Below are 444,783 nucleotides of genomic sequence, written 5' to 3'. Positions count from 1 at the left end.
GGTGTCGTCCTGCTTGCCGCAACGTGGACGGTGGCGGCCACCGTCTATGGCGCAAGGCATGGCGACTATCACGTACTCGGCCTGATCGCCGGGGTCCGGGAATTTCTCGCCAACCCGCTGGGGCAGGGGCTCGGCATCGGTGGCAATCTGTCGAGCACCAGCGTCAACCTTGATTGGGACAGGGCGCAGGGCGAGGGGGCGGCGGCTGTGCCCGTTGAAAGCGCCGTCGGCGTCATGCTCTACCAGATGGGCGTCGGCAGCTTCATGTTCTTCGGCTTCCTGGCAGCCCTTGCCACGACGGCCGGCAGGCGGCTGCTGGAAACGGACAATCCGGACTTCCTGTTCGCCTTCGTGGCGATCGTGACGATTTCGGCAAATGCCGTTCTGCAGGAAGAGGCCTTTTTCTCGCCCCTGGCTCTCGGTTTCTGTCTGCTGCTGGTCGGCGTTTCGCTTGGCACCCAGATCCGGGAGAAGCACGCGAAGGGTGAAGGGAACAAAAGAATACACAATTTTAAAGAGTGTGTGTGAGTATTAAACTCCTATAATTGCAAATTGGAGCCCGCTATGAGCGCGTTGGGTGCCCTACCGGAAGGCCTTACCTGCAGGCCGATTATGCAAGCAGATTGGCAGGCGGTCATCGATTGCCTCGGCCGGGGCTTTCCCGAACGCCCGAGAAAACACTGGGACGAGGCGTTGGCCCGCATGGCGCGGCGCCGGCCGGTCGGGGATTTTCCGCAATACGGCTATGTTCTGGACAGCGCCGGCCGCATCGTCGGCGTCATGCTGACGCTTTATTTTCCGGCACTCGGGCAGGGCGATGCCGTGCGTTGCAATCTCTCGAGCTGGGCTGTCGACGAGGATTTTCGTTCCTATGCCCTCAAGCTGGTCATGACGGCGATGCGGCGCAAGGAGGTGACCTATCTCAGCATCACGCCCGCGCCCGTCACGCTGAAGGTAACGGAAGCCCTGCGTTTCAAGCGGTTCGCCGACGGCCAACTCGCCTTCCTGCCGATACTCAGCTCCACCGGCAAGCCTGTGCAGGTCGTCGAAGCGCGGCCGGACGCGCCGGAACTTGCACTGTTGCCGCAGGACGAGCAGGAGATGCTGCTGCAGCATGCAGCGATGGGGTGCCGTGCGCTCATCTGCATCCGCGACGGGCTGGCCTCTCCCTTCGTTTTCAAGACGCGGCGGGTGCTGAAAGGCCTCGTGCCGTGCAGTCAGGTCATCTATTGCCGTTCCCATGCCGACCTCAGCCAGCATGCCGGCGCGCTTGGCCGTCATCTGTTGCGCAAGGGCCAGTTGATCTGCCTCGTCGATTCCAATGGCCCGGTGACGGGGCTTGTCGGGCGCTACTTTGCCGAGATTGGGCCAAAATATTTCAAGGGTCCGAACCCGCCATCACCAGGCGATCTGGCCTTCACCGAGTTCGTCGTCTTCGGTTCCTGAAGGCGGTCAGACGGCCGATGGCACGTTGTGCCTCGACTGCGACCCCCAGAGTTGGCGCAGCCTGCCGACAAGAGCCGGGCTCAGCCGGTCGATCCCGTTCAGCACGCGGCGGAGCGCGAAATGGTATTGCCGGCGCAGCCGCCACTCCATCTCCGTCCCGATTGTCAGGCGGCGGCGGAAGTCTGCCATTGCAAGCGCATAGGCGTCCATCCTCCGCTTTTCGGCGTCGTCGTAGAAGGCCGCAAGGTCGGCGGCCGTCATCACATTATGGCCTGTCCAGCGAGGGATGTAGCTGCCACACAACCGCTCCACGTCGGTCAGAAGACGGGCGACACCCGTTCCGGTCGCCGGGCAGGTGGTCTGGAACGCATCGCCGATAAGCACGACGCCGTCCTGCCGATAATTTTCGGCGACAGCGATGTCGGTGATCCAGCTGTCGACCGGGCCCTCGACCTCGAAGTCGCCGATGGCCCCGGCAAGTCCCGGGAAGGCGGCGCCCAGCGTCTCCTTCGGCCGCTCACGCAGCGCCCGGACCCAGGAATCGCCGCGGTCGCGATAGACGAAGAGGTTGGCCCGCGTCGCGCCGGCGACCGGAAACAGGCTGAGATAGTCGATCCCGTCGGACACCCGCTCGCCATACAAGGTCACCGCCGTATGCCTGAAACCACCGGCACCCGTCGGGCAGAGGTTGAAGCCGAAAGCAACCGACTGGCGTGGCCGGATGATCCGGCGCGATATGCCGAGGTCGCGCCGCAGGGTATCGCCCGTTCCCGTTGCGAGAACCAGGAGCCGCGCGGTCACCTCCTCATGGCCGACGATCGCGATTCGCTGCCGTCGCGCGCCGGCTTTCACCTCGCGCACCTGGCCCTGAACGAAGCGGACGCCTTGCGGCATCTCGGTCCGGATCGCCTCGATGAGATCGTGGTAGAGGATGCCGAAATGCCGGGCATGTGTGCGGTCCACCACCTGCCCCCGGCGCATGTTGACGGTCTCGTCGTAGGATACCGCCCTTGCGGCGATGGCTGCAGAAAGACCGATGCGTTTAAAGACCTCGATCTCCCCAGGGCCGAGCTTTTCACTGCGGAAGGTTCGGGGAAAATTGCGATGGCGGTCGATCAGCGTGACGGCATGGCCGGCGCGTCCCAGCAGATAGGCGGCGAGCGTGCCGGCGAGCCCGCCGCCCACGACGGCGATCTCCGCGCCCGGCTTGGTGTTTTCGGGTTTGGCCGTGTGTTCGCTGCTCATTTGGAGTACCTCAGGATAGCGTAGAGGGCGCGTGGATTGGTCGTCAGGTAGCGCCAGAACAGCCGGCGCGGCTCCATCAGCATGCGCCAGAACCATTCGAAGCCGGCCTGCTGCATCCACAGCGGCGCCCGCGGCACCTTTGCGGTGAGATGGTCGAAGAGCCCGCCGGCGGTCTTGACCACGCCGACATTGCCGAGCCGATCGCCAAAATCGCGCATGAAAATCTGCTCGCGCGGCACGCCAAGCCCGAGCCACAGGATATCCGGTGCCAGCACGTTGATTTCGTCGATCTTCGCCGCGAGCGCCAGGCCGGTGAGGTAGCCGTGACAATGGCCGACAAGGGTGAGTGCGGGATAAAGCTGCCGGACGATCGCGGCGGCCCGCATGTTTTGCGCCTCCGTCGCGCCGAGCAGGTAAAACGTTACGCCCTCCCTTTCCGCAAGCCGGGCGACGTCGTGGAAGAGATCGGTGGTGGCGACGCGCTCGGGCAGCTTTTGCCGGCACAGCCACCGGGAGGCAAAAACCAGCGGCTGGCCATCGGCAAGGATCTGGTCGGCCTCGCGGAACAGGCCGGCAATGGCCCGGTCCGAATTCACCCGGGCGATGACCTCTCCGTTCGCCGAGGTGAAATAGAGCGGGCGGCCGTGGCGGCGGTGCCGGCGCGCCGCGGCGATCATCAGGGCAGCGGCGCGCGCCCGGTCGACCGCGGCGATCGTCAACCCTCCAAGCTGGGCCTGCGGCACGGCCGGAAGCGTGTGCGGCAGGGGCGGTCCGCCCTCCGGTCTAACGCAATTTTCCGGCTGCCAGTCAGGATGCCTGTTCCCAGAAGCCAGTGAAGATGCGGTGTCTCCAGCTGTTTCGGAATATGCCCTGTCGGATTTTGGCCAAACTCTACCAATAAGTGTGTTTGCCGAGTCGGGTTTTCCGTAAAAATTCTTGTCGGTATCTGGCATGATACGTCACCTCCGGTTGAGGTAATGTATTTTATACCACCTATGGAGTTAAGAAGATCGTGAATATCTGGTTAACTGCTAAAATTTTAATAGTATTTTAACGAAGAAGACTTGTTGAGAGGCTGTACGACTGAAGAAGCGTTTAGAGGATTTAATGTATAAATATCAATAAATTTTGAGGACATGCATTCACCTGTCATGCAGGCTTCGCGGTTTGTTGCGTAGCACGGTGATGCAATTTTTCGTAGGATTACCACCTATGAGGTTACTTGTTTTGTGCAGCCACTACAGGGGGAATTTTGAGGTGAGGAAACAGGGTCCAAGGAAAGGCGGAGCTTCAGAGCGAGGCTTCCATGCAGCCGAAATCTTCCTATAGTTGTGTATTTGCGTGGTCAAAATATAGGTGAGATGCACTGCTGGGGCGGTCCAGGTTGTGCTGTGCCGTTTGGGCGCAGGGGCGGCCGTGACCTGGCAACCGCGTAAAACAAAACGGCGGCCGCGAGGACACGGCCGCCGTCACAGAATTCGGTCGACGATGGATCAGGCCTTGCCGACGCCGCCGGAGACCAGGCGTCCCTTGTGGAAGGTCGCATTACGGGCGGAGACGCGGGCGACGGCTTCGGCCGAGCAGCTGGCGCTGGTCAGCGAGAAGCCGGCCTCGTCGCCGGCCTTCGGCCAGGCGCGGTTGCCGTCCTTGTCGAGCGGCAGGATGCCGCCGGTGGAGATGGCGAGCGAGCGGGACAGGTGGTACTCGTCCGAGCCGCGATAGAGCTGGGCATAGAGATAGGCCTTTTCCAGCATGTCGCCGCTGCCGAAGGGCGACCAGTGGTCGATCACGCTGTCGGTGCCGGTCATGATGAAGACGCCCTTTTCGGTGAGCTTCGGCAGCGGCATCATCAGGCCGCCGATCGGCACTGTCGAGGCGATTGTCATTCCGTTTGCGGCAAGCCGTCCGGCCGTCTCGTCCAATTGCTCGGGCGAGAGCGTCGTCAGCGCGAAGGCGTGGCTGATCGTCACCTTGCCTTTGAGCGCCGGGTTTTTCTCTACCGTGTCGATCATGTAGTTGACCGCCGCGACACCCGCCGGGCTCGTCTCATGCAGGTGGATGTCGACGCCCTTGCCGGTATCGAGCGCGATCTGGAACATCGCGTCGAGCGACTTTTCCATGGCGCTGTCGACATTGGTCGGGTCGAGGCCGCCGATATATTCGACGCCCATCTGCATGGCTTCGCGCATCAGCCCGTCGACTTTGGAATGCAAGAGGCCGTGCTGCGGGAAGGCGACGATCTCGCAGACGAAGTCCTGCCTGTGCTTTTCCAGTGCGATCTTCAGGTGTTCTAGGCTTTTGAGGCCGCTCACCGGGTCGATGTTGCAATGGCTGCGGGCAACCGTGCTGCCCTTGGATTGCACGAGGGCGATCAGCCCCTCGGCGCGCTCGACGGAGGTCGGCAGCAACTTCGGAAGCAGCTTTTCCTCCAGCGCGATCATATCCATGATCGTCTTGCCCTGGCGCGGCCGCGGTGCCTGCCACGGACCGCCGTAAAACGTCTTGTCGAGATGGATGTGCATGTCGCGCATGGTGGGCAGCGCGAGCTGGCCGTTCGCCTGATAGCTCGGCAGGCCGGTGGGCAAGGTAGCGCCGGCCGCATGCAGCGCGGCGATCTTGCCGTCCTTGATTTCCAGCGTGTAGAGCGCCGTGCGCGTGGCGACGATGACATCGCCGTCCTTCTCGAAACCTTCCTCCAGCCGAACGTCGGCGAGCAGGTAATGGCTGTCCTTCACGGATGTCACCGTGGCATCCTCCTCGCAAGCCGTGGTCTGGGCGGCCGCCTCATGGCTCATGCCGGTGAGGCCAGCGACGGCGGCGGCGGTGGTCAATTGGCCGGTGCGGCTCAGAAAGGCCCGGCGGCTCTGCGATACGGCGTGCTGCAACATCGTTTCCTCGTCATGGTGCATGGATCGAATGGCATCATTCTAGGAAACGCGGTCTTCGCATGGCAGCGACATTTGAAAATGCTGGCTATTCGATTTGCCAATGTCACTAGGGTTTGAGACCGCAAAAATCGATGAGCCTTTCGGCAAGGTCGAGCGCCAGCGGCGCGGCACTGTCGCGATAGAACAAGGCGAGCTCGAAATCCTCGATGGGCGGCAGGCGCTCGGCAGCACCAAGCACGCGGTGCCCGGGCAGTCGGCAACCTGCCGGCAGCAGGCTGACGCCGAGCCCGGCGGCAGACGCCGCCGCAAGCGCTGCAAGCCCGCCGCCGCTATAGCCGACGCGCCAGCGGATCCCAAGACCATCGAGCGTCCCGCACAGTTCCTCGCGGTAGAGACCGTTGACCGGGAAGACGGCAAGCGGCACCGGCGATTGTTCGATGGCGGGGTGTTCCTGGCTGTCGAGCCAGAGCAGCGGTTCCGGCCGCGCGGCGCGCGGCAGGTGCACGCGGCGCTGCTTGACGAGCACGAGATCCAGCTCCTCCTGAAGATAGGCGCGGTGCAGGTCCGGGCTGAGCCCGCTGGTCACGTCGAGCCGCAGATGCGGGTGCTCGCGCTTGAAGGCGGCGAGCAGATCGACCGTCGGCACGGTAAAATCCTCCGGCATGCCGAGCCGCAGCACGCCGTCGCGCCACGGGCCGGTCAGCGCGTCATGGGCTTCTTCGTTGAGCGCGATGATGCGGCGGGCATAGCTCAACAGCTTGATGCCTTCCTCGGTCAACCGCACCTCGTGGGAAGTGCGCTCGAACAGCGCCTTGCCCAGAAGCTCCTCCAGCCGACGCACCTGCTGGCTGACGGTCGATTGCGAGAGCGACACCCGGTCGGCAGCGCGCGTAAAACTCATGGTCTCGCAGACGGCCACGAAGCTGACGAGAAGCTGCGGGCTGAACATGGGATACCGGTTCATTCTCCCACCTCCATCGGTGGCCGGGATCAGGCGCGGCTGCGGCGCTGCTCGGCCAGATAGCGCAGCAGCGCCAGGCTTTCCTCCGTGCCGGAGACGAGTTTCGCGGCGATCTTCGCGAAGGCGCGGAATTCATCGGGGTCGAGCCCGGCGAAGATCGCGTCGTTGACCGGGCGCTGGGTTTCGGCAAGCTCGGCAAGCAGGGCGCGGGCCTTGTCCGTCACCTCGACGATGACACGGCGACCGTCTTCCGGGTTGGCGAACTTGTCGACGAGGCCGGCCTTCACGAGTTTCGCCACCTCCAGTGTCACGAAGGCGCCGGACTGGTGCAGGTGATCGCTCACCTGGCTGATGCCGACATCGGCATCCTTGGACAGGTGCTCGATGGCGATGAGGATAGAGAAGGCCGGTCCCGAAAGGCCGATCACCTCGCCGAGCCGGTTGCGGATCTCAAGCAGCCGGGTGCCGAAGCCCAGCGCATCGTGGATCATCTGGCGGAAGGGCGCATCGTCGCCATCCTGAAGCAGTTCGGGCCTGCTGATCGTCACTGGCATAAAAGCGTCCTTCAGCTTTGCGAAATACCTAGCTGAAACCGGTATATAGGGTAACTGCTGTCAAAACAAAGGAGGCAGAGCGGGCGTCGAACCCGCTCGATTGGCGCGATCACGCTGCTTCCGATTCACGCGACTGAAGCGTGACGGCGCCGCGCTCGATGAGCAGCGTCTCGTCCGCCACCGATTTCAGCAGGTTCGGGCTGGATTCGGTGATCAGCAGGGTGAGATCGCGCATGGTCTCCCGCAACCGCGAGAGCGTGCGGGCATAGTCGAGCGCCAGCGCCGGGGCGAGGCCCTGGAAGGGCTCGTCGAGCATCAGCAGCTTTTCCGCCACCATCAGCGCCCGGCCGAGCGCCACCATCTTGCCCTGGCCGCCGGAAACGCCGTTGCCGGGACGCGCCCGCATGGTGTGCAGTTCGGGCAGCAGCGCATAGACCTTTTCCAGGCGGCTTTTGATTTCGCCCGGCGGTAGCTTCAGCGCCTGCCCGGGCAGGATGATATTGTCCTCGACGGAAAACTCCGGGATCAGTCGGCGGTCTTCCGGCGCATAGCCGATGCCGGCAGGGGCGCGGGCGAAGGCGGGCAGCGGCAACAGCTGCTTGCCTTCGAGGGTGACTGAGCCGGATTCGGCCGGCGTGAGTCCCATGATGGCGCGCAGCAGCGTGGTCTTGCCGGCACCGTTACGGCCGATCAGTACGGTGGTCGCACCGGATTTCAGCGAAAAGGTGACGTCGCGCAGGATTTTTGCGCCCGCCAGCGAGACGTTGAGGGAAGAGACGGTCAGCATCAGGCCACTCCAATCACGTTTTCGATGACGCGGGCATCCTTGAACACGGTTTCCGGCTTGCCTTCCGCCATTACCCGGCCCGCTTCCCAGACGACGACGCGGTCCGCATAACGCTCGACGACATCCATGTCGTGCTCGACGAAGAGGGCGGAAACCTTCGCCTGGCGAAGCGCGCCCATCAGCGTTTCCATCAGCGCAAACCGCTCCAGCGCGCTGACGCCGCTGGTCGGCTCGTCGAGCAGCACCAGCCGGGGTTTTAGCGCGAGCGCAATCGCGATATCCACCAGCTTGCGCCGGCCTTCCGGCAGCGTCGAGGCGAGTGTGGGCGCGCAATCGGCTAGGTTGAACATGGCCAGCAGCGCCATGGCCTCGTCGCGATAGGCCGGGCGGTCGAGCGCCTTGCCGATCTGCCAAACGCCCTCGCGTGAGGCGATCGCCAGCATCAGGTTGGTGAGCACGGTTTGGTCGAGGAAGAGCTGCGGGATCTGGAAGGCGCGGGCAATGCCCTTGCGGGCGATGGTGCGCGGCGGCAGGCGGGTGATCGGCTTGCCGTCGAGGTAGACCTCGCCCTCGGATGGCCGGATATAGCCGGTGCAGAGGTTGAGGAAGGTCGTCTTACCGGAACCGTTCGGGCCGATGATGGCGAGGAATTCACCCTCGTCGATATGCAGGTCCACGCCGTTGGCGGCTTTGACCGCGCCGAAGGTGATGTGCAGGTTCTTTGCTTCGAGAAGCACGGTCATGCGGTGTCTCCCTTCTTGGCCGGACGCAGGAAGCCGATCAGGCCCTTGGGCATGAAGAAGATGACGCCAAGCAGGGCGGCACCGACGATCATGTTCCAGGCATCGGTGACGCCGGCGGCGAGCGTGTGCACAAGTTCGAGGAAGACGGCGCCGACGAAGGGGCCGCCAATGCCGCTGATGCCGCCGAGCACGGCGACGAGCACGAGATGGCCGGAATCTGTCCAATAGGCCATGTCGGGCAGCACATGGCCGATGGTCATGGCGGCAAATGTACCGCCGATGCCGGCGAGCAGCGCCGAGAGCCCATAGGCGACGAGCAGCACGCCGCGCACCGGAATGCCGAGATATTCGAGGCGGATTTCATTGGTGTGCACGGCCGACAACGCCTCGCCGAGCGGGCTCTTGAAATAGGCGTTGACGGCAAGGCCGGCGAGAACCATCGCGGCAAGCGACGCGTAGAACAGGAAGGTCGCAACGGCCTTGGCTTCGAGCACCATGCCGAGCACGGTTGGGGTGCCGACGCGCAGGCCGTCTGTGCCGCCGGTGACGCCATAGAATTTGGAGAGCAGCGAGAACAGCACCATGGAAATCGCCAGGTTCAGCATGGCGAAGAAGATGGCGCGGTAGCGCACCACATAGACGCCGATCAGCAGGCCCGCGGCAAGCGAGATGATTGCGGAAATCAGGATCAGGGCGAAGACATCGGTGATGCCGAAATCCCGCATGGCGAAGGCCGTGGCATAGGCGCCGACCGCGAAGAACATGGCATGACCGATGGAGATCAGCCCGCCGCGCAGCAGGATCGCGACGCCGAGGGCGGCGAGACCCTTGGCGATCGCGAGCGTCAGCACGAATTCGAGCCAGGGAAAGGCGAAGGTGGCCGCGACGAGGGCAATGATGGCGCCGCTAGCGAGGGGAAGGAGAGGCATGGTCAGATCTTTCTCGTCGTTGCGGAGCCGAACAGGCCGTAAGGACGGACCAGAAGCACGAGCAGCATCACCAGATAGGGGGCAACCGCGTCGAGTTCGGGGGCGAAATAGATGGCGAGTACCCGGGCGAGCGCCACGATGACGGCGGCGACCGCCGCCCCCTCGATCTTGCCGAGCCCGCCGATGGCGGCGACCGCGAAGGCGAGCACCATCGTATCGGCGCCGAGCCCCGGCGAAACGCCGGCCTGTGGCACGGTGAGCGCGCCGCCAAGGGCTGCGAGAAACACGCCGAGGCTGAAGGCGATCATGAAGACGCGGTTGGTGTTGATGCCCATCGCCTGCGAGATTTCACGGTCGGCGACGACGGCGGCGATCAGCTTGCCGATGCGCGTATGGCCGATGAAGAGCTTCAGGCCGACGAACAGTGCGGCGGCAAGCAGGATCAGCAAGAGCTGGTAGGTGAGGTAGACCACACCGCCGATCTCGATGGAGCCGAGCAGCTGCACCGGCGTGTCCTCGTAGAACGAATCGACCCCGAAGACGATGCGCTGCAGGTCTTCGAGGATGAGGAACAGGCCGAAGGTGACGAGGATCTGCACCGCCTCCGACTTGCCGTAGGTCCAGCGGATCAGCGTGCGCTCGATCACCGGACCGACGATGACGGCGACCAGCGCGGCACTCAGCACCAGGCTGACGAAGGTCAACCAGCCGGGCAGGCCCGCGCCGACGACCCAGAGACCGAGCGAAGCGGCCGCATAGGCGCCGATCGAATAGAAGCTGCCATGCGCGACGTTGAGCACGCGCAGCACGCTGAAGACGAGGGTGAGGCCGACGGCGACCAGGAAGATGAGCGCCGCATTCGCCAGACCGTCGATGAGAAGAGGGACGATGGTTTCGAACATTTTGTGACCCCGCGCGCACGGCATCCTGCGCATGCGCTTGATGGAGGGCGCGGGGCAAAACCCCGCGCCGGCTGTGGCGTGCTTACTTGTAGGAACCCGGCTGCGGCAGCTTGGCGGGCAGGTCGGCCGAAAGCGTGCCGATCCAGGCGATCGGATCCTCGCCGGCCGGCGGCATCAGGTCGGCGCCCTTGTAGCGCACCATGTCGCCGATGACCGGACCGTCATGGCCGTCTGCCTTGGCGGTGACGCCGATGATCTGGTCGACCACGCCGTCATTGTCCGCGCGGGTCTGCATCGTGCCGGTCAGCGTCTTGACTTCGCTGCCCTTCATGGCGCTAGCCACCTCTTCGCGGGTGGGCCACTTGCCGCCATTGCCGGCCATCGCCTTGTCGTAGGCGGCCTGCACGTAGAGGAAGCTGTTGGCCATCTTCATCGCCGGAAAGACCGGCCACTTGCCGTACTTCGCCTTGTAGGCATCGGCGAATTCCCTGGTCTCCGGATTGGCGGCCGCATCCGGCGACATCCACCAGCCGTCACCCAGCACGCCGACGATCACGCCCTCGGGGATCTGCACGTTCTGCATGGAGGATTCGCCAAGTGCGAGGACCGCCTGGGAAGAGCGGAAGAGGCCGCGCGGGCTCGCCTGACGCACGAAGTTTTCGAGGTCGCCACCCCAGAGATTGGAGAAGATCACATCGGGACGGGCGGCCGTCAGACGCGAAATTTCCGTCTGGTAGGTGCCGGCGCCGAGTTTCGGAAACAGTTCGGCGACGACTTCCACGTCCGGCTTGAACGCCTTGATGGCGGTCGTAAAAATCTTTGCCGCGTCATGACCGAAGGCATAGTCCGGGTTGATGATGGCGATGCGCTTCACATCGGGCTTCACGGCGATGAGATAGGCCGCATAGGCGACGAACTCCGGCACGGTATTGCCGTTCGGCCGGAAGAAATAGGGGTGAGCGTCCTTGAGGTAGAGCTGGTGCGTGTCGCAGTTCCAGCCGACGGTCGGGATCTTCATCTGGTTGCTGACCGGGGCAAGCGCCATGCAATTGCCGGAGGACAGGGCGGCGATCATCACCTGGGTTGCGGCATCACCTGCAAGCTTGCGGTATTCGGCGATCACGCCCTCGGTGCCCTGGCCCTCGTCGACATAGGTGGCAGAGAGCGGCACCCCGCCGATGCCGCCCTTGGCGTTGATGCGCTCGATCATCAGTTCGGCGGCATCGCGGCCCGGCTTGCCATAGGCGGCGGTGCCGCCGGAGGTGAAACTAAACACGCCGACGCCAAGCGAAGCCGGCTTTTCCTCAGCCAGCGCCGGGCCGGCGAGCAAGGCGGCGGCCGCGACAGCCGAGCAAAGAATTTTTCGGTAGCTGATCATCTCATTCCCTCTTGTTGGCCCGGGTTGCGCCGGGTTCCGGTTGTTTTCGGCCATGCGGCATCGCCGCCCGGAGCGGTGCTCCGGAGCTGAATTCGGCGTCGGTTTTCCTCGTCCAGCGCTCTGTTTTTGATGATTGCGTAATCGCATTTCATATGCAAGATAAAACTGCAGTGAAATATCACTGACATTTAATTTTGTAGCAAAGCGATGTTAACAAGTAGCCGGGACGGCTGTCTAGGGAGTAACTGCGCATGACGACACTCAATCTCACGCTGGAAAGCCGCGACGGCCGCGCACCGGTCACCATCGACGTCGAAAATCTGGTGATCGCCGGCTGGGCCGGCCGCAACAAGGAGGCGATGGAGCATCACATCCGTGAGCTGGAGGCGCTTGGCATCGCCCGCCCCGCCGCAACGCCGACCTATTACCGCGTCGCCGCCGCGCGGCTGTCCACGGCTGAGGCCATCGAAGACGTCGGCGGGGCCGGCAGTGGTGAGGTGGAGGCCCTCCTGATCGCCAAGGACGGCAAGCTGCATGTCGGCGTCGGCTCCGACCACACCGATCGCAAGGTCGAGGCCTATGGTGTCACCGTCTCCAAGCAGGTCTGCGATAAGCCGGTCGCTACCACCGTCTGGCCCTTCGAGGAGGTGGCGGACCATTGGGACGACCTGATCCTGCGCAGCCATGCGGTCATCGACGGCGTGCGCGTGCTCTATCAGGAGGGTCGCCTCTCAGGCCTTCTGGCGCCGGCGAACCTGATCGGTGGCTGGGCGACGGATGGAACGCTTCCCGACGGCACCGCCATGTTCGGCGGCACCATGCCAGCTATCGGCGGCGTGCGCCCGGGCACGCGCTTCGAGGGCGAACTGGAGGATCCGGTTTTGCAACGCAAGATCGCTTTCGGCTATGACGTGAAGACGTTGCCCATCGCGGGGTGATTCCCTGCTGGAGCATTTCCAGCCGAAGCGGCATCGCTTCAGCGTCGGACAATGCGGTAGAAACAAAATCCTGTAGCACTTCCGCTGAGCCGATTTTCACCGGAATTGCTACAGGCGCCCCGCTTGTCTCGGACCGGCAAGTCGATACTAATCGGCCTGCCGACCCTCACGGGCGGCGAGTGAAGGAAGGCGGACATGACAACGACGACCGATGCGATTGCGGAGACCGATGATGCACCGCTCGCCCCGCGCAGGCGCGGCGACCCCGTCGTTTCCCTGCGTGATACGGCCTATGAGGCCATCAAGCGCCGCATCATCACCTGCGACCTCAAGCCCGGCGAGGTGCTGAGCGAAGGCATGCTGAGCAGCGAGCTCAACATCGGCCGCACCCCCGTCCACCAGGCCATCGACCGGCTTGCGGCGGACGGGCTGATCGACGTGCTGCCGCGCAAGGGCATCATGGTGAAGCCCATCAGCCTGAACGAAATCTTCGACATCATCGACGTGCGCCTCGTCAACGAAGCGTTCTGCGTGCGAAAGGTGGCGGAACTGGCCGAGCCCGCCGATCTAGCCCGCCTTTCGGAGAACCTCGACGCCACCTGGCAGGCCGCCAAGGACCGCGCGATCGAGGCCATGATGAACCTCGACCGCGCCTTCCATGCCCTTCTTGCGACAAGCTCGCGCAATTCCATGCTGCCGGACATCATGGGCAACCTGCACGACCGTTCGACACGGCTCTGGTTCATCTCGCTACGCTCCAACGAGCACCATGTGCGCGTCTGCGAACAGCATGCGGCGGTGGTGGAAGGCATCCGCAAGCGCGATCCCGATCAGGCGGAAAGGGCGATCCGCGAGCATATCGAGGCGTTCAGGGAAAACATCGTCCGGCAGTTTTGAGGCGGCTTCAAAAACGGTTCGCTTATCGCTCCGGTAGCGCCTTCAAGGCATCATTGAGCCAGGTCCAGGCTTTGAGGTCGGCCTCGGCCAACGGTTTGCCCTGCAAAATGGCGTGCAGCTCGCGATAGCGGGCGGTTCGGCCGGCGTTCTTGTCATACTGGGCGACATGCCAGTCGATGAACGAACGGTCCGCCTCCCGTCCCATCGCCAGAGCGGATTTTGCAAGCCAAGTTTCCGCAATTGCCTGCGCTTCGGCACTCCGCGGCCGAATGCCGGTCGAGACACCGTTTTTGGCCGCTTCATAGGCCTCGATCGAAGCGGCTTGATAGGCCGCGGGGTCGAGCGCACCTGTCCAGAACGCCTGCATTTCAACGCGCATTTCGCGCGCGAAATCTCTGTCGACCAGCAGGGCGGAAAGCTCGTCCCAGGCTTCGATCTGCTCGGCGGTCGGATCATCGGGCAATGTGGGCACGCTGGCCTCGATGAGGCTGCGCCGCTGTTCACCGTCAAGCTTGGTACCTTCTGCAATGACGCCTATGAAATTCTCCACAAGGGTCTGCATTTGCCGATGGCTGTGTTTGCTCATGGTCCAAATCCTTCTGAGGTCCTCGTCGGACGGGTTTGGAAAACGAAGAACAGCACGCAGAACGCCCGCCACCCGCTGCTTGGAGGTAATCTCCGCCTCGAGGATATCGAGCCGCGTTTGCAGCAACTCGCCAAGGGAAAGCTTTTGGCGGAACAGATTGCCGATCAGTTCCAGCCCGACGCCGGCCTCGCGAAGCGCTCGGATGAGCTCAAGCTTCGCAAGGTCTGTGTCGGTGTAGATGCGATAGTTGCTTTCGGTCCGCAGGCTTGGGGGCAAAAGGCCCTTGTCGGAGTAGAAGCGGATGCGCCTTACCGACTGCCCGGAAATGCTGGATACTTCGCCAATCGTGTAGAACTTCGTTTCCATGGCGAGGTCATTACGGCCTCCATCAGGTGGAGGGTCAATACCTGTTTCGACAAATCAGCGCCCACGGGATGAAACGATTCAAACCGCGGCATTCCTTCATGGCATGACCTTTGTGGAAGGCGCTATCGTCCCCGCAGCGCCGTCTCCACCGCCCGCGCATTGGCAAACAGCGCCGCGTCGCGCCCGCCGGCCGCCGCCAGCATCAGGCCGACCGGAGCCTCGCCCTCGACGTGCGCGGGCAATGAGATCGAGCAGCCGTCCAGCATGTTGATCAGTGTGGGGTTGCGCAGCAGTGTCAGGTTGGTCTTCACGAAGAGGTCGTTATCGGCTTCCAGCGTGGCGATGGCCGGGGCGACCATCGGCACGGTCGGCATGGCGAGGACGTCGTAGGCGGAGATCGCCCGGTTCGTTTCCTCGATATAGGCGCGGCGCAGGTGCAGCATGTCGATATAGTCCGCCGCCGTCTGCTCCTTGGCGCGCAGGATGCGGGCGCGCACACGTTGGTCGTATTGCTCGCCGTGCTCTTCCAGCAGGTCGCGGTGCCAGGACAGCGCTTCGGGGGCCGGGAAGCCGCCCTTGCCGTTGATGCGGCCGACCATCTCGAATTCCCTGAGCGGAATTTCCGTCACGATGGCGCCGGCATCGGCGAGGCGCTTTATTGCCGCTTCGAAGGTTTTGGCGACATGCGGCTCGATACCATCGAAGACGACGGATTGCGGCACGGCGATGCGCAGGCCGGCGACGGAGCGCGCGGCTTCGCCATCCAGTGACGTGCCGCTCAGGATTTCATGCAGGCTGGCGCAGCAGTCGACGCTGTTGGCCAGCGGGCCGATGGAATCGAGCGTGAAGGAGAGCGGCAGAGCGCCTTTGAGCGGAACGGCGCTGGCCGTCGGCTTGTAGCCGACGATGCCGCAGAGCGCTGCCGGGATGCGGCAGGAGCCGCCGGTGTCCGAGCCGATTGCAGCAGCCGCCATGCCATCTGCGACGGAAACGGCAGCACCCGAGGAGGAGCCGCCGGGAATGCGACCGGTGGCGCGGTCATAGGGATTGGCCGGCGTGCCATAATGCGGGTTGATGCCGACGCCGGAAAAGGCGAATTCGGTCATGTTGTTGCGGCCGACGACGACAAAGCCTGCGGCTTTGAGGCGCGCGATAGCGGGCGCATCGGCCTCGGCGGGCGCTGCATTCGCCAGCACTTTCGAGCCGGCGGGGGTGGGGTCGCCCGAGAGGTCGAACAGGTCCTTCACCGCAATCGGAATGCCGGCGAAGCGCGAGGGGGCGAGGCCAGCCTTGCGCAGGTCGTCGGCGGCCTTCGCCGCGGTCCGGGCCTTGTCCGCATGGACCTTGACGAAGGCGCGTGCGCCTTCGCCTGTCTCATCGGCAATGCGCGCGAGCGACCCTTCGACCAGTTGCGACGACGTGATCTTGCCCGTCGCCAGATCGGCCGCAAGTTCGTTCAGTGTTGCGCGCATTGCTTATCTCCTGCCTATGCCCGAATCAGACCGGATCAAAATAGTGGATTTCGAGCAGCATGCAGCCCTTCTCCGACTTGAAGGGGCCATGCGGCGCATGCGGTGGGCGGCAGGCATAGGTGTTGGGCGGGAAAGTCTCGCCGCCATCGCCGTTCTCGTCGTTGCCGACCGTCAGGTCGCCGGAGACGAGATAAACCTCTTCCCAATATTCATGCTCGAACGGCTTGGTGGTGAAGACGCCCGGATCGAACTTCAGGAGGCGCGTGCGCGTCCCGCCACGGTTCTCCTCATCGAGGGCACCGGAAATGATCTTCTGCTTGATGCCCTGCGGATAGCCAACGGGCACTTCCCAGCCTGTCGTCATGTCGAGTGTGTAGAATTCGTCGTGTTTCTTGTTGACCGGCATCGGGTCCTCCTGTGGTTGAAAGCGGGAGAGCGGGCGCGCCGGAAGGCACGCCCGCGAAGAACGGCGTCAGGCTGCCTCGGCGGCCTTCAGGCTGTCCTCGAGCGAATAGGAATCGAGCATGTTCTGCAGCAGGCCGTCGGCGGCGGACCAGTCGTAGGTGCGGAAGGCGTGGTTCTTCGTCACGAAGGTCGCGCCGGCATAGAACATCTCGTACTGGTGATGGCGCGAGCCGAACTCGGAGCCGACGGCATCCCAGGCGAGCTTGTAGAATTTGACACGGTCCCGCGAGGAAGCAGCCGGCGACTGCTGCGTCTTGTCGATGAGGCGCGCCAGTTCCGGATTGCCGAAATCGTCGACCGAGGAGGGCAGCATGATCATGCCGCCACCGGCAAGTTCGCGCAGCGTATTCAGGATCTTCGGATAGAGCTGCTGGGTCAGCACCTGCGCGCTGTAGAGCGTTGCAGCATCCGGCACGAAATAGGCGCCGACCTGCTTGCCCTTGGCTTCCATCGCGGCGACCAACGCGTCCACCATGCCGGCCTCGGCGGCGAGCTGGCCAAGCATTTCGCGCACCTGCGGGAACTGCGAGATGCCGTTGACGTCGGTGGTGCGCTTGGCAATGCCGACGAGGAAACGCAGCTTGACCGACAGGCGGATCATCGCCTGGTAGTTCTGGTAGACATGGGCCGGCGTCGCATGGAACTGCTTGGCGCACATGGCGACATCGCCATCGATGAAGACGCGGTCCCACGGAACCTTCACGTCATCGAAATAGAGCACGGCGTCGTTCTCGTCGAAGCGGCTCGCCAGCGGATTGTCGAAGACCGAGGGCGAGGCTGCCTCATAGGACTTGCGCGACAGGATCTTCAGGCCCTTGGCATTCATCGGAATGGCGAAGGACAGCGCGTAGTTCTCTTCACCCGCCTTCAGCGGCTGGATGCAGGTGACGAAGACTTCGTTGGCGACGACACCGCCGGTCGCCAGCATTTTTGCGCCGCGCACGGTGATGCCTTCCGCGTCGCGATCGACCACGCCGGCCGTCAGGAACGGATCGGCCTGCTCGGCGGCATTCTTCGAGCGGTCGGCCTGCGGGTTGATGATGACGTAGGTGAGATAGAGGTCGTTGTCGCGGGCATATTTGTAATAGTCGGCGAGGTTGCGCGCGAATTTCGGGTTGTAGTCCTCGAAGACGTCGCGGCCCATATACATGCCGGCGATGCAGGAGGCGACATGATCAGGCGCGCGGCCTAGGAAGCCGCCATGCAGGCCGGTCCAGGCTTCAAGGCCGGCGCGGCGCTTGACCAGTTCCTGGTAGCTGCCGGGCAGTTCCCAGATGCGGTTGGCGCGGCCGCCTTCCGGCGTCGCATAGGTCATCAGCTCGGCATTTTCTGGGGCCTTCGCGAAGTCGAACATCTTTTCGACCGAGCGCGCGACATTGGAAAAGGCGTCATGCGTCGTCACGTCATTGACACGGGCGCCATTGATGAAAATCTCGCGGCCATCGCGCAGGCTAGCAAGGTGCTCCTTGCCGGATTTGGGTTCGGACTCGCTCATAGTATGCATCCTCCAGAGGGTTTCAGTAATGCAGGGGCAGGGGCCAGGCATCGACATCGATGCGCGGGCCGGCGACGCTGTGGTAGCGGCCGCGGAAGAACAGCAGCGGCTCGGCCGCCGTATCGGACGTGCGGAAATTGATGACGCGGCCGAGGAAGATCAGGTGGTCGCCGCCTTCATGGCAGGCATAGGGCTCGCATTCGAACTGGGCGATGGCATTGGTCAGCCGCGGCGCGCCCTTGTGGCCCTCGGTGTGGTGCACGCCGGCCCACTTGTCGCTCGAAGCGCGGGCGAACTGGTTGGAGAGGTTCTCCTGCGTGCGGGCGAGGATGTTCACCACATAGGCATCCGCCTCGCGCAGCGCATCAAGGCTCAGTGCCTTGACGCCGACGGAAAACAGCACGAGCGGCGGATCGAGCGAGACCGTGTTGAACGAGGTCATCGTCATGCCGATCTTCTCGCCCGATTTCGATAGCGCCGTGACGATGGTCACGCCCGTCACGTATTCGGCAAGCGCATTGCGGAACTGCCGCTCGTCCATCGCCTGTCCTCCCTAGCGATTGTTTGTAATATAGCTAAGTTATAAAGCTATTTTTTGACGTGTCAAGGCTGTGATATTTCACTGTCATGGTAGGTGCGCGGACGCAGGATGGCGCAACGGTTCAAAGCGAAGCCATGAACCGGATGTGGCTGGTTTCGATGTGTTTTTCGGGGAGGGGCCGGAAGGGCGTGGCCGCGGACCAAGGGCCGCCGGCGAAAAGACACCGGCCGCGCACGAGGCGCGGCCGGTGTTTTCAGGCTTAGAAGCTGACGGCGCGGTCGCCGTCTTCGTCCTGGATGCGGGTGGGCAGGCCCATGCCGTTGAGCAGGTTGATGAAGGGTTTTGGCGCCAACTCTTCGATGTTGGCCATCTTCTTCACATCCCACTCGCCGGTGGCGACCAGCATTGCTGCTGCGACCGGCGGCACGCCGGCGGTATAGGAAATGCCCTGCGAACCAACTTCCTCATAGGCTTCCTTGTGGTCGGCCACGTTGTAGATGAAGACGGTCTTTTCCTTGCCGTCCTTCATGCCCTTCACGTAGTCGCCGATGCAGGTCTTGCCTTCGTAGTTCGGCGCAAGCGACGACGGATCCGGCAGGACCGCCTTGACGACCTTGAGCGGCACGACCTCAAGCCCCTCGGCGGTCTTGACCGGCTGTTCGGAGAGCAGGCCGAGGTTCTTCAGCACGGTGAAGACGTTGATGTAGTGGTCGCCAAAACCCATCCAGAAGCGCACATTCGCGCCATCCATGTTCTTCGCCAGCGAATGCACTTCGTCATGGCCGCAGAGATAGGCGCGGCGCGTGCCGACGACCGGCAGGTCGTAGTCCTTGCCGATCTCGAACATCTGGTTGGTCTGCCACTGGCCATCCTGCCAAGAATAGACGACGCCGGTGAATTCGCGGAAATTGATTTCCGGGTCGAAGTTCGTGGCGAAGTACTTGCCATGGCTGCCCGCATTGATGTCGACAATATCGACGTCGGTCACCGTGTCGAGATATTCGTCCTTGGCGAGCTTGGCATAGGCGTTGACCACGCCCGGATCGAAACCGGCGCCGAGAATGGCGGTGATGCCCTTCTCTTCGCATTCGGCGGCGCGCTTCCACTCGTAGTTCCCGTACCACGGCGGCGTCTCGCAGATCTTGCCCGGCTCTTCGTGAATCGCGGTGTCGATATAGGCGACGCCCGTATCCATGCAGGCGCGCAGCACCGACATGTTGAGGAAGGCGGTGCCGACATTGATAACGATCTCAGACTTCGTGGACGTGATGAGCGCCTTGGTCGCCTCGATGTCGAGCGCGTCGAGCGCATGGCCTTCGAGCACGCCCGGCTGTTTCATCGCCTTCTTCTCATGGACCGACGCGATGATCTTTTCGCACTTCGCCTTGGTGCGCGACGCGATATGGATATCGCCGAGCACGTCGTTGTTCTGGGCGCACTTGTGCGCGACCACCTGTGCGACGCCGCCGGCGCCGATGATGAGGACGTTCTTTTTCATATCGGGGGATATCTCCTTCTACCCGTATCGCCTCAGGAGAGGCTTTCTTCGTAGTCCGCGTAGGTGAATTCGCGGACCGTTGTGATGCTGCCGTCCAGTTCGCGGATGGCGATCGCCGGCATTTTCACGCCGTTGAACCAGTTCTTCTTGACCATCGTGTAGCCGGCTGCATCCTGGATGGAGATGCGGTCGCCGACCTTCAGCGGGGCCTCGAAATTGAACTCGCCGAAAATATCGCCGGCGAGGCACGACTTGCCGCAGACCATGGTGCGGTGCGGCCCGGTGTTCGGTGAAAGCTTGGCGTTCTCCCGGTAGATCAAGAGGTCCAGCATGTGGGCCTCGATCGAACTGTCGACGATGGCGAGGTCCTTGCCGTTGTTCAGCGTGTCGAGCACCGTCACTTCCAGCGTGGTGGATTTGGTGATCGAGGCTTCGCCCGGCTCCAGATAGACCTGCACGCCGTAGTCGCCGGAGAACCGCTTCAGCCGCTCGGCGAATTTTTCCAGCGGATAGGTTTCGCCCGTGAAGTGGATGCCGCCGCCGAGGCTCACCCATTCGGCCTTCTTCAAGAGCGGCGCGAACTTCTCCTCGATCGTGCCGAGCATGCGGTCGAACAGGTCGAAATCGCCGTTCTCGCAATTGTTGTGGATCATGAAGCCGGAAATGCGGTCCATCACGGGTTCCACCTGCTTCACATCCCATTCGCCCAGCCGCGAGAACGGGCGGGCCGGGTCGGCGAGGTCGAAGGTGGAGGAGGAGATACCGGGATTGAGGCGAAGGCCCCGCACGATGCCGGATGCCTTCTCGCCGAAACGATCGAGCTGGCTCACCGAGTTGAAGATGATCTTGTCGGCGTGGCTGATGACCTCGTCGATCTCGTAGTCGGCATAGGCGACGGAATAGGCGTGCGTTTCCTTGCCGAAACGCTCATGGCCGAGGCGCACTTCGTTGAGCGACGAGGAGGTCGTGCCGTCCATGTAGTCGCGCATCAGATCGAAGACCGACCAGGTGGCGAAGCATTTCAGCGCGAGCAGCGCCTTGGCGCCGGAAAGGTCGCGCAGGCGCGCGATCTTTTCCATGTTGGCGATGAGCTTCGACTTGTCGATCAGATAATAGGGTGTCGTGAGGGACATGGGGACCTGTCTTCTTGGCGGGTGGATTGGCGCCGGCCCGGCCGGCAGCGCGATAGCAACGCGCAAAGCGGAGGCGCAAACCTCCTGCTTCAAGCGGCTAAAAGGGGAGACCGATGTTACGGTATCGTTGTCCGGGCACGGCGATGTGACAGCGCTTTTGCGCTGTTGCCTCTGTCGCGGTGCTTGAGCGGAGAAAGGACGCGCAGGCGCGGCGCCCGCACCGGCGAAACGGTGTCAAAGCCCGATTGTGCCGCAAGGGCACCCATCAAAAAGCGTTCTTCCGTTCGGGGGGCATTGATAGCGCCCATCCCCGATTGGAAGAGGGTGTGCCAAGACATGGCGTCCTCCCCAACCAGCAGATGAAACCTGCAAATAAAGTCGGCGCTCTCTAGCACGATGCCGCGGGAAATATCAATGCGCCTCTTTGTCCGGAATTTTTCGCATCCCCTCTTGCACCTCTAGTCGCTAGAGGTCGTAGAACAGCCTCGACAGACTGAAGAGGATTGTATGATGTCCGATGTGAAAGAGACGCGTTTCCGGGTTGGCGGCATGGATTGCGCCTCCTGCGCCAGCAAGATCGACACGGCCGTGCGCCGCATGCCGGGGGTTTCGGACGTATCCGTTTCCGTGACCGCCGGCACCATGCGCGTGCAGCACGACGTGACGAGCGACCTTGACGCGATCCGCAAAAAAGTCTCCGGCCTCGGCTACGCAGTGACGCCGGCGGCAGCGATTGCGGAAAAGCCGGCGGTGAAGCACGAGCACGGTCCCGGTTGCAGCCACGATCATGACCACGGGCACGACCATTCCCATGATCATGATGACCATGATCATGACCATACGGACCATGACCACAAGCCGAAGGCTGCGGCCATCGAGGGCCTGCACGGCCACGATCACGGCCCGTCCGAAGGTCCGTGGTGGAAGGGCAAGAAGGGTCGGCTGACGATTCTCGCCGGTGCGTCGCTGGTCATCGCCTACGGTGTCGGCCATCTCTTCCCGGCCATCGAGACCTATGCTTTCGTCATCGCGATGTTCGTCGGTCTCCTGCCGATCGCGCGCCGCGCCATCATGGCGGCCCTCGCCGGCACGCCGTTCTCCATCGAGATGCTGATGACGATCGCCGCCGTCGGCGCGGTGGTCATCAACGCCACCGAAGAGGCGGCGGCCGTCGTTTTCCTCTTCCTCGTCGGCGAATTGCTGGAAGGGGTCGCCGCCGGCAAGGCGCGTGACAGCATCCGCTCGCTCTCCGCCCTCGTGCCGAAGACCGCACTCCTCGAAGAGAACGGCCGCACCAAGGAAGTGCCGGCCGAATCGCTCGCGGTTGGCGCCGTCATTCTGGTACGCCCCGGCGACCGCATTTCCGCCGATGGCGTGATCATCGACGGTGAAAGCGCCATCGACGAAGCGCCCGTCACCGGTGAAAGCACGCCGGTCAACAAGGACGTTGGCGACACCGTCTTCGCCGGCACGGTGAATGGCGATGCGGCGCTGCGCGTGCGTGTCACCGCGGCGGCTGCGGACAACACCATCGCCCGCGTCATCAAACTGGTCGAGGAAGCCCAGGAATCGAAGGCGCCAACCGAGCGCTTCATCGACCGCTTCTCCAAATACTATACGCCCGGCGTGGTCGTCGTTGCGGCGCTCGTCGCAATCATCCCGCCACTGTTCCTCGGTGGCATCTGGAGCGAATGGGTCTACAAGGGCCTCGCCGTGCTGCTGATCGGCTGCCCCTGCGCGCTTGTCATCTCGACGCCCGCCGCCATCGCTGCATCGCTGTCCGCCGGCGCCCGTCGAGGCCTGCTGATGAAGGGCGGCGCGGTGCTGGAAGGCCTCGGCAAGCTCACCGCCATCGCCTTCGACAAGACCGGCACGCTGACCGAAGGTAAGCCGAAGGTTACCGACATCGTCGCCTTCGCACAACCGGCCGATGAGGTGCTGCGCCTCGCTGCTGCCCTCGAAGCGGGCTCCAGCCATCCGCTGGCGCTCGCCATCCTCGGCAAGGCCGCGGATGACGGCATCGTGCCGCCGGTGGCAAGCGGTTCGCGGGCGCTCGGCGGCAAGGGCGTCACGGCCACCGTGGAGGGCAGGCAGGTCTTCCTCGGCTCGCCGAAGGCGGTTGCCGAACAGGTCACGCTGTCCGACGAGGTCAAGGCCGCCACTGCAAAGCTCAACGATGATGGCAAGACCGTCTCCATGCTGGTCGTCGACGGCGTGCTCGTCGGGGCCATCGCCATGCGCGACGAGCCACGCGCCGATGCAGCGGCCGGCCTCAAGGCACTGAAGGATGCGGGCATCAAGACGATCATGCTGACGGGCGACAATGCCCGCACGGCAAAAGCCGTCGGCGCCGAACTCGGCATCGAGGTGCGCGCCGAACTGATGCCGGAAGACAAGCAGCGCATCGTCGGCGAACTGCAGCGTGAAGGTTATGTCGTCGGTAAGATCGGCGACGGCATCAACGACGCGCCAGCACTTGCTGCCGCCAATGTCGGCATCGCCATGGGTGGCGGCACGGATGTGGCACTCGAAACGGCGGATGCCGCCATCCTGCACGGCCGCGTTGGCGATGTCGCGCTGATGACGGATCTCTCCAAGCGCACCATGCGCAACATCGTGCAGAACATCGTTCTCTCGCTTGGCCTCAAGGGTGTGTTCCTGGTGACGACCATCGTCGGCATCACCGGCCTCTGGCCGGCGATCCTCGCCGATACCGGCGCCACCGTGCTCGTCACGCTGAATGCGCTGCGCCTGCTGCGGCCGATCAAATGAAGCGCAGGACATTCATTGGTCTTGCAGGCGTGCTGGCCGCGATCGTCGGAGCGACGGTCGCGGCACAGGTTCCTGCAACGGAAAAGCCAAAGCAGCGCATCTTCGCCTTGCAGACGGTCGACGGCAAAGCCTTCGGCTCGGCCGATCTCGCCGGAAAACCCTATCTCGTCTTCTTCGGCTTCACCCATTGCCCGGATGTCTGCCCGTCGGCGCTGTTCGAGCTGAGTGCATTGCTGAAGGACATCGGCCCGGCGGCAGATCGCATCACGCCGCTCTTCATCTCGGTCGATCCTGAGCGTGACACTGCGGAGCTTTTGAAACTCTACATGACCTCCTTCGACCCGCGCATCATCGCGCTCCGCGGCGATGCGGCCGAGACGAAAGCGGCGGCGGATGCGTTTTCGGCCACTTACAAAAAGGTGCCGACGGCCTCGGACAGCTACACGATGGACCACACTGCCGGCCTCTTCCTCATCCGTGCGGATGGCCGGCTCCAGGGCATGCTGGACATGCACGAGCCGCGCGAAACGCAACTTCAGAAGCTGAAATTGCTTGCAGCGTCCTAGTCGTGCTCGTCGTGGCAAAGGTCGTGGTTGGCAAGGGCCCGTATGACGTAGCAGTCGCGGACCTGGTCGGTGTGGCAATGGCTGGTGATGCGCACCAGCTCCGCCTCCAGCTTCTGCAGGCGCTCGATCTTGCGCCGGACGGTCGAAAGCTGTTCGGCGGCGATGCGGTCGGCATCGTGGCAGGGGCGTTCCGGGTGCTGGCTGAGGACGATCAGTTCGCGAATGGCATCGATGGTGAGACCGAGGTCGCGGGCGTGCCGGATGAAGGCGAGGCGTTCGCGCTCCTCGTTCGAGTAGCGCCGCTGGTTGCCCTCGGAGCGCTCGGCATGGGAGAGCAGGCCCATCTGCTCGTAGTAGCGGATGGTCGGAACCTTGACGCCCGTGGTTTTGGAAAGATCTCCGATCGTCAGCATCTTGTGCTCCTCGTCCTGGTCGCGACATTTTCGGCTTTCACGAAATCCTGAAGAGCCGTCCTGCGCAATGGCTCTACAGTGCTTGCACACAAATGTGAGGACAATCGTGGCAAATCAAGCGTGCTTTCTTCTCTCGCTGCTCGGGCTCATCGTCGCCACTCCGGCGGCTGCCGCGCCGATGAGCGCCAACGGTGGGATCGTGCCGCATGAGGCAATGTTATCCGGGCTTTCCGTCGAACATGTCGATATCGTTGCGGGCGCGCAGGGTGCCCCGGCGCGGGCTTACCTGACCATCTACAATGCCGACACTGCCGACAAACGCATCATGGCCATTTCCGCCGATGGGTTCAGCACGCCGGTCGTGAAACGCCGGGATTCTGGCGTTTACGAAACCCTCACGGTCGCGGATGCCTTCCTCGTCATCCCGCGCCAGGCGGAACTGTTCATGGCGACGGGATCGCTCTTTCTGGAAATGGATGAGACGCTGGGCGTTGCCGGTGAGCGTATGATGTCCGTGGCGTTCGACGACGGAACCATCCTGACGGTTCCGGTGACGTTGCATCCGCCGGGCGGCGTGCGTACGGCGCATCATCATGGCTTCGGGGACTTCGAATAGCGCCGCTAACAATTTGTTGTTCGCCGCGTGTGCCTTCGTGATCACTCGGCGTCCGAAACCGGCAATGAGGGGCTTGATGCTCAAGCGGCTTGAGGTTTTATGCTCGCTTGCATTGGCTGGAGCCCCGGATTCGGGCACTGGAGACGGTATGAGGCCGTTGGCAGCCATAAGATTAACGAAGTTCTAAGCAATCGCTTGGACTCTAAGCCTGAAATGCGTCGTTTGCCAAACGGCGCGCCACGGATCCCTAACAACCGAAATCGACCCATGTTTGCGTTGCGCCACCGCCCCTTTCTTCAGAATGCCCGTCCACGCCTCTCGCTCCTCGCGCGGCTTGCCGCTGCGACCGTTGCCGGCGGCCTGCTCGCCGGCTGCATGGCCATGGATGTGGCCTCGCTCGCCGAGGCGCCGCAGCTTTCCAGCAAGGTGAAAGCGGAGATGTCGAAGAAGAAGATGAGCCCGACCAGCCCCGTGCTGGTGCGCATCTTCAAGCAGGAAAGCGAACTGGAAGTGTGGAAGGTCAATGCCAGCGGCCAGTATGCGCTGTTCAAGACCTATCCGATGTGCCGCTGGTCCGGAAAGCTCGGGCCGAAGACGAAGAACGGCGACCGCCAGGCGCCGGAGGGCTTTTATCACGTCTCCGCAGGCATGCTGAACCCGAACTCGCAATATTATGTCTCCTTCAACCTCGGCTACCCGAACCGTCTGGAATCCGCACTCGGCTATACGGGTGAGGCGCTGATGGTACACGGCGCCTGTTCGTCCTCCGGCTGCTACGCCATGACCGACCAGGGTGTCGGCGAAATCTACGCCATCGTGCAGAAGGCGCTGGATGGCGGTCAGGCGCGTTTCCAGGTGCAGGCCTATCCATTCCGCATGACGACGGAGAACATGGCCAAGCACAAGGGTGATCCGAACATGCCGTTCTGGCGTACGCTGAAGGAAGGCTATGACGCCTTCGCCTTCACGAAGCGCCAGCCGAAGGTTTCCGTCTGCGGCAGCCGCTACGTCTTCAACAAGGAATTCGTCGACGGCGAACCGGACGATCCACTGGCGCAGTGCCCGGCGGTCGTTGGCGGCTCCGAAGGCGACCTGATGGCGAAGATCGGCGCTGAGCAGAAGAAGCTGGATGCCGCCATCGCAACCACCACGACGGTCTCGAGCTTCGCCTATATGGACGGTGGCATGCATCCGAGCTTCCGCACGCTGCTGAAGCAGCAGGGGGCCAAGGGCCTTGCCGCCCGGATCTCGCGCACCAAATATCCTGTCAGCCGGCCTGAAGCCGCGCTGGCCGATCCCTATGAAGATTGACATGTGAGGTCTGTATTGACGGGTGAAAGCGTAAGCCGCCGATCCTTCCTGCTCGGCAGTGCAGGATTGGCAACCACTGTTCTGGCTGGCTGCACCACGCCGGTTCGCGAAAGGGTCGTCGTCGCGCCGGAGCCGGTCGATACCAGCATCTATGCTACCATGTACGGGCCGAAGCCGGACGAGCAGTTTCCGCTGCCGGCCATTCCCTATCAGAAGATCGACCGGCGCTTCTATCGCCAGATGGTACCGAACCCGACCGGCGAGCGGCCCGGCGTGATCGTCGTCGATACGGCAAACCATTTCCTCTACCTGACCTATGAGGATGGCCAGGCGATGCGCTACGGCGTCGGCCTCGGACGCGCCGGCTTCGAATGGGCCGGCCGTGGCGTTATCCAGTACAAGCGGCAATGGCCGCGCTGGACGCCACCCGACGAGATGGTCGCCCGCCAGCCGGAGCTGGAACCCTACAGCATCGCCAATGGCGGCATGGAGCCGGGCCTGAAGAACCCGCTTGGCGCCCGCGCGATGTACATCTTCCAGAACAACGAAGACACGCTCTACCGCATCCATGGTTCGCCGGAATGGTGGACGATCGGCAAGTCCGTCTCCTCCGGCTGCGTGCGCATGATCAACCAGGATGTGGTCGATCTGTTCAACCGCGTGCAGAACGGCACCCCCATCGTGGTACTCGGCAACGCAGCGGTCGCCGCCGCCTATTGACTGCATACGATTTTCGCGCGTTATTGCGTACAATAAATGACCCGCCCTTTGCGCGGCGGGTCAAGCTGTGCGCAAATGGAGACGCGACATCATGGCCGGGATCGAGACGCTTTTCACCAATGCCAAACTGGCAGACGGATCGCTGAAGGACATCGGCGTTGCCGCCGGTCGTATCGTGTCGATCGAAGCGGCCGGCACGACGTCCGGCGCTGCCGGGCAAGTCGACATCGCTGGTGCTCTGCTGGTGCCCGGCTTCGTCGAGGGGCATATCCATCTTGATACCAGCTTCTACGGCGACAAATGGATTCCGCACAAACCGTGCACCAACGGTTTTGACGTGCACGAGCGCGTGGCGTTCCAGGCCGAGAACATGGCCATTGCGGCTCCCATGGAGGAGCGCGCCCGCAAGCAACTCGAACTCTGTGTCGCCAACGGCTCCCTCCACATGCGCAGTCACGTCATGGTGGACGGTTCGATCGGGCTGAAGTCGCTGGAGACGATCCTGAAAATCCGTGAGGAATATCGGGATATCATCGACATCCAGCTCGTCGCCTTTCCGCAGAACGGCATCCTGAAGAGCCCCGGCACACCGCAGCTTCTGGATGAGGCGATCGCGCTTGGCGCCGATCTCGTCGGCGGTCTCGATCCGGCAAGTTTCGACCGCGACCTGCAAGGCCATCTCGGCGTGGTCTTCGGTGTCGCGGACAAGCGCGGCGTCGGCGTCGATATCCACCTGCACGATTTCGGCTCGCTCGGTGTCTTCACCGTGGAAGAAATCTGCGCCCGCACGGTGGCGCTCGGCATGCAGGGCAGGGTGGCGATCAGCCATGCCTACGGCCTCGGCGATCTCGACGCGGATTCTGCCCGCCGCATTGGCGCAAAGATCGCCACTGCCGGCGTCTCGATCATGACCAACGCCCCCGGTGACCACGCTTTTCCGCCGGTTGCCCTGCTGCGCGCCGAGGGCGTTACCGTTTTCGCCGGCAGCGACAACATCCGCGATTCCTGGTGGCCTTATGGCGATGGCGACATGCTGGGCCGTGCGATGATGATCGGCTACCGCTCCGGTTTCTACACGGACGAGGAGCTGAGTGCTGCCTTCGACGTCGTGACCACTGCCAGCGCCAAGGCCCTCGGCCTCGAAGGCTACGGCATTGCAATTGGTGCGAAGGCGGATTTCGTGACGCTTAACGCCGAGCATGTGCCGGAGGCCGTGGTGGCGGTGCCGAAGGGGCGTCGGGTGTTTAAGGCCGGGCGGCTCGTTGCCGAAAGCGGCACGGTTGTTCGCTAATCAAAGCAAGAAGGGCGTGCCATTGGCACGCCCTTCTTTTGACGTTTCAGAAACCGCTTACGTCCGCGGCTTCAGGTTCTCGGGGTCATACAGCGGCTTGTAGCCGATGCTGACGACCTCGACCGGGTAGGTCTCGGCAAAATACTCGATGTTGAGCTTGCGGCCTTCCTGGCAATAGGCCCAGGGCAGGTAGGCCAGCGCGATGTTCTTGCCGATGGTCGGGCCGAAGGCGATCGAGGTCGTGTAGGAGCGGCGGCCGAGCTCGTCGATGAGGACTTCGCCGGTTTCCGGATCCATGACCGGCAGGTTGCCGAGCGGGTAGCGCTTCACGCCGTTTTTGTCGGTGTTTTCGGTCATGACAAGCGTGCAGAGCATCGCCGGCTGGTGCGCGCGCGCCTTGTACTCCAGGTGCTTCGCCTTGCCGCAGAAGTCGGCTTCCTTGACCTTCGGGCGGGCGAGGTCCGCCTCGATGAGGTTGTACTGGGTGAGCAGATCGGCGTTCTGCAGGCGCAGGCTCTTTTCCATGCGGCGCGAGTTGGCGTAGGTCTCGACACCGAAGGCCATGACGCCAGTCGACCGCAGGGCATCCCAGACGGCGAGGCCATCCTCGTACTTCATGTGCAGTTCCCAGCCCTGCTCGCCGACATAGGAGATGCGGAACGCTGTCACGCTCTTGCCGGCGATCTCGATCTGCTTGATCGCGGCGAAGGCGAAATTCTCCTGGTCGAGGCCGGCCGGGTCCGCCACCACCTTCTTCAGGTTTTCGCGGGCGTTCGGGCCCCAGATGCCGATGGTGATGTACTTTTCCGACGTGTCGGTGATGGTGACATCAAGGCCACGGTCCTCGGCGACGCGCTTCATGTAGTGGAAGTCGCGCGGGCCGGCGTCGGCGCCGTTCACTAGGCGGCAGCGGTCGGCCATGCGGAAGACCGTGAAGTCGGCGCGCACCATGCCCTCGTCGTCGAGGAAGTGGGTATAGACGCCCTTGCCGATATTGCCGTCGCCGCCGATCTTTGCCGCGCACAGCCATTCCAGCAGCTCGACATGGTCAGGGCCTTCGATGTCCACCATGTGGAAATGCGAGAGGTTGACTATGCCGCAATCCTCGCTCATCGCCAGATGCTCGGCGTTCGAGACGCGCCAGAAGTGACGGCTGTCCCATTCGTTCTCGCGCACCGGAACGCGATTGCCGTATTTTTCGAGCAGGTGCTCGTTGGCGGCGTAGCCGTGCGCACGCTCCCAGCCGCCGAGTTCCATGAAGTAGCCGCCGAGTTCCTTTTCGCGCTCATGGAAGGGCGAGCGCTTGGCGCCGCGGCCCGAGGCATAGGGTTCGCGGTTGTGCACGGCCGGGAAGTAGATCTTCTGGGCGGCCTCGTAGCTGCGGCCCTCGATGAACTCTTCCGTCAGCTGGTGCGGGTAGAAGCGGGAATAGTCGATCGAGTTGTGGTCGATCTCGGTGCGGCCGTCCGTCATCCAGTCGGCGATGAGCTTGCCGTAGCCGGGGCCGTCCTTCACCCAGATGGCGACGCAGTACCACAGGCCGCGCACCTTCTGGCTTTCGCCGCAGGACGGGCCGCTGGCGGCGGAAACCTGCAGCAGGCCGTTGAAGGAATGGCCTTCGTTGTAGCCGAGCTCGCCGAGGATCGGCGTCAGTTCCATGGCCTTTTCGAGCGGCTCGAGGATCTGCTCCATGTCGAGGTCGCGCTGTGAGGGCGACAGGCGCGCCTCGTGCTTTTCCAGAATGTCGCGCGGGTGGCAGAGACGCGGATTGGTCTGTTCGTAGTAACCCCACTCGATCTGGCCGCCCTCGGTGGTTTTCGGGTCGCCGGTGTCGCGCATATAGGCGGAGTTGCCCTGGTCGCGCAGCAGCGGGTAGCCGATTTCCTTGCCGGTCCCTTCGAATTCGTTGTACGGGCCGAAGAAGGTCAGCGGGTGATCGACCGGCATGACCGGCAGGTCTTCGCCGACCATTTCGGCGATCAGGCGGCCCCAGATGCCGGCGCAGACGATGACGTGATCCGCCATGATCGTGCCGCGATGGGTGACGACGCCCTTGATGCGGCCGCCCTCGACGATCAGCGACTGGGCCGGCGTGTTGCCGTACACCTGCAGCTTGCCGGACTTTTCGGCGGCATCGACCAGCTTGCCCGCAACCGTCTGCGAGCGCGGCACGACGAGACCGGCATCCGGATCGAACATGCCGCCCATCACCTGATCCTGTTCGATCAGCGGGAACATGTCCTTGATTTCGGCCGGCGAGACGTAGTGCGCGCGCGTGCCGAACGCCTTGGCGGAGGAGAGCTTGCGCTTGATCTCTTCCATCCAGGTGTCGTCGCCGGTGCGGGCGACTTCCAGGCCGCCGATACGGGCGTAGTGGCCCATCTTTTCGTAGAAATCGATCGAATACTGGGTGGTCCAGACCGACAGGTAATCATGGCTCGTCGTGTAGCAGAAGTCCGAGGCATGCGCCGTCGAACCGATGTCGGTCGGGATGCCCGACTTGTCGATGCCTACGATATCGTCCCATCCGCGCTCGATGAGATGATGGGCGATGGAAGCGCCCACGATGCCACCCAAACCGATGATGACGACCTTCGCCTTTTGCGGAAACTCTGCCATGTGCTGGACCCCGATGAAATATTGCGGCCGATTTTAGGGCCTCGTTCGGTGCCAGTGCAGCCTGTCTGCGACGGGGCAGCGACCAGTTCCGACAGTCGCCGGAACCGTCGCCCTGCGCCGGCGGCCCGACCCTAGCGGATCGCGCCTCCGGCGCAACGCTTTTTCTAGACGGTTATGCCGCGACGCCAAGCGGCTCGACCGCCTCCTTGTCCAGCACTGCCCGCACGGCCGGCCGCGCCTCGATCCGCCCTGCGAGCCCGCGCAGTACTGCCGGCACCTCGATGCCGCACATCGCAGCCCATCGCAGCATGACATAAAGAAAGGCGTCGGATGCGGTGAAATGCGTACCGAACAGATAGTCGCCGTCGACACGCGAAGCGATCCACTGGAACCGGCGGGCAAGCGTCTCGGACAGCCACGCCTTTTCCTCTTCGCTTTCGCTGAAGAACAGCCGCACGAAGGGCTTTTGCAGTTCGGTGGAGATGAAGGCGAGTATTTGCAGGTGACGCGTGCGGCCGAGCGGTCCGTCAGGGACAAGGCCGTCGCCCTGCATGGCGATCCAGTCGAGCAGGGCGACGTTTTCGGTCAGCAACATATCGTCGTCGAAGACGAGCGCCGGCACGTAACCGTTCGGATTGATCGTCTCGTAGCTGCTACCGTCCTCCAGTTTGTGCTGAAAAATATCGACCTTGTGCGGACGGAAGGGGAGGCCGGTTTCGTGCAGCAGGATATGCGCGGCCTGGCTGCAGGCGGTGGGGGCGTAATAGAAATCCATCTCTCGTCTCCTTGTTGATGAGGCGAGTGTGACGGCGATCGGTCAGGATGGTCAGAGGCAAACGCGCTGCCTTCGGGGCAAATGCGCCACTAATCGCCGAGGGCGCGAAGGCGATTGCGCTGGCGATATTGCGCGGGCGTCACGCCGACGCGGCGGCGGAAGAGTTTGCGAAAGAAGGTCGGGTCCTCGTAGCCGACGGCAACGGCGATCTCCTCGATGGCGGTCGGCTCGGTCTCGAGCATCTGCTTGGCCTCCTCTATGCGCATCGCCTGTACATAATCCACCGGCGCATATCCCGTTGCGGCCTTGAACTGCCGCTTGAAGGTGCGTTCCGCCATGCCCGAGCGTGCGACCATCGCCGTCACCGGATTTGTGGTCGCGTAGTTGTCGGCAAGCCAGGTCTGTACGTCGGCAATCGCCGCATTGCCGTGCTGGCGCGGCCGGACCATGGCGGCAAAAGGAAGCTGGCCATCGCCGCGATCACCGATGAGAAAAAGCCGGGCGATGCGCGCCGCTTCCTCCGCACCGCAGAAGCGGCCGATGAGATAGAGCGCCAGGTCTTGCCAGGACGAGGCGCCACCGGTCGTGATCAAGCGTCCGGCCCGTCCACTGTCGCAGAGAATGCGCTCCGGCCGGAATTTCACCGCCGGATAACGATCACGAAAAACGTCTGCCATGATCCAGTGTGACGCCGCCTCCGTGCCGTCGAGAAGGCCGGCTTCGGCCAGCAGCACCGCGCCGCTGCATGCCGAACAGACGAGTGCATCGACCTCGATATGTCGGCGAACCCAGCCGATCTCCTGCGCCCAGCGGCCTTCCGGCGACATGCCTGGATCGAGATGGATGTCGCAGATGATCACAATGTCGGCGGCGCCGTCCACGAGCCCCTGTTGCGGCGTCACGCGCAGGCGACTGCCCGTCTCATACGCGCCTGTCTCGGCTGCAACGAGCGTCGGACGAAGGCTGCGTAACGCGTTTGGGCCACGGCCGGCTTCGCCCAGAACCTCGTGCAGGCCATAAGGCGCCATGGTGCCGCTCTCGGGAAGCGAAAGGATGGCGACGGTCAGGGGACCGGTTGGTCTGGGTCGTGATGGCATGGCCGGAGTTTGGCACATTTGCCCCGAATGTGTCGAGAACGTCTCTACACGGCAAAGGCGGGCCGCGTCATGCTTTCCTCATCATCAATCGCAGAAGAGAGAACGTCATGGGCATCGAACAGGGAACCGTCGACATCACGAAAACCTTTGCCGCACCGGTCGCGAGCGTCTTTGCGGCTTGGGCGGAAGAAGCGGCGCAGCTGGTCTGGGGTGATCCCGGTCCGGACTGGCAAATGCATTTCGAGCGCTTTCGTTTCACCGTCGGCGAAAGCGACATCTGCCGCTTCGGGCCAAAAGACGGCCCGATTTATCTGAATGAAAACCACTATCTGGAGATCACGCCGGATAACCGCATCGCCTATGCCAGCACCTTGCGGGAAGAGGGTGTGCTCACTTTCGCTGGCACGGTCGTCGTGACCTTCGCACCCGCGCAGGGCGGCACACGCATGCGTCTCATAGAGCAGGGTCTCTATTTCGACGGCCGTGACAAGGCGGACGATCACCGCGCAGGGTGGCGGGCCATGCTGGAGGCTATGGATTCGTACCTCCAGCAAGGCGCGCACCCTGCCGGGCGCTAAAGGTGTGCCCGTAGGCCTTCGGGCGGCGGATTGAAGAAATCGTCCGCCAGCCCATTCTCGTAGATGACCGGCGCGGCGCTGAACTCTTCCTCGGAGACGTCGTCGAGCGTGCCGGCATTGATGCAGTAGAAATGCCCCATGAAGTCCTTGTGATAGCCGCGCGAAAAGGGGCGGATGCCGCAGCGCTTGCAGAAATAGTGGTCGACATCGCCCACCGGCCAGCCGGATTTGTCGGCGCGGTAGCTGACAAGGTGGTCTTCGCCGGAAAGCAGCTTGAAATCCTCGCGCTTCGTGAAGGTTTTCAGCATGCGCGTGCGCCGGCAGAAGGAGCAGTTGCAGCGCCGGAGGCCCTCATCGAAGTCGAGCACGCATTCGTAGCGGATGGCGCCGCAATGGCAGCTGCCGTGATAGGTCTTCTTCATCGGTTCCTCCTCAGGCCTGATTTTGCAGGATGTAGGCGACGAGCCGGTCGAGGCATTCGCCCCAGCCCTCGGCATGGCTGTCGCGGGATTCGGTGGTGTCAAAGGGCGTCTGCGCAAAGGTCAGCCGCGTCCTGGTCCCCAGATCGTCAAAGGTGACGGTCACCAGCGTGTCCGGCCCGTCCTCCTCGGTCCAACGGAAAGTGAAGACGATGCGGCGGTTCTCGACGATCTCGCGATAGGTGCCGCCCATCGGGTATTCCTCGCCCTCCGGCGACCGGATGACGGCCGACCAGGCACCACCGGGACGAAAGTCCATACGAATGGAATGGGGCGTGAAATCCTTCGGCCCCAACCAGCGGGCCATGTGCTCCGGCGAGGTCCAGACCCTGAAGACGAGCGACGCGGGCGCGTCGATCAGGCGCTCGATGACAAGGCCGATCGGTTCTGCGGGTTTGGTGGTCTGCTGCATGGTCTTCCTCCTCAGCTCTTCTTGTCCGGGTCGCCGGCCTGCAATTCCTTGAGATAATCGTCGAGCCGGTCGAAGCTCGCCTCCCAGAAGTGTCGGTAGTTGGAGATCCAGCGGTTCGCGATCTTCAGCGGCGCGGCCTCCAGATGGCAGGGTCGCCACTGGGCGGTGCGGCTGCGCGTGATGAGGCCGGCAGTCTCCAGCACCTTCAGGTGCTTCGAGACCGCGGGAAGGCTCATGGCGAAAGGGGCGGCGATTTCGTTGACTGTCGCATCCCCTTCGGAAAGTCGTGCGAGGATCGCCCGGCGTGTCGGGTCCGCAAGGGCGGCGAAGGTCAGGCTCAACGGGTCGCTCACATCATTTATCCATCAGGTTAATTAACTTATGAGTTTAATACTGCCGCCGACCCAGTCCGTCAAGCCCGGCCGCGACTTGACAGGGGAGGGGGCCGCTGCGATCGATCGTGGCGGCAAGGGAGATTTTTTGATGAGCGACAGCGTGGCCACGTCCGCCGATCTGCCGGAGCCGCCCGGCCACGGCGTGCCCTTCGGTGAGGCGTTGCGTGTGTGGGCGCGCGTCGCGGCCCTCAGCTTCGGCGGCCCGGCAGGGCAGATCGCGGTCATGCACCGCATCGTCGTCGATGAAAAACGCTGGATCGGCGAGAGCCGTTTCCTGCACGCGCTGAACTACTGCATGCTGCTGCCCGGGCCGGAGGCCCAGCAGCTCGCCGTCTATATCGGTTGGCTGATGCACCGTACGGCCGGTGGCCTTGCCGCCGGCCTGCTGTTCATCCTGCCGGGTTTTCTGGCAATCCTGGCACTGAGCTACATCTACGTCATCTTTGGCGATGCGAGCGTGGTCGAGGGCCTGTTCTTCGGCCTCAAGGCAGCGGTGCTGGCGGTGGTCGTGCAGGCGGTGTTCCGCATCGGCAGCCGCGCGCTCGCCAATCCGGCGATGATCGCCATCGCCATAGGTGCTTTCATCGCCATCTTCGCCTTCAAGGTGCCGTTCCCGCTCATCGTCCTCGTTGCTGCCATTGTGGGCTATCTCGGCTCGAAATCCGGGTCGCGGCTTTTCCGCACCCTGGGCGGCCATGCGGCCGCCAGGGGGGCCGTGCTTCAGGATCGTGATTCGCTGCTTGGCGAGGCGACGCCTGCCCATGCCCGCCCCAACCTCGCCTGGTCCCTGAAGATTTCGGCTGCACTTCTCTGTCTCTGGCTCGGGCCTGTCCTGCTGATCTGGTTTTTCGCTGGCGGAAACAACGTCTTCGCAGAGATCGGCACCTTCTTCAGCAAGATGGCAGTCGTCACCTTCGGCGGTGCCTATGCGGCGCTCGCCTATGTCGCGCAGGAGGCGGTTCAGCACTATGGCTGGCTTAGCCCCGGCGAAATGCTCGATGGGCTCGGCATGGCTGAGACCACGCCGGGACCGCTCATCATGGTGCTGCAATTCGTCGGCTTCCTCGGCGCCTATCGCAATCCGGGCAGTCTCGACCCCATGACGGCCGCGACGCTGGCCGCAATTCTCACCACCTGGGTCACATTCGTACCGTGCTTCCTCTGGATCTTCCTCGGCGCGCCCTTCATCGAAAAACTGCGCGGCAATGTGGCGCTCTCCGGTGCCATGTCGGCCATAACCGCGGCCGTCGTCGGCGTCATCCTCAATCTCGCGGTCTGGTTCGCCGTGCACACGCTCTTTGCCGATGTGACGGTGTTTGCCGCCGGGCCGCTGCACGTCGAACTGCCGGTCGTGGCAACGATCATCCTGCCCGCGGCGCTGCTTGCTGCGGCGGCGGCCTTCGCGCTCTTCCGCCTCAAGACCTCGGTATTGCTGACGCTCGGCCTGTGCGCCCTCGCCGGGATGGCCTGGACGCTGCTGGTCGGCTGAGGCATCAGGAAATCACGTTGCGTATGAAGCGCACCGTTTCGGTGCCGGGATTGGCATAGGCATAGCTCCGGTCGGTGCCGTAGACGGCGAAGGTGCCGGCCGCATAGCTCTTCGCGGTGCCGGAAAGCTCCAACTGCAGCGTGCCTTCCGTCACGAACACCATCTCGTGCCAGCCTGCCGGATCGGGCTCGGCGTCGTAGCGCTCGCCAGGTCCCAGCGACCAGAGCCACATCTGCGTCTCCTTCGTCGCCGGCGCCGAGCCGAGCAGCACTGCGGTGCTTTCAGGATCCGTCCCCCGCCACGTCACCTCGTTGATCTCGGCGGAGGGGGCTTGGGCTGGATCGCGCACCAGATCGACAAAACCGACACCGATCGCGCCGGCGAGCTTGTCCAGACTGGACAGGCTGATATTCGCGTCCCCCCCTTCGAGGGCAACGATCATGCGTCGGCTGATGCCGGAGGCTTCCGCCAGCGCCGCCTGGCTGAGGCCTGCTGCCTGCCGCAGGCGCCGCAGATTGCCGGAGACATGGGCGAGTACGTCGCCGCGTTCTTGACTGTGCAATATATTGCTCATATCGTCCCGATATTGAATGGGCGGCACTGCCGCATGCCGCCTTCTAACCCGAAAGGACCCGGCCATGAAGATACGCGATTTCGGTGTTGAAATCTGGATGAACCGTTACGAGAACCACTGCGAGTTGAACCTCGCGGAAACCTGCGTGGAATCGCTGACCGTTGCGGAACTCCTGGATATGGCCGGCAAGCGCGAGGATATTCTCGCGGAACTCCTGCCGATGAAGCTGACCTACGGCGCCATCGAAGGCAGCGAGCGGCTGCGCGGCCTCATCGCCGGCATGTACGAAAAACAGGCGCTCGAAAACGTCGTCGTCACCCACGGCGCGATCGGCGCCAATGCGCTGGTGCACGAGACGCTGGTGGAACCGGGCGACCGGGTCATCTCGGTCCTGCCCACCTACCAGCAGCACTATTCCATCCCGGAAAGTTTTGGCGCGGACGTGCAGATCCTGAAGCTCACGGCCGAGCAGGGCTTCCTGCCGGATCTCGCGGAATTGCGCCGCCTCGCGACGCCCGGCACCAAGCTCATCTGCCTCAACAATCCGAACAACCCGACCGGCTCGCTGATGGATCGGGAGTTCCTGCTTGAGGTCGTCGAGATCGCGCGGGGCTGCGGCGCCTGGATCCTCTGCGACGAGGTCTATCGCGGCACCGACCAGCACGGCAACGGCATCACCGCCTCGATCGCCGATCTCTACGAGAAGGGCATCAGCACCGGTAGCATGTCGAAAACCTATTCTCTCGCGGGATTGCGTCTCGGCTGGATCGTCGGGCCGAGGGACCTGCTGCACGCCGTCTCGATCCACCGCGACTACAATACGATCAGCGTCGGCATGCTGGACGACCATTTCGCCGCCATCGCACTGGAAAACCGCGACAAGATCCTCGCCCGCAGCCACGCCATCACCCGGACCAATCTGGCCATCCTTGCCGAATGGGTGGACGGTGAACCGCTGATCTCCTGGGTGAAGCCGAAATCGGGCACGACGGCATTGCTGAAATACGACCTGCCGCTCACCTCCGAGGCTTTCTGCATCAAGCTCCTGGAATGCACCGGCGTCATGCTGACACCCGGCAGCGCCATGGATATGGAGGGGCACCTGCGCATCGGCTACACGAATGGCGAGGACGTACTGCGCGAGGGTTTGAAGCGGATTTCGGCTTTTTTGGCAGAGGAACGGGCCGTTTTGGCTGCCTGATAGTTGGTTTTCCGCCCGTTTCCTGAATAAAAGCTTAAAAGACCCATGCATCAATCGCATGGGTGGCGTGCCGGCTTAGCGCTGTTCCGCATTGCAGCATAAAGCTATAAAGCGGGCATCGAAAGACGCGGCGCCACGGACCGGTGCCGAACAGAGAGCCTCACGAAAGGGGATCATCATGAACATGGCACGTTCCTTCAGCAATTGGCGCAAGTACCGTCAGACCATCAACGAACTCGACCGCATGAGTGCACGCGAACTGCGCGATCTCGGCATCGAGCGCTCGGAAATCAAGTCGGTCGCCCGCGCCGCCGTCGGTTTCTGATCGACCGCCGTCATACGGCAGAATTTTGAAGACGCCCGCCCCTCGGCGGGCGTCTTCGCATATGCGAAGAGTTGTATCCGAAACAGGATTGGTTCGGGAAGTTGAGATATTCGGTACGCGCATAACGCATAGCTGCATTGCAAAACGATGCCTATGAAATGATCAAGAATCGAATATAGTCATATTTATCGAAGCAACGTACCTCCTCCCACGAAGCTTCGATGTTGCAGAAGGCCCACTCCTCCTCCCAGGGCTGACTGCGGGAATGGCGACACTCCTCCTCCCAGTCGTCATTCGGTTCTATCGGAAAGCCTGCCGCACCTCCTCCCGCGGCGGGCTTTTCCATTTCTGGACCCTCCCTCTCTCAAAATGAAAAAAAGGCCGCGGAAACCACGGCCTCTCGAAATTTACAGGGCGAAGACGCTGTCAGGCGACGCTTCTGAGGATCGGCGCGTCGGCGTATTGGGCCTTGGGGATCTGTTTCAGCACTTCCAGCGCCAGCGCCCGGGCGTTTTCCTGCGCCTTGTCGAGATTGCTGACGCGTTTTGAATCCATGGTGTAGAGCGTCCCGCCGCAGCCGAACATGTCGCGGAAAGCGGCGCGTTCGATGATCGGCGTTTCGAGCAGGTGCACCCGGCGGGCAGCGAGCAGCTCCTTTACGGCCGTCATGGCGCGCGTCGTCACCATGGAGTTGACGCGGGTCAGGACGACCGAATGGCGGATGCGGATATCGGCCTTGTCTTCGAGATATTGCAGCAGCTCGATGACATTTGCGCCGCCCTGCGCATCCATGGCGGAGCCCTGCACGGGGATGAGCACGTAGTCTGCGTATCCGACCGCCTTGGCAAGCAGCGAGCTACGCGAACCGGGCAGGTCGATCAAAACGAAATCGGCGCGGGCCTTCTGCTCCTGGAGCTGGCGGTCGATCGTGCTCATGGTGACGTAGGGCACGACGCTCAGGCGATTGCCGAGCAGACCCTCGGAATTCTCATACCAGCGGGTGATCCAGTGCTGCGGGTCGGCGTCGAGCACCGAGACGCGGAAGCCAAGGCGGGCAAGCTCGGTCGCAAGCAGCAGCACGGCGGTGGTCTTGCCGGCGCCGCCCTTGGTGTTGGCGAAGGTGATGACAGGCATGATGGTCCCCGGATCGGTTCTTGAGTCGGTCATCGCTCCTGCAACTGCACCATGCATGGTGCATGGCCATCCTCTTCCATTATGGTTAATGCCAGGTGAAAATCGAAATAGTCGACGTATAGTTTCGGGCAAAAACAAAAGGATAGGGTGCGTGCACCTATCGCCGGCGGTCGGCGGCGAGGATCTCGCGGGCGAGCTGTTCCAGCGGCAGGATACGATCGACGCCGCCATGGGCGATCGCCTCCTTCGGCATGCCGAAGACCACGGACGTCGCCTCGTCCTGCGCGACAGTATAGGCGCCGGCCTGGTGCATCTCGGCCATGCCGCGCGCGCCATCGTCGCCCATGCCCGTCATGATGACGCCCATCGCGTTGCCACCGGCCGAACGGGCAGCGGAACGGAAGAGCACATCGACGGACGGCCGGTGACGGGAGACGAGGGGGCCTTCGCGCACCGCGACGTGGTAGCGCGCACCTTGCCGCTCCAGCATCATGTGCTTGTCGCCGGGCGCGATCAGCACATGGCCGCGCAGAACCGGATCGCCGTGCACGGCCTCCTTGACCTCGACTTCGCACAGGCTGTTCAGCCGTTTGGCGAAAGCGGCGGTGAATTTCTCCGGCATGTGCTGGACGATGACAAGACCGGGCGAGTTTGCCGGCAGCTGCTCGAGCATGACACGGAGCGCCTCCGTGCCCCCGGTAGATGCGCCAACGCAGGCCACCATTTCCGTCGTCTTCGCCATGGCGCGGCCGGAAGGTGGCGGTAGCACGGCGTCGGCGGTGAGTTTTGCCGTCGGGCCTGAAGGCACGGCGGCTCGTCGGTGAGAGCCGATGCGGGCGACGGCCGCGCCCTTCACCGCCTCGCGGATGCGCACGCCCGATTCGGCGAGATGGTCGGCCGCACCGATCTTGGGCTTCAGGATGATATCGACAGCACCGGCCTCCAGGGCCTGCATCAGCGTTTCGGAGCCTTCCTCGGTGAGCGAAGAGCACATGACGACGGGGATCGGCCGCTGCGACATCAGCTTGCGCAGGAAGGTGATGCCGTCCATGCGCGGCATTTCCACGTCCAGCGTGATGACGTCGGGGATTTCTTCCTGGATTTTCTTGGCGGCCATGAACGGATCGGAGGCCGCCCCCATCACCTCGATCTCCGGATCCTGCTCCAGCACATGGGTCAGTGCCTGGCGCACGCTTGCCGAGTCGTCGATGATGAGAACGCGGATTTTCTTGACCGGAAGGGGCATCAGATCTTCTTGAAAACCGTGTTGGCGACCTGGCGCACCGGCAGGGTGATGCCGGTGACCGTTTCGGAGTGGCCGACATAGAGGAAGCCGCCGGGCACGAGGCAGTCGCAGAGCCTCGACAGCACCTTCGCCTGGGTTGGCTTGTCGAAATAGATTAGCACGTTGCGGCAGAAGATCATGTGCATCGGCTCGCCCACCTTGTAGGCGCTGTCCATGAGGTTGAGCCGCGCAAAGCCAACCGTCGAGCGCAGGCGCGGATGGATGCGCACCTCGCCGCGCGCGGCATCCCGGGACGTCATGACATACTGGCGCTTCATGTCGGCAGGGACGGGCTGGACCATGTCGCGCGGATAGACGCCGCGCCGCGCCGCTTGCAGCACGTCGGTCGAAAGATCGGTGGCGAGGATGCGGTAGTCGAGGCCGGGTTGGCCATCGATGAAATCCTGCAGCACCATCGCCATCGTATAGGGTTCCGCGCCGATCGAGCAGGCGGCGCTCCACAGCCGCAGCCGCTTATGGCCGGCCGCGACGATTTCCGGCAGGCCGGTTTCGGTCATGTAGTCGAAGTGTTTCGGCTCGCGGAAGAAATCGGTCTTGTTGGTGGTCACGGCATCGATGAGGAAGATCGCCTCCTTGTCGATGCCGCCACGCTTGAAGAGGTAGTCGCAATAGTCGTTGAAGTTGGGGATGCCGGTCGCCCGGAGCCGTCGCCGCAGGCGGCCTTCCAGCATCGTCAGCTTCGTTACCGGCATCTTGATGCCGCTATAGTCATAGATGTAGCGTGACAGGGCATCGAAGTTCCGGCTGCTCAAGCCTTCCTCCGCCCCATGCGCCCGCAATGCTGCTCCCACGCCCGTTCTCCTGAAATTATGCCGTGGCGGCGAGGCGGTTGGCGCTGCCCATCATCGCGACTTCCGCGCCCGAGAACAGGCGCGCAAGATCGACGATGACGACGAATCCGCCGTTCCGGCGCACCACGCCTGAAATGTAGTCGGATCGCCAGCGCACGCCGATATCCGGCGCACCCTCGATTTCCTCTTCGCGGAAAGGAATGACCTCGAAGACCCGGTCGGCGACGAGGCCAAGCGTGAGGGTCTTGTCGCCCATCGGCACATCGAGCACGAGGGCCCGCGTGTGCGGCGTCTTCTCCGTCTTCGTCATGCCGAGACGAAGACGGAGATCGATGACCGGCACACCCTGGCCCCGCACATCCCGAAGCCCGAGCAGATAGTCCGGCCCGTGCGGGATCTTGAAGGCATCCTCATGGTCGAGGATTTCCCGCACCACCGAGACCGGCACGGCAAAGACCTCGTTTTCGAGACTGAAGGTGACGAACTGGGATTCGGAGGACGTGCCGGCCATGATTATGCGCTCTCCCTGAAGTCTGCGTCGTCGGCATCCGGGCCGCCCATCGACATGTCGAGGGCAAAGCCGCGGGCGCGAGCCTGCTGGGCATTGACGCTGTTGTCGGACTTGCGAACCTGTGCTGTGACGGACTTGGCGACCGGGCGTGTCGGTACCGGTGCCGGGCGGCGCTGGGCAACCATCGGTGCGCTGGAGGCGCGGTCGACACGGAAGAAGGCAATCGAGGTCTGCAGCTCCTCGGCCTGGGCGGCAAGCTCTTCCGACGTGCCGGACATTTCTTCCGAGGCGCCGGCATTCTGCTGGGTCACCTTGTCGAGTTGCTGGATCGCCTCGTTGATCTGCGAAGCGCCGATATCCTGCTCGCGGCAGGCAGCGGAGATTTCGGAAACCAGCTCGGCGGTCTTGCGGATATCCGGCACCAGGCGGTTCAGCATTTCACCGGCTTCGGTCGCGACGGAAACCGTCTGGCCGGAGAGCGTGCTGATTTCGGCGGCCGCCGCCTGGCTGCGCTCAGCGAGCTTGCGCACTTCCGAGGCGACGACGGCAAAACCCTTGCCATGTTCGCCGGCACGGGCCGCTTCCACGGCGGCGTTCAAGGCGAGCAGGTCGGTCTGGCGGGCGATTTCCTGCACGATGGAAATCTTCTCCGCGATGGTGCGCATGGCGCCGACGGCGCGGCCCACCGCTTCACCCGAAGCCTCGGCGTCCTTGGCGGACTGGCGGGCGATCTTTTCGGTCTGGGCGGCGTTGTCGGCGTTCTGCTTGATGTTGGAGGCCATTTCTTCCATCGAGGCGGAGGCCTCTTCGGCGGACGACGCCTGTTCGGTGGCACCCTGCGAAAGCGTTTCCGAGCTGGCGGACAGTTCCTGGCTACCGGACGATACGTTGTCGGCGGCCGACAATGCGTCGGAGACGACGCCCCGCAGGCGCTCGACCATGCTTTCCAGCGACAGGCCGAGCGTATCCTTGTCGGACAGCGGCTTCGGCGTCACGGTCAGGTCGCCGTTGGCGATCTGGTCGGCAATCGACGCGGTGTTGCGCAGGTTGCCGGTCATGACGTTGATCGTGTCGACCAGATCCTTGATCTCGTCATTGGTCTTGATTTCGATATTCTGGTTGAGGTCGCCGATGGCGACGGCTGCCGTGGCGGCCTGGATCTTGCGCAGGCCAGTGTTGATGCCGAGCGCAATCCAGACGGCGGCGCCGACGGCGAGCAGCAGCGCGGCGCCCGAGATCGTCAGGATGAGGTTGCGCGTGCTGGCGTACTGCTCGTCGGTATCGTGGTCCGCCTTCGTCATCAACGCCTTGTTGGACTCGATGCGGTTGTTGATTGTCTCTTCGATTTCGTCCATCAGGCGCCGGCCTTCGCCGGTCACGATGCGGATGGCCTCGGCCGAATTGCCGGACGCGACGAGCGAGCGGAGCTGGTCGTCGACGCGGATCAGCTGCTTTTCCTTCTCCGCGACCGCCTGCCATTGCTGGATGGCGGCGGGGTCGGTCGACAGATCGATCAGGGCCTTGAGTGTTCCCTCGAAGCGCTGCCTGTTGCGGTCGCTGGATTCGGTATGGGTCGCGATGTCCCGCTGGTTCGTGGCGGTGGCGAGGTTCATCTGGGCGCGCGCCAGGCGAAGCTGGTAGTTCGCGAGGTTCTGCGCAGTCTCGAGGCGGGCGGACGGGCCCGCGATCATGTCGGAAATCGCCTGATTGAGCGAAGACAGGCTCATGATGGCATAGGCGGACGTGCCGGCCATCATCAGAATGATGACGCCGAAGGCAATGGCAAGTTTCAGTTTAATGGTAAGGCGCATCTCGAATAGGTCTCCTTGTCGCAGATGCCGTATTGGTGGCAGGGCACCCGAAACGACGGGGCCCGTTACGCGCGAAGACCGATACACTCACCCTTCCGCGGGCCGCGGGAAGGCGGCCCTTTTTTGCCAGCGCTACACGCGCTGGGTCGATTTGGCAGCGCACCCGTTGCCGGGTGCGCTGCCATTGTTTCCAATCAGGCGCTTTCGCGGAAATCCGCGTCGTCGGCGTCGGGGCCACCCATCGACATGTCGAGGGCGAAGCCATTGCCGCGCGTTGCCTTGGCGCTTGTCTGTGCGGAGCGGTAGGCCGGGGAAGCGGCCGGTCTCTTGATGGTAACAGGTGCAGCCATCTTCGCCGCCGTCGCCCGCAGCTTGCCTACGTGGTTCGGTTGTTCCTTGCGCGAGGCGTTGTCGACGCGGAAGAAGGCGATGGAGGCCTGAAGCTCTTCCGCCTGGGCGGCCAGTTCTTCCGACGTGGCGGACATCTCTTCGGAGGCGCCGGCATTCTGCTGGGTTACCTTGTCGAGCTGCTGGATCGCCTCGTTGATCTGCGAGGCGCCGATATCCTGCTCGCGGCAGGCCGCGGAGATTTCGGAAACCAGCTCGGCGGTCTTGCGGATATCCGGCACCAGCCGGTTCAGCATTTCGCCGGCTTCGGTCGCGACGGAAACCGTCTCGCCGGAGAGCGCGCTGATTTCAGCGGCCGCTGCCTGGCTGCGCTCGGCAAGCTTGCGCACTTCCGAGGCGACGACGGCAAAACCCTTGCCATGTTCGCCGGCACGGGCCGCTTCCACGGCAGCGTTCAAGGCGAGCAGGTCGGTCTGGCGGGCGATTTCCTGCACGATGGAAATCTTCTCCGCGATTGTGCGCATGGCCGTGACGGCGCGGCCGACGGCCTGGCCGGATGCTTCCGCGTCCTTGGAAGACTGGCGGGCGATCTTCTCCGTCTGGGCGGCGTTGTCGGCGTTCTGCTTGATGTTGGAGGCCATTTCTTCCATCGAGGCGGAGGCCTCTTCGGCGGAAGACGCCTGTTCGGTGGCACCCTGCGAGAGCGTTTCCGAGCTTGCCGACAGTTCCTGGCTGCCGGAGGAAACGTTGTCGGAGGCCGAAAGTGCATCGCCGACGACGCCGCGCAGGCGGTCGATCATGGTGTTGACGTGGCCGAGCAGATCACCGATCTCATCGCGGTTGGTTATGACAGCCGTCTTGGTCAGATCGCCTTCCGCGACATCACGAACGGCGCCGACGGCGCGATTGAGACCGCGGCTGATGGTGAGCGAGATCCACACGGCTGCAATGACGGCCACCAGGAAGGCTGCGACCGCAACGGCAATCATGATTATGCGGGTCGAAGCGTATTGTTCTTCGGAGGAGATACCCGCCTCTTTCAGGCGGCCGCGCTCCAGCGCGATGATCTCTTCGAGCAGCTTGTCGATTTCGGCGACAGTGGCGCGGTTTTCGGTGACCGAGATTTGCAGCGCGGCGGGGATGTTGCCCATCTTGGCCAGCGCGCGGATGCGGTCTTCCTGCTTGTTGTATTCGGCGTCCAGCGTGCGCACCTGGTTCCAGATAGCCCGGCCTTGCTCCGTCGCCTTGGCTTCAGCCGCCGAAAGGGCCTCGCCGAAGCCGATGCGATGGGCGTCGCTCTTGTCGAGCGCGTCCTTGGCTTCATCGGGATTGGCGGCGAGCAGCAGGTTCTTCTGCTGGCGGATTTGCTGGAGTTGCTCGCTATAAATCGTCATTGCCAATTGCAGGCGTTCGGACGGGCCGGTCAGGATGCCGTCGAGCGTGTTGTTCAGCGTCCCAAGGCTGAGGATACCGTAGGTGGCCGTGCCGCAAAGCATAAGGATGAGGAAGCTATAGGCCAGAACCAGCTTCGATTTGATTGTCATGCGCATCTAAATATCTCCTCAAAAAATTGGTGAGAAACGCTTAGGGGACGGGTTCAGTGCTCGTGCCGGAACGTGAAGATCGCGTGCATGTTGGGCACGATGATAAAGTCACTGTCGCGCTTGACCAGGCAGTCGATATAGTCCGCCCGCCAGCGCATTCCGACGCTTGGCGGCGGTTCGCTGGCTGTCTTGCTCAAGGTCGTCACCTCGTTGACCTTGTCGGTCCGCACGCCGATCAGCACGGGCTCGCCGTCCAGTTCGAGTTCGATGACGATGATGCGGCTGTCATTGGTAACCGTTGTCGCTTCCATGCCGAACGCAATGCGGATGTCGGCAAGCGGAATGACGCGTCCCCGGAAATTCAGGATGCTTGCGACGAAGGGACGAGCCCCCGGCACAGGCGTTTCAGGCAGAAGGTCGAGGATTTCCCGCACCATCACTGCTTCGATGGCGAAGGTTTCCCCGGCGATATCGAAGGTCAGGACCTCCAGTTCGTCGTTTTCGTTCCAGTTGGTGACGTCAACTTTTTTCAGAGCCTGGTTCATCCTGCCGCGCGCAATTGCGCCTCCCGCTGTTGTCCCGCGCTGACCAGATGGGCCACGTCTAGGATCAGCGCGACACTGCCATCGCCGAGGATGGTCGCACCCGAGAAGGTCGCAATATCATGGTGCAGTTTGGACATGGCCTTGATGACCGTCTGGTGGTCGCCGATGATCTGATCGACGACGAGGCCGACGCGCTCGGTGCCGGTCGAGATGACGACGATCTTCTGGTAGGGGTCGGGCTGGGTGCCGGTGCGAAACTGGTCGCGCAGGCGCAGGAACGGCACGAGGCTGTCGCGCACCGAGATGAAGCTGCGGCCGTGCGAGCGAAGATCGTCTTCGAGTGACAGTTCCAGGCATTCCTCGACCGCCGAGAGCGGGATGACGTAGCAGCCCTGGCCGACGCGCACGAGAAGCCCCTCGATGATGGCGAGCGTCAGCGGGATGCGCAGCGAGACTTGCGAGCCTTCGCCGGGGTTGCTGGTGATGTCGATCGCGCCGCGCAACGCCTCCACCGTCTTCTTCACGACATCCATGCCGACGCCGCGGCCGGAGAGGTTGGTGACGGTTTGAGCAGTGGAAAACCCCGGCTGGAAGATCAGCTGGAGCAGCTCCTGGTCGGTGAGGGCCGCACCCGGCTGGATGATGCCCGAGGCTTCCGCCTTGGCGCGCACCCGCTCGCGGTTGATGCCGCGGCCGTCGTCCTTGATGGTGATGATGACCTCGCCGCCTGTCTGGTGCGCCGAGAGGATGACCTTGCCCTTGGCGTCCTTGCCGGCGGCGAGGCGCTCTTCCGGCTGTTCGAGGCCATGGTCGATCGAGTTGCGCACGAGGTGCACGAGCGGGTCGGCGAGGCGATCGATGACCGTCTTGTCGACTTCCGTGGTCTCGCCCTCGGTGATGAGTTCGATCTCCTTGCCGGTCTCGCGCGAAAGGTCGTGCACGAGGCGGCGGAAGCGGCTGAAGAGGCTGGCGACCGGCATCATGCGCAGCACCATCATCGTGTCGCGCAATTCGCCGGACAGTCGCTCGATTTCTTCCGAGACGGAGCGCAGGCCGAGATCGGTCGCCGTGCCGGCAAGCTGGGTGAGGCGGGACTGGGCAATGACGAGTTCGCCGACGCGGTCCATCATCTCGTCGAGCCGTTCGGCCGGGACGCGGACGTTTTCGGCGGATTTCGCCTGCTTGGAATCGTTGGCCGCCTGGATAGCCGGCGCTTCGCGCTCGGTAACGACCACGGCTTTCGCCACCGGCATGTGTACCGGGGCTGCGACCGGCTGGTCCACGGTGATGTCCGTGATCTCCAGTGCCATGTCGTCCATGACGAAAATGAACACGTCCTCGATATCGCTGCGCGGCTTTTCGGTCTTCAGCGCCACGTCCCAGGCGAGATGGATGTCGCGCGGGTCAAGGGTGGCAAGTTCCGGCACCTTCGTCGTGTCGGCGATGATCCGGCAGTCGCCGAGGTCGCGCATTTCATCGAGCAGGCCGAGCGGATTGGTGCCGTTCGCCATGGCATTGGCCGGCAGGCTGAAACGGATTCGCCATTCACGCAGGCCACCAGCCTCTTCGGCCACCGGAGCGGCTGCTGTAACGCTGGCGCTGGCAACGGGGGCAGGGGAACCGGCGCCGTTGACCGCGCGGTGCAGGTTGTCGAGCAGAGCGGCGCTCATCGCATCGTGGTCGCCGTTCGGTGTTTCGAGCAGCGCGCGCATGTGGTCCTGCGCGGACAGCACCGCCGAGACCAGCTCGTGGGTTGCCGGCACATCGCCCTTGCGCACCCGGTCGAAGGCGGTCTCGCAATGGTGGGTGAAGGCGGCGAGCGCCTCGAAGCCGAACATCGCGCCGGAGCCCTTGAGCGTGTGCAGCCCACGGAAGACGGCGTCGATCTGGTTGCGGTCTTCAAGGCTGCGCGTCAGATCCAGCAGGCCGGACTCGATCTGTTCCAGCAGTTCGGCGGCTTCTGTCCGGAAGACTGAGATCGGGTCCGGGTTGTTCATTTGCCGAGGACCTTCTTGGCGATCTTGACGAGACTTTCCGGATCGAACGGTTTGGTGAGCCAGCCGGTGGCGCCGGCGGCCTTTGCCTGCGCCTTGATTTCGCCGTCGGATTCGGTGGTGAGAAAGATGACCGGAACGCCCGTATGCGCGGGCAGCTTGCGCAGCTCGCGGATCATGGTGAGGCCGTCCATGTTCGGCATGTTGAGGTCGGTGACGACGAGGTCGTATTCGCCGGCCTTCAATTTGTTCAGGCCGTCGAGGCCATCGACCGCTTCGGTCACGGCATAGCCGGCATTGCTGAGGGTGACCCGCGTCGTCAGCCGGATGCTGGCGGAATCGTCAACGGTCAAGATTTTCGCGGACATCAATTCGTCTCCTGATGCAACCAGAAATGTGCGGCTTCGGGCGTCATGTCGTCGAGGAAGCCGCCGCGCTTCAGCACGTCGTAAAGGTCTCCCGTCGCAGGCCGGGCAAGTAGAATGCGCCCCGCTTGCATCTCTGCCTGTTTGCGCGCGGCCGTAACGAGTTGGACAAAGCTGAGGTCGATCTGCGCCTCTTCATCAATATCCAGAACGGCAGTCGTGTTTTTGCTTAGAAAGTCCAAGATCAGCTCCTGGACTGCCACTATATTCTTGATGGTGAGCGTCGCCGGTAAGGTTAACGGCGCGTCACCGGGCAGGGGCGATGACATGGAGGCCTCAATATGCGTTTTTAAGGAAAGTATTTCCCGCCACAGATTCCCCAGTCAGGCTTAATGAACGGTAAAGCGCGGTTGCTAAATTCATCCGTTGGTAGTCCGTCTGTAAAAATACAACACCTCTCGCAACGGCAGGTAAATCTGATAAATTATTGTTTTCAATGTAAATTTAGAAATTTAGATATGATAGATATTATTTCTAAATCCCTAATTCTAGGGATGGCTGCATCTTCGGGTAGCAGGGCGGAAAACGGCCCGATGCAGCGGGATTCTACTACATAAGGAAAAGCGAATTTACTGCGCGTTACATTGTTCTCCCTAGGGTGCCCTCACAGAATCTTGTGAGTGGGGTATAGCGTGTCAGGATCAACGAGCGCAGTTCGCATCGAGCGGCAGACGGCTGAAGCGGAGCTCGTATCCCGCCTCGAAGGGGCGCGATCCCGCATCGAGCAACGGTTCCTCGATGGCGGCGTGGTGCTGCTCTCCGTACTCGATCTCCTTAACCGCATGGTCGCGTCGCTGGAAAAGCTCTCCGGCTCTCTCGACGACGAAACCGCCGACGCGACGATCGCCCGGCTTGTCGCGACCATCGACCAGCTCAGCGCACTGCCTGGCACCGAGGAAACGCGCCAGCAGCATCTCGCCCATATCGCCGTCACGGAAAAGTCGCTTGGCGGTTACATCGCGGACATGCAGGAAACATTGCGCTACCTGCGCACCTTCGCGACGACGGCGAAGATCACCGGCGCGGCCATTCCGGATTTCGCAGGCTTTGCGGATGAGATTCTCGCGCGCATCCAGTTCGGTTCCGGCGAGGTCAACGCGCTCGGCGCGAAGATCGGTACACTCGGCAGCGTGATCGGCGCGGCTTCGGTGGGGGGCGGGCAAGCGCTGGAGCGTTTCCACCGCAGCGTTCCCGACATTGCCGGCAACCTCTCGCGCAATGCCGCCGACCTCACCGCCCAGCGCCGCCATCTGTCCCAGCTCGCCGGCAAGGTCGGCGCCTCGGCCCGCCGCGTACAGGGCAAAGTGGCGACGACGTTGTCGTCCATGCAGATCGGCGACATCACGCGCCAGCGCATCGAACATTGCCAGTCCGCCTTCGGCTTCCTCGACGATTATCTGGGGGCATCCGCGCTGGATAGTGCCGCCGCCGCGCGCCTTACCGCGCTGGTGCGTCATCTCGTGCACGAGCAGCTTATCGAGATCGCCCGCGATTTCGAGCGGGAATGCAAAACCGTCGTCGGCACGATCCGCAGCTTTGGCGCGGATATCGATGGGTTGATGGTGCTTCATGGCGACATGGATTCCGGCGACGGCCGCTCTGCCGACCGCGCCATGCGCACGCTGGAGGCCGATATCACCGCCGCGCGCGCGGTGGTTGGAGATATCGAGCAGGCGGCCGACAAGGCCAATGCGCTGGGGTCGAACACGGTCGAGACCGTGCAGGAGTTGCTGAAGGGCGTGAAGACCATTCAGCTCGTGCGCACCGACATCCACTACATGGCGCTCAACACCAACCTGCGTTGCGGCAAGCTCGGCGAAGAGGGGCGGGCGATCAATGTCGTGACGGCGGAGCTGCGCACCTTCTCCGGTCAGCTCGACGATACCGCCGAGCGCATCCTGACGACGCTGCAATCGCTGAAAGGCGACGCCAGCAAGCTTGGTGAGGCGGGCGCAGGCGCAGGGGGCTCGCTTGATGCCCATCTCGAAGAAGTGCTCCACCATATCCGCCGTGCGGGTGACCGCATGGAGGAGGACATGGAGGCGTTGCGCGCCTGCGGCGCGGATATGTCCGCCAAGGCGGGCCGGATCATCGGCGACCTCGACTTCAACGCGGAACTCGGCGACGTGCTCGCCGATTGCTCGGCACGCGCGGGCGAATTGATCAGCCATGACCTGCCTGACATGACCGGCCTTGAAGAGGCGCTCGACGATCTCGGGAGCCGCATCGCGCGCAGCTACACCATGGTGTCCGAGCGCGAGATTCACGCCCGCATCTTCGGTACGACCGTCGAGATGCCGTCGGTGCCCGCTGCCGGCCAGAGCGACGAAGACCTCTTCGACGACGCCCTGTTCTAGGCGCCCGTTTCCGCGCCGCCGCTTGGTTTCGCTGGCGAGCCTTTCCGATCGATCCCCTGTGGTCAGTTTCACTATATTTTTGAAAATATAGCGCTGGCCAAGCCGTAAGTGTCGATATATTCAAAGAGATATCACGCTGCCGGAAAAGCAGGAAAAGGGAGAACAGGAATGAACCGTCGTCTGCTTCTGAAACTCGTCGTCGCCGCCTTCGCGGCCCTGCCACTCACCCTGCCGGCTGCGGCCGCAGAAAAGGTCACGATCTTCGCCGCGGCGAGCCTGAAGAATGCGCTGGATGCCGCAAATACCGCCTGGCAGAAGGAAAGCGGCAACGAGACGACGGTTTCCTACGCCGCCAGCTCGGCACTCGCCAAGCAGATCGAGGCCGCTGCACCCGCTGATCTCTTCATCTCGGCCGACCTTGCCTGGATGGACTATGTCGCTGAAAAGAAGCTGATCAAGGACGACACGCGCTCCAACCTGCTCGGCAACCGCATCGTGCTCGTGGCACCAAAGGACAAGGCGACGACCGTCGAAATCAAGGACGGTTTCGACCTCGCCGGCCTCGTCGGCGACGGCAAACTCGCCATGGGCGCGGTCGACAGCGTTCCGGCCGGCAAATACGGCAAGGCGGCGCTTGAAAAGCTCGGCGTCTGGTCTGCCGTCGAAGGCAAGGTCGCCGGCGCGGAAAGCGTGCGCGCAGCCCTTGCGCTCGTCTCGCGCGGCGAGGCGCCCTACGGCATCGTCTACCAGACGGACGCAGCCGCCGATCCGGGCGTTGCCGTCGTCGGCACCTTCCCGGAGGACAGCCACCCGCCGATCATCTACCCGGTCGCCATCCTCTCGGAATCGAAGAGTGCCGCCGCTGCCGCCTATCTCGACTTCCTGAAGTCCGACAAGGCCGCCCCCTTCTTCACCGAACAGGGTTTCTCGATCCTGAAGTAACACGAGCCTCGCAACAGCCCCGGGCGCTAAACCCGGGGCTCAGTGTGTTGACAGGTCTCACCCCACGCACGTCGTCATCCTCGGGCTTGACCCGAGGATCCACTCGGCAGCCGTGGCATGGATGGTCGGGTCAAGCCCGACCATGACGGAGGTAAGGTTTTCGGGCCTTGTCACGGTCTGGCCCGGTCTCGATGCCCGGGCCACTTGTATTTCGAAGGAACCCGCGTGGACTGGCTTGCCTTGAGCGATGAGGAATGGACGGCGATCCGGCTGAGCCTCAGGGTCTCGACGGTGGCGGTGCTCGTCAGCCTGCCGCTCGGCATTGTCGTGGCGCTGGCGCTGGCGCGCGGCCGCTTCTGGGGCAAGTCGCTGTTGAACGGCATCGTTCACCTGCCGCTCATCCTGCCGCCGGTCGTCACCGGCTTCCTGCTGCTCATCCTGTTCGGTCGGCGTGGTGCCATCGGCTCCGTGCTTGACGAATGGTTCGGCATCGTGCTGTCCTTCCGCTGGACGGGGGCGGCGCTCGCCTGCGGCGTCATGGGTTTTCCGCTGATGGTGCGCTCCATTCGCCTTTCCATCGAGGCCGTGGACCGCAAGCTGGAAGAAGCCGCCGGCACGCTCGGCGCAAGCCCTTTCTGGGTCTTCCTCACCGTCACCCTGCCGCTCATCCTGCCCGGTGTGCTCGCCGGCATGATTCTCGCCTTCGCCAAGGCCATGGGCGAATTCGGCGCGACCATCACCTTCGTCTCCAACATTCCCGGTGAAACGCAGACGCTGTCGGCCGCCATCTACACCTTCACCCAGGTGCCGGGCGGCGATGCCGGTGCCATGCGGCTGACGCTGGTCGCCATCGCCATTTCCATGGCGGCGCTGCTTGCCTCGGAAGTCCTCGCCCAGCGCATCGGCCGCAAGGTGCATCTCGAATGAGCCTCATCGTTGAAGCCCGTCACCGGTTCGGCGACTTTTCGCTGGATGCGGCCTTTACCTCCGATGGCGGTGTCACCGCGCTTTTCGGTCGCTCCGGCTCCGGCAAGACATCGCTCGTGCGCATCATCGCCGGCCTCACGCGCCCCAAGGAAGGCCGTGTTCAACTCGGCGACGACGTGCTGGTCGATACCCGCCGCCGTCTCTTCATGCCGCCGCACCGCCGCCGCTTCGGTTATGTCTTTCAGGAAGCGCGCCTCTTCCCGCACCTGACCGTGCGCCAGAACCTTGCCTATGGTCGCTGGTTCGCCCCGAAAAGCGCGCGCACGGAAAACCCGGACCGCATCGTCGATCTGCTCGGGATCGGCGATCTGCTGGACCGACAGCCGGAGAACCTTTCCGGTGGCGAAAAGCAGCGTGTTGCCATCGGCCGCGCCTTGCTGGCATCCCCCCGTCTCCTCCTGATGGACGAGCCGCTCGCGGCCCTCGACGAGGAGCGCAAGGCGGAAATCTTGCCCTATCTGGAGCGTCTGCGCGACGAAGTCGGCATTCCCATTGTCTATGTCAGCCATTCCGTCGCAGAAGTCGCCCGTCTTGCCGACAAGGTCGTGCTGATGGCCGGCGGCCGCATCGAGGCGATCGGCCCGGCGTCCGACGTGCTCGGCGGCCCGCGCCTCGCCTCGGCCATGGAACGCCGCGAGGCCGGCAGCGTGCTCGCCGGCCATGTCGAGACGCGCGATGCCGAGCATGGCCTCGCTACCATCCGCCTCGATGGCGGTGCAGCAATCCAGGTGCCCGGCGCTGCCGTTTCGCCCGGCGAGATGGTGCGCATGCGCATTCCCGCCCGTGACGTCATGGTGGCGACGGTGCGCCCGGAAGGCCTGAGCGCTCTTAACATTATCGAGGGCACCATCGAAGCCATCGAGCCGGACGGGGAGGGCATGGCAAGCATCCGCATCGCCTGTGGCGGGGATGCCATCCGTGCTCGCATCACCGCGCTCTCCGTCGAGCGCCTTGCTCTGGTGCCCGGACGTGCCGTTCATGCCGTCATCAAAACGGTGGCGCTCGAGTAGGGCACTTGCAGCAAACGGGAGCCTCGAACCATTCCGCCAGATTTGTCATCGAGCGCGAAAAGGCGGGATGGTGATCAGGGTGTGGAACCGATAGCGTATGGCGGCGCACAGACCGCTTTCGGAGAGACGAGCCGATGCTTCATCACGTCGAGATCTATGTTTCCAACCTCGAGACGTCGCAAACCTTCTGGACGTCCCTGCTCGCACAGATCGGCTATGAAGAAAGCGGTCGTTGGGAGGACGGCTTCACGCTCGCCCATGGGACGAATGCCTATTTGACATTCGTGCAGGTCGCGGAAAGCATGCCCTTCGGCCCTATCACCGATGCAGTGTCGGCCTCAATCATCTTGCTTTTCGCGTGGAGGACAGGGAGACGGTTGACAGGCTCAGGCACTTTTGCCGGGAGAACGGCGTTTCCTGCCTCTATGGCGACCGATACCCGTTCGCAAATGGCGGAAGCGACTATTACGCACTGTTCATCGAGGATCCGGATCGGATCAAGGTTGAATTTGTCGCCGCCTCCGCTGCGGAGTGAGCGGCCACCGGGCAGAATCGACTGCATCACTGACCCAAAGGCAACGGAGCGACAGTCCGAAGCGCTTGAGAAAAGTCACTCGGCCAGATTAGCGACGAGCCACCCGATATCGTCGTCCAGTGCCGCGCGCGCCTTCTCTTCCATGGCGTGGTAATGGGCGATCAGCGCTTCGCCGAAGGGCGTCAGCAGCGCCCCGCCGCCCTGCTTGCCGCCGCGTTGCGATTCCACCACCGGCTGCTTGAACAGCCGGTTCATCTCATCAACGAGCAGCCAGGCGCGGCGATAGGACATGTCCATCGCCCGTCCACCCGCGGAAATCGAGCCGGTCTCCCGGATATGGGCGAGAAGCTCGATTTTCCCGCGCCCGATCCGCCCCTCCGGTTCGAACTGGAGCCGGAAGATGAGTTTCGGTTGGCTTTTGGCGGATGCTGACATGAAAAGGGCCCGTATGAATACGGGCCCAGATATAACAGCGTTTTGCGCGGAGGAAAGCTTATGCCGCGCGCTTCAGCGCATCGCCGAGGATCGAGACGATGTCTTCGAAATGCTGCTTTTCCGCAATCAGCGGCGGCGAGAAGGCGATGATGTCGCCGGTCACGCGGATCAGCAGGCCCTTCTCGAAGCAATCGACGAAGACGTCATAGGCGCGGGCGCCCGGTGCGCCATCGCGCGAGGCCAGCTCGATGCCGGCGATGAGGCCGATCGTGCGGATGTCGATGACATGCGGCAGGCCCTTCAGCGAATGCATCGCCGTCTGCCAGTCGTCCTCGAGGTCGGCCGCGCGAGTGAGCAGGCCCTCGTCGCGGTAGATGTCGAGCGTCGCGATACCCGCAGCACAGGCCGCCGGATGGCCGGAATAGGTATAGCCATGGAACAGCTCGATGGCGTTTTCCGGCCCATGCATCAGCGCGTCGTGCACCTTGCGGCTGGAGAACACCGCGCCCATCGGGATCGCGCCGTTGGTAAGGCCCTTGGCAGCGGTGACGAGATCCGGCGTCACGCCGAAATAGTCGGTGGCGAAGGAAGAGCCGAGACGGCCGAAGCCGGTAATGACCTCGTCGAAAATCAGCAGGATCCCGTGTTTGTCGCAAATGGCGCGCAGGCGTTCGAGATAGCCCTTCGGCGGGATCAGCACGCCCGTGGAGCCGGCAACCGGCTCGACGATGCAAGCCGCAATGGTTTCCGCGCCGTGCAGCGCGACCAGCCGTTCCAGATCGTCGGCAAGCTCAGCACCGTGCTCCGGCTGGCCTTTCACGAAGGCGTTCTTGGAAAGGTCATGCGTGTGGCGCAGATGGTCCGAGCCCGCCAGCTGCGGGAAGACGCGGCGGTTGTTGAGGATGCCGCCGACCGAAATGCCGCCGAAACCGACGCCGTGATAGCCGCGCTCGCGGCCGATAAGGCGCGTACGCGTGCCCTGGCCGATGGCACGCTGGTAGGCGATGGCCATCTTCAGTGCCGTGTCGACCGATTCGGAGCCGGAGCCCGTATAGAAAACGCGGTCGAGCTTGGCGCCTTCGGGGCCGGGGGCGATTTCCGCCAGCCGCTCGGCGAAGTCGAAGGCGATCGGATGGCCCATCTGGAAGGAGGGCGCGAAATCGAGCTGCATCAGCTGACGCTCGACGGCGGCAGCGATCTGCCGGCGGCCATGGCCGGCATTGACACACCAGAGCCCGGCGGTGCCATCGAGAACCTGGCGGCCATCGGCGCTCGTATAGTGCATGCCTTCGGCGCTCGCGAGCAGGCGCGGTGCGGCCTTGAACTGGCGGTTGGCGGTAAAGGGCATCCAGTAGCTGTCGAGCACCGGTTCGTTGGGCTTGTTGTGAACGTTCATGGCAGATCTCCTCTGATTGGGGCGATTGACGCCATGATTTGCGATGCCGAACAAGTCCTTTTCTGGTTGACGTCAAGCGATTGAAAATAAAGGATATGAAGAGCGATGTTTTCGCTATTTCGAACATCTAGAACAGGAAGCTGCCATGTCGGTCGATATCGGAGGCAGGCTGCGCCACCTGCGCATGGCCCACAACCTCTCCCAGCGCGAACTCGCCAAACGCACCGGCGTCACCAATTCGACGATCTCGCTGATCGAATCGAACGCCTCCAACCCATCGGTCGGTGCGTTGAAGCGCATCCTCGACGGCATCCCCATCGGCCTTGCCGAATTCTTCGCCTTCGAACCGGACCGCCCGAAAAAGGCGTTCTACCGCGTGGACGAGCTGACCGAGATCGGCAAGGGCGGCATTTCATATCGCCAGATCGGTGACAATCTGTTCGGCCGCAGCCTGCAGATCCTGAAGGAATGCTACCAGCCCGGCGCCGATACCGGAAAGGTCCCGCTGGTGCATGATGGCGAAGAGGGCGGCATCGTGCTCTCAGGCCGCCTCGAAGTGACCGTCGACGACGAGCGCCGTATCCTCGGCCCCGGCGACGCCTACTATTTCGAAAGCCGCCGCCCGCACCGCTTCCGCTGCGTCGGCCCGGTACCCTGCGAAGTCATCAGCGCCTGCACCCCGCCGACCTTTTGAAACGCAAAAAGCCCGCCGGCAGCAACCGGCGGGCTTTTCGAAATCAAAGCCGATCAGGCCTGCGGCGTCGTATTGTCTTCGACCGGTGCGCCCGGGCCGTTCTTCTTGATCGAATCAATGGCGTTCTGTGCGCTGGCCTTGCTGGAGTAACCTTCCGTCGCGAACATCACTTCGCTGTTGTACTTGAAGCGAACACGATATTCGCCAGCCTTGTCCTTGTAGATCTCGAACTTGTGCGCCACGGGCTTTCCTCCACGCAGATGAATCACCCGTGCAAAGTGCCAGCCGAGCAAACGGCTGACAAGAGGGGCAAACAGGCCATACCCTACAAAGCGACGTGCGGCTTACCGCACCTATTCGGCTGGCCCCTCGACGATACGCGGTCCGCCGCCCGATCGGCTGTAGTAACCAGGGTTATTTACATCGACGAGCGCCCAATCCGTGGGGTTTTTGGCTCCCGGCGAGCGCTTCAGAACGGTGAAGTGTTCCCGCTGATCGTCCATCGAAAGCCTGATCCAGCAGGACTGGAGCCCGTCCGGTGGCGAACCGGGCGACATCAGCAGGGTTTTCACCGTCAGATCGCAATCCTTGAGGAGGCTCTTCTGCAGCCTGTCCAGGCGGCCGAACTTGCTCTCGTATTGTGATTCGCTCCAGCGCCCCGTCGCTTTCGCTTCGATGAGGATCAATGTCTTGTCATACGCAATGACGAAGTCGAAATCCTCTTGCGATCCGGTCAGGAGATCGGCGCGATAGGGGCCGGACAGCAGCGCAGGCCCCAGATAGGATTGCAGTGCGCCAAACAACCAGTCGATGTGATAGTCGATCGCCCACCATGCATCAGGCGGAACGTTGAGGCCGGCTTCTTTCCTGAGCAGATCCAGGAAAGACCTCGCGAGCGGGATCGGCTCTTTCGGATCGCCGAGCACATTTCGGATGAGCCAGTAGCGTTCCTTGCGATTGAATTTCGCCAAACACTCCGCCAGATTCGCCATGCCGCCCTAGATTTCCCAGTGATCTTCATCACTGTGAGAGCCTCAAACGCCAATTGCAATGCGCCGCAAATCGTCTTCGGTGTGATGGGGGAGTACTTGGGAAAAGATTGGCTGGGGAACCTGGATTCGAACCAAGATTAACGGAGTCAGAGTCCGTCGTTCTACCGTTGAACTATTCCCCAGCATAACGGTCCCGGCTTGGCCGGCGTCTGTGAGGCGGGCTTATAAACAAACGGCGGCGAGATGCAAATGGTTTTTTCGAGAAAATTGCCTCGGCCTTTTGCGGGCCCGGCTGTCGCCGCCGCGTCACAAAAAGAATTTGGCGAACGGGCCGGGCGCTGGTAATGTCGCGCCAACGAAGATCGAGAGAGCGCCTGCTTGCAGCTTCACAGCTTTGCGCGGCGCCATAGGCAAGTAACGTGAACGACCCCGACAGCGGCGAAAAGCCGCCCGTTTCCGGGGCGCGAGATGCGGACAATGGCGCGCGACCGAAGCGGTCGCGCCGCCGCAAGGGAAAGCAGAAGGGCGCAAGCTCCTCTGTCGCTTCCCCGTCCGCAGGCCAGGCGGCCGGTTTATCCGCTGTCGCCGAGCGCCCCAAAGCCGACGTGAGCGGCAACAATGCGCGCCGGAACAAGCGTCGCAAACACGGAAAGAGCGCCGTGAGCGGAAACGTGCGACCGCTCACGCCCGTTGGCCAGCGGGAAGCCTCGCAGCAAGACCAGCACCAGGCGGATGGCCGCAAGGCGGCCCGGCGCAAGCAGCGTGGACGGAAATCCACGCCGCCAGCCGCAGCCGATGCCCTGGTCGTTTCGCCGGCGATCGAGCCCGTCGTCGAACGGCGCCCCACATCCCAGGAACCCCGGCGGGATGCCCCGCACCATTTTGCGGAGCGCGACGTCTATGACGCGCCGCTCTATGCGGCGCTCGATCTCGGCACCAACAATTGCCGGCTGCTGATTGCCCAGCCGACACGGCCCGGACAGTTTCGCGTCGTCGATGCCTTTTCGCGCATCGTGCGCTTGGGCGAGGGGCTCGCAGCCAGTGGCCGGCTGTCCGAAGAGGCGATGGATCGCTCCGTCGAGGCGCTGAAGATCTGCGCGACCAAACTCAGGAACCGCAACATCCGCCGCGCGCGCCTCATCGCCACGGAAGCCTGCCGCGCGGCGACGAACGGCGAAGCCTTCCTTGAGCGCGTGCAGGAAGAGACCGGGCTCGACCTCGAAATCATCAACCGCGAGACCGAGGCGCGCCTGGCCGTTTCCGGTTGCTCCTCGCTCGTCGGGCGGGAAGCCAAGTCGGTCGTGCTGTTCGATATCGGCGGCGGCTCTTCGGAAATCGCGGTCATCCGCATCGGCGACAACCGCTCCAGCCGGCTTGCCAACCACATCACGCACTGGACATCGCTGCCGGTCGGCGTCGTTACGCTGTCCGAACGCCATGGCGGGCGCGATGTGACGCCGGAAGGCTTTTCCAACATGGTCTCCGAAGTCGAAGGCATGCTGGCGGGCTTCGATTGCCCGGGCGAGGGAATCCACGCACCGGAGGATTTCCACCTCATCGGCACCTCCGGCACCGTCACGACGCTTGCCGGCGTGCATCTTGACCTGCCGCGCTACGATCGCCGCCGGGTGGATGGCGTCTGGCTGTCGGACGACGAGGTTTCGGCCATGCAGGCGCGGCTTCTCTCCTGGGATTTTTCCGCCCGTGCGGCCAATCCCTGCATCGGGCCGGACCGCGCGGATCTCGTCCTGGCCGGTTGCGCCATTCTGGAGGCGATCCGCAAACGCTGGCCGTCGCGCCGCATGCGCGTCGCCGACCGCGGCTTGCGCGAAGGCCTGCTCACCGACATGATGGCTGATGACGGCGTCTGGCGCCGCGGCCGCCACCGTCGCAACCATCGCGGCGGCCCCCGCAATCCGGCAAAGCCCGAAGGACAGGCATCATGAGCAAGCCCCCCGTCGCCGGCAACCGCACTGGCCGCAAACTCGGCCAGAAGGTCAAGAAGGGCAAGCTGAAGGCGTCCTCGCGCCGCTGGCTCGAACGCCACATCAACGATCCCTACGTGCAGCGCGCCAAGCTCGAGGGTTACCGCGCGCGCGCGGCCTTCAAGCTGCTGGAGATCGACGAGAAGCACAACATTCTTGCCGGCGCCCGCCGCATCATCGACCTGGGTGCTGCCCCCGGTAGCTGGTCGCAGATCGCCGCCAAGGTGACCGATTCGACGGATGCCGACCCGCGTGTTGCGGCGATCGACTTCCTGGAGATGGACCCGCTGGCAGGTGTGCGCGTCCTCCAGATGGACTTTCTGGATGACGATGCCCCGGCAAAGCTCATCGAAGCCGTCGGCGGCACGCCGGATCTCGTGGTGTCCGACATGGCCGCGCCGACCACCGGCCACCGCCAGACGGACCACATACGCACCATGCATCTGTGCGAGGTTGCCGCGCATTTCGCCGTGGAGGTGCTGGCCGAGGGCGGGCATTTCCTGGCAAAGACCTTCCAGGGCGGTACGGAGCGTGATCTCCTCAACATGCTCAAGCAGAATTTCAGGCAGGTCATCCATGTGAAACCCGGTGCCTCGCGCGCCGAATCGGTGGAAATGTTCCTGCTCGCCAAGGGCTTTAAAGGCCGCAAGGCGAGGGACGAGGCGGCGGACACGGAAGAGGACGCCTGATGCTTCTCTACACCACTGTCGGCACCAACGACCTCGCTCGCGCCGGCCGCTTCTACGATGCCGTGCTGCCATTCCTCGGCTATATCAGGCAGAAGGAGGTGCCGGGCGAGATCGGCTATGGGGCGGATGACGATGTGCGCTGCCGCTTCTGGGTGGTCGAGCCCTTCAACCGCGAGCCCGCGACGTTCGGCAATGGCGTGACGATTGCCCTCGTCGCGCCCACCCGCGCCGCCGTCGACGCCTTCCATGCCGCAGCGCTGGCGCAGGGTGGCACGGACGAAGGTGCGCCGGGTCTGCGCCCGTTCCACGCAAGCTTCTACGCCGCCTTTGTTCGTGATCACGACGGCAACAAGATCGCCGCCGTCTGCGAAAAGCCGGAATAGCTCTTCCTACTTCACCGCGGCCGTTTCTCCTTCCGGTGCCACCAGACGGTGGCCGGAGACGGCGGCGCCGGCGTTCTTTGCCATGGTGATGAACGGGATGACGGCAGTGATGGTGATGGCCGAAATCACCATGAAGGCGATCTGGAAATCACGCAGTTCGAGCGGCGATCCGGTGAGCGACGTCTCGATTTCGAGGATCGTGCCGGCGACCGCGACGCCCATGGCGAGGCTCATCTGCTGAAGCACGGCGGTCATCGAGGTCGCCTTGCTGGCGTCCTCGTCGGAAATGTCGGCAAAGGAAAGCGCGTTCACGCTGGTGAAGAAGAACGACCGCGCAAGGCCCGCGACCAGCAGCACCAGCGCCATAAACCAGAAGGGCGTGGCCGGCGTGAAAAAGCCGTTCACGAAGGTCAGCACCGTGCCGCAGATGGCAGCAACGATCAGCGTCGTGCGGAAGCCGGCGAAGGTCAGCACACGCTTGGCGATGAATTTTGTGGTGATGGCGCCGATCGCGCCGGTGAAGGTGACGAGGCCGGACTGGAAGGGCGACAGGCCGAAGCCGACCTGCAGCATCAGCGGCATCAGAAAGGGCACTGCGCCAACCGAGATGCGAAACAGCGTGCCGCCGATAGCGGCGGCGCGGAACGCGCTGTCGCGGAAGAGTTTTAGGTCGAGCAGCGGCGTCGGGTGGCGGCGCGCGTGGCGCACATAGAGCACACCGCAGGCGAGCCCGATGACGGTCGCGGCGATGCCGATGATCGGCGGCAGGGCGGGAAGGCTGATCACCGAGAGGCCGAACATTGTGCCGGAGGCGGCGACAGCGCTCAGGAAGAAGCCGGTCCAGTCGAGTGGCGGCGGGGCAGCGGCGCGGATTTCCGGCAGGTAGATGCCGGAAAGGATGTAGCCGATGATGCCGACCGGCACGTTGATCAGAAAGATCCAGTGCCAGGAGAAATAGGTGGTGATGAAGCCGCCGAGCGGTGGGCCGGCAAGCGGGCCGACGAGGGCCGGAATGGTCAGCAACGCCATGGCGGAGACCAGCTCGGAGCGCGACGTGCTGCGCACCAGCACGAGGCGGGCGACGGGCGTCATCATCGCCCCACCCATGCCCTGCAGGAAGCGCGAGACGACGAAGGCAACGAGGCTGTCGGCCACGGCGCAGAGGATCGAGCCGGCGACGAAGACGAGGATGGCAAGCCGGAAGATGCGTTTCGCCCCGAAGCGGTCCGCCATCCAGCCGCTGAGCGGAATGAAGGTCGCGAGCGACACCATGTAGGAGGTGAGCGCCAGCTTCAGTGTGATCGGTCCCACGCCGAGATCGGCGGCAATCGCCGGCAGCGACGTAGCGATGACGGTGGAATCCATCTGCTCCATGAAGAGCGCGACGGCGAGGATGAGGGGAACGATTCGGTTCATCAGGCAATCGGGGTCGGAGGTCCTGGAGCAGTTCCAGCAAAAGTGTGCAACGGTTTTGCGTCCGGAACTGCGAAACAAAAGATAGCGCGCGGGCCCGCCCGTCTTCTGCGCCCCTCGTTGCGATCTGTCAAATCGTGAGGATTTGCCTCAAGCATCACAAGCCCGTGATGCGGCGTGCCCGGATCGTGACAGCGCCCTAGATTCCCGCGTGTCATCTTCATGCCGACGCCGGCCTCTAGAACGGCGGTGCAGCTTTCACAAAAAGGGATATACCCATGGGAGACCATTCGACAATCTCGCGCAGATCCTTGTTTCTGGCCGCGGGTGTGAGCACATTGGCCGCGCCGCTGGTTTTGAACCGCGCGGCCGTTTTCGCCCAATCCGAGAGTGACGCCACCGACATGCGCGTAAGCCCCCTCGAGACCCGCAGCTTCAAGCTCGGCAGTTTTCGCATCCTGACGGTGCGCGACGGCATACGCCCCTCCGGCGCCCCGAACGAGACCTATGGCCTCAATCAGTCGGCCGACGCGGTTGGCGCGCTGCTTACCGAGAATTTTCTGCCTGCCGACACCTTGGTCAACAGCTTCACGCCGACGCTGGTCGACACCGGCTCGGAGGTCGTGCTGTTTGATACGGGCATGGGCGAGGGTGGTCGCGATGCGGGCATGGGGCGCCTCACCGAAGGGCTGAAATATGCCGGCTACACCCCGGACCAGATTTCCATCGTCGTCATCACCCACATGCATGGCGATCATATCGGCGGGCTGATGGAGGGTGGCAAACCGGCCTTCCCGAATGCGCGCTATGTTACCGGCCGCACGGAATATGATTTCTGGGTCAACCCGGAGCGCATGGGCACGCCGGCCGAGCAGGGCCATCAGGGTGTGCTGGCCAAGGTGCAGCCGCTCGCCGAAAAGCTGACCTTCATCGAGAACGAGGGCCAGGTCGTGCCCGGCATCATCGGTCTCGATGCCTTCGGTCACTCGCCCGGCCACATGATCTTCCGTGTCGAATCGGAAGGCAAGGCGATCATCCTCACGGCGGATACGGCAAACCACTATGTGCTGTCGCTTCAGCGGCCGGACTGGGAGGTGCGTTTCGACATGGACAAGGCGCAGGCCGCGGTCACGCGCAAGAAGGTGTTCGACATGATCGCGACCGACAAGCTCGCCTTCATCGGCTACCACATGCCGTTCCCCGCCGCCGGTTTCGTCGAAAAGGGCGGCGAGGGCTACCGCTTCGTGCCGGTGAGCTACCAGTTCGATATTTGACGCACCGGCCTGTGCGTGAGCAAAGCCCGGAACCGCTTCCGGGCTTTTTGCTATTTCCAATCCGTCATGAACGTGTTACCAGCCCTCGCCAACTTCCAAGAATTTCTTGCAAGCGACCGAGGTGGACATCTCCCAATGTTCCCCTTGGTGCGTAAGCTTTACCCTAAAAGGAACTTGGCCTATGGCGCGCATCATTGAAACCGCAACCGGTCTCGAAGCCCTGACTTTCGACGACGTTCTCCTGCAGCCCGGTCACTCCGAGGTCATGCCGGGCCAGACGAACATCGCCACCCGCATCGCGCACGACTTCGAACTCAACCTGCCGATCATCTCTTCCGCCATGGATACCGTGACGGAAAGCCGTCTCGCCATCGCCATGGCGCAGGCCGGTGGCCTCGGCGTCATCCACCGCAACCTGACGCCGGCCGAACAGGCCGAAGAAGTCCGCCAGGTGAAGAAATTCGAAAGCGGCATGGTCGTCAATCCGGTCACGATCAGCCCGGACGCCACGCTTGCCGACGCGCTGTCGCTGATGAAGATGCACGGTATTTCCGGTATCCCGGTCGTGGAAAACGGCGGCAATGCCAAGGCCGGCCGCCTCGTCGGCATTCTCACGAACCGCGACGTACGCTTCGCTTCGGATCCGACGCAGAAGATCTACGAACTGATGACCCGTGAGAACCTGATCACGGTGAAGGAAAGCGTCGACCAGCAGGAAGCCAAGCGCCTGCTGCACACGCACCGCATCGAGAAGCTGCTGGTCGTCGACGGTGACGGTCGTTGCGTCGGCCTCATCACGGTCAAGGACATGGAGAAGTCGCAGCTGAACCCCAACGCCTCGAAAGACGCGCAGGGCCGGCTTCGGGCCGCCGCCGCGATTTCCGTCGGCGACGATGGCTTCGAGCGTGCCGAACGGCTCATCGATGCCGGCATCGACCTGATCGTCGTCGATACCGCGCACGGCCATTCGCAGCGCGTCCTCGATGCCGTTGCCCGCGTGAAGAAACTGTCGAACTCGGTGCGCATCATGGCCGGCAACGTCGCCACCTCCGATGGCACCAAAGCGCTGATCGATGCCGGCGCGGACGCCGTCAAGGTCGGCATCGGCCCGGGCTCGATCTGCACCACCCGCATCGTCGCCGGCGTCGGCGTGCCGCAGCTTGCAGCCATCATGGCATCCGTCGAAGCCGCCCACGCCGCCGACATCCCGGTCATCGCCGATGGCGGCATCAAGTTCTCCGGCGACCTGGCCAAGGCCATCGCCGCCGGCGCCTCAGCCGTCATGGTCGGCTCGCTGCTTGCCGGTACGGATGAAAGCCCGGGCGAAGTCTTCCTCTACCAGGGCCGCTCCTTCAAGGCCTATCGCGGCATGGGCTCGGTCGGTGCCATGGCGCGTGGTTCCGCCGATCGCTACTTCCAGGCGGAAGTGCGCGACACGCTGAAGCTGGTGCCGGAAGGCATCGAGGGCCAGGTTCCTTACAAGGGCCCGGTCTCGGGCGTGCTGCACCAGCTCGCCGGGGGCTTGAAGGCTTCCATGGGCTATGTCGGCGGCAAGGATCTCAAGGAGTATCAGGAGCGCGCGACCTTCGTGCGTATCTCCGGTGCCGGCCTGCGCGAAAGCCACGCGCACGACGTCACGATCACCCGCGAAAGCCCGAATTATCCGGGCGCCGTCTGATCGTTTGGCGCTTGTCGATATGCCTTCGAATGCCCGGCTTTGCCGGGCATTTTCGTCTTCCGGGCCGCTCGATTCCTGTTCCGTTTTTCTACGTATGCGCTAGGATCGGAACACCGGCAATCTCGCCGGTTTCATCTGGGGGACATCATGAAAAAGATACTGGCTGGCGCCCTTCTGGGCCTGGGGCTGGTCGTGCCTGCGCAGGCACAAACGGTCAACGCCGGAACCTACACCGTCGAAGGCACGAACCTTGATGGCTCGGCCTATACCGGTACGGCGACGATCGCTCTGACGAGTGAGACCACCTGCTCGATCGAGTGGACCACCAACGGCACCACCTCGAACGGCATTTGCATGCTCTACGAAGACGCCTTCGCGGCGGGCTACGTGCTGCAGGATGCCGTTGGCCTCATCGTTTACAAGGTGAAGGGCGATGGCGTGCTCGAAGGCGCCTGGACGATCAGCGGCAAGGACGGCTCGGGTACCGAGACCCTGACAGCGCAGTAACAGCCTATCCTTCGGCCTGTCGTGACGGTCTTTCGGGTTGAGGCTTCCACTGGAAACCCCTAAACCGGTTCGAAACGACAAGCCGAAGGATTACCATGTCTCCCACGGAAGCCACGATCTGGCCGATGATCGCGCATGTCGCGCTCGTCTTCTGCCTCTATTTGCTGCTCTCGTTCCGCCGCGTCGGCGCGGTCAAGAACGGAAGCGCACGCGTCGAGCAATTCCGCGAAAACCGTGAGGAGCCGACCGAAAGCCTCGTGGTCAAGAACTGCCTCGCCAACCAGTTCGAACTGCCGGTGCTGTTTTACGCCGTGAGCATTCTGCTTTACCTCGTCGATGCTGACAATCCGGTGACCGTCGCCGGTGGCTGGCTGTTCGTCGCGCTGCGCTATGCGCATGCCTATGTGCATGTCACCAGCAACCGCATCCGCTATCGCCGTCCGCTGTTCATCGCGGGTCTTGCGGTGGTCGGCCTGCTGTGGATCTGGCTCGGCGTCTGGCTCGCCTTCACCTGAGCACGCAGTAACGCAGTTGTGTTCCGCGCTCGCAATCGGGCGGCCTATCTTATCCTCCGGCTAGAAACCCGGAGGATCCGCCATGGACAAGCCGCAGATCACGCAGGCGATGATCAACGCCTATGACGAGTATACCCATCTGACGCTCGACCGCCGCCGCTTCATGGAACGCCTGACGGCGCTTGCGGGCTCGGGCGCTGCCGCAGCCGTCATTGCCCCGCTCTTGGCGGCGAATTCGGCGAACGCCGAAATGATCGTCTCGAATGACGCCCGTGTCGTTGCGAGGGATGTCGTCTATGGCGGCAGTTCCGGCGAGATGAAGGGCTATCTGGTACGCCCGAAGGACGCGGCCGGCCCGCTCGGCAGCGTCATCGTCATCCACGAGAACCGTGGCCTCAACCCGCATATCCGCGATGTGGCGCGCCGCATGGCGCTCGAAGGTTTTATCGCGCTCGCACCCGATTTCCTGTCACCTGCGGGCGGCACGCCTGAAAATGAGGACCAGGCGCGTGAGATGATCGGCAAGCTCGATCCTGCGGTGACAGTGGCGAACGCAGAGGCGAGCCTGAAATTCCTGACCGAGCTCGACGGCGCGAGCGGCAAGGTCGGCGCTATCGGCTTCTGCTGGGGCGGCGGCCTCGTCAATCGCTTCGCCACCAAATCGCCGGAGCTGAAGGCTGGTGTCGCCTATTATGGTGCGCAACCGCCGGCGGAAGACGTGCCGGCGATCAAGGCGGCGATGATGATGCATTACGGTGGGCTTGACGAACGCATCAATGCCGGCATCGACGCCTATCGCAAGGCGCTGGAAGCGGCGGGCAAGACCTTCGAGATCCACGTCTATGACGGCGTCAACCACGCCTTCAACAACGATACGTCGGCCGCCCGCTACGACAAGGCCGCAGCTGACCTCGCCTGGCAGCGCACGGTGGACTTTTTGAGGGCGAATCTCGTTTAGCGAGTGCACACCCGAATAAAGCAAATGACTGAGCCGTTTGAGAAAACGGGGCCGGGCTCCGGGTGAGTCCGGCCCCGTTTCTTAAGGGGCAACAAAACCATTGCGAGCATGCGGCCAAGCAAAATATTGCGGCATCAGGCGAGCGATTTTATCACTGTTCAAACAGGATCATTTCCGTGAAGTCTATCGCCATCAAATCGATCGCTGCCTTTGCCGCCGCGACGCTGCTTCTTTCTGCCCCGGCCGTTTCCGCCGCCGGCATGAAGTTCGATATCAAGAACGATTCCGGCTACATCATCGACGGCTTCTACACCGGTGAGGGCGGCGAATGGAGCTCCAACTGGATGAACTTCAAGCTGGATGGCGGCGAGACCGCCAACATGGAGTTCAACTACGAGGGTGGATGCGATATCGAGTTTTACGTCACCTGGGAGGCCGAAGACGGCTCCAGCATCAAGGGCGACGAGACGACGATCAATATCTGCGAAGCCAACACCATCTATTTCGACGGCAAGCAGGCGACATACGACTGATCGCACGCGTTTTCTGAAAGGAAGGCCCTGGCGTGGCAGCACGCCGGGGCTTTTCTGTCTCTAGCCGTCGACCGCCAGACGCATGGCGCAACGGGTGTCGCGCGCCAGCCCGTGCTCGGCTTCGAGATCGAGCACCTCCGCGAGACGTGGCGACAGCTCGGCCTCGTCCAGCGTGCGAAAACCGAGCCGCTCGTAATAGGGGCAATTCCACGGGATGGTGCGGAACGTGGTGAGCGTCACGGCATCGAGGCCGTGCGCTGCGGCGTGATCGATGGCGTGCTGGATCAACTGGCGCCCGATGCCGAAGCCCTGGTGCAGGTGGTCGACGGAAAGCTCCCAGATGTGCAGGTCGCGCCCGACGACCTCCGCGCTCAGGAAGCCGACGGGATCATCGTCCGCGCCAACCGCTGCCCAGTTTGTTCCCTGTGCGAGGAGTTCGTGATGCCGCTCGGCGTCTTGCACGTCGCCGACGGCAAGCCAGGACAATGCCTCGATCAGTCGGAAGGACTGCGCGGCCGAGCGCTCGATCTGGCGGAGCGTCTCGACCTCGTCTTCGCGGGCAAGGCGGATCCTCACAGTGGACGGCCCGGCCTTGCGCGCGGGAATGCCGTCGAGGGGAAGCTGCGTTACCATCCGGGCAGAATATTGCTCTGCCGCAGCCGCTGGATGCGTGGGAAGACCTTCACTTCGGTCTCGGTCAGGTCATCGTTCGCCGTCAGCGGCGTGATGTTGTCGAGGCAGGCCGTGATATGGCTGGTAATGGCATTGGAGAGCGACGGAGACAGGCCCGGCCGCCGCATGATGCCGATCTGCACGGGGGCGAGAGGCGGGAAGCCATCGGCCTGGGTCAGCACCTTCATGCCGGGGCGCAGGGCCGATTCCGGCAAGACCGAGACGGCCATGCCCGCCATCACGGCGGCGGCGACGACGGTGGACGACCAGCTGGTGAACAACACCTGATAATCGCGCCCCACGGAATCGAGTGCCGCACAGGCAATCTGCCGCCACTGGCAATCCCGCCGGCCGACAGCGAGCGGCACCGGCGCATTTTCCGGCAGGGGATGGTTGGCCGACATGACCCAGCAGAGCGGTTCCGTCCGCACGACATCGGACTGGCGCTGGCGTGGATTGTGGGTGACGAGCGCGATGTCGAGTTCGCCCTTGCCCATCTTTTCCGCGAGGTCCACCGATGGTTCGCAGACGATGTAGAGTTCGACATTCGGATGCGTCTTGGCAAACCGCATGATGATTTCCGGCATGTAGCGGTCGGCATAGTCATCCGGCGTGCCGATCCGCAGCGTGCCCTCGAGACGGTTGTCGTCGAAGGCGGCGATGGCCTCGTTGTTGAGGCGCATCATGCGGCGGGCATAATTGAGCAGGCGCTCGCCCTCGGCGGTCAGCCGGTTGCCGCGGCCGTCCTTCATGAAGAGCTGCTTGCCGATACGTTCCTCGAGGCGGCGCATCTGCATTGAAACGGCCGACTGGGTCTTGAAGACCCGCTCGGCGGCTCGCGTGAAGCTTCCGGTATCGGCAATCGCAACGAAGGTCTGAAGCTGGTCTATGTCTAACGGAGCGGACATAACGGCACCCATAAGATTGTTTGATTGATACTATTAGAAACATTCGTTGGACTGATCAATTAGATTCTGCGAAAAAGCAATTGTTGAACGATTGATCCGTCCGCCGGTCGATCGTTCGACAGGATCTGCCGCTTCGCCTCGACCTCCCGGCACGGCTCTTCCCAAGACTTGACCTGTAAACCGTCACCCGTCCCTGCGGGTGGCGAACGATCACGGGTGTCGAGCGAAACCCCATCGAGGACGATGGATCGCCGCGCCGGAAAGGAGAAATGCCATGCGCATGATCGACCGTAGACTGGAAATCGATATCCTCGCAACGCGCCGTCCGGCCCCGAGCCTCTTCGACCGTGTTCGCAACGCCACCTACAGATTTGCGCGCGTTTGGCAGAATCGCCGCCTGATCAACCGGTTGAGCGAACTCGACGATCATCAGCTCCTCGACATGGGGCTGTGCCGGAGTGACGTTCGGGAGGTCATGACCTCCTCGTTCTTCTCCGATGCCGGCCTGCACCTGACGATTGCGGCACGCGAACGCGCCCGCCGTCATCTGCGCGGCGGCCGCTCGGATTGATTTTTCATGGTGCCGGCCTACCTCCTTGGTCGACACCAGACTTCCCCGCAGGGTGAGAGCCAATAACCCTGCTGCTTGCCCGACGTGCGACTCCCAAGGTCCGCGTCGGGCTTTTTCAACAAAAATCCTACGACATAAGCTTTACCTTAGGTAAACCACCCTCAGCTACCGTTCCCTGGCAGCCGCGGATTTTTCCGCGGGCATGACGCTGTCTGCTCTCCGGATGAGCCGGAATCGCTCTCATTGTGTGTCGCAAGTCCGAACGCAAAACCGTGTTCCGCACGTTTGCCGGAGTTGCCTGAGCCATCGGACGGATTGTCATGCGGATTTCCCGGAAATTGCCCCTTGCTGCCGCTGTGCTCACGCTTCTTTCCATCGGTGCCGCCAGCGCCGTGTCGCTGATCGTTAGCGCCGATACGGTCACCGAACAGGTGATGCAGAAGCTGGAGGCGACCGCCGACGGACGACGCAACGAGGCCCGCACCTATCTGGAGGGGATGAAGCTCGATCTGCTCAGCCTTTCCACGGCCATGCCGACGACACAGGCCTTCTACGGCTTTGCCGGCGCCTGGGGCGCACTCGGCAAAGAACCGGCGAAAGAGCTGCACGAGCGCTACATCACGAACAACCCGAACCCGCCGGCGACACGTTTCCTGCTCGACACCGCGAAGAAGGACAATTTCGACCGCGCCCACAAGCAGTACCACGTGACCTTCCGCAAACATCTGGAATCGCAGGGTTACGCCGATCTCTACATGATCGACCCCAAGGGCAACGTGCTCTACTCGGTCGCCAAGGCCGAGGACTTCGGCACCAATCTGCTTGATGGCACCTACAAGGACAGCGGTCTGACGGCTGCCTTCAAGGGCGCGCTGGCACTCAAGGAGCCCGGCGGAATCGTCTTTTCCGATTTCTCCGCCTATGCCGCGCTCGGCGGCACGCCGGCGGCGTTCATTGCTGCCCCCATCACCATGAACGGCCGCACGCTCGGCATCATGGCGATCCGCGTGCCGAACGCCAAGATCGACACCATTTTCGGCAACAGCAAGGGCCTCGGCGAGACCGGCGAAACGGTTCTGGTGCGCGCCGATGGCACGGTTCTCACCGATTCCGCCCGCACGCCGGAGCCGGATGCACTGAAGACGCAGCTCGACATAACGGGCCTGCCGGTCGGCAGCGAGACCCACGGCACGATCGCGGATGCCGCAGGCGCGGAACTCTACGCCGCCGCATCACCGCTCTCCTTCGGCGGCACGGACTGGTCGGTCATCGCGAAAATCACCAAGGCCGAGGCGACGGCCGGCCTGATGCGCGGCACGCTGATCGTGCTTGGCCTCACGGCGGCGATCATCGGCCTGGCAATCCTTGCCGCAACCATCTTCTCCCGCGCGCTGACCCGACCCATCCACCAGCTCGTTAAGGCGATGACCGAGCTTGCCGCCGGCAATACAGAAATCGTCCTGCCGAAGCAAAACCGCGCCGACGAGATCGGCGACATGGTGCGCTCCGTCGCCGTCTTCCGCGCCGCAGCCCTTGATAAGGATGCGCTGGAGCGCTCCAGCGCGGAAAGCCGCGAGTTCACGGCGCGCGAGCAGCAGGCGCAGGAACAGGCGAAGGCCGAGCAGCAGCGGCAGGTGCAGCAGGCGGTCGAAACGCTTGGCGCAGCCCTTGAACGGCTGTCCGCCGGTGATCTGTCGACGGTCATCGACCATGAATTCTCGGATGGGCTTGACGAGTTGCGCGTGGATTTCAACACCTCCGTGCGCCGTCTCGCTGAAACCATCGCCGCCGTGTCGTCCAACGCCCGTTCGATCGACGGCAAGGTCACCCATGTCGATGCCGCCGCTCGCGACATGGCCGAGCGCACGGAAAGCCAGGTCGCCGCGCTGGAGCGTATCACGGAGGCCGTCGGCCAGATGATGGAGGCGATCCGCAGTTCCACGGCGCGCGCCGGTGAGGCGTCGCATATGGCAACGGAGGCCAAGAGCAGCACGGATCTGTCGAGCGCCGTCGTCTCGGATGCAGTCTCCGCCATGGAGCGCATCGAAGGGGCTTCCCGTGAAATCTCCAGCATCATCAATGTCATCGACCAGATCGCCTTCCAGACGAACCTGCTGGCGCTGAATGCCGGCGTGGAAGCGGCCCGGGCAGGGGATGCCGGCAAGGGCTTTGCGGTTGTGGCACAGGAAGTGCGCGAACTGGCGCAGCGCTCCGCCAACGCCGCCAAGGACATCAAGGCGTTGATCACCAAGTCGGGTGTCGAGGTCGCGAACGGCGTAGATCTCGTGCAGCAGACGGGTGCGGCGCTTTCCGGCATCGCCGAACAGGTCACCCGCATCAACGACCATATCCACTCGATCGCCGCTGCCGCCAACCAGCAATCCTCAAGCCTCGGAGATATCAGCCGTTCGATGAACGCGATGGAGCAGGTGACGGCACAGAACCGCCAAGCGGTTTCGCAGACGGCCGCCGGCATGTCCGGCCTTGCCGGCGATACACGCTCGCTTGCGGCGATCGTCGAGCGCTTCAATGTGCCGAGGGAAGTGGCGCAGGATCGGGCTGCCGCCTGATCCTCAGCCCTTCTTGCCGCCGTCCGGTTCCGTGCTGCTGCGCATCGTCTCGAAGATCGATTCGATGTTGCGCTGATAGTCCTTCTGCATTTCGAGGCCGGTGTCGAACATCGTGTTGACGAGGCCTTTCAGCGAATCCGCCGGTGTGGCTTCCGGTTCGCTGGGCTTTGCGCTTGCCGCAGGCTGGCCGCCCATATTCGCCATCACGTCCTGAAAGGCTTTGGCAAAAGGATTGTCGGTGAAGGGGTTTGCCGGCGCGTCCTTCTTCTGGCCCGCGCCGAAGAACTCCTGTGCGGCCTGCGTGAAGGGATTGTCGAATGGGTTTGCCGGTTCCGGTTTCTTGGCAAGGCCGGTCGCTTGCGCCCATTGCTGCATCATGTCGGCGAAGGGATTGGCCTGCGTGCTGCCGGCGCCCGGGAAGAAGGGCGCAAAGGACTGCTTGAACAGGCCGCCCATCAGGGTGCTCGCCATGGCGGGCAGCATCTGCTTGTAGATCTCCTGGCCGATGCCTGTCATCTGCGCCGCCTGTGCGGCGATGGCGCGGGAGACGTCCTTGTTGCCGAAGAGATGGCCGAGAATGCCGTTGCCATCCGCCAGCCCCTGCGGCGTGAAGGCCTTGCTCATGTCCTCGAAATATTTGGCGTGCTCGCCTGACGTCAGCGCCTGCATGAAGGCCGCCATGTCGTAGGGATTGGCGGCATTGCGCTTGAAACCTTCGGAAAAGGCCGGCATCAGCGCGGCGACGGCCTTCGTCGCCTGTTCCTGCGCCAGTCCGAACTGACGCGCCATGGTCTCCACGGCATTGCCGTTCTGCGCCTGCATCATCATGTCGTAGAGCGAAAGCATCGTGAACCCTTCCCCGTGCAGGCACATGCATGTGCCTGCACTATAACGGGAATTTTGCCCACGCAAACCGCTTTTTCGAGGATGGGCTCAGTACTGGTAGTCGGTGAAGACCGGCTCGACCGAGCCGTTCCAACGGCCGTTATAGAGTGCCAGCATGTCTTCCGCGAGCGTCGCCTTCTTCGCCAGCACCTCGTCGAGCGGTGCAAGGAAGATGGTCTCGTCGACGCCGTCGCCATTGAGGCGGGCGCGGGCCTTAAGGCCCTGCCGGGAAATGGAGACCACTTCGCGCGCCACGTCGAGCAGTGGCTTGCCGCGGAAGTCGGCCTTGAGGCCCTGTGCCGGCACGGTATCGCGCAGTGCCGAGACTTCCTCGACCGTCCAGTCGCGCGTCAGGGCTTCGGCCGCGTCCAGCGCGCCGTCGTCATAGAGCAGGCCGACCCAGAAGGCGGGCAGCGCACAGATGCGCCGCCACGGACCGCCGTCGGCACCGCGCATTTCGAGGAAGCGCTTCAACCGCACGTCGGGGAACAGCGTGGAAAGGTGGTTCGTCCAGTCGCCGATGTTCGGCTCCCAGTCGGCAACCTCGCCCTTCAGCGCGCCGGCCATGAACTGGCGGAAGGTGACGTGCGTGCAGTCGTGGTATTTGCCGTCGCGCACGATGAAGTACATCGGCACGTCGAGCGCCCATTCGACATAGTCGATGAAGCCGAAATCCGGCTTGAATGCGAAGGGGATGAGGCCGGCGCGGTTGTTGTCGGTGTCGCGCCAGATGTCGCCGCGCCAGGAGAGCAGGCCATTCGGCTTGCCCTCGGTGAAGGGCGACGAGGCGAAGAGCGCGGTCGCCATCGACTGCAGTTTCAGCGATACCTGCATCTTGCGGCGCATGTCGACTTCGGATGAGAAATCGAGATTCACCTGGATCGTGCAGGTGCGGTACATCATGTCGAGACCCTGGCTGCCGACCTTCGGCATGTAGCGGGTCATGATGTCGTAGCGGCTTTTGGGCATGCGCGGCGTTTCGGCAAACGACCATTTCGGACTGCCGCCCATGCCGAGGAAGCGGATGCCGAGCGGTTCGGCGATCTCACGCAAGGTCGCGAGGTGCTGGTTCGATTCCTTGCAGGTCTGGTGCAGGTTTTCCAGCGGCGCGCCAGAAAGCTCGAACTGGCCACCGGGCTCCAGCGAGATCGCGCCCATGCCGGACGGTTCGGCAAGGCCGATGATATGGCCGGCATCCACGATCGGCTCCCAGCCGGTCTTGGCCTGCATGCCGTTCAACAGCGCCGAGATGCTCGCGTCGCCAAAATAGGGGACGGGACTGTTGTCGGCCGTAAAGAAGACGAATTTTTCATGCTCGGTGCCAATGCGGAACCTCTCCTTCGGCTTGTTGCCTTCGGCGAGGTATTCCGCCATGTCCGCGATGGTGCGGATCGGCGTCTGGTCGGTGGTATCACGGGCCATGGGCGTCTTCTTCTGAACGGATGGCGCCCGGCGGAACCGCAGGGCCTTGGGAAGGGTGCTTGGACCGGAATTAAATGCGGTGCAAGCGAATTCCTTTCAAGGCAGATTCAAAAAAACCCATTCGACTTTTCGGGAAAATTCGCCTTTTTGCTTTCCCGCAATTCCAGCGGGCAGGCGGGGCGGTCGCTCACACCCAATCGCCGATCGCCGCCTGGATGACGGCCATCGCCGCCACCGCTGCCGTATCGGCACGCAGGATGCGGGGGCCGAGTGGGATCGGCGTCACGAAATCGAGGCCGCGCAACAGCGTGCGCTCGTCATCCGAAAAGCCGCCCTCCGGGCCGACGAGCAGGGCGAGCTTGCGCTCCTCGATCTTTTGCAACACAGGCAGCGGGTTCTGGCTGCCATGGCCCTCGTCACAGAAGATGATGCGTCGCTCGCGTGGCCAGTCGGAGATGAGGTCGTCCAGCTTGCGAGGGGCTACAACCTGCGGGATTGCGAGAATGCCGCACTGTTCGGCCGCCTCGACGGCATTGGCCTGCAGGCGCTCGCGGCTGGTGATCTTGCCCTGTACATGCTGGGTCATCACTGGCTGGAGCACGCCGGCACCCATTTCGACGGCCTTCTGCACGAGATAATCGAGCCGGCCGATCTTCAGCGGTGCAAAGAGATAGTGGAGATCGCAGGGTGCCGGCTGCGGCCGTGTCTGTTCGACCGGCGTCAGCAGCAAGCGCTTGCGGGTCGGCAGTGAGAGCTCGGCGCGCCACTCGCCGTCGCGCCCGTTGAACAGCAACACGGCATCGCCGTCTGCCATGCGCAGAACATTAGTGAGATAGTGGAAGTGCTCCTTTGCAGCCTCGAAAGCCTGCCCGGCGACGAGGGCGTCGTCGACAAAGAGGCGCTGCATCCGATAATTTGCACGCATGGTCGACCTCTCAGGTGAAGAGCGCGTTGAGGACGAGGAAGACGACAGCCGACAGGATCGCCGAGACGGGCAGCGTCACGATCCAGGCCGAGATAATCGTCATGAAATGCGAGCGGCGCACGAGATAGCGCCGGCGTGTCTCGTCCGGATTGGCTGACGGTTCTTCTTCTTCCGCGACACGGTTGCCGCGGCTGCGGATATAGTCGATGCGGCGCTGGGAGTTGCGTGTGTACCACTCGCGAAACAACCCGACACCGAACACCGCGCCGACGGCGATATGGGTGGACGAAACCGGAATGGCAAAGGCGGACGCCGTCAGCACGGCGATCGCGGAGGAGAGCGCCACGCAGAAGGCGCGCATCGGGTTGAGCTTGGTGATCTCGTTGCCGACGATGCGGATGAGGCGCGGGCCGAACAGCAGCAGGCCGAGCGAAATACCGAAGGCGCCGATGATCATCACCCAGAGCGGGATGGCGGCTTCGCTGCCGGCACCGCCCGAGCGCAGGGCCGACACAACCCCGTAGAGCGGACCAACGGCGTTCGACACGTCGTTGGCGCCGTGTGCAAAGGAAAGCAGGGCGGCTGAGCAGATCAGCGGGATGCGAAACAGCGTGCGCAGCGACTGGTTGCGGTTGTCGAGGCCTTCCGCGTGCCGGCGGATGATCGGCCGCGTCACAAAGTAGACGACGATGCCGAAGGCGAGGCCAACGAGCAGCGCGCGGCCGATCGGTATGTCGTAGAAGCCATTGGTGCCGCCATTGGCGATGAAGGCGGCAAAGGCACCGGCCATCAGCGCGACGAGCACGGGAACCCAGGTCTTGGCCGCGGCGATCTTGTCGTCGCGGTAGATGATGGTTTCCTTGAGGAAATAGAGTAGAGCCGCCGCGATCACCCCGCCCAGGATCGGCGAGACGGTCCAGCTGACGACGATGACGGCGATCGCGTCCCATTGCACGCTGTGGAAGCCGCTTGCGGCGGCAGCCGCACCGATCACGCCGCCAATGATGGCGTGGGTGGTGGAGATCGGCGCATTGGCAAGTGTGGCGATGTTGATCCAGAGCGCTGCCGAAACCAGCGCCGCCATCATCGCCCAGGCGAAGACTTCGGGGCTCGGAAAGATGGCACGATCAACGATGCCCGACGAGACCGTCGCCGCAACGCCCTGACCGGCGAGAAGCGCGCCGGCAATTTCGAAGACGGCGGCAATGCCCAGGGCGACACCCATGCTCATGGCACGCGCGCCGACGGCAGCGCCCACATTGTTCGTCACATCGTTTGCGCCGATGTTCATGGCCATGTAGGCGGCCAGTGCTGCGGTGACGGCGATCACCAGCACGCCCGGCGTGCCCATGGCAAAACTATCGGCAACGGCCATGGTGATGAGCAGGAAGACCAGCGAAATGCCCACGCCCGTCCAGGACCGCAGCACGAAGTGCGTGGCCTGTTCGGTGAAGGTGAGTTTTTCCAGATCCTTGTCCAGCGTCGGCTTGCGAAGCTGGACCTGAGAATTCGCCATTCATGCTGCTCCGTCTTTGCCAAAAGGCAATACAGCGCCGTGTGTCGCTTGCGAGGCACAAAGGTCGCTGTAAATCCTGAATCCACTGAATAATTGATCCGCGGGGCGATTTCGACCCGCGGATCAATTATTCAGGGGTGTTTCAGGGCATCAGCGGCCGTCGGACGACGGCCGTATCAGGCGCCGGTCGTGCCGTTTTTAGGCTCCGGTGCGACCGCGCCAAGCATTTTTTGTTCGAAGGCGAGGAGAAGGGTTTTGAGGCCCGGTTCCTGCACACGGGCGGCTGCCTCCGTGCAATCGACCCATTCGGCGCGTCGCTCGCCCTTTTCCGGAAAATTCTTGACCATCTCATCGACGGCGAGCGGGAAAACGCGTACCAGGCAATCGACTTTCAGTCCTTCCGGCAGGCCCTTCATGTAATGGTAGCTGCCAATCGGCTTCTCGCCGATCTTGCCCTTCACCCCGGCCTCTTCCCAGGCCTCGCGCGCGGCGGCGGCGGATGCGCTCTTGCCATCCATCGGCCAGCCCTTCGGGATAACCCACCGACCCGTGTCGCGGCTGGTGATCAGGAGGACTTCGACCGCCGGACGCTTCTTCCGCACGCGATAGCACAGCGCACCATATTGCTCCCGCGCCGGGCGCTGGAACATGAGGTGGACGTCGTTGGCGATGCGGTTGAGAAGGTTCAAGGTCTTGTTCATTCCTCTTGTCGGGATTCGCTCACTGAGTCGTTATCGTACATCATGCTTGCGTGAGATTTGCGGCGCAAGTCAGGCTTGTGGCACGATACCGCGTTTTTGCATGCGCAGCTGTGCAATACGTTGCCATTCGCCGCTGCGTTCCGCTTCGCGGATTGCGACGGCAATATAGTCCATATGCGCCTGAGCGGCATTTCGTGCCGCATTTCCGTCACCCGCCATGATCGCTGCATAGATCGCCTCGTGCTGGGCAAGCAGATGCCCACGTGCTTCCTCCGAGGTGAAAACGAGGTGACGGTGGAAAAAGATCCCCTGCGCCAGCAGGCGGTAACACGCGCGGAGCGTGTGCAGGAGCACGATATTGTGCGCGGCCTCGCCGACGGCATTGTGCAGGTCGACATCCGCCTCGAGTTCAGCGTCGAAGGACCCGCCCTTATGCGCCGCGCGCATCGCCTCCATGATGCGCGTCAGCATCTGCCGGTCATAGTCGGTGGCGCGCCGGGCGGCGAGGTCGGCGGTGATGCCCTCCAGCTCGCGGCGGTACTCGATATAGTCCTCTGTCGCGCGCTGATGGCGGGCGATGAGATCGATGACGGCGGGCGAAAAAACCTGGCCGATAATGTCGGCAACATAGGTGCCGTCACCATGCTGGCTGACCAGCAGCCCGCGGTTTTCCAGCTCCTTCAGCGCTTCGCGCAGGATGGGGCGAGAGACGTCGAGGCGTTTGGAAAGCTCGCGCTCGCCAGGCAGGCGATCCCCGTCGCGCAGGATACCTTCGAGCAGCAACAGCTCGATCTGCCGCACGACCTCATCGGCGGTGCGGTTGTGGCTGATGCGGGCGAAAAGGTCGAAGCTGGTGTCGGTCACGACGGCAATAGTATCAACCGGCGCAGAAACTGGTCAACAATCTTGTCCACTTTATACCTTCTGCCTGCGTCAATGCGTCCTATCTCCCGTGCCCTGACATTTGTTAAGAAAGAGCTGTTGCACATGGGGGAACGGTGCAGACATGGCAAAAGGCAGCTTCGCTTTTCCGCAGGCGACTTCGCGTGCGCAGGCGCTCGGGGAAATTCACGCAAGACCATATGCGCTGGTGCCGTCACCACGCGTCATCTTCCAGCTCGCCTTCCTGACGGAGGGTGGTTCGGCGGTGGATCATGCCGTGATGGCGGAAGTGTCGCGCTCGCGCGGCATCTCGCCGCCCGGCCGCGATTCCAGCCACCACGCGCTGAGCTGGGGGCAGGGTACGCTGCGCTGGGAACGGCACACAGAATTCTCGACCTATTTCTGGGACGGGCCGGTGCCGGATAAATTCGGTGGCGAAGTTCCGGTCCATCCGTTCGGTGACAGCTTTTCGCCGCCCGGCACAATGATCTCCGGCATTCGCCTGGAAATCCGGCCCGATTCGCCGGAAACCCGCGAGGCGATCGCCAGCTTCGATCCGACGAGCCTCTGTTATAGCGAGATCAAGAACGGCCAGGCGATGATCCTGACCGACTTCCGGCAGAACGGCGACGGGCTGACGCAGATCCTCGTCATCGACCGCGGCATGAACGAGGCCGGGCGCGGTGCCGTCGTGCAGCGCCTGCTCGATATCGAGACCTACCGCACGCTCGCCATGATGGGCCTGCCGCTTGCTCAGTCGCTCTCGCCGGAAATCCGCCGCATCGAGGACGGGCTGACCGGCATTACCAACACCATGAAGCAGCATGCCCGCGACAGGGCGGATGAACTGCTGTCGGAAATCACCCGTCTTGCCGCCGAACTGGAGGCCAATGCCGCGCTCAGCCTCTACCGTTTCGGCGCCAGCCGCGCCTATTACGGCATCGTGCAGGAGCGTATCCGCACGCTCGCGGAAACGGCGGTGCCGGGGTACGAAACGCTCGGCTTCTTCCTGGAGCGCCGGCTGGCACCCGCGATGCGCACCTGTCAGTCCATCGAGGAGCGGCAGGCGAACCTGTCGCGAAAACTCGCCCGTGCCACCGCCCTGCTCAGAAGCTGGATCGACGTGGAGCTGGAACAGCTCAACTCGTCGCTGCTCAATTCGATGGACCGCCGCGCGAAATTGCAGCTGCGCCTGCAGCAAACCGTCGAAGGCCTGTCGGTTGCGGCAATCTCCTACTATGTCGTCGGCCTCTTCGGCTATGTGGCGAAGGCAGCGCATGGTCTCGGCCTGCCGATCAAGCCGGAAACGCTGACCGGCATCGCCGTGCCCTTCGTCATCGCCGGTATGTGGCTGCTTGTCCGCGCGATCCGCCAGCGGCACGCCGAAGAGGACAAGCATTAAAGCAATCCCGGTCCGGGATTGCGTCAGAGCATATTCAGGTGGACAGGTCGCACTGGTAGCGCGGCGCACCATCGATGATGGCGAAGCCGGTGTCCCAGCCGAAGCCGGAATCGTCCTGCGCCGACAGCTTCTTCTTCGCGGCGATGCCGCGCGCCTTGAACGTGGCCTCGGCGGCCTTCAGCGCTTCCGGCTGGAAGAGCACAGCGTGGTAGTTGAAGCCGCTTTCGAGTTCGGTGATATAGACCTCGATCTCCTTCACGGGCACGCCGCGCCAGGTGCCGTCCACCACCGGCAGAGTCACCTTGAGATACTCGTTTTCAGGCGTGACGCTGGGCGGGCCGAACATGGCTTCGTAACCGGCGGGGATGGAGAGTGTTCCCTCCTTGCGCGCGAAGGCGTAGCTCGATTGCAGCAGGGATGCGAGCGCGTCGCTGTAGTCGCAGGCATCGTCGAAACCCTCAAGCAGGGGGTCGAGTGGCCGCGCTGTGGCCGCCGCCGGAAACACCAGGCCCATGAAGGCCGCCATCAGTAACACCCTGCCGATCATCCGCCATCCTCTCCAAGAGAACGGCAGCCTAGCGCAAGGCCGTCATCACGCCAATCGCCCTCAGCGCTCCCAATAGGGCAGGGGGCCGTAGAGGTCCGCGAGATAATCGATGAACAGCCGCACCTTGACCGGCAGGAACTGACGGCTCGGATAAACCGCCGAAAGCACCACGTTGCGCGAGCCCTCGTATTGCGGCAGCACCTGCACGAGCTCGCCATTCTTCAGTGCCGGGCCGACATCCCAAGTGGAGCGCAGCGCGATCCCCATGCCGGAAAACACCGCCTCGCGCACCACCTCGCTTGAATTGGTGTAGAGCGAACCGTGCGGGCGATAGGTGACATTGCCCTCCGGCCCTTCCAGCCGCCAGACGTCCTGGGTGTGCGGCGGCAGGCAGATATGGTTTGCAAGGTCCTCCAGCGAGGCCGGCGCGCCATGGCGAGCGATGTAATCGGGCGAGGCGCAGAGCACGCGCCGCACCGAGGCCAGCCGGCGGGCAACGAGCGAGGAATCCGACAATTCGCCGATGCGGATCGCCAGGTCGAAGCCGCCGCCGACAATGTCGGAAAAGTCGTCGGTCAGCATCAGGTTGACGGTGACTTCGGGGTGGGCATCCATGAAGCCCTTGAGATTGGGGGCAATATGCATGCGGCCAAAGGATGTCGGCGCGGAAATGCGCAATGTACCGCGCACCGCACCGGACCGGCCGGACACGAAGGCCTCTGCCTCCTCGATGCCGGAGAGGATGCCGACGATGCGCTCGTAGAATCCCTGTCCGGCTTCGGTCAGCGAAATCTGCCGCGTCGTGCGCTGGAACAGCCGGGTGCCGAGCCGTTCCTCCAGTCTTTTCACGCGCTTGGAGACGACGGCTGGGGACAACCCGAGTGCCCGCCCCGCTGCCGACATACTTCCCATGGAGATGACGCGGGAAAAGATTTCGAGATCGCCGAGATTGGTCATTCAGTCGCGTCCATTGTTGCCGAAGCGGATAAAATGCTTAGCATTTGCACCTGCTGATAGGAAGTGGTAAAGAAAACAGACCACTTTGCGCAGTTCCGGCAAAGACTGAATCGGCAGCGTGCAGGACGAAGGGCAGGGAGAGAAAAACATGGATCAGATCGGGTTCCTGGAGCCACGGCCGGCAGTTCTCTCCCGGCGCCGGGAAATCGTCGCCGACCTGCTCGATCTCCTGCCGGAAGGCTGCCTCGTGCACCAGCCGCGTGAACTCGTTCCCTTCGAGACGGATGCCTTCGTTTCCTACCGCCGCCTGCCGCTCGCCGTCGCCCTGCCGGAGACGACGCAGCAGGTCGCCGCCGTCCTGAAATACTGCAACCGCTACGGCGTGCCAGTCGTGCCGCGCGGTGCCGGCACCTCGCTGTCCGGGGGCGCGATCCCGCAGGAGGACGCGGTCGTCATCGGCCTCTCCAAGATGTCGCGCATCCTGGAGGTGGATTACGCTAACCGCACCGCCACCGTGCAGGCCGGTGTCACCAATCTCAACATTTCCGAGGCTGTCTCCGCTGACGGCTATTTTTACGCGCCCGACCCGAGCTCGCAGCTTGCCTGCACGATCGGCGGCAATATCGGCATGAATTCCGGCGGCGCGCACTGTCTGAAATACGGCGTGACGACCAACAACCTGCTCGGCGTCAAGCTGGTGCTGATCGACGGCACGATCGTCGATCTCGGCGGCAAGGGGCTCGATGCCGGCGGGCTCGACCTGCTGGGCGTCGTCTGCGGCGGCGAGGGCCAGCTCGGCATCGTCACCGAGGCGACCGTGCGCCTCATCGCCAAGCCGGAAGGTGCGCGCCCGGTGCTGTTCGGTTTCGACAGCTCGGAAGAGGCGGGCGCCTGCGTCACCGATGTCATCGGCGCGGGCATCATTCCGGTCGCCATCGAATTCATGGATAAGCCGGCGATCGGCATCTGCGAAGCCTTTGCCGGAGCCGGCTATCCGATGGATGTCGAGGCGCTGCTGATCGTCGAGGTCGAGGGCTCCGAGGCGGAGATGGACGCCATGCTGGCGAGCATCATCGAGATTGCCCACCGCCATGGCGTGAAGGTCGTCAAGGAAAGCCAGTCGGCGACGGAGGCGGCGCTGATCTGGAAGGGCCGCAAGTCCGCCTTTGGCGCCACCGGCCGCATCGCCGACTATATCTGCATGGATGGCACCGTGCCGCTCGGTCAGCTGTCGCGTGTGCTGCGCGGCACCGCCGAGATCGTCGCGAAGTACGGACTGCGCGTCGCCAATGTCTTCCATGCCGGCGACGGTAACATGCACCCCCTCATCCTCTTCAATGCCAACGACCCGGAGGATGCGGCGCGCGCCGAAGCGGCCGGCAACGACATCCTCAAACTCTGCGTCGATGCCGGCGGCTGCCTCACCGGAGAACACGGTGTCGGCATCGAGAAGCGCGACCTGATGCGCCACCAGTATACGGATATCGATCTCGCCCAGCAGATGGCGGTGCGCGCCGCCTTCGATCCGCAATGGCTGCTCAATCCGTCGAAAGTCTTCCCGCTCGAAGGGCGCCCCGCCGCATGACGCCGATCCATGAACCGCTGTCCGAAGAGGCCGCCGCCCGCCTCGTCCAGGTCGCTGCCCTGTCGAAGTCATCCTTCGTCATCCGCGGCGGCGGCACCCGCAGCCTGCATGTCACCCCCGAAGGCACCGATGTGCTGTCGGCACGGGGCCTGAACGGCATCGTCGCCTACAATCCGGCCGAGATGACCATGACGGCCCGCGCCGGCACGCCGCTTGAAACCGTGGAAGCAGCCCTTGCCGAAAAGCGCCAGATGCTCGCCTTCGAGCCGAACGACCTGCGGGGAGCGCTCGGCACCTCCGGCATCCCCACCATCGGCGGCGTCTTTGCCACCAACGCCTCAGGCCCACGCCGTTTCGTGGCGGGTGCCGCGCGCGACAGCCTGCTCGGCGTTCGTTTCGTCAACGGCAAGGGCGAGGTGGTGAAGGCGGGCGGCCGGGTGATGAAGAACGTCACCGGTCTCGATCTCGCAAAACTGCTCGCCGGTTCGCATGGCTCGCTGGCGCTGCTGACGGAGGTCACCTTCCGCCTGCTGCCGGTGCCGGAAACCGCAGTCACCATCACCGTCTCGAACCTCAACGACGCCGAAGCCGCTGCTGCCATGGCAACCGCCATGGCGATGTCCGTCGAAGTCTCCGGTGCCGCCCACCTGCCGGAAAGCGTGCGCGGCCGCTTCGCCGGCGGCGCGTTGCCGGATGGTGCGGCCACCGTGCTGCGCCTGGAGGGTCTTGCCGCTTCGGTTGCTGTGCGCGCCGAAAAACTGGGTGCCGCGATGGCACGGTTCGGCGCCGTCTCACAGCTCAACGCCGAGACCACGCGCCGCCTCTGGCGCGAAATCCGCGACGCCGCGCCCTATGCCGATGGCACGCCGCGCCCGCTCTGGCGCGTCTCGGTCGCCCCCATCGCGGGCCAGCAGCTCGTCGCCGCACTCCGCCTCGAAACCGGCGTCGACGCCTTCTACGATTGGCAGGGCGGCCTCGTCTGGCTGCGCATGGAATCCGACCCGGAGGCCACGCTGCTGCGCCGCTACGTCAAGGCAGTCGGCGGCGGGCACGCGACATTGCTGCGCGCGCGTGCCGAGGTGCTGGCGGCGACGGAAACAGTCCAGCCGCAGAGCGACGCGGTCGCAGCACTCTCGGCGCGGGTGAAGGCAAGCTTCGATCCGGCGGGGCTGTTCGTGTCGCGGATGGTGGGGTGAATAGCAATGGTTGATGTTGCCGCTGCCCCTCATCCGCCTGCCGGCGCCTTCTCCCCGCAGGCGGGGCGAAGGAGGAAAACGGTGAGCCCATCGCTCCTCGCCCCGCTTGCGGGGAGAGGATGCCGGCAGGCAGGTGAGGGGCTACGGCATAGACGCCGGCATGAAGAGGACGCCCGCTGATGCAGACCAATTTCACCGCCGAGCAGCTTGCCGATCCGCATGTCGCGACCTCCGAAAAGATCCTGCGCAAATGCGTGCATTGCGGCTTCTGTACCGCCACCTGTCCCACCTATGTGACGCTCGGCAACGAGCTGGACAGTCCGCGCGGGCGCATCTACCTCATCAAGGACATGCTGGAGAACGGCCGGCCGGCGGATGCCGAGGTCGTCACCCATATCGACCGCTGCCTCTCCTGCCTCGCCTGCACGACGACCTGTCCCTCCGGCGTCGATTACATGCATCTCATCGATCATGCGCGCATGCATATCGAAGAAACCTACCGGCGCCCCTTCTGGAACCGGCTGACCCGCAACGTGCTTGCCGCCGTGCTGCCCTATCCCGGCCGCTTCCGTCTGGCGTTGAAGGCCGCTGCCCTCGGCCGTCCCTTCGCCGGCCTCCTCAAGCGCTTCAAGCCGCTCGAGCCCTTCGGCGCCATGCTGGATCTCGCGCCGCGCACGCTGCCAAGGGCCTCGGACAGCGCAAAACCCGGCACACATCCGGCGTGCGGCCCGCGCCGTGGGCGGGTGGCGATCCTCTCCGGCTGCGCCCAGCCGGTGCTGAAGCCGGAAATCAACGCGGCGACGATCCGCCTGCTGACCCGTCTCGGCGTGGAGGTCGTGGCGCCGGCGGGCGAAGTTTGCTGCGGCTCGCTCGTCCACCATATGGGCCGCGAGGCACAGGCGCTGGAGGCGGCGCGGCGGAATGTCGATGTCTGGCTCGGGGAAATCGAGAAAGGCGGGCTCGATGCCATCATCATCACCGCGTCGGGCTGCGGCACGACGATCAAGGACTACGGCTTCATGCTGCGCCTCGACCCCGCCTATGCGGAAAAGGCAGCGCGGGTCTCTGCCCTCGCCAAGGACGTGACGGAGTACCTCGCGACGCTGGACCTGCCGCAGCAGGAGGCGCGCGGGCTGACGGTCGCCTATCATTCCGCCTGCTCCATGCAGCACGGCCAGAAGATCACGCTTGTGCCGAAGACGCTGTTGAAGAAGGCGGGCTTCGTGGTGCGCGATCCGGCGGAAGGGCATCTCTGCTGTGGTTCTGCCGGCACCTACAACATCCTCCAGCCTGAGATTTCCCGCAAGCTGAAGGCCCGCAAGGTCAAGAACATCGAGGCAACCAAGCCGGACCTCATCGCCACCGGCAATATCGGCTGCATCACGCAGATCGCGACGGGTACGCAAATCCCGATCCTGCATACGGTGGAACTGCTCGACTGGGCCTATGGCGGAACCAAGCCCGCCGTGCTTTCCTGATCCTGTCACGCGCGGAACAGCCGCTTTCCTCGGCGGATGCTAGAGGAGCGGCATTCCAACCCGTCCGGAGATCGCCATGCGTCGCGTTCTGCTTTCCATTGCTGCCCTCGCCACCCTGTCCGCGCCGGCTTTCGCCACCGGCGGCTTCAGCTGTGCGGTGAACGACAAGAATGTTGCCTTCGAAGCGGAGGCAGGCTTCAGCTACAGCCTCGGCGGTATCCTGAATTTTCGGGGTCAGCTCGACCTTCCGGCGGATCTTGCACAGAAGGGGCTCGACAAGGTGACGCTCGACCAATCATCGCTCACGCATCACTGGCTGCATGACGGCGAATTGCGGCTGCTCGTCCACGCGGAATCCGGCGATGGCCAGCCCTTTGCCGCGCTCGATTTCGTCATGATGACGACGGTGGACGAGGAGGGGCTGAACTATGACGGCACGTATTCTCTGAAAGTCGAAGGTGCCGACCTCGATGAGCCAGTGCGGCGAACCGGCAAGGTGTCCTGCTCTGCCGGCTAAAACGACGATGCCGGCGCGAGGCCGGCATCAACGCGTTTGCTTCAGGCTGGCGGCTCAGCCGCCGAAGCCGAAGAGATTGCCGAAGAAATCGACGCCGCGATCGTTGTAGCTGACCGCACCCTGGCGATTGCCGGGGCCGACCACGACGACCTTGGTGCCGACGTCGGCGCGGGCGTAGAGGTGCTCTACGTCCTTGTTCATCATGCGAATACAGCCCGACGACATGTTCTGGCCGATCGTCCAGGGCTGGTTCGTGCCGTGGATGCGGAAGATCGTGTCACGGCCGCCCTTGAAGAGATAGAGCGCGCGCGCACCGAGCGGATTGTCCTCACCGCCGGCTTGGGTGACCGGCAGGATGCGGCCCTTCTTGGCCTCGCGGTGGCGCATTTCAGCCGGTGGCGTCCAGCTTGGCCATTCCGCCTTGCGGCCGACCTTCACCACGCCCGACCAGCCGAAGCCATCGCGGCCGACGCCGATGCCGTAGCGCGTCGCCTTGTTGTTGCCCTCGACATAATAGAGGTACTTGTTGTTGGTATCGACGATAACGGTGCCGGGCGCCTGATCGGTGACGAAACGCACCTTGGTGCGCTTGTACTTCGCCGCAACCTGCTTCTTGCTCTGTTGCTGTGCGACAAGCGTCACGTTGGACGTGGTCTCGACATTGCTGCCCTGCACGGCCCCGGGGAAGGCGTTCGCCGATGTGACCGGCATGATCGCCGTGACGGCAAAGGCCGTCGCCAGCAAGATCGATGCGTATTTCCGCATGGTGTATTCCCTCTCAATCCTCAATTCCCAGAGGCTAGCCGAGTTCTGAGCGATTTCAAGCCAGCCCATGGGCAGTAAGACGCGTGTGATGCGCGATTTCTTCGGCTTCTTGCCGCGAGTGTTGCCTGAAAAGCAAAAAACTCCGGCCGCGCGGCGACCGGAGTTCTTCATTCAGCGCCGACGTAACGACGACGCTGCCGTCAGATCACGATGACCTTCGTGCCGACATTGACGCGCTCATAGAGATCGACGACGTCTTCGTTGCGCATGCGGATGCAGCCGGAGGACACCGCATAACCGATCGTCCAGGGCGCGTTCGTGCCGTGGATGCGGTAGAGCGTCGAGCCGAGATACATGGCGCGCGAGCCAAGCGGATTTTCCGGGCCGCCTTCCATGGAGGCGGGCAGGTAGTGACCCTTGGCGGCCTCGCGGGCGACCATTTCCCTCGGCGGCGTCCAGGTCGGCCATTCGGCCTTGCGGGTGATCTTGTGGGCGCCCGCCCATTCGAAGCCCGGCTTGCCGACGCCGACACCGTAGCGCCGCGCCTTGCCATCGCCCATCACCAGGTAGAGGAAGCGGTTGTTGGTGTCGATGATGATCGTGCCGGCCTTGTGCTCGCTCTCGTAGGACACGACCTGCGGCAGGTACATCGGGTCGAGTTTCGAGCGGATCGGGTTTTGCGCGCGCGTCGTCACCGAAGCCTGCTCGATGCGGACGGCACCATCGCGGCGGATGACGCGGCGCTGCTGCACCTTCTGGCGTTGGATGATGCGGCGTTGGTTGACGGCGGGCTGTACGCCCTCGCCGGTGAGCTGCATCACCCAGGGGGCGGTAAGGTCGGGGCTTACGATGATGGGCGGGCGGGTCACATACCGCTCGTTCGCATAGGCTGCGGTCGAGGTGCACAGGAGGGTCGCTGCAAGAAGGGTTCGTATCAACATCGGACGTACTCGCTACTGATCGTCACCGGGCTGCGCCGAAAAACAAAAGAGATGGCGCCGGTTCGGGAGAATGCTTGCACCCTACGATGAAGCGAAAGGTAAACGGCCGTTCATTCGATATGCACGATGCCGATAAAGCTTTGAGTAGGGTTATTGCCCGCTTTCCAAAAGTGGTTGACGAGTGGTAAAGCGGAACAAATGGGAAACGGAGACGGCAATGGCAAAAGGGCTCTTGGAAGGCGACGATGGTCGTGTGCGCTGTGCATGGCATGGCAATCTGGACGATTACCGCCGCTACCACGACGAGGAATGGGGCCAGCCGGTCACCAGCGACCAGCGCCTCTTCGAGAAGATCTGCCTGGAGGGCTTTCAGTCAGGCCTGTCCTGGCTCACCATCCTGCGCAAACGCGAGAGTTTTCGGGCAGCCTTCGCCGGCTTCGACTTCGACAAGGTGGCCCTCTTCGGCGATGACGATATTGCCCGTTGTCTCGCCGACACCGGCATCGTGCGCCACCGTGGCAAGATCGTCTCGACGATCAACAATGCAGCCCGCGCGCAGGCGTTGCGCGAGGAATTCGGCACGCTCGCCCGCTATTTCTGGAGCTTCGAACCGACGCCGGAGGAGCGGCCCGCCAGGGTGGATTGGGAGACGATCGTCGCCAATCCGACGACGCCCACCTCCGTGAGGCTCTCAAAAGACCTCAAGAAACGCGGCTGGACCTTTGTCGGCCCCACCACCGTCTATGCCTTCATGCAGGCCATGGGCCTCGTCAACGACCATGTAGAGGGCTGTTTCTGCCGCGAGGAAGTCGAGGACAAGAGAAAACGGCTCCCGCGGCCCTGATTGCGGTATAGCCGTCACAAATACATGTTTGAATTTACAGCGAATCATGTAGCTTAGACTTCAGCGGCAAATTCATACATCAAGAGTTCTGGGGTCGACGCGCATCTGCGCAGTCGTGGTGTGCCGCTTATGCTGAATGATTTGGCATGGGGGACATATGGGGCCGAACGTATCTGTGACCGACGAATCTCGTCTTGAAGGCTGGGCCTGCAGCAAGGCTCAGGAGATCATGCTCCGGGAAGGTTTTCGCCTGATCCGGTCCGCCCGCAGCGGCAGCAATACCGAACTTCGCGAAACGAGCCTGTTGATGGCGCGCGTCATCGCGGCTTCGCTGGTCGAGGCCTCGGCGGCGAGGCACGTGGCAGGCGAATAACGCAAGCTCGGAAAAAACCGCCAAGCGGTTTTGCGTGCGGCGAACTGCGTGGAAACGAAACGATGAACGGAAAGGCCCGCCGGTTTGCCAGCGGGCCTTCCTGTTTTACTTGGCGTTGTTGGCGAGCCAGGCTTCCATCATCTTGATCTCGCCTTCCTGCGCGGTGATGACCTCCTGCGCAAGCGTGCGGATGGCTTCATCCTTGCCGTATTCCAGCTCGACCTTCGCCATGTCGATGGCGCCCTGGTGATGGGCGATCATGCCGCGCACGAAGTCGACGTCGGCATTGCCGGTAAAGTCGATCTCCATGCCCTTGTGCATCTTCGCATTGGCGTCGATGAAGGCCTTTGTGGAGGCGCTCTGGTCGCCGGCCGGGGCTTCCATCGTCATGCCCTGGTGGCCGGAATGGTCGGCTTCCTGGGCGATTGCGGGCAGGGCGAAGGCGAGCGTCAGGGCTGCGCCGAGAAACATGGTCTTTGCGTTCATTGGATTTTCCAGTTCTGAACAGGATTGAGGACCGGGCGCAAAACGCCCGGCATTCCGTCACGTACTGGTCAGGACCGGGGAGGGGGATCGAGCGGCGGCAGGGCCAGGCCGATCAGTTGCGGCACTGCGGCCGAGGCATGACTTGAAACGTCGAGCGTCTGGCGCACCGGATCAAGCCCGGCAACCTCGATCGCGAAACAGGCGGAACAGGCAACGGGATGCGCGGCGGGCTTGGACGTGTTGCCGTGTTCGCTGTCGTCCTTCTCCGTGGCCATCTGGTGCATGGCATGCATGCCGGCCGGCTGCGCAACGCTGAGCGTCGCCGCGATCGCCGGCACCCAGCCGGAAAGTACGGCGCCCAGAATGGCGAAGACGAAGAGGATCTGTCTCATGAGGGGAGAGATAGGCGCTGCCCGCGCAAAAGAAAAGGGTCAGTTCAACGGGCCGCGGCTTGCTGATGGCATCTCGAGACAGCGGCGCGCGATGGCAAAGGTGGCGTGAATGGCGCCGCTCGTGCCGTCTTCCGTGTAGGACCGGCCGAAGCAGAAGACGGGCCGGTAGAGGCCAGGGCCTGGACGGATCGCCGTTGCGAAGCTGAAGGTGGTGGCAATCGTCGCCGCCTCTTCCAGCGCTAACAACACCTTCTGCCGTTCGGTCGGCTCATAACGCTGGATCAGGTCCATGACGCCGCACCGGACGCTCGGGATATCGTGCAGGGCGGCCGCCTGCGGGCCGAGCCGCACAAGGCCGGTCGCAAGTTCGGCGCTCCACTCCTCGCAGATGAAGGCGTGTTCCAGTTCGCGAGGGTCTATGCCCATGAACTCGGCCACCGAGGCGAGAGGCGTGGGAATCATGATCGGTTTCAATGCCATTCGGTCGGTCCGCCGAGCTTTCAGCCGATGGTGGAGGGATATGCGGCCGGCGACGGCCAGGCCCCCCGGCCCCATCTGGCCGTCGCCGGTTCGGAAAACGCGCGCAAAAGCCCCGCAAGGCCGCTTGCCAAATGGCAAGGATGGTCGTTTACCTATCCTTAAGGGTAGCCGACATCGAGCGACGCCGAAAGCGGAGCGGCTGGTCGTTTACTCCACTGAAGGATGTGTTTTATCAATTTTTCCCCCAGGGGTTGAATTTGGCCGGTTTCGTTGTCACCATTGGTCACGATCTTGTCGACCAGTTGCGCGCCTACCGTCTCAAGGTCGGGCTGACGCAGGACGATATCGCGTGGAAGCTGGGCTTCTCCTCCACCACCGTCTCGCGCTGGGAGCGCGGTATCGCAGTGCCCGATCTCAGGGCGACCGGCGCCATCGTCGATTTCCTGCGTCGCGCCGATGCACAGACCGAGCGACGGCTTTTGACCTCGATCCTTGCCTCGCGGGAAAGCCGCAATCTCTGGGAGGGCCCCGACATCCGCTATCTCGGCGGCTCCCAACAGGAATATCGCGAAAGCCCGGAAATGCGCGCCGTCGTCGGCACCAGCATCCGGCGCTATATTACCGGTTCCTACCGGGATTGCCTGGAAGACCAGGGGCTCGTCGCCAGCCTCTATGCGCGTGAAGTCGCCAGCATCGACATCTACGGACGCACGGCGCTCTCCATGACGTCGATACCGGAGGGGTATGTGCAGATGAAGCGGCTCTCCTTCCAGTCGGAGATGCGCGGCATCATCCGCGGCGATACACATTCGACGCTTATTCCCGTGGCGCAGGCGCCGCATGCCTCCGCCGTCATCGTGCACAGTTGGGATCAGCTGTCGCGCCGGCCCTGACATGCGGCTTTTGCGCCTTGCCGCTGCCCGCCCAATCCGCTAGGGAAACCGCAACGGAAATACAGGAATTTCGGGTATCGCGATGAGCGAAAAGCAGAAAAAACCGCAGAAGCTGAGAGCCCGCCTGCCGCGCGGCTTTGTCGATCGTGATGCCGCGGATATCCGCGCTGTCAACGAAATGACCGCGAAGATCCGCGCTGTCTACGAGCATTATGGCTTCGATCCGGTGGAAACCCCGCTCTTCGAATATACCGACGCGCTCGGAAAATTCCTGCCCGACAGCGACCGTCCGAACGAGGGCGTGTTCTCACTGCAGGACGACGATGACCAGTGGATGAGCCTGCGCTACGACCTGACCGCGCCGCTTGCCCGCCATGTCGCGGAAAACTTCAACGAAATCCAGCTGCCCTACCGCACCTATCGCGCCGGCTACGTCTTCCGCAACGAGAAGCCCGGCCCGGGCCGCTTCCGCCAGTTCATGCAGTTCGACGCCGATACGGTCGGTGCCGCCGGCGTCCAGGCGGATGCCGAAATGTGCATGATGATGGCCGACACGATGGAAGCCCTCGGCATTGCGCGCGGCGACTACGTCATCCGCGTCAACAACCGCAAGGTTCTCGACGGCGTCATGGAGGCCATCGGCCTTGGCGGCGAGGACAAGGCGGGTGCCCGCCTCAACGTGCTGCGCGCTATCGACAAGCTCGACAAGTTCGGCCCGGAGGGTGTGAAGCTTTTGCTTGGTGCAGGCCGCAAGGATGAATCCGGCGACTTCACCAAGGGCGCGGGGCTGGATGCCGAGCAGATCGAAAAGGTTCTCTTCTTCGTCGGCATCAAGGATTATGCCGAAAGCGCCGCTGACCTCGCAAAGCTGCTCGAAGGTAGTGCGCGGGGTGGTGAAGGCGTCGAGGAGCTGAACCAGATCGGTCATCTCGTCACATCGGCGGGCTACGGTTCGGATCGCATCAAGATCGACCCCTCCGTCGTGCGCGGCCTCGAATATTACACCGGCCCGGTCTTCGAGGCCGAACTGCAATTCGCCGTGACCAACGAAAAGGGCGAAAAGGTCGTCTTCGGCTCGGTCGGCGGCGGCGGTCGTTATGATGGTCTCGTTTCGCGCTTCATGGGCCAGCCGGTGCCGGCAACCGGTTTCTCCATCGGCGTCTCGCGCCTGATGACGGCGCTGAAGAACCTCGGCAAGCTTGGGCAGGACGAGGTGATAGCGCCGGTGCTGGTCACTGTCATGGACGGCGACGTCGAGAGCATGGGCCGCTACCAGCGCTTCACGCAGCAACTGCGCAACGCTGGCATCCGCGCCGAAATGTACCAGGGCAACTGGAAGAAGTTCGGCAACCAGCTGAAATATGCCGATCGCCGCAACGCCCCCATCGCCATCATCCAGGGCGGCGACGAGCGGGCCGAAGGCGTGGTGCAGATCAAGGACCTGATCGAAGGCAAGCGGCTTTCCGGCGAGATCGAGGACAATACCTCCTGGCGCGAAGCGCGTGTCGCGCAGGTCTCCGTGCCGGAAGCCGATCTCGTGGAAAAGGTTCGCGAAATCCTCGCGGCGCAGGCTGAAGACCGGGCACGGGCTGGCTGACATGCCCCTCGTCAACCTCCCCGCCTTCGCGCCCGATCTGATTGCCGATCTGGAAAAGCTCGGCACGGAGCGCGTCGATACGCCGGTCATCCAGCCGGCCGAGCCCTTCCTCGACATGGCGGGCGAGGACCTGCGTCGGCGCATTTTCATGACGGAGAGCGAAACCGGCAAGAGCCTGTGCCTGCGCCCCGAATTCACCATTCCCGTGTGCCTGCGCCACATCGAAACGGCGACCGGCACGCCGAAGCGCTACGCCTATCTCGGCGAGGTTTTTCGCCAGCGCCGCGAGGGCTCGAACGAATTCTACCAGGCCGGCATCGAGGATCTGGGCGAACCGGATGTCGCCCAAGCCGATGCGCGTGCCGTCTTTGATGCCTTTACTGTGCTCGCCAATCGCCTCCCGGGCATAAACCTGTCGATCGTTCTCGGCGACCAGTCGGTCTTCGAAGCGGTGGTCGCGGCCTGCGGCCTGCCGGCCGGCTGGCAGAAGCGGCTGGTCCATGCCTTCGGCAACCAGGCACAGCTGCAAAAGCTGATGGCCGACCTGTCCAATCCCGTGCCGTCCGGCGTCTTCGGCCCCGAGGTCGAGCGCCTTGCCATTCTCGGCAAGCTCGACGACGAGGCGACGCTCATCGCCCATATCGACGAGACCATGGAAGCGACCGGCTATTCCACCAATGCCAGCCGTAGCCCGGCCGACATTGCCAAACGCCTGCGCGAAAAAATGGAACTTGCCAGCACGCGGCTCGACAGCCGCACGCTTGCGCTGCTCAAGGAATTTTTGGCGCTGGAACTCAGCCTTGCCGAAGCATTGAAGGCGCTCGCTGCCTTCGCGGACAAGGCGGGCCTGTCGCTCGGTGAAGCTCTGGAGCGTTTCGAGAGCCGCGTTGCCGCGCTTCGCAAGGTGGGCGTCGATCCCGAAACCATCACGTACCGCGCTGCCTTCGGCCGTCCGCTCGATTATTATACCGGCCTGGTCTTCGAGATCGAAGGCGAGGGCCTGGTGCTCGCCGGTGGTGGTCGTTTCGACCGGCTGCTGACGCTGCTCGGCGCCAAGGAGCGTATTCCGGCGGTCGGCTTCTCGCTCTGGCTCGACCGTATCGCGAGCGTGAAGGGAGCCGCCGCATGACCATCACCATCGGCCTTCCGTCCAAGGGGCGCATGAAGGAAGATTCCTCCGCCGTGCTCGCCCGCGCCGGTTTCACCGTCACCGCCGTCGGCAATGACCGCTCCTATCGCGGCCGGGTCGAAGGCCGCGACGACATCGAGATCGCCTTCCTGTCCGCGTCCGAAATCTCCCGCGAGATCGCCAACGGGACCGTCGATTTCGGCGTGACGGGCGAAGACCTGGTGCGTGAGGGGTTGGCGGAAGCCGATGCCCGCGTCGAATTCTGCGCCCGCCTCGGCTTCGGCCATGCGGATGTCGTCGTCGCCGTGCCGGAAATCTGGCTCGACGTCGATACGATGGCCGACCTCGGAGACGTCGCCGCCGATTTCCGCGCCCGCCACGGCCGCCGTCTCACCATCGCCACGAAATACTGGCGGCTGACCCAGAAGTTCTTCTCCGGCAACCACGGCATCCAGCTCTACCGCATCGTCGAAAGCCTTGGAGCCACGGAAGGCGCGCCGGCATCGGGCTCGGCCGATATCATCGTCGACATCACCTCGACGGGCTCAACGCTGGTGGCCAATCACCTGAAGATCCTCTCCGATGGCGTGATCCTGAAATCCGAAGCCTGCCTCGTGCGCGCCCGCAAGCCCGAGCACGAGGGCAATGCGGTGGTGGCGGAGATCATCGAGGCTGTGCGCGGCGTGCTCTGAGGCGCGCGCCGTTCACGACCGGAAAATTCTCAACTCACCCTGACATCCTCCGACAAGCTGTCCTATCTATGAACTCCCATCGCAAGGAGTGCTCCATGGCAGATTTGTCGTCCTTCCCCATCACCAAGAAATGGCCAGCCAAGAATCCCGATATCATCCAGCTCTATTCGCTGCCGACGCCGAATGGCGTGAAGGTATCGATTGCGCTGGAGGAACTCGGCCTTGCCTATGAGGCTCATCGGATCGAATTCGGGCCGGAGGGCGTCAAATCACCGGACTTCATCTCGCTGAACCCGAACGGGCGCATTCCGGCAATCGTCGATCCGAACGGCCCGGACGGCAAGCCGATCGGCCTCTTTGAATCGGGCGCGATCCTCGTCTATCTCGCCGAGAAGACCGGCAAGCTGATCCCGACCGATCCGGCTGGGCGGTATGAAACACTGGCCTGGGTGATGTTCCAGATGAGCGGCGTCGGCCCGATGTTCGGCCAGTTCGGGCATTTCCACAAATTCGCCGCCGACAAGATTGCCAACAATTCCTATCCGGTCGAGCGTTATCGGGACGAGTCGAAGCGCCTGCTTTCCATATTGGAAGATCGCCTGAAGGATCGCCAATTTATCATGGGCGACGAATACACCATTGCCGACATCACGACCTTCCCGTGGATCCGTGGCGCGGATGTCTTCTATGGCGGCCGCGAGGCCCTGGACTATGCGAGTTTCCCCGCCGTCATGGCCTGGCTCGATCGCTGCCTCGCCCGTCCGGCATCCCAGAAGGGTCTCGAGATTCCGGCAAAGCCCTGACGCAAACGAAAAATCCGGCGGCGCGGCGATGAGTTGACGCCGCCCGCCGGCGCGCGGTACGTCTGGGTAAAACAAAGACGGGACGGAAAATATCGTGACGGGAAGACTGGTTGTAGTGGGCGGCGGTCAGGCCGCATTTGCCCTCGTTGCAAAGCTGCGCGCGCTCAAGGACGAGCGGCCAATCACCATCATCGCCGCGGAGGCGAGCCATCCCTACCAACGCCCGCCGCTTTCCAAGAAATACCTGCTCGGCGAGGCCGATCTCAGTCGGCTGATGTTCCGTCCGGAAAACTGGTATCCCGACAACCATGTCGATATCCGCCTGTCCACCGAGGTCACCTCCATCGACCGCGCCGCAAAGACGGTGACGCTGAGCGACGGTTCGACTCTTCACTATACCTATCTCGCGCTCGCCACTGGTGCCACGCCTCGCCGTCTGCCGGCCGGGATCGGCGGCGACCTCGATGGCGTCTTTACGGTACGCGACTATCGCGATGCCGACCGCTTGGGCCTCGAAATGCAGGAGGGCCGCCGGGCGCTAGTCATCGGTGGCGGTTACATCGGCCTTGAAGCCGCCGCCGTCGCACGGGGCAGGGGGTTGCATGTCACCGTCATCGAGATGGCCGACCGCATTCTCGCCCGCGTGGCTTCTCCGGCAACGGCAACCATCCTCAAGGCGATCCACACGGCGCGCGACGTCGACGTGCGTGAAAAGACCGGGCTGGTGCGCCTTCTCGGCGAGAACGGCCGTGTCACCGGGGCGGAATTGACGGACGGGTTCGTGTTGCCGGTCGACGTGGTGATCGCCGGCATCGGCGTGACGGCAAATGATGACCTTGCGCGAGATGCGGGCCTGGAGGTTGCGGGCGGCATTGTCGTGGATACCCATGCCCGCACGTCCGATCCTGCGATCTTCGCGATGGGTGACTGCGCCGTGCTGCCTTTCGAGGGCAATCGCGTCCGGCTCGAATCCGTACAGAACGCCGTCGACCAGGCGGAGGCTGCAGCCGCCGTCATCGCCGGAGGCGATGCGCCCTATCAGCCGAAACCGTGGTTCTGGTCCGACCAGTACGACGTCAAGCTCCAGATCGCCGGCTTCTGCATGGGCTTCGACGAGACGTTCGTCCGCGTCGGCCAGCGCGAGGGAAGCGTCTCCGTCTGGTATTTCCGCGAAGGGCGCCTGATCGCGGTGGACGCCGTCAACGACGCCAAGGCCTATGTGGTCGGCAAGAAGCTGATCGAGATGGGCCGTACACCGGAACGTGCCGCTCTTGAAGACCCGGCGACGGACCTCAAGGCGCTCACGCTCTGAGACGCTTACGTTGCGTGAGTTGCACGACACGACTGTCGCACACTGAGGCAGTTGCATTGTTTTGATATTCGTTAAGTATGATAAAAGGCGGGGCCGGATCGCGCTCCCCAATACTTTCTGAATTCACTCATTTTTTAGGGTTCTCGCGCTGAGTGGGGTCATCTTGATCCCGCCCGGTGACCCTTCATGTATCGCATTCTGACCTGCCTGACCGTCGAGCACGATCTTCGTCTCGTGCTGCTCGCGGCCTTTATCTGCTTCCTGTCCTGCTATGTGGCGGTGACGCTGGCGCAAAGGGCCCGGGCCGCGGAGGGCACGGCGCGCAATCTCTGGCTTGGCGCGGCCGGCATATCCAGCGGCTTCGGCATCTGGTCGACGCATTTCATTGCCATGCTGGCCTATAATCCCGGCGTTGCCATGGGGTTCGACATGGAGCCGACGCTGCTGTCCCTGGCGGTGGCCATCGTCGTGACGACGATGGGGCTCTCGCTCGCCACCTATGTGCCCGGACGAGGCGCCACGGTTGCGGGCGGCGTGCTGCTGGGCGCCGGCATCACCTCCATGCACTATATCGGCATGTCCGCGCTGGAGCTGCCGGGCCATATCGTCTGGGATCATGCCTATGTGGCAGCCTCGGTGGCGTTTGCCGCGATCTTTGGTGCCTTGGCGCTCATCTTCTGCATGCGCCCGCAAGCCGCCGTGCGTGACCGCGCGCTCGCAACCCTGCTCATGGCACTCGGCGTCGTTTCGCTGCATTTCACAGGCATGGCGGCCGTGACGATCGAGCCGGGCCTGATGCCGGTGAGCGACGATACGATGCTGTCGGCGAGCCTGATGGTGCCGCTGATTGCGGTCGTTGCCTTCTCGCTGCTGTTTGCCGGCATGACCGCCGCCGTCTTTGCCCGGCAGGCGGAGTTGTCCGCCAGCGAAAGCACGCGCCAGTTCGCCATGCTCGTGCAGGGCGTGAAGGATTACGCCATCTACATGCTCGATCCGGAAGGCCGTGTCGCCAACTGGAACGAGGGTGCCGAGCGCAGCAAGGGCTATACGGCGCGCGAGATCGTTGGCCAGCATTTTTCCCGCTTCTACAGCGAGGAGGACCGCGCTGCCGGCCTGCCCGAACAGGCCTTGCGGACTGCGCGGGAGGAAGGCAAATGCGAGAGCGAGGGCTGGCGCCACAAGAAGGACGGCGGCCGGTTCTGGGCGCATGTCGTCATCGATCCCATCTATGATGTCGGCGGCGTGCTCGTCGGTTACGCCAAGATCACCAAGGACGTCACGAAGGAAAAGGCCGATGCCGACCGGCTCGCCGCGGTGACGAAAAACCTTGATCTCGCGCTGGAAAACATGTCGCAGGGCCTTTGCCTGTTCGACAGGGACGAGCACCTGCTCATTGCGAACAAGCGCTACAGCGAAATCTTCGGTTTCGCGGAAGGTCACATCCAGCCCGGCATGACGCTGCGCGAGATCGTCGAGCAGGGCGTTGCCACCTTGTTTGCCGATCCCGATATCCGCCAGGCCAAGGCGCGTGACGTCTATGCGCGCCGGCGCGCCGCCATCCAGGCCAATGACGGCGGCGCCATCGTGGAAAAGCTGCCGAACGGCACCTCGGTGCAACTGCGCTACCGCACGCTGCCGGACGGTGCATGGGTTGCGACCTATGAAGACGTGTCCGATCGCCTGCGCTCCGAAGAGCAGATTTCCTTCCTCGCCCGCCACGACAACCTGACGGGCCTGCCGAACCGAGCGAGCTTCAACAACCGTCTTGAGGCAGACCTCGATTCGGCGCAGCGTTCCGGCGGCAAGGTCGCGGTGATCGGCATCGACCTCGACAAGTTCAAGGAAATCAATGACACGCGCGGCCATGCGGCGGGCGACGAGGTGCTGGTCACCCTGTCGAAGCGCATCGAGGCCTGCCTCGAGGCGGATGAAACGATCGCCCGTTTCGGCGGCGATGAATTCGCTGCCGCCAAGCGCTTCGAGGATATGTCCGAGCTGACCGACTTCATCCAGCGCCTCGAAACCTGCCTCAACGCAGAAATCCGTATCGACGGTTACGACATCAAGCCGGGTGCGAGCCTCGGCGTGGCGATCTATCCGCAGGACGCCGACAATATCGAAGCGCTGCTCAACAATGCCGACCTTGCCATGTACCGCGCCAAGGATGCACTGACCCAGACGGTCTGCTTCTACGAGGTTTCCATGGATGAGGCCGCCCGCAGCCGCCGCCTGATCGCCAACGACCTCTGGCAGGCCGTGGAGCGCAAGGAACTGCAACTACACTACCAGGTGCAGAAGGCGGTCAATACCGGCGAGACGCTCGGCTACGAGGTGCTGCTGCGCTGGCACCACCCGGTACGTGGCACGATCCCGCCGTCGGACTTCATCCCGATTGCCGAAGAGTGCGGCGCCATCCTGCCGATCGGCGAATGGGTGCTGCGGCAAGCCTGCCGCGAGGCCGCGACCTGGGGCAACGAGCACAAGATCGCCGTCAACCTGTCGCCGGTGCAGCTCGGCAATGCCGATGTCGCGGATCTCGTACATCGTGTCCTGCTGGAAACCGGCCTCGACCCGCGCCGGCTGGAGCTGGAGATCACCGAGTCGACCATCATCGGCGACAAGGAACGCGCATTGCAGACGCTGCGCCGCATCAAGGCTTTCGGCGTCACCATCGCCATCGACGATTTCGGCACGGGCTATTCGTCGCTGGAAACGTTGCGCGCCTTCCCTTTCGACAAGATCAAGCTCGACCGCAGCTTCATGAGCGAAGTCGAGGCGAGCCCCGAGGCAAAGGCCATCATCCGTGCCATCCTGGCGCTCGGCCAGTCGCTGCGTGTGCCGGTGCTTGCCGAAGGTGTGGAGACGAGCAGCCAGCTCGCCATCCTTCTGGACGAAGGCTGCGACGAGGCGCAGGGCTATTTCCTCGGGCGCCCGGTGCCCATCGAGCGGATCCGGGTCGACGTGGAGACAAGCGAAGCCGCTTGAGCGGGCTTACTGGCGCTTGAAGCGGCGGCCGGCGAGGTCGATCTGGAAGCGGGGAAAGATGAAGACGCCGATGATCGTGCCGGCGTACTTCTCCTCGAGACCCGTCGATTCACCGACGCAGAACACCGGTTGGCGCGGCGCGCCGTCGAGGTGGATCGTCGTGGAGAAACAGAAGGACGACGAGGTGGCGGCCGCCTGCTCGAAAAGCTCCAGCACGCGCGTGCGGTCGAGCGGCTCGTAGCAGCGGATAAGATTCAGCAGGCCGCAGGCACGCTGCGGCAGGCCATGCGCCAGCGCGGCCTTGTCACCGAGCGTGAACAGGCCGTTGGAAAGATCGCCGGTCCAGCGCTCTGTCACGCAATACTGCGTCAACAGTTCGTTGTCCGTCTCGTCGAATTCCATCGAGCCCGGCAGAAAGGGCGACGAGAGATCAGTCTTGATTATCTTGAACACCCACGACCTCAGGCAGTTGCTCGAATTTTGCCGAACATGTCCGTCCCTTGAGGCCCGTGACATGCTAAAAAGACAGCGTTGGCTGACAACCCCCGAAGTCGGCCGAACCATTTTTCCATGAACTGAACTATACCCGGATCCTACCGTCGATCGGACCGGGTGTACGCGTAAAGACCGCCGCTGACTTTGTTCAGTCCCCGGCGGGTGCTATCCAATGCTTCGGGAAATCCGGCTTCGCAACAAGCCGACAACACAGTGTCGAATTTTAGCGCCTGAACCCCGAGTGAATCTGAAAAGTTCACTTGGGGCGCCTTTATAATTAGTTTTCTGATGCCAGCAACGGCTTTTTGATAATTATTGCACGATTGGAAAAATTCTTTTCACGGCAACGATACAGCCCAGCCCTGCAGCAAAGCAGAAAGGGCGGCCCGAAGACCGCCCTTTCCGAACTGAACCGGATGGCTCAGATATAAGACCCGAAGGTCTTACATCATGTCCATACCGCCCATGCCGCCCATACCGCCAGGCATGCCGCCAGCGGATTCCTTCTTCGGCAGTTCGGCGATCATGGCTTCCGTCGTGATCAGCAGCGAAGCAACCGAAGCAGCGTTCTGCAGAGCCGTGCGGACAACCTTGACCGGGTCAACGATGCCAAGCGCGATCAGGTCGCCGTATTCGCCGGTCTGGGCGTTGTAGCCGTAGTTGTCTTCGTTCTTGTCGAGGATCTTGCCGACAACGATCGAAGCTTCGTCACCAGCGTTCTCGGCGATCTGGCGAACCAGCGACTGGAGCGCCTTGCGAACGATGTTGATGCCAGCTTCCTGGTCGTCGTTTTCACCCTTGACGGTGATCTTCGTGGAAGAGCGCAGCAGGGCAACGCCGCCGCCCGGTACGATGCCTTCCTGAACAGCAGCGCGCGTCGCGTTGAGGGCGTCGTCGATGCGGTCCTTCTTTTCCTTCACTTCGACTTCCGTCGAACCGCCGACGCGGATGACGGCAACGCCGCCAGCGAGCTTGGCAAGACGTTCCTGCAGCTTCTCGCGGTCGTAGTCGGAGGTGGTTTCTTCGATCTGGGCCTTGATCTGCGCGACGCGGCCTTCGATTTCAGCCTTCTGGCCGGCACCGTCGACGATCGTCGTGTTTTCCTTGGAGATCGAAACCTTCTTCGAACGGCCGAGCATGTCGAGCGTTACGTTTTCGAGCTTGATGCCGAGGTCTTCGGAGATGACCGTGCCGCCCGTCAGGATGGCGATGTCTTCCAGCATGGCCTTGCGGCGGTCGCCGAAGCCAGGAGCCTTGACGGCAGCGATCTTGAGGCCGCCACGCAGCTTGTTGACGACGAGCGTTGCGAGCGCTTCGCCTTCGACGTCTTCAGCGATGATGACCAGCGGCTTGCCGGTCTGAACGACGGCTTCGAGAACCGGCAGCATTGCCTGAAGGTTCGAGAGCTTCTTCTCGTGCAGGAGAATGAAAGCGTCTTCGAGGTCGGCGATCATCTTTTCCGGGTTGGTCACGAAGTAGGGTGACAGGTAGCCGCGGTCGAACTGCATGCCTTCGACGACTTCGAGTTCGGTTTCGGCGGTCTTGGCTTCTTCAACCGTGATGACGCCTTCGTTGCCGACCTTCTGCATGGCTTCAGCAATGTCGAGACCGACCTGCTTGTCGCCGTTTGCGGAGATCGTGCCGACCTGGGCAACTTCTTCCGAGGTGTTGATCTTCTTGGCCTTGGCCTGGAGATCCTTGACGACTTCAGCAACGGCGAGATCGATGCCGCGCTTCAGGTCCATCGGGTTCATGCCGGCGGCAACAGCCTTGTGGCCTTCGCGAACGATAGCCTGGGCAAGAACGGTTGCAGTCGTCGTGCCGTCGCCGGCGATGTCGTTGGTCTTGGAAGCGACTTCGCGAACGAGCTGGGCGCCCATGTTCTCGAACTTGTCTTCCAGTTCGATTTCCTTGGCGACGGAAACGCCGTCCTTGGTGATGCGCGGTGCGCCGAAGGACTTGTCGATAACGACGTTACGACCCTTCGGGCCGAGCGTTACCTTGACTGCGTCTGCGAGAACGTCGACGCCACGCAGCATCTTTTCGCGCGCGGTGCGGCCGAATTTGACTTCTTTGGCTGCCATTGTGTGAACTCCTGAAAGAGGTATCAGCGAATTTCGGAAAGGGATGACCGGCTAAATCAGCCGATGACGCCCATGATGTCGGCTTCCTTCATGATCAGAAGGTCTTCGCCGTCGAGCTTGACTTCGGTGCCCGACCACTTGCCGAACAGAACGCGGTCGCCAGCCTTGACGTCCAGCGGAACAACCTTGCCGGACTCGTCACGAGCGCCGGAACCGACGGCGACGATTTCGCCTTCCTGCGGCTTTTCCTTGGCGGTGTCAGGAATGATGATGCCGCCCTTGGTCTTGGCTTCAGATTCAACGCGACGAACGACGACGCGATCGTGAAGCGGGCGGAAGGTGGTGCTTGCCATTGTCTTATCCCTCGATCGAATGACATTGCGGATCCCGAACTGGATCCGATGGATGAGTGTTAGCACTCACTGTTTAGGAGTGCTAGCGGCCTGGAGATAGGCGGCGAGGCTTTTCGAGTCAAGAAGAGCGACGGGAAATTATTTTGCCGCGAATGGTTACCGCCGCCGCCAGATGGGAGCGAAATCGCACGCCATCAAGTCAGGCTGATGAATTTCCGGCAGTTTCTCCGCCGATGCGGCAAAATTGTGTGGAGAGGCTTGTTTTCTTGGCGTCGCTTTGCAATGTCAGCCGGGCTCGACCTCGACACGGGAATCCCTGATGGCTCACCGCATCCAATCCTTCCGCGATATCACCGCGCACTATGACGTGGTGCTCTGCGACGTCTGGGGCGTCCTGCACAATGGCGTCGAAGCCTTTTCCTATGCCTCGGAGGCACTCGCCGAGGCCCGCGCGGCCGGCCTCACCGTCGTGCTCATCACCAATTCGCCGCGCCCGCATCCGGGCGTGAAAGTGCAGATCCGCGGCCTCGGCGTCACCGATGATTCCTATGATCGCATCGTCACATCGGGCGACGTCACCCGTGCGTTGATCGCGCAGGGCCCGAAGAAAATCTATTTCATCGGCGCGGAAAAGGACTTGGCCCTGCTCGATGGCCTCGGCGTCGAGCTGGTCGGCCTGGAGGAGGCGGGCATCGTCGTTTGCGCCGGCCTTCGCGAAGACGAGAAGGATACCGTCGAGGATTATCGCGCGGAGCTGACCGCACTTGCCGCGAAAAAACTGCCCTTCATCTGCGCCAACCCGGACCTCGTCGTCGAGCGCGGCCACCGCCTCATTCCATGCGCCGGGGCGCTCGCGAAGCTTTACGAAGAGCTCGGCTGCACCAGCCAGATCGCCGGCAAGCCGCATCGGCCGATCTACGAAAAGTCGATTGCGGAGGCTAAGGATGTGCGTGGCGCCTTCGACCTGTCGCGCGTCATCGCCATCGGCGACGGCATGCCGACCGATGTACGCGGCGCTGAAGCCTTTGGTCTCGATGTGCTCTATATTTCCGGCGGCATCCATGCGCAGGAATATGTTGAAGCCGGCCGCACGGACGAGGCAAGATTGGAACGCTTTCTCGCTCAGGAAAATGCCCACCCGAAGTGGTGGATGCCCCGGCTGCAGTGACGGGACGGAGACGGTCGGCATGACGGTATTTCACAGGAACGAGACGAAACAGCCACTGCCGGAGCATCTGCGCGGCGGCGTCATTGCCATCGGCAATTTCGACGGCGTGCACCGTGGCCACCAGGCCGTGCTGCAACGGGCGCTCGATCTTGCCGCCGAGCGCGGCATCCCCGCTCTCGTGCTCACCTTCGAGCCACATCCGCGCACCGTCTTCCGACCGGAGCGCCCCGTCTTCCGACTGACGCCGGCACCGTTGAAGGCCCGCATCCTCGAAGGCATGGGTTTTTCCGCCGTCATCGAATATCCCTTCGATCGCAACTTCTCCGAAATATCGGCGCACGACTTCATCCGCGCCATCCTGATGGATTGGCTGCACGCCTCCGAGGTTGTCACCGGCTTCGATTTCCATTTCGGCAAGGGCAGGGAAGGCGGCCCGGCCTTCCTGATGGCCGCTGGCCAGGACAATGGTTTCGGCGTCACCCTGGTCGATGCCTTTCGCGACGAGAATGCCTCGGTGATCTCGTCGAGCTTCGTCCGTGCCCTGCTTGGCGAGGGAGCCGTCGTCGAGGCGTCCGGCCAGCTCGGTTACCACTATACGGTCGAGGCCGAGGTGATCGGCGGCAAGCAGCTCGGCCGCACATTGGGCTATCCGACCGCCAACATGCAGCTTCCGCCGGAAGTGGAATTGCGCAACGGCATCTATGCTGTGCGGTTCCGCCGCCCGGATGGCAGCCTGCACGACGGCGTCGCCAGCTATGGCCGCCGCCCGACGGTCACGTCGAACGGCGCCCCGCTGCTCGAAACCTTCCTCTTCGATTTCTCGGGCGACCTCTACGGTGAAGTCTCCGCCGTCTCCTTCTTCGGGCACCTGCGCGACGAGCTGAAATTCGATGGCCTCGACGCGCTCGTCGTGCAGATGAAGCGTGACGAGGAGGAGGCGCGGGCGCTGCTTTCCGGCGTCAAGCCGCTCGGGGCCATCGACCAGCGCCTCTGTTTCTGACCGTGATGTCAGACGCGCCTTGCCCGCTCTACATTTTCCGTTCGGCGAATTTCGCCCCCTCTGGAAACACCGTCGTCACCATCGCGCCGATAGACCGGGTCGTCGCAGTCTATGGCGGCGAAGGAGGCGGCGGCTTGAGCGACGCATTTGGCGGTGTGGCGATCTTCCTGAACGATGCGACCGGTGAGCGTTTTGCCGGTGTTTGGGGCGCGCGCAACGCATCGCGTTTTCGTCGCGAAATGCGTGAGAGCATGCCGGTCGTCTTGCGGCGTGAAACGCCACAGGTGCGGTTGGCCTTGTGGAGCGCATACGGCACACGGCCACCGCGGATACGATGACGCCTAGGCAACATTCGTTTTGTGAGGCGATGAATACGGCGCCGCCGTCTTTTCAAACCGGCGAAAAGGCCGTAAGACCGCGCGCATGATGCTCCACCGGCTGACCATCGATCTGCGAATTAGTGGCCCGGCCTTCCGCGCGCTCTGAGCGAGGCCGGAAGGTCCGGGATTTCGGGCGTTGTTTTGAGGACGCCCCCGCCGTCGGTACCAGTACCTGACAATATTCCCCGCATGCGCAAACGCGCGCGAAAAGACGATAGCTCCACCCATGACCGATACGCCCGAAAAAGTCGATTATTCTGCCACCCTCTACCTGCCGCAGACGGATTTCCCGATGCGCGCCGGCCTGCCGACGAAGGAGCCGGAAACGGTGGCCCGCTGGCAGCAGATGGGTCTCTACAAGAAGCTGCGCGCCTCCGCCGCCGGCCGTGAAAAGTTCGTGCTGCACGACGGCCCGCCCTATGCCAACGGCAACATCCATATCGGCCACGCGCTGAACAAGATCCTCAAGGACGTCATCACCCGCTCGTTCCAGATGCGCGGCTACGACTCGAACTACGTGCCCGGCTGGGACTGCCACGGCCTTCCGATCGAATGGAAGATCGAGGAGAAGTACCGCGAGAAGGGCAAGAACAAGGACGAGGTTCCGGTCAACGAGTTCCGCCAGGAATGCCGCGACTTCGCGGCCGGCTGGATCAAGATCCAGTCCGACGAGTTCAAGCGCCTCGGCATCGAGGGCGACTTCGACAATCCCTACACGACGATGAACTTCCACGCGGAATCACGCATCGCCGGCGAACTTTTGAAGATCGCCAAGAGCGGCCAGCTCTATCGCGGCTCGAAGCCGGTCATGTGGTCCGTCGTCGAGCGCACGGCGCTGGCGGAAGCCGAAGTCGAATATGCCGATGTCGAGAGCGACATGATCTGGGTGAAATTCCCGGTGACCGAAGGTCCGGCCGATCTTCTCGGCAATTTCGTCGTCATCTGGACAACGACCCCCTGGACGATCCCCGGCAACCGCGCCATCGCCTTCTCGTCGCGTTACCCCTACGGCCTGTTCGAGGTCGAAAGCGCGCAGAACGATTTTGGCCCGCAGCCCGGCGAAAAACTGATCTTCGGGACACGCCTTGCCGATGAGGCAGCTGCCAAGGCGAAGCTCACGTTCAAGTACGTCCGCGATATCGCGCCTGAAGAACTGGCGGCGGTCGTCTGCGCCCATCCGTTGAAGGATCTCGGCTACGACTTCAAGGTCCCGGTGCTCGATGGTGATCACGTCACCGACGATGCCGGTACCGGCTTCGTGCACACCGCGCCGAGCCACGGCCGCGAAGACTTTGACGCCTGGACGTCGAAGGCTCGCGAACTGGAAGCGCGCGGCATCTCTTCGAAGATCCCGTTCCCGGTCGACGATGCCGGCTTCTACACCGCCGACGCCCCCGGCTTCGACGGTGCGCGCGTCATGGACGACAACGGCAAGAAGGGCGACGCCAACGAGCGCGTCATCAAGGCGCTGATCGCCTCGAACACGCTGTTCGCCCGCGGTCGCCTGAAGCACTCGTACCCGCATTCCTGGCGCTCCAAGAAGCCGGTCATCTTCCGCAACACGCCGCAATGGTTCGTCTACATGGACAAGGAACTCGGCGACGGCACGACGCTGCGTTCGCGTTCGCTGAAGGCGATCGACGACACGCGCTTCGTGCCCGCGGCCGGCCAGAACCGCCTGCGCGCCATGATCGAAGGCCGCCCGGACTGGGTGCTGTCGCGCCAGCGCGCCTGGGGCGTCCCGATCGCCGTCTTCGCCGATGAGAATGGCAGCGTGCTGGTCGATGAGGCCGTCAATGCCCGCATCCTCGAAGCCTTCGAGCAGGAGGGTGCGGACGCCTGGTTCGCCGAGGGCGCCAAGGCACGTTTCCTTGGCCCCGACCACGACCAGTCCAAGTGGACGCAGGTCATGGATATCCTCGACGTTTGGTTCGACTCGGGCTCGACGCACACCTTCACGCTGGAAGACCGCCCGGACCTGAAATGGCCGGCCGACGTCTATCTGGAGGGCTCCGACCAGCATCGCGGCTGGTTCCACTCGTCGCTGCTCGAAAGCTGCGCAACGCGTGGCCGTGCGCCCTACAATGCCGTCGTCACCCATGGCTTCACCATGGACGAGAAGGGCGAGAAGCAGTCGAAGTCCAAGGGCAACGTCGTCTCGCCGCAGGACGTGATGAAGGAATCGGGCGCCGATATCCTGCGTCTCTGGGTCATGACCACCGACTACTGGGAAGACCAGCGCCTCGGCAAGACGATCATCCAGACCAACATCGACGCTTACCGCAAGCTGCGCAACACGGTGCGCTGGATGCTGGGCACGCTGGCACACGACACGGGCGAGGAGATCGCCTATGCCGACATGCCGGAGCTGGAAAAGCTGATGTTGCATCGGCTGTCGGAACTCGATGCGCTCGTGCGCGAAGGCTACGACGCCTTCGACTTCAAGAAGATCACCCGCGCGCTCATCGATTTTTCGAACGTCGAGCTCTCGGCCTTCTACTTCGACGTCCGCAAGGATGCGCTCTACTGCGACGCCCCGTCCTCGCTGAAGCGCCGCGCCTCGCTTTCGGTCATCCGCAAGCTGTTCGACTGCCTCGTCACCTGGCTGGCACCCATGCTGCCCTTCACGATGGAAGAGGCCTGGCTGTCGCGCAAGCCCGATGCCGTATCGGTCCATCTCGAGCAGTTCCCGGACGTGCCGGCCGAATGGCGTAACGATGCGCTGGAAGCCAAGTGGGAAAAGATCCGCAGCGTGCGTTCGGTCGTGACCGGCGCGCTGGAGATCGAGCGCCGCGAGAAGCGTATCGGCGCCTCGCTGGAAGCGGCTCCGGTCGTCTACATAAACGACCCGGCGCTGCTGGAAGCGCTCGAAGGCCAGGATTTTGCGGAAATCTGCATCACCTCGGCCATATCGGTTGTTTCCGGCGACGGCCCGGCTGACGCCTTCCGCCTGCCGGAGGTCGCCAAGGTTGCGGTCGAGCCGAAGCTTGCCGAGGGCACCAAGTGCGCGCGCTCCTGGCGCATCACCACGGATGTCGGCGCGGATGCGGACTATCCGGATGTCTCGGCGCGTGACGCTGCGGCGCTGCGCGAAATCGGCTTTCGCCGCGCCGCCTGACGGGTCTGCCTGTTGACGGCCGGGGCTTTCCGGCCGTCGATCCCCCGGATGAATTGCACTTCCATGCTTCATCCGGTATTGCTGCCTGAAAATGGTCGGATTTTTCCGCCATGGCACGGCGATCTATTGCCGTGCTTGAGCTTTGGGGCGCCGGCTCTGCTGGAAGGGTATTCATGGGAATGACGCGAAATATTCGGGTGCGTACCGGCCTGATCGGTCTTTTGGGCGGAAGTTTCCTTTTGACCGGCTGCATGGGACCGACCTACGGCACGGGCAAGAGCGTCGGCGAGCAGCTGGTGGAAGACGTCGGCAACGCCGTCATGGTTCAGCCCGACAATGAGGAAGCGAAAAAGATCCGCTACCAGCCGCGCGGCGGCCTCGTTGTGCCGAAGGATCAAACTGCACTGACCACGCCGCAGGATTCTGTTTCCGGCAAGAACAATCCAGGATGGCTGGAAAGCCCCGAGGACATGCGCCAACGCCTGCGGGCGGAAGCGGATGAAAACAGCGGTGACGTGAACTACCGGTCTCCGCTCGCCAATCAGGGCACGACGAACCGCAAGCTCTCCGCATCCGAGCAGACGGCCGCCTATCGCGAGGCACGTCGGCTGGAGATGGGCGCCTATTCCGACAAGCGCCGCTACCTGAGCGATCCGCCGCTGGACTACCGCCGCCTTCCCGAGGAGGCCCAGGCTGATCTCGGCGAGCCGGAAAAGACCAAGGAGCGTCGCCGCAAGAAGGAAGCTAAGGCGGCCAAGCAGGGTGGGTCTAGCTGGTGGCCGTTCTAAGGCCATGAAGGCTTATCGCATTCGTCCGGCGTCGGTTGACGACGCCGCGATCATCCTGCGGTTCATCCGCGAACTTGCCGACTATGAAAAAGCGCTGCACGAAGTCGCAGCGACGCAAGAGAGCATTGCCGCCTCGCTTTTCGGCGAAGGCTCGGTCAGCTACGCCGCCATCTGCGAGACCGAGGACGGCGAACCCGCTGGCTCCGCCGTGTGGTTCAAGACCTATTCCACCTGGCAGGCGAAGAACTGCCTTTATCTCGAAGACCTTTATGTGACGCCCGACCATCGCGGCGCCGGCGTCGGCAAGATGCTGCTGCGCCATCTCGCGCGCACCGCGCTTGATGAGGGGTGCGCGCGGTTCGAGTGGAGCGTGCTCGACTGGAATACGCCGGCGATCCGCGTCTATGATGCGATCGGCGCCGAGCCCAAGCCGGAATGGGTCCGCTACCGGCTGGACGGTGAAAAGCTTCGTCAGTTCGCCGCTGGATAAATCCCAAAGTTTTGATCAGCGCCGTTCGGCGAAGAAATCCTTCAGGATTTCCGCAGCCTCCAGGCCGCCGATGCCGGAATAGACGTCCGGCGCATGGTGGCAGGTCGGTTGCGCGAAGAAACGCACGCCATTGTCCACCGCGCCGCCCTTCGGGTCCTCCGCGCCGTAGTACAGCCGTCGGATGCGGGCGAAGGAAATGGCGGCGGCGCAGAGCGTGCAGGGCTCCAGCGTCACGTAGAGATCGGCGCCGGTGAGACGCTCCTGGCCGAGTTTGCGGGCGGCCTCGCGGATGACGGCAACCTCGGCATGGGCGGTCACGTCGGTCTCCGCCCGCGTCCGGTTGCCGGATTGCGCAATGATCGTGCCATCGAGCACCAGCACGGCCCCGACCGGCACTTCGCCCCGTTCGCCGGCCGCGCGCGCCTCGCAAAGCGCGATCTCCATGAAGCGATTTGTCATCGCACAACGAATTCCTCTTAACCCGGGGCGTGTGACCTGATAGGACACGCCAAAACGCAGGCAACACAAATGACATTCAAAGACAAGCCAAAACGGCCGGGCGACAAGCCCGAGGGCCGTGATCGTAAGCCGCGTGGCGCCGCATCGGCCGCACCGGGCAAGAAATCCTTTTCGGCTGAAAAGCCTGCGGGCCGCAAACCCGAGGGCAAATCGTTCTCCGGAAAGCCGGCCCCGCGGGACGGTAAGCCTCCCCGTGATGGCAAGCCCGCCCGTGATGCACGGCCTGCCAAGGCAGCGCCGGCCGCGTCGGCCAGCACAGATCTTGCGCCCGAGCGCATTTCCAAGCTGCTCGCCCGCGCGGGCGTCGCCTCGCGTCGTGATATCGAGCGCATGATCATGGAAGGCCGCGTCAGCGTGAACGGCAAGGTGCTGGAGACGCCGGTCGTCAACGCCACCTTCGCCGACCGCATCGAGGTCGACGGCCAGCCGATCCGCGGCATCGAGCGCACGCGCCTCTGGCTCTACAACAAGCCGGCGGGTCTCGTGACCACCAATGCCGACCCGGAAGGCCGCCCGACCGTCTTCGACAACCTGCCCGAAGACCTGCCGCGCGTCATGTCTATCGGCCGCCTCGACATCAACACCGAAGGTCTGCTGCTGCTGACCAACGATGGCGGCCTTGCCCGCATGCTGGAACTGCCGACGACCGGCTGGCTGCGCCGCTACCGCGTGCGCGCCCATGGCAAGATCGAGCAGGCCGATCTCGACAAGCTGAAGGACGGCATCGCCGTCGAAGGCGTGCTCTATGGCGCGATCGACGCGACGCTCGACAAGGTGCAGGGCACCAACGTCTGGATCACCGTCAGCCTTCGTGAAGGCAAGAACCGCGAAATCAAGAACGTGCTCGGCGCGCTCGGTCTCGACGTGAACCGCCTGATCCGCATTTCCTACGGCCCGTTCCAGCTCGGCGAACTGCCGGAAGGCCAGGCCCAGGAAATCCGCGGCCGCACGCTGCGCGACCAGCTCGGCCCCCGCCTGATCGAGGAAGCCAAGGCGAATTTCGATGCGCCGCTGTTCGATCATGCGCCGGATGAGGACGAGAAGCCGGCGAAAAAGGGCCGCGACGCCGCACCCGGCTGGGGTGAACGTCCCGCCGAACGCCGCGAGAAGCCCGAAGACCGCCGAGAAAAGGCCCGCGCACGGCTCGATACCAAGCGCGACGACCGCTTTGGCGACAAGCCGCGTGGCGGCCCGCGCGACCGGGATCGCGAAGAAAACACGTTCGACAGCAAGCCGAAGCGCGAGCCCGCCAACCGTGCCCGCAAGTCCAACGTCTGGATGGCGCCCGGCGCCCGTCCCGTTGCCGAAAAGAAGGCCGAGACGTCTGAAGGCGTGAAGCGCGAACCGCGGGAGCGTCCGGAAGGCGCGCCGAAGACCAAGCGCTACGGCCGGACAGCCGATGGCGCGCCGACACGCTCGGCAAAGAAGTTCGATCCTGACCGCAAGGGACCGGCGCGCGGCCGTCCCGGCGACGACCGGGCAGACAAGCCCCGTGTCCTGAAGACGCGTGACGAAGACGGCGAATGGATCCGCGCCAGCGAGCCGGAAAAGAGCGACCGTGACGACGGTGGTCGCGGTGGCTTCGGCCGCCCGCGCTCCGGTGCCGGCGACGACCGCGCGCCCCGCGGTTTCGGTGACCGTCCGCCGCGTGGCGACCGCAAACCGCGCGCCGAGGGTGAACGCTCGTTCGGTGATCGTCCGCCTCGCGGCGATCGTAAACCGCGTGCGGAAGGCGAACATTCGTTCGGTGCCCGCCCGGCCCACGGCGACCGCAAGCCACGCGCAGAAGGCGAGCGTTCCTTCGGTGATCGCAAGCCCAGGGCAGAAGGCGAACGCACGTTCTCCGACCGTCCGCCGCGCCGTGATGGCGGCAAGCCGTTCGGCGCAAAGCCTTCCGGTGGCAAGTCCTTCGGCGGCAAGCCGGGTGGTCGCCCGTCCGGCGGAAAGCCTGCCGGCAAGCCCGGTGGCCGGCCTTCGGGCGGCCCGCGCGGCAAGGGGAAGTAATCAGCAGTGCGGATCGTCGGCGGAGAGTTTCGCGGCCGTTCGCTTGCAACGCCGAAGTCGGATGACATTCGTCCGACTTCGGACCGCACGCGCGAAAGCCTGTTCAACATCCTGTCCCATGCCTATCCTGAAGCGCTCGACGGCACACGCGTGCTCGATCTCTTCGCGGGAACGGGTGCTGTCGGCTTGGAGGCGATGTCGCGTGGCGCCCGCGCGGCACTCTTCGTCGAGCAGAGCGTCGAGGGCAGGGGGCTTCTGCATTCAAACATCGAAACGCTCGGCGTCATCGGCCGCGCCAAGATTTTCCGGCGCGATGCCACAGCACTCGGCGGCGTCGGCACGGTGGAACCGTTCGATTTCCTGTTCGCCGATCCGCCCTACGCCAAGGGCCTCGGTGAACGCGCGCTCGATGCCGCGGCCCGCGGCGGCTGGCTCGTCGACGGCGCCCTTGCGATCCTCGAGGAGCGCGCCGATATTCAGCCTGCCGCCGTCGATGGTTTCGATCCTCTCGAGGTCCGCACCTTCGGCGACACACGCATGCATTTCTACCGCTACCGGGCCGGCTGATCCGCCAGGCCTCCGCAGAGGACGCCAGCGATGACCGAAGCCCTCGTTTCCGTTGAAAGCTCGCGTGCCGGCGGCCCGACCGTCGCGATCGCATTGGGCGGCGGTGGAGCGCGCGGCCTTGCCCATATCCATGTCATCGAGGTTCTGGACGAACTCTGCATCCGCCCGGTGCTGATTTCAGGCGCCTCCATCGGCGCGATCATGGGCGCCGCCATGGCGAGCGGCATGACGGGCAAGGAAATCCGCGAACACACGCTTGCCACGATCGGCCATCCGAGCCGCATCATGAACCGGCTGTGGAGCCTGCGCCCCACACGTTTTTCAGAGGTCGTCGCCGGTGGTTTTCGCGTCGGGCAATTCAACCTCGAGCGCGTGTTGAAGGCTTTCCTGCCGGATCGCCTGCCGGAAACTTTCGAGGCGCTGCAAATCCCGCTGAAGGTCATCGCGTCGGATTACTACGGCCAGTGCGAATGCGTTTGCGAGAGCGGCGCGCTCTTCCCGGCGATCGCCGCTTCCGCGGCTCTGCCCGCCGTCTTTCGCCCGGTGCTGATCGATGGCCGCGTGATGATCGACGGCGGCCTGTGGAACCCTGTGCCCTTCGATCATCTGAGAGGCCACGCGGACATCACCATCGGCGTCGACGTCATCGGCCACCCGCCGGCCGGTACCGCGGGCCTGCCGAACAGCATCGACAGCCTCTATGGCGCAACCCAGCTCACCATGCGATCCATCGTCACGCTGAAGCTGGAAAAGGCTGCACCCGACATCTTCCTGCAACCCGATGTCGGTCGTTTCCGCGTGCTCGATTTCGCCAAGGCCGAGGAGGTGCTTACCGTCTCCTCCGGCATCCGCGACGAGCTGAAACGGTCGCTCGATGCAAAGCTGTCCGCTTTGGCCTAGGCGCTTTCTTCCTCGTCGACTTCGGCCTGCGTCTTGTTCTTCGGCTTGACCAGCGGCTCCGGCTTGACGGGCTTGAAGTGCAGCATGTGCCGGCCGGCCGTCAGGCCCTCGACGGCCTGCAGTTCCAGCCGTGCGACGTCGCGGCGGCGGATGTCGTCGCCGATCGCCAGTGCATCTTCCGGCTCGACGCCGAGTTCTTCCAGCGTTTCGCGGCCGAAGAGCAGGGCGGATTCGAAGGTCTCGCGCACGTCGTGCTGCACCCCGCGGGCGCGCAGCGATAGCGTGTGCACGCGGTCGTAGGATCGGGCGAAAATCGTGGCATTCGGGTATTCCGACTGCACGAGGTCGACGATGCGGTCCGTGGTCGCCTTGCCCTGCGTGCAGATGGCGACGATCTTGGCGCGCTCGATGCCGGCCGCGCGCAGCACGTCCTTGCGCGTGCCGTCACCGAAATAGATGCGGAAGCCGAAGCTTGCCGCCTGGCGCACGCGGTCGGTCGAATGGTCGATGACGGTCACCTCACGCCCGCCGGCCAGCAGGATCTGCGCGGCGATCTGGCCGAACCGCGAAAAACCGATCATCAGCACGTCCGCCCCCGCCCCCTCGAAATCCTCCTCCATCTCCTCCTCGATATCCTCGACCAGCAGGAAGCGGGACAGTGCTGCCGCAATCGGCGTCAGCGCCATGGAAATGGTGACGATGGCGACGAGCAGCGAGGCGAGCCCGCCGGAAAAGATGCCGGCGGCAGAGGCTGCCGTGAACAGCACGAAACCGAATTCACCGCCCTGCGGCAGGACAAGCGCAATGCGCACCGCGTCGTTGTGTGATGAGCCGGTGAAGCGGCAGAGGCCGTAGATCACGAAACTCTTCACCAGCATGACGGTTGGCGTGGCGATCAGGATGGTCAACCAGCCGGAAAAGATGACGTCGAGATGCAACGAAAGGCCGACGGCCATGAAGAACAGCCCCAGCAGGATACCGCGGAAGGGCTCCACATCCGCCTGCAATTCATGGCGGTAGGAGGAATCCGCGAGCAGCACGCCGGCCAGGAAGGCGCCCATCGCCATGGAGAGGCCGGCCATCTGCAGCAGCATGGCGGCGGCGAGCACGACGAAGAGAGCCGCCGCAATCATCGCTTCGCGTGCGCCGGTGCGGGCGATGATCTGGAACAGCGGGTTGAGCAGGTAGCGGCCGGCCACCAGCAGCGCGGTGATGGCGGAAAGGGCGATCATGAAATCCTGGAAGGCGGTCGTCGTGTCCTCCGGCGCCTGCTCCGCCAAAAGCGGGATCAGCGCCAGCAGCGGCACGATGGCAAGATCCTGAAACAGCAGCATGGAGAAGGCGCGCTGGCCATAGCGCGTGTTCGTGTCGCCTTTCTCGTCGAGGATCTGCATGGCGAAGGCGGTGGAGGAGAGCGCAAGGCCGAAACCGATGATGAGCGCCCCGTCCCAGTGCTCCATGCCCGTCACGAAGGTCAGCGCGGCCAGCACCAGCCCGGTGACGACGACCTGCGCCAGGCCGAGCCCGAAAATATCATGCCGCATCGCCCAGAGGCGTGAGGGTTTCAGCTCCAGCCCGATGAGGAACAGCAGGAAGACGACGCCCAGTTCGGCAACACCCAGAAGCTCTTCACCGTCGCGGATCTGGTGCAGGATCGGGCCGATCACCACGCCGGCGGCGAGGTAGCCGAGAATGGTGCCGAGCCCCAGCCGCTTGAAGATTGGCGCCGCGAGAAGCGCGCCGCCGAGCATCAGCAGGACCTCGTTATAGGGGCTATGGGTGTAGGGCATGCGGCAGGCTTTCTTCGAGAGGCGGCGGTCGCAAGGCAAAAAAGGGACGGCTGCCCTTGATGCCTGTGCTACTGCACAATAAATGGGGCAGCAAAGAAAGGCCAAGTCATGTCAGAGACGATCGATTCCGCAAGCCTTCTCGCGCGCGCCGGCGAACTTATCGACCGCGCCATCCAGGCGGGAGCGGATGCGGCCGATGCTGTCGTCGTTCGCGGCCGCTCCAGTTCCGTCAGCGTGCGCCTCGGCAAGGTCGAAGGCACCGAGGCCTCCGAAGGCGATGACTTCTCGCTGCGGGTCTTCGTCGGCAAGCGCGTCGCCAGCGTCTCGGCCAATCCCGGCTTCGACCTGAAGGTGCTCGCCGAGCGTGCCGTCGCCATGGCGAAGGCCTCGCCGGAAGATCCCTATGCGACGCTCGCCGACGAGGCCGACCTCGCACGCGACTGGCCGGATCTCGAACTCTACGACCCGACGGAAGTCTCCGCCGAGCAGCTGACCGAGGCAGCGCTTGCCGCCGAAGCTGCGGCCCTTGCCGTCTCCGGCATCACCAATTCCGGCGGCGGCGGCGCGTCCGCCGGCATGGGCGGCCTCGTGCTCGCCACCTCGCATGGCTTTTCCGGCGCCTACAGCGCCAGCCGCTTCGGCCGCTCCGTCAGCGTCATCGCCGGCGAAGGCACCAAGATGGAGCGCGACTACGATTTCGATTCGAGCCTCTATTTCGCCGATCTGCGCGATGCCGAAGACATCGGCCGCGAGGCCGCGGCGCGTGCCGTGCGCCGGCTGAACCCGCGCCAGGTGCCGACGGCGAAGAATGTCACGGTCGTCTTCGATCCCCGTGTGGCACGCGGCATCGCCGGCCACATTGCCGGCGCGATCAACGGTGCCTCCGTCGCGCGCAAGACGAGCTTTCTGCGCGACCGCATGGGCAAGCAGGTCCTGAAGGCCGGCCTTACCGTTACCGATGATCCGCTCATCGTGCGCGGCTCGGCCTCCCGCCCGTTCGATGGCGAGGGCATCTCCGGCGAGCGCCTTGCGATGATCGAGGACGGCGTGTTGCAGCACTGGTTCCTCTCCACATCCACCGCCAACGAACTCGGCCTCAAGACCAACGGCCGCGGCGCGCGCGGCGGCACCTCGGTCAACCCGGCCTCCACCAACCTTGCGCTGGAACCGGGCGATATCTTGCCGGAAGACCTGATCCGCTCCGTCGGCAACGGCTTTTACATCACCGAGCTGATCGGCCAGGGCGTCAACATGGTGACGGGCGAATACAGCCGCGGCGCCTCCGGCTACTGGATCGAGAACGGCGAGCTGACGTTTGCCGTCTCGGAAGTCACCATCGCGTCCAACCTCGTCGACATGTTCATGCGCATCACGCCGGCGAACGACATCGATCGCTCGTTCGGCGTTGCCGCGCCGACGCTTGCCATCGAAGGCATGACGCTTGCCGGGACATGAGGCCATGACAAGCCCCGCCAACGACTGGAATGCCGACCTCGCGCTTCTCACCGCCGCAGCGCGGCTTGCCGGTGCGCGGGCGCTGGAATTCTTCCGCAAGGGACCGGAGGTCTGGTGGAAGAACGGCGGCCATTCGCCGGTGAGTGCCGCCGACTTCGCGGCAAACGACATCCTCAAGAAGGAACTGCTCTCCGCCCGGCCGAACTACGGCTGGCTCTCGGAAGAGACCGACGATGATGCCGGACGGCTTGATTGCGAGACTGTGTTCGTCATCGATCCGATCGACGGCACGCGCGCCTTCATTGCCGGCAAGGACATCTGGTGCGTCAGCGCAGCCGTCGTGCACAAGGGCAGACCCGTTGCCGGCGTGCTCTTCGCACCGTCGCTCGATGAACTGTTCATCGCGGCCGCCGATGGCGTGGCGCTGAAAAACGGCCAGCCGATCAAGGTGACCGAGCCCGATGCCGGCCGCCCGACGCGCATGGCCGTGCCGGAAGACATGCTGCGCGACATCGACAAGCGCGTGGTTGGCGGCGTGCACCGCATCTCGCATGTGCCCTCGCTTGCCTACCGGCTTGCCATGGTGGCGGACGGGCGCATCGATGCGACGCTGGTCAAGCGCAATGCCCATGACTGGGATCTCGCGGCCGCCGATCTCATCCTGGCGCGGGCCGGCGGATCGCTCGTGACGCTTGATGGCGAGCCGCTGTCCTACAACCGCCCGAACGTCACCCACGAGACGCTCGCTGCTGCCGGTTTATCCCGGCTTTCCGGCCTTGTGGATGCCTCCCGTCCCTTTGCCGGCCATTGACCTTTGGTGCGGAATACCGCAAACCGTGTGCCAAAATCCGACAAGAAAAAGAGAGAAGTCATGACCGAAACCACCGAATCGAAACAGCTCCTCCATCTGGTGTTCGGCGGCGAACTGACCACGCTGACGGACCTTCAGTTCCGCGATCTCAACAATCTCGATATCGTCGGAATCTTCCCCGATTATGCGAGCGCGCTCACCGCCTGGAAGTCGAAGGCCCAGCAGACCGTGGACAACGCGCATATGCGCTATTTCATCGTGCACATGCACCGGCTTCTGGACCCGCAGAACGGCTGAGACGCGTTCCCTGACACCGCTCCCGCGCGGCTTTCGCCGCGCCGGACAAAATCGGACCTTCCATGACCCTCACAAGCCCGAAAGCCGCAACCGGGGCGCCCTGCCGATGAGCAGGCGGCTCGCCCGTTTCGCGCTTTCGCTCTACCGCTGGGGTGGCGTCGCGCTCTACCCGATCGTCGGTCCGTATCTGGCGCTGCGAGTGGCCAAGGGCAAGGAAGAACGCTCCCGTCGCCGCGAGCGCTACGGCTTCGCCAGCGTCGATCGCCCGACGGGACCGCTCGTGTGGTTTCATGCCGCAAGCGTCGGCGAGACCAATGCGGTGCTGCCGCTCATCAAGGAAGTGCGCCGCCGCGGCATCGCCGTCCTGCTCACGACAGGCACCATCACCTCCGCCAAGGTCGTGCGCGACAGGCTCGGCACGGACGTCATCCACCAATATGTGCCGCTCGACCTGAAGCCGGCGATCAGCCGTTTCCTGGAATACTGGCACCCCGATCTCGCGATCATGGCGGAGTCGGAGATCTGGCCGATGACCATCCTGGAGCTCAGCAAGCGGCATATTCCGCAGGTTCTGGTGAACGGCCGTATCTCGGACCGGTCCTTCCCGCGCTGGAAGCGACGCATGTCGATCGCCGACGCGATCTTCGAGAATTTCGCCTTGGTCATTGCGCAGTCGGAGCTGGATGCCGAGCGCTTCCGCACGCTGGGTGCCCTGCCGGTCATGGTCTCCGGTAATCTCAAGGTCGATACGGATGGGCCGCCGGCCGATGCCGCCGTGCTGAAGGCCTATCTCGACCAGATCAAGGGCCGTCGCACCTGGGCGGCGATCTCGACCTTCGAAGGCGAGGAAGCCGCCGCCGGCAATGTGCACCGCGTGTTGAAGGAGCGCACGCCGGGCCTCCTCACCATCATCGTGCCGCGCCACCCCGAGCGCAGCGATGCCATCGCGGACATGCTGACGGCGCGCGGCCTGAATGTCGCCCGTCGCACATTGAACGACCCGCTGACGCCGGAGACCGATATCTTCCTCGGCGATACGATCGGCGAAATGGGGCTCTACCTGCGCATGACGGAAATCGCCTTCGTTGGCCGTTCGCTGTTTGCGGAAGGCGGACAGAACCCGCTGGAGCCGGCCATGCTCGGCTGCGCGATCCTGTCCGGCGGCAACGTGCAGAATTTCCGCGAGGCCTACCAGCAGCTCGCCCGTAACGGCAGCGCCAAGATGGTGCGCGACGTCGAGATGCTGGCCAAGGGCGTGCACTACCTCTTGAGCAACGACGAGATGCGCAAGCAGATGATCGAGGCCGGACAGGAGACCGTGCAGGAAATGCGCGGTGCCTTGCGCGCCACGGTCAAGGGGCTGGAACCCTATATCAATCCGCTCACCGTGAAGGCGCGGCTCCACCCGCGCCAGACCTCCTGAAAGGACGGGACATGACCAAGGCAGCGACGATTTCCGGCATCCTCTTCGACAAGGACGGAACGCTGCTCGACTATGCCCGGAGCTGGGTGCCGGTGAACTACGAACTCGCCCGCGTTGCCGCTCTCGGTGACGAGGATCTGGCGCGCAAGCTGCTCGTGGCCGGCGGCATGGACCCGGACACCGGCCATGTCATGCCCGATAGCCTGCTTGCCGCCGGCAACACGGTGGAAATCGCCGAGGGCTTCGTTGCGGCGGGAGCCCCCTTCACCGTGGAGGCGCTGACCATCCATTTCGACGGCCTCTTCGCCAATTCCGCGCAGCTTGCGGTCGCCGTCACCGATCTTGCGGACTTCTTTGCCACCATGCACGCCCGTGGTTACTGGCTGGGCGTTGCCTCCAGCGACAACGAAGCGTCGATCCGCGCGACGGCAAAGCGCTTCGGCTTCGAAAACTATCTCCACTACGTTGCCGGTTATGACAGTGGCTTCGGCATCAAGCCGGAAGCCGGCATGGTGCTCGGCTTCTGCGCCGCGACCGGCCTCGAGCCGCATCAAGTCGCCGTCGTCGGCGACAACAATCACGACATGCATATGGGCCGCAATGCCGGTGCCGGCCTCACCGTCGCCGTGCTGACCGGCACAGGCTCGCGGGAATCGCTGGCCGACGCCTCCGACTACTGCCTCAACGACATCACCGAACTCGTGCCGCTCTTCCCCGAAGCCGCTGCCGCACGTCCGGCAGCGTGAGACGCCGCAACCGTCTTGCCAGGCAAACCGTCTCTCATGGTTGATTTTCCGCGCCTTCTCGCGTTTCTTGACGCAACGACCGGGCAGAAGCGCTCGCTGGGGGCCGAATGGTAAGTGAAGCACCGCCTTTCTGGTGGACGAAGCCGGACTGGCGGGCCTATGCGCTCTGGCCGGTCTCGCGCCTCTATGGCCTGGTCGCCGGCCAGCGCATGCGCAAGAAGCGGCGCGGGGAAGTGCCGGTCCCGGTCATCTGCGTCGGTAACTTCACCGTCGGTGGTGCCGGCAAGACGCCGACGGCGATCGCCATCGCCCGCGCCGCCAAGGCGCGCGGCCTCAAGCCGGGCTTCCTCTCCCGCGGTTATGGCGGTTCGCTCGACGTGACCACCGTCGTCGATCCCCATCACCACTATGCCCGCGCCGTCGGGGACGAACCGCTGCTGCTCGCCCGGGAAGCTTTGACGGTCATCGCCCGCAAGCGGATCAAGGGGGCGAAAAAGCTGGTGGAGGAGGGCGCCGACCTCATCATCATGGATGACGGTTTCCAGAGCGCGCAACTGACCTTTGATTATGCGCTGCTGGTCATCGACACGCGCCGCGGCATCGGCAACGGCCACCTCGTGCCGAGCGGCCCGGTGCGTGCGCCGCTGGCCGAACAGATGCGCCAGGCGAGCGCGCTGCTGGCGATCGGCGATGGCAATGCGGCCGACCGATTGATCCGCCAGGCGGCGCGTGCCGGCAAGGCGGTCCATTCCGCTACGCTCGTCACCGTGGGTGCCGAAGATCTGGAGGGGCAGGTCGTCATGGCCTGGTCGGGCATCGCCGACAACGAAAAGTTCTTCCGCACCGTCAACGAGACCGGCGCGCATCTCTACGTGACCCGCAGCTTCCCCGACCATCATTATTTGAGCGACGACGAGGTGGCGGAAATCCTCGACCATGCCGAAGGGCTCAGCTACCAGCTTCTCACCACATCCAAGGACAGTGTGCGCCTTGCCGGCGGGCACGGCCGGTCGGAAGAGCTTAAGGAGAAGAGCCGGGTAATCGAGGTGGAAATCCGCTTCGACGACCCGAAGGGGCCGGACGCGATCATCGACGCGGCGATCGCGAATGCAAGGCGGCGGAAACTGAAGGCGTCGGGTGCAGGTAAGGCCTAGCGCTTCTGGTTGGGCAGTGCGCCGGCGCGTTTTTCGGCGTCCAGCGAGGCGGCGCAACTGGCATAGGCTTCCTGGCGCGCGACGCTCCAGTAGCGCAGCTCGTCGACCGGGATCATTTCGCCGGTCATCGCGCAAGTGACGTGCGAGCCGGGCATCAGGATCTGGAAATCACCGTCGAGATAGCGGATCTTCGCTTCGCGGCTACCGCGTCCTTCAAGACGGTTCATCATCGATCTCAATATCCGTGTCATCTGGTCGTCATGCTGCCATATCGCGGCAAGGGTGAAATTTCCAGCGTTTTCGCTGTTGTCAGCTGCGTCCGAACAGCCGTTCGATGTCCGAAAGCTTCAGTTCGATATAGGTCGGCCGCCCGTGGTTGCACTGGCCGGAGCCGGGGGTGGCCTCCATCTGGCGCAGCAGCGCGTTCATTTCCTCCGGCCGCATGCGCCGGCCGGACCGCACCGAGCCATGGCAGGCCATGGTCGCCGCCAGATATTCCAGCTTGTTCCTGAGCCCGCTTGCCGTGTCCCATTCGGCGAGTTCATCGGCAAGCTGACGGATGAGGCCGGCCGCGTCCATCTCACCGAGCATGGCCGGCGTCTCGCGCACGGCGACCGCGCCGGGGCCGAAGCGTTCGATGCCGAGGCCGAGCTTTGCGAACTCATCGGCATGGGCGACGAGCCTGTCGCAATCGTCTTCCGGCAGGTCGACGATTTCGGGAATGAGCAGGGCCTGCGCCGGCACGGCGCGGGAATTGAGTGCATTGCGCATCGATTCGAAAACCAGGCGTTCATGCGCCGCGTGCTGGTCGACGATCACCAGCCCGTCCTCGGTCTGCGCGACGATGTAGTTTTCGTGCAGTTGCGCGCGGGCGGCGCCGAGCGGATGGCGTTGCGGCGGCTCCTCTTCGCGCATGGCGGACGGCGTGAACATTGGCTCGCTGCGCGCCGACGGCGTTGTGAATTCCGCAAAACCCGCCTGCCGCTCGCGAAGCGGAATTGGCGAGCCTGCAGCCTCGAAAGGGCGATAGGGCGAGGCAGACGGCGTCCAGGGCGCCGAAGGCTGCGGTGTTTCGGGCCGGAAGGCACGCATCAGGCCGCTTGCACCGGTCGTTGCTGCCCGGTCGCCCTCGCGGGCGAGCGCCTCGCGGATCGCGCCGATGATCAGGCCGCGCACCAGGCCCGGATCGCGGAAGCGCACGTCGGATTTCGCCGGATGCACGTTGACGTCGACCAGCGCCGGATCGATGTCGATCGCCAGCACCGCGACAGGATAACGCCCGTGCGGGATGGTCTCGGCGTAGGCCGCCCGCAGCGCCGACCAGACCAGTTTGTCCTGCACCGGCCGACCGTTGACGAAGGCGAACTGGTTGAGGCTGTTGCCGCGGTTGAAGGTCGGTACGCCGGCAAAGCCGGTGAGCCGAACGCCTTCGCGGCTCGCATCGATCTCGATGGCATTGTCGCGGAAATCCCGGCCGAGCACCTGGGCGATGCGGGCGAGCCGGTCCGTACCGGTCGCCGGAAACTCCAGCGTCGTGCGGTCGGAACCTGACAGCACGAAACGCACATGCGGGAAGGCGATCGCCATGCGGCGCACCACGTCGGAAATCGCCGACGCCTCCGCCTTCTCGCTCTTCAGGAATTTCAGCCGCGCCGGTGTTGCGAAGAACAGGTCGCGCACCTCGACGACAGTGCCACGGTTGGCGGCGGCGGGGCGAACCGGCACAACCTTGCCGCCCGTCACGCTGATCTCGGCCCCTTCGCCGGCGTCGGCCGTGCGGCTGAGCAGTGAGAGTTTTGCGACGGAACCGATCGAGGGCAGGGCCTCGCCACGGAAACCGAGCGTGCGGATGTCGGCGAGATCCTTGTCAAGCTTGGAGGTGCAGTGCCGGCGGATCGCCAGTTCCAGGTCTGCCGGCGCCATGCCGCTGCCATTGTCGGTGATACGCAGCAGCGTCTTGCCGCCGCCGGCGGTCGCGATCTCGATGCGCGTCGCGCCGGCATCCAGCGCGTTCTCGATTAGCTCCTTGGCGGCACTCGCCGGCCGTTCGATCACTTCGCCGGCGGCAATCTGGTTGATGAGGGTTTCGGAAAGCTGCCTGATGGTCATGGCGCTATTTTCGCGGATTCGGCGGGGTCATGCCAGTGGCAAGTTGCCTTATCCCGCGTCGTGCACACCAACGGCCTGAAATCGTTTAATCAGGCTTTAATAAAATGCTGCCAACGTGCCGGAGCGCTTGTATGAACACAAGCCGGCCGGTTCTCCGGTGGATTATTTCAGCGTCGCTGGCCGCTGTCATTCCCAAGTCCGAAGGTGCGACAAGCATCGATCAGCATGTTTCCGGGAATGCCAGACAGGCGAGGACTGCCACAATGAATGATGTAGCGTCGCCTGACGCGAACATCCGGCTGGGAATGTTTGAGGCCGCGTGCGATATCCTCGCCGCCGCCGTAATCGTCTACGACAAGAACGATTGCCTCGTCTTCGCCAGTCGCCAGGTCCTGCGCTATTTTCCGATTCCGCCCGACACGCTGAAGCCCGGCACCCGGCTGCGCGACGTGCTCGGCGCGATTTTCGACAGCGGCGTGCGCTACGGCATTCCGCCGGAGCAGCGCCACAAGGCCGTCAACCGCGAGGAATGGATCTCCACCCGCATCTCCGCCCACTGGCGTGAGCAGCATGACGCCGTCGAACGGCTTGGCCGCGACCGCTGGATCCATTTCCGCAAGCGCCGCCTGCCGAGCGGCTACAATGTCACGACGCTGGTCGACGTTTCCGAGCAGAAGAAGCAGGAAGAGCAGTGGCGCGTCGATCTCGAGCGCATCGCGCTGACCGAGGCCATCCTCGAGAGCCTGCCGTCGCCGGTGGTCATCAAGGACCGCAACCTCGCCTATATCGCCGCCAACAAGGCCTTCTGCACCATCTACGACACCAGCGCCGACAGCATCATCGGCCGTTCGATCTGGACGCTTGCCGACGCCGAGAGCGCCGAGCGTATCGAGAGCAGCGACCGCACCGTGCTGGAGACAGGCGAGCCCTACACGCTTGCTGAACATGTCATCCGCGCTGACGGGTCCGACCTCTACGCTATCACCCGCAAGTACCGCATCGGCGCGCCGGGGCACTACGCGCTGGTAACGCTCATGGAGGACGTGACGGCCTTCGTGACGGGCGAGCGGGCCGTGGCGGATACCGACGACGCCGTGCTGCGCGTCCCGGGCGGCTTCGTGGAGGCGCAGAACTGCTTCGATCCCGTGCGTGATGCGGAGCGCCGCCTGTTGCTCGACCAGCTCAATCCCGAGGAACTGCGGGTCGTCGCGGGCAAGCGCATCCTTGTCGTCACCCCCAATCCGCATATCGAGGACATCCTCGTTGCGGAGTTCAAGGCACGCGGCGGCGATTGCTGCGCTGTCAGCAGCGTGCGGGAATACGATGCCTTCCTTGCCCTTGCCGCCCGGCAGGGACTTGTGATCGATCTCGTCGTCATCGACGACAACATGGCAGGCCACGAAATCATCCAGGGGAACAGCCGCGGCATCGCCACGCGGCTGATCAGCCCGGGTGGCATCGGCCCGGATTTCATGCGCGCCCTCGTCGAGGAGCACGAGCTGTTGTCCGAAGACGGTTCGCCGCTCGGCGACATCCTCACGCCCGTCTCGTTTTCCGACGACTGGTACATCGCCACCGACATCTCGACCATGCTGCCGGCCGCCGTCGGCGACATCGAGGTTCTGGTCGCCGAAGACAACCAGATCAACCAGTTCGTTTTCTCGCAGATCCTCGAAGGCATGGGCATTTCGCACCGTATCGCCGAGAATGGCGAGGAGGCGGTCATGCTGTGGCGCAAGCACCAGCCGCGCCTCGTGCTGATGGATATTTCCATGCCCGTCATGAACGGCATCGATGCCGCGATGGAAATACGCGAGGCGGAGAAGCAGACCGGCACCCGCACGCCGATCGTCGCCGTCACCGCCCAGGCGCTCAATGTCGACATGCAGAATTGCATGGATGCGGGCATGGACGACTACATCACCAAGCCGGTGAGCCCCGACATGATCGAGGCCATCTATCGGCGCTATGCCGCCGCCAAGCCGGAGAAAATAGTCGCGTAAGTTGAAAAGGGTCGGTCAACTCCCCAGAAATGGGGAGGCGCGTGGGGAGGACTGAGGATCGCTTGCTATGCATTTGTTAACGATCATGCCCCATCGTGGATCGGTCGGCGGAGATCGGGCGCAAGTACGGGAAATCATTGATGAAGTCTGCTGAACACGCGGCGCTGGATGTTTCCCAGACTGACCTCCATGCCATGGCATACACCGACCCGTTGACCGGGCTCGGTAACCTTTACCGGCTGCGCGACAAGGTGCGCCAGATCGCCAAGGAGCGCGAGGAGGACCCGGCTCCCTTCGCCATCGGCATGGCCAATCTCGACGGCTTCAAACCGATCAACGACCTTTTCGGCCCGCGCGCCGGCGACGAGATCCTCTGCCAGGTCGCCCACCGCTTGAAAGCCTGCATTCCGGACGGCGCGACCGTCACCCGCCACGGCGGCGACGAGTTCGCCTTCGTGCTGCCGCTGGTCTTCGAGCGCAAGGGCGCGGAAAAGATCGGCCAGATGCTGCGCGAGGTGCTGTCGGCGCCGTTCGATCTCGGTGATCGCAACGTGCGACTTTCCGCCTCCTTCGGGTTCGCCATCTACCCTTTCGCCGGTGAAGATTTCACCGAGCTTCTGAAGAGCGCCGATACCGCGCTCTACCGGTCGAAGCGCCGTGGCCGCGGTCAGATCACCGTCTATTCGCAGGAAATCGCCCAGGAGATGAAGCGCGCCACGCAACTCGAGCAGGCGCTGCGCAATGCCATCATCGCCAACGAGGTGGACGTGCATTTCCAGCCGATCGTCAGCCTGCGCGACGATACGGTCCTCGGCTTCGAGGCGCTCGCGCGCTGGTGCGATGCGGACCTTGGCTATGTCTCGCCCGCCGTCTTCGTGCCGCTTGCAGAAGAGCGCGGGTTTATCGACGCGCTGTCGGACACCTTGCTGCGCAAGGCTGCAGAAACCGCCTTGTCCTGGCCGAAGGAACTTTTCCTCTCGTTCAATCTCTCTTCCGCCCAGCTTATGGACCCGAAGACGGCGTTCAACACGCTGGCCATTCTCAACCGCGTCGGTCTCGATCCGCGCCGGCTGGAGCTTGAAATCACCGAAACGGCGATGATGACGGACGCGGACACCGCGCAGAAGATCGTCGGCGAGTTGCGTGGCGCCGGCGTGCGCATCTCGCTCGATGATTTCGGCACCGGCCAGTCGAGCCTCGGGCGCCTGCGCGATTTCACCTTCGACAAGGTGAAGATCGACCGCGCCTTCGTCTCGCGCATCTCCAACGACAAGGCGTCGGAACATATCATCAAGGCCATCGTCGCCATGTGCGAGGGCCTGGACCTTGCTGTGGTCGCGGAAGGCATCGAGGATTTCTCCGAGGCGCTGAAGCTCAAGGCGCTCGGCTGCGGCATGGGCCAGGGCTATTTCTACGGCAAGCCGGCGGATGCCGTCGCCACCATGCGTTTCCTCGCCGACCGCTATGTCAGTGTCGACGGCCGTACCGCGTCCGCCTGACGAATCGTCCCGGAATAAGCCGGTTCGCTAAAATTGTCTGTTTCGGTTTAGCCGGGCGGCAAACACTCTCCGTTATGGTCGGTTCCATAGAATAATTCGTGAGTGGAGCCACGGATGACCACCATCAAGGACATGCCCGTCAGGGCGACCGACCGTTCGAACGTGCGTATTTTCGCGACGGTCCACATCATGCATCAATCGACGCGCGGCCGCGTCGTCGACCTGTCGCCAAGCGGCATGGCGCTCGATCTGGAAAAGCCGGTACAGGCGATGCCCGGCCAGATGGTAACCATCGAGAGCGAGGAACTGGGCCGTCTCAGCGGCACGATCCGCTGGCTCAGCAATGGCCGCCTCGGCATCCAGTACAAGCTGTCGACCAATGCGCTGGCGCAGATTACATCCTACTTCCGCTTCTTCCACGAGGAAGTGCGGCCGGTCCTTCGCCGCTAGAGGTCAGAGTTCCTCGGCCAGGCCCACCCGACCTTCCTCGACGAGCCAGTCGCGCACGCGCCGTGCCGGGCCGTTGAGCTCGCGCGACCGCGGCCAGACAACGTAGAAGGCATCGTCCATGCGCAGCACATGGCCGCCGACGGTGACGAGTGCGCCGGAGCGCACCTGCCGCTCGATCAGGTGCTGCCAGCCGAGTGCCACACCTTCCCCCGCCAGCACCGCCTGGATCACCAGCACATAGTCATTGATGGAAAGTCGCCGCGCCTGTGCCGGATAGCGAAGGCCGGCGCTGGCAAACCATTCCGGCCAGTCGCAGGCCGAGCGCACCGGCTCCTCCAGATGGATGAGCGGCAGTTTCAACAATTCCGCCGGCGTTGCCGGATGCCCTCGGCTTTCCACGAAGGCCGGGCTGGCAACGGCGGTGATCACCTCCGGCGCCAGAAGAGCGGCATGATAGCGCGGCCATTTCGCCGGATCGCCGCCGCGAATGCCGAGCGGGATCGGTTCCTCGTCGAGATCGAGGTCGCGCACGCTGGTCTGGATGCGAAGGTCGACGTCCGGCAAGTCCGCCCGGAGCTTGGCAAGCCGCGGCAGCATCCACATCGAGGCGAAGGCAGTGGAGGCGGCGAGCGTCACATTCGCCTCGCGCCCCTTGGCGCGAATGTCCTCCGCCGATTTCTGGATGCGCGAGAGGCCGAGCGTCACGTCGACGTGGAAGCGCTCGCCCGCATCGGTCAGTTCCACCGCGCGGTGGACACGGTGGAACAGCGCCACGCCCAGTTGTTCCTCCAGATTGCGCACCGCATAGGAGACGGCGGCCTGAGTCATGCCGAGTTCGCTGGCGGCACGGGTAAAATTCTGGTGCCGTCCGGCGGCCTCGAAGATGATGAGGCTGGAGGCGGAGGGAAGCAGGCGGCGGAGCGTTTCCATAAACTCAGCTTATAGTGTCGAATAAATTTTTCCAGCGTTACAACTGGCCTTTTCACGCCTAGCCTCGCTCCAAATTATGGAGGAATGCATGGCCGAGGCAGCGACGATCGAGGCGCCGGTACGGCGCAGCAGGGGCACACGGCGGGACAACGCGGCAAAGCCGCTCGGCGTGCCCTATATCGTGCGCGGCATCCCGACCTATGACGTGCTCTCGGAAGAGAATCTGCAGAAGATCGAGCGGGTGGCGGACCGCATCCTTGCCGAAGTCGGTATCGAGTTTCGCGACGACCCGGCCACTCTCGACCACTGGAAGCGCGCGGGTGCGAAGGTCGATGGCGTGCTGGTCCGCTTCGAGCCGGGCATGCTGCGCGAAATCATCTCCTCCGCGCCGGCCGAGTTTACCCAGTATGCCCGCAATCCCGCAAACAATGTGCAGATCGGCGGCAACAAGGTGGTCTTTTCGCCCGCCTATGGTTCGCCCTTCGTCATGGACCTCGACAAGGGACGGCGCTACGGCACGCTGGAGGATTTTCGCAACTTCATCAAGCTCGCCCAGTCGAGCCCCTGGCTGCACCATTCCGGCGGCACGATCTGCGAGCCGGTCGATATCCCGGTGAACAAGCGCCATCTCGACATGGTCTACAGCCATATGAAATATTCCGATCGCCCCTTCATGGGTTCGATCACGGCGGAGGAACGCGCCGAGGATTCCATCGACATGGCGCGCATCCTGTTCGGTGCCGACTTCGTCGACCAAAACTGCGTCATCCTCGGCAATGTCAACGTCAACTCGCCGCTCGTCTGGGACGGCACCATGACGAAGTCGCTGCGCGCCTATGCCCGCGCCAACCAGGCCGCGGTCATCGTGCCTTTCATCCTCGGTGGCGCCATGGGTCCGGTCACCAATGCCGGCGCCATCGCGCAGTCCTTCGCCGAAACGCTTGCCGGTTGCGCGCTGACCCAGCTGGAGCGCAAGGGTGCGCCGGTCATCTTTGGCAACTTCCTGTCTTCCATGTCGCTGCGCTCCGGCTCGCCGACCTTCGGCACGCCGGAGCCGGCCATCGGCTCCATGGTCGTCGGCCAGCTCGCCCGCCGCCTCAAGCTGCCGCTACGCTGCGCCGGCAATTTTTCCAACTCCAAGCTGCCGGATGGGCAGGCGATGCAGGAAGGGCTGATGTCGATGCTGTCGGCCGTGCATTGCGGCGCGAATTTCATCCTGCATTCCGCCGGCTTCCTCGATGGCCTGCTCGCCATGTCTTACGAGAAGTTCGTGATGGATGCGGATCTCTGCGGCGCGCTGCATTCCTACCTTGCCGGCGTCGTCGTCGACGACAACACGCTCGCCATGGACGCCTTCCTGCAAGTCGGCCCCGGCAGCCATTTCCTCGGCTGCGACCACACAATGCGCAACTACCAGACGGCTTTCTGGGACTCGACGCTTTCCGACAACGAACCCTTCGAGAAATGGAGCGAAGAAGGCGGCTCGACCGACATGGCGACACGCGCCAATCGGCAGTGGAAGAAGACGCTCGCCGAATACGAGGCACCGCCGCTCGATGCCGCCATCGACGAGGCGCTTTGCGCCTACATGGATCGCAAGAAGGCCGCGATGGCCGACGCCTGGTACTGACGCTTTTCGGATTCCGAACAAAGAAAAACCCGATGGCGCAGGGACGCCATCGGGCTGGAGGTCAGAAGTACCCGCCGGTTTATTCGACCGGCTGGGTCGTGGCCGGAGCCGTGCCCGTATCGGTCGTTGACGAGGTGGTCGAAGTATCGACCGGCGTCGTGGCCTGGCGTTCGGCGACCTGCTGCGACTTGGTCTTGAATTCCGGCGCAGCCTGCAGGCTTTCGGCGGTTTCGGTCGTCGTCAGCTTGACGTCGTCCGAATCCGGGGTCTGCGTGATCGAGACCTTCTCGAACGGAACGGCGACCCACTTTTCACCGATGCCCAGGAAGCCACCGACACCGACGACAGCAGCGGTGATACCGCCGTCCTTTTCCATGATCAGGTCGGAGATCTTGCCGATGCTTTCATCGGCGCTGTTGTAGACCGCCTGACCGATATAGGTGTTGGCGCTGATCTGCTCGTCCGACTGGGCGGTCAGATAGTCACCACCGGCGGCCGGAGCCTGGGCGGTGTCTTCGCTCGGCGTCGTGGCCGGGGTCTGAGCCGTATCTTCGGTCGGCGTCGTGCTCGGGTTTGCGGCGGTGTCGCCGGGCGTCGTGCCCGTTGCGTCATCGCCCGGCATCACTGCCGGCTTGTCCATGGTCTGGGTTTCGCCGGCGGCCGGCTGGGTGGTGTCCTGCGCATAGGCTGCCGGAGCAAGGGCCGCGCCAAGGAAAATTGCACCAGCGGCAACGGAGGTAAGAAGTTTGTTGGTCATTGGAAACCTGCCTTTCGTCTCGTTGGTATCAAGGCGCGGCGGAGGTTTTGAAGTGCCCGTCCACACCGGTTGATGGACAAGGAACGGCGACACCCGGCTTTGGTTCCGATGAAAATTGCCTTCTTTTTCGTTGCCGCCATGCTTTTTTGACGTGGCTCCGGCGGGAAAATGCTTGCGGAAGACGTCCCTAGAGCCGGAATTTCGGCTCGAAACGACCCTTGACCGTTATGCCCAGCTCGAAGGTCTGGCCGGCATGCGGATCGGCAAGGTGCCCTTCCGCCTCCAGGTCCTGCCAGGCGGAGGTCACCAGCAGCCGGTCGGCCTTTTCGCCGATAAAGGCCGGGCAGCTCGCCTGCGAAGCCGGCACCAGGTAGCGCGCGATCTTCGTACCGTCCGGTCTGTAGACGTCGACGGCGTTCGAGCCCCAGCGGGCATTCCAGATGAGGCCATCGGCATCGCAGACCGCACCATCGACGCCACCCGGCGTGACGCTCTCGTCGCTGAGCACTTCCGGCGCGCCGGTGGGGAGGCCTGTCTTCGGGTCGAGCGCGACCCGCATCAGATGGTTTACATCGGTATCGGTGAAGTAGCCGGTGCTGCCATCCGGCGAAAAGCAGATGCCGTTCGGGATGGTGATGTTGGAATAGAGCACCGTCACCTGGTCGCCTGCGACGTGGTAGATCGCGCCGGAATGCTTTTCCGCCTTGCGACCCATCGTGCTCGCCCAGAGTGCGCCGGACGGGTGGACGCGGCCGTCGTTGGAGCGGTTCTGCGCCTTGTCTTCCAGTTTTACGAAGGGCGTCAGCCGGCCGTCGGCGACCTGGCGGATGAACAGGCCCTGGTCGGAGACGATCAACTGGCGCTCCGCATCGATGACGGCAAGCACGCTGCCGAGGAAAGGCAGGTCGTGTTGGGTTTTCGTCATGCTCGAAAGGTGTAGCTCATGCAGCTTCTTGCCGCGGATATCGAACCATAAGGCCTTGCCGGTCGCAGGATCATAGGTCGGACCCTCGCCGAGCTGGCAGGCGATGTCGCTCAGAACGCGACCGGTGAAGGAGTGCGTCTCGGTCATCGGCCCGCTCCATAGACGGCATCATAGGCTTCGAGGGTGGTTTTGGCGCGCGCACGCACTTCATCGGCAGCCATGCCCATCTTGTAGAGGCTGGAGCCCAGGCCGAAGCTGCGCAGGCCGATCGCGGCATAGTCGGCGAAGTTCTTCTCCGACACGCCGCCGACGGCTGCGATCTCCAGTTCCGCCGGCAGCACGGCGCGGATCGCCTGGATGCCGGTCGGGCCGAGCACGCTGGCCGGGAAGAATTTGAGGCCCGTCGCGCCAGCGCGGGCGGCGGCTAGCGCCTCGGTCGGGGTGAAGACGCCGGGCATCGTCACCATGCCCTTGGCGGCAGCGGTGGAGATGACGTCGGGCTCGACATTCGGGCTCACCATCAGCCGTCCGCCAACGTCGGCAAGGCGATTGACGTCTTCCACGGTCAGAACGGTGCCGGCGCCGATCAGGCAGCCATCCGGCGCCATCTTCACGGCGCTCTCGATGGACTTGAAGGGCTCCGGCGAATTCAGCGGGATTTCGATTGCTGTAAAGCCGCTTTCGATCAGCGCGCCGACGACACCTTCGGTTTCGCTCGGCTTCAGGCCGCGCAGGATGGCGATCAGCGGATATTTCATCGGGGGAAAGGGAATGCGGTTCATGGTGTTTGCTTTCTCAGAGGGACCAGAGCGCCTTGGCGCCTGCGGCTAGGCCGTTTCGCACGGCGGTATCGGCGTCGATGATAGAGGGGGAGAGCCCGGCGGCGGCCAGCGCCTCGCTGTAAAGGTCGCCAAGCCCGCCCGAGACGACCAGCGTCACAGGCGTGCCTTCCGCAACCAGCGAAAGCGCCCCGGCAATTTCCAGCCCGATCAGCGTGCCCGAGAGCCGCGCCTTGGCATCTTCGGGTGAAAGCCCTGCAATCAGCGATCCGGCCCGTACGGAAAACAGCTGGCTTGTCGCGAGCGCCGGATTGGCGACCATGCGCGCCACGGCGGCGCGGAAGGCGGCGGTCCCGCCGGAAATCGCACCGGCCTCGGCGATGGCATGGCTGAGGATCGTGTTCTTCGCGATGGCCTCGAACAGTTCGCCGGTCATGAAGGTGGAGAACCCCAGAACCTTGCCGCCGGACAGGCGAACCCATTTGCTGTGCGTGCCGGGCATGCAGACGAGGTGGTCGCCTTCGCCGAGCGCGCCGGCGGCACCGAGAAGCTGGGTTTCCTCTCCGCGCATGACATCGGCCGCGGCCGCATCGCGCTGGGCAAGGCCGGGCAGGATGCGGATATCCGCCGCGACACCGGGAATGCGCACGGCCGCGGCCGGGATGTCGGCAAGGGCTGCGGGCGTGTCGATATAGCCGGCCTCGATCCAGCCCTGCTTGGCGCCGGCCATGCCGCAGACCAGCACGGGCAGGCCGTCGGGCGCGGAAACTGCGCCAAGATGGCTTGCCAGCACCTCGGCAAAGCCGGTGCGCGCGGCGGTGGTCATGCCTTCGCCGCTGCGACGTTCGGTGATGACGCTGCCATCCTTGCCGATGAGCCAGAGGCGGAAGCTGGAGGTTCCCCAGTCGACCGCGACATAGGCGGGTTCGGGGGTGGGGTTGGTCATCAGAGCATGCCTCCATCGACGATGAGTGATTGGGCGGTGATGGCGGCGGACGCATCCGACGCCAGGAAGAGGGTAGGGCCGACCATGTCCTCGGCCAGCAGCGAGCGCTTCAGGCATTGGCGGTCGATGCCGTCGGCCTTGGCGTCGTCGTCGATCCACAGGCGCTTCTGTCGCTCCGTCAGCACCATGCCGGGCAGGATGGCGTTGACGCGGATCCTGTCCGGGCCGAGCTTGCCGGCAAGCGACTTGGTGAGGCCGATGATGCCGGCCTTGGCCGTCGCATAGCCGGGCAACTCGCCCATGTTGAGCAGGAAGGCGATGGAGGAGAAATTGACGATCGCGCCACCGCCGCCCTTGCGCATATGCGGCGCGACCGCCTGGGCGGCGAAGAAGTGGTGGCGGAGGTTCACCGCCTGGTTCTCGTCCCAATAGTCGGGTTCGACGGTTTCGAGATCGTGCCGGTCGTCGCGCGCCGCATTGTTGACGAGCACACGAATGCCGCCGAGCGCAGCCGCCGCTGTCTCGATGGCTATCCGCAACGCCGCGATGTTGCGCAGGTCCGTTCCTATGAAGAGTGGAAGATGTTCGACCTTGCCATCCAGTTCGGAAACCAGCGTGCGGCTCTCCGCCTCGGCAATATCGAGGAAGGCGACGCGGGCGCCTTCAGCCGCGAAACCCGCCACCAGCGCCGCACCGATGCCCGAGCCTCCGCCGGTGATGATCACGCCCTGTCCTGCGAGGTCCGGATAACGACCCGTCATCGCTGCTCTCCCGGTGTAAATTCCATTATTTGGAACTGAGTTTGATTATTCGGAATTATTCCGCTACTGTGCCGGAGTGTCAAGGGATCAACGGGGCTGCGACAATGACGACGGCAAACGAAACAGGTGCAGGCACCGGCACGCTCGGCAAGGCGATGGATGTGCTGGAGACGGTTGCGCTCGCCGACCGGCCGATGCGCTTCACCGACGTGCTTGCCGTCAGCGACCAGCCGCGCGGCACTCTGCATCGCCAGCTGTCCCATCTGGTGCAGGAAGGGCTTTTGGAGTTGCGCCCCGACCACGCCTACATGCCAGGCCTGCGCCTTCTCAAGCTCGCCTCGGCCAGCTGGGCGCGCAACGAATTCCGTGCCGTCGCCGCCCCGTTCCTCGATGCGCTGCATCGGGAAACCGGCGAGACCGTGCATCTCGGCGTGCTGCGCGGGCGGGAAATCATCTATCTCGACAAGGTGGAAAGCCGCCAGGCGGTGCGCATGAATTCGCAGGTCGGCAATGCCTCGCCCGCCTATTGCACGGGTGTCGGCAAGGCGGCGCTCTCCGTGCTCGATTCCGAGGCCTTGGAGGCGGTCCTGTCAGTGACCGAATTCCGCCGCTTCACGCCCCAGACGATCACCGGGCGAGCCCAACTCCTCGCCGAACTGGTGGAGATTCGCCAAAGCGGCATCGCCTTCGACCGGGAAGAACACGAACCTGGCATACGCTGTGTCGCCGCCCCGGTTTTCGATGCCGGACGGTCGCTTGTCGCGGGCGTTTCCGTGACGGGACCGGCCTATCGTGTTGGACAAACAGAGCTTGTCGACTGGGCGCCGCGTGTCCGCCACGCGGCCGGCGCCATCATGGCGGAGCTTGCCGCGCGGCTCGGTCCGCAACGATAAGTCGATAATGAGGTACGTAAGTGATCACGTGGTTGTCTTCTGGCACCATTTTACGGTAAATTAGAAAATCGCGCTGGACGTGGGAAAGGGGCATCAGTAGCTTCCGTCACGACCAGCTCTTGAGTTGCGTCGCTTTCCGCGGTCTTGAGACGCGGTTCATCGAACATACTTGCATTGGGATACGGGGGTTCCTGAGGCAAGCAGTGCATTGTGTCGGCAGGTTATTTTGCCGCACGGTCGCGTGCGTGCTGAAGGAAGATAGGGATATGGCGGATCGATTCCATACGACGTCTGCACAATTCCAGCATCGGTGGGGAACAACCCCGTCGGCCCTGGGGTCGGAGGAAGATGTTGCCGAGATGCTGAGCGGCATCGTCAAGCGTTTCGGCCTCCGCGGTTATCTGCTGATCAACATTCCGTCTGAAACCTCGACCGATTTCTCGTCCAACGTCCTTCTGACGTCCTGGCCGGATGAAATGCTTGAAACCTATGACGATGCCGGCCTGATCTTCGGCAGTCCCGTCATCGGGCGCCTGCGCCAGAGCACAAATCCCTTCACCTATGATGCGGACGGCACGAACCGCCGCCGGGCCGATGGCAAGGCGACGATCGCGGCGAGCCTGTTCGACCGGCACGGCCTGTCGCGCGGGGCCTATTTCCCGGCGCACAATTCGGCAGGTCTGCGCGGCGCGCTCGCCTTTGGCGGTACGCGCGAAGCGCTCAATCCGCGCGAGATGGCCGAACTCAACGCACTTGCCAACCACATCTTCACCGAGGTGGTGGATCTGCGTGCCGGCCGCCGACAGAACGTTTCGCTCTCGCGCCGCGAGACCGAGTGCCTGTCCTGGGCATCGGCCGGCAAGACGAGCGTTGAAATGTCTGAAATTCTCGGTCTGTCGGAATATACGGTCAATCATTACCTCAATCGGGCGACGCGCAAGCTCGATGCCGTCAACCGGGTCCAGGCGGTCGTCAAGGCGATTCGTGCCGGACTTTTGAACTGATGTATAAAAAAACCTTGCGACTTTCTGGAAAGCGTCCGTTGCCGCTCCAATTGCCCAGGGCGAAAAACAAAATTGCGGGGAAACATGACGGCTGACGAAACGAGCAGCACCGAAAACCAGCTACAGGACGAGGGCGTCGAGATCGCCGCCCTCGAAACGCAGTTCGATATCGTGCGCTATATGCGGCGCAAGTGCGAAGAATACGGGCTTAAATATTTCATCGTTTTCAACCTGCCGGGTTTCGAGGCCGAAAAGCTTTCGGCCTATTCCATCGTCAGCAACTGGCCGCAGGAAGTCCTTGCCAAATACGATGCCTTGCGCATGGTGCGGCAAAGTGCCGGGATCCGTAAGCTGCGGCTGACCACGGTGCCGTTTTCCTACGACATGCGGGAATGGATCGGCGAGTCGTCCGAACAGTCGGATTTCACCGAACTGCTCGACCTGATGAACAACCATGGCATGCTCGTCGGTCATTTCTTCCCGGTACACGACGCGCTCGGCAATCGCGGCGCCGTCGTCTGGGGTGGCGAAAATCCGTCGATCAGTCGTGACGACCGGCTGATGCTGCAGATGATTTCCGTGCACCTCTTCAACCGGCTCGCCGAGATCGGCGCCGCGTGGAAATCGGGACAGGTGGTCCTTACGGAGCGCGAGATCCAGTGCCTGAGCTGGACGGCGGCGGGCAAGACCAGCCTGGAGATTGCCGAAATCCTCGGCCTTTCCGAGCACACGGTGAACCACTACCTCAACCAGGTCACCCGCAAGCTGGAGGCGGTCAACCGCACCCAGGCCGTGGTCAAGGCGATCCGTCGCGGGCTGATCGCCTGAAGCGGTTTGCCGCCAGCCATGCTTGGGCTGAGGCAACCTGCCGCAAAGCCGAGGCCTTCCGTCGCCGGTAAATTCGTTTGGCGACGGCCTTTCCGTGCACTATCTACGGGAGAAGGCGGCGGCCAGACGCCGCGAAGGCTATCGAGGGTTTCATGACGGATGTAAGCAAGGAACAGGTGTTGGAACGGCTGCGCACGGTGCGCGGCCCGGACATGGACGGCAACATCGTCGATCTCGGTCTCGTCTCCGACGTCTTCATTTCCGACGGCAAGGCCTATTTCTCGATCACCGTGCCGGCCGAACGCGCCCGTGAGCTCGATCCGTTGCGGGCGGCCGCCGAGCGCGTCGTCAAGGAAATCCCCGGCATCAAGGCCGCCATGGTGGCGTTGACGGCGGACAAGCGCGCCGCCTCCGGCCCCGCTGCTGCGCGTTCGCCGGCACCACCGGCACCCGGTCGCGGCGAGCCTGCGCATTCCCACGCCGGCCATTCGCATGCAGGCCATGCCCATGCCGCCCCCGCGCAGCCGCAGCAGCGCACGAAATCCGGCATTCCGGGCGTCGATGCCATCATCGCGGTTGCCTCCGGAAAGGGCGGCGTCGGCAAGTCGACGACGTCGGTCAATCTGGCGCTGGCGCTGAAGGCGAATGGCCTGCGCGTCGGGATTCTCGACGCCGACATCTACGGCCCCTCCATGCCGCGGCTGCTGAAAATCACCGGCCGGCCGCAGCAGCTTGAAGGCCGCATGATCAAGCCGATGGAGAATTACGGCATCAAGGTCATGTCCATGGGCTTCCTCGTTGACGAGGAAGTGGCGATGATCTGGCGCGGCCCGATGATCCAGTCGGCGCTGATGCAGATGCTGCGCGAGGTCGCCTGGGGCGATCTCGACGTGCTCGTCGTCGACATGCCGCCGGGCACCGGCGATGCCCAGCTCACCATGGCCCAGCAGGTGCCGCTCGCCGGCGCCGTTATCGTCTCGACCCCGCAGGACCTGGCGCTCATCGATGCGCGCAAGGGCCTCAACATGTTCAGCAAGGTCGAGGTGCCGGTGCTCGGCATCGTCGAGAACATGAGCTACTTCATCGCGCCCGACACCGGTAACCGTTACGACATTTTCGGCCATGGCGGAGCGCGCAAGGAAGCCGAGCGCATCGGCGTGCCGTTCCTCGGCGAAGTGCCGCTCACCATGGACATCCGCGAGACCTCGGATGCCGGCACGCCCGTCGTCGTCTCCAATCCGGAGGGCGCGTCGGCCAAGAGCTACCGTGCGATTGCCACGCGGGTCTGGCAGGAGCTGGAAACCGTGCGGGGCAAGGGCACGCGGGGAGCACCGGCCATCGTCTTCGAATAGACGAACCTTTCGCGTCCCTGGGGCGTTTCGGGCGGGCGCTTGATTTTTATGTTGCACCGCGCAATATGCGCGGCCATCCGCTGAAGGATGGCGTTCAACCAGGAGTGTGAGCGATGGTCCGTTTCGGAGCCATTCGCCGGTGATCACGGTTTTCCGTCCCCATGGCGAGGCATGCGCCCTGCCCACAGCGACCGATTCTGCCGCCGCCGACGCACTCGACGGCGCCGTGTGGGTCGATCTGCTCGAGCCCACGCGAGACGAGGAGGCGCTCATCGAGCGTGTTCTTTCGATCGAAGTGCCGACACGCGACGAACTGAAGGACATCGAGCCGTCGAGCCGTCTCTATACGGAGGGCAATGCGGCCTATCTGACCGCTTCCCTGATGGTGAAGGCGGAAAGCGATCTGCCCCACCTGACGGACGTCGCCTTCATCCTGACGCCGAACAAGCTTCTGACGGTACGCTACGCCGAGCCGCGCTCGTTTTCGCTTTTCAAGAGCGCGATGCACCGTATTCCGGGTGGCTGTTCCTCGCCGACCGTGATGATCACGCGCCTCTTGGAAACCATCGCGGACCGCACGGCCGAAATCCTCGAAACCGCCGTGTCGCGTGCCGACAAACTGTCCCTGGAAGTGTTCGGCGACAAGCGTCACCTTTCGCGCCGCCCGCCGCGTTACCTTGAAGATCGCATTGTTCAGATCTCGGCGCTGCACCGCCTGCTTGCCAAGACGCGCGACAGCCTGATGTCGCTGTCCCGTGTGCTGACCTTCCTGCACGGGCTTCCCGCCCTGCAATCCGACCGCGAGAGCCTGGAACGGTGTCGCACGGTGACGCGCGACGTGCAGTCGCTGTCCGAACACGCCAATTTCGTCGCCGGCAACATCACCTTCCTGCTCGATGCCTCGCTCGGCCTCATCAATCTCGAGCAGAACGCCATCATCAAGATCTTCTCGATCGCCTCCGTCGTGCTGCTTCCGCCGACGCTGATCGCCTCGACCTACGGCATGAACTTCGAGTTCATGCCGGAACTGCGCGTGGCCTCCGCCTATCCGCTGACGCTTGTCGCGATGGGGTTGTCGGCAATTCTCCCGTTCTTTTTCTTTCGCTGGAAAGGCTGGCTCTAGAGCCTGATCGCCATGCACTCACACGCCGGTCATGCACCGCAATCCCGCAGCAGGGCGCGCACGCTGTTCGTACTTGCCCTCGGCTCCGTCGGCGTCGTCTATGGCGATATCGGCACGAGCCCGCTCTATGCCTTCCGCGAGGCGCTACGTCCCGTTGCGGATGACGGCGTTTCCCGAATGGAGGTCGTCGGCCTGATCTCGCTGATGATCTGGACGCTGACGATCATCGTCACGCTCAAATACGTGCTCTTCCTCCTGCGGGCCGACAACCACGGCGAGGGCGGTACGCTTTCGCTGCTGGCCCTGTTGGCAAAGACGGCGGGCCGGCGCGCCACCGTGCTGTTCTTCATGGGCGCAGTCGGTGCTGCGCTCTTCATCGGCGATGCGATGATCACGCCGGCGCTCTCCGTTCTGTCCGCTGTCGAAGGCCTCAAGCTGGTGACGCCGACGCTTGCCGATTATGTCGTGCCGATTTCGGTGGTCATCCTCGTCATGCTGTTTGCCGTGCAGTCCTGGGGCACGGCCGCCGTGTCGAAGTTCTTCGGCCCGATCACAGCGGTCTGGTTCATCGTCATGGGCGTTGCCGGTCTCAACCATATCAGCGACGATCTCGGCATCCTCGCCGCCTTCAATCCCTATTACGCCGTGCTCTTCATGATCCATGAGGGCTATGTCGGCCTTGTCGTGCTCGGTGCGGTGTTCCTCACGGTCACCGGCGCGGAAGCGCTCTATGCCGATCTCGGCCATTTCGGCCGCCGGCCCATCCAGTGGGCCTGGTTCTGTCTGGTCTTCCCGGCGCTGACGCTGAACTATCTGGGGCAGGGCGCGCTGGTGCTGGCACATCCCGAGACGATCGAAAACCCGTTCTTCCTGATGTTCCCGAAATGGGCGCTGTTGCCCGTCGTCATCCTTGCGACCGCCGCCACCATCATCGCCAGCCAGGCGGTCATCACCGGCGCCTTCTCGCTGACGCGCCAGGCCATCCATCTCGGCTTCCTGCCGCGCATGGAAATCTTCCACACGTCGGAAACCCAGACCGGGCAGATCTACCTGCCGGGCGTCAATTCGGTTCTGCTCTTCGGCGTGATGGCGCTCGTCTTCATCTTCGGTTCGTCCGAGGCGCTTGCCACGGCCTACGGCATCTCGGTCACCGGCGCGATGGTCGTGACGACGGTGCTCGCCTTCGAATTCCTGCGCAAGCGCTGGCGCTGGACGAAGCTCGCCGCCACCGCTGTGCTGCTGCCGCTCTTCCTGCTGGAACTCACCTTCCTCGGCGCGAACCTGCTCAAGGTGCACGACGGCGGTTACGTGCCGGTGATGATCGCCGCGGGCGTTGTCATCGTGATGTGGACCTGGACGCGCGGCACGCGCATCCTGCGCGACAAGACGCGCCGCATCGAAGTGCCGCTGCCGGCCTTCGTGAAGTCGGTGGAGAGGCAGAGCGCCCATGCGCCGGTGCAGGTTCCCGGCACGGCGATCTTCCTGACCAGCGATCCGGATTTTGCGCCCGCCGCCCTGTTGCACAATCTCAAGCACAATCATGTGCTGCACGAGAAGAATTTCATCCTGACGGTCAAGACGAACAACACGCCGCGCGTCGCGCGTGCCGAGCGCTTCAAGGTCGAGAAGATTTCCGAGCGCTTCTCGCGCATCGAAATGCATTTTGGTTTCATGGAAACGCAGAACGTCTCGCAGGTGCTCGGCCTGATGCGCAAGGCGGGGCACAAGTTCGACATCATGTCGACCTCGTTCTATCTCGGTCGCCGCAAGCTGGTGCCGGATTCTGACTCCGGCATGCCGATGTGGCAGGATCGGCTGTTCATCGGCCTTGCCAATCTTGCGACCGACCCGTCCGACTATTTCCGCCTGCCGACCAATCGCGTGGTCGAACTCGGCTCGCATGTCGTGATCTGAACAACTCCGGCAAAAGTGTACAGCGGTTTTGCGTTCGAAATTGCGCCGGTCATTGACGAAATCGTGAAGGGGTGGTGATGGCCTCCCCCAAAGCGGTTTATCAGCATTAACCAAGCATCAAGGTTAATGCTTCATTTTACCCTGACAACGAGCCGCTTCGGGCCCGTGCTTCGGCGCGGCGGGGCTCCCATACGAACATTTCCGGGCAGGAAGAGACGTCGATCGTCTATCGGCGGCAGGGCCTGCGCATGCGTGCGGAGTAGACAGTTGCGTAAGCGTAGCATTCGTCATGCAGGGACAGGCGGCTTCCTTGAGTCTTTGAAGCAATTCCAGCGGAAATGTGCAGCGGAATTGCGCAGAAAAACCCGGCGGGAATGGACAATCCCGCTCGCCCTTGGCCTTGGCCTCGTCGCCGGCTTCCCCACCCAGGCGGCTCATACGGACCTCGCCACCTATCTCGCCGGGCTCAACCGCAAGGGTGGCAACCAGACCATGGTGCTGACCCGTTCGCCGGCCGGCTCCGTGCACGAGGTCGAGATCGAGTTTGCCGACGCGATGACCACCGGCGGCGTCGAAAGCGGGGCAGGGGTCGAGCTGCCGGGCGGCGTCTCGGCGGCTTTGCGCAGCGAACACAAGGGCCAGGGCGCCATTCCCGACGAGGACCGCGTCAACCGTCGCGACAAGAAGAACCGAATCGTCACCGTCATGCCGGTGCTGCCGCCGAAGGATTTTACCGCAGGCTCGATTCTGGAGCGCACCAGTTCGCTTCTCTCGCCCGCCTTCGACACCGGTGAGCGTATGGCCTTCGCCAAGTCGCAGATCGCCGGCAAGGAAATCGAGATCGCCACGGCGTTCTACAAGAAGACGCCGGTACGCAAGGACCCCGGCGTCTCGCCGATGATCGCGGACCTCGTTACCAACGACAAGGCCGATGTTCTGGCGACCGCCTATGCCCGCGTCGAGCCGGATTACGCCCGGGAATCACCCTTCGATTCGATCCTGAAGCCGAACAAGGAGCTCGGCCGCTTCATTCCCGATATTTCGGCGGAAGATCATGCCTGGGCCGCGACCCCGCTGCCGGCCGAGGTCTTCACCGCCAAGGAACAGAAATGCCTTGCCGAAGGTATCTATTTCGAGGCGCGCGGCGAGGAGCTGAAGGGCCAGGCCGCCGTCGCCCAGGTCATCCTGAACCGCGTGCGCAACCCCGCCTATCCGAACACGATCTGCGGCGTCGTCTACCAGAACGAAAACTGGCGCAACCGCTGCCAGTTCTCCTTTGCCTGCGACCGCATTCCGGACCTCATTCTCTCGCCCTGGCACTGGAAGACCGCCAAGGAGATCGCCATGGCCGTCACGGCCGGCAAGATCTGGTTCGAGGAGGTCGGATCTTCCACCCACTATCACGCGACCTATGTGAACCCGCCGTGGGGCCGCACGATGAAGCGCGTGGCCAAGATCGGCAAGCACATCTTCTACCGTACCTATGGCGGCGGCTGGAGCTGATGGCTTTCGTCTGACGCCGGCCGGGGCTTGCTGAGTCTGCGCCACGGTATGCCCGATTCCCGGGGCGATCTGTCGCGGCCACGGTGGGAATCCTCATAATCTATTGATATATCTCAATATATTTGGTGCGGCACAAAGCTCCGCCATGCCTTGACTATGCTGGCACCTAAAACTATGTTGCGGCCGACTTCGAAAGGGGTCGGATATGGCTTGAATCCTAGCCTTCAATATGTCCGCAATGGGGCGAAAGCTTCGCGGGAAAGCGAGCGAGGAGCGTGCCATGACCGATCAGCAAAAGGAAAGTCTGGAAGACCGGCTGAAACGCCTGGACGCGGAACTCGCGGAACGGCGCAAGGACGACGGGGCGGAAGCAGCCGCCGAGGCACGGGCATCCGAAAGCCGCAAGGGCTACGCGGTTGCCATGAAGCTCTCGAGCGAGTTCGTCGCGGCCGTCATTGTCGGGGCGCTTCTGGGCTATCTTTTGGACCATTTTGCGGGTACACGGCCGTGGGGGATGATCATTCTTCTGCTCCTTGGCTTCTGTGCCGGCGTTCTGAACGTCATGCGCGCGGCTGGCATGGTGGCATCGCCCCATCCGGTCGATAGGCTGGCCGGGCGTGAGCCCGGCAAGGCCGCAGGCGGACGGGACGAAACCAAGACGAAGGACGGTGCCTGAGGGGACTGTTCGGCAAGCAAGACCGGGAAAAGCGCGTAGCGGTTATCATCGGAATTGTGCGGAATAATGAGATAGAGCCTTTTCGTTTTTCGAAGAAAAATGGACAGGCTCCAGGGGTGACTTCCGCCGCAAGGCGGGCAAGCGAGAGAGATACGCGGTGTCAAACGATCCGACCCATCAGTTCCTGGTCAACAAGATTGTTCCGATCGAAATCGGTGGCATCGATTTCTCGTTCACCAACGCTTCGCTGTTCATGGTCGCCACCGTGGCCGCGGGTATCGGCTTCCTCTACTTCACGACCGGCCAGCGCGGCCTCGTTCCGAGCCGCATGCAGTCGGTTTCGGAAATGTCCTATGAGTTCATCGCCTCGATGCTCCGGGAAGGGGCGGGCAGCCACGGGATGAAGTTCTTCCCGTTCGTCTTCTCGCTCTTCATGTTCGTGCTGACCGCCAACATGCTCGGCATGGTGCCGTACTTCTTTACCGTCACCAGCCAGATCATCGTCACCTTCGCACTCGCCATGCTCGTCATCGGCACGGTCGTGGTCTACGGTTTCTACAAGCACGGTTTCGGCTTCCTCAAGCTCTTCGTGCCGTCCGGCGTTCCCGGCATGCTTCTTCCGCTCGTCGTGACGATCGAGGTCATCTCGTTCCTCTCGCGTCCGATCAGCCTCTCGATCCGTCTTTTCGCCAATATGCTGGCGGGTCACATCACGCTCAAGGTCTTCGCCGGCTTCGTCACCTCGCTCAGCGCCCTCGGCGCCGTCGGTGTGGTCGGTTCGATCCTGCCCCTCCTCATGACCGTCGCCCTGACCGGTCTCGAATTCCTCGTGTCGTTCCTGCAGGCCTATGTCTTCGCAGTTCTGACATGCATGTACCTCAACGATGCCGTGCATCCGGGTGGTCACTAAGGAAACAGTCGTTGGCGCCCTCGGGCGCCGCTCATAAGCCGCAACATCCCATTCAAGGAGTTCAACATGGAAGCGGAAGCAGCAAAGTTCATCGGCGCAGGTCTTGCCACGTTCGGTCTCGCCGGCACGGCTCTCGGCCTCGGCAACATCTTCGGCAGCTACCTTGCCGGCGCTCTGCGCAATCCGTCTGCTGCTGACAGCCAGTTCGGCCGTCTCGTATTCGGCTTCGCCGTTACGGAAGCTCTGGGCATCTTCTCGCTGCTCATCGCTCTCCTCCTCCTCTTCGCCGTCTAATACCGGCTGAGGACTGGACCATGGCCCGCAAGGGCCGTGGTCCATCGTACGTTTCGTACAAGATTTGAGAATGCCCCCTGGAGGTCAGCATGTCTGTGACCTTGGCGTCGGCCGAGTCCACCCCTTTCGAAATCGCCCAGGCGGAAACTCCTGCGACAACGCATGAGACCCCTGCGGATACGCATGCGGCTCAGCCGGCAGGCGAAGTGCACACCGAAACGGGTGTTGCTCATGGCGAAGAAGCCGGTTCCGGCGTCTTCCCGCCGTTCGACCAGACCACGTTCGCATCGCAGCTCCTGTGGCTCGCGATCACCTTCGGTCTTTTCTATCTTCTCATGTCGAAGGTTGTCATTCCGCGCATCGGCGGCATCCTTGAGACCCGTCATGACCGCATCGCTCAGGATCTCGACGAAGCGTCGCGCCTGAAGGCCGAAGCGGATGCCGCGATTGCGTCCTACGAGCAGGAGCTTGCGAGCGCCCGCACCAAGGGCAACGCGATCGCTTCGACCGCCCGCGACGAAGCCAAGGCCCGTGCCGACGCCGAACGCGCCAAGATCGAAGCCTCCTTGCAGGACAAGATCGCCGGTGCCGAAACCCGCATCGCCGAGATCAAGGCCAAGGCGCTTGCCGATGTCGGCACGATTGCCGAGGAAACCACGGCAGCCGTCGTCGAGCAGCTGATCGGCGCCAAGGCCACCAAGGCCGAAGTCGCTTCGGCCGTCAAATCGGCCGCAGGCAAGTAAGGAGCGCACCATGGCATTCGACGCAACATTCTATGCCTTTGTCGGCCTCATTCTGTTCCTGGCCCTCATCGCCTACCTCAAGGTTCCGGGCATGATGGCTAAGGGCCTCGACGCCCGCGCTGAAAAGATCCAGAACGAGCTGGCGGAAGCCAAGCGTCTTCGTGAGGAAGCCCAGCACCTGCTCGCCGAGTACCAGCGCAAGCGCAAGGATGCCGAGGCGGAAGCCGCCAGCATCGTCGCCGCCGCTGAGCGCGAGGCAAGCCTGCTGACCGCGGAAGCCAAGCAGAAGACCGAGGAATACGTCACCCGCCGCACGGCGCTCTCCGAGCAGAAGATCAAGCAGGCGGAAGCCGACGCGATCAACGCCGTTCGCGCCGCCGCCGTCGACCTCGCAGTCGCAGCCGCCGAGAAGGTCATCGCCGCCAAGGCCGATGCCGCCACCGGCAAGACGCTGTTCGACAACGCCATCAGCGAAGTAAAGACCCGCCTCAACTGAGGGTCTAGAGCGTGATTTAAAAAGGCCGGCAGCGATGCCGGCCTTTTTGCTGTTTGCGCCTGCCACTACGCCTCCGTCATGCTGGTTGATGCAATGGCGCGCCGCCTATGCCTTGATTTCAAGAGAACGTCGAAGATCACCGCCGCCATCACCAGGCCGCCGCCGATCCAGGTGGCGGTTAGCGGTTGCTCCCCAAAGGCGAGCCACACCCATAGCGGTGCGAGCGGATTTTCCATGCTGCCAATGAGGGCCGAACGGGTGGCCGAGATCAACCGCGTGCCGACCGTCATCAGCAAGAGACCAAGGCCGAACTGCACGGTCCCGAACAGCATCAGGTCGATCATCACCGTCGTCGAGACAGCCATAGGCCGCGCGAACGGCAAAGCCACGAGCGCGCAAAGCAAGGCCGAGAGACAGGCTGCGGGCAGCATCGAGACGTGCCGGTTCTTGCGGATGATCACCATCATGGCCGCATAGGACAGTGCCATCGTCGCGGCGAAGGCATAGCCCATCAGGTGTCCGCCCGACGCCTGTGGGTTGACGATGATCATCACGCCGATCAGGGCGGCGATACTCGCTCCCCATGTGCTCCAGCCTTCCCGCTCACCGGTGAAGACGAGCGCCAGGACGGCCGTCATGAACGGGATGGCCGCATGGATCGTCATCACATCGGCGACCGGAGCGAGGCGAAGCGCGCTGATGAAGCAGATCGTCGCGACGGTGGACAGGACCGTCACCCAAAGACCCGGCATGCCCACGGCCCGGACCACGCCCCACAGGCCGTGCCCATGGCGCCAGGCAATAAAGACCGCGATGGTGAGCCCGCCGAACAGTCCGCGCCAGAACAGGATCGTCCATACGTCCAACGGGATGAGTCTGGTGAAATAACCCGACAAGCTGTAGGCAACCGCCGAGCCGATGATCAACACGGTGCCCAGTCCTCTGTTTTGGTCGTTCTGCATCCTGTCCCTCCCTTGCTTTGGATGCTCTATAGACCGATGCTACTGACACCGTTTTGTCAGTGGTGTTGAGGAGCTCTGACCATGCGCCGCGCCGACCGCCTGTTCGACATCATCCAGGCGCTGCGCGGAACATCGCAGCCGACGACGGCCGCCGCGCTGGCCGAGCGGCTGGAGGTGACGACGCGCACCATCTATCGCGACATCGCCATCTTGCAGGCGCGGCGTATCCCGATCGAAGGCGCACCCGGTCTCGGCTATCTGCTGCGCAAGGGCTTCGACCTGCCGCCCTTGATGTTCACGGTGGAGGAAGTGGAGGCCATTACGCTCGGCGCACATCTGGTCCACCGCATTCGCGACCGCAAACTGCAGGACGCCGCCGAAAGCGTGCTGAGCAAACTCCAGCACACGATCCCGGGAGATCTTCGCAGCTATTTGCTCTCGCCCCGGTTTTTCGTGTCTGAAGGTGATACGGTTCGGCCAGAAGGGATTGAGTTGCTCGACGTCCGCAACGCCATCCGTGACTGCCGGAAAATCCGAATCACCTATCGAGATGAGCAAAATCGCCGTACGCAGCGCACGATCTGGCCGGTCGCCACGGTTTACTACGTCGATGTCACGCTGATTGCGGCATGGTGTGAACTGCGCGGGGACTATCGGCATTTCCGGGCCGATCGCATCGTGAAGTCGGCGGTCCTCGATGCGCACTTTTCCGCCGGCAGTGGCCAGCTGATGGCGGAATGGATGACGAAGCGGACGATGCCGCCGCAAACACCCGAAGGTCGATCCTAAAGCTGACGGTTTCTCAACGTCACTCTTGCCGGAGCGGGCGGAAACTCATGCGGTGCAGGCGGCAGGGGCCGATGGACTCGATGGCATCGCGGTGGACTTGGGTAGCGTAGCCGGCGTGGAGGGCGAAGCCGTAGCCGGGGAAGGTTGCTTCGGCGCGGGCCATCATGCGGTCGCGCATCACCTTGGCGACGATGGAAGCGGCGGCGATGGAGAGCGAGCGGGCGTCGCCCTTGACGACGGCGCGGCCCTCGCAAGCGAGGCCGGGCGGCACGTCGCGGCCGTCGGCTAGCACGAGTTGCGCCTTGACCTCAAGACCGGCGATGGCGCGGCGCATGGCGTCGAGGCTTGCCTTGCGAATATCGATGACGTCGATGCGGCGCGAACAGCTGGAGGCGACCGAGACGAAGGCCGATTGCATGATGAGCGTGAAGAGGAATTCGCGTTTTGCCGCGCTCAACTGTTTCGAATCATTAAGCCCGTCTGGAATGTTTTCCGGATCCAGCACCACCGCGGCGGCCACCACGGGCCCGGCGAGCGGCCCGCGGCCGGCCTCGTCCGTGCCGGCAACCGGCCAGAGGCCGCGCTTGCGGGCAGCAAGCTCCATCGAGAAGTCTGGCCCCTCGGGCAGGTCGAAAAGAAGGCGGGAATCGGAGGATGCGACACGGGACATGCGGCGAACCTCGCACATCCGTCCGATTCCCTGCAAGCCCTCCGGCAGGAGGCGGATGCCGGAGGAGCAACCGGCGCGCCCGGGGAAGACGGGCCGGAAGAGGATTACGCCTTTTCCCGAGCCGTCCGGCCCAACGAAGCTGCGCAGAATTTTCAAACCATGGCCGCGGCTTTGGCGGTATGCAGGCCTTGGCTTTACTTGCCGTGGGACAGGCCGTCTTGTCAGAGTGCCGAACGGGGAAGCTAGTCACCCCCAACCGCTAAGGCATCAGAGCAAGGACAGTTGCACCCCGCTGCCTGACGGCGGTACGAACTGGTCGCTGGCGAGGCTACGGCGGGTGCGTGTCAATCCCAGCCGCTTGCCTGCCATCTCGAAACGCCGGGCGATCTGCCATGCATAGGGGCCGGCACCCTTCATGCGCTTGCCGAACTCGGCGTCGTAATCCTTGCCGCCGCGCATGGAGCGCACCAGCGACATGACGTGGCGGTAGCGATCTGGATAGTTGCGCAGCAACCAGTCGCGGAAGAGCGGGCTGACCTCCAGCGGCAGGCGCAGCAGCACGTAGCTCGCCTCCACAGCGCCAGCCGCCTTGCCCGAATCCAGCACGCGTTCGATTTCGTGGTCGTTGAGGCCGGGAATGATCGGCGCCATCATGATGGCGGTCGGGATGCCGGCTTCGGAAAGTGCGCGGATCGTCTCCAGCCGGCGCGGCGGGGTCGCAGCACGCGGTTCCATGGTGCGGGCGAGTTTGCGGTCGAGCGTGGTGACGGACATGCCGACCCAGGCAAGGCCGCGCGCCGCCATGCGGGAGAGAATGTCGATGTCGCGCATGACCATGGCCGACTTGGTGACGATCGAAACCGGGTGATTGGCCTTGTCCAGCACCTCGAGGATCTGGCGCATGATGCGCCATTCCTTCTCGATCGGTTGGTAGGGATCGGTGTTGGTGCCGATGGCGATGACGCGCGGCTTGTAACCCGGCTTGGAGAGCTCCCGTTCCAGCAGCTTCGGCGCATCCGGCTTGGCGAACAGCTTTGCCTCGAAATCGAGCCCGGCGGAAAGGCCCATGAAGGCATGCGACGGCCGGGCAAAGCAGTAGATGCAGCCGTGTTCGCAGCCGCGATAGGGGTTGATCGAGCGATCGAAGGGGATGTCGGGCGAATCGTTGCGGGTGATGATGGTGCGCGGTTTCTCGATCTGGACTTCCGTGCGGAAGGGCGGCAATTCCTCCAGCGTCTGCCAGCCGTCGTCGAACCCTTCGCGCGTCACCGGCTCGAACCGGCCGGTAAAATTCAGCCCGGCGCCGCGGCCGCGCCGACGATCCACTTCGATGCGCATGCCGGTCTGTGCCAACAGCGCTTCGGCAACGTCTTTCGTGTGGCCGGGCGCGAGTGCACCCTGCCTGAGGTCAGCAAGATCGTTCATGGCTGTCTCCGCGAGGCGATCCCGCCCCTGCTTCAGTGACTATATTCCTATCGCGGGAATGAGAACAATGCAAGAACAAATTTCCGCCCGGCGCTAACCATGCCGCCTAACCATGCGGCGAGATGCCAGGCGAGGTGCGGTGGAAATCGATGTTGCATTGCGGTATTGAAGGGGATGCTGACAATCATCATGGAATGCCGGGACAACGAGGCGGAACTGGCGCAGACATTGTCCGCGCTGGTCGCGGGCGCCGTCGAGGGCGTGGTGCGCGACGTGATCGTGCTCGACCACGGCTCGCGCGACGGCTCCGCCATGGTGGCGGATGCGGCGGGCTGCCGCTTCCTGACGAGCTGGGATATCAAGGATGTGATGCGCTCCGCCCGCGGCGACTGGCTGCTGCTACTGGAGCCTGGTGCCCGGCCAATGACGGGTTGGGTCGATGCGATCGTCGACCATGTCTCGGTCAATGCCGGCCCGGCGCGGTTCCTCGGCTCGCGCAGCCATCGCCGGCCGTTCTTCCAACGTGTTGGCCGAAAAACCCCGCCGCTGGAGCAGGGTTATCTCGTCACCAAGCAACAGGTTTTGGCGTCCATACGCACCGGCATGGCGCTTGCCGATATCGCGGCAGGCAAACGCTCCCGCACGCTCGTTGCGGAAATCGTGCCCGCATGGGCGGTGAAGGCCATGCGGGCGCAAGTCGTGGCTTGACGGGCGTAGGACGGCCGGACGATCTGCGTCCTAGAGCAGGAAATCGCTTGCAATCATGGCGCTGATGCCCTGCACCCCGATCTGGAAATCGGCGCGGCCGTCGCCGGTGATGTCACCGGAAACAATGCCGTCCTTGAAGCGAAGCTGGCCTGCGCTGCTCGAAAAATTGCTGTCACCGATGAAGGTGAAGGCCTGGTTGCCGGCCTGGATGGTGTTTGCGTCGATGTCGCGCACGTCGATCCGGTCACCCTGGCTGCGATTGAAGTCGAGCACGACGTCGCGGTTGGCGCCGACGGCCGATTCGGCGCGGAAGTTGAAGTCGAAGCGGTCGGCGCCGCCATCACCCTGCAGGAGATCGTGGCCGAGGCCGCCGACCAGCACGTCGTTGCCGCCGCGGCCGGCAATCGAGTCGTCGCCGGCAAGGCCGCTGAGCACGTTATTGACGTTGGAGCCGAAGAGCGCGTCGCCGGCATTGGTGCCTTCCGCATTCTCGATGCTGATCAGGGTCTCGAAGCGGTTGGCGGCCGTTTGGGCGAGCCCTTGCTGCAGGTCGATACCGACGCCGGAGCCACCCAGGACCGTATCGTCGTCGCGGGGCAGGAAGCTGATCGAATCGACGCCGCTGCCACCATTGAAGATGTTCTGTTGGCCGACGGAGAAGAAGCTGTCATTGCCGGCCTCGCCGAGATAGGTGCTCTTGAAGGTGCTGACGACGATCTTGTCGTTGCCGTCGCCAGCCCGCACGAGGTCGGCGCGTTCGCTCGAGAAGGAGCCGAAGCCCGTGCCGACATAGGTGTCGTTGCCGGCGCCGAGAAGGATGACATTGCCATCCTCCTTCATGTTGACAACACTGTCGTTGCCCGCGCCCGCATCGACACTGTTGCGGCCGCCGAAGTCGTCGGTGCGGTTGAGGATGATGGTGTCGTCGCCGGCCAGCGCCCGGATGGTCAGTTCGATATTGTTGCTGCTGCCGCCCTGGACGATGCGGTCTGCACCATTGGTTCCGGTGATCGTGCGTGCCATGTTCGCTCTCCTCGTCTCTCTGTTGCCGGGAGAGTCATAGGCGTGGCGAAGGGGGCGCGCAGTGCCCTATGGAACAGGTCAGCCCGCGGTGCGCTTCAGGTGCTCGTCGAGGCGCGGCATGATTTCCACGAAGTTGCACGGCATGTGGCGGTAGTCGAGCTGCGCTTTCAATATGCCGTCCCAGGCATCCTTGCAGGCGCCGGGTGAGCCGGGCAGAACGAAGATGAAGGTGGCGTTCAGCACGCCGCCGGTCGCGCGTGACTGGATCGTCGATGTGCCGATCTTGTCGTAGGAAATGCGGTGAAAAACCGCGGAAAACCCGTCCATGCGCTTTTCGAAGATCGGTTCCAGCGCTTCGGGCGTCACGTCACGGCCGGTAAAGCCCGTACCGCCGGTGGTGATGACGACGTCCACGGCGGCGTCGCGCGTCCAGGCCTCCACCTGCACGCGGATCGCAGCGATATCGTCCGGCACGATGGCGCGTGCGACAAGGCGGTGGCCGGCTTCCTCGATGCGGGCGACGAGCGTGTCGCCGGAGCGGTCCGTTTCGGGCGTGCGGGTGTCCGAGACCGTGAGCACGGCGATGCCGACCGGGAGAAAAGGCCTCGTCTCGTCAATGTGTGCCATCATCGGCTCCAAGCGTGCGGGTGGCGGTGAAGAACCAGGACGGGTGCCGGCGCGAGAGCGCCGTCGCCGCGGCGTCTGCCGCCTGATCGGAAGGGTATAGCGCGAAACAGGTCGCGCCGGAACCGGACATACGCACCAGGGTCGCACCAGTGGCGGCGAGGCTTTCGGAGATCGCGGCGATGTCGGGGCAAAGCGCGCGGGCAGGGGGCTCCAGGTCGTTGCGTAACAGGCTGATCGCCGCCGGCCAGTCGACGGGCGCCACGTCGAGAACGAGCGGCGGATTGTTTTTCGAGGCCAGTGCCTTGAAGACAGCGGGCGTCGAGACCCCGACGAGCGGGTTGGCGAGCACCATGGGCAGGGATGGCATCGGCACCGGCGTGATGTCCTCGCCAACGCCGCGGGCGACGAGCGGCCGGCTGGCAAGGCACATCGGCACATCGGCGCCGAGGCCGAGTGCGATGTCATCAAACTCGGTCTTCGGCACGTCAGCCTGCCACAGCGTGAGAAGACCGCGCAACGTGGCGGCGGCATCCGCCGAACCGCCACCGATACCGGAGGCGATGGGAAGGTTCTTTTCGAGGTGGATGTGGACCGGGGGAGCCACCCGGCCGGCTTCGGCCAGGGCAGCACGCAACCGGTCGCGAGCGCGGGCGACGAGGTTGTCGGCGTCAGCCGCAAGCGCATCGCCAAAACGGCCGGAGAGCGTGAGACGATCTTCCGCCGCCGGCGACAGGCCGATACGGTCGCCGAAGGCGGTGAAGGTCACCAGGCTGTCGAGGAGATGGTAGCCATCCTCGCGCTGGCCGACAACGGCGAGCGCGAGGTTGATCTTGGCCGGGGCCTGCTCGATGACGGCAAAGCCCGGCAGGCTGTCGGCGCGTGGCATTTACGACTTGCGGTCTGTGGCAGCGCCTTCCGGAGAGACATTCTGCACCGGCTTTTCATCCTTCGCTTCAGCGGAGGCGGGCTCGGTCTTCTTCAGTTCCGGCAGGCCGTTCTCGACCTTCAGCTTGATCTTCGGGATTTCCGCTTCTTCCGGCTTCAGGCCAAGCGCGCGGTTCCACTGGAAGGTCGCCTCCAGCTTGCGGCCGACGCGCCAGTAGGCGTCACCCAGGTGGTCGTTGATCGTCGGGTCACCGGCCTTCAGCTCCGCCGCACGCTCCAGTTCCGCCACAGCATCCGAGAAGCGGTTCAGGCGGAAGTAGGCCCAGCCGAGCGAATCGACGATGTAGCCGTCATCGGGCTTCAGGGTGACGGCACGACGGATCATGTCGAGACCCTCGTCGAGGTTCTTGTTCATGTCCACCCAGGAGTAACCCAGATAGTTCAGCACCTGCGGCTGCTCGGGGTTCAGCTCCAGCGCCTTGCGGAAGTTCGGCTCGGCCTTCTCCCACTCCTTCAGCCGCTCATAGGCGATGCCGCGCTGGAAGAAGACACTCCAGTGGTTGCGTGTCGGAACCGAACCGATCGCCTCGACTGCGCGGTCGTAAAGCACCGCCATGTCCTTGTAGTCCTTGGCGTCCGAAAGCACGCTGCCAAGCGCCAGATAGCTGCGCAGATCCGCGGGATCGGCATCGATCAGTTCCTGAAGATGCTTCTTGGCCTCCGGGACCTTGCCCGTATCGGCAAGGTTGAGGCCGAGCTGCAGCTCGGAAATGCGCCGCATCGGCGATTTTTCCGGCACGGCACGATAGTAGTCGATCGCCTTTTGCGGCTTCTTCTGGTTCTCGGCGAGGCCGCCGAGCAGCACCAGCATGTCGTCGCTGTCCGGGTCGAGCGCGCGCGCCACCTGGAGATAGAGCGAGACGATGTCTTCCGCGCCATCGCGGTTGAGTGCCCCGCCAATCGAGAACAGCACGGCGGCGGCACCTTGCGCGGCCGTGCGCACCTGCTGTTCCTGCTTTTCGCCGGCGTCGATGCTCTGGCGCAACGCCTTCAGCGGTGCATAGCTGGTGATGAAGTTGTCACCGACCGAAATCGCATCGAGCGCCTTCTGCTTGTTGCCTTCGCGCGCTTCGAGGCGGGCGAGCGCCATGACGGCACGAATGAATGTGTCGGGTGCCGCACCGGCACCGTTGCGGTCGAGGATCGCCTCGTTGAGGCGTGCGCGCGCGGTCGCCTTGTCACCGGCTGCGGCAGCGAGCGCGCCGGCATGGTAGTTCTTGAAGATGGCAAGCCATTCAGGCCCTTCCATCCCGTTGATCAGCTTGAGCGCCTCCTTCGACTTGCCGTCGCCGAACTTGGCCCAGGCGAGCAGCAGGTCGTTCATCATTTTGTCGAGGTCGTTCGGCCCCTTGTAGACGAGGATCTTTTCCGCGCTCTTGTATTCCCGTTTGCGGATTGCCTCCATGCCGCGCACGACGGAGGTGATGCGCTCGACGGACGAATCGTTCTTCAGCGTGTCGGCGAGCTTCACGCCTTCCTCGAAGTCGCCGTTCATCAGCTGGGTGATCATCAGGCGCTGCTTGACGTCCGGATTGGTCGGGTCGAACTGCAGCGCGATCTTGTACAGCGTGACGGCGGTCTCGTAGTCCTTGTCGAAATCCGCCGTGCGGGCGGCGAGGAACGCGCCGGAGAAGGTGTTGACACCCAAGGGGTCGAACGGCGTTTCCTCGGCGGCAACCGCTGCGGGCTTTTCCTCCGCGAAGGCCGCGAGCGGGCCGGTCAGCACGAGGCTGGCCGCAATCGCCACGCCGGAAAGAAGCCGAAGGAGAAGGGAATGCCGCATCAAAATGCCTTTCCAGCAGGAATGAAATAAGCCCCGGAAGCCGTGCATGACAAATCCTGCCACGATGGCGCCCAAATCAGTCACGGACTCATGACGGTAGAGAATGGCTTTTTTGGCGCGGTGCGGCAAGAAAATCCTGCCGGACCGTTTTGGGCTGTCCCGATCAGCTGACGCGGGCGATGGAGAAGTCGATGACTTCGAGCAGCGCGTTCTTCCAGGGGCTGGCCGGCAAGGGGGCGAGCGCATCGCGGGCAATCATGCCGTAGTGCTGGGCGCGGGCGATCGTGTCCGTCAGGCCACCATAGCGGGTGATTAGGCCGAAGGCACGTTCCAGGTTGGCGTCGTCGCTCTGGCCGCCTTCGATGGCGTCGCGCCAGAAGGCGCGGTCTTCCGCCGTGCCGCGGCGCCAGGCGAGGATGACCGGCAGCGTGATCTTGCCTTCGCGGAAATCGTCGCCGGTGTTCTTGCCGAGATCGGCCGCCTTGCCGCCGTAATCCAGCGCGTCGTCGACGAGCTGGAAGGCGAGGCCGAGATTCATGCCGTAGGATTTCAGCGCATTGCGCTCCGCCTTGGTCGTGCTGGCGATGATCGGGCCGACTTCGGCGGCCGCGGCAAAGAGTGCGGCCGTCTTGGCGCGAATGACCTGCAGATAGTCGTCCTCGGTCGTCTCCATGTTCTTGGCGACGGAGAGCTGCAGCACCTCGCCTTCGGCGATCACGGTCGCAGCTGTCGACAGCACGTCGAGCGCCTCCAGCGAGCCGACCTCGACCATCATCTTGAAGGCCTGGCCGAGCAGGAAGTCGCCGACGAGCACGCTCGCCTGGTTGCCCCAGATCATGCGCGCGGTGGATTTGCCGCGGCGCAGGTCGCTTTCGTCCACCACATCGTCATGCAAAAGCGTTGCCGTGTGCATGAACTCGACGCTCGTCGCGAGCTTGATGTGATGGTCGCCGTCGTAGCCGAACATCGCGGCCGAGGCGAGCGTCAGCATGGGGCGCAAGCGCTTGCCACCGGACGAGATCAGGTGGTTGGCAACCTCCGGAATCATCTGCACGTCGGAACCGGCCTTCGACAGGATGAGCTGGTTCACCCGCTCCATGTCGGCCTTCGTGAGGTCGACGAGCGGCTTGACCGACGCCTGTTTGTTTTTGCCTTCTTCAAGCGGTATCACGACGCCCAAATGCCCGGACTCCTGTTCATTTTTGTTGAAAGACAATAGAAAGCGAGGCTTGCTGCGGCAAGAGGCGAATTGTCCCGCCTCGGCAATAATGGCTGGAAAAAGACCGGAATGATCGAACTGATCCGCACCAACGACGCCGTGCTGCTTTCCTTTGCGGAAAGCCTGATGAAGGAAGCCGGCATCCATTGCCTGATCGCCGACGAGGCGATGAGTATCCTCGAAGGCTCTCTCGGCATGCTGCCGCGCCGCTTCCTGGTCGAGATCGACCGGGAGGATGAGGCACGGCAGATTTTCCAGGATGCGGGGTTGGCGGCGGAGCTGCGCCCGTGAGCGATGCCGGCCCGACGTTCGCGCAGACGGCTGTCACCGAAACCGTCGATGCCTTCCACTACGGCCGGTTCCACGTCGTCCAGCCGAAGGGCATCGGGCACCGCTCCGGCATGGATGCGATGCTGCTTGCCGCCCTTGTCGCCGGTGATGGGCCGATGCGGGTGGCGGATCTTGGCGCGGGTGCCGGGGCCGCCGGCCTTGCCGTTGCCGCGCGCATCGAAAAAGCCGAGGTGCTGCTCGTCGAGCGTTCGCCCCTGATGGCCGAGTTCGCCCGCAAGTCGGTCGCCTTGGCTTCGAATGCTGCCTTCGCCGGGCGTGTTTCCGTTCTGGAGGCGGATGTGTCGCTGTCCGGCAGGGCACGTGTGGCCGCCGGCTTGTCCGACGACGTGCACGACCACGTCATCATGAACCCGCCCTTCAACGATGGCGCCGACCGGCGGACGCCGGACGCGTTGAAGGCCGAGGCGCATGCGATGGATGATGACCTCTTCGAGCGCTGGATCAGGACGGCAAGCGCCATCGTGAAGCCCGGAGGCCAGCTCTCGCTGATCGCCCGGCCGGAATCGATCGCCGACATCATTGCCGCCTGCGGCCACCGCGTCGGCGGCATCGAGATCACGCCCATCCATCCCCGCGCGGGCGAAAGCGCCCACCGTATCCTCGTGACCGCCATAAAGGGTTCGCGCGCGCGCCTCGCCTTGCGCATGCCGCTCGTCATGCATGACGGCCCGCAGCATGCCTTCGCGCCCTTCGTGAACGATCTCAACAATGGGCGTGCCAGCTATCCGCGCCTGTCAAAAACCCGAATTTGAGGGCGCGCCATTGTGTTTTCGCCCGTCGTGCATACATCAGCCGGGCAGATAAACAGGAGACAGGATCGCGTGATGGCCGGATTTTTGAAGACGCTGGTGCCGAAGAGATTTCGCAAGGAAGGTGTCGCAATCCCGGTCGTTAGGCTGAGCGGAGCGATCATGGCGACGGGCAGCCAGTTTCGGCCGCCGCTCAACCTCGCCACGGCGGCACCCGCGCTGGAAAAGGCTTTTGCCTACAAGCAGGCACCGGCGGTGGCGATCTCCATCAATTCGCCCGGCGGCTCGCCGGTCCAGTCGCGCCTGATCTTCCAGCGTATTCGTGAGCTCGCAGCCGAGAACAACAAGCGCGTGCTCGTCTTCGTCGAGGATGTCGCGGCGTCCGGCGGTTACATGATCGCGCTTGCCGGCGACGAGATCTTTGCCGACCCCACCTCGATCGTCGGCTCCATCGGCGTCGTCTCCGGCGGCTTCGGCTTTCCGGAAATGCTGAAGAAGATCGGTGTCGAGCGCCGCGTCTATACGGCCGGCAGCAACAAGGCGATCCTCGATCCGTTCCAGCCCGAGCGCGAGAGCGACATCGAATATCTGAAGTCCCTCCAGCTCGAAATCCACCAGGTCTTCATCGACATGGTGAAGGAGCGTCGCGGCGCAAAACTCGCCGACGACCCGGACCTGTTTTCCGGCCTGTTCTGGACCGGCGGCCGCGGGAAGACGCTCGGCCTGGTCGACGGGCTCTCGGACATGCGCTCGGAGCTGAAGCGGCGCTACGGGCCGAAGACGCGGCTTGAGCTGGTTTCGGCGCCCAAGGGTCTGTTTGGCCGCAAGGCGCCCGGCATCGGGGGGCTTTCCGAGGACATGGCAGGCCGTATAGGTTCGGCTGGCGTCGCGGCGGTCGCCGGGCTCGCGGAAGAAAAGGCGCTGTGGGGCCGCTTCGGGCTTTCCGGATAAGGCGCAATAGTTTTTGGGGGAGGGGCCATGGCCCAGATCATCTTTCTGCTTCTGGTCGTCGGCGTTGCCTGGTTCGGCTACCGCAAGTTCATTGCGGATGCCGAGCGGCTGAGCAAGATCAACAAGCGCGCCCAGGAAGAGCGCCGCACCGGCGCCACCGGCACACTCGTCAAGGATCCGGAAACGGGAGAGTACCGCGTGCGCCGGGACGACGAGTAGCGTTGCGGCACAGCCGCGTGTCGTCGTGGGACCGGAAAAACGAGCCGGTCGTGCCGGCCTGGCACATTAACCATTCTACGTAAGGTTAATATCGGATTTACGCACATGCAGCCTGGGGTTTTACTTGCCCTCGCGCGCAGGAAGACCGATCTAGCGGTCAGGGTCGCCATGAGGGCGCCCCTCTGATGCGCCTGCAATGAACGGAGTAAACCATGGCCTCGCTCGACCTCGACCGGATTCGCACCATCGTCGTGACGGGTGGTGCTGGCTTCGTCGGTTCGCACATCGTCGATGACCTCCTCGCCCATTGCCCGAATGCGCGCATCCGCGTGCTCGATTCCGTCACCTATGCTGCCGACATGTCGCATCTCGATGCGGCCTTCCGCACGGGCCGCGTGACGTTGCAGGAAGGTGACGTCGGCAATCTCGACCTTGTGACCGAGGTTTTGAAGGATGCCGATCTCGTGGTCCATACGGCGGGCGAAAGCCATGTCGAGCGGGCCTTTTCCGTGCCGGAACGCTTCACGCTCGCCAATGCGCTCGGCACCCAGGTTCTGGTCGAGGCGATGGGCCGCCGCCGCGTGCCGCTGATGATCCATATCAGTTCCGCCGAAGTCTACGGCGCCGGCAACGGCCAGCCGATCGGCGAACTTGCGCCGCTTCTGCCCGACAATCCGCACGGCGCCTCGAAGGCCGCCGCGGAAATGCTGATCGCCGGCCTGCGCCGGTCCTTCGATCTCGATATCCGGGTGCTGCGCCCGGTCAACATCGTCGGCACACGCCAGAACGCGGAAAAGCTGCTGCCGCGCTTCATGGAATTTGCGACCGTCGGCCGGCCACTTCCGGTGCATGGCGACGGCGCGCAGAAGCGGGCCTTCGTCACCGCGGCGGATGTCTGTTCGGCGTTGCGCGCCGTCGTTTCCAGCGGCGCGGAAAACGCCACCTACAACGTCGCCGGCGACGAGCTGTACGATGTCCTTTCCATCGCCCGCATGGTGCTCGATACGGTTCAGGATTCCGTTGCTGGCGTCAGTTTCACCGGTGGCCGGCCCGGCAATGTCACCCGCTCGCCGCTCGATACGCAGGCACTGCGCACACTTGGCTGGCGGGCGACGGGTTCGTTGCGCCGCGAGCTTCCGGTGCTTGCGGCCTGGTACGGTTCACGCGTGCCGGGCGGCCTTCGCCGGCAGATGAGCCAGGTGCCGGACTTGGCACCCCAGCGCGTCCAGGCCGTCACGCAGGTTGCCGGATCGGGCCTCTTCCGTTCGCTCGAACGGCATTGAGCGCATTGCAGGCAGCTGCCCGAAACCCTTGACCCCTCGGGCGCATCGTGGCACCAGTCCGCCAGCTTTTCCAAAGAATGCTGGACGAAACCGATGACCTCTGCCGCCCTGCCTGACCATATGAACCCGACCCGCTCCTTCCAGGGGCTGATCCTGACGCTGCACAACTATTGGGCGGACAAGGGCTGTGCGGTGCTTCAGCCCTATGACATGGAAGTGGGTGCGGGCACGTTCCACCCGGCAACGACGCTGCGGGCGTTGGGTCCGCGCCCATGGCGCGCCGCCTATGTGCAGCCGTCGCGCCGCCCGTCCGACGGCCGCTACGGCGAAAACCCCAACCGTCTCCAGCACTACTACCAGTACCAGGTCATCCTGAAGCCGAACCCGTCGAACCTTCAGGAACTCTATCTCGGCTCGCTCGCTGCCATCGGCCTCGATCCGCTGCTGCACGACGTGCGCTTCGTCGAAGACGACTGGGAAAGTCCGACGCTCGGCGCCTGGGGCCTCGGCTGGGAATGCTGGTGCGACGGCATGGAAGTCTCGCAGTTCACCTATTTCCAACAGGTCTGCGGCATCGAATGCTCTCCGGTCGCAGGCGAATTGACCTATGGCCTCGAACGTCTCGCCATGTATGTGCAGGGCGTCGACAATGTCTACGACCTCAACTTCAACGGCCGCGAGGGCGATGAGAAGATCACCTACGGTGACGTCTTCCTGCAGGCCGAGCAGGAATATTCCCGCCACAACTTCGAATTCGCCGACACGGCGATGCTGCACCGCCATTTCATCGATGCGGAAAAGGAGTGCCAGGCGCTGCTCGCCGCCGGCGCGCCGGGCGATGCGGATAACCAGCGCCTGCACAAATGCGTGCTGCCGGCCTATGACCAGTGCATCAAGGCGTCGCACATCTTCAATCTGTTGAATGCGCGCGGGGTCATCTCGGTGACCGAACGTGAACGCTACATTGCGCGCGTTCGCGTTCTGGCCAAGGAATGCGGCGAAGCCTTCCTGCTGACGGATGCTGGCGGCGTGAACTGGACCAAGAGCGCGGCCTGATCTGTGCCTAGCGTCGTCGGCTAAGGTCGAGGACGGCTTGAGCGAAGGCGTCCGGCTTTTCCTGCGGCAGGTTGTGCCCGGCACCGGGAACGATGCGACGCTCATAAGACGCCGTGAAGTGTCGCCTGTCGTGATCGACGGGCGAGGGCGGGTCGACGCCATCGTCGGCCCCCATCAACACGATCGTCGGAACGGTGATATCCGGCTGCCGCGCTAGCCGGGTCTCTATACCCGCCAGTGCCGGATCGCCCGGAATACCGCCGAAGCGATGTCGGTAGGAATGGATGACGATCTCGACGAAATCCGGATTGTCGAAGGCGGTCGCCGAGCGCTCGAACGTCGCCGCGTCGAAACCCCATGTCGGTGACCAGAGTTTCCAGATGAAAGTGCAGAGCCCCCGGCGGTTTTCCCGCAAGGCCCTGCGACCGCGCTCCGAATGAAAATAATACTGGTACCAGTACCGCGCCTCTTCCTCCGGCGCGGCCGGCGTGCCCGCCTGCGCGATGTTCTGGATGTTGTATCCCTGGCCGCAGCTGACGAGCCCCAGCACGCGCTCCGGCCAGAGCGCCGAGACGATGCAAGCGGCCCGCCCACCCCAATCGTATCCGCCAAGATAGGCCCTTTCGATGGACAGCGCGTCGAGCAGGGCGAGGAGGTCCGCGCCGAGCGCCGCCTGCTCGCCGGAGCGGGGCGTCTCTGCGGAGAGAAACCGCGTGGCGCCGAAGCCGCGCAGGAACGGCGAGATGCAGCGATGGCCGGCGGAGGCAAGCGTTTCGCAGACCGCGACATAGGCGTGTCCGTCATAGGGAAAGCCGTGCAGCAACACGGTGGCAGGCCCATCGGCAGGCCCGACCTCGATATAAGCGATCTCGAGAGGCCCGGCGGCGACAGTTTTCATCCCATGGTCCTCCGTCACGGACAGGCAGGCCGCAACGGCGGCACCGCCGTTTCAATATGACCGGCGGGATCGTTTCGGCAAGGGTGGCGGGCAGAGGCAGCGGCGCCTCAAGCGATCGTCGTGACCTTTACGCCGAGTTCCCAGACGGGCTTCAGCGTGGGGAAGGTGCCGGTGGGGAGTTGGCCGGCATAGGTCTGGAGCGCCCGGCGTACACCCTTCGGACGGTCGACCGCAGCGCCCATCGTGTAGGCGAGGAACAGGGCGGTGAAACCGAGAACGTTGATGGTGAGAACGAGGGCTTTCATGACGGTCGCTTCGGGGTTCGTGTTGTTGATGAGCGACTATCGGGCAAAGCGCGCCGCCGCGCGGTTCCCGCGGTGACAGGGTGTGTTCGTGGTGAAGGTTCCCCCTCATCCGGCCCTTCGGGCCACCTTCTCCCCAGCGGGGAGAAGGTGCCGGCAGGCGGATGAGGGGGCTTTCCTGCGCCGGCGCGAATGCTAAGTTCACAGGCAACACACAGAAGGAGCGGAGAACCCATGATCGGTCTGGCAATCGCGGCGGTGGTCGTCATCTACGCCATCATCATCTACAACGGCCTGGTGCGCGCCCGGCAGGTGAAGGAAGAGGCCTGGTCCGGCATCGACGTGCAGCTGAAGCGCCGCGCCGATCTCATTCCCAATCTCATCGAGACCGTGAAGGGCTACGCGAGCCACGAGAAGGAGACGCTGGAAAAGGTCGTCGAGCTGCGCAACCAGGCCCAAGCCGTGCCAGCAGGCGATGTCGCCGGCCGCGCCCAGGCGGAAGGCCTGCTCAGCCAGGCGCTCGGCCGCATCTTCGCCCTTGCCGAGGCCTATCCGGACCTCAAGGCCAACCAGAACTTTGCCGAGCTGCAACAGTCGCTGGAAACGCTGGAGGACGAGATCCAGATGTCGCGCCGCTACTACAACGGTGCCGCCCGCGATCTGAACGTCAAGGTCGAAAGCTTCCCGTCGAACCTCGTCGCCAGCCTCTTCAAATTCATCAAGGCGCCCTATTTTGAGATCGAAAACCCGGCTGACCGGGCCGTGCCGACCGTAAAGTTCTAGATTTGGGGTCCCCTATGATGCGGATTGCCGCTCTCCTGACGCTGTGGCTCTGCCTTCTGGTTGGGGGTGCCGCCCGGGCGGAAGAGTATTTCGACCGCTACCATTCCGATATCGCGCTCGCCAAGAACGGCACGCTGACGGCGGCGGAAACGATCCGCGTCTATGCCGAGGGCAACCAGATCCGCCGCGGCATCTACCGCGATTTCCCGCTGACCTTCATCGATGCCGAAGGGCGGGAGCGCGAGGTCGGCTTCAAGATCCTCAGCGTCGAGCGCGACGGCCGACCGGAACCCTACCGCACGGAAAGCATCCGCCGCGGCATCCGCATCTACTTCGGCTCGGCGGACGTGTTGCTCGATCCCGGCTTCCATCAGTACCGGCTGACCTACGAGACGACCCGGCAGATCCGCTTCTTTGACACGCATGATGAACTGTTTTGGAATGTCACCGGCACCGAATGGGCCTTTCCCATCCATCGCGCGAGTGCAACCGTGACCCTGCCGGAGGGTGTGCGTGCCGAGGAACTGACTGTCTTTACCGGCCCGCTCGGTGCAACGGGCAAGGACGCGCGCGCGGAAAACCGCGGCAATCAGGCAAGCTTCGAGACGACGCGTGAACTGGGGGCCCAGGAGGGTCTGACGATCGGCGTGAAGATGCCGGCCGGCAGCATCAGCCGCCCGACACCGGAGGAGGAACGGGCACTCTTCTTCCAGGACAACCGCAATCTTTTCCTCGCCTTCGGTGGCCTCGTCCTCGTTGTCGGCTATTATCTGTGGGCCTGGCTTTCCGTCGGGCGCGATCCGCCGCGCGGCGTCGTCGTGCCGCGCTGGGATGCGCCGGAGGGCATGTCTCCCGCGCTCGTCAACTATATCGACGAGAAGGGGTTTGGCGGGCAGGGCTGGACGGCGATTTCGGCCTCCTTCCTCAACCTTGCGGTCAAGGGGCTGGTCGAGCTTCAGGACCTGAAAAAATCGATCGTCGTCACCCGCACGGACAAGACAGCCGGCGACCTGCCGACGGGTGAAAAGGTGCTGCTCGGCGCGCTGGGTGCTGCCGGCACGAGCCTTGCCATCGACAAGTCGAACGGCAAGCGGGTGCAGACACTCGGCCGCGATTTCCGCGATGCTATGGAAAAGGAGCACCGGCGCAAATATTACCTCGCCAACTGGCCGCAGGCGATCGGCGGCATCCTGCTGTCGCTTGCCTGCCTTGCCGGCCTGCTGGTCTTCGGCTCGCTGCCGGAGGAGGGCATCGTGCTCGTCATCCTGCCGGTCTTTGCCTCGGTGTTCGTGTCGATCTTCGCGGTCGCGCTCGGCCAGAATTTCAGGCGGTCGAAGTCGCTCGGCGCGCGCATTTTTGCGGTTGCCATCATCGCCTTCATCAGCTTCGTCTTCCTCACGGTCTTCGGCGGCATCGTGCTCGCGCTGTTTGCCACTGGTGCTGCAACCGGCCAGTTGCCGCTGTTTGCCGCCATCGGCGGCATCGTCGTCACCAATCTGGTCTTCTTCTTCCTGATGGGCGCGCCCACACCGCTCGGTCGCAAGATGATGGACGGCATCGCGGGCTTGCGCCAATATCTGACGCTCGCCGAGAAGGACCGCATGAACATGGCCGGCGCGCCAGAAATGTCGCCCCGCCATTTCGAGACGCTACTGCCCTATGCCGTGGCGCTCGGCGTGGAAAAACCCTGGTCGGAGACATTCGACCATTGGCTCCTCGCCGCGGCCGCCGCCGGTGCCGCCGCGGCCTACCAGCCCGTCTGGTACCACGGCGACAGCCTCTCCTCCGGCAATTTCACCGACCGCATGGGCGGCTTCGTCGGCTCCATGGCCGGCACCATGACCTCCTCGCTGCCCGATCCGCCGAAAAGCTCGTCCTCCGGCTTCTCGTCGGGCGGCGGTGGCGGCTCCTCCGGTGGTGGAGGCGGTGGAGGCGGTGGCGGCGGATGGTAGGTCTGCCGTAATCCATACAGTGGACGGATGTATCATTCAGTGATACAAGCGTGGAGGCGCTGAAATGATCCGGTCATTCCGGGGCAAGCTTGTCGAAATGGTCGCCGATGGCTCGGTGAAGAAGGGATTTCCTCCTGAACTCGTTCGACGCGCCCAGCAATTGCTTACCGTGCTGCACGCCGCGGTAACGATTGAAGATCTTCGGTCACCACCCGGTAACCGGCTGGAAAAACTGGCGGGCGATCGGGAAGGGCAACATTCGATCCGCATCAACAGGCAATGGCGCATCTGTTTTCGCTGGACGGCGGCCGGGCCTGAGGATGTTGAGATTGTCGATTATCATTGAAGATAGGACTGTGTGATGGTCTCGCCAAAGCTGCCGCCGATCCACCCGGGGGAAATCCTGAACGATCTCTATCTTGCCCCGCTGGAGATGAGCGCGGGCGCGCTTGCAGGCAAATTGAACGTGCCGCGTACGCGGGTCGAGCGCATCGTTTCCGGCCGTGTCGGCATCACATCCGACACCGCGCTTCGCCTTGCGAAGTTTTTCGATACTACGCCTGAATTCTGGATGAATTTGCAGACGGCCTATGAGTTGAAGATCGAGGCGGAGCGCAAGAAGGCCGATATCGCGCGCATTCCCGTTCACGACGCGGCCTGAAAGACGCGTTTTCGGGTAATCACCGGATGACAATTCGCATGGGGCTTGCTAAGTCCCGGCCAGTTGAAAAATCAAGTGTTTGTTGAACCCCATGCCCGATCTCCTGCTTGAACTCCGCTCCGAGGAAATTCCCGCCCGCATGCAGCGCAAGGCGGCGGGGGACCTGAAGAAGCTTGTCACCGACGCGCTGGTGGAGGCGGGGCTGACCTATGAGGGTGCGCGCGAATACTGGACGCCGCGGCGTCTGACGCTCGATATCCGTGGCCTCAATGCCCGCTCAAGCGACGTGCGCGAGGATATCAAGGGGCCGGCAACGTCGGCGCCCGAACAGGCGATCCAGGGCTTTCTGCGCAAGGCGGGGCTCGCCTCGGTCTCCGAAGCCCATGTGCACAGCGATCCGAAGAAGGGCGATTTCTACGTTGCCCATCTCGTGAAGCCCGGCCGTCCGGCCGACGAGATCATTGCGGACGTCATGCCCGGCATCATCCGCAATTTCCCTTGGCCGAAGTCGATGCGCTCCGGTGTCGCCTCGGCAAAACCCGGTGCGTTGCGCTGGGTGCGTCCGCTGCAATCGATCGTCTGCACCTTTGGCTCGGAAACGGAAGAAACCCGCGTCGTGCCCTTCGAGGTCGACGGGCTCGTTGCCGGCAATGTTACCTACGGCCACCGCTTCCATGCGCCCGAGCCGATCACCGTGCGCCGCTTCGAGGATTACGCCGCCAATCTGGAGAAGGCGAAGGTCGTGCTCGATGCCGAGCGCCGCAAGCAGATCATCGCCACCGACGCCAACAACATTGCCTTCGCCAGCGGTCTCGAACTGGTCGAGGACGAGGGCCTGCTGGAAGAGGTCTCCGGCCTCGTCGAATGGCCGCAGGTGCTGATGGGCACCTTCGAGGAAGAGTTCCTGGCGATCCCGTCGGAAATCATCCGCCTGACGATCAAGACGAACCAGAAGTGTTTCGTCACCCGCAAGCCGGGCGCCGATACACTCTCCAACCACTTCATCCTCATCGCCAATATCGAGGCGAAGGATGGCGGCAAGGAGATTGTGCACGGCAACGGTAAGGTCGTGCGCGCGCGTCTTTCGGACGCCAAGCATTTCTGGCTGCGCGACCAGGGCGACCTGCCGGATCTCGAGACGCTCAAGGCCTCGGCGGAAAAGTTCGACCTCAATTTGAAAAAGCCGCTCGACCAGCGCATGGCCAAGCTCGACGCGCTGAACGTGACGTTCCACGCCAAGCTCGGCACGCAGGGCGAGCGCGTCGCGCGTATCCGCAAGCTTGCCGCTGAACTTGCGAAGGTCACCGGTGCCGATGCTGCGCTCGTCGACCGCGCCGTGGTGCTCGCGAAGGCGGACCTGCGCACGGAAGCCGTCGGCGAATTCCCGGAACTCCAGGGCATCATGGGCCGCAAATACGCGGCGCTGCAGGGCGAAGATGCGGCTGTCGCCGAAGCGATTGAAGATCACTGGAAGCCGAATGGCCCCTCCGATCGCCTGCCGGGCGACAAAATCGGCGTGACCGTGGCACTTGCCGACAAGCTCGATACACTCGTCGGCTTCTGGGCAATCGACGAGAAGCCGACTGGCTCGAAGGATCCCTATGCGCTGCGCCGTGCCGCACTCGGCGTCATCCGTATGCTGCTCGAAAAGAACATCCGCCTGCCGCTCGGCTCCGTGGCAAAGGATCCGGATCTCATTGCCTTCTTCCAGGATCGCCTCAAGGTGTACCTCCGCGACATGGGCGCGCGCCATGACTTGATCGATGCCGTACTGACGCCGGAGGCCGACGACCTTTTGATGGTCGCCCGCCGTGTCGAGGCGCTGACGGCGTTCATCACCTCGGAAGAGGGCCAGAACCTGCTCGCCGGCACCAAGCGCGCCACGCAGCTTCTCGCGGCGGAAGAGAAGAAGGGGACCGTCGTCGAAGGCGTGGTCTCGGCCGATCTGTTGAAGCTCGATGCGGAAAGGGCGCTTTATGCCGCCGTGGAGACCGCCTCGAAGGATGCGGCTGCCGCCGTCGCAAAGGAAGACTTCCGGTCCGCCATGGAAGCCCTGTCGGCCCTGCGTGCGCCGGTCGATCAGTTCTTCAACGATGTGCTCGTCAACGACGAAGACCCGGCCATCCGCGCCAACCGCCTTGCCCTCCTCGCCGCCATCCGCGCGGCGACCGGCACGGTTGCGGATTTCTCGAAGATCGCGGGGTGAGGGACGGGCGCTGATGGCCGGAAAAATCCTCATCAGTGCCTGCCTTGCCGGCCTGCCGGTGCGCTACAACGGCTCGGCGAAACCGTTGGTGCATGACGCCGTCGACCGCTGGAAGGCGGAGGGGCGGCTGGTGACGCTCTGTCCGGAGCTGGCGGGCGGCTTCCAGGTGCCGCGGCCGCCGGCAGAAATCGAAAACGGTTTGAACGGCGACGACGTGCTCGACGGACGGGCGCGGGTGCTGGAACTATCCGGCGGCGATGTGTCCGCGGCCTATATCGCCGGCGCGCAGATCGCGCTCGACGTGGCGCAGGAAAACGGCTGCCGGCATGCGCTACTCATTGATGGCAGCCCGTCCTGCGGGTCCGGCTTCGTCTATGATGGCAGCTTTTCCGGTGTGCGGCATGCGGGGCAGGGCGTGACGGCGGCGCTGCTGCGCAGGAACGGCATTGCCGTCTATTCCGACCGGGAGGTCGAGCAACTCGCGTGTGATCTCGGAGAGGGCGGCTAACACGCCTGCGCCCCCGCTTGAGGTCAGGGGCGCAAAACGTCCGTTTTCACGGATCCAACAGCCTGGAGGGACTGAAGGGCAGGGTCCCTCCAATATGGGGTCAATTGAGCCGAAGTGCAAACTTCGATGGATCAAACTCGCGTGAGGAGGCCATCGTCGCTGTCGCTGCCTTGTGTGCAGCGGTCTCGTCCACCGCGCTCGTCTTGGCGCTGGCATCGACGGTTTCCGTCGCCGTGGCGTTCTCCTCCACCGGCTTTTCAACCTCTGCCGCCTGCACTGTCTCGGCCGGCGCCTTGCTGACGAAGAGCACGGGCGAACCACCCATCCAGGCCTCGGTGCGGAAGATCTTGCGCTCGCCGTCCGCTTCGCGGATCTCGACCTTCTGCGTGCCGGGCTCGATTGAGTCGACATGGTAGGTGTCGAGCGAGCGTTTCGGCTTCAAGGGCGGGCAGTCGTTGCAGGTGATCGTCTCGATGCTGGTGCCTGCGGATGCGGCCTTGGCAACAGGTTCGAAGGACCCGGCAAAAGCGGGGGCGGCAAGAAGCACGAAGGCAAGGGTCGGCAGCAGGGTACGCATCAACGGTTCTCCCTAATCATGGGAGGAGAATAGCGCCCGCCGGTTACGGTCTCGTCAGGGGATATGGTAAAATTTGAACGACCGGGCGATTTTTACCGCCCGTTTCAGGCCTGTTCGCGGGCGACGGCGCGCCAGCCGATATCGCGGCGGCAGAAGCCGTTGTCCCATTTTACCCGGTCGAGCACCTGATAGGCGGCCTTTTGTGCGTCCGCAACGGTACCTGCAACCGCCGTGACATTGAGCACGCGCCCGCCGGTCGCGACCAATGTGCCGTCCTTCAGCGCTGTGCCGGCATGAAACACCTTGGTGCCTTCGTCGTCCGCCGGGAGCGACAGAATCGGCGTGTTCTTCTCATAGCTGCCCGGATAGCCCTTCGAAGCCATGACGACGGTCAGCGCCGGCGCCTCGCGCCACTCGGCGGAAACCTTGTCGAGCCGGCCGATCGCCGCCGCATGCAGGATCGGCAGCAGATCGCTTTCAAGCCGCATCATCAGCACCTGGCATTCCGGATCGCCGAACCGTGCATTGTATTCGATGAGTTCAGGGCCTTTGGCGGTGATCATCAGCCCGGCGAAGAGAACGCCCTGGAATGGGTGGCCATCCGCCGCCATGCCGCGGATCGTCGGTTCGATGATCTCCTTCATCGTGCGCTCGACCATGTCTGATGTCATCACCGGAGCCGGCGAATAGGCACCCATGCCGCCGGTGTTCGGGCCGGTATCGCCGTCGCCGACGCGCTTGTGATCCTGGGCGGAGGCAAGCGGCAGAGCGTTCACGCCGTCGCAGAGGCAGAAGAAGCTTGCCTCTTCGCCATCGAGGAACGCTTCCACGACGACTTCCGCACCTGCAGCGCCGAACGCGCCGTCAAAACAGTCGTCGACAGCGGCGAGCGCCTCGTCGAGCGTCATGGCGACGGTCACGCCCTTGCCGGCGGCAAGCCCGTCGGCCTTGATGACGATCGGCGCGCCTTGTGCGTTGACATAGTCTTTAGCCGAAACGGCATCGGTAAAGCGCTGGTAGGCGCCGGTCGGGATGTCGTATTTGGCGCAGAGGTCCTTGGTGAAACCCTTGGAGCCCTCAAGCTGGGCCGCGGCCGCGGAGGGGCCGAAAACATCGATGCCATCGGCGCGCAGCACGTCGGCAATGCCCGCGACCAGCGGGGCTTCCGGCCCGACCACGACAAAACTCACGCCGTTGTCCTTGCAGAAGGCTGAGACGGCAGCATGGTCGTCGATATCAAGGGAAACGAGCGTCGCGCATTCGGCGATGCCGGGATTGCCAGGCGCCGCATAGAGCGTGGTGAGAAGGGGCGATTGCGCCAGCTTCCAGGCAAGGGCGTGCTCGCGTCCGCCCGATCCGATCAACAGAACCTTCATGCCCGCACCCTCGATCCGTCCTTGGTTGTGAGGCGGGTTAAGCGGGCGAGGCCGAAAGGTCAAGGGCTGCGGGGCGTCAGAGCGTCGCCGCGCCCTTTTCCTCCACGCTGCGGCCGAGGTTTTCCAGCTCGGTGTCGATCAGGTGCACGTCCTCGTACCAGCCGTCATCCTCGACCATGGCGCTTTCTGTGGCGGCGCGCTGGAGGGCGCGGGCTTCGGTACGCAGCTTTTCGAGTTTTTCGATCTTTTCCTTGCGGGAGAGGCCGGTATCGGTGCGGATCGCGTTCAGCTTCAGCTCCATCGTGCTGATGGTCATGGGAAAACTCCTTGTTTCATCTCTTAAAAAACGCAGACTGGAGCGAATCGTTCCGGCTTCGCGGTCTGAACGATGGTTAGCGAAACGGTAATGAAACGCGGCTAATGTTCACCAAATCAAAGGTTTCGGCAGCCCGCGGCGGGTCTGCCGGTGAAGCGAGGATTTTAGTTTTGCGTATCCGTGTTTCGACCGCAATGACTGCGGCCGCCCTGTTGTTTGCGCCTGCAAGCGCCTTTGCCGGCGATTATTTCTGGTCCGGTGACTGGTATCTGAAGGTCGGCGCTGCCGGCTTTGCCGCCCCGGACTACGAAGGCGCCAAGAAGTACCTGTTCCAGGTCACTCCGATGATCTCGCTCGGCAAGGCCGGCAGCACGGTGCGTTTCTCCTCGCGCAACGACAACCCGTCCTTCGCGCTTATCGACAATGGTGGTTTTCGCGCCGGCGCGACCGGCAAGCTGGTCATGTCGCGTGACGACGGCGATTCCGACGACCTCAAGGGCCTGACCCCGGTAAAGTTCGGCGGCGAACTCGGCGCGTTCGCCGAAGCCTACCCGACCGACTGGCTGCGCGTGCGCGGCGAAGTGCGCCACGGCATTCGCAGCCATGACGGCATTGTCGCAGATATTTCGGCCGATGCCTTCGTCGACGTGCGACCGGATGTGCGTCTTTCGGCGGGCCCGCGTGTCACGGTCGCCTCGAACGACTACATGGACACCTATTACGGCGTGAAGCCGAGCCAGGTCGCGGAATCCGGCCTTGACGCTTTCGATCCGGATGGCGGTATCCATTCGGTCGGCGCCGGTGCCGCCATTACCTGGCAGGTCAACGAGAAGATCGAGACCAGCGCCTTTGCCGAATACAAGCGCCTCGTCGGCGATGCCGCGAAGTCGAGCCTCGTCAAGGAGCGCGGCGACAAGAACCAGTTCCTGATCGGCCTCTCCGCCACCTACCGCTTCGATTTCACGTTGCCGTAACCGGCTGCGGCTTCGTGCCGGCTTGACCGGGGCGAGGCCGCTTGCGATCTAGGGGGATGATCACCTCTCCGCCCGATTCCGGCCGCGTCGCCGATGCGCCGTCCAACAACTGGGTCTACCGCGCGCTGCCGCGCGCCGCCTGGCCCTATGCACAGCTTGCGCGCTGGGACCGGCCGATCGGCTGGCAGCTTCTGCTCCTGCCCTGCCTCTGGTCGACGGCGCTGGCGGCCAACCTTTCGGCGGCAGTCGGCACGTTCGATCTGACGCGTTTCGTCACGCATCTCCTGCTGTTCTTCATCGGCGCCGTCGCCATGCGCGGCGCCGGCTGCACCTATAACGATCTCGTCGACCACGATATCGACCAGGCGGTCGCCCGCACCCGCTCACGCCCGCTGCCGTCGGGCCGCGTCACGCGCCGGCAGGCGAAGATCTTCATGGCGCTGCAGGCGCTTGTCGGCCTCGTCGTGCTGCTGCAGTTCAATCTTTTCGCCATCGTACTCGGCGTCGCGTCGCTGGCGATCGTCGCGATCTATCCCTTTGCGAAGCGCTTTACCGACTGGCCGCAATTCTTCCTCGGCATGGCCTTTTCCTGGGGGGCGCTGATGGGCTGGGCGGCGGAGTTTTCGGAGATTTCGAGCGCCTCTGTCGCGCTCTACATAGCCGCCATCGCCTGGACGATCGGCTATGACACGATCTATGCGCATCAGGACAAGGAAGACGACGCGCTGATCGGCGTGCGCTCCACCGCGCGGCTGTTCGGCGAGAATACGGCGCAGTGGTTGATGGGGCTGTATGGCCTGACGGTGGCGCTGATCGCGCTGTCGTTCTGGCTCACCGGCGTCGGTCTTGTCGCCTGGCTCGGCCTTGTCGCCGCCGGCGTCATGCTCGCCTGGCAGATCGCCACGCTCGACATCGATGATCCCGAACAGTGCCTGGCACTGTTCAAGTTCAACGGTGTCGTCGGGCTGATCCTGTTCCTGGGCCTCGTTGCCGCGCTGCCCTTCGCTTAGAGCAATTCCGGCAAAACTGCGCAGCGGTTTTACGTTCCCAACTGCGCAAGACCATAAACTCAGGCGGTCTTCAGCGCACTTTCGGACGTGGCTTCGGTCCCGACGCGGCGGGCACCGCCATATTCCGTCGTACGGTCGAAGCCGACACCGGATGCACCGGAATGGCGGCTGGTGGCAACGACCTGGAACGCGTTGAGCGCGCCACGGTGGAAGGACAGCGCGCAAAGCGACAGGTACAGCAGCCAGATGCGCGTCTGCGGCATGCCGACCAGCGCCGCACCCTCTTCCTTGCGATCGTAGAGGCGACGCACCCAATGTTCCGTCGTGTAGCCGAAATGCTCGCGCACGGCCTCGACCTCGTGGACTTCGAAGCCCGCCCGTTCCAGGGCGCCGGTGGTCATGCCGACATGGTCAAGCTCGCCCCCGGGGAAAATGTACTTCACGATGAACTTCATGTAGGGCGTGAGCTTGGGGAAGTCCTCCGGCCGCTCGGTGTTCCGCCGGAAGCTGGCCTGGCCGAAATAAACACCGCGCGGGCGCATGTGCTTGCGCAGATACCGGTAGAAATCGTGGTGGTTGGCGATGCCGACATGCTCGATCATCTCCACCTGCGCGATCTTGTCGAAGATCTTGTCGTCGGAGATGCTGCGGCAATCGCGCAGCTCGATCTTGACCTTGTCGCCCAGGCCCATCCTGTCGATCTTGGCGTTCACGAAGCCGAACTGCTCCTGCGACAGCGTCGTGCCATAGGCCTCGACGCCATAATGCTCGGCGGCATAGCACAGAAGCCCGCCCCAGCCACAGCCCGGATCGAACAGCCGGTCGCCCGGCGCAAGACGCAGCTTGCGGCAGATGAGGTCCAGCTTGTTGATCTGCGCCTCGTCGAGCGACGTGTCGGGTGTCGGGAAGTAGGCCGAAGAATACACCATCTCCTTGTCGAGGAAGAGGCTGTAGAAGTCGTTGGAGAGATCGTAGTGGAAGCCGATCATCTCCTTGTCGTCGCGTCCGCTGGTTGGCGTTGCGCCCGCCTTCTTGGTGAAGCGCTTGACGAAGGACGATGCCGAATAGCTCTTGAGCAGGATGGGCAGGGCCATCTTCAGAAGCCGCGCCTTGTTGATCTTCTTGGGCAACCGCAGGAACTGGAGATGGTCCACGCCGCGCATCGCATCGACCGGGTTGGCGCCGACGATATCGAGATCGCCCGTGGCGTAGAGTTCGGCGACGCTGATCAGCGAGGGTTCGCGCAGCAGGCGGCGAAGCACGTTGGCGGAAGCGACGACGAAACGAATTTCGTCCTGGGCGTCCTTGCCGAGCGGGATGACCGTGCCATCCCAGAGCTCAAGGCAGATATTGACGTTGAGATGCTTGGCCAGCTCTCCGATAACTGCTTTGGTTGCTTCCAGCTCGCGCTGCGTACCGAGTTCCCGAGACATACAAGACTTTCCGACGTTTCAAACCGGAGTGCAATTGCGCTGTTTCACTGCCGGATGTCAACCGCTGCGGGCAGGCGTCGGGCAAAAGGCGGCCGCATTGGCCGACGCGTGACCTAGCGGTAGCGGGGCGAGCGAGCGCCCACATGCGGTCGCTCTTCCGAGCGGCGCAAAGTCGCCGGGTGCATCGCGATCTCGAAACCCCGGCGCGGTGGGCGGCCGCGCTCGATGAGGGCTGCGTCGGCCTTGCGGATCTGGACGAGGAGGGTGGTGAAGAGCTTTGCCATGATGATCGGTCCCTTGCGTTCGTGCGGGCTTTGCCGCTGTGTTGAACGCTGTTTCCCACGCCGGGCGCGTGAAAAGTGTTCCGGAGGGAACAGGGCACGAAAAAGCCGGCCGCAGGGAACGGCCGGCTCTTCTGGAGGTCACGTCTTCGTCGGGCATCAACGCCGGGCGATGATTTCCCGACCGTCGATCTTCATCTGGACGCCAAGCTTGCCCGTCGTGCGGCGCACGAGGAAGCGCGGGCGGCGATCCGCGAAATAGGAGTGGCGGCGGCGCGGCTTGGCGGGGCGGCTGCCGACGGTCAGGTTGTCGTCGAGCGGCCGGGCGATGCCATCGGCTTCGACCATCAGCATCGGAATGCGATAGGCTTCCGCCCAGCTGCGCCAGTCGGCGGCGATATCGCAGAGATCATGTGCCACGAGCAGCGGAATGCAGAGGTCCGGGTCGGGGTGATGCAATTCGAGGGTAACGGTCACATCGCCGTTGCCGTGGTCGATGGCGCGGGCGGCAACACCCTTGAAGGCGCGGGCCGGCAGTGCGATCGAAAGCGGCAGGCCGCTCGACGGCAGGACCTTGCGCAGCACGGCGCCACGCTCGTCGAGGGTGATGGTGGCATCGGTTCCTTCGCCACGCAGCTCGAATGTCACCTGCTGCGGGAAGCGCTTGGGATCGAGCCGGAGCGTGTTGCCGGCCCATGCCGGCTTGGAAACGGTATTCAGCATGTCTTTCGCCCTTGTTTTCCTTGAGAGCCCTATCCGGTCTTCTCATTGGGACTTTGCGTCCTCTGAGGGGGAGAATAGGCGGGGCCCCTTCCTCGCCGCTTAAAAATTGCGGTTAAGAAAACTTTGCGCTTCCCGATGGTTAGCAAAACCGCACGGCGTAGGGTTTAGGGAAGGTGAACGCTGCGGCCCGCAGGTGTCCCACGCTCCCGAAAGGCCGGGACAAGCCTCGCGCGCGAAAATAGCCTTCGATTGGCCTGCCGTTGCCACGAAGGAAGAGTTTCCGATGCTGTCCACCTATACGAGCTACAACCTCATCGCGCGCGATATGTTGACGTCGCTGGACCGCACGGCGAGCGAGACGACGACGGCGCGCGAGGCGGCGTATTACAAGGAGAACATCGGCAAGGTATCGACTGTCGATGAGTTCCTCGACGACTACCGGCTCTATTCCTACGCCATGAAAGCCCACGGCCTGGAAGAGATGACATACGCCAAGGCCTTCATGCGCAAGGTGCTGGATAGCGATATCTCGGACGCCAACAGCTTCGTGAACATGCTGACCGATACGCGCTACCGCGACTTTGCCACCGCCTTCAGCTTCACCGGCGCCACCGCCGTGGCGCAGACCGAGGTGCAGCTCGATGAGATCATCGGCCTCTATTCCGCGACTGCCGCCAATGCGGGAGACGTGATCAAGGAAGAAACCCGCTACTACAACATCGTCATCGATACGGTGACCAGCGTCGACAAACTGCTCAACAACGAACGCCTGCGCAACTACGTGTTCACCTCCTTCGGCATCGACCCGGCGAACTATTCGCGCGCGGCGATCAAGGGCGTGCTGTCGAGCGATCGCAACGATCCGGCGAGCTATTTCAATACGGAATTCGAGGCGAAGGCGACGGCGGCCGCCGCGGCGCGGCAGGCGGCGAGTGACGAGCTGGCAGGGCTGGAATCGACCCCCGCCAACCAGCCGCGCATCACCCAGCTCAAGGCGGAGATCAACCGCCAGATCGCAATCATCAGCAATGTCGACAAGTACCGTGCGCTGGCGGATGCGTTTAACTTCAACACGGACGGCACGGCGACGGCCGGCACCGTCCAGGACGCCGACCAGAAGAAGGGCACGAACGAACTCTACACGCTCTCCAATCCGCGCGTGACGACGGCGGCTGCGCTGATGAACAAGGAGTATTTCGAAAGCCAGATCGGCAGCATCACCACGGCAAACGAACTTATCGCCGATCCGCGCATAGTCGCCTACCTCAAGGTCGCCTTCGATCTCGACAAGGTGTCTGTCGGCAGCCTGACGCTGCGCAACATCATCACCAGCGACGCTGACCCGAACAATGCGACGAGCTACATCAACATGTTCGGCGGTGCCGACAAGGAAAAGTACGTTGCGCTGCGCGCCGCCTTCAATTTCCAGGAAGACGGAACGTTGGCGGCCGGCGACACGCCGCAGACCGCCGCCCAGACCGCGACGACCGCGCGCGGCTACATGGTTCGTTACAACGACAAGGACGACGAGGCGGACGAAACCGCCATCAAGCGTTTCAAAGGCCAGATCGGCGCTGTGAAGTCCGTGAAGGACTTTATCGGCGAGGCGACGGTCTACGACTTCGCGTTGAAAGCCTTCGGCATCGATCCGACGAAGGTCTCGGCGCTGACGATCAAGAATGTGCTGAAAAGCGACCTCAACGATCCGAAAAGCTATGTGTACCAGCTCGACGACGAGCGTTATGTGGAGCTCGCCAAGGCGTTCAATTTCGGGTCGGACGGGAATATCACCCAGCCGAAACTGGCGCAGTCCGAATCCGAAATCCTCGTCATGTCGCGCGGCTATGTGGTGGAGAAATCCCGTTTCGGAACGGAGGATGACCGCAAGCTGGCGGAGGAAGAGGCGAAATATTACTCCGTCCAGATGCAGAAGATCGATTCCGTCAAGGAATTCCTGTCCGATCCGCGCCTCGTCGCTTTCGTTCTGGAAGCCAACAATATCGATCCGGCCAGCGTCGATGCCGAGTTCATGGCGAAGATTTTCACCTCCGATCTCGACGATCCGAAGAGCTTCGTGAACCAGCAGGCCGACCGCTCCTATCGCAAGATCGTCGCCTCGTTCAACTTCAACGCCGAAGGGCTTGTCGAGCGGCCGGACGATGCGCAGATTCAGTCGCGCCGCGGCATCTACGAGACGCTCGACAGTTATGTGCGCCAGATGCTGGAGGAGGAGGCCGGCAACGACAATGCCGGCGTGCGCCTCGCGCTTTATTTCGAGCGCAAGGCAGATACGATCTCGAGCGCCTACGATCTTCTTGCCGACGATGCGCTCTTCGAGGTCTTCAAGGTGCTCTATCAGCTGCCCGACGAAATCGGCAGCGCGAATATCGACGCCCAGGCCGACATGATCAACCGTTATCTTGAGCTGGAGGACCTGCAGGATCCGGAAAAGGTCTCCAAGATGATCGTGAAGTTCTCCGTGCTCTACGACCTCGACAATCAGAGCACGACCGATCCTGCGCTTTCGGTGCTGACCGGCTCCGGCTCGGCTGGCATCAGCGCCGACCTGATGATGTCGCTGGCGCAGCTGCGCACCGGCGGCAGCTGATCCCTCAGACGTTGACGACCTTGCCGGGGTTCATGATGCCGGCAGGGTCGAAGGATCGCTTCACCCTTCGCATCAGGTCCATCTCGATCGGTGCGCGGACCTCCGCCAACTCGTCGCGCTTCAACTGGCCGATGCCATGCTCGGCGGAAATCGAGCCATTGTAGTTCAGGACGATGCCGTGCACGAGGTGGTTGATCTCGCGCCAGCGGTCAAGGAAGGCCTGTTTGTCAGCGCCGACGGGCTGCGAGATGTTGTAGTGGATATTGCCGTCGCCCATATGGCCGAACGAGCAGATGCGCGCACCCGGAATGGCGGCCATCACCGCGGCGTCCGCCTCCGCCATGAACGCCGGAATAGCCGAGACCGGCACGGAGACGTCGTGCTTGATCGAGCCGCCCTCCGGCTTCTGTGCCGGCGACATGCTTTCGCGCATGTGCCAGAGCGCCCGGCGCTGCTCTTCGCTGGAGGCGACCACCGCATTTTCGACAAGCCCCGCCTCGATGCCTTCGGACAGCAGCGCCTCCATCATGCGCGTTGCCGTCTCTGCGTCGTCGGAGGTGGAGATGTCGATGAGCACATACCAGTCGTGCCGGGTGGCGAGCGGATCGCGCACGCCCGGAATATGGCGCGTGGTGAAATCGACACCGAGGCGCGGCATCAGTTCGAAGCCGGTGAGGGCAGGGCCGCAACGGCTTGAGGCGCGCTCGAAGAGGGTGAGGGCATCCGCAACCGATTTCAAACCGGCAAAGGCGACCTCGTGACCAAGGGGCCGCGGGAAAAGCTTGAGCACCGCCCCGGTAATGATGCCGAGCGTGCCTTCCGCGCCGATGAAGAGATCGCGCAGGTCGTAGCCCGTATTGTCCTTCTTGAGGCGACGCAGCCCGTTCCACACCTCGCCGGTCGGCAGCACGACTTCGAGGCCGAGGCACAGCTGGCGCATATTGCCATAGGCGAGCACGGCAGTGCCCCCGGCATTGGTGGAAAGGTTGCCGCCGATCTGGCACGAGCCTTCCGAGCCGAGCGACAGCGGAAACAGCCGGTCGACCGCTTCGGCCGCCTTCTGGATGTCCGCCAGCACCGCGCCGCCATCCGCGACGATGACATTGCCGACCGGATCGACATCGCGGATGCGGTTGAGGCGGGAGAGCGACAGCACGACATCGGCTGCACCCTCGCGCGGCACGCTGCCGCCGACATGGCCGGTATTGCCGCCCTGCGGCACGATGGCCGTGCGGGTTTCGGTGGCGAGCGCCAGGATGGCCGAGACCTCTTCAACGGAACCGGGCCGCAGCACCAGTGGCGACGTGCCATGATAGAGCCCGCGGCTCTCGATGAGATAGGGGGCGATGTCCCGGTCTTCGGTGAGCGCATAGGTCTCGCCGGTAATGGCGGCGAAACGGGCGATCAGGTCGGGAGAAAGCGTTGCCTGGGCCATCACGTCTTCCTTTTAGCCGCGCGGGGCGGCCGCGCGCTGCAAACGGTCGTTGATCGCCTCGCCGAGGCCATCCGACGGGATCGGCGAAAACGCAATCGAGCCTGCGCCCGCCGCATCCGCCTGTTTCATATAGCCGAACAGATTGGCGGCGGCTTCCGCCAGATCACCGCTGGGGCTCAAGTCCAGCACGAGCGCAGCATCGGCCTCGCCGGGGAGTATCCTGCCGCCGAAGCGGATCAGCACCTCGCCCGGCCGTACGTCACGGGCATTCAGCCGCACCGGCGCGTCGGGCGCGTAATGCGAGGCGAGCATGCCCGGCGCTTCGATCGTGGCGCCCGCCGTGTCGTTGCGCAGCACCGGGCGGCCGGTGACGCGCTCCACCTCGACCGCATCCAGCCCGCCGGGCCTGAGCAGCCGGATCGTCTCGCCCTCGACCTTGAGGATGGTAGATTCAAGCCCAACCACAGCCGGCCCGGCATCGAGCACCAGCTCCAGCCGCGCGCCAAAATCCTCGGCAACATGCCGGGCGGTCGTTGGGCTGATACGGCCGGAGGTATTGGCGCTGGGGGCCGCCAGCGGCCGGCCGAAGGCGGCAAGCAACCGGCTGGAAAAACCCGTCGGCACGCGAATGCCGACCGTATCGAGCCCCGCGCGCGCCAGCGGGTGGATGGCGCTCTCCGGCCGGATCGGCAGAATGAGGGTCAGCGGGCCGGGCCAGAAGGCCTCTGCAATCTGTCGCGACAGCGGATCGAAGACGGCATGTTGCTCTGCCATGGCAAGATCGGCCATGTGGCAGATCAACGGATTGAAGCGCGGTCGCCCCTTCATCTCATAGATGCGGGTGATCGCCAGCGGATTGGTGGCATCGGCGGCAAGGCCATAGACCGTTTCCGTAGGGATTGCGACCGGCACGCCTCGGCTCAGCACCTCCGAGGCTCGCACCAGCGCCACCTCCGGTTCCGTCCGCGTATCGATGATGTAAGCCATGTCGCCCTTCCGTCGTTTCCGGCCTCCTTTACAGGGCTTTGGCGGCAAATGCCAAGGGCACAGGCGGATTGCTTAAAATTCGAATGATCGGGTTAGAAGGGTCGAAAGAGCGGCCTGCTATGGGTGAGGTGAACACTCCCGCACGCAGGTCCCCGCACCAGATGACTCACAAGAAATCCTCGACGACCGACATCGCCCTGCGCGTCGCAACGGCCATGAAGCAGATGGGCATCGATGGCCTGCCGCGCAACTACGAACTGGTCTACGAGGCCTATGCCGGCGCCAATCCGGATCTGGTGCGCGATTTCGTGGCGCTCGGCAAGTACAAGACCCAGGCCATGCTTGATGAACTCGGCCGGAAGTACCTGCCCCACCAGCATGAGGCCGGCGTGCTGCAACGCTCTGCCGGTGCGATCAGCGGCGAGATGAGCAATTTCATGGACCTTCTCAGCCAGGAGCGGACGTCGCTTTCCGACTACGGCCGGCTGATCGGCGAGGCCTCGCAGGTCATTCAAAAAGCGGGCGGGGTGGATATGCTCGGCGGTTCGCTCGAGGCCCTGCAGCGCGCGACCGAACAGCGCGTCAGCCACACGGCGGAAATGGCGGCAAAGGTCGCCGCGCAATCGGTCGTCATGGAAGGCATCCAGAAGGAGATGGCGGATTTCGAGGCGATGAAATTCATCGACCCGCCGACGAAACTCGGCAACCGCCGTGCCTTCAATAAGGCGCTCGCCCGCGTCTATGCCAATCCGGACTTGCCGATGCTCTGCGGTGTCGTCGTCGCCGAGGTCGATGCAGACCGCCGTTTCTCGCCGGCCCAGATCGAGGCCCTTTCGGACCATCTCGTCACCTTCTACGGCGGCCTCATCCGCCAGGCGTTCCCGGCCAACGATCTCGCCGTGCGCTTCGACGGCCTGCGCTTCGGCTTCCTGTTCCAGACGTCGGACGAGGGTGAGGTGACACGGCTGGTCGATCTGTTGCGCGCAGCGTTCCAGACGGTTGCGCTCCGCGATCCCCGTACCGGCCGCAATCTCGGCCACCTGACCTTGTCTGCCGGTGTGTGCATGTCGGACCGCGCCGACAGCGCGCTTGACCTCGCATCGGCCTGTGACCGGGCGCTCTTGGAGGCGAAGGGCGCCGGGGGTGATCTCGTCGTCGTCTACGGACGCGGCGACGAAGTGCCGGCGGGCAAGGAATGGATGCTGTACCGGGCGTCCTAGAGAAGTTCCGGCAAGGGTGCACAGCGGTTTTGCGTGCCGCGAAATGCTCTAAAGCGCGCGGATGATCTTGCGGAGTGCCTCGTTGCGGGCACCGAGCATCAGCACGTTCTTCATGGCAAGCTTCGGGTCGTCGGTGCGGAAGATCACGCCGTTGCCGCGCACCTTACGGTCGATGGTGAGGCGGCCTTCCTCTTCCGTCGGGGTGATCGCGATGGCGAAATACATGCGGCCGGGCTTCTTCGAAATGCCGGCGAAGAACTGTTCCCCGTCGCCGATCTCGGCACGGAAATTGGTCATGTAGAAGGCCCATTGCACGTTCGGGAATTCCGCAAAGCGGGAATTGGCCACCGTGATGTGGCAGTAGCCTAGATGCGGCGTCTCGGCCAGCGTACGGTGGAAGATCAGCTTGGGAAACTGGATCGTCTCATGAAAGCCGTTGATACGGTCATGCGTGACGCTGCCCGCCCGCTCCAGCTTGCGGCCGGTGCGCTCGGCCACTTCCGGATAGGAGAGGTAACGCTTCTCGCTCGGGCTCCAGTTGACGTCGCGGTCGATACGGCCGGTCCGGAGAAATTGCGTGTGTACGGCTGCTTTCGGCGGGTTCGCACGCTTGTAGGCAACGGCGTCGTAATATCGAAATTTCGTCTGCTGCACGTGGCGGCACTCCATCCTCGCGCCCTGATCGCAGACGAGTTTAGGAAAACGTCGTTAAGCAATCCTTGCTGTCGCACTCCCAATTCCTGTCCCGGCAACATCGTGGTCGCAATATGACAAGCGTGTGATGCTTGGCCACAGCATCGCCATTGTCGAGGCAATGCGCCGAAAAATTAGGCATATCGCTTTGGTATGACTGGAGAAAGTTACCCCGCCACGCCCTGGCTCTTCTGGAAACAGCTGTCGTCAAATCAGGAGGCCATGTCGTTTTCCGACATGTTGCGCGACGATTCTTGCGTTTAGATAGGAACACTCAAGGTGCCATTCCTCAGGGAGGGTGGAGAATTGGGAAGCCGGTTGAATTCCGGCGCTGCCCCCGCAACGGTGTTGGAGCAAGGTGCAGCAGAAGCCACTGGACGGGAGGTCTGGGAAGGCGCTGCACTGGTTCGGAAGGCATGACCCCGAAAGGTTTTCGACTTTTTGGACGCGGTCATGCCCGACAAGAACACTCCTCAGCCCGGAAACCAGCCTGGAGAAACGATCGTGACTGGCTGCGGCGGGCGGCCGGGAAGCGTGCACTCCGTGCGGCTTGCCGCCTGGATGCCGTCTCCTTCCGTGCGCCTCATCCGAAAGCAGTTCCAGGAAAAGTGTGAAGCGGTTTTCCGTTCGGAATTGCGTGGCAATAATTTGGATATCTGAGGATCCAGCATGGACATTCGCAGCGACGTGCTCCGCAAGCTCAAGAACCGGCGCGACGGCTACAGCCTCGAGCAGGCCTTCTATATCGACCAAGACCACTACAAGCTCGACCTGGAGACGATCTGGTACCGCGACTGGCTGTTCATCGGCCATGACTGCGAGATTCCCAAGGCCGGCAACTATTTCACCGTGCAGGTCGGCGACTATCCCGTCGTCGTCACCCGCGACCGCTCGGGCACGGTGCGCGCGCTGCACAATTCCTGCCGCCACCGCGGCTCGCGGGTGTGCACGCAGAACAAGGGTTCGTCTGCCAAGCTCGTCTGTCCCTATCACCAGTGGACCTACGAACTGGACGGTTCGCTGCTCTTCGCCCGCCACATGGCGGAGGATTTCGACAGGACGCAGCACAGCCTGAAGCGCATGCATTGCGAGACCGTCGGCGGCTACATCTTCATCTGCCTTGCCGATGAGGCTCCGGATTTTGCGCCGTTCCGCGCCATGGTCGAGCCCTATCTCGCCCGTCACCGCCTCGGGGAGACCAAGGTCGCCTTCGAAAGCACGATCATCGAAAAGGGCAACTGGAAGCTCGTCTGGGAAAACAACCGCGAGTGCTATCACTGTGCCGCCAACCATCCGGAACTCTGCCGCACCTATCCGGAAGCGCCGAGCGCCACCGGCGTGCAGGGCGCCAAGGATGATCCCGTGATCGCCGAGCATTGGGCGAAGTGCGAGACTGCCGGCCTGCCGAGCGAATTCCGCATGTCGCCGACCGGCCAGTTCCGCGCCGCCCGCATGCCGCTCATCCAGGATGCCGAGAGCTATACCATGTCGGGCGCGCGCGCCGTTGCACGTCCGCTGTCGAGCGACGTGCCGGAAAGCCATATCGGCACGCTGCTGCTCTTCCACTACCCGACGACGTGGAACCATGTGCTGGCCGACCACGCCATCACCTTCCGCGTGCTGCCGCTCGGCCCGGAACTGACGCAGGTCACCACCAAATGGCTGGTCAACAAGGATGCCGTGGAAGGCGTCGACTATCGTCTCGACGAACTCACCCATGTCTGGACCGAGACCAACGACCAAGACCGCCGGATCGTCGAGGAAAATGCCTTCGGCATCCGCTCGCCGGCCTACCAGCCCGGACCTTATTCGCCGGAAGATGAAGGTGGCGTCATGCAGTTCGTCGAGTGGTACGCCAATTTCATGATCGAACGGCTCGACGGCGCCAAGCAGCCGCTGCCGCGGGTGGCGTGAGATGACGATCGCCAGCCATTTCCGCCATTTCGACGAGCTCAATCCCTGGCACGATCGCCACAACCTTCTCGAATGCGTCGCCGCGACCGTCGAGACGACGGATGTGATGACCTTCACCTTCCGTTCGGATCGGGACAACTGGTTCCGGTACCTGCCGGGCCAGTTCGTCACTCTGGAGTTGCCCGTCTCCGAAGACGAGCCGGTGATGCGCACCTACACGCTGTCCTCGACGCCCTCGCGCCCCTTCTCCGTCGCCGTGACGGTGAAGGCGCAAAAGAATTCGATCGGCACGCGGTGGATGTTCGATCATCTGAAGCCGGGCATGAAGCTGAAGGCCTTCGGACCGCTCGGCGACTTTTCCTTCGTGCGCTATCCCGCCGAAAAGTACCTCTTCATCTCGGCCGGCTCCGGCGTCACGCCAATGATGTCGATGACCCGCTGGATGTCGGATTGCGCACCGCAGTCGGACGTAGCCTTCGTCACCTGCGCGCGCAGGCCGGACGACCTGCTGTTCAAGGCGGAACTTGAATGTCTGGCGGCCCATATGCCGAACCTGGCACTCGGTTTCGTCGTCGAGGGCCACAATCCGCGCGATGGCTGGCATGGCCTGCGCGGCCGGATCGACGCGGCGCGTCTGTCGCTGCTGGCACCAGACTTCCGCGACCGCACCGTCTTTTGCTGCGGCCCGGAACCGTTCATGCGCGGCGTCAGGGATATGCTGAAGGTCTGCGGCTTCAACATGGAGCGCTACCACGAGGAGAGCTTCCAGCCGGCTGCAGCGCCGGCACCAGAGGAGATCGCCATTCGTGCCGGCGCCGGCGAGATCGAGGTCGATGCCAATGCGGTGGCCACCATCTCCTTCACCATGGCCGGCAAGGAAGGCAAATGCCCGCCCGGCCAGACGATCCTGCAGACGGCGCGCGCCGCCGGCGTGCGCATCGGCGCGGCCTGCGAGGGCGGCCTGTGCGGCACCTGCCGTGTCCTGAAGATTTCCGGCGACGTGGACATGCGCCACAATGGCGGCATTCTCGACGACGAGATCGAGGAGGGCTACATCCTCGCCTGCTGCTCGCGGCCGATCGGGGATGTGTCGATCGAGGCGTGACGGTCGGTATTCGACCTATCCATCGTCGGTGGCCGCGACTTCGATGAAGTCGATCGGTGCACCGGCGATGTTGTCGTCGAAAACTGCACAGACGAGCTTGCCGCCGAACACGCAGGCGCCATCGACATTCGTGCGATTGCCAACGGTCTGGGGATTGGATTTCGACGGCGTGTGTCCGTGTACCAGGTGCTTGCCCCAATAGTCTTCTGGCTCATCGGATCGAAACCGTAGCCACAGCAGGTCGCGCCTGCTTTGCCGATCCAGCGGGAAGGCGGGGGATACGCCGGCATGGACGAACAGCCTGTGCGCGTCGACATGCATGAGCGGCAGCTTTGCCGCCCAGTCGAGACAGGCGGCCGGCACCTTGCCGCCGAACGACATTTCGGTTTCAAGGCCGCCATTGTCGAGCCACCAGTCGCGGTCGCTGCGCCCGTCATAGGCCCCGCACATCATGTCCTCATGGTTGCCCATCAGGCATATCCACCGGAAATTGGCGGAGGGGCCGGCCATCAGCCGGTCGAGCACCGCACTGCTGTCCGGCCCGCGATCGATATAGTCACCGAGAAAGACCACCGTGCCCGACGCGGCATAGGCGTCGATCCGGGCGAGCAGCCTGTTCAGCGGATCGATACAGCCGTGAATGTCGCCAACAGCGAACGTATAGCTCATTCGGACACTGCTCTTGCGGGGCTGTGGGCTGGCCCTCAGAAATCCTGGTAGTTCATCGGTGTAACCTCTACCACGCGAGGCCCGAGCAGGGTGGTCGTGGTGCCGTTCGCCATGATGCCGGCGCGAACCTCTGCGCTGACCGCCACCGGAAACGGCGTCTTGCCGCCGGCGAGCGTGACGATGCCGGCCGTCTGGGCGGCCGTGCCGACAGAGGCGGTCGCTTCGGCCGTGGCGTTGAGTGCGCCGCCCGCCGGGATGGACGCGGTGAGCATCTCATCCAGCGGCTCGAAGGGCTTTTCCGGCAGCAGGGCACCGAACGTCCAGGCCTTTTGCAGCTCTGCCCTGGTCATCGGCGCGACGTTGACGTCGATGTCGTTTTCCGCCCCCTTGACGCGATAGGGGCAGCGGCGCTTGGAGCAGTTCGCGGCGGCGGAGAACTGCCAAAGCGCATAGTTGTCCCAGTTGCCCATCGGGAACGCGCCCTCGATGCCCGGCTTGTAGCGGGCATACCAGAGCGGCAGGCGAGAGAGGATGCGGTATGTGTCGCGGTTGAGCGCGATGTACCGGGCGGTGGAATGGTTGGTATAGAGCACCGGGTAGCGGCCGGTGCGCGTCTTCACATGGCCGGCAAAGATCTGCGCATCCTCGAGCGACATGTAATTGTCGGGATCGATGCCCTCGATGTCGAGCACCATCATCTCGTCGTCCTGCGGCTTGGCATAGTCGAGGAAATGATTGGCCTGGTCGATCGGGTTGCCGGGGCGGGCAAGGTGATAGGCGCCCCACAGCAGCCCTTTGGCGCGGGCAAGCAGGCGGCGTGTTTCGTAGAGTTCGCGGCTCACGGCATATTTGCGCCACATGGTCTTGCAGTGCGCCACCGTGTCGCCGCTATGCTCGCCCTTGCAGCTATAGCTCTCCGGCAGGCCGTCGGAGGCTTTCGAGATGAAACCGGCGATGCGCTTGTCGGACAGCATCTCTGACCAGTCGATCTCGTTCAGCTCGTAGGCGTCGATGACGATGGCGTTTTCCGGCGTCTTCCACGGTTCCACATCCGCTGCCTTGGCGGGAAAAGACAGGGCCGCCACCGTCATGAGGGCGGCCAGCCCGGAAAGATGCTTGGGGTTCATGGACGCTCCTGTTCGATCCTCACGCCTCCGCAAGCGAGCATGGTGCGACAGACATGGTTAATGGAGCGCTAATGCTGGCAGGCCATTGACGTGCGGCAGGGGCGAGCACATATGGAACGAAAGGGACTACAGTGCGTTTCTCGTTCAAATTGCCATTCGAGCAAGCGTCGAAAGGCACTGCCAGGAGAAAGACGATGAAGTTAGTCAGCAAAGTTTTCGCTGTCGCGATGTCGGCGCTGTTTGCCGCAACGCCGGTCACGCCTGTAAACGCGATGCCGCTTGCCGGCTCCATCAGCCAGCAGGCCAAAGCGACGAGTGAAAGTAATATACAGTTGGTTCGCGAAAGCACCTCCCCGTTGGTAAAGCGTAGAATCTGGCGCGATTCGAGAAGGTCCTATCGCAACGATGGCTGGCGCTCCGAGCGTCGCTGGCGCCATCGAGACCGTGATGTCGGCTGGCGTGACCGCGGCGATCGTCGTGGCTGGTACGGGGGCCATCGCGGATACCGTTACCAGCGGCGCGGCTACCGCTATCATGATGGTTATTGGTTCCCGCTCGCAGCGTTTGGCGCCGGTGCCATTATCGGTGGCGCGATTGCCAACGACCGCGGTTATGTCGGCGGCGGTTCGCATGTGAACTGGTGCGCCAATCGCTATCGTTCCTATCGCGCATACGACAACACGTTCCAGCCTTACAATGGCCCGCGCCAGCAGTGCATTTCGCCGTATAGCTGATGGGCTTGCATAAATGTGCCGGATTGCCCCGGCATAGCAAACAGGTCGACCGGTTCACCAACCGGCCGGCCTTTTTGCATTTCAGGCTTTGGTCTGTATTATTGACGTTTACGTAAAAATCAATAATCTGTCCGCCAGCAAATCGCCGTGCCCGCTTGTTCGGGGAGGGCGCATGGGGAGGAGGATAGAGATGTACAAGGCGCCGGTCGAGGAGATTGCGTTCACGCTGAAACACGTCGCGGGGCTGACGCCGGCGCTTGACGGGGGCCATCTCGGCGACCTCAGCGACGACCTCGTCGATGCCATCCTGTCAGAAGCCGGCCGGTTCGCGACCGAGGAAGTCGCGCCGCTCGCGGCGATCGGTGACACGCAAGGTGCGCGTTTCGTCGATGGCAAGGTCTCCATGCCAGATGGCTGGCCGTCGCTCTACAAGGCCTGGGCGGAAGGCGGCTGGAACTCGCTGACGGCCTCGCCGGATTTTGGCGGCCAGGGCCTGCCGCACATGCTGCATGTCGCAGCACTTGAGATGTGGAACAGCGGCTCGATGGCCTTCGCGATCGGCCCGACGCTGACGATCGGCGCGATCGAGGCGCTGACGGCGCACGGTTCCGACCACCTCAAGAGCACCTACCTGCCCAAAATGGTCTCCGGCGAATGGATGGGTTCGATGAACCTCACCGAACCGCATGCCGGCTCGGATCTTGGCGTCATGAAGACCCGTGCCGAACGCCGCGACGACGGCACTTACCGTCTCTTTGGCCAGAAGATCTTCATCACCTACGGCGAACACGATTTTACCGACAACATCGTGCATCTGGTGCTGGCCCGACTGCCGGATGCGCCGGCCGGCACGCGCGGCATCTCGTTGTTCCTCGTGCCGAAATTCCTCGTGAACGAAGACGGTTCGCTGGGGCCTCGCAACGATGCGCATTGCCATTCCATCGAACACAAGCTCGGCATTCACGGTTCGCCGACCTGCACGATGATCTACGGCGACGGCCGCTTCGGCGACGAGCCCGGCGCCATCGGCTGGCTGATCGGTGAGGAGAACCGCGGCCTCGCCTGCATGTTCACCATGATGAACAACGCCCGCCTTGCAGTCGGCATGCAGGGCGTGGCGATTGCCGAAGCCGCGACGCAGAAGGCGATCGCCTATGCCAAGGAGCGCACGCAGGGCAAGGCGCCCGGCTGGCAGGGGTCCGGCATGAGCCCGATCATCGAGCACCCGGACGTCGCTCGCATGCTGCTGACCATGAAGGTGCTGACCCAGGGCGCGCGGGCCATCACCTATGCCTGCGCCCACGCCGTCGATCTGTCGCATGGCGATGATGCAAAACACTGGGGCGACCGCGCCAGCCTGCTCACCCCCATCGCGAAAAGTTTTGCCACGGATGCCGGCGTCGATGTCTCCTCACTCGGCGTGCAGGTGCATGGCGGCATGGGTTTCATCGAGGAGACGGGTGCCGCCCGCCTCTATCGCGACGCCCGTATCGCGCCGATCTACGAGGGCACGAACGGCATCCAGGCCATCGACCTCGTGACCCGCAAGCTGCCGCTCGCCGAGGGTAGCCACATCCGCGGCTTCATCGCCGAACTGCGCGACATTGCAGCCAGGGCCCGCGCGGCGAACACGCCTGAACTCGGCGACACCGGTGCGCGCCTGGAAGCCAGCATCGCGGACCTCGAAGCCGCCACCGAATGGCTGCTTGCCACACTCGCCGAGGGCAAGCAGGCCGAAGCGCTGGCCGGCGCCACGCCGTATCAACGGCTCTTCGGTCTGGTGCTGACCGGCGCCTATCTCGCCAAGGGTGCGCTGGCCGATGGCGGCGACGGTCGCAATTCGGAACGCGCAGTTCTCTGCCGCTTTGCTGCGGAAAATGTCATCGGGGAAACGGTCGCGCTCAAGGACCGTGTCATGAGTGGTGCCGCGAGTCTTGCGGCGGCGCGTGCGGTTCTGGGCTGAAGGAAAAAGCATGACCGACCATATTCTGATCGAGCGCCCGGAAAATGCTCCCGGTGTGCAGGTAATCCGCCTCAACCGCGTGGAAAAGAAGAATGCCATCACACGCGCCATGTACCAGGCGATGACGGACGCGCTGAGGGCGGGTGACGCGGATGAAAGCGTGCGCGCCACCGTCTTCCTCGGCTCGGAAGGCTGCTTTTCCGCCGGCAACGACCTCAACGATTTCATGGCGTTTGCCATGGGCGGCACGATGGGCCGCGAGGTCATCGACTTTCTCCACGCGCTTGCCGCCCATACGAAGCCGCTCGTCTCCGGCGTCGATGGCCTGGCGATCGGTATCGGCACGACGATCCATCTGCATTGCGACCTGACCTACGCCTCGATCCGCACGGAATTCCGCACGCCCTTTGTCGATCTGGCGCTGGTGCCGGAAGCGGCCTCCAGCCTGCTTGCGCCACGCCTGATGGGTCACCAGCGCGCCTTCGCACTGCTTGCTGCGGGTGACGGTTTTTCCGCGACGGCCGCGCGTGATGCCGGGCTCATCTACGCCGTCGTCGAGCCGGCCGCGGTGGAAGAGCAGGCGCTGGCGGCCGCAAAGCGCTTGGCCGCCAAGCCCCCGCAGGCGCTCGCCATCGCGCGAAACCTCATCCGTGGCGACCGGGCCGGCATTGCCGCCCGGATCGACGAGGAGGCGGGGCACTTCGCGGCACAGCTGAAGAGCCCGGAAGCCCGCGCCGCCTTCGAGGCCTTCATGGCACGGCGCTGACGGTGCATCCGGCAAGCCGCTTGCGATTTGTGGTCTGTCAATTTTAACAGGCTCTTAAACACGTTTTCCTATGGTGCGGGCACTCTCCGGCGTCCTGCCGGCGGCCGCATGATGCGTCCGATCCTCGCCCTCCGGCATGCCGTTCAGCATCGCGTTACCGCCCTTTGGCGGAGCGCGCCCCGAAGGAACATCGCGCCCCATGTCCAAGCGCTCCAATCTGATGACGCGCATCCTCGTCGTCGCGTCTCTCGTCGTCATTGCCGCCTTTACCGGCTTCTCCGTCTATATCGATAGCCTGCAGCGCAGCGTGCTGACGAACTCGGTCGAGGAAAGCATCGACAGTTCCGGGAAGCAGGCGGCCCAAAGCATTGCCAACTGGCTGAACGCCCACGTGATGTTGACCGAAACGGCGGCGAACGCCGCAGGCAAGGCCGCTGACCCGGCCGGCATCACGGTTGTGCTCCAGAACGACGTGCTGGTCGGCCAGTTCATGACCACCTATGTCGGCGACGAGGCCGGCACCTTCACCATGTGGCCGCAGTCGGCGATGCCGGAAGGGTACGATCCGCGCCAGCGCCCCTGGTATCAGGATGCCGTGAAGGCGAATGGCAGCGTGCTCACCGAGCCCTATGTCGACGCCTCCACCAACGAGCTGATCATCAGTGCCGCCACGCCCGTCAAACAGGACGGCAAGGTGCTCGGTGTCGCCGGCAGCGACTTTTCGCTGAAATCCCTCGTCGAGATGGTCAATTCGGTCGATCTCGGCGGCATGGGCTTCGCCTTCCTCGTCAACAAGGATGGCCAGGTCCTCGTGCACCAGGACAAGGCGCTCGTCACCAAGACGCTCGCCGACGCCTTCCCGGAGGCGACGCCGGCCATCGGTGGCGGCATTGCGCACACGACCTATGCCGGCAAGCCGGTGCTCGTCTCCTTCGTGCCGGTCACCGGCCTGCCGTCGGTGGAATGGTATCTCGGTTTCACCATCGACAGCGGCATGGCGTTCGCGGCCATCGACCAGTTCCGTATCGCCGCGACGATCGCCACCGTGCTCGCCGTCATCGTCATGATGGGCTTCCTTGCCACCGTGCTGTCGCGCCTCGTCGTGCGCCCGGTCAAGGACATGACCGGCGCCATGGACAAGCTCGCCGCCGGTGACGTGCGCACGGAAATCCCCGGCCAGGACCGCACCGACGAGATCGGCCGCATGGCGGCCGCCGTCGCCGTGTTCCGCGACAACGCCATTGAGCGCACGCGCCTCGAAAACGCCGCCGAGGAGGGCCGCGTGCTGTCCGAAAGCGAGCGCCGCGAGCGCGAAGCCGCCAAGGCCCGCGAAGCTGCCGAAATCCATCACGCCGTCGAGGCGCTGGCCGATGGCCTGGGTCGACTTGCCGAGGGTGATCTCGCCCACCGCATCGATGCCCCCTTTGCCGGCCATCTCGATCGCCTGCGCACCGACTTCAACCACTCCGTCACCAAGCTGCACACGGCGATGACGACGGTCGGCCAGAACGCCCGCGCCATCGACGCCGGCGCCATGGAAATCCGCACGGCCGCCGACGACCTCGCCCGCCGCACGGAGCAGCAGGCCGCCTCCGTCGAGGAGACCGCCGCCGCGCTGGAGGAGATCACCACAACCGTGAAGGATTCCACCCGTCGCGCGGAAGAGGTCGGTTCGCTGGTCTCGCGCACCCGCACCGGTGCCGAAAAGTCGGGTGAGGTGGTGCGCCGCGCCGTCTCGGCCATGCAGGGCATCGAAAGATCCTCGAGCGAGATCACCAACATCATCGGCGTGATCGACGACATCGCCTTCCAGACCAACCTCTTGGCCCTGAATGCCGGCGTGGAAGCGGCGCGTGCCGGTGAGGCCGGCAAGGGCTTTGCCGTCGTGGCGCAGGAAGTGCGCGAACTCGCGCAGCGCTCGGCCAATGCGGCGAAGGAGATCAAGGCGCTGATCACCACGTCGGGCGAACAGGTGCGCTCCGGCGTGTCGCTGGTCGACGAGACGGGTGCAGCACTCGAAGCCATCGTACGCGAGGTGCAGGAGATCAACGGCCACGTCAACGCCATCGTCCTGGCCGCCCGCGAGCAATCGACGGGTCTCCAGGAGATCAACACCGCCGTCAACACGATGGACCAGGGCACGCAGCAGAACGCCGCCATGGTGGAGGAACAGACCGCCGCCAGCCACGGCCTTGCCGCCGAGGCCGCAGCCCTCAACGCGCTGCTGGCGCAGTTCCGGCTCGGCCAGGGTGGCGCAACCTACGCCGCCAACCCGGTGCGCCGGGCGGCATGATTGGCTGAATCTCACAAACAAAGGCCCGGGAGCGATCCCGGGCCTTTGTTCATTGCGGAAGGCTTTACTCCAGGACGACGACGGCCTCGACCTCGAAGAGCATGGGGTCGATCGCAAGTTTGGGAACGGGGATCAGTGTCTGTGCTGGCAGCGCCGCACCGAACATCTCCTTGACGTTTCTGGTCAGCACCTCAAGCTTGGACATGTCGTGATCGACGACAAAGACCGTGAGCTTGGCGACCTGATCCGGCTTTGCGCCCAGCGCGTCGAGGGCAGTGCGCAGGTTCGCGTAGGCCTGCTGAACCTGGACGGCAAAGTCCGGCGACAAAGCGCCGGTGCTGTCCTGGCCGCCCTGTCCTGAAATATAGGCGATCCGGGCGTTGCCGGGCACGATCACCGCCGTGCTGTAGCCATTCGGCGTCGGATCGTAGAGGTTTTGCGGATTGACGATGGTCAGCTTGAGATCACTCGCTGTCGCCGTCGTGGAAACGCCCGTGGTCATGATGAGTAGCCCTCCGATAAGCAAATGCCTGATTGTGCGTGACATGTTTTTTCCTGGCTCCGGGGGCTATGAGCAACGGTATCTCGTGGCCGGCCGGGTTGATTGAACGCATTTCCAAATTTTCTCGTACGATGTACGATTAAATTGCATCGTACATCGTACGAGTCAATCGCTCGGAATCGACATTCGATTCTTGTCGGCTTAAATCGATGGTCTGATCAGCAGGAAAGTCGGATGACAACCAAACGCAGCGGCGCTCGGGGCAAGGGATCTCAACCGGCAGAGGCGGCACCGCAGCCCGCGCAGGAACCGCGCACCGAACCGCCTCTCTCCCTGGACCGGATCGTGGCGACCGCGGTCGACCTGCTGGACGCCGAAGGCATCGAGGGCTTGAAAATGCGCCGCCTGGCCGATCGCCTCGGCGCAGGCGCGATGAGCCTCTATTGGCACGTCGACAACAAGGAGAAGGTCTTCGATCTGGCGCTCGATTCGGTGCTGGATTATCGCGGGCCGGCGCAACTGGCCGACACACAAGACTGGCGCGGCGATGTCGTTCACATGCTGGAAGACTGGCGCGCCAGCATGCTGCGCCATCCCTGGTCGGCATCGCTGCTGCCGCGCCGGGCACTTGGCCCGAACATCCTCGCTCGGCTGGAATTGCTGAGCAAAGCCTTGTCCGCAGCCGGTGTCGCGGAGACAGACCTGAACGCCGCGATATGGTCGCTCTGGAACTATGTGATGGGGGCCACCATCACCCGGGCGAGCTTCAACCTCTCTGACGACGACAAGGCCGCCGCGCAGCAGCGCCTGACACGTCTCGGGGAACAGTACCCGACGATCGAACGCTCGCGTCTGCTATTGGATAACGATTGGGACGGCGCTTTCCGAAAAGGCCTCGACTTCCTGCTCGACGGCCTCGCTGCAAGGCCGTGAGCGGGCTTCCGCTGGGGTGCGACGTGCACAATGGAACGGCAGAATGCGTGGTTACTTCTGCAGCACCGCCACGGCCTCGACATGGGCCGACCAGAGGAACTGGTCGATTGGCGTCACGATACGAATGCGGTAGCCGGCGGCCGTCAGGATCGCGAGGTCGCGGGCAAGGCTGACGGGATTGCACGAGACGGCGACGATGGTCTTCACGCCGGACCGGGCGAGTTCCTTGCATTGATCTTCCGCCCCCGCGCGCGGCGGATCGAACACGACGGCGTCGTAGACCTTCAGTTCGGACGCCATCAGCGGTCGGCGGAAGAGGTCGCGCCTTTCCACCGTCACGGGCTTCAGGCCCTGCGTGTTGCGGGCAGCATGATCCAGCGCCTTCAGCGCCTTTTCCTCGCCTTCCACCGCATGCACCTTGGCCTGCCGGGCGATGCGCAAGGCAAACGTGCCGGCGCCGGCGAACAGGTCGGCAACGCGCTTGGCCTTACCGAGAGCCACCAGCACCAACTCGGACATGGCATCCTCGGCGGGCTTCGTCGCCTGCGTGAAACCGCCGGCGGGCGGCGAGACGCGCACTCCGGCGAAATCGATCTCCGGTTTCTGGGGCTCAATGAGGATTTCACCGTCGCTGGAAACGCGCGCGATGCTGCGCAGCGAGAGCACGCATTCGGTGACGGCGCGGCGCTCCTTGTCTCCCACCTTCTTCACGCCTTCGAAGGCGAGATCGAGGCCGGGGGCGGTTTCGAGCACGGTCACGCGGAACGGCTCGGCCGAGGTCGCGATGGCGCCGGCGACCCGGCGGATGGCCTCGAGCTGGGAGATGATGCCGTCACTGCTGATCGGACAGTGGTCGATGGAGACGATATGGTGGCTGCCGGCCTGGTTGAAGCCGAGCAGCACGCCTTTTTCCGTCTTGCGCGCGGTGAAGACGACGCGGCGGCGTTCGCCCGGGCGGGCAATGACCAGCGGCGCCACTTCCGGTGTCAGGCCCTTCGGCTTGAGGGCCTGCACGACGAGGTTACGCTTGAAATCGTGATAGAGCGCATCGCCCGCATGCTGCAAGGTGCAGCCGCCGCAGGTGCCGTTCTTTCCATCAGGTCCGAAATGCACGCAGGGCGGCTCGACCCGTTCTGGCGAGGCGACCGACATGGACATGACGGTGCCATGGTTCTTCGCGCGTGCGACGGCGACCGTCTCGCCGGGCAGGGTGAAGGGCACGTAGACCGGGCCGTCCGCCGTCTCGGCAATGCCGTCACCGCCACTGCCGAGGCGGGCGATGGTGAGCGTCTCCGCCGTCATGGCTTGCGGCCTCCGAGAAGGAACTCGACATTGCCGTCGCCACCGGTAATGGGCGAGGGGATTAGACCGAGGCTCTGCCAGCCCATGTCTTCCGTGAGCCAGCGTTCCAGCTCGGCTGCAACCGCAGGCGCGCTTTCAGGATCCTTGAGGAGCCCCGCCTTGCTGATCGCCTCGCGGCCCGCTTCAAACTGCGGCTTGACGAGCAGCACGCAGAAGGCGCCCGGTTCGGCAAAGGTCAGGGCCGGCGGCAGCGCCAGCTTCAGCGAGATGAAGGAAACGTCCGAGACGACCGCGCCGATGGTGCGGCCTTCGAGATCGTCCTCGTCGAGCACGCGCGCGTTCAGGCCTTCGTAATTGGTGATGCGCTCGTCCGCCCTCAGTCGCGGGTGAAGCTGGTCATGGCCGACATCGACCGCGATGACATGCGCAGCACCCCGCTCCAGCAGGATATCCGTGAAGCCGCCCGTCGAGGCGCCGATGTCGAGACAGTCGAGGCCGGTGGGATCGAGCCCGAATTCGTCGAGCGCAGCCTTCAGCTTCAGCGCCGCGCGCGAGACATAGGCCTGGGCGGGATCGTCGATCTCGATGACGGCGGAGGCGGGGAAGGTGGAGCTCGGCTTGGTGACGACGCGGCCGTTGACGCGCACGGTACCGCGCGAAATTGCATCGCGCGCCCGCGAACGGCTGGCAACGAGGCCGGCATTCAGCAGGAGCTGGTCGAGGCGGATGGTTTCTACAGGTTGGGACATTGCCTCTCATGACGCCTTGCGCCGCGGGTGGCAAGCCCCGTCCGGCGCATTCCACCTCACATGATTCGTTGAGGGCGGGCGGAAACACAAGAAGCGGCAATCCTACATTCACGTTTCCTTAAATTATAACGATCAGGATTCATTAAGCATATACTGGCATGAGGCCGGTGCCTGGCCCCATGCGACGGGGACTTTTCGAACATTTTTGTGGATTGGACCCGTGGCGAGCGGGCGCAAGGAGCACGCATGACCCTACGTCTGTCCCACCGGATCGGCCTGATGGCGCCGATTGCCGTCGCGGGCATTCTTCTTATCGTCGGTATCTTTTCCGTCGAGCAGCGCATCGCCGATGACTATCGCACAAGGGTCGAGCGCCATCGCAGCGCCGAGACGGAGCTGCGCGCGCTGGAGATCGAGTTCCTGCAAAACCGCCGGGCCGAAAAGGATTTCCTGCTGCGGCGCGATGAAAAATACGTCGCCGCCCACAAGGAGATTTCCGCACGCGCGGAAACGACGCTCGCCACGCTTGGCGGTCTTGTCGAGAACCCCGCGACCCGCGCCGACCTCCAGAAGATTTCCGACGGCTACACCACCTATCAGCAGAGCTTTGCAACGCTCGCTGAGGCCAGCATCGCGCTTGGCCTCGATCCGTCCTCGGGTCGCGAAGGCGCCATGCGCGCGGCGGTGCACTCCATCGAGGAACTGCTGAAATCCGTCGATGACAAGGGCCTTCAGGCGAGCATGCTGACAATGCGCCGCCACGAGAAGGATTTTATCATGCGGCGCGATGCGAAATACCTCGCCAAGCATGCGGAAGAGCGCGCGGCCTTTGCCAAGACGCCGGCCGAAAAATTCGGCGGCGCGGCAAACCAGGCGGCGATCCTCAAGGCGCTGGACGACTACGGCAAGGCTTTCGATGACTATGCCGCCATCGCCGGCACGGAAGCCGCCGCCAGCAAGGGCGTTTCCGACGCCTTCGCCGCCGTCGAACCGATCTTCGACCAGATGGCATCCGGCATTGCGAGCGACAAGGCGAAGGCCGAAGCGGACAGCGCGGCTGCCCTCGCCAAGACCCGTAGCATCGCGATTGCCGCAATCCTCGCCGCCATCGCCGCCATCGCCGCGACGGTCCTTCTCATCGGCCGGTCGGTCTCCCGGCCGATCGTCGCCACAACGAAGGCGATGACGCTGCTTGCTGGCGGCGACACAGCTTCGGCCATCCCCTATGCTGGCCGCCGCGACGAGATCGGCGAGATGGCGGGTGCCGTCGAAGTCTTCCGTCAGGCCGCCATTGCCAATCGGCGGCTGGAAGCGGAAGCCGCGGAAAACCGCAGCCGCGCCGAAGCGGAGCGGATTCGCTTGCAGGAAGATGCGGAAGCCGCCGCCCAGGCGCGGCTCCAGCAGGCGACATCAGGCCTTGCCGGCGGCCTGCGCCGCCTGGCGGCCGGCGATCTCAGCTTCCAGCTCACCGAATCCTTCGCTCCGGATTTCGAACAGTTGCGCCACGACCTCAACACGGCGGTCGCCCAACTCGGCGAGACGCTCGGCGCGGTGGCAGCCTCGAGCGGCTCGATCGACAGCGGCTCGCGCGAAATCAGCATGAGTGCCGACGACCTTTCCAAGCGCACCGAGCAGCAGGCGGCCTCGCTGGAAGAGACCGCTGCAGCCCTCGACGAGATCACCGCCAATGTCGCCAACTCGACGAAGCGGGCCGACGAGGCGCGCACCGTCGCCGGCGAAGCCAACAGCAGCGCCCAGAAATCCGGCGAGATCGTCGCCGGTGCCATCGAGGCGATGAAGCGCATCGAGCATTCGTCCGGCCAGATTTCCAACATCATCGGGGTGATCGACGAGATCGCCTTCCAGACCAACCTGCTCGCCCTCAATGCCGGTGTCGAGGCGGCACGGGCTGGCGAGGCGGGCAAGGGGTTTGCGGTCGTGGCGCAGGAGGTGCGGGAACTGGCGCAGCGTTCCGCTCAGGCCGCCCGCGAAATCAAGGAACTCATCCGCAAGTCCAGCACCGAGGTCGAGGGCGGCGTGCGGCTGGTGCAGGATACCGGCGCCTCGCTCCAGGCAATCAGCGTGCATGTCGGGACCATCAATCAGCACATGGATGCCATCGCCATTTCCGCCCGCGAGCAGTCGGTCGGCCTCAGCGAGGTGAACACCGCCGTCAACCAGATGGACCAGGTGACGCAGCGCAACGCCGCGATGGTTGAGGAGACGAATGCCGCCAGCGCGTCTCTTGCCAACGAAGCCGTGCGGCTGCGCGAGCAGATTTCCCGCTTCGCGCTGCCCAATGCCGCTAACGACACTGGAGCGCGCGACTTGCGCGCCGTCCATCGCCAGATGGAGACGGCGGCACGGCCCGCCTACCGATCAGCACCGGCGGCCCGCGGAAATGCTGCAGTCGCACAGGAATGGACGGAATTCTAACACGATGGAAACCAAGCAAAACGCCCCGGTGATAAGCCGGGGCGTTTTGCCTGTAACAGGGCTCAGAGCCAGATGATGCGGCCGGCGAAACCAGCCAGCGAATCGAGGTCGGCGAGCGCGGAAATGCCCTGCGGCTGCATCTCCGGTCTGGCTTCGCGCACGAACCCCGGATCATCGCCGATATTATGCGTCTTGCGAATATCCGGCAGCTTCTTCTGCAGGATGGCGATTGCTGCCGCCTCGATAGCGGGGTCGTGCGCTGGCCGCTCTTCTGCGGCTGCGATGGAGGCATGGCAAAGCGTGGCGGCAAGAGCCGCAAGCAACGCATATCGCATGGTGGAAATCCCTGTCCGGTCGTTCTTGTCGTTGCTGCAACTCATAACAGCCGGAGGTTTCCGGACGCCCAAGGGACGTGGTTACGGGGTGGCAAAACGGCATGGTTGAGAAAGCGTGCACCGTGTGCCGCAGACTGGGCGGCGAACTGCGGTAGCACCGCCGGGTTCGCCGTGACCGGGTTTCTAGGGCTCCATCAAAAACGTTCTTCTGCGAATGCGGGGACCGTTCAAACTGCGGCACGCGCGCCCGATCAGATGGCGCGGTTTAGTTTGGGCCGTCCTGGATGGTCTCCACCTTCACATCAAAATTCTTGCAGTCGTTGTCCTTGCAGATGCCGCTAATCCAGACCTGGCCATCGCCGAACATGACGCCCTGATAGTTGACGAAGAGATCCCCATACTTCTGGTCGGTGACCGCCTTGGCAATGCGGGGGGTGATGATGCCGCTATAGTGTTTCTCGAACACGCCTGCGGATTTGACGTTGGTTTCCTTGCCGTTGATCTTGACGCCGATCGGGTAGCTCACCAGTGCGGCGACGCCTTTGGCATCCTGTGCTGCGACAGCCTTTTGCAGGGCGACGATGACCGCCTGGTACTTCGTGTGATCTCCCAGCAGCTGATCAATCGACTGATTGACGCTGCTTTCATCGGCCAAGGCGGGCGCCATGCCGGCGATGATCAGTGGCGCAGCAAGAAGCAGATGACGAATTCGGTTAGCGTTCATAGCCTTGTCCTTTGATGGATTCCGATTTCACGACGCGACAGGGAAGGGCGTTGGAGGTGGGTGACATCAGCATCATAGAGGCCGATGTCTGGAAGGGCGTGGTCTTTCGGTTTCAGTGTTATCAAGCGCTTTAAAGCTGTTTTGCAATCGTAGCGTGTTGAAACATTTTGTCACGCACAAATGTGATCCCCGTCTTTGACGGCACGAAACGGGGCTCTGCTGGCATCGCGCCTTCGGCTTGCCGCAGCCGAGGAATTCGGCTCATATCGCACGCACCAATGCTTCGAGGACGCCCATGAAAAATACTCTGCGCCTTCTACCGCTTCTCCTTGCCCTCTCGGTGACGCCGGCCTTTGCCAACGATACGATGGCGGAGCTGAAGACCGGCGGGCTGACCTTCGTGCGCACGCCGGACGTGGAGATGACGAGCGAGGCGCTGTTCATCTCGCCGGAAGAAATCCGCGTCGATTACGTGTTCACCAACACGTCAGGCAAGGAGGTCTCCGGCCTCGTCGCCTTCCCGATGCCCGATATCGGCGGCGATCCCTATGCCAACATCGCGATCGACGATTTCGAGACGGACAACTACCTCGCCTTCATGGCGTCGCAGGATGGCAAGGCGGTCACCACCAATCTCCAGCAGCGCGCCTATGCTTCCGACATCGACGTGACCGAGGACCTGAAGGCGCAGGGCATTTCGCTGCTACCCTACGCCAAGGCGACGAAGGAAGCGTTGAAGAAACTGCCGGATGACGTCGCGGCGGACTGGATCGCCCGGGGCCTGATCTTCATCGACACCTATGACGACGACGGCACCGGCATGAAGGACTACCGCACGCCGCTCTGGTCGCTGAAATCCGTCTACTGGTGGCGCACGACTTTCCCTTCCGGCAGGGAGGTGAAGGTGCAGCATCGCTACAGGCCGAGCGTCGGCGGCACCGTCGGCATTTCCTTCCTGGAAGAGGGCAAAGCGAAGGGCGAGCGCTACGAGGACTATGTGAAGCGCTACTGCATCGAGGACAGCATCGTGCGCCGCGCCGAACAGGCCGAAAAGGACATGCAGGCCGGAAAACCCTATCTCACCGAGAGCTGGATTTCCTACATCCTGACCACCGGCGCCAACTGGAACGGCCCCATCAAGGACTTTTCGCTGACCATCGACAAGGGTGCTGCGGAAAACCTCGTCAGCTTCTGCGGCGAGGGCGTGAAGAAGATCGGCCCGACGACCTTCGAGATGAAGGCAAAGGATTTCTCGCCGGACAAGGATATCGACATCCTGCTGCTGAAGCCGAGCGGCGCCCAGTAGGCAGGGCTTCCTTGTAGGATGGGTATTTCGTCAACCATCATTGACGGACATCTCATCGTCAACTAAGGTTGACGAATGGTCGATATCAGCAACCTGCCCGATCCCGAAGACCCGGAGACTGCCTTGGCGGCGGTGATCGCGCTCCGTCGCCTCGCGGACGGACTGGAGCGGCGTGCCGTGCGGTCGGCCTTGCGACAGGGCTGGTCCTGGGCGCGGATCGCGCAGGCGCTCGGCGTCACCAAGCAGGCCGCCCATAAACGGCTCTCGGACATCGTCGCGAGCGATGATTCCCTATAGGAGGATGCCCCATGTTCAATCGGATCAAGGCACGTTTTGAAAGCATGGGCACAATCAGGGCCCTGTGCGAGCAGGCGGAACAGCACGCAAGACAAGACCAGCAGCGCGAGCCCGGAGCGGAGCATTTTGTGCTCGCGGCACTCGACCTGCCGGATGGAACCGCCCGGCGGGCGTTCGAGGCGGTCGGCGCCGATGCCGCCGGCTTCCGACCGGCGATCGAGCGTCAGTATGGCGAGGCACTCCGGCTGGTCGGTCTCGATCCAGCCGTGTCGGTGCATGCGACGGAGCCCGAGCCGCTGCCCTCCCGGCATGGGGTATTCGATGCGGCGCCATCGGGCCAGGCGGTCATGCAGCGCCTGGCGGAGGGGCGCAAGGAGCACAATCCCCTGCTCGGCGCCCACGTCATGTCGGTCGTGGCCGGCATGCCGCACGGCATTGCAGCGCGGGCGTTGCGCGTCATGGGCATAGATGCAAAGGCGCTTCAGGACGCGGCGGACCGCATCATCCGAGACGCACAGGGATAGCCGAACCGGCGATCAGCCGGCCGCCACGACATCCACGGCCTTCTGGCCGAGCGCCTGGAAGACGGTGGAGACGATGCCGGCGCGGTCGAGGCCGGCCTTGGCATACATGGCGTCGGGCTTGGCCTGTTCCATCCAGATATCCGGCAGCACCAGTGGGCGCACCTTCAGGCCGTGGTCGAGCAAACCCTCCATGGCGAGGAACTGCAGCACATGGCTGCCGAAGCCGCCGACAGCACCTTCCTCGATGGTGATCAGCACCTCGTGGTGGCGGGCAAGCTGGCGGATCAGGTCGTGGTCGAGCGGCTTTGCAAAGCGCGCATCGGCGACCGTGGTGGAAAGACCGGCGGCGTCAAGGTCTTCTGCTGCGAGCAGACAGTCGGCAAGGCGCGTGCCGAAGGAGAGGATGGCGACCTTGCTGCCCTGCTTGACCAGGCGACCCTTGCCGATTTCCAGGATTTCGCCACGCACGGGCATCTCGACGCCGACGCCTTCGCCGCGCGGATAGCGGAAGGAGATCGGGCCGTCGTCATAGGCGGCGGCCGTGCGCACCATGTGCTTCAACTCCGCCTCGTCGGCGGCGGCCATCACCACGAAGCCGGGCAGCGTCGCGAGATAGGTCGTGTCGAAGGAGCCGGCATGGGTCGGGCCATCGGCACCGACGAAACCGGCGCGGTCGATCGGGAAACGTACCGGCAGGCCCTGGATGGCGACGTCGTGCACGACCTGGTCGTAGCCGCGTTGCAGGAAGGTGGAGTAGAGCGCGCAGAACGGCTTGTAGCCCTCGGCGGCAAGGCCCGCAGCGAAGGTCACCGCATGCTGCTCGGCAATGCCGACGTCGAAGGTGCGGGCCGGATAGGCGGCGGCAAGCTTGTCGAGGCCGGTGCCGTTCGGCATGGCGGCGGTGACGGCAACGATCTTCTCGTCGAAACCGGCTTCCTGCACCAGCGCCTCGGCGAAGACGGAGGTGTAGGCCGGTGCATTCGGCTTGGCCTTGGCCTGCGCGCCGGTGATGACGTCGAACGTGTTGACGCCGTGATACTTGTCGGCGGCGGCTTCGGCCGGCGGATAGCCCTTGCCCTTCTGGGTGACGACGTGGATCAGCACCGGGCCCTTGGAATTGTCGCGCACATTGCGCAGCACCGGCAGCAGATGCTCGAAGGAATGACCGTCGATCGGGCCGATATGGTAGAAACCCATTTCCTCGAAGAGTGTGCCGCCGGTGACATAACCGCGCGCATGCTCGACGGCACGGGTGATGGCGCGGTCGACCTTCTTGCCGAGATAGGCCGTCAGTTTCTTGCCGAAATCGCGGAAGCCCATATAGGTGCGGCCGGAGGCGAGGCGCGCGAGATAGGCGCTCATCGCGCCCGTCGGCGGGGCGATCGACATGTCGTTGTCGTTGAGAATGACGATGAGGCGCGCATCGAGCGCGCCGGCATTGTTCAGTGCTTCATAGGCCATGCCGGCCGACATCGCACCATCGCCGATGACGGCGATGACGTTGCGGTGGTCGCCGGAAAGATCGGCCGCCACCGCCATGCCGAGGCCGGCGGAAATCGAGGTGGAGGAATGGGCGGCGCCGAACGGGTCGTATTCGCTTTCCGCGCGGCGGGTGAAGCCGGACAGGCCGTCTTCCTGGCGCAGCGTGCGGATGCGGTCGCGCCGGCCGGTGAGGATCTTGTGCGGATAGCACTGGTGGCCGACGTCGAAGATCAACCGGTCCTTCGGCGTGTCGAAAACCTTGTGGATGGCGATGGTCAGTTCCACCACGCCGAGGCCTGCGCCAAGGTGCCCGCCGGTGCGCGACACGGCATCGATCATTTCCGCGCGGAGCTCGCTAGCGAGTTGCGGCAGGTCACGATCGTCGACGGCCTTCAGGTCTGCGGGAATGCGAACCTTGTCGAGCAGCGGGGTGGCTGGCGTTTGTGTCACTCTCATGCCTCGTTGTCACGCCCGCTGGCGATGGCTCCCTTGCGGAGACACGGCCCGGGCATGCGGTCTATATAGTGCGCTAGCCTGTCACATGCAGAATGCGGCGCGCGATTTCAACCGTTTCAGCAAGTCTAGAGCGTATTTCGCCGGATTGATACTATGCAAACCGACGCAGGGCCGCCTTCTGTCCGGCAATTCGGGCATTTTGCAGACGGCGTTGGACCCTGTTGCAGGAGCGCAATTTTTTGTGAGAGCGAAGCGGGCTACTTCTTCTTGCCGGCGCGTGACGACTGATTGAGGGCGACGGCCGCGCGGACCAGCGCTTTCAAGGCCTCTTCGTTGATCGCTTCGCCCTCATGGAAATCGATGGCGCGGCGCGTGTTGCCCTCAAGGCTGGAGTTGAACAGGCCGGCCGGATCCTCGACCGACGCACCCTTGGCAAAGGTCATCTTCACCACCGTCTTGTAAGTCTCGCCGGTGCAGATGATGCCGTCGTGCTCCCAGACCGGAACGCCGCGCCACTTCCACTCCTCGACGACCTCGGGGTCCGCCTCCTTCACCAGCGCGCGCAGCCGGGCAAGCGTCCCGCCGCGCCAGTCGGCGAGGTCTTCGATCCTCTTGTCGATCTGCCTGGAAGGGGATTCCATTTCGCTGCTGGCCTGGCCCATGGTTGTATCCTCTCGTTTCCTATAGTCGCTCGCCGGGGAGCTCACTCGCCTGCCTGATCCAGCCGGCAAGCTGCGCTTCGTCGAGATCGTCATCCTCATGAATGTGAAAATACCGCGTTTCCGGCGTCTTGGAGGCGACCGGCGGCACCGGATCGAGCGAGGTGCCGCGAAAGAACGTCAGCTTGATGTATTTCGCAAAGCAGTGATAGCTGAGAAACCAGCCTTCGCCCTCGATGCCGTAGAACGGTGAGTTCCATTTCACCGCCTTGTAGACATTCGGCACCGTTTTTTCGATCAACGCATCGAGCCTGCGGCCGACATCGCTTTTCCAGCCGGGCATGGCGGCGATATAGGCCTGGATCGGGCCATCGCCGTAGCCCTTGGCAATCTGCGGATTGCCGCCCGAGAGAAGCACGGGCTTTTCCGGTGTCTTGTCTGCCATGAGGTTCTCCTAGCTCCGCTGTGCCCGGGTCAGATAGGGCAGGGCGAAGAGATAGAGCCCGCTGAGCAACAGCAGGATGAGGGGGAAGAGCGCAAGCAGGCCGACCCAGATGGCCGGCTCCGTCTGCGTCATCGCCGCGATGTTGATGATCACGGCGAGCGTGAAGATGATCGACAGCCAGCGATGAACCTGGCGGATCCGCATGTTCCAGCGCATTGCCGTTCCTCCTTATTCCAGTCCCGCCAGAACCCGTTCGAGGTTCGTGAAATGCGCCTGCCAGCCGTGGCGGGCGCCACCGAAGGCCTGCTTCTGTTCCGGCCGGAAGCCTGTCTGCTCCATGCGCAGAAGCGTGCCGTTGGCCGTCGGCGTGAGCGTGAAGGATACCACGCTGCGCAGATCAAAGGCAGGATCGTCGTGCACGTAGTTCCACGTATAGGTCAGCGTTTTGCCCGGCTCGACGGTCAAGACCTCGCAATCGACACCGCCCCAGTCGCCGCTGAGCCTGAACGTTTTACCGACGGCGGGCTGAAAATCCTCGTTCCGCATCAGCCACTCCGTGATCAGGTGCGGCTGCGTCAGTGCACGCCAGAGCTTTTCCGGCGGGTGGGCGATATCGCGCTCGACGACGACGGAACGCGTCTCTGATGCAACTGTCATTGGTCCATTCTCCTCAGCAAATTTTCAAGATCATCGAACCGCGATTCCCAAAACCGCGCCATCTGGCTGGTCCAGTCGATCAGCGGGGCAAGCGCACCGAGCTGGGCGCTGTAATGCGTCTGGCGACCCTCGTGACGGTCGCGCACGAGGCCGGCCTGCTTGAGCAGGCTGAGGTGTTTGGAAACGACCGGCTGTGAAACGCCGGCCTGGGCCGTCAGTGCGCCGACGGTCTTTTCGCCTTCGCGGCAAAGCCGCTCGAACAGCGCCCGGCGCGTCGGGTCCGCCAGCGTGCGGAACAGGGTGTCTTGCGGTTCGGTCACTAATCCATACCTCAGTGGCTATGGATTTTCTTATAGCCATATGGCTATGGATTAGTCAAGGCCTCTTGTTCACCCTTCCTCGTCCACGGCCCTACTTGAGCGGACGAGCATATCGAGAGATAGCGTGAGCGGGCGGGAAAGATGCAAAACGCATTGCCGCTAAATAGCCAATCACCTATGCGTCACCCCGCCGGCAGCGGCGCGAACTCTTCCTCGTCGCCGGGCACGATATCGAAACGGCCGGTGCGCCATTCCTCCTTGGCCTGCTCGATGCGCTCCTTGGAGGAGGAGACGAAGTTCCACCAGATGTAGCGCTTCGAGCCGAGCGCCGCGCCGCCGAACAGCATGATGTGACAGCCCTGCGGCCCCGCCTTCAAGGTAATCGCATCGCCGGGGCGGAAGACGAGCAGGCGGTCCGCTTCGAACACATCGCCAGCCACGTCGAGCGTGCCGGAAAGCACGTAGACCGCACGCTCTTCCCAATCCGCCGCAAGCGGCGCGGAGGCGCCGGGCGCCAGCATCAGGTCGGTGTAGAGCGTATCGGTCGGCACGCTGACGGGCGAGGCGTGTCCCTCGTACTTGCCGATGATGGTGCGTCCAGTGATGCCGTCGGCCGAGAACGCCGGAAGCTCGGCCTTTGTCGTGTGGGCAAAGACCGGCGCCATCTCCTCATGGCTGTCTGGAAGCGCGAGCCAGGTCTGGAGCCCGGAGATGGATTGTGGATGGCCGCGCAGGTTTTCCGGCGAGCGCTCCGAATGCACGATGCCGCGCCCGGCCGTCATCAGGTTCAGGTCGCCGGGGGCGATCACCATCTCGGTGCCGAGACTGTCGCGGTGCTTGATCTCGCCGTCGAAGAGATAGGTGACGGTGGAAAGCCCGATGTGCGGATGCGGCTTGACGTCGATCGCCTCGCCGGCGCGCAAGAACGCCGGGCCCATCCGGTCGAAGAAGATGAACGGGCCGACCAGCCGCCGCTTTGCCGTGGGCAGCGCACGCCGCACCTCCAGCCCGCCGATGTCGCTGGTGCGCGGAATGATCAGCAGCTCCAGCGCGTCGCACGCCGGTGCATCGCCAGCCTCGGGGTCCTTGCCGGGAAAGAAGCTCATTACGCCCTCCTGTCGTTGGTTGGTGACGGCATGCTAGCCGGCGGGGAGGGGGAGGGATAGGGCAGCCCCTGTTGACGCTGTGGTCAGGCTTTCATGCCTCTGGTCTTTATTGTGGGCCGCGCCATATTGGAGGATCCACTGCCGGAAGCAGGAAAAGCGCATGAGCAAGGACGAAATTGCAGCCCTCTATCGCGGCTATATCGGCTGTCTCAACAAGCAGGATTGGCCGAACCTCGGCAGCTTCGTCCACGAGGACGTGCATTACAATGGCGCGCGCATCGGCCTGTCGGGCTACCGCACCATGCTGGAAGGCGATTTTCGCGCCATCCCGGACCTGCGCTTCACCATCGATTTCCTGGTGTGCGACCCGCCGCACATCGCCAGCCGGCTGCTGTTCGATTGCACGCTGGTCGGCGACCTGTTCGGCCTGCCGGTCAACGGCCGAAAGGTCTCGTTCACGGAAAATGTCTTCTACGAATTCGAGGATGCGCGCATCCGCAACGTCTGGTCGATCATCGACAAGGCCGCGATCGCCGCACAGCTCTGAGGCTCACGCCCCGTCGAGCGGCTCCGTGCCCTGCGGCTTGCCGGGGCTATAGTATGAAATCACTTTGCGTGAGGGTTACCGTTCCGACGAGTATAATACCCAGATCTGCAACGCCATCACCGTCCACGTCGAGCTGCACGTAAGTCTTGCCGGCCGAAACAAAACTGCGCACCTCTCCTACCTTGCCGGTGAAGGCGCTGGCTCCAACGAAGGAATATGCAGGTGATCCCTCATGCAGGAGATGGATCTTGTCGCCTTCGCTTTGTTTGAAGTCGGTGATGACGTCGCGCGCTCCCGTTGTCGGAAGCGAATCGGAGGCATCGGCGAAAACGAAATGATCCGCGCCCTTGCCGCCTGTAAATCTGTCCGAACCCTTGTTGCCGGTCAGAGCGTCGTCGCCATCGCCGCCACGCAACGTGTCGTTTGCGCGTCCGCCAGAAAGGACATCATCGCCCTTGCCGCCGATGATCTGCACGGAAGCCCTGGCAGAACGCCCCTCAGCGACCAGGCTATCATTGGCACCAAGCCGGCTGCCATTAATCGTTATGGCTTCGGCTGTCGCTAGAACGACGTCCGTCTTATCGCCGCTGGCGGATGTATTGACGATCTTCAATTCCTCGACGCCGGTGATCTTGCGGCCGAGCGTGCTTTTGCGTCCTTCCAGAACGAGGATCGTATCGAACCCGCCGCCACCTGTTATGGTGTCAATGGTGGTCAAACCGCTCGAATCTGAGAACCGCTTTTTGCTGGTAAGCGAGTAGTCGAAAATATCATTACCCATGCCGCCGGAAAGAACGTCTACTCCTGGCGAGCGAACAGCAATATGCACCGAATATTTAGTATCCGTCACGCCCGAGGCGTCGATTTTTACCGTGCCGCCGGACATGCCGGCTTTATTCTGGATCCACAGCCGCCCGTTTTCGTCATGGTTTTTCTTCAGAAACGCTTGGCCGACGGTAAAGGTAGCCTCGTTTTCGACGAAGTCGATAATTTCAATGCCAGAGACGGTCATGGTATTCAGTATATCTGCCGGAATGTCTCGTCCTGAAATCTGTATTGTGTCGATTCCGGCGCCCCCCGCAACCAAGTCTGTATTGTATTTCGGGTTCCAGTACTCCCATGACAGCTTGAAGACGTCGTTCCCTTCGCCGCCATACATTTTGTCGACACCGGGTCTACCTGTGAACATCCAAAGGATTTCATAATCACCGGCGTAAAGGCTGGAATCGCCGATAAAGGTGTCATTTCCTGAGCCGCCGTAAAGCCGGTCTGCTCCGCTTCCGCCGACCAGAATATCATTTCCCTTGCCGCCGGACAGGCTGTCATCGGCGGCTCCGCCGATCAGGATATCTCCCGCGTTGCCCGCCGTGACGTCGAGCATGCTCTGCAGAGATTTAATTCCCGATCCATCGATGATCAGCTTCCCGTCAACGGCCTTTGCGGCCTTCTCCGTCCCATAGTTGTGGTCCGTCGAGATTTCGATCGCGTTGCGACCCACATAACGGCTGCTATCACCAAAATCGATTGTACGAGACTGCCCTGCGGATAAATCCGTGACGACGATTTTCTCGACATTCTTGACCCCGGTCAGCGTGGTAAAGCCATTCGGGGCGGTCTTTTCCTTATCGTTCACGGTCTTCGTGCCGCCCGCGCCAACCAGAACGATCGTATCGGTTCCGGCTCCGCCATCGATTTTGTCGTCTATCAGCGAGTTGGCGTAGTAGACGAACCTGTCGCTTTTGCTGCCCGTTCGCAGGTTGTCGTAGCTGTCCCGTTCGAAGCCATCGGTTGAGTAGCGTCCCATGGAGCCATAAATGTCGAACGACATGTTCGTGACGGTGGAGGCAGAGAGTTCCAGTCGTCCGCCATCGAGGTCGAGCCTGGACGCATCCAGGGTGAATTGCACGACCTTGTTCATTTTGAAGAATGTGTTGTCGAACGCCAGCTTGAAACCGGCGTGGTCGTATCCTTGGTCGTTCCGCGAAATGAGAGCGATGCCTCGGATGTTCGACAGTGTTGGCCAGTCGGTTTGGAAAATCTTCCATGGCTGGGCAAAATCGTTGATAAGAACCAGGGCGTTGTCGCCCCCGCCACCGCGGACCTTGTCGGTTGGCGTCATGAAGCCGGGAAAGAAATAGAAATAGTCGTCTTCGCTTCCGCCGACGAAACGGTCGATACCCTCGGTGCCGGTAAATTCAGCCATTGCAAGCAGCCCCTTTATGCCAACGCGTTCTTTTTATGGGGTTATGCCGATGCGCAGGCACGCTATCCATTCAATGAATCGAGGGCAGTCCAAAACGTTACTCGATCAAGGGCTCCAGCGCTGTACGAAAGAGAGCTCTAGCCGCCGATCATACGGTGGCTAGAGGTAAAATTGCAGCGTGTTTTATGTCAAGGAAAAATTCAACCTTCGCGGGCCAACTACGCCCCGTCGAGCGGCTCCGTGCCCTGCGGCTTGCCGGCGCGGTCGAGGCGGATCTTTTCGATGCGGTTTTCGGCGGCCGACAGCAGCGTCTCGCAATGTTTCTTCAGCGCTTCGCCACGCTCGTAGATCTCGATCGAGCGGTCGAGCGGCACGTCGCCGCGCTCGAGGGCGGCGACGATCTTTTCCAGTTCCTCGACGGCCTGTTCGAAGGTGAGGGCCGAAACATCCGGGGCGGCAGGGGCGGGGTTGCTCATGGTCAGCCTCTCATCAGGCGGTAGATATGGGTGGCGGCGGATTCGGCCAGGCCCGTGAGGTCGTAGCCGCCTTCCAGCAGGCTGACCACCCGGTTGTTCGCCGATTTTTCGGAAAGTTCCATCAGCTTTGCCGTCGCCCAGTCGAAATCGTCGGCGACGAGGTTGATTTGCGCCAGCGGGTCGCGGTGATGCGCATCGAAGCCGGCGGAGATGATGATGATGTCGGGCTTGAAGTCCGCGACGCGCGGCAGCACGCGTGACCTGAAGGCCTCGCGAAAATGGTCGCTGCCGTCATTGGCGGAAAGCGGCGCGTTGACGATGTTGCCGGCGCCCGTCTCGTCCTTCGCGCCGCTGCCGGGATAGAGCGGCATCTGGTGCGTCGAGCAGAAAAGCACGGACCGGTCGTCGTAGAAAATGTCCTGCGTGCCATTGCCGTGGTGCACATCCCAGTCGACGATGGCGACGCGTTCGGCGCCGTGCGCCTTCTGCGCATGGCGGGCGGCGATGGCGGCATTGTTGAAGAAGCAGAAACCCATCGCCTTGTTGCGCTCGGCATGGTGGCCGGGCGGCCGGGCGGCGACGAAGGCATTGTCCGCCTTGCCGGAAAACACTGCGTCCACGGCGGCGATCGCACCGCCGATACCCGTCAGCGCTGCCTGGAAGCTGGCGGGGCTGGCATAGGTATCCGCCTCGACTTGGTTGATGTCCTCTTCGGGAATCGCCGACATCACCGCCCTGAGATGGCTTTCCGGATGGGCGAGCAGCACGAAATCCTCATTCGCCTGCGGGGCCTTTTCTCGCACGAGGGGCGCAAAGCGCTCATGTTCCAGGGCGAGATTGATCGCCCGGATGCGGTCCGATCGCTCCGGGTGGCCCTCAGGCGTGTGATGCTCGAGGAAGATCGGGTTCTCGAAGAGAAACGTCGTCATGGCCGGAAGCTACCCATTGCGGTTGGCGAGGTCCACGGGAAATGGGCCGATGTCCACCCTTTTCAACCGTCACGGCGCAAGGAGCAGTTTTCCGCTGCGCGCCGGATCGTCCTGCCGGGCAAGCGCTGCGACAAGCGCGGACAAGGCGAAAACCCTGTCGACGGCGGAACCGAGCACACCGGTGCGGATGCCGGAAAAGCTGCGTGCAAAGGCTGCCTCGATCTCGGCACGCGGGGCGGAATGCACCCAGTTGCGTAGCCAGAGGAAGGAAAAGGCGACGGCTTCACGGCGCCCGGCAACCAGCATCGGATCGAGTTGCAGGCCGGAGAGCGCACCATACTGGATGAAGGCACCACCGGTGCGGATGTGCCGGAACAGCGCATTGCCGGGCTCTCCGCCGACAGCATCGAGAACCGCGTCAAGCGGCGGTGAGGATTGCACGACGACATCGCCCGAAAAGCTTTCCTTCAGCCGGGCCGCGGTCGCGGCGCTGCGCACGAGGGCGACGGGCTGAAAACCGGCCTCCGCCAGCAGCACCAGCAGCATCTTGCCGATCGCCGAGGCGGCGGCGGTGACACCGATGCCCTGGCCGCGCGCGCTGCCGAAATGCGCCTGCACGGCATCGACCAGCCGGAAGGCCGTCAGCGGATTGACATAGGCCATGGCCGCCTGGTCGTCGGAAAGATCGTCGGGCACCGCAAAACACCGCTCAGCCGGGCGGACGAGATAGTCCTGCCACAGCCCGCTCGCGCCGATCGGCAGCACGCGCTGGCCGGGCGCAAGGCCGGTGACGCCCTCGCCAAGCCCAACGATTTCGCCGACACCCTCGAAGCCGGGCACGAAGGGCAGGGCGGTGCGGCTGCGATAGGCGCCGGCGACGGGAATGAGGTCGGAGGGGTTGATGGCCGCGCGCCGGATACGGATCTCCACCTCGCCGGGGCCGGGTGCGGACCGCTCCGTCTCTTCGAGGCCGATCACTTGCCGGGGATCGCCGAACGCTCTAACAACGGCACGAAGCATGGTTTATCCCGGGGGTCGACGTGGAACAGACGGCAGACATCACGGTGAGCGATATCAGGATACCCTTCCGCGATATAGACATGCACGGGCATATGCACAATGCCGCTTACTACGCCCATGCCGAAGCCGCCGTCGCCGGCCTCTGGCGGCATCGGCCGAATGGTGCGAACGATCCGGTCTATTTTGTCCGCAAATCCGGCTGCACCTTCCACCGTGGCCTCCGGCTCGACGATCTTGCCCGCCTGAAGGTCTCGGTCGCGCGCATCGGCGCGACCTCGTTGAGCTTCGCCGTCGCTATGTCCTGCGATGGCGCTCCGGTCGCCGATCTGGAGATTGTCTGGGTCGCCGTCGATCCGGCGACCCGCCAGCCCGTCAATGTGCCGCAGCCGGTGCGCGACTGGCTGAAATCATTCCTCGCCTGACGCCGTCTCGACCTGCAGCCAGCCCGGCCGGCAATCCTCGAACGAATGGTATTGCGGCGCCAGCGCCGGATCGGCCGGATCGTCGAAGCCGCCGATGAGCAGCGCCACTAGCGGCTCGTCGTCGATCGCGCCGATGGAGCTGCCGCAGGCCGGGCAGAAGGCGCGGCTGGAATAGTCGGAGGAGCGCCAGGTCGATGGTGTTCCGCCAGCACCCGTCCATTGCAGGCGCTCTGCGGGAAACTCCACCCAGGCGGCGGTCGGCGCGCCGGTATGCTGCTGGCAGAAGCGGCAGGAGCAGGTATGCGGCTTTTCCGCCGGCCCCGTCGCCTCGAAACGGACGGCGCCGCAAAGGCAGCCGCCGGAATAAATCTTGTCGCTCAAATCGTTCCTCCCATTTTTTGAAACAAGGTCGCAATACCCATGCCGCCGCCGATGCCCATCATGGCGAGTGCCCTGGTCCCGGCATCGGCCTCCCGCATCTGCGCGAAAAGCCGTGTGGCGAGGATCGCGCCGGACGCGCCATAGGGATGGCCGAGCGCCAGCGCCCCGCCGCCGCGGTTGACCGTTGCGGGATCGACCCCCAGCGCGTCGAGGCTTGCCAGCACCTGCGAGGCGAAGGCCTCGTTGAACTCGATGAACGGAATAGGCGCGACGTCGAGCCCTGGATTGCGCGCAACGAGTTTTTGCATCGCCGGCACCGGTCCAAGGCCGAGTAGGTTGGGGTCGACGCCTGTGACCGCACTGTCGATAATTTCCAGCAATACCGTCAGGCCTAGATTGCGCGCCTCGGCAAGCGAGGTGACCAGCACGACCGATGCGCCATCATTGACCGGGCAGGCATTGCCAGCCGTCACGGTGCCGTCCGGCCGGAAAACGGGTTTCAGCGCAGCCAGCTTTTCCAGCGAGGTGTTTTCACGCGGGCATTCGTCGCGGGAGACCATACCGGAGGGTGTTGCGATCGGCACGATCTCGCCGTCAAACTGGCCTGCCTTTGCGGCCGCGATGGCGCGGCGGTGGCTTTCCAGTGCGAAGGCATCTTGCCGCGCGCGGCTGATGCCGGCGTGCGCAGCGACATTCTCGGCGGCGATGCCCATGTCCGGATCGCCGACGGCATCCGGCGCCATGCGGGCGCGGCGCACCGGCTCCGGTTCACCGCCGGGCGTGGCGGGCGGGCGGAAGCGCAGATGCGCCCTGCTGCTGCTCTCCGTGCCGCCGGCAAGGTAGAAGCGGCCAGCGCCGGCCTGCACGAGCCGGGCCGCCAGCGCAATCGCCTCCAGCCCCGAGCCGCATTGCCGGTCTACCGTCATGCCCGGCACGCTGACCGGCAGACCTGCCTCCAGCGCGGCGAGGCGGGCGAGATTGCCCGCACTGTTGGCGGCATTGCCGAGAATGACATCATCCACGGCCTCGGGCGCAAGGCCCGTGTCCGTGAGGATCCGGCGGATGAGCGGCGCGGCAAGGCTCGCCGGCTCGAGGGCTGAAAGCGAACCGTTGACGCGGCCGATCGGCGTGCGAAACGCCGCGGCGATGACGGGAATGCGGCTGGGATCAGAAGAGCCGTTCGAGCGCATTGCTGCCCTCCACCACCCACTGCCGCACCGTCTTCGCCTCGACCTTGCCGGAGGGTGTCACCGGCATGGCGCGGCAAAGCCAGAGCCGCCGCGGCTGCTTGTAGCGTGGCAGCACTTCGGCCATCGCAGCGGTCAACATGTCCGGCGTCAGGCCCGCTCCGCCCGATTCGATGACGGCGACCAGCTCGCTGCCGAGATCGGCATGCTCGACACCGAAGACATGGGCGGCGCGAACATGCGGCAGGCCGAGGAGGGCTGCTTCCACTTCGGACGGATAGATATTGTTGCCGCCCGAAAGCACCATGCCGCCGGAGCGGCCGAGGAGATGCAGCCTGCCGTCCGCCTCGAGAAATCCAAGGTCGCCCACGGTGGCAAGGCTGCCGAAACGGGCAAGCCCCGCTCCGTCGCCAGCACCCAGATAGCCGGTGGCGACAAGCGGGCTTTCGACGAAGATGGTGCCGGTTTCGCCCGCGGGCAGCGCCTTGCCGGCGCCATCCAGAATGGAGAGCCGAACGCCGGGAAACGCCGTGCCGACGGCGGTGGAGGAGGCGGGATCGCCCGGCGCGGTGGCCGTGATGAAGCCGAGCTCCGAGGCTCCGTAATATTCGCGAAGCGCCGCCCCCGGAAATGTCTTGCCGCACAGCGCGTGGTCGGTAGCCGTCAGTTTGGCGCCGGCAATGGTGATCGTCGTCACCCCTTCCGCGCCGTCGCTCTCGCAAAGCCGGCGCAGCATCGTGGGCACGAGGACCAGGCGGCGCACGGCGTTGCCCCGGATGGTTTTTAGCGCCTCCGCGGCCTCGAAATGCCTGGCGGAATGGAAGGTACCGCCGGCAAGCAGCGTCTCCGTCATCGCGTAGAGCGCAAGGCCGTGGGCGAGGGGGCCGGGCGCATAGGTGCTCGTCGTTGCGTCGATCTCGAAGAAGGGCGCTCCGGTTGCGAGGCTGGTGCGCCAGGAGCGGCGATCGCGGATAATCGGCTTCGGGTCGGCCGTGGTGCCGGAAGTGAAGACGATCAGGAACGGATCGTCGTCATTGCCCTCCGGGAGCGGCGGCGCGACGAGGGAGGCTTCTTCGGCGATGGTTGCGCTGTTGCCAGCGTGTGGATTGCGGGCAAGAAGGGCAGGGCCGTCTGCGGTGACGATGAGATCGGGATCGAGCTTTTCGATCATCCGGCGGCGAACCGGTTCCGGCAGGTGCGGATCGATCAGGGCGGCGCAATTGTTGCCGGCCGTCGCTGCGGCGAAGGCGGCGGGAACGAGCGCGTGGTTTCCGATGACGATGGCGATGAGCCGGTTTTGCGGCCCGATCGTACTGCGGCCTTCAGGCGTCAGGTTGGAGAGCGCTGCGAAGAGACGCCGCGCCGTCGCAGTCAGTGCACGGTAGGAGAGAACCCGGTCCTCCAGATGGAAGGCCGGGTTCGTGGGATGGTTGGCGGCGTGCTGTTCGAGTGCGCCGGAAAGCGGCATGGGCTCAGGCTCAGGCGCGCTGCGGCAGGAGCGGATAACCTGCAAGCACGGCGCGGCCGGCCAGCATGGCGACAAACGCCTTGATGAGGTCGCCGGGAATGAAGACAAGCGATGCGAGGGCCGTTTGGAAAAATGCCTTGCCGCTCACATAGGCGAGCCACGGAATGCCGAAGAGGTAGACGACGGCGATGCCGCCGACGACGGACGCGCCCAGGAAGGCGAGAAACTGCGTAAGCTCACTCTGGTCTTCCCGAACGAAGCGCTCGGCGATCAGGCCGCAGACGAAGGCGCCGAAGACCCAGCCGACAAGGTAGCCGCCCGTCGGGCTTGCGAAAATGGCAAGGCCACCGCGGCCGCCGGAGAGGACCGGCAGGCCGATCGCCACGAGCAGCAGGACGAGCAGCACGGCGCCAGCACCGCGCTTGGCGCCGAGGATGCAGCCGGCCAGCATGACGCCGAGCGACTGCGCGGTGATCGGCACCGGTATGAAACCGAGCGTGATCGGCGGCAGCAGGCCCAGCACCACGATGATCGCGGCGAAGAGGGCGACGAGGACGATGTCTCTGGTGGTCATGTCGAGGTTCCCGGATGGACAAAATTGGGTTGGCATTTAGTGCCGCCGAAAACCGCGGGCGTCAATCGCCATGGCGATCGTATCCGCATCCTTCAGCGTCAGGATGATGAGCGGTGTCAGTGTGGAAAGCGGTCGCACCGGCAGGCCGCGCGCCCTGTGCGCGTCGGCGATATCCTGATAGCGCGCAAAAATCTCGGGAACGAAACGGATGACGAGGCCGACGGCAAGGCTGACATCCGCCGCCCGCACGAAACCGAATCGCTCCAGCGGCGTGATGAGCCGGGTGATCTCGTCCATGAAGGCGGAAATGCCCGTCGTCGCGGTGACGGCGGCGGCCAGCAGCACCAGCGTGGACAGGCGGCAAAACACGACGAGCGCCTCGTGCAGCGAATGAAAGAGATAGTTCGCCACTGCGACGATCAGCACCGTGAACAGCACGAACCGTGTGCGCCGCGCTGCTTCCCGGATGCCGATGCCGGTCGACAGATAGAGCCCTGCAGCCAGCGCGAGCGCGGGTACGAGAAGGCGCAGGTCCGAGGTAACGAACAGCACGATGGCCGCGACGAAAAGCACAATCAGCTTGCCGCGCACGGGCATGCGATGCAGCAGCGAGGTGCCCTCGATGTCGAGCCCGTTCAGCATGCGGCGATCTCCCGGTAGGCGCGGATTGCCGCGGCCGGGTCGCTGTCTGCGGCAAGCCGCCCTTCGTGGAAGACCAGCACCCGGTCGAAGCCTTCGAGTAGCGCAAGGTCGTGCGTGATCACGAGCACCTGCTCCGGCAGGCCTTCGATGGTGCGCGCGATGAGCGCGCGGTTCTTCAGGTCGAGCTGGTTGGTCGGCTCGTCGAGGATCAGAAGCTCCGGGCCGGTGACGAGCACGCTTGCAATGGCGCCAAGCTGCGTTTCTCCGCCGGAAAGCTCATGGACACGCCGGCGCGCCAGGTGCGAAATGCCGAAACGCGCAAGCACCGCCTCGGTCTTCTCCGCGATCTCGACCTTGCCGAAGCCGCGATTCTTCAGGCCGAAGGCGATGTCTTCGGAGAGGATCGGCAGGATCATCTGGTGCTGCGGGTTCTGGAAGATGAAGCCGGTTTTTCCGCGCGCGGCAACCTCGTCCGCCATCGTATCGAGCCCGCCCACCGTCACTGTGCCGGTCGTCGGTTTGACGAGGCCGTTGATCAGCCGCGCCATGGTCGTCTTGCCGGAACCGTTGAGGCCCACGACACCGATGCGCTGCTCGGCAAGCCGTAAATCCAGCGGCTGGAGCGCGGTGCGTCCGGCATAGCTCACCGTGGCGGCAGAGAAAACGATGTCCAAGAGCGGGGTCCCGGTTCGCAGATGGGTGGTGGACCTATAAGCAATTCCAAGGGAAGTGCGAAGCGCTTTTGTGTCGGTGCCTGCAATAATGTTGAACAATCGACGGAAAATGTTGAAGGAGCTTGTATCTGCCTGATGTCCGCCGACAGAAAATGATTGGAACAAAACAGGAATATGTGTCTATCATCCAGCCATGACGATTCTGCTTTCCAATGCCGAGGCCCGGCGCATCTTCCTCGCCCGCCAGGGCCTCAGCGGACCACCCGGTCGCCTGCTCGGCAAGGCAGGGCTGTTGCAGCTCATCCACGATATCGGCTTCGTGCAGGTGGACAGCATCGCCACCGTCGAGCGCGCACATCACCAGATCCTCTTCTCGCGCAACCAGACATACCGGCGCGAGCACCTGACGGAATTGCTGGAGACGGATGGCGAGCTCTTCGAGCACTGGACGCACGATGCCTCCATCATCCCGAGTGAATTCTACCGCTATTGGAAACATCGTTTCCGCCGCAAGGAAGCGTCGATCCTGGAACGGTGGCGCAGGTGGCAGGGCGAGGGTTTTGACGCAACATTCGAGGAAACCTATGAGCGCATCGCCTCCGGTGGGCCTGTCCTATCGCGCGATCTGAAGACGGACGAGCACAAGTCCGGCGGCTGGTGGAACTGGCATCCGAACAAGACGGCGCTCGAATTTCTCTGGCACACCGGCAGGTTGGCGATCGCCCGGCGCGAAAATTTCCAAAAGGTTTATGACCTTACCGAGCGCGTCGTGCCGGCGCATCACCATGAGCCGGATGTCGAACACGACGCCTTCGTCGACTGGGCCTGCCGCAGCGCGCTGACAAGACTGGGCTTTGCCACCCATGGCGAGCTTGCCGCCTTTTGGGCGCTGATCTCGCCGGAGGAGGCGAAAGCCTGGGTGGAAACGCACCGCGACGAATTGTGCCCCGTCGCCATCGAAACGGCGGATGGCGACAAGCCGCGTGCCTCCCATGCCTTCGCCGACTTTCCGCAAAACCTCGGCGATATCCCCGAGCCGCCCGCTCGGCTGCGCGTGCTCTCGCCCTTCGATCCGCTGATCCGTGACCGCAATCGCACGGAACGGCTGTTCGGCTACTTCTATCGCATCGAAGTCTTCGTGCCGGAGCCGAAGCGGCAATACGGCTACTACGTCTTCCCGCTGCTCGAAGGCGACCGCCTCGTCGGCCGCATCGACATGAAGGCCGACCGCAAGGCCGGCACGCTCGACGTCAAGCGGCTGTGGTGGGAGCCGAAGGTCCGCGCCTCGGCGGGGCGGCTGGAGAAGCTGGAGGCCGAGCTGGCCCGTCTGGCGAAGTTCTCGGGCGTGGAGGAGGTGCGGTATCTCGATGGGTGGCGAGGTGAGGTCGGTTAGCCATTTTGCGGGTTCGGCCGTTTGATCTCACGTGTTCTTCTTTTTGAGAAGATTGAGAAGCGGGGGAGGGATATCCCGATTTTCCTCACGAAGCGCTCTCGCAAACTGTTCCATCGGGCCGGGCGCGATGCGTGCCAACACGGAATAGTTCTTCTGACGCGCCAGATTTAGCGTGATGGTGTATCCGCTGCCCTTTACCACAAGCGAGTGCGCATCGCGTCCATGTCGTCTTCCGGAACGCTTGTAGGTGAGTTTGGCCAGATCGAGCGGTATTCTTTTCGTGTATGTCGTGGTTGTGCGACAACCACTCTCGACAAGCGCCGAACCATCCGTGGAAAATCGTGAGACACTTGGCACCATCGCAGCTCCGAGCGCCATGATGAAAAGCAAGATTGGCCCAAAGACGATCGCGGCCCGGCCTTTAATCCAGCCGTAGTTAGGCGACGGTTTTCCTCGCGTCCAGTTTTTAACGTGATGCGAAAAAATGATGAGCATTCCGAGAAAAACAAAACCGGCGATCTGAAAAATAGGGATGATCACCATCCGGGAGCCGCAAGACAAATCGCTCCAGAGGCTCTCTTCTAGTACAGTCAATGAATGCTCCCCAGGCGAATGCGAGGGGAACATAGGCAAAAATCATACAACTTCCGGTAACGGATTCCGTAAAATTGTCTGTGTGCCGCTCGGCTCTACGCCGAGACCGGCCGTCCGCCGAAGGCACCCCTGGCGCTTTCCGTCAGCGCCCGGAATTTCTCCGATGCGCCGGCGAGCTTTGCGTCCCATTCCGGGTCCGGCACCTGGCCGCGGATCGTGTCGAAATAGACGGCCATCAGCGCGGTGATCGCGAAGGGCTCCAGCACGGCTGCCTTGAAGGCCCAGGCGAAGACGATCGCGATGATGAAGCTGTAGCCGGCGATCTCGCCGGGGAAGACGTAGAGGATGGCAGCCGCCGGCGCGAGGGCCAGCAGGAACACGCCGATCGAGAGGACCCACAGGAAGATGGAGAGCCAGACGGCGTTCTTCACCATCTTCAGCCCGTTCTGCGCATAGAGCACGAGGCCGCGGCGCGAACTTTCCCAGGCATTGTCGCTTTTGGTGCGGATGTTGTAGCCGAGGATGATTTCGTCGACATAGGTCAGCGACAGGCGGATGACCGTATTGGCAAAGCGCGCGATGCCGTCGAGGCCCGGGATTGGCAGGAAGGCGGCAACACCGCCGATGAGCCCGGTGATGGCGGCGATGACGCCCTTGATGAGCTGGTCGAGCGCAAAAAGCATGTTCGCCTCGCCGAAGCGGGCGGCGACGATCTCGCGGCCGTAGGCAACCTGCCCCTTGCCGTCCGGCAGGGCCTCGCCGTCGATCAGCTTGACGATGACGGCGATATGCGCGGTCTTGACCATGTAGAGCAGCCATTCCCGCGCCCAGTAGACGGCCGTGCCGACCAGCCCCATGCCGAAGAACCCGCCCCAGACCGCAAAGGATTCCGGGCTATCGCTGACAGAGCCCACGCCATAGCCGATACCGGCACCCACCCCCGTTGCCAGGATGAAGGCAAGCGTGATCGAGAAGTAGATCACCATCCGGGTCACGACGAAGGGCATGGTCTTCAGCAGAATGCCGATGGTCTTGCCGATGCTGAAATCCCACATGCCTTTATCGCCCCCAAATGAAATCCCGCGATCCCCGATCGTCGCGTGAAGTGCAAACGTTTTGGGGACGCGGGATATTCGGGCGCTATGAGGCGATCAGCAGAGGTCCGTCGCGCTGATCTGGATGCCGAACCCTTCGAGGCCGACATAGTGGCGCTCGCGGGAGGCCAGCAGGCGGATCGAGGTGATGCCGAGATCCTTGAGGATCTGCGCGCCCAGACCGATTTCCAGCCATTCGCTTTCGCGCGCCTGCGCTTCGTCGTGGCCTTCGCCCTCATGCTTGCTTCTGCGGGCGGTCTGCGAGGCGCCGACGCCGACCGAGCCCTCGCGCAGGTAGACGATGACGCCCCGGCCTTCGCCGGCAATGCGCTTCATGATGCCATCGATCTGGCGGTCCGCGCCGAAAACGTCGCCGCCGACATTTTCGAGATGCAGGCGCACCGGAATGTCGACACCGTCGCGGATGTCGCCGAAGACGACGGCGAGGTGGTGCATCGGGTCCCAGGGCAGGGTGTAGGTCATCGCCTTGGCCCGGCCGTAGGGCGTGTCGATGGTGAAGCTGTCGACCTGTTCGATCAGCGTTTCCTTGCGCTGGCGATAGGCGATGAGGTCGGCGACGGAGACTTGCTTCAGGCCATGCGTCTCGGCAAAGCTCGCCACCTGTGGACCGCGCATCACCGTGCCGTCATCGTTGACGAGTTCGCTGATCACGCCGATCGGCGGCAGGCTCGCAAGCTTGCAAAGATCGACGGCGGCTTCCGTATGGCCCGAACGCATCAGCACGCCGCCCTCGCGGGCGACGAGCGGGAAGATGTGGCCGGGGCGCACGAAATCCGTCGGTCCGACATTCGGATTGGCGAGGTTGCGCACCGTCAACGTGCGGTCGTCGGCGGAAATGCCGGTGGTCGTGCCATGCTTGAAATCGACGGAAACGGTGAAGGCGGTGGTGTGCGCCGAGTCGTTTTCCGCCACCATGGCGTTGAGGTTGAGGCGCTTGGCCTCCTCGCGCGGCATCGGCGTGCAGACGATGCCGGAGGTGTGGCGCACGATGAAGGCCATCTTTTCCGGCGTGCAATGCACGGCCGCGACGATCAGGTCGCCCTCGTTCTCGCGGCCGTCGTCATCCATGACGACGACGATTTCGCCGGCCTCGAAGGCGCGGATGGCATCGACGACACGCTTCTGGTCGTAGCTCATGGCAGGCTCCTATTTAAGACGGCCGGTTTGGCCCCGGTCGCGCAAGTAGTGATCGGCAACGGCGCAGGCAACCATGGCCTCGCCGATCGGCACGGCACGGATGCCGACGCAGGGATCGTGCCGACCCTTGGTGCGCAGGTCGACATTGTTGCCGTCGGCGTCGATCGAGCGGCGCTCGGTGAGAATGGAGGAGGTCGGCTTGATGGCAAAGCGGGCGATCACCGGCTGGCCGGTGGAGATACCGCCCAGGATGCCGCCGGCATGGTTGGACAGGAAGATCGGGTTGCCGTCATTGCCCATGCGCATCTCGTCGGCGTTTTCTTCGCCGCTCAGTTCGGCGGAGGCAAACCCGTCGCCGATCTCGACGCCCTTCACGGCGTTGATCGACATCAGGAGCGAGGCGATGTCCTGGTCGAGCTTGCCGTAGATCGGCGCGCCGATGCCGGCCGGCACGCCTTCGGCGACGACTTCCACGACGGCGCCGATGGACGAGCCGGCCTTGCGGACGCTGTCGAGATACGCTTCCCAGACGGGAACGATGGCGGGGTCGGGCGCGAAGAACGGGTTGTTGTTGACCTCGTTCCAGTCCCAGTTGTTGCGGTCGATCTTGTGCTTGCCGATCTGCACCAGTGCTGCGCGGACAGTGAGGCCCGGCACCACCTTGCGGGCAAGCCCGCCGGCAGCGACGCGCGCCGCCGTCTCGCGCGCCGAGGAGCGGCCGCCGCCGCGATAGTCGCGGATGCCGTATTTGGTGTCATAGGTGTAGTCGGCGTGGCCGGGGCGATACTGCCGTGCGATCTCGCCATAATCCTTGGAGCGCTGGTCGGTGTTCTCGATCATCATGGAGACCGGCGTACCGGTGGTGATCATCGTCTCGCCGTCCTCGTCCATCATCACGCCGGAGAGTACCTTGACGAGGTCGTCCTCACGGCGCTGCGTCACGAAACGCGACTGGCCGGGTTTGCGCTTGTCGAGCCAGGCTTGGATTTCGGCGAGCGTGAAACGGATGCCGGGCGGGCAGCCGTCCACCACGCAGCCAAGCGCGATGCCATGGCTTTCGCCCCAGGTGGTGACGCGGAAAAGATGACCGAAAGTGTTGTGCGACATGAGCGGAACCGGACCCGATAGAAGTGGTCCCTCTCTTAGTGGAAAAGAGAGGGGTGGGACAAGGGTTTCGCATGCGGCGTTGGCGTTTGTCCCAGCGGGCGTACCTCAAGCTCCGCTACGCCCTCAAAAGGTTGGGCGAATAGGTGCCGTCGTCCTTGTCTGCGTCGCGGCGCTCCTGAAGCCAGATGATGAACTGCGTCATCGACGTCGTCGTCTGGTCGCCATTCTTTCCGAAGAATGCGAATTCTTCTGTGCGGCCGCTGTGTCTCACATGAGCAAAAAGCTCGATTTGTTGTTCGACCTGGTCGTCGCTCAGGGCGGTGATATCGGCCTTGCCGATCGCTTCGCGTATCTTTGCGTCCGTGAAATCTTTGGATCTGTCGGGCGGGAGTAAATACTGCCCTGATTTTCGCATCTCTGACGTTTTAATTGCGCGGGCTACACTCTCTCGAGCCTCCGGTGGAAGTTCATCGAGAGTGCGGACAGCCGATGCTGGTGGAGTTCTCCAGTTCGAGAAATCTGAAATCTTTGGGCCAGATCTGTGCCGATCAAGCTCCGCCATAATGTTCGGGCCTATGGTGCTCGCATTCAACATATGGAGTTCCCGTAGATTGTGGGTTCGTGATGTCGATTCCAGCATAGCGCGAAATCCTTACATATGGTTACCAAAGGATTTAGGCGGCAGGATCAGCATGGCGGCATAAACGAAGCTCTCGAAGGGACCCTGCCCGACGAGAGGGGAAGCCGTCGATTGAAGGAAGAGACCTAAGACGCCAGTTTCCAGCGCATCTCGGTGCCGAAGGCCAGGAACGCATCGCGCGATAGCGGCTTGGCGAAGGCGTAGCCCTGCAAGAGGTCGCAGCCGAGCAGGCCGAGCATCTCGGCGTGTTCCATGGTCTCGACGCCTTCGGCCACGATCTCGATATTGAGCGAGCGGCCGATCTCGATGATCGAGCGCACCAGCGCCTGTTCGTCGCGCGAGGACAGGATGGGCGCGACGAGTTGGCGGTCGATCTTCAGGCGCTTCGGTTTCAGCTTCAAGAGGCTGACGATCGAAGTATGGCCGGTGCCGAAATCGTCGATCTCGATGTCGATACCGAGCGCCTTGATGCGCTCGAGATTGGAGAGAACGATATCGTCGCTCTCGTCGAGGAAGATCGATTCGACCAGTTCGAAGGCGATCTGGCCCGGCTGGATGGAAAGGCCGGTGAGACTGTCGATCAGGCTTTCGTCACGTAGGCGTTTGGCGGAGACGTTGACCGAGATCTTCGGCATGATCAGGCCCCGCGCCGCCCAGCGGGCACAATCGAGCAGCGCCTTTTCCAGCACGATGCGGTCGAGCGTCGCCATGACGTTGAGGTCTTCGGCGATCTTCAGGAAGCGATCGGGTGTGAGCAGGCCGTCGCGCGGATGGTTCCAGCGGATGAGTGCCTCGGCACCCGCGAGCTTCAGCGTGCCGGCATCGATCTGCGGCTGGTAGTAGGGAACGAATTCGTTGTTCTCGATGCCGGACAGAATGTCGTCGGCGATGCGCTTGTTCGAGATGATTTCTGCTTGCAGCGCCTGCGTGAAGAATTCGTGCCGGTTGCGCCCCATCGCCTTGGCGCGGTAGAGCGCGATGTCTGCATTCACCAGCAGCTTGGCGGTGTCGACCGCCCGGCCTTCGGCGAGCGCAATGCCGATGCTGACGCCGAAGCGGCAGAGATGGCCTTCATACTCGACGGGCTGCTGCATCAGCGTGATGATGCGGCGCGACAATCCGCTGAGATAGGCCTCGTCCGTGGTATCGGCCACCACCACGACAAATTCGTCGCCGCCGATGCGGGCAACAAGGTCACCCTCGCGCACCGAGGCGCGCAGCACCTGCGAGGCATGCACGAGCAGCGCATCGCCGGCTGCATGGCCGAGCGTGTCGTTGATCTGCTTGAAGCGGTCGAGGTCGATATGGAGGATGCCGACGCGCACGTCCGTGGTCATGCTGAGTGCGGCGATGGCGGTCAGTTCGTCGTCGAGCTTGCGACGGTTGCCAAGGCTGGTCAGCGGGTCGTGCAGGGCGTTGTGCTCGATGCGGACCTTCGCCTGTTCGAGTTCCAGGTTCTTGGCGTCTGTCTGCGTCTTGGCGGCCTTGAGATGTTCGCGCAGCACGACGTCCTCGGTGACGTCGAAGGCGAGGCCGATAAGCCTGCGGGTGGCGCCATGACCATAGTGGATCTTGCCGACGGAACGCACATGGCGGATTTCCCCGCCGGGCAGAACGACACGCGCCTCGTGCACATAGGGCAGGTCCTGCGCGATGCAGCGTTCGACGTTCTCGATGATCGCCGCCCGGTCATCCGGGTGCATGGCACCAAGCCAGGCTTCCTGCGTAACGATGCCATCGGTGAAGGTCAGCCCATAGAGCTGATGCATGCGGGGGTCCCAGAAGGTCCGGCCGCGGTTCAGGTCGGCTTCCCACAGGCCGCACTGGTAGGAATCGAGCGCGAGGTCGAGGCGGCGGGTCGTCTGCTCCAGCTCGGTATTCTGCAGCTCGGAGCGCTCCTTGGCCTCCTTGAGGCGGGCGGTCATCTGCACGTCGCTGGTGACGTCGAAGGCGAGGCCGACGAGCTTGCGGCGGCCGTCCTGCCCGACATGGAGCTTGCCGACCGACTGCACATGGCGGATCGTCCCATCGGGGTGAACCACCCGTGAGGTGCGCATGTAGGGCACGTTTTCGCGGATGGTCTGGTCGGCCTTGCCTTCCGCCTCCTCCCGGTCGTCGGGATGGATGGCGTTGATCCAGGTGTCGTGCGTGATGCGGCTTCCCGTGTTGGTGACGCCGTAGAGCTGGTGCATGCGCTCGTCCCACAGGGTAAGCCCATCCTCCAGATCGGCCTCCCAGAGGCCGCATTCATAGGAATCGAGCGCCAGGTCGAGGCGCTGCGTCAGCTTGGCAAGCTCGGCGTTCTGGATGTCGGCCTGTTCCTTGGCCGTCTTCAGGGCCTGGTTGAGCAGCACGTCCTCGGTGACGTCCCAGCTGATTCCGGTCAGCTTGTCTTCGCCGTTCGGGCCGGCGAGGCGCGAGCCGACGTTGCGGATATAGTGCCAGCTACCGTCCGGCATGAGGATGCGGTATTGCGACTTGTATTCGCTGCCGCCGGCGCAGATCAGGTCCATCTGGGCCTTGGCGGTGGCGACGTCGTCCGGGTGGAGAACCGAGCGCCATTCGTGATCGTTCGGCGTCGCTTCTTCCGAGAAGCCATGCAGGCGGTGCATCTGGGCGTCCCAGTTGCGCGCGCCGGTTGCAAGCTCGATTTCCCAGATGCCGATCTTGGACGCGTCAAGCGCAATGTCGAGACGTTGCGAGAGCGACTTCACCTGCCGTTCGCGTGCCCTGAGCCGGGCAATGTTGCGCTGGCGCTCGCTGACAAGGCCGCCGGTCAGGAAGATCGGTACGATGATGATGAGGGCGGCGGCGATGATGATGAGCCGGATCTGCGTCAGGTTTTCCGGCGGATGATGCCAGCCCTTCGCCGGAATGGCGGCCAGTTCCCAGCGGCCGCCTGGAAAATCCAGCACCTGGACGATGGGTGTGCTTTCAAAAATCTCGGCATCGCCGAAGAAGGGGTCGACGATGTTGTCCGGCACGCTGACATCGCGGATGGCCAGTTGGATATCGGCGGAGTGCGCTGAAAAGCCCGGCGGGTTGTGCCGGTCGGGATCGATGAGGCCGGCATCGGTGAAGAGCTTGCGCTCGTCTATCACCCCGTCGATGTAACCCCAGAAGTAAGGTCGGGCGTCGACATTGGTGAAGACCGGCATGAAGAGGTTGAAGCCGCGCCCGCCCTTGGCGAATTCCACCGGCCCGAACATCAGCGGGCGCCCGCGCGAGCGATCGGTCTGGGCGGCCATGCGGAAGGAGTTGAAGCGGCTGAAATTGGTGCCGAGATAATGCTGGTTGCCATCGAGCGGGAAGGCCTGCGTGACCTTGCCGCCCGGTGCGACGCCGACACGGCGGAAATGGGTGTTCTGCAGCATCAGCTTGCGGGCGAAGACGTTGAACTGCAGCGTCGCCTGCTCCGGGGCCACGGCGAACATGTTGGCGACGCTCCGCAGCGCCGCCACATTGCTGTTCACCTCGCTCTGCAGACGGGCGCCGACGAGTGCGAGGTCGCCCGCGACATGGTTCTGCAGCTCGTTGCGGTAAATGTTCGCGTTCTGCCGCTCGTAGATGATGCCAGCCGTCAGGATGACGCAGCCGGCAATCGCCGCCGGAACGAGCGACGGCCGCGCCCATTCTGCAATGGACGCCAGATGGCGGCGAAGGGCGGCAGGCAGGTGCAAAAGACAGTTCCCGTTTGTTGCAAAACGGTACGGCTTGTTTCCTTAAAATTGCATTTATAAGCAGCTGAAATACTTGCATTTCCGCTCGACAAGGCGCGGCTGCGCCGCATTTGTCCGACAATCCGGGGGATGAGCGCTTCGCCCGCCTTGATTCACGGGGCCTTTCCGGCCATCCATTTCACACGACCGCGGGGGCGGGCAAATTTCGCCATATTTGGGGGGCATCTGATGGCCAGCAAAAAGACCGATTCATTTCCAGGGATTCGCACGATGCGCCTTCTGATCGCCGCGCTGATGGCTATGGCTGTTTTCCTCTCGCCACTGACTGCATCGGCAGAAAGCGCCGACGTCGAGGCCACCATCACGAACGTCGATACGACGAACCTCAGCCTGTCGCTGGACGACGGCAAGAAGTACCAGGCGCCGGAAGAGTTCAATTTCGAAGGGCTGACGCCGGGCGTGAAGGTGCTGGTGTTCTACACCGAAGTGGATGGCAAGCGCGTCATCAACGACCTCGAAATCATCCAGTAGGATTTAATCGCTCGTCAGAGCCAGTGCATGCCGGTCGCGTCGATGCGCAGCAGCCGGTCCTGATGGATCGGCGTGTTGGCTGCCTCTTCCTCACCCATGCCATGCAGGCGGAAGGCCGCGCGGAACACGCCGCCATGGCTGACGCAAACGGTCGGCTGGCGCACGTCGGCAAGCCATGAGGCAATGCGCCAGGAGAGGATCTCGTAACTCTCGGCATCGTCGCCCGGCGGTATGAAGTTCCACTTCGCGTGGCGGCGCTCCTCGACGCGCTCCGGCGCCTGCGCTGCAAGTTCGGGCAGGGTATGGCCTTCCCAGTCGCCGAAGGAGACTTCGACGAGGCGCGGATCGGTGCGGTAGGCGAGGGGATCGAGGCCCATGGCACGGCGCAGGATCTCCATCGTCTCGCGCGTGCGCCCAAGCGGGCTTGCCACGAAATCGAAATCGGAAACCGTCTTGCCGAGAATGCCCTTGAGGGCCGTGCCGTTACCGGCCGCCTGCTTGCGGCCGGTGTCGTTCAGCGGGATGTCCTTCTGCCCTTGCAGCCTGCCCTCTGCATTCCACGCGGTCTGGCCGTGTCGGATCATGTAGATAAGCAAGGCAGAAGGTCCCGCGGTCCGTTTAATCCTTGGCGACGGAAATGTCCGGCGCGTCCACGGCCTTCATGCCGACGACATGGTAGCCGCTGTCGGCATGGTGCGTTTCGCCGGTCACCGAGCGCGACAGGTCGGACAGCATGTAGAGGCCGACATCGCCCACTTCCTCGATGGTGACGGTACGGCGCAGCGGCGCGTTGTACTCGTTCCACTTGAGGATATAGCGGAAGTCGCCGATGCCGGCGGCCGCGAGCGTCTTGATCGGGCCGGCCGAAATGGCATTGACGCGGATGTTCTTCGGGCCGAGGTCGACGGCGAGGTATTTCACGCTCGCCTCGAGTGCAGCCTTGGCAACGCCCATGACGTTGTAGTTCGGCATGACCTTTTCCGCGCCGTAATAGGTCAGCGTCAGCATCGAGCCGCCGTCGGTCATCAGCTTTTCCGCACGGCGGGCGACCGACGTGAAGGAATAGACCGAGATCTGCATCGTCTTGGCGAAGTTGCCCGGCGTCGTGTCGACGTAGCGGCCGGTCAGCTCGTCCTTGTCGGAAAAGCCGATGGCGTGCACGATGAAGTCGATCTTGCCCCACATCTTCTCGACATTGTCGAAGACCGCATCGATCGACGCTTCGTCGGAAACATCGCAATCACCCGCCAGCACGGCGCCGATTTCGGCAGCCAGCGGCTCGACGCGCTTCTTCAGCGCATCGCCCTGATAGGTGAAGGCGATCTCGGCGCCCTGTGCGTGGATAGCCTTGGCGATGCCCCAGGCGATGGAACGGTTGTTGGCGACGCCCATGATGACGCCGCGCTTGCCCTTCATCAGACCAGATGCCTGAACCATGGTTTGCCCCCTGAACTTAAAGTCGAAACTGCCTATGGCATAGGCGGCACGGTGGTTCAAGCGCGGGAGGCTTCAGGAACTGTTAGCACACGTAACAATGGGTGCATGTTTTACCGAAGCGTCACAAAAGGCTTAAAGATAAAGGCCTTCGCGCAGCGAACGCATGAGATCGATCATCTTGGCGTCCGGCTTTTCCCACAGCAGAAGGCGGATTTCGGCGATGAGATCGCCGCGCTCGCCGTTTTCCTTGACGAGGCCTTCGCCCGCAATGGTGATCTTCTGGTCGGAACCCGACCAGGCCGGCACCGTCACGGGAAGCGACCCGAGAGGGCCCTCGATCGTCGTCTCGCAGCCGAGCACGGCGTTTTCGATGGTGATCGGCAGGTCCACCTTCAGGTCGAAGCCATCGACGCGGAAGCGGCCCGGCGCCACGCGCACGGTGATGATCGCATCGCCACGTCTCAGGTTTTCCAGGCGATAGCCCGCTTCCCGGAGGCGGATCACCTGGCCGTCGGTCGAGCCGGCGCCGATCGGCACGCGCAATGTCTGCCCGTCCGGTGTTTCGAGCGTCTGGCGCACCCGGTTCAGGATATCCTCGACCGTGACGGTGACGTCGGCGACGAGATCCGGGGCCTTCTCCACCTTGGCGCGGCTGCCGCGAATGCGGCGGATGATGGCGGAGATGATCGCTGCCGCGGGCGCGGCGGCGCGCGCCGGCGCCGTCTCGTCCAGCGGGGTGTCGCCTGCGGCCTTGCGCGCGTCCTGTGCGGTGGCGGCGGTCGGCTGCTGAGCCTGCGGCTGCGGGCGGGCCTCCGGTTTGGCTTCCGCCGGCTGGCCGCGGGAATCGACGCCGAAGATGCGGGCGATCATGTCTTCCGCGCCTTCGTCCGCCATGCGCGGCGGGGCTTCGGCCTGGGCCTTGCGCTCGGCCTGCTGGCGACGCATCTGCTCCATGCGGCGAAGCTCGGCCTCGCGCTGTTGGCGGTCGTAGCGGCTGCGCTTGTCCGGGTCGCGCAACAGGTCGTAGGCCCGGCCGGCCTCGGTGAAGCGCACGGTTGCGTTGGGGTCGTCGTGATTCTGGTCGGGATGCACCGCTTTTGCGACCGAGCGCCAGGCGGCCTTGATTTCATCTTGTCCGGCGCTTCGCTTCACGCCGAGCACTGAATAGGGGTCACGCATAACTTCCACCCGTTGACGTTTTGCCGATCACGATAGCGAGCAACGTCCTAATCACTGGTTACGGGTCAGGGTTGAGAAATCGCAAAGATTTCGCGCAAGCCCCGGGAGGTGCCCTCAGCCCTGCAGGTCGAAGGCGAGCAGCATCCATTCGCCGGAACTGCCAAGGCAGGTGCGGCCGGTATAATTGGCGATGCCCTGGTAGGAATGCCTGGTCGTCACGAAGTCGCGGCAGGTGCGTCCCGTCGTGTCGCGGTTTTCGGCGATGGTGCTGATCACGCCGGCGCTGCCCGAAGCGGAGTTAGCCCAGGGAATGGCGCTGCCGGCGGTGCGCGCAAGATCGGCGGAGGAGACGGCGTTGCGCACGGTGATCTCGTCGGTCAACCGCTCCGCGCTGTTCGGCACGGCACTGGTGCGCACGGTATCAACCTTGTCGTCAAACAGGTCGAGGCCACTCATGCAGCCGGATACGAGCGCACCGGACATCATCACGATAACGATCGCAAGGCAGCGCGCCCAGTATGGCTTTGTCTCCGGTCGCGACTTTGCTATGACGTCCACTCCATCCTGCTTCATGCAGCCAATAGATCGGCATTGAATCGAATATGAGCGAAAACGCGTTAACAAGCGGTGACTTCACCGAGGAAAACGAACCTTATTCCCTGTTCGGCACCTGGCTGGAAGAGGCCGGAAAGACCGAGCCGAACGATGCGAGCGCGCTGTCGCTGGCAACCGTCGACGAAACCGGATTGCCCAACGTCCGCATGGTCCTGCTCAAGGGATTCGACGAGCGCGGCTTCGTTTTCTACACGAATTTCGAAAGCCGAAAGGGCGAGGAACTGCTCTCCGCCCGCAAGGCCGCCATGTGCTTCCACTGGAAATCGCTGCGCCGCCAGGTGCGCATTCGCGGCGATGTGGAGATCGTCACCGACGCCGAGGCCGATGAATATTACGCCTCGCGCCCGCGCGGCAGCCGCATCGGCGCCTGGGCGTCGAAACAGTCCCGCCCGCTCGAAAGTCGTTTCGCTCTGGAAAAGGCTGTCGCCGAATACACCGCACGCTACGCGATCGGCAACATCCCCCGCCCGCCATACTGGTCCGGCTTCCGGATAAAGCCTGTCTCGATCGAGTTCTGGCACGACCGCGCCTTCCGCCTGCACGACCGCGTGGAATTCCGCCGTACCGAAGACGGCAAGGGCTGGACGAAGGTCCGGATGTATCCGTAACGATTAGCGTCGGTAGACGGACTTTCGGTCACCGATGCGGACGATGAAGATCGTGACGACCGAGTCCTCGATCCGTGCGATCACGCGATAGTCTCCGACGCGGTACTTCCAAAATTCTCCTAGTTCGGAGCCCTTCAAGGCTTCGCCAATGGCGCGCGGATTGTCGAGAGAAGCGACGCGGTCGTGCAGGAAGCGGAGAATGCGCTGGGTAGCGACGGCGCCAAGTCTGGCAAATTCCTTGTCCGCACCTGGGTGGAATTCAATTTTCCACGCCATGCGCCTTCATCATGTCCGCGAGAGAAACGGTGGCTGCCTGCCCGCTGCGCAGTTCTTCGAGGCGCTGCTCGGCGAGAGCGAGGTCTTCCAGATCGTCCAGGTGTTCGATGATGGCGTCCAAGGCATGCTCGCTTTTGCTGCGTCCGGTTTTCCGGGCGAGCTCCTCAAGGCGCTTTTCGATCTCGGCGGGCAGGCGAAGGGCAAGCATTGAACGGGTCTCCATGGTCCCTGATATATACCACAGTGGAGCCAGCGGCCAAAGCCTAGCGCCGCAGCAGCCGGAACGGGATGCCGGAGGCCAGTGCGCCGACATATTTCGGTTTCTGGTAGAGCCCGTTCAGCGAGATGCGGGGGAGCGTCGTCGGCGCGTCGAAGGAGCGGGGCGAGAGCGTGCCGGGTTCCGTCGTCACCGCGAGGCGGAAGCCAAGCTCCTTGGCGATGCGGTGTTCGCGCGACGAGACGGCGGCGCGGTCGCCATAGGGATAGGCGAAGGTTTCCGGGCGCTGGCCGATGATCGCGGCGATGCGGTCGGCCGATTCATCCATCTCGCGGCGGGCTTCCTGGTCGCTGAGGCGCGCCAGCGACCGGTGGCTGACCGTATGGGCGCCGATCGAGGCGAGGGGGTTGAGCACGAGGCTTTTCAGCTCCGGTTCGCGCATGACGAGCCGTTCGGTGATCATCATCGGATCGATGCCGTGCGCCTTTGCGGCCGTATCGAGCCTTTCGATCGCGGTCGCCTCATCTGTTTCCACCTGAACGAAGCGGGTCATCCGGCTGAAGGCCGCCTGCTTCTGGAAGGGGGTAGCAAGCGGCATGGTGACCGCGCCGGTGCCGAAATCGAACTCCAGATGCGGCGCCACGCGCAACAACTCCGTCAGCGTCTCCCACCAGATGCCATGGGTCTTGCAGCAGAAGCCCGGCGCCACGAACACCGTGAACGGTACCTTATGGCGGGTAAAGACCGGCTGGGCGTGCATGGCGTTGTTGCGATAGCCGTCGTCAAGCGTGAAGGCCGCAAAACGTTCGCCGGGCCGCGCAATGGCAAGACGCGCCGGCATGTCGGCAAGCGCCACGAACTGGTAGCCTTCCTCGCGCAGGTGCTCGATCGCCGCCTCGAGGAATTCGGGGGTTATTTCCAGATGCGCATTGGGATCGAAGACGTGCGGCACCTTCGGGCGCACATGATGCAGCGTGAAGATCGCGCCCATGCCGCGCGCCGTGGACATCAGCCCGGCGCGGCCCGCAAAGTGCGCAAACTCCAGCCCGCCGGTGATGACGGCGCGCTTGAGCCCCTGGCGCATGACATTGCTGATTGGCATGTTTCTTCGGTCTTTCCTGTCGTTTCCTGGCCGTTATCGCATCCGGTCGGTATCCGATGGGTTAACAACGGCTTTCCTGTGGCGCGGCAGTGCCGCCCGCCCGGACTGGAAGGTGAGGATGCGAACCACCTCCATCATGATGGTTGTGACAGCGTCGAACATTGTCTCGTTCTCCATGCGTTTGAACTGCATGGATTGTCCGCCCGCTTGCCTCTTTCGCTCAAACGAGTTTATCGTCGATCTCGAATGACTTGAGGTTATGCGATGAAACGCGGACGGCTGCCCCTGACGGCGCTGAGAAGTTTCGAGGCGGCGGGCCGGCTTGGAAGTTTTACGCTTGCCGCCGACGAACTGCTGGTGTCGCAGGCCGCGGTCAGTCGGCAGGTGAAGGAGCTGGAGGCCGAACTCGGCAAGCAGCTGTTCGAGCGGCGCCACCGCAACGTCCGCCTGACACCGTCCGGCCGCGCACTTCTCGACGTGCTGTCCCGCGCCTTCGATGCCATGGATGCCAGCCTGTCGGAAATTCGCGGTCGCCGGGGTGGCGGGCTGTTGGAAATCAGTGCCGAACCCTCCTTCGCCGCCTGCTGGCTCGTGCCGCATCTCGACGATTTCCATGCCGACCATCCCGAGATCGACGTCGTGGTCGATTCCGACGCGCGGCTTATCGAGTTCCGCACGCAGGATGCCGAGATCGCCATTCGTCACGGAGCGGATGCAAAGGCCTGGCCGCGGGCCGTAGCCGACCATCTGGCGGATGTGGAAATGGTGCCGGTGATGATGCCGTGCCTGCTGGCGGATGGCCCACCCCTGAACGAACCCGCCGACCTTCTGGCCTACACCCTACTGCACGAGGAGAACCGCAGCGCCTGGCAACACTGGTTTGCCACCGCAGGTCTGCCGGACGCGGCCCGTGGGCGCGCCCAGATTTTCACGGAGGGCAATCTGGTGCTGCAGGCGGCGCTACGTGGCCACGGCGTTGCCTTGGTCGACCGGTCCTTCGCCGCCGAGGATCTGGCCGAAGGCCGCCTGGTGCAGCCCTTCGACATCTCGATTCCCTTTGGCGCCTATTGGCTGGTCGCCCGCGACTTCAAGCGCCTGTCACCGGAGGCGCGCGCCTTCCGGGAATGGCTGTTGAAGAGTTTTGGCGTAGGAGGCGGGGAGGGCGTTTAAGCCTTCGTCCCACCCACCGTGATCTGGTCCATCCGAAGATGCGGCTGGCCGACGCCGACCGGCACCCATTGGCCGGCCTTGCCGCAGTTGCCGATGCCGGTGTCGAGCTTGGTGTCGTTGCCGACCATCGAGACGCGGCGCATGGCGTCCGGGCCGTTGCCGATCAGCATGGCGCCCTTGACCGGTGCCGTCACCTTGCCGTTTTCGATCAGGTAGGCTTCGGTGCAGCCGAAGACGAACTTGCCCGACGTGATGTCCACCTGGCCGCCGCCGAACGAGACGGCGTAGATGCCGTTCTTCACCGAGGCGATGATCTCATCCGGCGTCTTGTCGCCAGACAGCATGTAGGTGTTGGTCATGCGCGGCATGGGGCGATAGGCATAACCTTGCCGACGGCCGTTACCGGTCGCCTTCATGCCCATCAGGCGGGCATTCTGCCGGTCCTGCATATAGCCGACCAGTTTTCCGTCCTCGATCAGCACATTGTAGGCCGACGGGGTGCCTTCGTCATCGACCGTGATCGAGCCGCGGCGGTTGTCGATCGTGCCGTCATCGACGACGGTGACGCCCTTGGAGGCGACCTGTTCGCCAAGCAGGCCGGCGAAGGCCGAGGTCTTCTTGCGGTTGAAGTCGCCCTCCAGGCCATGGCCGACGGCCTCGTGCAGCATGACGCCCGGCCAGCCGGAGGCGAGTACGACATCCATCGTGCCGGCCGGCGCCTCTACGGCTTCGAGATTGACCAGCGCCTGGCGCAGCGCATCGTCGGCACCCGCCCGCCAGCTTTCCTGGGTCAGGAAGGCGTCGAAGGTGGTGCGTCCGCCGATGCCGTAGCTGCCGGTCTCCTGCCGGTCGCCTTCTCCGGCGACGACGGAAATGTTGATGCGGGTCATCGGGCGCACGTCGGTGACGCGGTGTCCGTCGGCGCGCAGGATGTTGACGACCTGCCAGCTCGCGGCGATCGATGCCGTCACCTGCCGCACCTTCGGATCCTTGTCGCGCAGATAGGCGTCGATCTCGGTGAGCAGCGCCACCTTCTGCTCGAAGGTCGGCGCGCCGATCGGGTTGTCCGGGGTGTAAAGCTGGCGGTTGGTGCCCTGCGGCGCGTCCGTATAGTCGCCGGAATAACCACGCGTGACGGCGCCGGCCGCATCGGAGGCCCGCTTCAGCGCAGCGAGCGTCATCTCGCCGGAATGTGCATAGCCGACCGCTTCGCCGGCAACGGCGCGCAGGCCAAAACCCTGGTCGGTGTTGAAGCTGCCCCCCTTGAGGCGGCCATTGTCGAAGGAGAGCGACTCGGCCTGTGCGTGCTCGAGGAAGAGCTCGCCGTCGTCCGCGTTTTTCAGCGTCTCCCGGAGCATCGCCTGCACGGACGCCTCGTCGGCATCGAAGAGGGAGAGGAGGTCGGTGTTCATGAGAGGCTCCGCAAGCATTTATGTACGGGCTTCATGTAAGTCCCCCGGCGGCGGGCGGCAAGCCCGCCGGGTGATTGCTTACGGCAGCGCGTCGTAGCCCTCGCCGAAACCCTTGAGGTCGACGGGGATGCCGATGCCTTCTTCCGGCGACTGGAAGACGATGAAGGTGGCGGTGGCGCCCGAGCGGAAGGTCTTCAGGAGTTCGTCCTCGAGAACCACTTCCGCGTAGCAGCCATCGGCGAAGCAGCGGACGAAGTAAGCGCGCCCGATATCCTTGCCGTCGACATTGAGGCCAAGCCCGTTCGGCAGCAACACGCCAAGGGGAGCCAGCACGCGAAGGATCTTCGCCTTGCGGTCGGCGGTCTTCAGGACGACGACGGAGAGGCCGAGTTCCGGGCGGTCTTCAGCCAGCACGTTCTGCATCAGCGCGCACTGTTCGCCGGAGGCGCCGGCGGGCTGATCGCAGACGATCGACCAGGCGCCATGGTTCGATTTCACCGTGCCGGGCTGCTGGGCCACTGAGGCGGACGGAAGCGCCGCGGTGCCGAGCCCAAGCGCGGCGAGGCCAAATGCCGCCCGGGACAGCCGGGAAAGGGAAGAAAAACCCATGAAAACCTCGAAAATCTCGAATCAGTCGCGGTATATTTGAAGGGGCGGCGGTGAAATGAAAAGCCCCAAGCGCTCCTTTCCGATTGATTGAAGGCGGAAATTGGACGTGGCGCGGACACTTTATAATATAGCGCGGCCCCGCTGTGCCTGCCGTATGCTGCCGTGGCACGAATCGGCGAGGGAAGGGGCTCCGGGCGGGATCGCCGCGGTCAAACCTTTCATGCTATAGGGAAATGTGAAGAAACTGTGGGGTTCCGCCCTAGGCTTTTGCTTTTGCGCAAAAATGCCGCATGGGGGGTCGTCCATGGCGGTTGCGGCGAGCATGAAACTGTGGTTTTAAGCACTCAGTATAGCAGGGATTCTGCGCGCCTGTTTGATCCCAATCAAACGCCTTGGGGAGATACGTTGTGAAAAACAAAGCTTTTGCAGTTCTGGCCGCTCTAGGCTGTCTGCTCTTTGCTTCGACCGCTTTCGCTGATCAGCCGTTCGAGTGGCAGAAGGGCCTCCAGCCCCCCGCAACCTCGATCATGGAAGAGATTCGCTGGTTCGAGCAGTACACACTCTGGTTTATCGTACCGGTCACCCTGCTGGTCCTCATCCTGCTCATCATCGTCGTCGTGAAGTTCCGCGAAAGCGCAAACCCGGTCCCGTCCAAGACCAGCCACAACACGATGATCGAAATCGTCTGGACGCTCGGCCCGGTCGTTGCCCTGCTGTTTCTGGCGGTTCCCTCCTTCCAGCTCCTCAACAAGCAGCTTGCGCCCACCGAAGAGCCGGAATTGACCATCAAGGCAACCGGCTTCCAGTGGTACTGGGGTTATGAATACCAGGTCGGCGAAAGCCCGCTTTCCTTCGACAGCCTGCTCCTGCAGGACGGCGACCGCGCCAGCGCCGGCAAGGAAGACAAGTCGGTCTATCCCCGTCTTCTCGCCGTCGACAACGAACTCGTCGTTCCGGTCGGCAAGCATGTCCGTCTCCTCGTCACCGCCGCCGACGTGATCCACGCCTACGCCATGCCGTCCTTCGGCATCAAGATCGATGCCGTTCCGGGCCGTCTCAACGAGACCTGGTTCAAGGCCGATCGCGAAGGCCTGTTCTACGGCCAGTGTTCCGAGCTCTGCGGCAAGGACCACGCGTTCATGCCGATCGCCATCCGCGTCGTCTCGCAGGAGAAGTACGATACCTGGCTTGCTGCCGCCGCGACGAATGTCGGCGAGGCAAACAAGGCCCTGATGGCGTCTGTCGACGGTGCGGACAAGTCCGTCAACGTCGCCCAGAACGCCGCGCAGTAATTCCAAGGGAGTCTGATCCATGGCCGGAACATCCGCTGCCCACGGCGATCACCACGATCACCACGAACACAAGCCGCTCACCTTCTTTCAGCGTTGGTTCCTCTCGACCAACCACAAGGATATCGGCACCCTCTACCTGATCTTCGCGATCTGTGCGGGCATCATCGGCGGCACGCTGTCGGTGGTGATGCGCATGGAACTGCAGGAGCCGGGCATCCAGATCTTCCACGGCCTGGCCTCGATGGTCTACGGCTTCGAAGGTGACGCTGCCATCGACGGCGGCAAGCACATGTTCAACGTCTTCACGACGGCACATGCGCTTATCATGATCTTCTTCATGGTCATGCCGGCCCTCATCGGCGGCTTCGCCAACTGGATGGTGCCGATCATGATCGGCGCGCCGGACATGGCGTTCCCGCGCATGAACAACATCTCGTTCTGGCTGATCATCCCGGCCTTCCTGCTCGTCCTGCTGTCGATGTTCGTCGAAGGTCCGGCGGGTGGTTATGGCGCAGGCGGCGGCTGGACGATCTATCCACCATTCTCCACTGCGGGCCAGCCCGGTCCTGCCATGGACTTCGTGATCCTCGGCCTGCACATTGCCGGCGCGTCCTCGATCCTCGGTGCGATCAACTTCATCACCACGATCCTGAACATGCGCGCTCCGGGCATGACGCTGCACAAGATGCCGCTCTTCGCCTGGTCGGTTCTGATCACCGCCTTCCTGCTTCTGCTCTCGCTGCCGGTTCTGGCAGGCGGCATCACCATGCTGCTCACCGACCGCAACTTCGGCACGGCCTTCTTCGCGCCGGAAAACGGTGGTGACCCGATCCTCTTCCAGCACCTGTTCTGGTTCTTCGGTCACCCGGAAGTGTACATCCTGATCCTGCCCGGCTTCGGCATCGTCAGCCACATCGTGTCGACCTTCTCGAAGAAGCCGATCTTCGGTTATCTCGGCATGGCCTACGCCATGGTCGCCATCGGCGCCGTCGGCTTCATCGTGTGGGCGCACCACATGTACACGGTCGGCATGTCGCTCGACACGCAGCGCTACTTCGTCTTCGCCACGATGGTCATCGCGGTTCCGACGGGCATCAAGATCTTCTCGTGGATCGCGACGATGTGGGGTGGTTCGATCCGCTTCACGACGCCGATGGTCTGGGCGATCGGCTTCATCTTCCTGTTCACCGTCGGCGGCGTCACGGGCGTTCAGCTCGCAAACGCCGGCCTCGACCGTGCCCTGCACGACACCTACTACGTGGTTGCCCACTTCCACTACGTTCTGTCGCTCGGCGCCGTCTTCGCCATCTTCGCAGCCTGGTACTACTGGTTCCCGAAGATGACCGGCTACATGTACTCGGAATTCCTCGGCAAGCTGCACTTCTGGGTGATGTTCGTGGGCGTGAACCTCGTGTTCTTCCCGCAGCACTTCCTCGGCCTCGCCGGCATGCCGCGCCGCTACATCGACTATCCGGATGCATTCGCCGGCTGGAACGCGGTTTCGTCCTACGGTTCGTACATCTCGGCCTTCGGCGTCCTGATCTTCCTCTTCTGCGTCTTCGAAGCCTTCGCCAAGAAGCGCGTCGCTGGCGACAACCCGTGGGGTGAAGGTGCAAACACGCTGGAATGGCAGCTGTCTTCGCCGCCGCCGTTCCACCAGTGGGAACAGCTCCCGAAGATCAAGTAAGATCTTTCAACACTTGGGCCGCCGGCAACGGCGGCCCTGTCACTACCAAGAGACGACGGAAAGAACATGGCGGTCATCGAGCATCACGATACAGCAGCGGGCAGCGGCGAGGTCTATCTCTCCGAAGCATCGCCGCGTGACTTCTTCGAACTGCTGAAGCCGCGCGTCATGTCGCTCGTCGTCTTCACGGCCTTTGCCGGCCTTGTCGTCGCGCCGGGCACGATCAATCCGTTCATCGGTGCCATAGCGATCCTCTGTATCGCCGTGGGCGCCGGTGCATCCGGTGCCCTCAACATGTGGTACGACGCGGATATCGATGCGATCATGACCCGCACGGCCACCCGTCCCATTCCCTCCGGCCGCATCCGCCCGGAAGAAGCGCTCGCCTTCGGCCTGACGCTCTCCGCGTTTTCGGTCGCGATCCTCGGTCTTGCCGTCAACTGGCTTGCCGCCGGCCTGCTCGCCTTCACCATTTTCTTCTACGCCGTCGTCTATACGATGTGGCTGAAGCGCTCGACGCCGCAGAATATCGTCATCGGCGGTGCTGCCGGCGCCTTCCCGCCGATGATCGGCTGGGCCTGTGTCACCGGCGGCGTCTCGATCGAGAGCACCGTCCTCTTCCTCATCACCTTCCTCTGGACGCCGGCGCATTTCTGGGCGCTCGCGCTCTTCAAGATGCGCGACTACGAGGCCGTCGGCGTGCCGATGCTGCCGAACGTCTCGGGCGAGTGGACGACGAAGGTGCAGATCCTGATCTATGCCGTCCTGACCGCCGTTATCGCCGTCGTGCCGACCTTCCTCGGCTTTGCGAGCCTCGGCTACGGTCTCTTTGCCGCAGCGCTTGGCCTTGGCTTCGTGTGGTATTCTATCGGCGTGTTGCGCATGCCGGAAGGCGACCGCGCGATGGTGCCGGCCAAGAAACTGTTCGCCTTCTCCATCGTCTATCTGTTTGCGGTCTTCTCCGGCCTGATGGTCGATCACCTGATCGCGTCATTCGGATGGGTATAGTCATGGAAACGGTAAATCTCACGGAACGCCAGAAGAAGTCTCGCCGCGGCCGCAACATTGCGCTCGGCGTGGTGCTGCTGGGCCTCGTCGTGCTGTTCTACATTGTCACGCTGGTGAAGTTCGCCGGCGGAATGGTGGGCTGAACATGAGCGAGACGAAAAAGACTGAAAAGACGAGAATGGGCAACGGCGCGGTCGTCGCGATGTGCTGTTCCTTCGTCATCGGCATGGGTGCCATGGCCTATGCCGCCGTGCCGCTCTACGAAATGTTCTGCAAGGTGACGGGTTACGGCGGCACGACGCAGCGTGTCGAGCAGGCGTCTGATGTCATCCTCGACAAGAAGATCAAGGTGCGTTTCGACGCCAATGTCGGCCCGGGCCTTGCCTGGACTTTCGAGCCGGTGCAGCGCGAAGTCGAGATGAAGATCGGCGAGACCGTTCAGATCATGTACAAGGCCCGAAATATGGCCTCGAAGGCAACGACCGGCCAGGCGACGTTTAACGTCACGCCGCAGGCCGCCGGCGCCTATTTCAACAAGGTCCAGTGCTTCTGCTTCACCGAGACGACGCTGAAGCCGGGCGAGGAACTGATCATGCCCGTCGTCTTCTTTGTCGATCCGGAGATCGTCAAGCCGGTCGAGACCAAGGGCATCCACACGATCACGCTGTCCTATACCTTCTATCCGCATGAGGCGTCGAAGCCGGTGGTTTCGGCTGTGGACGTGAAGACGGACAACGCGAACAAGCTTTGAAATACATACGTTTCCGGCTATGCCGGGAGCCGAACGCGATATATTCGGGGATAAGCAAATGGCCGATGCGCATCAGAAGAAACACGACTACCACATCATCGACCCCAGCCCGTGGCCGCTTCTTGCCTCCATCGGCGCCTTTGTCATGGCGCTCGGCGGCATCGGCTACATGCGCTACATTTCCGGCGGCGCGTTCCACCTGTTCGGTGCCAACCTCGCCAATCCGTGGATCTTCTACATCGGTCTCCTGATCGTGCTCTACACCATGTATGCCTGGTGGGCGGACACGGTGAAGGAAGCGCATGAGGGCCACCACACCCGCGTCGTCGCGCTGCACCTGCGCTACGGCATGATCATGTTCATTGCCTCCGAAGTGATGTTCTTCGTCGCCTGGTTCTGGGCCTTCTTCGACGCCAGCCTGTTCCCCGGCGAAGCCATCCAGGCTGCGCGCGTCGAGCATACCGGCGGCGTCTGGCCGCCGCAGGGCATCGAGGTCCTCGATCCCTGGCACCTGCCGCTCTACAACACCGTCATCCTGCTGCTTTCGGGCACCTGCGTGACCTGGGCGCACCACGCGCTGCTGCACAATGACCGCAAGGGCCTCATCAATGGTCTGGCGCTGACGGTCGTTCTCGGCGTGCTGTTCTCCTTCGTTCAGGCCTACGAATACGCCCATGCACCGTTCGCCTTCAAGGATTCGATCTACGGCGCGACCTTCTTCATGGCGACCGGCTTCCACGGCTTCCACGTCCTGGTCGGCACGATCTTCCTGATCGTCTGCCTCGTCCGCGCCATGCGCGGCGACTTCACCCCGAAGCAGCATTTCGGTTTCGAGGCCGCCGCCTGGTACTGGCACTTCGTTGACGTCGTCTGGCTCTTCCTCTTCTTCTCCATCTACATCTGGGGTGGCTGGGGCGCGCCGATCGCTCATATGTGATCAGCCGATACGAGACTTCCGAACGGCCGCAGCGATGCGGCCGTTTGCTTTTGGGGCACTGCCCGGCCGCTTTGTCGCAGCTTTTCGGTTGGACGCGGCGTCACGCGGGCGCTACCTATCGGGAATGCGGCCGTCAGGCCGGAAGACCTGTTTGATTGGACTTGCATCATGGACGAGGACAAGGCGCTCTTTCCGCCCGTCGACCCCTTCAGCGCCGGCGCGCGCGGCTGTTGCCCGCGCTGCGGCCAGGGCAAGCTGTTCGACGGCCTGCTGAAGGTGCGGCCGGCCTGCACGAATTGCGGGCTCGACTATTCCTTCGCCGATTCCGGTGACGGCCCGGTCGTCTTCGTGCTGCTGATTGTTGGTTTCATCGTCGTCGGTGCAGCACTGTGGGCGGAGGTGAATTACGGCCTGCCGATGTGGCTGCATTTCATCCTGTGGGTTCCGCTGGCGATCGGCCTCGGCCTGTGGCTGACACGCATCCTCAAGGGCCTGCTGATCACCCTGCAATACAAGAACAATGCCCGGCCGGGCGAGATCGACCGTGGCTGAGGTGCCGGCAGCTCATATGCCGCGCAAGGGCAGGGGTGGAGGCAGGGGCAAGGCGATCCTGGCCGGCATCGCCTTCCTCATCGCGCTGGCCATTCTGCTGTCGCTCGGCACCTGGCAGCTCCAGCGCCTGCACTGGAAGGAACAGCTCCTCGCCGACATGGCCGAGCGCCGCGTCGCGGCCCCGGCGGCGCTTGCCGATATCGAGGCGATGGCGGCGAAGGGCGAGGACATCGAATACCGCCCGGTCACCGCGACGGGCGTCTTCGCCAACAACCGGGAACGCCACTTCTTCGCCACCTGGCGCGGCCAGACCGGCTATTACGTCTATACGCCGCTCCAGCTTGCCGACGGCCGCTTCCTCTTCGTCAACAGGGGTTTCGTGCCCTTCGAGGCGAAGGAGCCGGAGATGCGTAAGCAGGGCCAGTTGACCGGCGAGCAGACCGTGACCGGTCTCGCCCGCGCCCGCCTTGCCGAAAAGCCGTCCTCCATCGTGCCGGACAACGACCTTTCCAAGAACATCTTCTACTGGAAGGACCTCGGCGTCATGGCGTCGAGCGTCGATATCCCGGCCGACAAGCTGGTGCCGTTCTTCGTCGATGCCGGCGATGCGCTGAACCCCAAGGGCCTGCCGATCGGCGCCGTCACCCAGTTCGACCTGCCGAACAACCATCTGCAGTATGCCGTCACCTGGTACGGCCTTGCCGCAGCGCTCGTAGGCGTCGCGCTCTACGCGCTCTTCCGGCGAAAAGACGATCGCCCGACGTCCTGAAATGTCTTAGAAAAGGCGAGGGGACAAAAGGGGCAAAGACATGCAGACACTCGCGACCATACTCGTGGCGATCATCGCCCTCGAACACGTCTACATCCTCGTCCTCGAGATGTTCCTCTGGACGACGCCCAAGGGCCTCAAGGCCTTCGGGATGACGCCAGCGCAGGCGGAGGCCACAAAGGTACTCGCCGCCAACCAGGGCCTCTATAACGGCTTCCTCGCCGCCGGCCTGTTCTGGTCGCTCGTCCACCCCGATCCGGCCTTCGCCTACCAGATCAAATTGTTTTTCCTTGGCGCGGTCGTGGTCGCCGGCCTATATGGGGGCGCAACGGTCTCGCGGAAAATTTTCGTCATTCAGGCGCTTCCCGCGGCCATCGCCCTTGTTGCTGTCCTGATTGCCGGATAACCGATGCGCATGATTGAAAACCGTTCGGACTTGACCATCAGGCTGTGTGGCCCGCGTGGCTTCTGCGCTGGCGTCGACCGCGCCATCCAGATCGTCGTGCTGGCGCTGAAGGCCTATGGCGCGCCGGTCTATGTGCGCCACGAGATCGTGCACAACCGCTATGTCGTGGAAGGCCTCGAGGCCAAGGGGGCGATCTTCGTCGAGGAGCTCGACGAGATCCCGGAAGAGCACCGCAAGCAGCCGGTCGTCTTCTCCGCCCATGGCGTGCCGAAGTCGGTTCCGGCAGATGCCGAGAGCCGCAACCTGTTCTATCTCGATGCGACCTGCCCGCTCGTCTCCAAGGTCCACAAGCAGGCGATGCGCCACCAGCGGCTCGGCCGCCACGTCGTGCTGATCGGCCATGCCGGCCATCCGGAGGTCATCGGAACGATGGGTCAGCTGCCGGATGGCTCCGTCGACCTCATCGAGACCGTCGAGGACGCTGATAAATACGTGCCGCCGGATCCGGACAATCTCGGCTTCGTCACCCAGACGACGCTCTCCGTCGATGATACGGCCGGCGTCATCAAGCGCCTGCACGAGCGTTTCCCGAATCTCACCGCACCCGCCGCCGATTCGATCTGCTACGCCACCACCAACCGGCAGGAGGCCGTCAAGCAGGCTGCGCCCGGCTGCGACCTCTTCCTCATCGTCGGTGCGCCGAACTCGTCGAATTCCAAGCGCCTCGTCGAAGTGGCGCTCAGGGCAGGGGCCACGAAATCCGTGCTGGTGCAGCGCGCCTCGGAAATCGACTGGGAGACGATCGGCGATATCAGAACCGTCGGCTTGTCGGCTGGCGCATCTGCGCCGGAAGTCATCGTCAACGAGATCATCGAGGCGTTTCGCGCCCGCTACAATGCGGTGGTGGAGCTTGCCGATACGGTCGAGGAAAACGAACACTTCCTCGTCAACCGCGAGCTGCGCAGCATTGAACTCACCTCCGCCGACATGGCCTTCGTCAATGGGGAGTGAGGCCGCGTACATGTGTTTGCCGGCCTTCGCCCCTGATTTCACCTCGCAAGCCTGAGAGCCGCCGTGGCCGTCTATACCGACATCACCGAAGACGATCTTTCCCGCTTCCTGACCGCCTATGACGCCGGCACGCTGACGTCCTACAAGGGCATTGCCGAGGGCGTGGAGAACACCAATTTCCTGCTGCACACCACGAAGGGCGCCTTCATCCTGACGCTCTACGAAAAGCGCGTCGATCGCAGCGACCTGCCGTTCTTCCTCGGCCTGATGCACCATCTGGCGGAGCGTGGCCTGTCGTGCCCGCTCCCGCTGCCACGCAATGACGGCGCGCTGCTCGGCGAACTCTCCGGCCGCCCGGCCGCGATGATTTCCTTCCTCGAAGGCATGTGGCTGCGCAAGCCCGCGGCACAACATTGCCGCGAGGTCGGCCGCGCGCTTGCCGAGATGCATCTGGCGGGAGATGGTTTCGAGATCACGCGTAAGAACGCGCTGTCCGTCGGCGGCTGGCGGCCGCTCTGGGACAAGTCGGCCGATCGCGCCGACGAGGTGGAAAAGGGCCTGCAGGACGAAATCGCCGGCGAACTGGCATTGCTTGAAGCGAACTGGCCGAAGGATCTGCCCGCCGGCATCATCCATGCGGATCTCTTCCCGGACAACGTGTTCTTCCTCGGCGACGAGCTGTCCGGCCTGATCGACTTCTACTTCGCCTGCAACGACCTGCTCGCCTACGACGTCGCCATCTGCCTCAATGCCTGGTGCTTCGAGAAGGACGGCGCGTTCAACCTCACCAAGGGCATGGCACTGCTCGCCGGCTACGAAAGCGTGCGTCCGCTCTCCGATGAAGAGGCTGCCGCGCTACCGCTCCTGGCGCGTGGCTCGGCGCTGCGCTTCTTCCTGACGCGGCTCTACGACTGGCTGATGACGCCGCCCGGCGCGCTGGTCGTGAAGAAGGACCCGCTCGAATATCTGCGCAAGCTGCGCTTCCACCGGCAGGTCGCAAACCCTGCGGAATACGGTCTTTCCCGATGAAACATGTCGATATCTACACAGACGGCGCCTGCTCGGGCAATCCGGGTCCCGGCGGCTGGGGCGCGGTGCTGCGCTACGGCGACGTCGAGAAGGAACTCTCCGGCGGCGAGGCCCAGACCACCAACAACCGCATGGAGCTTTCTGCGGCAGTCGCCGCGCTCGACGCGCTGAAATCGCCCTGCGAGGTCGATCTCTACACGGATTCGAAATACGTCATGGACGGCATTTCGAAGTGGATTTTCGGCTGGAAGAAAAACGGCTGGAAGACCGCCGACAAGAAACCCGTCAAAAACGGCGACCTCTGGCAGGCCCTCGACGCGGCACGTCTGCGCCACAAGGTCGAATGGCACTGGGTAAAAGGCCACGCCGGCCACCCGGAAAACGAACGCGCCGACGAACTCGCCCGCACGGGCATGGCGCCGTTCAAGCGGGGGTGACGGAGGGCGCTGCCGCCCCCCGCCAAAAGCTGGCTCAAAGCTGCTCGATCATCGCCGCAGCGCCTGAGACAGTCGCCTGGCCGGGGCTTTCCTCGACGTTCAGGCTCTTCACCACGCCGTCTTCGACGAGCATGGAATAGCGCTTGGAGCGAACGCCCAGCGTGCCGGCGGAGAGGTCGACATCCATGCCGAGCGCCTTGGTGAAGGCGGCGTCCCAGTCGGCGAGAAAGCGCAGCTTGCCGGCGCCGCCGGTCGAGTTGGCCCAGGCGCCCATGACATGGTGGTCGTTGACGGCGACGACGGCGATGTCGTCGACGCCCTTGGCGAGGATGGCGTCACGGTTTTCGAGATAACCGGGCAGGTGGTTCAGCGAGCAGGTCGGCGTGAAGGCGCCCGGCACGGCGAAGAGCACGACGCGCTTGCCCTTGAACAGGTCTTCGGTCGAGATTTCAGCGGGACCGTCCGGCGTGCGCTCCTTGAGCTTGAGGGCGGGCAGCTTGTCTCCAACGGCAATGGTCACGAGGCGTCTCCTGTCAGATCGTTCGTCATGGCGGGCGGCCGGTAGGCCGTGCGACGGGACTATAGGCGACAGTCATTCGATGGCAAGCGGGCTTTCCATCGTCTTGTCGCCGGCGCGCAGGGTCAGCTGGATCGGGTTCTTCGCGAGGTCGAAGACTTTCGGCCTGTGCAGCACCGGTATGTCCGAAACAAGCGCGTCGCCATCGCGGCGGACCGGGCCGGCGGCGCCGAATTCGAAAGGCGCGCCGGACAGGAAGACATCCGGCATCGGTCCGTTCGACGGCGCCTCGAAGCGCACCGTCACCATCTTGTTGTCCGCCGACCATTGGCCGGAAAGGGGCCGGAAGCCATCTTCCGCGCCGCCGGGAAGTGTCGCTTCGGCACCGGCGATCGCGGTCTCCTCGAGCGGATTGGCAAAACTCTCCGCGCTGGCATCGGCCGTCAGTTCGGCCTGCACGGGAATACAGATTTCCTTGCACACACCGAGGAAGACCGTCGCCTTGATCGCCCCGTCCGCCTTGTCCAGCTTCATCGGCAGGCGAACCGGTTTGTCATAGCCGATGTAGTGGTTCTCGACGTCTCCCAGCCGTTTCGGTGCGGGAAAGCCGACCGAGACGAGATTCGCTCCCGTCACGACAATCGATGGTGGAATGCCGCTGCCGCCCGGATCGCGCCAATAGGTCTTCCAGCCGTCGTGCAGGCGAATGTCGAGCATTGCGCGCACCGTGCCGTCCGTCGCTGCCGGCAGCGTGACGAGGCGCACGTCGCCGCCCGGCGTCTCGACCCAGGCAGAGGTCGCAGCCATTGCGGCGGAAGGCAGGAAAAGCAGGGCGAGGGCAGCGGTTTGCAGGCGTTTCATGCATCCACATCTAGCGCCGGACCCCGCCGCTTTCCAGCAGCAAACGCTCGCGCGTCAATCATAAAAGCTTGATCGTGCATCTCGCCCCCTGTCGTTCTTCTCGGGGGCCGGTCTTCCGCATGGGCGAAAAGAACGCTTTTCATTTGCCGGCGCTTTGATAGGCTATCGGCATTATGGCTATGTCGGTTCTGAAAAACAGACGAGAACGCGGCTTCCTTGACGGTCAGTTCCTGATCGCCATGCCGGGCATGGCCGACGCAAATTTCGCCCGCACGGTCATCTATATCTGCGCCCATTCGGATGATGGCGCGATGGGTTTCATCATCAACCGGCCGCAGCAATTGAACTTCTCCGACGTGCTGCTGCATCTCGATATCGTCGAAGAAGACGAAGTCATCCGCCTGCCTGGCACGACACGCGACTTCCCGATCCGCGCCGGCGGACCGGTCGAGAGCGGTCGCGGCTTCGTGCTGCATTCGGACGACTACATGTCGGAATCGAGCATTCCGGTCAGTGACGACATCTGCCTGACGGCGACGCTCGATATCGTGCGCGCCATTTCGCGTGGACGCGGGCCGCAGCGCGGCCTGATGATGCTCGGTTATGCCGGCTGGGGCGCTGGGCAGATCGAAAACGAGATCGGTGCCAATGGCTGGCTGTCCTGCCCGGCGCAGGAAGAGATGATCTTCGACAAGAACCTCGACAGCAAATACGAGCGCGCGCTCGGCCTCATGGGCATCAAGCCCGCCATGCTGTCGGCCGAAGCCGGTCACGCCTGATCCCCGCTGCCGGGATTTCCCTGGAACTTGTTGGCGCCTGCGTCGTTGTCCTGCCGCGTGGAAAACACGCCTCGAACAACAGGAGTACGACGGTGGGTAGCACGAGCGACAAGATCAAGGGCACGGCAAACGAACTCGCTGGCAAGGCCAAGCAGGCCGCCGGCAAGGCGACAGACAATCCGAAGCTGCGCGCCGAGGGCGCTGGTCAGGAAGCCAAGGGCAAGACCCAGAAGGCTGTCGGCAAGGCCAAGGATGCCGTCAAGGGCGCGGTTGATCGCCTCTGATCGACATGGGGATGACACGTCGGTGTCATTCAGCATTCGCGACTGAAGAATACCCGTATCGCCATTGGTCGATGCGGGTATTTTGCAAGAGGCCATACCGCAATTTGGGAACGTCATGAAACTATTTACCTGCACGACCTGCGGCCAGACCATCCATTTCGACAACCGCGTCTGCGTGCGCTGCGGCTCCTCCCTCGGCTTCCTCGCCGAGGACGTGACGCTGCATGCACTGGTGCCGGAGGGCGACGGTTTCTGGAAGATTGCGCCGGGCGAGGGCGTCTATCGGTTCTGCGTGAATGCTGCGCACGATGTCTGCAACTGGCTGCTGCCGGCCGACAGTTCCCACGCCTTCTGCCAGGCCTGCCGGCATAACCGCATCGTGCCGACCACGGACCCGAAGGGGTTGGAGCGCTGGCGGCGCATCGGCGGGGCACAGCAGCATCTGTTCTATTCCATTCTGCGCTGGGGGCTGCCGCACCCGACGCGCGAGGAGGATCCGAACGGCGGTCTGGTCTTCGATTTCCTTGCGGACGAAGTGGACTTGAACGGCAACGTCGTCAACGCCGCGATGACCGGCCACGAGGACGGCCTCATCAGCCTGCGCGCGGCGGAGGCCGACGACGAGGTGCGCGAAAGCGTTCGCGTCTCCATGGGCGAGCCATACCGTTCGCTGCTTGGCCATTTCCGCCACGAGATCGGGCATTTCTACTGGGCGCTGCTGGTTCGAGACAATGCGACGCTGGAGGAGGCGCGCCGCCTCTTCGGTGACGAGCGCGAGGACTACGCGGCCGCCCTGCAACGCAACTACGAGCAGGGGCCGCCTGCCGACTGGTCATCGAATTTCATCAGCACCTATGCAAGCGCGCATCCGGCAGAGGACTTCGCCGAGTGCTGGGCGCATTTCTTCCACATCGCCGATACGCTGGAAACCGCGCGTGCCTTCGGCCTCAACACCGACCCCAGAGGCCACGAGGAGCTGGAAGCCGAAGTCAACTTCGATCCCTATCGCGCGCCGAATGCCGGCCGCCTCGTCGAAGCCTGGATCCCGCTCAGCGTCGCCCTCAACGCCATCCAGCGTTCCATGGGACAGCCGGACAGCTATCCGTTCGTGCTGCCGCCGCCGGTCGTGGAGAAGCTGGATTTTATCAACCGGCTGGTGCGGACGGCGGGTGGTAGAAACTAGCCGACGGCGAAAATCAGGACTGTTGCGAATTGTCAGGATATCCGAGATCTTGCGGCTCTCCAATCTCGACCGCGTGCCCGTCCGGATCGTAGAACCGGAACACGCGTTGCCCCCATGCCTGACGCTCGATGGGGTGTATCAGCTCCACATAGGGCGCGATGGCCTCGAAGGCCGCGTCGACATCGTCGTGCTCGAAATACAACAACAGATTTCTTCGACCGTAGGGCTCTTCCGTCGCAAACTCTTTTCGCCAGACAGTTTGTTCGAGGGACCGTCCTTCATGGATGGCAAAGCCGGTCTCAAAGAGGACGAAGTTCCCAAAATCTTCCCGTACCTTTAGGCCGAGCCTCTTTTGGTAAAATTCCTTGGAACGGCTGATGTCGCGCACGAAAGGGATTGGGTTGATAAACTGCATCGCATTCGTCCCGCGGTGTTCTGGTCTCCCGACGACGCGCAGGGTGCACGCAAAGCGGCCGCGCCGTTACGCCCGCTTCATCAGTGGAAAGCGCTCTTTCAGCAGCCGCAGGACCGAGTCGTAGCCGATCGGCGGGCCGAACAGATAGCTCTGGCCGAACTCGCAGCCCATATTGCCGAGTTCGATCGCGTCCTCTTCCGACTCGATGCCTTCGGCAACAACCTGCATCTCCAGCTCGCGCGCCATGGAAATGACGGACCGCAGCAGCACGGAGCGCTTGTCGGAACCGTCGCGCACCAGCGCCTTGTCGATCTTGATCGTGTCGAAGGGGAAGCGGGTGAGATAGGAAAGCGAGGAGTGGCCCGTGCCGAAATCGTCGAGCGCCAGGCCAAGGCCGACATCCTTCAGCTTGGTGAGGATCAGGCGGGCCTGTTCCGCATTCTCCATCACGACGGATTCGGTGAGTTCCAGCTTGATCTTCTGCGGTTCGCAGCGCGTCTTGGCGAGCACGGCGCGCACGTCGTTATAAAGTTCGTTGTTGAGCAGCTGCGCACTCGACACATTGACCGACACGAAGACCGGCAGGTCACCGGTCTGGAGCTGCCAGTCCATCAGGTCGCTTGCCGCCTTGTCGATGGCGAACAGGCCGAGCTGGCCGATCAGGTCGGACGATTCCGCGATCGGAATGAATTCGGTCGGCGAAATGTTGCCGCGCTTGGGATGATCCCAGCGCATCAGCGCCTCGAAACCGGCAATCTCGGCATCCGACAGACGCACGATCGGCTGGTAGACGAGGGAGAGTTCCTTGCGCTCGATGGCGCGGCGAAGGTCCGTCTCGATCTGCAGCCGGTCGGCACCGAAGGTGCGGAAGGCCGGGCGGAAGGGTTCCACGCGGTTGCCGCCAGCCTTCTTCGCCCGGTACATGGCAAGCTCGGCATCGTTCAGCAGGCCTTGCGCGTCCTCCTGCTGGTCGACCCAGGAGACGAGGCCGATCGACGCCGTCAGGATGATCTCGCGGCCGCCGAAATTGATCGGCACCATGATCGCCTTGCTGACTGCATCGGCAAAATCCGCAACCTTGGCCGGGTCGCGCTCGGACATCAGGATCAGGCCGAACTGGTCGCCGGCGAGCCGCGCCAGCGTATCCTGCGGCTTGAGCAGGCGACGCAGGCGGCGGGTCAGCGCGATCAGGATATTGTCTCCGGCGGCAATGCCGAGTGCGTCGTTGACCTGCTTGTAGCGGTCGATATCGATGGTCAGCACCGTCGGCCGTACGGCTTCGGAGCTTGCGGTCAATGCCAGGACCGCCTGCAGGCGATCGAGGAAGACCTGGCGGTTCGGCAGGCCGGTCAGATTGTCGTGCAGCGCGTCCTGCAGCAGGCGGTCGACGGAGTTGCGCTGCTCGGTGATGTCGATGATGGTGCCGACGCAGCGGATGATCTCGCCATTGGCGCCGAGCACCGGCCGGGCGCGGATCGACAGCCAATGATAATGGCCATCCTCGGCGCGAACGCGGAACTGATGGTTGAGCCGGCCCTTGCGGTGTTCGAGCAGCACGTCGAGCGTCGCGCGGAACCGGTCGCGGTCGTCCGGGTGCAGGCGCGGCAGCCAGTTGCGCGCCGGCCCATGCATGACGCCGGGGGCGAGGCCGAGCTGGATGGAAATGTCGGGAATGGTGACGACGCGGTCGCGCGCCACGTCCCAGTCCCACACCGTATCGCCGGAACCCGTCAGCGCCAGCGACTGGCGTTCGAGATCGGAGAACAGGCCCTGGCTATAGGCGCCGCCGGCAAAGGCATGCTGCATCACCGTAAAGCCGATGAGGAGCACGATGAGCACGAGGCCGCCGCCAAGTGCCGGCTGGATGATGTCGTTGTTGAGCTGGCCCGTCACCGTCAGCCAGGCGCCGAACAGCCAGACGAGGATCAACGCCCAGGCGGGCACCAGGAGGATGGCTCGGTCATAGCGGTTGAAGCCGAGATAGGCGATCAGCACGATGCCCACCGTGCCGGTCAGCGCGAAGGAGAGACGCGCAATGCCGGATGCGATCGGCGGATCGTAGATCGCGACGCCGAACAGCAGGCCAAGGCCGAGGATCCAGGCGAGCGTCGCATAGGACAGATGCGCGTGCCAGCGGTTAAGGTTGAGATAGGTGAACAGGAAGACGACAAGGCCGGCAGCGAGGAACACCTCCGTGCCCGCGCGCCATATGCGCTCGTCGCCTGCCGTGATGCTGATGAGCTTCGACAGGAAGCCGAAATCGACGCAGATATAGCCGAGCACCGCCCAGGCAAGCGCCGCCGTCGCCGGCAGCATGGAGGTGCCCTTCACCACGAACAGGATGGTGAGGAACACGGCAAGCAGGCCGGCAATGCCGAGCACGATGCCGCGATAGAGCGTGAAGGCGTTGACCGTGTCCTTGTAGGCATCGGGCTGCCAGAGGTAGATCTGCGGCAGGTCGGGCGTGGCAAGCTCGGCGACGAAGGTGACGACGGAACCGGGGTCGAGCGTGATGCGGAAGACGTCGGCTTCTTCGCTCGGCTGCCGGTCGAGCGCAAAGCCCTGGCTCGGCGTGATCGAGATGATGCGCTTGGCGCCAAGGTCCGGCCAGAAGATCTTCGACTGCACGAGACGGAAATGCGGCGCGACGATCAGGCGGTCGATCTGCTCCTCGGAGACGTTGGCGAGCGCAAAGACGGCCCAGTCGCCCTGATGATCCTCGGAGGTGGCGCGCACCTCGATGCGCCGCACGATGCCGTCCGTGCCCGGCGCTGTGGACACCTGGAAGGCTTCGCCCCGGCCGGTATAGATCTCGGTGGTGGCGGTAAGGTCGAGTGCGGTGTCGTCACGCGAGATTTTCACCGGCTCGACCGCAAGCGCGCGCGCTACCGGCATGCCGGCGAAGAGCATCGTTGCGAGGAGCATGAGGGCGAGCAAGCGGCTGGCACGCAGCGTTTGCAGCACGAATGAAGACGTCATTGAAAGCGCATTGTCCTTAGGTACTGCCCAGTCCTGTCGCGCCGTGTGCTCCAGCTTTGTTTACGCAATTCCGGATGCAAACCGCACAAGCGCTTTTGCTGGAACTGCTCACGGCCGCCTGTCGGCTGCCAGAAGCGAAAACATCACGTGGTCGCGCCACTCCCCGTTTATCTTCAGATACTCCCGAAGGTAGCCTTCCTGCTGAAAGCCGGCCTTTTCAAGGAGGCGGATGCTTCTTGTGTTGTCTGGAATACAGGCTGCCTCGATACGGTGCAACTGAAGGCTGGAAAAGATATAGGGGATGGCCAGTTTCAGGGCACCATACATATGGCCCTGACCGGCATGCCGCTCGCCCATCCAATAGCCGACCATGCAACATTGCGCGGCACCCCGCCTTATATAGCCGACGGTCAGCCCGCCGAGCAGGATGTTTTCCCCACGCTCGAAAATGAGGAGCGGCACGGCCTGGCCGGAGGAAAATTCCTGTTCATTCCGGACGACGCGGGCGCGAAAGGAACTCTCGGTCAGCTCATCCCCCCGCCAGGTCGGCTCCCACGGCTCAAGAAACCGCCGGCTTCCGGAGCGCAGGGCATACCATTGGCGATAGTCATTGAAACGGGGAAGGCGCAGCAGGTGGCGATCGCTCGCAAGCTCAACGGTGTCGGACTGCCGCGACAGAAACCGAAAAACCGACCGTGTCATTCAATCCTCCGCGTATGCCGGACCCTGCGGCACGCCTGATGTTCAGAGTATGACAGCGGGTGTGATGGCGTCAAATGGTGTTGCGGGATAAGGGACTGCATCTGCTTCCAGGGCGGGGCCGTGTGCAGATCCGCGCACGGTTTCAGCACGGGGAGCATGCCCTGGCAGGGCATCCGGCGCGATGCATGAACCGGCGGGGCAAAACAAAACCCGCCTTGTGGCGGGTTGTTTCATTCTGAACGGGCGCGTCCCTATCGGCGCGCCATTATCATCATGCCTGGCGTGGGCTGTCTCAGCCGAATACCAGGAAGCCCTTGACGGCGGACTGGATGTTTGAGCGCGAGATGCCGAGGTCCTGGAGGGCGCGGTCGTCGAGGGCGCTGAGTTCGCGGACGGCACGGCGGTTGGCGACGTTCTTTTTAAGCTTTGCGAAGATGTTCATGGTCAACTCCTTTGGGTTGCCCATTATGTATACGATCTCGAGCTCGGAAAATATGCATATGCTTGCAGCGGAGGCATGCTGTTGTTGCATAGCGCCCGCTGCAAGTCGTCAGATACGCGGTCTCAGGCCTCTTCCTCCGAGGCCGCAGGATCCTTTTTCCGGCGCTGGAGATGGACCTGTGCAGCCACGGCTTCGTTTTCCGGGCCGATCGGCAGTGCACCCGTCGACTGGCCGTGAATATGCACCGTGGGTACGGGCAGCTCGATGCCGTTCTGCTTGAAGACCTCGCGAACGCGCAGATAGAACTTGCGCTTCATGCCGAAGGCGCCGCCGGGCCGCGTCGTCGCCTTGATGCGCAGGACGATGCCGTATTCGCCGAATTCTTGCACGCCCTGCAACTTGATCGGCTCGATGATCCAAGGCTTGTATTCCGGGTCCTCGGCCAGTTCCAGGCCGATCCGCTTGATCAGCTTGCGCGCGAAGTCGAGGTCTGTTTCGAAGCCGACGGTGATGTTGAACTTGTCGGTGGCCCAGTCGCGGCTTCCGTTGCGCACGGCCCCCAGCTCCCCGAAGGGAATGGTGTAGAGCGACCCGCGATGGTGGCGCAGCTTCACGGAGCGCAGCGAGAAGCTCTCGACCGTGCCGCTGAACTTGCCGGTGGAAATGTATTCCCCGACCCGGAAGGCGTCGTCGAGCAGATAGAACACGCCCGAGATCACATCCTTGACGATCGTCTGGGCGCCGAAGCCGACGGCAACGCCGACGACGCCCGCGCCCGCGATCAGCGGTCCGATCTGAATTCCGACCGATGACAGCACCATCAGGACCGCCATGACGAGAATGATTGCGAGCATGATGTTCTGGAGGATCGGCAGCAGCGTGCGCAAGCGGGCCTGCTGCGGATCGAGCACCGGCGCGGCTTCCCCATCGTGCATCGCGACCGGCGCCTGGACGCCGATCTTGCGCTGGATGACCGCCTTGATGATCGACCAGACGAAATCGGCCCCGAGCACGATGACCGCCGCATTGAGCAGGCCGCGCAGAATGAGGGTCATGCGCGGGCTGGTTTCCGCCATGCTCGACATATCGAGGCCCCAAACCTTTGCCAGCAGATAGGCGGCGAGTACGATCAGGCTCAACCGGATGGCGCGATCGACCACCGCGACGGTGACGGCGGGTAGGGGCGGTGTGTTGTTTTCGGCCAGCGGCGGCCTCAGCACGTAGTTGACGGAGCGCGTCGCGATAATGACGGCCATCGGCGCGGCAACCGCAGCGAAGGCGAACCAGAAGGCCACGTTCGCGCCGCTGACACGGACCAGAAACAGCAGAACGAAATAGACGGTCAGCAGCCAGGACGTCGCCTTGTGGCCGAGCATGCTGGGCCGCTCCTGGTCCTCGGCCCGCGCCACGGGCCGCTTCCAGACCGCGAGCAGTGCGATGACCAGCAAGGCGAGGTCGATCGGGACGGCGAGAGCGAGCACGTCATCCGGGGTGAAGCCGAAGCGCGAACGAAGCGATATCGTCGCCGCAGCAATGGCGACGACGGACGAAAAAATGACGATCCACCGGTTCCAGTGATCGGCACGGGCATCGCTGATGTTGAAGGCCCGCACTTCGCGCGCACGGACGACGCCCATGAAAGAGGGCAGAAGAGTAACCCGCGTGACGACGCGGATGGCCCAGATCGCTATGGCCGCGGTCAGATAGGCGAGCACGATCTCGCGCAACAAAGGCGGCCAGTCGAACAGGAGAAACGCCCCCGCGCTGCCGATGGTAAATGCGCCCAGCATGAGCAGGCCGACCAGAAAACGCCCGCCGAACTTGCCGATCCGGCCCTGTGGCGTCTCGATGTCCTGGGCGATGACCCAGAGGCGCAGAGGGCGCGACAGACGAAAAGCTATGTAGGAGAGGGTGGCCCCGACACCGACGAAGAGCGCGACCAGCGCGACGACGCTCAACCCGCCCCTCTCGCCGACATCCTTCATGACCACCTGGCGCACCGTATCGACGCGCTGCGGCATGAGCGGCCAGGCATGCGCAAGCCGTGTGAGGTGTGTCTTCACGCGGTCGAGCGCCGACGACATCATGCCCTGGTCGCTGTCCACCGGCGGCACCGCCGCATCTTCTGCGGCAGCCGCCGCGGGCGCCCGCCGGGCAGCTAGCCATTCCTTGACCGTGGGATCATCGAGCAGGCCGAGCAACTGGTCGACCTTCTCGGGGGTGGGCGTCGAAACCTGTGCCGATACCGGTGCCGACAGAACAGGGAACAGGATGAGGAGCGCGAACAGGATAAGCATTGCCCGTGCCGGAACTGAACGTCGTTTCTCCGGCCGATCATGCGTGAAAGGTAGGACGCTTTTCATGGATGAGGGGATCCGCAAGTCATGGATACAATGATCCGTAAGAACTCGATGAAAAGCTGCTTTGCGTCAATCGAATATCGCGGCCAGGGGCACGAATGGGGTCGATATCCCATGCTCCCGCTGGTCGGCTGTCAGGTGGGTATGCTGGCGACGGGGCCGGGAGATCCCCCTCAGCCCGCCGCGCGCTCCGGCATGGTCCCGCGTGCGAGCGACCGTGCAATATCGCCGGTGGGCACGAGATGTTCCAGCGGGCCGATCGCCGAGATCGTCGGGGCCGTGTCGAAGAACAGCCGGCCGGCGAGGTCGGTGAGGCGTTCGATGGTGATGCCCTGCAGGCGTTCCATCAGTTCCTCGTTGGGGATCGGGCGGCCGTAGAGCATCATCTGGCGGGCGATCTGGCCGGCGCGGGCGGCCGGGCTTTCCTGGCCCATCAGGAGCTGGGCGCGGATCTGCGCACGGGCGCGCTCGATTTCCTGCTGCTCGATATTGTCCGAGGATTTCTTGAGTTCGTCGAAGATGACGGGCATCAGTTCCGGCAGGTTCTCGCCGCCAGTCGCGGCATGGATGCCGAAGATGCCGGTATCGGAAAAGCCCCAGTGGAAGGCGTAGATCGAATAACACAGGCCGCGATGCTCGCGCACTTCCTGGAAGAGGCGGGAGGACATGCCGCCACCGAGGATGTTGGCGAGGATCTGCGAACAGTAGAAGTCGCGCGCATGGTAGGCCTTGCCCTCGAAGCCGAGCAGCACCTGCGCATCCATCAGGTCGCGCGTCTCGCGAATGTCGCCGCCGGTATAGCGGGCGGGCTCGAACACCGGCGAGATCTTCGGCGCGGTCGGCAGGGTCGAAAAGCGATCCTCGACCTGGCGCACGAATTCGTCGTGGTTCACGGCGCCGGCCGCGACGACGAACATGCGGTCCGTCGTATAGTTGCGGTCGAGATAGTGGCGGATTTCGCCGGGCGAGAAGGAGAGCACCGATTCCGGCGTGCCGAGAATGGCGCGGCCGATGATCTGGTCGCGGTAGGCGACCTCGGAGAACTTGTCGAAGACCACGTCGTCGGGCGTATCATTCGCCGCGCCGATTTCCTGCAGGATGACGTGTTTTTCGCGGCGCAGCTCTTCCTCGTCGAAGACGGATTCCGTCAGGATGTCGGCGAGGATATCGACCGCGAGCGGAACGTGGTCCTTCAGCACGCGGGCGTAGTAGGAGGTGGTTTCCGTCGATGTCGCGGCGTTGACCTCGCCGCCGACATTTTCGATTTCCTCGGCGATCTGGCGGGCGGAGCGGCGGTCCGTGCCCTTGAAGGCCATGTGTTCCAGAAGGTGGGCGATGCCGTGCTCGTCCGTGGTTTCGTTTCGCGACCCGGACTTGATCCACACGCCGAGAGCGACACTCTCCAGATGCGGCATGTTTTCGGTCACCACGGTCAACCCGGAAGCAAGCCGGGTGCACTCAACTTTCATCATGCGCACTTTCTGCGTTTCAGCGTGTCCGCTCGCTCGGAGACGGGACATGCCCTCTTGTGATCACACAATCCCTGACGAAACCGCTTCTGGAATTGCTCTAGCCCCGGATTCGCGAATGGTCGCCGATGAAGGCCTCCACGACGTCGAGTTCAGCACTCAGCACGTCAAAACGCTCCTCCCTTTGCATCATGTCAGCAAGCCATGATGGAAGCGCCGGGTCAATACCGCATGCCGATTTTACTGCGGCGGGGAATTTTGCCGGGTGGGCGGTGGCAAGCGTAACCATTGGCGAACCGGGCTTCTCGTGCTTGGCGGCGACGAAAACGCCGATCGCCGAATGCGGATCGAGCAGGTAGCCGGTATCCTTCAGCGTGTCCTTGATCGTCTGGGCGACCTGTTTTTCGGTGGCGCGGCCGGCACGGAACTTCTTGCGGATCGTCTTCAGCGCATGCGCCTCGATTTCGAAGGCGTTGGACTGCTTGAGGCTCGCCATGGCGCGGCGCACGGCGCCGGCATCGCGATCGCTGGCCTCGAACAGCAGGCGCTCGAAGTTGGACGAGATCTGGATGTCCATCGAGGGCGACGTGGTGGCCTTCACGCCCTTCATCTCGTAGCGGCCGGTCTTCAGCGTGCGGGCGAGAATATCGTTCTCGTTGGTGGCAATCACCAGCTTGTCGATCGGCAGGCCCATGCGCTTGGCGGCATAGCCGGCGAAGATGTCGCCGAAATTGCCGGTCGGCACGGTAAACGAGATCTTGCGGTCCGGCCCGCCGAGCGCGACCGCGCTGGTGAAGTAATAGACGATCTGGGCCATGATGCGCGCCCAGTTGATCGAGTTGACGCCGGAAAGCTTCATCCGGTCGCGGAACTTCGTGTCGTTGAACATCGCCTTCACGAGGTCCTGGCAGTCGTCGAAATTGCCCTGGATGGCAAGCGCGTGCACGTTCTTCTGCTTGGACGTGGTCATCTGGCGCTGCTGCACCGGCGAGACCTTGCCCTCGGGGAAGAGAATGAAGATGTCGGTGCGCTCGCGGCCGGCAAAGGCGTCGATCGCCGCCCCGCCGGTATCGCCCGAGGTGGCGCCGACAATGGTGGCACGCTCGCCACGCACGGCCAGCGCGTGGTCCATCAGGCGGGCAAGCAGTTGCATCGCCACGTCCTTGAAGGCGAGCGTCGTGCCGTGGAAGAGTTCCAGGACGAAGGCATTCGGCCCGGTCTGCACCAGCGGCGCGATCGCCGGATGGCGGAAGGTGGCATAGGCCTCGTCGATCATCGCGCGGAACTTGTCGGCGGGAATGTCACCCTCGACGAAGGGTGTCAGCACGGTAAACGCGATCTCCTGGTAGGATTTGCCACGCAGCGCCCGGATTTCCTTCTTCGAGAAGGTCGGCCATTCGCGTGGCACATAGAGGCCACCATCGCGGGCAAGCCCCGCCAGAAGCGCATCGGAGAAACCGAGGGAAGGGGCTTCGCCCCGCGTCGAAACATAATCCACGTTCACAGGTCCTTGGAATTGTTGGGATTTGCGGAGGCTCTCGCCCTCCGGTCGTTCGGTCGCTGTGCTGCCATCGTCCGTCCGACCTTACCCGAAAGGCCACGCATACCGCAGGTCTCTTTGCGGCAGATCGTGGCAATGCCGTTGCGTCACGCCCGCGGGACACGAGCTTCTTCGAAATTCTGCGGGCGGTTTCATTCGACAATCGATTTTTCGCCACGCCGCTGCTATAGACCATCGCCTAGGGTCGTGAAAAGACCCGCTAAAAGAGTTCCGAAAGGCTTGGTCGCCGGGGGCGGGGCCTGATCGCAGGGGTACAAGTAACGTGTTTGGACTGAATATCCGCCGCTTTCTCGGCATCTCCCTTCTTGCTGTCGTCGCCGGCTGCAACCAGACCGACAATTCCAACATGGGCGTGACGACCGACCCATCCGGTGTGCAGACCGCACACCAGCAGCAGACCGGCACCGCGGTCGTGCAGGGCTCTTGCCCGCAGGTCTACCTGCGGGATGGCACGGCCGTGCTGCGCCGCTATGCCAAGGGCGCCAAGGACGATCCGCAGAAGCTGCTCTATCAGGTGACGCTCGCCGATTCGACGCGCCAGTGCGTGCTGAACGAAAACCAGCTCGTCGTGACCGTCATGGTGCAGGGCCGCGTGGTCGAGGGACCGGCCGGCACGGGCGGTACTGTCAATGTGCCGATCCGGGTCGCCGCGACGGACGAACAGAAGACGCTCTATTCCGAACTCGTGCAACATTCTGTCGATATCGGGGCCGGCCAGTTCATCTTTACCCAGGCCAACATCGCCTTGCCGGGCGGTTCCGGTGGCTTCACGAAGGTCTATGTCGGCTTCGACGAAGGCCCGTACAATACGAAGTAATCGCTTGCTTCAATTCGAAAGAAAGGCCGCGGAAGATAGCTTCCGCGGCCTTTTTCATGTCCTGCAGGTGAAAGCGCTCAGATCGCTTCCTGCCATTCGGCAAGCGCCGTGATCACGCCGGGCAGCTCGCTCATGCGCGAGATCACCGTCTCTGCGCCGGCTTCCGTCAGGCGGTCGGCATGGGAGGGATAGGTGTGCGAGGCGCCGGTAAAGCCGACGACGCGCATGCCGGCGGCGCGCGCACCCGCAATGCCATGCACCGAATCCTCGATGACCAGCGTGTTGGCCGGGTCGGCACCGAACTGCTTAGCGCCATGCAGGAAGATGTCCGGCTTCGGCTTGACGCGGTCCGGCCCGAGATCCTTGGCCGAATAGATATGCGGTGCGAAAACCTGCTTGAGGCCGACCTTCGAGAGCATCATGTCGAGGCGATGCGAGGATGAGTTCGAGCAGATGCAATAGGGCTTGCGGATGCGTGAGAGCATCAGCTTGACGCCGTCGATCACCTTCACCTCGGCGGCAAGCCGCGCATCGAGCAGCTTTTCCGATTTGTCGAGCAGCGAGGCGGAGAGCGGAATGGCGGCCTCGCGTTCGATGCTCAGAAGAATGTTGTGCCAGGTCATGCCGGCGAAGCGCTCGCCCATCTCCTCGACGCTGATCGGGTAACCCGCCTCGGTGAGCAGCCGCGATTCCACTTCCGCCGCGATGATTTCCGAATCGACCAGAACGCCGTCGCAGTCGAAGATGATGAGGTCGAAACCGTCCATGTCGTCGTCTTTCCAGATGGGGGGCAAAGGCCCGGCAGGCGCGGCTTCCCTACACGAAAGGGCACGACGCGACAATTGCCAGAATGACAGGGCTGCCTTGTTCGCGACCCTGTGTTGCGAGGCGCGCGCGTGCGGGTTGTATTTTAGCAAAGGACGCTGTTACCTGCGGAACAGGGGGGCTACGGCGCTGCCCTATAGTGCGGGGGCGTTGTCAGCAACAGTTCCATCGGGAGATCGACATGGCAAGGGATCCTAAGGGCAAGATCACGGGTACCAATGGCAATGACCTCCTGTGGGGCACGGCGCGCGTTCTGGGCGACGGGACCTACGACAACTTCGTAGATGCCGACAGCGCAAACGTTAAAGGCGCCATTCGCGGTTTCGGCGGCAACGACGTCATCTTCGGCGACATCTACCAGAACCCGAAGGAAACCACCGAAGGCGACGTTGCCTATGGCGGAGATGGCGATGACCGCATCTTCGGTGATACCGGTTTCGATGAGCCCAACTGGCAATACAACGCCAAGGGTGGATCCGACACGCTCTATGGCGATGCCGGCAACGACAGGATTTACGGGCAGGGCGGCCACGACCGGCTCCACGGCGATGCCGGCAACGATCTGCTTGTCGGCGGCACCGGCGGAGATTACCTGTACGGAGGCGCCGGAAACGACGTTCTCTGGGCGGATATCGAGAATGAGACCTATGCCGCGCAGTCGAACAACTATCTCTATGGCGGTACAGGCAACGACCGTCTCTACGGCGGCGCGGGGATCGATGAACTGTACGGTGACGCCGGGACAGATACGCTTTACGGCGGTGCCGGCAACGATGACATGGCCGGCGGCGACGGGGCCGATATCCTCTATGGCGGTGCGGGCAACGATACCCTGGATGGTGCCGATCTGGGCGCTTCGGCCGACGGCGCCGACCGCCTCTATGGACAAGACGGCAACGACACCATGAATGGCGGTGCCGCCAATGACTTTCTGTCCGGCGGCTCGGGCAATGACATCATGGACGGCGGTGCGGGCAACGACACGATGGACGGTGGAACGGGCGCCGATACCTTCGTCTGCGGCGCCGGAAACGACACCTACTTCATCGACAATGCCAATGACAGCTTCCGCTTCGACTATCTCGATTCGGGGACGGACATGGTTCAATCCTCGGTCAGCTGGCGGCTTGGCAATTACCAGGAGAACCTCACGCTGACCGGCAGCAGCGCGATCGGCGGCGTGGGCAATGACGGGCGAAACGTCATCCGCGGCAATGCTGCGGCAAATACATTGACCGGCAACGGCGGAGACGACGTCCTCTCCGGGGGCGCGGGCAAGGACGTGATCGTTGGGGGGATCGGCGCGGACGATCTTTCAGGCGGAGCCGACGGCGACACCTTCGTCTTCAGGTCGATCGGCGAATCGACGGTCGGGGGAGCCGGCAGGGACACGATCTTCGACTTCACCAGCACCGACCGCATCAACCTCTCATCCATCGATGCCAACACGAAGGTTTCGGGCAACCAGGCTTTCGACTTCATCGGCACCCGGGATTTCACCGGCAAGGCCGGCGAACTGACCTACGACAGGATGACATCGGATACCTACATTTATGGCGACGTGAACGGTGACCGGAAGGCGGATTTTGCGATCCATCTGGACGATGCACTCGCCCTTCAGAAAGGGTACTTCGTCCTGTAGGGCGCGAGGCTCCAGGTGTTGCAAATCAGGGGCGGCCTTCAGGCTCGTCCCTGATTTTGCGACAAGTTTTCAATGACCGTCCATCACGGAAACAGCGCCACGAAGCGTCGTTCACCCTCCGCCGTGAAGCGGATGGCGCGGCTGTCCTTCTCGCGCTTCGCCCAGCCGTCGGCGATGAAACGGCCGAGCAGCGCTTCGCCAAGCGATCCGGCGAGATGCGAACGCCGTTCGCTCCAGTCGAGGCAGGTGCGGCAGACGGGGCGGCGTTGGGCACGAAGGGCAGGGACGTCGATGCCGATGGCGGCGATGCGGGCCTCGCCGGATTGCGTCAGCGCGGCATCGTCGCCATCGAGCGTCACGTCGCCGTCCGCCACCAGCCGGTCCAGCATGCGCACGCCAAAATCGCCGGCGAGGTGGTTGTAGCAGACGCGCGCCTTGCGAAGCGCGGGGTCCTTCGGCCCCGGGCGGGTACGCAGGTGCCCGCGATTGGCAGCAAATCCCATGATGTTTTCGAGCAGCAGGCCGACCTCGTCGTCGGCAAGCGCAAAATAGCGGTGCCGGCCCTGCTTGCGCTGGGCGATAAGCGCGCCGGCCTCCAGCTTGGAAAGGTGCGAGCTTGCGGTCTGCAAGGTGATGCCGGCGGCACCGGCAAGCTCGGTCGCCGTCAGCGCCTGCCCGCCCATCAAGGCGGTCAGCATGTTGGCGCGGGCGGGATCACCGATGAGCGCGCCGATCTGGGAAATGTCCGGTCCTTCTTTCATACTTCGATGTTAGCCGAAGCATTCACGTCGGGCAATATGGGAAAACACGTCATCGCAAACGAAGCAATTCCAGCAAAAATGCCCGAGCGGTTTTGTGTCCGGGATTGCTAAACACAAAGAGAGATGACGATGATCACCTGCTTCATCCGCTACGAGATCGACCCCTTCAAGAAGGACGCCTTCGCCACTTACGCCCGCAACTGGGGTCAGGCGATCCCGCGCTGCGGCGCCGACCTGATCGGCTATTTCGGCCCGCACGAGGGCTCCGCCACCACCGCCTACGGTGTCTACAACATCGAAAACCTCGCCGCCTACGAGGCCTATCGCGCACGCCTTGTCACCGATCCGCTCGGCCGGGAAAACTACGAATTTGCCAGAAGTGAGCGCTTCATCCTGAAGGAAGACCGCATCTTCCTGAAAAACGTCTCGCTGCCGCACGCACCGAAGGTGACCCCATGATCGCCGTCATCTTCGAAGTGGTGCCGGCCCCCGGCCGCATGGACCGCTATCTCGAAACCGCACGCGACCTCCGCCCGCTGCTCGATGATATCGACGGCTTCATTTCCATAGAGCGCTTCCGCAGCCTCACCGACCCGACGCGCCTGCTCTCGCTGTCCTTCTGGCGCGACGAAGCGGCGGTGAAGGCCTGGCGCACGACCGAAGAACACCGCGCCGCCCAATCCCTCGGCCGCCACGGCGTGTTCGATGCCTACAGGCTGCGCATCGCGAGCGTGGTGCGGGACTACGGGCTGAACGATCGGGATCAGGCGCCGGAGGATAGTCGAAGTTTTCATGCGGCGTGAAAGCAGATGGCCGCTCACGGCCGGCCGTTCCAGTTCGTTCCGAACGCCTTCGGGTTGCGTTCACAACGCCCTCAACCCTCTCCATCGTCATCCTCGGGCTTGACCCGAGGATCCACTTCCACGGCAAACGCCAACCTTTTGGCATGGGTCCTCGGGTCAAGCCCGAGGATGACAACGGAGAGGAGTGTCGTATGGGCTTCCCATCATTTTCGCCTACTGCACCGTCACTTCCGACCGCTCCCCGGCTTTGACCGTCGCCTTCGCCTCCTTCGGCGCCACGTCGCCCTCATACTTCACCACGACGACATAGTCGCCGGGCGGTAGCGTTTCCTGGTATTCGGCGCCGTAGTTGGTCGACATGGACTTCTGGTTGCCCTGGATATCCTTCTTGGCGTTGAGGATTTCGATGCTGTAGGCGCTGGGTGCCGTGATCGCTAGCACGCCGGCATCGATGTTGACGACGACCTCCTTCATCTCGCCGGCCTTGAGGTTGAAGGGGATTTCGCCGGTTGCCAGGCCGAGCTTCGCCGTCAGCACATGGTCGCCGGGTGGAACGTCGATCTTCGTGCCGGTGCCGTAGCTGTTGGCGATGCTTTTGCGCGAGCCGTCGATGGCCTTCGTGGCCTCCACCACCTCGAAGAACATGTTGCCGGAATCGACCTCCGGCCCGCCTTCCGCATAGATCGCCTTGTTGAGCACGATGCCCGAGCCGATGACGAGATCGCGCTCGATCGTCTCGCCCGCCTTGACGCTCAGGGTTTCCAACACCTTGGCCGGGCCGATGGAACCGTTGAGCTTCACCTCGCCGGCGGAGGCGTAGAATTTTGCCGTACCGTAATAGGTCGTGGAATAGTCGCCGAAGGCGATTTCGATTGCCGCGTTGGGATCGGCGTCGGCATCGTCAGGTGTGCGCTTCGGCATGATGACCAGCCGGGCCGCATCGAAGTTCACGAAGGGCTTTGCCACTGCGCCGTCCTTCACCTCGAAGGGCGCCTGGCGCTTGATCGAACTCTGCAACGTGGCAACGGCAATGTATTTGCCCGGCGGGTAATTGCCGGAAAACGCGCCCTTGTACTGGCTTTCGATATAGTCGCCGGCAGGCGCTCCGTTCGCGTCAGCCTTGTAGATTTCCCAGAAGACATCGTTGTTGTCGCCTAGCGACGGCCCGCCTTCGGACAGCACGCTGTCGAGCTCGGTGTTGAATTCGATTGCCGGCGCCGGCTCGGGCTCCGCGACCGCCACTTCCTGCACAGGCTTCGACATCGGCGCTTCCGCCACCGTCTCCGTCAGTGCCGCGACGAGCTGTGTCGCGTCGGAGGCCTGGAAATATTTGCCACCGGTGTTTTCGGCAAGGCAGGCGACCTGCCTGCCTTCTTCCTCCGTCAAACCGAAGCCGACGACGTGGGTGGTGAAGTCTACCCCCTTGCTTTCGAGCGCCGAGGCAAGCGCGCAAGGATCCGCCTCGCAGGTCTCCAGCCCATCCGTCACCAGCACGACGGTCGCCTTGTCCTCGGTATATTTGAGGATATCGGCCGCCTGTTCGACAGCGTGCGAAATCGGCGTCTTGCCCTTGGGGCTGAGGCCGGCGACGAAGGAATTGATGGCATCCTCGGTTCCCGCACCCGGCGGCACGGCAAGCTCGATATCGCTGCACGAACCCTTTTCACGGTGGCCATAGACCATCAGGCCGAGCTCCGTTCCGACCGGCACGGATTTCAGCACCGTGCCCAGCGTCTCGCGGGCGAGGTCGATCTTGGCGCGACCATCGATCTGTCCCCACATGGAGCCGGATGCATCGAGCACGATCATCGTCTTGTCGGCGGCGATCGTCTGCGTGGCGGCAAGAAGCCCCGCCAGAAGCATTAAGACGGTCTTCAGTCGCACATCGTTCTCCTCGGTCCCCCGGAAAACCCGGTTGTTCACGCCGGCAGGGGCGCGGCATGTTCATCGAATGACGGACGGGAAGGACCATCTATTCGCGGCTGCTTGAATTCCGTCAAAGGTCCCGCCGCGGAACGAATTTCGCTTTTTCTCCAATCCTTTCAGTCTTTGGTAACCATCTTCGGTAACCATAAGGATCAGTTCAGCCCCGAGTAAGCGTATCAGCGAGTATCAAATGCCATCTGTTCTTTCGCTTGCAGACGTCTCCCGTTCGCCCCGCAAAAGCGGTTGGCTTGACTCGATCATCAAGGGAGATTGCGTTGCAGCCCTTGAGGCCCTGCCGGATCAGTCCGTCGACGTGATCTTTGCCGATCCGCCGTATAACCTCCAGCTCGGCGGCATGCTTACCCGGCCGGACCAGTCGCTGGTCGATGCCGTCGATGACGAATGGGACCAGTTCGCCTCCTTCGAAGCGTATGATGCCTTCACCCGCGCCTGGCTGCTCGCCTGCCGCCGCGTGCTGAAACCATCAGGCACGATCTGGGTCATCGGCTCCTACCATAATATTTTCCGCGTTGGCGCCACGCTCCAGGACCTCAACTTCTGGATCCTGAACGACGTCATCTGGCGCAAGGCGAACCCGATGCCGAACTTCAAGGGCCGCCGGTTCCAGAACGCGCACGAGACGATGATCTGGGCGACCCGCGATCCGAAGGCCAAGGGCTATACGTTCAACTACGATGCCATGAAGGCTGCCAACGACGACGTGCAGATGCGCTCGGACTGGTTGTTCCCGATCTGCAACGGCGGCGAACGCCTGAAGGATGCGGACGGCAAGAAGGTGCATCCGACGCAGAAGCCGGAAGCGCTGCTCGCCCGTATCCTGATGGCGTCTTCCAAGCCCGGTGACGTGGTGCTCGACCCGTTCTTCGGCTCCGGCACGACGGGTGCGGTCGCAAAACGCCTCGGCCGCCACTTCGTCGGCATCGAGCGCGAACAGGCCTATATCGACGCCGCGCGTGAACGCATCGACGCCGTCGAACCGCTCGGCAGCGGCATGCTGTCCGTGATGACCGGCAAGAAGGCCGAACCGCGCGTCGCCTTCAACACGCTGATCGAAAGCGGCCTGATCGCGCCCGGCACGGTGCTGACGGATGAACGCCGCCGCTACAGCGCCATCGTTCGGGCCGATGGCACGCTCGCCTCGGGCAGCGATGTCGGCTCCATCCACCGCGTCGGCGCCCGCGTCCAGGGCCATGATGCCTGCAACGGCTGGACCTTCTGGCACTATGCGGAAGGTGCCGCGCTGAAGCCGATCGATGCATTGCGCGCCGTCGTGCGCGCCGGCATGGCCGGCATCGAATAGGCCTGTCGCCCACGAAACACGCTTTCTCCAGCCGCGGCCTCCGGTGTTCCCTGCACCGGGGGCTGTGGCTTTTGAGGGGAGGCCGCGCGCGTCATTTGACGGGATCCCCCCAACTTCCACGGGCGCGATTCAGGTGATGTTAACCATCAGGCGCTTACTGTGATCTGGTAAACACGTCAGGCCAAGCAACGGAAATCGTTGCGGAAAGCCAAGGCCGATCAACCGGCCGGGCAGGCCGGATATCGCTTTTCCGGTTTTTGTACCTTCAGTCCCGGAAAAGTGAAAACGCCCGGAGCCGCAAAGCTCCGGGCGTTTCGGTTTCAGCAGATGCCTTCAATCAAAGCGCAATGCCGTGTGCCGCAAGGTCGCTCTTCAGCTTCTCCGGGTCGGTGAACTGGACAGCGTGCCAGCCGGCATTCCGGGCACCTTCGACATTCGCCGGCGCGTCGTCGATGAACAGCGTATGGGCGGGGGAGAGGCCGAAGTCGTTGCTGTGCTTCTCGTAGATCGCAAGGTCCGGCTTGATGAGGCCGATCTCCCCGGAAACCGTCACGCCGCGTGGCATGTCGAGGAAGGGGAAGAGTTGGCGCGCTTGCCTGAACGTATCGGCGGCGAAATTCGTGAGCATGGTCACGTCATGACCTTCGGCGATGAGCGTCTCCATGATCGCGACGCTCTCCACATAGGCATGCGAGACCATTTCGTGCCAGTATCTGCGGAAGGCGCGGATCTGCTCGATGCGGTCGGGATGTTCCGCAATCAGCAGGGCTTCCGCCTCCGCCCAGTCACGCCCGCGGTCCTGCTCGAGGTTCCAGTCGTGCGTGCAGACATTGGCGAAGAACCAGTTGCGCTCGGCATCATCGGGGATCAGGCGGGCGAAAGGGATGTGCGGGTCGTAATGGATCAGCACCTTGCCGATGTCGAAGACGACGTGTCTGATTTCGATGCTGCTCATGCTGTCCTCGTCGTTTGAAACGCGTCGGGTATGGCTTGTTTTATTGCCTTCTTCATGACGGTCGGCAGTGCCTCGCCATCGAGCGTGTCCTTTGCCTGCCACCATCCTTCACCGGCGCCGGCATTCCGCGGCACCTTGGAACGGTAGATGGTGAGGCGCAACTCGAAATGCGTGAAGACATGGGTGACGGTGCCGCAGGCCTGCCAGTTCGCTTGAAACGGTGCGGCATCGGTGCCGGTCTCGCCATCGATGCGCGCCGTCCAGGCGCTGCCCGGCACTTCCGTCATGCCGCCGAGCAGACCGCTCTCGATCCGCTTGCGCAGGAAAACCGCGCCCGTCTCGTCCTCGGCGATGAAGGCGGCACCCAGTCGCACCGGCTTTTCCTTCTTCGCTGCCTTGCGCGGAAACAGTTCGGGGTCTTCACGGCCGAGCACGCGACAGTTCGCATTGAACGGACAGAGCGCGCAGGCGGGTCGCCGCGGCGTGCAGATCGTCGCGCCGAGATCCATCATCGCCTGGGCGAAATCCCCGGGGCGATCCTCCGGCGTCATCGCAGCGACCAGCGCCCGCATTTCCGGCTTTGCTGCAGGAAGCGGCGTCGTGATGGCATGCAGGCGCGAGATGACGCGCTCGACATTGCCATCGAGCACGGCGCTTTTCCGGTTGAAGGCGATGGCCGCGATCGCCGCTGCCGTATAGTCGCCAATGCCAGGAAGCGCCTTCAGCCCGTCCTCGGTATCGGGAAACACGCCGCCATGCTCGAAGGCGACCGTCTCGGCGCATTTCTTGAGGTTGCGGGCACGTGCGTAATAGCCAAGTCCCGCCCAGGACTTCATCACGTCTTCATTGTCGGCTTTCGCGAGATCGGTGATCGTCGGCCAGCGGGAGGTGAACAGCGCGAAATAGGATTTGACCGCCTGCACCGTGGTTTGTTGCAGCATGACCTCGGACAACCAGATCCGGTAGGGATCGGGTTCGATGCCGCGCGCCGCCATCGGCGGGCTCACCCGCCACGGCAGGTCCCGGTGATGCCGGTCGTACCAGGCAAGAAGCAGGTCGGCGGGCGCCGCTGTCCGGTGGGCTTGGGTCATGATTTGCCTGAACGGGGTCGGAGCGCCTATAACTGGCGGAGTGATCCGCGATCTTCAAGTGCTTCGCGGTAAAAACAGGAATATTTTCCCTGCCGGCAATTCCAGCAAAAGCGCACAACGCGGTTTGTTTCGTCGCGAATTGCCTAACAAGGGGACAAGGTAAAACGTGAACGCCAAAGCCCAAAAACCGAGATACGGCATCGTCCAGATCAGCGAAGTGGCGAACGCGCTGATCGATCCGGTGCTGGCGAAACGCGCCGGCATCAACACGATGCTGCTTGGCTCGTGGGATGAAATTGCCGGTACGCAATTTGCCGATTGCACGCGGCCGGAACGCATTGCCTGGCCGCGCCGCGCCTCCGAAATGACGGGCGAGGGCGGCGGCTACCAGCCGGGTGTGTTGACGATCGCCTGCGAGGGCGCACGCGCGCTGTTCCTCAGCCATCAGCAGGGCGAGATCATCCAGCGCATCAACGGCTTCTTCGGTTTTCCGGCGATCAGCCAAATCAAGATCGTGCAGAAACCGGTGGCGGCACAGCCGCGCCGCAAGCCGAAGCCGCGCCCGCTGACCGGCGCGGCAGCCCGCCATCTCGACGATCTGGTCGAGGGCATCGAGGGCGAAGCGCTGAAGGCGGCACTGAAGCGCCTCGGCACGGCGGTGCTTGGCATGCCCCGAAAAGCGCCGTGAGCAACCATTGAACGGTCACAATTCTTTGAAGTTACTAGCCTTAACTCCGCTTGTTCCTGCCCCAAAGCAGGTATAACGGGAGTGCCAAGAGCAATTTCGGGTGCGAAGCGGTTTTCCGTCCGGGCTTGCGTCGATGGACCCAAGAATTCTTATCCCTTCCGACAGGAGAGACCATGTCCCTTTCCGAAATGAGCCTGATGAAGCGCCTCCTGACCGGCGCTGCCGTTGCGGCGCTCGCCGTGACGCTGGCTGCCTGCTCCGACGAGAAGAAGGAGGAGACCGCCAAGGCTCCCGAGACCAGCCAGACGACGACCGGCGAAAGCGCAAGCTCGACGCCTGCAACGTCTACCGGCACGGCGACCGAAACCTCCACGACGACGACCACCACCACCACGACTCCGGCCGAGACGGCTCAGAAGCCTGCGGCAGAAGTTCCGTCCGCTGAGGGCGACGTCGATATGGCGGAAGTGCTAAAGCCCGGCGCGCTGCCGGACATGGTGATCGGCGAGGCGAATGCCCCCGTCACCATCGTCGAATACATGTCGACGACCTGCCCGCACTGCGCGGCCTTCCACAACAATACCTTCGATGCGATCAAGGCGAAGTATGTCGACAGCGGCAAGGCTCGTTTCATCGTACGCGAATTCCCGTTCGATCCGCGTGCCGCTGCCGCCTTCATGCTGGCGCGCTGCAAGCCGCAGAACCCGGCTGAGCTGACGGATGCCGCACAGTATTATCCGATGATCTCGATGCTCATGAAGCAGCAGGAAACCTGGGCCGCCGCACAGGATGGCCGCGAAGCACTGCTCCAGATGTCGAAACTCGCCGGTTTTACACAGGAGAGCTTCCAGGCCTGCTTGACGAACCAGAAGCTTCTGGATGATGTGAACGCGGTACGTGAACGCGGTGCCAAGGAATTCGGCGTCGCAGCGACCCCGACCTTCCTGATCAACGGCAAGCGCTATTCGGGAGACATGTCGGTTGACTCCATGTCGGCCCTCATCGAAAGCCTTCTTTGATCCTTCGACCGGATTTCCGGCGGGCGACGGTGAAAGCCGTGCGCCCGCTTTTTGCTTTATGGCACGGGTGAACGCATGAAGTTCACCAAGCTCCGCGTGCTCGGTTTCAAGTCCTTCGTCGAACCCATCGAATTTGCCATCGAGCGCGGCCTCACCGGCATTGTCGGGCCGAACGGCTGCGGCAAGTCGAACCTCGTCGAGGCGCTGCGCTGGGTGATGGGGGAGAATTCCTACAAGAACATGCGCGCGTCCGGCATGGACGACGTCATCTTCTCCGGTTCCGGCCACCGCCCGGCGCGCAACACCGCCGAGGTCGGCCTCTATCTCGACAATTCCGACCGCACCGCGCCCGCCGCCTTCAACGACCAGGACGAAATCCAGGTCACGCGCCGCATCGAGCGCGAAAACGGCTCGGTCTACCGTATCAACGGCAAGGAAGCGCGCGCCAAGGATGTGCAGTTGCTCTTCGCCGACGCCTCCACCGGCGCCCGCTCGCCCTCGATGGTGGGCCAGGGCCGTATCGGCGAACTCATCCAGGCAAAACCCCAGGCCCGCCGCCAGCTGCTCGAAGAGGCGGCCGGCATTTCCGGCCTGCATTCGCGCCGCCACGAGGCGGAACTGCGCCTGCGTGCCGCCGAAACCAATCTCGAACGGCTCGACGACGTCACCTCGCAGCTCGAAAGCCAGATCGAGAGCCTGAAGCGCCAGTCGCGCCAGGCGAACCGCTTCAAGGCGCTCTCCGCCGATATCCGTCGCCACGAGGCGATGCTGCTGCACATTCGTTGGGTACAGGCGAAGGAGGCGGAAGGCGAGGCGGAAAGCCAGCTCAACCAGGCGACCTCGCTCGTCGCGGAGCGGGCGAATGCGCAGATGCAGGCGGCCAAGGACCAGGCCATTGCCAGCCTGAAACTGCCGGAACTGCGCGAGAACGAGGCGAAACTCGCTGCCGTGCTCCAGCGTCTGCAGATCGCCCGCGCGCAGCTGGAAGAGGATTCCGCCCGACTGCTGCGTCGCCGCGACGAACTGACCCGCCGCCTTGCGCAACTTGGCGAGGACATTGTTCGTGAGGAGCGCATGGTGGCTGACAATGCCGCCGTGCTTGACCGGCTTCTCGTAGAAGAGGATGAGATTCGCGAAATTCTCGCTGAGGCGGATGAGCGCGCCGAAAGCGCCCGCGAGACGATGGACGAGGCCGCGGCAAAACTCTCCGAGAGCGAAGCCGCTCTTGCCGCCGTCACCGCCGAGCGGGCCGAGGCATCCGCGTCACGCAACCAGCTCGAAAAGGCGATCCGCGACCTGTCCGAACGCCACCTGCGCCTCGGCCAGCAGCTTGATGCGCAGGCCCGCGAGCTCGATGAGATGGACGCCCGCATTGCGGATCTTCCCGATCCGGAAGAGCGGCGCGCTGCCGTGCAGTTGGCGGAAGAGGCGCTGGAGACGGCCGGCGAGATGCTCGTCGCCGTCGAGGAGGCGCTGGAGGAAGCCCGTTTCAGCGAATCCGCCCTGCGCGGCCCGGTCGATACGGCGCGCGCGCGCCTTGCCGGCATCGAGACGGAGGCGCGCACCATTCGCCGCATGCTGGAGGCGGGCAGCGGTGACGGTTCCTTTGCGCCGGTCGTCGACGACGTGCATGTCGATCGCGGGTTTGAGACGGCTCTCGGGGCAGCCCTTGGCGACGATCTCGATTCACCCGCCGATAGTGCGGCACCCGTGCATTGGCGGCTCACCGGCACCATGTCCGATGATCCGCACCTGCCGGCCGGCGTGACCGCGCTCACCACCCATGTCCGCGCGCCAAACGTGCTGCACCGCCGTCTTGCCCAGATCGGCGTCGTCGCAAGCATCGCCGAAGCGCTATCCTTCCTGCCGCATCTGCGGGCCGGCCAGCGGCTCGTCACCCGCGAAGGTGCCGTCGTCCGCTGGGACGGCCACGTCACCGGTGCCGATGCGCCAAGTGCTGCCGCCCTTCGCCTGGAACAGAAGAACCGCCTCGCCGAACTCGAGGCGGAGCTGGACAATGCCCGGGCAGCATTGGCCGATGCGCAAGCCGATCTCGCCCGCGCCGGCGAGGTGATCCGCGCCGAGACGCAGCGCCAGCAGCAGGCGCGCGAGGCGCAACGCAACGCCACCCGTACGCTTGCCGAAGCGCGCGACGCCCTGGAGGCCGCCGAGCGTGCCTCCGGCGACCTCATCCGCCGCCGCGCCGTGCTCGCCGAAACCCGGGTGCAGATCGAGGCGCAGGTCGAGGAAGCCGCGCAGTCGCTGGAGGATGCGCGTGCAGCGTTGGAAGACGCTCCCGACCTCGCTGATCTCGACCTTAGCCTCCGCACCCGCACGATGGAGGTCGCGACCGACCGGGCGACGCTGGCCGAAGCGCGCGCCGCCCATGACGGCCTTGCTCGCGAAATGGCCGACCGCCGCCGCCGTCTGATGGCGATTTCCGCCGAGCGTGAAACGTGGAAGGGCCGCGCCGCCAATGCGGAAAGCCACATCGCCACGCTGCGTGATCGCGAGGGGGAAGCGCGCGAAGAGATGGAAGGGCTTGCCGAGGCGCCCGACGAGATCGAGGAAAAACGCCGCGAACTGCTGACCGGCCTGACCAATGCCGAAGCCGCCCGCCGGGAAGCCGCCGACGCCTTGCAGGAGGCGGAAAACCACCAGCGCGAAGCCGACCGCACCGCCACGACCGCCCTTTCGCAGCTTGCCGAATCGCGCGAAACCCGCGGCCGCGTGGAAGAACGCCTCGTTTCCGCCCGCGAGCGCCGCGTCGAGGGTGAGGCGCGTATCCGCGAGGCGCTGTCCTGCGCACCGCACGAGGCGCTGAGGCTCACGGGGCATCCGGCGGGTGCGCCGCTGCCGGACCCGCGCGATCGTGAAAGGGACCTTGATCGGTTGAGGATCGAGCGCGAACGTCTCGGCGCCGTCAACCTGCGCGCCGAGGAAGAGCAGAAGGAACTGACCGAGAAACTCGATGCCATCGTCGCCGAGCGCGAGGATATCATCGAGGCGATCCGCAAGCTGCGTTCGGCGATCCAGAGCCTCAACCGCGAGGGCCGCGAGCGCCTGCTTGCCGCCTTCGATGTGGTCAACGTGCAGTTCCAGCGCCTGTTCACCCACCTCTTCGGCGGCGGCACGGCGGAGCTGCAATTGATCGAGAGCGGCGACCCGCTCGACGCCGGCCTTGAAATTCTCGCCCGTCCGCCCGGCAAGAAGCCGCAGACCATGACGCTGCTGTCCGGTGGCGAACAGGCATTGACCGCGATGGCGCTGATCTTCGCCGTCTTCCTCACCAACCCGGCGCCGATCTGCGTGCTGGACGAAGTGGATGCGCCGCTCGATGACCACAATGTCGAACGCTACTGCAACCTGATGGACGAGATGGCGGCCTCCACCGAGACCCGCTTCGTCATCATCACCCACAACCCCATCACCATGGCCCGCATGAACCGCCTCTTCGGCGTCACCATGGCGGAGCAGGGCGTGTCGCAGCTGGTGTCGGTGGACTTGCAGACGGCCGAGCAGCTACGCGAGGCATCCTAGGCTTCGGCCGTCGCTTTTTCTGGTCTTACGATACCGCGACGAGGAAGTCGGACGAAACCCACCCGACATGGCCCTGCGGCGTTCGAACCTGCCACCAGGCTTGCTGCATGGCGATACGCTCAACCAGGGTATTCTCCGGCAGTTCGCCGACCTTGTCTCCGCCGGGGCTGGACCTGAAATTCAACGTCGACGGAGCCACGCCCTTGACGCGAAAACGGGGCAGCCTGAGATCGGACGAGAGGGCGCCATGCATCGAAGGGTTCAATCCGTCGAGTTCTATGGCAATGCGGCGACGCATCTCGTCGCCAATGGGGCGGTGGCCGACGAAGGCATTCGTAAAAGACAGACGGGTTATATCCCACTTGCCATTCTGCAATATGCCGAGCGTTGGCTGAACCTCGGCATGGGTCAGAATGGTTTGCCGGGTTACAGGGATGTCGTAGCGTTTCGCCAACTGGGCAGCCGCTTTTATCATGGTGTCCCACTGTATTTCCTGGAGCGGATTGCTTCCGCTGGAAAATGGGCTCTCACGAGCGCCGGTCATCGAGCACATCGATATGCCTATTGCCCCGGTGTTGGCATTCTTCGTGTGGGAAGCAGGTGTCATTCCAGAGCCCGGAGCATTCGCTGCAATCGATTTGTCGCCACGGACGAGGTTTCCATCGCCCTCGACAAGTATATGGTAGGATTTCTTGTCCGTGCTGTTGGCCGTGTGGCCGCCGGCAGTCCAATGCACATGAACGCGTTTCATGGCGGCATCCGGCATCCATGAACTGGGGATACTTGTTGGCATGATCCTCTCCCTATGTTTTGTAAACTGACTCCAATTTCCATCAATAAATATTCAGGCGAGTAGGCTCATCGTGAGGCCAATACTACTCGCGTCATGGGGTGTTTTTCTTCAGAAGATGGCAACGCTTCGCTCTTCCGGGCAGGAAGTGACACTTCCTCGTCCAGATGGCCTCGTTCATTCTGCATGCTCGGCTATGGTGATCGCAAAAATACCATTTCCACCTCGGCTTGCACAAGATGTCGGTGATGTTCGCCGAGATGTTTTTTGCGGGTCGGTTTCGCGATCCTGGCGCGGAACAAAGCCTTGCCTCGTGCATTTACGGGCACCTGCAGGCTTTTGCAGACGCGTGATACAACTGGGGACCAAACGTGGATAGAAACGCACTTTACATGCTCATCGGCGCACTCATCGTCGTGGTGGCCGGCTTTTCCTATTATGCCTATCAGCAGGAGAAGCAGCCGGACGGCGTCGAGATCAAGCTCAACGAGCAGGGGCTTTCCATCGAGGGAAACTGAGCGACCTTGTCTGGCCAGCCACAAGCCGTGTTCCCGCAGGAGCACGGCTTTTATATTTGGTTTCTATAATTTTGCATCGCCGTCGTAATTTTGATGCAATGCAACAAAAAACTCATCATCTCGCGTTTTCAAAGACATGCTGTTCATGTAGATTGAGAAAACGCATTTGGGGAGGCGTCGATGGAGAAGTGGGTCTATACCTTTGGGGATGGTCGTGCCGAAGGCAGTGCGGGCGATCGCAATCTGCTCGGTGGCAAGGGCGCAAACCTCGCCGAAATGAGCAATCTCGGCCTGCCGGTGCCGCCCGGCCTCACCATCGTTACCTCCGCCTGCAACCACTATTACGATAACGGCCGCATGCTGCCGGAGGGCCTGAAGGACCAGGTGCGCGCCGGCATTCGCCACATGGAGGCGATCACCGGCCGCAATTTCGGCGATACGGCAAAGCCGCTGCTGCTCTCCGTGCGGTCCGGCGCGCGTGCCTCCATGCCGGGCATGATGGACACGGTGCTCAATCTCGGCCTCAACGATCACACGGTACAGGCGCTTGGCCACGATGCGGGCGATGCACGCTTTGCCTGGGACAGCTACCGCCGCTTCATCCAGATGTACAGCGATGTCGTCATGGGCCTCGACCACGAGGTTTTCGAGGAAATCCTGGAAGACGAAAAGGGCCGGCTCGGTCATGAGCAGGACACCGAGCTTTCGGCGGTCGAGTGGCAGCACGTCGTCGGGCGCTACAAGGAAACCATCCGGGAAGAGTTGGGTGAAGAGTTCCCGCAGGACCCGGAAGTCCAGCTCTGGGGTGCGATCGGCGCCGTTTTCGCAAGCTGGATGAATGCCCGCGCCGTCACCTATCGCCACCTGCACAATATCCCGGCCGTCTGGGGCACCGGGGTCAACGTCCAGGCGATGGTCTTCGGCAATCTCGGCAATGCGTCGGCCACCGGCGTCGCCTTCACGCGCAATCCCTCGACGGGCGAAAATTCGCTCTATGGCGAGTTTCTCGTCAATGCGCAGGGCGAGGATGTCGTCGCCGGCATTCGCACGCCGCAGAACATCACGGAAGAAGCGCGCATCGCGTCCGGTTCCGACCGGCCGTCGCTGGAAAAGCTGATGCCGGAGGCCTTTGCCGAATTCTGCGGCATCTGCGACCGGCTTGAGCGGCACTACCGCGACATGCAGGATCTCGAATTCACCATCGAGCGCGGCAAGCTCTGGATGCTCCAGACCCGTTCGGGAAAACGCACCGCCAAGGCGGCGTTGCGGATCGCCGTCGACATGGCGACGGAAGGGCTGATCAGCGAGGGCGAGGCCGTCGCGCGCATCGATCCCGCCTCGCTCGATCAATTGCTGCATCCGACGATCGATCCACGCGCGCGCCGTGACGTCATCGGCTCTGGCCTGCCGGCCTCGCCGGGGGCCGCAACGGGTGCGATCGTCTTCACCTCGGAGGACGCCGTGCAGGCGCAGGAGGAGGGCCGCAAGGTCATCCTCGTGCGTATCGAGACGAGCCCGGAAGACATTCACGGCATGCACGCCGCCGAAGGCATTTTGACGACGCGCGGCGGCATGACGAGCCATGCGGCCGTCGTTGCCCGCGGCATGGGCACGCCCTGCGTTTCCGGCGCCGGCACGCTGCGCGTCGACCTGCGCAACGAGCTGCTGGTCGCCCATGGCGTGACGCTGAAGCGCGGCGAGATCATCACCATTGACGGCTCGTCCGGCCAGGTGCTGAAGGGCGAAATCCCCATGCTCCAGCCGGAGCTTTCGGGCGATTTCGGCCGCATCATGGAATGGGCCGACCGCACGCGCCGCATGAAGGTGCGCACCAATGCCGAGACGCCGGCGGATGCCCGCGCGGCACGCTCCTTCGGCGCCGAAGGCATCGGCCTCTGCCGCACGGAACACATGTTCTTCGAGGGCAGCCGCATCAATGTGATGCGCGAGATGATCCTTGCCGAAGACGAGGCCGGCCGCCGCGCGTCGCTGGCAAAACTCCTTCCCATGCAGCGCTCGGACTTCGTCGAACTGTTCGAGATCATGCACGGCCTGCCGGTGACCATCCGGCTGCTCGACCCGCCGCTGCACGAATTCCTGCCGAAGACGGACGAGGAGATCGCCGACGTGGCGACGGCGCTGTCGATCGACGAGGCCGTGCTGCGCCGGCGTGTCGATACGCTGCACGAATTCAACCCCATGCTCGGCCACCGCGGCTGCCGACTGGCGATCTCCTATCCGGAAATCGCCGAAATGCAGGCGCGCGCCATCTTCGAGGCGGCGGCGGAAGCCGCCCGTGCGACGGGTGCCGCCGTCGTGCCGGAAATCATGGTGCCGCTCGTCGGCCTGAAGGCGGAACTGGACTATGTGAAGGCCCGCATCGAAAGCGTGGCAAAGGCGGTCATCGCCGAGAGCGGCGTTGAGATCGACTATCTCGTCGGCACGATGATCGAGCTGCCGCGTGCGGCACTCCGCGCCCATGTCATTGCCGAATCGGCAGAATTCTTCTCCTTCGGCACCAACGACCTGACGCAGACGACCTTCGGCATCTCGCGTGACGATGCCTCGGCCTTCCTGTCGACCTACATCCAGAAGGGCATCATCGAGCAGGATCCGTTCGTCCAGCTCGATTTCGACGGGGTGGGGGAACTCATCCGCATCGCCGCCGAACGCGGCCGGCGCACGCGGGGCGACCTGAAGCTCGGCATCTGCGGCGAACATGGCGGAGACCCGGCATCGATCCACTTCTGCGAAGAGGCAGGTCTCGATTATGTGTCGTGCTCACCCTTCCGCGTGCCGATCGCGCGGCTCGCTGCCGCACAGGCCGCCTTCAAGAGCGTCAAGGGCTGAGAGAAGACAGGCGCCGCGCTCGGCGGTGCCAAGGTCCGCAAAAAGTCAGGCGTCGCGTTCAGCGGCGCCGGTCACGCACGTAGATATAGGTCGGCCCACCCCAGAACGGATCGTTCACCCGGGCTGAGCGGAAATCCGCGCGTCGGTCGAGATCGATGCGTTGCAAGCACTCGGCAAACGCATCCGTGCCCGCGCGAAAACCGTAGGAGCGGCATTTGTTCTCGTCGTTGGCGCGCACCTCTGCGGCTGTCTGGCAGCCGGCAAGCAGGAGGGCGGTGGTGGCGAGGACGGCAAGGCGAATCAGCATCTTGGACATGCGAACTCCGGCAAACTGTTGCGCGCCTTGGATAGGCCTGTCCGCGCCGCGCCGCAAGTCCTCAGATGCGTTGCAGAACGTCGATGAAGGCGTCCGCGAAACGCTTCAGGTCCTTGGTCTTCTCATCCGGATTTTCCACCCGGATGGAGGCACCTTCCGCATCGAGCAACGCGAAAACCACGGCAAGCGCACCGTCTTCGCCCTTCGGCACGCGCAGCGCCGCGATGCGCCGGCAGTCCTCCGCCAGGCCCGAGGCCGGCAGGTCGAACAGGAAATCGCCGCCGACCTGACCGGCCGCCGTACGCACGGCCTCGGTAAAACCGGTATCGTCGCCGGAAAAGCCATCGAGCGAGAGTTCGAGTTCCAGAAGCTCCAGGGGAAGGGCGGGTTCTCCAGCCGGAATGGCGGCAGGTGTCTCGGCGACCGTCTGCGTCGGCAACATCGTCTTGCTCCTTTACTACCCCCGTTTGTGAACGTTCGTTAACGAGCGTGGCAAATTTGCGGCACGCAAGGAAATTCGCGTCGCAGGCGGGAGAAACGGAGCCGGTCAACGCCTATTTTGGACTGAGTTCCATACGATACGACGACTGTCGACGTCTGCTGCGCCGGCCCTTGAGATCAGAGAACTTTCAAACCGAGTTCGGAGAGCAAGTCGGCCGCCTGTGCCCGCGAAATGACCGCGCCCTTGAACTGTTTGGCATTGTTCAGACGCACGCCGCCAAGGTCAGCGCCGCGCAGGTCGGCGCCATCGAACCGGCTGTCGACCAGATGCGCTTCACGAAGGCTGCAAGCCTCGAAAACGGCCTCGCGGAAATCGCAACGGGAAACATCGGCGCCGCTGAAGTCGAGGTGCTTCAGGTGCAATTTGCAGAAGGAAAAACCCGGCAGGCGCGCATCGGCGAAGATGACCTCCTCGAAGTCGCAGCCAAGTGTTCGGGCTTCCGCGAAATTTGCACCGGTCAACTTGCAGCGCTTCAAAGACGAGGAGGTCAAGATCACGCCGCGAAAGCCGCCATTGTTGAAGTCGCATCCCGCGATTTCGGACTCCGATAGATTCGCTCCGGTGAAGTCGGCAAAGGGGCCACGGCAGCTCGACCAACGGCTCTCGGTCAGCGTCGCCCCGGTGAACTTCGCGCGCGTCAACCGGCAGGCATCGAAGGTCCATCCCGTGAAAGCGAGGCGTGACAGGTCGGCCTCTTCGAGATTGCACCGCTGCAGCGTCACCGGGATATTGCGGGCAACCAGTGCCGAGACCGCCGCTCTGTCGAGCGTCTGTTCAGTGACCACGAAGCTGTTCGGCGGGTTTTCGGATTGCATTGGTCGGTTCCTTTCATGCGGACGCCTCCCATCCGGCCTGGAGACGAGGTTCAATACCATGGTTTTGTGCTGACGCTCGTCATGCCGCCCGAATTGCTCGACGTCCTCCCGCGCTGATGAACGGTAGCGGATGCAGCCCCAAAGCCAGCGCGCAGCCGTTGCGTCGTCCAGATCCTGCCAGCGTTTCGATTCATGCCGCTTGGCCGAAGCCCGTCCGGCTCAATGGGGCGTCCAGCGTCTTGGTAATGGCGTCTCTATTGCCTGTTAATGAACTGCTCGATCTCGCGGCGAAAGAATCTGTTCAGGAACCGTATCGCACGCGCCCCTTCGTGCGCGTGGCGCGACCTCAAAGGAAAGCCACCCACGCAACGCCCATGGAAAAACCCGTCGCCCTGCGTTAGGGAGAAGTGACGGCAGACGCATCCGGTGAGGCCATGGCGATCACGATCCAGTATGAACGGCCTGTTTCGTATGCGGCGTATTGGGCGCGGCGCATGGCGCTGCTGTCCTGCGTGCTGTTCGTTGCCGTCGTGCTGTCGCACCGATTCGGCCCGCTGACGACGCCGCATTTCCTTGCACTGGCAGGGTTTGCCGCAGTGATGGCCGGGCTTGCCGTGCTGCTGGCGGCGACCGGGCTCGCCCGCCTCTGGCATGTCGGCGCGCGCGGCGGCAAGGCCGCCCTTGCGGCGCTGCTGTTTGCGTTGCTGCCACTCGGCGTGACGGGAGCTGCCGCCTATGCCTATTTCTACAAGCCGGCGATCTACGACGTGACGACCGATACGGTATCGCCGCCGCCCTGGTTGTCTCAACCTTCTGCCGCGCAGGATTGGCTGCCGCGCCTCGGCACAATCACGCCGCGCGACCGCGAGGTGCAGCTCGACGCCTATCCCGGTCTCTCCGGCCGGCGCTACGAGGGCGCGCTCGACCGCGTCTATCAGGGCGTGCGCAAGGTCGCCACCGCCTATGGCATCACGATTACCGCCGAGGACGGGCTCGATAACATCCTCGCCGATCTCGAAGACCTCGTGGTCGATCCGAAGAAGGTAACGCAGGGCGCCGAGGCATTGGGCGAGGTACCGATCCCCGAAGCGCGCCCGCTCGAAACGCCGCTGATCCCCTCTGTCGGCGGTGCCGGCGATGTTCTCCTGCAGGGGGAATGGCGCTCGCCGATCTTCGGCTTCCGCTTCGACGTGGTCATCCGCCTGCGCGAAGAGGCCGAGACGACACTTGTCGACATGCGCGCGGCCTCGCGCTACGGGCCGCACGACCTGGGCATCGGTGCGTCTCTTGTCGAAGGTTACCTGAAGGCGCTCGACGCCGAGCTGCTCGGCATCGCGGGCGATTGATCAGAGGCCGGGTGCGGGAAAATACAATCCCGTCAGCGAGGGCGGTCCCTCGGTCACCACTTCGCCGCGCGCGACCAGATCCTCCAGATGCGCCAGCACCGAAAGTGCTGCCGCGCCATGCAGGCGGGGGTCGGTTTCGCGGTAGATCACCTTCACCATGTCGGCGATCAGCCGGTCGCCGGAGCGAATACGTTCGCGCACCGCCCGCTCGCGCATGCGCCGATGGGTGCGCAGGCCACGCAGGAACGCGGCCGGCTCGGTCACCGGCCCGCCATGGCCGGGAAAATAGAGGCGGTCGTCCCGCTCCAGCAGGCGATCGAGCGACGCCATGTAATCCGCCATGGCCCCGTCCGGCGGCGCCACGATGCTGGTCGCCCAAGCCATGACATGGTCGGCGGAAAACACGATGCCCTCCGGCCCGTCGAGGGCGAAGGCGGCATGGTTTGCGGTGTGGCCGGGCGTCAGCAGCGCCGTCAGCGCCCAGCCGTCACCCTCCACCCGGTCGCCATGGGCAAGTGCAAGGTCCGGTACGAAGTCAACGTCCGAGCTCTCTGCGAAGGGATTGCTCTCGCCGGCATGGAGCGGCCGGGACGCCCGGTGCGGGCCTTCCGCAACGACAATCGCGCCGGTCTCCGCCTTCAGCCGGCGGGCGAGGGGAGAATGGTCGCGGTGGGTGTGGCTGACGGCGATATGCGTCACCTCGCGGCCGGCAAGCGCCGTCATCAGCGCCTGGAAATGCGCCTCGTCCTCCGGGCCGGGGTCGATCACCGCGACCGACCGATCGCCGACGATGTAGCTGTTCGTGCCGTGAAAGGTGAAGGGGCTCGGATTGTTGACGGTAACGCGCTCGACACGCGCGGCAACCGGCACCGCCTCGCCATAGGCCGGCTTGAACTCGAGATTGAAATGCGGGGGTTCCCGGCTGTCGTCTTGGTTGGAGATAGGCACGGTGGTCACTTGTATTCGATTTCGATGAAGCTCATCGGCGTATCGCCGCCATTGACGACATTGTGCGCCACGCCGGCCTCGCGCCGGTAGACGGCGCCGGCCTTGCTGTGCACCCGCCGCTCGCCCGTCTCCTCCTCGATCAGGAAGTCGCAATCGGTCATCGGCACAACGACATAGCCGAGCCCGTGCACATGATGGCCGGTATCGGCGCCCGGCTCGAAATCCCAGCGCGTGACACGCACCACCGCATCGTCGAGAAGAATGGTCGGCACGGCCGGCGGGCGGGCGCGGAACTTGGACATGGCGGCTCCTCGTGAGGAAGCGGCAGTCTCACAATCCCGAATGACCGGGCGACCTGCCGCCGAAAGGACGATCTATCGACCGGACCCTAGCCCCGCCTTGTCCGCCTGCCAAGCGCGAAGCCTGCCGATCGCCGACGAATCAAGAGGATCCCGGCGAGAATAATCGCACAAACCGGAACTTAAGCATTGTCCGCCCGCCCGCCCTTTGCTATCAGGCTCCCGCCATGGTGGGGCGTCGCCAAGCGGTAAGGCACCGGTTTTTGGTACCGGCATTCCCAGGTTCGAATCCTGGCGCCCCAGCCATGGCTATATTATTCAATAAAATCAGACGCTTATAGAACATTAGTGAGGGCTAAGTGTTACAGCCTTGTGGATGCTCCACATGGGTGCCATGGCGATCTATCGGAAGTTTCGGACATACTCTTCGAGCAATCCGAGGCGATCCAATAATCTAAACGAGTTGTTGCCCGCTGCCCGCTCACGAGTGTCATCATCAATTTCGCACCATGAGCAACGGTAAGTCCCCTCACTAGTAGGCTCACGACACTCTTCACATTCATACTCGGCTTCGCATATCTCGCCTTTGTCAGCGACAAAGGGGTTTCCCTGTTGATCGACCATGTATGGTGTTGCGGAGCTTTTACCCATGCGCAACTCAAAATATTTACATCCAAAATCGCTTGAAATTTGCTTTAGGCTTTCCGCTGTTTCAACGGATGCTTTCGGGCCACATATTATGGCCGTCACTGCTTCATGCGGGATATCCAGAAGCATCAATTTGCCAGCCGTTCTCACAGCGTCATGTTCAACGACCATCCGGCGCTCAAGTTCATAGCTCCAACAAAGCGTTTTCGTGAAGTAGGCGGAATCAAAGATCGCTTGTCGCAGCCACATAACGTAGCGAAACTTCTTAATCTGGTGAGCTCGCATGAGAATTTCGGAGAGGTCTTTAATTGGAACATCAGAATAGTTCACATCTCCAAACCGGGCGTTTGGAAAAAGATCTCTCAACTTCTGCTCTGAAAATTCTATAACAAAACCTTGACTGTTCTGTGCATAATGTGCCCACATTGGAACAATAACAGGAGATATGGAGAAGCATGTCGTTGGGAACTGCAATCCATCTCCAATAAGGTCAAGATAAAATGCCAGTTCGTCTGGATCTCTATTAAAGTCAATAGTTAAAAATAGCTCGAATGGATCATTGAAATCGGATGGAAGTGAAAATTTTATGGTTGCGGATTCAGAAATAGAAAATATGTGTTCAATATTGCTGGGAGATGCATACTTGTATATGTATTTTTTTGAATCGTCGCTCATACGCGTCTTCTCCACCCAATAAGTCGATGATAGCGTAGTATGAGAGCGGATCAAGAAGCAACATCTAGGCGAGCGATGGTCAATCTAGAATTTTATTTTCGTAGCTATAGATTTGAGCACGGCCTTCGAACGCTTGAAAAAGGTTATAAGGCGGCGCGCAATTCGCTCGAAGAGGAAATCGAACGAACGAACGTTGCTCTCGCCAACTATGAAGAATCATTGAGAAATGGTGGAGATTGGATAGGAGAATATGACGAGGATGGATACTTACTGTGGGATCAATCTAGGGTATATGAAGCTCAAATAAGTGATGTGCATTCTGCCTTGTTTGAAGTTCGCAAAGCTTTCGTGATTGCACTTTACCACTTTTGGGAAGATTCCGTAGCTCAGTGGATGGGGATTGAGGGTAAGCAGGCTGATCATGTCAAGCTCGCGCGCTACTGCGCTAGTCAAGGCTATGGGCCGTCTCCTGATCTCGAATCAGCACGGTGTCTTGCAAATCACTTAAAACATGGCCGAAATTCGAAGACGGATTGGCTGGCGAAGCTTCGGGATACTGATCCGTCTTTTCTGCCTCAACCGAGAGGTTTCGGAGAAGACACTCTCTTTAAGGTCGCAGCTGCTATCCTTGCGTCTGGCCCCAGCAAGCCGGGATTGCCGACGATGGACGGCAGCATGCACGAATGCTAATCTCACTTGATAGGATGAGGTTATGATGGGCAACGAAAAGATCACCACGATGAACACCCGGAATACGTTCGACGTGCGCCCTGCCGAAAAGCACGTCGATTACAAAAAGCTCATTGACGCCGCCATGAAGCGTTTCCCGAAGGTTCACGCCGTCTTGTCTAAGTGACGGAGCGTAAATGCGAGCCTTTGCGCCGGTTCTCAAAAGCGAAGAAAATCGCGCTGGCGAGTTCGTCGGCTCGCCGGGAGACCGGAACAAGCTCCCATTCTTCTGCTGGCAGCGAGCGTGCGTTTGCAAGCCCCTCTTGGATAAAGCCGCTGACCTTGTGAATGAACGCCTCGTCGGCTTCTGTCCACGGCAGGCCGTTTGATCGATCTTGCATGGTAGCTCCTGAAACGAGAAAGGCCCGCCGTGGGGCGGGCCTGTTGATAACGACTACGCGGCGTCCTGCTGAGCCTTGTAAGCGAGGAAGCCGTTCCTGACGCGAACGATGTTTTGAAGTGCCCCGCTTAACTCCTGCATTAGAAGATCAAGTTCTTCGACGGGTTCGGGTTCGGCACTCATGATGCTGTTCATGACATCGCGAAACATCTCATCAATGCCGAAGCATTCGAAGCCGGTGAAATACAGGGTGTAGTTATCAGCTTCCCCGTCGCCGATCTCCTTCGACGTCATGTAGTCATGAAACAGTTCCTTATCGGTCTTCGACATGGTATAAACCTTTCTGGCCCTTTGAGACCTTTGAATGTTGATTTGGTAGTCGGCATTTCAATCCTGCCGGGGCGGTTGCAGCCGCTTCCGGTGGGCACTCTAGCGATTACTCGCCCGTCACCTTCCATTGCGGAAGGGTTATGCGAACCTGCTTTGAAAGCTGGTCCTGCATCTTCGTAAGCCGCACAATGTCATTGAGGGCCTGTTTCTTCGCCGCCGGGTCGGTCAACTCAGCGGCTTCGATTTCGTGAATACGGTCGCCGATTTCCGTCAGCTTAAATTCGTTGACGCGCCGGGCGAGAACCGTAGCGGCTTCAAGCAAGAGGCCAACGAATACGTCTGCCCTCCCCATCGCCTTGAAGAGGGCGGCATTGTTCGGGTCCTCTGGATCGATCACCAGATCAGAAGCAGTCTTCGGCGTGCCGTCTTGAAAGGTCGGCGTATCAAGCCCCATCAAGTCAAGCGGAAGCTCGAATTCCGACCAATCCGGGTGATCGTTTAGGTAGCTCTGGATATCGCCCTGGACATACCAATGCGAATCCTCGGCCTGCTTCCGATCTTCCTGCCGTTTCGCCTTCTGGCGTTCCCGGTAGGCTCGAACCTTTTCCGCGTTGCTAAGCGCCATCCGTCGTCACTCCGTTGTAGTGTCGGTGTTTATGTAACCGTAACCGTAGGAAGTCAACTGTAAATTTCAGCGCTAGGCCGCTGGTCGCACAATCGCCGGACTGCCTTCCTCAAGCTGCTGCGCGCCGCTATCAGCTATATCGTCAATGATCTGGCGCATCATGTCGTCAGGATACAGGCCGTAGCGGGACAGCACTTCCGCGACTTTATGAGCGATGCTGCCATCAACTTCCGGGGTAAGCGCTGCGATATCGGCAGCGAGGCCCACCGTCAGGCGGTCATACATACTGCTCGGAATGAAGCTGGAATTTTTCAGAGGCATGTCGGTGTCCTTGTAACGTGTTGCCGTGCCTACGCCTAAGCTGATTTGATTCAAGCGTCTAGAGGAAGACGCAAATTAATCGTTATAAAACAAATACTTAAAATACGTAAGCACTTACTTATGTTTAAGCTAGAGTAGTTAGAAGCGCCCGAACGCCTTGTTTTCCTTCATCCGGTTGGTGCTTTCCTGTTCGATCCGGGCGTTTCGCTTGGCAAGGGCGGCATCGCCCTTCGCGCGATGATAGGCGGCTTGGGTGCGGCGCTGCCATTTCTGCCGGGCCAGGGCGTCGTTACGGTCGCGAAGCTGCGCTACGGTCAAGCCGGCGGCATCAGCTTCGGCTTTTTCTTTTGCAGCACGCTTCTGCTGCCGAGCGTTATACTCTTCACGGAATACCGGAGAGATTGCCATGTGCCGCTTCCCTACTAACCGAACAGTGAGGCCGCGCTTTCGCGCACATCCTGCTATAGCGGTAGGGAAATCGGCTGCCGTGGGAAAATGAGGGCGGCGAGTTTTTGGGGCGGGGGGATTCTGGAAGCGGCTTAGGGCTTCTCTTCCTGCATGCGCGCCTCCAAACGTCCTTAACCCTATAAACTTCCTCTAGGAATGCGGACATAACTTTACCTAGCGCAGAGATAAGACATAGGGCCTATTGGCAAGTGTCCTATCCGCATTGCTCTAGGCAGAGTCCTGTCCGGCGAAAAAGAACTATGTTCTTCCTCTGAGGCCGCACGACGCCCATATAACGGGTCCATCGGGGGAGACATACCAAACTCGACAACCTTGCTAAAGGTAAGCGCGGGTCAGACTGTGCGCTTTTATGTCGGACTTCCCAACCGTTGCAGGGTTGGCTGGCGTAGGTCCATCAAACCAGTTTGACGATTGCAACGAACCTTGTGGGTCGCAAGTTACCAGCGGAGCCCACTCCTGCCGCATCTGACTGTATGGCGTGAAATCATCGGCGGCTATGCCAGCCTATTCAGGAAGCAGGATAAAGTCAGATGCTGCTTTTCTGGCGAGAATTATAACAGAGGCAGATTCGCCGTAGTGGATTTTATTTGAGTAATTGGAAAATATTTCTCATGCATCTGATTTTAAGACTGCTATAACGGGGAGAAGTTGCAGCAACAGCGGCAATTGTCTTCACAAACACCCGGCGAGGTCAGATGCGCCGGGTGTTTTGTATTCTGCTATCGGCTTCGGCTGTTTGCGAAATTCCCCGGTCTCGTCTGGCGGCGCATCTCGTCAGCCACCACGCCACGCATGGTGTCTTCCATCTGCTTTGCCATGCGCTTTGCGAGGTCTTGGTTTTGTTCGGGCGTTCCGCCGCCGTTCGTGTTCACAGTGACAGGTGCCGAAATGGAAATCGCTTGCACCGGGGCGGTGCTCGCGCTGCTGCCGATATCGGGCGTGGAAAGCATCGGCTGGCCCACATAGCCGCCGCTGGCGAAGGAAGCCACGTTACCACTGTTAATCGCCTCAAGCACGCCCCGGTTCTTCCGGGTGGCCTTGGCGTTCACGACAAACTCGCCGTTGGAGAGCCGCGCCGGGATGCTATCGCTGGTGCCCGTGCCGGGGCCGCGCACCTCCCCACCTTCCGCGAAGCCGAACAGCATCCCGAACAGACTGCCGAAGAGGCCACCAAAGCCCACACCCCCATCCTTGCCTTCTTTGCCACCGGAGCCGCCAAACAAACCGGCAAGCGGGCCTTCGCCCATCAAGACGGCCTGCAATGTGACCTTGATCAGCGATTGCAGCATCTGCTGAAGCGCTTCTTCGGCGGTCATGGTCCCGGTGATAATGCCGGTCAGGGCATCGGTCGTCATCTGGCCGAAGAACCGTGCAGCCTCTTGGTTTTCCTCCTGCTTCTGGCGAAGGCGTTCGGTTGAGTCTTCCGCCTGCGCCATCCCCTGCGCATATTGCTGAATTTCGGCGCGCTGCTGGGGCGAAAGCTGAATACCAGCCCTGATAGCCTCATTGAGCATTTCCTGCTCGTAGCGAAGCGCCGCCGCCTGCCGGGCGGTCATGCCGATGGCCTGTTGCTCCATCTGCTGCGCGCTTGTGTATTGCTGCGCGCCTTGTGTGATCTGGCTATAAGCTTCAGCCTGCCGCATTGCCGCGTCTGTCATGCGCTGGATTTCGTCAGCACGGTCGGCCTTGAAGGCGTCGGCGTCCTCAATATGCCAGTTTTCGTGCGACATTCGGAAACGCAAACCAAACTGTCCGGCGTTTTGGTGCACCCACTGTTGCGCGCCGTCATTGGCAAAGCCGAGATCGGCGGCGTTACCCTTGTTGTGCTGCGAGCGTCCGGGCGGTGCCACCCACTTCCGGGCGGCTTCGGGCGAGCCGTATTTCTTGAGTGCCGCCGCCCAAAGCTCCGCCTGCCGCTCAACGGTGCGATAGCCGGAATTGATGGTGACGCTGCCCTTCAGGTCGTCGGGCATGCTGGCAATCATCTTCGCCAGCTTCTGCGAAAACGCCGTCGCCATACCGTCAATGTGACTACGCCCCTTGTCGGATGCGAGCACGGAAGAAAGGTAGGTCGTGGGATCGTCGGTCGCGCTCTTGATGTTGTGAGACGCTAGCGCCTTGCCGCGCATCTCGTTAGCCAGGGCGATTTCTCGCTGACCCTGCGCACGGGAAACGGCGGACTGGTAGATAGCTTCGATCTGGGCTTTCTTGCCGAGGTCTTCCAACGACTTCGCCAGTTCCGGGGCTTCGTTCTTCAGCGCGCGGATGGCGTCACCGAAGTTTTTGATATTAGCTACGGCCTTCCCGGCTGCGGTATCGGTGCCGGACAGGGCATTATTCAGGTTGTCGAGCGGAGGCTTGGCGCCGCGCGCTTCCTCGCCGGTCTTGTAGATAAAGTTCTCGGAATAGCCGTTGCGCCGGTCGAGGATGTCGCGAAGCTTCAGGGCGTCGTTCGTCAATTCCTCAATCGCCTGCTTCTGGCGGTCGATGTTGGTATCTTCCGAACCGGGATAGGCGACGTTCAATTGCTCAAGGTCGGCAAGCTTCGCCTTCGCGTCGGCAAGCTCCTGATACTTGTCAACAAGGGCGGTTTGCACGTTGCGGGTAGTCTGTTCCTCAAGACGGTTGAACCTGTCGAGCCAATCGTCCATGTCGGAAACGATATCGACAATTGCGGCTTTCAGGTTTGTGCTAACCGTCGTGGCGATTTTCGAAAACTTCCGGTCGATTTCGTCGGCGCGCTGGATAACGTCATCGTCAAGGACAAGGCCGAGGTCGTGCGCTTCCTTGATCGCCTGCCGGATACCTTCGGCACCTTGGCTAATCAGTTCCACGAAACGCTCGCCGCCCGTGCCACCGAACAGTTCGTCGGCAATGCGGATTTGCGCCGCCCTGTCGAATTGCTGAAGGCGGCCAATAATTTCGATAAGCAGTTCGTTCGGATCGGCCAGCTTGCGCTTGAGTTCCGTGGCGCTATAGCCAAGGCGCGCGAAGGCGTCGGCGGCGCTACCCTTCCCGGCGATAACGAATTCGTCGGCGCGAAGGGCAAGCTCCTTCATACCGTCTACAAGGGCGTCAACCGGGATGCGCGCTTGGTTCGCGACATGGGAAAGCTCTTGGAAGGTGCGATTGGACAGACCGGCGCGCTTCGCTTCCGAACCGATGTTCGCAACGCCTTTAATGAGGTCGGCGACACGGCCAATGATAGCATCCAGCCCACCAATTGCCAGCCCTCCGATGACACCACCGGCCAGCCCCTTGCTGAAGGCACCCATGGTCTTCATGGCGTTACCCATTGCCTTCTCGATACCGGAGCCGGCGTTTTCGGCGTCCTTCTTCATCTGGGCGAAGTCGCGGCGCGTCCGGTTCTTGCCGCGCTCAAGGTCGCGTTCAAATTTTGTCAGGCGAGCCTCAAACGAGACCAAAAGGCGCTGTTCGTCGTCTGCCATCTGCTAGGCTCCTATGCTGCTTCGGCTTCAGCCTGAAGCCTGTCGAATTCGTCGGGGTCGAGGTCGAAAATGGATCGGCGGTTGTCGTTGGCGGCGGCACGGGACACGGCCAGCGCCGACGCAATAGCGCCGTCGATATGGTTGCTGTGGCGGGTTCCCTTGTGCATGGTGACAAGCTCCCCGGCGTTCGCGGCCCGCTTCACCACGACGCTTTCGAAGTGGTTGCGGAGAATGGGGTGATCGTCGTGCCGGATGCGCTTGCCGTTCACGATGCGCTCAAGGTCGCAAATCGGACCGTGCATGTTCACGGGTGTCTGTCGGACCTGAAGGACGTTGACGCCGTGATCCATGAGCTTGTGCATGATCGGCCCGGCAAGCGACGGGTCAAAGACCACCTCTTGCACGTCAAAGCGTCCGCAAAGGTCAATGATATGATCCGCGATGGCGTCCGGTTCGATCACCGGCCCGTCAATGGCGTTCAAGAGGCCATCGTCGCGCCACCGGGGATAGGGAACCTGTTCAACCTTGGCCTTTTCCTCAAGGCCATCGGAAGGCAGGAAGAACCACGGGTGGACGGACACGCGCCCGTCATGGTGTTTCCACGCGCCGACGATGGCGGTCAGGTCGCCGGAGCGGGACAGGTCCACGCCAAGCCAGCACGGCAGGCTTTCGAGGTCGGCAAGGTCAAAGTTCGGATCACGCCCGGCGTCATAGACGGCCATATCAAACAGGGGATCACGGGTTGCCGCCATCCACACATTCAAATGGAATTGCTGGAACGCAAACCGTTCGGCGGGGCGGTGCTCTGCTTCCCGTGCCATGGTGCGCAAGCCGCCAAGGTCGGGGAAGCCATGCTTCAGGCCGGGATTGGTCTTGTGCCAAACGACTTCATCGCGCCAGTCGTCGCCGGGGTCCGCTTCGAAGATGATCGGCAGAAATGCAGGGTCGTCAATGTCGCCGGTCGCAACCTTCCGGGCGTAGTCGTAAAGCTCAAAACCGATATTCTCCTGTCCACGCCCGGCAGTCGTGGCGATGATCATGAGCGTGTCGGGAACCTTCGCCATGCCGGACTTCAGCGCTTCCCAGAGGTCGCGGCCCTTCCAAGCGTGGATTTCATCGACAAGCACAAAGGAAGGCGTCTTGCCGTGCTGTGCCGCGCCATCGCTAGATACGGCGAGCAACTCCGCCTTGTTTGGCTTGCAAATGATCTTCTTTGCCGAATTGTGAGCGTCGTAAATGCGGGTCGCGGCCACAAGCCGGCGATCTTCGCGCACGATGTTCGCCGCTTCCTTAAAGCCAATGCCAGCCTGTTCGCGGTCGGATGCGGCAAAGATCGCCTGTCCAGCCGGGCGGGCTTCCGGGCCGATGGTGTGAAGCAACGCCCATGCTGCGGCAATACTGGTCTTGCGGTTGCCACGCGGCAGCATGAGAAAGACGGTGCGCACGATCCGGGAGCCATCCGGGTTGCGGGGGCCATAGATGCGGCGCGTCATGCGTTCCTGAAAATCGTAAAGCTGAAAGCGGCCCTTCGGCGCTGTGCTGGCCGGGTGCTTCAGCGCCCGAATGAAATTAACGGCGTCCTGTCCATACCCGAACGGGTCGGGAATGGTGCTGCCGTCGATAAGCCATTCGGGGAACGCGCTCTTAGACAACCGGGCGGTTCCTGCCGATGGCAAGCGGGTTGTCATCGTCATCGTCGGCGGGTGCGCCACTGGCGACACGCGCACGGGAGACCGGCGACAAGCCAAACTCTGCCGCAAGCTGGCGGGCCGTCTGGATTGCCTTGTCCTGAAGGCGGGCCATCTTCGGATCGATATCGCCGGTTGCCGGGTCGCGAAGCTTCGTTTCCAGTTCACGGGCAAGGCCGCGCGTCATACAAAGCTCTTCGATGCCGCCAAGGTCGGCCTTCGTGACGATGCCACGGGCAATCACGTCCGGGATAATCCGCTTCCATTCCGCACGGGCGTATTCCGAAAAGTGCTTCGGCGCTGGCGGTGCTTTCTTCAGCGGGTCGGCGGCGGGCTGGGCGGCGGGCTTCACGCCGCGAAGGTGTGTCACTTGATCACCTCGCCGCGAAGCTCAAGGGCTTCGTGCCTGCCGAGTTCCTTGATTTCCTTGAGGCCGTAGCTCTGGCCGCCATAGGTCACGCGGTCGGCGGTCGTGATGCCAGGACGATACCGGACACGGAAAATCATGGTGCCGGTCTCTGCCTCGCCATATCCGGTGAAGAATTCCGCCGCCGTCTGCTGAAGCACTTCGGCCCAAACCACGGCAACGGTCGCCCATGCCTTCACCACGTCGCCGGACGGCTTCACGGTTTCGGTTTGCCGGTCGATGGTGATGCGGCGATCCATGTTCCCGATGTTGAGCATGTCAGGCGATCCACCGAATAAGGGCTTCGACGGACAAGACGCCATGACCATAAGCAGGGTCCGGGTCTCGCGGGAACCGGGTGCCAGTCACCTTGAAGTGGTCGCAATAGCCGCCGTCGATTGGCAGATTGTATTTGGACAGGGCGGCGGCAACGGTGCCGGTGATTTCCTTGGCAGCGTCCTGCCCGGCATCCAGCGTCCAGATATGAAGGTCGAGGTAGACCCATGCGGCGCTCTGGCTGGTATAGTCGTTGCCGTGCAAGGTCGTGGTGCCGTCGCTCATGGTGATGCACGGCGTCTTGTCCGGGCGGGTGGAACCGGCGCGGATATGATCGGCAGGGACAAGGGCCGTCACTTCCGGCTTGCTGAGAAGCCGGGTGCGAATGGCGGTCTGAAGGGCAAGGATGGGTTCCACGGATTATCCTTTCCATGCGTCCCGGACGGCCTTACGTCCGGCACGGTCAATGCGTTGCTGAAGGCGTTTGCGGAGAAGGCGAACGGCAGGCCAGAAAAACGGCTGCGCTTCGGCCTTACTGGTCCCGTATTCGACAAGGTGCGGATAGCGAACGTGGGTATTGCCAGCGGTCACGATCACCTCATTCTCCCTTGCCACGCGGGAGCCGCCCGGCTGGCTATACGGGGGCGTCGTCTCGCCGGGGCCAGTGACGGCGATTGAGGTCTTCAGGTCGGGCGCGCTGGTGGCCGGATCATCGGGCGCAAGATGGCGTTGCATCGAGGCGAGTTCTTCCGCCGACGACATGAGCGCCTTGTTGATGCTCTTCCGGGGTGCTGCCTTCACTCGATCAAAGGCGCTCATGAGGTCGTCAAGGCCGTCCTTACTCGCCATCGGTGAACCAACTTTCACGGTAGCTATCGAGGATCGACGCGACGTTCTGGGGCGCAAGCTGCATGGAAACGCCGAAGGTGGCGATGTTGCGCACCTCATAATAGAAGGCGACAAGCCGGAGGATTGCCAACTTGAGATCGGCCGGGAGCGGGTCGAGGTCGGCCAGCGGCTTGCCGATGTAGTTCGCGACATACTGTTCGGCGGCTTCGATGTAGAGCATGATCAATGCATCTTCGTCGGTGCCGTCCACCTTCATGTGCTGCTTTGCGAGTTCGGGCGTGATGCTCATTCGGCTGCTTCCTGTGAAAACTCTAAATTCGGTGTCTCTTGCGCGGTGCTCCCCGCGCCGGTCCCCTCAAGGGCCTGCAAGTTGGAAGACACCCCCGGTGCACGTGGGCGGCGCTTTCGCGTTACATTGCTCTGGATGAATGCTTCCATGTCAGGGCTGTTGAGGCGCTGGCCGCGAAAGCCTGTCCGCATAGGCATGGTGATGGCATCAGCATCACCCATGCCACGCTCAAGGCGGGCGAGGATGATGGCCGGGGTGATACCGTAGTCGAGCGCCCATTCGGTGATGGGCTGGCTGATACCGTCATGTTCAAGGATAGTTGCGGGCGTCATGACAGGCCGCGCTCTTGCCGCTGCTTCACGCTATCGTGGCAAGGCTGGCAGAGTGGTTGCCAGTTCGCCCGGTGCCAGAAGAGGCGCTTGTCGCCACGATGAGGGATGACATGATCCACCACCGAAGCGGGACGTGCACACATACGGCAAAACGGGTGTGCCTGAAGGTATTCGACACGGGCCTTGCGCCATTCATGGTTATAGCCGCGTGCGCGGGCGGAAGGACGGCGGGCGTCGTGGCGGGTGTTCCGTTCCTGTTTGGCACGCCGCTGGCAATTACAAAGCTCGCCGTGCGGGACAATTGCGCCGCACGCACAAATACAGGGTGGAAGATTCATGTGATCCTCGTTTGACCCTTGAGGGCGTGGAGGCCATCACGGTCAAATTCTGGGTCGAGATCGTCGGACTTGAGAAGTTCGGACAGGGCTTCGGCGTCCACATTCGGGGCGGTTTCCTTATGGTCCCGTTTGAGAACGCCAGTAAAAACAAGGTAATCGACATGGGCGGTGTAAGCCCGGTCGATTTCGGTCGGCGTGGCGTTCCATGCCTGTTCGGGCGTCCAGCCAAGGAAGCCGGTCGCACGATCATAAAGGGCGGCGAAGAGTTCGGCCCATGTCACGGGCTTGCCGGTCGTCGGCTTGTGCTTCGCCTTAGGATCGGGTGCCGGAATGAACATGGAAACGAGGTCGGCCAGCGGCTGTTGCACGGCGTCGAAGAATGGGGAAAGCGGCCTTCCGCGAAGTGAAGAAAGGAAGGCCGCTGCATTCTGGTTGCCGCTGCATTCGGAGACCAGAATGATTTCGGAAATGGTCGTAAGATTAAGGTCGTCCAGCGCCCGAACCAGTGCCGGGAGACCGTGACGATCTTCAAGGATAGTAGCGGCGCGCAAGGAAGGCCGAAGCGTCACGGCGTTGCCGCCGTGCGCGATGGTGATTTCTTCGTAAGCGCGCCGCTTGTTCATGTTAGGCGGCGATCCTCAGCTTCACGAAACGGTCAGGGTGCGTCACGTCTGCGCCGACGCGCTTGCGGGCGTGGAAGCGAACCTGCCCCTTGCCTGCGAGCGTGTAGGGGTCGCGAAGCGTCGAAAGGCCAACGCGATCAACGATCCGGTAGCCGGTGAGATCACCGAACAGGATCGGGAACTTGCCTGCGCCGATGTCGTCCATGTCGGGCATTTCGACAATCGGACGGCCAAGCAGGGTGGAAGCCCCGCCTGCGGTGATCGGATCAAGCACGAGGTAGCGGCCGGTGCTGTCCTTCCAACGGCGGATAACGCCAAGGGTCTTGCGGTTCATGAGCCATGCGCCGTTGGCGGCGTGGGTGGTGGCAAGCTCATGATACATGCCGATAAGCACGTCTGCCGGGTTCGTGGTCGGGAAGTCGGCGGCAATGCCGGTCTTCACTTCCTTAATGCCGGTGGCAACCATGATGCCTTTCGGCTGGCCGGTGCCGGTTCCCTTGACGAATGCGAGACCTTCTGTCCTGCCGAAGCTTTCGGCGTAGTCGGCGATAAGCTCGCCTTCGAGACCGTAGGCATTGTCTTCGAGAAGCTGGTTCGAAACGTCCGTGAAGGTCGCCAGTTCGAACGGGGTCAGCGTGACCTGTTCGAAGGTCATACCGCTTTCGGTGCGATCTTCGGTTTCGCCAACCCACGTTGCGGCAGTGCCGGACACGCGGCGCGGATACTTGATTTCCGGTGCCGAGATCGAAACGACGCGCGCATATTGGCGAACCGGGGAGTATTCGGACAGAAGCTTGATAAGCTCGCTGCCGAATTCTTCCGGGGCCAGGTATCCACCGTTGGCGTCGGTGGAGACCGTGAGAGCCTTCACTTCATCCGGGGTGATACGTTCCACGCCGCGGCGGAGGAAGTTTTCAAACGCCTTGCGCTCGCTGTTGTCGTTGGTGGCCTCCGGGTGATTGTTGTTGGCGGCGGCGGGGCGGCGGTTCATTTTCGCCTTGATCGTGGCGATTTCGTCCTTGAGGGCCTTCACCTCTTCGGCGCTGGCAACCGGATCGGACTTCACTTCCGGCTCATTCTTTAGTTCGTTTTCCATGCTGTTTCCTTCGATGATGGATTTGACTTCGGCGCTGGCGTCCGGGTGAACCGGGCGACGGCAAAGGGAAATTTCGGTGATGGTGAGATCGGTCAGGACACGCCCGCCTTCCGGGCGGGCCTTGTGTTCGTGAAGGCGATAACCAATCGAAAGGCCCGACATGACGCGCGCCTTCATGAAGCGGCGGGCCTGCCGGGCAGGCTCGACGCCTTCCACAAACAAGCGGCCTTTCACCTCAAGCCCCTTGTCGGTGATCGCGTAGCCGTTCCAGATGCCGACGACCTGCCGCTGTTCGTGCTCCATGAGCATCGGAACTTCGGACGCGAACTTGAACGCGGTCGGCTCGATGAGGTCGCCATAGCTGTCCGGCTTGCCGAAAGGCCATGCGATGCCTGTCACGGTGCCAGCGTCGTCAATGGAGACTTCGGCCTTGATTTCGAGGGTGCAGGTGTCGGTCATACGGGCACCTCTGCCAGTGCTGCTCGCAGTTCCGCGACGGCCCTCTCATACTTTGCCCGCAAGGGCTGCATGAGCGGTTCGAGCCGCGTTTTCTGCATCCACGCGCGGGCAAATCCGCCACCGAAAACGCTGCGCGGTAGCAAGTCTTCAGCATGCGGTTCGGGATCCCGAAACAGCTTTATGTCGAGGTCGGCGGCGATGACGGCGCGTGCGGCAGCGCGAACCGCTGACGATACGCCGGAGTTCAGGAGAGACGCGGCCAGTTCTACCGGGTTCATTCCGGCACCTGTTCAAGCGCGTCATTGATGGCTTCTGTGCCGTAGAACAGGGCAGAGATAACGTCGCTGGCAAGTTCCATATTTTCGCGGATCGGGCGGCCAACGAGATAGAAGGAAACAAGGCGCGCTGCGTCGGCTGGCGCGGTGCCGCCACCGATAAGGCCAAGCCGCACGACATGCTCAATGTCGGAAAGGGCGAACGTTTCGAACCGGAATCGGTTGTGAAGTGCGCCGATTGCGTGACCTGTTGCGGCTTCAAGCTCACGGATGATTTCGAGGGTCGGGAAGGCAAAGGTTTTCTGGCCGTCGCCAAAGAATGCGCGATGCTCGCTCATGCGGTTTCCCTTTCCGGGGCTGTGTCCAAAGTTTGGACAGGCGCGGCGCTACTGGTCGTGTGGGGGTTGATAAGTTCGTCGCCACCGGGGAGCGGCGGAAGATTGAGGATGGCGCGGGCTTCGTTCGGGGTAAGGACACGGGCGGCAACAAGCGCCGTCATGTTCGCCGTGCGGCTGGCCGCGTCCGCGCGCATAAGGTCGTCGGTGACGAATTCGAAGTAATGGTCGTCCTGTTCGTCTTCTGTCAGAAGAACGGTAGCGAGCGCTTCCGTCCAAGTGTCCAGCCAAGGACGAAGGCCAAGCTGGAGGAACTGCGCGCCCATCTGCTCGCTATTCGACCATGTCGCCTTAGAAAGATCGAAGAGCATCGTCGGCGGAACGCCAAAGACACGGGCAACATCGGAAATCTGGAAAATGCGGTTTTCGAGAAACTGCGCGTCGGTCGAGGTCAGGGCCGGAGACTCGTATTTCCAGCCGCTATCCAGAATGAGCGGGTCGGACGTGCCGCCGCGAAGCCATTCCCGGAAGCTCTTGCGAATGTTGGCAATGGTCGTCGCGCCAGCCTCGCCGCCTTGTGGCTTCTCATTCGAGATCACGCCCGAAGGCTTCGCGCCGGAAGAGAAGAACGTCGCGCCGTGCTTCTCAAGGATCGCCGTGAGGCCGATTGCCTCACGCCCGAATGATGCAGGGGAGCGGCCAAGGAAGGATTGGATATGAAGAATTTCGGTATGGGGATATTCGCGGGTGCTGCCGTCTTCCGCGACACGATAGACAGGCGGGGCGGCGGGTGTATCTTCGAAAACAGAAACGGTGCCCGGCTTCAGATACACAAATTCAAAGGGGCGTCCATCCGGGTAGCGAACGACGCGCGCGAAGCCATTGCCGTAAATAAGGGCATCGGCAGTCAGTTGGGAGCGAAGCCAAATCGGGCCGGTCCACGCATTCGCGCGACGATGGACGATGCGATAAGCGGAATGATCCTTGGCCGCTTCCTTTGCGTCTGCCGTTTCCCGATAGAGCTTAACCGGAAGAGAACCGACATTCTGAGAGATCAACCGGACGCCCTGCAAGACGGCTGGAATATAGAGCGCCGCCATGCCGCCAACATTGACGCCGCTAGCCGTGGAGCGAATGCCGAACAGGTCGGCAATACACGGGTCGGAAAGCCCGAGACTCTTCGTCTCTGCAAATCCGATCCTTCGCTTTACTGAATCGATGAAACCCAATGTCCAGCATTCCCAAGTTCAACTTGGAAATATTGTCTCACACGGGGAATCTCGTGTGAATCCCATAAATAACAGAAATTGATTATTTATGGTGTAAATATCAAATTAGGTGGTCTATTTTCAGGCCGGGGTAGGCAATCGCATCAACCAGTTCCACGCGCTGCTCAATCATACCTTCCTGCAATGTGCCATAACGTTGCGTCATGGTGCCGGGAACGTGTCCAAGAATATAACCGAATTGCTCGTTCAAAAGCCCGGCGCGGCGAAGCGCATCCACTACGCCATGCCGGAAGCTGTAGAGAGACAGGCCGCGCCCCGTCTTCATGCCGAGCCGGATGAGGTAGCGGCCAAACTCGCGGGAGAAATCCGCAATCATCTGTCCACGCGAATTGCGTTCGGCGAGCGGGAAGAGCCGCGACTGTCCGGCCTGCCTCATTCCGGCATGGTAGTCGAGGAAGCCAAGTCGGATCAGTTCAGAATGGATCGGCACGACGCGCATAGAGCCTTCGGTCTTCACGCTCTTATCGCCATCGCCTTCCGTGGTGATATGCATGATCCAATGACCGTGCTCCTGCCGAACGTCTGAAACGGCAAGCTGTGCAATCTCTGCCGGGCGAGCGCCAGAGAAGAGCATGATCAACGGCACCCAATAGCGATGATCACGGATTTTGACGTTACCGGGCTTGGCGATCTTGTTCCATTCGGTCGCGCTCTGGCATCCGGTGAAGAGCGGTGACGCGAACAGGATGTTCATCTGGTCGGTGGTGAAGGTGAGGGTGCTCTTCTTCTTTTCCTTCGCCAGCGCCATGCCATCGGTCGGGTTCTGGTCGAGGTATCCGTGATTGACCAGCCAGTTACAGAACGCGCCAAGGCTGGAGAGATAGCGGTTGACGGTGCGCGGGGTCAGGGTCGGCTTGCCGACTTCCTCATTGTGCTTCACGATCTGCGCCAGCTTCATACCTGCGAAAGCCTTTGTTTCGGTTGCCTTGACCGGGTAGCGCATCAACAGAGCCTTCCACTCGCGGACGGCCTTTTTATCGATCCGATGCACAGGGCAGGTGCTGCCGACATGTTCAAGGAAGGTGCCGATATCGCGCCGTGCTTGATTGAGCGTATCGGCCGTGATGCCCTTCGGGTTCTCGCGCTCATAGATCGCAAACAGTTCCATGATGCCCTCGCCGGGCGCTGCGGCCTCGCGAGCGCTACCGGAGGCAGGCTTAACGATAGGGTCGGAAGGCTTGCCGGTAAAGTCGCCGTTGTCACGCTCAAGGGTGCGCTGCAATCCTTCGACTTCAGCGCGGGTCATGATTGCGCAAAGCTCGCGGTATTCGTCGGAACCGATGTCGACAAGCAAGCGGTTCCGAGCGATGAAGTCCGAAACATCCGGCTCAATCATCTTCATGTCACCGGACACAAGGGCAACTTTCAAGCCGGCGAGGCGGCGTGCGCGGTGCTTCGCATCGTCGGTGCGCGCCCTTAGCATAAGCTCAAGTTCGGCATGGGCGTTGATCATGCCGATGAAGTCGGCGGAGCCGATTTCCCCCTTGTCGATACGGCGGAACAGGCGTTGCTCTTCCGCCTCAATGTCGGCGGGCGTCGGCATGGACCGGCGTGTCTGTTCGTCGCGCACAAGCGTCTGCTCATAGTGCTGCCAGACCGCAACCGCCTTGTCGTCGGCTGTAACGGTGCGCCGGGAACGTAGGTCGTCAAACTCTCGGTTCCAGCTTTCAACCACAGGCCACATAAGGCGCTTCGCGTCGTTCTCGTCCTTCGTGCCGAGTGCCTTCACAAGCTCCTTTTTACCGATGACGCCCGCAAGGTCATTCGGAACCTTGAGGCGCGCATAGTAGCTTGCACCACGTCTCAGAAGGTAGCTCACCCGTGCCATATTTTTCCTCGTGTAGCATCCGAACGTTACAGTCTGGTGTTACAACTTTCAGAAAGAATAGTCAATAAAGACAGATAGTTGTGTGATTTCATGCCTAAAAAGTAAGCTGGCTTTTCGTCCTGGCGCCCCAGCCACGGTATAATTTCTCAACATTTTCGATGGTTTGAAAAACTTAGCAGATTCGAAACCGGAACACTTTGTCGGTGCATGAAGCCGGACATCTTGGCCGCTCGATCGGCAATACTGTGATAGACGAAGTGGGGTGGTGATTTGAGCAAGGTGACCCTCCCCTGGCGACAAAAGGTACGGAAGTCGACCAAGCCGGCGCGTCGAGCTAAGCGGAACTTCTGGGAGCCGTTTGCTGTCATCGTCTCGCTCGTGACGGCAATGATCGCGCTTTACCAGACCATTATCCTGCAGGAGCAGCTTACACTACCCGATCGAACGCGCACCATTCAGGCCGCGATCGAAAAGGCCCAGCAGGTCTGCGACATTTTCCATGATATTCCCTTCACACAGCGGACCATGAAGAAGCTCTATTCTCCACCGAAGGATGGCACCGTGGAGGCGGAGAGCTGGGGCGTCTGGGAGCCGATACCGGACAAGCCATACGATCAGGTCTTTGTCGACGATATGGGCTCTCGTGCGGCAGCAGCGTCTCGCCAGTTCGCCAATAGCCTCGCCCAGACTCAGATTTGGAAAGAGACGCGGATCGTAGGCGCTTACTGGGCGCACGTATTCCCTTCGTGGTTCGTCGAGGCGGGCGAGTTCGCTGGATACGTCAAGGATAACGACTTTGACCGGCACGCCTTTGCGATGCGTCTCGTCGTAATGGAGTGTGATCGGATGACGAAGCGCCTTACAAACGTTCTGACTCGCTCCGAGGTTTACACGGATCTGCCTCGAAGCTTCCGCCGCTTCAGGGTAGAGATTATCACGGATCAGGAGCCGCCCGCGAAGGGACCGGACTATGATGCCGAGCTTCGATAAGTAAACATATCGCGCGCCATGTCGCAAAAATGCCCATGATGCTGCGTCGTTCAAAAAGCATTCATTGAAATGACAGGCCACGACCCTATTGTTTCGTCACGCCGGGCGAAAGCCGGCGAGAAGCAACAGGGAGTCAGATATGGGTATCTTCAGTTCCATCAAGGAAAAGCTCTTCGGCAAGGCGGAAGAGCAGAAGCCGGTCGAAACGATCACGGCTGACGCCGTGAAGCCGGCGACGGCTGACATGGCTGCGACGCCGACAGCCGGCAAGGATGCGGTCGTGACCCCTGCGGAAAGCCGCCCGGTGACGACGACGCCGAGCCAGCCGGTCGATGTGGCGGCAATCCTCGATGCGGCTGTTGCCAAGAATGGCCAGAAGCTCGATTGGCGCCGTTCCATCGTCGACATGATGAAGGCGCTTGGCATGGATGCCAGCCTTCAGGAGCGCAAGGAGCTTGCCGACGAGCTGGGCTATACCGGCGACAAGAGCGACTCCGCCAGCATGAACATCTGGCTGCACAAGGCCCTGCTGAAGGCGCTTGCCGACAATGGCGGGAAGGTTCCGGCCGACCTGCTGGATTAAACATGTGGCAGCCCGCCGAAAGCGCTTCGGCGGGCTTCTCGCCTCGTGCTCTCCGCGGTGGCCGGGTCCTCTCGGCTGCGCGACGGGGAGGGGCGCCTGACGGTTTCATCTTCAAATCGTTGGATAAGATTGTGCGGGCTCGCTCATGGGTTGCCGGACGGGCTGCCGCGTGTAATGTGCTTTGACAAAACGATGGGACGGTTCGGAGGATGGACTTGTCTCCAAGAGGAACGGGACTTGGAGTTGGCATGGACAGTGCGGCACAAGGACTTTCCAGCCGGCTTCTCGAGATTTTACAGGAAGAACTGAAAAAGCCGGTCGCGCTCAACGATCGGCTGCTCGGCAGCGGCCTGACGATCAACCGCGCGCTGCGGCTCATCGCCCGGTTCTGGAGCGAAACCGGCATAGAGCTCGATGTGAACTGCTTCTATGCCCATGCGACGGTGGGCGCGTTCGTCGACGCGGCGCCCGAAGACGGCACGCGCAGCCTGCGCAAGCTCATCGACGTGCGTCCGGGCGCCCCGGACGAGACGCTCATCGTCTTCGCCGGCGGTCTCAGCTGCTTTCTGGAAATACAGGATCTCATCGACCGGCTGGATTTTCCCGGCCAGGTTCTGGGCATGGTGCTGACGCAGTTCGGGCGGGGCAATCGGGATCCCGCTCTGGTGGCCGACGAGATTGCCGAATCGCTGCGCGGACTGGATGCCGCCGGCATCCGCGGACCCTACCGCCTGCTCGGCTATTCGTTCGGCGGTATTTTTGCCCTGGAACTGGCGCGGGCGCTGACGGCACGCGGCGAGGACATCGCCTTCCTGGGGGTGATCGACGCGCCGCAGGGCGAGCATTGCTGGCCGCTGCCCGTCTGGTTGCGTTTCATGGCCAAACGCGCTGGGCGCCGCTGGGCAACCGGCAAACAAAGCCGGGCCAATCCGGAAAGCGCATCCGAACGGTTTGCATCGGATCGACACGGGCGGGCCACCCTGCTGTCGGCCGTGCGACGGGCGCTGAGGCCGCTTGCGCTGCGCTTCGCCGATCCCCGCTCCGAGCACTATCCGGGTCTGGCGCCGCAATGGATCGGCAACTATCCGCCGCGCTACGATGCCGCCGCGCGCCAGCTCCTGCGCATGAAGGGCCTCTACAGGCCAGCGCGCTATACGGGCAAGCTCACCTACTATCGCGCGCTCGGCGGTTCACCGGTGGACTGCGATCCCAAAGCGATCTGGCCGCGTTTCCTGCCACGCGCCGAATGGGTGGATATGCGCGGCAACCATCAAAGCGTCATCGTCGGCCGTAACGCCGAAATCCTTGCCCGGGACATCTCCCGGCGGCTTGGTGGATCCGGGCATTAGGCTTCGCACAGCCTTTCCGTGGCTGCGACAAGGCGTTCAACCTCTTCCCGCGCAGCGTCCTGCGCCAACCGCGGCAAAACCCATTGCAGGGGTGACAGCAGGCAGAAGTGAAGCATCCCCTCGTAAGCCTGCGCTGCCTTGAGCAGGTTTCGGCCCATCTCGATGCGCGGCAGGTATTCGGACCATTCCGGCTGGTCCGCCTCCGGCAGCAGGCGCTGCGTCTGAATGACCGCGACGACCGCCTTTACATCCCGGCTGACCGCCTTGGCCTTGCTGCGCAAGGCAAGGAGAGACCCGAGCGTCAAGGTCGACGGCAGGCCATCCTCCCGAACGCTCAGCACCGGGCTATCCAGTTGCCGCAGGTTTGGGAACGGAAGGATGTCGCCCGTTGCCTGTCTCCGGGTGACCGGCCTGGCCTGCGCCTCGATCAGGTCATCGAGATCCTTGCCCCGCTCTGCTGCGAGCATCTCGGCACGCAGCAGTCCTTCCCCCGTTAGTTGGTAGAGGACGGGTTGGCCCAGGGTGTAGGAACCGCGCAGAAGCCCGTTGTTACAAAGCACCTTCATGGCACTGTCCGGCCAGCTCTCATCGAAGGGAGCGTTGATGTAGTGCGCGGCAAAGGCGGCATCGATCAGCGTGTCTGTCTTCTTGTCGACACTGGCCGCGCAGGCGATGAGAAACTCGTCGAGAAAGGTATGAAAAGGCAGGCGTTTCTTCATGCTCGTGTCTTCCGGCAGGCAGCAATCGGCCGATCGCGCGCCGGATGTCCGGCGGCGGCTTTGACGTGCTTAACGCGTGTTTCAACCGTGGCGGCAGGATGCGGGAAGCGTGCGCGCAATGCAACTATATTGTGTATGCGGTTGTGTTCTTTACCGCACCGCCCACACATTTTAACCGGCCATCGAATTCGCCGCCGTGAACGCTACTCGCCCACTAGGCTTTCACTCGCCTCAAAGATACGCCTGATCTGGAAGGCGATCCTCGCAGATTGCCAGTGGATAATCCTGCGCAAACCCGTTCGTCCTTGCCGATGGAAAATGCTATCACCGTCGCCTAACAGAGACGGGAGAACAGGGTATGAGCACGAACAAGGTCGCTGTCATCACGGCGGGCGGCAGCGGGATGGGGGCGGCGGCGGTGCGGCGGCTGGCGGCGGATGGCTTCAAGGTGGCGGTGCTGTCTTCCTCCGGCAAGGGTGAGGCGCTGGCGAAGGAACTCGGCGGCGTGGGCGTGACGGGTTCGAACCAGTCGGCCGATGACCTGAAGGCGCTTGTCGATCTCGCAATCTCGACCTGGGGTCGCATCGACGTGCTCGTCAACAGCGCCGGCCACGGCCCGCGCGCGCAGATCATCGAGATCAGCGACGAGGACTGGCACAAGGGCATGGACACCTACCTGCTGAACGTCATCCGCTCCGTACGGCTGGTGGCGCCGATCATGCAGGCGCAGAAATCCGGGTCGATCATCAACATCTCCACCGCCTGGGCCTTCGAGCCGTCGGCGATGTTCCCGACCTCGGCCGTTTTCCGCGCCGGTCTTGCCGCCTATACGAAGATTTTTGCCGACACCTATGCCGGTGACAATGTCCGGATCAACAACGTACTTCCGGGCTGGATCGACAGCCTGCCGGGTACCGAGGAGCGGCGCGACAGCGTGCCGATGAAGCGCTACGGCACCAGCGAAGAAATCGCCGCCACCGTCGCCTTCCTCGCCTCCGAGGGCGCCGGCTACATCACCGGCCAGAACATCCGCGTCGATGGCGGGTTGACGCGCTCCGTCTGAACCAGGCGCAGGCAGGTGCGGAAAGGTCCGCATCCGCCTGGACCCTACAGGGTAGGGTATGGCGCCGAACGAGATTTCCGTTCAGGCGAGTGTACCGATCGGAATCAGTTCTGCTGCGCCGGGCTGCCATGCGTTGCCCTCCCAGTCGCCGAGCCAGCGCTCCACCGAGAGGCCGGCCTCGGCAATCAGCGTCTGCAGTTCGGCCTTTTCCGGAAAAGCGATGCGGGAGGCGGCTGAAAGCCGCTTGCCGGTCGCTCGGATTTCGTAATGCGTGCCGTAGGTGACGATGCCGGTTTGTGGGTCGTGGGCAACGTCGTTCCATGCCGCGACGGCACCGAAGCGGGGATGCTCGACGGCCCGCATCGACTCCTCCGGCCCCCATTCCTCCCATTCCCGGCAGGCGGGGTTGCGGCTGTCGAAGACGAAGCGCCCACCAGGCGCCAGATGCGCCGCGATGGTGGCAAGCGCTGCGCGCCGGTCATCCGGCGTGAGAAACACCTGGAAGGCATGGCCGGTCAGCACGATACGCTCGAAGCGGCGGCCGAGCCGCAGCGTACGCGCATCGCCTTCGATGAAGTCCACGGCGTCCGCGCCGGGCTTTTCCCGGGCGATCGCTAGCATTGCCGGCGCGGGGTCGACGCCGACGACCAAGCGCCCGCCGGACAGTGCCACAGCAAGCGCGCCGGTGCCGCAGCCGAGATCCAGCACGCTTTCGGCCGTGTCGGCGAAGGCCAGGCAATAGGCGAAGTCGGGCGACCGCTCCCAGCCGTTTTCGAGGTCGTAGAAATCGGCAAGGTCAGGGTCGTGGTAAAGGCGGTCTTCGTCCATTCTGTCCTCCAAATGAAAAGGCCGCGCGTTTCCGCACGGCCTTGAAAGGGGTCATCGAACGCTGCGCTTACTTCGCAGCATCGAGAGCCTTTTCGCAGTGCGTCGGCCCGCCGTTCGGATCGACGCGGTCGCCGATGGCGCGGATGTTCTCGATCTTGTAGGCCTCGTTCACCGTCAGCTCGACCGTGCAGGACCGCCCCTTGGAAAAACCGCCGCGCCACTTGTAGAGCGTCGTGCCGCCCGGTCCGGAAATATCGGAGATCGGCGGGCCGTAGGCGGCAAAGAAGCTGCCGGCGGTCTTGCCGTTCCAGCGAGCCTGGAGCGGGTTGGAAGCGATGGTGACGGTGGTGCATCCTGCGAGAGCAAGCGTCAGGCCTGCCAGAATTGCAATGCGGGAGTTCATCTGTGCCATGTCCTTGGACTTCGGTGCGGCCGGAAAACGGGCGACTCGGAAATCGAGCCTCAATTTCGCCATAGCGCAGCGCGTGGCAAAGGGGAATCACCGCCCGCAAACTTTGTCGCTATCCCCGTCGAAGGCCCGTGAACCTTGCGGATTTGCAACAGTTCGTGCCGTTGCAGCCCTCTGCAAGCCACGGGTTGGCAAGGCCCTGCGCATGCGGCCGGCGAAGTCAGGCGTATGGGGCAAGCGTGAATGCGTGGATCAGGCGATCTTTAAGGACGGCCAGCGTGATCTCGCGGCAGCGACGTGACGTCAATCGGTCACCCGACCCCGATCTAAAACTATCGGCAGTGGCGTCCTGGGAGGCTTTTGCCAGAAGGAACGATGTTCGTCCACTCCCGTGTGACGATCACAACCGCCGACCTCGCATGTGCATCCGGCCAGCAAGCCTTGCGAAGGCCAGCCGCTCTTCCACCGCGTCGCGCTCCGCGATCAATGTGCGCAGCGCTTCGAGAGCATCGCCCTTATGAAGCTCGAGGATTTCCGCGGCCTCATCGGGAATAGCGTCGTCCTGGCGTTCCGGCGCGCGGATCATTGCAGACGCAACTCCAGCTGTTTCTTGCTCTTGAGGACATAGAGCGGCTTGGCCGCCGCCTCGACCTTGCGTTGGATTTCGGCGCGATTGGCCAGCTGCTTTTCACGAAGAGACTGGCCAGAGGCAATGATTTCACGCGCACGTTCGACCGCATCCATCTGCATGAGAACCTCCATTTGTTCTTGGTATGTTCTCATTATGGATCAAGGAAGTCAAGCGCCTCCGCTGCGCGCTTTTGCGCCGGAAAATAAGCGTGAATCAGCGTGTCATACGCAGTCAGGCAGAGAGGTTCGAAGCAGGTACGGAGGGTGGCTTGAGCCACAGGTCCGGTGGCTCAAGCCGCCCGCCGGACCCTTCGATCAATGGGTCGTCGGCACATCGTCCTCTTCGAGGAAGGATTGGATTCCGTCGCGTGCCACGGTCGCGAGGAATTCGTCAAACGCTTCCCGATCGGTCGGGAACGGTTCGTCCCATTCAAAGAGGTCTTCGTTCTGCGTGACGACCTCCATCCGCCAGTCCTGCTGGGTGCCTGCCGGGCGGTAGATGTCGACGAGCACGGTCACATCGTCCTCGGTGAATTCACCGGACAGCTCGGAATGTTCCAGTTTTGGTTTTTTCGTCATTCGTCGTCCCACTTAACCTTGCTCTGCCGGTTATATAGGGTCTCTCGTGTCTGTGGGAAGGCGGAGAATGAACGGCGGGTCACAAACGCCGTCCCAGCCGAGTTTCGGCAGCAGGCTTGGGCCTAACTCCCGCCTTCCTCGATCTTCGGAAGGAACCACGCGAGCAGGCCCGCAAGCGGCAGGAACGAGCAGATGGTGTAGACCATCTCCACGCCATAGGCATCTGCAAGAAACCCGAGAAGCGCTGCCGCTATGCCGCCGAGACCGAAGTTCAGGCCGTAGAACAGGCCGCCGATCAGGCCGATGCGGTGGGGCAGGAGCTCTATCGCGTAGATCAGGATCGACGCAAAGGCGCTGGCCATGATGAGGTTGATCATCACGGTCAGGACGCCCGTCCAGAACAGATCGACATGCGGCAGGATGAGTGTCAGGGGAAGCGGTCCGAGCACGGAAATCCAGATGATCCGGTAACGGCCGATTCTGTCGCCGACAATACCACCGATCAGCGCGCCGGCGGCCGATGCCAGCAGGAAAATGAACAGCATCATCTGTGCGGACGGGATCGAGAGGCCGAACCGCTCCATGAGATAGAATGTGTAGAACGAGCGGAAGCTTTCGCCGTAAGCGTTCTTGGTGAACATCAGCAATGTCAGGACGGTCAGGGCCACGGCGATCGTTGCCGGCGCGTGACGCACGGTGCCGCCCGCCTTCTTGCCATTCGCCCGCATGGCCGCGAATTGCGTGCTGATTTCCCGCTGCTTGCCGCCGATCCACACCAGCAGCGCCATGGCCATCAAGGCGAGAACGGCGAACCAGGCAAGGCTTGGCTGTCCAAAGGGCACGATGATGAGGGCGGCAAAAACCGGGCCGAGCGCACCGCCTGCCTGGCCGCCGACCTGGAACAGTCCCTGCGCCAGACCCTGGCGGCCGCCCGCCGCATAACGCGCCATGCGTGTCGCTTCCGGGTGGAAGATGGAGGAGCCGATGCCGATCAGCGCCACGGAGACGAGGATCATCGTATAGCTGTGCGCGAAGGCGAGACTGACCAGACCCGACAGCGTGAACATCATGCCCACGACCGGGGAATAGGGGGCGGGATGTTTGTCCGTCACCATGCCGATTGCCGGCTGCAGCAGCGATCCCGCGATCTGGAAGGTCATGGTGATCATGCCGATCTGCACGAAATCCAGCGCATAGACATCCTTCAGGATGGGATAGGCCGCCGGGATCAGGGATTGCATCAGATCGTTGAGGAGATGGGTGAACCCCAGGATGACCAGCACGGAGAGATAAGTTCTGGAGCGCGCAGTGGTGGGAATGGCGGCCGTCATGTCGTCTTTCGCTATCATTCGGAGGTCGCCGCTCGGCATCGTGACCGGTGGCGAAAAGGCAAATCATTTTTCTACTATATCGCGGCAGATACGAAGATCACCGCAAAACAACAGCCTGATCGTTTTCATGATGGCACACAACCCGCTCGTTGTGCGCTGGATGCTCTGCGGCGATCGATGAACGGGCAGGGCGGCCAATTTGCCGTCATACTCAGCAATGTATTATGGCGGATATATCGATGCGCCGGTAAAGGCAACAGCCGGGTCAGTGACAGCCGCTTTCTTTATTCACCAAGGCCGACCTTGGCGACGAGAACCGGTTTCGCCTTGAAGCTTGCTGGGAACAGGCGCTTGAGGTTCTCGATCTTCGGCATGTCGTTATAGACGATATAGGGGTAGGTGGGATTGTTGGTCAGAAAATCCTGGTGGTAGTCTTCGGCCGGATAGAAGGCCTTCTTCGTCTCGATCGTCGTGACGATGGTGGCCTCATAGAGGCCGGCCTTGTTCAACTGGTCGATATAGGCCTTGGTGATGCGCGCCTGTTCCTCACTCGTGGGGAAGACGGTCGAGCGGTATTGCGGGCCGACATCGGGACCCTGTGGGTTCAGCTCCGTTGGATCGTGTGCGACCGAAAAATAGATCTGCAGCAGCTTGCCATAGGTCACGCTCGCCGGATCGAAGGTCACGCGGACGGCTTCCGCATGGCCCGTATTGCCGTTGCCGACCATCTCATAGTGGGCGGTGTCCTTCGCGCCGCCGGCGTAGCCCGAGACGGCATTGGAAACGCCCTCCACGCGCTGGAAGACACCCTGCACGCCCCAGAAGCACCCGCCGGCGAAAACGGCCGTTTCCTTGCCCGACGTCGCCGCTTCGTCGAGGGCGGGAGCCGGAATGGCAAGGCCTTCCTGCGCGAAGGCATTCGGTACGCTGAAAGATAAAGCGGCCACGGCAAGGCTCGTAGCGGCGGCGAATTTGACGAGTGTGGTGCTGCGCGTCATGGCGGTCTCCTCAACCGAAGGCGAATGCATAGGCTTGCAGGCTAGGATCAAGGGGTCTGTTTCTCCAGTCAGGCCGCTGTCGGCGCGAACGTCATGGCAAAGCCGTTCATGCAGTAGCGCAGACCGTTCGGCTGCGGTCCGTCGTCGAAAACATGGCCAAGGTGACCGCCGCAGCGGCTGCAATGAACCTCAACCCGCACCATGCCGAGGGAAGTGTCGCGGGTCGTTGCGACCGCATTGTCGATGGGGGCCCAGAAGCTTGGCCAGCCCGTGCCGCTCTCGAATTTCGTCTCGGAGGCAAAAAGCGCCTGGTCGCAGCCGGCACAGGAGAACGTGCCCTTCCTGTGCTCGTTCAGAAGCGCACTCGATCCAGGGCGTTCCGTGGCTTCCTCCCGCAATATGCTGAACTGCTCCGGCGTCAGGAGCTTGCGCCATTCGTCTTCGCTATGGCTGACAGCAAATTTACCTTGGGAGGCGGCGCGGAGAGGGCCGGCCCCTCGAACCAGAAACTCGGTCGCGAGCACGGCAATGCCGGCCGCCAGGAAACCACGTCTGTTCATCTGATGCACCCCTTCAATCATGTCCTGTTGATGGGTACGCGCCACGCCGCGCGATTGTTACATTCCCTTCCATGCATGCAGTGGCCAATTGGCCTGTAAAACAGATCGGTTGTTGGCCAAGCCGTTACAATCCACGTTTCGATCCCGCCTGTTCAGAGTTTCGTGAACAGCTGTCGGCAACGCGGTTACATCCGACCGTCGTCCCATCGAAGGATCCGATGGATAGGGTTGCGGGCATGGTATTCTGGATCCCGCATCGAAACCATGCGCTCGGGCTTTCGAGCGTGGGTCTGGAGGCCCATCAGGCAACATCTTCTCGCGGTGTGACGGTCGAAGAATTCGAGCGCATTTAGGCCATGCCCGCCCGGATTTTCAGCAGGCAGCGGCAAACGCATTCTGAATGCGATCCGCAATCGGTCCGTTTTATTTGAGATTGGTTTTCGCGGAGTTTTTCGGGAAAGTGACAAAGCCCTGATGATGGAGGCTTTTCCGCTGGTCGGAGTGAGAGGATTCGAACCTCCGACCCCCACGTCCCGAACAACAACGTTGGCGGCGAAACGCCTGATTTCCAAGGCTTCCACGAGCATGTACGGCAACGCAAACCACGTTCGTTCACGGCCATTCGTTGCCGTTCATTGCCGTAGATACGAACCGTCGACCCCTACATTGGGGAGAGAATTTTAGACGTGCCGTAAATCTTTGCGGTCCTTCACCCTTAAATACAATCCCACCACCCTGCCGGCCCATGCCGGTGGGCGCGCCTTCGTGCGCTTATGAAAGGAGAAAGATGAACGTCCTATCCATCACCCCACAGCACGGCCCAGGGAACGTCTTGGCCATCGCCTGCGTCCAAATCACACCAGAGGTCAGAGTGAACGGGTTACGACTTGTGCGAGCCGGGAACGGCGACCTGCGCGTATTCTCCCCGAATGCCGGCGGCATCTCCGTGTTGAGCTTTGCGCCCGCTGCAATCGCCGAACTGAAATCCCTGATCATCGATGCTTATAGGAGCGAGACCGCCCGTGAACGCCATCAAGCAGCTTGACACCAATATCGACGAATTGCGCGGCATGCCGGCGCTCCGCGAAACTCCGGCCGCCGATAGTCGCCATGCGCAAGTTTTCGCGATTTTCGATCATCTATGCGACCACGGCCATTGCTCCGTAGACGTTGTGGTGGCGCCGGCTCTGCCGGACGGCGCACCGGATTGGGAAAACACGGACCCCGCCAATGTCGAGGCGCTTCCTGCCGACGAATGGCCGGCGGACGCGCAGGCCGCCGCCCGCGCTTGCGTCATCGTCAGTGACCTCGACGGTTGCGACCCCGACTCGACATTCATAGTGACGCTGCACCACGAGACCAACGTTCCAGGGATGTTTCAGATACACGGTGCCGAATCTGACCGCCCGGTCGCTGAAGCAATCATCGCTCGCGATATCGGTATGAAGCCTCCAGTCCGGAAGCCGACGACACTTGCCGAATCCATGTCGAAGCTTCGGGCCGAACTGTTCCCGCCGAAGCCGGCGCCCCCTGTTGCCGCCAATGACAACAATCCAGGTGCTCTGCGCCTGCTCAATCCGGCTGACTGGCACGGCCAGCCGGTCCCGACGCGCGAATGGTACGCGGAGGACCTGATTCCCTTCCGCCAGGTCACGATCATCAACGGCGACGGCGGTCTGGGCAAAACATTGCTCGCCCTGCAACTGGCCGCTGCTGGCGCTATGGCCACCGACACACTTGGCATAAGCCCTGCAGCCGGCCGCACGCTCTACGTGGGCGCTGAGGATGAGGCTGATGAGTTCTGGCGCCGCCTTGCTGACATCACCAGCGCCCACGGCAAGTCTTTACGAGACCTCTCCGACTTCCGGCTTCTGCCCCTCGCAGACACCGACGCTCTGTTGATGATTCCCGACAAGGCCGGCAATATGAAACCGACGGCGTTGATGGAAAAACTGATTGAGGCGGCAGTGGATTTCCGTCCGCGGCTGATCGTGCTGGACACGGCCGCGGACCTCTTTGGTGGCGACGAGATCAAGCGTGGGCAGGTCCGACAATTCATCGGTGGTCTTCGTCAGATAGCGATCGGCCTCGATTGTGCGATCGTGCTTCTGGCTCACCCTTCCGTGGCCGGCATGACCTCGGGCACCGGCTCGTCGGGTTCGACGGCCTGGAATAACTCAGTGCGCTCTCGCCTCTATCTGACGCGCCCTGATGGCAAGGACGGTGATCCGGATTTGCGTATCCTCAAGACGATGAAAGCGAACTATGGCACCACTGGGGGTGAGATAAAGCTGCGGTGGAAGGACGGGATTTTCGTGCTGGATGATGGCAGACCAGCACCAGGGGCCAGCCTTGTTGCTGCCAGAGCGGAACGCGTGTTCATAGAAACGCTTGAGAAGCTTTATGCGCAGGGACAGAAGCTCAGCCCGAGCCCGTCAACGACATACGCGGTGAAAGTCATCGCAGGCCATCCCGCCGCAGCTGGCATATCGAAAAAGGAACTAGCCGCAGCGCAACAGCGATTGCTCGACGCGAACCAAATCAGGATTGTCGAAGAGGGCTCGCCTTCCCGCCGCACGAAGTACCTCCTTGTCGTACGAAACGAGCCTTCAGACTGACCTTCATACGGGGGTACAGACGCCTTCAGACGCCTTCAGACTGGGGGTGCTCACACACCCCCTTATACCCCCTGATGGTGTGAAGGGGTTTGCACCCGCCCTTCGGGGGCGGGGCTACCCTCCACGCCCTACTTGCAGGCGGATATAAGCAGGCCGACAGTAAAGGCGGCAGCTTACTTGGCTGTAGCAGTCATTTCGCCGAGGCGATCCGCAACCTCATATCCAGCATTCGTGACCTCGAAAATCTCTCTCTTGTATCCAACATCTGCAATCAGCCCCAGATTCATCAAAAGTTCCAAAGCTGCCTCCCATCTCGCTACTGTGCGTCGGTCATCCGAATCGAGCAGGTCGCGCCCGTTCGTCTGGATTGCCTGTCCGCTCAAATGCCGCAGATTCATAATCCTCCCAGATCGATCGCGAGATGCCTCCAAGAGCAACTCGCGGGCCTCACCCGTAAGTTGTTTGACGATATCATAGGGTTCAGCTTCCCTAGATCCTTCGGCGATCGCCTGGCTCATTCTCGATAAATCTTGAAGATAATCGTTCTGTCTTATGAGATTTTGCAGATCCCGCCGGAACCGCTGTCGAAAATCTGACGTATTACCAAATTCTGAGATGAGTCCTCTCGTCATACACCATTTTTTGAATTCCTGGAGGTCCTTGAATTGCTGTAGAAGCTTCTCATCTAGAAGATGCTCCTGCGCTATCGGAACGCTCGAAAAATAGATCATAGCCGGCTTTCCGGCGGACAAATGTTGTTCAATCTCCTCCACGCTGCCACTGATTGATTTGCCAGTGGGCGAACCAACTCTTGACCAGAATATCCCTACAAGGAGATCACAATCTTTGAGAATGCGGTCGTTTATCAGTTCCTGCGCCCGCCCGCCGAGATCTGGGGCGCTGTGTGTTTCCCATCCCCTTGGCAGGAGAACCACACCGCTGCTGACAGCGTTCAAATCGTTCCATTCGTGGATGATTTCGCGGACAGCATTCCGCTCGTTTAGAACATCACTGGGCGACGCGATCATAACAGGAAGAATAGTTGCTGGTTGCGGCATATGCCCCTCCAAGTCTATAATTTAGTCGTCACCTTGTCCTGCGGCGGCGCTTTTCGCGGTCCATGATGTGCGAAAAGCCGTCCTGCCATCCCTCTTTGTGGACTATTCGGTCAAATCGCGCATCGGTGCCGCGCAGCAAGTCAGTGCGCGAGCGCTGGGACACGTCTTCCCAATTGTCATAGAGAATGTAGAGGGCGTTTCCATACAACACGTTCTCGAACACCACGAGATCATCCGCGTACTGTGCGCCGACATAAGTGCTCATTCCGCCCGTCCCTCTGAGATAAGCACGAGGGCGAAGCCGGTCGAACACCACTAGCCTCTCTCGCAAGGTAGCTTCTTGATCACGAGTGAACCGGCGTCCGCGGGTTATGGCCGCAGCAACTTGCGCCAGATTACCTGGTGGGAAGAGGTCCCAGTTGAGATGAATTGTTCCGAGATACTGAGCGCGTGGCGCGTCCGAGGCGAAAACATCGCAGCTACCTACATTTTCCTGGAGCAAATTGAGCATGAAAAGTAGTTCGAGTTCGAACGTGGGAATGTGCCGATCAAGTAGATGATCGATGCTGAATTTGTAAACGCCCCCACCGTCCCTGCCGGCACGAAGCAACTCAATATTGATGGCGTATCCGCGCGGCTCATGTACCTCACGTTGATACACCTCTCTATCTTGGTAATGCGTATGAGTGCCGTAGGTAGCTTCATCACCGAAATTTGGGGTTTCCCAAATATAGGTTTTCGTAATCATGGGAAGATCACGTCGAACGTTCGTCCAGCCAACAACATTCCGTTCGGAGTATTTTCCCATATCGATCGGAGGCACTGTTATCTCGCTCTGACCAACGGCATCTGGAAAATTTAAATGTGGATAGATGGTTCGCGTATCATGTGCGGTGAGAGATCTTGTCACTGCACAAAAAACAAGATCAGAAGAAATCCTTTCTAATGATCTCTGCACCAGTTTCGGTACTTTGTTTACGTTTCTCTTCCACGGAACCGCGCGATAAACCATCAGATCCTCCCTCAACGAGGCAGCAGTAGATCAGAAGGTAGAGTTGGCGTCCATGATTAAACTCAAGATGGCGGCAGGGCACCGAACATCCTCCCGCACACCGGATCCCGTATAGGCGTCCTAAGCAATTTTTCACGTCCGCAAAATTCGAAATTTGGAGTGTGGCGCTATGGTAAGGCCAAGGAAGCCGACGACTGCCCTGTCGTCTTTCGTCATCATTTCCGCTTATGCACGATCAGGTTGCCGAAACAGCCGCCAGAGACCGACCCCATTTAGAATAGCAAGCATTCCCGCGAACAACATAAGTAAACCGGCGGCGATACCGGCGACGAACCCCACCGGCCCGTCGTACGCAGCCGCATCAATCGCGCCGGTCACTCGATCTAAGTACCACTTGGCCCACACATAAAGCGCAATCACCTCGGCGCAATACAGGGCAATCGCACCCGTTGTACCTGCGCGACGTTTGACCAAAACTATCAAATAATGAATCGCGAGCGCGAACGGGCTCGCGGCAAGAAAGACGAGAAACACCACCACCACTGGTCCGATGACGTATTCGACGAATACCTCCGGCATCTCGTCTCCCTTATCTCAATCGGCTACCCGACGGACTTCACGCCAGCGGCAGAAAGCAGCCTGGCCAGCTTCGCCGGATCGACCAGCGTGCCATTCTCCAGCTTCATGATTTCGAGCTCGGTCAGCCCCGATACCACGGAAAGCTGCTCCAGAGTGTAGCCCTTAGATCTCCGCAAATCTGCGACGGGGTTTGTAACGTTTATCGTCATCTTTCTCTCCTGTTTTTGCATCGCAATATAGGTCGTTTGCGACGCACAACAAGAGACGGGCTGGGGCGTCGACTTCCTTGTCGATTGCCCCGTTAGCCGCACCCGCGTCCCCCGCACGTGCGCACAATTTTCGAGGCTTTGATTATTTAATCAAAAAGGGCGCGGCCGTTACACCAAATCTGATAGGATTGCAAGTGATATCTTGACAAATTTGTAAATATGTATTATGGTGCAAAAGTCACCGTCGAGAGCGGTGTCCCACATTTTCCCAACAACGAGGTGACGGCCTTGGATTTTGACACTCCGGTTTTCGACCGGCGCGACGCGCTGCCTGCAATTCTGGATGAAGGTGAATGGAGACCGCAACGAAAGCGGATTTCGAGCAGAGGGATGTCGGTGCGAATGCCTGGCGATCCGCCCCAAGCCATGCCGTTATCGGCAACGAGCCCAGACGTTGTTATCGACGGTTGGCGGCGTAACGGGGCCGCGTGGTATTCCTCGCAATGGTACAGCGGTCAGGCGGCTAACGACAACGAAGACTGGCCGTTACAGAAAATGCTACGGACCGAGAAGAACGACCACTGCCTAGCCTTGGCGCAGGGCTATCGCGATCTTCATGACTTGGCAATCCGACCTACTCAGCTTGTCGGCCGTGAGCCGGTTGACCTTTATGAGGTGCAGAACCGCGACAGGGACGGAAAGTGGAAAGGCGCAAAGGTTGTTACCGGCAAGCGTGCTAATCCGGCAATGCCACCACAACGCGTCGTCGCAGCGAACGATGACACCAAGAAGCGAGCCTCCCCAGTGCCGAAGGCCTGGGCCGGCGATTGGCCCATTCTCGCCGCCATCGACGCAAAACGGGAACTGGCCTACGTCCGCGCACGACTGGCCTATGTGCCCAAGATTCTTGATGCTTTCGAATGGTCTGTCGTTGACGGCGAGACATTGGAAGAAATCGGGAGCCGTCTTGGCGCAGGGAGCAAGGGAGCAAAGGGCGAAGCTCGTGCGCGCATCTTCGACGGCTTCGGTATCTTGGACCGGTATTGGGGACGAAAATCTCGGGTCGCCGCCTAGGGGTACCCCATTTCCGTTTCCCAACAGGTCTCTATGAGAGCAAGGGTCGCAGTGATGCGGCCCTTCATTTTTCAGGTCGGCCGTCACCGATCTGAGGTGGGTGGCCGCGCGCGGTCGCTCACCATCTATTGCTGACCGCGGATGTACAAGCAGCAGCACCATCCCCGCAACCAACGTACGGGTTTGATCGAGCGCCTGCCCTTCGTGGCGGGCGCCACCGTTTCCATGAGCGCTGCCCTCTCGGGTGGCGCTTTTTCTTTTACCCTCAAATAATCGGAATTCGAAGAATGACGAAACACCGTGTCATGGTGCGAGATCAATACCGTCTCGCGGCCAATCTCCTCGGCGTCCCGCTGCCGTTTGTCCGGCAGGTGGCGATGCGTTTGAAGCAGGACGGTCGGCTACCGGCTACCCGTCCGATTACCGCTCCCGTCACGCCACACAGCCTAGCCCGCCTTGTCCTTGGTCTTTGCGCGTCTCTCCCATCAAAGGCAACGGAGCTCGAGATGCAGTTGGGCGCGCTTCCCAGGCTCCGCGGCGATGGTGCCGCGACTGCAGCTGAAGAGCTTGAAACGCTGATTGCCGAAGCCGTTGGCATCACTGATGGCGATATCGATTTCTGCGATGGCGACCTGCTGATCGGAGTCACAAATCCGGTGGTTCACTTCACAATTGTGAAGTTCGACGGATCCGGGGTCGCGAGGTCTTACCGCGCCACAAAGGGAGAGGACGAACATCTGACGCGATACGTGAGAATCCCACTGCAAGCCGTGCGAATGCTGGCTCTCGAACTCATGGGAGAATGATGGTGAAGGCAATTCCCAAACTCGAGGACGTTTCCGCCGAGTACGTGCGCCTCATAGGCCTGCACGATAAACTGATGAGCCGCGGCGCCGTCATTGACGCTGAAATTGCCACTCTGCACGCGTCGATGGGTAGTGAGCCGGTACCTAACCAACGCGCAACCCGAGTTGAAGCGCTGCTTTCTGGCGTCGACTTCACCCCCGCTCTGCCCATTCGCGATCGCCTTGCGCAGCTCTCAACGGAGCGCGTCGATATCGATATGGCCCTCCGCGAGCTTTCCGGCCAGGTCGCGATGGAGCGTGTAGCCGCTTCCCTCCGGGTCGTTGAAACGTTCAAGGATGAACACACTCGCATGGCCGTGCGCTTCTTCCGCGCCATCGCAGAGGCGGCAACAGTCCACGCCGAATACGACGAACAGATAAAGCGCTTCCATCGCGCAGGCGTCGCCCCGGCGGGGTTCATCGACTTTGGCCGCGAGGTCTTCGACCAGGCCGGCTATCGAAACTCCACCGCAGGCGTCGCCCTTCGTGACGCGGTCCGCCGCGGATATTTGAAACCATCTGAACTGCCGGAGTTTTGCAAATGACAATCGAAACCACACAAGCTCACGAAGACCTAGAAGCCAAGGTTCCGGACGAGGTCGTGAATGTCATTGAGCGGGCAACAAATGCACTGAAAAAACTAGTGGCGAAACAACATGACCGACCGCGTACTGACGAAGTTTAAGCCTTCCCTGGTCACCAGTGACGGCCACTTCTCTGGCTACGGCGCCGTATTCGGCAACGTCAACAGCCATCGCGATGTCATCGAGCGCGGCGCGTTCGAGGCTTCCCTGTCCAAGTGGCGCGCTAAGGGCAAGTGGCCGCCAATGCGGCTGCAGCACGGAGACAACGGGTCAAACCCATTTCGATTCGATAATTTGCCCGTCGGCATCTGGACCGAGATGCGTGAAGACGCGCACGGGCTACATGTCGAGGGACGACTGCTTGCTCTCGACACTGACCTCGGCAAGCGCCTTCACGCCCTCATGACGGCTAGCGTGCTCGATGGGCTGTCGATCGGCTTCCGAACAATTAAGACTCGCCGAGGCACGGGAGGCGTATCTCGGTATCTGTCGGAGATCGACCTTCGCGAACTCAGTATCGTGGACGAGCCGTCCAATGATCTCGCCCGCGTCGTGGAGCTCTCACCTTATGACGCCGCCGCCGAACGCTTGCGGGAAGCTCTCGCAAACGCGACACCACACACAGGTGGGAAGTCCTCTCCTGACGCCTCGTTAGACAAGCTCAAGGCTGCCTTAGCGCGGCTGGCCGCGGAGGGTGGCTGACCCACTCCCCGGGGGCGTCCAATGTCTAGAGCCTCCCAACCCCGTACCGCCGCCATCCAACAGCGCTAGTCCTAACACAGGAATTTGCCTCGCGCGCGATCACGCGTAGCGCGCGTGCGCGAGAAAACATTAGCTTTTTTTCATCGGGAGGGGTGCATCGACTTTCCAGATCGGTCGATTTCTGGGTATCGGCGTTGGGCAAACGTACGCAGCGCCACAGTTCAGATGTTGAGGGTCAGGACGAACAGGCCGCCTCAAACTCGCCGATTACATCCGGAGGATTGTCGTCGCGAAGAACGGCATCCGCGCCGACGAGGCTGGGATCGAGATCAGCAGCCTGCTTGGTGTACGAGCTAATAAAGAAAGCCCGCTGCCCTTCCCACACCTCCCGACCATTGACCAGGCCGACACATGGTAGCGCCGTTTCGAAGTCGATTTGCAGATCGTCGGCAGTCGGCTGCGCTGCGGTCAGGGCCAGCGCGATCGCTAGGATGTTTAGCATTTCCACCTCCGACGCTCGGGAAGCCGGTACTCACCAGATTCCCCGGCCTATGTCGACTCCAAGCCCTGCTGAGCGTTGTGCATATCCCGATTTGCGGCGTCGGTTTGCTCGACAATCTGCCGCGATAGCTCTGCGGCCTGCGCCGCCAAATCGTTGAGCCTCTCGACTATCGCCTCCAGGCTCAGATCCTGGTCGTCATCATCACCCATGTCGATTTCCCCGTTGCGCTAGCGCAAACGCTGGAGGTCAGCACTAGTTCCAGGAACCCCATGAAAACCAGCATTTCTGCCCGCATTTGCGGGAACGACTATGCATGCGCCATCCCCCGCGAAACGCTGCACCTTTTCGAGGCTCTTCACGGCTCGGCAAATGCCCTCATGGCCCGTATCCGCGTTGGGAACTGGACCGCTGACGAGATCGCAGCAATCATCGACTACAGCATCGCCCCGCCGAGGCCTGACGCCTCCCTCGAGGCAACCATCCTTCGCACCCGGCGGGATCCGGAGTCGGTTGCACAGAAAGCCTTTGTCTCCAATGGCGCCGCGACATACGTGCCCCTCGCGGTGGGCCTCCTTCTGGCCGTCCTCTACGGCTTACCCGCCGAGGCGAACACGTTCACGGATGAGGCGAATGGCGAAGACGCTTGAGGGCTGGGATCGTCTTCAGCGCCGTCTTAAGGCTATCCCCCAAGCGGTGCGGGAAGCCACGCAGATGGCGCTGGTTGCCGCTGCAAATGACGTAGCGGCGACCATGAAGGCACTCGCGCCGGTCGACGATGGTGATCTCCGTGACAGCATCGAGGTAACGCCAGGCGGTCAGCAAACCCCACCTCATTCGCAGCCTGGTGGTGCGACCGTCGTGCCCGAAAACGCCGTCATGATAACGGCCGGCAACTCGAAGGTGCGATACGCGCATCTCGTCGAGTGGGGTGCCGCTCCGCACGTTGCCGGCGGCAAGTTCGAAGGCGCGCAACATCCTGGCGCACCGGCCCAGCCGTTCTTCTTCTCGGGCTATAGGCTCGCGAAGAAGAAGGCGGCCCGGAAGGTCAAAGCCGGTATGAGCAAAGCAATCAGGAACACGAAAAATGGCAACTGACTACGAACGCTTGGCGGTTCTCCTCGAGGCTCGCGTCTCCGATTTCGAGAAGAAGATTGCGGGTGCCACTCGCAATGCGGACCGCAACTTCAAACGCATTGAAACGTCAGCGCAGTCGATGGCAAAGCGCGTCGAGGGTGCAGCTGGTAACATGGCCACCCGACTGGCCGGTGCATTCGCCGCTGGCCTCTCGCTGAAAGCAGCCCGCGATCTCACCGACGCAGCAACGCGGATCCAGAACAGTCTGAAAGTCGCGGGCCTGGCGGGTGAAAACCTGCGGCAGGTGTACGACGCGCTCCACGCATCGGCCCAACGCAACGCCGCGCCAATCGAAAGCCTGGCGACCCTCTACAGCCGCCTAGCGCTGACGCAAAAAGAGCTAGGTGTTTCACAGCAGGAGCTCGTCGGGTTCACTGACAAAATTGCGCTTGCCTTGCGTGTAGGGGGGACATCCGCCGAGCAGGCCAGCGGTGCGCTGCTGCAGCTGTCCCAAGCGCTTGGCGGTGGCGTGGTCAGGGCCGAGGAGTTCAACAGCATCCTTGAGGGTGCCCCAACGATCGCTCAGACGGTTGCGGCTGGCCTGAAGGAGGCCGGCGGTTCGGTCGCCACGCTCCGTAAGTTGATGATCGAAGGCAAGATTTCGTCTGAGGCATTTTTCCGTGCGTTCGAGGCCGGCGCAGGCACGCTTGAGGAAAAGGTGGCCGGCGGCGCACTGACGACGTCTCAGCGCTTTGTGCAGCTACAAAATGTTCTGATCGACACAGCCGGCAAGATCGATACCGCCACTGGCGCCAGCCAGGGCTTCGGGAAGTCCATCGAAGACCTGGCAAAAACCATTGAGCAGTTCGGCAATGTCGTCGTCAACGCGTCAGATTCTGAACTTGGCACGTTCGTCGGGTGGCTGGCGAAGGGCGTTGATAGGGCGGCAGAATTCAAGCGGATCCTCGGCGGAATTCCTGGAATCATCGACAAATTTGGCAAGATGAATCAGGACATCATCAACGGGCGACCGCTCGGTCGGACGATTGGTGAAGAGAACGTCGAAGCCCGCATCGACGCCGCTCATGGGGAAAAGCCGGTTCGGAGTCCGAAGACCGGAAGACTCCCTGCGCTGCCTCAAGCGCAGAAGACGGTATCCATCGAAGACTATGCGGTGCCGGAAGACGAGAAGAAAAAGAAAAAGCCCGCAGCCGCCAAGATCGACGAGTTCGCTCGGGAGGTGGAGCAGGTCCGCGAGCGGACGGCGGCGCTTAATGCTGCATATGCCGCCCAGGCGGCGCTAAATCCGCTCATCAACGATTATGGGTTTGCAGTCGACAAGGCGGCCGTCGCTCATGATCTGCTGGCAGCGGCCATGAAGGCCGGCAAAGCCGATACACCAGCACTCAGGGCCGAAATCGACGCCGCTGCCGAGGCCTACGGTCGTGCCACCTCTGCGGCCGAGCGGCTGGCAGAGCAGCAGGACAAAGTCAAAGAAACCGCAGCAGAAATTGGCAGTGCGATCTCTGGCGCATTCAAGAGCGTCACCGATGCCCTCATCAAGGGTGAATCGATCGGCAAGGCCTTTGGCAAGTCGATCGCCGACGCTGCAGTGGGCGGCTATTTCGAAATGGAGATTTCATTTACATGAGCGCGATTTTGAGTTTCGCAACACCGGATGCAGTCTTTCTGCTGACCGATCGTGCGGGATACGATTCCGATGGAATTGTCCGCCAGATTGGCTGCAAGGTGGATGCCTCCAGCCGTCCGCTCGCCATCGTCACCCGCGGCGACGTTCGTGTCGGCGATCACTGGACCCGGCACCTGCTGGCCTTGGTCGACGACAAAGGTATCCTTGGCGCCGTGGCCATGCTTCCCGGTATCCTGGAGACAATGTCCGGTGATCCCGCAATGCGGGCCGCACAGAGCGGCGAGCGGTACGTCGAAGTCACGCTCGTCGGCTGGTCCCCTGTTGGCGGCGGTTTTCACCTGCGGTTCGACACGGCCGAATGGCGTTTGAAGGAACCGTCTGCCCTTGCCTACGCTGGCCCGATGGACGCCGACCCAACCCATCATTTCGATTTCGGGCAGGAAGGTGACACGCCCGAAAGCTGGATGCGCCGCGGCGGTGTCGCGATGATGGAGGCGTTTCGGGCGCAGTATGGACGCGGCCCGGATGGCGTCGCGTGTGGCTTCTACGCAATCGGCGGAGGCCTGGACTTCACCATCATCGATGCCGACGGCGTGCGCACGGAAACGATTCTGGAATGGCGCGACCGGGTCGGCGAGAAGATTGTGCCGCGGCGGATGGCGGCATGATCGCAATATCGAATTTCCACCCGGCGCGCGGCCGGGTGGCGGCAACGTTCACCGCAACCGTCGGCGACCTGGCGCTGCCAGGCTGCGCGCTCATTCGGCGTGATGGCGGCTACACGCTGTCGGTGCCACGGATGGGCACGCCGTCCAGAGCGGCGCCGTTGACGGCGGTGGAACTGGCGGAGCTCGAGAGGGTCGCTGTGGAGATGGTGGGTTAGCCACTAGCATCGCCACTGTCGGCTGACGACGTGGGGACTGAATTGGTTAGCTTGCTTTCTAAAGCCCTGATCAATTCGGTTTCTCGGCTCCCATACCAAGGAGCCATAATCGATATGAAGGGCTGCGGTGGTTCACGCTTGAAAGTTTGAAACTCTGAGCCATTCTTCCGCTTCCCGCGATAGAAGAACTCCCGGTAACGTCTCGGAGTGATGCCATAGAATGGTACGAATTCGACAGCGGGGAATTTTTCGTAGGTGCCCCTTGAGCTTCCTTCAATCTTGACGGAATCGGAATGCAGATCGGACGTCAGGCTTTTTGGGTAGGGCTCTAAAAACACAACCTTTGAAAGCCCGGCGGCGACAATATGCTTTGAACACATATGGCAGGGAAATGTTGTACAATAAAGGGTTCCGTCTTGGAGGTTAATTCCGAGTCGTGCTGCATCGCTTATTGCAGACATTTCGGCGTGTATAATTCTGCCGTACTCAAGAGCATCCATGAATTGCGAATTTTTGAGCTTTCTGCTTTGTTCGTCATTGAGCGTAAAATTCTTTTTCTCAAAAGCAATTTCGAGAACCTCGTTAAGAAGTTCTAATTTCCTGCTGTCGTTGCTGTCAGAATTTAGCTTATACTCGCGTGCGTCGTATGGATCGTCTGCCCAGTAAGTGCCTCCGCCTGCTTTCGGGACTTCGTTAGCGCCCAATGAGGCGATTTCTCCCGTCTTTCTAAATATTGCGGCGCCAACTTGACGGGAGAGGTCCAGGCTACGTAAAGCTGCGGAGTGGGCTAGGTACATCCCATATTCAAAGCGGTTGGGCGAGTGCCCATTGTGGCCGAATAAGAGATCGACAAATCGGTCTGTCTGTTGCTCGATATTATCGTGGTCGTCGTAATTGTCGGCATTTAAGACTACATCGGCTAGCTGGAAAATTTTTCCAACTTTTTGTCCATGCGGTACTTCGTGTTGGTCTTCATCAATAACGACCAAACGCTCGGCTTTTTCACGGTACGAATTGCGGTTACGTGTCTTGTCATCCCGAGCCATGTCACGGGATAGATTATCAACACGCACATCTCGTGCCGAATATATTGAGATTTGCAGAAACGATGCCCCGTAGACTTCGCGCAAAAGCGAGAGCTCATCCTCGGACTTTAATTGGTCAATAATGTATACGTGTTTGGAGAATCCAGCTTCCGGCGGAGATAATGCACGATTTTTCAGAATTTCTGCCACAGCTAACGCTGCGCATACATCTCCACCAAATTTTTCTCTAAGGCTATTTCCGAATTTAATGTATGTTTCTATTCTTTTAAATCTGCTATCGGATGATATATCATCATAATTAAGAAGATTTGCAAGAGTTTCAAATTTGTTTGAGATTTTTATATGGTGGGTTTCGTAGCCTTTTTGTGAAAATGATTTCTTTATACAGTCGACTGACTGTTTTATATTAGTGCCCACTGGAGAAACAATTCCAATGAATACTTCTGGAAAATTTATTTCTGGACGATGGAACGTTTCTGTGGTCATTCTGTTAATCGCCTGTTAGGAGTTCGCGAGCGAATCTCGTACCATGAGTCATCACAATCAAATCGGGGATTACAATGAGCGCACAGACGGAAAAGCAACGTCCTTCTGATGGACGTGAGTCACGCGATTTCCTTGATCAGCTCAGTTCGTTGGCTGACAAGAATGAGGCAGCTTATACGCGCGCTATCTCTATCTTTCGTAGCTCTTATTCTCTGCAGTCTGCGACGGTTAACACAAAGTAATTTCCTTCCGACTCGGTTACCAGAAGTTGAACCCCGCGTGAAGCGGGGTTTTTTGTGCGCCCCATGATGCCGCTGCCTTTTCTCCTGCTAGGCCCGTCAACTCTTACAATTTTGTCAAGCGCCAGCCTCTGCTAAGCAGCTTTGGGCAAAAGCCCTTTCTTCGCCAAATCATCCGCGATGAGCTTCTCAATATAAGATGCGACTGAGCGGCGGTCGGCCTTGGCAGCTTCCTCGAGAGCATCTTTAAACTCCGGCTCTATTCGGATGCCCACGCTTGCAGTCTTTGCCATTTTATCTCCCCTGATGTGGTGGTCGCCAGGTTGGTGAACTAGCGTATGCTAACATTTACAGCAAACTCGCCTTGACCGCCATGCGATAAAATACTAACAATTGATGTGCAAATGCCATCGATTCTAGGCAAGGGGACTATCATGCTAGCAACTACCACCACACCCGAAAGACAGCCGCTACTCGCCCTGAACGACAACGAAAGACCGGATCCCCGAGAGGCCTATCTTGAATGGCTCTTCATGGAAGCCCGCCTTCTCCGCATCGAACTGTATGGCGAAGCCTGGAGAGATCGGGAAACGGCGCCCTGCAACACTGCAGCCCAATCCTTCCACTTTCCCCACAATCGCTCATGGCAGGATGTACCGCCTCCGTCGACGCGCGCTGAACTCGTGCTGGCGACCGTAGGCGTCCTCCCTCGGCTCAGTCAGTAATGGCGAAACTTCCGCCCAGCTTCAGCATTCAGGCCAACCCTATTCGCTCGGCGATCTCTGAGGGGCGGACAGAAGATGCCAAGCGACTGGCGGCGGAGCTGCTGCGCAAAGGCACTGCCGACAGGGTGGTACAGGGACTGGCCGCGGATCTTCTGCGACCGCCCAAGCGACAAAGAGGCAGACAGAAAAGCCTGCCCCGGTTTTGGTTTGAAATCGGGGAAGTATTCCACGATCTCCGACGCGACGGTCTGTCCTACGAAGACGCAACCGAGGCTGCGGCAGAGCAGTTTGGTTTCAGCGAACGGCACGTACAGCGGGCCGTCGCCTTCTACGACGATCTCCGCCCGGACTAGCCGAAAAGAAATACGATTTGTTTGCGTAAACTCCGATTCCGGAATCGGTCATGTTCTCCTCAAAGACAGAGGAGAGTACTCATGAGTATCCAGTCCATAAGAAGACCTAAGCCTGCGACCCGCGAGGGTCGGAGAAGACCACGCACGCACGCGCACGAGGAGGAGAGAAGATGAGGATACCGGCCCGAATCAGTACCCGACGTGAGAACCCTGTTGTGCCGCCGCGTTCCGTGTTGGTGGCACTCCGCCTTATCAAGACTGGGGGGCGACGCCGACCGTTAGCCGCGGCGAATGACAATCTCCGGAAGAGCGCATGAACACAGTGCGCGCCGAAGAAAGAGGCGAGCCGCTGCAGGCTGCCAACGACAATATTCCGCCCGACGCGCCCGTACGGCTGGCGGCCATCCTTCCTATGACGTTCCCGTACGGCGGCATGACGGTCAGCGGTCTGCGCAAGGAAGCAGCGCGGGGGCGGCTTGTTGTCATGCGGATCGCTGGCAAGGACTTCACGACACTTCGGTCAATTGAGGAGATGAAACAGAAATGTCGCGTGCCCGCAAACCAGCCAGGCTCTGGCTCAGACCGGCCAGCAAAGACAGGGCTGCCGTCTGGATCATCCTCGACGGTGGAAAACACATCGGCACGGGCTGCGCTCAGCTTGATCGTGAGGGAGCTGAAAGAGCGCTAGGGGAGCACATAGCCAAGCAGTTCCTGGCGGAACCGGCCAAACGCCATCGTGCTGCATCGCAAGTCAGTATCGCCGAAGTTCTCGCGCATTACCTTTCACTGAAGAAAGACACCGCGACACGGCCAAGGGAACTTGCCGCACGGGCTGAAAACTTGATGGCCTACTGGGGTGACAAGACGCTGGACGACATCACCAGCGGCACCTGCGCTGAGTATGTGCGCCAGCGTGGCAACCAAAACGGCTCTAGACGTGAACTCGAGGATCTGCGTGCTGCATGCCGCCAGGCTATTGCGGACAAGGTGACGCGCGAGTCGGTGACAGTTACGCTGCCGCCGAAGGCAAAGGGGAGGGTGAAGCACCTCGATAGAGCTACTTTGGCCAAACTGATCTGGGCGGCATACCGAAAACGCGGCAAGTTCCGCGGAGCGCCCAACAAGCGAAAGCCGACGGTCCACATCGCTCGGTTCACGTTGGCGGCGGTCTACACGGGAAGCCGATCGTCTCGCGTCTGGCAGGCGTCCTTCGTGAAGGAAGTAGGCCGACCGTACATCGATCTAGATGCCGGTGTTTTCTATCGCGCCTGGGAGGGCGAGATGGTGGCGGGAAACAAGCGCGCTCCTCCGATTCGCCTTCCGGGTCGACTTCTGGCCCACATGCGGCGCTGGCATCGAATGGGCGCCAAATACGTGGTGGAGTACAACGGCAAGCCTGCCGACCCGAAGAGGGCGTTCCGCAACTTGGTGGACGAAGTCCTAGGTGAGGGGGCGGAAGGCGTTGTGCGGCACACCTTGCGCCATACAGCGGCCACTTGGTTGATGCAGGCCGCTGCTGATAAGTGGGAGGCTTCCGGTTATCTTGGGATGACCCTGGAGACGCTGGAAAAGACCTACGGCCATCACCACCCTGATCATCAAGCCGGGGTCGGAGAGGCGTTTACATCAGGGAGGGCAGGGCGAATGAAGTAGCCATTCATTGCCGTAATCATTGCCGTAAATTTCGGAAGGTTTTTCGGGATGATGTTGAAACGCTTAATTCTCAGCGGTTCAAGCTGGTCGGAGTGAGAGGATTCGAACCTCCGACCCCCACGTCCCGAACGTGGTGCGCTACCAGACTGCGCTACACTCCGTGACCAGCGGCGCCTCCTATAGACCAGGCTTTTGGGTTCGACAAGCGCAAAATGTCAAAAAAACCGCTAGCTTGGGGAAAGTGCCGGGTGGCGGGAAATTTTCGTTTCGCCGATCCGCAAGGGAACCGGCTCGCGGCTCATCCGTTTCCGCCGCCATGGAACAGATCCTTGCCGACCTCTTTCCGAAGACCGAAGTGCCCTATCCGGTCATCCTTGCGCGCATGGTGGGCGCCATCCTGCTTGGCGCGGTGATCGGCGCGGAGCGAGAATATCAGGATCATCCGGCAGGCCTGCGAACACATATCCTCGTTGCGCTGTCGGCCTGCGTCTTCTCCATTCTGTCCATCGAGAGCGTGCATATGGCCGGCTTTTCCGACGAGCAGGTGCGCATCGATCCGCTGCGCGTCATCGAGGCCGTCACTTCGGGCGTCGCGTTCCTCGCCGCCGGCATGATCGTCTTCTCGCGCGGCGAGGTGAGGGGCCTGACGACGGGGGCGGGCATGTGGCTTGCCGGCGCGGTGGGACTTTCGATAGGGCTCGGTTTCTGGTTCGTCGCCGTCGTCGCGACATTTGCCTGTTTCGTGGTGCTCTTCATCCTCGGCAAGCTTCAGGCGAAGGTGGACGCGGCCGGCAAAGCGGACAAAATATCGGGCAAAGATGACCGCTGAAGTTGTGTTTGGGATTAGTTCGTCGAAAATCTGTTGATTTACGAATAAATCGCGCCCTATACCGTCTTCCAACGAGGCCGTGCGCAAACACGCGGACGGCTCCCGCATCCGGCCGGCCGCGGCGGAGCGGTCGAGTGGCCCTTCGCCGCACGGATAATGGCCGTCAATGGCCGTGCATCCGGCGTCGATCTTTAAAGAGACATTGTCATGCGTTCATCGGGCAAGACCGGTGTGGACGAACTGAGAGCCGTGCTGAAGTCTAGCGCCGCGGGCTTCGTGGCCATCGGCCTTTTCAGCTTCTTCGTGAACCTGCTCGTGCTCACCGGGCCGCTCTTCATGCTGCAGATCTACGACCGGGTGCTTGCCTCCCGTTCGGAGGCGACGCTGGTGGCGCTGACCGGCCTCATCATCGGCCTCTACCTGATCATGGGCGTGCTGGACCACATCCGCAGCCGCGTCGCCGCGCGTATCGGCGCCCGCTTCCAGGCCCGCTTCGACAAGCGCGTGTTCAACGCGGTGCTCGACCGCACGGCGCTCAGCGCCCAGGGCATCTCGACGGTCACCGGCATGCGCGATCTCGACGCGATCCAGAAGGTGCTGTCATCGCCTGCGGTCTTCACCGTCTTCGACATTCCGTGGACGCCGTTCTTCATCTTCATCATCTTCACCTTCCACCCCTGGATGGGTGTGCTCGGCCTCGTCGGCGGGCTCATTCTCGTAGCACTTACCTGGCTCAACCAGAATGGGACGAAGGAAGACCAGGAACGGGCGATGATCGCCGGTCGCCAGAGCGACGAGATGACTCAGACGCTGCAGAAGGAAAGCGACACTGTACGTGCGCTCGGCATGCGCCGCGCGGTCGCCAGCCGCTGGCAGCTTCTGCGCGACAAGGCGCTCGAAGCCAACATCCGCTATTCCGACAGCAACGGCTTCTATTCCATCACCTCGAAGACCTTCCGCGTCTTCCTGCAATCGGCAATCCTGGCGCTCGGCGCCTATCTGGTGCTGAAAAACGAGATCACCGCCGGCGCGATGATCGCAAGCTCCATCATCATCGGCCGCGCACTGGCGCCGATCGAAGGGGCCATCGGCCATTGGGCGCTCATCCAGCGCGCCATGCAGGGCTGGCGCCAGCTGGCCGAACTGCTGTCGCGCGTACCGGAGGAGGATGCCCGCACCGCGCTGCCGAAGCCGCGTGCGCTCCTGGAAGTCGAGCAGGTCACGGTCGTGCCGCCCGGCGAGAAGGTCGCGACGGTGCGCATGCTGTCCTTCGAGCTGAAGCCCGGCCAGGCGCTCGGCGTCATCGGCCAGAGCGCGTCGGGCAAGTCGACGCTCGCCCGCATCCTCACCGGCATCTGGCCGCCCGCCGGCGGCAAGGTGCGCCTCGACGGCGCCTCGCTCGAACAGTACGGCACGGACGGCCTTGCCGACCATGTCGGCTACCTGCCGCAGGACGTCGTGCTGTTCGAAGGCACGATCGCCGAAAACATCGCCCGCATGACGCTCGATCCCGATCCGGTGAAGGTCGTCGAAGCCGCGAAGAAGGCCGGTGCGCATGACATGATCCTGCGTCTGCCGGAGGGCTACGACACCAGGCTGCCGGCCATGGGCGGGCGGCTTTCCGGCGGCCAGAAGCAGCGTGTCGGCCTCGCCCGCGCGCTCTATGGCGATCCGGTGCTGCTGGTGCTCGACGAGCCGAACTCGAACCTCGATGCCGATGGCTCCATGGCGCTCAACCAGGCGATCCGCAACATGAAGACCGAGGGCAAGTCCATCGTCATCATGGCGCACCGCCCGGCGGCGATCGAGGAATGCGAGCTCATCCTGATCATGGAAAACGGCCAGCGCCTCGCCTTCGGTCCGCGGGACGACGTGCTGCGCGCCCACCTGCGCAACCACACGCAGGTCGTCGCCGGCACCGGCGCCGGCGGCAGCAACAAGTAAGGTTTTCGCTCAATGAACCGCGAAACGGGTAAGATGGAAAAGAAGTGGACCAATAGCGGCTACGCGATCGCCGGCTATGCGACGGTCTTCGTGCTGCTCGGCGGCATGGGCGCCTGGGCGGCGCTGACGCGCATCAACGGTGCGGTGGTTTCCGCCGGCGTCATCGAAGTCGCTAGCAACCGCCAGGTCGTGCAGCACCTGACGGGCGGCGTCGTCGGTGAAATCCGCATGAAGGAAGGCGATACGGTCAAGGCCGGTGATGTGCTGATGCGTCTCGACGATACGTTCGATCGCTCCGAGCTCGCGGTCATCGAAGGCCAGCTCTTCAGCCTGCTCGGCACCGAGGCGCGGCTGAAGGCCGAGCAGGACGACAAGACCGAGATCACCTTCGATCCCGACCTGTTGAAGGCCGTGGCCACCAATCCGGACGCGGCCGAAATCGTCACCGGCCAGAAGCGGCTTATGACGGCGCGCGCCGAAACACGCGACAAGCAGGCTGCCCAGCTTCAGGAGAAGAAGGCGCAGATCGCCAAGCAGAACGAGGGTCTCCAGGGCCGCATTACCGCGCTGGAAACCCAGTTGAAGCTGATCAGCAAGGAACTCGAGGCGCAGAACAAGCTGCTCGCCCAGTCGCTGACCAATGCCAGCCGTGTTCTCGCCCTTCAGCGCGAGGAAGCGGAAATCCGCGGCACGATCAGCCAGGCCCGCTCCAACATCGCGGAAAACACCGGCCGTGTCGCCGAAATCGAGATCGCGATCCTCAACATCCACTCCACGGTGCGCGAGGAGGCGACGACGACGCTGCGCGAAGTCGAGGCGAAGGTCGCCGAGCTCAAGGAGCGGCGCAACGCCAAGTTCGAGACGCTGAGCCGCATGGACATCACCGCGCCGATGTCCGGCGTCGTGCTCGGCTTGCAGGTCCACGCGCTGCGCTCGGTCATCCGCCCGGCCGATCCGCTGCTCTACATCATCCCGCAGGAGCAGAATCTCGTCATCTCGACGCAGATCTCGCCGACGCAGATCGACCAGGTGCATGTCGGCCAGGTCGCGCATATCCGCTTCGGCGCCTTCGACCATCGCAACACGCCGGAAATTTTCGGCCATGTGACGAAGGTCGCCGCCGACGTGCTCGCGGACCAGCGCACCGGCGCGACCTACTACAAGGCCGAGATCAAGCCGGATGCCGGCGAAATGATCAAGCTCGGCGACAAGCATGTCATGCCCGGCATGCCGGTCGAGACCTTCATCCAGACCGCGGAGCGCTCGCCGCTCGAATATCTTGTAAAGCCGCTTGCCGACTACTTCGCCAAGGCTTTTCGCGAGCGCTAGACCGCTGGATTCTACCGGCTTGCAAGGATTAAGGGGCGCTTCTGCGCCCTTTATCATGGCCTGCTGATGGAACAATTTGCCCGCCCGGACATTCTCCTTTCCGACAATCAACGAAAGGAAACTTCAATGGCTCGGGCTTTGATTCTTTGGCTGATGGGTGTGCCGATCTTCGTCGTGCTGCTGCTCTGGTACTTCTTCTTCTGAGTGGCATTTGAAACGACAAATCTCTGAAAAGGGGCCGTGGCACGGCCCCTTTTTTGCGTGTCCTGCACGGGGATGCCCCGTCCACCTTTACCCGTCTGTCGATGGGCATCTCGATTTTTTAGGTATTTCTTAATTCCCTATACTCAACCGCCCTTTCATGCAGTATTTTGCAATTTATAGGCGATCTTGGGTGGGGCGATCATGCAGGGCGAGAGCAATGAGCTGCCGGATCACAGCAAGTTTGATGGCGTCAAGGCGGCCGAATACGACATCATCCTGAAACGCCGCACCGGCGGTTGGGGCAGCGGCGTAGGAAAGCTCGATACGTATGGGGTGCCGGAAGACCTCTTCGGGGTCGCCCTTTCCGGTGGCGGCATCCGCTCGGCGAGTTTCTGCCTTGGTGTTCTGCAAGCGCTGAAGGCCCGAGGCCTCATCCCGCGCATTGACTATCTCTCGACGGTTTCGGGCGGCGGCTATATCGGCGCCAGCATGGTGGCAGCGATGAGCCGTGCCGGTACCGAGGGGCAGTTCCCCTTTGCCGTGACGGATGAGGCTAGTGGGCCGAGTCCCGCCAACGGTTCCGCCCATGCAGCCGCGAGCAGCGACGATGTGCGCGACAGCGAGCCGGTCAGCCATATTCGCGATCACAGCCGCTATCTCATTCCCCATGGCATGGGCGACATACTCCCTTCGCTGGCGATCGTTTTCCGGGGGCTCGCCGTCAACGCTTTCCTTGTACTTGCGCTGCTTCTGCCGCTCGCGACGGTCACGGTCATCGCCAACCCGACCGCGCAGGATTTGCCGCGCAGCATTTTCTACCAGATCGCGGCCTTCCTGTGGACCGGGGAGCGGGCGGCATGCACGGCGCCAGGAGGCTGGTGTGGATTTCCCTTCGTGGTGACTGTCGCATTGGTGGCTGTGACCTTCCTCTATCTTCTTGGCTGGGGGCTTTGGCGGTCCCTGCCGGAACGGCACGGCATCAAGGGGAAAATGAGTGACCGCGAAGTCAGTTCGCGCGGAACGTGGCTTTCCTGCGTGCTGATGACGTTGACGCTGTCGGTCTTCCTGGCCGAAGCACAGGGCCCGATCCTCGCCTTCCTGCGCGACTACCTGATGCGGCAGGAGGAGCGGCACACGACCCTCCCGACGATCGCGACGGTGCTTACCGCATTCGTCGTGATGACGGCGAGCTTGCGGGCAACGCTGGTCGACTGGATCCAGAAGGCGATGAAGGACGCGACGATCGCGGTGAAATTGCGCGCCATCGCTTCGAAAGGTGCTCTCGTGGCGGCGGGGCTGATCGTGCCGTTGTTGCTCTACGCGGCGTTCCTGGCGCTCTCGCTGTGGGGGATCGCGGATCGGGTCGAATTCACCCGAGGCCAGTATTCGCTCAGCCCTGCCTTTCTGTTTTACCAATATCTGGTGCCGGTGCTTTGCGTCGTGGCCGGTCTCCTTCTCTGCTGGGAGATATGGGTCTTCCTTTTGCGCGCGCAGGGACAGGCCACGCTGGCGACACTTTTTCGCCTGATGGCGGAGAACAAGCGCAAGGCCTTGAAGGGCGTGCTGGTCCTCGTCGCGATCGCGGCGTTTCTGGTTGCCGCCGCGATCCCGACACGGGGGAGCGGCGGCTACGGCATGGTCACGATATACCTGCTCGCCACGGCGATCGTGCTGATGCTGACGATCAATTTCTCCGAAAATGCCAATGGCCTGCACAGGCTCTATCGCGAGCGGCTGAGCACGGCCTTCCGCCTGGGTAAGAACCTCCAGCGCACCAGTTCCCTCAGGCTTACCCGGATCAATGGGAAAAAAGCGCCCTATCTGTTGATCAATACCACGTTGAACGCGCGTCAGCGTTCCGACGACAAGCGGGATCCACAATTCCCCCAGGTCCCGAAAGGCGATCGCCGCAGTCTCGCCGAGCCGGACCCGGTGAAGCGGGGGCGCAATGCGGAGTTCTTCCTGTTTTCCCGCAACTTCGTCGGCAGCGACCTGACGGGTTACGTTTCGACGCGCCGAATGGAGCAGAAGGTGCGGCAGCTCGACCTCGCGACTGCTGTCGCCATTTCCGGCGCTGCCGTATCGTCCAGCATGGGGCGCGTGCAGATCGGCCTGTTGCGGCCGACCTTGGCGCTGCTGAACCTGCGGCTTGGCTATTGGATGCTGAACCCGCGCTTCATGAAAGCCGAGCCAGTTGTCGCGACCGAGGACGCGACCCCACCGCCGAAGAGGCCTTGGTACTATTTCGGGCTTGGTTCTCCGCCCAAGACAAAGAAAGTCAAAGCTGCGCCGACGGAGACGCGGTGGTACGATTTTCTGCGCGCCTATCTGGTGGCGGAATCCTTCGGGCTGCTGTCGGGCGATGCGGCCAAGGTCTACCTGACCGATGGCGGCCATATCGACAATATCGGCCTCTATCAGCTCCTCAAGCGCAAGTGCCGCGTCATCATCGTGGCTGACGCGGAGGCTGATCCGGCGATGACCTTCGGTGCGCTTGTCGATGCCGAGCGTTTCGCACGCATCGATCTCGGCGTGCGCATCGATATCAAATGGCAGCCGGTGCGCGTCGCGGCCCTCAGCCGCAATGCAAGCCGCGAGCAATATATCCCGGAGGCGTCGCCTGCCCACGACTGCCATTTCGCGATCGGCGAGATCGACTACGGCGCGGATGAGAAGGGTGTCCTACTCTACATCAAGGCGACGGCCACGGGCGACGAACCGGATTATGTTCTCGATTATGAGCGCCGCTTCCCCGCCTTCCCGCACGAGACCACCGGCGACCAGTTCTTTTCGGAAGAGCAGATGGAAGCCTATCGCGCCCTCGGCTTTCACGCGGCCTGGCGCGCGCTTGCCGAACCGGACCCGAAAAAGCCGTCGGCGCCACGGCCCGAGGAAGTGGTGCGGCTGCTTAAGGATTTGAAGAAGCGGCTCGGCAGAGCACCGCCTCCACCTGTCATTGATGATGATGGTGCTCTGCCGGGAACGGCGTAGGGAATTGGTATCGCCGCGAATGATGCGCGACACACGATCCCGATGCCTAAACGGTCGCGGCGCCCGATGAGGGCGCCGCAAGGATGATCAATTCGGTTTCCCGCATCCCTCCAAGGAGCGGAGAGGCGACGGAACCGCCGTCCTATTCGTCGAGATCGGCGAGGATTTCCGCCGCGCGGCCGGCACTGGTGTGGCGCACGTCCACATCCTGGCGACGGTTGGCGAACAGTTCGGTCGCCATCAGCTTTTCGGCGAGGTCGGCGGGCAGCGACAGCAGCACGCGCTGGTCATCCTTGTGGATGCCACCGAGTTCCGAGCGACGGCCGGTGATCATGCCGCCGGCCACCGTGTTGTTGGTGTCGGGGTCGATCAGGATGAAGGCGCCGGTCGTGCGGTTCTGCTCGTAGGTGTCGAAGATCGCCTGCTCGTCGAAGGTGAGATGCACCTTGCCGATGCCGTTCATGTCCAGCCGCTCGGCCGCATTCCACTTCGAGGTCTTGAGGTCGAGCTGGCTAATCGGCTCGATGCTGACGCGTTGGCGGCGCGAACCGCTCTTCAGCCAGTAGCGCTTGCCGGGGTCGATGCCTTCAGCTTGGAGCGCGACGAGTTGCGCGTCAAAACCGCGACCGGTCATCGGCTGGCTGTCGATGGCAACGATCATGTCGCCGCGCGACACGTCGACCTGGCGGTCGAGCACCAGCGTGATGGCATCACCCGCGACGGCGGCGTTGCGCACCAGGTCGAAGGTGACGATCTTGGTGACATTGGCGACCATGCCGGATGGCAGGATGACGACAGAATCGCCCGGCTTCACCGAGCCGCCCGCAACCGTTCCCTGATAACCGCGGAAGCTTTCGCCCGGACGTGAGACGCGCTGCACCGGCAGGCGGAAGCCGACCGTCTGGTTGGAACGGGTCGTCGCCTTTTCCAGCGTCTCGACGAGCGTCGGGCCGTCATACCAGGGCATGGACGCGCGGCCGTCATAGACGACGTTTTCGCCCTTCAGCGCCGACATAGGGATCGCGGTGATCTGCTTGACGCCGAGCGTCAGCGCAAATTCCTTGAAGTCATGCGTGATCTGCTCGAAGCCGGCGCGGTCGTAGTTCGTCAGGTCGATCTTGTTGATGGCAAGCACGAACTGGCGAATACCCATCAGCGAGGCGATGGTCGCGTGGCGGCGGGTCTGTTCGAGAATACCGGCGCGGGCATCGATCAGAAGCACGGCGAGGTCCGCCGTGGAAGCGCCGGTCGCCATGTTACGGGTATACTGTTCGTGGCCGGGCGTATCGGCGACGATGAAGGAACGGCGGTCCGTCGAGAAGTAGCGATAGGCGACATCGATCGTGATGCCCTGTTCGCGTTCGGCCTGCAGGCCGTCGAGCAGCAGCGCGAAGTCGGGCAGGCCGAGATCGTTCTGCTTGCCGGAACTGTCGCGCTGGAGCGTCGCGGCCTGGTCTTCCTTGACGGCCTTGGTGTCCCAGAGCAGGCGGCCGATCAGCGTCGACTTGCCGTCGTCGACCGAGCCGCAGGTGATAAGGCGAAGCGGGCGGGAATCACGAAGCGCGCGGGCCGTTTCGAGGGCCGGTTCTTCCACGGTGAAAACCTCGGCGGTTGCGGTGGCGGAAACGGTCATCTCAGAAATACCCTTCGCGTTTCTTCTTTTCCATGGAGCCGGACTGGTCGCGGTCGATCGCGCGGCCCTGGCGTTCGGAGACGGTGGCGGTCTCCAGCTCGGCGATGATGTCGTCGAGCGTTGTGGCCTGCGAGCGGATGGCGCCGGTCAGCGGGAAGCAGCCGAGCGTGCGGAAGCGGATGACGCCTTCCTGCTTCACTTCGCCGGGCAGCAGTTCGAGGCGTGGGTCCTCGGCCAGGATCATCATGCCGTCGCGCTCGACGAAGGGGCGCTTTTCCGCGAAGTAGAGCGGCACGATCGGGATGTCCTCGGCCAGGATGTAGCGCCAGATATCGACCTCGGTCCAGTTGGAGAGCGGGAAGGCGCGCACACTTTCGCCTTGGCGGATCATGCCGTTGTAGACGTTCCACAGTTCCGGGCGCTGGTTGCGCGGGTCCCAGCGGTGGTCCGGCGTGCGGAAGGAGTAGATGCGCTCCTTGGCGCGCGAGGCTTCCTCATCGCGCCGTGCGCCGCCGAAGGCCGCGTCATACTTGCCGGCATCGAGCGCCTGGCGCAGCGCCTCGGTCTTCATGATGTCGGTGTAGCGCGACGAGCCGTGCGTAAACGGCGTGACGTTCTCGCTTGCACCGCGCGGATTGATGTATTCGATTAGGTCGAGATCGTAGTCCGCGACGACCTTGTTGCGGAAGGCGATCATTTCGCCGAACTTCCAGCCCGTGTTGACATGCAGCAGCGGGAAGGGCACGCGGCCGGGATAAAAGGCCTTGCGCGCGAGGTGCAGCAGGACGGACGAATCCTTGCCCACGGAATAGAGCATCACCGGCCGTTCGAACTCGGCGGCGACTTCGCGGAAGATATGGATGGCTTCGTTTTCCAGCGCCTTCAGATGCGGATCGAGCGGCGGCTTGTGCGGTGCGTTCTGCTTCGCTTCCGTTTCGTGACGGATATCGGACATTTAAACTATACTCCGGATGGGTCGCCTTGGGAGGGCTTGTGTGGATCAGGCCGCGCTTGGGGCCGGGATGGGGGAAGCGGCGGTTTCGGGAACGTGGAGGCCGCATTCGCGCTTTTCGTCGTTCTCCCACCACCAGCGGCCGGCGCGCTCTGGCTCGCCCGGCTTGATGGCCCGCGTACAGGGCTCACAGCCGATCGAGGGATAGCCGCGCGTGTGCATCGGGTTCACCGGCACGGCATGGTCGGCGACATAGGCCTTGATGCGGTCGATGTCCCAATCCGCCAGCGGATTGATCTTGATGAGGTTGCGCTCCGCATCGAACTCCGCGAACGGCGTGTCGGCACGGTTGCCGGACTGGCCGCGGCGCAGGCCGGTGACCCAGAAGGATGCCCCTTCAAGTGCGCGCGCAAGCGGCTTCAGCTTGCGCACGCCGCAACAGGCGTGGCGCGCTTCGACGCTGTCGTAGAAGCCGTTGAGGCCGTATTTCGCCGCATAGGCGTCGATATCGTCCTGGTCAGGCACGTAGCGGGTGATGGTCATGCCGTACTGGCTTTCGGTCTCGTCGATGAGATCGACGGTTTCCTTGAACAGTCGGCCGGTCTCCAGCGTGACGACGTCAATCGCCAGGCGCTCGGTGCCGATCGCCGCGGTGATGACCTGGTCCTCGATGCCGAGGCTGGTGGTAAAGACGGCGCGCCCGCCAAGCTCGGCCACAAGCGCAAGGCGCCCGGCAAGCCCGAGGCTGGCGAGTTGGTCATTAAGGGCCTGCGCGGTCCCGTTTCCGGTGAGAGCAGTCATTCCGTTCCATGCCTTTGCGAGAATTGCCCAGATTATCGCAGTCTTGTCCGGTCGCGGACAGCAAAACGGATTTCCAAAGCGCAAGGATGGGGAGCAAATATCTCTCCATCTTGCCGTTCGGGCAGAAATCCTGCCGCCCGACCCTGCGCCCAAAAAACTCCAAGACGGCCGCCGAAAAAACTTGACAGAAAAAATCAGATTTAATAGCTGAGCATTGTATTCAAGTTTAAGCGTGAGCTGCGGTTCACAGGGGAAGGGTTGGGCAAATGGCCATTACAATCAACGCAAACGACGCCAACAAGGACGGCAAGGGCATCAACTTCGGCGCCTTCCTGGCAAACTACGACAAGACCTTCACTCGCGCGGGTTATGGGGGCTTCAACAGCACCGACCCGATGGCGATGAGCGGCACGCAGTACACGACCAGCGACGCCAGCAAGTTCGGCGTTGTACTGTCTTCAGGCAAGACCGCCTGGAACTACAATATGACGACGCACAAGATCACCGGCTCGCTGAACACGGTCGAATTCGGTAGCAACATCGCTCTCGACAGCAAGACCAGCACCTTCAAGCTCACATCCGACGTCAAGATCACGGGGCTCGGTGTTACCGACACGGTGCTCGGTGGCCAAATCCTGAGTGACATCATGGGCGGCAAGTCGACGACCACTGGAGCGACCGCCGGCCTCGTGAAGATCCTGAGCGCTAACTCGATCGTCTTCAACGGCAGCACCGGCTCTGATTCCTTTGCCGGCTATGCCAAGGACGACACGCTGTCCGGCGGCAATGGCAATGACGCGCTCTACGGCAATGGTGGCAATGACACACTGCGTGGTGGCAACGGCAATGACACCCTTTATGGTGATGCCGGCAATGACAAGCTCTACGGCGATGCCGGCAACGACAAACTCTATGGCGGCGCCGGCGACGACGCGCTCGCCGGTGGCGATGGCAAGGACACGTTGAACGGCGGCGCTGGCAACGACGCGCTGGGTGGCGGCAACGACGACGACTTCCTTTTCGGCTATGCTGGCAATGACAAGCTCTATGGCGATGCCGGCAACGACAGGCTGGAAGGTGGTGCAGGCAACGATACGCTCTACGGCGGTCTGGGTAACGACATTCTTTCCGGCGGCGTTGGCGCAGATACCTTCATCATCAAGTCGGGTCAGGGTAGCGACCGGATCACCGACTTCGAAGCTGGCACGTCCGGCCAGGATGTCATTCAACTCAACAAGGCCGTCCTGAAGAACTTCGCCGACGTCCTCAGCCACGCTTCGGAAACACGGGCGGGTGACCTGGTCATCAAGTATGGTGCCGACACGATCACTCTTGAGGGCATCGCGAAAGCCGATTTGCACACCAGCGACTTCCTTTTCGTCTAAGCTGCCTAGACCTCCAGGCGTGCTTGAAAGCCGGGCGTAAGCCCGGCTTTTTTGTTGGAAGATTTAGGTCGTGCTGCGCTCCGGATGCGGCACGAGCCTGCCCCAATGCGTGTCCCAGAGGTCGTCCTCATCGACGATGACGAGATTACGCGGGTTGAGGTCTTCCCCGATCATCTGCCGGGCGCCGGCAAGTGCTTCCTCCACGGGAAGCGGGATGGTGTCGCACGCCCGCACCGGGTCGGTGATGAAGGCGCAGGGACCGATGACACCGTGGATCACGGTGACGACGAGGTCTGTCTCCTTGCTGACGTCGTGGCGCGAGACCTTTTTGTAGATGGTCATGGGGGTTCCCTTCGAGGCGATTGCCCGCCTCAACCCCTTGCAACCATTATGGTTCCGAAGTTTTTACCGGTCGCTGACCGCAGCGCGCGGGTTCGTCCACGGCTCCTGGTTGGAGCGCGCAAGCGGTTGCCTGCCGAGGATGTGGTCGGCCGCCTTCTCGCCCGTCATGATCGACGGCGCGTTGAGGTTGCCGTAGGTGACATGCGGGAAGATCGAACTATCGGCAACGCGCAGGCCATCGACGCCGATGACGCGGGTTTCCGGGTCGACCACCGCCATCGGATCGTCCGCAGCCCCCATGCGGCAGGTGCCGCAGGGATGGTAGGCGCTTTCCAGATGCTCGCGCAGGAACGCGTCGATCTGGTCGTCCGTCTCGATCGCCGCGCCCGGCTGGATTTCCGGCCCGCGGAACTCGTCGAAGGCCTGCTGGCCGAAGATTTCGCGGGTGAGGCGCACGCAGTGGCGGAACTTGATCCAGTCTTCCTCGTGGCTCATGTAGTTGAAGCGGATCAGCGGGTCGGCCGCCGGATCGGCAGAGCGTAGCGTCACGTTGCCGCGCGACTTCGACAGGTTGTAGCCGACATGTGCCTGGAAGCCATGGCTCTTGGCCGCCGCCTTGCCATCATAGGAAATGGCGACGGGCAGGAAGTGGTACTGGATGTCCGGCTGCTTCACGCCGGGCGCGGAGCGCAGGAAGGCACAGGCCTCGAATTGGTTGGAGGCGCCCAGCCCACCCTTCGAGAGCAGCCATTGCGCGCCCGCCACGCCCTGCCAGAACCACGGCAGCCAGGAATAAAGCGAGACCGGCTTGGTGGAGATCTGCTGGAAGTAGAATTCCATATGGTCCTGAAGGTTGGCGCCAACGCCCGGCCGGTCGACCTTCACCTCGATGCCCATCTCCTTCAGGTGCGCGGCCGGGCCGATGCCGGACAGCATCAGCAGCTTCGGAGAGTTGAAGGAGGAGGCCGAGACGATCACCTCGCGGTTCGCCTTCACCACCTCGATCTTGCCGTTGCGTTCGATCTCGACACCGACCGCCCGGCCGTTTTCGATGACGATTTTCCGCGCGAAGCAACGCACCAGCGAGACGTTCGGCCGCTTCATGGCCGGACGCAGATAGGCATTGGCCGCCGACCAGCGCCGGCCGTTGTGGATCGTCTGCTCCATCAGGCCGAAACCTTCCTGCTTGGAGCCGTTATAGTCGTCGGTCACCTCGAAGCCGGCCTGCTTGCCGGCCTGCAGGAAAGCATGGAAGAGCGGATTGGTCACCGGTCCGCGCCGCACATGCAGCGGCCCGTCCGTGCCGCGCCAGCCGCTCTCGCCGCCAAGCGAGGTCTCCAGGCGCTTGTAGTAGGGCAGCACATCCGCATAGGCCCAGCCCCGCGCGCCAAGCGCCTCCCAGCGATTAAAATCCTCGGCGTGTCCCCGCACATAGACCAGTCCATTGATAGACGACGATCCGCCGATCACCTTCCCACGCGGCGCGGTGATGCGCCGGTTGTTGAGGTTCGGCTCGGGCTCGGAGAGATAACCCCAGTTGTAGCGTTTCATGCTCATCGGCCAGGCCAGCGCCGCCGGCATCTGGATGAACGGCCCGATATCCGACCCGCCATATTCCAGCACCATGACCGTATGCTTGCCGTCCTCCGAGAGGCGGTAGGCAATGGCCGAGCCAGCGGAACCGGAGCCGATGATGATGTAGTCTGCGTTCTGCATGAGGCGATCCGACAGGGTTTGATTTACTACGGTTGCAGTTGACTAAACGGGCAGGTTGCGGAGAAGCACGCGATGCGCGATGGATGGCGCATATTCAATGCGGCTGCATAAAAGGGTTCCGCAACCAGATGTCCGGGTCTTTTAGTGGAAGAATTTGCGAGCGACTTGATCGCGTGGAGAAGGAGCGCCAGGAGGCTCAAGACCTTCGAAAAGAGAAGTTTGCCGGAACCAAAAATGTCTACCGAGATCTTCGCGGGAGCGGGAAAAATGATCCGTTTGAAGTGTTCAGGAGAAAAAATCGCAGAAATCTTTTTCTGTCGGCAAGTATCTTTCTCGCGGTATTTTTGAATATTTTCACAGGCATACCGATGATTGTATGCGCCGCGTTGTGTATGCCTGCCGGCTTGGTTCTCGCATATTACAACGAGCGGCAGCGCGAAGCCGCTAAGAAAATCAGATATTACGACTGAACCGCGCTGCCTTCGCATCTCAATACGGCGCCTCGACCTTGCCCATGGACACGTACACCGTCTTCAGCTCCGAATAGTGCTCCAGCGCGGCAAGCGAGTTCTCCCGCCCGAAGCCCGACTGCTTGGAGCCGCCGAAGGGGATTTCCACCGGGGCGAGGTTGTAGGTGTTGATCCACAGCGTACCGGCTTCGAGTTGGTCGACGACGCGGTGGGCGCGGGTGATGTCTGACGTGAAGACGCCGCCGGAGAGGCCGAATTCCGTGGCATTGCCGCGGGCGATCACCTCGTCCTCGTGGTTGAAGGCGAGCACGCACATGACCGGGCCGAAAATCTCTTCGCGGGCGATCGTCATGTCATCGGTGACATCGGCAAAGACCGTGGGCTGGATGTAGTAGCCGTCGCCCGAAACGTCGTTCGGAATGCCACCGCCGGTGATGAGTGTCGCACCCTCGGCCTTGCCCTTCGCGATGTAATCCAGAACCTTGTCGCGCTGCGCCTTCGAGACCATCGGTCCGAGCTGCGTCGCTTCTTCCATCGGGTCGCCGATCAGGATTTTTTCCGTGCGCGCCTTCAGGCGGGTGAGGAACTTGTCCTTGATGCCCTTCTGCACGAAGACGCGGGTGCCGTTCGAGCAGACCTGGCCCGTCGAATAGAAATTGCCGAGCATGGCGCCGCCGATGGCGCTTTCGAGGTCGGCGTCGTCGAAGACGATGAGCGGCGACTTGCCGCCGAGTTCCATCGTGACGTGCTTGAGGTCGGAGGCGGCCGCACCCGCCACCTTCTTGCCCGTCGGCACGGAGCCGGTGAGCGACACCTTGGCGACATCCGGATGATTGACGAGCAGCGGCCCGGTTGCACGATCCCCCTGGATGACGTTGTAGAGCCCCTTCGGCAGCCCGGCTTCATGCAGGATTTCGGCGATCTTCAGCGCGCCGAGCGGTGTGTTTTCCGATGGCTTGAACACCATGGCATTGCCGCAGATGAGGGCAGGGGCGCCCTTCCAGCAGGCGATCTGCTGCGGATAGTTCCACGCGCCGATGCCGACGCAGACCCCGAGCGGCACGCGCTTGGTGAAGGCGAAATCCTGGCCGAGCGGGATATAGTCGCCGTTGAGCCCGGCTGCCGCGATGCCGCCGAAGAACTCGAAGGCGTCGGCGCCCGAGGTCGGATCCGCGATGATCGTCTCCTGGATCGGCTTGCCGGTGTCGAGCGTTTCGAGCTCCGAAAGTTCGCGGTTTCTCTCGCGCATGATGTCGGCTGCGCGCTTCAGGATACGCCCACGCGCCGTGGGGCTCATCGCGGCCCATTCCTTCTGCGCGCGCTTGGCCGATGCGATGGCCTTCTCGACGATATCGGGCGTTGCCGCATGCAGCCTGGCGATCACCTCGCCGGTGGCAGGGTAAAGGCTGTCGAAGGGCGTGCCGGCGGCATCCTCGACATACTCGCCATCGATGAAGTGCGAGGCTTTCGGTTGGGCTCTCATCTTATTCTCCCCGCGGGTAACGTTTGGATTCCTCGAGATTGTCGAGGTTCATGTGGTTGCGCATGTAGCGTTCGGAGGCCTTCTGCAGCGGCTGGTGGTCCCATGGATAATAGGCACCGTTCCGCAGCGCCTCATAGACCACCCAGCGCCGCGCCTGGCTTTCACGCACGGCGGCGTCGAACTCCGCCATGTCCCAGCGCGCCTCGCGCATCTGTCTAAAGGCCTCCAGCGTCGCCTTGATGACCGGATTGTCCGAGGTCGCCAGATTGCTGAGTTCCAGCGGATCGGCATCGAGGTCGTAGAGTTGCTCCGGGTCGAGTTCGCAGTGAATGTATTTCCACTTGCCCTCGCGGATGCCGACGATCGGCGCATAGGAGGCCTCCGCCGCATATTCCATCAACACGGGCGAGATGCGCTCGGCGCCGTTGATGATCGGCAGGAGGCTCTCGCCGTCCGTCCACGGCATGACGTCTTCCATGGAGATGCCGGCGAGATCACAGAGCGTCGGCGTCACGTCGAGGTTGGAGGAGGGCGCGAGGTGCAGGCCGGGGGTGACGCCGGGGCCTGATATCATCAGCGGCACGCGGGCCGAGCCCTCGAAGAAGTTCATCTTGAACCACAGGCCGCGCTCGCCGAGCATGTCGCCGTGGTCCGAGCAGAACAGGATGAGCGTCTCGTCCAGCATACGCGTGCGCGTCAGCGTATCGATGAGTTCGCCGACCTTCTCGTCGAGATAGGAGATGTTGGCGAAATAGGCCTGGCGGGAGCGGCGCACGTCCTCGCCGCTGATCGCGAAGCCGGCATAGTCGCAGGAGTGCAGGATGCGCCCCGAATGCGGGTCCTGCTCTTCCAGCATGCCGACCTCGGGCATCAGGTGTTCGCAATCCTCGTAGAGGTCCCAGAATTTCCGGCGTGCCACATAGGGGTCGTGCGGGTGAGTGAAGGAGACGGTGAGGCTCCACGGGCGGCGGTAGATATCGTCATTGTCGCGCGACAGCTGGTAGAGCTTCTGGTTGGCGAGGAAGGCGACCTCGTCGTCATATTCCATCTGGTTGGTGATCTCGGCGACACCTGCGCCCTTCACCGATCCCATATTGTGATACCACCAGTCGATACGCTCGCCCGGCTTGCGGTAATCAGGCGTCCAGCCGAAATCCGCCGGGTAGATGTCCGTCGTCAGCCGCTCCTCGAAGCCGTGCAACTGGTCCGGCCCGACGAAGTGCATCTTGCCGGACAGGGCCGTGTAATAGCCGGCGCGGCGCAGGTGATGTGCGAAGGTCGGGATGGAGGAGACGTATTCCGCCGCATTGTCATAGACCCGCGTACGGCTCGGCAGTTGCCCGGCCATGAAGGAGGCGCGGGCGGGGGCGCAGAGCGGCGAGGAGGTATAGTTGTTGCGAAAGCGCGCCGAGCGCGCGGCGAGCGCCTTGATATGCGGCGCATGCAGCCAGTCCGCCGGGCCATCCGGGAAAAATTTCCCGTTGAGCTGGTCGACCATGATGATCAGGATGTTCGGCTTGCTGGCGGTCACGGACGGATCCTTGGAACGAATGCAGACTTGGCGTTTGGCAGATTTTACCGCTCCCTTTAGGGAGGAGGTCGCCGCGAAGCGGCGAGTGGGGGCGATCCTGCGACAGCGCTTGGCGTAATACCTCGAGCCCGGCGCCTTGCTCCGACTCTCCCCTCAAGGAAAGGGGCAGTCGCATAGGGACTACAGGCGTTGCCACAAAACCCCTTCTCCCCAGCGGGGAGAAGGTCGCGGCAGCGGGATGAGGAGGATGCCGAAGGCACAAAAGCTAAGACTTTCATCCGCTTGGCCCCCTCATCCGCCTGCCGGCACCTTCTCCCCGCCGGGGAGAAGGGGAAGGAGGAGCCGTCTCTTGGTCCCTCGGTGCTTGCCCTGTTTCAACGGGAGGGTGGGCGGTTATCGCATCGGCAGCGGCCAGCTGGGCCGTCACATAGCCTTCCGTCAACGCAATCGACGACTCGATGCTGACCGGCGCGGATTTCAACCCCTGCCGGAGATATAGCCCGTCGATCATCGCGGCCGCACCGTCGGCAATATCCGACGCGACCCCGTCGGGGCAGAGCTGCCTGAGGCTCGACAGCAGGTTTGAGTTCAGCCGCCGCGCATAGACGACGAGCAGGCGGCGCACTTCTTCCGAGCGCTGCGCCTCCGAATAGAAGGCAAGCCACGCAGCCACCGTCTCCGGTGCGAACTGGTGCGCCTGGAAATTCACCCGGATGACCGCCGACAGCTTTTCGCGCGGCGTCGTGGCCGCCTTGAGGGCCGCAACCGCATCAGTGCGCAGCTGGCGCAACAGGCTGCGGATCGTCTCGATGACGAGCTGTTCCTTGGAGCCGAAATAGTGGTGGGCAAGGGCTGGCGACACACCGGCATGGCGGGCGATCTCCGACATGGTGACGGTCAACGAGCCATGGTCGCCGACCGCCCTCAGCGTCGCGTCCACCAGCGCCTTGCGGCGCACCGGCTCCATTCCAACCTTCGGCATGTCGGTTCCTCACTCTCGGGCCAACGTATTTTTAATTGAGTGATCAATCAATAAAAATCTTTCGCCTTTTGCCGCACAATCAGATGTCGCGAAGGTGATGCTTTTCGTGTTAGCGTGGTCTTGTTTTCATTCATTTTTCGAGGTGAAACATGGTCCTCTCTCCCGGAATGAACCCTCTCTCCGAGGTTCGCGCCAAATGGGGCTGGTTCGTCGCCCTTGGCGCCGTCCTGCTGGTTTTCGGCGGCATCGCCGCGGCCAACCTGTTCATCGCGACGGTCGCCTCGGTCTATTATGTCGGCATGCTGATGATCGTCGGCGGCGCGGTGCATCTGGCTCACGCCTTCCAGGTCAAGGCGTGGCGGGAGACCATTGCTTGGGCGCTGAGCGCGCTGCTTTATCTCGCGGCTGGCGTGCTGGCCTTCGTCAATCCGGTACTGACATCGGCCGTGCTCACCTTGCTGATGGCCGCGGCACTGCTCGTCGCCGGTGTCTTCCGCATCTTTGCCGCCTGGCGCGTCCGGCCGGAAAAGGGCTGGGGCTGGCTGATGGCGGGCGGCGTCGTTACCGCGCTCGCCGGCGTGGTCTTCCTGCTCGGCTGGCCGGTCAACAGCCTGTGGCTGCTTGGCCTCTTCCTCGCCTTCGACCTCGCCATGCAGGGCTGGGCGCTGATCGCCTTCGGCCTGGCGCTGCGCAAGTAGCCGACGGATATGGGTTACCTGATCGTCTTTCTCGGGGCCGGCATCGGTGGTGCCGGCCGCCATGGCGTGAATGTGTTGGCCATGCGGCTGTTCGGCCCGGCCTTTCCCGTCGGCACGCTCGTCATCAACGTCTTCGGCTGCCTGCTGATGGGGTTGATCGCCGGTTTCTTCGCCTTTCGCGGGCACCTGCCGCAGGAGGCGCGGCTGTTCCTGACGACCGGTATCCTCGGCGGCTTCACCACCTTCTCCGCCTTTTCGCTTGATGCGGCGCTGCTCTGGGAGCGCGGCGAGGTGGGGCTTGCCGCGCTTTATGTCGGCGCCTCGGTGATCCTGTCGCTCGTCGCCGTGGCAGCGGGGCTTGCGCTATCGCGGCTTATGCTCGCAGGAGGTGCACTGTGAAGGCGCTTTTGACGTCCTGGCAGGTCTGGGCGCTCGGTTCCGCCGTCTTCGCCGCGCTGACGGCGATCTTCGCCAAGATCGGCATTGCCGAGGTCAATTCCGATTTCGCCACCTTCGTGCGCACCGTGGTGATCCTGCTGGCGCTGGCCCTCATGCTGACGCTTGCCGGCAACTGGCAGGCGCCCGGTTCCGTGCCGACAAGGAGCTGGATTTTCCTCGTTCTCTCGGGTTTGGCGACCGGCGCCTCCTGGCTCTGCTATTTTCGCGCCTTGCAGATCGGCAAGGCCGCGCAGGTCGCTCCCGTCGACAAGCTCAGTGTCGTGCTCGTCGCGGTCTTTGCCGTTCTGTTTCTCGGCGAGCAGCTTTCGACGGCCCATTGGCTCGCCGTCGCGATGATCGGCGGCGGTGCCCTGCTGCTCGCTTTGCCTATATGAGGCGCTTCTTTTTCAACTCCTTGTAGTCATTGAAGTTTCATCGAACTGTCACATTACGGAAACGGATTTTTCAGCTCTCGCAGGCGAGACTTCGCGGCAAAGTTCACGCCCCGGAGTGCCCTATGTCCGCCGCCGAATTGCTAGCGCTTCGCCGTTTTGGAGATGGCGAGATCGTCACCCTCGCCAAGCTGGTGATCGAAACGGCCTTCCAGCCGATCGTCGAGGCTGCCACCGGCGCGGTGTTCGGCTACGAATCGCTGATGCGCGGCTTCGACCGCCTCGGTTTCCGCTCGCCGCTCGACCTGATCGACCGGGCGCATGAGGCAGGCCAGCTTCTGGCGCTGGAGCATATGGTCAACAGCCGCGCGATTGCCGCCTTCGCGGCCCTGCCGGATTTTCGCTCGCGCACGCTGTTCATCAATCTCGATTCCCGTCTGGTGCCGGAGGGTGCGGACCTCGTCGAGCGGCTTGCCGGCCATCTTGGCCGCGCCGGCATTCCGGCGTCGTCGATCTGCTTTGAGATTTCCGAGCGCTTCGACAACGATACGCTGCCGGATTTCGCCATCCTGGTGCGCAAGCTCCGCCTTGCCGGCTTCAAGCTCGCCATCGACGATTTCGGCGTCGGCCATAACGGCCTGAAATTGCTCTGCGATCATCAGGTCGACTATCTCAAGATCGATCGCCATTTCATTTCCGGCATGGAAGCCGATGCGCGAAAACGCCATCTGGTGCGCAACACCGTCAACGCCGCCCATGTACTCGGCATCCGCGTCATCGCGGAAGGCGTGGAGAGCGAGGCGGAGTTCGTCGCCTGCCGCGAGGCCGGCTGCGATCTGGTGCAGGGCTGGTTCGTCTCCCGGCCCGTCACCGATTTTTCCACGCTGAGCCCGGTCTACCCGCAGGTCACCCGCGCCGGCGGCATCCGTCGCAATTCCCGCACGCTGGACAGCATCCTCATCCGCCGCGAGATCGAGCAGGTCGCGGTGCTGCGCGAGAACGAAAGCCTCGAATCGGTCTTCGAGTTCTTCCGCCGCGATCCCAAGCGCACCTTCTTCCCGGTGCTCAACGCCAATGACGAGCCGCGCGGCATCCTGCACGAATACCATGTGAAGGAGCTGAGCTATCACCCGTTCGGACGCGACCTCCTGAAGAACAAGCTCTACCAGAAGACCCTCTCGCATTTCGTCACGACGGCGCCGATCGCCGATCTCGACACGCCGGCCGAGCAACTGCTCGATGTCTTCACAGGCATGGGCGGCAATGAATGCGTGATCATGACGGAGAACCTGCGTTATGCCGGCATTCTGTCCGCCTCGTCGCTCTTGAAGATCATCAATGAGAAGCGGCTGAAGACGGCGGAGGACCAGAACCCGCTGACCGGCCTTCCCGGCAACCGCTCGATCCGCGACTACCTGCAGGACAAGGCGCTCGACGGCGACGAGCTGCGCTGCCTGTGCTACTTCGATTTCGACAATTTCAAGCCGTTCAACGATCTCTACGGCTTTCACAAGGGCGACCTCGCGCTCTCGATGTTCGCCTCGCTGATGCGCCGCGAATTCATTGGTGACGATGTTTTCATCGGCCATGTCGGCGGCGATGATTTTTTTGCCGGCATCTGCAACCGGCCGGTCGAGGCGGTGCGGGAGATTCTGGAGCGCCTGCTTGCCGATTTCGCCCGCGAGGTGCGCTCGCTCTACTCGCCGGAGGATCGTCTTGCCGGGGAAATCCGCGGGCGCGACCGCGCCGGCAATGCGACGCGTTTCCCGTTGATGCGCTGCTCTGCCGTGGCTCTGGTCGTGCCGGAGGGCGAGGTGATCGGCGAGGCGGGGCAGATCAGCAGCCGGATCGCCGCCTTGAAGGCGGATGCCAAGGGAAGCGACGGGGGGCTCGTGCTGTCCTCGACATCCGCCGGAGCGCAGCCCGTGGCTGCGCCGTAGAGCAATTCCAGCAAAAGTGCGCGGCGGTTTTGCATTTGGAATTGCGCGAAAACAAAAGGGTATGAGCGTTTTCGCAATTCGAAGAAATGCGGAAATGCTTTCGTCAAAGGAGGCGGGCTCGTCGAAACCCGCCCCCCAGCCACATCAGCGAAGGATTTTTACGGTCTTCGCCTGGTGGTTCTTGCCGGACATGTCAAAGGAGACGGATACCTTCTCGCCAGTCTTCAGTCCGGGATCGTGGAACCCCTTGGGAAGCTGGAAGGTGGTGCCGTCATTGAGCGTCAGAGACATCGACGCCTTGTTATAGTCCTTGACCGTCCCGGTCGCCATTTGGGGGGCGGCCAGCGCAAGAGCCGGTGTGGTGAGAACGGTGACGATGGCAAGATTGGAAAGAAGAACACGCATTTGTGTCGTCCTGGATTGGCCCCGGGCGGGGCACAAAGAAGCCGTCCGGGAGACGTCGCGTCGCGGTCTTGGGGGATGACCGCCGGCGCTCCCCGGCTTCGGAATGAAAGCTAGGCCCGGAAAAATCCGTTTTCAAATTAACAAGATTTAATTCTTGCCGTCCTGAAACGGGCGGAATTTCAGTGGTTTGCGGCAAAAAAGGGGCAACGTTTCCATGGTCGCAAATGTCGCAGGCACGGGCGGAACCGATTCAAATGGTTCGCGCTTTAGGCTAGAATCATCGAAAGAGGTTGCGCGCCACAAACGCGCCCGGGAGGCCAAAGCCATGACAGTTCCATCGTCCATGCTCTATGTCGGGCTCAGCGAACACGGCGGCCCGGATAATCTCGCGGTCACCGAGGGCAGGACGCCCCAGCCCCGCAGCGGGGAACTTCTGGTACGCGTCGAGGCGGCGGGCATCAACCGGCCGGACGTGCTGCAGCGCAAGGGCGATTATCCGCCGCCGCCGGATGCCAGCCCCATCCTCGGCCTGGAGATTGCCGGCGAGGTCGTCGCGATCGGCGACGATGTGACGGGCTACGAGATCGGCGACAAGGTCTGCGCGCTGGCGAATGGCGGCGGCTACGCACAATATTGCGCAGTGCCGGCGACCCAGGCGCTGCCCTTTCCGAAGGGCTTCGATGCCGTCAAGGCGGCGGCCCTGCCGGAAACCTTTTTCACCGTCTGGGCCAATCTTTTCATGATGGCCGGTCTGAAGCCCGGCGAAAGCGTATTGATCCACGGTGGCTCGAGCGGCATCGGCACCACGGCGATCCAGCTGGCCAGCGCCTTCGGCTCCCGCGTCTTTGCGACGGCCGGCACGTTGGAAAAATGCGACGCCTGCGTGGATCTCGGCGCCAGCTATGCCATCAACTACCGCAGCGAGGATTTCTGCACCGTCATCGCGGAAGAAACCGGGAAGGCCGGCGTCGATGTCATCCTCGATATGATCGGTGCGGCCTATTTCGAGCGGAACCTGAAGTCGCTCGCCCGCGACGGACGCCTGTCGATCATCGCCTTCCTCGGCGGCACCTTTGCCGAAAAGGTCAGCCTCGCCCCCATCCTGCAAAAGCGCCTGCATCTCATGGGCTCGGCCATGCGTCCGCGCACCGCGGTGGAAAAGCAGGCGATTCGCGACGAGCTTTTGGAGAAAGTCTGGCCATTGCTGGAGGAGGGGCGCATCGCGCCGGTCATCCACGCGGTCATGCCATACACTGACGCCGCTGCCGGCCATCGCATGATGGAGCATGGCGATCATATCGGGAAGATCATGCTGACCTTCGACTGAGGTCCTCAGTCCGCCTGCTCGATGCGGTCGCGGCCGTGACGCTTGGCGCAGTAAAGCGCCCGGTCGGCCCGCTCGAAAAGATCCTCCGCCGCCGTGCTGCAGTATTCCGCGACACCGGCCGACATGGTGTAGGCGCAGTTGAGGTCCGCGCGGTTCTCCTCGCGGGCGATGTGGCGGCGCAACCGCTCGATGGCGTTCACCGCCTCCTCGATGCCGGTTTCCGGCATCAGCACCAGGAATTCCTCGCCGCCGATGCGGGCAAAAACGTCGCCGCCGCGCAACTGCTGGCGCCCGGCGGCCGCGAAATGCTGGAGTACCTGGTCGCCCTTGCTATGGCCGTAGCGGTCATTGACCGACTTGAAATGGTCGAGGTCGATCAGGGCAAGCGACAGCGGCGTGCCGTCGCGCGCGGCACTGCGCATTTCCGCCGCGAGCCGCTCCATGCCGGCACGGCGGTTGAGGAGGCCGGTGAGGGGGTCCGTGTCGGCCGCACGCTGGGCGGCATCGCGCGCCAGCTGCAGCACCTGTTCATTCGATTTCAGCATGGTGATGTCGGTGAAGACGTGCCACAGCCAGCCGCCGGGCAGCAGCGTCTCGTTCACCAGGAACCAGCGATCGTCGCTGGTGTCGATCTCGAAGGTGCGCTGCGGGCTGCTGCGCCGCTTTTTGCGCGCCATGTCGAGAAAATCCTCGATCGGCGTATCGACCTTCGGGCCGGTGCTTGTCATGTGGCAGTTGCGCATGATCTCGGCGAAGGTGCGCGTGCCAGGCCGCACGTCGAACAGCGCCTTGAACGCCGTGGAACCGTAGGAAAGGTCGTCTTCCGGCGAAAACAGCGCGAAGGCGACGCCGGAGGCATCGAGCCCGGAAAGAATGAGGTCGGTCGTGGCCCGGTCGCGGATCAGCGTGAGCGGCAGGATCGCATCATTGTGCGCCATGCCGCTTTCGCCCGGGAGTCTCTGCCTGTTGCTGCGTCTCACGGACGGCATTCCTTCCCACGACAGAATCACCGAGACACGCCCGACGACAGGTGCCCTTTGTGGCAGAAGGCGGCGGCGTCGCAATCGAGACCGCCGGAAGCCGTTAACAAATCCTCAATGCGCCGCCGCAGTTTTGCCGACGGGAAGCCTGAGCGTCAGCAGGATCGCCAGCGCCGCCGGCAATGCAAGCAGCGAATAGAGCCAGCGCGCCGCCGTCAGCGCCCCCTCGGTGCCGCCGGGTTCGATGAGCCCGGTGGAGTTGACGATGACACCCGCAAGGGCTGCCCCAAAGGCTGCGCCGAGCGCCTGCATGGTGGTGATCGCCGCCGAGGCCTTGTCCGTCTCGCCGGCCGGCGCGAGGTGCAGCACATGTGTGACCAGATGCGCCCAGCCCATGCCGATGCCGAAACCCATCAGGAAGATGAAGACGGTGGCGATGGTGAGCGGCAGGATGTCACTCTGCGGATTGTACCGCGCGAGCGTGACGACGAGCAGCGCCGTCGCCACCGCCAGGATCGCGGCACCCGCAAGGATGACCTGATTGGCCCGCCGCCCCTTGAGGCTTGCGGTGGTAAATGCGGCGACCGTCCAGCCGAGCGCCAGAAGCGCCACGAGATAGCCGGAGACCAGCGGCGTCACGGCATGCAGCACCTGGAGGAAATAGGGAATGTAGACGTCCGAGCAGATCGTCACCAGCAACAGCAGCATGGTGAGATAGACGCGGGCGAGCGGCGAGGAGAGGCTGATCGTGCCGGCCGGCAGCAGGCGCGCCTCGGTATGCCGCTCGATCGTGATGGCGGTGATCACGCCGAGCACGGCGGCGGCGGCCAGGGCGCCGCGCAGGATCGGTGCCGTCACGGAGCTTGCGAAGGAGAGCAGCACGACGGCCGCCACCAGCAGCACGATCTGAAGGAAGGGTGTTTTTGTCGTCACCCGCTCGCCTTCGCCTGATGGCAGCAGTTTCGGCGCGGAAAGCGCCATCAGGATCGACAGCGGAACGAGCAGTGCAAAGGCCTCGCGCCAGGCGCTGCCGGCCGCAAAGATGCCGCCGATCGTCGGGCCGAGGAAGGTCGCGATGCCCCAGACCGCCGCATAGAGCGTCGATGCCGTGCTCCACAGCGGCTCCGGATAGACGAAGCGGATGAAGGCATAACCGAGGGCCACGAGAAAACCTGCGCCGAGCCCCTGGATCGCCCGGCCGATCAACACCGTCTCCATGGTCGGCGCGATGGCGCAGACGAGGCTGCCGATGCCGAACAGCACCGCGCCGAACACGTAGCAACGGTTGAGCGTCACGCTTTCCGGCCTGACCGCGACGAACGTCGAGCCGAGCACGGAGGCCGCGACATAGATCGTCGTCGCCCAGGCAAACAGCGAAAGGCCGCCGATATCGCGCACGATCGAGGGCATCAGCGTCGCGGTAATATACGTCTCCACCGCATGCAGCATGATTCCGCCACCAAGCATCAGCGTGCCGAACAGATAGGCGCGGGAAAACAGGCTGGAAAGCCGCGGCGCGGCCTCCTTCGGGGTGATGACGCTCTCGGACATGAAAAGGGACCTTGGTATGCGAAAAGAGTATGGAACAGACGTCGCACGCCGGCGAATGGACTGCAAGCGGTGACTTTTGGGTGTGAAGAGGCGCGGTCAGATGGGCAAAGTCGCCCCGCAAGAGCGGGAGCAGACGGATGCGTGCTACATCAGATGCCCGGTCCACCAGCCGCGATCGCTGGACACCCTGATCAGGACCATGATCGCCGTTGCGATGATCCCGCCGATGAACAGCTTCGTGGCGTGCCGGACAAGGGCCGGTGAATCCGCCGTGGCTGCCGGCACCATCGGCTTGATAATGAAAAGCGCGACCATCACCAGAATATCGGAGATGACCGAGACGAGGGGCCATGGTGGCATGGCGTATTCCGAGCCCGGGATAAACACGCGCCAGAGGCAACGGAAGATCAAAAAGCCGGAAACAAACGCAAGAACGACTGCTGCTCTGGATTGAGAACCCTGCTCGGCCATGCGTTGCTCGCCTCTGAAAGAGTTGCGGATATGAAAGCACGGCGTTGTTGAAACGGCAATCGTGGCGGTGGCGCTCGCCGGCCCCTTCTCCGGCAGGGGAAAGGGCCGTCGGGCGAGTGAGGGAGGGGCTTACGGGTTCCACTCCCCCGCAACCTGCCGGGTCGCGACGTTGAAGCGGTTCCACACGTTGATCGAAGCGATCTCGACGACGAGGGCGGCGAGCGTCTTCTCGTCATAGTGGCGGGCGGCCTCGTTCCAGATCGTATCCGGCACCGGTTCCTCGCGGTCGGCGATGCGTGTCAGCGCCTCGGTGAGCGCAAGGGCCGCCCGCTCCGCATCGGTGTAGAACGGCGCCTCGCGCCAGGCGGCGACCGAAAGGATGCGCCGGTCGGTCTCGCCGGCCTTCTTCATGATGCGCGGATGCAGGTCGACGCAGAAGCCGCAGCCATTGATCTGGCTGGCGCGCAGATGCACGAGATGAGCGGTCTTTTCCGGAAGGCCACTATCCTGCGCGACTGCCTGCAGCGACTGCATGGCGGTCATGACCTTCGGGAGAACGGCGACGATGTTGTTCATACGGGATTGCATTTTGATACTCCTTGCAATGATTTTGCGCTTCGACTGCGAACCCTGTCACATCGGTGCGGCTTCGTTCGTCATGGCCATGACGCCGCTGAACGAGGGAGTGTGACCGATGGGCGAAAAAAATATTCTGACGGATCGTTTCGAGGCCGAACGCGGGCGTCTCAGCGCCGTGGCCTTCCGCATGCTGGGCTCGCGCGCTGAGGCGGAAGATGCGGTGCAGGAGGCCTGGCTGCGGCTCGAGCGCACGGGCGGCGACGGCATCGACAATCCATCCGGCTGGCTGACCACTGTCGTTGGCCGCATCTGCCTCGACATGCTGCGCGCCCGCACGAGGCGCCGCGAAGACCCGATCGACGGTGACGGTGGCGAGATGCAGCATGTCGATCCGCAGGCGGCGGCGGACGAGCAGACGGCGCTTGCCGATTCCGTCGGCCTAGCACTCCTCGTCGTGCTGGAGCGCCTCGCGCCGGCCGAACGGCTCGCCTTCGTGCTGCATGACATGTTCGATGTGCCTTTCGAGGAGATCGGCCGTATCGTCGGCCGCACGCCGGTTGCCGCGCGCCAGCTGGCGAGCCGCGCCCGCCGCCGCGTGCAGGGCCTGCCGGAGACGCCGTCAGCGGATTACGAGCGCCGCAAGCGCGTGGTCGCCGCCTTCCTCACGGCCTCTCGCGACGGTGATTTTTCCGGCCTGCTCGCCGTGCTGGATCCCGAGGTGGTCTTCCACGCGGATGCCGATGCGGTGCGGCTCGGCTCGCTCTCGGAAATGCACGGCGCTCAGGCCGTCGCGACAAATTTCAAGGGCAAGGCGACCGCCGCAAGGCTCGCCCTCATCGACGGCCAGCTCGGCCTCGCCGTCATTCTGGGCGGCGAGCTGCGTGTCGTCGTGCTCATCGAAGTGGAGGGCGAGCGGATCGTCACCATCGATTCCATGGCCGATCCCGCCCTGCTCGCCGCCATGGAGGTGGTTTATCTCTGATGCAGCAAGACGGCTTCGGCGTCAGCTCGCCGGCTCGAACCGGAGGATTCCGGCGATCCGGGGGCCGGCGCCGGAATCGGCGGGATGGGAAACGCCGTCCATGACCTCCACCGCCGCGAAATCGAAGGGGCTGACGCCGTCGATGCAGGCGACGTTGATGCCGAACTGGTTCGGATTGGAACGGCGCTGGTGGTGGGTGTAGATGCCGCAGGTCTTGCAGAAATAGTGCTTCGCCGTGCCCGTGTTGAATTGATAGAGCGTCAGATTGTCTTCGCCCGCCTCAAATTCGATATCCGAAAGCGCTGCGGAGGCGGCGATGGCCCCGCGCATGCGGCAATAGGAGCAGGTGCAACGGCGGAGCGTGTTGAATTCGTCCGTCAGCCGCACATGGAACCGCACGGTGCCGCAATGGCAGGCTGCCGCGTATTGTTTTCTATCGTCGCTCATGGCCGCTCTCCGCTTCCGACAACGGCACGCGGGTGGCGCCCGCGTTGCCAGGTCTCGATTCCATTGCGGCTTACGATCCGTTGATGACACGGGGATGTCCAGCGGCCGTTTTGCCACTAGATCCCGATCCGCCCGATCGCGGGAATCTTGATCGCCGGCCGGGAGAAATCCACGCCGGCGACGAGGCCCATGATATGCAGCTCCAGCCCGCTGCGCAGGCCGGCCGACACACCGAGCAGGCCGTAGAGCGTCGCATGCACGTCCTTGCCGTCCGCATCGACCGCGAAGAGCTTGCCCTCCGGCAGGTAGTCACGCCCCACCGCATCCGGCGGCAGCACGACGCCGAGTTCCGGCACGGAGCGCAGCACGTGGGCGACGAAGGTGTTGGAGTTCGGCCCCGGCCAGATGCGGTAGCCGCCCGGCTTGGAGTAGGGATAGGCGGCGATCACCTTCTCGATCTTCGGGATCAACCGCGCCGCCTCGTCGCCGCTGACGCTCACCACCACGCGCGGCGTGTTGGAATACCAGTAGGCATCCGGTGCATAGCCATTCTTGCGCACCGGCGTGCCCCAGCCGACCTTGTCGTAACGATTGTAGGTTTTCGCGTTCGCCGCCTTGGTGACGATCCAGGCATGGCTCGCCACCGCCCCCTTCATGCCGCCCGTCGCGGCCGAGAAGATGTGGATCGTCGCCCGCGGCGTGTCTTCCGCCTTGGGCAGGACGCCCGCCGATTTCCAGTTCGCTTCGCGCCAGTTCGCGGGACGGTCCTTGATGTACCAGTATCCTGCCGAGGCGAGCGCCGGCATGAGGTAGATCACAAGGAAGAGGACGAGGACGTTCCTCAGCAATTTCATGCGCGGCGCTCCAAAACCGAGTGGGCAGGATCAGGAATTTCGGATAATACCGCAGCCGAAACCGGAATTTTGAGGGCATAATCATGGCAAACCCCGTCCTTGTCGAAGTCACCCGCGGCAATCTCGTCGAAAGCCGCCATCGCGGCCTGGTCGTCGTGGTCGATGGCGATGGCAAGGTGGTGTTTTCGCAGGGCGATTTCGAAGCCGGCGTCTTCCCGCGCTCGGCCTGCAAGGCCATGCAGGGACTGCCCTTCATTGAAAGCGGTGCAGCCGATGCTTACGGCTTCGGCAACAAGGAACTGGCGCTTGCCTGCTCCTCGCACAATGGCGAGCCGGAACATGCCGCCCTTGCCGGCACCATGCTCGCCGCTGCCGGCGTCGATGAGAACGTGCTGGAATGCGGCGCTCACTGGTCGTTCGAGCAGCCGGTGCTGATCGGCCAGGCGCGCGGGCTCGATCACCCGACCGCGCTCCACAACAATTGCTCCGGCAAACATGCGGGCTTCATCTGCGCCGCCTGCCACACGGGCAAGGACCTAAAAGGTTACGTCCGCTACGAACACCCCGTTCAGGCGGAAATCCGTGGCGTCATGGAAAGCCTGACGGGTGCAGCGCTTGCCACCGACAATTGCGGCGTCGACGGTTGCTCGATCCCGACCTATGCCGTGCCGCTGAAGAGCCTCGCCCACGGCTTCGCCAGGATGGCGACCGGCACGGGCCTGGCGCCGGAGCGCGCCAAAGCCTCGCGTCGGCTGATCGACGCCTGCATGGCCGAACCGTTCTACGTCGCCGGCACCAGGCGCGCCTGCACCCGTCTCATGGAAACCGCGCCCGGCCGCATCTTCGCCAAGACCGGCGCCGAAGGCGTCTTCTGCGCCGCGATCCCCGAACAGGGCATCGCGATTGCCCTGAAATGCGAGGACGGCACCACCCGCGCCGCCGAAAGCATGGTCGCCGCCACGCTCGCCCGCTTCTTCAAGAACGAACCGGACATTCACGCCGCCCTGATGGCCCAGGCCAACCGCTCCATGTCCAACTGGAACGGCATCCATGTCGGCGATATCCGCGTGACAGAAGCGTTTGCCGCCTGAAAATTGACGCCCTGTAACGTTATGCGTTATACTGACGCATGATCAAAAGCTTCGCCGACCGCGAGACCGAACTGATCTGGTCGGGCCGTCGAAGCCGCCGGCTTCCGGCTGACATGCAGGCCATTGCATTGCGCAAGCTGCGCATGCTTCACGCTGCGATGGCGATAACCGACCTTCGGGTGCCGCCCGGCAATCGGCTGGAGCTTTTGAAGGGAAACCTGGCCGGGCTTTACTCGATCCGGATCAATGACCAGTGGCGCATCTGTTTCGGCTGGTCGCAAGGAGATGCCACCGATGTCCGCGTCATCGACTATCATGACTGACGACCTGCTGCCCAACCCGCATCCCGGCGATATCCTGCTGGAGGAATTCCTTCAGCCGATGGAGATCAGCCAGAATGCGTTGGCGCGCGCTGTCCATGTTCCGCCGCGCCGCATCAACGAGATCGTCCTCGGCAAGCGGCAGGTCACCGCCGATACGGATCTGCGGCTCACACGCTATTTCGGCCTGTCGGAAGGCTATTTCCTGCGCCTTCAGGCTGAATTCGACCTCATGCAGAAGCGTCGAGAGATCGGTCACGATCTCCAACGCATCACGCCGCGCGACGCCGCCTGATCACGCCTCGACGATCTCCACGTCCAGGTCCCGATAGGGCGCCAATACCTCCGACACCAGTCCGCCCGGCACGATGAGGCCGGTGGCGGCGGGCAGGGGCATGATGCGCCATGGGGACGCGCGGCCGAGTTTTTCCTGTGTCAGCAGCACGAAGGTTGCAGCCGCGTTTTCGGCGATGATGCGCTTGGTCGCCGCTTCCTCCATGTCGCCGGTGGTCAACCCGTGCGTCGGGTGGGCGGCGGTCACGCCCATGAAGTAGAGATCCGCCTTCAGGCTGCGGATCATCTCGAGCGCCGCCGCGCCGCCGGTCACCATCGAATGTTTGTAGAGCCTGCCGCCGATCAGCACGACCTCGGCGGTCGGGTGGCGTTCAAACTCGCAGGCGATCGTCGGGCTGTGCGTGACGACCGTGAAGGCGAAGCTGCGCGGCAGGGCGCGGGCCAGTGCCGCCGTGGTGGTGCCGCCGTCGAGGAAGATGACCTGTCCCGGCTTGACCATATCAGCCGCCCGGGCGCCGAGCGCTGCCTTCTCGTCGCTTGCGACCGCCTGGCGCGCCGCAAAATCCGGCAGCGGGGGGACAAGCGGCAACGCGCCGCCGTGCACCCGTTTCAGCAGGCCCTCCGCGGCCATTTCCCGGAGATCCCGGCGGATCGTGTCCTCCGATAGCGCCAGTTCACCGGCCAGCGTCTTGGCGACGATTTCCCCCTCGCGGTTCAGCCGCTCGGCGATCAGGGCTTTTCTCTGGCTGGTCAGCATGTCTGCACGCTCCGTCTTGACTCTGCACGAAGCTACACGAATAATCATGAAATATCCAGAAGTACCCGGATATTTCATGCAAAATGTAAGGAGTACGACATGTTGATCCTGATCGCCGGCCCCTATCGCTCGGGCACCGGGGACGACCCGCACAGGATGGCGGAGAACCTGAAGCGGCTGGAAGCGCCGTCCTATGCGTTGTTTCAGGCCGGCCATGTGCCGATGATCGGCGAATGGGTGGCACTGCCCGTCTGGAATGCCGCCGGCGGCAAGACGATCGGTGACGCGCTGCACGAGGAGATTTTTTATCCCGTGGCACACCGCCTGCTGGAGCTGTGCGAAGGCGTGCTGCGCCTGCCGGGTGAATCGAAAGGGGCGGACAATGACGTGCGTATTGCGCTCGAACGTGGCATTCCGGTCTGGTATCGGCTGGAGGACGTGCCGGGCTGCGCGGTGGCGGCATAATTTTTCGCCGGCCTTGTCGGGAAGGGCCGGCCTGCTACGTCCTTGTGGCATGACGGGGCGATCCGCCGGCGGCGGACCCCGCATCGCAAACAAACCAGGAGGATTTCCATGCGCATGATCTTCGTCAACCTGCCCGTCAAGGACCTGCCCGCCACCCGCCGCTTCTTCAACGCGCTCGGCTTTTCGTTCAACGAGGACTTCAGCGACGACACCGCCGCCTGCATGGTGGTGGACGAAAACATCTTCGTCATGCACCTGACCGAGGAAAAGTTCGCCCAGTTCGTGACGGGTAAGGTCGGCGATCCGGAACAGCAGACGCAGGTGCTGACCTGCCTCTCGGCCACCAGCCGCCAGGAGGTCGATGACTTCAAGGCCAAGGCGCTCGCCGCCGGCGGCCGGGAGTGGAAGCCGAACATGGAGTTCGGCCCGATGTACGGCTGCTCCTTCCAGGACATCAACGGCAATGTCTGGGAATTCATGCACATGGATCAGTCGGGCGGCTGATCGGCCTGCATTGGAAGCAAGAGCCTGCGCCTCCCGGCGCAGGCCTCAGCGCGTTGACAAACCGCGCGCCGCCCACTGCCGTCATCCTCGGCCTTGAGCCGAGGATCCAATCTTCTCAACGGCTTATGGATGCCCAGGTGGAGCCCGAGCATGACGAAGGAGGGATTCTCGGGATTTTGTCAGCAGTCTCGGGCCTGCGCCTTCTGGCGCAGGTCTTTTTCTCAGTCGTCGTGGCTATGCGCCTCGGCGACAAAACTCAGCGTCGCGGTGTAGCCGATCTTGTCGGCCTTCGGGTCGTTTTCCAGCGGCACGCTGTGATCGACCGACAGCACGTTCAGCCCGTCATTGCGGATCGCCACGACGACCTCGCCATCCGCGTCCGTCGGGTCGCTCTTGAGCGTCGCCTGGTTGATATAGTCGAGCGTCACGATCGCGCCGGCAAGTGGCTTGCCGTCATGCAGCACGCGCAGCCGGATCGGATCGCCGGCCTTGCGGCCGATGGGGTTGTCGAGCGGGACGATCTGCAGGTCCTGCTTCGGGAAGGTGGGCAGCGCGTCGTGTACGTGCAGAAGCGAGAGGCTGTTCTTGATGTAGTGGCCGGTGGCCTTGGCGTCCGCGACCTTGTCCTTCGCCTCGTTCACCCATTTGCCGTCGGTCTTTTCCGTCCAGTAGCCGTTGTCGAAGGTCAGGACGATGGCGGCGGGCTCGCCTTCGGGCTTCAGGATTGCGTGTTTTTCCCGCTTTTCGATGGCAACCGGCGTCGCCGCGCCATCCTCGCCAATCGCAACGGCCGTGCTGATGCGCGCCGGGTCATAGGCATCGTCGCCAGCGCCGTGGCCATAGATGACGCCGAGTTCACCCCAGCGCTCCGCCACCCAGGCGCCATGCGCGCTGGCGGTGACGGGAAGAAGAAGGGCGAGCGAAAGCGCACCCGAAACAGCGATGATCTGCCTCAGCATTTTTGTCTCCAACTATAGTAATGTTATTACGTTACGATATCGGTTTAACGTTTACGTGATGTTGCTGTCAAGCGACAACAGCCATCATCGCGCGCTGGGCGAGCTCAATTCGTTTCTATGCAGACGTTAAGGAGGAGAGATGCAGGCGATAACGGCCTTGATGTTCACAGCCGCAGTGCTGGAGAAATCGATCGTGTTCAGCACAAGCTGCGAGCCGCAATTTGCGAGTGTACCTGTCAATGCGTTTACGGATAGAGGCCGCGTTGGCGAGGCGACTTTTTCATAGGCGTGAACATAGTTACCGGTCCTGTGAACGTCCGTCCAATCGAACGCATAAAGGCCCCTTTGTGCAAACTCGTCGAAGGCCCCCTGTCTGGGCATACCGTGCGGATAACTCACTTGGGATGTTAGGGGAAGGAGTTGCACCCATTCTTCGATATCCAGAAACGGGCCGTATGCCTTTGATAACGCAATGACCGGAACAGGCGCGATGCCGGCCGTTATGAATACACCCAGATTGCCCACGCCGTCGGATGCCAGCCAGAAGCAGTCTATCTGGCTCGGGTATTCGTTTGGTTCGTTTTTCTCTCCCATACCCGGCATCAATGATCATGCGTTGTAAAACATCAAGAGGCGCCGGTTGGAACGGGTATGTTAGAGCGAAGACATCCTGTGCAGAGAGGTAGAGACGGTGCCGTCAGCGCAGATTGTCTGCGCCCGGAAGAGGCCGAAAGGCAGGTCGCCGAGCGCGCGCGAATCCATCGTCTCGATATCGGGATGGGAGAGCGGATCGCGCATCCAGACGGGCGCGTCCGCTGCATCAGCCTCGGCCCTGAGGGCTTCGGCGAACCTGGAGAAAATCTTGAGCATTGCCTTCTCCTTGCGGTGCGTTACCATTGTCGATGCCTGATAATCGCGCCGAAAGGCAAATTCCGCAATCGAGTAGTTCAAGACCAGATTATAGAAAAGCTATATGAAAAATCTCAATCGCATCCATCTCAACGGTCTGCGCGCGTTGGAAGCGGTAGGGCGGCTCGGCTCGCTCCAGGCGGCGGCGGAAGAGCTCGGCGTCACGGTCGGCGCGGTCAGCCAGCAGATCATCAAGGCGGAGGAGCAGCTTGGCCGGGCGATCTTCGACCGCACCGCCCGCGGCCTGCAGCAGACGGCCTTCGGCACGCCGTTCCTTTCGCGCCTCTCCGCCGCCTTTCGCCAGCTCTCCGAGGCGGTCGCGACCACCCAGCGCCGTGACGATGCGATCCTGACCATTTCCGTAGCACCCATCTTCGCCTCGCGCTGGCTCATCCACCGCATCGACCGGTTTGCCGCCGCCCATCCCGATATCAGCCTGCGCATCGAGGCGACGACGACGCTGGTCGATCTCGCGCGCTCCGACGTCGATCTCGGCATTCGCGTCGGCCCCGGCACGTGGCCGGATGTCACGGCGGAGTTTTTGCTGCCGCAGGTCATGTTCCCGGTCTGCGCGCCGGCGCTGGCGGAAAGAATCAAGACCCCGCAGGATCTCGCCGAGCAGCCGGCGGTGGTCGATGGCAACGATGCCTTCACCTGGGAGCGCTGGCTCAAGGCGGCAGGCCTCGCCATCGCGCCGCCGAAGGCGCGGCATGTGTTTTCCGACGCCTCGCTCTGCCTGGATGCGGCGCTCGCCGGACAGGGGGTACTGCTCGCCTGGCCGGTGTTGGCTTCCTGGGCGCTGAAGGAGGGGCGGCTGGTCGCGCCGTTCCCCATCCGCGTGGAGACCGGCATGGGCTATTATTTCGTGACGGCCCCGGGCATGCCGGAGCCGCGCAAGGTCTCGCTCTTCAAGCGATGGCTGCGCGCGGCCATCGCCGAAGATGAGGATGGTTTTGCCGGCGCGGTCATTCCAGCTCGGTAAGCCGCGTCGCCATCATTGCCTTGAAGGCCGGGCGTGACTGGCAGGCATCGAGCCATGCCTTGACGTTGGGCGCCGCTTCGAAAAGTTCCGGCTGGCTCATCGCATAGCGGAAAACCTCCGCAACATTGAGATCGGCAACGGTGAAGCGGTCGCCGACGACATGGCCGGTCGCGGCAAGATGCCGGTCGAAACGCTTGAAACACTTTTTCAGCGCCTTGGTCGACGCACGGATCGTCAGCCGCCCCTGTTCGGTTTCGGCCGCCCGCGTATCGAGTGCCAAAATGATCTTCACGGCGTGCGGCTCCACCTCCGTCGCCGCCCACATCGTCCATTCCAGCATCTGCGCCTCTTCCGTCACCGTCTGGCCGGCGAGCGGGCCGCCATGCTTGCGGGCGAGATAGAGGTTGATGGCGAGCGATTCCGTCATCACGAAGCCGCCATCGTCGATGCAGGGGATAAGGCCGGTCGGATTGACGGCCAGAAAATCCGGCGACTGGGTGTTGATGGGCGCATCGGCCGCCAGCGGATCGTCGACGCGGCGCGCCTGCACGATCGGAACCGAGACGAAGGCCACGCCAAGCTCGCCGGCGAGCCAATAGTTGCGCGACGCGCGGGAGCGATAGACGCCGTAAATGGTGAGCATGGATCCTCCAGGGGGCAAATCCGCTTTCGCCGGGACTTGCGCAAGAACAAAGAGCCGGGCCATGTTTGCCGTTAGAGAAAGACGAAACTGCCGGGCGCGGCCGCCACAATAGGGGGCGGTCGGGTGAAGTGGTAGAGCGCCGGCCTGATCGATCGATGAATTGTCGTGATGGCAGGCCCGCTTGTCGCATTGACCTTCCACCGGCATAGGTCTAAGGGCGAAATGTCCGCAAATGCGGATGGGGACGATCGATGACACGAGGCATGACACGCTGGGCCGCCTGCCTGCGCATTCTTTGCGCAGTCGCCCTGCTGTTTGTCGGTTTTGCCCACCAACCCGCCTCGGCCACGCAGCCGACCGCGCTCGAGCTTGTGCAGTACACGCTGCCGGATGGAACGCTGCCGGACCTCTGCCTCGATGGCAGCGTCGACGGCAAGACCAGGCATGTCATGCCGATCAAATGCGAGGCCTGCCGCATCGGCAGTGCCATGCTGATGCCGGCGCCGGACGATCTCGACGGCGCCGTTCTTGCCTTCCGCCATGTCTCAGCCCTGCCGCTCGCCGAAGAGGCGCTGCGTTCCAGGCGCGAGCGGCCCGGCTCGCCGCCGCGCGCGCCGCCCTTCCTGTCCGTCTGATGTTCTGAGCCTGCGCGGCGGCATGCCGTCGCGCGCCTGAAATCCAGCCTGACGGGACTTTTTGCATGTCCGTAGTTTTTGATGCGCCGGCCGCTGCCGCCGCCGAACCTTCCGCGCTTGCGCAGCGCCTCTACCGCGCCATCTGGCGCTGGCACTTCTTCGCCGGCCTTCTCGCCGTGCCCTTCATGATCAGCCTCGCCATCACCGGCGGGCTCTACCTCTTCAACGACGAGATCGACGCCAGCCTCTTCCGCTACCGCAACTATGTGACGGTCGGCAGCGCGGAACTTGCCCCCTCCGTCATCGCGGAGAAGGCGGTCAGCGCCGTGCCGGGCGCAAAGTTCTCCACCTACCGCACCCCGGCGGGTGCCGACCGGTCCGCGCGGGTGACGGTCTCGACGGAGGCCGGCAAGGTGCTCGTCTTCGTCAATCCCTATACGGGGAACGTACTCGACACGGTGGGCGCGGCAGAAGAATTCAACCAGGTCGTCGAGGACCTGCACAGCCTCGATTATTTCGGCACCTCCTGGGAGCGCATCATCGAAGTGGTCGCCGGTTTCGCCATCGTTCTGACGCTGACCGGCATCTATCTCTGGTGGCCGCGCAACCAGACCGGCGGCGTCGTCAGCGTGCGCGGCACGCCGGCGCGGCGCGTCTTCTGGCGCGATCTGCATGCCGTCACCGGCATTTTCGCCAGCGTGGTCATCCTGTTCCTCGCCTTCAGCGGCCTCTTATGGTCCGGCTTCTGGGGGGCCAAGGTCAACGCGACCCTGACCGCGAACGGCATGGGCTATCCGGTCGAGCTTTGGGACCGGGTGCCGCATTCCATGCTGGTGACGACGGATGTGCTGCCGAAGGCCTCCTGGCTGATGGAAAGCGCCCCGGTGCCGGAATCGACCGTCCCGACCGATGGCCAGACCGCGCTGCCGCCGATCGGCCTCGACAATGCCGTGACGATCGCCAATGCCGCCGGCATGCTGCCGGGCTACGACCTGTCGCCACCGTCAGGCGAGACCGGCGTCTACACCGCGGCAATCTTTCCGGCCGACATGGACTACGAGCGCACGATCCATATCGACCAGTATACCGGCGAGCGCCTCGTCGACACCGCCTTTGCCGACTATCCGGCGACGGGCAAGCTGATCGAATGGGGCATCAACGTGCACAAAGGGCAGGAATGGGGGCTCTTCAACCAGCTCCTCATGCTGTCCACCTGTTTCGTCGTCATCGCGATGAGCGTCTCGGCCGTCGTCATGTGGTGGAAGCGCCGTCCGAAGGGCCGCATCGGCGTGCCGCCGGCGCCCCGCGAAACCCGCATCTATCTCGGCCTGTGGGCGATCGCCGCCGTCTTTGGTGTGCTCTTCCCGCTGACCGGCCTCACCATCCTCGCCATGATCGTCCTCGATCAAGGCGTCATCCGCTTCGTGCCGCCGCTGCGGCGCATCTTCTCCTGATCGTAACCGAAAGGACTTTTCCATGAACCGCATTCTCGCAACCGCCCTTGCGCTGGCGCTTTCCGCCTCCGCTGCCTTCGCCCATGATTTCAAGGCCGGCACCCTCGAAGTCCACCACCCGGCCTCCAAGGCGACGCTGCCCGGCCAGCCCGTCGGCGGAGGCTTCATGACCATCACCAATACCGGTACGGACCCCGACCGGCTGGTCTCGATCACCGCGCCGGACGTTTCCGACGACGTGCAGATCCACGAAATGGCGGTGGAAAACGACGTCATGAAGATGCGCCAGCTGCCGGACGGCATCGAAATCCCGGCCGGCGCCAAGCTGGAACTCAAGTCCGGCGGCCTGCACATCATGTTCATGCGCATCAAGCACCCCTTCAAGGAGGGCGAAACCTTCAAGGCGACGCTGAATTTCGAAAAGGCGGGAAAACTCGACGTGGACTTCAAGATCGAAAGCGCGAAGCCCAACGCAAAGCAGGGCGAGGGCGCCTCCGGCAACCACGAGGGCCATGGCGGCTGAAAAAGCGGATGAGGGAGCGATGCGGAAGGCTGCTCCCTCATCCACCATGGCACCTCCCCGTTCGGGCAAGAAGGAGAGGTGCATGCGAAGGGGCGGTGTTTAGCCCGACCGGTTCCGTTCGATCGTCAGGTGTGCGTAGTCGGAAGACTCCTTGGCGAGGTCGCCCGTTGTGCGTTTCTTCCAGCGGTAGCCGGCAATGGCCGCCTCCGGTGTGTCTTCGAAGATGTTGCCGGTGATGAGGGCGGATCCCGCCTCCTCGACGACCGTCACCATGCAGCCGACCGGGCTATTGCGCACCAGGTTGCCGCTGACGACGAGGCCGCGCATGAAGGGGCCCCAGCCGAGTGCCAGCCCCCATTTCGGCGCGTTCTCGATTGTGTTGCCGGAGACGACGGTGTCGGCCTCCACCGCGATGCCGAAGCCGAAGCCGGCGCCGTCATGCACATAGGGCCCCTCGAGCTTGAGGTTGCGCACGACATTGCCGGTGACGGTGGCGAGCCTGCCGCCCTCGTTGAAGTTGACGATGAGGATGCCGTTGGCGGCCCCGTCGATCAGGTTGCCGTTGACGATCGCGCCCTCGAAGCCGAATTCCGAGTAGATCGCCGTCTCGCCGCTGTCGAGGCAGGTATTGCCTGATATCTGCACATTAGACCCGGCATTGGAGCGGATGGCGGAGAAGGCGCAGCCGGAGACGTGGTTGTTGGTAATCATCACGTCGTCGGCGCGAAAAATGTTGATGCCGTTGCCGTACTGGCCGGTGCCGCCCTGGGTGGCGGCGATGCGCGCGATGCGGTTGCCGGAGACGATGGTGCCATCGCTGCCCTTCTGCCAGCGATGGATCAGGATGCCGCCATTGCCGCAATCGAAGACCTGGTTGCCGGTGACGAAGAGATCGTGGCTGTCGACGGCGTAGAGCGCGTATTCGGCGGCACCCGACAGCCGGTTGCGTTCGATGCGGCCGCCGGAGCGTTCCAGGCTGACGGCGGTCTTCGAGGAGCCCTGGATCTCGCAGTTCTCGATCGTCACATTGGCGACATTGCTGAGATGCACGAGGCCCTGGACGGTATCGTCGAGCCAGCGGTTGGCCCCGTCGATGACGAGATTGGCAAGTTCCACGCGCGCAAGTCCGTCGGCGGCGAAGAGATGGCCGTCGCCGCCATAGATGATGCGGGTGGCGCCCGGCACGCCGGTGATGCGCGCATTGTCGGGCAGCGTGATGTTGGAGATGACATAATCGCCCGGCGGCAGGAAGACCGGCAGGTTTTTAGCGGCCGCTTCCTTGATGAGCTTGGCGAAGGCCTTGCTCTTGCGGTCGCCGGCACCCGGCCGGATGCCGTGGGCCGAGGCATCGATACTGCCCCGTAAATCGACATCGATGATCGGCAGCCGCGGCGTCTGGGCAAGCGCAGGGGTGGCGATGCCTGCCGCGCCAAGACCAAGAGCCGAGAGAAACAACCGTCTGCTAACCATGATAACTCCTAGTCCGTCAAGGAGCAGGAACCGTGCCAGTTGCTTCCGTACCGAAACGGAACAATTTGGGTGATGCCCGCTGCGGTTGCCGATCCTGTGCCTCAAACGCCGGATCGGCGGCATTTCGCCGGTTTCCTTTAGGGTTGGATAACGACTCTAGGTGTACCTTCGGGCGTTCGGGAGAGGCGGCGGCCCGCAGTGTCCTTCCTTGCCCTAGAAAATTGCAGGGGTTCATGTCGACGCACTTGTCTCACCTTGGCAATGACGACGCCGATGCGACGGCGCGTCTGATGTCCGCCAGCCAGCGCCTCATGAGCGAGGCGGCGCGGCTCTTTCCGCTGGCCGCCGCTCAGAACGAGCGCACGATCTGGCTCGAAGCCATGATCGACGAGGTGCCGGACTACCTCTACTTCAAGGACCGGAACGGCCGTTTCGTCGTCGCCAACCGGGCAATCGTCAGCGACAACCGGCGCGACGGCCTGGACAGCCTGGAAGGTCTTTCCGATTTCGATATCCACCCCGAGCCCGTCGCCCGCGGCTTCTTCGAGACCGAGCAGGAGATCATCCGCACCGGACGCCCGATGCTCGACATGGAAGAGCTGATCCGCGATTCCAGGGGCAACCTCAAATGGCTTCTCACCTCGAAACTGCCGGTGCGCGACGGCGCCGGCGCGGTGATCGGCCTTGTCGGCATCGCCCGCGACATTACCGAGCGCAAGCGGTCCGAGAGCCTGCATCTCGGCCAGGCACATCTCCTGAAGATGATCGCGCTCGGCGCGCCGCTGGTCGAGGTCTTCTCCTCCCTCATCCTGCTGATCGAAGCGCATGTGCCTGACGTCACCGGCTCGATCCTGACACTTGCACCCGATGGCAAACGCATCGTCAACGGTGCCGCCCCCAATCTCGATCCCGCCTATTGCATGCTGATCGAGGGCCTCGAGATCGGCCCGGCCGTGGGCTCCTGCGGCACCGCCATGTGGCGCGGCGAGCCGGTCATCGTGTCCGATATCGAGACCGATCCGCTTTGGGCGGACTACAAGGCGTTCGTCCTGCCCTACGGCTTCCGGGCCTGCTGGTCGTCGCCGATCGCCTCCTACCAGGGCAAGGTGCTCGGCTCGTTTGCGCTCTATTCCCGCCACCGCGGCGAGCCCTCCGCCGAATGCATGAAGCTCGTCGGCATGGCGACGCACATTGCCGGCATCGCCATCGAGCGCAAGGAGGCGGAAGACAACATCCAGTACATGGCGCACCACGATGCGCTGACCGGCTTGCCGAACCGCAGCATGCTCGACGAGCGCGTCGCCTCCGCCATCGAGTCGGCCGACGACCGCGGCGGCACGATGACGCTCGCCTTCATCGACCTCGACAATTTCAAGCTGGTCAATGACAGCCTCGGCCACCATGCGGGCGACGAACTGCTGAAGATCGTCGCGGCCCGCATGCTGCGCTGCGTGCGCGCCTCCGACAGCATCGTGCGCCTTGGCGGCGATGAATTCGTCGTGCTCATCAACGGCGCGATGCGCCGGGGCGAGACGGTGGACGACCGGTTGCGCGCCGTGCGTGAAGCGATCGCCGAGCCAGTGGAAATCGAGGGCCGTTCCTTCCAGGTCACCTGTAGCATGGGGGTCGCCGCCTATCCGGAGCACGGTCGTAACGTCACGGAACTGCTGGCCCGCGCCGATGTCGCCATGTACCGCGCCAAGGAGATCGGCCGCGACGCCATACAGGTCTTCACCGCGGAAATGGCCACCCACGCCTCTGAAAAGCTGGAGCGGCAGGAAGAATTGCGCCGCGCGCTCGCCCAGCAGGAGCTTTTCCTGCAGTACCAGCCGCAGATGGATCTCGCGACCGGCCGCATCTTCGCCGTCGAGGCCCTCATCCGCTGGCGCCATCCCGAACGCGGGCTGGTCGCGCCGGGCGATTTCATTCCGCTGGCCGAAGAGACCGGCCTGATCGGCCCGATCGGCGACTGGACGCTGCGCGCCGCCTGCCGGCAGAACAAGGCCTGGCAGGTGTCCGGCCTGCCGCCCATCGTCGTCAGCGTCAATGTCTCCGCGCGCCAGTTCCAGGAAAAGGACTGGGTGGAGCGTGTTGCCGCGGCCCTTGAGGAAAGCGGGCTTGAGGCGCGCTATCTCGAGCTGGAACTGACCGAGAGCATGATCATGCAGGATGTGCAGCAGGCGGTGGAGACCATGCACCGGCTGGAAAAGCTCGGCGTGCACCTTGCCATCGACGATTTCGGCACCGGCTATTCCAGCCTTGCTTCGTTGAAACGCTTCCCGGTCGGCCGCCTGAAGATCGACCGTTCCTTCGTGCAGGATCTGCCGGATGACGGTGACGATGCGGCAATCGCCCGTGCCGTCATTTCACTCGCCCATTCGCTCCAGCTTCGCGTGATCGCCGAAGGGGTGGAGACCCGCGAGCAGATCGACTTCCTGCGCGAAGCCGGCTGCGATGAAATCCAGGGTTACTACCTCTCCAGGCCGATCGACGCCCGTGCTCTCCAGGCGATCCTCTGCATTCCGAACCTCTAGGCCGCGAACCCCTAGAGATTGGTTGGGCGCCACTGGCCTTAAGATTCTGGGCTCCAATCGTCCTGCCGTTTTAACCACGGCTGACCAACTGCGACGCGTGTTGCTGACCATCCTGGGGGAAGGCTGGCTATCTCATCAAGGTCAGGGTGGCGATTTACGACCTCTGACATAGCGACCACTAGCTCCATCGCCATGTTAGCCGGTGCCCCGTCCATAAATCCCCATGAATGGTCATCTTCATAGTGCGTTGCGACGAGAACCGGCTGCCCCTCGATCACCGAGCGACAGGTAATGCAGGCAACGTTCGGTGCTTGATCAAACTTCCAACTCATGCCCTATCTTATCCCACCGATGTCTGATTCAGGCTCCTCATCAGCCGCTATGACCTGACTGACTTCGCATGGCGCGTGATCAAGCCGCTCCTGCACAACAAACCGAGCGGAGTTCCGCGCGTCAATGACCGTCGCGTGCTGAACGGTATCTTCTGGGTGCTCCGTTCTGGAGCGCCATGGCGCGACTTGGCCTCAATACGCCTGTGGTTGCGCGCTTATGAGTGTACGGCCTAATAATTCCTGCAGTCCCGCACGTTGCTTCTTGACATTGTTATGTTGATATCAACAGTAAGAAGCATGTCTGATGAAGTCCTGATTCCCTACGAAACGACGCTGTTCGTGCGTGACCATTGCCTGTGCCTGCATGCCCAGCGTGCGGCCCGCGCCCTGGCACGCCGCTTCGACGATGCGTTGCGCCCGCTCGGCCTCACCAACGGCCAGTTCTCGCTTTTGATGTCGCTGAACCGCCCCGCGCCGCCGCCGATGGGACCGGTCGCGAACCTGCTCGCCATGGACCGCACCACGCTGACGGCAGCGCTCAAGCCGCTCGAACGGCGGGGGCTCGTGCGTGTCGAGGCCGACCCCCGAGACCGCCGAGGCCGCCTCCTGCGCCTGACGGAGGAGGGCCGCAGCCTGCTGACCCAGGCCTTCCCGATCTGGAAGGAAACGCACGAAAAGGTCGATGCCCAGCTTTCTGCCGTCGACATGAAGGCGCTACGCGCCGGCATGCTGGCGATTGCCTAGCGGCCGCCGACGGTCGTCAGCAGAATGCCGGGGACGCACATCCCACCATTGGCATTCCGGTTTTCACGGTTCGCAGACTTTCGGAGATTGAAACATGGCGATCAAGCGGATGGACAATGTCGGGATCGTCGTCGAGGACCTCGATGCGACGATCGACTTCTTTCGCGAGCTCGGCCTTGAGCTCGAAGGGCGGGCCATGATCGAGGGGGAATGGGCAGGGCGTGTCACGGGACTGGGCGATCAGCATGTCGAGATCGCCATGATGCGCACGCCCGACGGCCATAGCCGGCTCGAGCTTTCCCGCTTCCTCCGGCCGGCCGTCGTCGCCGATCACCGCAACGCCCCTGTCAATGCGCTTGGCTATCTCCGCGTCATGTTCGCCGTGGACGACCTCGACGAGACGCTGGAACGGGTTCGCCCGCGCGGCGCGGCACTCGTCGGCGACGTCGTCGACTACGAAGGCGTCTATCGGCTCTGCTATATCCGTGGCCCCGAAGGGCTTCTCATCGGGCTCGCCCAGGAACTGCGCTGAAGCGGCACCGCAAACGACGCCACCCCTCTGGCAGAGTGCGGCAAAGCCGCTATCTTCTCCGTCATGAAGCCCGATCAGCTCCTCAAGCCGGCGCCCGCCGGTCTTTATTGCCCTGCCGGCGATTTCTACATCGACCCCGTCCGCCCCGTGGCGCGGGCGCTGATCACGCATGGCCATTCGGATCATGCCCGTGCCGGCCATGGCGCCGTGCTGGCGACGCGTGAGACGCTCGACATCATGGCGATCCGTTATGGCGAGGATTTCTGCGGCACCATGCAGGCGGCCGCCTTCGGCGAGCGCATTGATCTCAACGGCGTCACCGTCTCGTTTCATCCGGCGGGCCATGTGCTCGGCTCCGCGCAGATCGCGGTGGAGAAGGATGGCCTGCGCATCGTCGCCTCGGGCGACTACAAACGCGGTGCGGACCCGACCTGCGCCGCCTACGAGCCCGTCCCCTGCGATGTCTTCATCACCGAGGCGACCTTCGGCCTGCCGGTCTTCCATCATCCGGAACCCAAGGCCGAGATGGGCAAGCTGCTGACCTCGCTGAGGCAGTTTCCCGAGCGCAGCCATCTCGTGGGCGCGTATTCGCTTGGCAAGTCGCAGCGCGTCATCCGCCTGCTGCGCGATTGCGGCTATGACGCGCCGATCTATATCCATGGCTCGCTGGCGCGGCTCTGCGACTACTATATCAGCCGTGGCATCGACCTCGGCGATCTGCGTCCCGCCACGCTGGAGAAGGGCGACCCGACGGATTTCCGCGGTGCCGTCATCGTCGGCCCGCCGTCGGCCTTCGCCGACCGCTGGGCGCGCCGCTTCAACGAACCGCTCATCGCCTTCGCCTCCGGCTGGATGATGGTGCGCCAGCGCGCCAAGCAGGGCGGCGTCGAACTGCCGCTCGTCATTTCCGACCATTGCGATTGGCCCGAACTCACCGAGACGATCCGCGAACTGGCGCCAAGCGAGGTGTGGGTGACGCACGGCCGCGAGGAGGCGCTGGTGCGCTGGTGCGAGCTAGCCGGCGTGCCGGCCAAGCCGTTGCATCTCGTCGGCTATGAGGATGAGGGGGATTGATGATGCCACCTGTTCTTCTCACCCGCTCGTTAGGTGCATCTTTTACCGGAACTGCGAGAGGCCGAGTGAATTTACGACCAGCCGGCCTGCTCCTTTACCCTCCCCTTGAGGGGGAGGGTCGGAGCGAAGCTCCGGGGTGGGGTGATGCAACCTCTCCGCAAGCCTCGCCCGCGCGGATGCGGGTCACCCCCACCCGCCGCTTTGCGGCGACCTCCCCCCTCAAGGGGGAGGTGGGAGTCTGCCGCTCTGACCGCGCACCTCTGCCAGCACAATTCGCGCGGAAAGGATCAAAGCTTAGGACGCCGGGAAGGCCTTCACCATGAGAGCCTTCGCCACACTGCTCGACCGTCTCGTCCTCACCCCCTCGCGCAACGGCAAGCTCAAACTGCTCGCCGACTATTTTCGCGACACACCCGATCCCGACCGCGGCTACGGCCTTGCCGCGATCGCCGGCACGCTCGACCTGAAGAGCGTCAAACCGGCGCTGCTGCGCGAACTCGTGCTGGAGCGCATGGACGAGGTGCTGTTTCGCTACTCCTACGACTATGTCGGCGACCTCGCCGAGACGATCGCGCTCGTCTGGGACCAGGAGCGCAAGGAGCGCGTGCCCGACGAGGCGCAGCCGCGGCTGAGTAGCGTCGTCACCCGCATGAACGCGCTCGGCCGCACCGAGGTGCGCACCGCCGTGCGCGATCTGCTCGACCGGCTGGATCCCTCCGCCCGCTTCGCCTTCATCAAGCTGGCGACCGGGGGCCTGCGCATCGGCGTGTCAGCGCGGCTTGCCAAGCAGGCGCTTGCCGAATTCTCCGGCATGGATGTCACCGAGATCGAGACGCTGTGGCACGGTCTGGCGCCGCCTTACGAACCGCTCTTCGCCTGGCTGGAAGGGCGCACCGAGCGACCGGTGCTGGCGACGCCCGCGATCTTCCATTCCGTCATGCTCGCCAATCCGGTGGGCGAGGGCGACCTCGACACTCTCGACCCCGCCGATTTCGCCGCCGAATGGAAATGGGACGGCATTCGTGTGCAGATGTCGTCGGCAGGCGCGACGCGTCGCCTCTACTCCCGCTCCGGCGATGACATTTCCGCCGCCTTCCCGGATGTGCTCGACGCGATCAATTTCGAGGGCGTGGTGGACGGCGAGCTGCTCGTCGGCGGCACCGCCCGCACCAACAGCCCCACGCGCACCTTTTCCGACCTTCAGCAACGCCTGAACCGCAAGACGGTGAACGCGAAGATTCTGGACGAATACCCCGCCTTCGTGCGCGCCTATGACGTGCTGTTCGACGGCGAGGCGGACGTGCGGCCGGAAACCTTCGTGGCGCGCCGTGCCCGGCTGACCCATCTCATCGAGACGGCGCCGCACGACCGGTTCGACCTGTCGCCGCTCGTGTCCTTCGGCTCCTGGGAGGAGCTGGAAACGATCCGCCGCGAGCCGCCGGACCCGGTGATCGAGGGCGTGATGATCAAGCGCCTCGACAGCCCCTACCAGGCCGGCCGCATGAAGGGCCCCTGGTTCAAGTGGAAGCGCGATCCCTACAATGTCGATGCCGTGATGATGTACGCCCAGCGCGGTCACGGCAAACGCTCCAGCTACTATTCTGACTTCACCTTCGGTGTGTGGACGCAAGGCCCGGACGGCGACGTGCTGGTGCCCGTCGGCAAGGCCTATTTCGGCTTCACCGATGCCGAGCTCGAAGTGCTCGACCGCTATGTGCGCAACAACACGACGGAACGCTTCGGCCCGGTGCGGGCTGTCCGAGCGGAGCCCGCCTTCGGTTTCGTACTGGAAGTTGCCTTCGAGGGTATCAACCGCTCCACCCGCCACAAATCCGGTGTCGCCATGCGCTTCCCCCGCATCGCGCGCCTCAGGCAGGACAAGCTGCCCGCCGATGCCGACCGGCTGGAAACGCTGATGGCGATGGTGGAGGCGAAGGAGGTTTGACGGTTTTTACCGCGAGCGAAACCAGGCGATGAGCTTCCACGCTGCGATTGCTGCCGATACGACGAGCACGGTGAACGAGGCAAGGGTCGTTGTGAGCAGCGTCTCGCCATAACCGGAGAAGGGGCTATTGCACTGGAAGCCGCCGAATCCGAAGGCGCAATGGCGCTGCTGTATCGTGTTGGAGACATTGAGAACGACAGTCGAAATCGCCGCCGCCGCGATGCTGATATAGGGGAAGGACCGGGCACTCATCGGCCGACCATTCCGTATCCCATGCACATGGTCAAGGTGGCGGGCTGAGAGCCCGTCCGAGAATTGGGGATCATTGACTGAACGGGACTTGTCTTACGCTTTGATGGCAATACAACCATTCAACATCATGGTGATTAACGGTGGGGCCATTGATTGGTTTGTTGGCGATAGCTCTATTTCTCATTACCGTGATTGGCGGCATTATCACCTGTTTTGTTATAGTGGTGCGCAAATTATGGAAAATGACGCGACCCAATCAAGCAGCATTGCGTGGCCTTATTATCATATGCGCTTTGGGCGTGATTGCGTCGCCATACGTTATGTTAAAGCTCTGGGAGCGATCACAGGTGCTAGCCCGGGTACCAATGCCTTTAGTGGTTTCGGAGATTGAATATCGGCTGGAAGAGTCGTGGGGCATCGGTGGTCCCGGCGATAATGAAACTGGCTTTGTTGTCTATCGGCTTACTGACGCGAGCGCTGAATGGGCAAGAGGCCAAAGGGATGGTTTAACATCCGCGCTAAATGGTTCTAGCAAATCGTGGCGAGCAACTCCCATTGATTACGCCAATGACGAGCGGGCGTTCCGCGAATGGTCTCCAAAAGAGTGGGGTAAGCAGCTTGCATCCGGCAAAAATGTCGAGCCGCGTATCCCAACGCTGCTAGAATATTTGGGAAAATATGGCTTTGATATTCCTATTGAATCTGGAAAAGTTATCGAGGCAAATGAAGCGATACAATCGTCCGGCTCCTTCTATAAATATGGAAGGGGCGGGAGCGTCACCATTATCGATCCGAAAAGAGGTAAGGTTTATTTCGCCTATGCCGGGTGAACACGGTTTTCGTGCAGCTGACTATTAGGACAGCCCGAGCATCAGGGTTGAGTGATCGGGCCGATGATGTTTCCAAGGAGGTGTCTGAAGCCTGAATGGAAGCGCCATGTGGAACCCGACCACCCGGCGACATTATAGTCGCAAACGGACCGCGAACGAGCTGGTCGAGAGGCCTCCCCGAGCACCGCAGTCCTCGCAGCCAGAGCGTCAAGACCACTGAGAGCGGTGGTCGGCGTGGCTATGACGCGGGCAAGAAGATCAAGGGTCGCAAGCGACAGGCGATGGTGGACATGGATGGTCGCGCATTGGTGCTCAATCCCCAGCCCGCAGACATTCAGGACCGCGACGGAGCGGTCCCGGTCTTACAGGTATCGCGAAAGTTCTTCCCGTTCGTCGAAAAAGCGTTTGCCGATATGGGATACTCGGGTGACAGGCCGCAGAATGCCACGATTGTCGATGTCGAGATCGTCCGCAAGCCCAAGGATCAGGTCGGCTTTGCGGTTCATCCCAAACCCTGGATCGTCGAGCGCTTCTTCGCTCGGATCAGCCGAAACCGGCCGCTCTGGAAAGATCCGGAAGCGACCATCAAGTCCGCCGAAGCCTTTCTCTACACGGCATCCATCATGACCATGGTGAGGCGGATTGCGCGAAAATCATGAATTCTCGGACGGACTCTAAGGTTACAGCCCCAGCGCCGAGAGATCTGGCCCGACCGGCACGATGCGGTTCGGGTTGAGTGATTTGATCGAATAATAGCCGTGTTTGATATGATCGATGCTGACCGTGTCGCGCACGCCCGGCAGGTCGAGCACACGCTTCGTGTAGGCCGAGAGTGCCGGATAGTCGTCCAGCCGCTGGCGGTTGCACTTGAACAGGCCGTAATAGGCGGCGTCGAAACGGATGAGCGTGACGAAGAGGCGGATATCGGCCTCGGTGAATGTGCTCCCGGTGAGGAACGGCCCGCCGGCGGCAAGGCGTGTCTCCAGCTCGTCCAGCATGGCGAAGACGCCATGGAAGGCTTCTTCATAGGCGGCCTGCGTGGTGGCGAAGCCGGTGCGGTAGACGCCATTGTTGAGCGACGGGTAGATGCGCTCGTTGAGGGCATCGATGTCGCTGCGCAGGGCTTCCGGGTAGAGATCGACGCTTTCGTCAGCCAATGCGCCAAACCCGCTGTTCAGCATGCGCACGATATCGGCGGATTCGTTGTTGACGATCGTCTTGCGTTCCTTGTCCCAGAGCACCGGCACGGTAGCGCGGCCGGTGAAGGTGGCATCGGCGCTAGTGTAGATCTCGTGCATGTAGGTCGCGCCGTTGAGATCGTCGCGGTTGGCGCCGGGATAGTCGCCGAAACGCCAGCCCTGGTCGGACAATGCCGGCTCGACGATGGAGACGGAGATGGCGTCGTCAAGCTTCTTCAGCTTGCGGGTGATCAGCGTGCGCGACGCCCAGGGGCAGATCAGCGCGACATAGAGGTGATAACGCCCGGCTGCCGCGGCAAAACCGCCTTCGCCCGTCGGGCCTGCGCTGCCGTCCGGCGTCACCCAGTTGCGAAAACTCGACACCTGGCGCACGAAGCCGCCCTTGGCGTCCGTCGCCTGAACGGGCTGCCAGTCTTCCGTCCACTTGCCATTGACCAGCATCGGGTAACCTCACATCGGTTGATTGTGACCCCGACCTACCGCCCGCGCGCGAAAACGGCAATTCGCGCGGCAATTGACACAGCGTTCACAAACTCAAGCCATCAGCCGGTCGATCAGCGCCGAGGCGGCATCCGCAATCACCGTGCCGGGCGGGAAGATCGCGTCGGCACCGGCCTGTTCCAGGGCTGGAAAATCCTGCGGCGGGATGACGCCGCCGACGGCGATCAGCATGTCGCGTGCGCCACGCTTGATCAGCGCGGCTTTCAGTTCCGGCACCAGCGTCAGGTGGCCGGCGGCAAGCGACGAGGCGCCGACGATATGCGCGCCCTCGCGGATCGCCAGCTCTGCCACCTCTTCCGGCGTCTGGAACATGGCGCCGACGATGACATTGAAGCCGAGGTCCGCAAAGGCGGTGGCGATGACCTTCTGGCCGCGGTCGTGCCCATCCTGCCCCATCTTGGCGACGAGGATGGAGGGCTTTTCGCGCCGGAGCTTTTCGAAGGCGGCGACCTTGTCGATAGCCGTGTTGAAGGCCCGGTCGTTGGCGCCCATCTCCTTGCGGTAGACGCCGGAGATTGTGCGGATTTCCGCGACATGGCGGCCGAAGGCCTTTTCCAGCGCATAGGCGATCTCGCCGACTGTCGCCCGGGCGCGGGCGGCCTTCACCGCGAACTCCAGAAGATTGCCGTCGCCGCTTTTCGCCACGTCCGTCAACGCATCCAGCGCGCTTTCGGCGGCTGCCGTGTCGCGCGTGCCCTTCAGCTGCTGGAGTTTCGAGAGCTGGCGAGCGCGCACCTCGGAATTGTCGACCTTCAGCACGTCCACCTCGATGTCGCGCTCCGGCCGTGAGAAGTTGACGCCGACGACGGTCTGCTGGCCGCTGTCGATGCGGGCCTGCGTGCGGGCCGCGGCCTCCTCGATCCGGAGCTTGGGAATGCCCTTCTCGATGGCCTTCGCCATGCCGCCGAGCGCCTCCACCTCCTCGATATGCGAGAGCGCGCGGGCGGCGAGATCGTGCGTTAGCCGCTCGACATAGGCCGAACCGCCCCAGGGATCGATGATGCGCGTCGTGCCGCTTTCCTTCTGCAGCAGGATCTGCGTGTTGCGGGCGATGCGGGCGGAATGGTCGGTCGGCAGCGCCAGCGCCTCGTCGAAGGAATTGGTGTGCAGCGACTGCGTATGCCCCTGCGTCGCCGCCATCGCCTCCACCATGGTGCGCATGACATTGTTCATTGGGTCCTGCGCGGTCAGCGACCAGCCGGAGGTCTGGCAATGGGTGCGCAATGCCAGCGAACGGGCGTCCTTTGGGGAAAAGTTCGTCTTCATCAGGGCTGCCCAGATCAGGCGCGCGGCGCGCATCTTGGCGACTTCCATGAAGAAGTTCATGCCGATCGCCCAGAAGAACGAAAGGCGCGGCGCGAAGGTGTCGATGTCGAGCCCGGCGGCGACACCGGCGCGGGCATATTCGATGCCGTCGGCGATGGTGTAGGCGAGTTCCAGGTCCGCCGTCGCCCCCGCTTCCTGCATGTGATAGCCGGAAATCGAGATGGAGTTGAACTTCGGCATGCGCCGGCTGGTATAGCTGAAGATATCGGAGATGATGCGCATCGAGGGCTGCGGCGGGTAGATATAGGTGTTGCGGACCATGAACTCCTTGAGAATGTCGTTCTGGATGGTCCCGGACAGCTTGTCCTCGGAAACGCCCTGTTCCTCCGCCGCGACGATGAACAGGGCCATGATCGGCAGCACCGCGCCGTTCATGGTCATGGAGACGCTCATCTCGTCGAGCGGAATGCCGTCGAAGAGCTGCTGCATGTCGAGAATGGAATCGATCGCCACGCCCGCCATGCCGACATCACCAGCCACGCGTGGATGGTCGCTGTCATAGCCGCGGTGGGTGGCGAGGTCGAAGGCGACGGACAGGCCCTTCTGGCCGGAGGCGAGGTTGCGCCGGTAAAAGGCGTTCGATTCTTCCGCCGTCGAGAAGCCGGCATATTGCCGGATCGTCCAGGGCTGCTGGACATACATCGTGGGGTAGGGGCCGCGCAGATAGGGCGCTACACCCGGCCAGGTATCGAGATAGGACAGGCCGGCCAGATCCGCCGCGCCATAGGCGCCGCTGACGGCAATGCCCTCCGGGGTCAGCCATGCGGCCTCGCCGGTCGGGGCAGCCGGCGCGGCTGGCTTCGACCAGGTGATGGTGGAGAAGTCGGGGATCCGGCTCATGCCGCCACCTCCGCAAAATCGGCGAGAAGAACGGGCGACAGGCCCGTGTTTTGGTCAGGCGCAAGCGGCCCGAGCAGCGTGAATGTCCGCTCGTCCTTCAGCGGGAACAGCGTCGTGCCGACGATCGGCTTCACCGAGCGCTGAAGGCGTGCCGCCTCCACCATGGCCTTTATCTCTCCCGAGGCGATGGCAGTGGAAAGCCCGCCCTTCTGCTCGATGCCGGCAAAAACTTCCCAGGCCTTTTCGGCCAGCGCGTCGGTCAGTGCCTCGATGCCGCCGGCGCCCGCGGCGGGGTCGGCGACATGGGCGAGGTTGCTTTCGGTGATCAGCACGACCTGCGTGTTGCGGGCGATGCGGCGGGCGAAGGGGTCCGGTATGCCGAGCGCCAGCGTGTGCGGCAGCACGGTGATCTCGTCCGCACCCGCGGTGCCGGCGGAAAAGACGGCGATGGTGTTGCGTAGGATGTTGGTTTCCGGGTCGCGTTTGGTCAGCATGCGCCAGCTCGTCTCGGCGTGGAGATGCGCAGGCTTCGGCTCCGAGATGCCGCAGGCGGCCTGCATCTTCGCGTGGATCAGCCGCGCGGCGCGGAATTTCGCGATGGTGAGGAACTGGTCCTGGTCGGCGCATAGCGACAGCGAGGTCATGGCGAAAACCGCCTCCGGTGCCATGCCGGCGGCATCGAACAGGCGGAGGTTTTCCGCAAGTGCTGCCGCGACGATGGCAAGTTCCAGCGCTTCGCCGGCCCCGGCATTGTGGGCGAGCCGCCCATCGGCATTCAAAACCGTTCCGGAAAAACCAAAGCCGATCAACGTTTTGGCGAGCGCGGCGGACTCTCCTGTTTCACCGTAAGTGCCGCTAAGCGCGGAGGTGAAGGGATCGAGCCCGAAATGCACAGGCGCCTTCTCTGCGCCCGCGTCCTCAAGCGCGTGGGCGAGCGTCGTCGCCAGCGCCCGGTCCGCGAAACCGGCTTCGAGGCGGAGCGAGAAGGGCGCTGCGGCGCGCGCGGCGGCGGTCTTGCGGAAGGCGGTTTCGCTGCCGGCCGCAATGCCCGCGCCATGGGCGGCGGCGCTGCCCTGAAAGGTGAGGGCGATGCCGGTGGCACCATTTTCGAGGTCGTCGGCCATCTGGGCGCGGGCGCGAGAAAGATCCGCGTCGTCGCGGCGCTGGTTGACGGTCCAGGCGTCGCCGGCATGGGGCGTCGCGGCGTGGCTGTGGGCAAGCGGGAGGGCACCGTCGCGGCGCGTGTAGATCGGCTGGATTTCGAGGCCGTCATCGCTGCGGGAGATGAGCGTCGCGTCGAAGTCTGCGCCCTTCAGCGCCTTCTCCGCCAGCTTGCGCCAGCCTGCCTCGTCGACGGGCGCAAAGCCAGCGTCCTTCAAGATACTCGCGTCCATCCCGTCGCGTACTCCGTTTTCCGGCATTTCTATCCATCCGGGATACAGCGTAAAGCGCCACTTTGGTAGAGTGGCCCATCGGCGACAGCGTTTTGGAAATTGTGGCGCGCAAGCCTGGGGTCAGCCGCAATTGCCACAATTGGGGCAGGGTTATGGACCTAACTGGCCCTTCGTTAGTTAGTGATTCAGTCTCTCGCCCCATTCTAGGCTTCCGCCCAACGGATTTCGACGCACCCCATGACCGATACCGCGCTTTCCCGTCGCCGCTTCCTGCAGTTCTCCGGGCTCGCCATGGCGAGCGGCCTTGCCGGCTGCACCTCCTCGATGAACACCGATCGTTTCCGCGAGGAGACGCGCCCCTATTTCCGCAATCCTGCGCTGGAAGGCCGGCCCGAGATCATCGCCGATGGGCGCGGCCCGATCAGCATTTATGGCCAGACACCGTCCGGCCTGATGCCGGATTCGTCGCGCTATGCCTCGATCTATGGCCAGGTTTTCGATGGCGGCTACCAGGTGCCCGCCATCCCCTACCAGCAGATCGATGCGCGCTACTATCGGCAGGAAGTTGAGAACCCGTTCGGCGAACAGCCGGGCACGATCATCGTGGATACCGGCAACCGCTTCCTCTATCTCATCCAGTCGAACGGCACCGCCATGCGCTATGGTGTGGGCATCGGCCGGCAGGGCTTTGCCTGGTCGGGCCGCGGCGTCATCCAGTGGAAACAGGCCTGGCCGAAATGGACACCGCCGGACGAAATGGTCGCGCGCCAGCCGGAATTGGTGAAATACTCCGCCGCCAATGGCGGCATGCCCGGCGGCCTCAGCAACCCGCTCGGCGCCCGCGCGCTCTACATCTTCCAGAATGGCCAGGACACGCTCTATCGCCTGCACGGCTCGCCGGAATGGAAGTCGATCGGCAAGGCCGTCTCCTCCGGTTGCGTGCGCATGCTCAACCAGGACGTCATGGATCTCTATGACCGCGTGAAGGGCAAGGCGCCGATCCTCGTCATCTGACCAGGGGCCTACGCCCCCAGCAGGTCTGCCATGATCCGCAGATGGTCGGCCTGCAGCGGCTTTTCGAAGTAGCTCTTGACGAAGCTGTACTGCATGGCCCGCTCTCGATCCTTGCCGAGATGGGAACTCGTCAGCATGGCGACGACGGGGGCGTGCACCTCGAATTCCTCGGCATAGCGGTCGAGGAACTCGAACCCGTTCATCACAGGCATGTTGATGTCGAGGATGATGGCATTCGGCGTCTCGCGGTGCAGGATATCGAGCGCCTCGGCACCGTCGAACGCCTTGATGATGCGGATCGACGGGTCGAACTTGCGGATCGTGTATTCGCAGATGAACTGATCGTTCTCGTCGTCGTCGACGATCAGGATCGAGTGGATCTTCATGGCAATTCCCCATCGGGCAGTTCGATGATGAACCGGCTGCCCTTATCTCTTGCTTCATAAAGCGCCGTGCCGCCGAGGGCTTCCACGCTCTTTTTCAATATGTAGAGGCCGAGCCCGCTGCCGAAAGACCGGTTGGGGTGCAGCCGTTTGAACATCTTGAACAACAAATGGCGGCTTGCGGGCGGAACGCCCAGGCCGTTGTCTTCCACCGACAGCCGCATCCTGCCGGCATAGCGGAAGGCGCGGACATCGATCGCCGGAGCGGCCTCCTTCGGATCATGATACTTGACCGCGTTGGACAGCATGTTGCCGACGATGACCTGGAATTTCGACGGCTTGCTGACGATTGTCAATTCTTCCGGCACGTGATTTTCGATGCGGATCCGCTTGAAATCCTCCAGGTGCGACAGCGCGTCGATCGATTCGGAAACCAGCGCGCGCAGGTCGATGACCGCGTCGTCCTCGTCCATCAGCCGGTTGCGCGTGATGGTGATGATGTTCTGGATCAGGTGGTCGAGCCGGCTGAAATTCTTCTCCATGCGCTGCATCGTCTGGCCAAGCGCGGTGAGTTCGCCTTCTTCCAGCATGTCGCGTGAAATGGTCAGCAAGCCCATGGACGAGGCGATCGGCGAGCGCAGGTCGTGCGACGTGCGGTAGGCGAATTCCTCGAGTTCGGCGTTGGCCTCTATCAGCGCCTGCTCATTCGCCTTGCGCTCGGAAATGTCGCGCACGATGCCGCTGTAGATGATGCCGCCGACGAGCTCCAGCCGGGCGATGGCGAGGTCGAGTGCAAAGATCGATCCGTCCTTGCGCCGCCCTTCCGCCTCCCGGCCGATGCCGATGACCTTCGCCTCGCCGGTGCGGTGATAGTTGGCAAGGTAGCCGTCATGGGAGCTGTGATAGGGCTCCGGCATCAGCATCTTGATGTTGCGGCCGGTCATTTCATCGGGCGGATAGCCGAAGATGCGCGTGCAGGCGGGGTTGACGGAAAGGATGACGCCCCGCTGGTCGATGGTGATGATGCCGTCCACCGCGTTGTCGATGATGGCGCCGAGCCGGCCCCGGCTTTCCGCAAGGTCCGCCGCCATGCGGCTGGCGCGGCGGGAGGAGAAATACAGATGAGCGATCAGCCCGCCATAGAGCGCACCGGAAATCAGGACGAGCGACGACAGGGTGGAACGCGCATTGTTGCCGCTGTTGGAGAAGGTGATGCCGAACGACGCTTCGTAGCGCGCCAGCTCGTAATAGGACATGCCGAGGAGGATAAGATAGGTCAGCAGCCCCAGGATGCCGGCAAGCGTCAGCCGCTGGAACCCGGTCGCCTCGGTGCCGACGAAGACGATGGCAATGGCAAGCGCCACGAAGCAGCTGGCGCTCTGGAACGACATGCGGGTGAAGCGGATCCAGTCGTGGGCAAAATCGAGCGCGATCGCATAGCCGGTGAGGGCTGCTGCCGCGACGATGAAGGTGGTAAAGCCCAGCGCGACCTGCACCATGCTGTTCTTCTGGCTGAGCGCGCGCAAGGCAAGCGCGCTGCTGACGAGCATGAAACAGAGTGCGGTATTGGGCGCGATGCGGCCCGGCAGGCTGGTACCGATATCGACGAAGGGTGTGTTGAGCAGCGTGTCAACGCCCGTATCGATGCCGAACAGGTGCTGGGACAGCGCCAGCGCGCCATAAACGAAGACCGGCCCCATCATCAGCGCCGGCGGACGCCGGAAACCGCGCGTGGCAAGCAGGAGAGCCGCGCCTATGACGGTAACGGCGAGCGCCGCATTGAATTTCATGCCGAAAAGTGACGGATACTGCTCCGCCAGGTCGACGGGTTTCGAAAGCCAGAGCGTCATCATGGCAACGCCCACGGCGATGCACCAAAGGCTCGCCGCGACGTTCGCCTTTTGCCAGGACCAGTGCAGTGTCAATCGTGCCCCCTCGGCGGTTCCGTTCCGCCGGAGCGCATCTTAGCGCGAAGGTTGAATCGCGAACAGGTCCCGTAGGGTGAGGTTACGGTAAAATCCACCCTTTCAGGCGGCGTCGTCCCGCGCCTGTTCGGCTTCGAGCTGCTCGGTCAGCATGTGGAGGTCGCTGGTCAGCGCCTGCAGGGCATCGATCGAACAGCCCGTCGCCTTGCCGATCGCCATGCGTATGGCGACGGCGTCATGCTTCATCGCGTGGCCCTTGTCGGTGAGCGTGATGAGCACCTGCCGCTCGTCGTTCCTGTCGCGGGCGCGGTGGATGTAGCCGGCCGCCTCGAGGCGCTTGAGGAGAGGCGAGAGTGTGCCGGAATCGAGCCCGAGCTTTTCCCCGAGCGCCTTCACCGTGCGGCCGTCCTCCTCCCAAAGCGTCATGAGCGCGATATATTGCGGATAGGTCAGGCCATAGGGGTCGAGCAGGGGCTTGTAGGTGCGGTTCAGCGCATGCGCCGCCGCATAGACGGCGAAACAAAGCTGCTGGTCGAGCGCCAGCATGCCCTTTGGAATATCCCCTGTCTCGGCTTCGTCACTTTTGTCGATCATGCTGGCATTGTCGCAGAAAAAGAAAAAATTGCAATTTGCAAAATCATATTGCGCGCAATCTAATTTCGCGCTATCTAGTTTCCATCATCAACGACGACAGCCAGGAAGGAACCATCCCATGCCCATTCTCTACAGAACCAAAGCATCCTCCACCGGTGGCCGCGCCGGCCACGGCGCCACCGAAGACGGCACCGTCGACGTCACGCTGACGGTCCCGAAGGAACTCGGCGGCGACGGCGCGACCGGCGCAAATCCGGAAAAGCTCTTTGCGGTCGGTTACTCCGCCTGCTTCCTCGGCGCGCTGAAGTTCGTCGCCGGCAAGGAAAAGGTAAAGATCCCGGACGACGCCAAGGTCACCGCGACGGTCGGCATCGGCCCGCGTGAGGATGGCGGCGGTTTCGGCCTCGAAGCCTCGCTGGAAATCTCCGTGCCCGGCGTCGACAAGGCAGTGGTCGAGGACCTCGCCAAGAAGGCGCACGTCGTCTGCCCGTACAGCAATGCCACCCGCGGCAACCTCGACGTCAAGACCACCGTCGTCTGATCATCCAGCAGATAGACCTGAAAAGGCCGCCCGGAGTGCATCCGGGCGGCCTTTTTGCATTCACGCCTGTTTGGTTCTTTTGCCACCCCCTCATCCGGCCCTTCGGGCCACCTTCTCCCCGAGGGGAGAAGGGAATGAGGCGTTTGTGGCTTCCTCCTTCGCCCCAGCGGAGAGAAGGTGCCGGCAGGCGGATGAGGGGGCTCAAACGCCTGTGCGAGGGTTGTCAAAACTCCTCCCAGTTCTCCGTCTTCAGCGCCGCGTTGCCGGCAAAGCGGGGGCGGGCTTGCGCCATCCGTTGCGGCGTCGACTGCACCTGGCGGGCGGGCTGGCCGAGCGTGAAGCGGTCGATCAGCTTGCGCAGCCGGTCGGCCTGCGTCACCAGCGTGGCCGACGCCGCATTGGTCTCCTCGACCATGGCGGCGTTCTGCTGGGTCGTCTGGTCCATCTGGTTGACGGCGGTGTTGATCTCCGAGAGCCCGACGGATTGTTCGCGGGCGGAAACGGCGATGGCCTCCATGTGCTGGTTGATCGTCGCGACATGGCCGCCGATCGCTTGCAGCGCTTCGCCGGTCTCGCTGACCAGCTTCACGCCATTGCGCACCTCCGCTTCCGAATTGCGGATCAGCCCCTTGATCTCGCGGGCCGCCTGGGCGGAGCGCTGGGCAAGTTCGCGCACCTCCTGCGCCACGACCGCAAAACCCTTGCCGGCCTCGCCGGCGCGCGCCGCTTCCACGCCCGCGTTCAGGGCAAGCAGGTTGGTCTGGAAGGCGATTTCGTCGATCACGCCGATAATGCTGGAAATCTGGCTCGACGATTGCTCGATACGTTGCATGGCGTTGACGGCATTGGCGACGACCGCGCCGGAATGGACCGTGGAACCATTGGCTTCGGCCGCCACCGCGCGGGCCTCCTCCGCCCGGCGTGTCGAGTTCGCCACGTTGGCGGTGATTTCGTCGAGTGCGGCGGCAGTCTCCTCCAGCGAGGCGGCCTGCTGCTCGGTGCGCTTGGAAAGCGCGTCCGCACCGATGCTGATTTCCCGCGTGCCGGTGTCCATCTCGTCGGCGGACTGGGCAACGGCGCGCAATGTCTCTCCGAGCTGGCCGACCGCCGAATTGAGGTCGCTGCGCAACTGCTCGAAATCCGCCGCGAAGGGGTCGTTAAGCTGGAAATTGAGGTCACCGGCCGAAAGACGGCGCAGACCGGTGGCAAGGCCCGATGTGGCCTGCTGCAACCGCGACTGTGCGGCCGCTTCCGCTTCCTCCTGGAGGCGCACGCGGTCGGCTTCGGCCTGAAGGCGCGCGGCCTCGGCCTGCTGCTCGAGCGTGCGCTTGTCGATGGCTGCCTGCCGGAAGATCTCGACCGCGCCGGCAATGCTGCCGATCTCGTCCTTGCGGGCGCGGAACGGCACGGAAAAATCCGTCACGCCGCCGGCAAGCCGCTGCATCACCGCGGTGATGGCATTCAGCGGGCGCGAGACGCCGGCGAAGATGATCCAGAAGGAGAGGCCGGCAAGGGCAAGGGCAACCGCGCCGAAGGCGGCAAGGAGGATGTGATAATCATGCTCCTGCGTCTCTGCGGCGGCGAACTCTTCCTGGCCGACCCGGATCTGCAGGTCGATCAGCGCCGCCACATAGGTGCCGATCGGGTCGATCGTCGGGTAGAGCCGCGTTTCGACATAGGCGTCGAGCGCGGCCTGGTCCTTCGCCTGCATGATGACCAGCAGGTCGTTGATGCTGCCGGCCTGCTTCTGCATCTCGGCGGTCATCTGCCCGGAAAGCGCGCGCTCCTCGTCGGTCAGGTAGGTCGCGGCATAGGCATCCCAAAGTTTCTGGATGGTCGCCACCGCGTCCGTGTTCAGCTTGTGGCCTTCTTCCCAGGAGAGTGCACCGCTACGCACCTTGTGTGCGGTATCGACGATATTGACCGCATAAAGGTCGCCGACCTTCTTGAGGTTTGCCGCCGGAACCAGCCGGTCGACGACGATGGTGCTCATCGAGGCGGACATGGCGTTGAGAACGAGATATGTGGAAAAAATGGCGCTGGCGAGAAGCAGCGTCAGGATGAGCGTCACCGCACCGAGTTTCGTCGAAATTTTCATGGCAAGGCCTTGCTGTTCGGACTCCTGGATGGTGTCTGAACAGTAGAATTATTTTATTTAGCTGTTATTAAAATTAGAATTATCTAATTATGGTTGAGTTGGGCAAGAAAGGTCGCTCAGCCGGTGTGGCGACGCCGGATTTGCGCTCTGCTGTACCCTGTTCCATGCGGAACAGCGCGGTGCGGGGCGATGTGGGAAAGTCTGATCACTGGATGAGAGAGGCTCATCCCCAACCAGAGATCAGGAGAGACCCCATGCGCAAGTTCATCGTTTCCGCCACCGTTGCCCTCGTTGCAGCCGTGTCCTTCGCTGCTCCCTCGCAGGCCGGTTACTACAGCTACGGCTACGAGCCTTACTGCTTCATCAAAAAGATCAAGTCCTACGACTACTACGGCAACGTCATCATCAAGAAGATCAAGGTCTGCAAGTAAGCGACCGTCCCGCTGACCTCCCCGAAGCCCCGGATGTCCCCTGCATCCGGGATTTTGCCGTTCTGGTCATGCCGTGCGGTATGGATCCTCGGGTCGAGCCCGAGGATGACGGAGGGGAGGGCATGGTGTGGATCAATTCAACGGCGCGGCAGGGGGCGCCGTCTCCAGCGGCTTCTCATCCCACTTCTTTCGTCATCCTTGGGCTTGACCCGAGGATCCACTTCGTTCGTTCGCGTCAGCGCCGCAAGCTGCCGAGAATGCCGCGCACCAGCGCGCGGCCAAGCGAGGAGGCGACGGTGCGGGCGACCGATTTCATCGCAGCTTCCGTCACCGTTTCGCGCTGGTAGCCGGAGCGGGCCTTGGGCTGCTTGGGAGCAGGCTGGGCGGCCGGTTCGTCGTCGCCGAAGCCGGGCAGGGTCCAGCGGCTGCCGCCGGCGGGTTTTTCCTCGGGCTGGGCGTCCGCCTGTTCCTGGGCAGCGGCGGAATCGGCGGCCTTCTTGGCACGCGCCATGAGGATTTCGTAGGCGGATTCGCGGTCGAAATCCTCGTCATAGAGGCCGGCGACCGGGCTGACCTTCATGATGTCCTGCCGCTCGGCCTCCGTCACGGGGCCGAGGCGGGAGGCTGGCGGGCGCACTAGCGTACGCTCGACCATCGAGGGCGCACCCTTGCCTTCGAGCGTCGAGACCAGCGCTTCGCCGGTGCCGAGCTGCGTTATGACGTCGGCGCAGTTGAATTCCGGGTTGGGACGGAACGTGTCGGCGGCCGTCTTCACCGCCTTCTGCTCGCGCGGCGTATAGGCGCGCAACGCATGCTGGACGCGGTTGCCGAGCTGGGCGAGCACGGTTTCCGGCACGTCGAGCGGGTTCTGCGTGACGAAATAGACGCCGACGCCCTTGGAGCGGATGAGGCGCACGACCTGCTCGACACGCTCGGTCAGCACCTTCGGCGCGTCGTTGAACAGGAGGTGGGCTTCGTCGAAGAAGAACACCAGCTTCGGCTTTTCCGGATCGCCCACTTCCGGCAGCACCTCGAACAGTTCGGAGAGCATCCACAGCAGGAAGGTGCCGTAGAGGCGCGGGTTCATCATCAGCTTGTCGGCGGCGAGCACCGAGATCGCGCCGCGCCCGTCATTGGTGGTGCGCATGATGTCGGAAATCTTCAGCGCCGGCTCGCCGAAAAACTGTTCGGCACCCTGCTGTTCGAGGATCAGCAGTTCGCGCTGGATCGAGCCGACAGAGGCTTTCGAGACGAAGCCGAACTGATTGGACAGCGTCGAGGCATTCTCGCCCATATAGTTGAGCAGCGCCTGGAAATCCTTGAGGTCGAGCAGTGGCAGGCCGCCCTGGTCGGCGATCTTGAAGGCGATGTTGATGACGCCTTCCTGCGCGTCGGTGGCGTTCATCAGGCGCGAGAGCAGCAGCGGCCCCATCTCGGAGATGGTGGTGCGAACGCGGTGACCCTTCTCGCCATAGAGATCCCAGAAGATCACCGGGAATTCCTGGAATTCGTAGGGTGTCAGGCCGATCTGGTCGGCGCGCTTCTGGAGAAAGTCCTTCGGTTCGCCGATCGCGCCGATGCCGGAAAGGTCGCCCTTCACGTCGGCGCAGAACACCGGCACGCCGGCATTGGAAAAGCCTTCGGCAAGCACCTGCAGCGTCACCGTCTTGCCGGTGCCGGTCGCACCCGTCACGAGCCCGTGGCGGTTGCCGAACTTCAGGTCGAGATATTCCGGCTTGTTGTTGGTATCGTCCGGCTTGCGGCTGGTGCCGATGTAGAGTTTGCCGTCCTGAAGAATCGATTCCGTCACGTTGAAACTCCCTGAAGCCGATCTGCCGCGATTCGGGGCCGAGCGTCGCTTCGACCATGTTTTCATTGAATCGTCTCAAGCAGGTTATAAGGATAGTCCGGCACGGGAACAACACGCTTTCAAGGGCCGCGGCCCGGCTGTCGAAGACGCGCAAAGCCGGCTTGAGTTTGCCGGTGAATTCAATTACCTTGACGTCAACGTCAATTCCTTCGGAGGATTTTCCATGAACGATCTCGTCACCCGCGTTGCCGATGCCGTCGGCATCGAGCCGGCTCTTGCTGAAAAGGCCATCGGCATGATGCTCGGCTTCCTGCAGCGCGAAGCCGCTGACGGCCCGGTCGCCCGCATGATCGAAGCCATTCCCGGCGCCTCCGAACTCGTTGCCCAGTACAATGGCGAAGGCCAGGGCGGCGGCGGCCTGCTCGGCGGCCTGATGAGCGCCATCGGCGGCGGCGGCGTCATGGGTCTCGGCCAGCAGCTGATGAGCCAGGGCCTCGGCATGGGCGAAATCACCGGCCTTGCCAAGGAAACCATGGCGGTTGCCCGCGAACATGCCGGCGCCGACGTGGTCGACGAAGTCGTCGCCTCCGTTCCCGGCCTCAGCCAGTTCGTCTGAGATTAGCCTTTGCCATCCCGCGTCCGCGCGGGATGGCCTCCTCACGCCTTTGCGTGAGACTTCAGCCATTTGCGCAGGCGTCCGCGCGCATAGGCATAGGGCGATGACGTGTTGAACTGGATCATCCGGCCCATCGTCCATTTTTCATACCAGGGGCGGCCGTAAAGTGCCGCATCGTCCTGCCGGCCAATCGCCGCGACGATTGTCTCGTTTGCCGCATCGAGCCGCGCGACGAGTTCCGGATAGGGCATGCCTTCATAATCGCGGTAGAATTTCTGGGCGAGCTTTCCAAGTTCGTTCCACTTGAAGCCCGTTTCAGGGAAATCGATCGTCTCGCCGGCCGCGTCACGGTCCAGCCATTTCAGCACCAGCTCGTTCCAGCCGACAAGGTAGGCGACGAGATCGAAGGGGCTCATCAGCGTGCCCTTCGCGTGGCCCTCCATCGTCCGCTCACGCACAAAATCCGCGTGGACATCGTCCAGCGTTTTGCGGAACTTGCCGAACTCCAGGGCGATTGCGGCCAGCAGCTCGTCTTTGTTCTGCGGAACGGCCATGCGCCCTAGCGCCTCTGCACAAAGACCAGCAGGGCCGTGAAGGCGGCAAGGCCGAGCCCGACCGAGAGCGGCCCGGCCTGCGGTCCGCCGGCCTCCATGATCGCGCCGGTGAGGCCCGAGCCGGTGGCGCTGCCCGCCGCATAGACAAGTGCGAAGGCGGCAGAGCCGGCGACGAGCATGGCGCCGCTGTAGCGCTCGCCAAGCATGGTCAGCGCGCAGGTATACAGTGAGAAGACGGCCACGCCCATCAAGGCGAAGATACCCAGGATCGCGGCTTCCGACGTCATCGACGGCAGAATGAGATAGCTCACGGCGGCAACGCCGACGGCGGCGAGCGCCACGCGCTCACGCGGCAGCTTGTCGAGCAGCACGCCGATGAAGGGCTGGGCGAGCGCCGTCGGCAGGGCGAGCACCGTCACGCTGATGGCGGCAAAGGCCTCGCTGTAGCCCATCTTCACGAAATAGACCGGCATGGCGGAGATCGCGGCGATATCGGCAAAGCCGAAGACGAAGACCATGCCGACCAGGATGGGCGCCGCCTTGAAGAAGCGGAAGACATCGGCCGTCGAGGAGGGTTCGGGCACCGTCTTGGTCGAGAACATCAGCATGGCCGTCGCGAAGGCGACGATCGCGAGATAGACGGCGGTCAGCGCAAAGCCGAGCCCGCCCGCGCTGCCGAACAGCGGAATGGCAAGCGGTCCGGCGGCAAAACCCGCACAGATGCCCATGCCGTAGAGGCCCGAGACGCGGCCGCGCAGGCGATCCGGGCAGGCGGCGTTGAGCCAGGCTTCGCCGAGCATGAAGATCATGCTGGCAAAGAAGCCGAGCAGGAAGCGGGCGGCCCCCCATATGGCAAAGGAAGACGAGGCTGCGAAGGTGGCGAGACACAGCGAGCAGATGACGAGGCTGAAGATGATCAGCCGGTCGGGCCGCCAGCGCGCGGTAAGGCTGCCGACGAGCAGCGTCGAGGCTCCCATGCCGCCGGCATAGGCGATCGCGTTGAGGCCGATCATCGAGGAGGAAAAGCCACGTGCCTCCAGCGTCAGCGAAACGAGCGGATAGGTGAGCCCCTGCGCCACCGAAAAAGCTGTCGCGCCGAGAACGACGGCGGCAATAGCCGGCCAGTCCGGCGAAAGGACGGTTGACGACGAGGACTGCATGAAGGGCTCCCTGCCGCAAGCGGGGCGGCGCGACACCCATACATGTCCGGCAGCATTTTGGAAAGCTGGCCTCGCCTTTCGGCAGGGTCGAAGCGATCGCATAGGAGGCAAGGCGTTGCCTCCTTCCCCTTCTCCCAGCGGGGAGAAGGTGGCCCGAAGGGGCGGAGGCGGGGGGCTGCACGCCGCCTCCCGCCTCCGCCGCCCCCTCATCCCGCTGCCGCGACCTTCTCCCCGCAGGGGAGAAGGGGCAGGAGGCACCCTCCAGATGCTATAGGCGAGTGCCGAGGCATGCTCGGCGGGCCGCAGGGCGCCCCGCCTGATGTTCAGGCGGCCTAGTCCCAGGCGGGTGCCAAGCCGTCCGGGCTGACGATACGGCCGTCCGGGCGAGCGAGCCCGTGGATGCGCATCATCTCGTCCGGGGTGAGCACGAAGTCGAACAGGGCGAGGTTTTCGGCAAGCCGTGTTTCCGTCGCCGTCTTGGTGAGAGCCACCACGTCCGGCTGCTGGATCAGCCAGCGCAGCGCGACCTGCGCCGCAGACTTGCCATGCGCCGCGCCGATTTCCCTCAGCACCGGGTCGTTCGGCACCTTGCCGTCGGCCATGGCATAGTAGGCGGTGAGCGCCATGCCGTAGGTCTCGGCGGCTTCCAGCACCTTCATCTGGTCGAGATAGGGATGGTACTCGACCTGGTTGGTGGCGAGCGGCGCGGCGCTGAGACGCACGGCCTCCGCCATCAGTTCTGTGTTGAAGTTGCTGACGCCGATATGCCTTGCAAGGCCACGCTCGCGCACGGCGTTGAGTTCGGCGATCTGCATCTCGAGCGGCACGGCGTCGTTCGGCCAGTGCAGCAGGAGAAGATCGACATGGTCGGTCTTCAGCTTGCGCAGGCTCTCTTCGACGGATGCGGCGAAGGCATTTTTGGCATAGTTCGCGACCCAGACCTTGGTGGTGAGGAAGATTTTTTCGCGGGCGACGCCGGAGGCCTGGATGGCCGCGCCGACGGCGGCCTCGTTCTCGTAGATCTGGGCGGTGTCGACATGGGTGAAGCCTTGGGCAAGCGCCTTCGGCAGGATGGCGAGGACGTCGGCTTCCGGCATGCGGAACGTGCCGAAGCCGAGCTGGGGAATGTGGGCGCCATTGGCGTTGACGGTTTTCATCGGATGTCTCCTTTTGGATTGATGGGCCGCCGGAGCTGAAGGGGTAGCGCCCCGGCGGACGAAGGGTTTCAGGCCGGCTGGCAGGCGGCGTCCGGTGCGCTGCGTTCGCGGCGGTCGAGGGCGCCGCTCACCAGCGTCAGACCGAGGGCGGCGGCGACGAGGATGGCGCCGACCCAAGGCGTTGCACCGAGGCCGAGCGGTGAGGCGACGACCAGCCCGCCGATCCACGCACCTGCGGCAATGCCGAGGTTGAAGGCGGCGATGTTGAGCGCCGAGGCGACGTCCACGCCGGCCGGGCGGTGGCGCTTGGCCATCTCCACGACATAGAGCTGGAGGCCCGGCACGGTGGCGAAGGACAGGAAGCCGAGCGCGGCGAGCGTGATCAGCACAAGCACCGGCGAGGGGGCGGTGAAGGTGAGAAGCACCAGCACGACAGCCTGCAGGGCGAAGAGCACGGCGAGAGCCTTGGCCGGTTCGCGGTTCGCCACCTTGCCACCGACGATGTTGCCGAAGGCGATCGCCGCACCATAGAGCACCAGCACGAGGCTGACCGTGTTGGCCGACAGGCCGGTGATGTCCTGCAGGAGCGGCGACAGGAAGGTGAAGGTCACGAAGGTGCCGCCATAGCCGAGCGCCGTCATGGCGAAGACGATGAGCAGGCGGCCGGAGCCGAGCACGCGCACCTGTTCCATCAGGCCCGCCGGCTTTTCCCGGTTGAGGTTGGAGGGCAGCAGCAGGGCGATGGCGGCGAAGGCGACGAGGCCGAGGCCGGCAACGGCCCAGAAGGTGGCACGCCAGCCGAACGTCTGGCCGATGAACGTGCCGAGCGGCACGCCCGTGACGATGGCGACGGTCAGGCCCATGAACATCATGGCGATGGCCGACGCCCTGCGATCGGGGGCCACCAGATCGGCCGCGATGGTCGCGCCGACGGAGAAGAAGACGCCGTGCGCGAAGGCCGACAGCACGCGGCCGACGAGCAGCATGCCGTAGCTTGGTGCCAGTGCGGCCAGCACGTTGCCGGCGATGAACAGCGCCATGAGGCCGACGAGCAACGGCTTGCGGCCGAGCCTGCCGGTGAGCGCCGTCAGGATGGGCGCGCCGAAGGTGACGCCGAGCGCGTAGACGGAGACGATGAGGCCGGCAAGCGGCAGGGTGATGTCGAGGTCGGTCGCGACGGTCGGCAGAAGGCCGACGATCACGAATTCGGTGGTGCCGATCGCGTAGGCCGCGACGGTAAGCGCAAAGAGAGCGAGAGGCATGGCAGGGTCCTTGGCCTCCCGGCTTGGGATCCGGGCGGCTTGGCTGGGTTGCGATGTTGGTTCGGAGCGGAATATGGGGCAGGACCACTTGCGCGTTAATCCGGCGAAGTGGATAAGCATATGTGAATTGAATTCAAAGGTGCTGCATGGACAACCGGGCCGGTGAAATGGAGGTCTTCGTGCTGGCGGCGGAGCTGAAGAGTTTTTCGGCCGCCGGCCGCAAGCTGCGCCTGTCGCCATCGGCGGTGAGCAAGCTCGTCACCCGCATCGAGGACCGGCTCGGCGCGCGGCTTCTGGTGCGTACCACGCGCCGGCTGGAGCTGACGCCGGAGGGCGAGGTCTATCTCGGCAGAGCGCGGCGCATCCTGTCGGATATCGCCGAGACGGAGCGTATCGTGGCGGAGGGTTCCCGCGTCGTGCCGCGCGGGCCGCTCAGGGTCAATGCCTCGGTCGGCTTCGGCGAGCGTTGCATTCTCCCGCTCGTGCCGGCCTTCCTCGCGCGCTATCCGGATATCGAGCTGGACCTGACGCTGACGGACGGTGTCATCGACGTGATCGGCGAACGCACCGACGTCGCCATCCGCTCCGGCCCCTTGCGCGATTCCTCGCTGAAGGCGCGAAAACTGCTGGAAAGCCGCAAGGTTGTCATCGCCGCGCCGGATTATCTCGCACGGCATGGCACGCCGCAACACCCGGCCGATCTCACCGCCCACAACTGCCTGCGCTTCAACTTCCGCCGCAGCATGGACGACTGGCCGTTTCTTGCAAGTGATGGGCAGGCGACCGAAGCCTACGAGATCACCGGCAATATGCTGGTCTCCAGCGGCGCCATCCTGCGCCAGCTCTGCATGGATGGCCTTGGCCTCGGCCGCATCGGGCGCTTCCACGTCGAGCCGGATATCGCGGCCGGAACGCTGGTGCCCGTGCTGGAGGATTTCAACCCGGGCGACATCGAGACCGTGCACGCCGTCTTCGCCGGACACGAGCATCTGGCCGCGCGCATAAGGGCATTCATCGACTTTCTGGCGGAAAAGATTTGAGCGCACTCAGGCTTTTTGACCGCGACTGCTGTCTATCCAGAAGTGCGGACAACCACGACGCCTTCGTGTTCAGGTCGACCGCTTCTCACGGCGTTAATTCGAAAAAAAATGCTCCATTGCGCTTGCCTTGCAGGCATGGGTCATTCCGATAACGGCGGCGTCTCGGCGCGTAACATCCGACTTCCCCCATGGTGCTTTCCCAGTCTTGCGATTTGGAGACGTTATTGACCGGAGAGTAGAGGGCAGGCTGTGATTCAAGCAGCCGATTACCAGTGCACGCACCGCATTCAATCCGCATTCGCTCCCGCGCGCGTTAAGGAGGCCTCGCTTTATTTCACTAAGCTTTTGATCAACACCCCTCAAAAGAAAGAGATTCTCTTCTTTTGAAAAACCGCTCGAGGACAGCAACCTGCTTAGATTGGCGCGCTCTGCTGAAAATTGGATTTTTTGGCAAGCATCGATAGCGCGGGCAGACCATGCACTGGAGAGGAGAATGATGCCGGCAGCAATCGTGAATTTCTGGAAGTAGGAATTTGACATCTGAATTACTGTTCGAAGTGCGAATACTTCAAGCTCTGGTGGATTTGGAAGTCTGCTCGAAACCGATGAAGGATTTCGGCACCCAAATATGTGTTCGCGTAGCCGAGATATTCACGCCTTCACCGCCACGATGAACAGCCGTGGGAACCGCAACAGCCGCCGTCCATCGGCCATCGGCGCATAGGCCTTGGCGATGCGGCTTTCGTAGTCGGCGAGGAAGCCGTCGCGCTGTTCTGCCGGGATGCGCTCGACATAGGGACGCAGGCCTGTGCTTTTCACCCATTCGACGATGGCCGCCGCATCCGCCATCGGGTGGTTGTAGGCGGTGTGCCAGACGTCGACGCGCGCCGCCTTGGGGCCGAGCGCGTCCATATAGGCAGCCGGTGCGGGCAGCGGTTTGCGGCGCGGCGTGCCATCGGCGAAGGCGGTGCGCCATGGGCCGGCGAGCGCGCTTTCCTCCATCAGCAGATGTGACGGTTCGGAAAGATTGTCCGGCATCTGCACGGCGAGCACACCGCCGGGACGCAGGCTGTCCATCAGCTTTACCAGCACCGTCACATGGTCGGGAAGCCATTGAAACACGGCATTGGCGTAAAGCAGGGCGGCCGGCTCGGGCGCCTGCCATTTCGCCAGGTCGCATTCGACGAAATCCACGCCCGGCAGGCGGTTTCGCGCGGCCTTCAGCATGTCGCTCGCATTGTCGACGCCCTTGACGCCGCGGCCCGGGAACCGCTCCACCAGCAGCTCCGTGGAGTTGCCAGGCCCGCAGCCGAGGTCATAGACCGTTCCGGCCGGAAGATCGGCCGGCACCTGGGCCAGCAGGTCGCGGGCAGGGCGCGTGCGTTCGTCTTCGAATTTCAAATATTGCGCGGCAGACCAGGCCATGGATTTTCCTCAGAGGCTGTCGAGCGATGGCAGGATCAGCGCCGGGCCGAGGTCGAAATATTCGTCCGGCATATTGCTGCGGTTGATCCAGACGGTGCGGAAGCCGAATTTCGTCGCTCCCGCAATGTCCCAGCGATTGGAGGACTGGAAGGAGACGGCGTTCGGATAGAGCCGGTAGTTGGTCGTCACGAGGTCGTAGACGGCGGGCGCTGTCTTGTAGGTCTTCAGCGCGTCGACGGAAAAGACGTCGTCGATGACCGTGTCGAGCGCCGCGTTTTTCACCGCGGAGGCCAGCATGGCGGGCGAACCGTTGGAGAGGATGGCGATATGCGCGCCGCGGCTTTTCAGCGCTTTGAGGACCGCCGGCACTTCCGGGTAGCAATCGAGCTTCCAATAGGCGTCAAGCAGCTTCTGGCGCAGCGCCGGGTCGACGCCGCCGATGCGCTGGAACGTAAAGTCGAGCGCCTGCTCGGTGAGCTGCCAGAAATCCGCGTAAGCCCCCATCAGCGCGCGCGTCCAGGAATATTCGAGCTGCTTGGCGCGCCAGACCTCGGAGAACATCTGATAGTTCGGACCCACATCGCCCGCATGGCGGCGTACCGCCGCATGCACGTCGAACAGCGTGCCATAGGCGTCAAAGACATAGGCGGCGTGGGACATGGGCGGCGATTCCTCCTGGGCATTGTCACGCTTGATTGACGGCTATCGCGCGAGGAATGTCAATCACATAGCACAGTCGGCGCCCCGCCCTCAGAAGCGCGTGATCACGCTGATGCCGAGGTCGGTCGCCTTGTCCATCGCCATCAGTGCCGGCACCGCCTCGTCGAGGCTGATATGGCGGCCAATCAGTTTTTGCGGGGCAAGCTTGCCGCTTTCGATCATCGCCAGCATGGCGTCGTAGCGCCAGGCCTGCATGCCGTGGCTGCCGTAGATTTCGAGTTCATGGCCGATGACTTGCGCCATGGGGATCTGCGGCGTCGCATGGTCGGCGAGCATCAGCCCGACCTGCACATGCCGGCCGCGGCGGCGCAGGTTCTTGATCGAATTGAAGCAGGTGACGGGCGAGCCCAGCGCATCGACGGAGGCATGCGCCCCACCGCCGGTTATGTCGCGCACGGCCTCGGCGACATCCGCGACCTCGCGGGCATTGACGGTGGCGACCGCGCCCATCTTCTTCGCAAAATCCAGTTTTTCGGCGGAAATATCGATGGCGATCGGGTTGGCGCCGAGGGCTGCGGCAATCATGATCGCCGAAAGACCCACCCCGCCGCAGCCATGCACCGCCACCCATTCGCCGCCCGTCACCCGCGCCTGGTCGACCACCGCGCGGAAGGAGGTGGCAAAACGGCAGCCGAGGCTGGCGGCGGTCGCATAGTCGATCGCCTCCGGCAGGTGCACGAGATTGTGGTCGGCATAGTCGATCGCGACATATTCGGCAAAGGAGCCCCAATGGGTGAAGCCCGGCTGGAACTGTTCCTCGCAGATCTGCTGGTTGCCCGAACGGCACTCGCCGCAATGGCCGCAGCCGGAGACGAACGGCACCGTCACGCGCTGGCCCTCGCGGAACCGGCGCACCTCCTTGCCGACGGAAAGCACCGTGCCGGCCAGTTCATGTCCCGGCACATGTGGCAGGCGAATATCCGGGTCATGCCCCATCCAGCCGTGCCAGTCGCTGCGGCAAAGCCCCGTCGCCTCCACCTTGATCACCACGCCGCCCGGCGTCGGGTTCGGGTCGGGCAGGGTCTGGATTTCCGGCGTCACCTCGAAGGCTTCATAATACATCGCGCGCATGCTGTTTCTCCCTTTGCATCTGTATCGCATGCACCCCACGGCCCCTCAACCGTGCGACCCATGATAAGGCCTGATACACCCATTCAACATCTTGAATGGACAAGCGGCGCGGGCTGTCGGAAGGCATTTCTGGCTTGACCAGCCGCAATGGTCGGGCCTTGATGGGCGAAAAGGAGTATAAAATGCCAGTCGATACCTCACCACGCACGACGACCTGGACCTTCGTGGACGGCGAATGGATTTCGGGCAACCCGCCGCTCATCGGCCCCACCTCGCATGCCATGTGGCTCGGCTCGACCGTGTTCGACGGCGCCCGCTGGTTCGACGGCATCGCCCCGGACCTCGATTTGCATTGCCAGCGCGTCAACCGCTCTGCCGAGGCACTCGGCCTCAAGGCGACGATGAAGGCGGACGAGATCGAGGCGCTCGCCTGGGAGGGCGTCGAAAAATTCGACGGCAAGACGGCGATCTACATCAAGCCGATGTACTGGGCCGAGCACGGCTCCCCCACCAGCGTCGTCGCACCGGACGCGGAATCGACCCGCTTCGCGCTCTGCCTGTTCGAGGCGTCGATGGGGGACCCGAAGGCCGCTTCGTCGATCACCGTCTCGCCCTTCCGCCGCCCGACGGTGGAATGCATGCCGACGGATGCCAAGGCCGGCTGCCTCTACCCGAACAATGCCCGCATGCTGGTGGAGGCCCGCAAGCGTGGCTTCGACAATGCGCTGGTGCGCGACATGCTGGGCAATGTCGCCGAGACCGCCTCGTCCAACATCTTCATGGTCAAGGACGGCGTCGTCTTTACCCCCGCCGCCAACCGCACCTTCCTCGCCGGCATCACGCGCATGCGCGTCATCGGCCTGTTGAGGGACGCCGGTTTCGAGGTGGTCGAGACCACGCTGACCGTCGCCGATTTCGAGACGGCCGACGAGATCTTCACCTCGGGCAACTACTCCAAGGTCGTGCCCGTCACCCGCCTCGACGACCGCGACCTCCAACCCGGCCCGATCACCGCCAAGGCGCGCGATCTCTATTTCGACTGGGCGCATTCCAACGGGGATGCGTGAGGCATTGCAAGCCCTGCGTGCGGCGCAGGGCTTGCGCGCGCGGTCGTCGCCCGTATGATCGGCGGCATCATGCCGGGAGAAATTGTAAGTGACAGCAGCCGTCGAAGCCTTCATCAAGCGCTGGCAGCATCAGGAGGGCGGGCAGGAGCGGGCGAACTATGCGCTGTTCCTGACGGAGCTTTGCGATATCCTGGGCCTCGGCCATCCCGACGTCGCCAGCGCGAGCCATGAAGCAAACGACTACGTCTTCGAGCGTGTGGTGAAGGAGCGGGCGCGCGATGGTGCCGCCTCATCCCGGCGCATCGACCTCTACAAGCGCGATTGTTTCGTGCTGGAGGCCAAGCAGAGCCGTTTCGAGGGCGAGAAGAAACTCGATGCTCCCCAGCTGCCGGGCCTTGCCTCGACGGCACCGCGCGGGCGGCGCGCCGGTGCGAACCGGGCCTGGGACGTGTTGATGATCAACGCACGCAGCCAGGCGGAAAACTACGTGCGGCTCTTGCCCGCCACACATGAGCCGCCGCCGTTCGTTCTGGTCTGCGATGTCGGTCACTGCATCGAGGTCTACGCCAATTTTCGCCGCGACGGGAAGGCCTATGACCAGTTTCCCGATCGCCGCTCCTTCCGCATCTATCTGGAGGACCTGCGCGACGAGGCTGTTCGCGCACGGCTCGCGGCCATCTGGTCCGATCCGCTGTCTCTCGATCCGTCCCGCTACGCCGCCAAGGTGACGCGCGACATCGCCGCCCGCATCGCCAAGGTCAGTCAGGCGCTGGAGAAATCCGGCTATGCCACGGAAGAGGTGGCGATGTTCCTCATGCGCATGCTCTTCACCATGTTCGCCGAGGACGTGGAGCTTTTGCCGAAGGACTGCTTCAAGCAGCTGCTGAAGGATTGCGCGCAGAAGCCCGAAATATTCCCCGGCATGATGGAAGACCTCTGGAAGGCGATGGACGAGGGCACCTTCTCGGCAACGATCCGCGAGAAGGTCAAGAAATTCAACGGCGAGTTCTTCAAGAACCGCCGCGCGCTGGCGCTGGCGAAGGAGGAGATCGGCGAGCTCGCGGCCGCGGCCGCCTTTGACTGGAAGGATGTCGAGCCGGCGATCTTCGGCACGTTCCTGGAACAGGCACTCGACCCGGCCGATCGCCGCAAGCTCGGTGCACACTATACGCCCCGCGCCTATGTGGAACGGCTGGTCATCGCCACCGTCATCGATCCGCTGCGCGCCGAATGGGACGCCGCCCGCTCGACGGCGGATCGCCAGCGCGCGGAGGGCAAGGGCGACGCGGCGATCCGCACCGTGCAGGCCTTCCACGACCGGCTGTGCGAAACCCGCGTGCTGGACCCCGCCTGCGGCACCGGCAACTTTCTCTATGTCTCCCTCGAGCTGATGAAGCGGCTGGAGGGCGAGGTGCTGGAGGCGCTGAACGACCTCGGCGGCCAGGAGGCCTTCGCACTCGAAAGCCACACGGTCGATCCGCACCAGTTCCTCGGGCTGGAGGTCAACCCGCGCGCCGCCGCCATTGCCGAGCTGGTGCTGTGGATCGGCCACCTGCAATGGCATTTCCGCAACCGCGGCGTCGCGCCGTCCGAGCCGATCCTCAAGGCGTTCCGCAACATCGAGAACCGCGATGCGGTGCTGCTGTGGGACGGTTATCCGCTGCCGCAGATGGTGGACGGCAAAGAGATCTATCCCAATCCGCGCCGGCCGAAATGGCCGGAGGCGGATTATATCGTCGGCAACCCGCCCTTCGTTGGCGGCAAGGACATTCGCGCCCGCATGGGCTCGGCCTACGCCGAGGCGCTCTGGAAGGCGCACAAGCACCTGAACGAAAGCGCCGATTTCGTCATGTACTGGTGGGATCGTTCGGCGGAAATCCTGCTGAAAAAGAGCACGAAGCTCAAGCGCTTCGGCTTCGTCACCACCAATTCCATCAGCCAGGTCTTCCAGCGCCGGGTGATGGAGCCGCATTTATCCGCCAAGAAGCCGCTTTCGATCATCATGGCGATCCCGGACCATCCGTGGACAAAGATCACGCGCGACAGCGCGGCCGTGCGCATCGCCATGACGGTGGCGCAGGCGGGCAAGCATGACGGCCTGCTGCTGGAGGTCACGGCGGAGGAGGGCGTGGAGACCGACAGCCCGGTGGTCCTGTTCGAGGAGAAGCAGGGGAAGGTCAATTCGGATTTGACGGTCGGGGTGGATGTTGCGTCGGTCGTTTCGATGACGGCAAACCAGGGACTTTCGTCGCGTGGAATGTCGCTACATGGCTCAGGCTTTATCGTGACGCCTTCACAAGCGGAGCATCTTGGGCTTGGTCGGTTGCCGGGACTGGAGCAGCATATCCGCGTTTACAGGAATGGCCGCGATCTGACCGAGCGCGCTCGCGGCGTTATGGTTGTTGACCTGTTTGGTCTATCGGCAGAGAACGTCCGTGCGCGCTATCCGGCGGTTTATCAGCATTTGTTGGGCACAGTGAAAGTTGCCCGGGATCAGCAAGTCGCTGCCGCTGTAAATCCGACAAAAGACGCAATTTCCTACGCTGAAAAATGGTGGCTATTCGGAAAGCCGCGCAGCGAACTACGTCCAGCGATAGCCAATTTGCCACGCTACATCGCCACCGTCGAAACCGCAAAACACCGCGTCTTCCAGTTTCTCGATGCTGCGATTTTACCCGATAATATGTTGGTCGCAATCGGTTTGAGTGAAGGTTATCCGCTCGGTGTTTTGTCCTCCAGTTTCCACGTGATCTGGGCGTTGGCACAGGGCGGAACTTTGGAGGATCGTCCCCGCTATTCAAAGTCTGTCTGTTTTGACCCCTTCCCATTCCCCACCGCCACCGATGCCCAGAAGGCTGCGATCAGCCTCGTCGCTGAAGAACTGGATGCCCACCGCAAGCGGGTGCTGGCCGAACACGAACATCTCACGCTGACCGGCCTCTACAACGTGCTGGAGCGCCTGCGCGCGGGCGCCGGGCCTGACGATCTCGACGCCAAGGAGCGCCGGATCTTCGACGATGGCCTCGTGCTCATCCTGAAGGAGCTGCACGAAAAACTCGATATCGCGGTGGCCGAGGCCTATGGCTGGCCGGTCGACCTGCCGGAAGAGGAGGTGCTTGCCCGCCTCGTCGCGCTCAACAAGGAACGGGCGAAGGAGGAGGCACGCGGACTACCAGATCCCGCGCTTCGGCTCCGAGAAGGAAAAGGCCGAGCAACTGGAGGCCGATTTCGGCCTGCCGGCCATCGTCGAGAAGGCTGGGACGAAGCCGTCCTTCCCGGGCAACGACGATGTGGCGCAGACGGGCCTCGTCATCGATGCGCTGATCGAGGCCGGCGGGGCGGTGGATGCGGCGGCGATTGCCGCGCGTTTCCGTCAGGGCCAGAAGGCGCGCCCGGCGGTGATGAGCGTGCTTGCCGCCCTCAACCGCATGGGGCTCGTCTCCTCGCCGGATGGCGGCCGCAGCTTTGCCTATCGGCGAGCCGCCTGAGGTGTTCCCTCACTCCTGACCGGCTGCATCCTCCGTCTTGTTGTCGCCCGTCGCGGCCTTCTCCTTGGCGATCGCCTCGCGTTCGCTTTCACGCACCACATGCAGGAATTCCGCGGCAATCGGCGGCGACACCTGCACCGTCTTCTTCTGCTTGTCGTAGATGCAGACATAGGTGATCTGGCTCTTCGATTCCGGCGACAGCCCCTCGATGGCGGCGATGCCGAAGGATTCGGTGCCGGTCGGCTCGACGAAGACGTTGGGCGTGCCGAGCGCCTCCGGCAGGCTCGCCAGGCAGCTCTTCTCCACGTCCGCGCGGAATTCCTCCCAGGCATCCGGCGAGGAGGCGTGGGCCGCCGGGGCGACGAGCGAAAGGGCAAGGCAGGCGAGGGGGATGGCGCGCATGGGAGGCTCCGTGTTGCGAGGGTGTCGGACAAAATGTCTCGAATCGGATTTCGTTCCGCTTCGTCATTGATCTGACACGCAAAACCGGAATGATTTTGTCGCATGTCAGGAAAATTTGGAACCCGGGCGGTTGCCTCTTCCGGTTGCCGCTCCTATGTTCCGCTCACGGATTTCCTTGAAAAAAATTCCGTCGCCGGAGCAGTTCCAGCAAAGCGAAACAGTTTTGCATGTTGCGAATTGCGCCTAAACAATGAGGAGACATCACGATGGCTTTCGAACTTCCGCCGCTTCCCTATGATTACGATGCGCTTTCGCCCTTCATGTCGCGCGAAACGCTCGAATATCACCACGACAAGCACCACAAGGCCTATGTCGACAACGGCAACAAGCTGGCGGAAGAAGCCGGCCTGGCGGATCTGTCGCTCGAAGAGATCGTCAAGAAGTCCTACGGCACCAACCAGGGCCTCTTCAACAATGCCGGCCAGCACTACAACCACGTCCATTTCTGGAAGTGGCTGAAGAAGGACGGCGGCGGCAAGAGCCTGCCGGGCGTCCTGCAGAAGGCGATCGATTCCGATCTCGGCGGCTACGACAAGTTCAAGGCGGACTTCATCGCTGCCGGCACCACGCAGTTCGGCTCCGGCTGGGCCTGGCTCTCCGTCAAGGACGGCAAGCTCGCCATCTCGAAGACCCCGAACGGCGAAAACCCGCTGGTACACGGCGCAGAGCCCATCCTCGGCGTCGACGTGTGGGAACACTCCTACTACATCGACTACCGCAATGCCCGCCCGAAGTACCTCGAAACCTTCGTCGACAGCCTGATCAACTGGGACTACGTCCTGGAGCGCTACGAAGCCGCTACGAAGTAAGCTTTTTTGCTTGCTTGAGTTTGCGAAACCCCGGTCGGCAACGGCCGGGGTTTTCGTTGTCCTGTGCAAGGCCGATGGAATGTGTTAGTTTGTACACAACGCAGCACAGGTGATGGATATGAGCAGCACGACGATGACCATCCGTGTCAGCGCGGATCTCAAGGAAAAGCTCGACAGGCTCGCGGTGGATACGCGGCGCAGCCGCTCGTTCCTCGCAGCCGAAGCCGTTTCAGCCTACGTTGCCAAGGAACTTGCGATCGTCGAGGGCATAAACGAGGGGCTGGAGGACATTCGCAACGGGCGAACGGTTTCGCACGGCGATGCCATGTCGGACCTGTCCTCCATCATAGACGTGGCTGAACGCGCTCGGTCATGAAACGACCCGTCCGGTGGTCCCGCGCCGCCCTTGAGGACCTGAAACAACAGATACGCCATATCGCCCGCGACAATCCCGCCGCCGCGCGCTCGGTCGCCGAGCGGATTGATGCCCTGGTTGTTGCGCTCGGGAACCGCCCAATCGGGCGGCCGGGTCGGGTTGGGGGAACCTACGAGAAGTCGGTGGTTGGACTTCCCTACATTATCGCCTACTGCATCGAGACGGTCGAAGGGAACGAGACATTGTTCATTCTCCGGGTCCTTCACACGGCGCGCGATTGGCCGCCTGACGAGTGGCCGGGCTAGAGGCGTGCTGCTTGCGCGTTCTCCGCCCAGCCTGAAATCCACATCTGCCGCAACCGATCCCCTTCGCCGTGGAAATGCGCCCCCGCCGCCTCGCAGGCTGCCACCCGGTCGGCGCGGAAATTGCGGATCGCCTGGCGCAGTTCGCACCAGCCGACGATGTTGGCCGTCTCCGAATAGTAGATGAGGGCGATCGGGCGGATCGCGCGCTCGGTGGCGCGGCCATATTCGTCACGGTAGTCGATGAGAAGCTTTTCCTCGTCGCGGATGGCGCGGCGCACCGTTGCGAGATCGATGCCCTCCGGCTGGCGTGGTGTGGTGCCCCACGCGTGCAGCGCGCGGGCGGAGAGCGTCTGGCGCAACGGCGGCGGCACCGCGCCGGCGATCTTGTCGCCGACCCTCCGAGCGGCGGCCTGCAATTCGGTGTCGCCGGTGCGCTCCAGAAGCGCGAGCGCAAGAACGATGGCCTCGGTCTCCTCGATGGAAAACATCAGCGGCGGCAGGTCGAAACCGGGACGCAGGATATAGCCGATGCCGCGCTCGCCCTCGACCGGCACGCGCATCGCCTGCAGGGCTCCGATATCGCGGTAGATCGAACGCACCGTCACCTCTAGCCGCTCGGCAATCTCCGCCGCCGTGATCGGGTTGCGGGCGAGCCGCAGAATCTGGATGATCTCGAACAGCCGGGAGGCCTTGCGCATCGGTTTTCTCCATTACAACTGACACAGCCCTGTCAGTTGACCTTCGCTATACCACGTCTCAAGCGCTTGAAACAAAAGGTGGCATAAGGCTGCGGCGCAAGGAAAGACACGGGCAACTGACATGACCTACAGCGAAAACCTCTGGCTCTTCTTCCTGCTCGTCTCGGGGATCATCATCGTGCCGGGTATGGACATGGTCTTCGTGTTGGCGAGTTCGCTCTCCGGCGGGCGCAAGGCCGGGCTCTCGGCGACGTTCGGCATCATGGCCGGCGGGCTGATCCACACGCTCTATGCAGCACTTGGCGTCGGCATGCTGCTGCATTTCGCGCCCAAACTCTTCAATGGACTGCTGGTTCTCGGCGCCGTCTATGTCGCCTATATCGGCTGGCAGCTTTTCCGCTCGTCGATCGTCGTCGACGCCGTCGATAGCCTCGACCGGCGCGGGCTTGTCACCCGGTTCCGCCAGGGCGCGCTGACGAGCCTGATGAACCCCAAGGCCTATCTTTTCATGCTCGCCGTCTTCCCGCAGTTCCTGCGCCCGGAATTCGGCCCGCTCTGGCGCCAGACGATCGTCATGCTGCTGATGATCTGGGTAACCCAGCTCGCCGTCTATGGCGGACTGGCGCTCGCGGCCGCCCGCAGCCGCGACGCCTTGATCGGCAACCCCGCCGCCACCCGCTTCATTGGCCGCGCCGCCGGCGTGCTCCTGGTGGCGATCGCCGTGGTTACGGTGTGGAAGGGGTGGGGGAGCGTGTAAGACGCGGCAAGGCGCCCTCCTGGTGGAGAAGTACAAGCCATGCCAGCAGAATGACGAGCGGCGCGATCGGCCAACCGACAATGCCCAGTATGGGCATCAGCAGCGGTATGGAAACAAGAACGATCAGCCCGATGCGTTGCGCTGGTGAAAACCGGCTGTGATCAACCCACAGCACGGCCGCGACAGCAAGCGCGACGATGTCGTAGCTGAGAAGGTAGGGCACGACGAGCGGCGTCGCGAAGACGGTACTCGCAGCGCGCGCCGGGCCGCCGGCAAGGCGCGGGAGGCTGAAGCCATAGAGCGCCAGCACCGCCAGGGCGAACGGAACATGGAAGGCGAATGCCATCGTCGCATCGCCGCCGAGGCTGCGGACGGATCCGAACACCGTGGGCATCATATACAGGAACAGCCCCTCGAACTGCCGCATGATGACGGTCTGATAGGGAACGACATGGGCGATGTAGCCGGCCCATGCCTCCACCCCGTAGACCAGGGCCGACACCAGGACCAGCACGGCCGTGGTGAGGCAGGCGCTGATGATGACCCGCCACTGGCGTTCATACAGAAGCAGAAAGGGAAGGAGCACGCCGAGCTGCGGCTTCACGGTCAATAGCCCCAGGCAGATGCCGGCGATGACCGGGCGTTTGTCGCGCAGGGCAAGCCCTGCCAGCATGAACGCGCCGAGCAGGAAGCCGTTCTGTGCGGTGATGGCGTTCGTCAGAACCGCCGGCAGCAACAGCACAAGTTGCCACCATCCGGGCCGCCGGCAGGCGATATGCACCGCGCCACACAGGATGAGGGCCGTCCCGAACAGGAACACGAGATATGCGACCTTGTAGGGGAGAAGTCCGAGCGGCTGCATGAGAAGCAGGTAATGCGGCGGATAGCTCCAGGAATGCCAAGGATAATCCGCCCCGAAGAATGCTTGCATATGCGCGAAATAGGTCTCGTGCGGCGCGAAGACCTCAAGCACGCGTCCTTCGAATGCGAGCCGGGGAGCAACCCAGTAGTTGGCAAAATCCTTGTTGGTCCAGTCCATGGTCAACTGGCCGGGCTGGAGGCCGACGATTGTTATCCAGGCAGCGCCGGCAAGAGCGGCGGCAATCGCGATGCACCACAGAGGATCGACGGCTTTTTGCATGCGGGGCAGGCTCTCCGGGGCGGCGATCCCCGGAAGGTGTCACGGCGGAGTAAAGGAACGCTTGACGCTCGGCCTGCGCAAACCATCAAAAAGAATTTACTGTCTGGAATCGTTCAAAATGCAATCATGGCCCCGCATCGTAAACCGGCGGCGCGGCGAAGACCGGCCGCCAGCAATCGGGAGAACTCGATGAAGTTCAGGATTTTGGCGGCCGCAGTCGCGCTTGCGGCCATTGGCGCAGGCGCTGTCGTTGCGGCGGATGAGCCGCAGGTTGTCCGTCAGGACATGATGAAGAAGGTCGGTGGCGCCATGGGTGCGCTTGCCGGCATCGCCAAGGGTGAAAAGCCCTACGATGCGGAGATCGTCAAGGCATCGCTGACGACGATGAGTGAAGTCGCAAAGGCTTTCCCGGACCAGTTTCCGGCCGGCTCCGAGACGGGCCATGAAACCGAGGCGAGCCCAAAAATCTGGGAAGCGATGGACGACTTCAAGGCGAAGGCTGCCAAGTTCGGCACCGATGCGGATACCGTGCTTGCCGGCCTTCCGGCAGACCAGGCGGCCGTCGGTGCCGCACTCGGCGTGATCGGTCCCAACTGCGCAGGCTGTCATGAGGTCTACCGCGTCAAGAAGTAAGCGGTAGGCCGGCTCCACTCGAAGAAACGCCATCGTCCCGGCCCAGCCTGCCGGGGCGATGGTTTTACGTCAGTATGCCGCTGGAACACGATCGCGGCTGGCGAGAGGGAACGTTCATGGCACTCAAGAAACTCCTCGGCGGCCTCGTCGTGCTGGGCGCGATCGGCGCAGGCGCCTTTCTCTTCATCACCGCACCGGAACGACTGCCGGCGGAGGTCTGGGCGTCGGCGGGCGAGCCGGACCTAGCCAATGGCGAGCGCATTTTCTACGCGGGCGGCTGTATCAGCTGTCATGCCGCGCCGGGCGCGCCGGACGACCAGAAGCTGGTGCTCGCCGGCGGCCTTGCCCTGAAGAGCCCGTTCGGCACCTTCCACGCCCCGAACATTTCGCCCGACGAGACGGCCGGCATCGGCGCCTGGACGCTGGCGGAGTTCGGCGATGCGATGAAGCGCGGCACCGGCCGCAATGGCGAACATCTCTACCCGTCTTTCCCCTATGCCTCTTATGCGCGCATGACGGTGAAGGACGTGGGCGATCTCTATGCCTATCTGAAGACGCTGCCGAAAAGCACGAATGTCGCGCCGGAGCATGACCTGCCGTTCCCGTTCAACATCCGCCTGGCGCTCGGCGGCTGGAAGTTCCTGTATCTCAACGACGCTCCGCGCGTGGAACTGGCGAACGCCGACGACCAAGTGAAACGCGGCCAGTATCTCGTCGAAGGACCGGGGCACTGCGGCGAGTGCCACACGCCGCGCGACATGCTTGGCGGCCTGAAGACGGATCAATGGCTGGCGGGCGGACCAAACCCCGAAGGTGAGGGCCGCGTCCCCAACATCACCCCGGCCGAAGGCGGCTTCGGCAGCTGGAGCGCCGGCGACATCGTCAGCTACCTCGAAACCGGCTTCACCCCCGACTTCGACAGCGTCGGCGGCGCCATGGTGTCGGTGCAGAAGAACATGGCACGCCTGCCCAAGGAAGACCGCGAGGCGATCGCGGCGTATCTGAAGGCAGTGCCGGCGCGATGAATTGATTGGGCCGACTATTCAGCTTTCGTGACAGGTGCGGGTTGCCACTCGCCTTTTTTGACAATGTCCTTCGGGACATATGTTCTAAACGTCAAGGAGAACGGCTTTCCCTCCGGAGACGGAAGCCAGTTGGTTTCTGGCACACCCTCGACGGATTTCGGTCCTATACCGATCTTCAATGAACCGTCGGCTTCTAGCTTGAGGCCAGAATAGGTATTGAAGTTGTACCGCTTGAGATCGTTGGGGACGACGCGATAGTCCGGCACTCCGACCAGGATCACCGACCAGTAAGAATCCACGGCGTTCTGAGGCAATTTGTCAGCCGGGAAATGGATGACATAGCTCTTCGAGCCTTCTAAGGGCTGCTCGGAAGCATCGCGTGTGGCCACGAAATACATGACCTCGTCGCCTGTGTTGCCCCAAATCCCCGCATAATCCACCGTGGTCCGCAGCCAGTAGTTTTTCCCGTAATTACCAGTCTGCGCTCCACCAACCCAATGATTGCGGTAAGGCGCACTCTTCGTAAAGGCGAACTCCTGGAATTCCGGCACAACCTTCTTCAGGACGTTATCGATTTCCGATCGGGCTTCCTTGCCCGTTGCCATATACTCGGCCACGGCTCTGACCTTGCCCTGCATTTCAGCGGCATTGGGAGCGACATCGAGGGCACTCGACAGCACGGCAGAAACGTCATCAAAGATTTCGGCGCCGAGCAGGTTCTTGTTATCGAAGGCGGCCATGGGCGCGGGCTTGGCAATACTTGGTTCACCAATCACCGAAGCCTTGAAGGCCTTCTGCAATTTAACGGCTCCGTCAGGGTCACCCTTGAGTTCGACTCGCGCCAGCATTTTTGCCTTGCTGGAATGGAGATAGATCGGCGTTGCATCATTCGGAACCTTCACCTGAGCCCCAGGCTTCAGAAGTGCGAACTTTCCGAAAGGTTTCGATGGAAAGGATCGCTCGTTGATGTTGACGATTACTTCGCCCCACTCGTCGAGAATTTGCGCGGTGTAGTAGCGGTCCTTTATCTCTGGGACTTCAAGGATCACGGCTGACTGGTCGTCGACGGCAAACCACGCCTCAAGATAGGCGACATCAAAGTTGGGATTTACAAAGTCTGCGCTGCCAAGCGGATTGTACTTGATATGATTGTACGCAATCCCCTTCTCTTTCAGATCGTTGGTTTCCTGGCGAATGACCAGGGCGCGGCCGAGAAGGTACACGTAGGCTTCTTTGATCGTACGGTCATCGGGCTTGGTAGCGGTGGCGGCGAAGGTCACAAGCGGGCCAACAAGCAAAGCGATCGTCATCACTGCAACTGTTGCGAGCCGGCGGGTAGGACTAGACGTTCTGGCAAACATTCCAGGTTCCTTTCGCGTCAAATGCATGGGGCTGTTTCAGCGGCTATTTCACGCGCTCGACCTTTGGCGGAATCCAGCTACCATCCAGCACAGCCTGCTTCGGCCAATAGGTTCTGATGTAGAGAGAGAACTCATCCTCGGGCGCTGGTACCCAGTTGGCTTCCAAGTCCTTGCCGGGTGAAGCATGTTGAAAGTGCAGGGTCAGCGAGCCGTCGGTATTGTACTTGAGCGACTTGCTCTTCGTTCCCAGCGAAAAGCGGTTGAGACTGTTGGGTTCGAACAGATGTTCCTTGTTGTAGAGGGTCAGTGACCAGAACCCGTCGACGGGGGGAAGTTCGCCCTTGGCGAAAGTCACGGTGTAGGACTGCTTGCCGTTCAGCCGCTTTTGGTCTGCGTCGAAGTCCGTGTAGATGTAGCGAGTTTCCTCGGGGGCGTTGTCGTACATGTTCGAGCGAGCAGTTGCTGCCCGCGAAAGGTAGTCATAGCCCCACCTCGCCCCATTTGACGGCGAATTCCAGCCGTTGCCGAGTGGGATGCCATTGTTGCGGAAGTCGAATAACGGCTTGATCAGCTCGTTTTCCGCTTCGACCGCGATATCGTCGAGCATCTTCCTGATTGCGGGGTCTTTTGCGGCCGCATCGGTCAACGACTGGAACGAGGCGTACAGCGCCTCTTCGCCGGGGAGAGGCGGGACCTCCTTCATGACAATTGGCAACTCGTCAAAGAACTTTTCCGGAATGACCCATTTCGTCTCGCCGACGCTTTTACCGGCGGGAGATGGGAAGCTTTTGAACTTGGTCCAATCACGGGTTTTCATTTTACCGTCGAACTCAGTGAGCGGATAGACCATCATCTGGCTAATCAAGGGCTGCACGGCCTTCTTGTCGTCCGGGGTATCGTCCTGGAAGACGCGGGGCAGGATGATCGTCAGATCGGTTGGGGATCGGATGACGGCGTTCACTCCTGCGGGCACTTCACCCTTCCAGTCGGGCCCTACAATCAGGTAAAGGCCGGGTTTCGTACCGTATTGCTTGCCGATCTGCGCGAAGGTGTTCGTGCGCGCATCCACGATCTGGTAGGTGTAAAATCTGTCACCAAAGTCTGGAACCTGGACAATCACGGGCTGTTTGCTGACGCGTTGATAGCCCGCTCCGTACACGGTGTCCTGATTGGGGCATGTGACGAAGTGTTCGCCGGAATCGATATAGTCCGTCAGCATCGATATGTAGCCCGTCGGAGCGGCAGGGATGATACCTTCGATGCGGCCGGGCTCCGGCAGTTTGGAAACGGCAATCGAGCGATTGAGATTGTTGACGAGCGGCCAACCCCAGAGGTAGGCCATTCGGCCCATCGTGCGAACATATTCCTTGGTCATGATCGTGCCGGACGGCGTCCCATTGATTTCGGACGCGGCCTCGGGCTGGCGTACTTGCTGCGCAAAGCTTCCTGTCGGAAAAGTTGCGATGAGAAGTGATGTTGCAAATGCACTAACTATTTTTCGCATTCCAACCTCCATCTGCTTTTATATGCTGCCGCAACCAAGCTCGGCGTGAGCCAACGCGAATGGTGGAGGCGCGGTCGCTGATGAAAAGATGAACCGTTGTTGCGAAGTTGTTATCGAGGACTCTTCCCGACGAGCATCAGCAAGCGCACTCCCGCACGCCAACCATGTCGGTAGCAAGTACGTAACGGTAACATAGGCGTAAATCGGCTTTTGCAGCCGTTGGCCGATGGCCGCTTGTGGCGCTAAGCCAACCATTTTTTCTAAGGATGGATACGCCCAACTACGCCAGATCCGCCGTTTGCCCGGTCGTCAGCCACCCACCTTGCGGTGCTCGTCACCATACATGCCGAGATAGTCGGAAAGCTCCGCTGAACCCAGCCCGATCGCATCCAGGATTTCCCATGCAAACGACACCGGTGCCGCACCTGACGCGGTGATGACGCCCTGGTCGCTGACGGCCTGCGGCTGGTTGCGGTAGAGTTCGGCCCCGCGGTAGGTGGGTACGACGTCCTTGAGCTGGCTGGCATAGTTGCCGGTATGGGCGCGGGTATCGAGCAGGCCGAGGCGGCCGAGTGCGAGCGTGGCGTCGCAGATGCCGGCGACCGGTTTGCCGGCCGCGATGAAACGCCCGACCGGAGCCGAAAGGTCGGGCACGTCATCGGATTGCCAGATCGTGCCGCCGCAGAGCACCAGCACGTCGTAATCGGCGGGGGCGGCATCCTCTGCCTTGCCGGCGGACCTGATGGAGACGCCGCCAAGCGAGGTGACGTCCTGGCCAGCCGGGGTCAGGATGACGGTTTGCGCGCCGCATTCGTGGCGCGCGGTCGCCATCAGCAGCCCACATTCCCAGTCGGCATAACCCTCGGTCAGCACGATGGCCAGTCGCTTCGCCATGTCGGTGTCCTCCTTGATTCGGCGTGTCAGCCCAGGGCGTGAACGTAGCGCATGCCCGTGACGGGACCAGCCCGGAAGTTCATCTGTTCGTAGAAGCGGTGGGCGCCGAAATTGCCGGTGGCTGCGCTGACCGACAGGTAGCCGCAGCCGGCGATGCGGGCGTGTTCACGGGCGCGCGAAACGAGGTGGCGGCCTATGCCGTGGGCGCGGTGGTCGGCGCGCACGAACAGGTGGTGCAGGTCCATGCCGCGCAGGCCTTCCGTTGCCCGATAGGTCGGCACGAGCAGGGCGTAGCCGATCAGCCGGCCGTTCGCTTCGGCAACGAGTGCGGTGATCCAGGGATTGGCGCCGAACAGGTCGCGGTCGAGATCGACGGCGGCGATTTTTGCGATGTCGCCGTGGCATTCGGCCAGCAGTGTGATCATGTCGAGGATCTGCTGCAGGTCGCCCGGGCGCGCGGCGCGAATGGTCAGCATCGGCGGGCGTTCGAGAGCGGGCGGTTCAAGCTTGATGACGGTAGTGTGCATTTCGGGCTCCTTGGGTTTTCTGCCATCAGGTGCCCTAAAACAACAAAGCCGCCTGATGGCGGCTTGTTGACATGATCAAACAGCCGCTCCTATCGGAACAGCCAAAAATACGTTGCGGCGATGTGCGTGCTCTTGATCATGGTCGCGATATTCTCGAAATCGCGACGTTTGTCAATCGGATTTCTATCCGAAGGGAAGGGATGAAAGCGAAGGCGGTTACGCCTCCGCCTCCGTCGTGCCGGCGACAGGTTGCCCTTCCGCCGTGCCTGCCTGCTGTGTCTGGTCGACGCCGAGCTGTTCCTTGATGGCGCGGCGGATCTCTTCCTCGATGGCCGAACGCTCTTCCGGCGGCATCGCGGCGAGGCTTTCCTCGGTCAGCCCCATGCCGTCGAGCAGCTCCTTGCGCAGGCGCTCGACCGGCGTCATCTTGGAAAGCTCCATGAATTCGGCGAGCAGGCTGTCGCTTTCGTCCTGCGCCTTGTCGAGCTTCGCGCTGGTCATCCACAGCGCATTGGCAAGGCCGGACGGCATTCCGCTCGTCGGCGCGACGGTCGGGATGTTGCGGGCGCTCGAACCGCCGCCGCCACTGCTGTAGAGGCTCTCGTCGCTGGTCGTGCGCGGCTTGCCGAGCGTGTAGTTGGGAAGCATGCTGCCATCGATCTTCATGAAAAAGGCTCCCTCAAAATGACTTTGAGGGAACCTTTAGGATATGCAGCTTTTGCGAGACTTGCGGCAGCCTATGCGTCGCTTTCGACGCGGCCGGACCCGAGGCGAACGACGTGATCGGCGGGCGCGATGACGCTTGTGCGATGGGTGACGGCAAGGATCGTCACGTCGCCGGCAAGGCCGCGGATATGCTGCATGATCTCCGCCTCGGTGGCTTCGTCCAGCGCCGAACTGGCCTCGTCGAGGAAGAGGAACTGCGGATCGGCATAAAGCGCGCGGGCAATCGCGATGCGCTGCCGTTCCCCGCCGGAAAGCTTCATGCCGCGTTCGCCCACCTTCGTCTCGAACCCCTCCGGCAGCCCGTCGATGAAGGGACGGATCGCGGCCTTCTCGGCGGCCCGCCGCAGCCGTTCGGGGTCCATCGCGCGGCCGAGCGCGATGTTGACGGCGAGCGTGTCGTTAAGCAGCACCGCCTCCTGCGGCACGATGCCGACGGCGCCGTACCAGTCCCGCTGCGAGACGGTGTCGAGATCGACGCCGTCCACGCTGATCCGGCCGGAAGCGGGGGTGATCGATTTCAGCGCCAGCCGCAGCAGCGTCGATTTGCCGGAACCGGTTTCGCCGACGAGATAGGTGATGCACCCGCGCGCGGCAGCAAGGCTCACATCGTTCACACCGCGGCCGTTTTCATGGACATAGGAGACGCCCTCGAAGGCAAGCCGGCCCGCCGCAGGGGCGAACCCGCCGGTGGTCGTGCCATCCGCTTCCTCGGGAGCGGCCCAGATGCGGGCGAGCGGCAGCAGCGAGGCGCGGGCGCGCACCACGTCGTCCAGCGCATGGCCGATCATTTCGAAGGGCTGGTTCAGTTGCAGGAGCAGGGTGTTGAACAGCACGACGTCGCCGACGCTGAGGTCGCCGGCCCGGTAGCGCGGCAGGATCAGCAGGAAGGTGACGGCGAACTGAAAGGCGAGCCCCGCGCCGAGCACCGAGGAATAGCCGATGCGGCGGCGGCAGAAGGCGGCCCAGTTATCGCGCTCTTCGCCCGCCTTTTCGGCAAACCGCGCCTGCATCCAGCCATGGCTGCCGAAATGGCGCAGCGTCTCCATGGCGGTCATGGCGTTGCCGACGAATTTGGCGTTCTCCTGGCCGGCGGCGATCGCGGCGTCGAGAAAGCGGCGCGTACGGTGGTTGGCGATAGCCGTCAGCGCGATGAAGCCGCAGCCATAGGCGAGCACGATCAGCACGATCTCGAGATTGATCGTCGCGCCCAGCATGCCGAGCGCCAGCGCGATCTGTGTGGTGCCCGGAATGAAGACGATGAGTGCAAGCTGCACGAGCGTCATCATCGCGCCCTGTCCACGCTGGCCGGCGCTTTCGATTTCGGCCGGGTTGTGCTCGACGAAGAAGGCGGCGCGCTTCTTCAGCAGCCGCGCAAACAGGCTGGTGCCGGCAATGAAGCTGAGGTTCTCCGCGCTCATGTAGGAGAGGTACTGCACCATGTACTGAAGTGCTGCGGCCGCGCCGATGAGGAGAGCATAGACGACGAAGCCAAGCGCCAGCGTCTCGGCGAAGCGGTCGGCGGTCAGCTGGTCGATGAGGCGTGAGAACAGGTAGGGTGCTGCGACCGACGCAATCGCGGACAGGAACACGATCGCGGCCACCAGCGCCAGCAGGCCACGCGAGGCGCGCCAGTAGTCGGCAAGAATATGCTTCACCGGCGCGGCGATCAGCCGCCAGTCGTCCTTCATGGCGAATCTCCCGGGGAGGATCTGGAGAGGGGCATAATGGGAGGGGCATGCCGGCGAGGCAAGCCGTGAACCCGGCCAATGTCGAGCGAGCCTTATGAGATCTAGGGGACGTGGCGCAGAAAAAGCCGGCACGGGATATTGCCCGCGCCGGCTTCTCGCCCTGTGGCGCCCTTACGGCAGCGTATAGGCGATGACGTAGTCGCCGGGCTTGGTGCCGACGGAGCCGTGGCCGCCGGCGACGATCAGTACGTATTGCTTGTCGCCAGCCGTGTAGGTCATCGGCGTTGCCTGTCCACCGGCGGGCAGGCGGCCTTCCCAGAGCTGGCGGCCGCTCGTCACGTCATAGGCGCGGATGTAGTTGTCCACCGCCGCACCGAGGAAGGCGACGCCGCCCTTGGTGATGATCGGCCCGCCGATGCCGGGCACGCCGACCTTGAAGGGCAACGGCAGCGGCGTCATGTCCATGACCGTGCCGTTCTTGTGCTTGTAGGCGATCTTGCCGGTCGCAAGATCTGCACCCGCGACATAGCCCCATGGCGGCGCCTGGCAGGGAATGCCGAGCGGCCCGAGGAAGGGACCCATGAAGACGCCGTAGGGTGCGCCGTCATTGCGGTTGAGGCCCTGTTCGGAGCCCTTCTCGTCCTGCCCCTTCGGCGGGATCTGGTCACGCGGCACGAGGCGGGAGGTGAAGGCGAGGTAGGTCGGCATGCCGAACATCAACTGCCGTTCGGGATCGACCGCGACCGAGCCCCAGTTGAACGTGCCGAAATTGCCCGGATAGACGATCGTGCCTTGCAGCGACGGCGGCGTATAGCGGCCCTCGTACTTCATCGACAGGAAGTCGATGCGGCACGCCAGCTGGTCGAACATGGTGACGCCCCACATGTCCTTTTCCGTCAGTGGCGGAGGCGAGAAGGTGAGATCGGATATCGGCTGCGTCGGGGCGGTGAAGTCTTCCGGGATCGCCCCGGTCGGTGCCGGTATCTCCTTGACCGGAATGATCGGCTCGCCGGTGCGCCGGTCGAGCACGTAGATGTCGCCCTGCTTGGTCGGGCCGACAAGCGCGGGAATGGTGGCGCCGTCCTTCGTGATGTCGATCAGCGCCGGCTGGGCCGGCACGTCCATGTCCCACAGGTCATGGTGCACGGTCTGGCGCACCCAGCGCACGGCACCGGTCTTGATGTCGAGTGCGGCGATGGACGACGAGTATTTTTCGACATGCTCGCTGCGGCCCATGCCGAGCTGGTCCGGCACCTGGTTGCCAAGCGGCACATAGACGAGGCCGAGCGCGTCGTCATAGCTGAACACCGACCAGGAGTTCGGCGAGTTGACCGTATAGACCTGGCCTTCCGGCAGCGGCGTGGTGACGTCAGGATTGCCGGAATCCCAGTTCCACAGGAGGGCACCGGAATTGACGTCGAAGGCGCGGATGACGCCCGACTGTTCCTTCGTCGAGTAGTTGTCGTTGACCGCCCCGCCGATAATGATCTTGCCGTCGGTGATGACGGGCGGCGAGGTGGAATAGTAGTAGCCCGCCGGGTTGTACGGCATGCCCTTTTCGAGGTGCAGCACGCCGTTGTCCGCGAAGGTCGTGCAGACGTCGCCGGTTGCCGCGTCTAACGCGATCAGGCGGGCGTCGGATGTCGGCAGGTAGACGCGCGTGGCGCAGGTCGTGCCTGATGTCGCGGCCGGATCGGCATAATAGGTCACGCCGCGGCAGGTCTGGTGCTGGCGATCCGGGTTCATGCCGGAGTTGGAATCGTATTTCCACTTCTCCTTGCCGGTCGCCGCATCGAGCGCGATCGCCCAATTGTGCGGCGTGCACATGTAGAGCGTGTCGGCAATCTTCAGCGGCGTCACCTGGTAGGTGGTCTCGCCCACATCATCGGGCAGCTTCACGTCGCCGGTCTGGTACTGCCAGGCGACCTTCAGCGTCGACACGTTGTCCGTGTTGATCTGGTCGAGCGGCGAGTAGCGCTGGCCGTATTGCGTGCGGCCATACTGGTGCCATTCGCCGGCGGGCACGTTGCCGCCGAGAGCCGGTGTCGCGTTGACGATGTCGGTCGGCAGCGTGCCGGCCACGTCATGCGGATCCTGCGTCAGCGAATAGCCGGCGACACCGATGGCAACAACGACGGCGATGGCGAGCGGCAGCGCCGACGCCGGATAGGGCGTGCCGGTCGGGCTCGCAAAACCGAGCGGACGGCGGATCGCCGGCAGCATCAGCCACAGGCCCAGCAGCACGATGATGCCGCCGCGCGGTCCGAGCTGCCACCAGTCGAAACCGACCTCGTAGACCGCCCAGCCGAGCGAGCCGAGAATGATGAGGGCATAGAGCCAGATCGCCGCTGCAGAGCGGCGCAACAGCAGGATGGCCGTGACGAGGAAGGCAAGGCCCGTGACGAGATAATAGGGGCTGCCGCCGAGCGACAGCAGCCAGCCGCCTCCGCCCGTCAGCACCAATCCGATGATGGCGATGAGGGCGGCGGTAAGGGATAACAACATGATGGTCTCCGTTTGCGATGCCGGCCCGATGGGAGGAGAGGGGCCGGCATGACGTCCGGCTCAAGGAGGGACGCTGGAGAAATTAGGGCGAAAACGTGACGCTTCAATGCCTGAAGTTGGTTCAGGTCCCGCAAAATGTCGCTGTGATTTCTTCGCCGGGCTTGGGTGGCTCGGCATAGGCGGCAAAGGCCGGCTGGTCCTCGTAGGGCTTTGCCAGCACATCGTTCAGCGCCGCAAACAGCGAGAAATCGTCGTGGTCGATGGCTTCCGTCAAAGCCTCTTCGACCTTGTGGTTGCGCGGGATGAACGCCGGATTGACACGCCGCATTGCCGCCGCGCGGTCCCGTGGCGGCGTGGCGTCCTGCGCCAGCCGCTCGCGCCAGGCAGCAAGCCAGGGTGTGAGGGCATCCGGGTTTTCGAGGAGGCGGCCGAGTGCTGCATCCGCCTCGCTGTTTTCGGCCGAATCCGAGAGCCGGCGGAAGGCGAGCGTATAATCGGCCTTCTGCTCGTAGAGCGTCACCAGCAGGTCGCGGATCAGCGTCTGGTCGCCGTCGTCTTCGTCCTCGCCGAGGCCGAGCTTGGCGCGGATGACGGCCTTCCAGTGGTCCTGGAACTGCTCCATGAAGCGGCCGACGGCCGCGTTCGCAGCCTCAACCGCCTTGTCCTGGTCCTCGTCGAGAATGGCAAGCATCGCCTCGGCGAGCCGGGCGATGTTCCACTGGCCGATCATCGGCTGGTTGCCGAAGGCGTAGCGGCCGTTCTGGTCGATCGAGGAAAAGACGGTGCGCGGGTCGTAGCGGTCCATGAAGGCGCAGGGGCCGAAGTCGATCGTCTCACCTGAGATCGTCATGTTGTCGGTGTTCATCACGCCGTGGATGAAGCCGACGCCGAGCCATCGGGCGATCAGCGAGGCCTGCCGGTCGGCCACCGCGTCGAGCAGCGCGAGATAGGGGTTTTCGACGCCGCTCAGCTCCGGATAGTGCCGCTCGATGACGTGATCGGCCAGCACGCGCACGTTCTCCGTCTCGCCGCGTGCGGCAAAGAACTGGAAGGTACCGACGCGGATGTGGCTTGCGGCAACGCGGGTGAAGACGGCGCCGGGCAGCACCCGGTCGCGATAGACCGGCTGGCCGGTGGTGACGGCGGCCAACGCCCGCGTGGTCGGGATGCCGAGCGCATGCATGGCTTCGCTGATGATGTATTCGCGCAGCACCGGCCCGAGCGCTGCCCGCCCGTCGCCGCGCCGCGAATAGGGCGTCTGGCCGGCACCCTTCAGCTGGATGTCGCGGCGCTTGCCGTTGCGGTCGATCACTTCGCCCAGCAGGATGGCACGCCCGTCGCCGAGCCGCGGCACGAACTGGCCGAACTGGTGGCCGGCATAGGCCATGGCGAGCGGCAGCGACCCGGGCAGGGTCACGTTGCCGGAGAAATAGCCGGCGCCATGCCGCTCCAGCATGTCGGCATCGAGGCCAAGCTCTTCGGCGAGTGCCCGGTTGAAGGCGATCAGCCGCGGCGCTTCCACCGGTGTCGGATCGACCGGCGCGAAGAAAATATCGGGCAGCCGCGCATAGCTGTTGTCGAAGGGGATGGTGCGGGCCGTGCCCGCGGCTGCCGTCGTCGCGCTGCTCATGATCATCAGTCCTTGCTCTCTGCCCTAAAGATAGGGTCTCGGGCCGGCAAACGAAAGGCGCTTCAGGCGATCATCAGGAAAAGCGCGAAACTCTGGCCGAACCGGGCGAGGCGGCGTAGCTGGTGGGGTAGGCGCTCGTAGATCTGCTTCAGGCCGGGACGAAGCCGCGCCGTCCAGAGGCCCGCATACGCCCGCCCGGCCAGCGTGACGGGAAGCGCATAGGCCGAAAGGCCCAGCGTGCGGTTGCTCCAGCTCTCCTTGTAGTCGGCGGGGTGGCCGAGCAGGTCGTAGGTCTTCACGCCCTGTTCGATCAGCCAACAAACGGTCATGTCCATCTGTGCCTTGCCGGGCGAGGCATCGCGCAGGTCCCAGTCGAAGGCGCCGAGATAGGCGTGGTAGTGGCCGTGGTGCAGGAATCCAAGTTCGCCCGCGATGAGCCGGTCGCCGGCCTTGAGCACGGAAAGGCAGGCGCCGGACAGGTCGTCCCGCCTGCCGGGAAGGCTGGCCAGGAAGTCGTCAAAGCCCGCGAAGGCGAAGCCTGTGCTGCGCCGGCCGGTTTCGCGCAGCCATCTGCGCTTGAAGTCGAGGCACGTTGCGATCGCGTCCGCAAAACCGTCCTCGCCGGGAAAGAGCACGCAAAACGACAGCGGGCCATTCCGCGAAAGCGCATTGCGCCGGCGGTTGCGGTTGCGCCGCTGGGTCTTGCTGAGCGCGGCCGCATAGGCATCGGGGGAGGCGAAGACGGAAAGGTCCAGCATGGCCGCACTGTTGCCGCGACCGGACAGCGGCGACGTGTCCTGAAACAGCGCGGCGAGGGCGGAGCCCACCGGCACGCTTTCCATCACGGCGACGTCATGTTTTGTGCGCGCAAGGCCCCCGAGCAGTCGGCGCGCGGCCTCCCGGCCGTCGAAGGCCGGATCGATCAACAGATTGGCATATTGGCTGTGCGGCCAGCCGAGCGGTTCGAGCCGTTTCACCGCCGTGCCGGACAGCATCAGCGGCCACACGGCAACGAGGTTTCCGCCCTGCCGCAGCACATGGATTTCTGGCCGGCAGCGCGCGTCGGCAACGACGTCGAGCCAGCGCTGACACCAGTCGAAACTCTGGAAATAGGCGAGCGGATCGGCGGCGCGGGCATCGAGCGCGCGCCAGTCTGCCGCCACGGCGTGCATGGCGGAGCGATCGCGCAGCACGTGATGCTGCACCGCGGCGTCATCAGCCGTGCCGGTCCCCTCCATAGCTATTGCCCATCCGTTTTCCTGCGCGGTGACGCTAGCAGCGGCGGCTGAACAAAACCTTTCCCGCTTTTGTCCCCGTTTGGCTCTTGCAGGGTGAATGAAGATGGAATTTCATAACCTTCTGAATAAGCGAACGGTTTCGTCCGTCCCTTTCTCAGCAGAAATGCGTGCGTGAATTTCCGGTTGCCGGCCATGCCGGCGGGCCTCGATCGTTTCCTTGGGAGGGTATCGTGCAGCGGAATGTCCATCGGATGATCGGGGCGCTCGCCGCCTGTCTTCTCTTTTTCGCAGCACCCGCGGCCTTCGCCGCCGAACGCTATGCGCTCCTCATCGGCAATGCCGAATACGAGGATGCAGAACCGCTGGAAAACCCGCTGAACGATATCGACTTGGTCGGCGAGGCGCTGGAGCGGGTCAATTTTTCCGTGACGCGCGCCACCGATGTCGACCATCTCGGCATGCTGTCAGCCCTCAACAATTTTACCCGCGTGGCGGAAAAGGCGGAGAACCCGGTGCTCTTCGTCTATTTCTCCGGCTATGCCGTGCAGATCGGCGGCGACAACTTTCTCCTGCCGACCGATGCATCGGGCCGCACGCTGACCGGCCTGCGCAATCGCTCGCTTGCCGTCTCCGAGGTCACGGAAACCCTGCGCAAGCTCGGTACCGGCCTCAAGGTCGTGCTGTTCGACGCGGCCCACGAAAACCCGTTCCTCACGCTGCGTGACATCCCGGATGGCCTTGCCGAGCCGAAGAATGCCGAGGGCATCCATTATGCCTATGCGTCGGCGCCGGGCACGGCCTACGACTACGAGGGCACGCCGATCAGCCCCTTCGCGTCCGCCTTCGTCGACGCGATCAGCATTCCCGGCATCGTGCTGGAGGACGCCTTCCGCAAGGTGGGCGAGATCGTCAAGGAGCGCAGCAAGGGCAAGCAGGAAACCTGGCAGAGCGATGCCGACTACGGCAAGTTCGCGCTCAGCCCCAAGGACGACAAGGTTGATCCGGCGGAAATCGCCTTCTACGAATTCGCCTCGCTCGCCGACAATCGCGAAGCCTATGACCGCTATCTCAGCCGCTATCCGGAGGGTATCTTCGCCTATATCGCGCAGCGCAAGATCGATCTGCTCGGCAAGCGTTTCGAGGGCGACCACGAAGACACGGGCAACCTGCCCTATCTCAGCATCGCCAACGATCGCCATGATCCCTGCGGTCGCCTGACCTTCGGCGGCAGCAAGAGCGACCGCCGCCTTTCCGATCTCTACAAGGACGGCCAGCTCGTGCTCGTCGATTTCAGCTTCTGGTATCCGCCGGAAAGCTGCGACTACATCTCCTATTTCTCGACCGTCTATTCGCATGAGCGCCTGCGCAACATCATCACCTCGGCAAGCATTCCCGAGCGCCGCATCTATGTCGCCAGCCAGGACGACCTGAGCCCGAGCGAGGAGCGCGCGATCTACGACTATTTCGACGAGGATCGCCGCGGCTACGCCCAGTCGCTGATGTTCCGCGCCATCAATGACGAGCGCCGCCACGGCCTCGGCATCGCGGTGAAGACGCCGGACGACAATGCCCGCGAATATGTCGACGAGGTCGCGTGCGGCGACGGCTGCCTGCGCTTCCGCGGCCTGGTGCGCTTCCGCGACAACAGCGGGCGTTCGCTGGAGGATTACGAGTTCGAATTCGTCGACGTGCGCCGCCTCGGCTTCTACGATAAATACCGCGATGCCCTGCGCGATTTCCCGAGCGACGAACACGCTTCGAACGACAGCGCGAGCCATGAGACGAAAACGGATGGCTATTCCGACACCGCTTCGTCGAGCCATGACAGCGGCTACGGCTCGGATGCCGACCCGTACCGTTCGTCGCGCTCGGTCGGCGGCTGGGACATCGTCGCGGATTTTTCCGGCGACCGCTTCCTCAACTGCCGCGCCACCCGTCGTGGCGATGGCGACCGCTATGCCGCCTTCCGCTGGTACGACGACGGCCACGTGACCTTCGGCTTCCAGGACAAGGGTTACGACTACGGCAACGACTATACGAATGACGCGAAGTACTGGATCGACGACGGCCAGGGCTACGACATCCACGGCAAGGCCTATGGCGGCCAGGAAATCGCCTACGACCTCGGCCGCGACCGCTCGGTGATCGACGCCCTGAAACGCGGAAACCACATTCGTATCGGCGACATCAGCACCAGCCTCAAGGGTTCAAGCGCGATGCTGGACGATCTGCAGGAGTGTGTGGGGGCGTTCCGGTAGTTTGCCGCAGCCCAGAGGTAGTCATTGCTTTCACAGTAAAAGTACCCGACTTTCTACGCCTCAATGGCTGAGGGGCTTTATGACGTACGTTCTCACTGAGCTTGGCTTTATGAGGGAGCCGTTTTTCCACGACGGCAACCTGAACGGCATCATGGCTGAAGGCGATACTGTCAGGTTAAACATCAGTACCATTCCTGGAGATAAGTTCTGGCTAACCCTTTCCGGAGTCGAGGAATTCGCAGCCACCAACTTCAAATTAGGGAACATCGTTTTCGATGTACGATTGCTGACAAGAACGAACGTTGGTGCCAGCCAGCTGTCGTGTCTGTATCCAGGCCCCCATCCTTCTGCGGACAAGCGCTATCATGAAGCCAACGTCGAGCTGATCAGGCGGAAATGCGACGCGATTCTGCGTGGAGAGCTGACCCTTTTTGAGATCACGACAAGCTATGGATGCGAGGTGTCAGCGGTATGTCAGAACGTGAGCGTTGCCCGCTGACGTAAATTGGCGATCTATGTGCGTCGCGAAAATGGATCAATGTACCTACGCAACAGACTTTGGAGGTTGCGATGCAGGCTAGACAGAAATTGGCGTTTTCTGATTTCGGAAGGTTCGGTGCCGATCGTTCTCGAAAGTGCATATCCTGCCGCAAACATTGCGCCGGCTAAGGCTAGCGGCAGGCAAGTAGTCCCCCATACGAGGGCCAAGGTGTAAAACATTATCGGAGTCTCGGAGGCTTCAAGCCCTCCGCCGCGAATACCGGGGAACCGGCCATAGACAGTGAAGACAATGCCTAGGCACAACATCGCCGGGCCAAAGCTGGAAAGGCCGATCACTGCCGCCGCGGTTTGAAGGCGATCCCGCTTCGTTGGGGATCGCTTTTCCTCCGAAATGTCTATGAGTGGCTAGATCTTCCCCGCCACCTTGATCGCGAACGCATATTCGAACGCGATCTCCTCCAGCCGCTGGAAGCGCCCGGACGCGCCGCCGTGGCCGGCGCCCATGTTGGTCTTGAGGAGGATGGGTTCGCTGCCGGTGGTTTTTTCGCGCAGTTTGGCCACCCACTTGGTGGGCTCCCAGTAGGTGACGCGCGGGTCGGTCAAGCCGGAAAGGGCGAGGATCGCCGGGTAGGGTTTTGCTTCGACATTGTCGTAGGGCGAGTAGCTGGCCATCAGCTGGTAAAAATCCTTGCTGTCGATCGGGTTGCCCCATTCCGGCCATTCCGGCGGGGTGAGCGGCAGCGTGTCGTCCAGCATGGTGTTGAGCACGTCGACGAACGGCACGGCGGCGATGATGCCGCCGAATTTTTCCGGCGCCATGTTGGCGATCGCCCCCATCAGCATGCCGCCGGCCGATCCGCCTTCCGCGACGATGTTCGCGTAGGAGGTGAACTTCTCTTGATTCAGATAGTCGGCCGCCGCGATGAAGTCCTTGAACGTATTGGTCTTCCTGTCCATCTTGCCGTTTTCGTACCAGGCAAAACCCTTGTCCTTGCCGCCGCGGATATGGGCGATGGCATAGACGAAGCCGCGGTCGACGAGCGACAGGCAATTGGTGTTGAAGGACGCCGGGATGGTGATGCCGTAGGCGCCGTAGCCGTAGAGCAGGCAGGGCGCGGAGCCATCCAGTGGCGTGTCCTTCCGGTAGAGCAGGGTGACGGGCACCTGCTCGCCGTCCCAGGCCGGCGCGAAGACGCGGCGGGTGACGTAGTCGTCCGGATTGTGACCGGAGGGCACTTCCTGCGTCTTCAGGAGCGTGCGCGCACGCGTCGCCATATCGTAGTCGAAGAGCTGCGCGGGTGTGGTCATCGAGGAATAGGAGAAGCGGATGACGTCCGTATCGTATTCGGCGGCACCGGAAAGGCCGAGCGAATAGGCCTCCTCATCGAAGGCGATGGCGTGTTCCTCGCCCGTCTTGCGATCGCGCACGACGATGCGCGGCAGGCCCTCATGGCGCTCCAGCCAGACGAGGTGGCGTGCAAAGGCCATGTGGTTGAGGATCAGCGTGCCGGCACGGTGCGGCACGACCTCGGTCCAGTTCTCGCGACCCGGCGCCGTCACCGGCGTTTCCATGATCTTGAAGTCCTTGGCGCCGTCGGCATTGGTCAGGATGTAGAAGACGTCGCCGCCTTCCGTCATCGCATATTCGAGGCCGGTCTGGCGCGGCGTGACGATGACCGGGTTGGCGAGAAGGTCCTTGGTGGAGAGCAGTCGGTACTCGCTCGTCTCGTGGTCGTGGATGTCGATATAGATGACATCGTCGAGCAGCGAGCCGCCGACCGACATGAAGAAGCCCGCATCCTTCTCCTCATAGACCAGCCGGTCGTTCTCCTGGCGATCGCCGAGGATGTGGTGGAAGATCTTTGACGGGCGGTGGTTCTCGTCGAGCGCGGTGTAGAAGAAGCTCCTGGCATCCGGCGCCCAGACGCCGTCGCCGCCGGTATTGACGAGCGTGTCGGTGCGGTCCTCGCCGGTCGCAAGGTTGCGCACCTTCAGCGTGAAATATTCCGAGCCCTTGTCGTCATAGCCCCAGATGCCGACCGAATGATCCGTCGAATGGTCGATGCCGGAGAGGCGGAAATAGTCCTTGCCGGCGGCCTCCTTGTCGCCGTCCAGCAGGGTGATGCGTTCGCCGCCGTCGCGGGGCTCTCGGAAATAACGCGGCTGCTCGCCGCCGGTGACATAGGCGGTGCCATAGGCAAATGGGCCGTCCTTCATCGGAACGGAGCTGTCGTCTTCCTTGATGCGGCCGCGCATCTCGGCAAACAGCGTCTTCTGCAGCGCCTCCGTGTCGGCCATCGCGGCCGTCATATAGGCGTTCTCCGCCTCCAGATGCGTGCGGATTTCCGGCTGGAGGATCGAAGGGTCCTTGAACATGGCCTGCCAGTTCTCGTCGCGGAACCAGGCGTAATCATCCGTCCGGGTGATGCCGTGGCGGGTGTCGGAGATCGGCTTCTTGGCAGCGACGGGGGCGGCGGGCAGGTTTTTGAAGACGGACAAGATTTCACTCCGGCAAATCGGTAGGCGGGATCAAACAGATAGAGAGCCCGGCCCGCCGCATCAAGCGGCTTTGCCGCCGGATGCCGTTCTTAATCACCCTGGCAGGCTGCGGCGGGCCTTGCGCTTGGCGGGACGCAACTCGTCGGCGATCGTCATGCCGATGATGGAAAGGGGAAGGGCCAGCATGGCGCCGGCAGCGCCCCACATCCAGGTCCAGAAGATGATGGCGGTGAAGATGATGAAGGCGTTGACCTCCAGCCTCTTGCCCATCACCGCCGGCATGACGAGGTTTTCCATGGCCAGATGCACGAGGAAGAAGGCGAGGGCCGGCAGCAGACCCATCAGCATCGTCTCATGGGTCAGGAGGCCGGCGGTGGCCAGCGCGATCGTCATCAGCGTCACGCCGAGAAACGGCACGAAGCTGGAGAGAAAGGCGAAGAGGCCCCAGAGCGCCGGCATGGCGAGCCCGCCGCCCCAGGTGATAAGGGTGGTGACGACGCCGAGCGAACCGTAGACAAGCGTCGCGGTCGCGAAATAGTAGCCAAGCGCCTTGTCGACGGCGTTCATGATGCGGATCGCGGTCAGCCGCTGGCCGCGGCGCGGAAAGGCCAGGATCAGCATATGGCGCAGCTTCAGACGCGCCGAAAGGAAGAGCACGAGCGCCGCGAAGAAAATCATCGCCTGCAACAGAGCGGGCGTGAGGCTGGCGGACAGGATGCCGAGAATGCTGCCGGTGTTTTCCAGCACCTTTTCCATCGACATCTGTGTGCCCTGGAAGGTTTCCGGGCTGATGTTCAGCCAGCCGAGGCGGGAAAACAGCGGCGTTATGCGATCATAGGCACCGCGCACCAGATCGGGCGCATCCGCGGCGAGCTGGCTGATCGGCTCGGCCAGCATTCCGGCGATGAAGAAGACACCTACGCCGAACAGGCCGGCCAAAAGCAGAGCCGTCGGCAGCGGGGGGATGCCGAGGTCATGCAGCTTTTCCGCCGCCACGCCGAAGATGAGGCCGGTAACGACCGCCAGCGATAGCGGAATGAGGATCGGCGCCATGAGATAGACGACGCCCATGGCCATGATGGCGAAAATGCCGATCGCCGCCCAGGCGGCGGCGATGTCGAGGCCATAGCGACGCGGCGCATGATCGACTAGGTCTTTTTCCAGATCGAGGCCGCTTCGCAAGAGCCTCCGTTCAGCCGGTTGTCCCGACAGGTCATGCATGGCGTGTTCCCCAATTCGGCCGCAAAACGCGTGACGGGGATGGAAGTTCCGCCGCTGTTGCTTGAAACCCTGGGTCGGTTGCCACCCGTCGTCAAATCGACATATTGCCGGTCAACCCCGAATTAGGACGTCGGCAATGACGCCACGAAGAGGAGGCCGATAGTTGAAACGGCAGGCAACCGGGCTTGTATGCGCCCTTTGCACCCTGGCGCTCGCGCCGCTCGTCGCATCTCCCGCAAGGGCGATCGACGCCCGCATCCGCAGCCAGCTCCAGAAGCTGACGCCGGAAGAGCGGCTGGAGCAGCGTTGCGATATGGAAGCGATGGACAAGATCAGCGGCGACAAGGACGGCTTCCGCCCGGACAAGGTGATCGCCTACGCCTTCGGCGATCCCAAGCTTGATGGCACGACCTTCAAGACCCGCGGTGCCGTTTTCCGCAGTGGCGGCGAATGGTACCGTCTCTCGTACAAATGCGAGGCGAGCGCCGACCGGCTGGAGGTCAATGCCTTCAAGTACAAGATCGGCGACATGGTCCCGCGCGAGGACTGGGCGGCGCATTATCTGTATGACTGAAGGCGTCGCGCTTTAGCACACCGCGTCTTCTGCTGGAAAAATCCGCAAACCTCTCCTCCCTCATGGTGGGGCTTGACCCGACCATCCATGCTTGGGGCGCGGCGATGGATCCTCGGCTCAAGGCCGAGGATGACGACGGTGGGTGGGGCGAAGTCAGCGGGAAGCTCCCGCATTGTTCATGGGCTCAGGCAGAAAGCTTCAGCCCGATGCCCCACGGATCGATGAGCGACACCGTATCGCCCGAGCGTGTGGTCGGGATGGCAAGCGTCTCCAGCTGCTTGAGGGCCGTCTCCAGCCTGGCCGGATCGTTGAAGCGGATCGTGTAGTCGGCAAGGCCGGTCATGCCGTCCTGCCGCTTCGGCTGGCCCTGCGAATTCCAGACATTGGCCGCCACATGGTGATGATACTTGCCGGTCGCGAAGAAGCTCGCGCCGGGATAGCTCGTCATGATGTCGAGGCCGAGCACGTCGTGGAAGAAGGCGTTTGCCTCCGGCATGTCCGAAACCTGGAGATGGATATGGCCGATGACGGTGCCATTCTCCTGGCCGGTCCAGCCATCCTTCGGCGCTTCGTCATAGAGCGCCTGCAGGTCGAGCCGCAGCGTCGCCATCTTCACCTTTCCATCCGCCACATAGGTCCATTCGGACCGGTCGCGGTCGCGATAGATCTCGATGCCGTTGCCTTCCGGGTCGTCGAGATAGATAGCTTCGCTGACGAGGTGGTCGGAGGCGCCGGTGAGCGACACGTTGTTGTGTGCGGCATGTGCCAGCCAGCGGCCGAGTTCCTTGCGGTTCGGCACCAGGAAAGCGGTGTGGAAGAGGCCCGGCGCGTTGCGCGGCGCGCGGGCGGCATTGCTGCCGGTCGTCAGGGTCAGCAGCGGGCGACCGGACACGCCGAGCGTCTCGCCGGAGGCAGACGTCTCAAGCACCGTCAGGCCCATCACCTGCTGGTAGAAGGCCGACAGCATGGGCAGGTCGATCACCGTCAGATGCGAGTGATCGACGAAGGCCGGCATGTCGACGGCGTGGGTCTCGGTCATGGTGGCAGTCTCCGCGTGCGTGGGGCCGGCCTTGGCGACAGCGATGCCAGCGGCGGCAGCGCCGAGAAATGTCCGTCTGTCGAAGTCGGTCATGGTATCATCCCGTTTCGGTTTCCCCTGGAAACCGTTCTGTTGGGAGCAATATGGCGGAGCCGCTTCGTTCACGAAAGGTGGTGTTTCGGCGATTTACTGTCAATGCGGCGTTGACGATGGCTGGCTTGGAACTTGACCCGGATCAATGCCGTTGAACGGCGACGATGACAATTTCGCTGCAGATCGTGAAACAAAGGAGACTGGTATCGTGACGGACATGGCGCATTACAAGGATATTCTCCTCGGCCGCAAGCGCGAACTCCATAGCCGTTTGCAGAGGATCGAGACGGATCTCGACACGCTGAAAAGCGGTGACAGCGCCGACCGGGCGACCGAGCGGGAGAACGATGAGGTGCTGGAGGAATTCGGCACCAACGGCCTCAAGGAAATCGAAGCCATCGACGCCGCCCTCGACCGGATCGCCGCCGGCACGTTCGGCACCTGCGCCAAGTGCGGCGGGCCGATTTCGCCCGCGCGCCTTGCCGCCGTTCCCCATGCGGCACTGTGTGAAGAGTGCATCGCCCAGCAATGAGATGACAGGCGGCAAACTTTCGTGATCCCCGCAAGCGGCCGTTCCCCTTGCCCGCGCGAGGCAAACACGCCACCATGGGCGGCAGATGAAATGCAGGGCCGGTCGCGGTGGAAATCAAGGGCATCAAGTGGAACTATGACCGCTACGAGGTCATCGCCGATGGCATCGTGCATGGCGTCGGCCTGGTCTTGGCGCTGATCGGCGTCACGGCGCTGATCTTCTATGCCACCGTCTGGGCGTCGAGCGGCCAGCTGGCTGCGGCCTGGGTCTATGGCGTCGGTCTGGTGCTCGTGCTCGCCACCTCCTTTGCCTACAATCTCTGGCCGGTCTCCAACGTAAAGTGGCACCTGCGCCGCTTCGACCATTCGGCGATTTTCATCCTGATCGCCGGCACATACACGCCGTTCCTACAACGCGGCATGGAGGACCCCTTTCTGGCCGGCATGCTGGTCTTCCTCTGGCTGATGGCGGCGGCCGGCGTGGCGCTGAAATTCCTCTTTCCCGGTCGCTTCGACCGGCTGGCGATCCTCATCTATCTCGGTATGGGCTGGAGCGGCGTGCTCGCCTTCGGTCCGCTGATGACGCATCTGTCCACCGCGACGCTGACGCTGATCGTGGTCGGCGGGCTGCTCTATTCGGTCGGCGTCATCTTCCATGTCTGGGAGAAGCTGCGCTTCCAGAACGCCATCTGGCATGGCTTCGTGGTGGCCGCGGCCGCCGTGCACTACTCGGCGGTCGTCACCAGCGTCGTTTCCAGCATCTGACCGATCTCGCTATCGCGCGGCCGGGGCCGCGCCCTGTGCATTTGTGCAGCCTTCGGCGGGGTGCAGCGACTTCACCAGTCTGCCGACGAGCGGCGAAATCTCCGCCTTCATCGATTGCGGATAATCCAGCACGAAGGAGGCGACGGCATCGCCGCACAGCGCGATGACCCGGTGATAGAGAATCCGGTCGCTGCGCGTGCCCGAAAGGCTCGCCCAGCCGGTCGTCTGCCGGTCATAGCTCAGGTCCCAGCCTTGCTGGCCGTAGGTCACGCGCCGGTCGGCAACCTCTTCCGCGAAATCACCGGCCGTCAGATAATTTGCCCAGACGGCGAGCGTCGCGCTGCCATTGCCGTAGGTTCGCCCGTCGCCATTGTCCGCTTCGCGCACCAGCGCAAAGCCAGGCGGGATATCGACCGCAAAGCCGAAGCGGGCGTTGGCATAGGGCTCCCACCCGGCGGCAAGGGCAGGGGCGGGGAGGATGAGGAGAAGCAGAAAAAGCAAACGTTGCATGGTGGCCACTCGCTGATGCGTCAACGACAAGACGGACAAAGGCGGGCCTTTCATCGCCAGCCCTGCGAGCAGGCTGGACAGCTTTCCCGCTCCTCCTGTATGGCATGAGGCAAAACCGGGGGGAACCATGGACATTACAATACGCGATGCCGCGGAGGGCGATCTTCCCGCCATCATGGACATCTACAACGATGCCGTCGTCAATACCACGGCGATCTGGAACGAGGCCGTCGTCGACCTCGCCAACCGCAAGGCCTGGTTCGCCGCCCGCCGCGAGCGGGATTTTCCGGTGCTTGTCGCCGTGCGCGGCAAGCAGGTGATCGGCTATGCCTCCTATGGCGATTGGCGGGCCTTCGATGGCTTTCGCCATACGGTCGAGCATTCCGTCTACATCCGCGGCGAGGCGCGCGGCACGGGAACGGGCAAGCGCCTGATGAAGGCCCTGATCGACCGCGCCAGCTTCAACGGCATCCATGTCATGGTGGGCTGTATCGAGGCGGAGAACGTCGCCTCGATCAAGCTGCACGAAAAGCTCGGCTTCCGCATAGTCGGCCGGTTCAGCGAGGTCGGCATCAAGTTCGGCCGCTGGCTCGACCTCGCCTGCATGGAGCTCAGGGTGCCGAAGCGCTGATCAATCCGGATCGAAGCTGAGCGCCACGCCGTTCATGCAGAAGCGCAGGCCGGTCGGCGGCGGGCCGTCGGGGAAGACGTGGCCGAGATGGGCGTCGCAATCCGAGCAGCGGATTTCCGTGCGCGTCATGCCGTAGGAATGGTCCGAGTGGTCCGTTACCGCACCGGGCTCGATCGGCTCGTAGAAACTCGGCCAGCCGGTGCCGGAATTGAACTTCGCCTCGGACCTGTAGAGCGGCCTGTTGCAGCAGATGCAATGATAGGTGCCCTTTTTGGAGAGGTCGAAATCGGGGCTGGAAAAGGCGCGCTCCGTGCCGTGTTCGCGCGTGATGCGGAACTGTTCCGGCGTCAGGATCTGGCGCCACTCTTCCTTCGTCTTGTTGACCTTCAATGTCGTCGTGTCGCTCATGGCGTCCTCCTGTTGTCCCAATAGATAGGACGGCAAATGTGGCAAGACAATCCGTGCGGCATCTCTTCGCCGGACGCGCAATTTCCTCGGCATCGGCCCCGGCAGCAAAGGTCGAGTTCCGGCGGGTGGAAGATGGCAGCGTCGTCGTCATGCCGCTTGGGAGGCCGCGGCCGGAAAGCCGGTTCGCGCAAGCGCGCGGCCAGGCCGGCGCGGGCATGACGACGGACGAGATCATGGCGCTGACCCGCGGCGAAGATTGAGCATGGTCCTGCTCGACACGAATGTTCTGCTTGGTCTTGTGACGGCCATCGGTGCGCATAAAGCTGTTGCGGGATGGACGTTGATCACCTGCGATGCCGGGCGTTGTCGCACGTATTTCCCCGGTCTCGATTTGCGAAAGCCGGACGAGAAGAGCGATCAAAGCGCGTGAAAACGCCGCGCCTTTGCGCTTCAAGGGTGGTGATTTTGGCCATGCCGACGTAGAACCAGCGCTCCGATGATGAAATCACGCCGATGGAGAGCGAATGACACCAGACACGATGGGCCTGACCTTCCTTGCCTTCTGTCTGCCGTTTCTCGGCGCGCTGGTCGCGCCGGCGCTGACGCGTCTGCTCGGCCACAATGCCGCCTGGCCGCTGGCGCTCATTCCACTCGTCGTCTTCCTGCATTTCCTCGGGTTCAACGCGGAAGTATCACGCGGCGAGATCGTCACCGGCGGCTATGCCTGGGTGCCGTCCTACAATGTCAGCTTTTCCTGGCTGATCGACGGCCTGTCGCTCGCCTTCCTGCTGTTGATCTCCGGCATCGGCACGCTGATCGTGCTCTATGCCGGCGGTTACCTGAAAGGACACGCGCATCAGGGGCGGTTCTTCTCGTTCATCCTGATGTTCATGGGGTCGATGCTCGGGCTTGTCGCCTCCGACAGTTTCCTGATGCTCTTCGTCTTCTGGGAGCTGACCTCGATCACCTCCTTCCTGCTGATCGGCTTCGACCATGCGCGCGAAGCCTCGCGCCGGGCCGCATTCCAGGCGCTGATCGTGACCGGCGGCGGCGGGCTCTTCCTGCTCGCCGGCCTGCTGCTGCTCTGGAACGTCACCGACGTGACGCAGCTCTCGCTTCTGATGTCCTTCGGCGCGGAGGTGCGAACGAGCCCGTTCTATCTGCCGCTGCTCTTCCTTATCCTCGGCGGCGCCTTCACCAAGTCGGCGCAGTTCCCCTTCCATTTCTGGCTGCCCAACGCCATGGAGGCGCCGACGCCGGTGTCTGCCTACCTGCATTCGGCCACCATGGTGAAGGCCGGTGTCTATCTCCTGATGCGGCTCAATCCGGTGATGGGCGGCACGCCCGCCTGGGAAACCATCCTGCCGGCCTTCGGCGGGCTGACGCTGCTGGTCGGCGCCGTGCTCGCCATCCGCCAGACGGACCTGAAGCTTATGCTCGCCTATACGACGGTCGCCTCGCTCGGCCTGCTGGTGATGCTCACCGGCTTCGGCTCCGAACATGCGGTCGCCGCCGCCGCGCTCTATCTCGTGGCGCATTCGCTGTTCAAGGGCGCGCTCTTCATGGTCGCCGGCCTGATCGACCACGAGACCGGCACCCGCGACATCACGAAACTCGGCGGCCTGCGCCGCGCCATGCCGGTCACCTTCCTTGCCGCCCTGCTGGCCGCGCTGTCGATGGCCGGCCTGCCACCGCTCTTCGGCTTCCTGGCGAAGGAGGAAATCTATGGGGCGCTTGCCGGCGGCAGCCTGCGCGCCATCGCCTTCACGGCGGCCGCCGTCATCGGCAACGGCCTGATGTTCGCCGTCGCCTTCGCCGTGGCGCTGAAACCGTTCCTCGGCGCGCGCGTCGAAACGCCGAAACATCCGCATGAAGGGCCCGCCTTGCTGTGGATCGGGCCGATGCTGCTCGCGGTCAAGGGGCTGACGATCGGCATCTTCTCTGCCGTGACACACGCCATGCTGACCTCGCCGCTCGCCTCCGCCATTGCCGGCAAGCCGGAGACCGTCACCATTTCGGCGATCCCGCATTTTGGCGCAGCCCTGCTGCTGTCCCTCCTCACCGTGGCCTTCGGCATCCTCGTCTTCCTGGTGCTCGACAAGGCGCGCGCTGCGGCGAACCGGCTGGTCGAGGACATCGGCTGGGGGCCGGACAGGGGGTTCGACCAGGCCATGCGCGGGCTCGTGCGCTTGGCTGTGTCCGTCAATCGCCTGACCCAGTCGGGCCGCATGGAAGTCTACATGACCGCGACCTTCGTGGTGGTCGCGCTGGCGCTTCTCGTGCCGCCGGTCGTCTATGGCGAATGGCCGCGTGCCCCGGTCTGGCCGGCCAACATGCCGTTCCATGAGCTGGCGGTGATGCTGCTGGCGGCGCTCGGCATCGGCGCCGTGCTGGCGGCGAACAATCGCCTGACGGCCATCGTCGCGCTCGGCGTGCAGGGCTTTTGCGTCGCCTTGCTCTTCCTGCTGTTCGGTGCGCCGGACCTTGCCTTCACGCAGTTCATGATCGAAACGCTGTCGGTCGTCATCCTGGCGCTCGCCATGACGCGGCTCCAGCTCACGCCGCGCGACCGCCGGCCGCTGCGTGAAAAAGTCCCCGATGCCGCGATCGCGATCGCCTGCGGCCTCGGCTTTGCGCTCTATCTGCTGCGCGTGACGCAGGGCCGCTTCGACACGGCGCTCAGCGATTTCTTCAACCTCTATTCCAAGGCGATCGCGCACGGCGCCAATGTGGTGAACGTCATCATCGTCGATTTCCGCGGCACGGACACGCTGGGCGAAATCGCCGTCGTCATGGTGACGGGGCTGGCCATCCTCTCGATCATCCGCATCCGCAAGGGCGGCAAGGTGGAGGAAAAGATCTGATGGTCTTTGTCTGTGGCTGCCCCCCTCATCCGCCTGCCGGCACCTTCTCCCCGGCGGGGAGAAGGGGACTATCGCTGACGTCTCGTTTCCGTTCTCCCCGACGGGGAGAAGGTGGCCCGGGAGGGCCGGATGAGGGGGCAGTCCACGCCGCTTCTGTGAAGGGGACCCGCCGATGAACACGCTGATCTTCCGCACCGTCGCACCGTTCCTCACCGCGCTCATGGTGCTGTTTTCGCTCTTCGTGCTGCTGCGCGGCCATAACGAGCCGGGCGGCGGCTTTATCGGCGGGCTCATTGCCGTCTCGGCGCTGGCGATCTTCGGCATTGCCAATGGCGTCGACGCCGTGCGCAAGGCTCTGTGGTTCCATCCGATGGCGATCTCGGCCTTCGGACTGTTCATGGCCTGCCTGGCCGGTTTGATGTCGATGGTCTTTGCCGTGCCTTTCATGACGGGGCTCTGGGTCTATCCGGTGATCCTCGGCGTGGAAATTCCGCTCTCCAGCGTCATGCTGTTCGATGCCGGCGTCTATCTCGTCGTGGTGGGGGCGATCACCTCGATTGCACTGGCGCTCGAAGCGGGAGACGACCTGTGATGGAACTGCCGCTCGTCATGCTCATCGGTGTGTTTTTCGCCGCCGCCGTCTATCTGATGCTGTCGAAGTTCCTGGTGCGCGTGCTGCTCGGCGTGGTGCTGCTCGGCAATGGGGTAAACCTCCTGCTCTTCACCAATGGCCGCATCCTGCGCGAGGTGCCGCCGATCATCCCGGCCGGCTACGACGTGCCGGTGACGCTGACCGCCAATCCGCTGCCGCAGGCGCTCATCCTGACGGCCATCGTTATCTCCTTCTCCTTCTTCGCCTTCCTTCTCGTGCTCGTCTACCGTGCCTATCAGGACCTCGGCACCGACAACGGCAACGAGATGCGTGTGGCGGAGCCGGAGAACGATCCGCTCCCGCCGACCGGCTACTGACAGGAATCGCCCCGCCAATGGCCGTAACGCCCACAGACCTTTCCGCAGCCCTCGTCATGACGCCGGTCGCGCCCGCCGACTGGCTCGTCGTGCTGCCGCCCGCCTGGTGCCTGCTGACGGGCGCGCTGCTCCTGATGCTGCGCAAGTCGCTGCACCTGCAGGGCTGGCTCGCGGTGCCTGCCCTTGCCGTGCTCGTGCTGATCGACGCGGCGCTGCTGGCGCATGTCTCCGCCAACGGTCCGGTCACCATGGTGATGGGCCGCTGGCTGCCGCCGTTCGGCATTGCCTTCACCGCAGACTTGACCGGCGTACTCTTCGCGCTCGTCGGCGCGGTCGTGGCACTTGCCGGCGCGGTGCATGCCCTGAGCGATATCGATGGGCGCGGCCGGCGCTACGGCTTCTATCCGTTCCTGCTTTTGCTGATGGCCGGCGTCTCCGGTGCCCTCCTGACCGGCGACATCTTCAACCTCTATGTGTGGTTCGAGGTGCTGCTGATTGCGTCCTTCGGCCTCATCACGCTCGGCTCGGAGCCGCGCCAGATCGACGGCGCGATCAAATACGCCTTCCTCAACCTCGTTGCGACGACGCTGTTCCTCGTCACGACAGGTTATCTCTACGGCATCTTCGGCACGCTCAACATGGCCGACATCGCCGTGAAGGCGGCAGCGGCGCGCGCCGACCTGCCGCTGATGACGCTCGCCGCGCTCTACCTGCTTGCCTTCGGCATGAAGGCGGCGGCCTTTCCGGTGAATTTCTGGCTGCCGGCCTCCTATCACACGCCGCGGGTTGTGGTTTCCGCGCTCTTTGCCGGGCTTCTCACCAAGGTCGGCATCTATGCGTTGCTGCGCACGCTGATCATGCTGTTTCCGGTCGAGCGGGAGGAGTTGAGTTTCGTCATCGCGCTCGTTGGCGCTGCCACCATGATTGTCGGTGCACTGGGCGCAATCGGCCAGAGCGATATCCGCCGACTGCTCGGCTATGCCGTCATTTCCGGCATCGGCATCATGCTGGCGGGCCTGTCGCTCGGCAGTCCCGGCGGCGTCGGCGGGGCGATCTTCTACGCGCTGCATTCCATGGTCGTCATGACCGCGCTCTACATGGCGGCGGGGCTGGCGGGACGGCTTGCCGGCAGTTTCGATCTCAACCGGCTCGGCGGACTTTACACGCGCTCGGCGCTGTTTTCCGCCCTGTCGCTGGTGCTGTTCTTCGCCGTCTCCGGCCTGCCGCCGTTCTCTGGCTTCTGGCCCAAGGTCATGGTGGCAAAGGCCGCAATGGATATCGGCGCCTGGTGGCTGGTGGCGGTGGTTCTCCTCACCGGCTTCCTCACGACCATAGCCTTCGGCCGCGTCTTCGCGCTCGCCTATTGGCGGCCCGCGGCCGATGTGCCGCCGGCTGAAACCATTCCGCCGAGCGCGCTTCTGCCGCTCGCCGCGCTGACGGCGCTGACGGTGGTCTTCGGGTTCTTCCCGGATGCGCTCCTGTCGCTGGTCCAGCATGCGGCACAGGGGCTTGCCGATCCGCGGGCCTATATCGGCTCGGTCTTTCCGGGGAGGACCTGACCATGCGCCCAGCCGTCATCATCGCCGTCTTCACAATCATCTGGCTCGCCGTCTCCGGCAGCTTCACCATCCCGAACCTGTTGCTCGGTGCCGTCGCCGGTGCGCTGTCGCTGGCGCTGATCCGCGGACATATCCAGCCCGACGGGCGGCACATCCGGCCCTTGAAAGTGCTGTCGCTGCTGCTGCTCTTCTTCAAGGAACTGGCGCTGTCGGCCTGGAAGGTCGCGGTACTGGTGGCGAGCCCCAGAATGGCGCTGAAGCCTGGCATCTTCGCCTTTCCGCTGACGGTCGACCGCGATTTCGAAATCACGCTTCTCGCCAATCTCATCACCTTGACGCCGGGCACGCTCTCCGTCGATGTTTCCGAGGATCGCAGAGTGCTCTACGTTCATGCCATCGACTGTTCCGATCCCGTCGGCACGCGGCGCGACATCGCCAACGGCTTTGAGAAGAAGATCCTTGAGGCCTTCCGCTGATGGGTGCTGAAACGATCGTCTCCACTGCCGCAAACATCGCGCTCTTCCTGATGTGCGCCGCCTTCTTCCTGACGGCCTACCGCGTCATCAAGGGGCCGACGTTGCCGGATCGCATCGTCGCGCTCGACATGCTGACCGGCATCGCCATCGGCTTCATCGCCGTCGTCGCCATCAAGACCGGCTTCAACCTCTATATCGACATCGCGATCGCCCTTGGCCTCGTCGGATTTCTCGCGACCGTCGCCTTCGCGCGGTTCGTCCTGACCCAGGGCATGCAGGTGGGCGAAGACAATGCGCCGGAGGCAGGCTTGCCCCGCAAGGGCGCGCGCCACTTCAAGCAACGCAACAAGGGGAGGGCACGCTGATGCTGGATTTCGCTCTCGCGCTTGTCGTCGGCATCATGCTGGTCGCCGGCGGCATTTTCACCTTCCTGGCGGCTCTTGGCATCGTGCGCCTGCCGGATGTCTATACCCGCATGCACGCGGCCTCGAAGGCCGGCACGGTCGGTTCGGGGCTCATGTTGCTTGCGGCCGGCATTCATTCGCTGGATGTGGCGATCTTCACGCGGGCGCTTGCCGGCTTCATCTTCTTCGTGTTGACGGCGCCGGTGGCGGCTCATCTCGTCGCCAAGGCGGCGCATGACGCCGGTTATCGCCTGACGCGGCTGACGGCAATCGACGAATTACGCGACGCGCAGAATCGCAACGCCAAGAAGCGTTGAAATTTGGTTGAAATGCCTACCCCCAGAATTTGCAGTATCCGTCGAATTTTAGTGGGAAATTCTGGCCGTTCAAAGCTATCTCCCAGCGTTTCCAAAATAATACTGGACATTGAATCGAGGAATGATATCTCAAGCAAAGTAAAGCATTCGGGTTGATTTAGCTTGTGTGCGGATTTCCTGTTTAAGTTGAATTTGAGTCGTAGTCGCGCTAGCGCGGTATATATCGCGGCCGCGGATTCAGCGGAAAACGGTCGCCGCTGTGGTGAAGAGTTATATTGACGCGAAATGCCGGTGTTTCGATGCATGTGGTCTTGGTGCGCAATAGTGCGCCGCACAATCGCTCGACGATGGCGCTTTATCAGCAATTCAAGAGCCGGGGCGATGGATAGGGCCATCGACCTTTGTGTTGTTTGACAGGAGAAAGAAATGACAGAAACTACCCTTGGTGCCGGCGGCAGTCTGCTCGTGGAACTCACCGCAGAAATCGTCGCCGCCTATGTCGGCAACCATGTCGTGCCGGTCGCCGACCTGCCGGGCCTGATCGGTGACGTGCATGCTGCGCTCAACAACACGACGGCCCCCGCTGCCGTTGTTGAAGTGCCGGTCGTTGCCGAAAAGCCGAAGCCGCCTGTACCGGTGCGCAAGTCCGTGCAGAACGATTACATCATCTGCCTGGAAGACGGCCAGAAGTTCAAGTCGCTGAAGCGCCACCTGATGACCCACTACGGCATGACCCCGGAAGAGTACCGCGAAAAGTGGGACCTGCCGGCCGACTACCCGATGGTTGCTCCGGCCTATGCCGAAGCCCGCTCGCGCCTTGCCAAGGAAATGGGCCTCGGCCAGCGCCGCAAGGCCAAGTAATTACCGAATTTTGGTTGAAGACGGAAAAGCCGGCCTCGAGAGGGGCCGGCTTTTTGCGTTCAGGCCGGGATGTCGGGCGAATCGTTGCCGTACCACCGCGTCCCAATCAGGTTTTTCGGAATTGTCATGAGGAAATAAAGCCTATATAGAGGATTATTGTCGTAATTTTATCAAGATATTCAAGGGTTGGTTGCAGGAAGGTACTTCCTTCATCCCCGCCCGTGCTCTAGGGTGTATGAATAAATTCCTATAAATGGAGTGACCAGTCATGCACCAGTTCATCGTTCCCCATCGGCGGTCGTCCTCGGAATCGGCGCCTCCCGTCGCCATGGCGCCGGAAACCAAGGGTCTGGATCCGGAGGAGGACGGGCGGCGCGTGCGGCGCCGGATGAGCGGTCAGGCGGCACCGATCGTGGTTCCGGCGGTCGCCTGCCGGATCGTGCGCCAGCTTGTGCTGGAAATGACGGCGATGGCAAGCGAACGACCGCTCTGGCGCCGCGACGGCCGCCGGTCCACCTGCCATGTCCGGCAGATCGCCATGTATGTCTGCCATGTCGTGCTGCGCCTGTCGCAGTCGGATATCGGCATCGCCTTCGGCCGCGACCGTACGACGGTGGGTCACGCCTGCAACCGGGTGGAGGACCGGCGCGACGATGTGGCGTTCGATGCCTTCGTTTCGGCAATCGAGCGGGTCGTGCAGTCGGTCTTTGGTCCGGCGGGGATCGGCAGCCATGAGTGAGGCGGACGGGAAGGGGAATGTCGATGCCCTTGCCAGGCTTCTGCGCTTTGTGCTCGCCGCAGGCGAGGTGAGGATTGCCGGAGACGATGACCTGGTCGCCGCCGATGGCCGCAGGCAGCCGCTGGCGCCGGCCGTGTTGGCGGAGGCGCTCAGCCTCGGTCTTCTGCGGCGTGACGGGGCGAGGCTGAGCCCGTTGCCGGAGGCGCGCGCCCATCTGAAGCGACGGCTTTGTGATGCGCAAACCCCTTTTGCCGGCCAGCATCGTGATATGGCCGCGGTGACCGTGCTGCGGGACGGTGTTCAGGAAAGGGCCTTCGCCAACCGGCTGGAATCGCCGTTGGCGAGCCTCGCGCGGTTGAAGGAGAAATCGGGCGAGGCCTATCTGCCGGAGGGCGCCTTCGCTGCCGGCGAGCGGTTGCATGCGGACTTCACGCGTGGCGGCCTGCAGCCGAAACTGACCATGTCGTGGGAGCCGCGCATCGCCAGCCGCCAGAAGGGCGAGGCGGGCGTGGGGCGCGACCTGACCGACACCGCGCTTGCCGCACGGTTGCGTGTCGCGCGCGCCATCGAGGCGATCGGGCCGGAACTGTCCGGCGTCGCGCTCGATGTCTGCTGCTTCATGAAGGGGCTGGAGATGGTGGAGCGCGAGCGTCAATGGCCTGCGCGCTCGGCAAAACTCATGCTGCGTGCCGCACTGCTGGCCCTTGCCCGCCACTACGCGCCGCCGGCGAAGACCGCACGGCACCGCCACGTCTGGGGAGCGGAAGGGTATCGGCCGGACCTTTCGCGCTGAGCCAGGCGGTCTGACCTGTTGGACACGATCATGACCGGCGTCGGTGCCTGCGGGACGAGCCCCCGGCCGGCGCCGAAGCCACAATAGGCCTGCCTGGCAAATCCGTTGCTTGCGGACACAAAAGATTCGCGTCTGGGCTGTCGAATCCTCTTGCGGAAACACGGCAAACCACTGTTAACTTGCGGTTAACCAGTCGTTGGTTTCTCCAGCTTTGCAGGCTCTCCATGACCTTTCGGCGCAGTGCTCCCGTCGCCCTCATTCTTGCGGTCGTCGTTATCGTCGCCGGGGCGGCATTGGTTACCAGCCGGCTGTTTGCCGGCATGACCGATGCCGTCGAGGCCGACCAGTTCCGCACCATGCAGGCCATCGTCGAGACCGCGATCCGCGACGCCGAAAACAAGGCGCTGGCGCGGGCCGAGCTGATTTCCGACCTGCCGGTCGTGCGCAAGCTGTTTGCGGAGGGTGATCGGGCCGGGCTGAACGCCGAACTGTCAAAGATGTTCGCCAGCCAGAAGGCGCGGCACGGCGTCGACCAGGCGCAGTTCCATCTGGCGTCGCTGGTGTCGTTCCTGCGGCTGCACGACCCCGCGACGTTCGGCGACGACCTGACCCGCTTCCGCCCGCTGGTGGTCGCCGCCAACCGCGAGCAGGTTCCGATGAAGGGCGCTGCGGTCGCGCGCAACGGTCCCGCCATTTTCGGCGTCGCGCCCGTGCTGGACCCCGCTGGCAAACATATCGGCACCTTCGAGATCGGCATCGATTACGGGCCGCTGCTCGCCGCACTGAAGACGGCCTATGGCATCGACCTTGCGCTTTACATCGACGAGGCGTTGCTGAAGGAGTTTGCGGCGGGCGTCGACCCGGAACGCCTGGG

At 63.0% G+C, this 444,783-nt stretch carries 456 protein-coding genes, 3 tRNA genes, 2 pseudogenes and 1 riboswitch (2 of these 462 only partly in view); of the genes and pseudogenes, 219 read left to right on the top strand and 242 right to left on the bottom strand.

The genetic code is table 11. From position 1 onward, the window contains the following. Both AC1RT2_RS08910 and AC1RT2_RS08905 read left to right on the top strand, forming a co-directional pair. On the top strand, positions 1–528 hold the final stretch of the coding sequence (locus AC1RT2_RS08910) for a hypothetical protein (RefSeq protein ID WP_493101192.1). Its footprint begins 1,008 nt before the window's first position; the window shows 528 of its 1,536 coding nt (coding positions 1,009–1,536); its start codon lies off the left edge, out of view; its stop codon occupies positions 526–528. 84 nt (positions 529–612) lie between these two features. After that, entirely contained in the window at positions 613–1,446 is an 834-nt protein-coding gene (locus tag AC1RT2_RS08905; protein WP_493101190.1) for a hypothetical protein, read from the top strand. A 6-nt stretch (positions 1,447–1,452) separates the two neighbouring features. On the opposite strand, the gene AC1RT2_RS08900 is transcribed toward AC1RT2_RS08905, so the two are convergent. From AC1RT2_RS08900 to AC1RT2_RS08855, 10 genes are all read right to left on the bottom strand, one after another. Beyond that, on the bottom strand, positions 1,453–2,691 hold the full coding sequence (locus tag AC1RT2_RS08900; RefSeq protein ID WP_493101188.1) for an FAD-dependent oxidoreductase: 1,239 nt from the start codon (positions 2,689–2,691) through the stop codon (positions 1,453–1,455). Continuing rightward, the gene (locus tag AC1RT2_RS08895) at positions 2,688–3,455 is read right to left on the bottom strand and encodes a WecB/TagA/CpsF family glycosyltransferase (RefSeq protein WP_493101270.1); all 768 of its coding nucleotides are present in this window, start codon (positions 3,453–3,455) and stop codon (positions 2,688–2,690) included. Before AC1RT2_RS08895 ends, AC1RT2_RS08900 begins: the two co-directional genes overlap by 4 nt. Positions 3,456–4,184: 729 nt before the next feature. Further along, positions 4,185–5,579: an amidohydrolase family protein gene (locus tag AC1RT2_RS08890; RefSeq protein ID WP_493101186.1), complete on the bottom strand. Its 1,395-nt coding sequence runs from the start codon at positions 5,577–5,579 to the stop codon at positions 4,185–4,187. A gap of 106 nt (positions 5,580–5,685) precedes the next feature. Continuing rightward, positions 5,686–6,543: a LysR family transcriptional regulator gene (locus tag AC1RT2_RS08885; RefSeq protein ID WP_493101184.1), complete on the bottom strand. Its 858-nt coding sequence runs from the start codon at positions 6,541–6,543 to the stop codon at positions 5,686–5,688. A 26-nt stretch (positions 6,544–6,569) separates the two neighbouring features. After that, entirely contained in the window at positions 6,570–7,094 is a 525-nt protein-coding gene (locus AC1RT2_RS08880; RefSeq protein ID WP_444798680.1) for a MarR family winged helix-turn-helix transcriptional regulator, read from the bottom strand. A 109-nt stretch (positions 7,095–7,203) separates the two neighbouring features. Beyond that, entirely contained in the window at positions 7,204–7,881 is a 678-nt protein-coding gene (locus AC1RT2_RS08875; protein WP_493101182.1) for an ABC transporter ATP-binding protein, read from the bottom strand. Next, entirely contained in the window at positions 7,881–8,624 is a 744-nt protein-coding gene (locus tag AC1RT2_RS08870) for an ABC transporter ATP-binding protein (RefSeq protein WP_493101180.1), read from the bottom strand. The genes AC1RT2_RS08875 and AC1RT2_RS08870 overlap by 1 nt, the downstream gene beginning before the upstream one ends. Further along, positions 8,621–9,553, bottom strand: a complete 933-nt coding sequence (locus tag AC1RT2_RS08865) for a branched-chain amino acid ABC transporter permease (RefSeq protein WP_493101178.1) — start codon at positions 9,551–9,553, stop codon at positions 8,621–8,623. The genes AC1RT2_RS08870 and AC1RT2_RS08865 overlap by 4 nt, the downstream gene beginning before the upstream one ends. Positions 9,554–9,555: 2 nt before the next feature. After that, on the bottom strand, positions 9,556–10,455 hold the full coding sequence (locus tag AC1RT2_RS08860; protein WP_493101176.1) for a branched-chain amino acid ABC transporter permease: 900 nt from the start codon (positions 10,453–10,455) through the stop codon (positions 9,556–9,558). An 82-nt stretch (positions 10,456–10,537) separates the two neighbouring features. Continuing rightward, positions 10,538–11,833 (bottom strand): ABC transporter substrate-binding protein, encoded by a 1,296-nt coding sequence (locus AC1RT2_RS08855; RefSeq protein WP_493101174.1) that lies wholly within the window; start codon positions 11,831–11,833, stop codon positions 10,538–10,540. A 251-nt stretch (positions 11,834–12,084) separates the two neighbouring features. Here AC1RT2_RS08855 and AC1RT2_RS08850 point away from each other — a divergent pair, with 251 nt between their 5' ends. Together AC1RT2_RS08850 and AC1RT2_RS08845 are read left to right on the top strand one after the other, a co-directional pair. Continuing rightward, entirely contained in the window at positions 12,085–12,771 is a 687-nt protein-coding gene (locus AC1RT2_RS08850; RefSeq protein WP_493101172.1) for a DUF2848 domain-containing protein, read from the top strand. 195 nt (positions 12,772–12,966) lie between these two features. After that, positions 12,967–13,668 (top strand): GntR family transcriptional regulator, encoded by a 702-nt coding sequence (locus AC1RT2_RS08845; RefSeq protein WP_257948056.1) that lies wholly within the window; start codon positions 12,967–12,969, stop codon positions 13,666–13,668. A gap of 22 nt (positions 13,669–13,690) precedes the next feature. Here the strand turns inward: AC1RT2_RS08845 and AC1RT2_RS08840 are convergent, their stop codons facing one another. The 8 genes from AC1RT2_RS08840 to AC1RT2_RS08805 all read right to left on the bottom strand — a co-directional run bounded on the left by AC1RT2_RS08840 (position 13,691) and on the right by AC1RT2_RS08805 (position 21,562). Beyond that, on the bottom strand, positions 13,691–14,620 hold the full coding sequence (locus AC1RT2_RS08840) for a MerR family transcriptional regulator (protein WP_493101170.1): 930 nt from the start codon (positions 14,618–14,620) through the stop codon (positions 13,691–13,693). A gap of 122 nt (positions 14,621–14,742) precedes the next feature. Then, the gene (locus AC1RT2_RS08835) at positions 14,743–16,092 is read right to left on the bottom strand and encodes an amidase (protein WP_493101168.1); all 1,350 of its coding nucleotides are present in this window, start codon (positions 16,090–16,092) and stop codon (positions 14,743–14,745) included. Between the two features lie 25 nt (positions 16,093–16,117). Beyond that, the gene (locus tag AC1RT2_RS08830) at positions 16,118–16,498 is read right to left on the bottom strand and encodes a cupin domain-containing protein (protein WP_493101166.1); all 381 of its coding nucleotides are present in this window, start codon (positions 16,496–16,498) and stop codon (positions 16,118–16,120) included. 66 nt (positions 16,499–16,564) lie between these two features. Further along, positions 16,565–18,052, bottom strand: coding sequence for a 4-hydroxyphenylacetate 3-hydroxylase family protein (locus tag AC1RT2_RS08825; protein WP_493101163.1), 1,488 nt, complete (start codon positions 18,050–18,052; stop codon positions 16,565–16,567). A 22-nt stretch (positions 18,053–18,074) separates the two neighbouring features. Next, on the bottom strand, positions 18,075–18,593 hold the full coding sequence (locus tag AC1RT2_RS08820; protein WP_493101161.1) for a flavin reductase family protein: 519 nt from the start codon (positions 18,591–18,593) through the stop codon (positions 18,075–18,077). A 259-nt stretch (positions 18,594–18,852) separates the two neighbouring features. Further along, complete coding sequence (locus AC1RT2_RS08815; RefSeq protein ID WP_493101158.1) at positions 18,853–20,091, bottom strand: saccharopine dehydrogenase family protein; 1,239 nt, start codon at positions 20,089–20,091, stop codon at positions 18,853–18,855. 32 nt (positions 20,092–20,123) lie between these two features. Then, the gene (locus AC1RT2_RS08810) at positions 20,124–21,224 is read right to left on the bottom strand and encodes a carboxynorspermidine decarboxylase (RefSeq protein WP_493101156.1); all 1,101 of its coding nucleotides are present in this window, start codon (positions 21,222–21,224) and stop codon (positions 20,124–20,126) included. Positions 21,225–21,340: 116 nt separating this feature from the next. Beyond that, positions 21,341–21,562 carry a hypothetical protein gene (locus AC1RT2_RS08805; protein WP_493101155.1) on the bottom strand — a complete coding sequence of 74 codons (222 nt, stop codon included), beginning with the start codon at positions 21,560–21,562 and terminating at the stop codon, positions 21,341–21,343. Positions 21,563–21,734: 172 nt separating this feature from the next. Here AC1RT2_RS08805 and AC1RT2_RS08800 point away from each other — a divergent pair, with 172 nt between their 5' ends. Together AC1RT2_RS08800 and AC1RT2_RS08795 are read left to right on the top strand one after the other, a co-directional pair. After that, on the top strand, positions 21,735–23,996 hold the full coding sequence (locus AC1RT2_RS08800) for a heavy metal translocating P-type ATPase (RefSeq protein ID WP_493101153.1): 2,262 nt from the start codon (positions 21,735–21,737) through the stop codon (positions 23,994–23,996). Further along, complete coding sequence (locus tag AC1RT2_RS08795; protein ID WP_493101151.1) at positions 23,993–24,562, top strand: SCO family protein; 570 nt, start codon at positions 23,993–23,995, stop codon at positions 24,560–24,562. Before AC1RT2_RS08800 ends, AC1RT2_RS08795 begins: the two co-directional genes overlap by 4 nt. Here AC1RT2_RS08795 and AC1RT2_RS08790 read toward each other — a convergent pair. Further along, positions 24,559–24,975, bottom strand: coding sequence for a MerR family transcriptional regulator (locus AC1RT2_RS08790; RefSeq protein WP_069059828.1), 417 nt, complete (start codon positions 24,973–24,975; stop codon positions 24,559–24,561). The two genes, AC1RT2_RS08795 and AC1RT2_RS08790, sit on opposite strands and share 4 nt — an antisense overlap. Positions 24,976–25,081: 106 nt before the next feature. On the opposite strand from AC1RT2_RS08790, the gene AC1RT2_RS08785 reads away from it, so the two are divergent. The 4 genes from AC1RT2_RS08785 to AC1RT2_RS08770 all read left to right on the top strand — a co-directional run bounded on the left by AC1RT2_RS08785 (position 25,082) and on the right by AC1RT2_RS08770 (position 28,913). Beyond that, positions 25,082–25,591, top strand: coding sequence for a hypothetical protein (locus AC1RT2_RS08785; protein ID WP_493101149.1), 510 nt, complete (start codon positions 25,082–25,084; stop codon positions 25,589–25,591). A gap of 267 nt (positions 25,592–25,858) precedes the next feature. After that, positions 25,859–26,902, top strand: a complete 1,044-nt coding sequence (locus AC1RT2_RS08780; RefSeq protein ID WP_150129948.1) for a L,D-transpeptidase family protein — start codon at positions 25,859–25,861, stop codon at positions 26,900–26,902. A gap of 3 nt (positions 26,903–26,905) precedes the next feature. Then, a complete protein-coding gene (locus AC1RT2_RS08775; RefSeq protein WP_493101147.1) occupies positions 26,906–27,622 on the top strand; it encodes a L,D-transpeptidase family protein in 717 nt (238 codons plus the stop codon). A 91-nt stretch (positions 27,623–27,713) separates the two neighbouring features. After that, entirely contained in the window at positions 27,714–28,913 is a 1,200-nt protein-coding gene (locus AC1RT2_RS08770) for an amidohydrolase family protein (RefSeq protein WP_493101145.1), read from the top strand. Between the two features lie 57 nt (positions 28,914–28,970). Here the strand turns inward: AC1RT2_RS08770 and AC1RT2_RS08765 are convergent, their stop codons facing one another. From AC1RT2_RS08765 to AC1RT2_RS08755, 3 genes are all read right to left on the bottom strand, one after another. Beyond that, entirely contained in the window at positions 28,971–31,532 is a 2,562-nt protein-coding gene (locus AC1RT2_RS08765; protein ID WP_493101143.1) for a GcvT family protein, read from the bottom strand. Positions 31,533–31,704: 172 nt separating this feature from the next. Then, complete coding sequence (locus tag AC1RT2_RS08760) at positions 31,705–32,307, bottom strand: glutathione S-transferase C-terminal domain-containing protein (protein WP_493101142.1); 603 nt, start codon at positions 32,305–32,307, stop codon at positions 31,705–31,707. Between the two features lie 89 nt (positions 32,308–32,396). Further along, on the bottom strand, positions 32,397–33,335 hold the full coding sequence (locus tag AC1RT2_RS08755; protein ID WP_493101140.1) for a GlxA family transcriptional regulator: 939 nt from the start codon (positions 33,333–33,335) through the stop codon (positions 32,397–32,399). A gap of 47 nt (positions 33,336–33,382) precedes the next feature. On the opposite strand from AC1RT2_RS08755, the gene AC1RT2_RS08750 reads away from it, so the two are divergent. Next, the gene (locus AC1RT2_RS08750) at positions 33,383–33,982 is read left to right on the top strand and encodes an SRPBCC domain-containing protein (protein WP_493101138.1); all 600 of its coding nucleotides are present in this window, start codon (positions 33,383–33,385) and stop codon (positions 33,980–33,982) included. On the opposite strand, the gene AC1RT2_RS08745 is transcribed toward AC1RT2_RS08750, so the two are convergent. Genes AC1RT2_RS08745 through AC1RT2_RS08735 form a run of 3 tightly spaced genes read right to left on the bottom strand, consistent with a single transcriptional unit; the run spans position 33,979 to position 35,226 of the window. Next, complete coding sequence (locus tag AC1RT2_RS08745; RefSeq protein ID WP_493101136.1) at positions 33,979–34,404, bottom strand: GFA family protein; 426 nt, start codon at positions 34,402–34,404, stop codon at positions 33,979–33,981. The genes AC1RT2_RS08750 and AC1RT2_RS08745 overlap by 4 nt on opposite strands. Positions 34,405–34,414: 10 nt before the next feature. After that, the gene (locus tag AC1RT2_RS08740) at positions 34,415–34,873 is read right to left on the bottom strand and encodes an SRPBCC family protein (protein ID WP_493101134.1); all 459 of its coding nucleotides are present in this window, start codon (positions 34,871–34,873) and stop codon (positions 34,415–34,417) included. 11 nt (positions 34,874–34,884) lie between these two features. After that, entirely contained in the window at positions 34,885–35,226 is a 342-nt protein-coding gene (locus tag AC1RT2_RS08735; protein WP_493101132.1) for an ArsR/SmtB family transcription factor, read from the bottom strand. A 130-nt stretch (positions 35,227–35,356) separates the two neighbouring features. On the opposite strand from AC1RT2_RS08735, the gene chrA reads away from it, so the two are divergent. Continuing rightward, positions 35,357–36,757 (top strand): chromate efflux transporter, encoded by a 1,401-nt coding sequence (gene chrA, locus AC1RT2_RS08730; protein WP_493101130.1) that lies wholly within the window; start codon positions 35,357–35,359, stop codon positions 36,755–36,757. Between the two features lie 4 nt (positions 36,758–36,761). On the opposite strand, the gene AC1RT2_RS08725 is transcribed toward chrA, so the two are convergent. Beyond that, positions 36,762–37,319 (bottom strand): helix-turn-helix domain-containing protein, encoded by a 558-nt coding sequence (locus tag AC1RT2_RS08725; protein ID WP_493101128.1) that lies wholly within the window; start codon positions 37,317–37,319, stop codon positions 36,762–36,764. A gap of 76 nt (positions 37,320–37,395) precedes the next feature. On the opposite strand from AC1RT2_RS08725, the gene AC1RT2_RS08720 reads away from it, so the two are divergent. Together AC1RT2_RS08720 and AC1RT2_RS08715 are read left to right on the top strand one after the other, a co-directional pair. Continuing rightward, positions 37,396–38,532 carry an aminotransferase gene (locus AC1RT2_RS08720; protein ID WP_493101126.1) on the top strand — a complete coding sequence of 379 codons (1,137 nt, stop codon included), beginning with the start codon at positions 37,396–37,398 and terminating at the stop codon, positions 38,530–38,532. 178 nt (positions 38,533–38,710) lie between these two features. Next, positions 38,711–38,857 carry a DUF1127 domain-containing protein gene (locus AC1RT2_RS08715; RefSeq protein ID WP_069059815.1) on the top strand — a complete coding sequence of 49 codons (147 nt, stop codon included), beginning with the start codon at positions 38,711–38,713 and terminating at the stop codon, positions 38,855–38,857. 426 nt (positions 38,858–39,283) lie between these two features. On the opposite strand, the gene AC1RT2_RS08710 is transcribed toward AC1RT2_RS08715, so the two are convergent. The 10 genes from AC1RT2_RS08710 to AC1RT2_RS08665 form a co-directional block, all read right to left on the bottom strand. Then, positions 39,284–39,991 carry an AAA family ATPase gene (locus AC1RT2_RS08710; RefSeq protein WP_493101268.1) on the bottom strand — a complete coding sequence of 236 codons (708 nt, stop codon included), beginning with the start codon at positions 39,989–39,991 and terminating at the stop codon, positions 39,284–39,286. Between the two features lie 157 nt (positions 39,992–40,148). Further along, positions 40,149–41,237 carry a protein-glutamate methylesterase/protein-glutamine glutaminase gene (locus AC1RT2_RS08705; RefSeq protein WP_493101123.1) on the bottom strand — a complete coding sequence of 363 codons (1,089 nt, stop codon included), beginning with the start codon at positions 41,235–41,237 and terminating at the stop codon, positions 40,149–40,151. Further along, on the bottom strand, positions 41,237–42,088 hold the full coding sequence (locus AC1RT2_RS08700) for a CheR family methyltransferase (RefSeq protein WP_493101121.1): 852 nt from the start codon (positions 42,086–42,088) through the stop codon (positions 41,237–41,239). The genes AC1RT2_RS08705 and AC1RT2_RS08700 overlap by 1 nt, the downstream gene beginning before the upstream one ends. A gap of 16 nt (positions 42,089–42,104) precedes the next feature. Beyond that, positions 42,105–42,599 (bottom strand): chemotaxis protein CheW, encoded by a 495-nt coding sequence (locus AC1RT2_RS08695; RefSeq protein ID WP_493101120.1) that lies wholly within the window; start codon positions 42,597–42,599, stop codon positions 42,105–42,107. Between the two features lie 2 nt (positions 42,600–42,601). Then, positions 42,602–44,410 carry a methyl-accepting chemotaxis protein gene (locus AC1RT2_RS08690; RefSeq protein ID WP_493101118.1) on the bottom strand — a complete coding sequence of 603 codons (1,809 nt, stop codon included), beginning with the start codon at positions 44,408–44,410 and terminating at the stop codon, positions 42,602–42,604. A 194-nt stretch (positions 44,411–44,604) separates the two neighbouring features. Continuing rightward, complete coding sequence (locus AC1RT2_RS08685; protein ID WP_493101116.1) at positions 44,605–46,308, bottom strand: methyl-accepting chemotaxis protein; 1,704 nt, start codon at positions 46,306–46,308, stop codon at positions 44,605–44,607. A gap of 47 nt (positions 46,309–46,355) precedes the next feature. After that, positions 46,356–46,847 carry a chemotaxis protein CheW gene (locus tag AC1RT2_RS08680; protein WP_069059808.1) on the bottom strand — a complete coding sequence of 164 codons (492 nt, stop codon included), beginning with the start codon at positions 46,845–46,847 and terminating at the stop codon, positions 46,356–46,358. After that, on the bottom strand, positions 46,844–48,844 hold the full coding sequence (locus tag AC1RT2_RS08675; RefSeq protein ID WP_493101114.1) for a chemotaxis protein CheA: 2,001 nt from the start codon (positions 48,842–48,844) through the stop codon (positions 46,844–46,846). Before AC1RT2_RS08675 ends, AC1RT2_RS08680 begins: the two co-directional genes overlap by 4 nt. Beyond that, entirely contained in the window at positions 48,841–49,209 is a 369-nt protein-coding gene (locus AC1RT2_RS08670; protein WP_160862378.1) for a response regulator, read from the bottom strand. The genes AC1RT2_RS08675 and AC1RT2_RS08670 overlap by 4 nt, the downstream gene beginning before the upstream one ends. Continuing rightward, the gene (locus AC1RT2_RS08665; RefSeq protein WP_493101112.1) at positions 49,209–49,535 is read right to left on the bottom strand and encodes an STAS domain-containing protein; all 327 of its coding nucleotides are present in this window, start codon (positions 49,533–49,535) and stop codon (positions 49,209–49,211) included. The genes AC1RT2_RS08670 and AC1RT2_RS08665 overlap by 1 nt, the downstream gene beginning before the upstream one ends. 363 nt (positions 49,536–49,898) lie before the next feature. Between AC1RT2_RS08665 and AC1RT2_RS08660 the strand changes: the two genes are divergently transcribed. From AC1RT2_RS08660 to modC, 4 genes are all read left to right on the top strand, one after another. After that, a complete protein-coding gene (locus tag AC1RT2_RS08660; protein WP_150129946.1) occupies positions 49,899–51,623 on the top strand; it encodes a chemotaxis protein in 1,725 nt (574 codons plus the stop codon). A 168-nt stretch (positions 51,624–51,791) separates the two neighbouring features. Further along, positions 51,792–52,565: a molybdate ABC transporter substrate-binding protein gene (modA, locus tag AC1RT2_RS08655; RefSeq protein WP_069059803.1), complete on the top strand. Its 774-nt coding sequence runs from the start codon at positions 51,792–51,794 to the stop codon at positions 52,563–52,565. A gap of 225 nt (positions 52,566–52,790) precedes the next feature. Beyond that, entirely contained in the window at positions 52,791–53,492 is a 702-nt protein-coding gene (gene modB / locus AC1RT2_RS08650) for a molybdate ABC transporter permease subunit (protein WP_069059802.1), read from the top strand. Next, positions 53,489–54,562: a molybdenum ABC transporter ATP-binding protein gene (modC, locus tag AC1RT2_RS08645; protein WP_493101109.1), complete on the top strand. Its 1,074-nt coding sequence runs from the start codon at positions 53,489–53,491 to the stop codon at positions 54,560–54,562. The genes modB and modC overlap by 4 nt, the downstream gene beginning before the upstream one ends. A gap of 610 nt (positions 54,563–55,172) precedes the next feature. On the opposite strand, the gene AC1RT2_RS08640 is transcribed toward modC, so the two are convergent. Then, entirely contained in the window at positions 55,173–55,532 is a 360-nt protein-coding gene (locus AC1RT2_RS08640; RefSeq protein ID WP_069059799.1) for a winged helix-turn-helix domain-containing protein, read from the bottom strand. Between the two features lie 58 nt (positions 55,533–55,590). Then, the gene (gene aptA / locus AC1RT2_RS08635; protein WP_493101106.1) at positions 55,591–56,928 is read right to left on the bottom strand and encodes an omega-aminotransferase AptA; all 1,338 of its coding nucleotides are present in this window, start codon (positions 56,926–56,928) and stop codon (positions 55,591–55,593) included. Positions 56,929–57,073: 145 nt separating this feature from the next. Between aptA and AC1RT2_RS08630 the strand changes: the two genes are divergently transcribed. Then, entirely contained in the window at positions 57,074–57,622 is a 549-nt protein-coding gene (locus AC1RT2_RS08630; protein WP_493101104.1) for a cupin domain-containing protein, read from the top strand. Between the two features lie 53 nt (positions 57,623–57,675). On the opposite strand, the gene AC1RT2_RS08625 is transcribed toward AC1RT2_RS08630, so the two are convergent. From AC1RT2_RS08625 to AC1RT2_RS08615, 3 genes are all read right to left on the bottom strand, one after another. Further along, on the bottom strand, positions 57,676–57,864 hold the full coding sequence (locus tag AC1RT2_RS08625) for a YegP family protein (RefSeq protein ID WP_069059796.1): 189 nt from the start codon (positions 57,862–57,864) through the stop codon (positions 57,676–57,678). Between the two features lie 111 nt (positions 57,865–57,975). Further along, positions 57,976–58,614, bottom strand: coding sequence for a hypothetical protein (locus tag AC1RT2_RS08620; RefSeq protein ID WP_493101102.1), 639 nt, complete (start codon positions 58,612–58,614; stop codon positions 57,976–57,978). 108 nt (positions 58,615–58,722) lie between these two features. Beyond that, positions 58,723–58,796: transfer RNA gene (locus AC1RT2_RS08615), tRNA-Gln, on the bottom strand. A gap of 237 nt (positions 58,797–59,033) precedes the next feature. Between AC1RT2_RS08615 and AC1RT2_RS08610 the strand changes: the two genes are divergently transcribed. From AC1RT2_RS08610 to AC1RT2_RS08600, 3 genes are read left to right on the top strand one after another with little or no spacing between them, the layout of a single operon-like run. Continuing rightward, positions 59,034–60,560 carry a Ppx/GppA phosphatase family protein gene (locus tag AC1RT2_RS08610; RefSeq protein ID WP_493101100.1) on the top strand — a complete coding sequence of 509 codons (1,527 nt, stop codon included), beginning with the start codon at positions 59,034–59,036 and terminating at the stop codon, positions 60,558–60,560. Next, the gene (locus AC1RT2_RS08605) at positions 60,557–61,288 is read left to right on the top strand and encodes an RlmE family RNA methyltransferase (protein WP_493101098.1); all 732 of its coding nucleotides are present in this window, start codon (positions 60,557–60,559) and stop codon (positions 61,286–61,288) included. Before AC1RT2_RS08610 ends, AC1RT2_RS08605 begins: the two co-directional genes overlap by 4 nt. Beyond that, entirely contained in the window at positions 61,288–61,671 is a 384-nt protein-coding gene (locus AC1RT2_RS08600) for a VOC family protein (RefSeq protein ID WP_493101096.1), read from the top strand. Before AC1RT2_RS08605 ends, AC1RT2_RS08600 begins: the two co-directional genes overlap by 1 nt. Positions 61,672–61,677: 6 nt before the next feature. Here the strand turns inward: AC1RT2_RS08600 and AC1RT2_RS08595 are convergent, their stop codons facing one another. Then, positions 61,678–63,087: a DHA2 family efflux MFS transporter permease subunit gene (locus AC1RT2_RS08595; RefSeq protein ID WP_493101094.1), complete on the bottom strand. Its 1,410-nt coding sequence runs from the start codon at positions 63,085–63,087 to the stop codon at positions 61,678–61,680. Positions 63,088–63,362: 275 nt separating this feature from the next. Between AC1RT2_RS08595 and AC1RT2_RS08590 the strand changes: the two genes are divergently transcribed. The 6 genes from AC1RT2_RS08590 (at position 63,363) to AC1RT2_RS08565 (ending at position 68,549) form a co-directional block, all read left to right on the top strand. After that, positions 63,363–64,358 (top strand): MBL fold metallo-hydrolase, encoded by a 996-nt coding sequence (locus tag AC1RT2_RS08590; protein WP_493101092.1) that lies wholly within the window; start codon positions 63,363–63,365, stop codon positions 64,356–64,358. 181 nt (positions 64,359–64,539) lie between these two features. Next, positions 64,540–66,036, top strand: a complete 1,497-nt coding sequence (guaB, locus tag AC1RT2_RS08585) for an IMP dehydrogenase (protein ID WP_069059722.1) — start codon at positions 64,540–64,542, stop codon at positions 66,034–66,036. Positions 66,037–66,183: 147 nt separating this feature from the next. Then, entirely contained in the window at positions 66,184–66,543 is a 360-nt protein-coding gene (locus AC1RT2_RS08580; RefSeq protein WP_150129935.1) for a hypothetical protein, read from the top strand. A gap of 95 nt (positions 66,544–66,638) precedes the next feature. Beyond that, positions 66,639–67,058, top strand: coding sequence for an MAPEG family protein (locus tag AC1RT2_RS08575; RefSeq protein WP_069059720.1), 420 nt, complete (start codon positions 66,639–66,641; stop codon positions 67,056–67,058). An 82-nt stretch (positions 67,059–67,140) separates the two neighbouring features. Further along, the gene (locus AC1RT2_RS08570; protein WP_493101089.1) at positions 67,141–68,016 is read left to right on the top strand and encodes a dienelactone hydrolase family protein; all 876 of its coding nucleotides are present in this window, start codon (positions 67,141–67,143) and stop codon (positions 68,014–68,016) included. Between the two features lie 176 nt (positions 68,017–68,192). Continuing rightward, on the top strand, positions 68,193–68,549 hold the full coding sequence (locus AC1RT2_RS08565; RefSeq protein WP_493101087.1) for a hypothetical protein: 357 nt from the start codon (positions 68,193–68,195) through the stop codon (positions 68,547–68,549). Positions 68,550–68,609: 60 nt separating this feature from the next. Here the strand turns inward: AC1RT2_RS08565 and AC1RT2_RS08560 are convergent, their stop codons facing one another. Together AC1RT2_RS08560 and AC1RT2_RS08555 are read right to left on the bottom strand one after the other, a co-directional pair. Further along, positions 68,610–69,182: a GNAT family N-acetyltransferase gene (locus AC1RT2_RS08560; protein WP_493101085.1), complete on the bottom strand. Its 573-nt coding sequence runs from the start codon at positions 69,180–69,182 to the stop codon at positions 68,610–68,612. Further along, positions 69,176–70,129, bottom strand: coding sequence for a LysR substrate-binding domain-containing protein (locus tag AC1RT2_RS08555; RefSeq protein WP_069061497.1), 954 nt, complete (start codon positions 70,127–70,129; stop codon positions 69,176–69,178). Before AC1RT2_RS08555 ends, AC1RT2_RS08560 begins: the two co-directional genes overlap by 7 nt. 274 nt (positions 70,130–70,403) lie before the next feature. Here AC1RT2_RS08555 and AC1RT2_RS08550 point away from each other — a divergent pair, with 274 nt between their 5' ends. Together AC1RT2_RS08550 and AC1RT2_RS08545 are read left to right on the top strand one after the other, a co-directional pair. Further along, positions 70,404–70,700, top strand: a complete 297-nt coding sequence (locus tag AC1RT2_RS08550) for a DUF1127 domain-containing protein (RefSeq protein ID WP_493101083.1) — start codon at positions 70,404–70,406, stop codon at positions 70,698–70,700. A 320-nt stretch (positions 70,701–71,020) separates the two neighbouring features. Beyond that, the gene (locus AC1RT2_RS08545) at positions 71,021–73,270 is read left to right on the top strand and encodes a methyl-accepting chemotaxis protein (protein WP_493101081.1); all 2,250 of its coding nucleotides are present in this window, start codon (positions 71,021–71,023) and stop codon (positions 73,268–73,270) included. 3 nt (positions 73,271–73,273) lie between these two features. Here the strand turns inward: AC1RT2_RS08545 and AC1RT2_RS08540 are convergent, their stop codons facing one another. From AC1RT2_RS08540 to AC1RT2_RS08515, 6 genes are all read right to left on the bottom strand, one after another. Further along, complete coding sequence (locus AC1RT2_RS08540) at positions 73,274–74,116, bottom strand: DUF937 domain-containing protein (protein ID WP_493101079.1); 843 nt, start codon at positions 74,114–74,116, stop codon at positions 73,274–73,276. Between the two features lie 87 nt (positions 74,117–74,203). After that, positions 74,204–75,577 (bottom strand): glutamate--cysteine ligase, encoded by a 1,374-nt coding sequence (locus tag AC1RT2_RS08535; protein WP_493101077.1) that lies wholly within the window; start codon positions 75,575–75,577, stop codon positions 74,204–74,206. Between the two features lie 187 nt (positions 75,578–75,764). Then, a complete protein-coding gene (locus AC1RT2_RS08530) occupies positions 75,765–76,502 on the bottom strand; it encodes a 16S rRNA (uracil(1498)-N(3))-methyltransferase (protein WP_493101075.1) in 738 nt (245 codons plus the stop codon). 10 nt (positions 76,503–76,512) lie between these two features. After that, entirely contained in the window at positions 76,513–78,018 is a 1,506-nt protein-coding gene (locus tag AC1RT2_RS08525; RefSeq protein ID WP_493101073.1) for an inorganic phosphate transporter, read from the bottom strand. Positions 78,019–78,194: 176 nt separating this feature from the next. Beyond that, the gene (locus AC1RT2_RS08520; protein ID WP_069061496.1) at positions 78,195–78,707 is read right to left on the bottom strand and encodes an NUDIX hydrolase; all 513 of its coding nucleotides are present in this window, start codon (positions 78,705–78,707) and stop codon (positions 78,195–78,197) included. Between the two features lie 81 nt (positions 78,708–78,788). Then, positions 78,789–79,583, bottom strand: a complete 795-nt coding sequence (locus tag AC1RT2_RS08515; RefSeq protein WP_493101071.1) for a FadR/GntR family transcriptional regulator — start codon at positions 79,581–79,583, stop codon at positions 78,789–78,791. A gap of 142 nt (positions 79,584–79,725) precedes the next feature. On the opposite strand from AC1RT2_RS08515, the gene AC1RT2_RS08510 reads away from it, so the two are divergent. Further along, on the top strand, positions 79,726–81,003 hold the full coding sequence (locus tag AC1RT2_RS08510; protein WP_069059709.1) for a DUF3422 family protein: 1,278 nt from the start codon (positions 79,726–79,728) through the stop codon (positions 81,001–81,003). A 34-nt stretch (positions 81,004–81,037) separates the two neighbouring features. Here the strand turns inward: AC1RT2_RS08510 and AC1RT2_RS08505 are convergent, their stop codons facing one another. Then, on the bottom strand, positions 81,038–81,550 hold the full coding sequence (locus AC1RT2_RS08505; RefSeq protein ID WP_493101069.1) for a hypothetical protein: 513 nt from the start codon (positions 81,548–81,550) through the stop codon (positions 81,038–81,040). Between the two features lie 60 nt (positions 81,551–81,610). Continuing rightward, a complete protein-coding gene (locus AC1RT2_RS08500; RefSeq protein ID WP_069059707.1) occupies positions 81,611–82,507 on the bottom strand; it encodes a LysR family transcriptional regulator in 897 nt (298 codons plus the stop codon). Between the two features lie 148 nt (positions 82,508–82,655). On the opposite strand from AC1RT2_RS08500, the gene AC1RT2_RS08495 reads away from it, so the two are divergent. The 4 genes from AC1RT2_RS08495 to AC1RT2_RS08480 all read left to right on the top strand — a co-directional run bounded on the left by AC1RT2_RS08495 (position 82,656) and on the right by AC1RT2_RS08480 (position 87,283). Beyond that, positions 82,656–84,092 (top strand): FAD-linked oxidase C-terminal domain-containing protein, encoded by a 1,437-nt coding sequence (locus AC1RT2_RS08495; protein WP_493101067.1) that lies wholly within the window; start codon positions 82,656–82,658, stop codon positions 84,090–84,092. Next, positions 84,089–85,288 carry an FAD-binding protein gene (locus AC1RT2_RS08490; RefSeq protein WP_493101065.1) on the top strand — a complete coding sequence of 400 codons (1,200 nt, stop codon included), beginning with the start codon at positions 84,089–84,091 and terminating at the stop codon, positions 85,286–85,288. The genes AC1RT2_RS08495 and AC1RT2_RS08490 overlap by 4 nt, the downstream gene beginning before the upstream one ends. A gap of 179 nt (positions 85,289–85,467) precedes the next feature. Then, positions 85,468–86,766 carry a glycolate oxidase subunit GlcF gene (gene glcF / locus AC1RT2_RS08485; protein ID WP_493101063.1) on the top strand — a complete coding sequence of 433 codons (1,299 nt, stop codon included), beginning with the start codon at positions 85,468–85,470 and terminating at the stop codon, positions 86,764–86,766. 76 nt (positions 86,767–86,842) lie between these two features. Continuing rightward, entirely contained in the window at positions 86,843–87,283 is a 441-nt protein-coding gene (locus tag AC1RT2_RS08480; protein WP_493101061.1) for a hypothetical protein, read from the top strand. 54 nt (positions 87,284–87,337) lie between these two features. Here the strand turns inward: AC1RT2_RS08480 and AC1RT2_RS08475 are convergent, their stop codons facing one another. Together AC1RT2_RS08475 and AC1RT2_RS08470 are read right to left on the bottom strand one after the other, a co-directional pair. Further along, positions 87,338–88,048: a L,D-transpeptidase gene (locus AC1RT2_RS08475; protein ID WP_493101059.1), complete on the bottom strand. Its 711-nt coding sequence runs from the start codon at positions 88,046–88,048 to the stop codon at positions 87,338–87,340. 200 nt (positions 88,049–88,248) lie between these two features. Further along, positions 88,249–88,989, bottom strand: a complete 741-nt coding sequence (locus tag AC1RT2_RS08470) for a L,D-transpeptidase (RefSeq protein WP_493101057.1) — start codon at positions 88,987–88,989, stop codon at positions 88,249–88,251. Between the two features lie 217 nt (positions 88,990–89,206). Between AC1RT2_RS08470 and AC1RT2_RS08465 the strand changes: the two genes are divergently transcribed. Together AC1RT2_RS08465 and AC1RT2_RS08460 are read left to right on the top strand one after the other, a co-directional pair. Continuing rightward, positions 89,207–89,833 (top strand): DNA-3-methyladenine glycosylase I, encoded by a 627-nt coding sequence (locus tag AC1RT2_RS08465; RefSeq protein ID WP_493101055.1) that lies wholly within the window; start codon positions 89,207–89,209, stop codon positions 89,831–89,833. A gap of 157 nt (positions 89,834–89,990) precedes the next feature. Next, positions 89,991–90,206, top strand: coding sequence for a hypothetical protein (locus tag AC1RT2_RS08460; protein ID WP_150129934.1), 216 nt, complete (start codon positions 89,991–89,993; stop codon positions 90,204–90,206). 105 nt (positions 90,207–90,311) lie between these two features. Here the strand turns inward: AC1RT2_RS08460 and copM are convergent, their stop codons facing one another. From copM to AC1RT2_RS08445, 3 genes are all read right to left on the bottom strand, one after another. Further along, a complete protein-coding gene (gene copM, locus AC1RT2_RS08455; RefSeq protein WP_069059698.1) occupies positions 90,312–90,692 on the bottom strand; it encodes a CopM family metallochaperone in 381 nt (126 codons plus the stop codon). 68 nt (positions 90,693–90,760) lie between these two features. Further along, complete coding sequence (locus AC1RT2_RS08450; RefSeq protein WP_493101053.1) at positions 90,761–91,084, bottom strand: hypothetical protein; 324 nt, start codon at positions 91,082–91,084, stop codon at positions 90,761–90,763. Between the two features lie 39 nt (positions 91,085–91,123). Then, positions 91,124–91,546, bottom strand: a complete 423-nt coding sequence (locus tag AC1RT2_RS08445) for a hypothetical protein (RefSeq protein ID WP_150129933.1) — start codon at positions 91,544–91,546, stop codon at positions 91,124–91,126. 275 nt (positions 91,547–91,821) lie between these two features. Between AC1RT2_RS08445 and AC1RT2_RS08440 the strand changes: the two genes are divergently transcribed. The 7 genes from AC1RT2_RS08440 to AC1RT2_RS08410 all read left to right on the top strand — a co-directional run bounded on the left by AC1RT2_RS08440 (position 91,822) and on the right by AC1RT2_RS08410 (position 100,975). Further along, positions 91,822–92,457: a helix-turn-helix domain-containing protein gene (locus AC1RT2_RS08440; RefSeq protein ID WP_069059695.1), complete on the top strand. Its 636-nt coding sequence runs from the start codon at positions 91,822–91,824 to the stop codon at positions 92,455–92,457. A gap of 82 nt (positions 92,458–92,539) precedes the next feature. Then, a complete protein-coding gene (gene hisS / locus AC1RT2_RS08435; RefSeq protein WP_493101050.1) occupies positions 92,540–94,054 on the top strand; it encodes a histidine--tRNA ligase in 1,515 nt (504 codons plus the stop codon). Between the two features lies 1 nt (position 94,055). After that, positions 94,056–95,183, top strand: coding sequence for an ATP phosphoribosyltransferase regulatory subunit (locus AC1RT2_RS08430; RefSeq protein WP_493101048.1), 1,128 nt, complete (start codon positions 94,056–94,058; stop codon positions 95,181–95,183). Further along, positions 95,180–95,875 carry an ATP phosphoribosyltransferase gene (hisG, locus tag AC1RT2_RS08425; RefSeq protein WP_069059693.1) on the top strand — a complete coding sequence of 232 codons (696 nt, stop codon included), beginning with the start codon at positions 95,180–95,182 and terminating at the stop codon, positions 95,873–95,875. Before AC1RT2_RS08430 ends, hisG begins: the two co-directional genes overlap by 4 nt. 95 nt (positions 95,876–95,970) lie before the next feature. Then, positions 95,971–96,678, top strand: a complete 708-nt coding sequence (locus AC1RT2_RS08420) for a glutathione S-transferase C-terminal domain-containing protein (protein ID WP_493101046.1) — start codon at positions 95,971–95,973, stop codon at positions 96,676–96,678. A gap of 94 nt (positions 96,679–96,772) precedes the next feature. After that, entirely contained in the window at positions 96,773–97,990 is a 1,218-nt protein-coding gene (locus AC1RT2_RS08415) for an NAD(P)/FAD-dependent oxidoreductase (RefSeq protein ID WP_493101044.1), read from the top strand. Between the two features lie 186 nt (positions 97,991–98,176). Beyond that, positions 98,177–100,975, top strand: coding sequence for a bifunctional diguanylate cyclase/phosphodiesterase (locus AC1RT2_RS08410; RefSeq protein WP_493101042.1), 2,799 nt, complete (start codon positions 98,177–98,179; stop codon positions 100,973–100,975). 6 nt (positions 100,976–100,981) lie between these two features. On the opposite strand, the gene AC1RT2_RS08405 is transcribed toward AC1RT2_RS08410, so the two are convergent. From AC1RT2_RS08405 to groES, 3 genes are all read right to left on the bottom strand, one after another. Further along, a complete protein-coding gene (locus AC1RT2_RS08405; protein ID WP_069059689.1) occupies positions 100,982–101,428 on the bottom strand; it encodes a hypothetical protein in 447 nt (148 codons plus the stop codon). Positions 101,429–101,913: 485 nt separating this feature from the next. Further along, positions 101,914–103,554, bottom strand: coding sequence for a chaperonin GroEL (gene groL / locus AC1RT2_RS08400; protein WP_069059688.1), 1,641 nt, complete (start codon positions 103,552–103,554; stop codon positions 101,914–101,916). 56 nt (positions 103,555–103,610) lie between these two features. Beyond that, positions 103,611–103,907 carry a co-chaperone GroES gene (groES, locus tag AC1RT2_RS08395; protein WP_069059687.1) on the bottom strand — a complete coding sequence of 99 codons (297 nt, stop codon included), beginning with the start codon at positions 103,905–103,907 and terminating at the stop codon, positions 103,611–103,613. 319 nt (positions 103,908–104,226) lie between these two features. Here groES and AC1RT2_RS08390 point away from each other — a divergent pair, with 319 nt between their 5' ends. From AC1RT2_RS08390 to AC1RT2_RS08365, 6 genes are all read left to right on the top strand, one after another. Continuing rightward, on the top strand, positions 104,227–105,075 hold the full coding sequence (locus tag AC1RT2_RS08390) for a TIGR01459 family HAD-type hydrolase (RefSeq protein WP_493101039.1): 849 nt from the start codon (positions 104,227–104,229) through the stop codon (positions 105,073–105,075). Between the two features lie 19 nt (positions 105,076–105,094). Then, a complete protein-coding gene (locus AC1RT2_RS08385) occupies positions 105,095–106,075 on the top strand; it encodes a bifunctional riboflavin kinase/FAD synthetase (protein ID WP_493101037.1) in 981 nt (326 codons plus the stop codon). A gap of 134 nt (positions 106,076–106,209) precedes the next feature. Beyond that, entirely contained in the window at positions 106,210–106,413 is a 204-nt protein-coding gene (locus tag AC1RT2_RS08380) for a hypothetical protein (protein WP_493101035.1), read from the top strand. Positions 106,414–106,681: 268 nt separating this feature from the next. Continuing rightward, positions 106,682–109,573: an isoleucine--tRNA ligase gene (ileS, locus tag AC1RT2_RS08375; protein WP_493101033.1), complete on the top strand. Its 2,892-nt coding sequence runs from the start codon at positions 106,682–106,684 to the stop codon at positions 109,571–109,573. A gap of 173 nt (positions 109,574–109,746) precedes the next feature. Further along, on the top strand, positions 109,747–110,361 hold the full coding sequence (locus tag AC1RT2_RS08370; protein ID WP_444798768.1) for a hypothetical protein: 615 nt from the start codon (positions 109,747–109,749) through the stop codon (positions 110,359–110,361). A gap of 4 nt (positions 110,362–110,365) precedes the next feature. After that, positions 110,366–110,851, top strand: a complete 486-nt coding sequence (locus AC1RT2_RS08365; protein WP_493101031.1) for a GNAT family N-acetyltransferase — start codon at positions 110,366–110,368, stop codon at positions 110,849–110,851. Positions 110,852–110,866: 15 nt separating this feature from the next. Here the strand turns inward: AC1RT2_RS08365 and AC1RT2_RS08360 are convergent, their stop codons facing one another. Then, complete coding sequence (locus AC1RT2_RS08360; protein ID WP_069059682.1) at positions 110,867–111,310, bottom strand: nucleoside deaminase; 444 nt, start codon at positions 111,308–111,310, stop codon at positions 110,867–110,869. Positions 111,311–111,379: 69 nt separating this feature from the next. Between AC1RT2_RS08360 and AC1RT2_RS08355 the strand changes: the two genes are divergently transcribed. The 3 genes from AC1RT2_RS08355 to AC1RT2_RS08345 are packed head-to-tail and all read left to right on the top strand — an operon-like array spanning position 111,380 to position 114,841. Further along, the gene (locus tag AC1RT2_RS08355; protein WP_493101029.1) at positions 111,380–113,374 is read left to right on the top strand and encodes a pseudouridine synthase; all 1,995 of its coding nucleotides are present in this window, start codon (positions 111,380–111,382) and stop codon (positions 113,372–113,374) included. A gap of 6 nt (positions 113,375–113,380) precedes the next feature. Then, entirely contained in the window at positions 113,381–113,941 is a 561-nt protein-coding gene (gene rsmD / locus AC1RT2_RS08350; protein ID WP_493101027.1) for a 16S rRNA (guanine(966)-N(2))-methyltransferase RsmD, read from the top strand. A 30-nt stretch (positions 113,942–113,971) separates the two neighbouring features. Further along, positions 113,972–114,841 (top strand): patatin-like phospholipase family protein, encoded by an 870-nt coding sequence (locus tag AC1RT2_RS08345; protein ID WP_493101025.1) that lies wholly within the window; start codon positions 113,972–113,974, stop codon positions 114,839–114,841. On the opposite strand, the gene AC1RT2_RS08340 is transcribed toward AC1RT2_RS08345, so the two are convergent. Continuing rightward, positions 114,838–116,631 carry a monovalent cation:proton antiporter-2 (CPA2) family protein gene (locus AC1RT2_RS08340; RefSeq protein ID WP_493101023.1) on the bottom strand — a complete coding sequence of 598 codons (1,794 nt, stop codon included), beginning with the start codon at positions 116,629–116,631 and terminating at the stop codon, positions 114,838–114,840. The two genes, AC1RT2_RS08345 and AC1RT2_RS08340, sit on opposite strands and share 4 nt — an antisense overlap. A gap of 108 nt (positions 116,632–116,739) precedes the next feature. On the opposite strand from AC1RT2_RS08340, the gene AC1RT2_RS08335 reads away from it, so the two are divergent. The 6 genes from AC1RT2_RS08335 to lpxK all read left to right on the top strand — a co-directional run bounded on the left by AC1RT2_RS08335 (position 116,740) and on the right by lpxK (position 122,517). Then, positions 116,740–118,086, top strand: a complete 1,347-nt coding sequence (locus tag AC1RT2_RS08335) for a TldD/PmbA family protein (RefSeq protein WP_493101021.1) — start codon at positions 116,740–116,742, stop codon at positions 118,084–118,086. Positions 118,087–118,090: 4 nt separating this feature from the next. Continuing rightward, positions 118,091–118,897 (top strand): 3'(2'),5'-bisphosphate nucleotidase CysQ, encoded by an 807-nt coding sequence (locus tag AC1RT2_RS08330; protein ID WP_493101019.1) that lies wholly within the window; start codon positions 118,091–118,093, stop codon positions 118,895–118,897. A 60-nt stretch (positions 118,898–118,957) separates the two neighbouring features. Next, positions 118,958–119,194 carry a DUF4170 domain-containing protein gene (locus tag AC1RT2_RS08325; protein ID WP_069059675.1) on the top strand — a complete coding sequence of 79 codons (237 nt, stop codon included), beginning with the start codon at positions 118,958–118,960 and terminating at the stop codon, positions 119,192–119,194. A gap of 106 nt (positions 119,195–119,300) precedes the next feature. Beyond that, on the top strand, positions 119,301–120,617 hold the full coding sequence (gene waaA / locus AC1RT2_RS08320) for a lipid IV(A) 3-deoxy-D-manno-octulosonic acid transferase (RefSeq protein WP_069059674.1): 1,317 nt from the start codon (positions 119,301–119,303) through the stop codon (positions 120,615–120,617). A gap of 11 nt (positions 120,618–120,628) precedes the next feature. Beyond that, a complete protein-coding gene (locus tag AC1RT2_RS08315; protein WP_069059673.1) occupies positions 120,629–121,363 on the top strand; it encodes an HAD family hydrolase in 735 nt (244 codons plus the stop codon). Between the two features lie 107 nt (positions 121,364–121,470). Then, positions 121,471–122,517, top strand: a complete 1,047-nt coding sequence (gene lpxK / locus AC1RT2_RS08310; protein ID WP_493101016.1) for a tetraacyldisaccharide 4'-kinase — start codon at positions 121,471–121,473, stop codon at positions 122,515–122,517. Here the strand turns inward: lpxK and AC1RT2_RS08305 are convergent. Both AC1RT2_RS08305 and mutL read right to left on the bottom strand, forming a co-directional pair. Then, positions 122,514–122,747: a DUF2093 domain-containing protein gene (locus tag AC1RT2_RS08305; protein WP_493101014.1), complete on the bottom strand. Its 234-nt coding sequence runs from the start codon at positions 122,745–122,747 to the stop codon at positions 122,514–122,516. The genes lpxK and AC1RT2_RS08305 overlap by 4 nt on opposite strands. 79 nt (positions 122,748–122,826) lie before the next feature. Continuing rightward, positions 122,827–124,626, bottom strand: a complete 1,800-nt coding sequence (gene mutL / locus AC1RT2_RS08300; protein ID WP_493101012.1) for a DNA mismatch repair endonuclease MutL — start codon at positions 124,624–124,626, stop codon at positions 122,827–122,829. A gap of 263 nt (positions 124,627–124,889) precedes the next feature. On the opposite strand from mutL, the gene AC1RT2_RS08295 reads away from it, so the two are divergent. The 3 genes from AC1RT2_RS08295 (at position 124,890) to AC1RT2_RS08285 (ending at position 128,578) form a co-directional block, all read left to right on the top strand. Next, positions 124,890–126,629 carry a response regulator gene (locus AC1RT2_RS08295; RefSeq protein ID WP_493101010.1) on the top strand — a complete coding sequence of 580 codons (1,740 nt, stop codon included), beginning with the start codon at positions 124,890–124,892 and terminating at the stop codon, positions 126,627–126,629. A 140-nt stretch (positions 126,630–126,769) separates the two neighbouring features. Further along, entirely contained in the window at positions 126,770–128,128 is a 1,359-nt protein-coding gene (locus tag AC1RT2_RS08290; RefSeq protein ID WP_493101008.1) for a putative bifunctional diguanylate cyclase/phosphodiesterase, read from the top strand. 114 nt (positions 128,129–128,242) lie between these two features. Then, positions 128,243–128,578 carry a PilZ domain-containing protein gene (locus tag AC1RT2_RS08285; protein WP_069059667.1) on the top strand — a complete coding sequence of 112 codons (336 nt, stop codon included), beginning with the start codon at positions 128,243–128,245 and terminating at the stop codon, positions 128,576–128,578. Positions 128,579–128,581: 3 nt separating this feature from the next. Here the strand turns inward: AC1RT2_RS08285 and AC1RT2_RS08280 are convergent, their stop codons facing one another. Continuing rightward, positions 128,582–129,508, bottom strand: coding sequence for a LysR substrate-binding domain-containing protein (locus AC1RT2_RS08280; RefSeq protein WP_493101006.1), 927 nt, complete (start codon positions 129,506–129,508; stop codon positions 128,582–128,584). Between the two features lie 88 nt (positions 129,509–129,596). On the opposite strand from AC1RT2_RS08280, the gene AC1RT2_RS08275 reads away from it, so the two are divergent. Next, the gene (locus AC1RT2_RS08275; RefSeq protein WP_493101004.1) at positions 129,597–131,138 is read left to right on the top strand and encodes a trimethylamine methyltransferase family protein; all 1,542 of its coding nucleotides are present in this window, start codon (positions 129,597–129,599) and stop codon (positions 131,136–131,138) included. Between the two features lie 79 nt (positions 131,139–131,217). Here AC1RT2_RS08275 and AC1RT2_RS08270 read toward each other — a convergent pair whose 3' ends face one another. The 5 genes from AC1RT2_RS08270 to AC1RT2_RS08250 all read right to left on the bottom strand — a co-directional run bounded on the left by AC1RT2_RS08270 (position 131,218) and on the right by AC1RT2_RS08250 (position 135,306). Next, positions 131,218–131,895, bottom strand: a complete 678-nt coding sequence (locus AC1RT2_RS08270) for a PRC-barrel domain-containing protein (protein WP_069059664.1) — start codon at positions 131,893–131,895, stop codon at positions 131,218–131,220. A gap of 187 nt (positions 131,896–132,082) precedes the next feature. Then, positions 132,083–132,967: an SMP-30/gluconolactonase/LRE family protein gene (locus AC1RT2_RS08265; RefSeq protein WP_493101002.1), complete on the bottom strand. Its 885-nt coding sequence runs from the start codon at positions 132,965–132,967 to the stop codon at positions 132,083–132,085. Continuing rightward, positions 132,964–133,602, bottom strand: a complete 639-nt coding sequence (locus AC1RT2_RS08260; RefSeq protein WP_493101000.1) for a 2-dehydro-3-deoxy-6-phosphogalactonate aldolase — start codon at positions 133,600–133,602, stop codon at positions 132,964–132,966. The genes AC1RT2_RS08265 and AC1RT2_RS08260 overlap by 4 nt, the downstream gene beginning before the upstream one ends. 13 nt (positions 133,603–133,615) lie before the next feature. Then, a complete protein-coding gene (locus AC1RT2_RS08255) occupies positions 133,616–134,545 on the bottom strand; it encodes a 2-dehydro-3-deoxygalactonokinase (protein ID WP_493100998.1) in 930 nt (309 codons plus the stop codon). Continuing rightward, complete coding sequence (locus tag AC1RT2_RS08250) at positions 134,545–135,306, bottom strand: SDR family NAD(P)-dependent oxidoreductase (RefSeq protein ID WP_493100996.1); 762 nt, start codon at positions 135,304–135,306, stop codon at positions 134,545–134,547. The genes AC1RT2_RS08255 and AC1RT2_RS08250 overlap by 1 nt, the downstream gene beginning before the upstream one ends. 104 nt (positions 135,307–135,410) lie before the next feature. On the opposite strand from AC1RT2_RS08250, the gene AC1RT2_RS08245 reads away from it, so the two are divergent. From AC1RT2_RS08245 to AC1RT2_RS08190, 12 genes are all read left to right on the top strand, one after another. Continuing rightward, positions 135,411–136,199 carry an IclR family transcriptional regulator gene (locus AC1RT2_RS08245; protein WP_493100994.1) on the top strand — a complete coding sequence of 263 codons (789 nt, stop codon included), beginning with the start codon at positions 135,411–135,413 and terminating at the stop codon, positions 136,197–136,199. 266 nt (positions 136,200–136,465) lie between these two features. Next, complete coding sequence (locus AC1RT2_RS08240; RefSeq protein ID WP_069059658.1) at positions 136,466–137,203, top strand: helix-turn-helix transcriptional regulator; 738 nt, start codon at positions 136,466–136,468, stop codon at positions 137,201–137,203. A gap of 84 nt (positions 137,204–137,287) precedes the next feature. Continuing rightward, the gene (locus AC1RT2_RS08235) at positions 137,288–138,031 is read left to right on the top strand and encodes a helix-turn-helix transcriptional regulator (RefSeq protein WP_069059657.1); all 744 of its coding nucleotides are present in this window, start codon (positions 137,288–137,290) and stop codon (positions 138,029–138,031) included. Positions 138,032–138,183: 152 nt separating this feature from the next. Further along, a complete protein-coding gene (gene apbC, locus AC1RT2_RS08230; protein ID WP_069059656.1) occupies positions 138,184–139,383 on the top strand; it encodes an iron-sulfur cluster carrier protein ApbC in 1,200 nt (399 codons plus the stop codon). A 139-nt stretch (positions 139,384–139,522) separates the two neighbouring features. Next, complete coding sequence (locus AC1RT2_RS08225) at positions 139,523–140,506, top strand: magnesium transporter CorA family protein (RefSeq protein WP_069059655.1); 984 nt, start codon at positions 139,523–139,525, stop codon at positions 140,504–140,506. A 12-nt stretch (positions 140,507–140,518) separates the two neighbouring features. Continuing rightward, positions 140,519–142,420: a potassium transporter Kup gene (locus AC1RT2_RS08220; protein WP_493100991.1), complete on the top strand. Its 1,902-nt coding sequence runs from the start codon at positions 140,519–140,521 to the stop codon at positions 142,418–142,420. A gap of 351 nt (positions 142,421–142,771) precedes the next feature. Next, positions 142,772–143,923 carry a cell wall hydrolase gene (locus AC1RT2_RS08215; protein WP_493100989.1) on the top strand — a complete coding sequence of 384 codons (1,152 nt, stop codon included), beginning with the start codon at positions 142,772–142,774 and terminating at the stop codon, positions 143,921–143,923. A gap of 280 nt (positions 143,924–144,203) precedes the next feature. Beyond that, positions 144,204–144,599 (top strand): AtpZ/AtpI family protein, encoded by a 396-nt coding sequence (locus AC1RT2_RS08210; protein ID WP_069059652.1) that lies wholly within the window; start codon positions 144,204–144,206, stop codon positions 144,597–144,599. A 157-nt stretch (positions 144,600–144,756) separates the two neighbouring features. After that, the gene (locus tag AC1RT2_RS08205) at positions 144,757–145,509 is read left to right on the top strand and encodes a F0F1 ATP synthase subunit A (protein ID WP_069059651.1); all 753 of its coding nucleotides are present in this window, start codon (positions 144,757–144,759) and stop codon (positions 145,507–145,509) included. 66 nt (positions 145,510–145,575) lie between these two features. Next, positions 145,576–145,803 carry a F0F1 ATP synthase subunit C gene (locus AC1RT2_RS08200; protein ID WP_069059650.1) on the top strand — a complete coding sequence of 76 codons (228 nt, stop codon included), beginning with the start codon at positions 145,576–145,578 and terminating at the stop codon, positions 145,801–145,803. Positions 145,804–145,892: 89 nt separating this feature from the next. Further along, complete coding sequence (locus tag AC1RT2_RS08195) at positions 145,893–146,546, top strand: F0F1 ATP synthase subunit B (RefSeq protein ID WP_069059649.1); 654 nt, start codon at positions 145,893–145,895, stop codon at positions 146,544–146,546. A 10-nt stretch (positions 146,547–146,556) separates the two neighbouring features. Next, entirely contained in the window at positions 146,557–147,042 is a 486-nt protein-coding gene (locus AC1RT2_RS08190; RefSeq protein ID WP_493100986.1) for a F0F1 ATP synthase subunit B, read from the top strand. 65 nt (positions 147,043–147,107) lie between these two features. Here the strand turns inward: AC1RT2_RS08190 and AC1RT2_RS08185 are convergent, their stop codons facing one another. Further along, positions 147,108–148,004, bottom strand: a complete 897-nt coding sequence (locus AC1RT2_RS08185; RefSeq protein ID WP_493100984.1) for a DMT family transporter — start codon at positions 148,002–148,004, stop codon at positions 147,108–147,110. Positions 148,005–148,085: 81 nt separating this feature from the next. On the opposite strand from AC1RT2_RS08185, the gene AC1RT2_RS08180 reads away from it, so the two are divergent. Then, on the top strand, positions 148,086–148,793 hold the full coding sequence (locus AC1RT2_RS08180; RefSeq protein ID WP_493100982.1) for a helix-turn-helix transcriptional regulator: 708 nt from the start codon (positions 148,086–148,088) through the stop codon (positions 148,791–148,793). A 19-nt stretch (positions 148,794–148,812) separates the two neighbouring features. Here AC1RT2_RS08180 and rnhB read toward each other — a convergent pair whose 3' ends face one another. Then, a complete protein-coding gene (gene rnhB / locus AC1RT2_RS08175; protein ID WP_493100980.1) occupies positions 148,813–149,463 on the bottom strand; it encodes a ribonuclease HII in 651 nt (216 codons plus the stop codon). A gap of 267 nt (positions 149,464–149,730) precedes the next feature. Next, positions 149,731–150,888, bottom strand: coding sequence for a PA0069 family radical SAM protein (locus AC1RT2_RS08170; RefSeq protein WP_493100978.1), 1,158 nt, complete (start codon positions 150,886–150,888; stop codon positions 149,731–149,733). A 174-nt stretch (positions 150,889–151,062) separates the two neighbouring features. Here AC1RT2_RS08170 and AC1RT2_RS08165 point away from each other — a divergent pair, with 174 nt between their 5' ends. Beyond that, positions 151,063–151,596, top strand: a complete 534-nt coding sequence (locus tag AC1RT2_RS08165) for a glycosyl transferase (RefSeq protein WP_493100976.1) — start codon at positions 151,063–151,065, stop codon at positions 151,594–151,596. Between the two features lie 30 nt (positions 151,597–151,626). Here the strand turns inward: AC1RT2_RS08165 and AC1RT2_RS08160 are convergent, their stop codons facing one another. The 5 genes from AC1RT2_RS08160 to AC1RT2_RS08140 all read right to left on the bottom strand — a co-directional run bounded on the left by AC1RT2_RS08160 (position 151,627) and on the right by AC1RT2_RS08140 (position 157,154). Further along, the gene (locus AC1RT2_RS08160) at positions 151,627–152,619 is read right to left on the bottom strand and encodes a calcium-binding protein (protein ID WP_493100974.1); all 993 of its coding nucleotides are present in this window, start codon (positions 152,617–152,619) and stop codon (positions 151,627–151,629) included. A 78-nt stretch (positions 152,620–152,697) separates the two neighbouring features. Continuing rightward, positions 152,698–153,246 (bottom strand): molybdenum cofactor biosynthesis protein B, encoded by a 549-nt coding sequence (gene moaB / locus AC1RT2_RS08155; protein ID WP_493100972.1) that lies wholly within the window; start codon positions 153,244–153,246, stop codon positions 152,698–152,700. Continuing rightward, positions 153,233–154,132, bottom strand: coding sequence for a 4-(cytidine 5'-diphospho)-2-C-methyl-D-erythritol kinase (locus tag AC1RT2_RS08150; protein ID WP_493100970.1), 900 nt, complete (start codon positions 154,130–154,132; stop codon positions 153,233–153,235). Before AC1RT2_RS08150 ends, moaB begins: the two co-directional genes overlap by 14 nt. Then, positions 154,133–155,974 (bottom strand): tetratricopeptide repeat protein, encoded by a 1,842-nt coding sequence (locus AC1RT2_RS08145; protein WP_069059639.1) that lies wholly within the window; start codon positions 155,972–155,974, stop codon positions 154,133–154,135. It lies immediately after the preceding gene. A gap of 163 nt (positions 155,975–156,137) precedes the next feature. Beyond that, the gene (locus tag AC1RT2_RS08140) at positions 156,138–157,154 is read right to left on the bottom strand and encodes a polyprenyl synthetase family protein (protein WP_069059638.1); all 1,017 of its coding nucleotides are present in this window, start codon (positions 157,152–157,154) and stop codon (positions 156,138–156,140) included. Positions 157,155–157,262: 108 nt separating this feature from the next. Between AC1RT2_RS08140 and AC1RT2_RS08135 the strand changes: the two genes are divergently transcribed. From AC1RT2_RS08135 to AC1RT2_RS08110, 6 genes are all read left to right on the top strand, one after another. Beyond that, positions 157,263–157,484, top strand: coding sequence for a putative signal transducing protein (locus AC1RT2_RS08135; protein WP_069059637.1), 222 nt, complete (start codon positions 157,263–157,265; stop codon positions 157,482–157,484). Beyond that, on the top strand, positions 157,481–158,296 hold the full coding sequence (locus tag AC1RT2_RS08130; protein WP_493100967.1) for a tRNA1(Val) (adenine(37)-N6)-methyltransferase: 816 nt from the start codon (positions 157,481–157,483) through the stop codon (positions 158,294–158,296). Before AC1RT2_RS08135 ends, AC1RT2_RS08130 begins: the two co-directional genes overlap by 4 nt. A gap of 72 nt (positions 158,297–158,368) precedes the next feature. Then, positions 158,369–159,244 (top strand): S49 family peptidase, encoded by an 876-nt coding sequence (locus AC1RT2_RS08125; RefSeq protein WP_069059635.1) that lies wholly within the window; start codon positions 158,369–158,371, stop codon positions 159,242–159,244. Positions 159,245–159,271: 27 nt separating this feature from the next. After that, a complete protein-coding gene (locus AC1RT2_RS08120; RefSeq protein WP_493100964.1) occupies positions 159,272–159,463 on the top strand; it encodes a hypothetical protein in 192 nt (63 codons plus the stop codon). A gap of 212 nt (positions 159,464–159,675) precedes the next feature. Next, positions 159,676–160,746, top strand: coding sequence for a dTDP-glucose 4,6-dehydratase (locus AC1RT2_RS08115; protein ID WP_493100962.1), 1,071 nt, complete (start codon positions 159,676–159,678; stop codon positions 160,744–160,746). Between the two features lie 120 nt (positions 160,747–160,866). Continuing rightward, positions 160,867–161,802 (top strand): glycine--tRNA ligase subunit alpha, encoded by a 936-nt coding sequence (locus AC1RT2_RS08110; protein ID WP_493101266.1) that lies wholly within the window; start codon positions 160,867–160,869, stop codon positions 161,800–161,802. 7 nt (positions 161,803–161,809) lie between these two features. On the opposite strand, the gene AC1RT2_RS08105 is transcribed toward AC1RT2_RS08110, so the two are convergent. After that, positions 161,810–162,700 (bottom strand): alpha/beta fold hydrolase, encoded by an 891-nt coding sequence (locus tag AC1RT2_RS08105; protein ID WP_493100960.1) that lies wholly within the window; start codon positions 162,698–162,700, stop codon positions 161,810–161,812. Positions 162,701–162,807: 107 nt separating this feature from the next. Continuing rightward, on the bottom strand, positions 162,808–163,005 hold the full coding sequence (locus tag AC1RT2_RS08100; RefSeq protein WP_444798822.1) for a hypothetical protein: 198 nt from the start codon (positions 163,003–163,005) through the stop codon (positions 162,808–162,810). Between the two features lie 231 nt (positions 163,006–163,236). Here AC1RT2_RS08100 and AC1RT2_RS08095 point away from each other — a divergent pair, with 231 nt between their 5' ends. The 6 genes from AC1RT2_RS08095 (at position 163,237) to AC1RT2_RS08070 (ending at position 169,112) form a co-directional block, all read left to right on the top strand. After that, a complete protein-coding gene (locus tag AC1RT2_RS08095) occupies positions 163,237–163,785 on the top strand; it encodes a LemA family protein (RefSeq protein WP_493100958.1) in 549 nt (182 codons plus the stop codon). Positions 163,786–163,799: 14 nt separating this feature from the next. Further along, positions 163,800–165,737 carry a DUF2207 domain-containing protein gene (locus AC1RT2_RS08090; RefSeq protein WP_493100956.1) on the top strand — a complete coding sequence of 646 codons (1,938 nt, stop codon included), beginning with the start codon at positions 163,800–163,802 and terminating at the stop codon, positions 165,735–165,737. A 64-nt stretch (positions 165,738–165,801) separates the two neighbouring features. Beyond that, positions 165,802–166,083: a type II toxin-antitoxin system RelE/ParE family toxin gene (locus AC1RT2_RS08085; protein ID WP_493100954.1), complete on the top strand. Its 282-nt coding sequence runs from the start codon at positions 165,802–165,804 to the stop codon at positions 166,081–166,083. Between the two features lie 15 nt (positions 166,084–166,098). Continuing rightward, positions 166,099–166,398 carry a HigA family addiction module antitoxin gene (locus tag AC1RT2_RS08080; protein WP_493100952.1) on the top strand — a complete coding sequence of 100 codons (300 nt, stop codon included), beginning with the start codon at positions 166,099–166,101 and terminating at the stop codon, positions 166,396–166,398. A gap of 91 nt (positions 166,399–166,489) precedes the next feature. Continuing rightward, entirely contained in the window at positions 166,490–168,604 is a 2,115-nt protein-coding gene (gene glyS / locus AC1RT2_RS08075) for a glycine--tRNA ligase subunit beta (protein ID WP_493100950.1), read from the top strand. A gap of 13 nt (positions 168,605–168,617) precedes the next feature. Next, positions 168,618–169,112 carry a 2-thiouracil desulfurase family protein gene (locus tag AC1RT2_RS08070; protein ID WP_493100948.1) on the top strand — a complete coding sequence of 165 codons (495 nt, stop codon included), beginning with the start codon at positions 168,618–168,620 and terminating at the stop codon, positions 169,110–169,112. A gap of 100 nt (positions 169,113–169,212) precedes the next feature. Here the strand turns inward: AC1RT2_RS08070 and AC1RT2_RS08065 are convergent, their stop codons facing one another. The 3 genes from AC1RT2_RS08065 to AC1RT2_RS08055 form a co-directional block, all read right to left on the bottom strand. After that, positions 169,213–169,689, bottom strand: a complete 477-nt coding sequence (locus AC1RT2_RS08065; protein ID WP_069059624.1) for a plant virulence effector HPE1-like domain-containing protein — start codon at positions 169,687–169,689, stop codon at positions 169,213–169,215. A 104-nt stretch (positions 169,690–169,793) separates the two neighbouring features. Further along, positions 169,794–171,065 carry a phosphoribosylamine--glycine ligase gene (gene purD / locus AC1RT2_RS08060; RefSeq protein ID WP_493100945.1) on the bottom strand — a complete coding sequence of 424 codons (1,272 nt, stop codon included), beginning with the start codon at positions 171,063–171,065 and terminating at the stop codon, positions 169,794–169,796. Between the two features lie 76 nt (positions 171,066–171,141). After that, complete coding sequence (locus AC1RT2_RS08055; RefSeq protein WP_069059622.1) at positions 171,142–171,381, bottom strand: hypothetical protein; 240 nt, start codon at positions 171,379–171,381, stop codon at positions 171,142–171,144. Between the two features lie 170 nt (positions 171,382–171,551). Between AC1RT2_RS08055 and AC1RT2_RS08050 the strand changes: the two genes are divergently transcribed. Beyond that, positions 171,552–172,355, top strand: a complete 804-nt coding sequence (locus tag AC1RT2_RS08050; protein ID WP_493100943.1) for a MipA/OmpV family protein — start codon at positions 171,552–171,554, stop codon at positions 172,353–172,355. A 56-nt stretch (positions 172,356–172,411) separates the two neighbouring features. After that, positions 172,412–173,365, top strand: a complete 954-nt coding sequence (gene ubiA, locus AC1RT2_RS08045; RefSeq protein WP_493100941.1) for a 4-hydroxybenzoate octaprenyltransferase — start codon at positions 172,412–172,414, stop codon at positions 173,363–173,365. 59 nt (positions 173,366–173,424) lie between these two features. Here ubiA and AC1RT2_RS08040 read toward each other — a convergent pair whose 3' ends face one another. The 3 genes from AC1RT2_RS08040 to AC1RT2_RS08030 all read right to left on the bottom strand — a co-directional run bounded on the left by AC1RT2_RS08040 (position 173,425) and on the right by AC1RT2_RS08030 (position 175,802). Next, complete coding sequence (locus tag AC1RT2_RS08040; protein WP_493100939.1) at positions 173,425–174,798, bottom strand: class I SAM-dependent methyltransferase; 1,374 nt, start codon at positions 174,796–174,798, stop codon at positions 173,425–173,427. Positions 174,799–174,911: 113 nt separating this feature from the next. Beyond that, entirely contained in the window at positions 174,912–175,082 is a 171-nt protein-coding gene (locus tag AC1RT2_RS08035; RefSeq protein WP_160861619.1) for a hypothetical protein, read from the bottom strand. Between the two features lie 156 nt (positions 175,083–175,238). Further along, a complete protein-coding gene (locus AC1RT2_RS08030) occupies positions 175,239–175,802 on the bottom strand; it encodes a DUF6101 family protein (RefSeq protein ID WP_069059619.1) in 564 nt (187 codons plus the stop codon). A gap of 283 nt (positions 175,803–176,085) precedes the next feature. On the opposite strand from AC1RT2_RS08030, the gene AC1RT2_RS08025 reads away from it, so the two are divergent. Further along, positions 176,086–178,410, top strand: coding sequence for a DUF1217 domain-containing protein (locus tag AC1RT2_RS08025; RefSeq protein WP_493100936.1), 2,325 nt, complete (start codon positions 176,086–176,088; stop codon positions 178,408–178,410). Positions 178,411–178,414: 4 nt separating this feature from the next. Here AC1RT2_RS08025 and AC1RT2_RS08020 read toward each other — a convergent pair whose 3' ends face one another. Both AC1RT2_RS08020 and AC1RT2_RS08015 read right to left on the bottom strand, forming a co-directional pair. Continuing rightward, positions 178,415–179,845 carry an FAD-binding oxidoreductase gene (locus tag AC1RT2_RS08020; RefSeq protein WP_493100934.1) on the bottom strand — a complete coding sequence of 477 codons (1,431 nt, stop codon included), beginning with the start codon at positions 179,843–179,845 and terminating at the stop codon, positions 178,415–178,417. A 12-nt stretch (positions 179,846–179,857) separates the two neighbouring features. Beyond that, positions 179,858–180,832 (bottom strand): L-threonylcarbamoyladenylate synthase, encoded by a 975-nt coding sequence (locus tag AC1RT2_RS08015; RefSeq protein WP_493100932.1) that lies wholly within the window; start codon positions 180,830–180,832, stop codon positions 179,858–179,860. A 161-nt stretch (positions 180,833–180,993) separates the two neighbouring features. Here AC1RT2_RS08015 and AC1RT2_RS08010 point away from each other — a divergent pair, with 161 nt between their 5' ends. Beyond that, complete coding sequence (locus tag AC1RT2_RS08010; RefSeq protein ID WP_493100930.1) at positions 180,994–182,052, top strand: diguanylate cyclase domain-containing protein; 1,059 nt, start codon at positions 180,994–180,996, stop codon at positions 182,050–182,052. Positions 182,053–182,100: 48 nt separating this feature from the next. Here the strand turns inward: AC1RT2_RS08010 and AC1RT2_RS08005 are convergent, their stop codons facing one another. Then, positions 182,101–182,706 carry a DUF6656 family protein gene (locus tag AC1RT2_RS08005; protein WP_493100928.1) on the bottom strand — a complete coding sequence of 202 codons (606 nt, stop codon included), beginning with the start codon at positions 182,704–182,706 and terminating at the stop codon, positions 182,101–182,103. 299 nt (positions 182,707–183,005) lie between these two features. Then, positions 183,006–183,253: riboswitch (cobalamin riboswitch) on the top strand. A gap of 161 nt (positions 183,254–183,414) precedes the next feature. Between AC1RT2_RS08005 and AC1RT2_RS08000 the strand changes: the two genes are divergently transcribed. Both AC1RT2_RS08000 and AC1RT2_RS07995 read left to right on the top strand, forming a co-directional pair. Further along, positions 183,415–184,659 (top strand): aromatic ring-hydroxylating oxygenase subunit alpha, encoded by a 1,245-nt coding sequence (locus AC1RT2_RS08000; RefSeq protein WP_493100926.1) that lies wholly within the window; start codon positions 183,415–183,417, stop codon positions 184,657–184,659. A gap of 1 nt (position 184,660) precedes the next feature. Continuing rightward, complete coding sequence (locus AC1RT2_RS07995; RefSeq protein WP_493100924.1) at positions 184,661–185,764, top strand: FAD-binding oxidoreductase; 1,104 nt, start codon at positions 184,661–184,663, stop codon at positions 185,762–185,764. Between the two features lie 15 nt (positions 185,765–185,779). Here the strand turns inward: AC1RT2_RS07995 and AC1RT2_RS07990 are convergent, their stop codons facing one another. After that, positions 185,780–186,433, bottom strand: a complete 654-nt coding sequence (locus tag AC1RT2_RS07990) for a metallophosphoesterase family protein (protein ID WP_493100922.1) — start codon at positions 186,431–186,433, stop codon at positions 185,780–185,782. Positions 186,434–186,468: 35 nt separating this feature from the next. Then, positions 186,469–187,560, bottom strand: a complete 1,092-nt coding sequence (locus tag AC1RT2_RS07985; protein WP_493100920.1) for a glycoside hydrolase family 25 protein — start codon at positions 187,558–187,560, stop codon at positions 186,469–186,471. 194 nt (positions 187,561–187,754) lie between these two features. Between AC1RT2_RS07985 and AC1RT2_RS07980 the strand changes: the two genes are divergently transcribed. From AC1RT2_RS07980 to mcpU, 4 genes are all read left to right on the top strand, one after another. Next, on the top strand, positions 187,755–188,294 hold the full coding sequence (locus tag AC1RT2_RS07980; RefSeq protein ID WP_493100918.1) for a BA14K family protein: 540 nt from the start codon (positions 187,755–187,757) through the stop codon (positions 188,292–188,294). 190 nt (positions 188,295–188,484) lie between these two features. After that, the gene (locus AC1RT2_RS07975; RefSeq protein WP_493100916.1) at positions 188,485–190,257 is read left to right on the top strand and encodes an acyl-CoA dehydrogenase family protein; all 1,773 of its coding nucleotides are present in this window, start codon (positions 188,485–188,487) and stop codon (positions 190,255–190,257) included. A gap of 10 nt (positions 190,258–190,267) precedes the next feature. After that, complete coding sequence (locus AC1RT2_RS07970) at positions 190,268–191,023, top strand: crotonase/enoyl-CoA hydratase family protein (RefSeq protein ID WP_493100914.1); 756 nt, start codon at positions 190,268–190,270, stop codon at positions 191,021–191,023. A gap of 199 nt (positions 191,024–191,222) precedes the next feature. Next, complete coding sequence (gene mcpU, locus AC1RT2_RS07965) at positions 191,223–193,316, top strand: methyl-accepting chemotaxis protein McpU (protein WP_493100912.1); 2,094 nt, start codon at positions 191,223–191,225, stop codon at positions 193,314–193,316. Positions 193,317–193,380: 64 nt separating this feature from the next. Here mcpU and AC1RT2_RS07960 read toward each other — a convergent pair whose 3' ends face one another. Continuing rightward, positions 193,381–193,863, bottom strand: coding sequence for a RidA family protein (locus AC1RT2_RS07960; RefSeq protein WP_493100911.1), 483 nt, complete (start codon positions 193,861–193,863; stop codon positions 193,381–193,383). A gap of 189 nt (positions 193,864–194,052) precedes the next feature. On the opposite strand from AC1RT2_RS07960, the gene AC1RT2_RS07955 reads away from it, so the two are divergent. Beyond that, on the top strand, positions 194,053–194,751 hold the full coding sequence (locus AC1RT2_RS07955; RefSeq protein ID WP_493100909.1) for a TetR/AcrR family transcriptional regulator: 699 nt from the start codon (positions 194,053–194,055) through the stop codon (positions 194,749–194,751). 51 nt (positions 194,752–194,802) lie between these two features. On the opposite strand, the gene AC1RT2_RS07950 is transcribed toward AC1RT2_RS07955, so the two are convergent. Together AC1RT2_RS07950 and AC1RT2_RS07945 are read right to left on the bottom strand one after the other, a co-directional pair. Beyond that, entirely contained in the window at positions 194,803–196,053 is a 1,251-nt protein-coding gene (locus AC1RT2_RS07950) for a class I SAM-dependent RNA methyltransferase (RefSeq protein WP_493100907.1), read from the bottom strand. Continuing rightward, positions 196,050–196,802, bottom strand: coding sequence for a TlyA family RNA methyltransferase (locus AC1RT2_RS07945; protein WP_493100906.1), 753 nt, complete (start codon positions 196,800–196,802; stop codon positions 196,050–196,052). Before AC1RT2_RS07945 ends, AC1RT2_RS07950 begins: the two co-directional genes overlap by 4 nt. Before the next feature lie 246 nt (positions 196,803–197,048). Here AC1RT2_RS07945 and AC1RT2_RS07940 point away from each other — a divergent pair, with 246 nt between their 5' ends. Then, a complete protein-coding gene (locus AC1RT2_RS07940) occupies positions 197,049–199,238 on the top strand; it encodes a methyl-accepting chemotaxis protein (protein ID WP_493100904.1) in 2,190 nt (729 codons plus the stop codon). A 62-nt stretch (positions 199,239–199,300) separates the two neighbouring features. On the opposite strand, the gene AC1RT2_RS07935 is transcribed toward AC1RT2_RS07940, so the two are convergent. Together AC1RT2_RS07935 and AC1RT2_RS07930 are read right to left on the bottom strand one after the other, a co-directional pair. Next, positions 199,301–199,618 carry a hypothetical protein gene (locus AC1RT2_RS07935; RefSeq protein WP_493100903.1) on the bottom strand — a complete coding sequence of 106 codons (318 nt, stop codon included), beginning with the start codon at positions 199,616–199,618 and terminating at the stop codon, positions 199,301–199,303. A gap of 220 nt (positions 199,619–199,838) precedes the next feature. Then, entirely contained in the window at positions 199,839–200,297 is a 459-nt protein-coding gene (locus AC1RT2_RS07930; protein WP_493100902.1) for a hypothetical protein, read from the bottom strand. Positions 200,298–200,592: 295 nt separating this feature from the next. Between AC1RT2_RS07930 and AC1RT2_RS07925 the strand changes: the two genes are divergently transcribed. The 3 genes from AC1RT2_RS07925 (at position 200,593) to AC1RT2_RS07915 (ending at position 202,424) form a co-directional block, all read left to right on the top strand. Beyond that, the gene (locus AC1RT2_RS07925; RefSeq protein WP_493100900.1) at positions 200,593–201,603 is read left to right on the top strand and encodes a DUF4424 domain-containing protein; all 1,011 of its coding nucleotides are present in this window, start codon (positions 200,593–200,595) and stop codon (positions 201,601–201,603) included. Positions 201,604–201,678: 75 nt separating this feature from the next. Next, entirely contained in the window at positions 201,679–201,900 is a 222-nt protein-coding gene (locus AC1RT2_RS07920) for a hypothetical protein (RefSeq protein ID WP_493100898.1), read from the top strand. Positions 201,901–201,911: 11 nt separating this feature from the next. Then, positions 201,912–202,424, top strand: a complete 513-nt coding sequence (locus AC1RT2_RS07915; protein WP_493100896.1) for a Clp protease N-terminal domain-containing protein — start codon at positions 201,912–201,914, stop codon at positions 202,422–202,424. Between the two features lie 12 nt (positions 202,425–202,436). On the opposite strand, the gene dxs is transcribed toward AC1RT2_RS07915, so the two are convergent. The 7 genes from dxs to AC1RT2_RS07880 form a co-directional block, all read right to left on the bottom strand. Continuing rightward, positions 202,437–204,356 (bottom strand): 1-deoxy-D-xylulose-5-phosphate synthase, encoded by a 1,920-nt coding sequence (gene dxs, locus AC1RT2_RS07910; protein ID WP_493100894.1) that lies wholly within the window; start codon positions 204,354–204,356, stop codon positions 202,437–202,439. Positions 204,357–204,619: 263 nt separating this feature from the next. Further along, positions 204,620–205,024, bottom strand: coding sequence for a DUF1801 domain-containing protein (locus AC1RT2_RS07905; protein WP_493100892.1), 405 nt, complete (start codon positions 205,022–205,024; stop codon positions 204,620–204,622). A 19-nt stretch (positions 205,025–205,043) separates the two neighbouring features. Next, on the bottom strand, positions 205,044–205,466 hold the full coding sequence (locus tag AC1RT2_RS07900; RefSeq protein WP_493100890.1) for a DUF1801 domain-containing protein: 423 nt from the start codon (positions 205,464–205,466) through the stop codon (positions 205,044–205,046). A 9-nt stretch (positions 205,467–205,475) separates the two neighbouring features. Then, positions 205,476–205,682: a hypothetical protein gene (locus tag AC1RT2_RS07895; protein WP_493100888.1), complete on the bottom strand. Its 207-nt coding sequence runs from the start codon at positions 205,680–205,682 to the stop codon at positions 205,476–205,478. Positions 205,683–205,694: 12 nt separating this feature from the next. Further along, positions 205,695–206,123 carry an SRPBCC family protein gene (locus AC1RT2_RS07890; RefSeq protein ID WP_493100886.1) on the bottom strand — a complete coding sequence of 143 codons (429 nt, stop codon included), beginning with the start codon at positions 206,121–206,123 and terminating at the stop codon, positions 205,695–205,697. Next, positions 206,120–206,443 carry an ArsR/SmtB family transcription factor gene (locus AC1RT2_RS07885; protein ID WP_069059591.1) on the bottom strand — a complete coding sequence of 108 codons (324 nt, stop codon included), beginning with the start codon at positions 206,441–206,443 and terminating at the stop codon, positions 206,120–206,122. Before AC1RT2_RS07885 ends, AC1RT2_RS07890 begins: the two co-directional genes overlap by 4 nt. 182 nt (positions 206,444–206,625) lie before the next feature. Further along, positions 206,626–207,549 (bottom strand): pirin family protein, encoded by a 924-nt coding sequence (locus tag AC1RT2_RS07880; RefSeq protein WP_493100883.1) that lies wholly within the window; start codon positions 207,547–207,549, stop codon positions 206,626–206,628. Positions 207,550–207,709: 160 nt separating this feature from the next. Between AC1RT2_RS07880 and AC1RT2_RS07875 the strand changes: the two genes are divergently transcribed. Next, positions 207,710–208,096, top strand: a complete 387-nt coding sequence (locus AC1RT2_RS07875) for an ester cyclase (protein ID WP_493100881.1) — start codon at positions 207,710–207,712, stop codon at positions 208,094–208,096. Positions 208,097–208,142: 46 nt separating this feature from the next. Here AC1RT2_RS07875 and AC1RT2_RS07870 read toward each other — a convergent pair whose 3' ends face one another. The 4 genes from AC1RT2_RS07870 to AC1RT2_RS07855 form a co-directional block, all read right to left on the bottom strand. Further along, positions 208,143–210,299 (bottom strand): calcium-binding protein, encoded by a 2,157-nt coding sequence (locus AC1RT2_RS07870; protein WP_493100879.1) that lies wholly within the window; start codon positions 210,297–210,299, stop codon positions 208,143–208,145. 218 nt (positions 210,300–210,517) lie between these two features. Further along, positions 210,518–210,775, bottom strand: a complete 258-nt coding sequence (locus AC1RT2_RS07865; protein WP_160861590.1) for an exodeoxyribonuclease VII small subunit — start codon at positions 210,773–210,775, stop codon at positions 210,518–210,520. 2 nt (positions 210,776–210,777) lie between these two features. Next, on the bottom strand, positions 210,778–211,704 hold the full coding sequence (locus tag AC1RT2_RS07860) for a histone deacetylase family protein (protein ID WP_493100877.1): 927 nt from the start codon (positions 211,702–211,704) through the stop codon (positions 210,778–210,780). Positions 211,705–211,773: 69 nt separating this feature from the next. Further along, positions 211,774–212,724 (bottom strand): zinc-dependent alcohol dehydrogenase family protein, encoded by a 951-nt coding sequence (locus tag AC1RT2_RS07855; RefSeq protein ID WP_493100875.1) that lies wholly within the window; start codon positions 212,722–212,724, stop codon positions 211,774–211,776. Between the two features lie 20 nt (positions 212,725–212,744). Here AC1RT2_RS07855 and AC1RT2_RS07850 point away from each other — a divergent pair, with 20 nt between their 5' ends. Continuing rightward, entirely contained in the window at positions 212,745–213,146 is a 402-nt protein-coding gene (locus AC1RT2_RS07850) for an acyl-CoA thioesterase (RefSeq protein ID WP_493100873.1), read from the top strand. Here AC1RT2_RS07850 and AC1RT2_RS07845 read toward each other — a convergent pair. The 6 genes from AC1RT2_RS07845 to AC1RT2_RS07820 are packed head-to-tail and all read right to left on the bottom strand — an operon-like array spanning position 213,132 to position 218,072. Then, positions 213,132–213,527, bottom strand: a complete 396-nt coding sequence (locus tag AC1RT2_RS07845; RefSeq protein WP_493100871.1) for a GFA family protein — start codon at positions 213,525–213,527, stop codon at positions 213,132–213,134. The two genes, AC1RT2_RS07850 and AC1RT2_RS07845, sit on opposite strands and share 15 nt — an antisense overlap. Continuing rightward, a complete protein-coding gene (locus tag AC1RT2_RS07840) occupies positions 213,524–214,717 on the bottom strand; it encodes a thiolase family protein (protein ID WP_493100869.1) in 1,194 nt (397 codons plus the stop codon). The genes AC1RT2_RS07845 and AC1RT2_RS07840 overlap by 4 nt, the downstream gene beginning before the upstream one ends. Next, positions 214,695–216,182: a class I adenylate-forming enzyme family protein gene (locus tag AC1RT2_RS07835; protein ID WP_493100867.1), complete on the bottom strand. Its 1,488-nt coding sequence runs from the start codon at positions 216,180–216,182 to the stop codon at positions 214,695–214,697. Before AC1RT2_RS07835 ends, AC1RT2_RS07840 begins: the two co-directional genes overlap by 23 nt. Before the next feature lie 10 nt (positions 216,183–216,192). Next, a complete protein-coding gene (locus AC1RT2_RS07830) occupies positions 216,193–216,756 on the bottom strand; it encodes a biotin transporter BioY (RefSeq protein ID WP_493100865.1) in 564 nt (187 codons plus the stop codon). Between the two features lie 36 nt (positions 216,757–216,792). Beyond that, positions 216,793–217,398, bottom strand: coding sequence for an energy-coupling factor transporter transmembrane component T family protein (locus AC1RT2_RS07825; protein WP_493100863.1), 606 nt, complete (start codon positions 217,396–217,398; stop codon positions 216,793–216,795). Further along, positions 217,392–218,072 (bottom strand): energy-coupling factor ABC transporter ATP-binding protein, encoded by a 681-nt coding sequence (locus AC1RT2_RS07820; RefSeq protein WP_493100861.1) that lies wholly within the window; start codon positions 218,070–218,072, stop codon positions 217,392–217,394. Before AC1RT2_RS07820 ends, AC1RT2_RS07825 begins: the two co-directional genes overlap by 7 nt. A gap of 193 nt (positions 218,073–218,265) precedes the next feature. Here AC1RT2_RS07820 and AC1RT2_RS07815 point away from each other — a divergent pair, with 193 nt between their 5' ends. Continuing rightward, positions 218,266–219,465: a winged helix-turn-helix domain-containing protein gene (locus AC1RT2_RS07815; protein WP_493100859.1), complete on the top strand. Its 1,200-nt coding sequence runs from the start codon at positions 218,266–218,268 to the stop codon at positions 219,463–219,465. 27 nt (positions 219,466–219,492) lie between these two features. Here the strand turns inward: AC1RT2_RS07815 and AC1RT2_RS07810 are convergent, their stop codons facing one another. From AC1RT2_RS07810 to AC1RT2_RS07785, 6 genes are all read right to left on the bottom strand, one after another. Continuing rightward, a complete protein-coding gene (locus AC1RT2_RS07810; protein ID WP_493100857.1) occupies positions 219,493–220,059 on the bottom strand; it encodes a hypothetical protein in 567 nt (188 codons plus the stop codon). A gap of 95 nt (positions 220,060–220,154) precedes the next feature. Further along, entirely contained in the window at positions 220,155–221,114 is a 960-nt protein-coding gene (locus AC1RT2_RS07805) for a hypothetical protein (protein ID WP_493100855.1), read from the bottom strand. A 96-nt stretch (positions 221,115–221,210) separates the two neighbouring features. After that, positions 221,211–222,311 carry a 3,4-dihydroxy-2-butanone-4-phosphate synthase gene (gene ribB, locus AC1RT2_RS07800; protein ID WP_493100853.1) on the bottom strand — a complete coding sequence of 367 codons (1,101 nt, stop codon included), beginning with the start codon at positions 222,309–222,311 and terminating at the stop codon, positions 221,211–221,213. Between the two features lie 9 nt (positions 222,312–222,320). Next, complete coding sequence (gene aroC, locus AC1RT2_RS07795; protein WP_444798873.1) at positions 222,321–223,418, bottom strand: chorismate synthase; 1,098 nt, start codon at positions 223,416–223,418, stop codon at positions 222,321–222,323. Between the two features lie 115 nt (positions 223,419–223,533). Beyond that, positions 223,534–224,013 (bottom strand): hypothetical protein, encoded by a 480-nt coding sequence (locus AC1RT2_RS07790; protein ID WP_493100850.1) that lies wholly within the window; start codon positions 224,011–224,013, stop codon positions 223,534–223,536. A 170-nt stretch (positions 224,014–224,183) separates the two neighbouring features. Continuing rightward, a complete protein-coding gene (locus tag AC1RT2_RS07785) occupies positions 224,184–227,738 on the bottom strand; it encodes a bifunctional diguanylate cyclase/phosphodiesterase (protein ID WP_493100848.1) in 3,555 nt (1,184 codons plus the stop codon). 270 nt (positions 227,739–228,008) lie between these two features. On the opposite strand from AC1RT2_RS07785, the gene AC1RT2_RS07780 reads away from it, so the two are divergent. Further along, positions 228,009–228,269 (top strand): DUF1344 domain-containing protein, encoded by a 261-nt coding sequence (locus tag AC1RT2_RS07780; RefSeq protein WP_069061489.1) that lies wholly within the window; start codon positions 228,009–228,011, stop codon positions 228,267–228,269. Between the two features lie 14 nt (positions 228,270–228,283). On the opposite strand, the gene AC1RT2_RS07775 is transcribed toward AC1RT2_RS07780, so the two are convergent. The 4 genes from AC1RT2_RS07775 to AC1RT2_RS07760 all read right to left on the bottom strand — a co-directional run bounded on the left by AC1RT2_RS07775 (position 228,284) and on the right by AC1RT2_RS07760 (position 231,443). Beyond that, positions 228,284–228,865 (bottom strand): histidine phosphatase family protein, encoded by a 582-nt coding sequence (locus AC1RT2_RS07775; protein ID WP_069059570.1) that lies wholly within the window; start codon positions 228,863–228,865, stop codon positions 228,284–228,286. 22 nt (positions 228,866–228,887) lie between these two features. Beyond that, positions 228,888–229,706, bottom strand: coding sequence for an enoyl-ACP reductase FabI (fabI, locus tag AC1RT2_RS07770; RefSeq protein ID WP_069059569.1), 819 nt, complete (start codon positions 229,704–229,706; stop codon positions 228,888–228,890). Between the two features lie 132 nt (positions 229,707–229,838). Further along, positions 229,839–230,885, bottom strand: a complete 1,047-nt coding sequence (locus AC1RT2_RS07765) for a DnaJ C-terminal domain-containing protein (RefSeq protein WP_069059568.1) — start codon at positions 230,883–230,885, stop codon at positions 229,839–229,841. Between the two features lie 114 nt (positions 230,886–230,999). Next, complete coding sequence (locus AC1RT2_RS07760; RefSeq protein WP_493100845.1) at positions 231,000–231,443, bottom strand: RT0821/Lpp0805 family surface protein; 444 nt, start codon at positions 231,441–231,443, stop codon at positions 231,000–231,002. 44 nt (positions 231,444–231,487) lie between these two features. Here AC1RT2_RS07760 and pdxH point away from each other — a divergent pair, with 44 nt between their 5' ends. Continuing rightward, positions 231,488–232,108, top strand: coding sequence for a pyridoxamine 5'-phosphate oxidase (gene pdxH / locus AC1RT2_RS07755; RefSeq protein ID WP_493100843.1), 621 nt, complete (start codon positions 231,488–231,490; stop codon positions 232,106–232,108). A 3-nt stretch (positions 232,109–232,111) separates the two neighbouring features. Here pdxH and AC1RT2_RS07750 read toward each other — a convergent pair whose 3' ends face one another. The 4 genes from AC1RT2_RS07750 to AC1RT2_RS07735 are packed head-to-tail and all read right to left on the bottom strand — an operon-like array spanning position 232,112 to position 233,895. Further along, on the bottom strand, positions 232,112–232,384 hold the full coding sequence (locus AC1RT2_RS07750; protein ID WP_493100841.1) for a type II toxin-antitoxin system RelE family toxin: 273 nt from the start codon (positions 232,382–232,384) through the stop codon (positions 232,112–232,114). Then, on the bottom strand, positions 232,368–232,592 hold the full coding sequence (relB, locus tag AC1RT2_RS07745) for a type II toxin-antitoxin system RelB family antitoxin (protein ID WP_493100839.1): 225 nt from the start codon (positions 232,590–232,592) through the stop codon (positions 232,368–232,370). The genes AC1RT2_RS07750 and relB overlap by 17 nt, the downstream gene beginning before the upstream one ends. 55 nt (positions 232,593–232,647) lie before the next feature. Further along, complete coding sequence (locus AC1RT2_RS07740) at positions 232,648–233,703, bottom strand: polysaccharide deacetylase family protein (protein WP_493100837.1); 1,056 nt, start codon at positions 233,701–233,703, stop codon at positions 232,648–232,650. Between the two features lie 33 nt (positions 233,704–233,736). After that, positions 233,737–233,895, bottom strand: coding sequence for a hypothetical protein (locus AC1RT2_RS07735; protein ID WP_493100835.1), 159 nt, complete (start codon positions 233,893–233,895; stop codon positions 233,737–233,739). A 72-nt stretch (positions 233,896–233,967) separates the two neighbouring features. On the opposite strand from AC1RT2_RS07735, the gene AC1RT2_RS07730 reads away from it, so the two are divergent. Further along, the gene (locus AC1RT2_RS07730; RefSeq protein ID WP_493100833.1) at positions 233,968–234,873 is read left to right on the top strand and encodes a LysR substrate-binding domain-containing protein; all 906 of its coding nucleotides are present in this window, start codon (positions 233,968–233,970) and stop codon (positions 234,871–234,873) included. Here the strand turns inward: AC1RT2_RS07730 and tldD are convergent. Both tldD and AC1RT2_RS07720 read right to left on the bottom strand, forming a co-directional pair. Next, the gene (gene tldD, locus AC1RT2_RS07725) at positions 234,870–236,285 is read right to left on the bottom strand and encodes a metalloprotease TldD (protein WP_493100831.1); all 1,416 of its coding nucleotides are present in this window, start codon (positions 236,283–236,285) and stop codon (positions 234,870–234,872) included. The genes AC1RT2_RS07730 and tldD overlap by 4 nt on opposite strands. Positions 236,286–236,363: 78 nt before the next feature. Further along, the gene (locus tag AC1RT2_RS07720) at positions 236,364–236,894 is read right to left on the bottom strand and encodes an invasion associated locus B family protein (RefSeq protein WP_069059563.1); all 531 of its coding nucleotides are present in this window, start codon (positions 236,892–236,894) and stop codon (positions 236,364–236,366) included. 407 nt (positions 236,895–237,301) lie between these two features. Here AC1RT2_RS07720 and coxB point away from each other — a divergent pair, with 407 nt between their 5' ends. The 12 genes from coxB (at position 237,302) to rnhA (ending at position 246,773) form a co-directional block, all read left to right on the top strand. Further along, positions 237,302–238,186: a cytochrome c oxidase subunit II gene (gene coxB / locus AC1RT2_RS07715; RefSeq protein WP_493100829.1), complete on the top strand. Its 885-nt coding sequence runs from the start codon at positions 237,302–237,304 to the stop codon at positions 238,184–238,186. A gap of 19 nt (positions 238,187–238,205) precedes the next feature. Further along, positions 238,206–239,873 (top strand): cytochrome c oxidase subunit I, encoded by a 1,668-nt coding sequence (gene ctaD / locus AC1RT2_RS07710; RefSeq protein ID WP_069059561.1) that lies wholly within the window; start codon positions 238,206–238,208, stop codon positions 239,871–239,873. Between the two features lie 66 nt (positions 239,874–239,939). After that, positions 239,940–240,881 carry a heme o synthase gene (locus AC1RT2_RS07705; RefSeq protein WP_493100827.1) on the top strand — a complete coding sequence of 314 codons (942 nt, stop codon included), beginning with the start codon at positions 239,940–239,942 and terminating at the stop codon, positions 240,879–240,881. Between the two features lie 2 nt (positions 240,882–240,883). Continuing rightward, positions 240,884–241,024 carry a cytochrome c oxidase system small membrane protein gene (locus AC1RT2_RS07700; RefSeq protein ID WP_150129925.1) on the top strand — a complete coding sequence of 47 codons (141 nt, stop codon included), beginning with the start codon at positions 240,884–240,886 and terminating at the stop codon, positions 241,022–241,024. 2 nt (positions 241,025–241,026) lie between these two features. Beyond that, the gene (locus tag AC1RT2_RS07695; RefSeq protein WP_493100825.1) at positions 241,027–241,632 is read left to right on the top strand and encodes a cytochrome c oxidase assembly protein; all 606 of its coding nucleotides are present in this window, start codon (positions 241,027–241,029) and stop codon (positions 241,630–241,632) included. Positions 241,633–241,690: 58 nt separating this feature from the next. Next, on the top strand, positions 241,691–242,569 hold the full coding sequence (locus AC1RT2_RS07690) for a cytochrome c oxidase subunit 3 (RefSeq protein WP_493100823.1): 879 nt from the start codon (positions 241,691–241,693) through the stop codon (positions 242,567–242,569). Positions 242,570–242,737: 168 nt separating this feature from the next. Then, positions 242,738–243,121, top strand: a complete 384-nt coding sequence (locus AC1RT2_RS07685) for a DUF983 domain-containing protein (RefSeq protein ID WP_069059557.1) — start codon at positions 242,738–242,740, stop codon at positions 243,119–243,121. A gap of 16 nt (positions 243,122–243,137) precedes the next feature. Continuing rightward, positions 243,138–243,890 carry an SURF1 family protein gene (locus tag AC1RT2_RS07680; RefSeq protein WP_493101264.1) on the top strand — a complete coding sequence of 251 codons (753 nt, stop codon included), beginning with the start codon at positions 243,138–243,140 and terminating at the stop codon, positions 243,888–243,890. A 40-nt stretch (positions 243,891–243,930) separates the two neighbouring features. Continuing rightward, on the top strand, positions 243,931–244,296 hold the full coding sequence (locus AC1RT2_RS07675; RefSeq protein WP_493100821.1) for a DUF1304 domain-containing protein: 366 nt from the start codon (positions 243,931–243,933) through the stop codon (positions 244,294–244,296). A gap of 3 nt (positions 244,297–244,299) precedes the next feature. Continuing rightward, the gene (gene ispH / locus AC1RT2_RS07670; protein WP_444798890.1) at positions 244,300–245,307 is read left to right on the top strand and encodes a 4-hydroxy-3-methylbut-2-enyl diphosphate reductase; all 1,008 of its coding nucleotides are present in this window, start codon (positions 244,300–244,302) and stop codon (positions 245,305–245,307) included. Between the two features lie 63 nt (positions 245,308–245,370). After that, positions 245,371–246,336 carry a homoserine kinase gene (locus AC1RT2_RS07665; protein ID WP_493100819.1) on the top strand — a complete coding sequence of 322 codons (966 nt, stop codon included), beginning with the start codon at positions 245,371–245,373 and terminating at the stop codon, positions 246,334–246,336. Beyond that, on the top strand, positions 246,333–246,773 hold the full coding sequence (gene rnhA, locus AC1RT2_RS07660; RefSeq protein ID WP_069059553.1) for a ribonuclease HI: 441 nt from the start codon (positions 246,333–246,335) through the stop codon (positions 246,771–246,773). Before AC1RT2_RS07665 ends, rnhA begins: the two co-directional genes overlap by 4 nt. Positions 246,774–246,807: 34 nt before the next feature. Here rnhA and AC1RT2_RS07655 read toward each other — a convergent pair whose 3' ends face one another. Beyond that, a complete protein-coding gene (locus tag AC1RT2_RS07655; protein WP_069059552.1) occupies positions 246,808–247,293 on the bottom strand; it encodes a peroxiredoxin in 486 nt (161 codons plus the stop codon). A 72-nt stretch (positions 247,294–247,365) separates the two neighbouring features. Beyond that, on the bottom strand, positions 247,366–248,151 hold the full coding sequence (locus AC1RT2_RS07650; RefSeq protein WP_493100816.1) for a protein-disulfide reductase DsbD domain-containing protein: 786 nt from the start codon (positions 248,149–248,151) through the stop codon (positions 247,366–247,368). Positions 248,152–248,324: 173 nt separating this feature from the next. On the opposite strand from AC1RT2_RS07650, the gene AC1RT2_RS07645 reads away from it, so the two are divergent. The 3 genes from AC1RT2_RS07645 to AC1RT2_RS07635 all read left to right on the top strand — a co-directional run bounded on the left by AC1RT2_RS07645 (position 248,325) and on the right by AC1RT2_RS07635 (position 250,397). Further along, positions 248,325–248,930, top strand: coding sequence for a YqgE/AlgH family protein (locus tag AC1RT2_RS07645; protein WP_069059550.1), 606 nt, complete (start codon positions 248,325–248,327; stop codon positions 248,928–248,930). Between the two features lie 92 nt (positions 248,931–249,022). Continuing rightward, a complete protein-coding gene (locus tag AC1RT2_RS07640; protein WP_069059549.1) occupies positions 249,023–249,214 on the top strand; it encodes a CsbD family protein in 192 nt (63 codons plus the stop codon). Between the two features lie 115 nt (positions 249,215–249,329). Continuing rightward, positions 249,330–250,397 carry a zinc-binding metallopeptidase family protein gene (locus AC1RT2_RS07635; protein WP_493100814.1) on the top strand — a complete coding sequence of 356 codons (1,068 nt, stop codon included), beginning with the start codon at positions 249,330–249,332 and terminating at the stop codon, positions 250,395–250,397. A 13-nt stretch (positions 250,398–250,410) separates the two neighbouring features. Here the strand turns inward: AC1RT2_RS07635 and AC1RT2_RS07630 are convergent, their stop codons facing one another. The 7 genes from AC1RT2_RS07630 to thrC all read right to left on the bottom strand — a co-directional run bounded on the left by AC1RT2_RS07630 (position 250,411) and on the right by thrC (position 260,262). Then, positions 250,411–250,812 carry a VOC family protein gene (locus AC1RT2_RS07630; protein WP_493100812.1) on the bottom strand — a complete coding sequence of 134 codons (402 nt, stop codon included), beginning with the start codon at positions 250,810–250,812 and terminating at the stop codon, positions 250,411–250,413. Positions 250,813–250,878: 66 nt separating this feature from the next. After that, positions 250,879–253,737 (bottom strand): EAL domain-containing protein, encoded by a 2,859-nt coding sequence (locus AC1RT2_RS07625; RefSeq protein WP_286157214.1) that lies wholly within the window; start codon positions 253,735–253,737, stop codon positions 250,879–250,881. A gap of 162 nt (positions 253,738–253,899) precedes the next feature. Further along, on the bottom strand, positions 253,900–254,493 hold the full coding sequence (locus tag AC1RT2_RS07620) for a GNAT family N-acetyltransferase (protein ID WP_069059545.1): 594 nt from the start codon (positions 254,491–254,493) through the stop codon (positions 253,900–253,902). A 292-nt stretch (positions 254,494–254,785) separates the two neighbouring features. Continuing rightward, the gene (locus AC1RT2_RS07615) at positions 254,786–254,935 is read right to left on the bottom strand and encodes a DUF1127 domain-containing protein (protein ID WP_069061486.1); all 150 of its coding nucleotides are present in this window, start codon (positions 254,933–254,935) and stop codon (positions 254,786–254,788) included. A gap of 122 nt (positions 254,936–255,057) precedes the next feature. Further along, positions 255,058–257,232 carry a mechanosensitive ion channel family protein gene (locus AC1RT2_RS07610; RefSeq protein WP_493100809.1) on the bottom strand — a complete coding sequence of 725 codons (2,175 nt, stop codon included), beginning with the start codon at positions 257,230–257,232 and terminating at the stop codon, positions 255,058–255,060. A gap of 236 nt (positions 257,233–257,468) precedes the next feature. Continuing rightward, positions 257,469–258,767, bottom strand: coding sequence for a M16 family metallopeptidase (locus AC1RT2_RS07605; RefSeq protein ID WP_493100807.1), 1,299 nt, complete (start codon positions 258,765–258,767; stop codon positions 257,469–257,471). 97 nt (positions 258,768–258,864) lie between these two features. Beyond that, positions 258,865–260,262 (bottom strand): threonine synthase, encoded by a 1,398-nt coding sequence (gene thrC / locus AC1RT2_RS07600; protein ID WP_493100805.1) that lies wholly within the window; start codon positions 260,260–260,262, stop codon positions 258,865–258,867. A 325-nt stretch (positions 260,263–260,587) separates the two neighbouring features. Between thrC and AC1RT2_RS07595 the strand changes: the two genes are divergently transcribed. Continuing rightward, positions 260,588–261,142 carry a hypothetical protein gene (locus AC1RT2_RS07595; RefSeq protein WP_069059543.1) on the top strand — a complete coding sequence of 185 codons (555 nt, stop codon included), beginning with the start codon at positions 260,588–260,590 and terminating at the stop codon, positions 261,140–261,142. Positions 261,143–261,219: 77 nt separating this feature from the next. On the opposite strand, the gene AC1RT2_RS07590 is transcribed toward AC1RT2_RS07595, so the two are convergent. Then, entirely contained in the window at positions 261,220–261,909 is a 690-nt protein-coding gene (locus AC1RT2_RS07590) for an HAD family hydrolase (protein ID WP_069059542.1), read from the bottom strand. A 239-nt stretch (positions 261,910–262,148) separates the two neighbouring features. Here AC1RT2_RS07590 and AC1RT2_RS07585 point away from each other — a divergent pair, with 239 nt between their 5' ends. After that, positions 262,149–263,609 (top strand): calcium-binding protein, encoded by a 1,461-nt coding sequence (locus tag AC1RT2_RS07585; protein WP_493100802.1) that lies wholly within the window; start codon positions 262,149–262,151, stop codon positions 263,607–263,609. A gap of 83 nt (positions 263,610–263,692) precedes the next feature. On the opposite strand, the gene AC1RT2_RS07580 is transcribed toward AC1RT2_RS07585, so the two are convergent. Beyond that, positions 263,693–264,370: an ArsR/SmtB family transcription factor gene (locus AC1RT2_RS07580; RefSeq protein WP_160861543.1), complete on the bottom strand. Its 678-nt coding sequence runs from the start codon at positions 264,368–264,370 to the stop codon at positions 263,693–263,695. 129 nt (positions 264,371–264,499) lie between these two features. On the opposite strand from AC1RT2_RS07580, the gene AC1RT2_RS07575 reads away from it, so the two are divergent. Then, positions 264,500–264,829, top strand: a complete 330-nt coding sequence (locus tag AC1RT2_RS07575) for an NIPSNAP family protein (protein WP_069061483.1) — start codon at positions 264,500–264,502, stop codon at positions 264,827–264,829. Beyond that, positions 264,826–265,173, top strand: a complete 348-nt coding sequence (locus AC1RT2_RS07570; RefSeq protein ID WP_493100800.1) for an antibiotic biosynthesis monooxygenase family protein — start codon at positions 264,826–264,828, stop codon at positions 265,171–265,173. The genes AC1RT2_RS07575 and AC1RT2_RS07570 overlap by 4 nt, the downstream gene beginning before the upstream one ends. 213 nt (positions 265,174–265,386) lie before the next feature. Here the strand turns inward: AC1RT2_RS07570 and AC1RT2_RS07565 are convergent, their stop codons facing one another. Continuing rightward, on the bottom strand, positions 265,387–267,057 hold the full coding sequence (locus tag AC1RT2_RS07565) for a vWA domain-containing protein (RefSeq protein WP_493100798.1): 1,671 nt from the start codon (positions 267,055–267,057) through the stop codon (positions 265,387–265,389). A 232-nt stretch (positions 267,058–267,289) separates the two neighbouring features. Here AC1RT2_RS07565 and AC1RT2_RS07560 point away from each other — a divergent pair, with 232 nt between their 5' ends. Next, positions 267,290–268,420 carry a site-specific DNA-methyltransferase gene (locus AC1RT2_RS07560; protein ID WP_493100796.1) on the top strand — a complete coding sequence of 377 codons (1,131 nt, stop codon included), beginning with the start codon at positions 267,290–267,292 and terminating at the stop codon, positions 268,418–268,420. A gap of 337 nt (positions 268,421–268,757) precedes the next feature. On the opposite strand, the gene AC1RT2_RS07555 is transcribed toward AC1RT2_RS07560, so the two are convergent. Both AC1RT2_RS07555 and mutY read right to left on the bottom strand, forming a co-directional pair. After that, entirely contained in the window at positions 268,758–269,375 is a 618-nt protein-coding gene (locus tag AC1RT2_RS07555) for an HAD family hydrolase (protein WP_493100795.1), read from the bottom strand. Further along, complete coding sequence (mutY, locus tag AC1RT2_RS07550) at positions 269,372–270,466, bottom strand: A/G-specific adenine glycosylase (RefSeq protein WP_493100793.1); 1,095 nt, start codon at positions 270,464–270,466, stop codon at positions 269,372–269,374. Before mutY ends, AC1RT2_RS07555 begins: the two co-directional genes overlap by 4 nt. 166 nt (positions 270,467–270,632) lie before the next feature. On the opposite strand from mutY, the gene AC1RT2_RS07545 reads away from it, so the two are divergent. The 3 genes from AC1RT2_RS07545 to smc all read left to right on the top strand — a co-directional run bounded on the left by AC1RT2_RS07545 (position 270,633) and on the right by smc (position 275,713). Continuing rightward, positions 270,633–271,154, top strand: a complete 522-nt coding sequence (locus AC1RT2_RS07545; protein ID WP_069059535.1) for a DUF721 domain-containing protein — start codon at positions 270,633–270,635, stop codon at positions 271,152–271,154. 173 nt (positions 271,155–271,327) lie between these two features. Beyond that, the gene (locus AC1RT2_RS07540) at positions 271,328–272,173 is read left to right on the top strand and encodes a DsbA family protein (protein WP_069059534.1); all 846 of its coding nucleotides are present in this window, start codon (positions 271,328–271,330) and stop codon (positions 272,171–272,173) included. A 75-nt stretch (positions 272,174–272,248) separates the two neighbouring features. Beyond that, positions 272,249–275,713, top strand: coding sequence for a chromosome segregation protein SMC (smc, locus tag AC1RT2_RS07535; protein ID WP_493100791.1), 3,465 nt, complete (start codon positions 272,249–272,251; stop codon positions 275,711–275,713). Between the two features lie 25 nt (positions 275,714–275,738). Here smc and AC1RT2_RS07530 read toward each other — a convergent pair whose 3' ends face one another. After that, positions 275,739–276,506: an N-acetylmuramoyl-L-alanine amidase gene (locus tag AC1RT2_RS07530; protein ID WP_493100789.1), complete on the bottom strand. Its 768-nt coding sequence runs from the start codon at positions 276,504–276,506 to the stop codon at positions 275,739–275,741. A 368-nt stretch (positions 276,507–276,874) separates the two neighbouring features. Here AC1RT2_RS07530 and AC1RT2_RS07525 point away from each other — a divergent pair, with 368 nt between their 5' ends. Next, positions 276,875–277,021, top strand: a complete 147-nt coding sequence (locus AC1RT2_RS07525) for a hypothetical protein (protein ID WP_171902405.1) — start codon at positions 276,875–276,877, stop codon at positions 277,019–277,021. Between the two features lie 180 nt (positions 277,022–277,201). Continuing rightward, positions 277,202–279,871: a pyruvate, phosphate dikinase gene (ppdK, locus tag AC1RT2_RS07520; protein WP_493100786.1), complete on the top strand. Its 2,670-nt coding sequence runs from the start codon at positions 277,202–277,204 to the stop codon at positions 279,869–279,871. A 58-nt stretch (positions 279,872–279,929) separates the two neighbouring features. On the opposite strand, the gene AC1RT2_RS07515 is transcribed toward ppdK, so the two are convergent. From AC1RT2_RS07515 to AC1RT2_RS07505, 3 genes are all read right to left on the bottom strand, one after another. Continuing rightward, positions 279,930–280,187, bottom strand: coding sequence for a hypothetical protein (locus AC1RT2_RS07515; protein WP_150129921.1), 258 nt, complete (start codon positions 280,185–280,187; stop codon positions 279,930–279,932). Between the two features lie 61 nt (positions 280,188–280,248). Next, complete coding sequence (locus AC1RT2_RS07510) at positions 280,249–280,629, bottom strand: hypothetical protein (protein ID WP_493100784.1); 381 nt, start codon at positions 280,627–280,629, stop codon at positions 280,249–280,251. Positions 280,630–280,805: 176 nt separating this feature from the next. Further along, a complete protein-coding gene (locus AC1RT2_RS07505) occupies positions 280,806–281,504 on the bottom strand; it encodes a pentapeptide repeat-containing protein (RefSeq protein ID WP_493100782.1) in 699 nt (232 codons plus the stop codon). Between the two features lie 440 nt (positions 281,505–281,944). Between AC1RT2_RS07505 and AC1RT2_RS07500 the strand changes: the two genes are divergently transcribed. Beyond that, a complete protein-coding gene (locus tag AC1RT2_RS07500) occupies positions 281,945–282,850 on the top strand; it encodes a DUF1499 domain-containing protein (protein ID WP_493101261.1) in 906 nt (301 codons plus the stop codon). On the opposite strand, the gene AC1RT2_RS07495 is transcribed toward AC1RT2_RS07500, so the two are convergent. Both AC1RT2_RS07495 and AC1RT2_RS07490 read right to left on the bottom strand, forming a co-directional pair. Continuing rightward, entirely contained in the window at positions 282,851–283,792 is a 942-nt protein-coding gene (locus tag AC1RT2_RS07495) for an MBL fold metallo-hydrolase (protein ID WP_493101259.1), read from the bottom strand. It abuts the gene before it with no gap. Positions 283,793–283,803: 11 nt separating this feature from the next. Continuing rightward, complete coding sequence (locus AC1RT2_RS07490; RefSeq protein ID WP_069059529.1) at positions 283,804–284,100, bottom strand: cupin domain-containing protein; 297 nt, start codon at positions 284,098–284,100, stop codon at positions 283,804–283,806. A gap of 228 nt (positions 284,101–284,328) precedes the next feature. Between AC1RT2_RS07490 and AC1RT2_RS07485 the strand changes: the two genes are divergently transcribed. Further along, positions 284,329–284,403: transfer RNA gene (locus tag AC1RT2_RS07485), tRNA-Gln, on the top strand. 96 nt (positions 284,404–284,499) lie between these two features. Here the strand turns inward: AC1RT2_RS07485 and AC1RT2_RS07480 are convergent. Next, on the bottom strand, positions 284,500–285,420 hold the full coding sequence (locus AC1RT2_RS07480) for a DUF2971 domain-containing protein (RefSeq protein ID WP_493100780.1): 921 nt from the start codon (positions 285,418–285,420) through the stop codon (positions 284,500–284,502). A 75-nt stretch (positions 285,421–285,495) separates the two neighbouring features. Between AC1RT2_RS07480 and AC1RT2_RS07475 the strand changes: the two genes are divergently transcribed. Together AC1RT2_RS07475 and AC1RT2_RS07470 are read left to right on the top strand one after the other, a co-directional pair. Then, positions 285,496–286,110, top strand: a complete 615-nt coding sequence (locus AC1RT2_RS07475; protein WP_493100778.1) for a hypothetical protein — start codon at positions 285,496–285,498, stop codon at positions 286,108–286,110. Positions 286,111–286,132: 22 nt separating this feature from the next. Continuing rightward, positions 286,133–286,276, top strand: a complete 144-nt coding sequence (locus AC1RT2_RS07470; RefSeq protein ID WP_493100776.1) for a hypothetical protein — start codon at positions 286,133–286,135, stop codon at positions 286,274–286,276. Here AC1RT2_RS07470 and AC1RT2_RS07465 read toward each other — a convergent pair. The 20 genes from AC1RT2_RS07465 to AC1RT2_RS07370 form a co-directional block, all read right to left on the bottom strand. After that, the gene (locus AC1RT2_RS07465) at positions 286,269–286,490 is read right to left on the bottom strand and encodes a hypothetical protein (protein WP_493100774.1); all 222 of its coding nucleotides are present in this window, start codon (positions 286,488–286,490) and stop codon (positions 286,269–286,271) included. The genes AC1RT2_RS07470 and AC1RT2_RS07465 overlap by 8 nt on opposite strands. A gap of 53 nt (positions 286,491–286,543) precedes the next feature. After that, complete coding sequence (locus AC1RT2_RS07460) at positions 286,544–286,819, bottom strand: hypothetical protein (RefSeq protein ID WP_493100772.1); 276 nt, start codon at positions 286,817–286,819, stop codon at positions 286,544–286,546. 106 nt (positions 286,820–286,925) lie between these two features. Further along, positions 286,926–287,444: a hypothetical protein gene (locus AC1RT2_RS07455; protein WP_493100770.1), complete on the bottom strand. Its 519-nt coding sequence runs from the start codon at positions 287,442–287,444 to the stop codon at positions 286,926–286,928. A 72-nt stretch (positions 287,445–287,516) separates the two neighbouring features. Beyond that, the gene (locus AC1RT2_RS07450; protein ID WP_493100768.1) at positions 287,517–287,765 is read right to left on the bottom strand and encodes a hypothetical protein; all 249 of its coding nucleotides are present in this window, start codon (positions 287,763–287,765) and stop codon (positions 287,517–287,519) included. 138 nt (positions 287,766–287,903) lie between these two features. Beyond that, positions 287,904–288,173, bottom strand: a complete 270-nt coding sequence (locus AC1RT2_RS07445) for a hypothetical protein (protein WP_493100766.1) — start codon at positions 288,171–288,173, stop codon at positions 287,904–287,906. 779 nt (positions 288,174–288,952) lie between these two features. Then, positions 288,953–291,682 carry a D-alanyl-D-alanine carboxypeptidase family protein gene (locus AC1RT2_RS07440; RefSeq protein ID WP_493100764.1) on the bottom strand — a complete coding sequence of 910 codons (2,730 nt, stop codon included), beginning with the start codon at positions 291,680–291,682 and terminating at the stop codon, positions 288,953–288,955. Positions 291,683–291,693: 11 nt separating this feature from the next. Further along, positions 291,694–293,334 (bottom strand): terminase large subunit, encoded by a 1,641-nt coding sequence (locus AC1RT2_RS07435; protein ID WP_493100762.1) that lies wholly within the window; start codon positions 293,332–293,334, stop codon positions 291,694–291,696. After that, the gene (locus AC1RT2_RS07430) at positions 293,327–293,740 is read right to left on the bottom strand and encodes a P27 family phage terminase small subunit (RefSeq protein WP_493100760.1); all 414 of its coding nucleotides are present in this window, start codon (positions 293,738–293,740) and stop codon (positions 293,327–293,329) included. The genes AC1RT2_RS07435 and AC1RT2_RS07430 overlap by 8 nt, the downstream gene beginning before the upstream one ends. Beyond that, the gene (locus AC1RT2_RS07425; RefSeq protein ID WP_493100759.1) at positions 293,737–294,054 is read right to left on the bottom strand and encodes a phage head closure protein; all 318 of its coding nucleotides are present in this window, start codon (positions 294,052–294,054) and stop codon (positions 293,737–293,739) included. The genes AC1RT2_RS07430 and AC1RT2_RS07425 overlap by 4 nt, the downstream gene beginning before the upstream one ends. A 1-nt stretch (position 294,055) precedes the next feature. After that, positions 294,056–294,469 (bottom strand): DUF3168 domain-containing protein, encoded by a 414-nt coding sequence (locus AC1RT2_RS07420; protein ID WP_493100758.1) that lies wholly within the window; start codon positions 294,467–294,469, stop codon positions 294,056–294,058. Positions 294,470–294,472: 3 nt separating this feature from the next. Continuing rightward, positions 294,473–294,901 (bottom strand): HK97-gp10 family putative phage morphogenesis protein, encoded by a 429-nt coding sequence (locus AC1RT2_RS07415; protein WP_493100757.1) that lies wholly within the window; start codon positions 294,899–294,901, stop codon positions 294,473–294,475. After that, positions 294,891–295,190, bottom strand: coding sequence for a head-tail connector protein (locus AC1RT2_RS07410; RefSeq protein ID WP_493100756.1), 300 nt, complete (start codon positions 295,188–295,190; stop codon positions 294,891–294,893). The genes AC1RT2_RS07415 and AC1RT2_RS07410 overlap by 11 nt, the downstream gene beginning before the upstream one ends. Beyond that, positions 295,187–295,522, bottom strand: coding sequence for a hypothetical protein (locus tag AC1RT2_RS07405; protein ID WP_493100754.1), 336 nt, complete (start codon positions 295,520–295,522; stop codon positions 295,187–295,189). The genes AC1RT2_RS07410 and AC1RT2_RS07405 overlap by 4 nt, the downstream gene beginning before the upstream one ends. Next, positions 295,519–295,665 (bottom strand): HNH endonuclease signature motif containing protein, encoded by a 147-nt coding sequence (locus AC1RT2_RS07400; protein WP_493101257.1) that lies wholly within the window; start codon positions 295,663–295,665, stop codon positions 295,519–295,521. Before AC1RT2_RS07400 ends, AC1RT2_RS07405 begins: the two co-directional genes overlap by 4 nt. A gap of 191 nt (positions 295,666–295,856) precedes the next feature. Beyond that, positions 295,857–296,483 carry a hypothetical protein gene (locus AC1RT2_RS07395; RefSeq protein WP_493100752.1) on the bottom strand — a complete coding sequence of 209 codons (627 nt, stop codon included), beginning with the start codon at positions 296,481–296,483 and terminating at the stop codon, positions 295,857–295,859. Between the two features lies 1 nt (position 296,484). Further along, positions 296,485–298,038: a phage major capsid protein gene (locus AC1RT2_RS07390; RefSeq protein WP_493100750.1), complete on the bottom strand. Its 1,554-nt coding sequence runs from the start codon at positions 298,036–298,038 to the stop codon at positions 296,485–296,487. Beyond that, on the bottom strand, positions 298,035–298,316 hold the full coding sequence (locus tag AC1RT2_RS07385) for a hypothetical protein (protein ID WP_493100748.1): 282 nt from the start codon (positions 298,314–298,316) through the stop codon (positions 298,035–298,037). Before AC1RT2_RS07385 ends, AC1RT2_RS07390 begins: the two co-directional genes overlap by 4 nt. Continuing rightward, a complete protein-coding gene (locus AC1RT2_RS07380) occupies positions 298,313–298,651 on the bottom strand; it encodes a gene transfer agent family protein (protein WP_493100746.1) in 339 nt (112 codons plus the stop codon). Before AC1RT2_RS07380 ends, AC1RT2_RS07385 begins: the two co-directional genes overlap by 4 nt. Continuing rightward, positions 298,648–299,877 (bottom strand): phage portal protein, encoded by a 1,230-nt coding sequence (locus AC1RT2_RS07375; protein WP_493100744.1) that lies wholly within the window; start codon positions 299,875–299,877, stop codon positions 298,648–298,650. Before AC1RT2_RS07375 ends, AC1RT2_RS07380 begins: the two co-directional genes overlap by 4 nt. A gap of 100 nt (positions 299,878–299,977) precedes the next feature. Continuing rightward, positions 299,978–301,765 carry a DUF6538 domain-containing protein gene (locus tag AC1RT2_RS07370; RefSeq protein ID WP_493100742.1) on the bottom strand — a complete coding sequence of 596 codons (1,788 nt, stop codon included), beginning with the start codon at positions 301,763–301,765 and terminating at the stop codon, positions 299,978–299,980. Between the two features lie 270 nt (positions 301,766–302,035). On the opposite strand from AC1RT2_RS07370, the gene AC1RT2_RS07365 reads away from it, so the two are divergent. The 3 genes from AC1RT2_RS07365 to AC1RT2_RS07355 all read left to right on the top strand — a co-directional run bounded on the left by AC1RT2_RS07365 (position 302,036) and on the right by AC1RT2_RS07355 (position 304,687). After that, on the top strand, positions 302,036–302,755 hold the full coding sequence (locus AC1RT2_RS07365) for a hypothetical protein (RefSeq protein ID WP_493100740.1): 720 nt from the start codon (positions 302,036–302,038) through the stop codon (positions 302,753–302,755). 139 nt (positions 302,756–302,894) lie between these two features. Continuing rightward, a complete protein-coding gene (locus tag AC1RT2_RS07360) occupies positions 302,895–303,338 on the top strand; it encodes a DUF3597 domain-containing protein (protein WP_069059528.1) in 444 nt (147 codons plus the stop codon). A gap of 248 nt (positions 303,339–303,586) precedes the next feature. Next, positions 303,587–304,687, top strand: a complete 1,101-nt coding sequence (locus tag AC1RT2_RS07355) for a thioesterase domain-containing protein (RefSeq protein WP_493100737.1) — start codon at positions 303,587–303,589, stop codon at positions 304,685–304,687. On the opposite strand, the gene AC1RT2_RS07350 is transcribed toward AC1RT2_RS07355, so the two are convergent. Beyond that, the gene (locus AC1RT2_RS07350) at positions 304,684–305,406 is read right to left on the bottom strand and encodes a hypothetical protein (RefSeq protein ID WP_493100735.1); all 723 of its coding nucleotides are present in this window, start codon (positions 305,404–305,406) and stop codon (positions 304,684–304,686) included. The genes AC1RT2_RS07355 and AC1RT2_RS07350 overlap by 4 nt on opposite strands. A 358-nt stretch (positions 305,407–305,764) precedes the next feature. Here AC1RT2_RS07350 and AC1RT2_RS07345 point away from each other — a divergent pair, with 358 nt between their 5' ends. Then, the gene (locus AC1RT2_RS07345; protein ID WP_493100733.1) at positions 305,765–306,469 is read left to right on the top strand and encodes an SDR family oxidoreductase; all 705 of its coding nucleotides are present in this window, start codon (positions 305,765–305,767) and stop codon (positions 306,467–306,469) included. Positions 306,470–306,550: 81 nt separating this feature from the next. Here the strand turns inward: AC1RT2_RS07345 and AC1RT2_RS07340 are convergent, their stop codons facing one another. From AC1RT2_RS07340 to msrB (AC1RT2_RS07305), 8 genes are all read right to left on the bottom strand, one after another. Next, on the bottom strand, positions 306,551–307,297 hold the full coding sequence (locus AC1RT2_RS07340; protein ID WP_493100731.1) for a class I SAM-dependent methyltransferase: 747 nt from the start codon (positions 307,295–307,297) through the stop codon (positions 306,551–306,553). A gap of 67 nt (positions 307,298–307,364) precedes the next feature. After that, positions 307,365–307,700 carry a hypothetical protein gene (locus AC1RT2_RS07335; RefSeq protein ID WP_493100729.1) on the bottom strand — a complete coding sequence of 112 codons (336 nt, stop codon included), beginning with the start codon at positions 307,698–307,700 and terminating at the stop codon, positions 307,365–307,367. Between the two features lie 406 nt (positions 307,701–308,106). Continuing rightward, positions 308,107–308,292, bottom strand: a complete 186-nt coding sequence (locus AC1RT2_RS07330; RefSeq protein WP_493100727.1) for a hypothetical protein — start codon at positions 308,290–308,292, stop codon at positions 308,107–308,109. Continuing rightward, positions 308,289–308,456 carry a hypothetical protein gene (locus AC1RT2_RS07325; RefSeq protein ID WP_160861518.1) on the bottom strand — a complete coding sequence of 56 codons (168 nt, stop codon included), beginning with the start codon at positions 308,454–308,456 and terminating at the stop codon, positions 308,289–308,291. Before AC1RT2_RS07325 ends, AC1RT2_RS07330 begins: the two co-directional genes overlap by 4 nt. A 195-nt stretch (positions 308,457–308,651) precedes the next feature. Next, positions 308,652–308,915, bottom strand: a complete 264-nt coding sequence (locus tag AC1RT2_RS07320) for a hypothetical protein (protein ID WP_444798928.1) — start codon at positions 308,913–308,915, stop codon at positions 308,652–308,654. Positions 308,916–309,037: 122 nt separating this feature from the next. Beyond that, a complete protein-coding gene (locus tag AC1RT2_RS07315; protein ID WP_493100724.1) occupies positions 309,038–310,264 on the bottom strand; it encodes an MFS transporter in 1,227 nt (408 codons plus the stop codon). Between the two features lie 266 nt (positions 310,265–310,530). Then, on the bottom strand, positions 310,531–311,244 hold the full coding sequence (gene msrA / locus AC1RT2_RS07310) for a peptide-methionine (S)-S-oxide reductase MsrA (RefSeq protein WP_493100722.1): 714 nt from the start codon (positions 311,242–311,244) through the stop codon (positions 310,531–310,533). 68 nt (positions 311,245–311,312) lie between these two features. Next, a complete protein-coding gene (msrB, locus tag AC1RT2_RS07305; RefSeq protein ID WP_493100720.1) occupies positions 311,313–311,804 on the bottom strand; it encodes a peptide-methionine (R)-S-oxide reductase MsrB in 492 nt (163 codons plus the stop codon). 787 nt (positions 311,805–312,591) lie between these two features. Here msrB (AC1RT2_RS07305) and AC1RT2_RS07300 point away from each other — a divergent pair. Together AC1RT2_RS07300 and AC1RT2_RS07295 are read left to right on the top strand one after the other, a co-directional pair. After that, positions 312,592–312,849, top strand: coding sequence for a hypothetical protein (locus AC1RT2_RS07300; protein WP_493100718.1), 258 nt, complete (start codon positions 312,592–312,594; stop codon positions 312,847–312,849). Then, positions 312,827–314,422: an AAA family ATPase gene (locus tag AC1RT2_RS07295; protein ID WP_493100716.1), complete on the top strand. Its 1,596-nt coding sequence runs from the start codon at positions 312,827–312,829 to the stop codon at positions 314,420–314,422. Before AC1RT2_RS07300 ends, AC1RT2_RS07295 begins: the two co-directional genes overlap by 23 nt. A 173-nt stretch (positions 314,423–314,595) precedes the next feature. Here AC1RT2_RS07295 and AC1RT2_RS07290 read toward each other — a convergent pair whose 3' ends face one another. The 4 genes from AC1RT2_RS07290 to AC1RT2_RS07275 form a co-directional block, all read right to left on the bottom strand. Further along, positions 314,596–315,480, bottom strand: a complete 885-nt coding sequence (locus AC1RT2_RS07290; RefSeq protein ID WP_493100714.1) for a DUF4062 domain-containing protein — start codon at positions 315,478–315,480, stop codon at positions 314,596–314,598. Between the two features lie 28 nt (positions 315,481–315,508). After that, a complete protein-coding gene (locus tag AC1RT2_RS07285) occupies positions 315,509–316,492 on the bottom strand; it encodes a hypothetical protein (RefSeq protein WP_493100712.1) in 984 nt (327 codons plus the stop codon). Between the two features lie 225 nt (positions 316,493–316,717). Then, a complete protein-coding gene (locus AC1RT2_RS07280; RefSeq protein WP_493100710.1) occupies positions 316,718–317,071 on the bottom strand; it encodes a hypothetical protein in 354 nt (117 codons plus the stop codon). A 23-nt stretch (positions 317,072–317,094) separates the two neighbouring features. Beyond that, positions 317,095–317,280: a helix-turn-helix domain-containing protein gene (locus AC1RT2_RS07275; protein ID WP_493100708.1), complete on the bottom strand. Its 186-nt coding sequence runs from the start codon at positions 317,278–317,280 to the stop codon at positions 317,095–317,097. Between the two features lie 288 nt (positions 317,281–317,568). Between AC1RT2_RS07275 and AC1RT2_RS07270 the strand changes: the two genes are divergently transcribed. The 5 genes from AC1RT2_RS07270 to AC1RT2_RS07250 all read left to right on the top strand — a co-directional run bounded on the left by AC1RT2_RS07270 (position 317,569) and on the right by AC1RT2_RS07250 (position 320,485). Next, on the top strand, positions 317,569–318,354 hold the full coding sequence (locus AC1RT2_RS07270; RefSeq protein ID WP_493100706.1) for a hypothetical protein: 786 nt from the start codon (positions 317,569–317,571) through the stop codon (positions 318,352–318,354). 287 nt (positions 318,355–318,641) lie between these two features. Further along, positions 318,642–319,160 carry a hypothetical protein gene (locus tag AC1RT2_RS07265; protein ID WP_493100704.1) on the top strand — a complete coding sequence of 173 codons (519 nt, stop codon included), beginning with the start codon at positions 318,642–318,644 and terminating at the stop codon, positions 319,158–319,160. Continuing rightward, positions 319,157–319,744: a hypothetical protein gene (locus AC1RT2_RS07260; RefSeq protein ID WP_493100702.1), complete on the top strand. Its 588-nt coding sequence runs from the start codon at positions 319,157–319,159 to the stop codon at positions 319,742–319,744. Before AC1RT2_RS07265 ends, AC1RT2_RS07260 begins: the two co-directional genes overlap by 4 nt. Continuing rightward, entirely contained in the window at positions 319,741–319,884 is a 144-nt protein-coding gene (locus AC1RT2_RS07255; protein WP_493100700.1) for a hypothetical protein, read from the top strand. The genes AC1RT2_RS07260 and AC1RT2_RS07255 overlap by 4 nt, the downstream gene beginning before the upstream one ends. After that, on the top strand, positions 319,856–320,485 hold the full coding sequence (locus tag AC1RT2_RS07250; protein ID WP_493100698.1) for an HK97 family phage prohead protease: 630 nt from the start codon (positions 319,856–319,858) through the stop codon (positions 320,483–320,485). Before AC1RT2_RS07255 ends, AC1RT2_RS07250 begins: the two co-directional genes overlap by 29 nt. Positions 320,486–320,720: 235 nt before the next feature. On the opposite strand, the gene AC1RT2_RS07245 is transcribed toward AC1RT2_RS07250, so the two are convergent. Continuing rightward, positions 320,721–320,987 (bottom strand): hypothetical protein, encoded by a 267-nt coding sequence (locus tag AC1RT2_RS07245; protein WP_493100696.1) that lies wholly within the window; start codon positions 320,985–320,987, stop codon positions 320,721–320,723. A gap of 47 nt (positions 320,988–321,034) precedes the next feature. Continuing rightward, positions 321,035–321,196 carry a hypothetical protein gene (locus tag AC1RT2_RS07240; protein WP_493100694.1) on the bottom strand — a complete coding sequence of 54 codons (162 nt, stop codon included), beginning with the start codon at positions 321,194–321,196 and terminating at the stop codon, positions 321,035–321,037. Between the two features lie 60 nt (positions 321,197–321,256). On the opposite strand from AC1RT2_RS07240, the gene AC1RT2_RS07235 reads away from it, so the two are divergent. Genes AC1RT2_RS07235 through AC1RT2_RS07215 form a run of 5 tightly spaced genes read left to right on the top strand, consistent with a single transcriptional unit; the run spans position 321,257 to position 324,595 of the window. Next, positions 321,257–321,634, top strand: coding sequence for a hypothetical protein (locus AC1RT2_RS07235; protein ID WP_493100692.1), 378 nt, complete (start codon positions 321,257–321,259; stop codon positions 321,632–321,634). Further along, positions 321,618–322,082 carry an HK97-gp10 family putative phage morphogenesis protein gene (locus AC1RT2_RS07230; RefSeq protein WP_493100690.1) on the top strand — a complete coding sequence of 155 codons (465 nt, stop codon included), beginning with the start codon at positions 321,618–321,620 and terminating at the stop codon, positions 322,080–322,082. Before AC1RT2_RS07235 ends, AC1RT2_RS07230 begins: the two co-directional genes overlap by 17 nt. Beyond that, entirely contained in the window at positions 322,072–323,712 is a 1,641-nt protein-coding gene (locus AC1RT2_RS07225; RefSeq protein WP_493100688.1) for a tape measure protein, read from the top strand. Before AC1RT2_RS07230 ends, AC1RT2_RS07225 begins: the two co-directional genes overlap by 11 nt. Further along, a complete protein-coding gene (locus AC1RT2_RS07220; protein WP_493100686.1) occupies positions 323,709–324,380 on the top strand; it encodes a hypothetical protein in 672 nt (223 codons plus the stop codon). The genes AC1RT2_RS07225 and AC1RT2_RS07220 overlap by 4 nt, the downstream gene beginning before the upstream one ends. Then, a complete protein-coding gene (locus AC1RT2_RS07215; protein ID WP_493100684.1) occupies positions 324,377–324,595 on the top strand; it encodes a hypothetical protein in 219 nt (72 codons plus the stop codon). The genes AC1RT2_RS07220 and AC1RT2_RS07215 overlap by 4 nt, the downstream gene beginning before the upstream one ends. Here the strand turns inward: AC1RT2_RS07215 and AC1RT2_RS07210 are convergent. Then, positions 324,592–326,127: an anti-phage dCTP deaminase gene (locus AC1RT2_RS07210; protein WP_493100682.1), complete on the bottom strand. Its 1,536-nt coding sequence runs from the start codon at positions 326,125–326,127 to the stop codon at positions 324,592–324,594. The two genes, AC1RT2_RS07215 and AC1RT2_RS07210, sit on opposite strands and share 4 nt — an antisense overlap. Positions 326,128–326,500: 373 nt before the next feature. Continuing rightward, positions 326,501–326,659 carry a type II toxin-antitoxin system antitoxin gene (locus AC1RT2_RS07205; RefSeq protein ID WP_493100680.1) on the bottom strand — a complete coding sequence of 53 codons (159 nt, stop codon included), beginning with the start codon at positions 326,657–326,659 and terminating at the stop codon, positions 326,501–326,503. 431 nt (positions 326,660–327,090) lie between these two features. Here AC1RT2_RS07205 and AC1RT2_RS07200 point away from each other — a divergent pair, with 431 nt between their 5' ends. Further along, a complete protein-coding gene (locus AC1RT2_RS07200; RefSeq protein WP_493100678.1) occupies positions 327,091–327,444 on the top strand; it encodes a hypothetical protein in 354 nt (117 codons plus the stop codon). Between the two features lie 543 nt (positions 327,445–327,987). Continuing rightward, complete coding sequence (locus AC1RT2_RS07195; RefSeq protein WP_493100676.1) at positions 327,988–329,097, top strand: integrase; 1,110 nt, start codon at positions 327,988–327,990, stop codon at positions 329,095–329,097. 84 nt (positions 329,098–329,181) lie between these two features. On the opposite strand, the gene AC1RT2_RS07190 is transcribed toward AC1RT2_RS07195, so the two are convergent. Further along, a tRNA-Pro gene (locus AC1RT2_RS07190) sits at positions 329,182–329,258 on the bottom strand. A gap of 155 nt (positions 329,259–329,413) precedes the next feature. Between AC1RT2_RS07190 and AC1RT2_RS07185 the strand changes: the two genes are divergently transcribed. The 5 genes from AC1RT2_RS07185 to AC1RT2_RS07165 all read left to right on the top strand — a co-directional run bounded on the left by AC1RT2_RS07185 (position 329,414) and on the right by AC1RT2_RS07165 (position 336,394). After that, the gene (locus AC1RT2_RS07185) at positions 329,414–329,926 is read left to right on the top strand and encodes an MgtC/SapB family protein (RefSeq protein WP_069059517.1); all 513 of its coding nucleotides are present in this window, start codon (positions 329,414–329,416) and stop codon (positions 329,924–329,926) included. 207 nt (positions 329,927–330,133) lie between these two features. Then, on the top strand, positions 330,134–331,870 hold the full coding sequence (locus AC1RT2_RS07180) for a type I secretion system permease/ATPase (protein WP_069059516.1): 1,737 nt from the start codon (positions 330,134–330,136) through the stop codon (positions 331,868–331,870). 12 nt (positions 331,871–331,882) lie between these two features. Continuing rightward, the gene (locus tag AC1RT2_RS07175; protein WP_210187391.1) at positions 331,883–333,199 is read left to right on the top strand and encodes an HlyD family type I secretion periplasmic adaptor subunit; all 1,317 of its coding nucleotides are present in this window, start codon (positions 331,883–331,885) and stop codon (positions 333,197–333,199) included. 66 nt (positions 333,200–333,265) lie between these two features. Continuing rightward, positions 333,266–333,403: a hypothetical protein gene (locus AC1RT2_RS07170; RefSeq protein WP_171902358.1), complete on the top strand. Its 138-nt coding sequence runs from the start codon at positions 333,266–333,268 to the stop codon at positions 333,401–333,403. Between the two features lie 201 nt (positions 333,404–333,604). Continuing rightward, positions 333,605–336,394, top strand: coding sequence for a patatin-like phospholipase family protein (locus AC1RT2_RS07165; RefSeq protein WP_493100671.1), 2,790 nt, complete (start codon positions 333,605–333,607; stop codon positions 336,392–336,394). A 142-nt stretch (positions 336,395–336,536) separates the two neighbouring features. Here the strand turns inward: AC1RT2_RS07165 and cysN are convergent, their stop codons facing one another. The 3 genes from cysN to AC1RT2_RS07150 are packed head-to-tail and all read right to left on the bottom strand — an operon-like array spanning position 336,537 to position 339,780. Beyond that, the gene (gene cysN / locus AC1RT2_RS07160) at positions 336,537–338,027 is read right to left on the bottom strand and encodes a sulfate adenylyltransferase subunit CysN (RefSeq protein WP_493100669.1); all 1,491 of its coding nucleotides are present in this window, start codon (positions 338,025–338,027) and stop codon (positions 336,537–336,539) included. Position 338,028: 1 nt separating this feature from the next. Further along, positions 338,029–338,982, bottom strand: coding sequence for a sulfate adenylyltransferase subunit CysD (cysD, locus tag AC1RT2_RS07155; RefSeq protein ID WP_493100667.1), 954 nt, complete (start codon positions 338,980–338,982; stop codon positions 338,029–338,031). A gap of 45 nt (positions 338,983–339,027) precedes the next feature. Further along, positions 339,028–339,780, bottom strand: a complete 753-nt coding sequence (locus AC1RT2_RS07150; protein ID WP_069059512.1) for a phosphoadenylyl-sulfate reductase — start codon at positions 339,778–339,780, stop codon at positions 339,028–339,030. A 266-nt stretch (positions 339,781–340,046) separates the two neighbouring features. Between AC1RT2_RS07150 and AC1RT2_RS07145 the strand changes: the two genes are divergently transcribed. After that, positions 340,047–341,165, top strand: coding sequence for a calcium-binding protein (locus tag AC1RT2_RS07145; RefSeq protein WP_493100665.1), 1,119 nt, complete (start codon positions 340,047–340,049; stop codon positions 341,163–341,165). A gap of 63 nt (positions 341,166–341,228) precedes the next feature. On the opposite strand, the gene AC1RT2_RS07140 is transcribed toward AC1RT2_RS07145, so the two are convergent. Together AC1RT2_RS07140 and betA are read right to left on the bottom strand one after the other, a co-directional pair. Continuing rightward, a complete protein-coding gene (locus AC1RT2_RS07140; RefSeq protein ID WP_493100662.1) occupies positions 341,229–341,507 on the bottom strand; it encodes a hypothetical protein in 279 nt (92 codons plus the stop codon). A 63-nt stretch (positions 341,508–341,570) separates the two neighbouring features. Next, positions 341,571–343,223, bottom strand: a complete 1,653-nt coding sequence (betA, locus tag AC1RT2_RS07135; RefSeq protein WP_493100660.1) for a choline dehydrogenase — start codon at positions 343,221–343,223, stop codon at positions 341,571–341,573. A gap of 83 nt (positions 343,224–343,306) precedes the next feature. Between betA and AC1RT2_RS07130 the strand changes: the two genes are divergently transcribed. Then, positions 343,307–343,693 (top strand): hypothetical protein, encoded by a 387-nt coding sequence (locus AC1RT2_RS07130; RefSeq protein WP_493100658.1) that lies wholly within the window; start codon positions 343,307–343,309, stop codon positions 343,691–343,693. Between the two features lie 19 nt (positions 343,694–343,712). Here the strand turns inward: AC1RT2_RS07130 and betB are convergent, their stop codons facing one another. From betB to betI, 3 genes are all read right to left on the bottom strand, one after another. Then, entirely contained in the window at positions 343,713–345,176 is a 1,464-nt protein-coding gene (betB, locus tag AC1RT2_RS07125; protein ID WP_493100655.1) for a betaine-aldehyde dehydrogenase, read from the bottom strand. Between the two features lies 1 nt (position 345,177). Continuing rightward, positions 345,178–346,707, bottom strand: coding sequence for a choline-sulfatase (gene betC / locus AC1RT2_RS07120; protein ID WP_493100652.1), 1,530 nt, complete (start codon positions 346,705–346,707; stop codon positions 345,178–345,180). A 274-nt stretch (positions 346,708–346,981) separates the two neighbouring features. Then, a complete protein-coding gene (gene betI, locus AC1RT2_RS07115; RefSeq protein WP_493100650.1) occupies positions 346,982–347,689 on the bottom strand; it encodes a transcriptional regulator BetI in 708 nt (235 codons plus the stop codon). Between the two features lie 149 nt (positions 347,690–347,838). On the opposite strand from betI, the gene AC1RT2_RS07110 reads away from it, so the two are divergent. From AC1RT2_RS07110 to AC1RT2_RS07095, 4 genes are all read left to right on the top strand, one after another. Continuing rightward, entirely contained in the window at positions 347,839–348,387 is a 549-nt protein-coding gene (locus tag AC1RT2_RS07110) for an HdeD family acid-resistance protein (protein WP_069059507.1), read from the top strand. A 9-nt stretch (positions 348,388–348,396) separates the two neighbouring features. After that, entirely contained in the window at positions 348,397–348,786 is a 390-nt protein-coding gene (gene crcB, locus AC1RT2_RS07105; RefSeq protein WP_069059506.1) for a fluoride efflux transporter CrcB, read from the top strand. Beyond that, complete coding sequence (locus tag AC1RT2_RS07100) at positions 348,783–349,220, top strand: EamA family transporter (protein WP_493100647.1); 438 nt, start codon at positions 348,783–348,785, stop codon at positions 349,218–349,220. The genes crcB and AC1RT2_RS07100 overlap by 4 nt, the downstream gene beginning before the upstream one ends. 122 nt (positions 349,221–349,342) lie before the next feature. Then, positions 349,343–351,157, top strand: coding sequence for an EAL domain-containing protein (locus AC1RT2_RS07095; protein WP_493100645.1), 1,815 nt, complete (start codon positions 349,343–349,345; stop codon positions 351,155–351,157). Between the two features lie 144 nt (positions 351,158–351,301). Here AC1RT2_RS07095 and AC1RT2_RS07090 read toward each other — a convergent pair whose 3' ends face one another. After that, entirely contained in the window at positions 351,302–351,562 is a 261-nt protein-coding gene (locus AC1RT2_RS07090) for a DUF1344 domain-containing protein (RefSeq protein WP_069059503.1), read from the bottom strand. Between the two features lie 325 nt (positions 351,563–351,887). Between AC1RT2_RS07090 and AC1RT2_RS07085 the strand changes: the two genes are divergently transcribed. After that, complete coding sequence (locus AC1RT2_RS07085; protein ID WP_493100643.1) at positions 351,888–352,889, top strand: NAD(P)H-quinone oxidoreductase; 1,002 nt, start codon at positions 351,888–351,890, stop codon at positions 352,887–352,889. Between the two features lie 5 nt (positions 352,890–352,894). Here the strand turns inward: AC1RT2_RS07085 and AC1RT2_RS07080 are convergent, their stop codons facing one another. From AC1RT2_RS07080 to AC1RT2_RS07065, 4 genes are all read right to left on the bottom strand, one after another. Further along, entirely contained in the window at positions 352,895–353,827 is a 933-nt protein-coding gene (locus tag AC1RT2_RS07080; RefSeq protein WP_493100641.1) for a sensor domain-containing diguanylate cyclase, read from the bottom strand. 156 nt (positions 353,828–353,983) lie between these two features. After that, positions 353,984–355,420 carry an MFS transporter gene (locus tag AC1RT2_RS07075; RefSeq protein ID WP_493100639.1) on the bottom strand — a complete coding sequence of 479 codons (1,437 nt, stop codon included), beginning with the start codon at positions 355,418–355,420 and terminating at the stop codon, positions 353,984–353,986. 144 nt (positions 355,421–355,564) lie between these two features. After that, on the bottom strand, positions 355,565–355,891 hold the full coding sequence (locus tag AC1RT2_RS07070; protein ID WP_069059500.1) for a hypothetical protein: 327 nt from the start codon (positions 355,889–355,891) through the stop codon (positions 355,565–355,567). A 129-nt stretch (positions 355,892–356,020) separates the two neighbouring features. Beyond that, complete coding sequence (locus AC1RT2_RS07065) at positions 356,021–356,479, bottom strand: carboxymuconolactone decarboxylase family protein (protein WP_069059499.1); 459 nt, start codon at positions 356,477–356,479, stop codon at positions 356,021–356,023. Between the two features lie 106 nt (positions 356,480–356,585). On the opposite strand from AC1RT2_RS07065, the gene AC1RT2_RS07060 reads away from it, so the two are divergent. Next, positions 356,586–357,452, top strand: a complete 867-nt coding sequence (locus AC1RT2_RS07060) for a sigma-70 family RNA polymerase sigma factor (RefSeq protein WP_493100636.1) — start codon at positions 356,586–356,588, stop codon at positions 357,450–357,452. 21 nt (positions 357,453–357,473) lie between these two features. Here AC1RT2_RS07060 and AC1RT2_RS07055 read toward each other — a convergent pair whose 3' ends face one another. Together AC1RT2_RS07055 and AC1RT2_RS07050 are read right to left on the bottom strand one after the other, a co-directional pair. Then, on the bottom strand, positions 357,474–357,899 hold the full coding sequence (locus AC1RT2_RS07055; protein ID WP_493100634.1) for a GFA family protein: 426 nt from the start codon (positions 357,897–357,899) through the stop codon (positions 357,474–357,476). Between the two features lie 116 nt (positions 357,900–358,015). Then, a complete protein-coding gene (locus AC1RT2_RS07050; RefSeq protein WP_493100632.1) occupies positions 358,016–358,753 on the bottom strand; it encodes a DUF3750 domain-containing protein in 738 nt (245 codons plus the stop codon). 83 nt (positions 358,754–358,836) lie between these two features. On the opposite strand from AC1RT2_RS07050, the gene AC1RT2_RS07045 reads away from it, so the two are divergent. Genes AC1RT2_RS07045 through AC1RT2_RS07035 form a run of 3 tightly spaced genes read left to right on the top strand, consistent with a single transcriptional unit; the run spans position 358,837 to position 360,459 of the window. Next, complete coding sequence (locus tag AC1RT2_RS07045) at positions 358,837–359,844, top strand: asparaginase (RefSeq protein WP_493100630.1); 1,008 nt, start codon at positions 358,837–358,839, stop codon at positions 359,842–359,844. Positions 359,845–359,882: 38 nt separating this feature from the next. Continuing rightward, positions 359,883–360,167, top strand: a complete 285-nt coding sequence (locus AC1RT2_RS07040) for a type II toxin-antitoxin system RelE/ParE family toxin (protein ID WP_493100628.1) — start codon at positions 359,883–359,885, stop codon at positions 360,165–360,167. Continuing rightward, positions 360,139–360,459 (top strand): HigA family addiction module antitoxin, encoded by a 321-nt coding sequence (locus AC1RT2_RS07035; protein WP_069059493.1) that lies wholly within the window; start codon positions 360,139–360,141, stop codon positions 360,457–360,459. Before AC1RT2_RS07040 ends, AC1RT2_RS07035 begins: the two co-directional genes overlap by 29 nt. Here the strand turns inward: AC1RT2_RS07035 and AC1RT2_RS07030 are convergent, their stop codons facing one another. Next, complete coding sequence (locus AC1RT2_RS07030; RefSeq protein WP_493100626.1) at positions 360,460–361,215, bottom strand: DeoR/GlpR family DNA-binding transcription regulator; 756 nt, start codon at positions 361,213–361,215, stop codon at positions 360,460–360,462. Positions 361,216–361,314: 99 nt separating this feature from the next. Here AC1RT2_RS07030 and AC1RT2_RS07025 point away from each other — a divergent pair, with 99 nt between their 5' ends. Together AC1RT2_RS07025 and AC1RT2_RS07020 are read left to right on the top strand one after the other, a co-directional pair. Continuing rightward, positions 361,315–361,680, top strand: coding sequence for a DUF4406 domain-containing protein (locus AC1RT2_RS07025; protein WP_493100625.1), 366 nt, complete (start codon positions 361,315–361,317; stop codon positions 361,678–361,680). Positions 361,681–361,788: 108 nt separating this feature from the next. After that, on the top strand, positions 361,789–362,184 hold the full coding sequence (locus AC1RT2_RS07020; RefSeq protein WP_493100624.1) for a VOC family protein: 396 nt from the start codon (positions 361,789–361,791) through the stop codon (positions 362,182–362,184). A 221-nt stretch (positions 362,185–362,405) separates the two neighbouring features. Here the strand turns inward: AC1RT2_RS07020 and AC1RT2_RS07015 are convergent, their stop codons facing one another. The 3 genes from AC1RT2_RS07015 to AC1RT2_RS07005 all read right to left on the bottom strand — a co-directional run bounded on the left by AC1RT2_RS07015 (position 362,406) and on the right by AC1RT2_RS07005 (position 364,013). Beyond that, positions 362,406–363,143 (bottom strand): DUF4198 domain-containing protein, encoded by a 738-nt coding sequence (locus tag AC1RT2_RS07015; RefSeq protein ID WP_493100623.1) that lies wholly within the window; start codon positions 363,141–363,143, stop codon positions 362,406–362,408. Positions 363,144–363,269: 126 nt separating this feature from the next. After that, entirely contained in the window at positions 363,270–363,737 is a 468-nt protein-coding gene (locus tag AC1RT2_RS07010) for a hypothetical protein (protein WP_493100622.1), read from the bottom strand. 60 nt (positions 363,738–363,797) lie between these two features. Further along, complete coding sequence (locus AC1RT2_RS07005; protein WP_493100621.1) at positions 363,798–364,013, bottom strand: hypothetical protein; 216 nt, start codon at positions 364,011–364,013, stop codon at positions 363,798–363,800. Between the two features lie 103 nt (positions 364,014–364,116). Between AC1RT2_RS07005 and AC1RT2_RS07000 the strand changes: the two genes are divergently transcribed. Continuing rightward, the gene (locus tag AC1RT2_RS07000; protein WP_069059486.1) at positions 364,117–365,034 is read left to right on the top strand and encodes a LysR substrate-binding domain-containing protein; all 918 of its coding nucleotides are present in this window, start codon (positions 364,117–364,119) and stop codon (positions 365,032–365,034) included. On the opposite strand, the gene AC1RT2_RS06995 is transcribed toward AC1RT2_RS07000, so the two are convergent. After that, a complete protein-coding gene (locus tag AC1RT2_RS06995; RefSeq protein WP_493100620.1) occupies positions 365,018–365,677 on the bottom strand; it encodes a glutathione S-transferase family protein in 660 nt (219 codons plus the stop codon). The two genes, AC1RT2_RS07000 and AC1RT2_RS06995, sit on opposite strands and share 17 nt — an antisense overlap. Positions 365,678–365,940: 263 nt before the next feature. Here AC1RT2_RS06995 and AC1RT2_RS06990 point away from each other — a divergent pair, with 263 nt between their 5' ends. From AC1RT2_RS06990 to AC1RT2_RS06980, 3 genes are all read left to right on the top strand, one after another. Beyond that, a complete protein-coding gene (locus AC1RT2_RS06990; RefSeq protein WP_493100619.1) occupies positions 365,941–366,312 on the top strand; it encodes a hypothetical protein in 372 nt (123 codons plus the stop codon). Positions 366,313–366,377: 65 nt separating this feature from the next. Next, the gene (locus AC1RT2_RS06985) at positions 366,378–367,766 is read left to right on the top strand and encodes a PepSY-associated TM helix domain-containing protein (RefSeq protein WP_493100618.1); all 1,389 of its coding nucleotides are present in this window, start codon (positions 366,378–366,380) and stop codon (positions 367,764–367,766) included. A 22-nt stretch (positions 367,767–367,788) separates the two neighbouring features. Then, positions 367,789–368,289, top strand: coding sequence for a copper chaperone PCu(A)C (locus AC1RT2_RS06980; RefSeq protein WP_493100616.1), 501 nt, complete (start codon positions 367,789–367,791; stop codon positions 368,287–368,289). Positions 368,290–368,388: 99 nt separating this feature from the next. Here the strand turns inward: AC1RT2_RS06980 and AC1RT2_RS06975 are convergent, their stop codons facing one another. After that, on the bottom strand, positions 368,389–369,759 hold the full coding sequence (locus tag AC1RT2_RS06975; protein WP_493100614.1) for a TIGR03808 family TAT-translocated repetitive protein: 1,371 nt from the start codon (positions 369,757–369,759) through the stop codon (positions 368,389–368,391). Positions 369,760–369,992: 233 nt separating this feature from the next. Between AC1RT2_RS06975 and AC1RT2_RS06970 the strand changes: the two genes are divergently transcribed. The 6 genes and pseudogenes from AC1RT2_RS06970 (at position 369,993) to AC1RT2_RS06945 (ending at position 376,920) form a co-directional block, all read left to right on the top strand. Continuing rightward, the gene (locus AC1RT2_RS06970) at positions 369,993–372,293 is read left to right on the top strand and encodes a putative bifunctional diguanylate cyclase/phosphodiesterase (RefSeq protein WP_493100612.1); all 2,301 of its coding nucleotides are present in this window, start codon (positions 369,993–369,995) and stop codon (positions 372,291–372,293) included. A gap of 371 nt (positions 372,294–372,664) precedes the next feature. Next, positions 372,665–372,814 (top strand): annotated as a pseudogene (locus tag AC1RT2_RS06965) (transposase); the annotation flags it as partial. A 108-nt stretch (positions 372,815–372,922) separates the two neighbouring features. Continuing rightward, a complete protein-coding gene (locus tag AC1RT2_RS06960; RefSeq protein ID WP_069059479.1) occupies positions 372,923–373,369 on the top strand; it encodes a MarR family winged helix-turn-helix transcriptional regulator in 447 nt (148 codons plus the stop codon). A gap of 94 nt (positions 373,370–373,463) precedes the next feature. After that, the gene (locus tag AC1RT2_RS06955) at positions 373,464–373,901 is read left to right on the top strand and encodes a VOC family protein (protein WP_493100610.1); all 438 of its coding nucleotides are present in this window, start codon (positions 373,464–373,466) and stop codon (positions 373,899–373,901) included. A gap of 63 nt (positions 373,902–373,964) precedes the next feature. Beyond that, on the top strand, positions 373,965–374,975 hold the full coding sequence (locus AC1RT2_RS06950; RefSeq protein WP_493100608.1) for a ligase-associated DNA damage response exonuclease: 1,011 nt from the start codon (positions 373,965–373,967) through the stop codon (positions 374,973–374,975). Between the two features lie 319 nt (positions 374,976–375,294). Then, on the top strand, positions 375,295–376,920 hold the full coding sequence (locus tag AC1RT2_RS06945) for a cisplatin damage response ATP-dependent DNA ligase (protein WP_493100606.1): 1,626 nt from the start codon (positions 375,295–375,297) through the stop codon (positions 376,918–376,920). A 6-nt stretch (positions 376,921–376,926) separates the two neighbouring features. On the opposite strand, the gene AC1RT2_RS06940 is transcribed toward AC1RT2_RS06945, so the two are convergent. After that, complete coding sequence (locus AC1RT2_RS06940) at positions 376,927–377,172, bottom strand: hypothetical protein (protein ID WP_493100604.1); 246 nt, start codon at positions 377,170–377,172, stop codon at positions 376,927–376,929. A 140-nt stretch (positions 377,173–377,312) separates the two neighbouring features. Here AC1RT2_RS06940 and AC1RT2_RS06935 point away from each other — a divergent pair, with 140 nt between their 5' ends. Further along, positions 377,313–378,002 carry a hypothetical protein gene (locus AC1RT2_RS06935; RefSeq protein ID WP_493100602.1) on the top strand — a complete coding sequence of 230 codons (690 nt, stop codon included), beginning with the start codon at positions 377,313–377,315 and terminating at the stop codon, positions 378,000–378,002. A gap of 147 nt (positions 378,003–378,149) precedes the next feature. Beyond that, positions 378,150–378,661: pseudogene (locus AC1RT2_RS06930) on the top strand (transposase); the annotation flags it as partial. A gap of 21 nt (positions 378,662–378,682) precedes the next feature. Here the strand turns inward: AC1RT2_RS06930 and AC1RT2_RS06925 are convergent. The 3 genes from AC1RT2_RS06925 to AC1RT2_RS06915 form a co-directional block, all read right to left on the bottom strand. Further along, a complete protein-coding gene (locus tag AC1RT2_RS06925; RefSeq protein WP_493100600.1) occupies positions 378,683–379,642 on the bottom strand; it encodes a glutathione S-transferase family protein in 960 nt (319 codons plus the stop codon). Positions 379,643–379,735: 93 nt separating this feature from the next. Continuing rightward, the gene (gene scpA, locus AC1RT2_RS06920) at positions 379,736–381,868 is read right to left on the bottom strand and encodes a methylmalonyl-CoA mutase (RefSeq protein WP_493100598.1); all 2,133 of its coding nucleotides are present in this window, start codon (positions 381,866–381,868) and stop codon (positions 379,736–379,738) included. Then, the gene (locus tag AC1RT2_RS06915; protein WP_493100596.1) at positions 381,865–383,262 is read right to left on the bottom strand and encodes a methylmalonyl-CoA mutase family protein; all 1,398 of its coding nucleotides are present in this window, start codon (positions 383,260–383,262) and stop codon (positions 381,865–381,867) included. Before AC1RT2_RS06915 ends, scpA begins: the two co-directional genes overlap by 4 nt. A 237-nt stretch (positions 383,263–383,499) precedes the next feature. On the opposite strand from AC1RT2_RS06915, the gene AC1RT2_RS06910 reads away from it, so the two are divergent. After that, positions 383,500–384,276: a L,D-transpeptidase gene (locus AC1RT2_RS06910; protein ID WP_493100594.1), complete on the top strand. Its 777-nt coding sequence runs from the start codon at positions 383,500–383,502 to the stop codon at positions 384,274–384,276. An 8-nt stretch (positions 384,277–384,284) separates the two neighbouring features. On the opposite strand, the gene AC1RT2_RS06905 is transcribed toward AC1RT2_RS06910, so the two are convergent. From AC1RT2_RS06905 to AC1RT2_RS06895, 3 genes are all read right to left on the bottom strand, one after another. Beyond that, a complete protein-coding gene (locus tag AC1RT2_RS06905; protein WP_069059470.1) occupies positions 384,285–384,662 on the bottom strand; it encodes a response regulator in 378 nt (125 codons plus the stop codon). Then, positions 384,659–386,584: a sensor histidine kinase gene (locus AC1RT2_RS06900; RefSeq protein WP_493100592.1), complete on the bottom strand. Its 1,926-nt coding sequence runs from the start codon at positions 386,582–386,584 to the stop codon at positions 384,659–384,661. Before AC1RT2_RS06900 ends, AC1RT2_RS06905 begins: the two co-directional genes overlap by 4 nt. Positions 386,585–386,686: 102 nt before the next feature. After that, on the bottom strand, positions 386,687–387,178 hold the full coding sequence (locus AC1RT2_RS06895; protein WP_493100590.1) for a MarR family winged helix-turn-helix transcriptional regulator: 492 nt from the start codon (positions 387,176–387,178) through the stop codon (positions 386,687–386,689). Between the two features lie 118 nt (positions 387,179–387,296). Between AC1RT2_RS06895 and AC1RT2_RS06890 the strand changes: the two genes are divergently transcribed. Beyond that, positions 387,297–387,719, top strand: a complete 423-nt coding sequence (locus AC1RT2_RS06890; RefSeq protein WP_069059467.1) for an organic hydroperoxide resistance protein — start codon at positions 387,297–387,299, stop codon at positions 387,717–387,719. 223 nt (positions 387,720–387,942) lie between these two features. On the opposite strand, the gene AC1RT2_RS06885 is transcribed toward AC1RT2_RS06890, so the two are convergent. Continuing rightward, positions 387,943–389,817: a methyl-accepting chemotaxis protein gene (locus AC1RT2_RS06885; RefSeq protein WP_493100588.1), complete on the bottom strand. Its 1,875-nt coding sequence runs from the start codon at positions 389,815–389,817 to the stop codon at positions 387,943–387,945. A gap of 254 nt (positions 389,818–390,071) precedes the next feature. Between AC1RT2_RS06885 and AC1RT2_RS06880 the strand changes: the two genes are divergently transcribed. Further along, positions 390,072–390,248: a hypothetical protein gene (locus tag AC1RT2_RS06880; protein ID WP_493100586.1), complete on the top strand. Its 177-nt coding sequence runs from the start codon at positions 390,072–390,074 to the stop codon at positions 390,246–390,248. 235 nt (positions 390,249–390,483) lie between these two features. On the opposite strand, the gene AC1RT2_RS06875 is transcribed toward AC1RT2_RS06880, so the two are convergent. Next, on the bottom strand, positions 390,484–392,046 hold the full coding sequence (locus AC1RT2_RS06875; protein WP_493101255.1) for a helicase HerA-like C-terminal domain-containing protein: 1,563 nt from the start codon (positions 392,044–392,046) through the stop codon (positions 390,484–390,486). A 235-nt stretch (positions 392,047–392,281) separates the two neighbouring features. Here AC1RT2_RS06875 and AC1RT2_RS06870 point away from each other — a divergent pair, with 235 nt between their 5' ends. Beyond that, a complete protein-coding gene (locus AC1RT2_RS06870; RefSeq protein ID WP_069061469.1) occupies positions 392,282–392,674 on the top strand; it encodes a hypothetical protein in 393 nt (130 codons plus the stop codon). 41 nt (positions 392,675–392,715) lie between these two features. Here AC1RT2_RS06870 and AC1RT2_RS06865 read toward each other — a convergent pair whose 3' ends face one another. The 4 genes from AC1RT2_RS06865 to AC1RT2_RS06850 form a co-directional block, all read right to left on the bottom strand. After that, the gene (locus AC1RT2_RS06865; RefSeq protein WP_493100584.1) at positions 392,716–393,228 is read right to left on the bottom strand and encodes a ClbS/DfsB family four-helix bundle protein; all 513 of its coding nucleotides are present in this window, start codon (positions 393,226–393,228) and stop codon (positions 392,716–392,718) included. A 5-nt stretch (positions 393,229–393,233) separates the two neighbouring features. Beyond that, positions 393,234–394,388: an MFS transporter gene (locus tag AC1RT2_RS06860; RefSeq protein ID WP_069059464.1), complete on the bottom strand. Its 1,155-nt coding sequence runs from the start codon at positions 394,386–394,388 to the stop codon at positions 393,234–393,236. A gap of 332 nt (positions 394,389–394,720) precedes the next feature. After that, a complete protein-coding gene (locus AC1RT2_RS06855) occupies positions 394,721–395,545 on the bottom strand; it encodes an aldo/keto reductase (protein WP_493100582.1) in 825 nt (274 codons plus the stop codon). Positions 395,546–395,613: 68 nt separating this feature from the next. After that, positions 395,614–396,807, bottom strand: a complete 1,194-nt coding sequence (locus tag AC1RT2_RS06850) for an MFS transporter (protein ID WP_493100580.1) — start codon at positions 396,805–396,807, stop codon at positions 395,614–395,616. Positions 396,808–396,953: 146 nt separating this feature from the next. Between AC1RT2_RS06850 and AC1RT2_RS06845 the strand changes: the two genes are divergently transcribed. Continuing rightward, positions 396,954–397,847 (top strand): LysR family transcriptional regulator, encoded by an 894-nt coding sequence (locus AC1RT2_RS06845; RefSeq protein WP_493100578.1) that lies wholly within the window; start codon positions 396,954–396,956, stop codon positions 397,845–397,847. A 93-nt stretch (positions 397,848–397,940) separates the two neighbouring features. Here AC1RT2_RS06845 and AC1RT2_RS06840 read toward each other — a convergent pair whose 3' ends face one another. The 4 genes from AC1RT2_RS06840 to AC1RT2_RS06825 form a co-directional block, all read right to left on the bottom strand. Next, positions 397,941–398,387 carry a hypothetical protein gene (locus tag AC1RT2_RS06840; protein WP_493100576.1) on the bottom strand — a complete coding sequence of 149 codons (447 nt, stop codon included), beginning with the start codon at positions 398,385–398,387 and terminating at the stop codon, positions 397,941–397,943. Positions 398,388–398,498: 111 nt separating this feature from the next. After that, the gene (gene tam, locus AC1RT2_RS06835) at positions 398,499–399,272 is read right to left on the bottom strand and encodes a trans-aconitate 2-methyltransferase (protein WP_493100574.1); all 774 of its coding nucleotides are present in this window, start codon (positions 399,270–399,272) and stop codon (positions 398,499–398,501) included. Between the two features lie 9 nt (positions 399,273–399,281). Continuing rightward, positions 399,282–399,932 (bottom strand): haloacid dehalogenase type II, encoded by a 651-nt coding sequence (locus AC1RT2_RS06830; RefSeq protein WP_493100572.1) that lies wholly within the window; start codon positions 399,930–399,932, stop codon positions 399,282–399,284. A gap of 90 nt (positions 399,933–400,022) precedes the next feature. Then, on the bottom strand, positions 400,023–401,063 hold the full coding sequence (locus tag AC1RT2_RS06825) for a zinc-dependent alcohol dehydrogenase family protein (RefSeq protein ID WP_493100570.1): 1,041 nt from the start codon (positions 401,061–401,063) through the stop codon (positions 400,023–400,025). Positions 401,064–401,245: 182 nt separating this feature from the next. Here AC1RT2_RS06825 and AC1RT2_RS06820 point away from each other — a divergent pair, with 182 nt between their 5' ends. From AC1RT2_RS06820 to AC1RT2_RS06800, 5 genes are all read left to right on the top strand, one after another. Then, a complete protein-coding gene (locus AC1RT2_RS06820; protein WP_493100568.1) occupies positions 401,246–402,130 on the top strand; it encodes a branched-chain amino acid aminotransferase in 885 nt (294 codons plus the stop codon). Positions 402,131–402,218: 88 nt separating this feature from the next. Continuing rightward, the gene (locus tag AC1RT2_RS06815) at positions 402,219–405,794 is read left to right on the top strand and encodes a class I SAM-dependent DNA methyltransferase (protein WP_493100566.1); all 3,576 of its coding nucleotides are present in this window, start codon (positions 402,219–402,221) and stop codon (positions 405,792–405,794) included. Between the two features lie 492 nt (positions 405,795–406,286). After that, on the top strand, positions 406,287–406,889 hold the full coding sequence (locus AC1RT2_RS06810) for a superoxide dismutase (protein ID WP_493100564.1): 603 nt from the start codon (positions 406,287–406,289) through the stop codon (positions 406,887–406,889). A 118-nt stretch (positions 406,890–407,007) separates the two neighbouring features. Next, complete coding sequence (locus AC1RT2_RS06805; protein WP_069061468.1) at positions 407,008–407,265, top strand: CopG family ribbon-helix-helix protein; 258 nt, start codon at positions 407,008–407,010, stop codon at positions 407,263–407,265. After that, positions 407,262–407,570, top strand: coding sequence for a type II toxin-antitoxin system RelE/ParE family toxin (locus tag AC1RT2_RS06800; RefSeq protein ID WP_069059454.1), 309 nt, complete (start codon positions 407,262–407,264; stop codon positions 407,568–407,570). Before AC1RT2_RS06805 ends, AC1RT2_RS06800 begins: the two co-directional genes overlap by 4 nt. Here the strand turns inward: AC1RT2_RS06800 and AC1RT2_RS06795 are convergent. Then, a complete protein-coding gene (locus AC1RT2_RS06795) occupies positions 407,567–408,268 on the bottom strand; it encodes a helix-turn-helix transcriptional regulator (protein ID WP_493100561.1) in 702 nt (233 codons plus the stop codon). The genes AC1RT2_RS06800 and AC1RT2_RS06795 overlap by 4 nt on opposite strands. 121 nt (positions 408,269–408,389) lie before the next feature. Here AC1RT2_RS06795 and AC1RT2_RS06790 point away from each other — a divergent pair, with 121 nt between their 5' ends. Further along, positions 408,390–409,025 carry a LysE family translocator gene (locus AC1RT2_RS06790; RefSeq protein ID WP_493100559.1) on the top strand — a complete coding sequence of 212 codons (636 nt, stop codon included), beginning with the start codon at positions 408,390–408,392 and terminating at the stop codon, positions 409,023–409,025. Here AC1RT2_RS06790 and AC1RT2_RS06785 read toward each other — a convergent pair. After that, the gene (locus tag AC1RT2_RS06785; RefSeq protein WP_493100557.1) at positions 408,994–410,166 is read right to left on the bottom strand and encodes a glycosyltransferase family 87 protein; all 1,173 of its coding nucleotides are present in this window, start codon (positions 410,164–410,166) and stop codon (positions 408,994–408,996) included. The two genes, AC1RT2_RS06790 and AC1RT2_RS06785, sit on opposite strands and share 32 nt — an antisense overlap. A gap of 189 nt (positions 410,167–410,355) precedes the next feature. On the opposite strand from AC1RT2_RS06785, the gene AC1RT2_RS06780 reads away from it, so the two are divergent. Together AC1RT2_RS06780 and AC1RT2_RS06775 are read left to right on the top strand one after the other, a co-directional pair. Continuing rightward, positions 410,356–410,799 (top strand): c-type cytochrome, encoded by a 444-nt coding sequence (locus AC1RT2_RS06780; RefSeq protein ID WP_069059450.1) that lies wholly within the window; start codon positions 410,356–410,358, stop codon positions 410,797–410,799. Positions 410,800–410,915: 116 nt separating this feature from the next. Beyond that, on the top strand, positions 410,916–411,824 hold the full coding sequence (locus tag AC1RT2_RS06775; RefSeq protein WP_493100555.1) for a c-type cytochrome: 909 nt from the start codon (positions 410,916–410,918) through the stop codon (positions 411,822–411,824). 14 nt (positions 411,825–411,838) lie between these two features. Here the strand turns inward: AC1RT2_RS06775 and AC1RT2_RS06770 are convergent, their stop codons facing one another. From AC1RT2_RS06770 to AC1RT2_RS06730, 9 genes are all read right to left on the bottom strand, one after another. Continuing rightward, on the bottom strand, positions 411,839–413,185 hold the full coding sequence (locus AC1RT2_RS06770; protein ID WP_493100553.1) for a DUF1214 domain-containing protein: 1,347 nt from the start codon (positions 413,183–413,185) through the stop codon (positions 411,839–411,841). A 43-nt stretch (positions 413,186–413,228) separates the two neighbouring features. Further along, positions 413,229–414,689, bottom strand: a complete 1,461-nt coding sequence (locus AC1RT2_RS06765) for a DUF1254 domain-containing protein (protein ID WP_493100551.1) — start codon at positions 414,687–414,689, stop codon at positions 413,229–413,231. 309 nt (positions 414,690–414,998) lie between these two features. Beyond that, complete coding sequence (locus tag AC1RT2_RS06760) at positions 414,999–415,583, bottom strand: DJ-1/PfpI family protein (RefSeq protein ID WP_493100549.1); 585 nt, start codon at positions 415,581–415,583, stop codon at positions 414,999–415,001. 26 nt (positions 415,584–415,609) lie between these two features. Beyond that, positions 415,610–416,110, bottom strand: coding sequence for a GNAT family N-acetyltransferase (locus tag AC1RT2_RS06755; RefSeq protein WP_069059447.1), 501 nt, complete (start codon positions 416,108–416,110; stop codon positions 415,610–415,612). A gap of 216 nt (positions 416,111–416,326) precedes the next feature. Continuing rightward, positions 416,327–416,776, bottom strand: a complete 450-nt coding sequence (locus tag AC1RT2_RS06750; RefSeq protein WP_493100547.1) for a hypothetical protein — start codon at positions 416,774–416,776, stop codon at positions 416,327–416,329. Positions 416,777–416,847: 71 nt separating this feature from the next. Further along, positions 416,848–418,524, bottom strand: a complete 1,677-nt coding sequence (locus AC1RT2_RS06745; protein WP_493100545.1) for an ABC transporter ATP-binding protein — start codon at positions 418,522–418,524, stop codon at positions 416,848–416,850. A gap of 171 nt (positions 418,525–418,695) precedes the next feature. Beyond that, entirely contained in the window at positions 418,696–421,029 is a 2,334-nt protein-coding gene (locus AC1RT2_RS06740) for a glucose/quinate/shikimate family membrane-bound PQQ-dependent dehydrogenase (protein ID WP_493100540.1), read from the bottom strand. A 121-nt stretch (positions 421,030–421,150) separates the two neighbouring features. Next, positions 421,151–422,659, bottom strand: coding sequence for a protein adenylyltransferase SelO (locus AC1RT2_RS06735; RefSeq protein WP_493100538.1), 1,509 nt, complete (start codon positions 422,657–422,659; stop codon positions 421,151–421,153). Between the two features lie 62 nt (positions 422,660–422,721). Beyond that, positions 422,722–423,897, bottom strand: a complete 1,176-nt coding sequence (locus tag AC1RT2_RS06730; protein WP_493100536.1) for a GNAT family N-acetyltransferase — start codon at positions 423,895–423,897, stop codon at positions 422,722–422,724. A gap of 230 nt (positions 423,898–424,127) precedes the next feature. Here AC1RT2_RS06730 and AC1RT2_RS06725 point away from each other — a divergent pair, with 230 nt between their 5' ends. Next, positions 424,128–426,155 carry a caspase family protein gene (locus AC1RT2_RS06725; protein WP_493100534.1) on the top strand — a complete coding sequence of 676 codons (2,028 nt, stop codon included), beginning with the start codon at positions 424,128–424,130 and terminating at the stop codon, positions 426,153–426,155. Positions 426,156–426,234: 79 nt separating this feature from the next. Next, positions 426,235–426,654 (top strand): hypothetical protein, encoded by a 420-nt coding sequence (locus tag AC1RT2_RS06720; protein ID WP_493100532.1) that lies wholly within the window; start codon positions 426,235–426,237, stop codon positions 426,652–426,654. 407 nt (positions 426,655–427,061) lie between these two features. Here the strand turns inward: AC1RT2_RS06720 and AC1RT2_RS06715 are convergent, their stop codons facing one another. Both AC1RT2_RS06715 and AC1RT2_RS06710 read right to left on the bottom strand, forming a co-directional pair. After that, positions 427,062–429,155 (bottom strand): S9 family peptidase, encoded by a 2,094-nt coding sequence (locus AC1RT2_RS06715; RefSeq protein WP_493100530.1) that lies wholly within the window; start codon positions 429,153–429,155, stop codon positions 427,062–427,064. 93 nt (positions 429,156–429,248) lie between these two features. Further along, on the bottom strand, positions 429,249–430,376 hold the full coding sequence (locus AC1RT2_RS06710; RefSeq protein WP_493100528.1) for an AI-2E family transporter: 1,128 nt from the start codon (positions 430,374–430,376) through the stop codon (positions 429,249–429,251). Positions 430,377–430,539: 163 nt separating this feature from the next. Here AC1RT2_RS06710 and AC1RT2_RS06705 point away from each other — a divergent pair, with 163 nt between their 5' ends. Further along, positions 430,540–430,950 (top strand): DUF930 domain-containing protein, encoded by a 411-nt coding sequence (locus AC1RT2_RS06705; protein ID WP_493100526.1) that lies wholly within the window; start codon positions 430,540–430,542, stop codon positions 430,948–430,950. Positions 430,951–431,134: 184 nt separating this feature from the next. On the opposite strand, the gene AC1RT2_RS06700 is transcribed toward AC1RT2_RS06705, so the two are convergent. Next, a complete protein-coding gene (locus AC1RT2_RS06700; RefSeq protein ID WP_493101252.1) occupies positions 431,135–431,989 on the bottom strand; it encodes a VOC family protein in 855 nt (284 codons plus the stop codon). A gap of 310 nt (positions 431,990–432,299) precedes the next feature. Here AC1RT2_RS06700 and AC1RT2_RS06695 point away from each other — a divergent pair, with 310 nt between their 5' ends. Continuing rightward, positions 432,300–432,614 (top strand): TraR/DksA family transcriptional regulator, encoded by a 315-nt coding sequence (locus AC1RT2_RS06695; RefSeq protein ID WP_150130041.1) that lies wholly within the window; start codon positions 432,300–432,302, stop codon positions 432,612–432,614. A gap of 107 nt (positions 432,615–432,721) precedes the next feature. Next, entirely contained in the window at positions 432,722–433,378 is a 657-nt protein-coding gene (trhA, locus tag AC1RT2_RS06690) for a PAQR family membrane homeostasis protein TrhA (RefSeq protein ID WP_493100524.1), read from the top strand. A 9-nt stretch (positions 433,379–433,387) separates the two neighbouring features. Here the strand turns inward: trhA and AC1RT2_RS06685 are convergent, their stop codons facing one another. Continuing rightward, on the bottom strand, positions 433,388–433,888 hold the full coding sequence (locus tag AC1RT2_RS06685) for a hypothetical protein (protein WP_493100522.1): 501 nt from the start codon (positions 433,886–433,888) through the stop codon (positions 433,388–433,390). A gap of 127 nt (positions 433,889–434,015) precedes the next feature. On the opposite strand from AC1RT2_RS06685, the gene AC1RT2_RS06680 reads away from it, so the two are divergent. Further along, positions 434,016–434,519, top strand: coding sequence for a GNAT family N-acetyltransferase (locus AC1RT2_RS06680; RefSeq protein ID WP_493100520.1), 504 nt, complete (start codon positions 434,016–434,018; stop codon positions 434,517–434,519). Here AC1RT2_RS06680 and msrB (AC1RT2_RS06675) read toward each other — a convergent pair whose 3' ends face one another. Continuing rightward, positions 434,520–434,927, bottom strand: coding sequence for a peptide-methionine (R)-S-oxide reductase MsrB (gene msrB, locus AC1RT2_RS06675; protein WP_069059436.1), 408 nt, complete (start codon positions 434,925–434,927; stop codon positions 434,520–434,522). Positions 434,928–434,965: 38 nt separating this feature from the next. Between msrB (AC1RT2_RS06675) and AC1RT2_RS06670 the strand changes: the two genes are divergently transcribed. From AC1RT2_RS06670 to AC1RT2_RS06610, 13 genes are all read left to right on the top strand, one after another. Then, positions 434,966–435,187 carry a hypothetical protein gene (locus AC1RT2_RS06670; RefSeq protein ID WP_493100517.1) on the top strand — a complete coding sequence of 74 codons (222 nt, stop codon included), beginning with the start codon at positions 434,966–434,968 and terminating at the stop codon, positions 435,185–435,187. Between the two features lie 2 nt (positions 435,188–435,189). Continuing rightward, complete coding sequence (locus tag AC1RT2_RS06665) at positions 435,190–435,357, top strand: hypothetical protein (RefSeq protein WP_286157198.1); 168 nt, start codon at positions 435,190–435,192, stop codon at positions 435,355–435,357. Positions 435,358–435,451: 94 nt separating this feature from the next. After that, positions 435,452–437,791, top strand: coding sequence for a putative monovalent cation/H+ antiporter subunit A (locus AC1RT2_RS06660; protein ID WP_493100515.1), 2,340 nt, complete (start codon positions 435,452–435,454; stop codon positions 437,789–437,791). A gap of 172 nt (positions 437,792–437,963) precedes the next feature. Beyond that, positions 437,964–438,383 (top strand): Na(+)/H(+) antiporter subunit B, encoded by a 420-nt coding sequence (locus AC1RT2_RS06655; RefSeq protein ID WP_069059434.1) that lies wholly within the window; start codon positions 437,964–437,966, stop codon positions 438,381–438,383. Further along, positions 438,383–438,760 (top strand): Na+/H+ antiporter subunit C, encoded by a 378-nt coding sequence (locus tag AC1RT2_RS06650; protein ID WP_069059433.1) that lies wholly within the window; start codon positions 438,383–438,385, stop codon positions 438,758–438,760. Before AC1RT2_RS06655 ends, AC1RT2_RS06650 begins: the two co-directional genes overlap by 1 nt. 5 nt (positions 438,761–438,765) lie before the next feature. Next, positions 438,766–440,319, top strand: a complete 1,554-nt coding sequence (locus AC1RT2_RS06645) for a Na+/H+ antiporter subunit D (RefSeq protein WP_493101249.1) — start codon at positions 438,766–438,768, stop codon at positions 440,317–440,319. Positions 440,320–440,321: 2 nt separating this feature from the next. Beyond that, positions 440,322–440,795 carry a Na+/H+ antiporter subunit E gene (locus AC1RT2_RS06640; RefSeq protein ID WP_493100513.1) on the top strand — a complete coding sequence of 158 codons (474 nt, stop codon included), beginning with the start codon at positions 440,322–440,324 and terminating at the stop codon, positions 440,793–440,795. Next, positions 440,795–441,160, top strand: a complete 366-nt coding sequence (locus tag AC1RT2_RS06635; protein ID WP_493100511.1) for a cation:proton antiporter — start codon at positions 440,795–440,797, stop codon at positions 441,158–441,160. Before AC1RT2_RS06640 ends, AC1RT2_RS06635 begins: the two co-directional genes overlap by 1 nt. After that, complete coding sequence (gene mnhG / locus AC1RT2_RS06630) at positions 441,160–441,516, top strand: monovalent cation/H(+) antiporter subunit G (protein ID WP_069059429.1); 357 nt, start codon at positions 441,160–441,162, stop codon at positions 441,514–441,516. Before AC1RT2_RS06635 ends, mnhG begins: the two co-directional genes overlap by 1 nt. 426 nt (positions 441,517–441,942) lie before the next feature. Then, positions 441,943–442,377, top strand: a complete 435-nt coding sequence (locus AC1RT2_RS06625) for a Ros/MucR family transcriptional regulator (RefSeq protein WP_069059428.1) — start codon at positions 441,943–441,945, stop codon at positions 442,375–442,377. A 268-nt stretch (positions 442,378–442,645) separates the two neighbouring features. Further along, complete coding sequence (locus AC1RT2_RS06620) at positions 442,646–443,116, top strand: helix-turn-helix domain-containing protein (protein ID WP_493100508.1); 471 nt, start codon at positions 442,646–442,648, stop codon at positions 443,114–443,116. Continuing rightward, positions 443,109–443,909, top strand: coding sequence for a DUF6456 domain-containing protein (locus AC1RT2_RS06615; RefSeq protein ID WP_493100506.1), 801 nt, complete (start codon positions 443,109–443,111; stop codon positions 443,907–443,909). The genes AC1RT2_RS06620 and AC1RT2_RS06615 overlap by 8 nt, the downstream gene beginning before the upstream one ends. 224 nt (positions 443,910–444,133) lie before the next feature. Beyond that, positions 444,134–444,783, top strand: partial view of a cache domain-containing protein gene (locus AC1RT2_RS06610; RefSeq protein ID WP_493100504.1) — the 5' portion only. The gene runs 484 nt beyond the window's last position; 650 of the gene's 1,134 nt are visible here — the first part of the coding sequence; it begins with the start codon at positions 444,134–444,136; the stop codon falls past the right edge of the window.

Source organism: Shinella sp. GW821-FHT11G07, from assembly GCF_058808115.1.
The sequence above is the reverse complement of the archived record's forward strand: the minus strand, read 5'-3'. Positions and strand labels throughout refer to the sequence as shown.

Coding starts and splice junctions, on each gene's coding strand:
- AC1RT2_RS08905 (WP_493101190.1), top strand. CDS start 613: ATGCAAGCAGATTGGCAGGCGGTCATCGATTGCCTCGGCCGGGGCTTT.
- AC1RT2_RS08900 (WP_493101188.1), bottom strand. CDS start 2,691: ATGAGCAGCGAACACACGGCCAAACCCGAAAACACCAAGCCGGGCGCG.
- AC1RT2_RS08890 (WP_493101186.1), bottom strand. CDS start 5,579: ATGTTGCAGCACGCCGTATCGCAGAGCCGCCGGGCCTTTCTGAGCCGC.
- AC1RT2_RS08885 (WP_493101184.1), bottom strand. CDS start 6,543: ATGAACCGGTATCCCATGTTCAGCCCGCAGCTTCTCGTCAGCTTCGTG.
- AC1RT2_RS08880 (WP_444798680.1), bottom strand. CDS start 7,094: ATGCCAGTGACGATCAGCAGGCCCGAACTGCTTCAGGATGGCGACGAT.
- AC1RT2_RS08875 (WP_493101182.1), bottom strand. CDS start 7,881: ATGCTGACCGTCTCTTCCCTCAACGTCTCGCTGGCGGGCGCAAAAATC.
- AC1RT2_RS08870 (WP_493101180.1), bottom strand. CDS start 8,624: ATGACCGTGCTTCTCGAAGCAAAGAACCTGCACATCACCTTCGGCGCG.
- AC1RT2_RS08865 (WP_493101178.1), bottom strand. CDS start 9,553: ATGCCTCTCCTTCCCCTCGCTAGCGGCGCCATCATTGCCCTCGTCGCG.
- AC1RT2_RS08860 (WP_493101176.1), bottom strand. CDS start 10,455: ATGTTCGAAACCATCGTCCCTCTTCTCATCGACGGTCTGGCGAATGCG.
- AC1RT2_RS08855 (WP_493101174.1), bottom strand. CDS start 11,833: ATGATCAGCTACCGAAAAATTCTTTGCTCGGCTGTCGCGGCCGCCGCC.
- AC1RT2_RS08850 (WP_493101172.1), top strand. CDS start 12,085: ATGACGACACTCAATCTCACGCTGGAAAGCCGCGACGGCCGCGCACCG.
- AC1RT2_RS08845 (WP_257948056.1), top strand. CDS start 12,967: ATGACAACGACGACCGATGCGATTGCGGAGACCGATGATGCACCGCTC.
- AC1RT2_RS08840 (WP_493101170.1), bottom strand. CDS start 14,620: ATGGAAACGAAGTTCTACACGATTGGCGAAGTATCCAGCATTTCCGGG.
- AC1RT2_RS08835 (WP_493101168.1), bottom strand. CDS start 16,092: ATGCGCGCAACACTGAACGAACTTGCGGCCGATCTGGCGACGGGCAAG.
- AC1RT2_RS08830 (WP_493101166.1), bottom strand. CDS start 16,498: ATGCCGGTCAACAAGAAACACGACGAATTCTACACACTCGACATGACG.
- AC1RT2_RS08825 (WP_493101163.1), bottom strand. CDS start 18,052: ATGAGCGAGTCCGAACCCAAATCCGGCAAGGAGCACCTTGCTAGCCTG.
- AC1RT2_RS08820 (WP_493101161.1), bottom strand. CDS start 18,593: ATGGACGAGCGGCAGTTCCGCAATGCGCTTGCCGAATACGTGACGGGC.
- AC1RT2_RS08815 (WP_493101158.1), bottom strand. CDS start 20,091: ATGAAAAAGAACGTCCTCATCATCGGCGCCGGCGGCGTCGCACAGGTG.
- AC1RT2_RS08810 (WP_493101156.1), bottom strand. CDS start 21,224: ATGTCCCTCACGACACCCTATTATCTGATCGACAAGTCGAAGCTCATC.
- AC1RT2_RS08805 (WP_493101155.1), bottom strand. CDS start 21,562: ATGTCTTGGCACACCCTCTTCCAATCGGGGATGGGCGCTATCAATGCC.
- AC1RT2_RS08800 (WP_493101153.1), top strand. CDS start 21,735: ATGTCCGATGTGAAAGAGACGCGTTTCCGGGTTGGCGGCATGGATTGC.
- AC1RT2_RS08795 (WP_493101151.1), top strand. CDS start 23,993: ATGAAGCGCAGGACATTCATTGGTCTTGCAGGCGTGCTGGCCGCGATC.
- AC1RT2_RS08790 (WP_069059828.1), bottom strand. CDS start 24,975: ATGCTGACGATCGGAGATCTTTCCAAAACCACGGGCGTCAAGGTTCCG.
- AC1RT2_RS08780 (WP_150129948.1), top strand. CDS start 25,859: ATGTTTGCGTTGCGCCACCGCCCCTTTCTTCAGAATGCCCGTCCACGC.
- AC1RT2_RS08770 (WP_493101145.1), top strand. CDS start 27,714: ATGGCCGGGATCGAGACGCTTTTCACCAATGCCAAACTGGCAGACGGA.
- AC1RT2_RS08765 (WP_493101143.1), bottom strand. CDS start 31,532: ATGGCAGAGTTTCCGCAAAAGGCGAAGGTCGTCATCATCGGTTTGGGT.
- AC1RT2_RS08760 (WP_493101142.1), bottom strand. CDS start 32,307: ATGGATTTCTATTACGCCCCCACCGCCTGCAGCCAGGCCGCGCATATC.
- AC1RT2_RS08755 (WP_493101140.1), bottom strand. CDS start 33,335: ATGGCGCCTTATGGCCTGCACGAGGTTCTGGGCGAAGCCGGCCGTGGC.
- AC1RT2_RS08745 (WP_493101136.1), bottom strand. CDS start 34,404: ATGAAGAAGACCTATCACGGCAGCTGCCATTGCGGCGCCATCCGCTAC.
- AC1RT2_RS08740 (WP_493101134.1), bottom strand. CDS start 34,873: ATGCAGCAGACCACCAAACCCGCAGAACCGATCGGCCTTGTCATCGAG.
- chrA (WP_493101130.1), top strand. CDS start 35,357: ATGAGCGACAGCGTGGCCACGTCCGCCGATCTGCCGGAGCCGCCCGGC.
- AC1RT2_RS08720 (WP_493101126.1), top strand. CDS start 37,396: ATGAAGATACGCGATTTCGGTGTTGAAATCTGGATGAACCGTTACGAG.
- AC1RT2_RS08715 (WP_069059815.1), top strand. CDS start 38,711: ATGAACATGGCACGTTCCTTCAGCAATTGGCGCAAGTACCGTCAGACC.
- AC1RT2_RS08710 (WP_493101268.1), bottom strand. CDS start 39,991: ATGCCTGTCATCACCTTCGCCAACACCAAGGGCGGCGCCGGCAAGACC.
- AC1RT2_RS08705 (WP_493101123.1), bottom strand. CDS start 41,237: ATGCCCCTTCCGGTCAAGAAAATCCGCGTTCTCATCATCGACGACTCG.
- AC1RT2_RS08695 (WP_493101120.1), bottom strand. CDS start 42,599: ATGGCCGGCACGTCCTCCGAATCCCAGTTCGTCACCTTCAGTCTCGAA.
- AC1RT2_RS08690 (WP_493101118.1), bottom strand. CDS start 44,410: ATGCGCCTTACCATTAAACTGAAACTTGCCATTGCCTTCGGCGTCATC.
- AC1RT2_RS08685 (WP_493101116.1), bottom strand. CDS start 46,308: ATGCGCATGACAATCAAATCGAAGCTGGTTCTGGCCTATAGCTTCCTC.
- AC1RT2_RS08680 (WP_069059808.1), bottom strand. CDS start 46,847: ATGAACCAGGCTCTGAAAAAAGTTGACGTCACCAACTGGAACGAAAAC.
- AC1RT2_RS08675 (WP_493101114.1), bottom strand. CDS start 48,844: ATGAACAACCCGGACCCGATCTCAGTCTTCCGGACAGAAGCCGCCGAA.
- AC1RT2_RS08670 (WP_160862378.1), bottom strand. CDS start 49,209: ATGTCCGCGAAAATCTTGACCGTTGACGATTCCGCCAGCATCCGGCTG.
- AC1RT2_RS08665 (WP_493101112.1), bottom strand. CDS start 49,535: ATGTCATCGCCCCTGCCCGGTGACGCGCCGTTAACCTTACCGGCGACG.
- modA (WP_069059803.1), top strand. CDS start 51,792: ATGAACCGTCGTCTGCTTCTGAAACTCGTCGTCGCCGCCTTCGCGGCC.
- modC (WP_493101109.1), top strand. CDS start 53,489: ATGAGCCTCATCGTTGAAGCCCGTCACCGGTTCGGCGACTTTTCGCTG.
- AC1RT2_RS08640 (WP_069059799.1), bottom strand. CDS start 55,532: ATGTCAGCATCCGCCAAAAGCCAACCGAAACTCATCTTCCGGCTCCAG.
- aptA (WP_493101106.1), bottom strand. CDS start 56,928: ATGAACGTTCACAACAAGCCCAACGAACCGGTGCTCGACAGCTACTGG.
- AC1RT2_RS08630 (WP_493101104.1), top strand. CDS start 57,074: ATGTCGGTCGATATCGGAGGCAGGCTGCGCCACCTGCGCATGGCCCAC.
- AC1RT2_RS08620 (WP_493101102.1), bottom strand. CDS start 58,614: ATGGCGAATCTGGCGGAGTGTTTGGCGAAATTCAATCGCAAGGAACGC.
- AC1RT2_RS08605 (WP_493101098.1), top strand. CDS start 60,557: ATGAGCAAGCCCCCCGTCGCCGGCAACCGCACTGGCCGCAAACTCGGC.
- AC1RT2_RS08600 (WP_493101096.1), top strand. CDS start 61,288: ATGCTTCTCTACACCACTGTCGGCACCAACGACCTCGCTCGCGCCGGC.
- AC1RT2_RS08595 (WP_493101094.1), bottom strand. CDS start 63,087: ATGAACCGAATCGTTCCCCTCATCCTCGCCGTCGCGCTCTTCATGGAG.
- AC1RT2_RS08590 (WP_493101092.1), top strand. CDS start 63,363: ATGGGAGACCATTCGACAATCTCGCGCAGATCCTTGTTTCTGGCCGCG.
- guaB (WP_069059722.1), top strand. CDS start 64,540: ATGGCGCGCATCATTGAAACCGCAACCGGTCTCGAAGCCCTGACTTTC.
- AC1RT2_RS08580 (WP_150129935.1), top strand. CDS start 66,184: ATGAAAAAGATACTGGCTGGCGCCCTTCTGGGCCTGGGGCTGGTCGTG.
- AC1RT2_RS08575 (WP_069059720.1), top strand. CDS start 66,639: ATGTCTCCCACGGAAGCCACGATCTGGCCGATGATCGCGCATGTCGCG.
- AC1RT2_RS08570 (WP_493101089.1), top strand. CDS start 67,141: ATGGACAAGCCGCAGATCACGCAGGCGATGATCAACGCCTATGACGAG.
- AC1RT2_RS08560 (WP_493101085.1), bottom strand. CDS start 69,182: ATGGTAACGCAGCTTCCCCTCGACGGCATTCCCGCGCGCAAGGCCGGG.
- AC1RT2_RS08555 (WP_069061497.1), bottom strand. CDS start 70,129: ATGTCCGCTCCGTTAGACATAGACCAGCTTCAGACCTTCGTTGCGATT.
- AC1RT2_RS08550 (WP_493101083.1), top strand. CDS start 70,404: ATGCGCATGATCGACCGTAGACTGGAAATCGATATCCTCGCAACGCGC.
- AC1RT2_RS08545 (WP_493101081.1), top strand. CDS start 71,021: ATGCGGATTTCCCGGAAATTGCCCCTTGCTGCCGCTGTGCTCACGCTT.
- AC1RT2_RS08540 (WP_493101079.1), bottom strand. CDS start 74,116: ATGCTTTCGCTCTACGACATGATGATGCAGGCGCAGAACGGCAATGCC.
- AC1RT2_RS08535 (WP_493101077.1), bottom strand. CDS start 75,577: ATGGCCCGTGATACCACCGACCAGACGCCGATCCGCACCATCGCGGAC.
- AC1RT2_RS08530 (WP_493101075.1), bottom strand. CDS start 76,502: ATGCGTGCAAATTATCGGATGCAGCGCCTCTTTGTCGACGACGCCCTC.
- AC1RT2_RS08525 (WP_493101073.1), bottom strand. CDS start 78,018: ATGGCGAATTCTCAGGTCCAGCTTCGCAAGCCGACGCTGGACAAGGAT.
- AC1RT2_RS08510 (WP_069059709.1), top strand. CDS start 79,726: ATGGCAAAAGGCAGCTTCGCTTTTCCGCAGGCGACTTCGCGTGCGCAG.
- AC1RT2_RS08505 (WP_493101069.1), bottom strand. CDS start 81,550: ATGATCGGCAGGGTGTTACTGATGGCGGCCTTCATGGGCCTGGTGTTT.
- AC1RT2_RS08500 (WP_069059707.1), bottom strand. CDS start 82,507: ATGACCAATCTCGGCGATCTCGAAATCTTTTCCCGCGTCATCTCCATG.
- AC1RT2_RS08495 (WP_493101067.1), top strand. CDS start 82,656: ATGGATCAGATCGGGTTCCTGGAGCCACGGCCGGCAGTTCTCTCCCGG.
- AC1RT2_RS08490 (WP_493101065.1), top strand. CDS start 84,089: ATGACGCCGATCCATGAACCGCTGTCCGAAGAGGCCGCCGCCCGCCTC.
- glcF (WP_493101063.1), top strand. CDS start 85,468: ATGCAGACCAATTTCACCGCCGAGCAGCTTGCCGATCCGCATGTCGCG.
- AC1RT2_RS08480 (WP_493101061.1), top strand. CDS start 86,843: ATGCGTCGCGTTCTGCTTTCCATTGCTGCCCTCGCCACCCTGTCCGCG.
- AC1RT2_RS08475 (WP_493101059.1), bottom strand. CDS start 88,048: ATGCGGAAATACGCATCGATCTTGCTGGCGACGGCCTTTGCCGTCACG.
- AC1RT2_RS08470 (WP_493101057.1), bottom strand. CDS start 88,989: ATGTTGATACGAACCCTTCTTGCAGCGACCCTCCTGTGCACCTCGACC.
- AC1RT2_RS08465 (WP_493101055.1), top strand. CDS start 89,207: ATGGCAAAAGGGCTCTTGGAAGGCGACGATGGTCGTGTGCGCTGTGCA.
- AC1RT2_RS08460 (WP_150129934.1), top strand. CDS start 89,991: ATGGGGCCGAACGTATCTGTGACCGACGAATCTCGTCTTGAAGGCTGG.
- copM (WP_069059698.1), bottom strand. CDS start 90,692: ATGAACGCAAAGACCATGTTTCTCGGCGCAGCCCTGACGCTCGCCTTC.
- AC1RT2_RS08450 (WP_493101053.1), bottom strand. CDS start 91,084: ATGAGACAGATCCTCTTCGTCTTCGCCATTCTGGGCGCCGTACTTTCC.
- AC1RT2_RS08445 (WP_150129933.1), bottom strand. CDS start 91,546: ATGATTCCCACGCCTCTCGCCTCGGTGGCCGAGTTCATGGGCATAGAC.
- hisS (WP_493101050.1), top strand. CDS start 92,540: ATGAGCGAAAAGCAGAAAAAACCGCAGAAGCTGAGAGCCCGCCTGCCG.
- AC1RT2_RS08430 (WP_493101048.1), top strand. CDS start 94,056: ATGCCCCTCGTCAACCTCCCCGCCTTCGCGCCCGATCTGATTGCCGAT.
- hisG (WP_069059693.1), top strand. CDS start 95,180: ATGACCATCACCATCGGCCTTCCGTCCAAGGGGCGCATGAAGGAAGAT.
- AC1RT2_RS08420 (WP_493101046.1), top strand. CDS start 95,971: ATGGCAGATTTGTCGTCCTTCCCCATCACCAAGAAATGGCCAGCCAAG.
- AC1RT2_RS08410 (WP_493101042.1), top strand. CDS start 98,177: ATGTATCGCATTCTGACCTGCCTGACCGTCGAGCACGATCTTCGTCTC.
- groL (WP_069059688.1), bottom strand. CDS start 103,554: ATGGCAGCCAAAGAAGTCAAATTCGGCCGCACCGCGCGCGAAAAGATG.
- groES (WP_069059687.1), bottom strand. CDS start 103,907: ATGGCAAGCACCACCTTCCGCCCGCTTCACGATCGCGTCGTCGTTCGT.
- AC1RT2_RS08390 (WP_493101039.1), top strand. CDS start 104,227: ATGGCTCACCGCATCCAATCCTTCCGCGATATCACCGCGCACTATGAC.
- AC1RT2_RS08385 (WP_493101037.1), top strand. CDS start 105,095: ATGACGGTATTTCACAGGAACGAGACGAAACAGCCACTGCCGGAGCAT.
- ileS (WP_493101033.1), top strand. CDS start 106,682: ATGACCGATACGCCCGAAAAAGTCGATTATTCTGCCACCCTCTACCTG.
- AC1RT2_RS08370 (WP_444798768.1), top strand. CDS start 109,747: ATGGGAATGACGCGAAATATTCGGGTGCGTACCGGCCTGATCGGTCTT.
- AC1RT2_RS08365 (WP_493101031.1), top strand. CDS start 110,366: ATGAAGGCTTATCGCATTCGTCCGGCGTCGGTTGACGACGCCGCGATC.
- AC1RT2_RS08360 (WP_069059682.1), bottom strand. CDS start 111,310: ATGACAAATCGCTTCATGGAGATCGCGCTTTGCGAGGCGCGCGCGGCC.
- AC1RT2_RS08355 (WP_493101029.1), top strand. CDS start 111,380: ATGACATTCAAAGACAAGCCAAAACGGCCGGGCGACAAGCCCGAGGGC.
- AC1RT2_RS08345 (WP_493101025.1), top strand. CDS start 113,972: ATGACCGAAGCCCTCGTTTCCGTTGAAAGCTCGCGTGCCGGCGGCCCG.
- AC1RT2_RS08340 (WP_493101023.1), bottom strand. CDS start 116,631: ATGCCCTACACCCATAGCCCCTATAACGAGGTCCTGCTGATGCTCGGC.
- AC1RT2_RS08335 (WP_493101021.1), top strand. CDS start 116,740: ATGTCAGAGACGATCGATTCCGCAAGCCTTCTCGCGCGCGCCGGCGAA.
- AC1RT2_RS08330 (WP_493101019.1), top strand. CDS start 118,091: ATGACAAGCCCCGCCAACGACTGGAATGCCGACCTCGCGCTTCTCACC.
- AC1RT2_RS08325 (WP_069059675.1), top strand. CDS start 118,958: ATGACCGAAACCACCGAATCGAAACAGCTCCTCCATCTGGTGTTCGGC.
- waaA (WP_069059674.1), top strand. CDS start 119,301: ATGAGCAGGCGGCTCGCCCGTTTCGCGCTTTCGCTCTACCGCTGGGGT.
- AC1RT2_RS08315 (WP_069059673.1), top strand. CDS start 120,629: ATGACCAAGGCAGCGACGATTTCCGGCATCCTCTTCGACAAGGACGGA.
- lpxK (WP_493101016.1), top strand. CDS start 121,471: ATGGTAAGTGAAGCACCGCCTTTCTGGTGGACGAAGCCGGACTGGCGG.
- AC1RT2_RS08305 (WP_493101014.1), bottom strand. CDS start 122,747: ATGATGAACCGTCTTGAAGGACGCGGTAGCCGCGAAGCGAAGATCCGC.
- mutL (WP_493101012.1), bottom strand. CDS start 124,626: ATGACCATCAGGCAGCTTTCCGAAACCCTCATCAACCAGATTGCCGCC.
- AC1RT2_RS08295 (WP_493101010.1), top strand. CDS start 124,890: ATGAATGATGTAGCGTCGCCTGACGCGAACATCCGGCTGGGAATGTTT.
- AC1RT2_RS08290 (WP_493101008.1), top strand. CDS start 126,770: ATGAAGTCTGCTGAACACGCGGCGCTGGATGTTTCCCAGACTGACCTC.
- AC1RT2_RS08285 (WP_069059667.1), top strand. CDS start 128,243: ATGACCACCATCAAGGACATGCCCGTCAGGGCGACCGACCGTTCGAAC.
- AC1RT2_RS08280 (WP_493101006.1), bottom strand. CDS start 129,508: ATGGAAACGCTCCGCCGCCTGCTTCCCTCCGCCTCCAGCCTCATCATC.
- AC1RT2_RS08275 (WP_493101004.1), top strand. CDS start 129,597: ATGGCCGAGGCAGCGACGATCGAGGCGCCGGTACGGCGCAGCAGGGGC.
- AC1RT2_RS08270 (WP_069059664.1), bottom strand. CDS start 131,895: ATGACCAACAAACTTCTTACCTCCGTTGCCGCTGGTGCAATTTTCCTT.
- AC1RT2_RS08265 (WP_493101002.1), bottom strand. CDS start 132,967: ATGACCGAGACGCACTCCTTCACCGGTCGCGTTCTGAGCGACATCGCC.
- AC1RT2_RS08260 (WP_493101000.1), bottom strand. CDS start 133,602: ATGAACCGCATTCCCTTTCCCCCGATGAAATATCCGCTGATCGCCATC.
- AC1RT2_RS08255 (WP_493100998.1), bottom strand. CDS start 134,545: ATGACCAACCCCACCCCCGAACCCGCCTATGTCGCGGTCGACTGGGGA.
- AC1RT2_RS08250 (WP_493100996.1), bottom strand. CDS start 135,306: ATGACGGGTCGTTATCCGGACCTCGCAGGACAGGGCGTGATCATCACC.
- AC1RT2_RS08245 (WP_493100994.1), top strand. CDS start 135,411: ATGACGACGGCAAACGAAACAGGTGCAGGCACCGGCACGCTCGGCAAG.
- AC1RT2_RS08240 (WP_069059658.1), top strand. CDS start 136,466: ATGGCGGATCGATTCCATACGACGTCTGCACAATTCCAGCATCGGTGG.
- AC1RT2_RS08235 (WP_069059657.1), top strand. CDS start 137,288: ATGACGGCTGACGAAACGAGCAGCACCGAAAACCAGCTACAGGACGAG.
- apbC (WP_069059656.1), top strand. CDS start 138,184: ATGACGGATGTAAGCAAGGAACAGGTGTTGGAACGGCTGCGCACGGTG.
- AC1RT2_RS08220 (WP_493100991.1), top strand. CDS start 140,519: ATGCACTCACACGCCGGTCATGCACCGCAATCCCGCAGCAGGGCGCGC.
- AC1RT2_RS08210 (WP_069059652.1), top strand. CDS start 144,204: ATGACCGATCAGCAAAAGGAAAGTCTGGAAGACCGGCTGAAACGCCTG.
- AC1RT2_RS08200 (WP_069059650.1), top strand. CDS start 145,576: ATGGAAGCGGAAGCAGCAAAGTTCATCGGCGCAGGTCTTGCCACGTTC.
- AC1RT2_RS08195 (WP_069059649.1), top strand. CDS start 145,893: ATGTCTGTGACCTTGGCGTCGGCCGAGTCCACCCCTTTCGAAATCGCC.
- AC1RT2_RS08190 (WP_493100986.1), top strand. CDS start 146,557: ATGGCATTCGACGCAACATTCTATGCCTTTGTCGGCCTCATTCTGTTC.
- AC1RT2_RS08185 (WP_493100984.1), bottom strand. CDS start 148,004: ATGCAGAACGACCAAAACAGAGGACTGGGCACCGTGTTGATCATCGGC.
- AC1RT2_RS08180 (WP_493100982.1), top strand. CDS start 148,086: ATGCGCCGCGCCGACCGCCTGTTCGACATCATCCAGGCGCTGCGCGGA.
- rnhB (WP_493100980.1), bottom strand. CDS start 149,463: ATGTCCCGTGTCGCATCCTCCGATTCCCGCCTTCTTTTCGACCTGCCC.
- AC1RT2_RS08170 (WP_493100978.1), bottom strand. CDS start 150,888: ATGAACGATCTTGCTGACCTCAGGCAGGGTGCACTCGCGCCCGGCCAC.
- AC1RT2_RS08165 (WP_493100976.1), top strand. CDS start 151,063: ATGCTGACAATCATCATGGAATGCCGGGACAACGAGGCGGAACTGGCG.
- AC1RT2_RS08160 (WP_493100974.1), bottom strand. CDS start 152,619: ATGGCACGCACGATCACCGGAACCAATGGTGCAGACCGCATCGTCCAG.
- moaB (WP_493100972.1), bottom strand. CDS start 153,246: ATGGCACACATTGACGAGACGAGGCCTTTTCTCCCGGTCGGCATCGCC.
- AC1RT2_RS08150 (WP_493100970.1), bottom strand. CDS start 154,132: ATGCCACGCGCCGACAGCCTGCCGGGCTTTGCCGTCATCGAGCAGGCC.
- AC1RT2_RS08145 (WP_069059639.1), bottom strand. CDS start 155,974: ATGCGGCATTCCCTTCTCCTTCGGCTTCTTTCCGGCGTGGCGATTGCG.
- AC1RT2_RS08135 (WP_069059637.1), top strand. CDS start 157,263: ATGATCGAACTGATCCGCACCAACGACGCCGTGCTGCTTTCCTTTGCG.
- AC1RT2_RS08125 (WP_069059635.1), top strand. CDS start 158,369: ATGGCCGGATTTTTGAAGACGCTGGTGCCGAAGAGATTTCGCAAGGAA.
- AC1RT2_RS08120 (WP_493100964.1), top strand. CDS start 159,272: ATGGCCCAGATCATCTTTCTGCTTCTGGTCGTCGGCGTTGCCTGGTTC.
- AC1RT2_RS08115 (WP_493100962.1), top strand. CDS start 159,676: ATGGCCTCGCTCGACCTCGACCGGATTCGCACCATCGTCGTGACGGGT.
- AC1RT2_RS08110 (WP_493101266.1), top strand. CDS start 160,867: ATGAACCCGACCCGCTCCTTCCAGGGGCTGATCCTGACGCTGCACAAC.
- AC1RT2_RS08105 (WP_493100960.1), bottom strand. CDS start 162,700: ATGAAAACTGTCGCCGCCGGGCCTCTCGAGATCGCTTATATCGAGGTC.
- AC1RT2_RS08100 (WP_444798822.1), bottom strand. CDS start 163,005: ATGAAAGCCCTCGTTCTCACCATCAACGTTCTCGGTTTCACCGCCCTG.
- AC1RT2_RS08095 (WP_493100958.1), top strand. CDS start 163,237: ATGATCGGTCTGGCAATCGCGGCGGTGGTCGTCATCTACGCCATCATC.
- AC1RT2_RS08090 (WP_493100956.1), top strand. CDS start 163,800: ATGATGCGGATTGCCGCTCTCCTGACGCTGTGGCTCTGCCTTCTGGTT.
- AC1RT2_RS08085 (WP_493100954.1), top strand. CDS start 165,802: ATGATCCGGTCATTCCGGGGCAAGCTTGTCGAAATGGTCGCCGATGGC.
- AC1RT2_RS08080 (WP_493100952.1), top strand. CDS start 166,099: ATGGTCTCGCCAAAGCTGCCGCCGATCCACCCGGGGGAAATCCTGAAC.
- glyS (WP_493100950.1), top strand. CDS start 166,490: ATGCCCGATCTCCTGCTTGAACTCCGCTCCGAGGAAATTCCCGCCCGC.
- AC1RT2_RS08070 (WP_493100948.1), top strand. CDS start 168,618: ATGGCCGGAAAAATCCTCATCAGTGCCTGCCTTGCCGGCCTGCCGGTG.
- AC1RT2_RS08065 (WP_069059624.1), bottom strand. CDS start 169,689: ATGCGTACCCTGCTGCCGACCCTTGCCTTCGTGCTTCTTGCCGCCCCC.
- purD (WP_493100945.1), bottom strand. CDS start 171,065: ATGAAGGTTCTGTTGATCGGATCGGGCGGACGCGAGCACGCCCTTGCC.
- AC1RT2_RS08055 (WP_069059622.1), bottom strand. CDS start 171,381: ATGACCATCAGCACGATGGAGCTGAAGCTGAACGCGATCCGCACCGAT.
- ubiA (WP_493100941.1), top strand. CDS start 172,412: ATGATCACCTCTCCGCCCGATTCCGGCCGCGTCGCCGATGCGCCGTCC.
- AC1RT2_RS08040 (WP_493100939.1), bottom strand. CDS start 174,798: ATGTCTCGGGAACTCGGTACGCAGCGCGAGCTGGAAGCAACCAAAGCA.
- AC1RT2_RS08035 (WP_160861619.1), bottom strand. CDS start 175,082: ATGGCAAAGCTCTTCACCACCCTCCTCGTCCAGATCCGCAAGGCCGAC.
- AC1RT2_RS08030 (WP_069059619.1), bottom strand. CDS start 175,802: ATGCTGAATACCGTTTCCAAGCCGGCATGGGCCGGCAACACGCTCCGG.
- AC1RT2_RS08025 (WP_493100936.1), top strand. CDS start 176,086: ATGCTGTCCACCTATACGAGCTACAACCTCATCGCGCGCGATATGTTG.
- AC1RT2_RS08020 (WP_493100934.1), bottom strand. CDS start 179,845: ATGGCCCAGGCAACGCTTTCTCCCGACCTGATCGCCCGTTTCGCCGCC.
- AC1RT2_RS08015 (WP_493100932.1), bottom strand. CDS start 180,832: ATGGCTTACATCATCGATACGCGGACGGAACCGGAGGTGGCGCTGGTG.
- AC1RT2_RS08010 (WP_493100930.1), top strand. CDS start 180,994: ATGACTCACAAGAAATCCTCGACGACCGACATCGCCCTGCGCGTCGCA.
- AC1RT2_RS08000 (WP_493100926.1), top strand. CDS start 183,415: ATGGACATTCGCAGCGACGTGCTCCGCAAGCTCAAGAACCGGCGCGAC.
- AC1RT2_RS07995 (WP_493100924.1), top strand. CDS start 184,661: ATGACGATCGCCAGCCATTTCCGCCATTTCGACGAGCTCAATCCCTGG.
- AC1RT2_RS07990 (WP_493100922.1), bottom strand. CDS start 186,433: ATGAGCTATACGTTCGCTGTTGGCGACATTCACGGCTGTATCGATCCG.
- AC1RT2_RS07985 (WP_493100920.1), bottom strand. CDS start 187,560: ATGAACCCCAAGCATCTTTCCGGGCTGGCCGCCCTCATGACGGTGGCG.
- AC1RT2_RS07980 (WP_493100918.1), top strand. CDS start 187,755: ATGAAGTTAGTCAGCAAAGTTTTCGCTGTCGCGATGTCGGCGCTGTTT.
- AC1RT2_RS07975 (WP_493100916.1), top strand. CDS start 188,485: ATGTACAAGGCGCCGGTCGAGGAGATTGCGTTCACGCTGAAACACGTC.
- AC1RT2_RS07970 (WP_493100914.1), top strand. CDS start 190,268: ATGACCGACCATATTCTGATCGAGCGCCCGGAAAATGCTCCCGGTGTG.
- mcpU (WP_493100912.1), top strand. CDS start 191,223: ATGTCCAAGCGCTCCAATCTGATGACGCGCATCCTCGTCGTCGCGTCT.
- AC1RT2_RS07960 (WP_493100911.1), bottom strand. CDS start 193,863: ATGTCACGCACAATCAGGCATTTGCTTATCGGAGGGCTACTCATCATG.
- AC1RT2_RS07955 (WP_493100909.1), top strand. CDS start 194,053: ATGACAACCAAACGCAGCGGCGCTCGGGGCAAGGGATCTCAACCGGCA.
- AC1RT2_RS07950 (WP_493100907.1), bottom strand. CDS start 196,053: ATGACGGCGGAGACGCTCACCATCGCCCGCCTCGGCAGTGGCGGTGAC.
- AC1RT2_RS07945 (WP_493100906.1), bottom strand. CDS start 196,802: ATGTCCCAACCTGTAGAAACCATCCGCCTCGACCAGCTCCTGCTGAAT.
- AC1RT2_RS07940 (WP_493100904.1), top strand. CDS start 197,049: ATGACCCTACGTCTGTCCCACCGGATCGGCCTGATGGCGCCGATTGCC.
- AC1RT2_RS07935 (WP_493100903.1), bottom strand. CDS start 199,618: ATGAGTTGCAGCAACGACAAGAACGACCGGACAGGGATTTCCACCATG.
- AC1RT2_RS07930 (WP_493100902.1), bottom strand. CDS start 200,297: ATGAACGCTAACCGAATTCGTCATCTGCTTCTTGCTGCGCCACTGATC.
- AC1RT2_RS07925 (WP_493100900.1), top strand. CDS start 200,593: ATGAAAAATACTCTGCGCCTTCTACCGCTTCTCCTTGCCCTCTCGGTG.
- AC1RT2_RS07920 (WP_493100898.1), top strand. CDS start 201,679: ATGGTCGATATCAGCAACCTGCCCGATCCCGAAGACCCGGAGACTGCC.
- AC1RT2_RS07915 (WP_493100896.1), top strand. CDS start 201,912: ATGTTCAATCGGATCAAGGCACGTTTTGAAAGCATGGGCACAATCAGG.
- AC1RT2_RS07905 (WP_493100892.1), bottom strand. CDS start 205,024: ATGGGCCAGGCCAGCAGCGAAATGGAATCCCCTTCCAGGCAGATCGAC.
- AC1RT2_RS07900 (WP_493100890.1), bottom strand. CDS start 205,466: ATGGCAGACAAGACACCGGAAAAGCCCGTGCTTCTCTCGGGCGGCAAT.
- AC1RT2_RS07895 (WP_493100888.1), bottom strand. CDS start 205,682: ATGCGCTGGAACATGCGGATCCGCCAGGTTCATCGCTGGCTGTCGATC.
- AC1RT2_RS07890 (WP_493100886.1), bottom strand. CDS start 206,123: ATGACAGTTGCATCAGAGACGCGTTCCGTCGTCGTCGAGCGCGATATC.
- AC1RT2_RS07880 (WP_493100883.1), bottom strand. CDS start 207,549: ATGAGCTTCTTTCCCGGCAAGGACCCCGAGGCTGGCGATGCACCGGCG.
- AC1RT2_RS07875 (WP_493100881.1), top strand. CDS start 207,710: ATGAGCAAGGACGAAATTGCAGCCCTCTATCGCGGCTATATCGGCTGT.
- AC1RT2_RS07870 (WP_493100879.1), bottom strand. CDS start 210,299: ATGGCTGAATTTACCGGCACCGAGGGTATCGACCGTTTCGTCGGCGGA.
- AC1RT2_RS07865 (WP_160861590.1), bottom strand. CDS start 210,775: ATGAGCAACCCCGCCCCTGCCGCCCCGGATGTTTCGGCCCTCACCTTC.
- AC1RT2_RS07860 (WP_493100877.1), bottom strand. CDS start 211,704: ATGACGACGTTTCTCTTCGAGAACCCGATCTTCCTCGAGCATCACACG.
- AC1RT2_RS07855 (WP_493100875.1), bottom strand. CDS start 212,724: ATGCTTCGTGCCGTTGTTAGAGCGTTCGGCGATCCCCGGCAAGTGATC.
- AC1RT2_RS07840 (WP_493100869.1), bottom strand. CDS start 214,717: ATGCGCTCGAACGGCTCTTCTGATCCCAGCCGCATTCCCGTCATCGCC.
- AC1RT2_RS07835 (WP_493100867.1), bottom strand. CDS start 216,182: ATGCCGCTTTCCGGCGCACTCGAACAGCACGCCGCCAACCATCCCACG.
- AC1RT2_RS07830 (WP_493100865.1), bottom strand. CDS start 216,756: ATGACCACCAGAGACATCGTCCTCGTCGCCCTCTTCGCCGCGATCATC.
- AC1RT2_RS07825 (WP_493100863.1), bottom strand. CDS start 217,398: ATGCTGAACGGGCTCGACATCGAGGGCACCTCGCTGCTGCATCGCATG.
- AC1RT2_RS07815 (WP_493100859.1), top strand. CDS start 218,266: ATGACGATTCTGCTTTCCAATGCCGAGGCCCGGCGCATCTTCCTCGCC.
- AC1RT2_RS07805 (WP_493100855.1), bottom strand. CDS start 221,114: ATGTGGGATTTCAGCATCGGCAAGACCATCGGCATTCTGCTGAAGACC.
- ribB (WP_493100853.1), bottom strand. CDS start 222,311: ATGAGCTACGACCAGAAGCGTGTCGTCGATGCCATCCGCGCCTTCGAG.
- aroC (WP_444798873.1), bottom strand. CDS start 223,418: ATGTCGCACAACACTTTCGGTCATCTTTTCCGCGTCACCACCTGGGGC.
- AC1RT2_RS07790 (WP_493100850.1), bottom strand. CDS start 224,013: ATGTTGAATGCGAGCACCATAGGCCCGAACATTATGGCGGAGCTTGAT.
- AC1RT2_RS07780 (WP_069061489.1), top strand. CDS start 228,009: ATGCGCCTTCTGATCGCCGCGCTGATGGCTATGGCTGTTTTCCTCTCG.
- fabI (WP_069059569.1), bottom strand. CDS start 229,706: ATGGTTCAGGCATCTGGTCTGATGAAGGGCAAGCGCGGCGTCATCATG.
- AC1RT2_RS07765 (WP_069059568.1), bottom strand. CDS start 230,885: ATGCGTGACCCCTATTCAGTGCTCGGCGTGAAGCGAAGCGCCGGACAA.
- pdxH (WP_493100843.1), top strand. CDS start 231,488: ATGAGCGAAAACGCGTTAACAAGCGGTGACTTCACCGAGGAAAACGAA.
- AC1RT2_RS07750 (WP_493100841.1), bottom strand. CDS start 232,384: ATGGCGTGGAAAATTGAATTCCACCCAGGTGCGGACAAGGAATTTGCC.
- relB (WP_493100839.1), bottom strand. CDS start 232,592: ATGCTTGCCCTTCGCCTGCCCGCCGAGATCGAAAAGCGCCTTGAGGAG.
- AC1RT2_RS07740 (WP_493100837.1), bottom strand. CDS start 233,703: ATGCCAATCAGCAATGTCATGCGCCAGGGGCTCAAGCGCGCCGTCATC.
- AC1RT2_RS07735 (WP_493100835.1), bottom strand. CDS start 233,895: ATGCAGTTCAAACGCATGGAGAACGAGACAATGTTCGACGCTGTCACA.
- AC1RT2_RS07730 (WP_493100833.1), top strand. CDS start 233,968: ATGAAACGCGGACGGCTGCCCCTGACGGCGCTGAGAAGTTTCGAGGCG.
- tldD (WP_493100831.1), bottom strand. CDS start 236,285: ATGAACACCGACCTCCTCTCCCTCTTCGATGCCGACGAGGCGTCCGTG.
- AC1RT2_RS07720 (WP_069059563.1), bottom strand. CDS start 236,894: ATGGGTTTTTCTTCCCTTTCCCGGCTGTCCCGGGCGGCATTTGGCCTC.
- ctaD (WP_069059561.1), top strand. CDS start 238,206: ATGGCCGGAACATCCGCTGCCCACGGCGATCACCACGATCACCACGAA.
- AC1RT2_RS07705 (WP_493100827.1), top strand. CDS start 239,940: ATGGCGGTCATCGAGCATCACGATACAGCAGCGGGCAGCGGCGAGGTC.
- AC1RT2_RS07700 (WP_150129925.1), top strand. CDS start 240,884: ATGGAAACGGTAAATCTCACGGAACGCCAGAAGAAGTCTCGCCGCGGC.
- AC1RT2_RS07695 (WP_493100825.1), top strand. CDS start 241,027: ATGAGCGAGACGAAAAAGACTGAAAAGACGAGAATGGGCAACGGCGCG.
- AC1RT2_RS07690 (WP_493100823.1), top strand. CDS start 241,691: ATGGCCGATGCGCATCAGAAGAAACACGACTACCACATCATCGACCCC.
- AC1RT2_RS07685 (WP_069059557.1), top strand. CDS start 242,738: ATGGACGAGGACAAGGCGCTCTTTCCGCCCGTCGACCCCTTCAGCGCC.
- AC1RT2_RS07680 (WP_493101264.1), top strand. CDS start 243,138: ATGCCGCGCAAGGGCAGGGGTGGAGGCAGGGGCAAGGCGATCCTGGCC.
- AC1RT2_RS07675 (WP_493100821.1), top strand. CDS start 243,931: ATGCAGACACTCGCGACCATACTCGTGGCGATCATCGCCCTCGAACAC.
- ispH (WP_444798890.1), top strand. CDS start 244,300: ATGCGCATGATTGAAAACCGTTCGGACTTGACCATCAGGCTGTGTGGC.
- rnhA (WP_069059553.1), top strand. CDS start 246,333: ATGAAACATGTCGATATCTACACAGACGGCGCCTGCTCGGGCAATCCG.
- AC1RT2_RS07650 (WP_493100816.1), bottom strand. CDS start 248,151: ATGAAACGCCTGCAAACCGCTGCCCTCGCCCTGCTTTTCCTGCCTTCC.
- AC1RT2_RS07645 (WP_069059550.1), top strand. CDS start 248,325: ATGGCTATGTCGGTTCTGAAAAACAGACGAGAACGCGGCTTCCTTGAC.
- AC1RT2_RS07635 (WP_493100814.1), top strand. CDS start 249,330: ATGAAACTATTTACCTGCACGACCTGCGGCCAGACCATCCATTTCGAC.
- AC1RT2_RS07630 (WP_493100812.1), bottom strand. CDS start 250,812: ATGCAGTTTATCAACCCAATCCCTTTCGTGCGCGACATCAGCCGTTCC.
- AC1RT2_RS07625 (WP_286157214.1), bottom strand. CDS start 253,737: ATGCTCCTCGCAACGATGCTCTTCGCCGGCATGCCGGTAGCGCGCGCG.
- AC1RT2_RS07620 (WP_069059545.1), bottom strand. CDS start 254,493: ATGACACGGTCGGTTTTTCGGTTTCTGTCGCGGCAGTCCGACACCGTT.
- AC1RT2_RS07615 (WP_069061486.1), bottom strand. CDS start 254,935: ATGAACATCTTCGCAAAGCTTAAAAAGAACGTCGCCAACCGCCGTGCC.
- AC1RT2_RS07610 (WP_493100809.1), bottom strand. CDS start 257,232: ATGCTTATCCTGTTCGCGCTCCTCATCCTGTTCCCTGTTCTGTCGGCA.
- AC1RT2_RS07605 (WP_493100807.1), bottom strand. CDS start 258,767: ATGATGAAAGTTGAGTGCACCCGGCTTGCTTCCGGGTTGACCGTGGTG.
- AC1RT2_RS07590 (WP_069059542.1), bottom strand. CDS start 261,909: ATGGACGGTTTCGACCTCATCATCTTCGACTGCGACGGCGTTCTGGTC.
- AC1RT2_RS07585 (WP_493100802.1), top strand. CDS start 262,149: ATGGCAAGGGATCCTAAGGGCAAGATCACGGGTACCAATGGCAATGAC.
- AC1RT2_RS07580 (WP_160861543.1), bottom strand. CDS start 264,370: ATGAAAGAAGGACCGGACATTTCCCAGATCGGCGCGCTCATCGGTGAT.
- AC1RT2_RS07575 (WP_069061483.1), top strand. CDS start 264,500: ATGATCACCTGCTTCATCCGCTACGAGATCGACCCCTTCAAGAAGGAC.
- AC1RT2_RS07570 (WP_493100800.1), top strand. CDS start 264,826: ATGATCGCCGTCATCTTCGAAGTGGTGCCGGCCCCCGGCCGCATGGAC.
- AC1RT2_RS07560 (WP_493100796.1), top strand. CDS start 267,290: ATGCCATCTGTTCTTTCGCTTGCAGACGTCTCCCGTTCGCCCCGCAAA.
- AC1RT2_RS07555 (WP_493100795.1), bottom strand. CDS start 269,375: ATGAGCAGCATCGAAATCAGACACGTCGTCTTCGACATCGGCAAGGTG.
- mutY (WP_493100793.1), bottom strand. CDS start 270,466: ATGACCCAAGCCCACCGGACAGCGGCGCCCGCCGACCTGCTTCTTGCC.
- AC1RT2_RS07540 (WP_069059534.1), top strand. CDS start 271,328: ATGTCCCTTTCCGAAATGAGCCTGATGAAGCGCCTCCTGACCGGCGCT.
- smc (WP_493100791.1), top strand. CDS start 272,249: ATGAAGTTCACCAAGCTCCGCGTGCTCGGTTTCAAGTCCTTCGTCGAA.
- AC1RT2_RS07530 (WP_493100789.1), bottom strand. CDS start 276,506: ATGCCAACAAGTATCCCCAGTTCATGGATGCCGGATGCCGCCATGAAA.
- ppdK (WP_493100786.1), top strand. CDS start 277,202: ATGGAGAAGTGGGTCTATACCTTTGGGGATGGTCGTGCCGAAGGCAGT.
- AC1RT2_RS07515 (WP_150129921.1), bottom strand. CDS start 280,187: ATGTCCAAGATGCTGATTCGCCTTGCCGTCCTCGCCACCACCGCCCTC.
- AC1RT2_RS07510 (WP_493100784.1), bottom strand. CDS start 280,629: ATGTTGCCGACGCAGACGGTCGCCGAGACACCTGCCGCCATTCCGGCT.
- AC1RT2_RS07505 (WP_493100782.1), bottom strand. CDS start 281,504: ATGCAATCCGAAAACCCGCCGAACAGCTTCGTGGTCACTGAACAGACG.
- AC1RT2_RS07490 (WP_069059529.1), bottom strand. CDS start 284,100: ATGTCCAAGTTCCGCGCCCGCCCGCCGGCCGTGCCGACCATTCTTCTC.
- AC1RT2_RS07480 (WP_493100780.1), bottom strand. CDS start 285,420: ATGAGCGACGATTCAAAAAAATACATATACAAGTATGCATCTCCCAGC.
- AC1RT2_RS07475 (WP_493100778.1), top strand. CDS start 285,496: ATGGTCAATCTAGAATTTTATTTTCGTAGCTATAGATTTGAGCACGGC.
- AC1RT2_RS07470 (WP_493100776.1), top strand. CDS start 286,133: ATGATGGGCAACGAAAAGATCACCACGATGAACACCCGGAATACGTTC.
- AC1RT2_RS07465 (WP_493100774.1), bottom strand. CDS start 286,490: ATGCAAGATCGATCAAACGGCCTGCCGTGGACAGAAGCCGACGAGGCG.
- AC1RT2_RS07460 (WP_493100772.1), bottom strand. CDS start 286,819: ATGTCGAAGACCGATAAGGAACTGTTTCATGACTACATGACGTCGAAG.
- AC1RT2_RS07455 (WP_493100770.1), bottom strand. CDS start 287,444: ATGGCGCTTAGCAACGCGGAAAAGGTTCGAGCCTACCGGGAACGCCAG.
- AC1RT2_RS07450 (WP_493100768.1), bottom strand. CDS start 287,765: ATGCCTCTGAAAAATTCCAGCTTCATTCCGAGCAGTATGTATGACCGC.
- AC1RT2_RS07445 (WP_493100766.1), bottom strand. CDS start 288,173: ATGGCAATCTCTCCGGTATTCCGTGAAGAGTATAACGCTCGGCAGCAG.
- AC1RT2_RS07440 (WP_493100764.1), bottom strand. CDS start 291,682: ATGGCAGACGACGAACAGCGCCTTTTGGTCTCGTTTGAGGCTCGCCTG.
- AC1RT2_RS07425 (WP_493100759.1), bottom strand. CDS start 294,054: ATGCTCAACATCGGGAACATGGATCGCCGCATCACCATCGACCGGCAA.
- AC1RT2_RS07415 (WP_493100757.1), bottom strand. CDS start 294,901: ATGGCGAGTAAGGACGGCCTTGACGACCTCATGAGCGCCTTTGATCGA.
- AC1RT2_RS07410 (WP_493100756.1), bottom strand. CDS start 295,190: ATGAGCATCACGCCCGAACTCGCAAAGCAGCACATGAAGGTGGACGGC.
- AC1RT2_RS07405 (WP_493100754.1), bottom strand. CDS start 295,522: ATGACGCCCGCAACTATCCTTGAACATGACGGTATCAGCCAGCCCATC.
- AC1RT2_RS07400 (WP_493101257.1), bottom strand. CDS start 295,665: ATGTGTGCACGTCCCGCTTCGGTGGTGGATCATGTCATCCCTCATCGT.
- AC1RT2_RS07395 (WP_493100752.1), bottom strand. CDS start 296,483: ATGAACAAGCGGCGCGCTTACGAAGAAATCACCATCGCGCACGGCGGC.
- AC1RT2_RS07390 (WP_493100750.1), bottom strand. CDS start 298,038: ATGACCGACACCTGCACCCTCGAAATCAAGGCCGAAGTCTCCATTGAC.
- AC1RT2_RS07385 (WP_493100748.1), bottom strand. CDS start 298,316: ATGAACCCGGTAGAACTGGCCGCGTCTCTCCTGAACTCCGGCGTATCG.
- AC1RT2_RS07380 (WP_493100746.1), bottom strand. CDS start 298,651: ATGAGCGAGCATCGCGCATTCTTTGGCGACGGCCAGAAAACCTTTGCC.
- AC1RT2_RS07370 (WP_493100742.1), bottom strand. CDS start 301,765: ATGGCACGGGTGAGCTACCTTCTGAGACGTGGTGCAAGCTACTATGCG.
- AC1RT2_RS07360 (WP_069059528.1), top strand. CDS start 302,895: ATGGGTATCTTCAGTTCCATCAAGGAAAAGCTCTTCGGCAAGGCGGAA.
- AC1RT2_RS07355 (WP_493100737.1), top strand. CDS start 303,587: ATGGACAGTGCGGCACAAGGACTTTCCAGCCGGCTTCTCGAGATTTTA.
- AC1RT2_RS07350 (WP_493100735.1), bottom strand. CDS start 305,406: ATGAAGAAACGCCTGCCTTTTCATACCTTTCTCGACGAGTTTCTCATC.
- AC1RT2_RS07345 (WP_493100733.1), top strand. CDS start 305,765: ATGAGCACGAACAAGGTCGCTGTCATCACGGCGGGCGGCAGCGGGATG.
- AC1RT2_RS07340 (WP_493100731.1), bottom strand. CDS start 307,297: ATGGACGAAGACCGCCTTTACCACGACCCTGACCTTGCCGATTTCTAC.
- AC1RT2_RS07335 (WP_493100729.1), bottom strand. CDS start 307,700: ATGAACTCCCGCATTGCAATTCTGGCAGGCCTGACGCTTGCTCTCGCA.
- AC1RT2_RS07330 (WP_493100727.1), bottom strand. CDS start 308,292: ATGATCCGCGCGCCGGAACGCCAGGACGACGCTATTCCCGATGAGGCC.
- AC1RT2_RS07325 (WP_160861518.1), bottom strand. CDS start 308,456: ATGCAGATGGATGCGGTCGAACGTGCGCGTGAAATCATTGCCTCTGGC.
- AC1RT2_RS07320 (WP_444798928.1), bottom strand. CDS start 308,915: ATGACGAAAAAACCAAAACTGGAACATTCCGAGCTGTCCGGTGAATTC.
- AC1RT2_RS07315 (WP_493100724.1), bottom strand. CDS start 310,264: ATGATAGCGAAAGACGACATGACGGCCGCCATTCCCACCACTGCGCGC.
- msrA (WP_493100722.1), bottom strand. CDS start 311,244: ATGACGCGCAGCACCACACTCGTCAAATTCGCCGCCGCTACGAGCCTT.
- msrB (WP_493100720.1), bottom strand. CDS start 311,804: ATGAACAGACGTGGTTTCCTGGCGGCCGGCATTGCCGTGCTCGCGACC.
- AC1RT2_RS07300 (WP_493100718.1), top strand. CDS start 312,592: ATGAACGTCCTATCCATCACCCCACAGCACGGCCCAGGGAACGTCTTG.
- AC1RT2_RS07290 (WP_493100714.1), bottom strand. CDS start 315,480: ATGCCGCAACCAGCAACTATTCTTCCTGTTATGATCGCGTCGCCCAGT.
- AC1RT2_RS07285 (WP_493100712.1), bottom strand. CDS start 316,492: ATGGTTTATCGCGCGGTTCCGTGGAAGAGAAACGTAAACAAAGTACCG.
- AC1RT2_RS07280 (WP_493100710.1), bottom strand. CDS start 317,071: ATGCCGGAGGTATTCGTCGAATACGTCATCGGACCAGTGGTGGTGGTG.
- AC1RT2_RS07275 (WP_493100708.1), bottom strand. CDS start 317,280: ATGACGATAAACGTTACAAACCCCGTCGCAGATTTGCGGAGATCTAAG.
- AC1RT2_RS07265 (WP_493100704.1), top strand. CDS start 318,642: ATGACGAAACACCGTGTCATGGTGCGAGATCAATACCGTCTCGCGGCC.
- AC1RT2_RS07260 (WP_493100702.1), top strand. CDS start 319,157: ATGATGGTGAAGGCAATTCCCAAACTCGAGGACGTTTCCGCCGAGTAC.
- AC1RT2_RS07255 (WP_493100700.1), top strand. CDS start 319,741: ATGACAATCGAAACCACACAAGCTCACGAAGACCTAGAAGCCAAGGTT.
- AC1RT2_RS07250 (WP_493100698.1), top strand. CDS start 319,856: ATGACCGACCGCGTACTGACGAAGTTTAAGCCTTCCCTGGTCACCAGT.
- AC1RT2_RS07245 (WP_493100696.1), bottom strand. CDS start 320,987: ATGCTAAACATCCTAGCGATCGCGCTGGCCCTGACCGCAGCGCAGCCG.
- AC1RT2_RS07240 (WP_493100694.1), bottom strand. CDS start 321,196: ATGGGTGATGATGACGACCAGGATCTGAGCCTGGAGGCGATAGTCGAG.
- AC1RT2_RS07235 (WP_493100692.1), top strand. CDS start 321,257: ATGAAAACCAGCATTTCTGCCCGCATTTGCGGGAACGACTATGCATGC.
- AC1RT2_RS07230 (WP_493100690.1), top strand. CDS start 321,618: ATGGCGAAGACGCTTGAGGGCTGGGATCGTCTTCAGCGCCGTCTTAAG.
- AC1RT2_RS07225 (WP_493100688.1), top strand. CDS start 322,072: ATGGCAACTGACTACGAACGCTTGGCGGTTCTCCTCGAGGCTCGCGTC.
- AC1RT2_RS07220 (WP_493100686.1), top strand. CDS start 323,709: ATGAGCGCGATTTTGAGTTTCGCAACACCGGATGCAGTCTTTCTGCTG.
- AC1RT2_RS07215 (WP_493100684.1), top strand. CDS start 324,377: ATGATCGCAATATCGAATTTCCACCCGGCGCGCGGCCGGGTGGCGGCA.
- AC1RT2_RS07210 (WP_493100682.1), bottom strand. CDS start 326,127: ATGACCACAGAAACGTTCCATCGTCCAGAAATAAATTTTCCAGAAGTA.
- AC1RT2_RS07205 (WP_493100680.1), bottom strand. CDS start 326,659: ATGGCAAAGACTGCAAGCGTGGGCATCCGAATAGAGCCGGAGTTTAAA.
- AC1RT2_RS07200 (WP_493100678.1), top strand. CDS start 327,091: ATGGCGAAACTTCCGCCCAGCTTCAGCATTCAGGCCAACCCTATTCGC.
- AC1RT2_RS07195 (WP_493100676.1), top strand. CDS start 327,988: ATGTCGCGTGCCCGCAAACCAGCCAGGCTCTGGCTCAGACCGGCCAGC.
- AC1RT2_RS07185 (WP_069059517.1), top strand. CDS start 329,414: ATGGAACAGATCCTTGCCGACCTCTTTCCGAAGACCGAAGTGCCCTAT.
- AC1RT2_RS07180 (WP_069059516.1), top strand. CDS start 330,134: ATGCGTTCATCGGGCAAGACCGGTGTGGACGAACTGAGAGCCGTGCTG.
- AC1RT2_RS07175 (WP_210187391.1), top strand. CDS start 331,883: ATGAACCGCGAAACGGGTAAGATGGAAAAGAAGTGGACCAATAGCGGC.
- AC1RT2_RS07170 (WP_171902358.1), top strand. CDS start 333,266: ATGGAACAATTTGCCCGCCCGGACATTCTCCTTTCCGACAATCAACGA.
- AC1RT2_RS07165 (WP_493100671.1), top strand. CDS start 333,605: ATGCAGGGCGAGAGCAATGAGCTGCCGGATCACAGCAAGTTTGATGGC.
- cysN (WP_493100669.1), bottom strand. CDS start 338,027: ATGACCGTTTCCGCCACCGCAACCGCCGAGGTTTTCACCGTGGAAGAA.
- cysD (WP_493100667.1), bottom strand. CDS start 338,982: ATGTCCGATATCCGTCACGAAACGGAAGCGAAGCAGAACGCACCGCAC.
- AC1RT2_RS07150 (WP_069059512.1), bottom strand. CDS start 339,780: ATGACTGCTCTCACCGGAAACGGGACCGCGCAGGCCCTTAATGACCAA.
- AC1RT2_RS07145 (WP_493100665.1), top strand. CDS start 340,047: ATGGCCATTACAATCAACGCAAACGACGCCAACAAGGACGGCAAGGGC.
- AC1RT2_RS07140 (WP_493100662.1), bottom strand. CDS start 341,507: ATGACCATCTACAAAAAGGTCTCGCGCCACGACGTCAGCAAGGAGACA.
- betA (WP_493100660.1), bottom strand. CDS start 343,223: ATGCAGAACGCAGACTACATCATCATCGGCTCCGGTTCCGCTGGCTCG.
- AC1RT2_RS07130 (WP_493100658.1), top strand. CDS start 343,307: ATGGCGCATATTCAATGCGGCTGCATAAAAGGGTTCCGCAACCAGATG.
- betB (WP_493100655.1), bottom strand. CDS start 345,176: ATGAGAGCCCAACCGAAAGCCTCGCACTTCATCGATGGCGAGTATGTC.
- betI (WP_493100650.1), bottom strand. CDS start 347,689: ATGCCGAAGGTTGGAATGGAGCCGGTGCGCCGCAAGGCGCTGGTGGAC.
- AC1RT2_RS07110 (WP_069059507.1), top strand. CDS start 347,839: ATGGTCCTCTCTCCCGGAATGAACCCTCTCTCCGAGGTTCGCGCCAAA.
- crcB (WP_069059506.1), top strand. CDS start 348,397: ATGGGTTACCTGATCGTCTTTCTCGGGGCCGGCATCGGTGGTGCCGGC.
- AC1RT2_RS07095 (WP_493100645.1), top strand. CDS start 349,343: ATGTCCGCCGCCGAATTGCTAGCGCTTCGCCGTTTTGGAGATGGCGAG.
- AC1RT2_RS07090 (WP_069059503.1), bottom strand. CDS start 351,562: ATGCGTGTTCTTCTTTCCAATCTTGCCATCGTCACCGTTCTCACCACA.
- AC1RT2_RS07085 (WP_493100643.1), top strand. CDS start 351,888: ATGACAGTTCCATCGTCCATGCTCTATGTCGGGCTCAGCGAACACGGC.
- AC1RT2_RS07080 (WP_493100641.1), bottom strand. CDS start 353,827: ATGGCGCACAATGATGCGATCCTGCCGCTCACGCTGATCCGCGACCGG.
- AC1RT2_RS07075 (WP_493100639.1), bottom strand. CDS start 355,420: ATGTCCGAGAGCGTCATCACCCCGAAGGAGGCCGCGCCGCGGCTTTCC.
- AC1RT2_RS07070 (WP_069059500.1), bottom strand. CDS start 355,891: ATGGCCGAGCAGGGTTCTCAATCCAGAGCAGCAGTCGTTCTTGCGTTT.
- AC1RT2_RS07065 (WP_069059499.1), bottom strand. CDS start 356,479: ATGCAATCCCGTATGAACAACATCGTCGCCGTTCTCCCGAAGGTCATG.
- AC1RT2_RS07060 (WP_493100636.1), top strand. CDS start 356,586: ATGGGCGAAAAAAATATTCTGACGGATCGTTTCGAGGCCGAACGCGGG.
- AC1RT2_RS07055 (WP_493100634.1), bottom strand. CDS start 357,899: ATGAGCGACGATAGAAAACAATACGCGGCAGCCTGCCATTGCGGCACC.
- AC1RT2_RS07050 (WP_493100632.1), bottom strand. CDS start 358,753: ATGAAATTGCTGAGGAACGTCCTCGTCCTCTTCCTTGTGATCTACCTC.
- AC1RT2_RS07045 (WP_493100630.1), top strand. CDS start 358,837: ATGGCAAACCCCGTCCTTGTCGAAGTCACCCGCGGCAATCTCGTCGAA.
- AC1RT2_RS07040 (WP_493100628.1), top strand. CDS start 359,883: ATGATCAAAAGCTTCGCCGACCGCGAGACCGAACTGATCTGGTCGGGC.
- AC1RT2_RS07035 (WP_069059493.1), top strand. CDS start 360,139: ATGTCCGCGTCATCGACTATCATGACTGACGACCTGCTGCCCAACCCG.
- AC1RT2_RS07030 (WP_493100626.1), bottom strand. CDS start 361,215: ATGCTGACCAGCCAGAGAAAAGCCCTGATCGCCGAGCGGCTGAACCGC.
- AC1RT2_RS07025 (WP_493100625.1), top strand. CDS start 361,315: ATGTTGATCCTGATCGCCGGCCCCTATCGCTCGGGCACCGGGGACGAC.
- AC1RT2_RS07020 (WP_493100624.1), top strand. CDS start 361,789: ATGCGCATGATCTTCGTCAACCTGCCCGTCAAGGACCTGCCCGCCACC.
- AC1RT2_RS07015 (WP_493100623.1), bottom strand. CDS start 363,143: ATGCTGAGGCAGATCATCGCTGTTTCGGGTGCGCTTTCGCTCGCCCTT.
- AC1RT2_RS07010 (WP_493100622.1), bottom strand. CDS start 363,737: ATGGGAGAGAAAAACGAACCAAACGAATACCCGAGCCAGATAGACTGC.
- AC1RT2_RS07005 (WP_493100621.1), bottom strand. CDS start 364,013: ATGCTCAAGATTTTCTCCAGGTTCGCCGAAGCCCTCAGGGCCGAGGCT.
- AC1RT2_RS07000 (WP_069059486.1), top strand. CDS start 364,117: ATGAAAAATCTCAATCGCATCCATCTCAACGGTCTGCGCGCGTTGGAA.
- AC1RT2_RS06995 (WP_493100620.1), bottom strand. CDS start 365,677: ATGCTCACCATTTACGGCGTCTATCGCTCCCGCGCGTCGCGCAACTAT.
- AC1RT2_RS06990 (WP_493100619.1), top strand. CDS start 365,941: ATGACACGCTGGGCCGCCTGCCTGCGCATTCTTTGCGCAGTCGCCCTG.
- AC1RT2_RS06985 (WP_493100618.1), top strand. CDS start 366,378: ATGTCCGTAGTTTTTGATGCGCCGGCCGCTGCCGCCGCCGAACCTTCC.
- AC1RT2_RS06980 (WP_493100616.1), top strand. CDS start 367,789: ATGAACCGCATTCTCGCAACCGCCCTTGCGCTGGCGCTTTCCGCCTCC.
- AC1RT2_RS06975 (WP_493100614.1), bottom strand. CDS start 369,759: ATGGTTAGCAGACGGTTGTTTCTCTCGGCTCTTGGTCTTGGCGCGGCA.
- AC1RT2_RS06970 (WP_493100612.1), top strand. CDS start 369,993: ATGTCGACGCACTTGTCTCACCTTGGCAATGACGACGCCGATGCGACG.
- AC1RT2_RS06960 (WP_069059479.1), top strand. CDS start 372,923: ATGTCTGATGAAGTCCTGATTCCCTACGAAACGACGCTGTTCGTGCGT.
- AC1RT2_RS06955 (WP_493100610.1), top strand. CDS start 373,464: ATGGCGATCAAGCGGATGGACAATGTCGGGATCGTCGTCGAGGACCTC.
- AC1RT2_RS06950 (WP_493100608.1), top strand. CDS start 373,965: ATGAAGCCCGATCAGCTCCTCAAGCCGGCGCCCGCCGGTCTTTATTGC.
- AC1RT2_RS06945 (WP_493100606.1), top strand. CDS start 375,295: ATGAGAGCCTTCGCCACACTGCTCGACCGTCTCGTCCTCACCCCCTCG.
- AC1RT2_RS06940 (WP_493100604.1), bottom strand. CDS start 377,172: ATGAGTGCCCGGTCCTTCCCCTATATCAGCATCGCGGCGGCGGCGATT.
- AC1RT2_RS06925 (WP_493100600.1), bottom strand. CDS start 379,642: ATGCTGGTCAATGGCAAGTGGACGGAAGACTGGCAGCCCGTTCAGGCG.
- scpA (WP_493100598.1), bottom strand. CDS start 381,868: ATGAGCCGGATCCCCGACTTCTCCACCATCACCTGGTCGAAGCCAGCC.
- AC1RT2_RS06915 (WP_493100596.1), bottom strand. CDS start 383,262: ATGGACGCGAGTATCTTGAAGGACGCTGGCTTTGCGCCCGTCGACGAG.
- AC1RT2_RS06910 (WP_493100594.1), top strand. CDS start 383,500: ATGACCGATACCGCGCTTTCCCGTCGCCGCTTCCTGCAGTTCTCCGGG.
- AC1RT2_RS06905 (WP_069059470.1), bottom strand. CDS start 384,662: ATGAAGATCCACTCGATCCTGATCGTCGACGACGACGAGAACGATCAG.
- AC1RT2_RS06895 (WP_493100590.1), bottom strand. CDS start 387,178: ATGATCGACAAAAGTGACGAAGCCGAGACAGGGGATATTCCAAAGGGC.
- AC1RT2_RS06890 (WP_069059467.1), top strand. CDS start 387,297: ATGCCCATTCTCTACAGAACCAAAGCATCCTCCACCGGTGGCCGCGCC.
- AC1RT2_RS06885 (WP_493100588.1), bottom strand. CDS start 389,817: ATGAAAATTTCGACGAAACTCGGTGCGGTGACGCTCATCCTGACGCTG.
- AC1RT2_RS06880 (WP_493100586.1), top strand. CDS start 390,072: ATGCGCAAGTTCATCGTTTCCGCCACCGTTGCCCTCGTTGCAGCCGTG.
- AC1RT2_RS06870 (WP_069061469.1), top strand. CDS start 392,282: ATGAACGATCTCGTCACCCGCGTTGCCGATGCCGTCGGCATCGAGCCG.
- AC1RT2_RS06865 (WP_493100584.1), bottom strand. CDS start 393,228: ATGGCCGTTCCGCAGAACAAAGACGAGCTGCTGGCCGCAATCGCCCTG.
- AC1RT2_RS06860 (WP_069059464.1), bottom strand. CDS start 394,388: ATGCAGTCCTCGTCGTCAACCGTCCTTTCGCCGGACTGGCCGGCTATT.
- AC1RT2_RS06855 (WP_493100582.1), bottom strand. CDS start 395,545: ATGAAAACCGTCAACGCCAATGGCGCCCACATTCCCCAGCTCGGCTTC.
- AC1RT2_RS06850 (WP_493100580.1), bottom strand. CDS start 396,807: ATGCCTCTCGCTCTCTTTGCGCTTACCGTCGCGGCCTACGCGATCGGC.
- AC1RT2_RS06845 (WP_493100578.1), top strand. CDS start 396,954: ATGGACAACCGGGCCGGTGAAATGGAGGTCTTCGTGCTGGCGGCGGAG.
- AC1RT2_RS06840 (WP_493100576.1), bottom strand. CDS start 398,387: ATGTCAAATTCCTACTTCCAGAAATTCACGATTGCTGCCGGCATCATT.
- tam (WP_493100574.1), bottom strand. CDS start 399,272: ATGGCCTGGTCTGCCGCGCAATATTTGAAATTCGAAGACGAACGCACG.
- AC1RT2_RS06830 (WP_493100572.1), bottom strand. CDS start 399,932: ATGTCCCACGCCGCCTATGTCTTTGACGCCTATGGCACGCTGTTCGAC.
- AC1RT2_RS06825 (WP_493100570.1), bottom strand. CDS start 401,063: ATGCGCGCGATGTATTATGAAGCCTTCGAGGTGACGCCGGAAATCCAG.
- AC1RT2_RS06820 (WP_493100568.1), top strand. CDS start 401,246: ATGCCAGTCGATACCTCACCACGCACGACGACCTGGACCTTCGTGGAC.
- AC1RT2_RS06810 (WP_493100564.1), top strand. CDS start 406,287: ATGGCTTTCGAACTTCCGCCGCTTCCCTATGATTACGATGCGCTTTCG.
- AC1RT2_RS06805 (WP_069061468.1), top strand. CDS start 407,008: ATGAGCAGCACGACGATGACCATCCGTGTCAGCGCGGATCTCAAGGAA.
- AC1RT2_RS06800 (WP_069059454.1), top strand. CDS start 407,262: ATGAAACGACCCGTCCGGTGGTCCCGCGCCGCCCTTGAGGACCTGAAA.
- AC1RT2_RS06795 (WP_493100561.1), bottom strand. CDS start 408,268: ATGCGCAAGGCCTCCCGGCTGTTCGAGATCATCCAGATTCTGCGGCTC.
- AC1RT2_RS06790 (WP_493100559.1), top strand. CDS start 408,390: ATGACCTACAGCGAAAACCTCTGGCTCTTCTTCCTGCTCGTCTCGGGG.
- AC1RT2_RS06785 (WP_493100557.1), bottom strand. CDS start 410,166: ATGCAAAAAGCCGTCGATCCTCTGTGGTGCATCGCGATTGCCGCCGCT.
- AC1RT2_RS06780 (WP_069059450.1), top strand. CDS start 410,356: ATGAAGTTCAGGATTTTGGCGGCCGCAGTCGCGCTTGCGGCCATTGGC.
- AC1RT2_RS06775 (WP_493100555.1), top strand. CDS start 410,916: ATGGCACTCAAGAAACTCCTCGGCGGCCTCGTCGTGCTGGGCGCGATC.
- AC1RT2_RS06770 (WP_493100553.1), bottom strand. CDS start 413,185: ATGTTTGCCAGAACGTCTAGTCCTACCCGCCGGCTCGCAACAGTTGCA.
- AC1RT2_RS06765 (WP_493100551.1), bottom strand. CDS start 414,689: ATGCGAAAAATAGTTAGTGCATTTGCAACATCACTTCTCATCGCAACT.
- AC1RT2_RS06760 (WP_493100549.1), bottom strand. CDS start 415,583: ATGGCGAAGCGACTGGCCATCGTGCTGACCGAGGGTTATGCCGACTGG.
- AC1RT2_RS06755 (WP_069059447.1), bottom strand. CDS start 416,110: ATGCACACTACCGTCATCAAGCTTGAACCGCCCGCTCTCGAACGCCCG.
- AC1RT2_RS06750 (WP_493100547.1), bottom strand. CDS start 416,776: ATGAAGATCGATGGCAGCATGCTTCCCAACTACACGCTCGGCAAGCCG.
- AC1RT2_RS06745 (WP_493100545.1), bottom strand. CDS start 418,524: ATGAAGGACGACTGGCGGCTGATCGCCGCGCCGGTGAAGCATATTCTT.
- AC1RT2_RS06740 (WP_493100540.1), bottom strand. CDS start 421,029: ATGTTGTTATCCCTTACCGCCGCCCTCATCGCCATCATCGGATTGGTG.
- AC1RT2_RS06735 (WP_493100538.1), bottom strand. CDS start 422,659: ATGAGCAGCGCGACGACGGCAGCCGCGGGCACGGCCCGCACCATCCCC.
- AC1RT2_RS06730 (WP_493100536.1), bottom strand. CDS start 423,897: ATGGAGGGGACCGGCACGGCTGATGACGCCGCGGTGCAGCATCACGTG.
- AC1RT2_RS06720 (WP_493100532.1), top strand. CDS start 426,235: ATGACGTACGTTCTCACTGAGCTTGGCTTTATGAGGGAGCCGTTTTTC.
- AC1RT2_RS06710 (WP_493100528.1), bottom strand. CDS start 430,376: ATGCATGACCTGTCGGGACAACCGGCTGAACGGAGGCTCTTGCGAAGC.
- AC1RT2_RS06700 (WP_493101252.1), bottom strand. CDS start 431,989: ATGACCGAGACCCACGCCGTCGACATGCCGGCCTTCGTCGATCACTCG.
- AC1RT2_RS06695 (WP_150130041.1), top strand. CDS start 432,300: ATGGCGCATTACAAGGATATTCTCCTCGGCCGCAAGCGCGAACTCCAT.
- AC1RT2_RS06685 (WP_493100522.1), bottom strand. CDS start 433,888: ATGCAACGTTTGCTTTTTCTGCTTCTCCTCATCCTCCCCGCCCCTGCC.
- AC1RT2_RS06680 (WP_493100520.1), top strand. CDS start 434,016: ATGGACATTACAATACGCGATGCCGCGGAGGGCGATCTTCCCGCCATC.
- msrB (WP_069059436.1), bottom strand. CDS start 434,927: ATGAGCGACACGACGACATTGAAGGTCAACAAGACGAAGGAAGAGTGG.
- AC1RT2_RS06665 (WP_286157198.1), top strand. CDS start 435,190: ATGGTCCTGCTCGACACGAATGTTCTGCTTGGTCTTGTGACGGCCATC.
- AC1RT2_RS06660 (WP_493100515.1), top strand. CDS start 435,452: ATGACACCAGACACGATGGGCCTGACCTTCCTTGCCTTCTGTCTGCCG.
- AC1RT2_RS06655 (WP_069059434.1), top strand. CDS start 437,964: ATGAACACGCTGATCTTCCGCACCGTCGCACCGTTCCTCACCGCGCTC.
- AC1RT2_RS06650 (WP_069059433.1), top strand. CDS start 438,383: ATGGAACTGCCGCTCGTCATGCTCATCGGTGTGTTTTTCGCCGCCGCC.
- AC1RT2_RS06640 (WP_493100513.1), top strand. CDS start 440,322: ATGCGCCCAGCCGTCATCATCGCCGTCTTCACAATCATCTGGCTCGCC.
- AC1RT2_RS06635 (WP_493100511.1), top strand. CDS start 440,795: ATGGGTGCTGAAACGATCGTCTCCACTGCCGCAAACATCGCGCTCTTC.
- mnhG (WP_069059429.1), top strand. CDS start 441,160: ATGCTGGATTTCGCTCTCGCGCTTGTCGTCGGCATCATGCTGGTCGCC.
- AC1RT2_RS06625 (WP_069059428.1), top strand. CDS start 441,943: ATGACAGAAACTACCCTTGGTGCCGGCGGCAGTCTGCTCGTGGAACTC.
- AC1RT2_RS06620 (WP_493100508.1), top strand. CDS start 442,646: ATGCACCAGTTCATCGTTCCCCATCGGCGGTCGTCCTCGGAATCGGCG.
- AC1RT2_RS06615 (WP_493100506.1), top strand. CDS start 443,109: ATGAGTGAGGCGGACGGGAAGGGGAATGTCGATGCCCTTGCCAGGCTT.